Genomic DNA, 461,373 nt, shown 5'->3' with positions numbered 1-461,373 from the left:
ACCAACGATAAGAATGAAGATATTGTGAACGGACAGGCGGTTCATCAGCGCGAGTTCGGCATCGATAAAGGCATTTTTATTTCCCCCGACAATTCGCAGATCGCTTTTTACCGCATGGATCAGACCATGGTTACTTCTTATCCGATCATCGACTGGAGCGTGACGCCCGCGGCGAATAAAAACATCAAATACCCAATGGCGGGAACGCCGAGTCATCATGTGACCTTAGGAATTTATGATATTAAAACCGACAAAAAAACATTTCTTAATATTGAAGGTGATCCGGAACAGTATCTAACGGCGGTCACCTGGAATCCCGATTCGCAGTCCGTTTTTGTGGGCGTCCTGAACCGCGACCAGAACGATCTGCATATGAATCAGTACAGTGCGGTCACCGGAAATTTGATGAAAACCGTTTTCGAGGAAAAATCCGCGGAATATGTGGAACCGCAAACACCTTTGAGTTTCTTCCCGAACTCCAGCACCGATTTTGTTTGGCAGAGCCAGAGAACGGGTTTCAATCATCTTTTCCATTATAATTTAGAAAAAGGTTTGGTGGCGCAGCTTACAAAAGGGAGCTGGTCCGTAACCGAACTGCTCGGCTTCAACGAGAAAAAGAAAGAGATTTATTTTGCTTCCACGCAGGAAACTCCGCTGGAAAGACATCTTTATAAAATAAACTGGAACACCTTCCAAACACAAAAATTAGACAGCGCGCCCGGAATGCATACGGGAATTTTGAGCAAGGACGGCAATCATCTCTACGATATTTACAGTAACTCAACCACGCCGCGTGTGGTTAATCTTATCAACACCAACACCGATAAATTCAAAAATATTCTTACCGCGGACGATCCTTTGAAAAAATACCAACGGCCCGAAATAAAAAATGTAACCTTAAAAGCGGAAGATGGAACGCCACTTTACGGTAAAATTATTTTGCCAACCGATTTCGATGCGAACAAAAAATATCCCGTTATCGTGTATCTGTACAACGGTCCGCATGCGCAATTGGTAACCAACGCATTTCCTGCTTCCGGGAACTTGTGGTACGAATTTATGGCGCAGAAAGGATATATTGTCTTCACGATGGATGGTCGCGGTTCCTCCAACCGTGGACTGAAATTTGAACAGGCGGTTTTCCGTCATTTAGGCGATGTAGAAATGCGGGATCAATTGAAAGGTGTGGAATATTTGAAATCTTTACCTTATGTGAACGCCGATAAACTGGGAATCCACGGCTGGAGTTTTGGCGGATTTATGACGACGAGCTTTATGCTGAAACATCCCGAAGTTTTTAAAGTCGGTGTGGCCGGCGGTCCGGTGATCGACTGGAAAATGTATGAAATCATGTATACCGAAAGATACATGGATTCTCCGCAAAACAACCCCGAAGGCTATAAACAGGCGAACCTTTTAGATAAAGTTCAAAATTTAAAAGGTCATTTGCTCATGATTCATGGTGCGCAGGATAATGTAGTGGTTTGGCAGCATTCCATTAAATTTTTAAAAGCTGCCGTGGATAATGGCGTTCAGATGGATTATTTTGTTTATCCGGGTCACGAACATAATGTTTTGGGGAAAGACCGAGTTCATTTGATGCAAAAAGTGACCGATTATTTTGATGAATATTTGAAGAAATAGGACATGAAAATTGAAGCCAACTCCCTTGAAGAATATTTAAATAACGTTCCGGAAGACCGGCAAACGGCATTCCGGACACTTTACCAAACCATTTCCAAAAATTTGCCGCAAGGATTTCAGGAAGGATTATCGTACGGCATGATTGGTTGGACCATTCCGCTGGAAACCTATCCCGCAGGTTACCACTGTACGCCCAACACGCCGTTGCCCTTTATTAATTTGGCTTCGCAGAAAAACTTCATTGCGCTTTACCATATGGGAATTTATGCGAATCCCGAATTACTGGACTGGTTCGTTACCGAATTTCCGAAATATTCTGCACGAAAATTAGATGTGGGCAAATCGTGTATACGATTCAAGAAAGTTGAAGATATTCCGTTTGATTTAATTGCGGAATTATGTCAGAAAATAACTCCACAAGATTGGATTGTTTTATATGAACGGGAATTTAAGAAGAAATAGTCAGCTGCTTTTTCTGAACTTTTAAAAGGTATATTTTTACTTTAATAAGCATAAACTTTTGGCGTGTCCAAAAAAAACTATTCCCGCAGCACTTTAATCCGCCCGTCATTCCAGATTCTGATAACGGAAGAACCCGAATATTCCGAAACTTTATCGTGATTTTCTTCCGCTACAAAATTCACGGAATCGATAATTTCCTGTGAGATATCAGAGAATTTCAGAGGTGATTTTGCGCCGCTAAAATTGGCGGATGTGGAAACCAAAGGTTTGTTCAGCTTCGTAATGATTTTTTTCAGGAAGAGATCATTCACGAGCCGAATGCCGATGCTGCCGTCTTCTGCAAGTATTTCCTTCGGCAAACCTTTCGGACTGTCATAAATTAAAGTCACAGGTTTTTCCGAAAGGTCCATAATTTCCCAGGCCATTTCTGGGACTTCTACCAAATCCTGCAAACGTTTCGCGGATTCGACCAAAATAATCATCGACTTGGTTTTCTCCCTTTTTTTAATATCGAAAATTTTGTTGATGGCTTCCGCATTTGTAGCGTCGCAGCCGATTCCCCAAATGGTGTCGGTTGGATAAAGAATAGTTCCGCCGGATTTTAAAGTGTCGATTAGTTGATCCATGAATGTTTTGATAAGTAACTAGATAGGTGCAAAAGTAATTAAAAATAGAATGGAATGCTGCGGTTTGTAGAAGGAACCGGCTTTTAGTCTGTTTTCAAAAAAAGTTAAATTAAGCGCGGGTCTTTCGTTTTGTCTAAAACCAATCGGTCTTTTTCTACCTAAAAGAAATAAACCCACGCCACTATCGACTGGCAACACAATAGTATAAAATTCACACCGAACTTTCTGCCGTCGTTCTTATCATTCATCAATGCTTTTAAATATTGATTACCATACCTTTGTCCTATCAAAATCTTAAAAATATGGAATTAGGAATAGGAATGTTTGGCGATTTAGCCTTCGATCAGACCACAGGAAAATATAAAGATGCGGGTGTAAAGATCCGCGAAATTGTGCAGCAGGTAAAACGGATGGATGAGGTTGGAATTGATGTTTTTGCCATGGGCGAGCATCACCGCGCCGATTATGCGGTTTCGTCCCCCGAAATGGTTTTGGCTGCGGCCGCCAGTATCACAAAAAACATTAAACTTGCGAGTGGCGTTACGGTTTTAAGCTCTTCGGAACCCGTGAAAGTGTATGAAGATTTTGCCACTTTAGATTTGATTTCCAACGGCAGAGCTGAGATCTTCGTAGGTCGCGGCAGTTTCATTGAATCTTTTCCGCTGTACGGCTATTCACTCGAAAATTACGAGCAGCTGTTCGACGAAAAGTTAGAACTTTTGCTCAAAATAAATGCTGAAGAAAACGTTTCGTGGACGGGCAAACTTCGAGCACCCATGAAAAACCAAACCGTTTACCCCAGAGCTACAAACGACGGCAAACTTCCGATCTGGAGAGCTGTGGGCGGTACGCCGCAGTCTGTATTAAGTGCAGCCAAACTGGGAATGCCTTTGGTTGTGGCCATTATTGGCGGTATGCCGATTCAGTTTAAAAGTCTCATCGATTTTTACAAGCAGGAATACTTGGCAGCAGGCCACAACGAATCTGAAATGCAGATCGCCATTCATTCCCACACTTTTGTGAGCGAGGATCAGAAGGTGATCGACGGCTATTTTCACAATTATAAAGCTCAGATGGACCGGATTGGCGCGTCCCGAGGTTGGTCGCCGTACACCAAAATGCAGTACGACGGCGGAAGAGCGAAAGACGGCGCTTTGTTTGTGGGAAATACGACTGAAGTTGCAAATAAAATCGCTTACATGAAAGAAATTTTCGGCATCACGCGATTTATCGGACATATGGATGTTGGCGCACCGGAAAATGACATTATGATGAAATCCATCGAATTGTTTGGCGAAAAAGTAGCACCCAGCGTTAGATAACTGGTATTCCATCGGAAGATTTTTCGGTGGAATTTTTTTATTTAAATATCAATTTCCTACTTTTACCAACTATGCACGAAAAAGCTCAAGATCTTTTGCACGGCAAACGTCTGGATACCATTTTGGAAGAACTGGTCGACTATTACGACGGGTTTGAAAAACTGGGCGAACAGATCAACATTAAATGTTTTACGGATAATCCGAGCATAAAATCTTCTCTGAAATTTTTGCGGAAAACCGAGTGGGCAAGAGCGAAAGTTGAAAGTCTGTACCTCTACGTTTTGCGCCAGAAAAAGAAGCAGTAAAGATCACAAGAATAGTTCTTCAAAAATGGTTAACCTTCAATTAAATTAATCCGGAAACTCGCCGGAGACGTAAAACCACCGCTCATTCAGTTCTTGAAACACAGAAATCTCATGATGAATTTCTGATTTTCCTTTCTCATCTTTATAATACGCTTTAAATTCCACCTGATCTGGCGTGGGTTTTCGCACAATCTCGAGTTTTGTCCACTCATTAATTTCGCCCCATTCCTGTAGGTCTTTTTTCCGGTGAAATTTTCGTTTCGAGGGTAATGTCGTTTCCATCAGGTATTCGCTATTCGGATAGGCAAAGGCCGAAAATCTGGACCGCATTAATGTTTCGGCGGTTTCCGCGTGTTTTTCACCTTGATGATAAGGTTGGCAACATTCGTTATAGAGTTTTCCGGAGCAGCAGGGGCAATATGGTTTCGATTCGTTTTCCATCAAAATCAGGCGTGTTCCGGGTTCGTCCATTCGTAAAAATTAACGCTGTCGTACAGTTCAAAACCACACTTTGGGTAGAGTTGGTTTCCTATTTCGTTATTTTTTCCGGTTTCCAACAGCATTCCGCAAGCCGAAGTTTCGCGGCACAGATTTTTTGCTTCTTCAATCAACAGCTTCGAGAAACCTTTGCCCCGAAAATTTTCATTTACGTACAAATCATTCAGCAGCCAATACTTTTGCATTCTTGTGGAAGAAAACAAGGGATAAAGCTGAACAAATCCGGCTATTTTTCCGTCGGACTCAGCGATATAAATTTCGGAATCTTTATTTACCATTCTATCTTTCAGAAAAATTTCAGCGCTTTTTACATCACTTTTTTTGTGATAAAAAATCCTGTATTCATCAAACAGAACGGATAATTCTGCGCAATCTTCGATAATTGCTTTTCTTGTGTTCTGCATTTTTAAAAATTTATTAGATAGTGTTCCCTGATGATATTTAAATGATGAATATTGTGACCGATAATAAGTTTGCCCAGAGTTTCCACCGAAATTTCGTTGCCGTTCGCCACTCCTTTTCGGGTAAGACCTGACGCTTTTAAATTCCCGAAAAATAGAATATTAGAGTTTCGCAAATGATCGAATTCATCCACCAGATTTTTCAGGGGAACATTTTCTAAATGATACTCCTGCGCGTACAATTCTTCGTTCCAGCCTGCGAGTTCGGTATGGTCATTCCGTGAAAAGCGTAAGGCGCGGTAAACGAAAATCCGCTCCGCATCGATGAGGTGTTGCAGCAAAAACTTTAAAGACCATTTTCCTTCGGCGTACGCGAAGTTGGACTGCTCTTCCGAAAGTTTTTCGTAGATCTCTAAGGTCTGCGCGCCGGAATTTTTCAGTTCAGACTGCCAGTTTTCGCCCGGAATTAGATCGAGATAGCGTTGAATGTATTTTTGAAATTCGGTCATATTCAAAATTATAAAAAACCTTCAAGCTTTTCTAAGTTTGAAGGTTTATTTTTCAAGTAATTTTTTGTTTAACCGAAAGCTCTTTCCAGATCTGCCAGTAAATCTTCTTCGTCTTCAATGCCGACGCTCAGGCGAACGAGATCGTCTGTAATCCCCAGTTCTGCACGTTTTTCTGCCGGGATGGAAGCGTGCGTCATTAGCGCCGGGTGATTTGCCAAAGATTCCACACCGCCCAGGGATTCGGCCAGAGTGAACACTTTTACCTTTTCTAAAAACTTAACAGAATCTTCTTTCTTGCCGGATTTAAAGGTGAAAGAAACCATGCCGCCAAAATCTTTCATTTGTTTTTTTGCCAGATCATGCTGTGGATGAGATTTTAAGCCCGGATAAAAAACTTTTTCCACGGCCGGATGATTTTCCAGATATTCGGCGACTGCCAGTCCGTTTTCCGAATGTCGCTGAACCCTTAAAGCCAAGGTTTTAATTCCTCTTAAAACAAGATAGGAATCGTGTGGTCCTAAAATTCCACCGCTCGCAAATTGAATAAAATGGAGTTTCTCTCCGAGTTCTGCCGTTTTTGCAACCAATGCTCCGGCAATTACATCCGAATGTCCGCCCAAATATTTTGTGGCAGAATGCATTACGATGTCGGCGCCCAAATCTAAAGGCAACTGCAGATAAGGCGTGGCAAAAGTATTGTCTACGGCGACCAAAATATCTTTGCCTTTCACTAGGTCGGTTACCGCTTTAATATCCACAAGTTTCATTAAGGGATTCGTCGGTGTTTCCAACCAGATGAGTTTTGTTCTGTCGGTGATGGAATCCGCCACTTTCGAAACGTCTTCAAAACTCACGAAGGTAAATTTCAACTGGTACTTTTCAAAAAGTTTCGTAAACATTCGATAGCTCCCGCCATACAAATCATCCACGGAAATTACCTCATCGCCCGGATTCAACAATTTTAAAACACAGTCGATGGCTGCCAGTCCCGACCCAAAAGCCAAACCTCTGGCGCCGTTTTCGATGGAGGCCAAACTGTCTTCCAAAGCCTGTCTTGTGGGATTTGCGGCGCGGGAATATTCGTAACCGGAGTGGATTCCGGGCGATTTCTGCGCAAAAGTGGAGGTTAAAAATACGGGAACATTTACCGATCCTGTGGCTGATTCGTGGTGCTGACCACCGTGTATAACTTTGGTATTGAAGTTCATTTCTCTTAAAATTTTAAGTTCATTAATAAGGACAAAGATACGAAGCTAATTCTAACTAAGGATTCTACGGTGCTTTGTGAAGGCGTTTTTCGCAGCTAATTTTTGCAAAATTCGCGCATTTTGCAAACTTTAAAGCTTTTTTTACTTGGTCGCGATGAAGAAAACATTGTATTTATGCACCTAATTTAAATAAGTATTATGAAAAAAGGAATTATTCTTTTGGCGCTGTTTACCGCCGCAAGTCAGGGTCTTTCTGCCCAGCTCATTAAAGCTCCAAACCAAGGAGAAAATGTAAATTTCTTAACACCTGTTGCCCCGTCTAACGCGGCATTTTTTCTAAAGGCACCTACTACTTTGTGGCAGGACAATGCCGTTGAAAGTTGGTACAATGCTACCGCTACGGAATTCACGTTGACGACACCGGCTCAGGTTGCAGGCCTTGCCAAAATTGTAAATGCCGGCAACGCATTCGTCGGCAAAACAGTAACCTTCGGCAATGATATGGATTTCGGTGCGCATCTGTGGATGCCGATCGGAAAAGGCTATCAGTTTCCCTTCTCCGGAATTATTAAAGGCAACAACAAAAAAATCCTGAATATCCAGATCAACCTTCCTTCGGGAGATTTTGTCGGCTTTGTCGGACAAATGTTTAATGGTAAAATCGATAATCTTACGGCCGAAAATGTTACTGTTTCCGGACACGACACGGTTGGAAGTATTGTCGGGAATTTATCTACGAACAGTACAATGGATAACTGCCACGCGAAAAATGTAGATATTTCCGGAACCGATTTTAATATTGGTGGTTTAGTGGGCGGAATTTTATCCAATTCCAGCATCAGCAATTCTTCTGCGGAAGGCGATGTGAGCGGCGTAAACCAAGTTGGTGGTATAGTTGGGACCGTTTGGGACAAAACTTCCATTTCAAAAACCTATGCTAAAGGAACCGTTTCCGGCCAGTATATTGTAGGTGGTTTTGCCGGATACAGCACAATGGCATTTGGACCGAACAGAAATAACGAAATTTCAGATTCTTATACGCGCTCCAATGTTTATGCTTCTTCCGAAAGAGTAGGAGGATTTTATGGCGGACCGGAAAGTAATGCCGTTACAACCAATGTTTATTCCACAGGTACCGTAAATAATGTGAGCGCGAGCGGCGGTTTCGCAGGATTTGTTGCGAATATGAGCGCGTCTAATATCTATTACGACTTCACGAATGCACCCATCGATCCCATCGGTCTTTTTTTGGCAGCACCTGCAACGTATGATATAAAGGCCTGGACTTCCACTCAAATGCAGAGTCAAACACTTGCGGACGGCTTGAACGCCGGAAGATCAACTGCTGTTTGGTATTTTGATGCTTCGAAAAATGACGGTTATCCAACACTGGATTTTGAACAGCTTTTGGCAACTTCGGATAATGCAGTTCGTTCCGACATCAAGGTTTATCCAACGGTAGTTACCGATTTTATTACGATCAATTCCAAAGAAAGAAATCTGACGTATAAAGTCGTAGATTTTTCCGGCCGTTTAATTAAATCAGGAAGTGTGAGCACTGATAAAGTTAATCTTTCGCAGCTTGGAAAAGGAAATTACATGCTTCTCCTTCAAAATGGAGGGAAGATGAGCAGTTTTAAATTCATTAAAAAATAAACAAAACGCTTTCCAATAACAAATGCCGTTTCAGCACTGAAACGGCATTTATTTTATTTTAATATTTATTTCGAATTACATTTTTATTGCAGATCGCGTGGCAAATTCTTCTGCCATTTCTTCAATCCAGGCTGCAACGTCTTCTTCGCCCGTAGCTCTTTGGTACGTATTTCCCAAGGATACAAGGATCTGATGAATAAACATTTTCATTTGATCGACCGGCATTTCCTTCGTCCAGAGATCGATGCGTAGTGCCTCCATTTTTTTATCGTCCCACACGGAAATCATCGTCGCTTTGGTTTCTTCCTTTTCGATGCCGCCATCCTGCGCATTCCACAGCATTCTTTCGGGCACGTGATTTTCGTCTAATTCGATATCTATCGTGATCTGAGTCTTTTTCATATTTTTAAATTCTGTTAAAGCGTTTTTAAATGCTCTTAGTTTTTTGGTTTATAATTGCTTTGATTAAAGATTTCCTGTGCATTTATCTTCAGAAAATCGGTTAATTTTGTGTCGGGTTTTTCCTGAAAGAACTTTTTGCAGATTTGCCAGCCGATAAAAATTCCGACTTGCGGCGAAGATTCGTTGTCGATTTCCGTATAAAATTTCGAAAAAGGTCCGGGTTTGATGAATCGTTCCTGCAGCTGAATGTCGTCACTGAAAACCAGATTGTTTTCTACAAAGAAGTTCCAGATGTTCACTTCGTTTTCCTTTGCCCATTCGTACTGTTTTTGGGAATAATTCATTTTTAAATAATCCGGAAAGTCCGGAAGAAAAGCATCCTGCAGCGTCGATATTTTTCCATTATAAATGAGCTCATCGATAAATTTCTGATGATCCATGTCGGGCTCTACAAAATTTTCTGCCAACACCTCCGAAACTTTCGGTACAATATTTTGCGGGTTCATCGAAACCTGAAAATACTGCTCCAAACCTTTGTAATTCGGATTGTTTTCACCCATGAAACCTGTAATATCAATAAAAATCATATTTTGCTGCGGATGATAAAAGATGGGATCCATCACGCCCTGCAAAGCGGACGAATAGAGAAAAACCTTCGGCTCTTTGAAGTTGGGGAAATAATATTTAACGTGCGAAAACAGATCCGTCAGATCCGCGTTCAGTTTCGGAATATCAATTTTAGCAACGGCATCTTTGTAGATTTTTGCTTCCTCCGCATCGGCGCGGCGCAACGCATAATCTTCATCGGAAACCGTGCCCTGAAACCACGGATATTTTGCTTTAAAACTTTCTAAAGACGTATTATTTGCATAAAACTCTTTCGAAATATCGATGGCTTCCACTTTCTGCGCGGGTTTTGTAATCTCCACTTTCCAGTGGTCTTCTGTCTTTTTGTTACAGGAAACAGCGGCCCAAAGGAAAACGCCGGAAAAGAATACATATCTAAAAAACTTCATTATTTTTACATCAGAATTAAGAAACGCAAAAATAAGGAAAATTTAGGGATTCACTTCCGTCTGAAATTAATCCTTTTCATCATTAATTAGAAACATGCAGACAGAAAAAATAACAGAAAAAATCGTTTCCTGGCTGAAAGATTATGCGCTGAAAGCGAACGTAAAGGGATATGTGATTGGTGTTTCCGGCGGCGTAGATTCGGCCGTAGTTTCCACACTTTGCGCTATGACGGGTTTAAAAGTTTTGATGATTGAAATGCCCATCCGTCAAAAAGAAGCAGAAGTCAGCCGCGCCTGGGAACACATGAATCAACTGAAGGAACGTTTCGAAAATGTAGAGGCGATTTCGGTCAATTTAACGCCGGCTTTCGAAGAACTCTACAAAACTTTCAATGTGAACGACACGGAGTTTCCCGCAGAGAAACTCGCTTTTGCGAACACAAGATCACGTTTGCGCATGCTGACTTTATATTATTACGGCCAGATCAACGGCCTTTTGGTTTGCGGAACCGGAAATAAAGTTGAAGATTTTGGCGTTGGTTTTTACACCAAATATGGCGATGGCGGCGTTGATGTTTCCCCTATTGCAGACCTTTACAAAACGGAAGTTTACGCCCTGGCCAAATCTTTGGATTTGGTGGAATCTATTCAAAATGCCATTCCAACAGATGGTTTGTGGGATGTGGACCGCACCGATGAACAACAGATTGGCGCGACGTATCCGGAACTGGAGAAAATTCAGAAAGAATGGGGAACGAAGACCGAAGCAGATTATTCGGGTCGGGATTTGGAGGTTTTTAAAATTTTCAGCCGCATGAATAAAGCGGCGCAGCATAAAATTCAACCCATTCCGGTGTGCGATATTCCGGAAGAGTGGCGATAGAATAGGTGTTGTGCCGAGCAAAACTTCTCGATACGCTTCGCTACTCGAAGTAACGGTGAAATTCGATTAAGAAAAAAGTCGTCAGGTCGAGTGAAATCATTGGAAGCGCAGCGGAAAATGATTTTGTATCGAGACAGTTTTATGAAGCTTCTCGATACGCTCCGCTACTCGAAGTGACGGTGAAATTCGATTAAGAGAACAATCGTTAGGTCGAGTGAAATCATCCGAAGCGAAGCGGAGAATGATTTTGTATCGAGACCTTTTTATGAAGGCTTCTCGATACGCTTCGCCACCCGAAGTGACGGTGAAGATTGAATTAGAAAAAACAATCGTCAGGTCGAGTGAAATCATTCGAAGCGAAGCGAAGAATGCTTTTGTATCGAGACCGTTTTATGAAGCTTCTCGATACGCTTCGCTACTCGAAGTGACGGTGAAGGTTAATTTAGAAAAAACAGTCGTCAGGTCGAGTGAAATCTTTCGAAGCGAAGCGAAGAATGCTTTTGTATCGAGACCTTTTATGGAGCTTCTCGATACGCTTCGCTACTCGAAGTGACGGTGGAGAAAGATAAAATGAATAAACGGGTATAAAATTTTAATTAAAAATAAATGAACAGAGCGAATATCAAACTTGTCCTCTTTTTTATCATTGGCCTGCTTCTGGCGTTTCTGGTCATGTACTTTTTTAGCAATTATAACATTGAAAAGAAAAATCCCAATGCCTCCAACTTGGAAATCACGTCGAAAAGTGATACCCAAAACCTCAGCGAAATAAAAGAAGCTGATCTTTCGAATAACCCCGCAAATATAGATGAACTCACTGCAGAAAGTAAAGTTATTGAGTTCGTGAAGAGCAATCACCGACTCCCAGATTGTTACATTACGAAATCCGAAGCGCGAAAAAGCGGCTGGATCGCTTCCAAAGGAAATCTCTGTGATGTCTTACCCGGCAAAGCCATCGGCGGCGATCAATTCAGCAACCGCGAAAAACACCTGCCAAACAACAGCCAATATTATGAAGCGGACGTAAACTACAATTGCGGCAACCGCAATGCCGACCGCATTGTCTACACCAAAAACGGCGACGTATATTTAACGAAAAATCATTACCGGTCTTTCGAGAAACAATAAAAAAGACCAAGTAAAAAGTTCCAATAAATTCATCAATCAACACACAATTCTTACCAATAAAATGAAAACCATTTATATCGACTTTACAGACCTCGGAGATTACGACGATTTCTATGCACAGCTCAAAGAAAAATTGACGCTGCCCGAATTTTTCGGCGATAATCTGGATGCGCTTTACGACGCCATCACCGGAGTTCTGGAGCTTCCGCTGCATATTGAATTTGTGAATATGAGCGTGGAACAGCTCGAAACATTCGAAGATTTACTCGTGATGCTGGAAGATGCCGACGAAGAAATCGAAGACTTTACTTTTTCCTATTTTCTCGTGCAGTATGGCGACGAAGAGTAAGGCCGACTTATTTTTGTAAATCGTGCTGGATAAAACTTAAACTTTTAAATAAAAAAACCACCGAATCCGGTGGTCTTCTTTGATAGGAAGAAAAAATGAAAAATTTATTTTAAAGCGGCGAGCAAATCCACGCCGTTTACGGTGGCCCAGTTTCCAGGTGTTAAGGCTACTTTCTTCACAGCGGCGTCGCTGGTAAAGGTTTTACCACCGTTTGGTGCATATGCGTACCCCCAGATATTAAGGTTGTCGGAATTCACGTGATTAACGGGAGAAACCACCACTTTTCCTTTGTTAACCTGCTCGGTCTCCGTAGCCGCATCCTGAATTAAAACCGCGAAAGCTTCTTTGCCATCCGTGTTTTTATAGCCATCGATATAAACATTAGAAAAAATTCCGGAACCATGTTTTTTGAACTGGATTGCAGAAATTTCAATGGAGCCTGCAGTTTCCGGCTTTGTTCCGGCCGCGCGAATCAGTGTTACACCATTCACTTTGGGTGCCGTATTATCAGCGTTTCCGGAGGATTCGATCTCCATTCCAAAATTTCCGACGGCGGTTTGGTAAGCAAACCAATTGCTGTTATTTTGTCCGCTCCAGGAATCCTGCCAATCGAAAGCATCGTCGTAATTGCCGTAAGAAACCAGATTTTTGCCGCTTACGGTGCCGCCGAAAAATTCGTAGCCATCGTCGGTTCCCTTATAAGAAACGAGATTTTCCAAAACGGTACCGGCGCCTACAGCATAAAACGTCATGGAATTGGTTTCGGAAGTTCCGTCGCCAATTTTTTTACCACCGTATTCCACGCGGACAAACTGCAGACTTCCAGAGTTGTCATTGGGATTGTCGCCGCCGTAATACACGTTGTTACCATCTTCTGAAAGGGCTTTGGAGGCGCCGTTGATGGCTTTTATAGGAGCATTTCCATACAAAGTAACGCCGCCCCAGTCGCCGGGTTTTTTATTGTCTGAAGTGAAAACGACGGGTTCCGAGGCTGTTCCTGCCGCCATTATTTTTCCGCCCTGCAAAACAACCAAACTGCTTCCAACCGAAGTTTTCGCCGTGAAAGTGGCGCCGGCTTCGATGGTTAAAGTAATTCCCTCCGGAACTTTCACGATTCCTTCCAGGGAATAATTTCCTTTTTTTACTAAAGTGTTCTTGCTTAAAGTTCCCGTCAGCGTTCCTGTTCCGTCGAGAACCGCGCCTGTAGTTTCGCCGCCTGTGGAGCCGCCGCCGTTCATATCGGCGTCTTCTCTTATTTCTACAGTGCAGGAGGTTACCGAAAGTATTACTGCTAAAGAAAGCAATGATAAAATGTTCTTTTTCATGTTATTTTTTTATTTTTTTTGATTTATTTTTTTAAAATGTATAGCCCGCGGTGAAGGTAACCGATGTACCGCGTTGGTAATCCGTGTGAATATTGGTCCGTACGTCCAAAGGAATATAGCCGTCGTCGCCCTGCTCCAGCTTATAAGCGCTGTTTAAAATGTTTAGTATTCCCATTTTTAAATTCCAGTTTTTCGTAAGCTGCGCATTATACACCAAATCGAGTTGATGAAAAGGTCTTTCGTAGATATGATCCAGCCCGGACGTTCCCACGGTGTAGATTTTCGAGCCCGAAACGTTGTAGATTAATGAGGCGGTTTGGGGCAGATTTTGGCCATTTCGGAATTCGTATTTTAAATCCGCATTCATGGTCCACGGTGCCGCACCCTGAAGTTTTCTGTCCTTCAGTTCACCCGAAAAGTTGAGCGGTTTTTCCTGCTCCAGTTCTTCGGCGCTTCTGTCAACTTTCGAATACATAAAGGTAGCGTTGGCGCCGAGACTGAACTGATTTAAAGATTCCGAAATTCTGGACAGATCCACGATTCCTTCTAATTCGGCGCCGCCGAGAACGGCACTTTTCGCATTGAAAAAGGTAATCGCCACCCCATTTGAATTTCCGGAAGCGGTGTAACTTCTTTCTATCGCGTTGTCGATTTTTTTGGCAAAAAGATTTAGCGCAAACAATTCTTTATTCGTAGGAAAAAATTCATACTTGAAGTCGAGATTGTAATTTTCGCTGTTTTTGAGATCTTTGTTTCCCAGAATATTTTCGTTATCGGGATTGATGTACGTAATCGGCATGTACTCGATAAGAATAGGTCTCGTAATGGTTTTACTCGCGGCAAAGCGAATGTTGGATTTATCGTTCAGCACTTTTTTAACTGAAAATGAAGGCAAAATGAAATACTGGTTTCGAGTGAGACTGTTAAATTCCCTGTCGCTCTGCTCTTTATATCTCGTGATGTTCATGTTGTTCTCTACGCGGCCGCCAATAAGGAAGTCCCAGGTATCGTCCGGTTTGAAGTTGAGGTTCAAATAACCTGCATTTACGAATTGATATAAATTCGAGCGGTAGACATTTTCGTTGGTTTCTTCCTTAAAATGGAAAGCACCGTTCATAATGTAGTTGTCATACGTTTCCTGCGGATGATCAATATCCACCGTCACCGTCCTTAAGTCAACATTATCAATGCTCGACGCAATAAAACGGTAGGAATTGCTGCGGTGATCTGCAAAACCGTTGTAACCCAGCGCAACTTGCCACGGATAGGTTTGGCGGTTTCCTTTTTCCCCCAAAAAAACCGAATATTCTGCGAGGCCCGAAAAGTAGTCGTTGCCGTCAACATCAAGATACTGGCGGATCAGGTTGTTTCCGCCGAACGTCATTTCAACTTCGTTTGGATTGCCGGTCAGGTAGCCTTCAGAAATTTTACGGTCGGGCTGCTGAAAATTATTTTTCACCCAACTTCCACCGACCTTAAAGAGGTGGCGGTCTCCAATTTTTTGGCTCGCCCAAAGCTGAACATCCAAAAATCTGGAAAGGTCCATCTGGTCCACGCGAAAAAAGCGTTTCCCCGCGTCCTGTTCTTTTTGGTCTTTATAGCCCACAAAATCTGATATAGAATTCGTAGCGTTTTGCAAATAAATAGCGTTCAATCCGACGTTGAGGTCTTTGTTTTTGTAAGCAAGGCCCAGCATCGCCGAAGATTCCAGTTCGTACAGATACTGCTTTCGGTGCAGGTCGTTGTTCATTTTTCCTACCGTTTGCAAAGAGATGAACTGGTTTTTATTGCCGCTGGTCGTTTCGTATTTGCTTTCCTGATTCAAAGAAAAAAGCAAACCTAAATTCCATGTTTCGCCGACTTTTAATTTTTGCGCCGTCGTGAAGCCGATATGAGTGTCGGGCAAAGCTTTGATGTTGTCCACATTCCAGCCGTCTTTAAAGGAATTTACAGACTGCGCAGGCGTAAAATTGTAGTTGGTAGGCACAAAATCTTTTACTTCATCCGGAAGTTGGCGGTCTCTGGAGTTTAGCCCCGCATAACCTTTCATTGTGTACGCGTTGGGATTAACTTTGAAATTTTTGAAGGTCGATTGTGTATTATATCCAAACCCAAATTCAACCTTAGAAAAAGCACGGTCAATCGTCAGGGTTTCAATATCGAACGTGGCGCCCGCAAAATCCGCGTAAAGATTGGTGTTAAAGGTTTTATAGATATTCAGTTTTCCTACCACGTCGGTTGGGAATTGTTTTAAAGCAATAATTTTCTGAAACGGATTGTTGGAGGGCGAACCCAAACCATTAATCAATAAAGTATTGTAGCGCTCTTCCAGACCCCGAACAAACAGACCGCGGCCTTCCACGGTGGTGATGCCAGTAATTTTCAGAAGTCCCTGTTCCACATTGGAAATTCCTTTTCTCGCAATTTCTTCCGCCCCGATCGCCTGTTTCTGAATGATCGCCTTTTTTTGATCGAGCAAAATAGCGGTTTCGGATTTTTTGTTTCCAACCCCGCGGATAATGACGCCCTCGATATTTTTTTCCTTCTGCACCGTATCTCTTTCCACCACCTGTCCGTATAAGGCACCTGAGGCGACTAGGAAAAATGCGGCAATACTCAGTTTTCTGATTTTCATTTCTTCTTTTATTAGTTTCTATTTCAATGCAAAGGAAGAAATTGCGCTGCAGTTCGGTGTTGCCTCAGTTTTAACTTTGTTTTAAGATATTCTGAACAGAATACCGCCGGTGTTAATTAATTATTAACATTTTAGTTGCCTGAATTTGCAATGTTAAATTTGATTAATTTTGAGAGGTAAAAACTTAAAATGAAACAGAAAAAAATTCTTTTAATTGATGATGAGCAAGATATTTTGGAAATCCTTTCCTATAATTTGGAGAAAGAAGGTTACGAAGTTTCTACCGCTGCCAATGGAACGGAAGGCATAGAAAAGGCAAAGGAAATTATTCCAGACTTAATTCTGTTAGATGTGATGATGCCCGAAAAAGATGGCATAGAAACGTGTCAGGATTTGCGCAAGATTAAAGAACTACAAAAAACCCTCATCGTTTTTCTCTCCGCACGCAGCGAAGAATTTTCCCAACTCGCGGGTTTTCAGGCAGGCGCAAACGATTATATCGTGAAAATCATCAAACCGAAAGTCCTGACCTCGAAAGTAAATGCACTTTTGCAGCTGACTTCCCAGATCTCGGATTCCACAAAAAACATCGAAATCGGCGATCTCATCATTGATAAAGACAATTTTCGCGTTTCCAAAGCCGGACAGCTTTTTATGTTGCCGAAAAAAGAATTTGATCTGCTTTATCTGCTAGCTTCGAACACCGATAAAGTTTTCAAACGCGACGAAATTCTGGAAAAAGTCTGGGGAAACGAAGTTATCGTGGGCGAAAGAACGATTGATGTCCACATCCGACGACTGCGCGAAAAACTGGGCATCAACACCATTCAAACCTTAAAAGGAATCGGTTACAAATTAGTTGTGTAAATTTGTTTCATGCGGATTCACAAACTTACTTTGCTCGCTTCTGTTTTTCTTACCATCGCCATGTCCTTCGTAGCGTTGGTTTTCGATTATACGAAAGACAGGCTCGTTCACGACCAAAGTACGTTTTATCTCACTTTTATCTGGTGCGTGGTAATTATTTTCGGCATCAATTATGTGATCCTGGACTATCTTTTTAATTTTTACGGCAAAAAACAGATTCAGAGGATTTCTACGATCTTACCTGAAGAATTCGCGACGGAAGATCATAACGATCTGAATTTTAAAGAACTTGGAGAAAGGTTCACGGAATTCAGTCAGAAAAACGCCACCGAACTCGACACGATGAAGGAGATGGAAAAGTATCGGAAAGAGTACATCGGCAATGTTTCGCATGAACTGAAAACGCCGCTTTTTTCCATTCAAGGTTATGTGGAAACCCTGATTGACGGCGGCGTGGAGAACCTCGCCATCCGCGATAAATATCTGGAAAGAATCGACAAATCGGTCGAACGCCTGCTCACCATCGTGAAAGATCTGGACATGATTAATCAGTACGAATCCGGTGAAATTATCTTAAATGTAACGACATTCGATATCAATCTGCTCATCCGCGAAATCATCGATCTGCTCGATTTGGAGGCGCAAAGAAAAGATTCAAAAATACAGCTGGAAACTTCCGCCACGCAGATCCTTGTGAATGCCGACAAACACAAAATTTCTCAGGTTTTAATCAATTTAATTTCGAACGCAATTCATTATGCGAACCGCGATAAAGCGCAGATTATCATCAAAACAAATATTTTGCGCAACAAAGTTCTGGTAGAAGTCCAAGACAACGGAATGGGCATTAAACCCGAAAATCTGCCGCGGATTTTCGAACGCTTTTACCGCGTAGAAAGCAGCCGAAACCGCAAAGACGGCGGCTCCGGTCTCGGCCTCGCCATTGTGAAGCATATTTTGGAGGCACACGGCGAGAATATTTCCGTTCAAAGCGTTTATCTGGAAGGTACACAGTTCAGTTTTCTGCTCGAAAAAAGCATTTAGAAAGCGGCAAAATGTAAGCAAAACTTTTTGAAAAAAAAGGGTTTAAATTTTTTTTTGCCAAAATTCAATTGTTCTATATTTGTAACTGAAAGTAATCTTAAAAAAAGTAACCCCCTAAATTTTAAAGGAAAAAAATGATTTATAAGATCCGTGTAATTTTAGACACCAAAGATGATATTTTTAGAGATATCGAGATCAAAGAAAAACAAAATCTTTGGAATCTGCACTTGGGAATCAAAAGTGCATTCAGTCTTATGGGCGATGATTTGTCGATCTTCAATATTTTAGATAAAGATGGCGTAATCTTAAAATCGGTTCCGTTGGAAGACATGAGCGACGATGGCGACGGGGAAATTATGAGCGATATTTATCTTAGCGAAGCCTTCGAAAACGTGGGCGATAAAATACATTTTCAGTATGGTTTTATGGATTTGTGGGAGTTTTTCTGCGAATTGATAGAAGAACATGATGAAAAACCCGCAGTTAATTATCCGATTACCGTGTTCCGCTTCGGAAATATGCCCCTGAAAGCGCCGAGTAAAACTGCGAAGAAAAACGGTAAAAGTGCTGTAATTCCTTTGCTGGATGATTTTGGCAGTTTTGAAGACGAATTCAACTCTACAAGTTTTGCCGACGAAGACGACGACAATTTCGATGAGGAGGATGAAGACGACTTCGAAGATGATTTCGATGACGATACTACCGACGATATTTAAAAAATACAGCCTCTGATTTCAGAGGTTTTTTTCTGCTTAAAACCGGTGCGCAAAAGATCCGTGATTTCTGATTTACATTTAAATATAATACATTTGTCAGAAATCATCAAGAATGAAAAAACTCCTTCTTTTAGCCATTATTGGTTTGGGAATTCTTTCCTGTACCACCCAAAAATCCTCAAAAATGACCGATTCGCCCCAAGAGTGGAAACACAACACCAATATTTACGAAGTTAACGTAAGACAATATACAAAAGAAGGAACGTTCCGCGCCTTCGAAAAAGAAATGCCGCGTCTGAAAGAAATGGGCGTGAAAACGTTGTGGTTCATGCCCGTCACGCCTATCTCTCAAAAAGTGAAAAAGGGAAGCATGGGAAGCCAGTATGCCGCGCACGATTACGTTTCCATCAATCCCGAATTTGGAACGATGGACGATTTTAAACACATGGTGGATGAAGCGCACAAAATGGGCTTTAAAGTAATTATCGACTGGGTGGCAAATCACACCGGTTGGGATCACGTCTGGACGGTTTCTCATCCCGATTACTACCTCCACGATGAGGACGGCAAGTTCCACATCGCGTCTGGAATGGATGATATTATAGAACTCGACTATAAAAATCCGGCAATGAGAACAGCCATGATCGAGGCGATGAAATTTTGGGTCCGCGAAACCAATATCGACGGTTTCCGCTGCGATCTGGCAAGTTGGGTAGAAGTGGATTTCTGGGAACAGGCACGACCGGAAGTTGAAAAAATTAAACCCCTGTTTTTTATTGGCGAGTTTGATGAACTCGATAATCCGGAGTATGGAAAAGTTTTCGACGCGAGTTATTCCTGGACGTGGATGCACAAAACGGAAGATTACTACAAGAAAGACCTGCCGCTGTCGGATTTGAAAGATCTGCTGATGAAATATTCCGCCCTTGGCGAAAATTCCATGCGCGCCTGGTTTACGACGAATCACGATGAAAATACGTGGAACGGCACTGAATATGAAAAATATGGCGTCGTTGCGAAACCTTTAGCTGTCTTTTCCGCGACGTGGAACGGCATCCCGCTTCTATATTCCGGACAGGAACTGCCGAACATGAAACGTTTGGAATTCTTCGAAAAAGATGTTATAAATTGGAATGGAAACAATAAGATGGCGCCGTTCTACAAAACATTGCTTAATTTAAAATCTTCCAACTCCGCGTTACGCGGCGGCGATACGAACGTTACGACCTATCTTTTAAGAACTTCCGCAGACGATAGAATTTTAGCTTACGTCCGTAAAAATGGAAAAGATGAGGTTCTGGTGGTTTTGAATATGTCCAAAGATCCCGTTAATTTTACGCTTAATGATGAGAATGTTTCCGGCTCTTTCAAAAATGTATTCGATCAGACTAAACGGGACTTTTCCGGCGATAAAAGTTTTGAAATGAAAGTCGGCGATTACGCTGTTTTTGAGAAATAAGAACTTAACCCTTTCAGCCTTCAAAAGGCTGAAAGGGTTCTGCGAGACCAGTTAAAGCTAACAAAATGCAGATTGAAAAAATAGAATTTGGCAGATTTTATCATATTTTCAACAAGGGAAATAATAGTGAAGATATTTTCTTTGAAGAGGAAAATTATCGGTATTTCTTAAAACTTCTTGCAAAATATATTCTGCCGGTTTCGGAAATTTACTGTTATTGTTTACTGCGAAATCGATTTCATCTCGTAGTCAGAATTAAAGAAAAAGAGGATTTGGTATATGCCGATTTTACGTATTCGACAGTCGATAAACCGAAAGATTTTGATGCTTCCAGACAGTTTTCGCATTTTTTTAATGCCTACACTTTAGCAATTAATAAGCGGTACAGGCGATCCGGAAGTTTGCTGGAGAAACCTTTTGAAAGAAAACTTATTCTGGACGATAATCAGTTGAAGCAAACTATTTTGCATATTCATCATATTCCGCTAATAAATGAAATTGTCGAAAATACAGAAGACTATAAGTGGAGTTCTTATCGAACGATCCTTTCCAATACTCCTACCAAAATTCAGCGACGTAAAGTACTTGAATACTTTGATGGGAAAGAAAATTTTATTTTCTGTCATCAAAATTCTTAAAATTAAACAACCCTTTCAGCCTTCTGAAGGCTGAAAGGGTTCTCCCAAACAAAATGAACAAATCTCAACTCATCACCATCATTCAAAACAAATTAGCCGAAAAAATTGATAATTTGGAACGCCTGATTTCGGAAACGCGCGCTTCCAACAACGAAACAAAAAGTTCGATGGGCGACAAGTACGAAACCACGCGCGAAATGGTGCAGCAGGAAATCAACAACCTCCAGATTCAGCTCAACGAAAACATAAAAGCCAGAACTTCGTTGCAGTTTATTAACACCAACCTTCACCAAAAAGTTGGATTGGGAAGTTTGGTCGAAACGGAGAAAGGTTTCTTTTTTATCGCTGTTTCTTTGGGTGAGGTTACTTTGGATGAAAAGAAAATCTTCGTGATTTCTATGGAAAGTCCTTTAGGAAAAGTATTGTCCGGAAAAAAGAAGGGCGCAGAAATTTTCCTGAACAATTCCAGACAAACGATTCAGGAGGTGTGGTAAAAATCTCTATTTTTGCAAATTATTAAATGATTTTTTAAATTGCTCACCACTTATTATTTATTTCAAAAATGCAAAATTACCTCGATCTTCTTCAACATATATTGGATAACGGAACCGATAAAACCGACCGCACCGGCACCGGCACGCGCAGCGTTTTCGGGCATCAGCTGCGGTACAATCTGTCGGCAGGTTTTCCTCTCGTGACGACAAAAAAGGTACATTTAAAATCCATTATTTATGAATTGCTGTGGTTTTTAAAAGGCGACACCAATATTAAATACCTGAACGACAACGGCGTTTCTATTTGGAACGAATGGGCCGACGAAAATGGTGATCTTGGTCCCGTTTACGGCGCGCAGTGGAGAAGCTGGGAGGGTGCGAACGGAAAAATAATCGATCAAATTACAGATGTTATCGATCAGATCAAGAAAAACCCGGACTCGCGAAGACTCATTGTTTCTGCCTGGAATGCCGCAGAAATCCCGAATATGGCTCTAGCACCGTGTCATGCGCTTTTTCAGTTTTATGTAGTCGACGGCAAATTGTCGCTGCAACTGTATCAAAGAAGTGCCGATGTTTTTCTCGGCGTTCCCTTTAATATTGCGAGTTATGCCTTGCTTTTAATGATGGTGGCGCAGGTTTGCGACTTAGAAGTGGGCGATTATGTGCATACTTTCGGCGATGTTCATATTTATAACAATCATTTCGATCAGGTTCATAAACAATTGGGAAGAACGCCGAAAGCTTTACCCACCATGAAACTCAATCCTGCTATTAAAGATATTTTCGATTTTGATTTTGAGGATTTTACGTTGGAAAATTACAATCCGGAGCCTGGAATAAAAGCGCCGGTCGCGATTTGAAACAGAATACCGAGGTGAGGCAGTGATGCTTCACTTTTTTTGTAACTTTTCCTCAAATTAACCTACCAATCGATCAATGAAATCCTTAAAAATAAACATCGACGATAACGCAGATCTTGGCAAATTGGCAGAACTTTTAATTCAGATTAAAGGCATTAAATCCGTGGAGATCATCGATGAAGCCAATCAGGAAAGCGATCTTAAAAAAGCCGTGACGAAAAGCAAAGAGCAACTGAAAAGCGGCGATTACGAATCTTTTGTCAACGATCTTTTCGAAACTTTCGTCAATAAGAAATCTTAAAAATAAATATCCATACCTAAAAATCTCTTCTTTTAAGCATGAAAAAAATAATTCTCTCTCTCGGTTTGCTCGGAATTTTATTTTCCGGAAATGTTTTTGCCCAAACCGAAACCTCCGGCCGCACCGAAGTTTACCGAGCTTCGCACACGAAAATGACGGAACTGAAACACACCAAACTGAAAGTCAATTTCGATTACCAAAAAGAACAGATGGGCGGCGAAGAATGGCTCACGGCCTCGCCGTACTTTTACCCCACGGATTCTTTGGTTTTGAATGCGAAATCGATGTTAATTCATGAAGTCGCGCTGGATAAAAATGGCAGCAAAAGTCCTTTAAAATATGAATATAAGGATGATATGCTCAAAATAAATCTCGATAAAACCTACAACAGAAATCAGGATTATACGGTTTACATTAAATATACGGCGCGTCCGAACGAGGTGACGCAAAAAGGCAGTGCCGCAATTTCCGATGCAAAAGGTCTTTATTTCATCAACGCGCAGGGCACGGACAAAGATAAACCTACGCAGATCTGGACCCAAGGCGAAACAGAATCGAGTTCTGCCTGGTTTCCCACCATCGACAAAACCAACCAAAAAACGACGGAAGAAATTTACATGACCGTTCCGGATAAGTACGTGACTTTATCCAACGGAATAATGAAATCCTCTACAAAAGAAGCGAATGGTTTGCGCACCGATCATTGGGTGATGGACAAAAAACACTCGCCCTATCTATTTTTCATGGGCGTGGGCGATTACGCGGTGGTGAAAGATAAATGGCGCAACATCGACGTCGATTATTATGTGGAAAAAGAGTACGAACCGTACGCAAAACAGATCTTCGGCAACACGCCGGAAATGATCGAATTCTTTTCCAAAAGATTGAATTATGATTATCCGTGGTCCAAATACGCCCAAATTACGGGTAGAGATTATGTTTCCGGCGCGATGGAAAACACCACGGCGACGCTGCATCAGGAATCTGCACAACAAAAACCCGGCGATCTTATCGACGAAAATAAGTGGGAAGAGACCATCGCGCACGAGTTGTTTCACCACTGGTTTGGTGATCTCGTCACTGCAGAAAGTTGGAGCAATCTGACGGTTAATGAATCTTTTGCCAATTATTCTCAGTACTTATGGAATGAGCATAAATACGGAAAAGACCTTGCCGATTACGGGTTGATGAAAGAAAGTAAAGGTTATATGTTGGATCCGTCCAACATTTCAAAAGATCTGGTCCGTTTCAATTACCACTCGCGCGAAGATATGTTCGATGGTGTTTCTTATAATAAAGGCGGCGCAATTCTTCATATGTTGAGGAATTATTTAGGCGACGATGCGTTTTTCGCCGGCCTTAATTATTATTTGAAAACTAACGAATACGGCAGCGCCGAAGCGCATCAACTCCGGCTTTCTCTGGAAAAAGTTTCGGGGAAGGATCTCAACTGGTTCTTCAGCCAATGGTATTTCGACAGCGGTCACCCGAAAATTTCTTACACAACGACGTTCGAGCCTGTTAAAAAGGAGATCACGGTTTCGGTGGCACAAACTCAAATTGGAAAAAATTTCGAGTTTCCTTTAGCGATCGATGTTTTCGAAAACGGAAAACCTTCCCGCAAAAATGTTTGGGTAAGCGCGAAAGAGAAAAACGATTTCACATTCTCCGTGGGTAAAAATCCGGAACTGGTCAACATCAACGCAGATGGAGTTTTGCTTGCCGAATTTACCGATACGAAAACGCCGGAACAGTATTTCGTTCAATATTCTGGGTCCAAAGATTTTTTAGGCCGATATAATGCCGTAGAAAATGCGGCGGAGAACGCAGCTAAAAATCCTGCAGCTTTAAAAACTTTGGCCGCAGCGTTAAAAGATTCAAATTTCAGAATCCGCATGAAAGCTTTGAATGGATTGGATTTATCTAAAGCAGATCAGTCAAAGGCCGCTCTTTCCGAAGTTGAAAAAATGGCCTCCGGCGATCCGAAAACTTTGGTTCAGGGCGCGGCGATTGCGGCCTTAGGAAAAACAAAAGACAAAAAATATCTGCAGCTTTTCGAAAAAGGAATGAATGCTCTTTCCAACTCCGTGAAGGCCAATTCCCTTTCTGCAATTGCGGCGATCGATCCCGCGCGCGTCGCGGCTTTAGCTGATAAAATTGATTTGGAAGGTGCCAGCGACGATGTAATTGCCGAATTGATGCCGACGATCATTAAAAACAAAATCGAAAAGCAAATGCCCGCAATTGCGTCCACGGCGGCATTTTACCCGTTCATCAAATTTCAGAAACCTGAACTGGGAGCCGTTGCCGAAGAAGGTTACAACTGGATCATGAGTTCTGATAATTTGAAATCCACGGAAAATGTAACGAAAGTTTTAACGCAGGTGAAAGGCCAGATTGGTCAAAATCCGCAGGCTAAAATGATGATCGTGCAAATCCTGAAAGATGGCCTCGCAAAAAAGATGCTTGTTTTAAAAGCTAATCCTTCGAGTCCGACCATCAATCAGCAAATCGATCTGATCAACAAAACCATTGAAGCGTATAAATAAACGTTAAAAATAATTGATACTAAAAGGACTTCCATTTTCGGAAGTCCTTTTTTATTGAGATCAAGGCGCGAATTCATGTGGCGTCTCAAATTTAGCCCCAGAAATTTTCGTCACCAACATGGCCGCGACGGTATCACCCGTGGCGTTTAGAACAGTGGCTAAAGGATCGACCAAGGTTCCTAAAATCATCACCGCCGGAATCGCTTCCACGGGCAACTGATATACAGAGATCATCAGCATTTCGCCGATATAGCCGCCATTTGGGATTCCACCTGCAACGATACTCACAAAAATTGTGATTCCTAAGGCCAAAACGAGATTCATCGGATCGAAAAAATCTTCGCCAATTATTAAAAAGGCGACGTAAATTTTAATGATGGACGACATCGAGGAACCGTTTTTATGCAGCGTGCTGCCAATGGGTATTACAATATTTGCAATGGAACTTGGAATTCCGATTTTTGCTGCGGCCTGCAAATTAGCCGGCATCGTCGCGAAGCTGCTGCATGTAGAAATCGCCGTTAAAGTTGGATAAATATTGGCAGTCCAGAACTGTTGAACGCCGCTTTTCCCTTTCGCCAAAAAAGCGTACAGCGAAAAGAAAAGGAGGAAATAAACGACTCCGGAAACATAATATAATCCAAGTGGTTTGGCGTAGAATCCGAAAAGCTGCGGCCCAATCGTCGCGACCTGATACGCGAAATAGGCGCCCAAACCAATCGGCGCACCTTTCATTACAAGAAGTAAGAGTTCTTTCATCACTTCGTAACCCGAAGCCAAAAAAAGGTGGAAAGTTTTTCCTGCCTCACCGCTTTTCCGAACAGCTGCGCCGGTTAAAAAAGCAAAAATGAGTAACGCAAGCATGTTCTTCCGCGAAAAAAGATCGGTGAATTCCCCGACCGTGAAAAAGTTGACGATGCGGTTTCCCCACGTTTCATCGCCCGAAGTTTCAATGACTTCTTTCGAAGTCGACGGCAAAGCTTCCGTCGGAAAAAAGTAAACAACGGCGACGGTGAAAAGAGCCGCAACAATGATAAAAAAAGAAAGGTAATGATCATCGAGAAAATGATCTTTCCAAATTTTCCACCTTGTTCTACACTCGCGATGGAATTTGCCACCGCAAAATAAATGAGCGGAACTACGCTGACGAAAAGTAAATTAAGAAAAATATCACCGAGCGGTTTCAGGTAAATCACAGCGTCCGGAACAAAAATTCCTATTAAACTTCCGATGGTGATGCCGCCCAGAAGCAAAATAATGGCGGAATAATTTTTCAGAATGGTTTTCATCAATAAATATTTCCTCAAAGATATACGGAATTTTTAAAAATAATTGAGAGAATTGCGGCAGTTTACACCGTCCAGGAATTATTGGCGACGGCGACCAGATAATAAAGACCATTATATTCCTCGAAAACGAAAATCAAAGAATTCCAGTCCATGCCGCTGTAAATTTCGGTCCCGGGAATATAATTTTCGGTGACTTCTGCATCAGGATAAATTTTTTGAATGTTGTTCAGCGTGTTTCCTTTTCCTTTAAACTGATTGAAGGAGAATTCAGCTGCAGTAAAATCCCGTTTGAAAAGCCATTCCCGGAAATAATTTTTGATGGGCAAGACGAGCGGATCGCCCGAGCCGTCTTTTTGGCCCCACGTAAACTGCGTGTTTTTTTCCAGGTGAAGGTTGAATTCTTCGCGCGTAAAATGTTTGTCTTTTTGAGGGTTCAGATGGGCATACATCGAAAAATTGACGCCCTTCTCCGGATGAATGTAAGTGGCAAATTCTTTGTAATTTTTATCTTTTAAAACATCCAGAATTTCATTATTTAAATTTCTGAACTTTTGGCTTTGGCTTTCGATCCGCACCGTATCTAAAACAATATTTGCAGAATCGATGCTGTTTTTACTGGAGTCCAACACCAGAGACTGCTGTTCAGTATTTTCTTTTTTACAGCAGATTAAACACAACATGGTTAAAACAAGGATTGATTTTCTCATTTCGACTGGAATGCAAAAATCGTGTCAATTATAATTTAAAACCCTTCAAATATCTTAGTACAGCGGCTGGATTAAACAGGCCTTTTTAATATTTAACAAAACTTTAAAACAGTTTCCTCTTAGGTTTTGGTAAATTTGAATAAATCATTTTTTATATGGCTTATATCGATTATTATAAAATTTTGGGAATTGATAAGAAATCAAGTGCCGATCAAATAAAAAAAGCGTATCGCAAACTCGCCCGCAAATATCATCCAGACGTTAATCCCGGCGATAAACAGGCCGAGAAAAAATTCAAAGAAATTAATGAGGCCAATGAAGTTTTGAGTCATCCTCAAAATCGGGAGAAGTACGACAAATATGGCGAAAACTGGAAGCATGGCGAAGAATACGAGAGGGCGCAACAGCAGCAACGCCAGTACCAAAGTCAGCAAGGTGGAAGCTACAGCGATTTCGGCGGTGCAGATTTTGGCGAAGGCGCGGATTTTTCCGATTTTTTCCAAAGCATGTTTGGCGGCGGCGGCGGTTTCGGCCAAAGTTCCAGGGGCAGCGCTTCCGGGAAATTTAAGGGTCAGGATGTTTCCGCGGAACTGAACCTGCATTTGAGAGATGCCGCAAAAACCCATCAACAAACTTTTGATATCAACGGTAAAAAGGTACGGATTACAATTCCGGCGGGCGTTGCCGACGGACAAAAAATTAAACTGAAAGGACATGGCAATCCCGGTGCTAATGGTGGACCGAACGGCGATCTTTTCATCACTTTTAATATTAAAGATGATGCTCATTTTAAAAGAAGCGGCGACGATCTTACGTCGGACGTGGAAATCGATTTTTATACGGCAATTTTAGGCGGCGAAGTTCCCATTAAAACGTTGGACGGAAGTGTAAATTTAAAGGTAAAGCCGGAAACCGCGAACGGCACCAAAGTCCGCCTGAAAGGAAAAGGTTTCCCCGTTTACAAAAAAGAAGGCGAATTTGGCGATCTGTTTGTGACTTATAAAATTAAAATCCCGACCAATTTAACGGCGAAAGAAAAAGAACTGTTTCAACAATTAAAAGATTTAAGACGATGAGTGAAAGAATATCCCGCGAAGAACTTGTGAAAATTTACGATATAGAAATCACTTTTTTCGATTCTCTGGAAGAATCGGGATTGCTGAAAACGGAGAAAATCGATGAGGTGAAATATCTGCTCTACGACGAGCTGCCGGCTTTCGAACGGTTCGCAAACTGGCATTACGATTTAGAGGTTAATTTACCCGGCATGGAAATTATTCATGATCTTTTGGAAAAAATGGAGGTTCTGCGTGAAGAAAACCGAAAACTGTCGCGGTTTGCGGCGCTCGGCGGAAATCTTTAACCGGCCTTTCGGCGCGATCCGTAGATCTTTTTTGAAGCAAAAGCAACGACTGAACTGATCCTTTTCTACAAGCGCTTTCAAAGAAATACAAGATTATCTTTGCTAAAAAGGCGCCGATCTTCAATAATTTTTAGTTCAGGATCACTAGCAAAGTAATTTTTTAGACCAAATTTTCGATAGATTAAAATTCATTTCAACATTGAGATGAATTTTTTTTATAAAAAATCCGTTCGCTGGAAAAAATATTCTAAATGGCTAAAACGTAATGATATTGGGCGGTAGAGACGGTTTTTGATATTTTTTAAACTTTTAACGAATAAAAAAGTTTGAACTATTTTATAAAAATCTACTACTTTGTATTGCATAATACTAAATAAATTATATATCTTTGTATTGTAAGATTTAGGAAGGAATGATTTCAATGCCATTTTAGAAATACTAGTCTTCTAAAATTGCTCAGAAAAATTCGAAATTAATCTTCAAAACAATTAACTAATTAATAACCTCATAAAAATGAACACAGAAAACACCAAAGCGCAAATGCGAAAAGGCATTCTGGAATTCTGTATTTTGAGTTTAATTGAGCAGAGAGAAATGTATGTTTCGGATCTGATTGACGAACTGAAAAAAGGAAAACTGGATGTGGTGGAAGGAACACTTTATCCGCTCCTCACCAGACTGAAAAATGGCGAATTCCTTTCTTACCGTTGGGAAGAATCCACGGGCGGACCGCCGCGAAAATATTACCAGATCACCGAAAAAGGCAAGTTGTTTCTCGCCGAACTTCGCACCACCTGGAACGAGCTTACCGATTCGGTCAACCAAATAACTAAAAACATTAACCCTTCGAACGCGCCCGAAAGCACGTTTCAACCAAATCCTTAATACCATGAACAAGACACTCTCAATAGGACTCGCCGGTTTCTCATTCACCATTGAGGAGCACGCATATATAAAACTCAGCGATTATCTTGCGGCACTGCGCAGCTCTTTGGATGCCAATGAGGCCGACGAAGTAATGCACGATATCGAAATCCGAATGGTGGAAATCTTTAAAGATTCTTTAGGAAAACGGGAAGTCATCAACGACATTGATGTGGAAAGAGTTATTTCTCAGATAGGACGGCCCGAACAGATCGAGGAACAGGAAGAAGCTTATTTTTCCGAAAAAACCACCAAAAAAGACCAACGCAGTTCCGCGAACTATAACGGCACCAAACAGCTTTTCCGCGATCCGGAAAAACAGAAGATCGCCGGAGTTTGCGCAGGTTTAGCGCATTATGTAGGAATGGACATCAGTGCCATGCGCGCCATTTGGTTAGGCATCGCGATTTTAGGCATATTTACTGCCGCGATTTCTACAACACTAATCGTATTGATTTACATTATTCTTTGGGCGGTTTTGCCCCAGGCAGAAACAGCTACGGACTTTTTGAAAATGAAAGGGAAACCCATGAATTTCGATAACCTGAAAAACGAATCCAATAAACTGGTTCAGTTCGCAAACGAATCTACACAAAGAGTCGGCGAAATCTACACCGAAAACAAACCTTACATCAACACTGCCGGCAGCGGACTTTGGAATGTCATCAAATATCTGATTGGTGGAATTTTTGCCCTGATGGCAGTAGGCAGCATCATCGGCGTGTTTGTGCTCTTTGGAATGTTTGGGATCGACTCCAATTTTCCCGGCGCGAACGAAATGAAATTTTATTTTGATGACGATGGATTATACAACGTTTTATCGGCCCTCATCATTATCGGATCGTTAATTCCGGCCATCCTTTTCACTTTGTTAAGCATCAAAATTTTCTCCCCGAAAACCAAACTTAGAAATATTGGGTGGGTGATCGGTGCTTTATTTGTTACACTGATGGCGCTTGGGGCATATTTTGGGGTACGCATGGCAGGAAAAGAAGCCTTTCTGAAAGGTGATAAAGAAGATACGCAAAATGTGGACATCAACACAACTTCCGACAGTCTGTACGTCGATATGAAACAGGTGGTTATTCCGCAAAATTTCACGGCTTATGACGACGATGTTTTTTCCGATAAGAAAATGGTTTACGAAGAAGATTATCCGTCTGTAGACGTAACCAGAAAATCCGACATTACCACGCCTTATTTAATCATTAAAAAAGAAGGAAAAGGATATAATATTCCCGTTCAGCTGGAAGTTCCGGTAGAAATTCAGGGAAATAGAATCCTGCTTCCAAATTTTATGAAGTATCCATACGAGCAGCGATTCCGGGATTACCGCGTGAATTATGAACTGGTAGTGCCGCAAAAAACCCAGATTTTTAAAGTTAGAGATAACGTTCTGCATTTGGAAGGCGATCTGAACGGCGACGGAAACAGCGATAATGACGACGATGACAGCGACCGCGTGAGCATGAACTTTGGGAAAAACTCCATTGTGGCGACTTCCGGAAATAAAGATTCCATGATCGTTAACGGTAAAAAGGTTTCCAAAGAAGTGGGCCAAAGAATGGTCGATTCCATGGATGTTGATTTTAAAGATCTGAAAGACGTGAACATCTCCATTAAAAACGGTAAAAAGGAAATTTCCATCAAAACCAACTAAATGAGAGTGGACGAGCAAAAGATCAGTAACTCCACACAACGTTTCGCTCTTTCGGGAGCGGCTTGGAGCGAGGATCTTTTCGCTTGTTCCCTAAAGATGAAATTTTAAAGAAAATTTAACAGTCAAATTGCGTTCTACTTAAAAAAATAGGTTAATTTCGTACTGTTAAAATGAAAAGTCCTCCACTTTAACAATTAAAACATAAAATCATGGTACAGTTCGTATTCGAAATCGCAATGAAAATCATGGATTTCATCAGCAGCCTAATTTAGACAGAATAATTTCAATATATTTGTAAAAGTATAACCGATTTTTTGGTTATACTTTTTTATTTGAAGCACCCACGAACCTTCCTTATTCCCCAAAATATTTAATATGAAAAAATTCTTCGGAAAATTAATTTTAAAACTGATCGGTTGGAAAATCATTTTGGAAGGCGACGTCGATAATCTCGACCGCTGTATTCTCGTTGTCGCACCACACACCGCCAATGAGGAATATCTTTTGGGAAATCTCGCTTACTGGGCACTGGACAAACCTTTGAAAGTGATCATCAAAGATGAACATACAAGAGCCTGGTACGGCTTTGTTGTAAAGGCACTGGGCGGAATCGGCATCGACCGTTCCAAGAAAAATGACCTCGTGAAATTTGTGGTTGATGAATTTAAGAAAGACAGTTTCAGTTTAGTCATCACGCCCGAAGGCACTAGAAGCCGCGTGCCGAAATGGCGAAAAGGCTTTTACCACATGGCTTTGGCGGCGAAAGTTCCGATTGTCGTGGCCGCCGGAGACTTTAAAAAGAAAGAGATTCATCTTGCGTATAAAATTTCGGTGGAAGATTTGGAAACGCGCACCTACGAGGATATTATGGCGGAAATGGAGGAGTATTACAAAAAAATAACACCGAAATATCCCGAAAAATGGAATCCAAAAATATATTAAATCCCAACCAATAATGGAAAGCAGAGAAGAGATTTTAGACCGATTAAACTCCTGGGGTGGCGAAACGCTGGGCAAAACTTTAGATATTATTTTTACCGATGTTACCGACGAGTCGTTGACGGCAACCATGCCCGTAACGCCGAAAGTTCATCAACCTTACGGGATTTTGCACGGCGGCGCCAGCTGCGTTTTGGCCGAAACCCTGGGCTCCAGCCTGTCGGTTTTGCACGTCGATCTACAGAAATTTGCGCCCGTGGGTACCAACATCAATTCGAATCATCTGCGAAGCAAAAAAAGCGGTATCGTTACCGGAACCGCAAAATTTATCAGAAAAGGCAGAACCATGCACGTTTCGGAGATTGAGATTCGCGACGAAAAAGGCGAACTCATTAATCATACGACGATGACGAACAATATTATCCCGCGCTGATTTAAATTTATTCAAAACTTTTTTTGAATTTTAAAAATTGAAGAATGCTCTATTTCCGGTTTCCTTTTTCCGATCAGATCTGTACGACAACAGAAAATTCCGCCGAAATTCCGGTTTCGTTTGTTACTTTCGACCAGTCGGAAAACCTTGATTTTTCGGGAAAAATCGTCAGTATTTCGAAAGAAAAATTTTTAGCTTCAGAAATTTCTACCCTTGGTCTTTCAACAGAAGTGCTCGAATTTAAAGAGGAAAATCAAGTCGAATATGAACAGAAATTAAAAAATGTCATCGGTTTTATCAAAGAAAACGACCTTTCGAAACTCGTCATTTCGCGCCGAAAATTGGTGAAGTATGAGGATTCTTCCATTAATTTATCTCAAACTTTTCTCAATCTTTGTGAGGCCTATCCAAATGCTTTTGTGTATTTCTTTCTGAAAAAGGGGCAATGTTGGCTCGGTGCTTTTTCTGAAGTTTTAGGAAAATTCAATAAAAAAAATTCGCAGTTCGAAACCATGAGCCTGGCCGGAACGTTACCGGTAGCAGAAGTCTGGACCGACAAAGAGATCGACGAGCAAAAACCTGTAACCGGCTATATTGAGAATATTTTAAAAAATTATTCCGACAGCATTGAAAAGTCCCAAACCTGCGATCATTTTTCCGGAAACATTAAACATTTAAGAACCGATTTCAAAGCAAAGATCCAAGCAGAAGAGGTGGAAAAGATTATTGCGGACCTTCATCCGACGCCCGCTGTGTGTGGTATTCCGAAAGATTTTTGCCGGGATGCAATCGAGAAGTTTGAAATTCATCCGAGAAATTTATACGCAGGATATATTCGTGTGGAAACAGACGATTACATTCAGTATTTCGTGAATCTGCGTTGCGCTGAATTTTTTGGGAATGCAGCTTTAATTTATGTGGGTGGCGGAATTACGGCCGAAAGTTCGCCCCAAAAAGAATGGCAGGAAACCGAACTGAAAGCCGATGCTGTCTTAAAAAACATCGCCTTCTCAAAATAAATTTTAAACTTTTTCTGCGCCGTTGAATTTCAGTTGAAAACTAAACGAAAATTAGGTGATTTAGGGGTCATTTAATGCGCAAAACCCATTAAGAAACTTACAAGCATAATCCCCAATACGATCACGGAAACGATGACGTAGGTGTAATCTTTTTCTTTCAGGTACCCGACAAGGGCGAAGAGAAGTCGTACAAGCGGCGTCAGGATCAGCAGTAAAATTCCGAGCTGAATGATGGCCATACCTTCAAACTTAAGCAAAGAAGTCCAGAAAGACTGCCAGATCGTACCTTCCGGAATTTCGAGGGCCGCGTAATCTTTCGGCATTTCGAAACCTTCCAAAAAGAGTTTAACAAATCCAACAAAAGACGTAATCACCGACAAAATAACGCCTAACCGAAGGAGATTTCCGACGGAACGGTTGAGATCCAAATCTGTAAAATGTCTTTTCATTACTTAAAATTTTGTTGAATTCCGTTGTACATCATGTAGATCGACAAAATAGAAACCACCACGGCAAAAACCACTTTGAGTTTTTTGGTCTTCGAAACCATCAATGTTTTCGACCCGATAAAACTGCCCAAAACCACCCCAATTAAAACGGGTGCAACGATGACGGGAATAATCTCGCCGCGCTGAAAATAGATAAGCGAACTCGCCACGGCCGTAACGCCGATCATAAAATTACTCGTCGTCGTGGAAACTTTAAAAGGAAGTTTCATCAAATTATCCATGGCCAAAACTTTCAAAGCGCCGGATCCAATGCCAAGAAGCCCAGACATAATGCCCGCAAACGCCATCATAAAAAATCCCGAAACAGTGTTGCGTGCAGAGTAGGCCTTCATCACGCCTTTATCCGGAAAAGTCCCGAAAAGCTGCAGACGGTGTTCCAAAGTTCCTTCAATCAGCGGTTCCTGATGGTCCGGCTTTTTTCGCAGATTTAAAATAACGGTAAGGATTAAGATGCTCGCGAAGATAATTCCAATAGTGTTCGGATTGAGAAGGCCGGAAATTAAAGCGCCCACGATTGCGCCGGTAGTGGTTGCGATTTCCAGAAACATTCCGATGCGGACGTTCGTAAATCCCTCCTTCACAAAGGCCGCTGCCGACCCCGACGATGTGCCGATAACCGAAATGAGTGAGGCGCCGATCGCATAATGCATCGGTACACCGAAACCTAAAGTTAATAAGGGAATGATAACTACACCGCCGCCAAGTCCCGTTAAAGATCCTAACAATCCCGCAGACACGGCGCCAAAGAACAGAATTAATATTTCCGACATGTCACAAATTTAAGAATTTTTCGGCAGGTGAAGAAACGATAAGGACTTAAAAAAAGACGGTTTTAAAACGAATTGCGCACGGTAAATATTTTTTAAAAACGTATTTTTGTTTTTTAAAGAAATGAAATTATACTACGTTGTTCTCGGCGCCACGCCGAAAGGCAGAAATACGGAGCAGCACGATGTTTTCTTCGGCATCGCGGAGTCGCTGAAGGAACTTGTTCCCGATATGAAGCGCTTTTGGCCGGAAGCGAAAGGTAAAATCCATATCGACTGTTATCAGGAAGTGCGGTTTGTGGATGGTTTTGAAATCAGAATCGTAGAAAAATCGCCGGAAATTTCAGACAATCACCTTTTCTTTATCAATTTGGGCGGCTATGAAGCGGGCAGATTTGAGGAACTTCATCAACAGTATTTAATGGTCGATCAATCGATGTCTAAAATCATCAAACGCGTAAAAAAAACCGAATTTTACAAGACAAAGGGTTTTCCCGAGGCAGTAAGCCACATCGACGATAAATACGCGGTCGACATTGATGATATTTTTAAAGTAGATGACATTCTACCCTTAGAAATGAAGGAAAAATTTTCCCTCGTTCTCGAAAAAACAGATGTTGAAAATCAGGAAAATTTTACGCACATCGGATATTTAAAAATCAGTAAATTAAAATAAAATATGAAAATTGGAATTTTAGGCGGCGGACAACTTGGCAGAATGTTAATTCAGGATGCCTTAAATTATGATGACGAATTTTACATCCTCGATCCTAACGCAGACTGTTCCTGCGCCAATATTTCTTTTTTCACGCAGGGAAACTTCAACGATAAACAAACCGTAATCGATTTTGGTAAAGACAAAGACGTCGTATCCATCGAGATTGAGCACGTGAATGTTGAAGGTCTGGAAGCGCTGGAAAAGCAGGGCGTAAAAGTAATTCCGACTTCAAATATCATTAAAATTATTCAGCAGAAAATTTTGCAGAAACAGTTTTACGAAGAACACCAAATCCCCAGTCCGCCTTTCCAGATCATTCTTTCCAAAGAAGAGGAAATTATAATGGATTTTCCGTTCGTTCAGAAATTGAATACCGGCGGTTACGACGGAAAAGGCGTTCAGATTATTCGCGATGAAAACGATTTTAATAATTTGTGGGACGAGCCTTCCGTTCTCGAAAATTTAGTGGACATCGACAAAGAACTTTCTCTGATTATTGCGAAAAACGAAAGCGGCGAGATCAAAAGTTTTCCCGTCACCGAAATGGTTGCAGATCCGAAATTAAATCTTCTCGACTTTAATATTTGTCCGGCTCAGATTTCGAAAGAAGTTCAAATTCAAATCGATGCGATTGCGGAAAAATTTATGAATGCTGCCAATTCCGAAGGTTTGTTTGCCATCGAACTTTTTTTAGATAAAGACGGAAAAGTTTGGGTGAACGAAACGGCGCCGCGACTGCACAATTCCGGACATCAGTCGCAGGAAGGTAATGTCAATTCTCAATTCGAGCAGTTTTACCGGGTGTTGAAAAATTTACCTTTGGCCAATACCGAAAGTTGTGGTTTTTCCGGCATGTTGAATCTGGTGGGCGAAGAAAATTTTAGTGGAAAAGTAAAATACGAAGGTTTAACCGACGTTCTTCAATTATCCAATACCTACGTTCATTTGTACGGCAAAACTCAGACAAAACCCGGCCGAAAAATGGGTCACATTAATGTGGTGGCCAATTCCCGCGAGGATCTTTTAGAGCAATTAATTAGCATTAAATCATTAGTGAAAGTGGTCGCAGCTCCATGAGAAAGATTTATTTCCTAATTTTCATGTCGTTTTCTATTTTTCTTTGCGCGCAGGAAGAGGATTCAGCTGCCTTAATTTCTGAAGTTAAAATTGATGCGTACAAGAAACCCACTTCCTATATAAGTTCTACGAAATCCGCATCTGTAATTTCTCCGAATCTTTTAAAATTGAATACGGCGGAACGGTTGCTCGAATCCATTAATCAAATTGCGGGAAGCCGAATGGAAGAGCGTTCCCCGGGAAGTTACCGCATCGCGGTGCGCGGAAGTTCGTTGCGGTCGCCTTTCGGTGTGCGAAATGTTAAGGTTTATCTGGACGATTTTATTTTGTCCGATGCTTCCGGAAATACGTATTTCAACGTAATTTCCCCGGAACTCATCAACCGCATTGAGATTTATAAAGGCCCGGAAAGTGGCGATTTTGGCGCAGTTACGGGCGGAACGCTGCTTTTAAAAACACGAAACTCCGAAAATTTATCTGCCCACATTGCGGTCGGAAGTTATGGCACGTTCAACCAAAGTGTAGATTTTTCGAGGCAGTTCGGTAAACATTTTTTTCAGCTTTTCCAGAATTACTATCAAACCGATTCTTACCGCGACCAGTCGGCGGTACAACGTAAAGAAATTTTTCTGAAAGATGAATTTCACTACGCGAAAAGTGCGTCTTTAAAGGCGATGATTTTGCTTGCGGATTTAGCCTACGAAACGCCGGGCGGCCTGACTTTGGAGCAAATGCAGGCAGACCGGAAACAGGGGCGTCCCGCGACAAAAACACTTCCCGGCGCCGTTGAACAGTCCGCCGGAATCCGCAATAAAATGATTTTGGCCGGCTTGTCTCACGATCTTAAAATTACGAAGCATTTTTCTCATTTTCTTTTGGTTCAGGGGTCGTATGTTGATTTCGAAAATCCATTTATCACGAATTTTGAAAATCGTTTTGAAAATAATTATGCGCTGAGAACGCATCTCAACTACCAGCAAACCTGGAATAATTTTGATGCCGAATGGCGCGCCGGTTTTGAAGGCGGGACAAATGATATTTCAATCAGGAATTTCGATAACAATAAAGGAATTCAAGGCGATCCGCAGAATTTTGATCACCTTAAAAACAATTCCGGCTTTTTCTTTTTGTCTCAAAAATTGAACTGGCAGGAAAAACTGTTCAGCGATATTTCCGTCAGCTTAAATTCCAATTCCTACCAGTGGGAAAACCTTTTTCCGGTCAGCCAAAGTGGAAATGTGAGGTTTAAAGATCAATTCCTCCCGAATTTTGGCCTGACGTATTTGATTGCAAAAGATTTTTCAGTTCGCGGGAAAATAGGCAAAGGAAATTCCGCACCCACGAATGAAGAAATCCGTTCGTCGACGCAGCAATTTAATGTGAATTTGGTCCCAGAGTACGGCTGGAACAAGGAGATCGGCCTCAGAAAACAGTTTGGCAGCGCCGTTTTTGCGGAAGCGACTTATTTCGATTTTCGGTTGAAAGATGCCATCGTGAGGCGGCAAAACGAGAGCGGCGCGGAATTTTTTGTCAATCAGGGAAGTACTGTGCAAAAGGGTTTGGAGGTTCTTTTGGAATCGAAATTCTTCGTGGTAAATACGGCTTTTTTCAACGGGTTTAAAGCCAGATTTTCCGGCAGTTTTTATCGGTTTAAATTCGAGGATTATCGCCAGGATGAAAATGATTTTTCGGGCAATGACCTAACGGGCGTGCCGGCGACCACTTTGAACAGCTTAGTGAATTTTGTTTTCTTTAAAAATTTATCGGTAGATTATTCCCACTTTTATACATCGAAAATGCCTTTAAATGACAGCAACTCTGTTTGGTCTGACTCGAGTTTGATTGGAAGTCTTCAGCTTCGGTATCCGGTTTTTGTTGAAAAAACTAAATTGTATTTGCAGTTTCAAATTCAGAATCTGTACAACAGCGAGTATGTTTTGGGCTACGACATAAATGCTTTTGGGAACCGGTTTTATAATCCGGCGGCTAAACGGAACTTTCACTTTGGATTAAGAGCCGAGTTTTAGTTTTTAACCACAAAAGTGACAAAGTTTCTTGACTCATTAGTCACATGAGCTTTTGCGATTCTTTTGTGGTTAAAAGTGCACAAAGTTTGCAGAAACAATTTCCGAAGGAAATCTTAATTCCCTTCATTCCTTCATCCACCTTAATGGTTAATATAACCACAAAGTCACAAAAGGTTTCTTGACACATTAGTCACATGAGCTTTTACGATTCTTTAGGAGTTACAGTGCACAAAGTTTGCAGTAAAAAATTTCCGAAGGAAATCTTAATTCCTTTTCCTTCAACAACCTTATGGTTAATTCAATAAAATTTCAAAATGGTTTCTAAGTATCTGCACTGACGATGTTCCTCACAATGATTTCCGCATGAATTCTGGAGTTTTCGATGAACCAAAGATGCGTGTCTTTCCCCCCGCAAACAACGCCTGCCAAATACAGATTGGGAACGTTGGTCTCCATAGTTTCGGGATCGTAAAAAGGATTTAAACATTCGCCCTGCAGATCGATTCCAATCTTCGTCAGAAAAGCGAAATCGGGCAGATAACCCGTCATCGCCAGAACAAAATCGTTTTCTATTTCCTGTGTATTACCGTTTTCATCTTTAAAAATAACCGAATTTTCGGTAATTTCCACCAGTTCAGAATTGAAATGTGCGTTGATGCTTCCTTCCAAAATCCGGTTTTCGATGTCGGGTTTTACCCAATATTTTACGCTTTTTGAGATTTCGCCGTGACGGATGATCATGGTGACGTCGGCGCCTTTTCGGTAAGTTTCCAGCGCTGCATCAACGGCAGAATTGCTGGAGCCGACCACGACGATTTTCTGTTTTGCGTATGGATAAGGTTCTGTATAATAATGTTTTACTTTTGACAGCTGCTCGCCCGGAATATTCATCATGTTCGGGATGTCGTAAAATCCCGTCGCGATTATTACGTTTTTTGCAGCGTACGCAGACTTTGAGGTTTGCACGTGGAAAACACCATTGGTTTTGGTGACGTTCAAAACCGTTTCGTACAGATTGATGTTCAGGTTTTTTTGGCGTGTGATGCCCTGATAATATTCCAGCGCTTCCTGCCGGCCGGGTTTGGGCGCCGTGGAGATGAAAGGAATTTCGGCAATTTCGAGTTTCTCTGCTGTGGAAAAAAACCGCATGTACAAAGGATAATTGTAGAGGGAATTGACAATGGTTCCTTTTTCTATGATCAAATAAGTGAGGTTGTGTTTTTCGGCTTCGAGGGCACAGTTTAAACCGATGGGTCCGGCACCGATGATGAGAATGTCTAAAATTTCCATTGGGCAAAGTTACGATGTAAAACGGAATTGGCAGAAATGAAAATAAGAACTGCAAAAGTTTTTTTTTGTGAAATATTTTAATAAGAGCTGAAACTGTGGAATAAAAACCTCGTTGCGCCCCAGCTTGAACGGAGTTCTTTTTCTTGCGTCGGCAATGCGCGGGCAGAAAAAAACGGGAGTGGAAGCTGGATGAAGGCGCCCAAAAACATTTAAACCTTGGTGAAACTAACTGTCGAAGTACCGCGAATTTTTTTTCTTTGGAATTCCAGCAAACAATTTGTCCCTATATTTGCGCCTCCCTGCGACGTGTCGATTTGACTGAAATGGCCTGTTTGCACCCAAATAATATTCATTAAAAAACGCCAAATGCCGCTCGAAATAGAAAGAAAATTTTTAGTCCACCAATCCAAATGGCAGCAAGTGCCGAAGCCGGCCGGCGAACTTTTCCGACAGGGATATTTGCTGACCGATCCCACTAAAACCATTCGCGTGCGGCAAACACCGGAGAAAGGATTTTTAACCATCAAAGGAATTTCGGTTGGTGCGGCGAGGAAAGAATTTGAATATGAGATCCCTTTCGCGGAAGCCAAAGAACTTTTGGATGACTTTTCGGTGGCTGAACTTTCAAAGATTCGCTATACCATTTTGTTGGAAGGCAAAGTGTGGGAAATCGATTCGTTTTTAGGGCAGAACGAAGGCCTGATTATCGCGGAAATTGAACTGGAAAGCGAAGACGAAACCGTAGTACTTCCGGACTGGATCGCCCGTGAGGTGACAGGTGAAGAGCGCTACTATAATTCAAACTTGACGATGCAACCTTTTAAAACCTGGAAATCCTAAATTCCACATCTCAATTTCTTCCAGAACAAAGCCGTACTTTTGCACGCATCATGAACGAAGAACAAATCATTATCGTGGGCGCCGGTCCGGCCGGATTAATGGCGGCGCAAATTTTAGCCGAAAGAGGTTTTAAAGTTCATGTTTATGAGCAAAATAAAGCCGCCGCACGAAAGTTTCTGGTCGCCGGGAATGGCGGATTCAATCTCACGCACAGCGAGGAACCGGAAGCTTTTTTAGAAAAATATGAGTCTGCGGAGATCCAAAAGATGGTGCGCGAATTCGATAATGAAAGAGTCGTCCAGTGGCTGGGTGATTTAGGGATTTCGACGTACGTTGGGAGTTCGGGTAAAATTTTCCCGACAAAAAATTTCAAACCGATTCAGGTGCTGAAAGCCTGGTTAGATCGGCTGGAACAACTTGGAGTCGCCGTTCATTATGAAAACACGTTTGTCGGTTTTGACGCATCCTTCGTTTATTTTAAAAAATCCGAAGAAAAAATTGGTGTTCCGTATTCAAAATTAATTTTGGCCATGGGTGGCGGTTCCTGGCAGAAAACCGGTTCCGACGCAAAATGGGTAGAAACTTTGACTGCAAAAGGCATTGATATTACGCCGCTGCAATCTGCCAATTCCGGGTACAACACGGCTTCAAATCTACACCAGTTACAGGGTCAGTATTTGAAGAATATTCGGGTTTCTTTTGGAAATCACCATAAAGTTGGGGAGATTGTTTTTACGAAATATGGCATTGAAGGCAGCCCGATTTATTACTTAAACCGTTTTACGCGCAAACATGATTTTCCGCTGAGGCTTCATCTTGATCTTAAACCTAATCTCTCGGAAAGCGAGATTTTATCAGCCTTGCAGGGTCCGGAAAAAATAAGTTCAACTTTAAAGAGGAAACTGAAACTCTCCACAACGGCGCTTCATCTTTTGAAAACGTTGGATAAAGAAACGTACACCGACATAAATATTTTGTCGAAACTGATTAAAAAGTTTCCGGTTGAAATTTTAAGTTTTAGACCAATCGACGAAGTTATTTCGACGGCGGGCGGCGTTTCATTTTCGGAACTTACGTCGAACCTGGAACTGATGAAGTTTCCGAATGTTTATTGTGCCGGCGAAATGATGGACTGGGAAGCACCAACGGGCGGTTATTTGTTGCAGGCGTGTTTCAGTACGGGGTTTTGGGTGGGGAATTCGATATTAAAGTAGGTTTTTAGGTACCCGCAGATTTTGCGGATTGCCGCGGATTTTTTTGTAATGTGATGTTGGATCTGGAAACGCCGAACCGTTGTTTATAAATGCGAGCAAGTAAAATCGGACGTTTCACAAAGATCTGCGTCATCTGCCTCTGCGAGCGCAACCATTTTCTTCCAGACTTTAAATGATATTGCTCCCGCCCAAATTAAAGATTTCGCAGATTTAAAAATGTTTCAACGGCTGTTTCCAAATTTCTTAACTTTAAACCTTCAAAAAAAACCTTAAACTTACAAATCAATGGTCGGAATTATCATGGGCAGTCAAAGCGATCTGACAATAATGGAACAGGCAGCGGATTTTCTGAAATCACTCGAAATTCCTTACGAACTGACAGTAGTTTCCGCGCACCGCACGCCGGAACGCATGTTCGAATACGCGAAATCTGCAAAAGACCGCGGTTTAAAAGTGATCATCGCCGGCGCCGGCGGCGCCGCACATCTGCCGGGAATGGTCGCAAGCTGTACCACTCTGCCTGTGATTGGCGTACCGATATTATCTTCCAATTCCATCGACGGATGGGATTCGGTGCTTTCAATTTTGCAGATGCCGTCCGGAATTCCGGTTGCTACCGTAGCTTTGAATGGTGCGACGAACGCCGGGATTTTGGCCGCCAAAATTTTGGGAACTTCAGATGAAAGTATTTCTAAAAAATTGGATATTTATCAAAATTCTTTAAAAGATAAAGTGTTGGGAACCGTGAAAGACATTGAGAAAAAGCATCCGAACCAATTCGATTCGTAGAGATAGACGGAAACATTGTTTTAATTTTTCCTTAGTTTCTTAATGGTTAATTTTTAACCAATAAATCGTCATATTAGTTTTTAGAATACGGTTGCGGCAAAAAAAGTGCACATCAGTTTTTTGCATAGAAATTTGAACTTCTTAATTTTTCTTAATTCCTTAATGTTTTATTTTTACGATGAAAAAAATGGTTGTAAATGCCACAGATCAAATTAGTTTTTAGAATATGGTTGCGGCGGAAATGTGCACGGCAGTTGTATGCATAGAAATCTCGACCCCTTAATTTTTCTTAATTTCTTAATAGTTAATTTTTAACCAATAAAATCGTTTGCTAAACGCATAGGTCAAATCAGTTTTTAGAATATGGTTGATGAAGATTAGGGCACAGTTATTTGCAAAAATGGCAATTACCTGAATTCTTAATGGTTTTTGAGCAACTGTTTCCGCGTTGCCCCTTCTCCGTAAACTTTGAATATTCACAGGGCGCAATCAAGAAAAAGGTTTTTCGCATACCAGAATAATTCAATCATAAAAAATAAAAAGACTTCGTAATGAAGCCCTTTTAGTCAATTAATTAATTCATAAAATTGGAGGATATTTTTACAAAATATTTACCTGCTGCATGCACCACTTCATTTTTTCGTACGTTCGTTTGATGTCGTGATCCAAACCGATGGACATGCGGATTAAGCCCGGCGAAAGACCCATTTCTTTTTGCTCTTCTTCCGGAATTTCCGAAGAAGTAGAACTTCCGGACGCGGAAAATAACGTTTTATAAAAGCCCAGACTCACCGCAAGATAACCGAGATTTTCCCGCTGCATTAATTCCATCAACTCGTTGGCTTTTTCCACCGTTTTCACGTCCAGCGTCATCAACCCGCCAAAACCGTATTCAACATTCATCATGCTTTTAAAAAGATTGTGCTGTTTATGACTTTTTAGTCCCGGATATTTCACGATCAAGCCATCTTCCTCAAATTTCTCCGCCAAATACTGCGCATTTTCGCTGTGTTTTTTTATTCGGATGTGAAGCGTTCTTAAATTTTTCAAAATGCTTGCCGCCCGGAAACTGTCTAAAGTCGGACCCAGCAGCATACACGCACCTGAATTCACATCTTTCAGGTCGTTAATAAATTCCGACGACGCACAAACAACACCCGCCACGGCATCGCTGCTGCCATTGATGAATTTCGTTAAACTGTGGATCGTAATATCGGTGCCCAAAGTTTGGGGCGAAACGGAAAGCGGAGAAAAAGTATTGTCGACGATCAGTTTAATATTGTGTTTTTTCGCCAGTTTCGCGAGTTCCCGCAGATCGGCAATTTCCAAAAGAGGATTGCTCACGGTTTCGCAAAAGAGGACTTTTGTTTGCTCCGTGAGGGCGTTTTCCACACTGTTCAGATCCGTAATATCCACGAAGGAAGTTTTAATTTGAAATCCGGGCAGAAAATTTTTCATAAAGGCGTACGTCCCTCCGTAAATGGTTCGGCTGGAAATAAGATGATCGCCACTTTTGCACAGTTGAAGCAGCGCAGAAGTGATGGCTCCCATTCCCGACGCGGTAACGTTGGCGCTTTCTGTGCCTTCCATTTGCGCCAAAGCTTCGCCCAGATAAAGATTACTCGGCGAGGAATGCCGCGAGTACAAGTAACAGCCCTCCGTATTTCCTTCGAACGTGTCGAACATCGTTTTCGCCGAGAGAAAAGTGTAGGTGGAACTGTCGGAAATGGAAGGATTTACTCCGCCAAACTCCCCGAAATACTGCAGATCCTGAATATTATTGGCCGCATCAAATTTTTCCATAGTTTTTTTTGTTTTGATAAATGAACTGATTTCCAGATTAAAAAACAACGGATGTCGAAAAATTTAGAAATAAAATTTATAAAGGTGGATAACTTTGGATTTTAAATTTATATTTGAGGAATAATACCGGTTTCATCCGAAAATATTTCATTCATGATCGACGAGAAAGACAAAAAATTATTGATTTTACTGCAGACCGATGCGAAGAAAACCACGAAACAGCTGGCGCAGGAATTAAATTTGTCCGTCACCGCCGTTTTTGAGCGCATTAAAAAACTGGAGAAGCAACAGGTCATTCAAAAATATGTGGCGTTGCTAAACCACGAAAAAATTCAGAAAAATTTTATCGTTTTATGTCACGTAAAACTCGCGCGGCACCGCAAAGAATACATTTCTCAGTTTGAAAACGAGATCACGCAGTTTTCCGAAGTTTTAGAATGCTTCCACGTATCCGGCGATTACGATTATATTTTGAAAATCTGCGTGCGCGATATTCAGGAATACCGCGAATTTATGGTAAGCAAACTCACGAATCTGCAACATATTGGCAGTACGCAAAGTTCCTTTATGATCAAGGAAGTGAAAAACTCCACGGTGATCGAACCTTAGAAGAAGCAGCTTTATTTTTGAGGAATTGCAGATTTTTTCGAACTTTTCCTGCCTTTCAGTTTTGAGGTCTGAAAAAGCCAGTGGTAAGCCGCACCAAATTCGCCTTTCCAGTAATTTTCATTGTGCTTTCCGTAAGCATCAATTTTGACGAACGTGTTTTTCCCGCGCAAACCTTTCTTCTGTAAATTGTTTTTCACTCTTTCAATTTCATTCACGATGGTTTTGCTTTCGCCGGATCCGGCCACAAGATAAATTCTTGTGTGGGATAAATCTGCCGCAGAAGTAGCGATGTAATCATTGAATTGTTTATCGACGATCCAGTACGCGGGACTGAACGAACCGATCTTCGAAAAAGTCTGGCTGTACTTAACGCCGCCGTAACTGGAAATCAAAGCGCCCAAAGAGCTTCCCATCAAAGCATTGAACTTTTTCCCGGCTTTTGTGCGGTAATGCGCGTCGACAAAAGGTTTCAGGGTTTCCGCTACAAACTGCATGTACAGATCGCCTTCGCCGCCGCCATATTTTTCATTGTTCCATGGCGTATATTCATCAATCCGGTCGTCGCCACCGTTGTCGATGCCAATAACGATTGTGCCGTGATCACCTTCCGAAAAAAGTCTGTTCAGCATTTCATCCACCTGCCATTCGCCCGAAAAAGACGTGGCTTCATCGAATAAGTTTTGTCCGTCTTGCATGTAAATCACAGGATATTTTTTTGTGCTTTTTTCGTAATCAGGTGGCAAATAGATCCATATTTTCCGCGTTTTGTTCAGTTGCGGAATAGGAAATGACTCGCTCAAAACATGAACATTCGGCGCTGCGGTACTTTGCTTTTTTGCAGTTTGCTCTTCCCAGGACTGAATGGTTAGGTTTAAGGTTTGCGGACTGCCCCTGAAAGTTGCGGTGCGGTTCGGCAGCGAACTTCCCGCCGCATTTCCTTCTGCCGTATTCCAGCTTCCGCGCGTAAATTTATATTCCAAAACGCCGCCCGTTTCGGGAACCGTAAAAATATAATTGCCGGATCCGTCATTCTTCATTGGCGTAGCAGACGGATTCCAGTTGTTGAAGTTTCCCGCCACGTAAATCGTTGGATTGGGTGGCGTGTCGGCGGGGAGCGATGTGATTTTCAGCGTAATCTGGGCACTAATCTGCACAGAAATCATCAACACGAAAAGAAAAAGCTTTTTCATCTTCAGAATTTTATGGGCGCTTTTGTCCATGAAACGTACCCGCAAATAAATACTTTCACGGTAATTTCCGTCGCAATGTAAAATTTAGAACTTCCTGAAATTATTTTTTTTGAAAAAATTCCATGAGATCCATGTAATTTTTCTGGTTCACGCCGTGACCACTCATGTATTCGCGGAAACTGAAAAAATAGCTCAGATCATACAAAAGTTCCGCTCCTTTACGCGCCCATTCCAGCGGAATCACCGCATCGTCGGTACCGTGCGAAATAAAGAAACGCAAACGTTCCAGCTTTTTTTTGTCGTGTACAATATCGTCCAGCAACTTTTCTTCCGCATAACAGCTCAGGCAGGCCACTTTCGAAAAGAGGTCGGGGTGGTGCAGGGCCAGGGAGTACGCCAGAATTCCGCCCTGAGAAAATCCCGCCAAATGGGTTTCATTTTCTGTTAAACCGTAATGGTTGGAGATTTTCAGAATGTTTTCCAAAATCATTTCCACCGACTTTTTCGCTTGCGGCACGTCCACGCGGTTTTCCACATTCATCAGATCGATGTCGTACCAGGAATAGCCTTCGTAGGCGCTGTTCAGCGGCGCACGAAAACTCACGATAAGCCAGTCTGCCGGCAACGTCGGCGCAAAGCTGAAAAGATCCTGTTCATTGCTTCCGTACCCGTGCAGTAATATGAGGAGCGGGGTAGAAGGTGTAATATTTTGAGGCTCGCGAACGAGGTATTTTAAATCCATTGCACAAAGATATTCTATTTTTTTAGGAGCACCAAAGGGCGTTTCTTCTCCGAAATATGTCCGGCTGTCCCCACTCGCTTCCCGGCAAGCCGGGAGAGCTCAGACAAATGCTCCCATCCGGGCTAGAATCACAGGAAGTTTTTTGCCCGAAAGATTTGGGCGAATCTTCAATTTCAAATTAAGAACAAAAATAAACGACGGGATTCTTCCTTCGTCAGAATGACAGTGGCGAAAAAATTAATATGTTAAATAGTCGGCTTCGGAAACGCAGGCGTCAAGAAAAATTATTCTTCAGCCGTTAAAAAATTTCCATGTCCGAAGCGCGCACTAATTTAACTACTCATGAAACTCTTTCCGGCCGCGCAAGTTCTGAAATTTTAGGCTGAGGAATAATTTTTTAGCCGAAGCTTCCAGCCCTTGAACTTTTGGTTCTTTTGTTTTAAGACAAAAGAACAGGAAGAAAGTTTTACTTCCGATAGATTTTTTTTTGCCAGAATGACAGTGGCAAAAAAATTAATATGGTTAAATAATCGGCTTCGAAAGGGCAGGCGTAAAGAAAAATTATTCTTCAGCCGTTAAAAAATTTCCGTATCCGAAGCGCGCATTACTTTAAATACTCATGAAATACTTTCCGGCCGCGCAAGTTTGGAAATTTTAGGTTGACGGATAATTTTTTAGCCGAAACATCCAGCCTTGAACTTTTGGTTCTTTTGTTTTAAGATAAAAGAACAGGAACAAAATTATACTTCTGGTAGATTCTTCCTTCGTCGGAATGACAGTGGCGAAAAAAAATTAATATGGATAACTAATCGGCTTCGGAAGCGCAGTCGTTAAAAAAAATTATTCTTCAACCGTTAAAAAATTTCCATGTCCGAAGCTCGCACTAATTCAGATACTCGTGAAATCCTTTCCGGCCGCGAAAGTTTGGAAATTTTAGGTTGAAGAATAATTTTTTAGCCGAAGCTTCCAGGCCTTGAACTTTTGGTTCTTTTGTTTCAAGACAAAAGAACAGGAAGAAAATGTATTATTACCGAGATTCTTCCTTCGTCAGAATGACAGTGGCGAAAAAAAATTAATATAGATAACTAATCGGCTTTGGAAGCGCAGGCGAAGCTTCCAGCCTTGAATTTTTCATTCTTTTGTTTCAAGACCAAAGAACAGGAAAAAAAATTTACTTCTGATAGATTCTTTTTTCATCAGTAAGACACGCTCTCATTAAAAAAACTTTTAAAAAAAAACCGGGCGTTAACTCGGTTTCTATTTTAATGTTCTCTCCTCACCACCGGAATGGGATTCAGTTTGATGAGCTTCATTTTATCCAGCAAAATCATAATGTAATACGTTACATCGATCTCGTGCCATCTTACGCCGCCGAAATTCGCTCTGCCACCATGTTTGTGGTGATTGTTGTGATAACCTTCGCCCATCATCAACCAGTCGAACCGGAAAAGATTTTTAGAAGTATCGGAAACTTTAAAGTTGGTGTAGCCATAAATATGCGCAAACCAGTTGATAATAACGCCGTGAATTGGCGCCATCATGTAAGCAACCGGCAATAAAAGCCATTGCCACCAGGCCGTCGCGAAAAAGTAGAAGAACGCCGTGTATGCAATAGCCCAACCCAAGCGCGATCCCCAGGAACTCGCGAACTTGTCGAAACCTGCCCACTGCGGAACGTTTTTCGTAAACTTCTCTTCGATAATTGCTTTCTGACTGTTAATATCTGCATAGATTCTTTTCGTGCGCCACATCATCGAGAACAAATTGTCGTCGTATTTCGGCGAATGCGGATCCTTTTCAGTATCTGCAAAAGCATGGTGCATTCTGTGCATTACGCCGTAACCGTAGGCGGAAAGATAGTTGGACCCTTGTGTTACCCAGGTTAAAACGAAACAAAGCTTTTCCCCGAATTTCGACATTTTAAAGGATTGATGCGCCGCGTACCGGTGCAAAAAGAAAGTCTGAAAAAACAGTCCCGAATACCACAGGACGATGATGAAAATGATAATTGTCATTAATATAATAATTTAAGGTAAAGATATGGCTAATACGCTTTTAAAACCAGCCTTTGTGAAAATTTAACGCTGTTTTACATATTAAAAAATACGCAGAAAACGCTTTTTGAGTTTTAAAAATGTAAGGTTAAACCGCTTTGATGATGAAATAATTTTTCTTGCCTTTCTGTACGAGTAAAAATTTTCCGTCGATGAGGTCTTTTTCTGCCACTTCGTAAGTTTCGCTTATTTTTTCTTTGTTCATGGAAATTGCGTTGCTCGAAAGTTCCCTTTTCGCTTCACCTTTCGATTTCAGGAAACCCGATTTCTCCGAGATCAGCTCGATAATATTGCCTTCCAGCACATCCTCTTTGGCAATTTCTTTTTGAGGTACGCCTTCGAAAACTTCCAAAAATGTGGCTTCATCCAGATTCACCAGATCTTCCGCCGTCGACCTTCCGAACAAAATTTCTGAGGCCTTCACGGCTTTTTCATATTCCTCGCGGCTGTGCACCCAAATCGTCACTTCTTCCGCCAGTTTTTTCTGCAACTTTCTTTCGTGTGGCGCGGTTTGGTGGTCTTCAATTAAATTTTCAATTTCTTCTTTGCTTAAAAAAGTATAGAACTTAATGAAACGTTCCGCATCAGCATCCGTGGAGTTTACCCAAAATTGGTAAAATTTATACGGAGAAGTTCGTTTCGCATCGAGCCAGTAATTTTCACCCGCTTCCGATTTTCCAAATTTCGACCCGTCGGCTTTCGTAATTAAGGGAACGGTTAGAGCAAACGCTTCGCCCTGAACTTTCCGGCGGATCAATTCCGTGCCCGTGGTGATGTTTCCCCACTGATCGGAACCGCCCATTTGAAGTTTTACGTTTTTCGCTTTGTACAAATGCAGAAAATCGTACCCCTGCAGCAGTTGGTAAGAAAATTCCGTAAAACTCATTCCTTCCGCGCCGCCTTCGCCGGTGATTCTTTTCTTCACCGATTCTTTCGCCATCATGTAATTCACGGTGATGTTTTTCCCGATTTCCCGAATAAATTCAAGAAAGGAAAAATCCTTCATCCAGTCGTAATTGTTCACGAGTTCGGCGCTGTTGGCTTCTGACCCGTCGAATTTCAAAAATTGGGAAAGTTGACCTTTTAAACAGGAAACATAATGGTTCAGCGTTTCTTCATCCAAAGCATTGCGCTCGCTGGATTTTCCCGAAGGATCGCCAATCATTCCTGTGGCGCCACCCACCAAAGCGATTGGTTTATGGCCATGTTGCTGAAAATGCGCCAGTATTTTGATCTGAATTAAGCTCCCGATGTGCAGCGAATCGGCCGTAGGATCGAAGCCGATGTACGCCGTGGTGATTTCTTTATTCAGTTGTTCTTCCGTTCCCGGCATCATGTCGGCAAACAGGCCGCGCCATTTCAGTTCTTCAATAAAAGCGTTCATTTTCTTAAAAATTTGGAATGGCAAAGATAAGATTTTTGAAGGGATGATATATTGTAGAAGGCGAGAAGTTTTTCCGGTTTTGTGGCCAAAACTATAGACGATTTTTAAATGTCTGATCTTATTTTTAAAGTGGATCACCATCACAGCTTTGCAAGAGAATATAAAATAGACCTTAGAATCATTTAAAAACCTTGTTTTTCACTAATAAGTGAAACGCCTTTGTTTACCTTAACTCAAAGTTTTATCTCAAGCTTTGTTTCGCCTGGCGTTTATTTAAGTTAAAGGGAAATTTATTGATCTTTTCATTTTATCAATAAAACGAGACCTCATGTGTTTTTAATTTAATATAAAAATAACCTCGCAGTCTTCAAAAAAAATAGCTCGCAAAAAGATTTCTTTATAAAATCTTAACTTTACATTCATCAATAACTTAAATTAAATTTCAATAAAATTTTTGATTTCAAGTAATTGAATTAAAAACGATAAAATCTTTTGCCTTATGATAAAAAAAGACGCCATCATCATCGGTTCGGGTCAGGCCGCAAAACCACTTTCTCAAAAATTATCCAAAGCCGGCTGGAAAACACTTATGATTGAAAAATCTGAGGCCGATCTCGGCGGTGTCTGCTTAAATGTGGGCTGCACGCCGACGAAAACTTTAATAGCCTCCGCCAAAACCATGCAGGCGGTAAAAACTGCAGAAAAGCACGGCATCAAAGTTTCCGGCCTTGCCCTGGATTTTAGTATTGCACAAAAAAGAAAAGACCAAATTGTCGCAGACTCCAAAACCGGTCTCATCGAAAGAACGGAAAAAGCGGAAAACCTCGAATTAATTTATGGAACAGCTTCTTTCAGCGGGGAAAAATCTGTGCTCATCAAAAAGCAGAATGGTGAAGAGGAGGAATATACGGCGCCATATATTTTTATTAATGCAGGATCGCGCCCCGCCGTCCCAAAAATTAAAGGTCTGGAAAACGTCAAATGGTACGATTCCACGGGAATTTTGGGTCTGGAGGAAGTTCCCGAAAAACTCATTATCGTGGGTGCAGGTTATATCGGTTTGGAGCTGGGACAAATGTACCAACGGTTCGGCAGCCAGGTTACGCTCATCGAAACATCCGGCCAGATCATGTCGCGGGAAGACGCGGATATCGCCGAATCGCTGCAGCAACTTCTCGAAGACGAGGGTCTTCAGTTTCATCTCAATTCTTCCGTGGAAAAAGTGGAAGGCGCGGAAAAAGAAATCAAAGTAACGGTGGAAAAAGACGGTCAGAAGGAAACGTTGACGGGTACGCATCTGCTTTTGGTCACGGGCCGCGAGTCCAACGCCGACGGTTTGAACACCGAAAAAGCCGGAATTAAACTGGATAAGAAAGGATATATCGAAGTCAATGATCATCTTGAGACCAATATCAAAGGCGTTTTTGCGCTGGGCGATATCAACGGCGGTCCGCAGTTTACCCATATCGCTTACAACGATTTTGTTACGCTTTATAAAAATATCATCGAGAAAAAAGACATTTCCACAAAAGACCGAATGATTCCCTACACCATGTTTACGGATCCGCAATTGGGCCGCATCGGTTTAACTGAAAAGGAAGCGCGGGAAAAAGGATTGAATGTTTCCATCCTCACCATTCCGGGAAAACGCATTACGCGCGGCCTCGAAACCGGCAGCCCACAGGGATTATGGAAAGCCGTCGTGGAAAAAGAAACGGGCAAAATTCTCGGTGCTGCAATCGTGTGTACAGAAGGTGGTGAAATAGCGACCGTCGTTCAGATGGCGATGGAAGGCGGCATTCCCGCGCAACATTTGGCACAGGCCATATTTTCGCACCCCACGTATTCGGAATCGCTGAACACTTTGTTTTCGGAATTCGAAGAGTAAAACGTTTGAGCAGATGAGTACTTTTGAAAGCGCCGTTTGCAATGTGAACGGCTACGGAATTATTAATAAAAATTTTGTTTTAAAAAATCATCCGCTTTCATTTTGAGGCGGATTTTTTTTGTTTTTTTTGAATTATTTCTATAAAATTTGAATCATTTATATTCCTGCATTAATTTTATTTTGATTCCTGCACGAACCTGGTCAAGATTTAAAACTCTGACAAGGTTTTTTTAAGAGCGCTAAGTTTTTACATAAAAATTGAGATCGATCGCTTTTTAACGACTTCGTGATAGCTAAAACTACGTCTTTATTAACTTTCTGAAAATCATCAAATTGTTGCGTTGCGGTTAAAATTTAAATCCCTAATTTTGCACCCCGAAAAAGAGATACAGATTATGAAAAGAATTGGCGAACACAGAAAACTTCTGGGTGTAGATAAAACCGCGACTTTAAAAGACCTCAAAACAATTTACCGGAATACGATGAAAGATGCACATCCGGATAAATTCGTGGACGACGAAGCCGGAAAACTCGAGGCGGAGGAGAAAAGCAAATCCGTCATCGAAGCCTACCACTTTCTGGTGAGCATCAATCCCGAAACGCAGGAAAAATACAAAGAAGAATACACCGAAACCATTTCCAACTCGATTATTCAGGATTTTTATCTGGAGAAATCGATCTTAAAAGTGCAGCATTTCAACGGCAAAATGTTCGAATACATCGGTGTTCCCAGAAATATTTATCTTAAAATGGTGAACTCCGATTCGCCCAGCCGTTTTGCAAGACGACACATCTACGGCAAGTTTATTTACCGTAAGAATGGAGAAGTGATGGCGGAATAATATCGAAATTATTAAAATTGAAAGCACAATTTTCGCGTGAAAATTGTGCTTTTTTTGGCTCGCGTTAAACTTTTCTGCGTGCTCAAAATTGGATGAGGTAAAGCTCTACGGTAACGCTAATTTTAACAAGATCGCATCGAAAAAAATCACTGGCTAGTCAACAGAGAATAATTTTTTGACTTTAGGCGTAAGCTTTACACGCTTCCTCGCATTTTCTGCAGGCTTCCGCGCATTGTTTGCAGTGTTCGTGCTCGTGTTTCGCGCATTCTTCCGCGCATTCTCTGCAAACTTTTTCGCAAAGCGCAACCATTTCGGCGGCAGATGAAACGTCCATGGCGACGAGTTTCACGGTGGTGGCACACACTTCGGCACACACAATATCAGTGCGGATGCAGTCGGCCATCATTTTTACGTTTTCTTCGCCCAAACAGGCATTGGCGCAGTAATTACACGCCGCAATGCAACTGTTTAAAGCATCAATTAAATTTTGATTTTTCATAAGAATATTTTTTGATGTACGTTTAAATATACAAAAAAATATTTTTTCACGCTGATTATGCGGAATGTTTTAACGCAGGCCCATCTTTAAAACCATCGGAATTTGCTTTTTGTCTTTGATCTCAAATTCTTTAATGTACTCCTCGGTCGCAAAACTGTGAGTGAGGCGAAAAAGTGGCACTAAAAATAATTGGTGTGGCGCCCCCGGCTCACCGCCAATGCCTATCGAGACGTAAACCTTTTCATTTTTCGTTTTTTGATAGGCCTTATAATTTCTGATCTGATAGTCTTTGGCCCACGTGATCTTGCCCGCATTAAAAGAATTGCGCCACTTACATTCCACGGCAAAAGCCGTATTGTGAAATTTGAATTTTAAATCCGGTTCGAAATTCTCTAAAGCAGACACGCCGTCTTTATGATAATCGGAAACTTTGCCAACGAATTTGATGTCGTCCTGTTTGCCCAAAAGCTGAATGATATAATCCTCGAAATCATCGCCTTTCTGTTTGATGATTTCATTGGTGGTGAGGTGTGGTGTTTCTTTTTTCGTATAAAAATAAACGGAAAGCCCGAGACAGACGATCCCAAGAAGTAAAAACAATATTGCCATTTTTTTCATTTAAAATGTTTAATGGTGATGTTTCAACCTTGTCAAAGTTCCAAACCTTCTCAAGGTTAAGCGAAGTTTCGATTAAAATTTAATTCAAGCCAAAAAAATATCTACAGATCTCCGCGTTTCAAAACCCGCCCGCGCGGTTCGTCGCCTTCAAACAGCGCAATGTCGGAATGCAAAAACTGCGCGGCAGCCGCCGAATCGCGGACTTTCGTCGCGCTGCGCGCCAACATTTCGGTTTCGTAAGCGGTTAAAACTGTATTGCGCAAACCATTTTCCCGCCAGGACGCAAAAGATTTTGCCCCTTTAGTAATTTCTCGCGCCAAGGACAGCGCATCCAAAAGCGCCTGATTGGCGCCCTGACCTTTGAAGGGACTCATCGGGTGCGCCGCGTCGCCGAGCAATGTTGCCGCGCCGGCGTTCTCCAAAAAGTGGGCGGTGAGCAAAGCGCGGTCGTACACGGGATAGCCGGAAATCTGGGCTTCCTGTGTGGCGGCGAGGATTTGCGGAATCGGTTCATGCCACGGTGTTCTTCGAAGCGCTTCCGCTTTCAGCGCGGCTGCGCCTTTCAAACTCAGATCTTTGGCGTCGTCTTCAAACATCGGAAAACTCAGCTGCCACATCACCGAGTCTGCGTCGAAAGGCATTACATAAATTCGTTCGTTGCCATTCGCCGTTTGGAAAACGGTGGCAGAATCGAGCAAAGAATGGTCGGAATTAAGAAGCGCGCTCAACGGGCAAATTCCCAGAATCACGATGCAGTCGAGATAGCGCAAAGGTGAAATTTCTTCGCCGATCAAAAAGTTTCGCACAGCGCTCCGAATGCCGTCCGCGCCCACAACAAGATCGGCTTTTGCACTTCTTACTTTTCCTCCAACCTGAAAGGCGAGATCGATTTTTCCGTCGGTATTTTCTTTAAAATCAAGGAGTTGATGTCCCCATTGCACCGCATTATTTCCGCCGAGCTGATCGAGCAGTGCCAGACGCAATTCCTGCCGCGCGATGTGGATGTTGGTGCGTTTGCGGTTGCCTTTCGGTTCATTTTCCGATTCGAGCCATTTTCGCATGCCCCATTCGCCGACGATTTTTCCCTCGGGCGTATGGACGAGATGCCGCGTGGAAATGACACCTTTTTCCAAATTAAAAATGCCGAAGCCTTCGATGGCTTTGCTCGCCTGTTGCAGCGTGAGGCCGTAGCCCTGGGAACGTTCGTTGAAGCCCGCATCCCTCTCGTACAGCGTAAACGGAATTCCGCGGTGCAGACACGCCACGGCAAGCGCGACACCGCCAATGCCGCCACCGATGATGGCAACGTGCGGATATTTTTCGGTATCGGGAGGCGGAAAGTTTTCGGCAGGAACAATGCCGGCGCCGGAACACGTGGGACAAATGTACAGTTGTGCCAACGGCGGAGCGGGCGCAGGTCCCAGACGGCCGGTTTTTTCGAAGGCCGCGAGATCATTTTGATAGCGCAGGCGCAGACTTTTCCGGATGCGACGCTTTTTTTTGCCGAGTCCCTGGCAGTCGGCGCAAACACTCCAGCAAGGTTGATCGTTCTCCGTCATTTTTATTTCTGCTTGATCCGTGATTTTTTTTGGTTTTTCTTTTTGAAGTGATTTCATGGCGATAATTTAAATCAAAACTCGCTGAAATACCGTGCTGTCTAAGCCTCGCCGTGAAGATTTCAAATATACAGAAAACGGTTTATTTTGAAAGAAATCAGTGTACGAAGAACGGGAAAATTCAAACGAACAAAAGAAAAGGGAATTGCAAGGACTTGAACTTAAAAAATCAGCGTGCAAAAATCCGCAACAAAATTTCGGGAAACATCGCGGACTGCATTTTTTTTCTTATCTTTTTTGAACTTTAAAACCCGCACTTAAAGTACGTGCTTCGTTAATTTGAATTTTATGGAAAAGCAGCATAACAAAAAATGGATTATTATCTACGCTTCGGTCGCCGTGGTGCTTGTGGCTGTTTATTATTTAATTCAGTTGCCTCTTTTTAAGACCTGGGCGGAATATGTGCCGTTTATCCGGAAACTGTGTTTGAGTTTATTTTTGATCTCCGTCATCTTTCTGCTCAGTAAAGTCGTCGAAAGGCTGGTGAACAGCCAGAATCATCTGGAAGGCGACCGGTACAATCTGCTGCGCATCGTGCGGTTTTTGGCTATCGTTTTCAGCCTGATCGTGGCAGCGTCGTTTTTATTTCAAAATCTCTATGCCGCGGCTGTGAGTTTTGGTTTGATCTCTCTGGTGTTAGGTTTTGCGCTGCAGGCGCCTATCGCGTCTTTTATCGCGTGGATTTATCTGGTTTTCCGGCGATCCTATTTGGTGGGCGACCGGATTCAGATCAAAGGATTTCGTGGCGATGTGGTGGAAATCAATTATCTGGACACGTCTATTCTGGAATGCAGCGGCGATTATTTGGGCAATGACCGACGCAGCGGGCGTACCGTTCGTTTTCCGAACAGTTTGATTTTGCGCGAAGAGATCATTAATTATTCGGGACCGCAGATTCCGTTTATCTGGAATGAAATTCCCATTCAGATCGCTTTTTCGAGCGACCTTCAGTTCGTGGAGGATTGTCTGTTGGAGGCGGCCAGACAGGATTTTAAAACAAGATATCCGTCCGTTGATATGCGAAAACATTTGCAGTGGGAGCCGGCCGTTTATTTCCGCAATAATGTGTACGCCTGGATGGAAGCCGTCATCAGTTATCCCGTGGAACCTACGGATACGACGGAACGCCGGAACCGGATTTTAAAAATAGCGTTGCCGCTACTGAATGCAGCGCAGGAGAAAGTGAAATTTCCGGAAGGTGCGGTTCGGTAAAGTTTTCCGGCGCTGGATTTCAAAAGAAATGTATTTCAATTTCAATAAAAAAAGGCGCTCAATCTGAACGCCTTTTTCTGTAAAAGTTTATATTTTTTTAATGATTTCGCAAACGGCCCATCACTGTATCGAGCGCGGTTTTCAGTTTGTCTGAGGCTTCTTTCACGGCTTTTTCCACGGTTGGGGCGTAGGCTGTAACGACAGTGGGCTGCATGCCTTTAATGCGGCCTTCGAAGACGCATCTTTTATCGTTGCCTGTGCTTTTATCGCCATTTTCGTCGCTGATTTTTACTTCGATGCGCGTTAAATGCTCGCTGAATCTGTCGAAATCTTCTGCAATAGAAGTTTTAAAGTAAGCAATCATTTCTGCGGTTCCGGTGATGTTATTATCCGTGTTGATTAAGATTTCCATATTTATTTTACATTTAATTTTGTGGAATGTTCCCTGATGGATAAAGATAATTATTCTTTCGCAAGTTCCTCAGAGAATCGCTGTATTTAAGACCAGTTTAACATATTTTTCATTTTTTTCTGAGTTTGCATTACCGCATTTCGTGTTCAATTTTGATTTGATATTTCTCCAGCAGACCGGAAACTCCGGCTGCAGAAAACCGGGCGCCTTTTAGACGGTTGTTTTCCGGATCGATGACGTAATAAAACGCCGTGCGAAAATCGGCTTTCTCCAGATTGGTATTTTGAAAAATGGCCTGAGATAAATCGCACTCCGCGAAGACCGCGCTGGTCAGATTGCTTTCGGAAAAATCGCTTTCGCGTAACTGGCAGTCTTTGAACAAGGTTTTGCGAAGATTCAGCTGAAAAAAAGAGGAGAGATTTAGCTGGCAGTTTTGGAAAGAAAATGCGAGACCAAAATCATTGCAGCGCTCGAACTGGAGGCCGAGCATTTTACAGTCTTTGAATTTGATGTCGCGCAGCGCCGTGCCGTTCAGCGGTGCCAAACTTAAGTTGCAGTCTGTAAATTCGCAGGTTGTAAATTTAAAGCCAGAAAGGTTGTGGTTCTCAAAATTGCAGTTTCGGAAAGTGCAGTCTTCATACTCTCCTTTCGCTAAAGGTTTTTGCGTAAAATCTAATTTTTCGAAGGTCTGATCGCGGACATAGGTTTCGGTCATTTTTAAATTTAATTTGGGGCTGCAATTTAAAATGTAGGCTTTTTAAATGCAAGCTTTAAGGGTTTGCGTTGAAGAAGATTGAAAGATGATTTCTTTTTATTCAGGTCAGCTTATGTTGTTGTTTAAGAGCTGGCGTGTTTTTTCATCGTCAGAACCGCCGTAATATTTTTTTAAAATTTTTGAAAATACATTTTCGTCGGATTCCTCCAGCAGAGAAAATAACGTCATCGAAGATTTTAGTTTGAGGTCATCCGGACTGCCGAAAACGGAAGTGGCGTTGTTTTCTTTCAAAGTGAGGAGAACTGCCGAGATTTCACGCAGCCGTTTTCCGAGGACGGAATGATTCAGGAAAAGTTCAGCTTCCGCGCGGTTATGAATTGCATAATATTTTGCCGTTTCGCTGAGACCCAAACCGCGAATCTGCGGAAAAATATACCACATCCAATGGCTCCGCTTTTTACCGGATTTTATTTCGGCCAGCGCCGTGTCGTATGTATTTTCCTGGGCTTCCAGAAATCGGTGTAATTCGTCTTTCATCACGTTTGTATTTCCTTCAAATTTAAAAATTTAAAATTTTTCGTTGAATTTTTAAAGCCTCAAATTTATCTGCTGCTTGTATTGGAGGTTCCGCAAAACAAGTAGAATTTGGGAACCGCAGTGTCACTTTGCAAGGCGCCCAAACCTTCAAAACAATGTTCATCGCCAAGTTCTTTAGGTTTAATCTGTTTATCTAATTTGTACATTAATTCGGAGGCCGGGAAATTTTCTCCGTTATCGGCAAACAAACGAGCCTGAATGTCGGCTTGAAATAAGCCGAATTCGCTCTTGCTTTCATCATCAAAAAAATCTTCCTCCTCCAGAAGGGTTTCGTTGTCTGCCAAAGCATTTTTTTCGATCCAGGCCATAAATACAATGTCGACCGCTTCATTTTCAATTACGATCTCATCCGGATTCCAGGACGATGCTTCTTTTCCGGTTTTAATTTGGTATTTTAAAAAATTCGCGTTAAAATCTTTTGCAGACTCATATTCTGTATCTATAAAGTTCCACGAAACGGTATTGAATAAGTCCATTTTTTTTCTTTTTTTAGAAATGTTTGAGCGTTTTGGCCATGTTTTTCTTCTGGGCAAAACAGGAAGAAGAAGGAATCTAAAAAACCTCTCCTAAATTAAATCAAGAGAGGTGAATTTAAATGTACTTTCAATTTTTAATTGCTGTAATATTTTCCAATGCCCGCAGAATCAAACGTATATGCGTCCTCGTTCTCCGATTTGTCCAATTTCTTATTAATAGTTAAAGCCCACAAAACTAGCTCTTTGCAGAAGTTTTGATCCTCTTCGCTGAAGCGTTCGGCGTATTCTTCAACAACCGCCGCAAGCGGCGTGATGCTGTTGAGTTTTTTCTTAAAATCTTTGTCGGTATCGTTGTAATTGAGTTCGATGGAGTTTTTGTTGAACCACTTGATCACATCGGTATAAGGCGTTTTGATGCCTTCTTTTTCCAGTTTCGGAATTCGTGGGAAGATCATTTCAAACTGTGTTTGAACTGCCTGATCGATAAGGAGTTTTGCAACGTGATCTGCACCTTCCTGTTCGCCCTCGTAAACGAGTTCTATTTTGCCCGTAATAGACGGTATAATGGACATGAAATCGACCAGTCTAATCGTGGTTTTATCTGCATCAGATTCAATTAAACGCAGTTTTGCGGCCGCCATTAAGTTTTCCATGGCACTGATGGTCAGTCGTGCACTCACGCCACTTTTAGCATCTACATATTCGCTGTCGCGCGCAGCAAAAGCCACTTCTTCCAGAAGATCTTTGGCAAGATCCGGAACAGTGATCTGGGATTTATCTTCCGTAGAAACTCTCGCTTCCTGCTCCGTGATCTGTTTCGCCAGGGAAATGGTTTTCGGATAATGGGTAAAGATTTGGGAACCGATGCGGTCTTTCAACGGTGTTACAATACTTCCGCGGTTCGTGTAATCTTCCGGATTTGCGGTAAAGACAAATTGAATATCCAACGGCATGCGCAACTGAAAACCACGGATTTGAATATCGCCTTCCTGCAAAATATTGAACAAGGAAACCTGAATCCGCGCCTGCAGATCGGGAAGTTCATTCAGCACAAAAATGGAACGGTTAGCGCGCGGAATCATGCCGTAGTGCAAAACGCGTTCATCTGAATAAGGAAGTTTTAAAGTCGCTGCTTTAATCGGATCGATGTCGCCAATTAAATCGGCCACGTTAACGTCTGGAGTCGCGAGTTTTTCGAAAAAACGGTCGGAGCGGTGCACCCAGGAAATCATGGTTTCGTCGCCCTGCTCTTCAATCATATCCCGTGCAAACTTCGAGATGGGGTGGAAGGGACTGTCGTTAATTTCAGAACCTTTCACAATGGGCATATATTCGTCCAGAAGATTTACCATGCTTCGCGCGATTTTGGTTTTTGCCTGGCCTCGTAATCCCAAAAGGTTGATGTGATGTCCGGCTAGAATTGCCTTTTTCAATTGCGGAACTACCGTGTCTTCGTAGCCCCAAAGTCCTTCGAAAACGGGTTCTTTAGCTTTGATCCGGGCAATTAAGTTTTCCTGAATTTCCTGACTGATGGTCTTATGCTGGAAACCGGAATCTTTTAGTTCTTTAAATGTAATATCGTTTTTCATGTATTTTTTGATGAGATTTATTTCTAAATTTATTTTAACTCGCTATTCTGATAAGGCTAATATCTAAGCGTCTGTGATTTTCAAGTCGCCAGCTTCCTAAATTCTTTTGATTCGATTTTTTTCATAATCTTCAAAAATCATTTGTCCGAGGCCGGAGAGTCCTGTTAAAAAGGCTTTTCCCTGATTTTGGGCGGTGAAAACCTCCACAAACTTCCGCAGATAAGGATCCTGCGCGATCATGAAGGTGGTAATGGGAATTTTAAGCTTTCTTGCCTGCGCTGCTTTCGTAAGACATTGAGATACAATTCTTTCGTCCAGGCCGTTGCTGTTCATATAAAATTCGCCCGTCGGCAGCTGAATGCAGCTCGGTTTTCCGTCGGTGATCATAAATATTTGCTTGTTCGTATTTCTTTTACGGCGCAAAATATCCATGGCGAGTTCGAGACCTGCCACGGTATTTGTGTGATACGGACCTACCTGTAAATAGGGCAAATCCTTAATTTTGATGGGCCAGGCTTCATTCCCGAAAACAATAATATCGATGGAATCTTTCGGGTATTTTCTTTTGATGAGTTCCACCAAAGCCATAGCGACTTTCTTGGCGGGTGTAATCCGGTCTTCACCGTACAGGATCATAGAGTGGCTGATGTCGATCATCAAAACCGTACTCATTTGGGCTTTGTGTTTGGTTTCCTCTACGATGAGGTCGTCTTCTGTTAAGCGCAGATCAGAGATCCCGTTGTTGATCTGCGCATTTTTCAAGCTTTCGGTCATGTTCACCAAAGAAAGATCGTCGCCGTACTGGAAGGTGCGGTTTTCGCCGTCGCGTTCATCCCCGACACCCACTTTTTTCGTAGTGTGGTTTCCGATGCCGCTCTTTTTGAGTTTCCCAAAGATCTGGTCCAAAGCAAATTCGCGCAAAGCGGCTTCCAGTTTAGCCGTTAAAATATTTTTACCTTTTCCTGTACCGGTATTTCCGTCTTTCGGATCTTTTTCTTCCTTAATGTAGCCGCGTTTTTTCAGATCTTCTTCAAAATCCGCGAGGCTGTACTCATCGGTAAAAATATCGTATTCCTTATCCAGCATATCCAGCCATTCGAAGGCTTCTTCAATATCGCCGGAAGTATGCGTGAGCAAGTCTTTGAAGACATCAAACACGCGATCGAAATGTGATATTTCTTCGGGCGTATGTTTGGTGAAGATAAAGCCTTTTCCAAAATTTAATTCTTTATTCGTCATTTTCGTTCTTGCATTTATTGCACGCAAGGTATAGAAATATCATTCCAATTGGCTTGGCTGAAAATAGAAAAAAGTGATGATGATTATTTGAATCAAAAAATGGGAGAAAACGCTTAATAATGAGCCAAATCCACAATTTTTCCTTTTTCTGAACTTTGCAGTGAAGCTTCTATAATCTGCATATTTTTAATAATCTCTTCACCGGGCGAAGGTAAGGCAGCGCCGAAAACGATATGGTCGTAAATGTTCTGGTAATAATCCATGTAATTGCCGGGTTCGCTTAACGTGAGAATCCGTTCTGAGTCTGAATTTTTACTTACATAATTTAGAATTCCATCTTTCTCTTCCAAAGGTTTCGTCCAGTTCTCATTGAAGGTCGGGATCGCGCCGCCTACTAGTTCTTCCTCCTGACGATCCGATCTTTCCTGCAGAAAACTGCCTTTTTCGCCCTGCAAAATATAGGCATAATGGGCTTCTTTGGTAAAAACGGACGATTTTAACCGCAGGCGCATTTCGTTCCTGTAAAATAATAGAATTTCAAAATAATCGTTCGCGAATTCCGGACCTTTCATGGAAAAAATATCGGCGAACAATCTGTCGGGAAAACCAAAAAGTTGCGTGGCCTGATCGATAAGATGAGCGCCCAAATCGTGCAGCGCACCCGAGCCATGCAGGTTTGGATTTTCTTTATGGTCTTTTGTGCTCGGTTCCGTGCGGTATCGGTCGAAGCGGATCTCCACTTCTTTGATGGTTCCCAATTTCCCTTCCGACAAGATTTTTTCAACCTGCAGATAATCGCGGTCGAAGCGGCGGTTTTGATAAACGCTGAGGAAAAGGTTTTTTTTCTGTGCTAATGATACCAGATCTTGGGCTTCCTGAACATTTATGGTAAAAGGCTTTTCGACGATGACGTTTTTGCCGGCTTCCAAAGCTATTTTAGCATACTCAAAATGAGTTTGAACGGGCGTGTTCACGACAACGACTTCAATATCAGCCTGCTGAAGCATTTCTTCAACAGATCGATAAATTCGGCTTTCGGGATAATCTGAGTGGGATTCGTTCTTGGATCTTTCTACGACTGCTGTCATGAAAAATCCTGGATGCTCTTTTAAAAAAGGCGCATGAAAAACTTTTCCGCTCATTCCAAAAGCACAAAGACCGACTTTTACAAGTTGCATAGGTTTATTTTTAAACAAATATATTTATAATAATGTGATCTGTGAACTTTTATTCAGCACGGACTTTTAACGCGACTGCCACAATTGCTGAGCGCGAACTCTATATCGAAGAACAAAATTTAGTTGCTTCAAAATAAAATCAGGTAAAAAAAGTGTACAAAAAAACTACCCTTCAAAAATTGAAAAGTAGTGGTGTGTTTTTGTTTGATTTAAATTTTCTCGGGGATCATTTCTTCCGCCTCAGCTTCGTATAAATAGCGTTCTTTTGTGTCGTTCATTTCGTCCATCCAATCGGTGTGATGTTGCGCGGCCATGGTTCCGGTAACTACACTTTGGTAAGTTTTGTCGCGGTAGGTGAGGATGTTTTCTTCTTTGTCCTGAAGCCATTCCTTCAGCATCTGTGCCACTTTATCCACACTAAAATGCGGGTAGTCGGAGAGTGCGACCAGATCTTTAATATAATCGGACTGGAAATCCACGTTGTCGATACTCGTTTCGAGCGCATCGTTTTTCTTCAGCCATTTGTCCATATCCACACTTCTTTCTGCTTCTGTGGGAAGTTTTAAACGGTCCATCATAAAATCACGTGCCACCCAGGCCTGCGCATCGAACATATTGAATGTGTAATACTGATCCTGCATTCCCAGATAAATAAGTTGGGGCAACTGATTGAAAAAGATGCCTTTATACAACTGATTGGGATAAAGGTTGTTTTTTGTTTTTAAGCGTAGCTCGTCGGGTAAAAACGGAAATTTGTGTTGATAGCCCGTACACATAATTACGGCCTCGTATTTTTGAGTGGTGCCGTCTTTAAAGAAGGCCGTGTCGCCGTCGAAATGGGTGACCAAAGGAAGTTCTTTAATTCCGTCAGGCCAGTCGATGCCGATGGGATTGCTTCGGTAACTCAGCGTTACAGATTCTGCGCCGTGCTTGTAACACTGAACGCCGATGTCTTCCGCAGAATAGCTGCTGCCGATCAGCAATATATTTCGGTCTTTAAACTGGTCGGCGCCGCGGAAATCGTGCGCGTGCATCACCGTCCCGGGGAAATTTTCGATGCCTTTGAAATAAGGCATATTGGGTGTGGAAAAATGTCCCGAAGCGACCACCAAATAATCGAGTTCTTCGGAGTAGGTTTTATCAATTTTAAGATCGTCGAGAATAATGTTGAATTTTTTCGTGTCTTCATCATAACTCACCCATCTTACGGTCGTATCGAAGCGGATGTAATCCCGCGCGTTGCTTTTTTTGATGCGTCCCTGAATATAATCGAACAACACCGGGCGTGGCGGATAAGACGAAATAGGTTTCTTGAAATGCTCGTCAAAAGAATAATCGGAAAACTCCAGACATTCTTTCGGACCGTTAGACCAAAGGTACTTGTACATGCTGCCGTGTAGCGGTTCGCCGTATTTTCCGACGCCTGTTCGCCAGGAATAGTTCCACATTCCGCCCCAGTTTTCCTGCTTCTCGAAACAGATGATTTCGGGCATGGCGTAACCTTGATCTTTGAGGGCTTCAAACGCACGGATTTGTGCCAAACCGCTGGGTCCCGCACCAATAATACCGATTCGTTTGTTTTTCATCACATTTTTGTTGATCATAAATAAAATATTTTAAGAAGAAGATCTGCCTTGTTAAAAGCACACCTTCTGGGTTAATAATAGCTTGTAAAAAGTTTCTGCGGAATGCAGAAGAAAGAGGGTTAATCTCTTTAGTTGAAATTGTAACGGACTAGCGCGAAAGATTTCTCGCCACAACAATTTCAGGAATTAAGCAATAGTGCCAAAATACGGATTTTTTTGTGGAATTCCTAATTTAGAAGTGTACAAAATCCATAGCACTGAAATTTTGAATTTAAAAATTTCAGAAAAGGAGTGAAAAAAGTATTGAATCAACGAGCGATGGAAGGTTTTACTTCTAAGATATTAAACAGTCTTTCTGGATTATTTAGGCGGCAGTGTTATGCGGGTTTAAGGAATGGGAGTTTTCGGAACACGAAGCTATCAGCCACAAAAGTTGCTGTAAAAACGGTTTCGTTGTTTTCCGTTTACTGCTTTAACGAAATTTTATTTTATTGTATTTCCGCTGTTAAAAAGTTCCTGAAGCTCTTCTGTCAGTTGTTTGCGTAGTTCTGGTCTTCCATCAAAAGTGGCAGGTGTGTTTTGATAAAGCGCAATGCAATATTCCTCTAATTCCTTAGTGACAATTAATGTTTGAATGGCATTTCTTTCGGGAATAATCTCCTTTTTGCCAGGAGGAACCATTCCTGCAACCGCCCGCAGAATAAAAATATTGGGAGCAAGAGACCGGATTTCTCTTATAATACCAACATACGAAGCGACTTTATGATTAGCGAAAATTTGATTAAGCGCATTATTAATTTGTTGCCTGCCCATCATCTGGCTGCCGTCAAATCCAACTGCATTTCCATCCTCTAAAAAAAGGTTAGCAAAATCACTTGAAAGATTATTATTCCAACTCTCTAATAATTTTTTATAGAGAGAACGAATGTTTTTTTCGTCGTTTTAGTTTTCCTGTAGTTCCCATTGGTATAACTTTTATTTAGTAATTTCCAAATTCACTATCATACTTGCGTTTTTAAAGGGGTCATTTCGCAATTACCGCTAAGGGCTAGGTATTTCCGCAGGCGGGGATTATTATAACTGATCTTGATAAATATCACAAAATGAACAATTAGCAAAAATCTTTATGATGTAAACTTCAACCCCCGCGAATAGAAATACCTCGTTATGCGTAGTGTTTTTATTCATCACTTGTTTGATTATACTTATCTCCGTATTGTCTAAATTCAGAAATTGCAAAGTCACCAAATTCGCAACATTTTTCTAAAAACTCATTATACCAGTTTCTTCTAAAATTTCAATTGGAATTCTCTCTATCACTTCTTTGTTTTCCTTAACTCTGTCAAGAAGAGGAAGTGGTGGAATTGTGTCTTTAGTCAACATTCGTGCGTATGGTGTAAAACTCATAACTATCCAACCGAACAAATCGTATTTATCCTTTAAATTAAAATATGCATCCTTGTCAACTTCATTCATTTTATCAAACCATTTTGGCAAAATTGGCTCGCTGTAAGTAAGAATTGGGTCAAGTCGTTTGGCAATTTGTGGTGAAAAATATGATTCGTACCAACTCTCAAAAAAAAGTGCTTGAAAATTCTCCCACGTCAGGAGTTCGACATTTGTATTTTCGGTAGCAGTAACTGAGCCAGATTGAAAATCACTGGTAGTAATAACATAACCTACATTGCATCCCAAATCATTAACAACTGTCCTAAAACCGTGAATTACGGTTTGTGGAATATTTGATTTCCAGTACTTGCATTCACAGACAATAGAATATTTTCTTCCTTTAATATTTTCTTCTGCGTAAACATCTAATTCGACTTTGCCTCTAACTGTCTCAGTTGTCAACTCTTTTTCTACTTTGAAACCACACTGTTGCAAAATCTCTGATACCTTTTTCTGTAAATCTTTCCAGTCTTGTGGTTGTTTAGTCGTTAGTATCATTCGTGTTTTCTGTCGGTTTAACATTACGCATAACGGTTGGGTATTGGCGAAGGTTCGGTTAAAAATACCGACTTTTTCCTATTATAACTACATTTCGGAATATCTAGAATGGTTAAACTTGCGAAATTCCCGCACTATTGCCAAAACCTGTTATCTGCTGTATTTCTTCTTATTATATTTGGGTTACAATAGGAAATTTAAAACTTGATTTAATATTTTTTCCATCTTTTTGTGCCGGAATCCAATTTCCTTCAGTTTTATAAAGTGCGATTTTGCATAATGTGTTGAAAGCATCATTTTCACCAACTGCTTCGACATTTTTGATTTTACCGTTTTCGTCAATAACAAATTTAAGTTCAGATTTTAATGTCATTCCAACTAAATTTGGAAGAAAAGGATGCTCAAATAAGTCGATGTTATTAGACATGTCGTTTCTAAATCTGCCAATTCCTCCATTTTTATACTCAATTATTTTATCTTCTTCTTGTGATTTAAATTCAGGAAATTCTTTTGAATCATTTTCATAAGCATCTTTCAATATTTTATCATACTCTGAAATTCTTTGCGTATTAATTTCCGTCGCAACTTTCCAATATTTTTGTGAAGTTTTATTTTTTACAGGAATTTGTGCAGTTTTTACGTCGTAAACACTATCAATTTTTTTGATTTCTTCAATTTGCGAAAAGCAAAATGAAAACGATAAAATTAGAGTTACTAATATGATTTTTTTTATTGTCAGAGTCTTTCCTTTCATTTTTAGGCGTGATTTTTTAATATTCTGACTAACGTTAAATTTCATCATTGATAATCAAATAGTTATATGTTTTCATTTTTTGACTATTTGATTATCCAAAATAGTAAAAATTCCTCGTTAGCGGCTAAAAACAACTTCGTTTTCGAGTAGGGGAATAGCAGATAACGGTTGGGTATTTCTGCAGGCGGGCTAAAAATACGAAATCTTTCTACTTGCTAAAAACTTAATTAATCGCTAAAATCTTCGATGAAAACTTCATACCCGCTTGTAGAAATACCGTGTTGAACTAAACCTCCGGTAGCTTTTCCTGAGGCTGTTTTATTAACTTTGTTTTTATTCAACCAAAAATAAAATCTCTAAAATGGCTACAAAAAAAAATCTCCGGAGGATTTAAGAACGAACAAAATTTTGAATCGTGCTTCAAGCGAAGTTAATGGTTTTTCGGAACTGATACAACGTTTTGAAAGAAATATTTCAATCCAGGGAAAAAGTCCCAGAACCTTTGATAATTACTCCAGGCATGTTGCCGCCGTAGCGCTTTACTTCGGTAAAATCCCTACCGAATTGGATCCGGAAGACATCAAAGATTATCTCTTCGAACTTCAACAACGCAGCAAAACACCTTCCCAAACTTACTTTAAACACACGGTTTATGGACTGCGGTTTCTTCTGAAAGCCGAAGGTTTACCCTATAGTTTTCTACACCTTCCCGCCATTCCAAAAGTCAAAAAACTGCCCACTATTTTAAGCCGTCAGGAAGTTTGGCGGATGCTTCAAACGGCGCAATTGCTGAAACACAAACTGCTCATCGGTTTGATTTACGGGTGCGGACTTCGATGTATGGAAGTAAGAAATATTGAACTTCATCACCTTGATTTTGACCGCCAAATGCTGCATGTTGTTCAGGGTAAAGGTCAAAAAGACCGTTATGTTCCATTATCCGAGCATTTAATTCGGGGACTGAAAATCTTTATTTCAGTGGAAAATCCGACTCAATATTTATTCAATGGAAATCAAAATAGAAATATTGAAGAGATTGATACTTCCACAACGCACACCAAAGATTTTGATTCCAGATACAGTCAAAGAGGCGTTCAATGGGTCATCAAAACGGTGAGTAAAAAAGCCGGAATCACCAAAGTTGTTCATACGCACACTTTGCGACACAGCTTTGCCACGCATCTGTTGGAAGATGGAGTTTCGATCATTATGGTTCAGAAACTTCTGGGACATGAAAGAATTGAATCGACCATGGAATATCTTCATGTCTGTCAGTTATCGGATCAAAAACCGCACAGCCCTTTGGATACCGTTTTCGCTTTATGCAGTAAAAATGGAAACCCGAAGTAAAGGCGGAAGTGTAGCTGATGTTCTTCGCAAAATCAATTTGTCGGCGCAAAACTTTACGGTTCATCAAGAAAAAACACTTCGCGCTTTGTCGTATTGCCGGACTGCTGCTTTGGGTGGGCATATCGATGCGTGTGATGGTTGTGGAAATCTTTCGATTAGTTACAACTCGTGTCGTAATCGGCATTGTCCGCAATGTCAAGGTCATAAAAGAGAAGAATGGATCCAGAAACGCGAGCAGGAATTATTGCCGTGCAGTTATTATCACTTGGTTTTTACTTTGCCCGAAGAACTCAATGGTTTGGCGATCTCTCAACCGGCATTGTTGTATAAAACCTTATTTGAAGCAGCGTGGGCAACATTAAATCAGTTTGGTAAAACAGAACAGATCCAGTTGGGAATGATTGCGATTTTGCATACTTGGGGACAGAATTTAAGTCTTCATCCGCATTTGCACTGCATTGTTCCGGGTGGTGGAATTGACCACAATGGCAAATGGAAAAAGAAAGTAAGAACCGATAAATATCTCTTCTGTGTAAAAGCGATGAGCAAAGTTTTTCGGGCAAAGTTCGTGGCTTTATTAAGAGCTTCCGGAATTAAAGACCAGGATTTAATGGACAAACTCTTCACCAAAAACTGGGTGGTTTATGCGAAAAGACCTTTTGGTGGTCCGAAACAAGTGATCGAATATTTAGGAAGATATACTCACAAAGTTGCCATCAGCAATCACCGCATCAAAGAAGTTACGGATAAAGAAGTTCGTTTTGGGTACAAAGATTATCGCAAAGAAGGTCAGAAAAAGGAAATGACTTTATCGAATACTGAATTTGTGCGCAGATTTAGTCTTCATATTTTGCCTCGAAGGTTTGTGAGAATACGGCATTACGGGATTTTAAGCAGCTCCTGGAAACGTGGAAAACTTCAGGATTTACAATCAGATTTAAAAATCCAAATTACAGAAGTAAAACCGAAAACTTTGCTTAAAAAATGTCGGTGTTGCAAGGAAGGAAACTTAATAACCATAGCGCTTTTCGGACAGCGTGGCCCACCTCAGGATTTTCTTGCCGTTTTTAATGCCTCGTCTGCAAAATAAATTTTGTGGGTAAGGGATTTTGTATCTTAAAAGTAAAAAAAAGCCGGTGAGTGCTTCGAAAAACGTCACCTCAGTTCCACAAAAAAGCAGTCCTTCTAAAAAACTGCTTTACTATCCTAAATTCTAAAAATGATAACTCCATAAGGTTGCCAACTGGGGAGGAAAAGCCACCGGAGATTCCGTTCAACAGGCTTTCATTTCTTGTCTTGCAGACAAAACGAAAGCTTAGTTATTAGCCGACGTTTTTATTATACATTTTCTTTAATCTTAAAAGTCTAAAATATTTATACCACAATACAATCATTAAAACAATGATCGATAAACTAAACAAATATTCAAGTGTAGAAAATATAATTGCAAAATAATCTATTTCTTTTAATTTAATTTCGGAATTAGTTTTACGTTCCGGAGTTTTTATGGTTGTATCAGTATATTTTACATTTATTGAATCATTTATTTTGTATTTTATATTATATTTAACTTTATTATCACTAATTAATTCTAATAATTTCTTCTCTGATAACTGTTTAATTTCTTCGTAAGGACTTACAATATTTGAAAATGATACACTAAAATTATCAATAAACTTTCTAAGCATGACAATTTCATTTTTATCAGTGCGGTTTTTCTTAAATTTCTCTTTTAAACTATCAAGTTGTTTTTGATTTGTTTTCTCTACCAAATTTTTTTTATTATCCCACTTTTTTTTATACTGCTTTGATAAAGTATCAATATTTATTTTATTGTTATCTAAGTAGAAATCAGTTTTAAAATCGAAACTTCGAAATAGTATTGAATCCTTTTCTGTAATTTTTTTTTCAGATTTAGCAACATATTGTAAAGTTGTATTTGCAATTTTTTCCTTATCAGATTTATAATTAGAATACAATGTAAATGAAAAAAGAAAAATTATTAAAAAAGTCAAAAAACTTGCACCAATTCTATATAGACTTAAGTCATTTTCTTTAAAGTTAATACTGCTTGGAATAATATTATATATTCTATGTCCAACGGTTAATTTATTGTTTTTTGAATCTAATAACCCAGCGAAAGAAACAAAATCATTCGATTTTAATAAACTTTTTTCAATTAATACTTTATTTCCTACAATATTAAATTTAGGTGTAAAATCGGTGCTTGTTTTTGTAATTTCAAAATGTTTCCAAATTGCATTGGTGTCTTTAGAGAATATTGTTAATTCTTTGTCAATTTCATCTGCTTTAATATCATTATGACTCTTAAAGATTATTGTTCCATTGAATAAAATTAGATTTTCATTAATGTCTGTTTCTTTATATTTGATGGAAATTCCTTGAATTTTTTTATCACATCATCATAAAGCTTAATATTACTTCTTTCTATGTAATAAAAGGAAGATCGACGAATGTAAAAAACAGCCCAAATTGTTAAGATTACTGGAATAATAAATTGAAAAAATTCAATTAGTGCACTAAAAGTTAATTTATTAAAATACTTTAAAATTAATTCAATCATGTGTTTTTTTAATGTTGGCTAACTCTCAAATATACGCAACTCAATCATTCCCTGCACTTCTTTTTTATCACTCCTTCTCGAAATTTAATGTTTTGATTTTCAATGATATATTCGATACAAACGAATACAAACGAAAATAAACACTTCTGTACCGACTAATTTTGGATCGCCGATGAACCTTTGTCCCAGAGATTCGAGGAAAATCAGTGAGACTCGTTTCTAATGTTTAACTATAAAATTTAAAGTCATGTCACTTAGAAACAAAGTTACCCTTATCGGTAGAACAGGAAAAGAGGTCGAAATCGTGAAATTCGACAACGGAAAATTAGCCAAAGTAAGCTTGGCAACCACCGATCATTACACCAATGCACTCGGCGAAAAAGTGGAGGAAACGCAATGGCACAACCTGGTAGTGAACGGAAAACTGGCCGACATTATGGAGAAATATGTCGAAAAAGGCAAAGAGATTGCCGTGGAAGGCAAAATTGTATACCGCAATTACGAAGATAAGGAAGGCGTGAAGCGCTTTACCACCGATATTCGGGTAGATCAGCTCGTGCTTTTGAGCGGGAAATAAAAGAGAAGGGAAGCCGGATTTCCGTTGATTTTCGGCTTCCTTCTTTTAAAATTAATGATAAAACATCAAATCATGAAAACACAAATATTTAAAATACGCCTTGCGGAGGAATTTATCCACGCGGATCAAAAGCTGCTCGACCGGTTTTTGCAGGAAAATAACATCCTGAAATACGAAACTGCTTTCGTAAAAGACGAAGAAAATTACTGGTCCGTCATCCTTTATTACGAGGAATTAAAAGTGCAGGTCAACGAAGCAAAACCTGAAAAATACAGCGCCGAACAGGAGCAGTTGAACCCTGATGAAATAAAAATTCTAGATTGTCTGAAATTGTGGCGCACGGAAAAAGCCAAAGAAAAAAGCCTGCCCGTTTATTTGATCGCGACGAATAAAGAATTGCTCTCCATTGCGAAATACAAACCGATTAAGAAAGAAGAGCTGCTGGACATCAAAGGTTTCGGCAAATATAAAATCGAAAACTACGGCGAGGAGATTATTGAAATCTTGGAAATGGCGTAGCTGCAACCTTTTATATCTGAAAACCGGAGAAACCTTCGGTTTTTTTCAGGAACCGCGGCGATCTTCAGATTGCTGTTGAGGTAAAAGGTCCGGAGATTTTTTTCTACATTTATAAAATGGAAATCATCATTAGAAAAATAAAAAAGTCTGATAACCCAACTTTAGCACGCATTATTCGCAGTTGCTTTCATGATTTTGAGGTTCCCACGGCCGGAACGGTTTACGAAGATCCTACAACAGATATGCTGTTCGAATTATTTAACACCGATAAAGCGGCGCTTTTCGTCGCGGAAGCGAACGGCAGTTTATGCGGCTGCTGTGGCATTTTTCCCACGGAAGGCTTGCCCGAGGAGTGCGCAGAACTCGTGAAGTTTTATATTCATAAAGATTTTCGTGAACAAGGTTTGGGCAAAAAACTCATGGAAGCCAGTATTGATTTTGCAAAAAGTGCCGGCTACAAATCCATTTATATCGAAAGTCTGCCCGAATTTTCTACGGCCGTTTCCATTTATGAAAGGCAGGGTTTCCGGTATCTAAAAAAAGCCCTCGGCAATTCGGGGCACAGTGGCTGCAACCTGTGGATGATCAAGCATCTTTAGGGATTTCGATGAATAATTTTGTATTTTTGCGCACCGCCGTAAGTTTATTGCCGGCGATTACCCATTACTTATTATTCATTATCCCAATTTATGAAGCCCAGTTTAGCCAAAGGAACGCGAGATTTTTCCGCGGAAGAAGTTTACCGCAGAAAGTTTATCACGAATATTTTACAGCAGAATTTTGAACTTTTTGGTTTCCAGCCTTTGGAAACGCCGAGTTTCGAAAATCTTTCAACATTAACGGGAAAGTACGGCGAAGAAGGCGATCGCTTGATATTTAAAATTCTAAATTCGGGGGATTACGCTGCCAAAACAAAAGACGATGACTGGACCGCTAAAAATTCGCAGAAACTCATCTCGCAGATTTCTGAAAAAGCCCTTCGTTACGATTTAACCGTGCCTTTCGCAAGATATGTTGCAATGAATCACGGACAAATGACTTTCCCTTTCAAACGCTATCAGATTCAGCCCGTTTGGCGCGCCGACCGCCCACAGAAAGGGCGTTTCCGCGAGTTCTACCAATGCGACGCCGATGTGGTGGGCAGCGAAAGTTTGTGGCAGGAAGTAGAGTTGGTGCAGTTGTATTTAAAATCTTTTTCAGAATTAAAAATTCCCGTCACGATTCATTTGAACAACCGAAAAATTCTTTCCGGCCTGGCAGAATTAGCGGGGATTTCAGACCAACTGATCGATTTTACGGTTGCGCTGGACAAGCTCGACAAAATTGGAAAAGAAGGCGTAGTAAAAGAATTATTGGAAAAAAATATTTCCCAAGCTTCGATTGATCAGTTGGATTTCCTTTTCTCTCAAAGCGACGACGCTCTCGAAAACGTATTGCAGCTGAAAGAAAAATTCAAAGGAAACGAAGTCGGAACGAGCGGCGTAGAAGAGCTGGAGTTTGTTTTAACCAATAGTCTGGAACTCGGAATTCCGCCGGAAAATTTAAAATTCAATATTACTTTAGCCCGCGGTTTAGATTATTATACGGGCGCTATTTTCGAAGTCAAAGCCAACAACGTTGCCATGGGTTCCATCGGTGGTGGCGGACGTTACGACAATTTAACCGAAGTTTTCGGCGTGAAAAACATTCCTGGAATAGGCATTTCTTTCGGTTTGGACCGGATTTATCTCGTCATGGAAGAGCTCGGTTTGTTTCCGGAAGATTCCGTAAAAACTGTGCACTATCTTTTCGCGAATTACGGCGAAACCGAATCTCTCGCCGCTATGAAAGTCATTGCTCAGCTGCGGGCAAAAGGAATTTCGGCAGAACTGTATCCCGAATCAGCAAAATTGAAAAAGCAGTTTACGTACGCTGAAAAGAAAGGAATTCCGAACTTAGTTTTCTATGGTGAACAGGAAATTTCCGAGGGAAAAATTACGGTTAAAGATTTGAAAACGGGTGAACAGATTATTCAGACAACTGAAGAGTTTCTTGGCTAATCAGGAATTAACCGTGTCAAGGTTCTAAACCTTGACACGGTTGAGATAAAAAGGATTTCCTTTTAAACTTTACTAATTGAAATCGAAGATTCCACGAAGTCAACCGCCTTTGCGTGCTAAAAAGCGAGAAAACGGGTTGTTGGGAATTAAATCTTTGTCTCGCCGGTTATAATATATTTCGGATTATATATAAGTAAGAGTCGCATTGTAACATAATTAACAACTCAAAAAATGTGGTGGATTTACGCTTTGCTTTCAGCTTTCTTTGCCGCGCTAACCGCGATTTTTGCAAAAGTTGGCGTGGAGAATGTCAACTCGAATTTAGCTACGGCTATTCGGACGGTGGTTGTTTTAATCATGATTTGGATGATTGTTTTCTTCCGAAATGAATACAAAGCGATCGGCGAATTGTCCCAAAAAAACTGGATTTTCCTCACCATCTCTGGATTTGCAACCGGACTTTCCTGGATCTTTTATTTTAAAGCTTTGCAAATGGGCGAAGTTTCCAAAGTCGCTGGCGTCGATAAACTCAGTCTGGCTTTAACCATCATTTTTGCGGTCGTATTTCTGGGTGAAAGTTTAAGTTGGAAAAGCGCGGTGGGTGCCACTTTAATCATCGCGGGAACCTTATTTTTAATCGGGAAATAAAGGAAAACTAATCTTCCCAGCCGCAAAGTTCTTTTCCTGAAGTCTTTGCTTTTTGAATGCTTACCTTGATGATGTCGGCTTTGCAATTAGACAGTCCCCGACAGGTTTTTGAATAATGGTACTTTTTGCCGCCGGTGCTGTTGCAAAGATACACATCGGTTTTTGTGACAACAGTTCCCTGCCAATTTAAAATAACGATTAAAAAGAGCAGTAAAGGTTTTTTCATTGACAGCGAATTAAATTTCGAGGGTTTATTAAATTGTTACTCTTCTAAATTACTGGTGCAAATATAGATAATACGTTGGAAACGTTTTTACCCAGATAGTTACTTCCAAATTTGTTTTTATATTTCTAATTTTACAGAAAAATCTGCCATGGAAAATTATCTCGACATCAACCGGAAACTGTGGAATGCAAAAGTAGATTCCCACCTGAAATCTGATTTTTACTTCGTCGACGAATTTCTAAAAGGCAGAACTTCCCTAAATTCAATTGAACTCGCACTCTTAGGCGACATCAAAGACAAAAAAATACTGCATTTGCAATGTCATTTCGGGCAGGATTCTATTTCGCTGTCGCGTTTGGGTGCCAAAATTACGGGCGTCGATCTTTCCGACAAAGCCCTCGAAGCCGCGCAGGATTTAGCCGAAAAATGTGGAACCGATACCCAATTTGTTCTCTCCGATATTTATGATCTGCCCAATGTTCTCCACGAAAAATTCGATATCGTATATACTTCTTACGGCGTTATCGGTTGGCTACCGGATCTGGAAAAGTGGGGTCGCGTCATCGCGCATTTCCTGAATCCCGGCGGAAAACTCATTCTCGTGGAATTTCATCCCGTGGTCTGGATGTACGACGACGATTTTACTTTTGTTAAATACAGCTATTTTAACGACGAAATAATCTCCCAAACCAGCGACGGAACTTACGCCGACCGCACCGCCGAGATAGCCGAGGAAGAAATTAGCTGGAATCACCCCACCGCCGATGTTTTAACGGGCGTACTCCAGGCAAACCTCGAAATCAGGTTCTTTCAGGAATACAACTGGTCGCCGTATCCCTGCTTTCGCCACACCGAAGAATTCGAAAAAGGCAAATACCGCCTCGCGCCTTTCGGAAATAAAGTTCCGCTCGTATTTTCGCTCGTCGCACAAAAAAAATAAAAACCAGCGAAATTTGCTTTTAAATCACAAAAATTTGTATCATTGCAAATCGAAAATTCAGCGGTCAAAACCCAGGATTTCGAGAAACGGGGGATTAGCTCATCTGGCTAGAGCGTTAGACTGGCAGTCTAAAGGTGGTCGGTTCGATCCCGATATCCTCCACAACCACTTATTTTCGGATAGGTGGTTTTTTTTGGGCGCACATTTCCGGCTTTCCACTCCAATTCCTCGCGCCCCAGCTTTGCCCTCGCGTGCTGCGGGATTTCCGTTGCAATCCGGGGCGCAGGCAGTTATCATTCAAAAAGAAGTTCTTCAATCCAGTGTATTTACGTTCTTTTTGTTAAAAAAATTAACGGTGGATGTACGCATTAAAGTTACAGGCTCAATTTATTATCCTATAAAAATTCCGTATTTTTGCCAATCCCGGAAATTCAGATTCGGAGCATAAAAATGAAAGATTCCAAAGAATATATCGAAGTTTACGGCGCCCGTGAACACAATTTAAAAAATATTGACGTTAAAATCCCCCGCAACGAACTTGTTGTGATTACGGGACTTTCCGGCAGCGGCAAATCTTCCCTGGCTTTTGATACCATTTTTGCAGAAGGCCAAAGAAGATACATCGAAACCTTTTCTGCCTACGCGAGACAGTTTTTGGGCGGGCTGGAGCGTCCGGATGTCGACAAGATCGACGGACTTTCTCCCGTTATCGCCATCGAGCAGAAGACCACGAACAAAAATCCACGTTCCACCGTAGGAACCGTAACCGAACTTTACGATTATCTGCGTTTGCTTTTCGCCAGAGTTTCAGATGCGTATTCCTTAAACTCGGGAAAAAAACTCGTGAGTTATACCGAAGATCAAATCCTCGACGCCATCACCAAAAATTATAAAGGCGAAAAAGTAATGCTTTTGGCGCCCGTTGTTCGGTCCCGAAAAGGACATTACCACGAACTTTTTATCCAGATGTCCAAAAAAGGCTACGGCCAGGCCCGAATTGATGGCGAACTGCTGGATATTGAGTACGACTTAAAACTCGACCGGTACAAAACCCACGATATCGATATCGTGATCGACCGCTGGATCATTGGCGAAAGCGCCTCCGAAAAACGCATGGAGCAGTCGCTGAAAACCGCGCTGCACATGGGCGAAGGCGTGATCGGAATTCAAAAATTGGGCAGTACGGAGATCGATTATTTTTCCAAAAATTTAATGGATGCCGAAAGTGGCCAGTCCCTCGCCTTGCCGGAGCCGAATACATTTTCTTTCAATTCCCCGAAAGGCAGCTGTCCGTACTGCAAAGGATTAGGCACCGTAAAAAAGGTAAACACCGATTACTTTGTCGAAAATCCAAAACTGTCCATCAACCAAAGCGGTTTGCTGCCTTTGGAAGACATGAAATCCAACAAGTGGGTTTTGGGTCAGATCAAAAATATTCTGGAGATTTTCGGCCTGAGTTTGGGGACACCTTTCAAAGATATCCCCGAAGAAGCACTGGAATACATGTATCACGGCTGTCACAAAGAATTCAATAAAGATCTGAAGTACGCCGGCATATCGAAAAAAATAAAAGTCAATTTCGACGGTCTGGTACCGATTATCAACGAGATGATCGAAGATAAAGAGAGCTACGATGCGATTTTGCTCGAGCGGCATTTCACTACGGAAGAAACCTGTCCCGAATGTAAAGGAACAAGGCTTCAGCCTTCAAGTTTAAGTTTTAAGATCGATGGGCGCAATATTGCGGAAATCAACGCACTTTCCCTGTCGGATCTGAAAATCTGGCTGAATGAGGTTGAAGAAACCTTCAGCGATAAAAATAAAATTATCGCCCACGAAATTCTAAAGGAAATTAAAACACGCCTGCAGTTTCTGCTCGATGTTGGTTTGGAATATTTAAGCTTAAGCCGAAGTTCGCGAACGCTTTCGGGCGGCGAATCCCAACGGATCCGGTTGGCAACACAGATCGGTTCTCAGTTGGTAAACGTACTGTATATTTTAGATGAACCTTCCATAGGTTTGCACCAAAGAGATAATGAAAGGCTCATCGCGTCGCTGAAAAATTTACGCGACATCGGAAATTCGGTGATCGTGGTCGAACACGACAAAGACATGATTATGGAAGCGGATGAGGTTCTGGATATCGGGCCACGCGCCGGAAAATTTGGTGGCGAGATCTTGTGGCAGGGAAAACCGGAAGATCTGCTCAAAGCCGATACAATTACCGCAGATTATATCACAGGAAAACGCAAAATCGAAATCCCCGAAACCCGAAGAGAAGGCAACGGCAAATCCATCGTCTTGAAAGGCGCCACCGGAAACAACCTGAAAAACGTCAATCTCGAAATTCCCCTGGGAAAACTCGTCGTCGTTACGGGTATTTCCGGCAGCGGAAAATCTTCGTTGATCAACGGAACTTTATATCCGATTCTGAACCGTCACTTCTACCGCAGCGTTCAGGAACCTTTGCCTTATAAAAAAATCGAAGGCATCGACAATATCGACAAAATTGTGGATGTCGATCAAACGCCCATCGGCCGAACGCCGCGTTCCAATCCCGCAACTTATACGGGAATGTTTACGGATATCAGAAATCTTTTTGCAGAGTTGCCCGAATCCAAGATCCGTGGTTACAAAGCCGGCCGGTTTTCTTTCAATGTGAAAGGTGGCCGGTGCGAAACCTGTCAGGGCGGCGGCTTGAAGGTCATCGAAATGAATTTCCTGCCCGATGTTTACGTACACTGCGAAACGTGTAACGGAAAACGCTTTAACCGCGAAACTTTGGAAGTCCGCTACAAAGGAAAATCGATTTCCGATGTTCTGGAAATGACAATTGACGAGGCGACCGAATTTTTCCAGCCAATTCCAAAAATTTACGCCCGCGTGAAAACCATGCAGGATGTCGGTCTCGGATATATCACAATGGGGCAGCAATCTACAACTTTGAGTGGGGGCGAAGCGCAGCGCATTAAACTCGCCACCGAATTATCGAAAAGACAAACCGGAAATACGCTGTATATTTTAGATGAGCCGACTACCGGTCTCCACTTCGAGGACGTGAAAATTTTGATGGAAGCCATTAATAAACTCGTCGATTTGGGAAATTCCTTTATCATCATAGAACACAATCTCGATGTCATCAAGCTGGCAGATTACATCATCGATGTGGGTCCGGAAGGCGGCAAACACGGTGGTGAAATCATCGCGAAAGGAACGCCGGAAGAACTGATAAAATCGAGAAAAAGTTTAACAGCAAAATATTTGAAAAAGGAACTTCAACAGGATATTTGATCTCCTTACTTAAAGGAAAAAGTTTCCCAGATTTAAAAAACCGAATCCTTTTCGGTTTTTTTATTTACTTTTACGTTCATATTAAAATGCATGAATCCCTTTGTTGATGTTGCTTTGCGAAGTCTTGCCTTGTACCTTTTTATGTTTGCGGCCATTCGGATTTTTGGAAAAAATCAATTATCGCAACTCAACGCGGGAGATATTGTTTTGCTGCTTTTGATTTCCAATGCGGTACAAAATGCCATGGTGGGATCAAACATCAGTCTGGAAGGAGGACTGGTGGCGGCGTCAGTTCTTTTCGTGGCCAATTTTGCTTTAAAAAAGGTTATTTTTAAAAATCCTAAGATCAAAAGCTTTTTGGAATCTGATCTCATTATTTTAATCAAAGACGGCGTGGTTGATAATGTGAAGATGAACCACGAAGAGATCAGTTTTGACGAGTTGGAGGAAACGGTTCGCGAACATGGCGTTGAAAAAATCCAAGATGTTAAACTCGCCGTTCTCGAAGTTGATGGCAACATTAGTGTGGTCTCCTTTGAGCCGGGAACGAATAAAACAAATTTTACGCGCCACAAAAGAAAATTTCCGCGGAAAAGCCACCGCATTTAAATTAATTACAAAACCAATGAATTACGAAATTCGCGAAATGCAAGCAACAGACGGCGATCAGGTGATCGCTATTTTTGAGGAAGGAATTGCGGGCGGAAATGCCACCTTCGATCCCACCGCACCGAATTGGGAAGGTTGGGACCAAAAATATTTTAATATCTGCCGTTTTGTTTTGGAAAACGAAAGCGGTGACATCGTTGGTTGGGCAGCGTTGCAACCCGTCAGCACCCGTGACTGCTTCAAAGGTGTCGCTGAAGTGAGTATTTATCTGGCAAATTCGGTTCAGGGAAAAGGCCTGGGTTCGATGTTGCTGAAAAAATTAATTCTCGACAGCGAGGAGCACGATTTCTGGACGCTGCAGGCCGGGATTTTCCCCGAAAATGAAGCCAGCATTTACGTTCACAAAAAATATGGGTTTAGGGAAGTGGGTTATCGCGAAAAAATCGGGGAGATGAATGGCGTGTGGCGCGACATTATTTTTCTGGAAAGGCGAAGCAAAATTGTGGGCGTTTAAAGATATTTCACGTCAATTCATATTTTTAAATGGCAAAAGAAGGAAAGCTCATTATAAAATAATTTGAAGCCGACCGTTTACTTTTAAACCTTTTTGCCCTAATTTTGCGCTATGCCAAAAGAATTTCAATTTCAAGCCTCGCCGGAAGCGGCTTCCTCGGACGAATTATTAGCCAAACAGGTTGCGAAATTCTGCAAAATAAATCCGGCCGAAATTCAGAAGGTGGTCGTCTTAAAACGGTCGGTCGACGCACGGCAAAAATCCATCAAAGTTAATCTGAAAGGAATTGCCTATTTAAGGGGCGAAAATTATACTCTTGATAAAATCGAATTGCCCGATTATCCCAATGTTGAGAACAAGCAGGAAGTCATTGTCGTGGGCGCGGGTCCGGCTGGTTTATTTGCGGCGTTGCAACTGATCGAATTGGGCTTAAAACCTATAATTATTGAGCGTGGTAAGGACGTCCGCGGTCGACGCCGCGATTTGAAAGCCATTAATGTTGATGGCATCGTTAACCAAGATTCCAATTACTGCTTTGGCGAAGGCGGCGCTGGAACTTATTCCGACGGAAAACTTTACACCCGTTCCAAAAAGCGCGGCGATATCGATCGTATTTTGGAACTTTTTGTGGCTTTTGGCGCCACGCCGGACATTATGGTTGAAGCGCATCCGCATATCGGCACGAACAAATTGCCTCAAATTATTCAGGATATTCGGGAAAAAATCATCGAATGCGGCGGCAAAGTTTTATTTGAATCGCGCGTCATCGATTTCGCTATTAAAAATAATCAAATTGAAGGCGTTCTGCTTCAAAACGGAACTGCGGTTGCTGCGCAGAAAGTGATATTAGCTACGGGCCATTCCGCGCGCGATATTTTCGAACTTCTGCACCAAAAGAATATTTTTATCGAGGCGAAAGCTTTCGCATTAGGCGTTCGGGCAGAACATCCGCAAACTTTGATCGATAAAATTCAGTATTCCTGCGATTATCGCGGCGATTTTTTGCCGCCGGCACCTTATGCGGTGGTCAAACAGATTAAGGGTCGCGGAATGTATTCCTTTTGTATGTGCCCCGGCGGCGTTATTGCGCCGTGTGCAACCAGTCCCGGCGAAGTGGTAACGAATGGCTGGTCGCCCTCCAAAAGAGATCAGCCCACGGCGAATTCCGGAATTGTGGTTGAACTGAAGCTGGAAGATTTCAAAGCTTATCAAAAATTTGGACCCTTGGCCGGCATGGAATTTCAGAAAGCCATCGAGCAGAAGGCCTGGCATCTCGCCGGCGAAACTCAGAAAGCTCCGGCGCAGCGGATGGTGGATTTCACCCAGCGCAAACTTTCTCAGCATATCCCTAAAACCTCGTACGTTCCCGGAACGACTTCCGTAGAAATGGGCCAGGTTTTGCCGGGCTTTCTTACGCAGATTATGCGCGAAGGTTTTCTGGAATTCGAAAAATCGATGAAAGGTTATCTAACCAACGACGCCATTTTACACGCTCCAGAATCCCGAACTTCTTCACCAGTTCGTATTCCGCGGGATGATTTTTCTTTGGAACATCTTCAGATTAAAGGATTGTATCCGTGTGGTGAAGGAGCCGGTTATGCGGGAGGAATTATTTCTGCGGCCATTGACGGGGAGAAATGTGCTTTGAAAGTGGCGGAGAGTTTGAAAACTTTTAGTTGATAGTTGTCGGTTTATGGTTGATTGTTGATTGTTGATTGTGGATTGTTCTAATTTCAATAAATAATAGATTAGATGAAAATTACTTTTTTTTGTTTCAAATTTTATTATTAAATTTAATAATTCCAGAAAACAAATGAATGAAAACTATTCTTAACATATTTTTACTCAACGGATTTTTATTGCTACTTAACTCCTGCGTTCCTATACAAGAGTTGGATGAAAGTTATAATCAAATGGAACAAACTTATGTTACCAACACCAATAACGTTAATCCCATTGGAATTCATTATCCATTGGAAACAAGAAATCCTTTTTATTACAAAACCACTGATGGTGGCTCTTATTTACAAGATGAATATTACCGCGATCGTGAAGGAAAAATTTACTTTAATGGCCATGTTATAGGTCAAGACAATGTTTTTGATCAACCCGCCGTTATCGGAAAGTCACAGCCAAGATTTCTTCCAAATCCTATGGGATTTTTACCACCCGTAGATTTTGATGATCCTTTGCAAACTAACATGAGTAGAGAGGGAAATTCAACTCCAACAAAACGAAGCGGTTCGAATTCAAATACTTATCCCGGATCTTTTAATCAATCAACTAGAAAATAAATCATTTTTAAGATGTTAAAAAAATGGTAAAAACTTTTTAATAAAATTTTTTGGCATCAAAATGGAAATGTTGCTTGTAACCTTAAATAGTTTACAATGAAAAATTTACTTAAAATAGCAGCACTTTCCTCATTCGCATTTTTTATGGCTTCTTGTGGATCTGCAAATGATGTTTACGGAAACAGCAATTCAAACAACGGAGTGTATCGAAGTTCAGACGGTACGGTTTACAGACAAGGCGAAATTTACCGCGACAGAAACGGAAACATTTACCAGAACGGCCGTGTTATCGGAACAGATGGTTCATACGGCAGACCAGGTGTTATTGTGAGGAATGGTGGTACAAACAATGTCTACTATCCGAAGAACAGACAAAGAAAACTTCCACCGGGGCAGGCGAAAAAAATATACGGTGGCAATGCGAGAGATTACGCGCCAGGACAGGTTAAAAAACGATCAAATGCAAATGGGAATACATATAATGGTGGTTTTAAGAATAAGGCCAAGCGCAACGAAGATCAAAAAATTTTTAAAAAGAATGAGATTCGCAAATCCGAAAATAAACGTGGCGAAGAGAAAAAGGAAGGTTTCAGAAAATGAAACAGTCTGGAACAATAAAAGAAAGCGGGAAAAATTTTCCCGCTTTTTTTTAATTGTAATGATATCGTTATCGGTCGATAGAACCTAAAACCTTCTGTGCAAAATTATTCAATGCATCTCTTTCTGCCATTCCGTTGGCTACATTAGCGTGAACTTCCAAAGCGCCACAAATGTTCGTAATTAACTCGCCGGCCACGTTTAGATCCTCTTCCGTTATTCCGCGAAACTCCGAGAAGGCTTCTAAAACCTCTAAAGTTTTTTCTAAAGTTTCAACGGTTTGAGTTTGATAAAACTGTCTTATAATTGGTAGTTTCATTAGTTCAGTTCATTAAAGAGATTGATAAGACTTTCGGCCTGGTTGGATTGTACCTGATTCACCAGTTCGCCATTTTGAAAGATCGCAAACGTAGGTAAATTATCTACATTTGCCAACTTTCGGCTTTCCGGTAATTTTTCGGCATCAACATACAGAAAAGGAATTGCATCGTTTTCCGCCGCCAGTTTCTTAAATTTTGGCTTCATGATGCGGCAGTTGCCACACCAGGTTGCACCGTATTGTACCACTACTTTTTCATTGTCTGCAACAATCTGTTGCAAGGTGTCTTCTGCTAATTCTGTGTACATAATTCTTAGTTTTGAGCGGCTAAATATTCTGCGGTGGATTTTCTGTTGGCCTGCATGGCTTCTTTACCTTCTTCCCAGTTTGCGGGACAAACTTCACCATGTTTTTGTACGTGTGTATACGCATCGATTAAGCGCAAATATTCTTTTACGTTTCTTCCTAAAGGCATATCGTTTACGGATTCGTGGAAGATTTTTCCGGTTTCATCAATCAGGTAAGTCGCTCTGTACGTAACGTTGGATCCGGTGAAAGATTCGTTTCCTTCTTCGTCATAATCAAAATCCTGATCTACAATTCCTAAAAGGTTTGCCAGCTGTCTGTGCGTATCTGCAAGAATCGGATACGTAACACCTTCGATGCCGCCATTATCTTTTGCCGTATTTAACCACGCAAAATGGACTTCGTTGGTGTCGCAAGAAGCTCCAATTACTTTTGTATTTCTTTTTTCGAATTCTCCTAAAGCCTCCTGAAAGGCGTGTAACTCCGTCGGACAAACAAAAGTAAAATCTTTTGGATACCAAAATAAAACAACTTTTTGCTCGTTTTGGGTTGTTTGTTCGAAAATGTTGATTTTTAAATCATCACCCATTTCACTCATGGCGTCGATTGCGATATTCGGGAATTTCTTTCCTACTAATGACATAATAATATGGTTTTAAAATTTGATAGTGCAAAAGTACAATGTTTTTATCAATTAAAAAACAGTTTTCGATTTATAAAATCTATAACAGTAAAATTTTGATTGAATCCTTTGTAACTCCCGTAAATTTACCAAAACTAGCCGTGAAATGCCAGTTTATTGATAAATGTCATATCGTTGAGACGCGTTCATCATATTCAGGCTTTCTCAGAAATTATAAGTAAATTCACGTTCTTAAACTTTTTCTTATGAAAAAAATTCTAGTGATCTTATTGGTCGCCTTCATCATCATTCAGTTTTTTCCAATTGATAAGAACAATCCGGCACCGACACCGCAAATGGATTTTCTAACCATCAAAAAAACGCCGGAAGCAACTTCGCGTTTAATCCGGAATGGCTGCTACGATTGCCACAGCAATGAAACTAAATATGTATGGTACTCGAATATTCAGCCCATCGCCTGGTTTTTGCAGAATCATATCGAGGAAGGCAGAAAACATCTTAACTTCTCAACTTTTGCCACCTACGAACCAAAACGTCAGGCACACAAGATGGAAGAAGCGCGCGAAATGATCGAAAAGGATGAAATGCCTTTAGATTCGTATGTTTTGGGGCATCCCGAAGCAAAATTTACGGAAGCGGAAAAGCAGGAACTGATTCGGTATTTTAAACTCGCAGAAAGCAATATCCGTTTGGAACACAATCTTCCGGCAGGAGAAAAAAATAAAGTTTATTTTAAATATGATGATTGACCACACAAAATATTACGTGTTTTATGACGGCGACTGCGGTTTCTGTAATTTTTGGGTGCAGTGGATTTTAACCAATGACTCTAAAGACCAGTTTCTTTTTTCTGCGTTGCAGTCAGAATTTGCACAACAGTTTTTAAAGGAACGAAACCTGGAAACCCACCAGCTCAGTACGCTTTATCTTTGGAAACCGAAATCTTTTTATCTGAAAAAATCGCAGGCAGCCCTGGCCATCGTCCGCATTTTAGGCGGAAAATACGCAGTCGCGGGTCATTTAAATTTTCTGCCAAATTTTATTTCGGACTTTGTGTACGATCAGATCGCGAAAAACAGAATGAAACTCGCCGCACAAAAATGCTTTGTACCTAATGCGGAGGAAAAGAAGAAATTTATTCTGTGATGAATTTTTTACATTCAGGAGGTTAAATAAGTGTTTAACAGAAACTTACCCTTATTATTAATTTTATTCTTCCATACGCAGCGCAATCCCGCGTGAGGGCGCAGGCGGAACTCCTTTTTTTTGCCAAATCTGCTTTGAACCGTAATCTTCCGAAAAAAAAGAGTGGGAGCCGAAGACCGGCCCGTGCACAGGGAATGCTGTGGCGAGGGACGCGCCCAAAAAATTAGAAAAATCCGGAACTTTAAACCTGAAACAAATTCATATATTTGCAATTATGGAATACAATACCAATAGAACACACTTACATATGCCGGAATACGGCAGAATTATACAGCAGCTGGTCGAACGCTGCAAAGAACTGGCTACAAAGGAGAAACGAAATGAAATGGCTGTCGCTATCGTCGATTTTATGGGGCAAAGAAATCCGCAGCTGCGTGATGAAGAGAATTATAAACATAAACTTTGGGACCATCTTTATATTTTAGCGAGCCACGATTTAGACGTGGATTCGCCATATCCATTTCCGACGGAAGAAGAATTGCAGGAAAAGCCCCGAAAAATGGATTATCCGAAACTGCAGGGCGATTTTAAATTTTACGGAAAAAGTATTTTACAGCTCATCGATAAAGCCATCGAACTGGAAGCAGGCGACGAAAAAGACGCCTTGATCCAGGTGATTGCGAACAACATGAAAAAATCTTATAACGTTTATAACAAGGAGCATGTGCAGGATGAGGTGATTTTCCGTCATTTGAAAGATCTCTCCGGAAACCGTTTGGATCTTACCGTTTTGGATTCGCTGGAAAAGAGTAAAATCTACTACGCCACCAACCGCAACAGCAACGGCAATAATAAGAACAACGGCCGGGGCAACCAAAACCAAAACAACAACCAGAATAAGCGCCGGAATTATCAAAATAATAAAAATCGAAACTAAGAATGAGCGGATCTTTTCAAATTAAAGGCGGCAAAAAGCTGCACGGAGAAATTACGCCGCAAGGTGCGAAAAATGAAGCCCTCCAAATCCTATGTGCGGTTTTATTAACCGATGAAGCCGTTCGCGTTAAAAATATTCCGGACATTCATGATGTCAACAGACTCATTGAAATTTTAGGTGATTTTGGCGTGAAAGTTACCAAAAACGGACACGGAGATTTCACCTTTCAGGCAGATGCCATCAATTTCGATTACATAAAATCCGCCGATTTTAAGAAAGACGGCGCCAAACTTAGAGGCTCTGTGATGCTTTTGGGGCCTATGTTAGCGAGGTTCGGCGAGGCGTATATGCCCACGCCGGGCGGTGATAAAATTGGAAGACGGCGTTTGGATACGCACTTTCAGGGATTGGTTGAACTGGGCGCAGATTTTCAGTACGACGAAAAAGAATTCTTTTATACGCTGAAGGCGAAGGAACTTCGCGGCAAATTTATTTTACTCGAAGAAGCTTCCGTTACGGGGACTGCAAACATCGTAATGGCCGCGGTTTTAGCCAAAGGAACGACAAGTATTTACAACGCTGCTTGCGAACCCTATCTGCAGCAGTTGTGCAAAATGCTGAACAGAATGGGTGCCAACATTTCCGGCATCGGTTCCAATCTGCTCACCATCGAAGGAGTTTCGCACCTTGGCGGTACAGACCATACCATGCTTCCGGATATGGTAGAGATCGGCTCCTGGATTGGCCTTGCCGCCATGACGAAATCTGAGATCACCATCAAAAATGTAAACTGGAACGAACTGGGTGTAATTCCCAATACGTTTCGCAAACTCGGCATCCACCTGGAGCGTCGCGGCGACGATATTTACATTCCCGCGCAGGAAAATTATAAAATTCAAAAGTTTATCGACGGTTCCATTTTAACGGTTTCGGATGCGCCCTGGCCAGGATTCACGCCGGATTTGCTCTCCATTATTCTGGTGGTGGCAACACAGGCCAAGGGAACGGTTTTGGTTCATCAGAAAATGTTCGAATCGCGGTTGTTCTTCGTCGATAAACTCATCGATATGGGTGCGCAGATTATTTTGTGCGATCCGCACAGAGCCACCATCGTAGGGCTGAATCACGAATATCCGTTGCGCGGAACAACCATGATTTCCCCCGACATCCGCGCCGGAAATGCCATGCTCATCGCCGCACTTTCAGCGGAAGGAACCTCCACCATTCACAATATCGAGCAGATCGACCGCGGTTATGAAAACATCGACGGACGCTTAAAAGCCATCGGCGCCGATATTGAGAGGATTTAAAGCCAAAATTTACGCATAAAAAAAGCCATTTCACTTGTTGAAAGGGCTTTTTTTAGGAGCGCGAAGTCCGGTCTTCTTCCCGAAACCGTACCCGCTTTCCACTTTATCTTTTTATTTTTTGGCAAAAATAAAAAGGATGCCGTTGCAATCGGGGCTACAAGAAAGGACTTTTTTATATTTTAAAATTATTATAAAAGGGCTCTTTCTCGTCTTTTGATAAAGCTTTCAAAATTTACTGTCGTTAAAAAGACAATCCTTTATTAAGTCGCTTAAAAAATGCTTTCTGAATGTCAGCTAACTCTTTAAATATTTTCTAAACACTTGTATTTTACCAGCCGCCACCACCGCCGCCGCCGCCGCCACCGCCGGAAAAGCCACCACCACCGGATCCGCTGCCGGAACTCGAAGGTTGTGTGGAAGAACTAGCGATCGATTGCGAAAGCGACGAATTGAGCGAACTTGCAAAATTCATATTCATCAGCGATGCGCCGACAAACCAGTTCGATTGGTAGTGATCATTTGCGCCAAGAGCGGATCTTTTTAACATGCTTTGGAATTTTTCTCCCCAAATTTTATCCACGCCCAAAACCATGGCATAGGGCAGCATTTTTTCAAAAACCGCCGGCGTCATCTCAGGCGGATTATGAAACTGCAGCGTTTTTTCTTCCGCCGTTCCCAAATACATTTTAAATCCTTCAATAAGCGATTGTGTTTCCTGTTTTTCCGGCGAAGGCTGTTTGATGAGGTATTGAAAAATCACCATTGCGATAAATCCGAAAATCAAAAAGCCGTACGACGCGTAGAATCCCACGTTTTCGTTTCGTTCCGCATCGGCTGAAAAAGACACGATCGAAAGGAAAATAAGACCCACCGAGACCAGACCGAAGCTCCACTTTATGAGTCGGTACCGCTCAAATAAGAAGGAAAAAAGCACGGCGAGCACCAAAGTGAAAACGCCTAAAAAAATTCCTATTCCTAAATAGGAGTCGTTGTAACTGAGGCGAAAACTAAAAAAGAGTCCCGCGGCATACAAAATCAAAATCGATAATGCGGGGAAAACCAATTTGCCGGTATTATTGCCTTTTTTTAAAAAAGCGTCATGTTGAAATTGCAGACTTGCCTTAAAATCGTTAACGGCATTTTCGATTTTTGAGCTGTATTTTCCAGTGAAAGAAACGGTTTTCGCTTCCCCCGGAAAAAACGTGTTCATCAGGTTGATTTCCTCTTTGGGTAAAGTTTGGTCGGGTTCCTTCGTTTTTTCCAGCGTGTATTCCTTTCCGCCAAAAATTCCTAAAATCCTTTGGTCGTCTTCGATAATTTTAACGAAACCTTTAACGCCCAGACTTACAATGGCCGCAGAAATCATGTGATTGGAGTAATATTCGTTATCCAGATAACCCAACGAAGCGGGAGAAAGATTTTGTGGTGCGTTGAACTGCGGGTAAACCACCGGTTTCACAGGATCGATGCCATATTTTTGCCAACTAGTATAAAAATAGGCAGAAAGTCCTAAAGCGGCCAGAAGCAGAACAGCCAAAACGCCGTATTTCTCCAGTAATCCCGGTGGTGGCGGTGGCGCAAATATTCCTTTGTTGAAACCGACTGCAATCGTTAAACCTTCATTCTTCTGCAGATTTGTGGCAGCAAACTGAATAGCGGTTTCGGAAATTTTTTCGCTGGTGCAATTAGAAGAAGTGGAGCCGTATTGTCCCGTGTAGCAGGAATTTTGAACAATTTTCGCACCTTCGGGTAAATTTACGGTAGCCGAAACTTCGTCGACTTCATAATCCCACAAAGCGCCGTTAACATTCCAGTAAAATTCATCGTAATTTTGGAAAAAGCCAATTTGGTTCGTCGTCGTGTAAGTAAGATCGTAGTCGTAAACGCCGGGCGTTAAAATGTGGTCTTTCTGTCCAAAATAAATGGCGTAATCGGCGCCGGAACTTTCGGTGTGATAAGTTTCTTTCTCACCATCTCTTTTAACTGAAACAATATCGTACTTGATGCGTGTTTTCTTGCCGTTGATCTCTCGCCACAAAGGCAGTGTGCGAAAAATTCCGCGGCGAATGTTTATGCCGGCAGCGTACACTTTTATCTTTTCGTGCACCGTTACAATAGCCTCCTTCGAGATATCGATATCGGAATGAAAGGAGAGGATGTGTTCGTAATTATTCTGCGCGGTGGCGTCGAACGACACGTCCTGTGCAGATCCGAAACCGAAAGTCAGCAGGAGAAAAAGAAAAATAAAACGTTTCATTTTGTTAGAATTTTACAGTCGGCACGGCTCTTTCTGCAACATTATCCAATTCAAAGAAAGTCGATTTTGTAAACTTGTACATGTTCGCAATAATATTGCTCGGGAAGGTTTCTACCAGAATATTATTTTCCCGCACCGTTCCGTTATAATATCTTCTGGATTTTTCGATGTCGCCCTCCAAAGCTGAAAGTTCGGCCTGAAGTTGAAGAAAATTGGCGTTCGCTTTCAGATCGGGATACTGCTCGGCCACTGCATTTAAATTCATCATCGCCTGGTTCAGGTTTTTTTCTGCAGCTTCTTTCTCCTGTATGGAATTGGCGGACATGGCTGCGGCTCTTGCTCTGGTTACGCTGTCGAAGGTTTCCCGTTCGTGCGTGGCATACCCTTTCACGGTTTCGATAAGGTTCGGAATAAGATCGTGGCGTTTTTTCAGCATCACGTCAATACTGCTCCAGGCTTCCTGAACCATTGTTCTCAGCTTCACCAAACGGTTGTAGATGGAAATTCCATACATGAAAAACACCACAAGCAGTGCGATAATTATTAAAAAAGCAATCATAATTATTAATTTTTTGTTTAGATTTTTAACGATTTCAAAACCTACCGATAAGTAAGGAATTGAGGCGAGAAGTTACAAAATATCCAGGCAAAAAATTCTACAACAAAAAAAACTATCTTTGCAAAAATTTTTGGGCTCGAAAAGTTCGAGTAACCCATTAATAATGTCATTATTAAACAAAATTTTATGTCGAATATCGTCGCCATAGTAGGACGTCCCAATGTTGGGAAATCCACCCTTTTTAACCGGTTTCTCGAAAGACGCGAAGCAATTGTAGATTCCACGTCCGGCGTCACCAGAGACCGCCACTACGGAAAATCCGACTGGAATGGGGTTGAATTCACCGTGATCGACACGGGAGGTTATGAAGTAAATTCCGAAGACGTTTTTCAGGGAGAAATCACCAAACAGGTCGAGTTGGCGGTTGATGAAGCTACCTCAATTATCTTTATGCTGAATGTTGAAGAGGGCTTAACAGATACTGATCTGGAGATTCACGAAATGTTGAGACGCTCCAATAAACCAGTGTACATCGTCGTTAACAAAGCCGATTCTGCGAAAGAAGAACTGGCTGCCACCGAATTTTATCAGCTGGGAATTTCAAAATATTACACCATGTCTTCTGCCACTGGTTCCGGAACCGGCGAATTGTTGGACGATATTGTAAACGATTTCCCCACAACCGATTATAAAGACCCTTTCGAAGGTTTACCGAAAATCACCATCGCAGGTCGTCCGAACGTAGGAAAATCCACTTTAACCAACGCTTTGCTGGACAAAGAACAGAATATTGTAACCGATGTTGCCGGTACAACACGTGATTCAATTCAAACTTTATACAACAAGTTCGGACACGAATTTGTTTTGGTGGATACCGCCGGAATGCGCCGAAAAGCCAAAGTAAAAGAGGATCTGGAGTTTTATTCGGTAATGCGGTCTGTTCGGTCCATTGAATATTCTGATGTGGTAATTATCATGGTGGATGCCACTTTAGGGTGGGAATCTCAGGATATGAATATTTTCGGATTGGCTCAAAAAAACAGAAAAGGAATTGTAATCGTTGTAAATAAATGGGATTTGGTAGAAAAAGAGACCAATACGACGCGGGATTTCGAAGCACAGATTAAAGATAAAATTGGTCAGTTTACCGATATTCCCGTCCTTTTCATCTCCGCTTTAACGAAACAGCGAATTCTGAAATCTGTGGAAGTTGCCATGGAAGTTTACGAAAACAGAGCGAAAAAAATTAAAACTTCCAAACTGAATGAAGTGATGCTTCCCGTTTTCGAAGCTACGCCACCGCCGGCCTTGAAAGGAAAATATGTGAAAATTAAATATTGTGTGCAGTTGCCGACGCCAAGCCCGCAGTTTGTGTTTTTCTGTAATCTGCCACAATATGTGAAAGAAGCATACAAAAGATTTACTGAGAACCAACTTCGAAAACATTTCGGTTTCACCGGAGTGCCGATCGAGGTTTACTTCCGACAAAAATAAATTAAAAAGCCTTTTAGAATTTTTCTAAGAGGCTTTTTAGTACTTAAATTTTTCCCGACCTTTGCGACCAAATAAACATCTATGGTAACCATCTTATCAGATCAATTTTCGCTTGTCAATACGTGGATTAACGAACTTCGAAATGTAGAAATTCAGACCGACCGTCTAAAATTCCGTCGGAATATGGAAAGAATTGGCGAGATCGCCGCTTTCGAGATCAGCAAAGGTTTAGATCAAAAAGAAATTGAAATTACCACGCCTTTAGATAAAATAAAAGCCAGAGAAGTTGCCGTACAACCGGTCATTACAACGATTTTAAGAGCCGGAGTTCCTCTGTTTCAGGGGATTCTCAATTATCTCGACAAGGCAGATTGTGGCTTTGTAGCCGCCTACAGAAAGCACGATGCCAACGATTATTTCTCCATAAAACAGGATTATTTAACCTGTCCCAGCATCGACGGCAGACCTTTAATCGTTGCAGATCCGATGCTGGCCACCGGCGCCAGCCTGATTGAAGCCATTAAAGATCTGTTAAATCACGGCAAACCTACGCAACTTCATATCGTCGCCGCCATCGCTTCAAGACAGGGCGTCGAAACCATTCAAAAAGCCTATCCCGACGCAAAAATCTGGGTTGGTGTCATCGATGAAAATCTAACTTCCAAAGGTTACATTACGCCGGGCTTGGGCGACGCTGGCGATCTTTCTTATGGCGAAAAATTACAGCGATAAAAATTCTCTGCGCTAAAAGAATACGCTTTGATAAAAATAAACGCGCTCAAGTCCCTCTCCCTTGGAGAGGGATTTAGGGTGAGGACTTCAGCAGAAACGGGTTACTCTAAAAAAGCTTACGAGTTCCTCTCCATCGAGAAGGATTTAGCGTGAAGACTAATCCATCGCCATCACCAACACCGAAACCCTGTTCTCCGGATTTTTCAAAATTTCCCAAACCACATCGCTCATTGTCTTTCCCGTCGTGAAAACATCATCGATAACGAGGATATGTTTGCCCCTGATTTCTTTCGTGATGCTGAATGGATTTTTGCTTTTATCGCGCTGCGCCTTATTCTTTTTCGCCTGCGCTTTTTTGTAGAAATTTCTTTTGATTAAAGAATGATCGCACGGAATCCCTAGATCTTCAGATAAAGTATCGGCAAACAAATGAAGCTGATTGTAGCCTCTTTCTCTCAGTTTCCGGCGGTGAAGTGGCACCGTTACGAGGAGATCGGGTTGCAACTCTTTCAAATTTGTTTTCTCCAAAACCCATTGCGCCAAGGTTTTTCCAACTTTTGGGCGGCCGCCATATTTTAACTGGTGAATTATTTTTCGGCTCAGACTTTCATCTTCAAACTGCATCAGCGCCACGGCGCTTTCTACAGGAAAAAGAAGCTGGCAGCGTTCCTTCAGCAAATTAGTCTGATCAAAATGATGATGCGTAAAATAAATCTGGTCAAAACACGCTGCGCAAACCACTTCATTTTGATGAATGATACGGTTGCAGTCCAGACAGCGGTTCGGAAAAAGGAGATCTAGGAAAAACATACTCTGTTTGTTTACTGAAAGTTACGTTTTTCCCTCTTATTAAATTATTCTTTAAATTTTCGGACTGTACTTTTTTATGTTGGTAGCACCAGGTTCACAGCGAATGTTTCGATATCATTAAAAAAGATTAAACTTTCTTTATCTTTGCAGCATGATACGCATCACCAAGATTTTCACTTTCGAAACCGCCCACGTTCTTTACAATTACGACGGCAAATGCAAAAATATGCACGGACATTCCTATAAACTGTTTGTTACCGTAAAAGGAAATCCCGTCAACGATCTGGACCATCCCAAAAACGGAATGGTCGTCGATTTTGGCGACATCAAAAAAATTGTTAAGTCAGAGATCATCGATGTTTGGGATCATGCCGTGATGCTTAACGGAATTTCGCCACACAAAAAATTGGGCGAAGATTTAGAAGAAAAAGGGCATAAAGTAATTTACTGCACTTATCAGCCGACGTGCGAAAATATGCTTTACGATATCGCCGCAAAAATAAAAAACCTGCTGCCGGAAAGCGTTACTTTAGCTTATCTCAAACTTCACGAAACCGAAAACTCGTACGGAGAATGGTTTGCAGAAGACCAAAATTAATTTGAGAATTATAAAATTTGAAAATGTGTTAATTCGCGTAATTCGAAAAATTCATGTAATTCTTAAAAAAAATGAAGATCACTTTAGAACCCAATAAAAAAATCTATTTCGCGTCCGACCAACATTTTGGTGCGCCCACGCCGAAAGAAAGCAAGATCCGTGAGGAAAAGTTTATTCGCTGGCTGGAGGAAATAAAAGCTGATGCGCAGGTTTTGTTTCTCATGGGCGATCTCTTCGATTTTTGGCATGAATGGAACCACGTCGTTCCGAAAGGTTACGTTCGTGTTCTAGGAAAATTAGCCGAATTAAAAGATTCGGGAATTGACCTTTACATGTTTGTTGGCAACCACGATTTGTGGATGAAAAATTATTTCGAAGAAGAGATTGGGTGCAAAGTTTTCTTTAACAAGCAGTATTTCGAAATCAACGGTAAAAATTTCCTTTTGGCGCACGGCGATGGATTAGGTCCGGGCGATAAAGGCTATAAAAGAATGAAGAAACTTTTCACAAATCCTCTTGCGCAGTGGGCTTTCAAATGGCTTCATCCCGATATCGCCATGAAAATGGCCATCTATTTTTCCACGAAAAACAAGATGATTTCCGGCGAAGAAGACAAAGCTTTTTTGGGCGAAGACAAAGAGTTTCTGATTATTTATTCCAAAGAAAAACTCAAGACCGAAAAGATCGATTATTTTATTTACGGTCATCGGCATTTGCCCATGGTTCTCGAGCTGGAAAACGGCAAAGCGAAGTACATCAACCTGGGCGACTGGATTACGTATTTTACGTATGGTGAATTTCAAACTGAATTTCAGCTGAAATCTTTTAAACACGGCGTCTCAGAGGTTTTCACGGAGCACACAGATTTATCATAATGCTGCACGAAAATGAAATATCGCAAATCGTGTTTGATTCAGGACTTAAGATTCATCGAAATTTAGGACCTGGACTTCTTGAAAGTGCCTATGAAGAATGTCTTTTTTACGAGTTATCAAAAACAGGTTTGTTAATAGAAAAGCAAAAAGCAATGCCTTTGGTCTACGAAAATGTAAGATTAGATATCGGTTATAGATTAGATCTGATGGTCGAACGAAAGGTGATTATCGATGTAAAATCTTGTGAATCTTTAAATGATGTCCATCTTGCACAGGTTTTAACTTATTTAAAATTAAGCGGCTGTAGACTGGGTTTGCTTATCAATTTCAATACAAAATTATTTAAAAACGGTTACAAAAGAATTCTCAATGGCGATGTTGCTCTTTAGATCTCTGTAAACTCCGTGCAAAAACTCCGTATCTCCGTGGTTAAAAACATTTTCAACATACAAACCGAAGCCGGTTTCCAGCAAAAATGCCTGGAAACTTTCCGCTATCAATATCAAAATATACAAGTTTACCGCAAATTTGTAGACTATTTAAACATCGATCCCAAGAACATTCACGAAGTTGAACAAATCCCTTTTCTGCCCATCGAAATGTTTAAAAATCACACGATTTTAGATGAAACAAAATCCACGGACCTTTTTTTTCAAAGTTCCGGCACCACGCAGATGAATCTTTCCAAACACTGGATCGCCGACGAAAATTTATATCGCGAAAGTATTGCGAAAAGTTTCGGACAGTTCATCGGTCCGCCCGAAGATTATATTTTCCTCGGTTTGCTGCCGAGTTATCTGGAAAAGCAGAATTCTTCTTTAATTTACATGGTCGATTTCCTGATGAAGAAATCCGGGAAACCCGAAAACGGCTATTTTCTTTACAATCACGCCGAACTTTTGGCCCTTCTGCAAAAACTCTCCGCCGAAAATAAAAAGGTAATTTTATTTGGAGTTTCTTTCGCGCTGCTGGATTTTCTCGATTTCGTCGAAGCAAATCGGCACATCATCTCCTCTTCACAACAACTTACAATCATCGAAACGGGCGGAATGAAAGGCCGGAAAGAAGAAATGACGAAAGACGAACTCTTAAAAATTTTTCACAAAGGTTTCGGTACCGATAAAATCTACTCCGAATATTCCATGACCGAATTGCTCTCCCAAGCCTATTCCTTAGGTCAAAATATTTACGAAAGTCCAAACTGGATGCGCATTCTCATCAGAAATACGGAAGATCCTTTTTCTTATGTTGAAGCCGGCAGAAATGGCGCCATCAACATCATCGATCTGGCAAACCGGCATTCCTGCAGTTTTATTGCGACGCAGGATTTGGGCAAAGTCCTTGCAGATTTTGAGATTCCTCACTTCGTTCGGAATGATAAAGGAGTTTTGTCGAATCCATTTCAGGTTTTGGGAAGGATCGATCATTCTGATATTCGCGGGTGCAGCCTGCTCGTCTCTTAATATTTAAATTTCATGCTAAAAGTAGAAGAACTTACCTATAATTATATCTCCAAATTTTGCGATTTCGAGAAGGATCTTGTTTTAACAAATCATTTCCACTCCGATTGGGAAGCTGATATTTTAATAATTAATGAAAAAGGTTTCAGCCACGAAATAGAAATTAAATTTTCGAAAGCTGACTTCAAAAATGATTTCAAAAAAAAATATCAGAATCAGCAAACGAAGGAAAAATTTTTAAAACACGACAAAATTTCCTGCGGCGATTATCCCTGCAACGAATTCAGCTTTCTGCTGCCGCAGGGAATGATCGAGGCGGCGACAATCCCCGAAAACTGCGGAATTATCGAGTTCGATCACAATCCGGATTCCTGGGAAACGGCTTTTTACGTTGTTCGTAAACCCAGGCGCGTTCACGACGATCCTTTCTGGAAATTCTTCGATAAAGATCTGATGCTCAAAATAATGGCGCGAAATCTATATTTTAAAAAATTGGAAGTGAAGGGAAAGTTCGAGGAACTGATTTTGCCGCCCACCTTTCTGGCAAAGAAATAAAGCCGAGGCGATTTTTCAAAATTCCTATCTTTACATAAATTAAAGCAGATGAAATTCAATAAAATAAAAACAGCGTTGTGGTCGGTCGGAATTTTAATGGTTATTTTCCTCGTTTTTTTTCTCTATCAAATGACGCAAAGCGAATCCATTAATTCTATGATGACGATTTTGATGTTGCTTTTAGGTTTGATTTTGGGTGGCGTGATCGCTTTTTTAGCTTCGAAGAAAATGACTGCGCAACCGGCAATGATCACAGAAAGTTCGCACACCATTGCGGAAAGCATGCGAAAAGTGTTTAAAGTTGTGGCGGCAGAAGGCCATTTCAACGAAATCTATAATTACGAGGAAACCACCAAACTTCTCAATTTTATTCCGTCCAAGAAGAAAGCTTTGGTCATTATTCAGGCAAAAGTTTTAATTGGGTACGATTTTGAAAAATTCCAGTGGGAAGTTGATGAGCAGAACCGAAAAGTAAAGCTGCTGAATTTTCCGGCGCCCGAAATTCTCTCCACGGAAACCGATTACAAGTATTACAACATCGAAGAGCAGTTTTTCAATCTATTCAGCAAAGATGATCTTGCCAGAATTCAGCAGAACGGCAAAAGGCAGGTGATCGAAGCGGCGAAAAAATCGCATTTGCCCGAAGTTGCCGCCGAACAGATGCGCACGTTGCTGACGGAACTTCTGGAAGGCAAAAATTTCCTTCTCGAAAATTCCGCTAAAATTTCGGAGAGCAAAAATCAGATCGATTACAGCGGGATGAATAAATCGCACGAAAGTACTTCCATCTGATGCTTTTAATGTCTCATAATGATTGATTATGAATAGGTTATAAATCAAAAATAAATACAGGCTTTTGAGTTTTATACAGGAACTTTATTTATTTTTACATCCTAAACTGATCAAAATGAAATATTTTTACTCGCTAATTTTAGCTGTGCTGTTACCTTTCGCGGCCTTTGCACAGCAGCAGATTACCTATTCTGTAAATCCGCCCACGTTTAATGAGACCGAAGCCCTTACCATTACTTTTACGGTAAATGAAACCGCTTTTGGCGTGGCCACCTCGCATTCGCTTTATCTTTGGGCCTGGTCTGTGGACACCAGTAATTCGCAGGCTGATTGTCCGACCAACGGCTCCTGGACCGCTTCGGATCCTGTAAATAAACTGACTTACGTTTCGAGTTCGGGCGCAACCGGTACTTACACTTATACAATGAATACCGTAAAATCTTTTTACGGGAACCGCCCAAATCCACTCGCAAAAATTGGCTTTCTCGTTAAAACCGTTAACGGAAGCGCTCAGTCTCAGGATATTTTGGTGAATGTCGGTCGATTTCAGTTTAATTTAACAAATCCGGTTCCGGGAAGCACGAATATCGTCAATGCGGGAACCGTGATCAATATTACCGGAACATCGTCACTACCCGCCAACTATGTGGTTAAAGCCAATGGAACGCCGGTGTACACAAGTTCTTCGGCGTCCACAACTTTAAATTTTCCTTACACGGTAACGCAGGATGCTACCATCGATGTGGTGGCAACGAGCGCGGCAGACGGCAGCGAAGTTGTAAAATCTTTCAGCGTTTCGCTTGCAATTCCTGTGGAAAGCGCGCCGGTTCCCGCCTATATGAGACAGGGAATTAATTATGATCCTGCAGATCCGACGAAAGTAGGGTTGGCTTTGTATGCGCCCGGAAAAGCGTACGTCCACGTCATCGGAAGCTTTAACAACTGGACGGTCAGCGGCACCTACCTCATGAAAAAGGACACTGCCAATCCTAATTTATACTGGACGGAAATCACGGGTTTAACGCCGCAACAGATTTACACATTCCAGTACAGGACTGCGGACGGAATTAAGGTCGCGGATCCTTATTCGCCATTGGTTCTTTCCCCGTACGACGATCAGTACATCAATCAGGATGCAATGGTTTATCCGGATCTTCCGGTTTATCCTGCCGGTCAGGATTTCGAAGTTTCCGTTATCCAAACGGCAAAATCTGCCTACAACTGGACAGTTACGAACTTTGCCAAACCTGCGAAAGAAAATTTAATTGTTTATGAATTATTGGTAAGAGATTTCACGACCCAAAAAACTTGGCAGTCCCTGATTGATAAGATTAATTATTTAAAATCTTTAAAAATTAACGCAGTTGAACTAATGCCTGTTATGGAATTTGACGGCAATAGTTCCTGGGGTTACAACACGGCCTTCCATTATGCCCTCGATAAAGCCTACGGAACACCGGAAAAATTTAAAGAATTTATCGATCTGTGTCACCAAAACGGTATCGCCGTCATTTTAGATGTTGCTTTAAATCACGCTACGGGCAGAAGTCCCATCGAAAGAATGTGGATGATCGATCCGGATGGAGATGGTTTCGGCGATCCGGCGCCAGATAATCCTTACTTCAATCAGGTTGCGAAACATTCTTACAGCGTGTTTAATGATTTCAACCATTCCAAACCCGAAACCAAATATTACGTGAACCGCGTTTTGGAACAGTGGATCAAAGAATATAAAGTAGACGGTTTTCGGTGGGATCTCACCAAAGGTTTCACCCAAAACTGTACCGCCGGCGACGATGCCTGCACGAACGCATATCAGCAGGACCGCGTGAATATTTTGAAAGGTTATGCCGATAATCAGTGGAGTTACGACCCAACGTCCTATATCATTTTTGAGCATTTAGGAACAGATTCCGAAGAAGCACAGTGGGGCAATTACAAAGTAAACGAAGGAAAAGGCGTGATGATGTGGGATAAAGAAACAACGCAGTACAACCAAAACACAATGGGATTCTCCGCGAACAGCAGTTTTAACCGCGTTAATTACAGCGCGCACGGTTTTTCCGACAGACGCGCGATCAGTTATGGCGAAAGTCATGATGAAGAAAGAATCATGTACAAAAACATTACGTTTGGCGCGGAAGGCGCGGGCTACAGCACAAGAGATCTTGCGACTGCGCTGCAGCGACAAAAAGCTTATGCGGCAGTTTTCCTGACGGTTCCCGGACCGAAAATGATCTGGCAGTTTGCAGAGTTGGGCTTCGATAAAAGTATTTATACGTGCGAAAACGGTACGGTGAATACGGAAGATGATGCCACGCCGGGCGACTGCAAACTTAGTCCGAAACCGTCGGCGTTTGGTTTGGCATACGATGTGGATGCCGCGCGGAAATCGGTCTACGATACCTGGGCAAAAATCCTCGAACTGCGTCTGGCTAATGACGTTTTCAACACGAAAACATTCACCGTAGAATCCGGAAATTTAATGCCGAGAATTTATATTAATAACGCCGCCGCTGCAAATGCTTTAAAAAATGTAGTGATTCTGGCGAACTTTACGTTAACGTCTCAAAATATTGTTCCGAACTTTCCCTACACGGGGAATTGGGTAAATTTAATGGATAACTCCGGATTTTCTGTTTCGAGCACAACTACGCCGATTACCATCGAACCGGGCGGGTTTAGGATTTTTGGAAATGCGTCGGCTTTAGGTACCGACGAAATCGGTCAAAATAAAAACGCCGTTTCCTTAGTGCTTACGCAAAATCCGGTTATGAACGGAACCGCCAATATTCGCTACACGAACGCGAAAAACGGTTGGGTAAACATTTATGATCTCGCCGGAAAATTGATCAGGACTACAAAAGTTTCGAAAGATAATGGCGACGAAGCGATCCCGCTTAAGGGTTTAAAAACCGGAATGTATCTTCTTCAGCTGAAATCGGAGAAAGGAGTTGCGGTGACGAAAATGATCGTGAAATAAATTTTAGCAATTATTATGCATACAGCGCTTCACAAATTTTTGTGAAGCGCTTTTTTTAATAATGAAAATCTTTGGGCGTGTGCTGAATGTAATCTGCCAAAACCTTGCGCTGCTGCCCGTCTCCCATTTCGACGAGTTTTTGATATTGCGCCGGATTCCGAAGATAAATTTTTTGGAAGACCAAGTTTCCTTTCACAATGATTTTCGGAAATAAAGAAAAAACGGCCGCAGGTTTCGGGATTTGAAGACGTTCGATAATGTCTTTATCGAGCAAAAACCAGTTCATGCTTCGATGCAGATTGAGCAGCATTTTCCGCTGAAACGGATGTTTGTAAATGGTGTTTTCTAAATTTTCCTGAAGCAGTGCTTTCGCCAGTTCCGCAGAGCCTTCGTCGCCCTCAACCTGAACTTTCGTCCACCAGTAAAACTGTTCTACAGCTTCCGGACGGTTATCCGGTAAAAATTCCGCCGGAATGCCGAGCAGATAACCAACATATTTCCAGAGGTGCAACACGCCCTTTTCCTCTTCGGCGGAAATTTTTATTCCTAATTTCATCAAACCCTGCATAAACACGAGAGAAAATCCTGTATAAGTAGCGATCATATCCCAATGATTGATGGGTTCGCCCCATTTCTCGTAGTCCCAATCCGGTGTTTTTTCTTTAATTTTTAAGCGCGCATAAGAATGCATCAAACGCGTACGAACGATGAGTTGATAGGCTTCGGAATTCGGTTTCAAAGCATTTTCCCGCGTCACGTGAACCCAAAATTCCAAAGTATCTTTAAGCCTTTTTACGGGGCTTTTCTTTAACAGTCCTGTTAAAACCAAAGGTTTGCTAATGTAGGCGAAATCATAACCACCCATCAAACTAAAATCGCGCAGCGTAATTAAACCGTTCGCGCCGGTCCGCATACAAAATCTGGCGCCTTTATTGGCCAAATCTTCGTCGAACCACGCCGGGATTTCCTGCATCTGAAGAAACATCTTTTGCACATGTTCCGGCGCGGCATCTCTTTCGGAGATTGGATTTTGTGAGTATTTTTCGATGAGCGCACCGGCGTCTTTGTAAGGCAGTTTCCGGTAAGTTTCTTTAACAACCGCATCGCCAAGATCGTCGATCTGGTGATAAAGGGGCGCAAATTTTTGAAAGATCTGCGGATTGGGTTTTATCTGTGCCCAGTCCAGCAGTTCTTTTCCGTTTCCGCGTGTCCAGTAATTGTTGAATTCGTTATTGTTTGGAAGTTTTGCTTCTATCTTCATTATGCCTTTTGTTAAAATCAATTCTGCGCAAAAAATGCAAAAACTGAACTGCAATCTTTAAGCCATTGGAGGTTCTCCTTAGAAAAGCAAACGGTGCAATTCTGAATAGATTATCTTTGCGGAAACAATATCGAAATTATGTCTTTTGAATCTCTTGGCTTATCACACAACATTATCAAATCCGTTCGGAAACTGGGTTTTCTAAAACCTTTTCTTATTCAGGAGCAAACCATTCCGGTCATTTTATCCGGCAAAGATCTCATAGGAATTGCGCAGACGGGCTCCGGAAAAACCGCGTGTTTTGTGATGCCGATTCTGGAAAAAATTCAAAACGAAGATGTGAAAAAGGACCGTAATATCCAGGTTTTGGTGTTGGCGCCCACGCGGGAACTCGTGATTCAGATCGACGAGGTTTTTCGGGCGTTTACGGAAAATTTAAAAAGAGAAATCCGAACGATGGCGGTTTATGGTGGCGTTTCTATTAATCCCCAAATGAAAGGCCTGTTTGGCGTCGAAATTTTGGTTGCAACACCCGGAAGATTGCTGGATCTGATCGAGCATAAAGCTTTGAGCATTTCGCAGATCCGCTATTTGGTTATTGATGAAGCCGACAAAATGTTTCAGTTAGGTTTTGAAGAAGAGATGAACAAACTTTTCGCCATGATGCCTGCGATGAAACAAACGACCATGTTTTCCGCGACGTTGAACGAAAAAGTGGAGGAGATTAAAAAACGTTTGACGATTGAGCCGGTTTTGGTGGAAATTAAGCAGCAAGAAATCAATATCGATCAAATTGAACAGATCGCCTATCACGTTACGGACGAAACCAAAGGGCCTTTCCTGCGTTTTTTGATTAAAGAACAAAACATTAAGCAGGCTTTAATTTTTACGTCTTCCACAAGAATTGCAGATCATTTGGTTGAAAAACTGAAGAAAAATAAAATTCCAGCCACGGCGATTCACGGCCAGAAATCACAAGGTGCGCGAAGCACGAATCTGAAAAACTTCAAAGAGGGAGAAACTCAGATTCTGGTCGCCACCGATCTTATCGGACGCGGAATTCATATCGAATCTCTAAACTTCGTGATCAACTACGAATTGCCTCGGTCGCCGTTAGATTATGTTCACCGAATTGGCAGAACGGGCCGCGCGAACGAATCCGGAACCGCAATTACGTTGGTGACGGACGGTGAACTGCAGCACTTTCGGACCATTCAAAAAAAGATGGGCAAAAAAGTGGACCTGATTTATACCGACAACGTGGATCTGCACGGTTACTAAAATTCAAACATAAAAAAAACCTCCCGAAATTCGAGAGGTTATTTTTTTAGTAAAATTCTGCTTACAAAGAAGCTGAATGTACCAATAAATCAGCTAATTTATTAGAATATCCCATTTCGTTATCGTACCATGATACGATTTTTACGAAGTTTGGCGACAACATGATCCCCGCATCTTTATCGAAAACAGAAGTTCTTTTTTCGCCCACGAAATCCTGAGAAACTACGGCATCTTCGGTGTAACCTAAAATTCCTTTCAATTCTCCTTCGGAGGCTTTTTTCATTGCGGCGCAGATTTCTTCGTAAGAAGTTGCTTTTTCGAGTCTTACCGTTAAATCAACTACAGAAACGTCTGCGGTTGGAACTCTGAAGGACATTCCGGTTAATTTTCCGTTCAGGGAAGGAATTACTTTTCCTACAGCTTTTGCCGCACCAGTGGAAGAAGGAATGATGTTGTTCAAAGCAGAACGTCCACCTCTCCAGTCTTTCATTGAAGGCCCGTCGACTGTTTTTTGTGTCGCAGTGGTTGCGTGAACGGTGGTCATTAAACCTTCCACGATTCCAAAATTATCATGCATTACTTTTGCAATCGGTGCCAAACAGTTTGTTGTACATGACGCATTGGAGAAAATCTGAATATCGTCGGTCAGTTCTTTATGGTTCACACCCATCACGAACATTGGCGTATCGTCTTTAGACGGCGCGGAAAGAATTACTTTTTTTGCACCGGCTGTAATATGAGCCTGCGCTGCTTCTTTCGTAAGAAATAGACCCGTAGATTCTACAATGTATTCTGCACCTACTTCATTCCATTTCAGGTTAGCAGGATCTCTTTCAGCGGTTACCCGGATTTTTTTTCCGTTTACAATAAGGTCATTTCCTTCGACGGAAACATCTCCGTTGAACTGGCCGTGTACCGAATCATATTTTAGCATATAGGCCATATATTCGGCGTTGATGAGGTCGTTAATTCCGACAACTTCGATGTTTTCTCTTTCGGCCATTGCTCGGAAAACAAGACGACCAATTCTACCGAATCCGTTAATTCCTACTTTGATTGTTGACATAAAATTTATTTTACTTATTATTTATTATTTTACTTTTTAAATCGCTAATATTTCTGAGATCTTCAGTAAATCCTGATCCATCTCGTTATGTTTTTTGATGGCTTCCTCAATAGGTGTGAAAGTGAGCTTATTCGACTGCATTCCGGCCATTACGTTGGTTCGGCCGTCCATTAAGCCAATTACGGCGCCATAGCCTAAGCGGCTTGCCAAAACGCGGTCTGCACAGCTGGGTGAACCACCTCTTTGGATGTGTCCTAAAACCGCAACGCGAATATCATAATCCGGAAAACCTGCCTGTGTTGCCTTTGCGATGTCGTAAATCGTTCCGAGTTTTTCGCCTTCTGCTACAACAACGATGCTGGAAGCTTTGCCGGCTTTTTCTGCTCTTTCAAATCTCATAAAAAGATCTTCGATGCTGTCTTTTTTTTCCGGAATCAAAATACCGATGGCTCCGGTGGCCAAACCACTGTTGAGCGCGATAAATCCTGCATCCCGACCCATTACTTCCACAAAGAAAATTCTGTTGTGCGACGTTGCCGTGTCCCGAATTTTGTCGATGGCTTCCATGGCGGTATTCAGTGCCGTGTCGTAACCAATTGTATTGTCGGTACCAAAAATATCGTTGTCGATGGTTCCGGGTACGCCAATTACCTGAATTCCATATTCCTCATTAAAAACTTTTGCACCGCGGAAGGTTCCGTCGCCGCCAATGCAAACAAGACCATCTACGCCGTGTTTCACGCAGTTATCGTAGGCTTTTTGGCGGCCTGCTTTATTTTTGAATTCCACCGATCTCGCGGATTTCAGAATGGTGCCGCCTTCTGTGATGATGTTCTTCACAGAGCGTGGTCCCATGCGCGTAAAATCGTTGTTAATTAAACCGTTGTAACCTTCGCGAACGCCGTAACATTCTATATTATAGTAATTTGCAGTTCTAACTACGGCTCTCAGAGCTGCGTTCATCCCGGGAGCATCCCCGCCCGATGTAAAAACTGCAATTTTTTTTACAGCGCTTTCTTTCATACATTAAAATTTCAGCACAAATTTACGAAAACAAGTTTAAAGATTAAAGCTTTGTAGGGTAACATTTGGCAAAAAAGACTTAGTTTTGTAAAATGTTATTAGGAAAAAAAATCAGAAAGATTCTTGCCGCATTTTTTGCCGGTGTTTATCTTTTCGTGGCTTTATTTTCTCAGAATTTCCACGATCACGGAAGCGGGGAGGTTTTCAAGGATTTTCATTTTAAAAAATCCGAAAAAACCTATTCCACCAATCACAGTGCAGAAAATTATTCCGACTGTCTTTCGTGTCATATTCTGCATGCCGGCAGCTCGCTGGTGCCGCAGGATTTTCAATTCTCTTTCGTTGCAATTGACGATTTTCAAAAACAGGTTTTTGCTTACGAGCAAAGATTTGCAACCTGTGAGCAACTCTTTACACAACTCCGGGGTCCGCCAGTTAATTTCATTTAAAAGCATTTTTTCTTCTTAAAGAAACCAACAAAGAGTTCATTTAATTCTTTGTGTTTCTGTATCGCTATTTAAACGAAATTAAATTTACAATGAAATTTATCTTAAATGTCGTGTTTTTCCTTCTGGGAATTACATTCATCAATGCACAAAATACCTACAAAATTACGGGCAAGATCCTCGATAATCACGATCATACGCCACTGCAAAACGCTACAATAACCGTCGGAAATTCGATGGCACACTCCAATGAAAACGGTGTTTTTTATCTTAGTAAGGTTCCAAAGGGAATATATACCGTGCAGGTTTCCCATACCGACTGCAGTCCGGTAACCAAAAAATTGGTCGTCGATAAGGATTTAGAGTTGACTTTTCAATTGGAGCATCATGTTCAGGATATTGAAACCATCACCCTTCATGGAAATCATAAAAATTCGGGCTCCATGGTGGTGAAAACCTTAGACCAAACGGAGATCGACCGAAATTCCACCGAAAATCTCGGCAATCTTCTATCTAAAATTTCCGGAGTTTCCACCTTAAAAACGGGGAATAACATCTCCAAACCCATCATTCATGGTTTATATGGGAGTCGCATCGCAATTATTAACAACGGGGTGAAGTTGGCGGAGCAGGAATGGGGTGTAGAACACGCGCCGAATGTGGATGTTAATAATTTTTCCCACATTGATGTCATCAAAGGAGCATCCGCGCTGAAATACGGAAGTGACGCCGTAGGTGGCGTAGTGGTTCTGGAACCCGAGATTTTTCGTGCAAAAGACACTCTGCGAGGTTCGGTAAATCTCTCCGGAATTTCCAATGGCAAAGGTTTAGGCGTTGACGTGGCTCTCACGAAAACGTGGAAAAGTGGATGGGCCTTAAAATCCGGCGGAAGTGTGAAAAAACTGGGCGATCAAAAAACGCCCGACTACAATCTGGAAAACACCGGAATGGACTTTTCCTCCTTTAATTTTACGGTTCAGAACAACACGTTTGAAAAAGGCCTTTCTTTCGATTACTATCTGACGAATCAAAATATCGGGATCTTCCGGGGATCTCATGTGGGCAATTCCTCGGATTTTTATAACGCGATTAATTCGCAAGTTCCGGCTTATTTAGGCGCGTTTTCGTACGACGTCGATAATCCGAAGCAGGTTATCGAACACCAAATCGCAAAACTTTCGGCTTTTAAAAGGTTTGAAAACTTTGGGAAAGTTTCCGCAACGTACAGCTTTCAGTACAATCACCGCCAGGAATACGACGTGAGAAGGGGAGATTTAAAGCAAATTCCGTCTTTAGACCTGGCGTTGATGACGCATCAACTTAACATCAGTAATTTGTTGGAACGCGAAAAATTCAGTCTGGAGACCGGGATTGACGCTTCTTTTCAGAACAACTATTCCGATCCGGCCACGAAAGCGCGCCGTTTGATCCCGAATTATGATCAGTATTCTGCCGGGATTTTTTCTGTTTTTAAATATAAACTGTTACCAAAACTTAATGCAGAAGCCGGAGCAAGATTCGATTATCGCTTTTATGATGTAACAAAATGGTATGATAAAAACGATTGGGAAAAAACCTACGCTGACCTATATCCGCAGTTTTATGTACGGACGAACGCGAACCGAATTTTAACCCGCCCGAAACTCGATTACCAAAATCTTTCTCTGAACGCGGGATTGGAATATCATCCTTCGGGAAATTTTAATTTGAAGTTTAATTATGCAAAAGCATCGCGAACGCCAAATATCGCGGAACTTTTTTCAGACGGGTTGCACCATTCTGCTGCCGTAATCGAAATTGGTGATTTAAATTTGCTAAACGAGACAAGTCACCAGTTTAATCTGATTGCCGAGGCGAAAGCAAATGTTTTGAAGGGATTGCAGATTTCCTTAAACCCGTATTATTCCCTTAACAGAAATTTCATCAATGAAATTCCAACGGGCGTACAGAACACAATTCGCGGCGTTTTTCCGGTTTGGACTTACCAACAAATCGACGCAACTTTGTTTGGAGCTGATCTGGACATCGATTTTAAATTAACCGATCGGTTTTCCTACAAAGGTCGCGGAAGTTATGTATACGGACAGGACAAAACGAACGACGAACCGCTAATTCTGATGATGCCGCCGAATTTTTCGAATGCCTTACAATTTAATTCAAAATGGAAGAATTTTTACCTGACGGCAGAAAACCAGACTTTTTTGAAACAAAACCGTTTCCCCGTCCACAACAGTGAAGTTACTTTTTTTGAAAACGGCGAAGAAGTTGTAAAAACCGTGGATTTCAGCACGCCGCCAAAAGGATATTCGCTCTGGAATCTGCAGGCCGGGATCGATGTAGCTAAGAATTTTTCGGCGGGACTCGTTATCAACAATGCCTTCGATGTTACGTACCGCGATTATTTGAACAGAATGCGGTATTTCGCCGCAGAAACCGGGCGTAATTTCATTTTAAATTTCAGATACCGTTTTTAGTTCGAATCTTTCAACACTATTTTATCAAAACAAATTTCAACAATTTTTAATTCAAACAACATGAAAAATATATTCAAAACCAACCGAATTTTTACTTTAATCGCTTTATTTATTTTATCATTCACCGTGTTTTCCTGCCAAAGGGACGACGCGGCAGAAGATGATATTCCGCAGGAAGAACTCACCAATATCGTCTTAAACGTGAAAAACCTCAGCACGCAGGAAACTATCTCTTATAACTATAGCATCGGTGCGGGAAGTCTGCCTAACATTCAGCTGACAGATGGGGTTTCCTACGAAGTGAGAACCGTATTTTTAAATGGATCCGAAGAGGTAACGCAGGAAATCAAAGATGCAAAAGACGAGCATTTCCTGATTTTTGATTTCCCCAGATCGGAAATTACCTTAACAAGATTAGACACGAGCGAATCTACGGGAGTTAACGGAAAAGTAGGATTAATCACACAATGGGACGTGGTGAAAGCTGCAAGTACACCTTCGCCTTTATTGCAGTTAACCCTGATTCATGAACCGGCAAGTGCCAGCGAAAGTCAAAACGGAACTGTGTGGGGTAGTGTAACGGGTGGCGAAACCGATGCAGAAGCAACTTTCAGTCTCTCCAATTAATAATTTTAACTGTTAAATAATGCCTGCTTTCACAAGAAGCAGGTTTTTTATGATTTTTTGTGATTTATTTAATTTTTTAAATCCGACGAAAATCCCTATTTTTGCAACCTAAATTTCAATTAATAATAATGAACGTTACCGCTACAAATCATGACGACGTAAGTGCATTGCTTACCGTTACATTAGATAAATCAGATTACAAAGAAAAAGTTGAAAAACAGTTGATCAACTACGCGAAAAATGCGCAGGTTCCCGGATTCAGAAAAGGGAAAGTGCCCTTGAGCATGGTGAGAAAACAGTACGAAGCAGGAATTGCTTTCGAAGAAATCAACAAACAGGTTTCTGAAGCGTTGAACAATTATGTTAACGACAACAAATTAAGATTGGTGGGGCAGCCCGTTCCGCAACCTGTGGAAGAATTAAACCACAATGCAGAGCAGCTTTCTGTCGCTTTCGAAGTAGGTTACGAACCAGATTTCAAAATAGATCTTTCTAAATATGAAGCGCCCCACTATAAAGTGGAAGCTTCAGAAAAAGAAATCGGGCAGTCGATCGAAAATATGCAGAAACGTTTCGCCGAGCAGGTTCCACAGGATGAAATTGTAGACGATTCAAACATCGCTTTGGAGATCAGCCAGGTTGTTGAAGAAGGCGCAGAAGGAGAGCATCAGCATCCGCCAAAAAACATCACGATTGATGCGACCAAAAAAGAAGCTTTTAACCTGGTTAAAGCTTTGAAAATGGACGAATCGGTTAAAGTTTCAAAAGCAGATTTAGAAGCGAACGAAGAATTGGCGAAAGAATTAAGTTTCAACAAAGAGGAATTAGCGCACCTGCACCACGATCAGATCGAAGTGAAAGTGAAAGATTTTTTTGGTCTAAACTTAGCGGAACTGAATCAGGAATTATTCGATAAAGTTTATGGTGAAGGAAATATAAAATCTGAAGACGAACTGAAAGAAAAGGTGAAAACGGAACTGGATGAGTATTTTCAGCAGAACGCCGATGTTCACTTCGTGAATAAAGTTTTGGAGCAGGTTAATGAAAAAGAGGAGGTAAAACTTCCGGAAACCTTCCTCGTAAAATGGTTAATGCACAGCAACGAAAACATCAACGACGAAAATCAGGCTAAAGAAATCTTAGAAGCCGAAAAAAATCAGTTGAAATACCAGATTTTAGAAGGTAAACTGATGAACGACAACGACATCAAACTGGAATATACCGACGTTCTTGCGCAGGCAGAACAACTGGTGAGAAATCAGTTGGCGATGTACGGAATTCATCATTTGGCCGACGAAGAAATTCAGAAATACGCCGTGGAAATGTTGAAAGATCAGGAGCAGGTTCGTCAGATCTCCGCTGAAGTAGGAATGGCAAAACTGAAAGACGTTATCTTGGAAAAAGCTTCTAAAAAAGAAACCAAAATCTCTCACGATGAATTTTTGGAAGAAATGAAAAAGTAATTTTCTTTACATATCGAAAATCCGACTCAGCAATGGGTCGGATTTTTTTATGTTTAAAAGTTTATTTTAATAACTGAAAGATTCAACTTCCTGATGGTTGATAAGATAGTTTTCTAATTTTTCCATTTCTTTCGTACTGATATGAATATCTAAACTTACCACGAAATAATTGCCAATCTTCTCTAACGAAACTTCTGTAACATCTTTCGAGAACTCTTTAAGATCTTCGATAATGAGTTTCTTCTTAAAAAAATCCTCCTTCGACAGGTTGAATTTCAGAAGCTTATTATGAAACTGAGGTAAAAAATATTTCGTTAAATATCTTGCGGAATAAATAATAATCAGGGCAGAAGCCAGAAAAGTAAATGCGATGTAAATTTCTCCAAACCCGATCGACATTCCGATCGCCGCTGCAATCCAAATAATTCCCGCCGTAGTGAGTCCGTGAACATTAAAACCGACTTTAAAAATAACGCCGGCGCCTAAAAAACCGATGCCACTTACAATGTACGACGCAATTCTGGTAGGATCGCCGGTCCCCGCCAGTTTATAAGACAGAATTGAAAATAAAGTGGAACCCAAAGTGATGACGGTAATGGTTTTTAAGCCCGCCGATTTATCTTTCATTTCTCTTTCAAACCCAAGTATTAAGCCGGCGAGTAAGGAAACGAAGGCTTTGTAAACATCCAGAAGTTCAAAGTGTTCCGACATTTTTTATTAAAGATAGAAAATTTTTAAGAACCGTATTCAATTTTCCATTCATCGGCGGCATCGCACAGCGTTTGGTAAAATTCTTCGCCGTATTTACGGATCAAAGGCGTTTTCAGAAATTTGTAAACCGGTACTTTCAGTTCTTTTCCCAAAGCGCAGGCGGGCTGGCAAATTTCCCACTCATGATAATTGAGAGCGATAAAAGAGGAGTATTCGTTCACCCGAATCGGATAAAGATGGCAGGAGATGGGTTTTTGCCAATCTACAGCGCCGTCTTCATATGCTTTTTCGATGCCGCATTTGGTGATTCCTTTCGCATCAAAAATAACGTACGCACATTCTTCGCCGTTTACCATCGGTGTTACGTAATCGCCGTCGTGCGGATCGATGGTCCACGTTCCCTGTTCTTCCAGCGCTTTTACGCCTTCAGGACGCAGATAAGGTTTTACCTGATCGAAAATGCGGTCCAGAATCACCGTTTCCGCTTTGTCTAAAGGCGCGCCCACATCGCCTGCCACGCAGCAGGCACCTTTGCATTTGCTGAGGTTACACACGAAGTCTTCAGAAAAAAGATCTTCAGAAATTAATTTATCTTCAATTTGGATCATGATCGTTCTTAAATATTAAATTTAAAATAGTTGGCCAGTTTAAAAAGGAGGAGCGAAAAGATAATAAGCCACAGCCCAATTTCCTTCATCCAGTATTTCGGCAGAAATCTCAGCATTCTGCTTAAGATGATAGACGCCGGAAGCGCAAGCAAAAGTAAGTATTCATAATGATTTCCCATGTATAGAACAATGGTAATTAACTGCGCCAAAGAAAAAATGAGCGTGAAGGTGTACTTAAACTTACTCGTCGGGCTTTTTTTATTAAAATTTTTGAAATGATCCATCAAGGCGTGAACCAGCATGAGCGCCACGGGCAGAAGCCACACCAAATTCAGCAGGTCCTTGGAAGGTTTGAGAGGAGTGAAGGGAAAATAGGCCGGATTCCAGCTATTCATTCCTAAAAAGTACGCGATGCCAAAGTAGGAGAGTGCTACCAGCAGAATTCCATAAAATAAACGGAAAATATGCAGCGCAACCTTATCTGAAGTTCCGATAATGTGCAGAATCACAAACAGCGACATGGGCCAGGTAGTGGGTAAAAAGATAAAGTTTAAGGCCAAAATTGCACCCACCAGAATATAGGAATTCTTCCGCACCACCATATCAATATTGCTTAGAAGCAACAAAATAATTGAATTCGTAAAAATAGACACGGCGATGCCGATATCAAGATCGCCCAGATAAAGGGAGAAAATAATTACGGTATATAAAAATAGCGGCAGATGCGTTTGGTAATTTAAGGCAATGGCATTAAAGCAGAAGTAACCCAGCGCAATCCCGGCAAATGTAAAAATCGCCGAAACCACATCTAAAGTATTGAAATCGAGGAAGTTGAATCCGATCACAATTAAAAGAAGAATACCAATGTAAACCGGTATCGAAAATATATTGCTTTCTTTAGAAAGTAATCGAAACATTTTTTATAAATTTGTGCAAAGTTAATTTAAAAAAGGAAAATAATGACGTCTATATTTCTATTAATAAGCAGGTTCTTCAAATGGTCTTTTGGCTTTTTTGACTTCGCGGCAAATTTCGTAAACTGGATTTTATTCCTGGTTGCCACCGTCTTGTTTTGCTATTGGTGTTACGTTTTAATTGCAACTTTAGGCGGCGACAAAGACAAAGAATATTATTCGCCAACCGAAGGACACCACCCCTATTACGACCCGAAAATTTACAATAAAGAGACTAAATAATTGATACGTATTTAATTATAGAAATCCCGAAATTATTACAATTTCGGGATTTCCTTTTTTTAAGTTTCTTAAGGGATTAATGCACCGGAATTACCAGCACAGGAATCGGAGACCTCCGCGTCAATTCTTTTGTTAAACTGCCCACGAAAACATCGTAAATTCCGCTTCTGCCGTGAGATCCCATTACGATGTAGCCCGCGTTCTGTTCTTTCGCGTAATCCAAAATGATATCTCCCGCGATGCCCTGTTTTAAAAGATGTTCGCAATCAATGCCTTCTGCCAAAATACGCTGTTCGATGCTGTTAAGACGGAGCAGTTCTTCTTTAATCTCATTTTGTTCCACTTCCGGGAAATACTGAAATCCCATATCGCCAATCGCAAAACCAATATCTGCCGGCGCCACGTGGATGAGGCAAAGTTTCCCTTTGGTTTCGTTCGCAAATTTTATAGCCCCTTTTATAAGTTGATCTGTAGAATCCCCGAAATCTACAGGTAAAATAATGTTGATCATGATTGTTATTTTTGTTGCTTAAAGTTACAAATTATTTCCGGTTATAAAAAGACGCAGCGCAGTGTGCAACCTGATTTTTGTTGATAAGGCTTTACTGAATTCTTAAACTGAAGACTTTTTTATCCTCCAGAAAAGCTTCCAGAATGTCGTTTTCCGCAACTTTCCCCACGCCTTTTGGTGTGCCCGTAAAAATAAGGTCGCCAACGCGCAGCGTGAAATATTGCGACACAAATTCGATCATTTTATCCGGCGAAAATATCATCATCGACGTGTTGCCGTCCTGAACTTTTTCGCTATTCTTTAAAAGGGAAAAATTGAGATTTTTCAGGTCGAAATCTTCTTTTTTGTAGAAGTCGGAGACCACCGCGCTGCCGTCGAAACCTTTCGCAAGTTCCCACGGAAGGCCTTTTTCCTTTAATTTGCTTTGAAGGTCGCGCGCCGTGAAATCGATTCCCAAACCAATTTCATCGTAATGGTTCGCCGCATTTTCGGGTTGAATGTATTTTCCGCCTTTGGATATTTTCAAAACCACTTCCAGTTCGTAATGGATATCGTTTGAGAATTCCGGAATATAAAAATCGCTGCCTTTTTTTAAAATCGCCGTATCGGGTTTCATAAAAATGACCGGACTTTCCGGGATTTCGTTGCCGAGTTCTTTCGCGTGTTCTGCGTAATTTCGGCCAATGCAAATTATTTTCATACGCTCTTAAACTTTTAATATTTTATTTTATTTTGAATTTATTTTTGATGATCACGCGCGAAATTTATTACCGCAATAATAACAGTGGTAAAGATGGCTTTTTGCTTTAATCGGAAATCCCAGAAAGAGAAGAGAAATTCCAAACAAGCCGCCCGGATTTTCGTCGCGGTAGAGGTGGTTCGACCCGCATTTCGGACAAGTAAAATCGTAATCCGGGTCTGCAATGGTGTGGTCAACTTCCAGCGAAGTGTGTTCGTTATCCAAAAAGTTTTTCAAAATTTCCTGCGCTTTCTCCACTTCATCCTCAAAAACCTGAAGCTGAATGCCGCCCAAAGCCTGGGACAGCAACCAGTCGGATTGAATGGTCTGTTCGTTCGCAATAAAACTTTTCAAACCATTATTCGCAAGAATCTGCTTGTCGCGGTTGGCTTCCAAACTGTTTGCGTAATATTTAAATTGAACCAGTGATGCCATGATAACTTTTTACCGAAAGCTACGATTTTTTAGAATTTACTCCGCAACTGAATTCCCGTTAAAACTTTCTTCGTGTACAACGGGAAATCGGCGTTCTGAATCCAGCCGTAATACCCCAAATCTTTCTGGAAAACGTCTTTCACACGCTGGCCTTTGTACTTTCCGAAACTGAAAATTTCTTTTTCGTCTTCATCAAAAGCGATAAATCCGGCGAGATCTGCAAATTTATGATGGAAGGAAATTTCACTTAAACCCGCTATATCATTCGGAAGTTCCGGATAATGGCCAACCTGCGCATCTAAAACTTCAAACGTCGCCAAAACATCGGCTTCGGCAGAATGCGCGTTTTCTAACGTTTTTCTGCAGTAAAACTGATAAGCGGCCGTTAAATTACGCGGTTCCATTTTGTGAAAAATAGTTTGCGCATCCACGAGTTTAAATTTGTTCAGATCGAAATCGATTCCTGCACGCAAAAGTTCTTCGGCCAAAAGCGGCACATCAAAACGGTTGGAATTAAATCCGCCCAAATCGCAACCCGAGATCATTTCCAAAATCTTCGCGGCAATTTCTTTGAATTTCGGTACATCTTTCACTTTTTCGTCTGTAATTCCGTGAACGGCTGTCGATTCTTTCGGAATGTACATTTCGGGATTTACCAGCCAGGTTCGCGTTTCGCGCGACGCGTCCGGATTTACTTTTAAAATAGAAATTTCAACGATGCGGTCTTTGGCAACATTGGTTCCCGTGGTTTCCAAATCGAAAACGCAAAGCGGTTTATGGAGAATTAAGTTCATTTATTTTAAATTGTTTGTAGGGACAAATCGCGACCTGTCCAATTTTATTTCAGATTAAAAGTTATTTCAGTTGCTTCTGGAAAATAAGCGAAATCGCCATATAATAAAGAATGACCAGTGGAATCCCAACCATTCCGAAAATGATCAAAATCAAAATGGCACCAATTAACAAAGCCAGTTTCGGATAATTATCTGCGAGTTTCATCGATTTAAATTTCATCGCAATCATTTTGATGGGCGAAACCAGAAGCCAGGACGAAAGCACGATGGAAAGTATCATTAACAAAGGATTTTCAAACAGAAACTGAAAACTTCCCTTTTCTAAAAAAGCATAGTACAAACCGAAGATCAAAATGGTGTTCGAAGGCGTATTTAAACCTTTAAAATAATAAGTTTGTTCCTCATCCAAATTAAAAATCGCCAGCCTTAAGCAGGAGAAAAGCGCAATGAAAAGGCCGAAATATTTAAGATCGAAAGGCAAATCCATTCCGAAAATCTCTGGACCGAACGGTTCCAGCGCTTTGTACATCACAATTCCGGGCAGCAGACCAAAACTCACCATATCGGCAAGCGAATCGAGTTGTGCACCTAAGTTTGAATTTGATTTTAAGGCCCTCGCGATAAATCCATCGAAAAAATCGAGGATCAGAGAAACGATGATACAAAGAGCCGTGATGTGGTAATTCTCCGTGATCATACTGATAACCCCAATACTGCCGGAAAATAAATTGGCCAACGTGAAGGCGTTTGCCAGATTGTTTTTAATGAAATTCATAATTCCACAAAAGTAAGAATACATTTTTATATGCGGATTGTTTATATTTGTCGCATGAAAGATTTGACGCTACTGGAAAAAATTATTGCCGCTTTTCTACTGTTAACGGTAATTTACGGACTTTATATTTACGCAACCGATGCGGCGAAATTCGATTTTTTGGTGGAGGAAGACAGCTTTTACGAAAATCTGACGTCCATCTTTTTATTTTTTGCGTCGTTCACTTTGCTTTATAAATTTTTTACGTACCAAAAGTTCTACGGACTTTGGTGGAAAGTGGGGATTCTGCTTATGGCTGTCGCCTTATTTTTTGGCGGTGGCGAAGAGATTTCCTGGGGGCAGCGTATTTTCCACATCCAGTCGTCCGAATTTTTCAAAGAAAATAACGCACAGGCCGAAACAAATCTGCACAATATGGTGGTAGACGGCGTAAAACTGAATAAAATTATCTTTTCAAATCTGATGTCGATTTGTTTCGGAATTTATTTTCTCATCGTACCGATTCTTTGGAAAAAATCGCCAAAAATGAACGCTTTGATCGATCGTTTTGGGATTTCCGTGCCGCGACCGATTCACGTTATCGGTTTCATTATCATCACTTTATTAATTCTCGTGCCCATTCACCACGGCAGAAAGTGGGAAATGTGGGAATATGCTTTTGCGCTTGTGATGTTCCTCATTGTTTTCAATCCGTGGAATTCAAAAGAAATTTTTGCTAAATCAACCGCCCAAAAAGATCTCTGATCCTTTTTATTTCTCGACTTTGTAAACGTAATGAATTTTTCGCCCCGCATTATTTTTTGAGGGTGGCGCTTCTTCGTTGTCGTCAAATTTCGAAATGAAGGTTAATTTCCAGCCCAGCGTTTCTAAATTTTTGAGGTTTCCGGCGCTGTTATCGTTCGTCGCGACGTAAAATACATTTTCGTCTGGAAAAGTTTTCGGCTCATCAATCTTAATCTCCGGCAAAACAGCCTGATAGCGGAACCAAACTTCCGGCGAGTAGGCGGAGAAAATGTACATTGTTCGATGCTCTTTTTCTACCTGATTTCTGAACGAACGCAAACTGTGGAAATCTTTATTGTTCTGAAGCGTTCTGTCCAGAACCGGAATTCCAAACAAGCCCGTAGAAACCATTAACGCAATTACTGCATAAAAAGCGTATTCAAAATTCAGTTTTCTGTAGATAAAATAAAAGAGAAAACCTGCACACGCGAAAGCCGCGAGGGAAAATAAAACGGTGTAAAAGCTGAGGCTGGCGGGCAGAAAATAAACGCCGATGGCAATAACCAAACTGACGACGCCTAGAATGGTAAAAATGGTTTTGTTCATGTTTTTCTCCCATTTTTTAAGAGAAATCGCTTTAAATATAAAGTAGAGATAATACGCCGAAGTCGCTGCCAGCGGAACCATCATCGGGAAAAGATAGCGTTCCTTTTTCGACGGAATCAAAGAGAGCAGCAGCAGCGCAAAAACCGTCCAGTAGAAAAAGAGCATATAGATTTTTGGCGCCGAGGTTCTTTTTTTAACCAAAGGAAAAATTAAGCCCAACACGCTGAAAAATACCCAAACTCCGGTTTGTACGGGAAAACTCAGATATCTTGTAAAGGGTTTTACATCTCTGTTTTCGCGCGCTAGAGCTTCTTTCTGCATAATGCCCAAAAAGGTTTGGGGATCGGCCGCGTAAATGTAAATATACCAGGAACCGCCGATCAACAAAGTAAGGACGCCGCACACCGCAATTCCGGGGATATCTTTCTTTTTCGGAAAGCCAAAAGTGAGTACATATGCTGCAAAAAATGGAATCAGAAAAACGTAAGGTCCGGTCGGACCTTTGCTTAATAGCGACAAGCCAAAAAGAAGACCGGCTGCCACATAATTTTTCATCCAGTGGATGCGTCGCAGTGCCAGCATAAAATAATAAATCCCGATCACCATAAAACTATAGCTGTAAATATCCCAGTTGCCGCGCCGTCCCACGTAAATAACAATAAAATTCGTGATTAAAACCAAAGAAGAGATGAGAGCGAGTTTTTTATTTTCGGAGAGAAATTCTACAATTTTATAAAAATAAACGACCAAAAAGAAGCAGGAAAGTGCCGCGGGAAAACGCAGTGCTCCAATATTTTGAAAGGTAAATAATTCGCCCATCCAGGCCGTAAACCACGTGGGAAGTGGCGGTTTTTCGTATCGGGTTTGGTTATTTAATGTCGTAAAAATCCAGTGTCCTTCTTCGGCCATTTCGCGCGCAGAGACAAAATTCCGCGCTTCCATGATATCGACGTAGAGTTTCCCAAGATGTGCAAATAAAAGAACGGCACAAACTGCTAGGAGAATATAAAATGGATCGGTCTTTTTCATAGCGAAGAGTTTGTGCAAATATAAAGGCAACAATTGAAATGCAGAGAAGGCGAGCAACATAAATTCAATTATATTTGCAGAACAATTTTCTTAAACTATGGATGCAAGCCAATTTTACTCTGTCGTCGTTCCTTTATATAATGAAGCTGAGAATGCGCCGCTGCTCATTCAGGCCGTCCATGATGCGTTGAAAAATTACCCTTACGAACTTATTCTTATTGATGATTTCTCCACGGATGAAACCGTGAAAGTGGTGAAAGATCTGGCTGCACCGAATGTTGTCCTCATCGAGCTGAAAAAAAATTACGGACAAAGTTCCGCGCTCATGGCGGGAATCGATTATGCCTCCGGCGACTATATCATCACGATGGATGGCGATATGCAGAACGATCCGTCGGATATCCCGATGATGATTGAAAAACTGAACTCGGGCAGTTATGATCTGGTGGTCGGCCAACGGCAAAAAAGGCAGGACAATCTCTTACGCACATTTCCGTCGAAAGTGGCGAATTTCATCATCAGAACAACAACGAAGCTTAATGTGAAAGACCACGGTTGCGCGCTGAAAGTCTTCACGAAAGATACAGCGAAAGAACTCGATCTTTATGGCGAAAGTCACCGTTTTATTACGCTGCATGCGCACATGAACGGAGCACGAATTGCCGAGGTACCTGTAAAGCATCATTCGCGGAAATTTGGCGTATCAAAATATGGCATCGGGCGCACGACGAAAGTCATCAACGATCTTCTACTTCTGTTGTTTAACCAAAAATATCTGCAAAAACCTATTTATCTCTTTGGCAACATCGGAATTCTTATTTTCGGTTTGGGAATGCTTATTAATTTCTACCTTTTAATTCTTAAAATTCTGGGCAATTCCATTGGTGGACGACCGCTTTTGATTTTAGGAATTTTATTGGTATTTGTGGGAATTCAGTTTTTTACCACGGGAATCATTATCGATCTCCTAATGAAAACCTACTACGAGTCCCAGAAAAAGAGACCTTTCAACATTCGCAAAATCTCTTCTTTTTGAAAAAGACAAATAAAATAATCTTCACGGTTTTTAAAGTGGGCCTCAGTATTTTGTTGCTCTATTTTGTTTTTAAAAAAATTCCTTTTGCCGAAGTCTGGGGGATTTTGGAAACGGGTAACATCGCTTTTTTAGCTTTGGCACTGATTTTATTCGCGCTTTCGCAGTTTTTTTCCGCGGAAAGATTAGGGCAGTATTTTGGCGCGCTTCAGTTTAACCTTCAAAAAAACGAGAACCGGAAACTTTATCTGATCGGAATGTTCTATAATTTTTTTATTCCCGGCGGTATTGGCGGCGATGCGTATAAAGTGTATGTGCTTCACAAAAAATATGATTGGGGCGTCAAGAAATTGTCGGCGGCGGTTTTGGCGGACCGGCTTTCAGGTTTGCTCGCTATTTTGGTCTTGATTCAGCTTTTGGGAATCTCCTTTCTTCCCGCGAATTATAAATTTTTAATTATTGTTTCTGTTGCGTTGACCCTTTTTCTGGCAAAATTGGCTTTTACTGCTTTTTTTCCGTCTTTTAAAATTATTTTTTTCCGTACGCTGCTTTTTTCTTTTCTGATTCAGGGACTGCAGTTGGCTTCGATTTTCTGCATCGTGAGTTCATTTGCCGCTGTAGAAAATATCTGGACGTATTTTCTCGTCTTTCTTATCAGTACGGTTTTAAGTGTGCTTTCCTTTTCCGGTATCGGTATTCGAGAGTGGGTTTTTATGAAAGCGGGGTATTATTTACATTACGATGTGCGAATTTCGGTGGCAACTGCCATGATATTTACTTTGATGACGGCTTTTGTTTCGCTCTTCGGGATTTATTTTCAATTAAGAAATTCGGATCTTCTGAAAAGAAATTTGGAGGCAAGGAAGTAAAGTTAAATCTCCTGTTTTATTTTTGAATTATGTGTTATACCTTATGGAAAGTATGGTACTAATAATTAAAGATTTGGTGTTTAACTTTTTTTAGTTACATTTATCCAACCAAAAATTAAAACAATTTTAAAATGAAAAAAATAATTTTCTCTTTTGTTGCGCTTATGTTTGCAACGCTTTCCTACGCTCAGATTGAAGGAAAATGGAAAACCATCGATGATGAAACCGGGCAGGCAAAATCTATCGTAGAAATTACGAAAAAATCCGACGGTAAATATTACGGTAAAGTGGTTCAGCTTTTAATTAAACCGGAACATGCCACCTGCATCGATTGCAAGGACGACCGCAAGAACAAGCCAATTCTCGGCATGGAGGTGATTAGAGGAATGAAAAAAGAAGGTGGCGAATTTACAGGTGGAACCATTACCGATCCGAAAACGGGTAAAACTTACAAGTGTAATATTACGAGAGAGGGAGATAAACTGGATGTAAGAGGTTATATTGGATTCTCTTTTGTGGGAAGAAGCCAAACCTGGTATCAGGTAAAATAATTTCCAAATATATTATAACAAGAGCAATTCGAAAGAGTTGCTCTTTTTTGTGGGCGAACCATTAGCGGTTTGCGAAAAAATCTTTACTTTTGTACTTTAATTTTTCAAACGATTATGAAAGAATATACTTTTAGAGAAGTAATTGCACAGGCAATGAGCGAGGAGATGCGCAAAGACGAATCCATTTATCTGATGGGTGAGGAGGTTGCCGAATATAATGGTGCTTACAAAGCTTCTAAAGGAATGTTGGATGAATTTGGTGCAAAACGAATTATCGATACGCCCATTGCAGAACTCGGTTTTACGGGGATTGCAATTGGTTCGGCCATGAACGGAAACCGCCCAATTGTTGAATATATGACCTTCAATTTTTGTTTGGTAGGGATTGATCAAATTATCAATAATGCCGCGAAGATTCGTCAAATGACCGGCGGCCAGTGGAATTGTCCGATCGTTTTCCGCGGCCCGACCGCTTCGGCAGGACAATTAGGGGCGACGCATTCTCAAGCTTTGGAAAGTTGGTTTGCCAATATTCCCGGTTTAAAAGTGATTGTTCCATCTAATCCATACGATGCGAAAGGTTTATTGAAAAGCGCCATTCAGGACAATGATCCCGTAATTTTTATGGAATCGGAACAGATGTACGGTGATAAAATGGAAATTCCGGAAGAAGAATATTACCTTCCGATCGGAAAAGCCGACATCAAGCGCGAAGGAACCGACGTAACTTTAGTCTCGTTCGGAAAAATAATGAAATTAGCCATGCAGGCAGCAGAAGATATGGAGAAGGAAGGGATTTCGGTAGAAGTGATCGATCTTCGTACTGTGCGCCCTTTGGATTTCGATACTGTAATTAATTCTGTGAAAAAAACCAACCGCCTGGTTATTCTGGAAGAAGCCTGGCCGTTTGGTTCGGTTTCCTCAGAGATTACATATATGGTTCAGCAACTGGCGTTTGACTATCTCGACGCGCCGATTAAAAGAATTACAACACCGGATGCTCCGGCCCCTTACTCGGCACCTCTTTTCGCAGAATGGTTCCCGAAGCTGGAAAAAGTGAAAGAAGAAATTAAAAAAGCCATGTACGTTAAAGCATAAACACAAACTCTCGAAAGAGAGTTTCTTTTTTTGCGTTAATTTTCAAAAAAAAACCTTTTCGGGATTGCTTTTTAATCTAAATTTACACCCTAAAATTTATTGAATGTCAGATACAATCGAAGGCGGTCAGCATTTTGATACGAAAAAGCTTACCGCAGTTGGCGTACTTGTTTCCCTCGGAATTGTTTTTGGAGATATTGGAACTTCGCCGCTGTATGTAATGAAAGCGATTGTAAATGCAAGACGCGACGGGGGTAATATGCCCTTCGACGAATATATTGAAGGTGCTCTTTCCTGTATCATTTGGACTTTGACGCTTCAGACAACCCTCAAATACGTTATTATCGCCTTAAGAGCCGATAACAAAGGCGAAGGGGGAATTCTTTCTTTGTATTCCCTTGTAAAAAGACTCAAGAAAAAGTGGCTGTATGTTGTCGCTATCATTGGCGCGTCGACGCTTGTGGCCGACAGTATCATCACGCCTTCACTTACCGTAATGTCTGCAGTAGAAGGTCTTAAGATTTTTTCTCCAAGTACGCCTGTGGTTGCGATTACGTTGGTTATTTTGGCTGTCGTGTTCATGGTTCAGCAGTTCGGAACTTCCTCCATCGGAAAGCTTTTTGGACCCGTTATGGTTTTATGGTTTCTGGTTTTAGGAGGCTTTGGTTCGGTACATATTTTAGAGAATTTCGAGATTTTAAAGGCTTTTAATCCTTTTTATGCGTATCAACTTATCACGCATTCCCCGAGTGCAATCGTCATTATGGGTGCTGTTTTCCTTTGTACCACTGGTGCCGAGGCTTTGTATTCGGATCTAGGACACTGTGGAAAGAAGAATATCCGCGTGAGCTGGGCTTTTGTAAAAACAATGCTCATTCTAAATTACTTAGGTCAGGGCGCCTGGCTGCTGGATAATCCAACCAGCGTTTCAGAAGGCGTGAATCCAATCTTTGGAATTATGCCAGAATGGGCAATTTTGCCCGGCGTAATTCTTGCGACTTTTGCGGCAATCATCGCAAGTCAATCAGTCATTACGGGTTCCTTCACCATGTTTTCGGAAGCAATGTCGGTTACTTTTTGGCCGAATCAGCAGATCGATTATCCTTCCGGGGTGAAAGGTCAAATGTATATTCCCCGAATTAACTGGGGTTTGATGCTTTTGTGTTTTATCGTCGTTATTTACTTTCAAAAATCCGAAGCCATGGAGGCCGCTTACGGCTTAACCATTACCATCACGATGTTAATGACGACAATTCTTCTGTTTTTCTGGCTCAGCCGAACCAAAACAATGAAGGTGTTTGCCATTGGTTTTATTGTCGTTTACCTTTTTATCGAACTCGGATTCTTTTACGCCAATGTTATTAAATTTTTCGATGGCGGCTGGTTAACAATGGTCTTAGGCGGATTTATCGCGGTATGTATGTATGCCTGGTATAACGGCAGATTGATAAAAGCCAAATTTATCAAATTTGTGAAATTGGATAAATACATTTCGATCATCAAAGATTTAAAATTAGACGAAACAATTCCGAAATATGCGACCAATCTTGCCTTTTTAAGTCGTGCGAAAAGGGAAAATGAGATCGAAGCAAAAATCATTTACTCCATTTTGCGGAAGCAACCGAAAAGAGCGGATCATTATTTTATCTTAAATATTGTCAATCAGGAAGATCCTTTTACTTTTAAATATACTGTAGACGAAATTATGCCCGGAACAATTTATAAAATCAGTTTCATGCTGGGGTTTAAGATCGACCGTAGAATTAATGATTACTTCGACCAGGTTTTAGCCGATATGATGGAGGAAGGTACAATTCCGACGAGGAGCAGCCATCCGTCGCTGCGTGCGCACAACATTCCGCCGGATTTAAAATATGTCATTATCGACAATACGTATATCAATGATACCTTATTAACGATAAAAGAGAAAATGACCTTAAATATTTACAATTTTGTAAAATATATCGGCAGCGATGACTTCAAAGCCTGGGGTATTTCTTCCCATAATGTTGTGGTGGAGTCCGCACCAATACTGGATCAAAAGGTAATTACCAAAAAAATACAACAGGTTAATTTCCGGCATTGCAAATAAATTTTTTCACAATTTCGGTGCGGCATTCATTAATAATAAATTCGATAAATTTGCACTTAAATATTTTTGATGGACGCTAAACATAAGGAACTTAATATCACTACAATAAAGGACGTTTTAAGACAATACCTTCAGCAGAAGGGTTTTAGAAACACGCCCGAACGCTATACGATCTTAGAGGAAATTTATATGATGGAACATCACTTTAATGTTGATGATCTCTATCTTTTGATGATGCAGAAGAAATACCACGTTTCCAAAGCCACTATTTACAACACCATCGAAATCTTTCTCGATGCCGGGCTTATCCGAAAACATCAGTTTGGAGAAAAAACCCTCACGTCTTCCTCGTATGAAAAATCTTATTTCGATAAGCAGCACGACCATTTGGTTGTCTATAAAACGGGTTCTGATAAAGAGATCGCAGAAATCATTGAGTTTTGCGACCCGCGAATCCAGGGCATCAAAGAATCCATTGAAAGTACTTTTGGGGTGAATATCGATTCGCATTCTCTTTATTTTTACGGTACCAAAAAGGAGTAATGAAAGGTTTTTTCGTTGTTTTTCTTTTCTGGAGTATTACTATTTTTGCGCAGATTCCTACGCAGCCGAAAGATCCTGCTGTTAAAGACCCTTTCTTTAATCAGACGGCGGCCAATGCGCAGGGTGAAAAAGTGCAGCTTATACACTCCGATACTTTTGGGATTGTTAAAGGAAAATATGACGATAACCCGTTCTTTTCCGGCAATGTTCAGTTTTTTCATCAAGGCTCCACGCTGACTGCGGATGAGGTGATCTTTTATCGCGAACAGAATTTCGTGAGAGCGATCGGAAATGTGAAACTTCAAAATGCGGATGGCTCTGTAATTACTTCGGGAGAAATGGAGTATGATGGTAACACTCAGAAAGGAATTGCGAAAAAAAATGTAGTTCTAACCGATCCCGGACAAACCATTAAAACCGAAACACTGTACTACAACCGGCTCTCCAACAACGCTTATTTCAACACGGGCGGTACCATTTCGAAAGATGGAAACATCATGTATACAAAATCTGCGAACTACGATCTCAACAGCCGAATTATCGATTTTACCGGCAGCGTGAAGATTGATAATCCCGAATATACGGTAGAAGGAGTAAATATCATCCAGAATCAAAATACAAATACGGCCACTTTCAACGGTGCGACCACCATCACCAACAAAAAAAATCCCTCCAACCTAATCTACACGGAAAAAGGAACTTATAACATGAATTCCAAAGAAGTGTATTTAAAGAAAAACTCGCGCATTAATTATAATGGAAAAATTCTTACGGGCGACGATATGTACTTTAATCAGATCACCGGATTCGGAACGGCGAAAGGTAATGTAACGCTGCGCGATCCGCAGGAACAGCGTTATATGAAAGGCGGTTACGGCGAAATATTCGAGAAAAAAGATTCCGCGATGATGACCGACCGTCCCTATGCCGTAAAGATTCTCGAAAAAGATTCCATGTATTTTTCCGCTGAAAGAATTTTAGCTTATCAAAAGCCCGATGCGGAAAATCCTGTGAAGAAGAAAAGTTTTCTGCGCGCTTACAAAAAATCGCGCATGTTTAAAACCAATATTCAGGTCCGTGCAGATTCGCTCAGTTTTAACGAAACCGACGGAATTATGCATCTCGATGGCAATCCTATTGCCTGGAGTGGCGAAAAGCAGGTTACCGGAGATAAAATAGAAGCATATTTTGATACAGAAAATGAATTCATCGATTCGCTGCGCGTTATCGAAAATGCTTTTGCCATCAGCAAAGCCGATTCGCTGAATATGAAAGACGAATTTAATCAAATCAAAGGAAAACTTATGATTGTTTATTACAATCAAAACCAGGTCAATCTTGCGAAAGTTATCGGCAATGCGCAGGCGATCACTTACGCAGACGATCAGAACGAAAAAACAAAAGAAGTGGAGAGAATAGGTGTCTCTTTGTCCACGTGCGGAACGATTGAAGCCGAATTTGAAGATAAAAAAGTACAAATTATTTCCTGTAACATTGGTGCGAATACCGACATTTATCCCATGAGTTTAATTTCGCGGGAGAAGCGGTTTTTCCCCGATTTCAACTGGAATACGAAAGACCGCCTGCGGAAATGGGAAGATATCTTCCTTGATTCGCCCGCTTATGAAGAAGTTAAGTACGAGTCCGACGACGCCTTATACAACGCTGCACAAAAAAGCATCGATGATGCCAAAGCGAAAGATGAAGCCCGGAAACCGAAGCGCGTCCGCAAATAATTCGACATTGGAAGCACTTTAATCGAGCTTAGTCATCATTCAAAAGTCGAAGACTGTCTTTTTATAGTTGTTTTATCTCTTAAAAAAGAACGCCAAGTTAGGTATTGGCTTAACACAATGAAAATTAGGCTTTAAAGCTTTTAGACTATTTTCGTGCAATTTTAGTAGGATTGATTTTCAAATTTGTGCTGGAGCGATCTATCAACAAAATGATAAAAAAGTATGCAGTATGCAGCTCTGGAGGAGCGACCACTTAATATAAATTATTCACCAAAAAAAGGAGCTCCGGAGGAGCGACCCCTTGGTAGAAATTTATACGCTAAAATAGTGAGAAGCTCCGGAGGAGCGACCTATTGGTAGAAATTAATAATGCAAACAGACGCTTAGCTCCGTAGGAGCGGCCCATTGGTAGAAATTTATACGCTAAAATAATAAGGAGCTCCGGAGGAGCGGCCCCTTGGTAGAATAATTAAAGCGGTTGCAGTATGCAGCTCCGGAGGAGCGACCTGTTATTAGAATGTAAAGCCAAAAAATGGAACCTAGCTTCGGCGCCCAATCGGTAGAAATTAATTCACCAAAAAATAAGGAGCTCCGGAGGAGCGACCAATCGGTAGAATTATTTAAGCGTTTGCAATATGCAGCTCCGGAGGAGCGACCTATTGGTAGAAATTAATAATAGAAACAAACGCTTAGCTCCGGAGGAGCGACCTATCAATAGAAATTAATAATGCGAACAAACGTTTAGCTCCGTAGGAGCGACCCATTGGTAGAATAATAAATTCGCATGAAGAACGAAACTCCGGGCCACCGGTCCATTGGTTAACCAAAACGCGATAAAAAATCGTAGAATTCATTTGTAAAATCTGAACCACGCAATAATGCAAAAAGACTTTTTTAAATACCAGGCCCAAACCACGCAATTCGCCGCCGGTTTCGAGGTCGAAAAAGCTGCCGGGAGCTACATCTACGGCAAAGACGGCAAAAAATATCTCGATTTTGTCGCCGGCGTTTCAGCAAACACTCTAGGCCATTCGCATCCGAAAATTGTCGAAGCCATTAAGACTCAGGCAGAAAAATATCTGCATGTGATGGTTTATGGGGAATATGCTCAGGAGATGCCGGTGAAATTATGCCAACTTCTCGCCGAAGCCACGCCGGAACCTTTGGAGGTGACATATCTCGTTAATTCCGGCGCAGAAGCTATTGACGGTAGCTTAAAACTTGCAAAACGCTATACCGGTAGAGAAGAAATTATTTCTTTCCACAATTCTTACCACGGAAACACGCACGGGGCGCTGTCGGTTTCGGGTAACGAATATCATAAGCGGGAATTTCGTCCTCTTTTGCCGATGGTGAATTTTATTCACTTTAATAAGGAGAAAGATTTAGCAAAAATTACCGACAAAACAGCCTGTGTTCTTTTGGAAACCATTCAGGGCGCGGCAGGATTTCTGGTTCCGGATAAAGATTACTTAAAAAAGCTGAAATCACGCTGCGAAGAAGTGGGTGCACTCTTAATTTTAGATGAAATTCAACCCGGTTTTGGCAGGACAGGAAAACTTTTTGCCTTCGAACATTTCGGCATTGTGCCGGATATTCTGGTGATGGGGAAAGGCATGGGCGGTGGCGTTCCCGTGGGTGCTTTTATGAGTTCGCACCAAATAATGGAAGCTTTATCGCATTCGCCGAAACTTGGTCATATAACAACTTTTGGAGGCAATCCTTTAATCGCCGCGGCAAGTTATGCGACGCTGAAAGAAGTTTTGAACAGCGGCTTGATGGATGAAGTTGCGGAAAAAGAAAAATTATTTCGTGACCTTTTGTTTCATCCGAAAATTAAAAATATCAATGGTAAAGGTTTAATGCTGGCTGTAAATCTGGGGTCGCCCGAATACACGTTAGATGTCGCGAAGCGTTGTATGGAGAAGGGTTTGGTGGTTTTCTGGCAGCTCTACCGAAACGAATATATGCGCATCTCCCCACCGCTGACTTTATCGCTGGACGAAATCCGCGAGGGGTGCGAGATTATCCTCAGCGTTTTAAACGAGGCCTAAAAATAGTCGAAAAACGCACTTTCTTTTCTTTTGGCCCCGATGGCAGCGGCATCCCCCGATGATAAATGTCATATAACACAAATCCCCTCTTCGAAAGCGGGGATATAGCGTACAGCGGGTAGGATATTGGCAGAAAAAACATCGTTTCGGGCTTCTGATTTTCACGATGCATTTCGAGGAATATATTGTGGATTTTAGAAATTAATTTATATATTGCGACACATTAAAAATAGGGGCGAAATGGCGAAAACTAAAGTGCAATATGAATTTCCAATGCACTGTCAGTCGGAGATTTTATACGAATATATGGCAAGTGCAGAAGGACTTTCTGAATGGTTTGCAGACGACGTGCTGGAAAAAGGCGACGATTTTTTCTTCAGCTGGAACAGTGGTCCGGGAGAGCAGGCGACGCTTATTCGTTATAAGCCGGAAAGTTTTGTGCGTTTTCGCTGGGAAGAAGATGAAGGAACGAAAAACTATTTCGAAATGACCATCGTTATTGATGATATTACAGATGATCTTGCTCTGATTGTAACCGATTTTTGCGAGCCGGGCGACGAAGAAGAGAACCGTCTTTACTGGGAGAATTTAATAGAAAACCTAAGATTGAAATTAGGCGCAACCTAATTCTTTATTAACGCAAATAACATGATGAACGATTTTTTTTCGTTCATTATTTTTTTAATCTAAATCCTAATTTATTTTGGACGCTTTAATTTATACCTCCGAAAATTTTCAAAGCCGAAACCGCGCTTTTCTTTGGGGCGATGCTGTTCGGGTATCTTTTTTTGTCCGCGCTTCGCGAGTGATTATGGCAGAGGAATGTTACTTTTTCCTTATGGCTTCCATGCGAAAAATGCGCATGAACATCCCGCTTTCCTACACGCTGGAATTTTTTATGAATCTTTTTGAGGAGAAGGTTATACAGCACGGCGTTTCCGATGGAATCATCCATTTTTTGGTGTATCGCGATGCTGTAAAGGACAGCAGTGCCAAGTCCGACGTTTCCTTTTATTTCGAGGTTAAGCTGCTGAATGACGTGCTGGCAATTCAGGGAAACAACGAAATGGATCTCCTCAAGGAAATCAGCGTGGGCGCTAACTTTCTAAATACCATTCGCACGCACTCTCCCGAAAATATCTACGCCGAAATCTACGCCACAGAAAATGATCTGGATGATGTGATCCTGCTGAATCCGAATAAAAAAATTGCAAGGAGTATTTTCGGCAATCTTCTTTTTTTGGAAGGAAACACCATTAAGATCATTAAAACTACGGAAGGAGCCTATATTTCGCCTCTGATGGAAAACTTCGTAACCTTTGTGCACAAAAGTAATCTGGCCGAAATACAGGAGGTTGAAATGATCGCCTTTGAATCTCAAAAAGCAGAAGAAATTTTGATGATCTCCGACGAGAAAGGGATTTTTTCGGTGACCAAAATTAGAAATAAAACTTTCGAAACAACGAGATTTACCGGGATCGTGGAGGAGTGGAAGATCGCTTTCGGCTAAAATTGGCAAACCCGGGAAACAACCTTTGCAAGTCCTTTACCGGGTTTTTAGAGAATAATCTCTTAGAATTATTTTTAATAAAAAACAGAGGTAAAAAGATTTTTTAATCCCATGTTTTCACCTTTCAAAAATAACGAAAGTAATCGTATAAAATTTGATAACGAAAACTTAAATAGTGCTAAACTTTTGTTAAAGTGAATTTGGAGGGTGAGCGAGCGAAGCGAGCGCGCTAAAAGTCAAAGTTGAAACTGCACAAAATGGCGACAGGAAATTTAATTCATCGAAATGTTATCGGGTGCATTGGCCCAAAGCAAAAATTCGCCGCCCAGATTCTGCATAATATTTTTCCAGAGCGTTTGATCATTCGGTAAAGTATAATCCAAATTATACACATCCACTACCGTCCACATTTTTCGGCGCACTTCGTCCTCCAGCTGCTGGCTTCCCCATCCCGAATAGCCGGAAAAAACTTTAATCTCATCAACGCTGATCTGCTCGTCAATAATTCCGGAGATCACATTTTCAATGTCTTCGGTGAGATAAAATTCATTATTGATTTCCGAAAAATGCTCCGTTACTTTTTGTCCTTTGTTGATGAAGAATATCTTTTCATTTTCTACCGGACCACCCTCATAAACGTCGACAGTAAAGCCAAAAATATGCAGCAAACGGCCGCTCATCTTTTTGTTCTTTTTATTCAGGATGAGTCCGAAAGCACCTTCCTCATTATGATCGACAATCAAGACTACAGAGCGCGAAAATATATCCCCGGAGATATCCGGCGTGGAAATTAAAATTTTACCTTTGTACGAATAATTCATCTGAAAGTAGAGGTTCAATAGAAAAACCTGTTTCAAATGTAATAAAAATAAATATGGAAAACCTGCACGATAAAAGAAAAGTTTACGAGAAATCTCAACTTCTTGAAAATCAAATAAAAGAAAATCCTGTAGAACAGTTCCGTAATTGGTTTCTGGAAGCAGAGGAAAATCCTGCGATTTCGGAGGCGAATGCAATGGCGGTTTCCACTGTGGAAGAAGATGGTTGTCCGCGAACACGCATGGTCCTCTTAAAGTCATACACGTGGGAAGGTTTTATTTTTTATACGAATTATGAGAGTAGAAAAGGCCACGCAATAGAAAATACTCACAAAGCCTGTCTCCACTTTTTTTGGCCGAATATGGAACGGCAGATTATTATTAAAGCCAATTTGGAAAGGATTCCCGATAATCTGAGCGATGGCTATTTTCATTCGCGCCCTAAAGGCAGTCAGTTAGGCGCCGTGGTTTCGCCACAAAGTAAAGTAATTCCCGATCGTCAATTTCTGGAAGAAAAATTAAAGACGCTCCAAACTGAGTATCAAGATAAAGAAGTTCCACGTCCCGAAAACTGGGGTGGTTATATTGCCAAACCCTACGAGATCGAATTTTGGCAAGGGCGCCCAAACCGTTTGCACGATCGTATTCTCTACGAGTTGCAGGAGGATCTGGACTGGAAAATTAGTAGGCTTGCACCGTAAAGCGAAGAGTTGATTTGAGGTATACTAAAAAATCCCGCACCGGCGGGATCTAATTTTTTCAATATAATCAAAAGATTATTTTTTCTTTTTCGTATTCATGCTTTCCATTACTGCTCCTGAAAGATCAGCACCAGCTTTGAATTTAGCGACTTTTTTCGCTGCAATTTGAATTGGTTTTTTAGTTGCAGGATTAATACCTTGTCTTGCGGCTCTATCTGCTACAGAAAAAGTACCGAATCCAACTAAAGAAACTTTACCATCCTTTTCTTTCAATGTAGCAGTTACGTTAGAAATAAAAGATTCTAAAGCAGCTTTTGCGGCAACTTTAGTAATGTTCGCGTCCTTAGCGATAGCGTCGATTAGTTCAGACTTGTTCATAATTATAAATTGTTAGGGTTAGTTTTATGTTAAAGCAAATATAAAACATTTTTCATATTGTGCAAATTTTTTGGAAATATTACCGGAAAAATGTATTAAAAACTTGAAATTAACGAAAAGTTATAAATCCGAACTTGCACCAAGAATCGATGTTGCAGGTTGCTAAAATCATGCCAAAAGCAGTGGCAGCGTTGTTTTGAAGAAATGTACCTTCTGTCTTTCCGAATTATGAATTACCTAATATTACCGTATCTGTTAAATTATAATGAATTTATTTCCTCTTTTTTATTTAAAACCTCCAAAATATAAAGCAACAATCTGTCTGTGAAGGAATTGCACTATAAAAATATTTATTGCTGCTTCTTTATATTAAAATATTTAAATTTGCGCCATGCTAGTTGAAGTTTTTAAATCCAAAATTCACAGAGTTCGGGTCACAGAATCTGATCTTAATTATATCGGCAGTATTACCATCGACGAGGAGCTTCTGGAAGCATCCGGAATCATCGTTGGCGAACGCGTATATATCGTTAATGTTAACAATGGCGAACGTTTCGATACCTATGCCATCAAAGGAAAAAGAAAGTCCGGGGAAATTTGTCTGAACGGTCCCGCTGCGCGGCGCGTTCAGAAGAACGATATCATCATCATCATGTCTTACGCGCAAATGACGCCGGAGGAGGCAAAAACGTTTCAGCCCAAAATTATTTTCCCGGACGAACAGACGAATTTGCTTACTTAATTTTCGGAAAAATTTGCCGTTTTGGAAGAAACCACAAAATCAAATACTTTAAAAACCTTTCTCACCATTGCAGTTTCCTTTGCAATAGCAGCGCTCTTCATGTGGTTTGCCCTGAAAGGAATGGAATTTGAGAAAATTGCCGGCTATTTCGAAAAAGCCAATTATTTCTGGGTTTTTGCGGCCGCAGTTTTTGGAGTTTTAGCCTATTGGTTTCGCGCCATCCGCTGGAATTTATTATTGGAGCCAATGGGGTATCAAATCTCCAATTCCAATGCTTTCTGGACGATCTCGTTTGGATATTTAATGAATCTCACGATTCCCAGAAGCGGCGAACTTGCGAGATCCACCGCGCTTTTTGGTGTAGAAAAAGTTCCCGTGGAGAAATCCTTCGGCACCATTATTCTCGAAAGGGTAGTGGATTTAATTTGCATGCTGGGATTTTTGGGTCTGACCTTAATTTTCAAATATAAAGCCATCGTTTCTTTTTATCAATACGTCACCGACGAAAAGAGCAAAACCGCCGAACCTGCTTCCAATTCAAAATGGTTCGTTATTTTAGGCGTTATTGCCCTTTTATCGATCCTCTTTTTTGTGCTGCGGAAGAAATTGGAAAAGTTTGCTATCTATCAGAAAGCGCTCAATTTCGGAAAAGGAATTTTCCACGGTTTGACTTCCATCTTTAAACTGAAGCAAAAAGGAAAGTTCATACTGCTCTCGCTTGCGATCTGGATTTCCTACTATTTAGCGGCTTATCTCGTGTGTTTTGCCCTGCCCGAAACTTCTAATTTCAGTTTTTCGGATGGGTTTTTCATCATCGTCGTTGGAACATTAGGAATGATGGTTCCGGCTTCAGGCGGAATAGGTGCTTTTCATCTGGCGCTGAAATTCGGAATTATGGCCCTCTTTCTTTCCATGGGTAAAAATCCCGAAGAAGGCGGCGAAGTCGGTCTTTCCTACGCTTTTATTTCGCATACAATGCAACTCGTTATTATGATTGTTTTGGGATTTATTTCGATTCCGATGCTGGCAAAGGCAAGAAATGCAGCCTCCAAAAATCTTAAAAAATAGAAGCGCTCCTATCCGAAGCGCTTGCAATTTGTTTTCAAAAAAAATTACTCAAAAGATCTGCTTTCTCGGCAAAATCTTTAGGAGCATATTAAATTTCTTATCCAAAAGCTCTTTTCAGCAAACTCTCCACTTTCGGTTCGCTGCCTCTAAAATTTTTATAGAGTTCCATCGGATCTTTTGTTCCGCCGGAAGAAAGTAAGACTTTATATTTTGCCGCGATTTCCGGATTGAAAATTCCGTTTTCCTTGAAGTACTGAAAAGCATCCGCATCCAAAACTTCCGCCCATTTGTAAGAATAATATCCCGCCGAATATCCACCCTGGAAAATGTGGGAAAAACTCGTACTCATAATGGTTTCCGGATTGCTCGGATATAAATTCGTGGCTTTTGTTTCTTCCACCTCAAACGTTTTTACGTCGCCGACTTTGTCCGCATCGGTGTGGTAAGCGATATCTAAAAGGCCAAAACCGACTTGCCGCATGGTTTGATAACCTTCCATAAAATTTTTGGAATCCGAAATTTTCTGAATTTTGTCATCAGGCAAGATTTCTCCCGTTTCATAATGTTTTGCGAAGTTTTTTAGAAATTCAGGTTCGTAACAGTAATTTTCTAAAAATTGCGACGGCAGTTCCACAAAATCCCATTTCACGGAAGTTCCGGAAAGATTCGGATAAGTTGTATCTGCCATAACGCCGTGCAAAGCGTGCCCAAACTCATGAAAAAGGGTTGTTACCTCCTGAAATGTGAGTAGACTTGGTGCATCGGTCGTTGGTTTGGAGAAATTGCACACCACCGAAATATGCGGCCGGTGATTTTCCCCATTTTTCTTAAACTGATTTTTAAAACTCGTCATCCAGGCGCCGGCGCGCTTTCCTTTTCGTGGAAAATAATCCGCGTATAAAAGGGCTTTAAACTCACCGTTCTCGAAAATTTCGTAGGTCTTAACTTCGTCGTTGTATTTTTGAATTTCGTCGGTTTCCACAAAATTTAATCCGAAAAGCGTCGACGCCAAACCGAAAACCGCTTCCTGAACTTTCCCCAGGGGGAAATAAGGTTTCAGTTCTTCATCATCAATATCGAATTTTTGCTTCCGCAGTTTTTCTGCGTAGTAAGCATGATCGTAAGATTCCATTTCATCGATGCCGTCGGCTTTTGCCAGCTTTTTCAATTCCTCTATTTCTTTTTCGGCGTAGGGTTTTGCTTTTTCCAGAAGTTCATTTAAAAATACTTTTACTTTCTTCGGCTCTTTTGCCATACGCTCTTCCAAAACATAATCAGAGTAAGTTTTAAATCCGAGAAGATAGGCTTTTTCCTGTTTCAGTTTGATGATTTCCTTGATCAGATTTTGGTTGTCGAACTCATTGTTATTGAAGGATTTTTTGCCGTTTGCCAAAGCCAGTTCTTTCCGCAGTTCCCGATTCTCGGCGTACGTCATGAAAGGCAGAAAACTTGGATACTGCAACGTCACCACAAAACCTTCCGAATCTCGCTCTTTCGCTTCTTTGCGGTACTGCTGAAGAATCGCGTCCGGAATTCCGGCCAGATCCTTTTCCTCCGTGATATGTTTAAAATAGTTATTCGTTTCCGCCAAAACATTCTGCCCAAACTGCAGCGATTTTTTGGAAAGTTCGATGCTGATGTTTTTGAATTTCTCTTTTTCGGCGTCATTCAGCAGCGCGCCGCTTCGTACAAAACCTTTGTATGTTTCGGTCAAAAGCATTTCCTGCTCTTCATTCAGCCTGTATTTTTCTTTCTCTTCGAAGACTTTTTTAATCTTTTCAAAAAGCTTTTCGTTTTGGGAAATCTTCGCGGAATATTCCGTTAACAGCGGAGAAACTTCCTGCGCTATTTTTTGAATCTCGTCATTGGTTTCGGCAGAATTTAAATTGAAAAAAATGCTGGAAACAGTCTCCAACTGTTCGCCTGAAAAAGCCAGCGCTTCGATCACATTTTCAAAATTTGCTTCCTCGGAATTGTTCACGATTTTGCCGATTTCTTTTTCTGAAACCTCGATGAGTTCTTTAAAAGCGGGAAGAAAATGTTCTTCTTTAATTTCGTTGAAAGGTGCGGATTGATATTTGGTAGAGAAGGGTTTTGTCAGAATATTTGTCATATTATAAGGAATATTTGAAAGCCAAAAATACTAATATTCTTTCTGATAACCTATTCCGCGGACAAGCAGTAGAGCCGAAAAGATTTTCAGAAGCCATTGCTGCAAGTAAGTTAAACCAATTGACAGCAGCCAAAGGTTTGCCGACCGCGATTTTTTTCGAATGTACGAAAGACTGTTAAAATAATTATAATGTTTGAAACCATCAGAAATAATTACCTTAAATTTGTCGTTCGTTCCTGAAAAAACGCATGTTTTTAGGATTAAATGTCAGAAAAGAAAATTATTTAATGAAAAAATTCACAGCCGTTGCGCTCCTTTCCATAACCTTAATTTCTTGTAAAAAAGAAACAAAAACCGTTAGCAAAATAGACCCGGCCACCGGAAAAACCATCACCGTAGAAGTTCCCGTTACCGACTCCACAAAAACCGCAGAAGAAGTCGCAGCTGTTGCCTCGCCCGCCATCAAAGATTCTTTGGGCGTTTATACGCAGTCTTTTAAACTTGAAAAAGGAAAAACCTATCCTTTAACAACCTATCAAAAAGATGTTCAAACGATGACGGCCCCGGATGGAAAAACGCAAAGCGGAACCAGCGAAACAACCGATGAAATGACGTTTACCGTTAATAATTTCGAGAATGGAATTTATGATGTTTCGGTAAATTTATTAGGAAAAAGAAATTCCCAGAACGCGAACGGAAAAGCAATTTCAATAGATACAAAGCTGGCTGAACCGAAAGATGATCAGTTAAAAATGATGTGGAAGGTGAATAAAGCTTTGGTCGGAAATCAGTTAAATTTGAAAATGGACCAGACCGGCAAAGTACTCTCGATTACGGGTTTTGAGCCAATTTACAAGAAGGTTTCCAATTCCGTTTCCAGTGTTATTAAAGATGCCAAACAGAAAGCAGCTTTTGAGAAAAGTTTTAAACAAAGTTTTAACGAGAAAGTTTTGAAAGACCAGTTTACAAAAAATTTGGTTTTGATTCCCGCGAAAGGCGTAAAAATAGGAGATAAATGGACGCAAACTGAAAGCGCCACGCCCGACGGAAAGGTAAAACTCTCCACCAATTACACTTTAAAAAGTGTTGGAAATGGCGTCGCGGTCATTGGCGTTGCCGGCGGAATTCCAGCGAAAACCGACAAAAAAACCTCGGAAGGCATTACAAGATCTATGAGTTCGGAACTTTCGCAAAACGGAACCATCACGCTGGACCAAAATACAGGCTGGATCAAGAACCAAAATATTGCGGTGAAAACCACCCAATCCGAGACTTTATCCGACGGCAAGCAAAAACAAACGATGAAAAGCGTTTCTAATTCGTCCGTCATTGTTAATCCAAATAAGTAAGTTGCCGCTAATTTTTCATTATTAGTACCTATTAAAAATGAAGTTTATTTTTGAATTAATTTTCGTCGTTGTTGTTATATTTTTTCTTTGGAATATTCTGAAGCGCATGTTTTTTACGGCTTTTTACAAATTTCCAAAACCGGGTAACGATCCGAAAAGCACTGCCGAACGATCGAAGAAAAATCTGGACTCGAGAATAAATTGGGATGCGGAAACAGTGGATTACGAAGAAGTGAAGGAAAACAGAGAAACAAATCAATAACCAAAACCTTTCGGATTTTAAATATTCGAAAGGTTTTTTATGGAATATCATTCAGCATGTTAAAAAACAAAAAATTAATTTTCATCATTGGAAGCCTCGTGGCTTTTATGGTTTTGGCCTTGCTTTATGCAAATCCGGTTTTGACGGGCAAACAGCTTTTTCAGCACGATATCGTGCAGTACAAAGGCGGCGCAAAGGAACTCCTGGATTATCGCGCGCAGAATGGCGAAGAAACCTACTGGAGTGACTCCATGTTCGGCGGGATGCCTACATACCAAATGGGTGCACAGTTTCGCGGCGACATTATCAAAACGTTCGACGATATTTTAAACTTTTTACCCAAGCCTGCAAACTATATCTTTCTGTTGTTCTCCGGCTTTTTTCTGCTCGGAATGGTGGCGGTCCGAAACTGGAAATATGCGTTTTTAGGCGCCACTTTTTTTGGCTTGTCAACGTATTTCTACATTGCTTTAGCCGCCGGACATAACGGAAAAATTCATACGGTCGCCTATTTCGCGCCACTTTTAGCGGGAATACTTTTGGTCTACCTCCGCAAAAAATATATCATTGGCTTTATTGTCACGGCGCTTTTTATGGGACTTCAGATCGCGGCGAATCACCCGCAGATGACGTATTATCTCTTCATTGCGCTCGGTTTCTTATTTCTTTCAGAACTATTCCGTGCATTTCAGGGCAAAACAGCTTGGAAGCATTTTGGAATTTCCACGGGAATTTTAGCTTTGGCATTTGTCCTCGGCGTAGGTATGAATTCCCAGCGGATTATGGCGAACTCCGAATACGTGAAGGAAACCGTTCGTGGCAAGCAAATACTGGATAACGACACGCATTCCTCCGAAAAATCGGGCATGGATAATGAAAGGATTTTAATGTGGAGTTACGGCAAGCTCGAAACTTTAAACCTGTTTATTCCGCGCCTGATGGGCGGTTCCAGCAACGAAGAAGGTTCAGAACCGATGATGAGCCAGGTTCAGGAAATGGTGCAAAGCAACGTCACTTCCCAGGAAGAGATGGATCAGATTTCCAAAGGTTTCGGCTCACTAACCTATTGGGGCGAACAACCTGGAACTTCCGGACCTGCTTATCAGGGCGCAATCGTGTGCTTTCTGGCAATTCTGGGGTTTTTCTTTGCCTGGAAAAAATACCGATACTGGATTTTAAGCGCTTCAATTCTCACCATATTTCTCGCGTGGGGAAGCAATTTCATGGCGCTCTCCGATTTTTTTATTGATTTTGTACCTTTCTATAATAAATTTCGCGCACCGAGTTCTATTTTGGTCGTTGTCGAACTGTTGTTTCCTTTGATCGCAATTGTTGGCCTGTACCGCTTTCTTAACTCCAATGAAACGACCGAAACTTCTCCGGAAAATATTCTGACGGAGGAATACAAAAAGAAGATTCTGATTTACGTAAGTGCTGGCGTTCTCGGAATTACCTTTTTATTATTGTTTTTCGGAAAATCGCTTTTAGGTTTTTACACGCCGACGGAAAAAACATATCTGCCGCCCTATCTTCTGGATTTTTTGGTAGACGAGCGCTTTAAAATGTTCCGAATTGACGCCATTAAAGCGATTATTTACGTAGGAATTGCTGCTGCAGTTTTATTTTTGAGTTTAAAGAAGAAGGTCAGTCAGAATGTGGTGATCGTGATCCTTGGTTTGGTAAGTTTATTCGATTTGTGGAGCGTGAATAAAAGATATTTGAACAACGATAATTTCATCGATAAAACCTTCACCGAAAATCCTTTCCAAACAGAAAATTCCGACCTGCTTATGCAGAAAGTAGGTGAGAACCAAAACCTGCAGTCGCTGCTCGCCAATTCGACGGTGAATAAAACTTTGGAAACCATAGCCGAAAAAGATAAAACGCATTACCGGATTTACAATCAGGTGTTGGGAACATTCAGCGAGACGAATACGTCTTACTTTAAATCTTCGGTCGGTGGTTATCATGCCGTAAAACTCCGCCGCTACGATGATCTGATTAACGAATATTTTGGCAGTATTGATTCTGTAAAAGTTCCGCGAATCCTGAATATGCTGAACGCAAAGTATATGATTTTTGGCGAGGCCCAAAAGCCTGACGCCGTCATCAATCCGCAGGCCAACGGAAATGCCTGGTTTGTATCCGACGTTCAGTTTGTAAATTCTCCGAACGAAGAAATCAAACGAATCGGCGAAGTTGATACGAAAAGAATCGCAATCGTTTCAAAGGACGATCAAAAATATTTTGAGGGAAAAGCCATGCAGGCCGATTCTACAGCTTTTTTAAATTTAACAAAATATCAACCGAACGAACTGGAATTTAAGACCCAGTCGAAAACGCCGCAGTTGGCAGTTTTCTCCGAAATCTATTATCCGAAAGGTTGGAAGATGTTTGTGGATGAAAAAGAAGTCCCTTACATCAAAGCCGATTATTTATTGCGCGCAGTGCACGTTCCGGCGGGAAATCACACGGTAAAAATGATCTTTACGCCGGAGGTTATCGCAAAGGGGAAATTAATTTCGATGATTGCGTTTGGAATCTTCCTGCTTTTAAGTTTGGGCGGAATTTATTGGGTTTACCGCAAATCCGTGGGGAGCAATCGGGAGCAGATTGAAAATTAAAAAATTCGCTTTTATTAACACGAATTTTAAGGATTAAACGAGTCAATTTAAAACCCTCGATTTTTGGACAAGTCTCGACTTGTCACTACGTTCACGAAATGATCGACAACAAAAAAATACTAATCATCACGTATTACTGGCCGCCGGCAGGCGGGCCCGGTGTGCAGCGGTGGTTAAAATTTGTAAAATATCTGCCCGAATTCGGCTGGAAACCCACGGTTTTTATTCCAGAAAATCCGAGCTATCCAATTATTGATAAGACCTTGGCGAAAGAGGTTTCGACAGATGTAGAAATCATTAAAACCAAAATTTGGGAACCCTATCAAATCGCAGAGTTTTTCGGGAAAGACAATAAAAAATTTAAAGCCGGCCAGTTCGATGTAGGCGAAAACCAGTCCTGGAAATCTAAACTGTCGATTTGGGTGCGCGGAAACTTTTTTATTCCGGATGCCCGCGTTTTTTGGGTAAAACCTTCCGTAAAATTTCTGAAAAAATATTTAGCAGAAAATCATTTTGATGCGTTTGTGACGACAGGTCCGCCACATTCGATGCATTTGATCGGTCTGAACCTGAAAAAGGAATTTCCGAACCTTAAATGGGTGGCCGATTTTCGGGATCCCTGGACGGAAATTTCGTACTATAAACATTTGAAACTCACCAAATCCGCAGACGAAAAACATAGAAACCTGGAAAGGGAGGTTTTCAAAACCGCTGATATCACATTAGCTACAAGTTATTCCGATGCCGAAAATTTTCGTAAAAAAGGCGCACACGCTTTTTGTATAACCAATGGTTTTGATGAAGTGAAACAAATGTTTCAGGCACAGCAAAAATCTAAGGATTCAAAATTCACTTTAAGTTATATTGGTGTTTTGGAGCAGCTTCGAAATCCGGAAATTTTGTGGAAGGTTTTGGCTGAATTGATGCGCGAAGATGAAAATTTCAAAAACAAGTTTGAATTGAAATTTGTGGGACGGATTGATGGGAGAATCCTCGAAAAAATAGAGCGGTCCGCGCTGAAAGATGCAGTTAAAAATTTAGGGTATCTGTCGCATTCGAAGGCCAATAAAGAAATGCAGCAGTCGGATCTGCTTTTGATAACGAACTTTCCGGATGCAGGTTCCAAAGGGATTATCCCGGGAAAGATATTCGAATATTTGGCGACCGGCAAGCAGATTATTTCGTTTGGTCCGCCGGAAAGTGACGTGAAGAAAATTCTGGACGAGACCGCCGCCGGAAAGCACTTTATTTATGATGGTTTTGCCGAAGTGAAAGAGTTTATTTTGGCGCAGTTTGAGCAATGGCAGCAAGGAAATATTTTAACGAAGCCGCAAAATATCGAACAGTTTTCGCGACGAAACCTGACGAAAAAACTGAGTGAAATTTTATAACGGACCTGCGTGAGGGAGGAGGCGGAAATCCTTTTTTTTTGGGGGGGAAGCGGCGGCGAAGCCGCCGCTTCCCCCTAAAAAAAAGATTGGGAGCCGGATACCGACCTAAAAGCAGAAGCAGCGCAAATTGAAAATTTGCGCTGCTTCTGCTTTTAGGTCACGCCCAAAAAAATTTAAAGCCAGCCCTGTTCCTTCATCCAATCGTCATTGTAAACCTTCCCTACATACCGCGAGCCGTGATCATGCAAAAGCACCACGATAACATCGTCTTTCGTAAACTGATCTTTCATCTGAATGAGCGATGCAATGGCACTTCCCGCAGAATACCCGCAGAAAATTCCTTCTTCTTTTGCCAGTTTGCGCGCGTAGATGGCGCCGTCTTTGTCCGTCACTTTTTCGAAATGATCGATGATCGACATGTCGAAATTTTCGGGAATAATATCTTCGCCAATACCTTCCGTAATGTACGTGTAAGCGTGATCATAATGGAGTTCGCCGGTCTCGTGGTATTCTTTCAAAATGGACCCGTAAGTATCCACCCCGATTACTTTTATGTCTGAATTTCTTTCCTTGAAAAACTGCGCGCAACCCGTAACAGTACCGCCGGTTCCGGCGCCGGCAACGAAATGTGTTAGTTTTCCCTCCGTTTGCGCCCAGATTTCTGGCGCGGTAGATTCGTAATGGGCGAGTCTGTTCGATAAATTATCGTACTGATTTACATACCAACCGTTTTCGGTTTCTGCCGCCAAACGTTTGGAAACGGAATAATAGGAGCGCGGATCGGTGGGTTTTACGTCGGTGGGACAAACGATAACTTCTGCACCCACTGCACGTAAAATATCACATTTCTCTTTGGACTGTTTGGAGTTGGTTACAAAAATACATTTATAACCTTTAACGATTGCGGCCAAAGCCAAACCCATTCCCGTATTTCCGGAAGTGCCTTCGATAATGGTGCCGCCGGGTTTTAAGCGCCCGTCTTTTTCCGCATCTTCAACCATTTTTACGGCCATCCGGTCTTTTACTGAATTTCCGGGATTAAAGGTTTCTATTTTTGCTAAAACCAAAGCCGGAAAATCGTCGCCCAAAACTTTGTTGAGTTTTACAAGGGGCGTATTTCCGATGGTTTCGAGGATATTTTGTGCGTATTTCATATCTTGGTTTAAGGGACTTTTTGTTCTTGAAAATTTTAGTGATTTCGTAAAAATAAATCAATTTATTACGAATGCGCAAAGATACAAATTTTAAAAATTAATTGTATTGAATGGCTTTGACCGGAGAAATTTTACTAATCAGATAACTTGGTAAAATTAAAGAAAGTGCCGAAACTAAAAGGATTCCGAGGGAGATGGCGAGGATATAGAAAATATTAAGATCCACAGGCACAACACTGAGATAATAATTTTCGGGATTCAGTTTAATAATTCCAAAATATTTCTGCAGCAATAAAAAGCCAAGTCCAACTAGATTTCCGATTATTAAGCCGGGCACCATAATCATCAAGGTGTAATTAATAAATATGGCGCGGATTTGTCCGTTACTTGCGCCTAAAGTTTTCAGCATTCCAATCGAATTCGTACGTTCGATAATTAAGATGAGCAAAACCATTACAATGTTGATGATAACAACCACAAGCATTATGATGATGATTAAAGCAATGTTGGTATCAAAAATAGCGATGAAATCCATGATCTGCGGATATTCGTCGGTTGCTTTAACGGTATAGTTTTTATAGCCCGCCAGTTTATCGATTTTGGGCGCATCTTCGTCAATATCATTAATGTTGTTCAGAAAAACGTCGACGCCGCCAACTTCGCTGTTTTTCATGCCCTGGATTTTCCGCGCATGGTTAATTCCGCCCAGTATAAAAAGATCATCGATCATTTTAATGTCGGTCTTATAAATCCCGACAACCTTGAATTTTCGGTAAAGTGGGCTTTGATTTTCTTTCGAAAAGATGGCCACAATGCTATCTTTTACGTTAAGATGCAGGTCCGTTGCGATCTTTTGAGAAATGCAGACGTCATAATTATAAGCAACTTCGGTAATCGCCGGCGTGGTTCCTGCAACTAAAAACTTTTTAAATCTTGCAGCATCGAAATCTTTACCAATTCCTTTAAAAATGATCCCTGCAAAATTATGCTCGTTGCGTAAAATTCCACTTACCGATACATATTTCTGCGTGGATGCAACGTCGGGCAGGGCTTTTATTTTATCGAGTTGAAAACCCTCGGTGGTCAGAATGGAAGAATTGTAAGAATTATTAGACTGCTTGGACTTGATGGAAATGTGTCCGGAAAAATCGGCCATTCTTTCCTTGATGGCTTTTTTGGAACCCAAGCCGGTCGAAACGGTGATGAGGGAAACGATGACACCCAGAGCGACGGAAAGCCGGCCGATGAAGACGATAATCCGTGAGAGATTATTTTTATTATCTTTGGAAAAAGCAATTTTTTTGGAAAAATATAACGGAAAGTTCAAGCGGATGGGTTTAAAGATCAAAATTAAAGATTTACTTCTAGTTGTGCTAATTTATTTTGGCTTTTGCCAAATGGGTTTCGCGCAGAACATTGGAAAAAACTGTTTCAAAACGGGTGCCGACCGCCCGGAATTGTACCTGCCGCTGCTCCAGAACAAAACGGTTGCCGTCGTCACCAATCAAACAGGTCTGCTCAGCGATAAATCTTTTCTTGTTGATTTTCTTGTTAAAAAAAACATCAAAATAAAAACCATTTTCGCACCCGAACATGGCTTTCGCGGCGATGCGGATGCTGGCGAACATGTGAAAAACGGCGTCGACCGCAAAACCGGAATCCCGGTTATTTCACTTTATGGCGACAATAAAAAGCCGCGCCCCGAGCAGTTGAAAGGAATCGATATCGTGGTTTTCGATATTCAGGATGTTGGCGTGCGCTTTTACACGTATATTTCGACGCTGACGTACGTGATGGAAGCCGGCGCCGAAAATAATGTGGAAATTATGGTTTTGGATCGGCCCAATCCGCACGACGGCTATATCGACGGTCCCGTTTTAAAAGATCAATGGAAAAGTTTCATCGGAATGCATTCGGTTCCCGTGGTTTACGGCCTAACGATCGGCGAATACGGCAAAATGGTGAATGGCGAACAATGGCTGAAGAAAGGAATTCAGGCAAAATATACGTTGATTCCCATGCAGAACTACCACAAAAAACAGCGCTACGGCGTGTCCGATAAACCTTCGCCTAATCTGCCAAATGATGTGGCCATCAATCTTTATCCAAGTCTGTGTTTTTTTGAAGGAACGCAGGTTTCTGTCGGTCGCGGAACCGGTTTGCCCTTTCAGATCTACGGCAGTCCCTGGACGAAAAATCTGCCCTACGAATTTACTCCAAAACCTTCTGCCGGCGCGAAAGATCCTTTTCTAAACGGTAAACTGTGTTTTGGTGAAAATCTTTCCAATAAAAATTTAGATCTGCGCGAACTCGACATCGATTGGTTATTAAAGGCCTACAAAAATTACAAAAATCCGTCGCAGGATTTCTTTCTAAAAAATCTTTTCTTCGATAAACTGGCCGGAACCGATGAGTTTAGAAAACAAATTGTCGCGGGCAAAAGTGCGGATGAAATTAAAAGTTCCTGGAAAAAAGGACTGCAAGATTTTCAGAAAATCCGGGCGAAATATGTGGTTTATCCGGATTAATAAAAACGTAGGGACAAGTCGCGACTTGTCCAATTCATAGTCGCGACTTGTCCATTCACAGTGCGACTTGCCCCATTCCGTAAAAATTTAAAAATTAAAAACTTGCCTTCACCTGCATCGATCCGATATGAATTGTTCTGTCGCCCGAGTTTCTGCCTTCATAATTGAGATTCAGCTGAATAAAAGAATTTACCGCCTGCTGCAAAAACACTGACCAAACCTGATTTTTGCCCGGCTTTAAACCATCAAGCATTTGATTTCCCACAATCGAAAAGTTATTTCCCGTGAAGTCGTTATTGATGAAGGAGAAATTTCCGCGCACGGAAGTTTTCTTCCAGTCCCACTGTAAACTGCCCGTCAGATCGATGGTTTTTAAAAATTCTTCGCCGTCTTTCCGCGCTTTTTGGCGCAGCGCAGAAGAAAGTTCAGCCTGCAAAGTTTCGGTAAATTTGTACGTCGCTTTCGGTTTGGTTTCGAAATTATTCAAAATATAATCCCTCGTGCTGAAGAGTTGCGACGCATTTTCGATGTGATGAACGGAGTTTTCCCAGTCCACGCGGAAATCTTTGCTAAACCAATAGCCAACATTTAGAAAATTCGAAGTTTGGGAACGTTCTTCGTTGCTGAAATTGGCGTTGATGAGATTGTCATTCGCGATGAAACGGTAGTTTCCGTTCCACCCGGACTTGTCGGTCGGGTTGAACTGCGCAGAAGCCAGAAGATTTTGATTTTTCAAAATTTGGTCTTCATTTTTCTCGAACGGATTCAGCACCAACACGCGGTCTCTTTTGTAAAATGAGTTTTGCGAATTCAGGGAAACATTAAAATTCCAGCGTTTCAGAAATTCATTTTGCGAGTTGAAAATGACCGAAGGATTTACAAATAAAGCGAGCTGAACTTTATTTTTGTTGGACGGAATGTAGTTCACCGTATTCGTGTAAACCCTTATATACTGGGCCAAATCTACATATTCGGCAATTTCAAACTCATCGGTCTGCTGAATGCCGTCGCCATTGTAATCGGTCCATTTGTAGACGCCCTGCCCATCTGTAACTTTAATATACTGAAACTCGCGCTGCGCTTCCTGGCCGTTTCCAAGTTCATAAAAAGCCTGCAAACGCATGCCGTTTCGAAAGAGCTGCTGGTTGTATAAAATATTTCCGACCACAAAATCCTGGTTGAAATTGGTGGCGAGATCCTGATTTTGATAATAAAATTTGCGGTAATGAATTAAAGCATTCAGCGTGGTTTTTTCCGTTTTGATGATTTGGCTTTCCGCCATGATGCCCAAAATATGGTTCATGTTTTCCAGAGAATTGTTCCGCACCGAATCGTTGTCGCGAAAATAAACGCGGGTCAGTAATTTTGTACGCGCAGAATCGCCGATTTTTTTCTGAACGAAAACTTCTTTCCAACTGAAACTGGTCACATCCAGCTCCTGCGTTTCGTTGAAAGTTTTCACATTGTGTTCCATATTTCCACCGACGGCCCAGCTTCCGTTTGCCGTGGTGTACTCGGAGATCACGCCGCCGCGTACAAATTTCGTGTTTTGGAAAGTGGCTTTCGTATCTAGGTAAGAGAAATTTCCTTTTGTGTTGAATTTTCCTTTGATCCAGCCGAAATCGAGATCGTTTTTAACGCCGCGGTAGGTGTCTTTTTCATCCAGATAATTGAGTTTATAATTCAGAAACGAGCGGTTGTTCCATTGATTTAAAAAGTTAAAAATGAAGCGGTTTTGCGTAATCTGATTGAATTCCTGCGCCAGATTAAAATCGCGGGAAAATTCAACATCATTAATCCGGTCCAGAATATGAAACTGCGAATTGATATGTTGATATTCAAAACTCGGCGTTCCTTTCCAGGAGTTCCTTGTAAATGTTTTATAGCCGAAAATTCGCGCGGCATAACCTGTATTTTGATTCGCATCTTTGGAGGAAAAGAGGTTGACATCATAATTGCTGAGGGAGGCGTCGGCTCCGATTTTTCCCTCTTTCAACAAAAATTCAGCGTTACCCGAAAAAACCTGGGTTTTTTGAGGCGCAGGAAGTTTTCGTACGGCTTTGTAATCGCCCATGTTCATTCCTACATATTCAAATACACGTCCATTGTTTGTGGTCTGTGTCACCCGGTAATCGCCGAGATTCTGACCAAAAAAAGTGAAGGCCACCTGATATAAAGTTAGAGACTGGTCCGTGGAGAATTCGTAATAACTGCCGTTTGGAGTGGCGACCAGTTGATACAGAATCTTGTTGACATCGTACTCTGCAACCGTTCCGGAAGGCGCAAACATTAAATTTTGGTCATTTCCTGCATTTGCCAAAATCTGTTCGTCTTCTTTGCTTAAATTTAAAGAAAGCGGCGCATTTTTATTGTCGTTCTCCAGAAACCAGTTAAAGCCGAATTTTACTTTTTCCCTTTCTTGCTGCACATTTCCGGTGACGAGAAATCTGGAGTAGTTCCGGTTCGCGTAATTGTAAGAGATGGTGATGAAGTTCTGTTTGAAGATGGGTCGAAAACTTGTAAACGTAATTTCGCCCGTGTTGTAGTTGATAACGTAATCTTGGTTTTCGCCCCTTTTCATCAAAATTCCGTCGATAAAAACCTGTTCGGAGCCGGAAATAATGGTGATGAACTGTTCGCCATTTTTTCCCGTTAAACGGTACGGCCCCTGATTGCCTTCGACGCCCTGAAAACGAATTCGGTAGAATTCGCTTCGCGCCACCCCGGCGGAAACATCCACAAAAGTTTTGTTTTCCGTGCCGAAATTGGTCTGAAACTGCAAACCCATGCTTCGGCGCTGGTACCTGCCAAAATAGGTTTTTTCGTCGAGCAGATCCAGATGTCCGGCGCGCAATATTGAGCGGTCTTTGATGTTGAGCTGCATGTAAATCTTATCGAACTCTTCTAAGGTTTGGGTGTAACCATCGGCCTGAATGGGCAGATTATGATCGGAAATCGAGGCCAGCACGGAAACATCTTTCGAAAGTTTTCCGGAGATCTGCAGGTCCATAGAGCTTTGCACGCTTTGTCCCTGATTGTTTCCGAATGTAATTCCACGGATGATGGAACCTTTCGAATTGAGATCGCCCAAAATCTGGGAGCGTGGATTTTTAACCAAAATACCCTCGTCGACGATTATTTTATTCTGCATTCTGATGAAATCCAGCGTGTCTTTTGAGAAGACATCTTTATCGATTTTGGACGCGAGAATGGAGTCTCTTTTTGAGGAATCACTGGGGATATTGGGGTTTTTCCATGTGAAGATTTGGGCATCCAATAAATGTAATGCTGAAATCATCAGGAATAAAAAAAATATTTTTCTCGCCAAAGTAACTTGTAAATCGTGTGTAAAAGTAACGAAAAAGTACTTTCAAAATTGTTACTGCAGAGTTAACCATTATTTAATGTTATCAATATGATCTTTATAAAAAAGACCGTATTTTTGCGCCTCAATTTATTAACAATTAAATTTTCGATTATGAAAAAACTTTATTCTTTAATCGCGGTAGCGATGTTTTCTGTTGCAGCAATTGCACAAACCACTGTTTTATCTGACGACTTTGCTTCGGCAAGCGCGGGAGACAATACCTCCACCAACAATAACAGCATGGCGTGGCCGGGTGATGCGAACTTTCCGGACGGAGGTCTTGTAAAAGCTTTCCAGGCTGGCGGTGCCGTGAAATTAGGAACAGGATCTTTAGTAGGCTCCATTACTTCAAAAGCTTTAGACTTTTCTGCAGATGGTGGCCTTTTTAAGGTTTCTTTCGATGTTAAAGGCTGGTCTGTTGTAGAAGGAGATATTACCGTAACCGTAAGTGGTTTGGCTCCTCAAACTGTTACTTACACGGCGACAAGAACTGATGCCTTTCAAACTAAAACAGTTTCGTTTACCGGTGGTACTGCAGGTTCTACTGTAACTATTGCAACAACTGCAAAAAGAGCTTTTATTGATAACGTAAAAGTTATTACAGACCCTGTTGTTTTGGCAGTTGGTGATGTAAACGCGACAAAAGCGAATCTTGTGAAAAATACGGTAGTTGCGAACAACATTATTTTTGCCGCAAAAGCAAAGGTACAGGTAATCAATGCAAACGGGCAGGTCGTAAAAACTGCCTCTGTTGACGAAAATACTTCCTTAGAAGTTTCCGGACTTCCAAAAGGAATGTACCTCGTTACAGGAAATATAAACGGTCAACCGGTTTCTCAAAAAATCATCAAAAAGTAAATTTAACAAATTGTTAAATTTGAAATACTTCTCAGCTTGAGAAGTATTTTTTTTGTAATTTTACCTCTAAATAAAAATTTATTATTATGAAAAAAATCTTTACAATTTTAGGATTAACCGCAATCGCTACGATGAGCAACGCGCAGATCGTAATCAGCGAGGTTTATGGCGGCGGCGGCGGCGCTACTGCAACTTTCGCAACAGATTATGTAGAACTTGTAAATCTGGGATCCTCCTCAGCTACGTTAAGTGGTGCTACGTTGCAGTATGCGTCGGCAAGCGGTAGTTTTAATTCTTATGCTGTTTTACCGAATATTACTTTAAACGCAGGTCAAAAATATTTGATCGAAATGGCACCGTCTAGTGCGCCAACTGCCGGCGCGGCTCTACCAACACCGGATTATATTATAGCAAACAATACCTCTTTCAGCAATGGCAATACCTACACTGGTGGGTTTAATATGTCCGCTTCCAACGGAAAGATTGTATTGGCCAATGCAGTAGTACAGATTACGGCTCCAACAGATGCCGCAGTTGTTGATTTTGTGGGATACGGTACTGCAAACATTTATGAAGGCGCAGGAGCAGCACCGGCTTTAGATGCTACAAGTTCTGCGACCAGAAATGCAGGAGATACCAATAATAATGCTGCAGATTTTGTGAAAGCAGCACCAACACCTCAAAATACCGCCAGTTTAGCAGTATCTGATGTGAACGGAATTAAAATTAACCTGGTTAAAAATTCGAATGTGAATAACACCATCGTTTTCGGTGCCAAAGCTAACGTTCAAATCATCAGTGCAAACGGACAGGTTGTAAAAACCGCTACTGTTTCCGAAAACACAAACTTAGATGTTTCTTCTTTGCCAAAAGGAATGTACCTCATTTCTGCGGAAGTAAACGGACAAAAAGTTTCTCAGAAAATTATGAAGAACTAATAGTTATCAATAAAAACTAAGAGCCGCCTTGTTCACCAACAAGGCGGCTTTTTTACGCGCTGGTTCCAGATTTATGAAGGAGCGAACACCATCGAAGTGAGATATGCCTGTGAACAAAGTTCGGCGGAATTCTTTAAAACCAACCTCGTCGGAAATAGCTCGTGATCGCGGAAAAATTAAGCGACAAGGTAAAACGGATTCTTTTGCCGTAATCCTTAAAAGAAGGCTCAAAACCGAGTGAACTCTGGATGGGAAAGTAAACCTCCAGGAAATCAGGAATCACCTTTAATTTCACGCCCGAATCCCAGATAAACAGCGGATCGTGCAATTTGTTTTTGTAAACGCCCGCATCTGCGTATACGTTGAACCAACGCCAGACATGAGAATCCACGTTAACGGAAGTAATCCATTGGTTGGCCGTTGTGCCCAGATAAGATTTGAAACCGCCTTCCGCCAGAATATACTGTTGCGAAAGCAAGCCCGTAGTGGCGCTTTGCCCCAACAGTCCATAAGAAAAGGAGTAGTTGGAAAGCCGCGAAATTCCGTAATCGAACAAATTGTTTTTAGTTTTATTCGTAGCGAAATAACCGCCGAAAAAACGGAAACTTACCTTTTTATCCTGCGCAAATTCCCAGCGGTAAAAAGCTTCGCCCGAAATTTTCTGAAAATCTTCCATAAACTGCAGGTTTGCACTTACATATTTTTCATGAATCATCTGGCGGTCCGAATAGCCGTAACCCACAGTCCAGAGATTGTATTTTTGGTAATCGTTTGCCGTCAGGCGGTTCGGATCTAAATCCTTATCAAAAAAATTATAAGAAAAACCTAAACTTCTGCCAATATCGCTTCTTGGATTTTTATTAAAGCTAAAATCTGCAAAAACCGACAGTTTCCGGTATTTTAAGTCATAATCATAATGAAAATAAGAACCCGAAACACCCACGTTTAAGCGCCGGTAAAAACTTTCTGCCGGCTGAAAAGAGTAAGAAACCGTGCCCGAACCCGTGGCTTTTCCCGTGCCCGAACTGAAATAAGGCGTTAAAGAATAATTGAACTTACGATCGAAAAAGGACGAATTTTTAAAGTTTAACCCCACCAAAACACGGTCGTACGCATTAAAATTAACGCGCGGATTCAGGTAAACTTCGTTAAATTCCGGATTGGGAATATCGCGAAGAAGTTTTAACTTAATTTTTTTCGTGTTAGAGAAAATACCTTTTGTGTACAGATAATTGTCGCGAAAATTAGCCTCCGGGAAAATGTAGTCATCGTTAATCACAATTTTATCCGCGTTCGACTGCGGAATAGTATAAACCGTGGTTTTTTTTGATTCGTTCGTATCAAACCAAAATTCTTTTTTTTCGCCGGCTTTTGTTTCGGTCTCTATCTTAAAGGGAATTTGTTCCGACGTGTTTTTTGAAATTTTAACCTGAAAGGCTTCCTCTGATTTTGAGTAACGTTTCAATTTAAAATTCACGCGGTTTTTATGGTCGATAAATTCCTCCAGAAAATCTGCAGAATATCCGGAAGTCAAGGTAAGTTCATCCAAAAAGGCTTTTTTGTCGATATGTTTGTTCTGATTCTGTTCTAAAAAACGCCGCACAAAATCATCGAATTTTTCGGCGCCCATCTTTGCAGCGACAAAAGAAAACAAACTTCCGGTCTCGAAATAACTGATGGCATTGGCGTTGTAGTTACTCAAATTAATAAAGGATTCGCCAATTTTCTGATCCAGATTCTGCGTCATGATGTACTGATAAGCCAAACCATACCGCGCGGAAAGTTTTAAATCGGAAGCGTGAAAAAACTTCAAGGGTTTAAAACCGAAAATATTCAGATTCTCCGGCAAATCTCCCAAAAGCTTTTCGTCTTTATAATAGCGTTCGATGTATTGAATTTCGAGGTAAGTTTTCAACCCGTTCAAGAGCCAGTGATCTTGATTTTTCTCGAAAACCGTCGCCTGTTCCACAATGTTTTTGGAAATAATGCTCAAATAATTCAGGTCATTTCTTTCCGCTTCGGAAAAAAGTTCATACCGAAATTTCCAGAATTTAATGTCGTCCAGCCCCGTAAAATTTTCGGCTTTTTTAAATTTTTCGCTGATGAAGATTTTTTCGGGCAGAAAACCGATTTTATTTTTGATGAAGTTTAACTGCAGAGGCAGATAAAATTCCAGATTTTGGCGCTCATCTTCCGTCAAAATATAACCAAAATTAACGTCTGTCTTTTTACCCGCAACAACGGTCGAAATGGTGCTGAAATTATTTTCGGAAATAACAAACTCCGGATCGGTATTGAGCTTTCCCTCGAAATAATTGGGTTGAACTTCGGGCAGATTACTTTGCGAAAAATAGTTCACCGGAACATTGAGATTAACTTTCCAGTAATTGCCGGGACTTTGATTTTCTTCAATATCGCTGAAATGTTTTGGCGAGGGATCTTCTTCCTCAAAACTATCGGGAACGAGAAAGAAATATTTCAGGGCTATTTTTCTACCGTCGCTGCCGTAACCCGTAAATTTTTTGGCAGGAAGATCAACCACATAATCCAAAAAAAGCCTCACCTTGTCGCCGGGTTCCAACTTTTTCGGCAGCAGAACATAGATATTCTCTACGGAAGCATCGACGCCTGAAATCATCTGTTCCCCAACTTTAATCTGTAAGTGCTGTAATCTCCCCAGTTCTTCTGGTTTGGCAAAATACAGATCATTTTTGCGGTCCTGTAATTTTCGGTTGACGAGGGAAGTATTTCGGGTTTGATACGCGGCGACCCAGTTCAGTAATTTAATCTGGTCGAGCGGGGCAGAAGTGGTATTAAAATAAGTAATTTCCTGACTTACAGAAAGCTGGCGGTGGTCTGCAGAAATTTTACCGGCTACATAGATGGTATCTTGCTGTGCAGAAACCACAACAAAATTCGTAAACAACATAAATCCCCAAAAAATTCTTTTCATTTTCTAATTGGCTTCAAATATAATGATGTTTTTCCTAAACTCTTATTAATTTAATTTATTTCGAAATTATCGGTACTTTTACGCAATAATCAATGTTGAGGTCTATTTTTCATATCGTTTTTCTTCTCTTGCTGCTTGGCTTTGAAACTGTTTTTTCGCAGGTTACAGAAACAACGGTGCCGTTAATTATCGACAGAACCCGATCTACAATCCGCACGCGGTTTACGCCACCACAAGGTTATTTTTGGGTGAACGAAATGCCGGGAAGTTTTGGTGAATATCTTCTTAATTTTCCGCTGCATCCGCCAAATTTTCCCGTCCGCGACTACAATGCCGTACCCATCAAAAAACAATACAATCACATCGCCATCCTGCGGATCGACGTGGGCGACAAAGATCTCCAACAATGCGCTGATGCGTGGATGCGGCTGTATGCAGAATATCTGTGGTCGCAGAAAAGATTTGAAGAGATTGGTTTCGAATTTACAAGCGGCCAGTATTTTTCGTGGAGTGATTATAAAAAAGGAATCCGCACGAAAGAAGTAAAAACGCGTGTCAGCTTTTTCAACACCGGAAAAAGCGATGATTCTTATGAACGTTTCCGGGAATATCTGAATGTTATTTTTCGGTACGCAGGAACGATTTCTTTGGATCATGAATCGGTTCCTGTTCTGAGGAATTCCCAAATTCAAACCGGAGACTTTCTCATCAAACCCGGAAGTCCGGGGCATTCGGTTATTGTTGTGGGTGTTGCGCGCAACAAGTTGGGGAAACGGCTTTATCTATTGGCGGAAAGTTTTATGCCGGCGCAGGACATTCATATCTTAAGAAATCCCGTTAACAGTAAGCTTTCGCCGTGGTATGAGCTTGATGTAAATTCACCGAAAACCGTTACGGCAAAATATATTTTTGAACCCACGTCGGTAAAGAGATTTCACAGTCTTGCAGAAAAAGAAAAGGAGCGCCCTTAATAGAAACGCTCCGTTTAGTTTAAAAAAATGATCATTTATTTTTCAGTAAGCTCAAAATCGCCTTTAATTTTTACCTGATCGCTCACCATTGCATCGGGAAATTTGGTACCAATTTCGAAATCGGATCTTTTTAGAGTTCCCATCACCTGATAAGAGTACGTTTGTTTTTTGTTCATTTGGTTTAAAGTAGAACCTCTGTAAATAAGGTCTAATACAACAGGTTTTGTAACGCCGTGCATGGTAAGGTTACCCGTCATGGTATATTCGTTTTTGTTTTTGCCTTTTACGATAGAGGTTGAGGCAAATTCCATCTTTGGATAGGCAGCAGCATCAAAAAATTCGGCGCTTTTAAGGTGCGTATCGCGTGCTTCGATATTCGTGTTGATGGAGTTGATATCCGTGCTAAAAGTGATTTTTGAATTCACAAAATTTTTCTCATCAGCATTAATGGTTAAAGCAGTCGTATTGAAATTCCCCGTGATATCGTTGATTCCGAGGTGCACTACGGTGAACTGAATTCTGGAATGGGCCGGATCGTTCACCAAAACTTTTTGAGCGAAGGCAGAAACTGTCAACATCAGAACTGCGAGCAGAGCGGTCATTTTCTTTAACATAGCATTTTATTTTATGGGATTATTTTAATGAGATAAAGATACCAATATATTAAGAAATTCGCTTCATCTGCAAGACATTCAATAAAAGCAATTTTTCTGCAGAAAGTAAATTTAATATTCAATCTTTAAAATTTCGAAAACGTTTTTGGTTTCTCCTAAATTTAAAATGGCTTCGTCGCCAACTTTTTTATTCATTAAAGCTTTGGCAATCGGCGTGATGAAAGATATTTTACCTTTGGAAATATTGGCTTCGTCCACGCCAACCAGCTGAAAAGTCTGCTGCATTTTATTGGCAACATTTCTAAAAGTCACCTTTGCACCGAAATGCACTTCGTCCTGCGGCAGTTTCGAACTGTCGATGATCTTTGCTGTGGCAATGCGCTCGTTCAGCAACTGAAGTTTTGCATTCGAATGATTGAAGGAAATCCGGTATTCCTTTTCCTGAGAAGAATCTAAATTTTCCTGTTCGCGCAAAAGGATCTCGCGCTCAGCGAGTAAGGCATCGATGCCATTCTGCGTCACGAAATTGTCGGTTCCCGCGGGCAAATCCGCTCTTGGTGCTACCATCGGAACTTCTTCCTGATCATCTTCTTTTACAAATCCTCGGCTCATGGTTCAATATTTTAAGCCAGAACACTGCAACTTTCAGTCCGAAACCGGCTTTCATTTAAAACCAAAAACTTCTGAATAATTTCAGAAGTTTCGGTCGAACTTTTTTCTTAAATGATTTCGAAATGCGCTCTCTTAATCGCAGTTTCCCTCCACATCACAACTTTCGCCGCTGTGAATTATTTTAAGTCCACGATCGCCACCCGAAAACTCTTCCCAGGATTTTTCCAGAACCTCGGAAAATACCGGCGAGGGCTGCGCACCCGAAACGCCGTATTTATCGTTGATGACAAAAAATGGCACCGCATTAATGCCCATTTGCCGCGCCAACATGACGTCCTGCGAAACCGCGTGCTTAAATTCATCGGCATTTAAAGCATTTTTAATTTCTTCTTCTTCCAAAGAAACCGATTGACCGATCTCGACTAAAGTAGCTTCATCATCGATGTTTTTTCCGTCGATGAGTTGTGCTTTAAACAAAGCTTCTTCCGTTTCGTTCGCCAGGTTTTTGGTGGCTGCGAGTTGGAGCAAAAGATGCGCTCTGTAGGAGTTTGCAACTTTCTGGTGGTCGAAATTAAATTCAATCCCGGCGTCTTTCCCGGCTTTGTAAACGTGGGAGTACATTTCTTTCGCCTGCGCCACTGGAACACCTTTTATTTCGGAGAAATATTCCAGAGAATTTTTTTCGGGCTGCGTTTTCATGTCCGGATCGAGCTGAAAACTGTGCCACGTCACTTCAATTTCATCTTTGTTCGGAAACTGGTCCAAAGCTTTTTCGAAATTCTTTTTACCAACATAACAAAACGGGCAACGGATGTCGCTCCAAATATCTACTTTCATATTTTTTTATTTAATACTTTCAAAGATACCGTTCTAAAAACCCAATACGATTGATTTAGGATAAGAAGAAGCTATTGGCGACTTCGATAAATCAGATAACGCATGTCGTCGCACGCTCGAAAATTTTATAATCTTTATAAGAATTTTTTCTGTCGGAAACATTTAAAAATTTAAACAACTAAAACTAAAATCTGTAAATTCTACCGCCGATCTTTATAGAAAACTCCCGCAACCTGCATCAATATTTTGCACTTTACGGGCGTTGATTTTTATAAACTTGCTTCGTAAGCGTTCCAGCCGGTAATTTTATAGCTCAGGGCCGCTTTTTCCGCGTCGATTGCTTTATAAATTCCTCGGCCGACGATGATGAAGTCTGTTTCCAGCTGCGTGAAGGCGTGTTCCGGCGTGTTGTACTGCTGGCCTTTTCCGTCGCCGGAAGTTGACTGGTTAATTCCGGGTGTAAACAAAAGCAATTCGTTCGGAATTTTATTCTGAGCCACGCCACCAAAAACGTTCGGGTGAGATTGCGCGATTTTCGTGGCCTCTTCGCGATAAGATGCATCTGTTAAGGTTCCTTTCGAGGACATCTCTAAAATAGCGACAACGCCGACGTTTCGGAAGCAGTCCAGAGAATCGTATCCCGCGATCACCTGCGCGGTGACGAGATCTGCCCACTGCGAAATTTTGTAGGTTCCGTAAGAAAACTGCAGTTCCTGCGTGTTGCCAATATCCGCGAATTTGCGGTCTTCCATCAAAAGGAAATTGTATTTCGTGGCAAGATCTTTTAAAGGTAAAATGGTTTCGTCCAGATCAAAATCCAACAGAATATCGATGTGCGTTTTCAACGCAACGATGTGCGGGCCAACTTTTTCCGCCAAGTCCAAAAGTTCCTTTGTAGACGTTACATCCGCGGAGACAATAAGATTCGATTTTTTTTCAATCGCGATCTTAAGCATTTTCTGCGCCACCGAATGATCGCAGATATTTAATTTTTCTTCGTATGAAATTCGTTTTTCCTCTTCAAATTTTACCACATTTCCGGCAAGAAAATCGTTAATTCTGCCCACTTCCTCCAAAGAAAGGTGGCCTTCTTCCCGCAGCATTTTGCACACTTCGGAAATCGTAAAAAGGGTATGTACGCGGAAACCTTTATTTTCCAGAATTTCTTTGCCACCCTGTTGACGGTCCAAAACCACCACAATATCGGAAACCGTGATTCCTTCCTTTTCGATTTCGGGAATGGTTTCGAGCAAAGACGCGCCGGACGTGATCACATCTTCCACCAAAAGGCAGTTTTGACCTTTCGTGTAAATGCCTTCGAGCATTTTTTTCGTGCCGTACTGTTTGGCTTCTTTTCGTTTGATGATGAGCGGAAGATAACTTTCCAAAGACATTGCCGTAGCCATCGGCAGTGCGGCATAAGGAACGCCGCAAATGAGATCGAAATTATCCAGCGGAAGCATTTCGAGGAGGTAATTTGCGAGCAGTTTCAGGATTTTCGGATCTGATGCCAATGGACGTAAATCCACATAAAAAGGGCTTTCGATACCTGATTTCAGCGTAAATTTTCCAAATTTAATGATGCCGAGTTTATAACACTCCAAAAAAAATTCTTTCTTAGTTTCCATTTACTTTTTACTTTAAAACAAAGTTAGGATTTTCGCTTAAATTTCGCCTACAGAACAACGGTTAAAAAATGTAAAAAGCCGCGAATGCGGTATTTCGACCACTTTTTTTCTCCGGTGAATTTAATTCAATACCGCCAATTGAGAAATTCAAAAAAAATTAATTTCCGACATATTTTTGTACCATCTCTTCGAATACATCAATATCGAAAGGTTTTGCGATAAAATCGTCGGCGCCGGCCTCGTCGGCCAACTGACTGATATTGCTGTTGGCAGAAAAATAGACGACGGGAATATGTTTTAAGTCGGCGTTTGCTTTTATCAGGCGAGTGGCTTCAATGCCACTGATATCCGGCAACCAGTTATCCATAAAAATTAGATCGGGTAGAAATTCCGTAACCTGCAATTCAGTGCCTGTGGTGGTGGGCGAGGTTTTTACTTCGCAGCCAAGATCCTCCAGGATTTCCGTGCACAGTTGCAAAATTTCAAGGTTATCGTCGAAGATGAGTATTTTTTTTCTCGGTTTTGAAGTGATATTGTTAGTGGTCATGATGATAATTTGTTTATGTAATTTGCCATTGCCTCAGGATCCAGGACTTCGTCAATTTCTGCATTGTCCAGAGCATGTTTCGGCATAAAAGGGACGACCGCTGAAAGAGGATCCTGAACGAGGGTAAGACCTCCCTTTTTGTGTACTTTCTGCAGACCCAAAGTTCCGTCGCTATTGGCCCCGGATAAAAGCAGACAAACAAGGGTTGTGGTATAAATTTCGGCAGCACTTTCGAAAGTGACATCAATGGAAGGTCGGGAAAAATTGACTTTCTCGGAGGCATCCAAAGAAAAACTTTTGTTTTTCTCGAGGAGCAGATGATAGTCCGGTGGCGCAATATAAATTACAGAGGGTTCCAGTTTCAGTTTTTCTTCGATCTCTTTTACCTTTAATTTGGTACGTGCTCGGAAAAGGTCGGTTAAAAGATTTTCGTTCCCGGCTTTTCGGTGCATCACCACAATAACCGGAAAATTTAAATCCACCTTAAGATCGGGCAGCACTTTCAAGAGTACTTCCAGACTTCCAGCTGATCCGCCGATAATTAATGCTTTGCAATCTTTCATTTAATCGTTTTTTCGCCAGATTTTACCTTTGGGCTGTCTTTCAAATTTTTTGGAAACGGGGGAGAAGTCCAGGGTTTCTTTCGTGCCTAAAGCCAAATATCCGAAATTTTCTAAACTGCTGTGAAAGAGTTCGAACACTTTTGCCTGCAAAGGCCGGTCGAAATAAATAAGAACATTTCGGCAAAGGATGAGCTGAAATTCATTAAAAGAATGATCGGACACCAGATTGTGCGTTGAAAAAATGATGTTTTTTTTCAATTCGTCTTTCAGTTTTCCGAGGGAATAATTGGCAGAATAATAATCTGAAAACTGTTCGGTACCGCCCGCCGCCATGTAATTTTCCGTATAAAGTTGTATTTTGCTCATAGGAATCATGCCCTGCGCTGCAGTTTCCAAAACCGCCGCATTAATGTCGGTTGCATAAATGATGGATTTGTGCAGCAAATTGAGCTCTTTCAGAAATATAGCGACAGAATAAGCCTCTTCGCCCGTGCTGCAGCCGGCAATCCAAATTCTGATGAAGGGATAAGTTCCGAGCCGGGGAAGTATTTCTTCCCGAAGTACTTTATAAAACTCCGGATCGCGGAACATTTCGGTCACATTAATGGTAACCTGCTCCATAAAGCGTTTGAAATAACCCGACTCGGTTCTGATTTTGTACCGGAACTCTGCAAAACTTACGAAACCATCCAACTCGTAAAGCCGAATAATTCTGCGTTTCAGGGAAGCGCGGGAATATCCCGTAAAATCGTACCCGTAAATTTCGAGTACGTCTGCAAGTACGGTTTCAACGTATTGATCGCTGTTTTCGGTGGAATTCAAGGTTAGTCTATTAATTGATTAAGCAGTTTCATCAGTTCGTCCACATTTACCGGTTTCGAAATATAGCCGTCTGCACCTGCGGCAAGGCATTTTTCGCGGTCGCCTGCCATGGCTTGCGCGGTAATGGCGATGATGGGAATGTTTTTGAGGGCATCGGTACTTTTAATTTTTGCCATGGCTTCGTAACCATCCATTTCAGGCATCATCATATCCATCAACACGACGCCGATATTTTTGTTGCTGGAGAGTAACTTTAGGCCTTCGCTGGCGTTCAGCGCAGAAATACACTGGTATTTTTTGGCTTTCAAAACAGCACTTAAGGCAAATATATTCCGACTGTCATCGTCGATGATGAGGAGCTCTTTTTGATTTTTCATAAACACAACATTTATATTTTGTCGTACAACCAGACTCGTAATAAGGAGACCATTTGATCAATATCCACGGGTTTCGAGATATAATCGGAGGCGCCTACGGCAATACATTTTTCGCGGTCGCCCATCATGGCTTTAGAGGTAACGGCCAACACCGGAATATTTTTAAAGCGCTGCGACGTTCTAATCTCGCGGATGGTTTCGTAGCCGTCCATTTCGGGCATCATCATATCCATCAAAACAATATCAATGGTGGGATCGTCATTCAATATTTTTAAAGCTTCCTTTCCATCCATGGCCGGAATAACTTTCATGCCCTGGATTTCCAAAGCTTTGGTTAAAGAGAAAATGTTCCGAACATCATCATCTGCGATGAGCACGGTTTTATCTTTTAAAATGTTCCGTAACTCGCCTAAATGCTGAAAGCCGCCGGGATTTTCCAGTTTTTTCTTATTTTTTTCTTCCACCAGATGCAGGAACAGGCCGGCCTCATCTAAAATGCGTTGGTAAGAAAAAGCAGTTTTCACTACGATGGAGTCGGCATATTTCTTAATGCGGTTTTCTTCGCCCTGCGAAAGGCTTTTACCCGTAAAAACAATAATGGGCAAATGCTCCAGTCCTTTTTTCTGTTTGATGGTTTCTAAGGTTTCATACGCATTTTTGCCGGGCATTCCCATGTCGAGAATTACGCAGTCGATCTCGTTCTTCTGCAGTGCGTCGATGCTTTCGGCCACATTATTTACGATGTCGGTGTTAATGTTATTGGCGCCTAAAAAATATCCCAACGCTTTCGCGTGCTGCTCGTTTTCCTCAACAATCAAAACTTTTTTCGGCGAGCGGTCCAGGGCTCTTTCCAGTTTTTTAAAAACTTCCTGCATCTGCTCGAGCGCAAAGGGTTTATTGATGAAATCTACGGCGCCGCGTAATAAACTTTCCTGTTTAAATTTCATGGAGGACATGATGTGAACCGGGATTGGTTTAGTTTCAGGATTGGATTTCAAAGCCTCCATTACCTGCCAACCGTCCATAATTGGCAGCTGAATATCCAGTAGAATTGCGACGGGTTTATAAAGTTGAGCCATTTCGATTCCCGCATCGCCACGCACCGCAACAATGACTTTGTAATTTTTGGTTCGGGCATAATTGAGAAGAATCTTTGCGAAAGGCGTATCGTCTTCAATAATGAGTATGATCTTGTCGCCTTCAAGAATATTATCACGGTCGTCTTCCACAGCCTGCGGAATGTGATCTGAGATGAATCTCACGGGCGTGTTTTCTTCTTCTTGATGATAAACCGGTTTATCTTCCGCTTTTGATACAGACTGCTCTTCGGCAGGTTTTGTATACGTAACCGGAATGGTAAGTGTAAATTCACTTCCAACTCCCTCGGTACTTTCCAAACCGATGTGACCACCGAGCAATCGTGTGAGCTCACGACTGATCGAAAGACCAAGACCGGTACCGCCGTACTTTCGCTGCGTGGAACCATCTGCTTGCTGGAAGGCTTCAAAAACCATCTGCAGTTTTTCTTTTGCAATGCCGATTCCGGTGTCGGATACTTTAAAAATTACATTTGCTTTATCCTCATCGTTCGAAACGTTGAGCGTTATGCTGCCCTGTGAGGTAAATTTGATGGCGTTGGACAGAAGATTTTTCAAAACCTGCTCCAGACGAAGTTTATCCGTATTTAAAATCGTGGTCGTTTCGGGTTCAATTTCAATATTTAAATTGAGATTTTTATCTTTTGCCATTGGGTTAAACATCATTCTCATATCGGAGGTAATGTTTTCTAAAGGCACTTCCTCGATTTCGAGGGTCATTTTCCCCGATTCAATTTTCGACAGATCCAAAATTTCATCGATGAGTGTGAGTAAGCCCTGACCGGAACTTTGCATCACTTCGCCATATTCAACATACTGTTCGTCCAGATCTTCGCTTTCCGTCATTAATTTGGAAAGCAGTAAAATCGAATTCAGCGGCGTGCGCAACTCGTGCGACATGTTGGCGAGAAATTCAGATTTATATTTGGTGCTTTGCTCCAGCTCCATTGATTTTTGTTGAATGCTGATGTTGCGTTCCTCAATAAGTAGATTTTTTTCTTCCAGTAAGCCGGTTCGTTCCTCCAATTCCTGATTGCTTTGAAGCAGTTCTTCCTGCTGAACGCGCAGTTCTTCTTCGGATGCGAGTAATTTCTGGGATTGCGCCTCCAGTTCAGCATTGATGTTTTCTAATTCTGAATGTTGAGTTTGTAATTCCTCAGATTGCGATTGGGTTTCTTCCAGAAGTTCCTGCAGTTTCAGACGATTTTGAACTGAAAAGAAAGCCAAGCCGATATTGCCAGCGACCGCGCGGAGAAATTTAAATTGCCGTTCCGAGAAATCCTGAGTGGAGCCCAATTCGATAACACCCATTGCAGAGCCATTTCTGGTAATGGGAAGGGCTAAAATATTTTTTGGTTTTGTTTTTCCTGTCGCGTACGTGATCGTAGACTCACTGCCGCCGATCTCTTTAACGAGGATTTCTTTGCCCAATTTAAATGATTCGCCGGTTATTCCTTCGCCAATTTTGAGGATTTTCGGTACGTCTCTTTCTGCGGCGTAAGTTCCCTGCAGATGGAGCTGATTATCTTCGCCCTGCAGATAAACTGCAGCAATACGGCTTCCGGTGATGGAGGTAAGAATTTCCAAAAGATCTGTGGCTAAAGCTTCCATTGTTTTTTCGCCCAACGTCTGATCATTAAGCTCTGCGATAGAGGAACTTAGCCATTCTTTTTCTTCGAGTAAATTAAAGGAATTTTGAAGCGATTCGGCCATAAGATTAAGTGGCTCGGCAACGCTGCCCAGACTTTCTTTCGCATTTTGATCGAGCAGAATATTGTAATCGCCTGCCGATATTTGTTTTGCCACTTTTTCTATCGCCACGAGGCGGTTTTCAGTTTCAGCATTTTTCTGTTCAAGTTCTTCGGTAAGAACATTTTTTTCGTCAAAATCCTGTGACACCTTCCGGAAAAAAACAAGCGTGATCCCAATGGCAAGCAGGGCAGATAAAATAATAAGAAAGGGGGTGAAAGCCGCGAACTTATCCATTCTTTCGGTCCGGGAGAGGAGAATTGTTTCTTCTTCGTTCTCCATCTTGGCCACCGTTACCCGAATCTGGTCCATGTACTTTTTTCCTTTCAGCAACTGTTCGGCAGATACAACATTATTTCTTTTTTTATAGTTGAGATTTTCGTCCAGGATATGCAAACGCGCTTTAATGTTGAAAGTAAGTTTTTCGAAATTGTCATTTTGGACGTTCGTTGCGGTAATCGCAGGCTGTAAAGCCGCGATGCTGTGCGAAATATTTTCTTTCGCTTTGATGTAGGGCGCCAAAAACGCCTGATTCCCGGTCAACAGATAACCTCTTTGGCCTGTTTCCGCATCTTTTACGAGGGATAAAAGGTTATCTAGATCCTTAATGATTTTATTACTGTTTCGCACCATCTGCGAATTGTTGATCAGATTGTTGATACTTATATACGATGCCAAAGAACTTATGAATAACAGGAGGAGCGACAAGCCCAGTCCGAAAAGAAGATTTTTTTTAAAACTCATGATATTAGTTTGCTACCTTTTCAGGCTGTAATGGTATTTGAAAATAAAACTCAGATCCTTTGCCAGGAATACTGTGAGTGCCTATTTTCCCTTGGTGCCGATCGATAATTTCCTGGCAAATGTAGAGGCCAATGCCCAGACCCTGAAAACGCTCTGACGTTTCTTCGATACGGTAAAATTTTTCAAAAATCTTTTCTTGATGTTCCCGTGACATTCCAATTCCAAAATCCCGAACCGAAAAATAAAGTTCGTCCCCTTTTACTTCCGACGAGATGTGAATTTCTTTGCCGTTAGGCGCATACTTCAGGGCATTGGTGATGAAGTTGATGATCACCTGCTCGATGCGCATTTCGTCGCCAAAAATTTTCACGTCGGCATAGTCTTTCTTTAAAATTTTCACGTCGGGATTCGACTGCTGCATCACTTCAATAATATGATCTACAAGATCGTCAAAAGAAAACTCCTGCCTGTTCAGCTTCATTTTTCCACTTTCAATCTTCGAAATGTCCAGCAGATCCGCGATCAATACGTTCAGTTTTTCCACCTGATCCTGTACTTTGTGCAGGCGTGTTCGAACGGTTTCAATATCGTTTTTGTTCAAACTTCTCTCCAGCAACTGAATGTATCCTTTAATGCTCGTCATGGGTGTTTTAAGTTCATGGCTGGCGATGCTGATGAATTCGTCTTTTTTGCACTCTGCCTCTTTCCGGAATTCGATTTCCTTCCGCAATTTTGTCTGCATCTCGTTTAAGGCGCGGCTTTGTTCGTAAATTCGGTAAAACGTTTTTACTTTCAAGAGCAGAATATTCATATCCACGGGCTTGCTGATATAGTCCAAACCGCCGGAAGAATAGCCGCGTGTAATCAAATTAACGTTGGCGCTGGCAGCGGATAAAAATATGATGGCCGTTTCTTTTGCTTTGCTGTAACCGGAAATCGCTTCGGCGACTTCGAAGCCGTCCATTTCAGGCATCTGTACATCTAGAATGATGAGAACGTAAGATTTTTTCAGTATTTTTTTTAAAGCTTCTTCCCCGGAAGATGCCGTATCGACCTCAAAATCATTTTTCTCCAGGACTTTTTTCAGAGAGATAATATTTTCCGGCGAATCGTCGACTATTAAGATCATTTGTAGAAACTCGTGTTATGTTAAACAGCAAAAGATCTCAAAGATAATACTTTTCAGCTTTTTAACAAAAGCAAACTAGTGCTCGCGGCATATAAAAGCACATTTAACAGGGCTTTTTATAAATAGACATGAATTATCCAAAAAAAACCAATCGTTTATGAAGATTTTCACTTTTCAGAAAGCCTGCCCGAAGGTGATCAAATTATGGTCAGGATCCAGCAGCGCAAATTCTTTCTGTCCCCAGGGTTTTGTTTCTAAGGGTGCGTTCGGATGAATTTCTACATTTCGCTCCAATAAATTCCTGTACAGCTGCTCAATATCGTTGGTGCGGACATAAATCTGTCCATAATTTTTGTTTGGATTGAGATTTTCAAAAAGAAAAAAGTGAATTTCAATTTCATCTTTTTCCAAGATTAAATAGTCGCCGTAATCCCTGCGGAGGTTGAATTGTAAGCGGTCTACATAATACTGAAGCGTCCGATCTTTCTTTCGCATGGGTAATTTCGGCACAATGGAGGTAAGCATGTTTTGGGGTTTTAAGGTGGATGCAAACTGAATATACTCTTTTTCCTCTTTCTAATGGTAGCGCGGTTTCTTTTCATAAAAAGCCTTCAATCTTTTCTTCTAAAAATTTCTACCTTTGAAAAAACAGTTTTTACAATGAAAATAAAGATCTCTTTTCTCTTTTTGTTTCTTTCCTTTACGCAGATTTTTGCGCAGGTTGAAGAAGCTAAACTCGATGAACTCATCCAAAAAACATTAAAAACTTTCGATGTTGCCGGCATCTCGGTCGGCGTTGTAAAGGACGGGAAACTCGTTTACGCAAAAGGCTTCGGCGTAAGTTCGCTTACCACGAAGCAGAAAATGGACGAAAGTACCTTAGTCGGAATCGCCTCCAATTCGAAAGGCTTTACCGCAACTTCCTTAGCGATGTTAGCAGACGAAGGAAAATTAAATCTCGACGACAAAGTTTCCAAATACATTCCGGAATTTCAAATGTATGATCCCTATGTTTCGCAGGAAATTACCATCAAAGATTTGCTCACACACCGCGCCGGACTTGGCTTAGGACAGGGCGATCTCATGTTTTTCCCGGAAGGCGGCCCGCTTACGGTTAACGACATCATTCACAACGTACGATTTTTAAAGCCGGAAAATCCCTTCCGTACCACTTTAGACTATAATAATATCATGTTCATCGTCGCGGGCGAAATTGTTCACCGGGTGTCCGGTTTGCAGTGGGCGGATTTCGTGGAGCAGCGCATTTTAAAACCCGTAGGCATGACCGCGAGTTTTGGAAGTTATAAGCATGCAAAAGCGGCGAATGTTTCGAACATCATCGATGCGCACGCGCCCGTGGACGGCAAAGCAGTTACGGTGCCGCACGACTGGAATGAAACGGCGAACGCTGCGGGCGGAATTATCAGCAACATTAAAGATATGACGACGTGGGCAGAATTTCTGATGAACGGTTTCACGACCAAAGACGGAAAAAAATTAGTTTCAGATAAGCAGGTCCAGCAGTTATGGAATTTACAGATTTCAACGCCGGTCGCTTTGAAAAATCCTTACGATTCCAATTTCGGCGGTTATGGTCTCGGTTGGTTTCTAACGGATGTGAAAGGCCATAAACAGGTGTATCACACGGGTGGTTTAATCGGGACCGTGACGCAGTTTACGTTGATTCCGGATATGAAATTAGGCATCGTGGTTTTAACCAATCAGCAGAGTGGGGCGGCTTTCAGTGCCATCACTAATACCGTTAAAGATTCTTATCTGGGAATGCCGCAGAAAGACTGGCTGAAAACCTATGGCGACCGAATGGCGAAAGTTAATGCCGATTACGAAAAAGATAAGAAAGAAATTTTTGCAAAATCCGATGCGTTTAAAAAGGATAAAAAAGCGCAAATTAAAGCAGAACAAATCGTAGGAACGTACACAGATCCGTGGTTTGGCGAGGTAAATATTTCTTCAGACGGAAAATCTTTCCGGATTTTCTGTAAAAATTCGCCGCGTTTAAGTGGAGAACTTTTGCCGTACACGCCCAATGTTATGGTTGCGAAATGGACAGACAGAAGTTACGACGCCGATGTTTTCGTGAATTTTAATATGGATGAAAACGGCAAAGCGCAGTCCATGAAAATGAAACCGATCTCCGACATTACCGATTTCAGTTTCGATTTTGAAGATCTGGATCTGCAGCGAAAGAATTAAGGCAATTCCAAATAAAAGTAAAAACCTCACCAAATTGATTTTGATGAGGTTTTTTTTTGTTTAAATTTTAATCTTTTTCGGTTCGTGAAAGAAAAGCAGCTTCTTATCCGCGTTTTCAAAGTCCGACCAGGAATCGCAGTCAATTGCGTAGCCGGCGACCCCACAGGTGGGAAACATCATGAGATCTTCTGTCATGGAATTGGCGAAATTCGAAATGCCGTTGTTATGGGAAAAAAATGCAACAGAATCGAAATTATCCTGCAAGCCAAAAGTAACCAACTCAAAGTTACTTTCCGAGGCATTGTATAACTTTCGGTCCGTCTCGATTCCAATATGGTAAACTTCGTCGAAGATTTCGCAAGTAGAAAGCGCCCGAAGCGCGGGACTGGATACAAACTTGTCGATCTGAATGTTGTTTTCCTTTAAAAACTGCGACATTTTCACGGCATCCTGAACGCCTTTTTCGGCAAGAGGTCTGTCGAAATCCTCGGTGTCTTCCGGCCAGTCGCTTTTAGCGTGGCGAACAAGAATCAGTGTTTTCATTCGTTGAATTTTTTAAGCTAATAAAATTATAAATAATTTTCAAAAGAATGATAAAAAAAGTGCACGTCGCGTAAAAATGAGTTAACTAATTTTTATTAAATTTGCAGACTATGGGACAAATCCTTGCCGTGGATTACGGAAAAGCACGTTGCGGCATTGCAGCAACCGATGATTTCCAGATTATTGCGTCGGGTTTACCCACGGTGGAAACCAAAAATATATTTAATTTCTTCCGGAAATATCTCAGCGAAAATACCGTTGAAGCTCTCGTGGTAGGACTTCCAACGGATTTGAAAGGGAATTTGAATGATGTTGAAGCTGATATTTTAAAGTTCCTCGAAAAATTTAAAACAGAATTTCCCGCTGTTAAAATTCATCGGTTTGATGAACGGTTTACGTCGAAAATGGCGTCGTTTTTTATTTCCCAAAGCGGAAAAAGCAAGAAAAAACGCGAAGAAAAGGGATTAATAGATAAAGTAAGTGCAACAATCATATTGCAGAATTTTTTAGAACAGAAATAGAAATGATATTACCAATACGTGCATTTGGCGATGCGGTTTTACGAAAACACGGTCAGGAGATAGATAAAGATTACCCAGGATTGCAGGACCTCGTAAACAATATGTTTGAAACTATGGAATCCGCCAATGGCATTGGTTTGGCCGCACCCCAAATTGGGCTGGATATCCGCCTTTTTGTCGTCGATCTTTCGCCGCTGGCGGAAGATGAAGATTACGCAGATATCGCCGAGGAGCTGAAAGGTTTCCGAAAGGTTTTAATTAACGCCAAAATTTTAGATGAGTCCGGCGAAGAGTGGAAATTCAACGAAGGCTGCCTTTCAATTCCAGATGTTCGCGAAGATGTAAAACGCAAGGAAACCATCGTGATCGAATATTACGACGAAAATTTCGTTAAACATACCGAGACTTTTTCCGACATGCGTGCGAGGGTCATTCAGCACGAATACGATCATATTGAAGGAATTCTTTTTACGGATCATTTAAGTTCCCTCAAGAAAAAATTAGTCAAAGGAAAACTCGCAAAAATCTCGCAGGGCGAAGTTTCCGTCAATTACAAAATGAGATTTCCGAAATAGGAAATTGCAGTGATACAGAATAAATATTAAACAAAAAAATTAAATAGATGCAGTTAGAAAAAATAATTTCGATCTCCGGAAAGCCGGGTCTTTTCAAATTAATTTCTCAGTTGAAGAACGGTTTCATCATCGAAGATGTTTTAACGAAAAAGAAAGTGAGCATCGGCAATACTTCGCAGGTAAGTTTGCTCGATAATATCGCGATGTTTACATTCGACCAGGAAGTTCCGTTGTTTGATGTTTTCGAAAACGTGGCAAAAAACACGGATTACAAAGAAACCATTTCTCATAAATCGTCGGATGAAGACCTGCGGGAATTTATGAAAGCATCTTTGCCGGATTACGACAATGAAAGAGTATACGTGTCCGACATTAAAAAATTGGCGCAGTGGTACAACATTCTTCACAAAGCGGGATACATTACGCCGGACAGCTTCGTGAAATCTGAAGAAACCCCACAGGAAGAACCTGCGATCGCCGATAAAAAAGACGTAAAAAAAGCTGCACCAAAAGCAGATAAAGCTGCTGCACCGAAAGCGAAAGTTTCTACTTCCTCCGCAAAATCTGCACCCAAAAGTACGCACAGAAAAATGGGATAAATTATTAAATCTTTCGGGATTTGATTATTTGCCTTAAAACTTTAATTATAACCTTGTCGAAGTTTTAACTTTGATGAGGTTTTTTGTGTCATCGCCAGCTTGGCAAGACTATCATTTCACAAAATTTTCCAAAAATGAACTCCAGAAAAGACCAGCTCGAAGCATTCGACCGCTTACTCGATATTATGAATGATCTGCGGGAAAAATGCCCGTGGGATCAAAAACAGACTCTGCAGACGCTGCGGCATTTAACGTTGGAGGAAGTCTATGAACTTTCTGATGCTCTGCTGGAAGAAGATCTGCCCGAGATTAAAAAAGAACTCGGCGACGTGCTTTTGCATTTGGTTTTTTATGCGAAAATCGGGTCGGAGAAAGGCAGTTTCGATATCGCTGACGTCATTAATTCGCTGAACGAAAAGCTTATTTTTCGGCATCCGCATATTTATGGCGAAGTTCAAGTGAAAGATGAAGAAGAAGTGAAGCAGAACTGGGAAAAACTAAAACTGAAGGAAGGCAACAAATCCGTTCTGTCGGGCGTCACGAAAGGGACACCAAGTTTAATCAAAGCCTACCGGATTCAGGATAAAGTAAAAGGAATCGGCTTTGAATTTGCCAACGCGGAAGATGCCTGGAAAAAAGTGGACGAAGAACTGGCCGAATTTCATGCGGAAACCGATCCGGAGAAGAAAGAGCAGGAATTGGGCGACGTCTTTTTTTCGCTCATCAATTATGCACGGATTTCCGGCATTAATCCGGATTCTGCTTTGGAAAGAACGAACAATAAATTCATCACGCGGTTCCAAAAAATGGAAAATCTTGCGCGCGAAAAAAGTGTAAACCTCGCCGATTTAAGTTTAGACCAGATGGATGAACTTTGGGAGGAAGCCAAGAAAAGCGAATAGCGTATAATTTTAATGTTGCATTTTTCGGCCTTGGAAAATTAAGTTTGTCCAAATGCTGCCGCTTTCCTGTTCCGCGCTGTGTCACCGAAAAAACTTCGCTCCGGTTGAGGTGCAAAGTTCCGTTTTGGCTAACTGTCTGTCTTTAATTAAAATACGCGTGGTATTTTTCCATCGATTCTTTTAACTCGTCTACCGATTTATTGGCCTCCTGCCGATTCTGTGCTTTTTTGAGTCTCTCAATTTCTTTCATGTGCGGCGCCAGCCAGGCATGCAGATGGTCATGCGGAACGCCGGTCATAGTGCAGCTTTTTACCAAATTATCGGTAGAAGTACTTAGGTTTGAAGCCAGCATTTTATAATCGCCGTTTTTGGGTTCGTAAGCATTCAGTTGGGTTTCTGTTTCCGCGACAAATGGTTTCATTTCATCGTTCACTGCCCATTTTTTGCCGTTATTCAGGTCAAGTTTGGTATGTGCCTCGTGCTCGTCGGATTTTGCTTCTTGCACGAAATCTTTTGTTTCAGTTTGTTCCGTTTTCAGATGTTCTGCATGATCCGCCTGTTTTTTGTCGCACGACGTTGCCATTGTGATGCCTATCAATGCTGATAATAATACTTTTTTCATTTTTGATTTATTTTTTTTGTTATTAATAAAAATACTGCGGTCACGCCGAGCCGGAAAGCCAGTGCGCCGGGGGTTTTTGTTTCGTACAAACCGCCACCAGTGAGGTGGATAAAGAGTCCAAAGAAGGCAAGAATTAAAATAACGACAGCACTGAAAAGTGGGATTTTTCTCCAGGTTTTATTTTTCCAAACGCCGTACGCAGCTGTTATATAAAGAAATCCACACAGCCAGTTTGCCCAAACGATAAACGGAACGTAATGGCCTTCTTTCGCGCGAATCCCGAACCAGTCGAAAAGCACGGAACTGCTCATAAAAAGCGTGAGCAAACCAAAAATTGCAAGAGCGAAAAGTAGAAGATTCTTTTTCATAAGAAGGTACTTAAAGGTAAGACTTTCAAACCATACGCCGGGCTTTCTGCGGTTTTTCTGCAATGATTAAAGTCAGGTCTTCAGGTCTTGAAGGTGTTTCCTAATTGGTTTTTCGGTAACGCAAAACTGCCCACGTAATCGCGACACTTCCCAAACCTATCAGAAATGAAAAATGGGGCAGAAGATCCCGCACGCCGCTGTTTTTCAACATAATTAAGCGGATACCATCCACGCCATACGTTACGGGATTGGCGTAAGCGATATATTTTGCCCACTCCGTCATGCTTTCGGTTGGTGTAAAAAGTCCGCTCATCAAAATGAAAATCATCATAAAAAAGAAAACGATAAACATTGCCTGCTGCTGCGTTTCGCTGTAAACCGAAGCCAAAAGTCCCAAACCCAAAACCGTCACCAGATAGACGGCAATAAACCCGTAGAGCAACAAAAAGCTTCCCTGCATCTGAATATTATAAACGAAAATGGTGACGAAAAGTCCGATGGTGAACGCAACCATCGCCAGAATCCAGAACGGGATAAGTTTGCCTAAAATGAAATCTCTTTTCTTAATGGGCGATACGTTAATCTGCTCAATCGTGCCTGTTTCCTTTTCCTGCACAATATTTAGAGCTGCCAAATATCCGCTGATCAATGTGACTAAAAAAGCCAGAATTCCCGGAACTAAGGAAAGCCGATAATTGTAATTTTCATTAAACCAAAATGTGGGAAGGATTTCCAAACCTGAAGTTTCGGCGGAACTTTCGGCGCCAGGATCAATTTCTACCTGAATCTGTCGGTTATAATGCTGTAAAATCTGTGCGAGATAACTGGCGGAAAGTCCGGCTTTTGTTCCGTTGATGGCGTTTATGGCGAGCAAGATTTTCCCACTGTTTTCACGAACCAGATCTTTCTCGAAATTGTTTGGGACTTCGAGGATGAGATCGGCTTTATCTTTTTCGATTTCCTCATAGGCTTTTTCATAATTTTCGCCGTAGTGCGTCATTTTAAAATAGCCGGAAGCCGTTATTTTTCGGATCAATTCCCGCGACTGCGTCGATTTATCGTGATCCACGACGGCGATTTTGATGTTCTTGATCTCGTAGTTGGCAGCCAGCGGAAGAATAACCAACTGAATGACCGGCATGACGAAAATAATGGCCAGGATCGATCTGTTCCGGAATATTTGGAGAAATTCTTTTTTAATTAAGATGGATAAGGTTCTGAACATTTTGATTTTTTAACTGTGTTTTTAAAACCAAGGTGTTTTTTTAACGCAAAGTCTTCTGATGATAATTTTCTTTACTTGATAGTTTTGAGGTCGCAGAGGCGTTTCGCTTAGCATTGCGTTTTTGTTTTTTCATTCCAAACGTATTTTGAATTTTTTTACGGCGATAACGAACAAAATAATCATCATTCCAAAAAGAACGAGCACGTGTTTCCAGAGCACTTCAAGACCGGTTCCTTTGATCATGATGTTTTTTACGATCTCGTAATACCATTTTGCGGGAATTATATTTCCCACCACTTGAAGCGGCACCGGCATGTTTTCCACGGGAAACATAAAGCCGCTCAACATCAGCGTTGGAAGCATGGTGCCGACAAGCGAAATGAGCATAGCCGTTTGTTGTGTATTCGTGAGAATGGAAATAACGATGCCAATAAGAAGATTCGTGATGATGAAAATAATGCTGATGCCAAACAGTAATAACAGGTTTCCTCGAATGGGTAAATCGAGAACGGTGACGCTTAGTATAAGGATGGAAATAAGAATCAGCACCGATAAGATAAAGTACGGAATGGCTTTCGCGAGGATAATGATGTAAGGTTTCATGGGCGAAACGAGCAGAACTTCCATCGTGCCGCTTTCTTTTTCGCGAACGATGGCGATGGCCGTCATCAGAACGCAGATAATTAAAAGGATAAAAGCCATAACACCGGGAACAAAATTTGGCGCGCCTTTTAACTGCGGATTATAAAGCATGCGGATTTCGGGTTGAACGCCGGAACGCTGATTAAAATTCTGCTCTCCGTAAAAATCCAGAATAATATTCGACATGAAACTATAGATCTGATTGGCGAGATTAAGGTCGGCGCCATCCGTGATGAGTTGAATTTTGGCTTTGCAATCGCTGTTTAAATTTTGGGCAAACTGCGCCGGAATGACCACAATCATTTTTATTTTTCCGCTTTTGAAGGCATCTTCCGCCTCGCTGACCGAAGCCAAATTTTCGTAGATATCGAAATATTGATTGGCGCCAATTTTCGATATCAGTTCCATCGAATTCTGGGATTTGTCCTGATCGAGAACGCCGATTCTTGTGTCTTTCACTTCCGTGCTCAGAGCAAAACCAAAAAGCAGAATCTGCACCACGGGCATTCCGAAAAGGATCAGCAAGATTCTTCTGTCACGCAAAACGTGCCAAAATTCTTTTTTGACGAAAGTCAGAAGTTGCTTCATTCCTTTATTGATCCTTTTTCTTACTCAATTACTCAATTACTCATCCACTCAATCACCCAATCACTCAATCACCCAATCACCCAATGATCACTCCGCCCGTTTCGCACCCCGCGCCAACTCGTAAAAAACCTCGTCCATATTTTGCGCATCGAACTGCTTTTTTAAATTCGCCGGCGTATCCAAAGCCGCGATTTTTCCGTCGACCATAATCGAAACGCGGTCGCAATATTCGGCCTCATCCATGTAATGCGTCGTGACGAAAATGGTAATTCCACGATCCGACGCGTCGTAAATCATGTTCCAAAACTGTCGTCGCGTCACGGGATCGACGCCGCCCGTGGGTTCATCCAAAAAGACAATTTGTGGGTCGTGAAAAATGGCGACGGAAAAAGCGAGTTTCTGTTTCCAACCCAGCGGAAGTTCGGAAACCAGTTTATTCTTTTCTTTTTCAAGACCCAGTTTTTGGAGAAGCTGGTCGCGTTTAATTTTTAATTCTTTTCGCGGGATGCCATAAATTCCACCAAAAAAATCGAGATTTTCGCTGACGGTCAAATTGCCGTACAAAGAAAATTTCTGGCTCATATAACCGATATTTTTTTTGATTTTTTCGGTTTCTGTATAAACATCAAAACCTGCAACCGTCGCCTGTCCGGAACTAGGAACAGAAAGTCCGCTGAACATTCGCATCGCCGTGGTTTTTCCGGCACCGTTGGCGCCGAGGAAACCAAAGATTTCGCCTTTTTTTACCTCAAAACTAATATGATCGACCGCGGTGAAACTGCCAAAAACTTTGGTGATGTTTTCTGCTTTAATGGCGATATCCTGTGTTTCAACATTCATTTTTTAAACTGATAATAAGCGGATGAAACTGTCTTCAATACTGGCTTGTACGCGATTTATTTCAATATTTTCAAAACCTTCCTTTTCCAAATATTCAATAACTTTTGATGCTGAAAAAATTTCATTTTTATCGAGGATCAAATGCACAAATTCGCCGTACGCATATACATTTTTCTTCTGCGGAAAATTTTCCAGGGCTTTTAAAACCGCTGAAGTTCTGCCGGCTTTTACTTCAAAAAGCAAATCAGGAAAGGAGTTGCTGATGTTTTCGGGCGTTTCGATGGAGAGAATTTTTCCATGGCTTATTAAGGCGATTCGGTCGCACAGCGCGGCTTCGTCCATGTAAGGTGTGGCAACAAGCATCGTGATTCCCTCTTTTTTAAGACGCTTTAGCATTTCCCAGAATTCTTTTCGCGAAACAGGATCCACACCGGTGGTGGGTTCGTCCAGAAATAAAACTTTCGGCTTATGAATTAAGGCGCAGCACAGCGCGAGTTTCTGTTTCATTCCACCGGAAAGATCGCCGGCTTTTCTATTTTTGAAAGGTTCGATCTGCATGTAAATATCTTTGATGAGGTCGTAATTTTCTTTAATAGTCGTGTTGAAAACGCTCGCGAAAAATTGCAGGTTTTCTTCAATACTTAAATCCTGATAGAGCGAAAAACGCCCGGGCATATAGCCGACAATTTTTCGGATTTCTTTATAATCTTTCACCACATCCCAATTTTGGACCGATGCAGAACCGGAATCGGGCAGAAGTACGGTGGTCAACATTCGGAAAATGGAGGTTTTTCCGGCGCCGTCGGGACCAATTAAGCCGAAAATTTCGCCGGCCTTTACATCAAAACTCACGTAATCAACCGCAAGAACTCTATTGTTTTTCTTGCCGTAGGTTTTGGTGAGATTTCGAACGGTGATTGAATTCATTTTTTATTTTACCATCGAGAATTAACAGTTTAAAGTTGATTGGCGAAGATTGGTGACGATAAAAGCTCTTCTTTTTTAAAGTTGAATTTTAATAATTTTTAAAGGTCAAAAAATAGAACGTTATCTTTTTTTGTGGACTTTAAGGAGTTGCTGTTAAATCTTTTAAAGCAATTATCATTTGTGACTTTTGTGGTCAAAAATTAAAATTTCACATCTGCATACATTCCGATTTTAAGGAAACCGTCGTTTTTTACATGAATCTTCACGGCATACACCAAGTTGGCGCGCTCATTTTTGGTTTGAATGGTTTTCGGGGTAAACTCCGCTTTGGAGCTGATCCAGTAAACGGTTCCCGGAACCTCTTTCGTTTTTTCCGCACCGCTGTCGATGAGTATCTTTACGTTCTGACCAATTTTCACCTGCGACAATTGATCGCCTGTGATGAAAGTTTTTAGCGTCATCAGATCCAGATTCGCCATCTTGAAAATCGGTTTTCCAACGGCTGCGAATTCGCCTTCATTCAGATATTTGGTTAAGACCATGCCGGAAATGGGACTTTCAATCGTGTTGTTTTTCAACTGCTCGTCGATCTGCGCCACCTTTTTTTCGGTCGGTTTTTTTTCACTTAAAACTGCGCGGTTTTGGAGCGCTGTATTTTCTTTCGTGGTGGAAATCTGTTGGCGTAAAACGCGCAACTGGCTTTGTGCCGCGGAAATCTGCTTCTGAAGAACCTGGATTTGTCCGTTCGCGTCGTCGAGTTGTTTTTGGGTGGCGGCATCTTTTGCGACCAAATTCGCGGTTCTATTTCTTTCGCGAAGTGCATTTTGAAGTTGCTCCTGCAAAATGCCGACATTGGCTTTTTGTCCCGAAATCTGCGCGTCCAAAACCTGAATTTGAGGAAGGGCAGAATTTGTTTTTTGATCGAGCGCATCGATGCTCGCCAAAATCTGTTCCTTTTGAAGTTCCACGTTCTTCGAGTCAATTTCGCCCAACTTTTCATGGGCAGAAAGTTCTTCTCCTTCTTCCACGTTTAACTTTAAAACCGTTCCGCTTGCTTTTGCAGTAACCAAAATTTCGTCGGCTTCAAAAGTGCCGGAAGCGTCGTAGTCCGCACCCGCGTCGCTACAGGAACAGAGTGAAATTATCGCTGCAAGTAGAATATATTTTTTCATCTGCGTACGTGTTATTTAAACTATAATCCATCAACCATCAACCATCAATTATTGATTAAGCTGCGCTTTCAGATTGTATTGCGTTAAAAGATATTGTATTTCATGCGTTATTTTCTGATTTTTCGCGCGGTCGAGTTCGTTGACTTCGCGCAGGTAATCGTTTGTCGTAATTACGCCGTTTTCGAGTTGGGCGAGGGCGGCGGTTTTGATGCTTTCGCGCAGACTGATCAGTTCGTCGTCTTTATTGATGAGTTGCTGGATTTTATCAAGGTCATTGTTGTTCTGAATCGTTTCAAACTGCTGATTGAAAAGGAAGTTCTCTCTTTGAATCTCGATTTCCTCCTGTTGAATTCCGACCAAAGCCAGATCATTTCTTTTCGTGTAGTATCCCGAGATTGGAATATTCAAGCGTACACCGCCGATGTAGAAAAGATTGAATTCATTTTTCAACATATTAAAGCCGGGTTTTCCGTAGCCACCCTGAAAAAATGCGCCCACTCTGGGCAGATTTCTGGAGTTGATGTTTGATTTCTGCTGGTCTAATGCGAGTTTTTGTAAAGCGAAAAGCTTGAGTTCGGCACGATTGTTCTCGGCCTGAATTAAAATTTTCGCGGGTTTTTCAAGCGTGGTATTTTCGTCTAAATTTTTCTGAATGAAAAGAGAAAGCATCTGTAAGAAATTTTTCTTCGTCGATTTAAGTTCCAAATCTTTTTGGTCCAGATTTACCAGTTGTGCTTTTAAAACATCGACGTTACTTCTGTAGATAACGCCGTTCTCCAGTTGTACTTCCGCTCTTTTCAGGCCGTTTTTGAGATCAGCTTTCGTCAAATCGGTTTGTTCAATCTGTGCATCGGTTTGTAGAATTCCAAAAAATATTTGGTTGATGCGCATTTCGAGTTGATCGGTTTCGACTTCCGTTTTTTGCCGTTCCATTTCAGAAGTAATGGTTGCGGCTTTTTTTTGGTTAGCGGTCATTCCGCCATCATAAATATTCTGCTGAACATCCACATAAATTTTATACTGGTCTTTGCTGACGGGATCAATCGTCATATTCGGAAGCTGCACCGGCAGTTGTGTAACGTCGTTCTGATACGTTGCCTGTCCCGCAATCTGTATCTGCGGAAGCCAGCCTTTTGCGGCATTCTGAAGACTGTATTCTTTAGTTTTGGCGATTAAATCGTGTCTTTTGATAAGCGGATAATTTTGTTTGGCCAAATCGTAGCATTCTTCTAAGGTCAATGTTTGGGCATTTGCAGAGAAGCAGAGGAGCAGAAAAAAATATTTTAAAATTTTCATCTTAGGATTTTTATCATTTTAAATGAGTTGAGACGCGCTGAAGAACTTTATTTTCGCCAATGCTTTTATTTCATCTGGTTTCAATCAGCAAAAGTCTTTTTATTTAATTATTTAAAATCAGTTTAATCCAGACCGGGACTAAGATTTTCCTTTCTTCCACAAATTCCAGGAATTCTTCTTCATCCATCAAATCGAAGGTTCTCAAAATAGGTTTTCCCAGAAACGGAAAAACCGTCATGCTTACAAAATTCAACAGAAAATGGAAAGGATTAAGATCCGGTTTTCGTTCCTGAATCTGTTTCATGATAAAGGAATTCCGCAAGACGCGCTCAAAAGGAATAATAGATTTGATGTCGGAGGTTTTCTTTTGAATTTCACTAAGAACAAAGAGAGGAAGGTTAGGATTTTTGATTAAAATGTCGAAATATTTCGCGGCTGCGAGATCTATTTTTTCGTCGAGGGAGGTTTTTTCGTCGGACAAAATGGGAATGATCTGTCCGAAAAGCAAAACCATTTTAACCTTCATCACCTGCTCAAAGAGTTTTTCTTTGGTGCGAAAATAGTAATTCAGCAGGGCTAAATTAATTCCGGCTTCTTCGGCGATGTCGCGCGTTCGCGTGCCGGAATACCCTTTTTCTGTAAAAACTTTCGAAGCTGCTAAAAGTATTTTGTCTTCGGTAGAAAGTTCTGCTTCAGTCATCTTCGTAAATTTATTTAACAAAGATAAAACTATTATTCTGATTTAAACAAATGGTTTAATCAAATGATTAATGTTTAACATAAAAAAAACGCAGCTCCGAAGAACTGCGTTTAAAAATATTTAAAAGTGGAGTTTTATAAACCAAACTGTTTCGCAAATAAATCCGGGAAAACCCCTAAAGCCACCAAGGCAAAAATCAAAAATACGGCGATAATGTTGTAGGTCACCGACACTTTCTCGGAAGTTTTGAAACTGCTTTCCTTTGGGAAAAACATGACCATAATCAACCGTAAATAGTAAGCGATGGAAATTGCAGAGCCTAGAACAGCGACCAGTACGAGGAAAGGCGTTGTTTTTATCGCTTGCGCAAAAATGCCAAATTTCCCCATGAAACCTGCGGTTAAGGGAATCCCGGCCATCGAAAGCATAGACAAAGCCGCAACCACCGCCAAAATCGGTTCGGAATGCGCCAATCCACGAAAAGCATCGTAAGAAGTTTCGCGCTTCAGTTTTTCAACCCAGATCAGGCACATCATTACACCAAGTGTGGCAAGGGAATAAGCAAATAAATAGAAGGCTAAATTATAAGCAGACAAGTTATTCAAACCAAAGAAAATCAAACCTAAATATCCAACGTGGGAGACGGAAGAGTAAGCCAACATTCTTTTTGCATTGCTTTGTGCCAGACCCATCACATTCGCCAGGAAAAGTGTGATGATGATGAGGACGCCCACGATGTTGATCCATTCGCCCGTGATTCCGAGAAATCCGATCGTCATCATTTTGAAGAACGCGAAGAAAGCTGCAATTTTAACAACCGACATCATGAAAGTGGTGATCAGCGAGGGTGAACCCTGATAAACATCCGGACTCCACATATGGAAGGGCGCCATGGAAACTTTAAAAGCCAACGCGACCAGCATTAAAACCGCACCCATCGAAAACATCAGGTTTTTGGGGTTCGATAACGAAAAGTCGTGAATCTTATAAAGATCAAAAGTACTTGCGCTGCCGTAAATCAGGGCAATTCCGAATAAAAGGAAACCCGTCGCAAACGCACCCATCAGAAAGTATTTGATGGAAGCTTCGTTGGAGCGCAGATCGGTTTTGTTGCTTCCCGCCAAAACGTACAGTGGAATCGACAAAATTTCGATGCCTAAAAATAAAGTTACTAAGTTTTGAAAGCCAAAAAGAACAATACCGCCACACAGGGAAAACAGCATCAAAGCGTATAGTTCGGACTGGTGGCTGCGGTGGTTGCTGAAAGCGAAACCGCCTAAAAAGAAGATCAATAAGGTTACTACCAACGAAATTTTTGTGAAAAGGGCGGCATTTGCGCCATATTCGAACATGCTTCTGTATTGGTTAAAGAAAGCCAGCTCTGGCAGGAAACTTACATAAAATGCAATGATGAGTCCCAAAATACCGATATATCTTGAATATTTTCCTTTTTCAAAAACACCTGCAAATAATGCGGCTACTGCGGTAAGGAATACGATGATTAAAACGCCCATTTAGTTTAGATTTGAGATTTATAGATTCGAGAGTTTAGATTTTCATCTGCCGTCTTCATCTCTTAATTTCTTTTAATTATTAATTATACTTATTTCATCATCGACATGAAGATAAATTTCAGCGAACTGTCGACCATATCCAGAATCGGTTGCGGAAAAATTCCCAGCAGGATTACAAAAACAGCCAAACTGGCCAAAACCGAAAATTCTACGGGAGATAAATCGCTGGAGGCCGCTAAAATTCTTTCGTCGCCGTTTCCGAACATGGCTTTACCATAAAATCTGAAAAGATAAACCGACGAAAAGATCATGGTTGTGCCGGCGATAACTGCACCGAAAACACTGTAGTCAAAGATGGCTTTGATGAGGATAAATTCGCCCACAAAACCGTTGGTTAAAGGAAGCGCAATAGATCCCAATAAAATTACCATAAACAGAACCGCGAATTTCGGCGCCACTTTGGCGAGGCCGCCCATTTTTCGGATATCCCGGGTTTTGAAACGTTTGTATAAAATATCGGCACAATAAAAAAGTCCTACGACGTTGATGCCGTGTGCAAAGGTCTGCACCAATGCGCCCTGACCGCCTTCGATCATTAAAGTTCCTTTCGTCGTTAGAATGGCGGAGGCCATAATTCCGGCCGTCATCAATCCTACGTGCGATAAAGATGAATAGGCAATCAATCTTTTTGAATCATTTTGTATGATCGCTATTAAGGCACCGTGAACGATTCCAATAATTGCGAGAACTAAAACTATTTTTCCCGAAACTCCCAAAACCGGTTCCGGTGTAATTGGTAGTAAATAACGCAACAAGCCGTAGATCGCCATTTTCAGCATAATTCCGGAGAGTAGCATCGATCCCTGCGTTGGCGAATACGTGTACGTATCCGGCTGCCAGGAATGGAACGGGAAGATCGGCAACTTCACGGCAAACGCAAAGAAGATAAACCAGAAAACCACCGTCTGCTGCGAGGTACTTAAATCTGCGTTATACAAATCGGTTAAGGCAAATGAAGCGGAGTTTGTATAAACGTAGATCAAGCCGATCAACATAAACAAAGAGCCGACGAACGTATACACAAAGAATTTTGTAGTAAACTGAATTTTCTTGTTTTCCTGTCCCCAAATTCCGGCGATGAGCCAGATCGGGATTAAAGTAACTTCCCAGAAGATGTAAAATAACAAGCCGTCCAACGAGGTGAAAACGCCGAGCAAACCAAACTGCATCAACAAGATTAAACCGTAGAAAGTATTTCTGTACCCGGGCTTTTCATTAAACGAAGAAAGAATAATGAGCGGCGTTAAAATGTTGGTTAACAACAGCATCAACATGCTCATTCCATCGACGCCAAAATGCAGATTGCTTTTGATGAAATTGGACCAGGGATAATTGATCTCGTACTGCAAAACTCCGTCGACGGTAGGTTTGAAATTGAAATCAGACAGCATATAAAACGTGAGAAACATTTGTGCAAATGCAATTCCCAGGGCTAAATATTTACTTGCGGGATTTTTCCACGCGAACACCAATGCAGAACCTACGAGAGGTAATAGTAGTAATGTTAATAATAGATACGACATTTACTATTGTAATATAAAGTTAACAATTAAAATAATTCCGATGGCCAGAGACATGATGAGAACATAATTCTCTACATTTCCGTTTTGAAGGCGTTTTGCCGCTCTCCCCGAATCTTCGGCACCAGTCCCGATAAAATCGACAAACCGACCGAGAACGCCTTTGTCGAACATATTGCCGCCGATCCCGAGACCTTCAGCAAATCGCACAAAAGTTGCGCTGTAGAGTTCGTCTAAAAACAATTTTTTGTTTGAAAGCCGTTCCCAACCGCCATATTTTTCGTCTGGCAGAGCCATTTTTTTCTTGTTGACGTAGATGTTTTTCACCACAAACCAAACCACGAAGAACATCAAAACCGTTAATCCCAAAAGAATCATTTCGGTTCCGAAAGCAACTTCCGGCAGTTCTACATCATAAACGTAGATGGATTGCAGCCAGTGGGCCAAAGTGGAATAATCTCCGTGCGAGATAAAATGTGGAAGATTAATAAAACCGCCGAGAATGGACAGGATTGCCAGAACGATCAACGGAATCGTCATTGTTTTCGGGCTTTCGTGAACATGTTTTTCCTGCTCCGGCGTACCGCGAAATTCTCCGTGGAACGTTAAATAATAGGCCCGGAACATATAAATCGCCGTCATCGCGGCGATGATAAACAAGATCACCCAAATAATGGGATTTTTTCCGTAAACATTGGTCAAAATTTCATCTTTGGAAATCATGCCCGAAAGGAAAGGAAAACCGGAGATCGCTAAAGTTCCGATAAGGAAAGTGATATGCGTAACCGGAATTTTTTTCTTTAAACCGCCCATCATTCTCATATCCTGTTCGTCGCTCATCGCGTGAATAACGGAACCGGAGCCGAGGAATAACAATGCTTTGAAAAAGGCGTGCGTCATTAAGTGAAACATCGCTGTCGTGTAAGCGCCAACTCCGATGGCGACAAACATAAAGCCCAGCTGCGAAACCGTGGAGTAGGCTAAAACTTTTTTAATATCATTTTGTCGGAGGCCGATAAATGCGGCTACCAAAGCAGTTAACAGACCGATGAAAAGAATGCCTTCCAAAGTTGTTGGTGCTAAAGAGAAAAGGAAATTGGACCGTACGACCAAATAAATCCCCGCCGTTACCATGGTGGCGGCGTGGATTAAAGCAGAAACCGGCGTTGGGCCTGCCATGGCATCCGGAAGCCACGTAAATAAAGGAATCTGTGCAGATTTTCCGACAGCGCCAATAAATAAACTGGAGGTGATGAAAATAATAATGGTCGAATCGAGTTCGAATTTACCGGAGTTTTGCGCCACCGAAAGAAAATCAACCGCGTTGGTTTGATAGGCGATCATCAAAATACCGATGATCATTCCCAAATCCCCAATCCGGTTCATGATGAAAGCTTTCCGCGCCGCAGCGCCATATTCTTCGTTCGTGTACCAAAAGCCAATCAAGAGGTAAGAGCAAAGTCCAACACCTTCCCAACCGATAAAAAGAATTAAATAATTGCTTCCCATGACCAAAAGTAACATGGAGAAGATAAATAAATTCAAATAAGTAAAGAATTTGTAAAACCCTTTGTCATGGCTCATATAACCGATGGAATAAAGGTGAATTAAAGATCCAATCCCAGTGATGATCATAATCATCATCAAAGACAGCTGATCGATCTGAAAGCCAAAATTAACCTGTATTCCGCTGATCCGAAACCATTCAAACGCCCGCACGATTACGGGTGGCGATGCCGCATCGAACTTTAAAAATAAACTGACAGCGATGCAGAAAGATGCAAAAACAACAAGCGTTGCAAGCGTTCCGACCACCATTTTCGGCAAACTTTTGCCGAAAAGTCCGTTAATTAAAAATCCGAGTAAGGGTAAAAGTATAATTGCGTAAACTAAATTTTCCATCCTCTATTTATCCTCTTAATTTATTAAAAATACTAATGTCCACCGACTTCGTGTTCCGGTACATCATGGCAATAATCGCTAAACCGACGGCAACTTCTGCGGCGGCAACCACCATAATGAAGAAGACCAGAATCTGTCCGTTTCCGTCGCCTTTGTAACTCGAAAACGCAGCTAACAGAAGGTTAACCGAGTTCAGCATCAATTCGACACAACCCAAAATAATGATCGCGTTTTTTCGCACCAAAACGCCCATTACGCCCAGGCAAAACATCACCGAGCAGAGAATAATAAAATATTCCAGCGGTACGTGTTGTATAAATGAATTTCCTCCCATAATTCTATAAATCTTTTTTACCAATTAATACTGCGCCCACAATTCCTGCAAAAATAAGCAGCGAGGCCAACTCAAAAGGCAAAACATATTCGTTAAACAATAATCTTCCAAGATTTTTCGTCAATCCCACACCGGAATCCACATTGCTCGCCGCTGCCTCAACTTTGAAACCGCGAAAAGCACCCAAGATTGCGATCAACAGTAAGCCCGCAGAAAAAACGCCCACAAACTTCATAAGGTTTTGTTTTTTACTTTCGTCGGCTTTATTCAGATTCAACATCATCAAAATGTAAAGAAACAACACCATAATGGCGCCTGCATAAACAATAATCTGCACAATGCCCAGAAACTGCGCGTTTAATAAAATATATAAACCGGCAATAGAAAACATCGTCACGATAAGCGAAAGAATAGAGTAGAGCGGATTTCGCGCAAACACAAAATAAACGGCGCTTGCCACTGCGATAAACGCAACAAAGAAAAATAAGATCTGTTCCATTTATTTCATCATTTTTTTCTGCAACTCGCTTTGTCTCGCCGAAACGTCCACTCTTGCATTAATTTTTTCAACCAGTTTATCTTTACCGTAAATAAAGCTGCCGCGGTTTTCTTCCACATTCACCAACTTATCCGTCAGGTAAATGGCAGATTTCGGGCAGGCTTCCTCGCACATTCCACAAAAAATACAGCGCAACATATTAATTTCATATACTTTCGCGTATTTTTCTTCGCGGTAAAGATCTTTTTCTTCTTTTGTGCGTTCCGCCGACGTCATGGTGATTGCTTCCGCCGGACAGGCTACAGCACAAAGTCCGCACGCGGTACAGCGTTCCCGCCCTTCGTTATCGAGTTTCAGCACGTGCTCGCCGCGCCAAATCTGTACTCGTGGTCGTTGTTCTTCCGGATATTGCACCGTGGCGACTCCATTACCAAAAACCGAATTCGCGGCATGACGCAGCGTAATTCCCATACCCTTCAGCACGGCAGGAAGATAAATGCTCTCGCCGAAGGTCATTTTTTTGTCGGAGACCACTTTGGATCTATTTGTTAATTTCATTTTCAGAAATATATTTTTAATTATTATTTTCAGAAGCGCCACGTTGGGAGCTTCTTTTCAATATGGTACCCGCTTTCCGCTCTATCTTTTGCTCGTCCTTCGTCCTCGCAAAAGGATGCCGCTGCAATCGGGGCTAAAATTCAGTTTCGTCTCTTTTTCGCAGGTCTTCGGCTTATTTTGTAAAATAATCGAAGGCCAAAATTATTGCACCGGTCGCCATCAAATTAAAAAGCGCCAGCGGGATCAGTTTTTTCCAGCCCAAATGCATCAACTGGTCGTATCTGAATCTTGGTAAAGTCCAGCGGATCCACATAAATACAAAGATTCCGAAGAACGTTTTTGTTAAAAAGGACACGATGGAGAGAATTCCCGCAGCGTTTTCGCCCCAGTTATTCGTCACCCAGTCTATTCCCGGATAGTTATAACCACCGAAGAATAAAACCACGATCAAGGCATTCGATATAAACATATTCACATATTCGCCGAACATGTATAAACCTAACTTCATGGAAGAATATTCCGTGTGGTAACCGTTGACCAATTCGTTTTCACATTCCGGCAAATCGAACGGCGCGCGGTTCGTTTCGGCTAAAGCTGCAATAAAAAAGATAATAAAAGCAACGGGCTGATAAAAGAAATTCCAATTCATCCCCGAAACTTCCGGGATAATTCCCCAGATTTTACCGTGGGTTTGCTGTTCTACAATCACTTTCAGATCTAAAGATCCTGCCATCATAATAATCGCAATAATCGTAAGACCCATGGCAAGTTCATAAGAAATCATCTGCGAACTCGCACGGATGGCACCGATTAAGGAGAATTTATTGTTAGATGCCCAACCACCGATCATAATTCCGTAGACGCCAATGGAAACCATTCCTACCAAATAAAGAACGCCGATATCGATGTTCGCTACCTGCAGATCAAAAGAATTTCCACCAATGTTCAGGGTTTTTCCCCACGGGATGACGGCTCCGGTTATCAGCGAGATAAACATCACCAAAGACGGCCCGATGATGAACAGAAATTTTTCAGCGCCGGCGGGTGTGAAATCTTCCTTAAAGAAAAATTTACCGCCATCAGCCAATGGCTGCAAAAGGCCGAAAGGTCCGGAACGGTTAGGCCCGATTCTGTCCTGCATAATGGCTGCCACTTTTCGTTCTGCCCACGTGGAGTAGGCGGCAACGGTAAGCGCCAATAAAAAGAGGGACAGCACGAGTATGATTTTGAAAGTTAATAACTCCATTTTTTCGTATAATTTGATTCTTCAGTTGACTGAAGATTTACATTAATTTAAAATTATCGTCGGATTTGGCGGCAGATTCTGCTTCGTCTTCGGCACTCAGCTCCTTCGCTTCGCCCCTGTTCAGAAGGCTGACCATATTTTTCGGTTTCTCGTAATGATTCAGAGAGATCACAGAATGACGGTCAATATGTCTTGGCCCTTCGATATTCCAGAATTTCACTTCCTTTCTTTCGAAACGGCATTCGTCACAAATCCAGTCGATGATCTCATCGTACTGATCTTTTCTCGCTGTTACCCGAATAATTTCGTCGCCTTTCATCCAAAGAACTGCTTTTCCGGAACATTTTTCACATTTGCACGTTGCATTTACCGGTTTGGTAAACCAAACTCTGCTCGCAAAACGCGAAGTTCTGTCGGTTAGGGCGCCTACCGGACAAACATCGATCACATTTCCAATGAAATCGTTATCCAACGCTTTATTTAAATAGGTAGAGATTTCTGCGTGTTCGCCACGGAATAAGATTCCGTGCTCTCTTGTTTCTGTTAACTGGTTGGCGGCCAAAACACATCTCGCACACAAAATACATCGGTTCATGTGGAGTTTAATGTTCGGTCCAATATCTTCAGGTTCGAAAGTTCTTCTTTCAAATTCTGTTCTTGTTCCTTCCACACCATGCTCGTAACCGAGATCCTGCAAATGACATTCGCCAGCCTGATCGCAAATAGGGCAATCTAAAGGGTGGTTAATCAGCAAAAACTCAGTCACCGCTTTTCGCGCTTCCTGGGTTTTTTCGGAGGTTAAATTTTTCACTTCCATGCCGTCCATGACGCCGGTTCTGCAACTGGCGACCAATTTCGGCATCGGCCGCGTATCTGCATCCGACCCTTTTGAAACTTCTACCAAACACGTTCTGCATCGTCCGCCACTGGTTTCCAGTGGTTTGTAGTAGCACATTGCGGGCGGCACAGATTTTCCACCGATTTGTCGCGCGGCTTCCAAAATGGAGGTGCCGGGCAAAACTTCGGTGGTTTGTCCGTCGATGGTTATCTTAAATTTTTTTATTTCTTCGCTCATTATAGATGAATTCAAAAATGAATTAATTATTTTTCTTTGTATTAAACGTGTACCCAACCCCGAAATTAACCTGGTAGAATACAAAATCCTGACTGGCTTTATCAGGGTGATTATTCAGCGTCGTTTTAATATCGGGCAAATTGATGTACCCGAATTTTCCTTCAACTCTCGCCATGAGGTGCTTCCAGAAGACAAAATTAATGTTCGTCCGTGCATCCAAACCAAATCCTGCGACATGATAGCGATCGCTGCGTTCATTTCCAAATAATTTCACATTACTTTTCGGAAATAAAACTCCCGCGCCGCCGCCGTAAGACCAAACAACATCAAAATTCCTTTTTGCGAAAAGGTTTTGATATTTTTCTATTCCGGCGTTCACATAATTCAGTCCGTCCGTATGCTCAAAGGTAAGAAATTGCTTATCAGACAAATTTACTTCACCATTCCGGACCATCGCTGCATACACCGGATCTGCAATATTTCCTTTGAAATGGACAGTCTGTTCCTGATCCATCACATATTTCATATGATCTGTGCCCACTACGAGCGCTAAATTGTCTTTAAAAAAATATCCAACCCGAAAATTAAACTGTGGAATGGACATTTTTCCCGGATCCAAATACCTTAAACTTAAAGCGGAAGGCCTGTCATGCGCTACCACATTTTCCAGGGTAAAATTGTAGTCTGCTCCTTTAAACCGGATATCGGAATTGCTGAAACCTGCTCTGTTGTACCCCCAAAATATAAACATCTGTCCTTTTTTTGTTAAAGGAGAAACCGTTTGTACGTCACCGGAAATTTCTTTATCCTTATTGATGGGCGAATCGGTTTTCTGTGCGAACGCAAAATTCAGTCCTGTAACAAGGAATATACTAATCTTAAAAATCTTCTTCATTCTATTCTGCAACCGCTGGTGCAGGTATCGGGTCCGCGTAGTTCGCCAATCCGTAATTTTTTGTTAATGCTTCAGGATTATCGACGTGCCATTCGAACTCGTCGCGGAAATGACGGATGGCAGCGGCAACTGGCCAGGCAGCTGCATCTCCCAAAGGACAAATCGTGTTTCCTTCAATTTTTCTTTGAACGTCCCAAAGCAGATCGATATCGGCAAAAGTTCCTGTTCCGTTTTCCAGTTTGGATAAAATTCGCCACATCCATCCCGTTCCTTCCCGGCACGGCGTACATTGTCCGCAGCTTTCGTGCATATAAAAATGGGCTAAGGTCAAGGTATGTTTTACAACGCACTGGTCTTCATCCAAAACAATAAATCCGCCGGATCCCATCATTGTTCCTGTAGCAAAACCGCCGTCGGCAAGAGATTCATAATTCATCAATCGCGGTTCGCCGTTGATTGTTTTCAGTAATAAGTTTGCGGGAACAATCGGTACAGAACTTCCGCCTGGGATGCAGGCCTTCAGCCTTTTACCGTTGGGGATTCCGCCGCAATATTCATCGGAATAAATAAATTCTTCTACGGAGATCGTCATGTCGATCTCATAAACGCCGGGTTTGTTGATGTTTCCGCAGGCCGAAATCAATTTTGTTCCTGTGGATTTTCCAACCCCAATTTTAGCATATTCAGCACCGGTTATGTTGATGATGGGAACAACCGCTGCGATGGTTTCTACATTATTTACTACTGTTGGAGATTCCCAAAGTCCTTTTACGGCGGGAAATGGCGGTTTCAAACGTGGATTTCCTCTTTTACCTTCCAAAGATTCGAGAAGGGCAGTTTCTTCGCCACAAATATATGCTCCTGCGCCGCGGTGCACGTAGATTTCCAAATCGTAACCGGCCCCTAAAATATTTTTTCCTAAAAATCCGGCTGCTTTTGCTTCATCAATAGCTTCTTCCAAAATATCTACAATCCAGGCATATTCGCCGCGAATATAGATATAGGCGGTATTTGCGCCCAGGGCAAAGGAGGAAATGATCATTCCTTCGATCAACAGATGCGGAAGAAATTCCATTAAATACCGATCTTTAAAAGTTCCGGGCTCCGATTCGTCGGCATTTACGACCAGATATCGTGGTACGCCTTCGGGTTTTGCGAGGAAGCTCCACTTTAATCCAGTAGGGAAACCCGCGCCGCCACGACCGCGCAGACCCGAAGTTTTCACTTCTTCCACAATGGCTTCGGGCGTCATTTTCAGGGCTGTTTCTACGGCATCGTAACCGCCTTGTTTGCGGTAAGTATCATAGAATCTGATTCCTTCTATATGTGCGTCTTTAAGTAAAAGTTTTTTACTCATTGTTATTAATAAAAATTAGTCTAAAGCAAACTTACCTTCTCTGCAAAGCTGGAGAATTTCGTTTACTTTTTCTTTTGTTAAATGTTCGTGATAAAATTTACCCATCTGCATCATTGGTGCGTAACCGCATGCGCCTAGACATTCCGCTGTTTTCAGCGTGAAAAGTCCGTCGGCCGTGGTTTCTCCGTTTTTGATGTTTAAGGTTTCTTTTATGTTTTTGATGATCTCATCGCTGCCGTTCAGCATACAGGGCCCGGTTTGGCAAACTTCCAAAACATATTTTCCCACGGGTTTCATGTTGAACATGGTGTAAAAGGTAGCGACTTCGTATACTTCAATGGGTTGAATGCTAAGAATTTCCGCTACATAATCCATCACCGGAACTGCCAGCCAGCCTCCAAATTCCTTTTGTGCCAGGTGCAGCAACGGAATTAAGGCAGATTTTTTTCTTTCTTCGGGATACCTTGCGATAATTTTATGAACCTGCTGCATTGTTTCAGGTCTGAAAGCTATTGTTTCGCTCACTTTTCTAATTTTAAATTTTAAATTTTAGATTTTTAAATTAAAAACTAAAATTGCTGTCATTTTCTATATTGTATTTCAGACCAGTTTTATAATTTGTAATCTGAAATTTATAATTTAATTACGCATCTAACTCGCCTGCAATTACATTTAAACTGCTTAAAGTAACCACCGCATCCGAAATTACAGAGCCTATAATCATTTCCGGATACGCTTGATAATAGATAAAACATGGTCGTCTAAAGTGTAAGCGATAAGGGGTTCTTCCGCCATCGCTTACCAGATAAAATCCTAATTCGCCGTTCCCGCCTTCTACTGCGTGGTAAACTTCGCCTTTCGGTACTTCAGTTTCACCCATCACGATTTTGAAGTGGTAGATCAAAGCTTCCATTTTGGTATAAACATCGGCTTTTTCTGGCAGGTAAAAGTCCGGAACATCAGCGTGGAAAGGACCATCAGGAAGATTGTCGAGTGCCTGCTGAATTATTTTTAAACTTTCCCAAATTTCCCCCTGTCTAACCATGAAACGATCGTAAGTATCGCCTGCGGTTCCTACGGGAATATCGAAATCGAAATCTTCATACGAAGAGTAGGGGGTGGCGACACGAACATCGTAATCCACTCCTGTTGCGCGTAAGTTTGGACCTGTAAATCCGTAGCTTAAAGCGCGTTCCGCGGAAATTGCGCCGGCACCAATGGTACGGTCCATAAAAATTCTGTTTCGCTCCAGTAAATTGGAAAAATCTTTAAAAACGACAGGAAAAGTTTTCAGAAAATCGCGTAAGAGATCGAAAAATTTCGGTGTGAAATCTCTTTCGAAACCACCGATCCGTCCCATATTTGTGGTTAATCTTCCGCCACAAACCTGTTCGTACATATCGTAAATCTTTTCGCGCTCTGGGAACATATACGTAAAACCGGTTAAAGCGCCGGTATCAACGCCCGTTACCGCATTACAGATTAAGTGATCACCAATTCTTGCCAATTCCATCATAATAACCCGCATGTAATCAACCCTCTTGGGAACGACCACTCCCAAAAGTTTTTCAACGGTCATGTGCCAACCTAAGTTGTTGATGGGCGCCGAACAGTAATTCATTCGGTCCGTTAAAGTCGTTATCTGGGTGAAATTTCTTCTTTCTGAAATTTTTTCGAAAGCCCGGTGAATGTAACCTACCGTTTGCTCTGAATGCAGAATTTTTTCTCCGTCCATCGTCAGGATATTCTGAAAAATACCATGGGTGGCGGGGTGCGTTGGTCCTAAATTGAGGGTATATAACTGCCCGTCAATCTGTTCCTGAGCGTCGTACTGCGTTAATATATTGGATAACTGATTGTCTTTCATAATGTGTACTTAGTCATCAAGAAATGAAAAGTGATCAAGGATCAATAATCATTCGTCTTTAAAAAATTTATCTTCCGAACATGGCATCATCTTTATCGAGTCTGGTACCGTCTTCCAAAGGATACTGCTTCAGCATGGGATGATAGCCGATATCCGGTTCGTTTAAAATAACCCTTAAATCCGGGTGTCCTTTAAATTTAACGCCATAAAACTCAAAAGTTTCGCGCTCCATCCAGTTAGCACCGGCAAATAAATCGGTTACACTGTCGATCTCGGCATTTTCCAGGGGCATAAAGGCTTTCAAGCGGATCCGAAGATTGTCGACAAAGTTGTGCAGATGATAAACGACGCCCAATTCTTTTTCAGGTATTTCCGGATGATGAATTCCACAGATATCCGTTAAAAAAGTAAATCCTAAAGTACTGTCTTTCATGTGATGAACTACTTTTTTAAGATCTGCCTTTTTAATTTCTAAAGTAAGCATTCCATATGGTTCTGTACTTTCGATAATGGAGCCGGGAAATTCTCGGGAAATTGCTTCTAAAACAAAATTATTGGTAAATTCCATAAATTAGTTAATGTTATAAGATTCCAATAATTCTTTATACTGCGGAAGATCGCGTCGTCGTAAACTTTCACTTTGTGCTAAAGCCTGCACCTGCATAAATCCTTCCAGGATCTGCTCTGGTCGTGGAGGGCAACCGGGAACGTAAACATCTACCGGAATTACTTTGTCGATCCCCTGCAGAACAGAGTAAGAATCGAAAATTCCACCGCTACACGCACAAGCACCCACGGCGATAACCCACTTTGGTTCGGCCATCTGGGTGTAAACTTCTTTTAGGATCGGTCCTAATTTTTTTGCAATTGTTCCACAAACCATTAAAACATCGGCCTGGCGAGGGGAGAAACTCATTCTTTCGCCACCGAAACGGGCGAGATCATAATTTGGGGCCATAGTCGCCATAAATTCGATTCCACAACATGAGGTTGCGAACGGAAGTGGCCATAAGGAGTAAGAACGCGCCATTCCAATAAGGCTGCTTAGATTGGTGGCGAAGAAACCCTCACCCTCTAAACCTGCCGGAGCTGGAGCATTAGTATTTATTTTTGGTGTAATTTCTGACATTTTGATTAATTTTTTAAATAAATTATTAAATCAATTTCCGGTCCTAAAGATCGGATTTTATTTGTCCCAATCTAAGGCGCCGCGTTTTAAAACGTACAAAAAGCCTAAAAAGAAAATGGAGACAAAAGTGGTTACCGCAAGAAATCCTTCCAGACCAAACTCGCGGAAATTAACGGCATAAGGATAGAAAAATACGATTTCGATATCGAAAAGAACAAAGAGAATGGCGGTTAAGAAATATCTGATGGAGAACGGCGTTCTCGCGTCGCCTTCACTTTCAATTCCACACTCAAAAGACTTGTTTTTATTAACCGTACTGTCTTGCTGTCTCGGTCCCAAAAAGTGGGCGCCCAACAAAGAAATTCCTACAAAACCGATAGCCACCACAGCCTGAATGATAATCGGTATATAATTTTCTGGTAAATTCATCAATACATTATTTTCTCAATCTGCAAATTTAATGAATAAAGATTTAAGGCAGAAATATAAGCTTTGAAAATATGATGGAAATAGAACTTTTATCTAATTTAGAATGTTTAAAAATAATTATTTTTTTCCCGTATCCTTCAGGCGTTTCAGCACCAAATAAGCCATATAACCAATGTATAAAAAAAGAAAACTGGCAAACAAAATATTAATCACACTGTTCAGTTTTTCGTCCTGAACCTGAAAAAACTGATTATAAACCAGAAACGCCAAAATCATTGCGATATAGATATAAAGTTGCTTTTTCATTCTTTTAAAATTTTCGTGAATTGTATTTTTTTCCTAGCAAATTTCCATGGAGTATGTTCTCCTGCGTTTGTGATTGGTTGGGTTATAATCCTGCCAAAGTGCCTGGACACCTTTGTTTTCTTCGAGTTCCGGATTGGTTTCCGCAAATTTAATTCCCATCCTGTTAAAACGCACAAAGATTTCTTTAAAGATGATCGCCGTCACGCCTCGCCGTTGATATTCGGGATGAATTCCGATCAGATAAAAGTTTGCGCGGTCATTTTTCTTCCCGGCCTGCAAAAAATGCCACCAGCCGAACGGAAATAATTTTCCTTTCGATTTTTGCAAAGCGCGTGAATAGGAAGGCATTGTTACGGCAAACGCGATAAGCTGATGGTTTTCATCTTCCACACAAATCACGTAATTTTTGTCGATGAAAGGGAAATATTTTTCTTTGTATGTTTTTATCTGATCATCGGTGATCGGCGTATAGGTTGATAGTGTATTGTACGTTTGATCGAGTAGTTTGAACATGGGTTCGACCAGTGGAAGAATCTCTTTTTTATTTTTAAAGTTGATGACATTTAATTTGTATTTTTCGGCAATTAAACTGCTGAATTTCTTTAGTTTTTCCGATAAAACACTGGGGAAATCCATTTCATATTCCACCCATTCCTTTTCTTTCACCAATCCTAACCGCTCCAGATGTTCCGGGTAATACGGAAAATTATAAAGCCCAATCATTGTCGCCAGTTTATCGAAACCTTTAATCAGCATACCGGCTTTATCAAGGTTGGTAAACCCCATAGGACCTTCAATTTTTTTGCTCTTTTTCTCGCGGGCTAAATCAATTGCCTTATTAATCAGTGCCGTCGAAACTTCGAAGTCATCAATAAAATCCAGCCAGCCGAACCGCACTTTATTTATACCGAGTTCCTCTTCTTCGCGCGGATTCCAGATCACGGCAATTCTGCCCACTATTTTATGGTCTTTGTACGCGAGAAACTGCTTTGCCGTACAGTACTGTAAAGCCGGATTTTCCTTTACGTCCCAAATGTTTTTCTCGTCATTTATTAAGGGAGGCACATAATTGTTGTTATTTTTGTACAAATCCATCGGGAAACTGATGAATTTTTTTAAATCGTTTTCGTTATTGACTTCAATTATAGAAAGTTGGGACATCGCTCTGTATTTGGGAAAACAAATATAAATGAATAATACAAATATAAAAACTTTGGCACGTTTTTTACACTTAGTGTTCAATTTCAAAATTTAAAAATAAATAGAAAAAATGACAGGATATTATGTAATTATTGGGATTTCAATGCTCGTAAGCTGGTTGGTTTCCTCGCGGCTGAAATCTAAATTTGCGCACTATTCTCAGGTTCACCTCCGAAACGGGATGTCGGGTAAAGAAGTTGCAGAAAAAATGCTGCGGGATAACGGCATTAATGATGTGCAGGTTATTTCTGTGCCGGGTCAATTAACGGATCACTATAATCCGGCGGATAAAACTGTCAATTTGTCCGAAGGCGTATATATGCAGAGAAATGCAGCGGCAGCGGCAGTTGCGGCACATGAATGTGGCCACGCTGTACAGCACGCCGTAGGATATTCAATGTTGCAATTGCGATCGAAACTGGTACCGATGGTGAATATCAGTTCACGACTCATGCAGTTTGTTTTAATGGCCGGGATTTTCCTTATGTTTTCCACCCGAACCATCGAAAATCCAAACGGAAATACGACCGTCTTAGCCATCGGTGTAGCACTTTTTGCCTTTACCACCCTTTTCGCTTTCGTCACCCTCCCTGTAGAATACGATGCGAGCAACAGAGCAATGAAATGGCTGAAAGATACAGGAACAGTAACTGCAGAAGAATATGTGGGCGTGAAAGATTCTTTAACCTGGGCGGCAAGAACTTACGTTGTTGCAGCATTAGGTTCTTTAGCACAGCTTCTTTACTGGGGTTCGATGCTGATGGGAAGACGGGACTAAGAAAGAGCTAAAATTTCTTCAGCTTAAAATTTAAAGAAATTTAAAAGAGATATTTTGCATCTCGGACAATTGTTCCGAGATGTTTTCTTTTTGGGAGGTGTTGATTTTCGCGGTGATTTTGCACTTATCTTCGGAGAAAAAGTCTATAATTTTTCCGTCGGATTTATTGAGCAGCGTAAAAATCTGATTTTGTTTTTGAAAGTCGAATGATATTTCAATGGTACTTTCTAAATTTTTGGTGATGATTTCGGCTTCTTCCAAAGTGAGTTTTGCCGCATCTTTATACGCTTTAACGAGGCCGGAAACCCCTAATTTGGTGCCGCCATAATACCGGACAACAATTACTAAAATATTGGTTATATGGTTAGCCAATAACTGATTGTATATGGGAAGGCCGGCGCTGCCGTTCGGTTCTCCATCGTCGTTGGCGCGGTAGTTTTCACCACCAATTCCGAGACGGAACGCATAGCAATGATGTGTTGCCTTCGGATGTTCGCTTCGCACCTTTTCTAAACATTCTTTCAATTCGGCGTCGTCATTTACCGGAAAAGCAAAACCTATAAATTTGCTGCCTTTTTCCTTGAGCAGCATATTTTCTATGGGTTTTTTAAGGGTTTTATAACTGTAGTTTTCCAAAGTAAAATAGGCGTTAAAGTTCTGGATTCTGCGTGTAAAACGCTACTTCGTTATCGCGAAAATTCTGAACCGAATTTGGTTTAAAATTAAATGCCGGCGCTTTTGTACCCTTGTTTAAAACAAGATTTTTATTCGTAATAATTACCGCTTCATCCCACAGATCGGCCGCGATGAACTGCGACAAGGTATAACTTCCGCCTTCCACAATGACTGACTGAATTTGTTCTTCATACAATTTAACCATTAAATCTTCCAAAAAATTATCTTTCCCGATTCTAATGAATTTAATATTTTCTTCGGTTGAATTTTTTTCGCCGTTGAAAACCAAGGTCGCAGCTTCATTATTATAAATTTTGAAATCGCGTGGAACTTTTAGGTTAAAGTCGATTAAAATTCTGACCGGGTTTTTACCCGAAATTTCGCGCGTCGTTAAACTCGCATTGTCTACCAGGGCCGTGTTGCTTCCAACCAAAATGGCGTGTTCCTCACTCCGCATCGTGTGTACAAACTGCTTCACCAGAGCATTGCTGATCGCCGTCGTTTGGAACTGTTTATCCAGAAATCCGTCCGTCGACTGTGCCCATTTTAAAATGATAAACGGCCTCTTCTTTTCGTGAAATGTAAAAAACCTTTTATTTAATTCCTGACAGGACTTTTCCAAAATTCCGGAAACCACTTCGATGCCCGCGTCTTCCAGGATTTTCTTTCCTTTTCCGTTCACTTTTTCGTGGGAATCCAATGTACCGATTACCACTTTTTTAAAGCCCATTTCTACAATTTTATTTGCACAGGGCGGGGTTTTACCAAAGTGCGAGCAGGGTTCCAGCGACACATAGATCGTGGATTCTTTTAGGAGCTCTTTATTTTGGACGGAATTGATCGCGTTGATCTCCGCATGATTTTCTCCCGCTTTATGATGATAACCTTCACCAATAATTTTACCGCTGTGTACAATCACGCTCCCAACCAACGGGTTTGGATAGGTTTTTCCCAAAGCTTTTTGGGCCAGCTCGATGCAGCGTTTCATGTAGATCTCGTCGGTCATTTAATAAATCATTTTTAAAATTTTTAACAGAAAGAAAAAACACCCAACAGTTGCCGGGTGTTATTATGGGGTCGTTTTAATTATTTTCCGGCGGAAACCGCAACGACTTTAATTTCGGGGATTTTATATTCGATCATGGTTGCCAGCGCATGATCCCGTTCTTTCGCGAGCGATTTTGCCGCAGATTTCAGATCGCCGTAAACCCTTTTCGCATAGGAAATGATAAGGAAGCTTTTTTGCGTTCCATTATCGTAAGGTTTAAAACGATAAATATCATATTCGATGTAGGGCTCGCCTTTTTCCGGATTTTCCGAGATAAAATAATCGATAACATATTCTTTACCATCCGGACTTTCGGCTACGTTCACTTTAGCAAACTTGTCATTCTTCTCCCTGTTTTGGATGGATTCAACCTTCTGGCGGACGGCTAATTCCATTTCAATTTCCTTCGTGAAATAGGAGAAATCTAAAATTTGCGTAAAATCTTCAATCCGCTCATCCCGCAACATATATTGTTGGCGAAAGAGGGTTTTCGAGGGCTGCTTGCTCCAGCTCAATAAAAATTCAGTGCCATCATAATCAATCGGTCCGGGGATCGACAATAGATCAACCGCATTTTCCTGGGCTTTTAAACATCCCAGAGAAGCCAGCATCAGCAGAAAAAAGATTTTTTTAAACATGAACTCTATTGATTTTCGCCGGATAAAATGCCGTGAAGGCTTTGTTTCATACTTTCGAGCTGCGATTTTTTATCGTCAATTTTTTCGTAAGTCTCTTTCAGCAAAGGATTTTCACGCGACGAGTTGCTGAAGAATCCTAAGTTGTTCTCCATTTTCACAATCTCCGCTTCCAGATCGCCGATTTGGTTTTTAATTTTTCGCGCTTTGTCGGTTACTTGGTTTTCGGAGAGACCTTCTTCTTTCAGGCTGTATTCACTGATTTTATTCAGCTTCAGTTTCTCTCTCAGGGTTTTATTGAACTCCGTATTAATGTTGATTTTTTCGCGTGGAACCTTGCCGATATTATTCCAGCTCGTTTTAATCTGCTCAATTTTTTCCACACTTCCATCTTCGGCCGTAATTTCTTTCAATTCGTCGAGAAGCTGTTTTTTATGCTTGAAATTTTCTTTCCAGTTATCGTTTACGGCGTCGTTCTTTTCTCTGTAATTATTGAAGAAGGTATTGCAGGCTTCGCGGAAATCATCCCAAACTTTGTTCGTCATGGTTCGCGGGACGTGACCGATTTTTTTCCAGTCTTCCTGCAGTTTTTTAAAAAGCGGCACCACCGTTTCCCAATCTTCGGAGAGCATGTTGTCTTTTGCCGTGGCGATCAGTTTTAGTTTTTCGTCTAAATTGGCCTGTTGCGAATTTTTCAGACCTTTATAAAATTGATTTTTCGACGTGTTGAAATTTCGTAAATGCTGTTTGAAATCGTTCCAGTTTTGGTTCGAAACTTTGCGCGGAACGCTGCCCAGCTTCAAGAATTCACTCCGCAGATCTTCGATTTTTTTGATGGAGTTTTGCCAGTAATTGTGGTTGGGCTCCTTTTCGGGAGATGTGATTTTTTTTATCTCCTCGATAATTTTATTTTTCTTCGCGAGATTTTCGGTTTGCTCTTCGTCAATCTGCGCGGAAAGTTCCGATTTTCGGTCGTGAATTTTATTTGAGATTTCTTTAAATTCATCCCAGGTTTTTTCGCGGAATTCTTCGGCAACAGGTTCCGCTTCTTCCTTCCACAATTTGTGCAGATACTGCAATTCGTTTAGTGCTTTCTGCACGGCGGGCTCGGTTTGAAGTTCTTTTGCGCGTTCGATGATGTGCTGTCTTTTTTCCAGATTATGGGCATATTCCTGCTCCATATATTCCTTGTTCATGTCCAGCATTTGATAGAACTGATTCAAATGATGAAAATAATTGTTATTCAGAATTTTGAATTCTGATTTCGCAACCTGCCCGGCATTTTTCCACTCCTCTTTAATAACGCGGATGGCTTTAAAAAGATTGGTTCCGGCCTCCGTATTTGTATAAAGATTTTTCAGATTTTCAATAATTCCCTGACGTTCTTCCAGATTTTTGGAATGATTTTCTTCCTGCTTTTTCGTGTATTCATCGTTCTTTTCGCGGAAAACATGAATGAGACCTGAAAGTTTGGCTTGCATCGGATGGTGGAAACTAAAAGTCTCTTCCGAATTTCCGGCGGCGACGAATTCGCTTTTCTGATCTTCCGTTTCGTCGCTGATCAAATGATTGGCGCGCTCTTTCAATTGGTTGAAAGTGCGGAAATGGGAGCCGGCGTTCTCCTGGTTGATGAGTTTTTCCATTTCGTTTAAAACTTCCGGCAAAGATAAGTTGGAGGACTCGTCCATTTCGGAATCTTCAGTTTGCGCTGCTTCAGGTTCGCCGTGGTCTGCCTTTTCGGGATCTATTTCAGAGAGCACCTTTTCTTCGGGTGGTATTCCAACGGATTTCTGCGTATCGACGTCTACCTGATGCTCCGGTTTTTCCTGCAAAACCTCCGCCTGATCATCCTCAGAAGGAATTTCAGGTTCAGACGAATTTTCTTCCGGAGCTGATGTTGTGTTTTCAGAAGTTTTGTTTTCTGCAGTTAGTTCATCAGAATTTTCGTCCGCAACTTTCGCCGGAGCAGGATCTGAAGGGAACACGTCCGTCGAATGTTCCGTACTGGTTTGTGTGGATTCGTCGGAATTATTTTCAGGGGAAACCTCTTCAGTACGGGGTTTCTTTTCAGGCTGGTCAGAGATTGAATCTTCTGTAATCATAGCAAACGTTTTATTAGAATTAGAAGGCGCGAATTGAGTTCTGCGTTTTTAGCGGCAAACAGAGCACTAAATTAACTTTTTTTTATTTAAAATTCCAAATTTCCCAATTTTTTTCTGCCTGCTGCTCAAGCATATAGAAACCGTTCACCGTTTTGGCATCCTTCGCTGCGGCTTTTTTAATAAATTCGGTATAGGTTGGGTTGTAAATAAGATCGATAACAAGATGCTTTTCCGTTATTCCCTCAAAAGGAAAATCCAGACAATCCTGCACATTAGGAAATGTTCCCACGGGCGTACACTGAATGATAAGCGGGTTTTCGGACACTAATTTCGGGGTGATATTTTCAAAATTCAAATCGGAATTTCGTGAGACCGTTTTGTACGGAATGTTGTTTTTTGCTAAAACATATTGTACTGCTTTTGCCGCGCCGCCATTTCCTAAGATCAAAGCAGAATCATGACCTTCTTTGCGGTGAATAAGCAGTGTTTTTTCAAAACCAAAAACGTCTGTATTAAAACCTTTTTTGAGGTTGTCTTTGATCAGGATACAATTCACGGCGCCAATTTTTTCGGCTTCGTCGCTTAACTCATCTAAATAGGGAAGAATTTTTTCTTTGTAGGGAATGGTTACATTCAAACCAATCAGATCCGGATCTTCGAAAACACGCACAACCTCAGATATTTCCGCCAAATCGTACAGATCGTAAGAATGATTTCGCAGCATTAAGCGCTGAAATTTATCCTCGAAATATTTTTTAGAAAAAGAGTAAGAGATGTTTTTGCCTATGAGTCCGAGTTTTCGTGCGTCTTCCATTTTTCAAAAATAAAAAAAGACCAGTAGATAACTGGTCTTTTAAGATATTTATTTATCATTTAAATTTAATCAACAATAAATTTAGCGGTACTGGACCCTGCTTTCAAAATATAGATTCCTTTCGGTAAGTTTTTTAAAACAATTTGAGTGGAATTTTTAAAAGGCTGAGCAACCGTTTGAACCAATTTTCCGGTGAAATCGAAGATCTGTGCCATGGCAACTTCTGAGAGGTTTGTACCTTTCACATTCAACTGTCCGTTTTTCACAGGGTTTGGATAAATGGTTAAGGCGTTTTTGGTGATACCGCTTTCATTAACAGCAGCCAAGGCATAACACGTCCATTTCATGTCGTCGATGATTACTCTGTTTGTCGTGCTGCTGTTCACCAAACTGATCTCTACGACTCCTTCTGTATTAAGACCGGTAACTGTAGTCGTGGTCGCTGTGCTGCTGTACGGAACCGTTTTTCCTGTATCGGTACCGTTGATGAATATTTTCAAGGTGCCCGCAGTGCCATTGAATATGAGTTTTGTTGTTACGGTTAGATCACCAATTCCGTTCGGAACCGATAAGGCGGTAAGGAAGCCGTTTCTTATCGTGATGGCTTTACCATTCAAAGTCTGGTCCGTACGGGAATCTTCAGAAGTCCAGGAAATTCCGTTGCTTGTCCAGTTATAAGTCGAATATATCGACGCACTTGCCGGGATAGAGTCGAAATTTTCGTCGCCACAGTTTACGCCGATTGCCAGTGTTGTTGCCGTTACGGAATTACTTTGAGGCGAAACATTTCCGGCCGCATCTTTCGCAACAATATAAATAGTGTAAGACGTACTCGGATCGAGATTCGCAATATTGGTTGTGGTATCATTGGTAGATCCCAGCAAAGCACCATTCACATAAATGTCGTAAGAAGCAACCCCAACATTGTCTGTCGCGGCAGTCCATTGAACGGCAATATTATTGGTCCCAACCGAAAGTACCGCCAAATTGGTGGGAGCACCAGGGTTTTCGTTATCCGTTAAAGTTGTGCCGCTTGCTGTGTTACTTTGAGGTGACATGTTTCCGGCTGCATCAACTGCGATGACGTAGAAATTAAAAGTTGTCCCCTGCGCCAATCCTGACACCGTTGCGGTAGTGGTAGGCGAATTGCTGTGGAAGGTTCCGTTTACATAAATTTTGTAGTAAGAAACACCGATATTGTCGGTAGACGCGGTCCAGCTTAAATTGGCCGAAGCCGTAGAAGTGGAAAGAACTGCTAAATTTGTTGGCGTTGAAGGTGCCTGATTATCAACAACCTGCGTTCCCCAAACCTGCTGTACCCATTCCGGGTGATCGATGAAAGGGTTTCTGTTCCCCTGGAAAACATAAGATGCATTATTTCTTTCAATTTCTGTCGGTGACACCGGATCCTGCGTAGCCCAGGCCATCAAAACATCGCGTTCCCACGTCTGTAAACCCGGATATTTAGAGCCTCCCAACATATTTCCGGTAGAAAATGTGGAAAGTAGCGGTTCATACCGCGTTACAAAATAGAAAATCATTCGGGCGATGTCGCCTTTAAATTCATCGATGGGCTCGCAAACTGTTCCGCCGTAACCTGCTGAAGAACTGGGTCCTACTTTGGTACCGTTTTTCGACGTAAATGACGGACTCGCAACTGCACCAAAGGGATAATTGCTTCGCATTCCATTCACCTTTCCGTCGGTCGGACGAATGAAATTAATATCCGAAACCATAGGCGCCTTAGAGTTAAAAAGACTCTGTGGAACCACGTGTTCCCTGTTGTAACAGTCGCCCTCATTGCTGTAATTTCCGCATTTTTTAATGCCGTGTTGATAGTTGTAGGGATCTGTTCCGGTAGGATTTTCGGAATAAATATCTAATATCGAGCCGTCATTTTCGTAAAAATGATCCCGGTCCGTGGTCGGGTAGCCATCATAAAGGCCGCCGTAGCCGTGATCCTGAGCACCAGCGGTAATAATTTGGCCCAGCTTAGTTTTTAAAGCAGCACCTGTTAGTCCATCGGTTCCGTTGTAGTAATTGGCCGGCGCCTGTGCAAGTCCGAAGGAAAACACAAAAGCCAGTAAAAGAGTAGTGATTTTTTTCATTTCGATCTAAAAATATTATTGGAGGGCAAAGGTAAAATAAAAATTTAGGGCAATGGTCAAATTCAGATTATTTTAATGTTAAATCTGATTTTTCGCAAAAGGAGCCCGCATTTTATTATTGATTTGACAGTTTAGTAATCTTCAAAAAGAAAAATTTAAAGAAATATTATTTGCTATAAGAAGCCGCTGCGAGCCCCCTGGGAAATGGGAACGCATCTTTTTAGGGAAGTAAGAAGAAAACAAGCGTATTAATGAACCTTAAAAAATGATTTATTGATTTTGGAGAAAAACCAGGAAACCGCGAAGCCGAAAATTCCGGATGTCGCCGCCACAATTAAATAGTTCATAAGCCGAATGCGTACCGGAAAGGGAAGATCGGTATTTTCGCCTGCCTTGAAAAATCCCGTAACCATTTGAATATAGCTTACCACGCTGCCCAGCACCAGCCCGCTCACCAAACCAAAGACCACGATTAAAATTCCCGTGTAGAAATAAATGTTGCGCAGGGATTTTAAATTCATCCCCAGGGAAATCAAAGATTTTGCCTGCTCTTTTTTGTCGAGCTGCAGAATAATAATAGCGCCGGCCAGATTAAACGTCGTAATAAAAATTACGAGACCGAAAATAAGATAAATAAAAAGCTTCTCGGTATTAATCATTTTCCAGAAAGCTGCATTTTCCTCTGATTTTGTTTTGATGTCGTATTTGCTGCCCATTTTTTTTGAAGATCAGCTTTCACAAGATCGGTTTTATTCGCATCCTTCAATTTAATCACCACTTGATAGGCGGAGCCTTTGGGCAGATCCAGCAATTCGCGCGTAAGTTCAATGGGTGAAATAATGGTATTGTCGAGTTGATCGTTGCCCGGAAAAACGCCCGACACAAAAATCTCGCGTTTATTGAAAATATCAGCTTCTTTACTGATCATTCCGGTGCCCGGCTTCGGCATCATGAGTTCCGCAAAATCCGAAGATTCACCCACGGGAATGGCCAAACGGTTATCCAGTTTGTTTTCAATCAACACCTCGTTGGAGAATTTAAAACTCGGATAGGTGCCGTAAAAAATATTTTTATTGATGGGATTTACAAAGATGTAGGCGGAATCTACGCCCCGGAGGTTCGCAATATCGCCGTTGTCCCGAAAATTAATGTACACTTTCTCCTGAATCACTTTCGAAAAATGCTCAATGTCGGTATTGGATTGTAAAATTTTCGTGGCTTTATCGATGCTGGGAAGTGTTTTTCCTTGTCTGCTTTCAATCGTAAGATCGGCATGAAGATTCGCGATTAAATCTTGGTTCAGATCTTCCAGACCGGAAAAAACGGAGATAATAATGAACATCGCCGTCACCGCGACCATCATCGCCAGTGCCGCGAGCCACGTAATAAAAGTGACCGCCGTGCTGCCTTTTTTGGCGAGCAGATAGCGCGTTGCAATGTAAAATGCCGTGTTTTTCAAAGAAAATAAACTATTAAAACAGATTATAGAACAGGATTTTCGCCTTCGCCTTTCAGCTCCTTTTCAATTTTTTCAACGTCGTCCAAAGTCGTATCCATATAAAAATTAAGTTCCGGAATAATCCGCACCTGTTTGCCCATCTTCTGGCCCATAAAATTTCGGTACTGCGCTTTGTTCACCAGGATTTCCTTCATGATTTCTTTGCGGAATTCCGGAGGGAAAATGCTCAGATAAATTTTGGCGATGCTCAGATCCGGCGTTACTTTCACATCCGAAACCGAGACCAAAAAAGTCTGTTTACTTTCCGCGGCCTGTTTGCGGAAGAGTTCTGCGAAATCCTCCTGTATAATCTGGGCGACTTTTTTCTGTCTGTTGCTTTCGTTCATGGCGCAAATTTACTATTTTTGTTTGAATATTTGGGCGTGCCCTTTTTTTTCCGACGCCAAAGTCCGGGCGAAAAAAGGTCGGTCTGCGTGCAGTCGCTTTTTTGGGGCGGCGGCTCCGCCGCCCCAAAAAGAGCTCCAACAATGCACTTCGCCCTCACGCAGTTCCCGCCAAAAGCAAAATCCTGTCCAAAAAACCACTGCAATAACAGGCATAAACATAACTGCGCAGTAATAATTAAACATCATCCATTCCACATCCATGAAAATCGAACACCTCGGCATCGCCGTTAAATCCTTACAAAGCTCCGACGAACTTTTTGCCCGTCTTCTCGGCAAAGAAAACTACAAACACGAAGCCGTCGAACGGGAAGGCGTCACCACGTCGTTTTATGAACTCGGCGCATCCAAGATCGAGCTCCTCGAAGCCACCACTTCCGAAAGTCCCATCGCCAAGTTTCTAGACAAGCGCGGCGAAGGAATCCATCACATCGCGTTCGGCGTGGAAAACATTTACACCGAGATTGAGCGTTTAAAAAAAGCCGGTTTCATTTTCATTTCCGAAGAACCCAAAGACGGCGCCGACAACAAGCTCGTTGTGTTCCTTCATCCCAAATCCACCAACGGCATTTTGGTCGAGCTTTGCCAGGAAAAACCTGTGGTGTAAATAGCAGGAAAAAGTAAAAAGAGTCAGGAAAATGTAAAAAGAGCCATGTGAGGTAAGCAAGCAGAATTAAATCGTGAATTTTTCCCGGAATTTTGCAAAAAACACCGCGTGTACGTAGGGACAAGTCGGGACTTGTCCACTTCAACGCACAGGACGAAACATCAATCACTGTAAATAAAATAAACATTCGACGATGTCCAAGGCGCGCTGGCTTACCCGCCGCCGGCAGCCTTGCATCTTAAATACAGCGCTTCCATCCGCGGCAATAAAAAAATCGTAGCGTCTTTGCGTTCAAAAAAATGCGCATATAATCCACCACATCTTCTACCTTCGTAAACCCAGCACGCCATATCAAATGCGACTTCCGCCAACTTTCGCCGTAAAAACCCCAAATAAGTTTTGATTTTTTCAAAAAAAGGTTATTTTTGCAAACCCAATTGAGACTTCTATTTCTCCGGAAATAAAGTTAGGCCCTATAACTCAGCTGGTTAGAGTAGCTGACTCATAATCAGCAAGTCCTTGGTTCGAGCCCAAGTGGGGCCACAAGATTGGAATTGAAGCATTTACGGAGACGTAGGTGCTTTTTTTAAATTCCACTTTCTCCTGACAATAAAATTTCACCCTCAAAGATCTTTCGGGAATTCCTTTGCCAAGCTTTCAGAGATTGTCCGGTTTAGAATTCAAAACTATTTTAATATTTGGTTTTCTGCAGAGTAGAAATTGTTCCCGATAAGATCCTAACAGCAAAATCCATTTTTAATTGGTCTTTAAATTGTACTTCGGGAAGACATTAACCCCAAAAATATTTTGACATGGAAAACAATAAAACAGTCGACGTTTTAAATAATCTCCTCCAGATCACCAACGACCGATTAGAAGGATTTAAAAATGTGGATGCCAAAATGATCTCCTCTTATCCAAAACTTCGGCAGGAATATGACCACGCTGTCATTCAGTCCAACAGATTCCGGACAGAACTTTCTTCGCTTATTCAGGAAAAGGGTGGTGATCCCGATGATAACGCCACGGTTGCAGGCGGATTGCACAGAACCTGGATCGATGTAAAAAACGCACTATCTTTTAACAAAGGCGAAGCGACGCTGGAGAATGTTCTTTTCGGCGAGAAAGCCGCGATTAAAGCTTTTGAAAACGCAGTGGACAGTGGCGATCTTTGTCCGGAAAGCACTGAAGTTGTTCAAAATCAACTTAATGAACTAAAAGACTCCTATCGAAAATTCGAAAGTTTAGAAGAAAATAAAGATTAAAAATCCGTGCGTAAACGACTGTAGGCCTCGCCCTAAAAATTCAAAGTAAAATCCGACGCTTGAGGTTTTTGGTACAAAATTATTTATCGAATTGTTGCAAAGTAGAAATTTGGCTCTTTGATCCTTCTTGAGTAAGTTCGTAATTATTTTGAATTCGGTTTTGCGCGCAAATTAAATGATTTAAAAGAAATAATCACTACCGAACACCGCCGAAATAGTTTTTAATTAAAAGGATTTATCCTAATTTTACAGGCTTATATTTAAATAAAAGCTAATTTTAAATGATCTCCAAACCGTTCTACCTCGAAAACCTCTCCGCCTTTGACATCCTTATTGAAGACGACCGCGAAAAAGCGCAGGAAGTTATTTTCCGCATCTACTGCATTTTGCAGCGCGATAAGATTTGGCTTTCCGAAGTAGCGACGCCCGAAGAAATTACCGAAGAGGATACCGAACTTTTAGCCGACGTCGAAGCGGAACTTCTGCACCTCGACGCCGAATACGACTTCCGTTTCACCGATTTCTATCAGCGTGTGCAGCAGGAAATCAATAAAAATAAATTAGGCTCCACCAATTCCGCCGCGGAAGCCGATCTGGAGTTTACGGCAGAGGTAGCCCGGGACGACGAGTTTTTCCGTGACGATGATCTTTTTGCGGAGGACCATTTCGATTTCGGTGACGAAGATGATTTCGGTGACGGCGAAGAAAATGCTTTAAGCCACCTTTCCGCGGAAGAATTGGATTTGGTTACGGATTTTATTCTCAACAGCGCCAAAACACGTTTTAATTTCCCGGAATTTGTGCAAACTTTTCCGCAGGCGGACGACTTTCTCGTGGAAGAAGAATTTATTCTGCCGCTCCTCGCGGGCAAAGCTTACGGCGAAGACGATATGGAAATCGCCGAAAAAATACATTCCGCTTTTACGACGCAGTGTTTTTCAATAAAATTCACTGATCTTCTCCCTCTGATCGAACAAAAAAGCCGCGAACTGGGTCGTGAAATTCTGGCCTTTCAGGTCGCCGTCGATTCTTTACAGCAGGGCGTTCATCCCACTGCGGTCGTTTCTCAGATCGCGCCGCTGCTTGAGTCTTAACGCATAAAATTCATTCTGATTTTTCATTATAGAGAATTTTAATTTAAAAAATAAACGTTCATTCTTTTTTCCCTATCTTTGCGGAGTGAAAAGCGACTACTTCCTTTGGAAGAACATAAAATATTCTTCGCCTTTCACTTAAATTTTACGCAATGCTTAAAAAAGAAAAAATTACTGATAAGAAGGGTGCGCTCCTCGATGCAACACTCACACTGGTGAATAACCACGGTTTTCACAACACGCCTATGTCGAAGATCGCGAACCTTGCGGGCGTTAGTCCGGCCACGATTTATCTTTATTTCGACCACAAGCAGGATCTCATCAACAGCCTGTATTTAAAGGTTAAGGAATCGTTCAGCGAAAGCGCCTTCGACGGTTACAGCTCGGAAATGTCGGTAAAGAAAGGCTTTGAGATCATCTGGTTCAATATCGCCACCTATAAATTAAACGAAGTCAGCAAAGCCACTTTTCTCTCTCAGTGCGACAACAGTCCCATGATCGATGAGCATATCCGCATTGAGGGTTTAAAACATCTGCAGCCCTTGCTCGATTTGTGGGAGCGCGGAAAAACCGAAGGCATCATTAAGCCGCTGTCCGATTATATTTTGTACGCGCATACCATTTATCCCCTGTCTTTCTTACTCGAAATGCAGGAGCGCGACGTTTTTACCGTAAATGATAAAATAAAAGCGGAAATGTTTCAGGTGGCCTGGGACGCAATTAAAATGTAATTTTTTTCTTTTTTAAAGAATGAACGTTCAGTTATTTCCCGGAAAAGTCGACGCTCTGAGTTTTGATGTCGGCGGAACAAGATCGTCAGACTGACGATCGCGGTTGAAAGTCGGAAGTTGGCTGGCCAAGGTTGAGAATGGTGAAGTAAAATTTAAAAATGGAAATTTAAAGTGTAATAATTAATTAAAATCAAAAATATGAACAATACAATCACCCTAAACAGTCGTCCCGTGGGAAAACCCCAGCTTTCGGATTTTAAATTTGTAGAAGAAGAAATGCCTCTTCTAAAAGACGGCGAAATTCTCCTGAAAACAAAATTCGTTTCCGTTGATCCGTACTTGCGAGGCAGAATGAGCGACGCGAAATCCTATGTGCCGCCGTTTGAACTTCAAAAAGCCATGAACTCCGGCGTAGTTGCGGAAGTGGTGGAATCGCAGAACGATCAGTACAAAGTTGGCGATTTTGTAACGGGCTCCCTGGACTGGAAAGAATTTCAAACGTCTTCCGGGAAAAATCTTCTGAAAGTAGATAACAGCGCAGCACCGCTTTCCAATTATTTGGGTGTTTTGGGAATGACGGGCTTAACGGCTTATTTCGGCCTCACAGAAATCGGTAAACCTCAAAAAGGCGAAACCATCGTGGTTTCCGGCGCGGCGGGCGCTGTGGGAAGCGTCGTAGGACAAATCGCTAAAATATTCGGTTGTCGCGTGGTTGGAATTGCCGGAAGTAAGGAAAAAGTGGAAATGCTGAAAACCAAATTTGGTTTTGATGCGGCAATCAATTACAACACCACCGAAAATATGACGAAGGCAATCTCAGAAGCTTGTCCGGACGGTGTGGATATTTATTTTGATAATGTAGGAGGCACAATTTCCGACAGCGTGCATGCGAATATCAACCGATTGGGCAGGATTGTTGTCTGCGGCGCGATTTCCGCGTACAACGACACCTCGATTCCGCAAGGTCCGCGCGTGGAACATTTCCTTATTCGGAAAAGCGCCTTGATGCAGGGCTTCATCGTCGGCAATTACGCGGAGCAATTTCCGGACGGTATGAAGCAGTTGTCGCAATGGCTTTCCGAGGGAAAACTGATTTCTACAGAAACAATTGTTGAAGGTTTTAAAAATATTCCGCAGGCTTTTCTGGATCTTTTTGAGGGAAAGAATAAAGGCAAAATGATCGTAAAAATATAAACAGATAAACAAAAGATATGAACAATTTTAAATACAGAAATCCAACAAAAATATTGTTTGGTAAAGGCGAGATCGAAAATTTAAGCACAGAAATTCCGGCAGATTCAAAAATACTCATGCTTTACGGGGGCGGAAGTATTATGAAAAACGGCATTTACGAAAAGGTGAAAAAAGCACTTTCCAATTATGAAGTCTTGGAATTTGGCGGCATTCCCGCAAACCCGGAATACAGCATCTTGCTGGACGCGCTGACAATCATTAAAGAAGAAAGCATTACCTATCTTTTGGCGGTGGGCGGCGGTTCGGTGATCGACGGAACCAAGTTTTTATCCGCTGCAGCTTTATACGAAGGCGAAACACCGTGGGATTTATTAACGAACAAAAAGCCCGTGACGAAAGGTTTGCCTTTTGGAACAGTGCTAACGCTGCCCGCAACAGGTTCTGAAATGAATTCCGGCTCCGTTATTACGCGCGCGGAAACGAAAGAAAAACTGGCTTTCGGCGGACCCGGAATGTTTCCGCAGTTTTCGGTCCTCGATCCCGAAGTCATCAAATCGATTCCTCCGCGTCAGCTCGCGAACGGCGTTGCAGATGCTTTCACCCACGTGATGGAGCAATACATGACGTATCCGATTGGTGCAAAACTGCAGGACCGTTTTGCGGAAAGCATTATGCAGACTTTGGTTGAAGTTGCGCCCGTGATTATGAAAGATCCGTCCGATTATGAAGCAGCTTCTAATTTTATGTGGAGTTGTACAATGGCGCTGAATGGCTTAATTCAGCAGGGCGTCCCCGGCGACTGGGCCGTTCACTCCATGGGACACGAACTTACGGCGATGTACGGCATCGATCATGCCAGAACTTTGGCCATTTTGGCCGGAAATCATTACCGCTACAATTTCGACGCGAAGAAAGAAAAGCTGGCGCAATATGCCGAGCGCGTCTGGAACGTGACGGAAGGAACTTTGGAAGAAAAAGCCCACGCCGGAATTGAAAAAACCGACGGATTCTTCAAATCTTTAGGAATCGATATTAAATTATCCGACTACACCAAAGATTACCAGGAAACTGGAAGCATCGTTGCAAAACGTTTTACCGAAAGAGAATGGATGGGACTTGGCGAACACAAATCCTTAACACCAACGGATGTGCAAAAAATTATAGAAATGAGTTACTAAAAGTAGATATCAACAAAATTAATATTGCTAAATTCATTGCGAACATTGCTGAGTGAAATCGAAGATTCAACGAAGTCAAACGCCTTTGCGAACTTAGAGAACCGCCTAAAACAGCATTTTTTTAAATAAATTTTTGCGGTGCTTTGCGTTAAAATGTATTGTTCAATATGAATTTTCAAAATATTATTAAAAATTTAAACACTTAAAAAAATAGATATGAAAATATTATTTGTCTTAACCTCCCACGATCAGTTGGGAAACACCGGGGAGAAAACCGGTTTCTGGATCGAAGAATTTGCAAGTCCATATTATTATTTAGTTGATAAAGGAGTTGAGGTGACTTTAGCGTCGCCAAAAGGCGGGCAGCCACCCATCGATCCCACAAGTGATAAACCGGAAAATCAAACCGAATCCACAAAAAGATTTAAAGCAGATGCCGAACTTCAGGAAAAATTAAGCAAAACGCACAAGCTTGCCAACGTTTCTTCTGAGGATTTCGATGCCGTATTTTACCCCGGCGGTCACGGACCACTCTGGGATCTGGCCGAAAGTAAAGAATCTGCAAAACTCATCGAAAATTTTTATAATTCCGATAAACCGGTCTCTTTTGTTTGTCACGCACCCGCAGCGTTGAAACATGTAAAAAATGCGCAGGGTGAACCTTTGGTAAAAGGCAAAGAAGTCACCGGATTTACGAACACGGAAGAAGCTTTGGTGCAACTTACCGACGTCGTGCCCTTTTTGGTGGAAGATATGTTGAAAGAAAATGGCGGAATCTACAGTAAAAAAGGAGATTTCGAAGAATATGCGATAGAAGATGGTTTATTGATCACGGGACAAAATCCGGCTTCTTCTGAAAAAGTAGCTGAAATGTTATTGAACAAACTTCAGAAATAGAAACGGGTTAGTTTTCTTAATACTAAAAAGTTCCAAAGCGGTATTCTGCTCTGGAACTTTTTTTGAATTTTTTAAAATTTTCCGAAAGGTTAATTATTTTTAAACCACCAATCATCCATCATCCATCATCACCAATCATTCATCCATCATTCCTCCAGATATTCCGTAATTTTCTCTTTCGGAATGAGATCCAGGATATCGCGCACGTCGATAATGCGATGTTTTTCCAGAATGCTTTTCACGGCGGTTGCGGCGTCGGGATAATTCACCAGCCGTTCTAAAAGCCCGTAAACATTCACCATTTTTTTGTGCGTGTTCTCCGAATCGCCACCAAACCAGGAACCGTTGAAGTGATGGCTCACGTAATTTTTGGGGAGATCCTGCGAGAAGTAAACTGACGGATAAAGCGTAACGTTATGTTTTAAATGTTGAACGGTATCGCTGTTGCGGTCGGCGCCGTATTTTTTTTCGAGCATTTCGGAAAAAATATCCGTGTTAATGCGTTCTACAAAACCTTCCTGCTCATTGTAATATTCCATAAAATCTTTGGCGAGCTGATGTCTCGGTTCCGCCATCCAAAAAGCGGAGTAGGGAACGCCTTTTACTTCAAACCCGCAGACCGCCGTTTCCTGCAGAAATTCATCCAGCGGAAGTTTGAGTTCCATATCGGTGTCCATATAAATTCCGCCGTGCTCGTACATCACTTTCGACCGCACATAATCCGACACGAACGCCCATTTTCCCTGTGCGAAGGCTTCTTTCACGTAATTATTATCTTCGAGGGGCGAATTGCTTTCGTTCCATTCCACAAATTCAAAATCGGGATGAACTTTTTTCCAGGAGGCGATGCAGTGTTGGGCGAGGTCGTGTTTTTCCTGGCCGCCAAACCAACAGTAATGTATTTTTTTCGGAATCATAAAATATCTTTTTAGATAAAGTTTATTATTTTGAATGTCTTTAATTATTCATCTTTTGAATTGCGTCATTCACCTTGCTAAGTGAAAAGGCTTTGCGAACTTATAAAAAGAGCGAAAACAGCGAAAGAAGAAAAATCGTTGTGGACTTTGCGTTAAATATTTTTCTGTATGATTAAAGCCGTCTTTTCCAACACAATCAAATTCAAACCTCAATTTATAAAATTTTCTTTCATCAACCTTAACAAAATAAATTCTTCTTGAATTTAATAGTAATTTTATCCGCTCAAGCAAATTTTAATCATCCATCACTCATGAATCAACGCTACCAACCTCAAAAATACGTTCAAATAAAAAATCCGGACTGGGTGAAAAACGCTACGCTTTACGAACTCAATATCCGTCAGTTTTCTGAGGACGGAAGTTTTAAAGCAGTTGAGAAAGAACTTCCGCGCCTTAAAAAGTTGGGCATCAATATTATTTGGCTTATGCCGGTGCAGCCCATCGGCGTTAAAAACCGGAAAGGAACGCTGGGCAGTTATTACTCGGTGAAAGACTATTTAGGCATCAATCCGGAATTTGGGACGGAAGAGGATTTTCGACAGCTCGTCGAAGCGATCCACGTACACGGAATGCATGTTATCCTCGACTGGGTAGCGAATCACAGCAGTTGGGATAACAATCTCGTCGAAGATCATCCGGATTGGTATATGAAGTCGCGCGACGGCAAATTTCAGTCCACGCCGTGGCGCGATTACGATGATATTATCGATTTTGATTACCGCCAACCCGAAATGCGTAAATACATGACCGACGCGCTGAAGTTTTGGGTAAAAGAATTTGATATCGACGGTTACCGCTGTGATGTGGCGAGTTTTGTACCAATCGATTTTTGGGAAAATGCGCGCACCGAACTCGAAGAAATTAAACCTGTTTTCATGCTCGCCGAAGCGGAGGATAAGGAACTCCACCGAAACGCTTTCGACGCCACCTACAACTGGACTTTGTGGAATATGCTGCATCAAGTCGCAGCCGGCAAGAAAAGTGCAAAAAATCTGGCCGAAGAATATATTGCGGAACACGTTTCTATCTTTCCGAAGGAAGGGATTCGACTTAACTTCATCGATAACCATGACAAAAATTCCTGGGAAGGCGATCAGTTCACCAATTTTGGCGATGCGCTGAAAGCGGCAATTGCTTTCAGTGTTTTGATGGACGGCATGCCACTCCTTTACAGCGGTCAGGAAGCCGGACTCGAGCGGTCTCTGGCTTTTTTTGAAAAGGATCCGATTGTCTGGAAACACCACGAAATCGGCGCGCTATATGCTGTTTTGTTTGAATTAAAGCACCAAAATCAGGCATTGTGGAACGGCAAATTCGGCGGGGAAATTATCCGCCTGATGAACGACCGCCTGGATGAGGTTCTTTCTTTTTCACGCGAAAAAAATGGCAACAAAGTTTTAGGCGTGATCAATTTCAGCGGCGCAACCGTCAGTGTAAATGTAGACACTTCCATCGATGCCGGCATTTATCAAAATCTTTTCACGGGAGAAGATGATACGATTTCCGAAAAATTGGCTTTAGAACTGGTGCCGTGGGAATATCTGGTGCTCTCTCATTTGAAATAAAGGGTGGCAACTTACAACGGATATTTAAATAGGTCTGTTTTAAAACTTTCCTTTTTATGAAAGTTGCACTTTCCATTTTCTCCAACTGCCGTTTTTTACAGGCAACAAGATGATATTTTGCAGGATTTTTAAAATTCTGAAAAAGTGTTGACCGGTGTTGCACACTTTAACTGTACTTTCGCAGAAGATTAAATAAGATGTTTTTGTCCTATTTAAAATTTTACATTTAAAAATATTCTCCTATGAAAAAGCAGCTGATCACTTTTTTGGGCCTCCTCTTTTTTTCGGTTTCCGCACACGCGCAAATCGACAGTTTGAAAGTCAATCTGGATTTCCGAACGCGCGCTGAACTGGATAACGGCTACAAAACTTTAATTCCGGAAAATAAAAAACCCGAAACGAACGTCTCTTCCAGGGCGCGACTGGGTATAGACTATTATTGGCAGAATCTGGAACTTTTTATGTCGCTGCAGGATGCTAGAGTTTGGGGCGAAGTTTCCTCAACCAATCAGCGCAGCGGAAGTTTGAATGTAAATGAAGCCTGGGCAAAATATGATTTTACAGAAAAAACCGCTGTAAAAATTGGGCGACAAATTCTTTCTTACGACGACGAAAGACTGCTTGGCGCGCTGGATTGGCAAATGCAGGGCCGGAGTTTCGACGGAGCGAAGGCAATTTTCCGCTTCAGTCCGCAATCGAAACTCGAAACGGTGGTAACTTATAATAATGATGATATAGAGGCGAATGATTTTCCAGACCAGGAATTTTACAGCGTGGTCGATTCGGGGGAGCGAACGAAATCCATGCAGATCCTTCATTATCAATATCGGTGGCCGAAAGCAGGTCTTTCTTTCATTGGTTTAAATAATGTGGTTCAGAATTTAAACGGTACGCATTACGATATGCTGACGGTGGGCTTTAACGGAAAACAATATTACGGAAACATCGGTTTCTTTGGTTCCGCTTACTGGCAGACGGGTAAAAACACTTTGGCACAAAGCAAAAACGCCTATCAATTTTCCGCAAACGTTGATTTTATTCTGAATCAAAGTGTCAATTTTGTTGCGGGGACTGAGTGGCTTTCGGGTACAGATGCCCACGAGGATGTTTCTCAAAATAATTCTTTCAGTCCATTGTACGGAACCAATCATAAATTTAATGGTTTCATGGACTATTTTTTTGTTGGCAATCATTTCAACAGCGTGGGTTTGAAAGATTTTTACGTGAAATCCAATTTCAGGTTCAATCCAAAAGCTTCGCTCACCTTAAATCTTCATGCTTTTGCCAGCAATGCGAACTCGGGGTATGATGTGGCAAACAATAAAAAATACGCCCGCTATTTAGGCACAGAGGGTGACGTCGTTTTTACATACAAAGTTGCAAATGTGTTCAATATGCAATTGGGGCACTCTCAAATGTTTGCCGCGGAGGGAATGAAACAGCTCAAAAATGTTCCCGATCCTTCTTCCATTCAAAGCTGGACCTGGCTTGGTCTAAACTTTATGGCGCGGTTTAAAGTGAAATAGCATCTTTTGGCTCTCGCATCTTTTGGGAATGGCGCATATTTAAGTTCCTGGGTGGAAATATTTCCGGCATTTTTCTTAAAAAATTACAATATCATGCTCAGCTGAATCCTCTTCCGTGCTTCATCAATTTCTACCACTTTTACCTGAACGTGTTGATGCAGTTTCACGACTTCATTAACATCGGAAACAAAACCTTCTTTCAGCTGCGAAATATGCACCAATCCGCTTTCTTTAATGCCGACATCCACGAAACACCCGAAAGCCGTGATGTTGTTTACGATTCCGGGCAGGATCATGCCGGGTTTTAAATTTTTAATGCTTTTCACCGTCGGATCGAATTCAAAAACTTTTGCAGATTTCCGCGGATCCAGACCGGGTTTTTCCAGCTCTTTTAAAATGTCTTTGATTCCTAAAATCCCGATGGTTTCGGTGACGTATTTCTCCGGATTTATAGTCTGAATTTTTTCTTTGTTTGCGATGAGGTCGGTGGTTTTTAAACCCAGGTCTTTGGCCATTTTTTCCACAATCGGATACGCTTCCGGATGAACCGCGGAATTATCCAAAGGATTTTTTCCGTTCGCAATCCGGATAAAAGCTGCGGCCTGCTGATATGCCTTTTCGCCTAAACGCGGAACTTTTTTCAAGTGTTTCCGGTCTTCGAATGCGCCATTTTCTGCACGGTAATTTACAATGTTTTCGGCCATCTTTTGGCCGATACCGGAAACATAACTTAACAAAGATTTGCTCGCGGTGTTTAAATTGATGCCGACCGAATTCACACATTTCATAACGGTAGAATCGAGTTCGTTTTTCAGTTGCGTTTGATCCACATCGTGTTGGTACTGACCCACGCCAATGGATTTTGCATCGATTTTAACGAGTTCCGCCAAAGGATCCGACAATCTACGTCCAATCGAAACGGCGCCACGCACGGTTACATCAAAAGTCGGGAATTCGTCCCGCGCAATTTTACTCGCGGAATACACCGATGCACCGGCTTCTGATACCACAAAAACCTGGGGCGGATTTTCAAAACTGATTTTTTTAATGAAAAATTCGGTTTCACGACTTGCCGTTCCGTTTCCAATTGAGATCGCTTCGATATTAAACGAATTAACCAAGGACCGAATCTTTTTCATCGCCATGCCCGTATCATTTTGCGGTGCATGCGGATAAATGGTTTCGTTGTGGAGCAGATCGCCTTTTTCGTCCAGGCAAACGATTTTACAGCCGCTTTTAAAACCGGGGTCAATCGCCAGAATGCGCTTTTCGCCCAGCGGTGGGGCGAGAAGCAACTGCTTTAGATTTTCGGAAAATATTTCGATGGCTTTGTGATCGGCTTTTTCTTTGGCTTCCTGCAGGGTTTCGTTGGAAATTGCAGGTTCGAGCAGCCTTTTATACGAGTCTTTAATGGATAAAGCGATCTGGTCTGCGCACGCATTATTGGATTTGATGAGGGCTTTTTCCATCATTTCCAGGGCTTCTTCTTTGTCGATTTCAATTTTGGTTTTTACGAAGCCTTCCGTTTCGGCACGCAGCATGGCCAATAAGCGGTGCGATGGAATTCGGTTTAAACTTTCTTCCCAATCGAAATACTGTTTGAATTTTTGCGCGGCTTCGTCTTCACTTTTAGCTTTAACAATTTTTGACGTGATTACAGCTTTTCGCTGAAAAAGTCGGCGCAGATTTTTGCGGATAAAGCCGTTTTCGTTGATCCATTCTGCCATGATATCGCGCGCGCCCTGCAATGCTTCTTCTTCGGACGGAACCTGATCATTCAGATATCTTGTTGCTACGCTGTCGGGATTGTTGCAATTCTGGCTCATGATGACTTTCGCCAAAGGTTCCAGGCCTTTTTCTTTCGCGGCGTCGGCTTTTGTTTTGCGCTTCTTTTTAAATGGTAAATAAAGATCTTCCAGCTCCTGAAGATCGAAAGACTCCTCAATTCTCTGCTTTAAATCTGGACTTAAGGCGTCCTGTTCTTCGATGGATTTTAAAATAGTTTCTTTCCGTTTCGAAATTTCCCCGAAAGTTTTTTGAAGTTTGTAAATGGCTTCGATCTGAACTTCATCCAGATTTCCCGTGGCATCTTTCCGGTAGCGCGAAATGAACGGTAATGTACAGTCTTCTGCCAACAGTTTTAAAGTGGCATTGATATTTTGGGCGGAAACAGGCAGGGATTTTTGAATAAAATCGGTGGACGTCATAAGGCTTTTTTAGAAGTGCTAAAATAAGAACTTTAAGACGAAAGATTACTTCAAAACCCTCAAAATACGCGGATCATTCCCAGAATTTCAGATTGACCGTGAACCTGAAAAAAACCGCCGAAACCATCAAAGCAAATAAAATAAAGACTCGGAAAGAACTCAACTTATATTATGTCCCGCCGCTTTTGAACTTTCAGCGTCCAGGTCTCAAAAATATTTTGATATAAGTTGCGATGGTCCTGAACTTTAATCTGCTCCAGCATCTGCAAAAAGGTGATCTGAATAAAATCATCGTCTTTGCCATAATTCCAGATGGGGGTTCCATGCATTTCTCAAACATTTCCGGAAAGCGCGAGGAAGGCAGTTCTATCTTCGCCACGCCGTCGGAATTGGAAATAAGGGGCGGCAACTGATGGTACATTTTAAAATCGAAAAGCGCAAACAGCGCGTGCAGCGCCAAAACTGCCGTTCCCGGATCGTTGATGCCCGGGCTTAGGGCTTTCACAGCGATCTCAGACAGTTGGCGAAAACCATAATCTGCGTTTTTATCGATGGGTTGACCGGTATAAAAGTCCGCGCAGTCGGCGATCTGTTTTGTTATATCGGCGTCGATCTTTTCTTTTCCGTACACTTTAATGCAAGGCGTGCCCTTTAAAATAAAATGCCCCTGCGGAAATAGAAAACTGATTTTAATGTCGTATTTGTTTGTCAGCTCCAACAAGCGGCTTTGATTGATGCCCTGAAAATAGTCCGAATTTTGCGCCGTAATAATTGTGGAAGGAAAGTTCAGCCAATACGGTTCCGTCTCATTCACTTCTCTGTAACGAGCCTTCATGGTGCGGAAAGTTTGCTTACGAACGCGGTCGATCACCGTTTCATATTTTACGGTTTGCGTAACGTAATCCAGGAAATAAATGAAAAGGAAAATATCGATCACCGTTAATAAAATCAGCAGATAAATACTCAACGCCGGTACGTAAATGCCGCTGGAAATATCGCGAATCGTGCTCAGTAAAAAGAGTGCATAAACGATAGTTCCGATATAAATGCCCAGAATAACCTGCTGGAAGCGGTTTTCGATCATGCTGTTCAGCACGCGGTTGCTCATTTGCGAGGCGGCCTGATTCAACACGATCATCACCATTGAGAAACTGAAAACCGTTAGCGAAATAATTGCACCTGCAACGGTGGAAATAATCGTTCTGGCGGTGCTCGCATCTTTCAGACTGAGCCAGCTCAGACCGGATTTTATTTCCTTGCCGTACGTGGAAAAATCGAAGAGCAGCATGCCCCAGGACAAAAGCAAAAAGCCCACGGCGATTATGGCGGGATAGAAGGCGATGCTTTCGATGGTCTTGTTGTAATAAATACGGAAGGCTTTGCTGAGATTCATGGGCGGAATTTTATCTTAAATTGGGATAATCGTCTTTCGTGTTTAAAATATCGATGGGAAAGGGTTTGGTAGGATCGTACCATTTAATTTCCTGGATATCGGACGGTAAGGAGAAGCCTTTTTCAACCAAAACTTCCTTCACTTTCATAATCACTTCGCTCTTCATTTGGAGGACGCCTTTTTTGTAATCCATCGTATTTGCCCAAAAATAGGTGCGAAGATTCACGGTGCTCGTCGCCAGTTCTTCGACAACGGTAAAAGGTTTTTTCTCTAAAATTACCGTAGCAATGGGTTCGATGGTCCTACAGATTACAGAAATCGCTTCGGTAATATCGTCTTCATACGCAATTCCTACCACAAAATCCAGACGGATTTGGCCGTCCCGCGTAAAGTTGATGAGCGGTTCCTTCACCACGATGGAATTCGGCAGAAACACATCTTTTTCGTCAAAAGTCTTAATATGCGTGGTGCGGAAATTCAAGGCTTTTACATGCCCAGTAAATTCGCGGATCTGAATGGTATCATCTAAACTGAAAGGCCGGTTAAAGGCCAATATTAGGCCGCCCAAAAAATTCTCCGCAATATCTTTGAATGCGAAACCAAAAATAAAAGCAGAAAGTCCGGCGCCTGCCAGTAAACCCTGCGCGATGCCGCTTAAACCCATGGCCTGCATGGCCAGGATAATTCCGACAATAATGAGAACGCCTTTAGTCGTTTTACTTAAAAAGCGAACGAACAACGGATCATGATCGGCATTTACGAATCGTTTTCGGATGGTGGCCGAAATGTACGCGGCGATAAAATAGCTCGCGATTAAGATCGTCAGCGCAAAACCGATCCGCGGCAGCGACTGCACAAAAATATTCCAGTAGTTGATGAGCGCCTCGTGTACGCCGGTGACAAGACTTAAAGGGGTGTCGTCCATTTTTAAAGTTTAAGAGGGAGAGAGACAAATTTACTGCTTATTTTTCTTCATGAAATCGGTGATTTCTACAAAACGCTCGCTCCAGGGCCAAAAATACTGTAACACCATAGGAATATGACTTTTATTGATCATAACAGGCTGAACATCGGGCTGAAATTCGTGTAGTTTCGTGAGGAAATGTTCATTTGCTGTTTTGATGGAGGAATAAGTTTTCGTACCGACATAAATTAGAAACGGCGGCGAACTGCGGTCCAGAAAATAAATAGGAGAGGCCTCGCGCCATTTTTCAGGGTCGTTGCTCCACGTCGCAAGATAATCGTCTTCCGTCATGGGCGGATTTTTTTCCAGATAATCTTTCATATCAATTCCCGCGGCATCGTTAAGGATAATTCCGGAAACGGAATTTTCATCAATCCCGAATTTAGGATTTAAAACCGCGCTGGCAACCAATTGTCCGCCCGCGGAATGTCCCGTCACGAAAAGGTTTTTCGGGTCGCCGTGATATTTTTTGATATTTTTTTGAACCCACTTTACGGCGGTGGCGATCTCGTTTGTCATCTGCTCCACGTCGGATTCCGGACTTAAAGTATAGGAAGGAATTACGGTGACGACGTCTTTTTTCGCGAAATTACGCCCGATAAAACCATATGTATTTTTATTGCCCGAGTTCCAGTTTCCACCGTGAACGAATATCAAAACCGGAAGTTCTTTCTTTTCGGAATGGTTCGGAACAAAAATATTGAGTTTAAGATTGGTGTCGTCTGCAGATCTGCTATAAACCACATCTTTATGTTTAACTGACTGACAGTTCAGAAAAAATAAAAAGCCGAAGATGAGATAAATAATTTTGCGCATGCCTAAAAATACGCGATTTCAGCGAATAAAGTTTTACTCACTGCGGGTTTAGTTGCAATGCGCAATATTTCGTTCCAAATCTTTTCCTACTTTTGTCCTTCCCCCAAAAAATATTTCCTTTGATTCCCAAAATACTGATTATCGACGACGAACTCAAACTTTTGAAACTTCTCGGAATGATTATTTCCAATGAAGGCTACGAAGTTTTCCAGGCGTCCACCGCACGTTCCGGCATGAATATGTTGAGTACGCACAAAATCGATCTGGTTTTATGTGATGTTCGTTTACCGGATGCTTTCGGCGTCGATTTGGTGAAAGAAATTAAAACCAAATATCCGCATATCGAAATTATTTTGATGACGGCTTATGGAAATATTCCCGATGGCGTTCAAGCCATGCGAAACGGCGCTTATGATTATATTGTGAAGGGCGACGACAACGAGAAAATTATTCCGTTGGTTTCCAAAGCCTTAGAAAAGGTAAAGGATAATCTTAAAAATATTCAGCAGGAAAAATCTTCAAAAAAAAACGATTTCTCCACTATCATCGGAAAATCCCAAAGTTTTCTCTATTCCAAAATGCTTGCAGAAAAAGTTTCCAGGACCGAAACCGCCGTACTTTTAACCGGAGAAACTGGAACGGGAAAAGAAGTTTTTGCCAATGCAATCCATCAGGAAAGTTCCCGTAATAAAGGAAATTTCATGGCGATCAACTGTTCCGCTTTTGGAAAAGATGTCTTGGAAAGTGAATTGTTCGGCCATAAAAAAGGCGCATTTACGGGTGCGGTTTCCGATAAAAAAGGGTTGATCGAAGAAGCCCAAAATGGAACTTTATTTTTAGATGAGATTGGCGAAATGCCTTTGGAATTACAGTCGAAAATGTTGCGCGTTCTGGAAAGCGGAGAATTCATCAAAATGGGCGACACGAAAATTTCCCGTTCAAATTTCCGTTTGATCGCAGCGACGAATCGCGATTTAAAGGAAGAAAGCCGACTCGGAAATTTCCGGGAAGATCTTTATTTCCGTTTGAATGTTTTTGAAATTCATTTGCCGACTTTGCGCGAGCGAAAAGAAGATATTCGGGAACTGGCGAAATTTTACGTTGATCAGTTTTCGATTAAGATGAATCTAAAAAACGTTCTCATTAATGAAGATTTCTATAAAAAATTAGAAAATAATTCCTGGAAAGGAAATATTCGTGAACTTAAAAACACCCTAGAAAGATGTCTGATTTTAATGGAAAACAATGAACTTTCCGCCACAAATTTACCCGATTCTGAAAGTGGAAATTCGTTCGCCATGTCTTCCGTAGAAAAGGATCACATCCTGAAAGTTCTAAATTACACCAAAGGCAATAAGGCCGAAGCAGCACGACTGCTCGATATCGGTATTGCTACATTATACAGGAAACTGGAGGAATACCAAATGAAATAATCTTTTTTGTTTTTGTCATTCTGAACGAAACAAGGTGAAGTGAAGAATCTTTTTTTGAGATTCTTCGTTCCTCAGCATGACAAAATTTATATCAAATAGTAAATCAATTATTTAATTTTGTTTTTGTCATTCTGAACGAAACAAGGTGAAGTGAAGAATCTTCTTTTCATTTCGAGAGATGCTTCGTTCCTCAGCATGACAAGAATAGTTTATAATAGTACGAATCCAATCTAAAATTGAAAAATGATGAATCAAAAACATCTTTGTTTTTGCTAAGTGGAACGCCTTTGAGCCCTTAATTAAACGACGATGACTGCAGCATAAAAGAAAATCTTTGCGTTTTTGCGTTAAAAAACCCCACATACCAATCTTCTCAATTTGAGAATCAAGCCTATCATTTTGATAGGCTTTTTTAGTTTTAAAAAGTCCCGAAATATGTATAAAGATTTACTAATCAGTTACTTATATAATTGAGGAATTGTTTTTGGCATTAAGCAATCAAATCCTTAATAATTAAAACAATGTACAACTGGAGATTGAAATATTACAGAAGATTGAAATCCTGGCATTTACTCGCCGCCTTCTTCGGTCTTATATTTTTTATCGGCATCACTTACAGAATCTTTAATCCTTAAAAATATAAAACAATGTTAACCCTTATTTTACTCGCGCTCGGAATCGGAATTTTCTTCCTCCTTGCCAAATCCATTCACTTTTTTGATCAAATTTAAACCTATGTGGACCTTATTTATCCTTTCTCTCGCGGCATTTGGCTACATCTGCTACGTCTTAATTAAACCGGAAAAATTTTAAACTTTTAAAAATGAATATAGAATTACTGGGACTCGTCCTTATGTTCGTTGTCACGCTGCTTTTGGCAATTCCGCTCGGGAAATATATTGCGAAAGTGTACGGACACGAAAAAACTTTTTTGGATGTCATTTTTGATCCAATTGAAAAATTCTTCTTCCGAATTTCTGGCATCGATCCGTTGAAAGGCTGGAACTGGAAACAAAATATGATGGCTTTGGTGGCGATCAATTTCGTTTGGTTTTTACTCGGAATGTTTATTTTAATGAACCAGAATTGGTTGCCTTTGAATCCGGACAATAATCCTGGAATGAGCGCTGATCTGGCTTTTAATACGACCATTTCTTTCATCGTCAACTGTAATTTACAGCATTATTCCGGGGAAAGTGGTTTGAGTTATTTCGGACAATTGTATTTGATGTTTTTACAGTTCGTTTCCGCAGCAACAGGAATGGCTGCAGTGGCGCACGTTTTTGTGGCTTTCAAAGAAAAAACGACTGAAAATTTAGGAAACTTTTTCGTCTTCTTTATCAAATCGATCACAAGAATTTTAATTCCGATCTCTGTCATTGTAGGAACAATTTTACTTTTTAATGGAAGTCCAATGACTTTTAACGGAAAAGATGCGGTAACCAATTTAGAAGGGCAAAATATCGACGTTTCTACCGGTCCGGTTGCGGCTTTTGTGGCGATCAAACATTTGGGCACAAATGGTGGTGGATTTTTCGGAACCAATTCGGCGCATCCTTTTGAAAACCCGACTTATATCAGCAATTTCACCGAAATGGTCGCACAAATGTTGATTCCTTTCGCCTTGGTTTTCGCTTTTGGATATTTTATTAAAAGAAGAAAACTAAGTTGGACCATTTTTGCCGTCATGTCGATCGGGTTTTTATCCTTAATGGCGATGAATGTTGCTTTTGAAAACGCTGGAAATCCTGCGCTACAGGAAATGGGCGCCAATATTTCTCTCGGAAATATGGAAGGGAAAGAAATTCGTTTTGGTTCATCTGCTTCGGCGTATTGGAGCGTTGCGACGACCGTCATTTCGACAGGTTCTGTGAATTCCATGCACGACAGTTATATGCCGCTATCCGGAATGAACATGTTGCTCGCGATGATGATCAACTGTTTCTACGGTGGAGTCGGGGTCGGAATTTTAAATTACCTCGTCTTTATTATTCTGGCGGTATTCATTTCCGGTTTAATGGTGGGAAGAACGCCGGAATTTTTAGGCAAAAAGATTGAAGCCAAAGAAATGAAAATTGCCATGGTGATCGCGCTTTTGCATCCGCTTTTAATTTTGGCAGGAACGGCTTTAACGGCTTATCAACCACAATTTGGAACAGCAACTTTAAATAATCCTTCCTTTCACGGTTTTAGTGAAATGTTGTACGAATTTACTTCAGCCTCCGCGAATAACGGCTCCGGTTTCGAAGGTTTAGGCGACAACACACCGTGGTGGAATATCGCGACAGGAATCGCGTTGGCTCTGTCCAGATTTCTTCCCATCATTGGACCGGTTGCGATCACAGGATTGTTGGCTCAGAAAAAATACATCCCGGAAAGCGCAGGAACTTTAAAAACAGATACGCCGACTTTTGGTTTAATGACTCTGGGCGTCATCTTACTCATCGCAGCACTCGCTTTCTTCCCGGCTTTAACTTTAGGACCGATCGCAGAATATTTGACTTCGATCACCAAATAATTTTTGATAAATTTAAGATGAATACAAAAAATACACAAAGTCTTTTTCAAAGAGATTTAGTAAATGAAGCCCTGAAACAGGCTTTAATCAAACTGGATCCACGCGTGATGATCAAAAATCCGATCATGTTTTTAGTGGAAGTTGGAACGGTCGTGATGCTCGTAGTTTCCACCTGGACTTTAATGGGCGAAAAAAGTCAGGGAAGTTTTGGCTACAATTTCACCATATTTATTACGCTCTTCCTCACCGTTTTATTTGCGAATTTTGCTGAAGCCATCGCAGAAGCACGCGGAAAAGCACAAGCCGATACGTTAAGAAAAACCAGACAAGAAACGCCGGCAAAATTAATTCTGGAAAACAAACGCGGCTTCGAGGTGGAAACCGTTCAGAAAATGTCAGCGCAAATGCAGTTGGGAGATATTTTTCTTTGTGTTGCAGGCGATCAAATCCCGATGGATGGCGAAATTATCGAAGGTTTAGCGACGATTGATGAAAGCGCGATCACGGGTGAAAGTGCACCGGTTATTCGGGAAGCAGGTGGAGATAGATCCTCTGTGACCGGCGGAACAAAAGTTCTTTCCGACCGAATTAAAGTGAAAGTAAACACCAAACCCGGCGACAGTTTTCTTGATAAAATGATTGCTTTAGTAGAGGGAGCAAGCCGCCAAAAAACACCCAACGAAATTGCATTGACGATCTTATTGGCTGGATTTACTTTGGTTTTCATCATCGTAACCGTGACTTTAAAACCTTTCGCCGATTATTCTCAAACGCCAATTACGATCGCTGCTTTTATTTCCCTTTTCGTGTGTTTGATCCCAACCACAATTGGTGGATTACTTTCCGCCATCGGAATTGCAGGAATGGACCGAGCTTTGCGTGCAAACGTGATCACCAAATCCGGGAAAGCTGTGGAAACTGCGGGAGATATTGATGTTTTACTTTTAGATAAAACAGGAACAATTACCATCGGAAATAGAAAAGCCACCGAATTTTATCCGGCAACCGGAATTTCTATGGAAGAATTTATTAAATCTGCCGCGCTAAGTTCGATCGCGGATGAAACGCCGGAAGGAAAATCAATTCTGGAACTCGCCAATTTACCTGAAGAAAATCTAATTGTAGAAAATGCAACTTTTATTGAATTCACCGCGGAAACAAGAAGTTCCGGAGTCGATTTTAACGGAACGGAAATTCGAAAAGGCGCTTTTGATTCCATTAAACAAATGACCGAAAAAGCCGGAAATGTTTTTCCAAACGAAACGGAAGAATCGGTGAAAATGATCTCCAGTAATGGTGGAACTCCCTTGGTTGTATTGAAAAACGGATTGGTAATGGGCGTTATCGAACTTCAGGATATCATTAAAACCGGAATGAACGAACGCTTCCAAAGACTAAGAAAAATGGGTGTGAAAACGGTAATGGTGACCGGAGATAATCCTTTAACCGCCAAATTTATCGCTGAAAAAGCCGGAGTGGATGATTTCATCGCCGAAGCAAAACCGGAAGATAAAATGAATTACATCAAACGCGAACAGGAAAGCGGAAAACTCGTCGCGATGATGGGCGATGGAACGAACGACGCGCCGGCTTTGGCACAGGCAGATGTCGGTGTTGCGATGAACAGCGGAACTCAGGCTGCAAAAGAAGCCGGAAATATGGTCGATCTGGACAATGATCCGACCAAATTAATTGAGATCGTTGAGATCGGAAAACAACTTTTAATGACGCGCGGAACTTTAACCACATTCTCTATTGCCAATGACGTTGCGAAATATTTTGCCCTTATTCCGGCGCTGTTCATTACGTTTATTCCGGCGTTGCAGTTCTTAAATATCATGAATCTGCACAGTCCGCAAAGCGCGATTTTATCAGCCGTCATTTTCAACGCGGTCATCATTCCGTTTCTCATTCCGCTTGCTTTAAAAGGCGTTGAATACAAACCGATCGGTGCGAGTGCATTATTGCGCAGAAACCTTTTGATCTACGGACTGGGCGGAATTATCGTGCCATTTATCGGCATCAAACTGATCGATCTTTTGGTGACTTTATTTATGTAAAATTTTTTTGGGCAGCTTTTTCCGCCTTCCATTCCCGCTTTTTTGCTCCTCGTGCCTCGTCACAAAAAGAGCTCCATTCAAGTCGGGCTGCAACAATTGCTTCTTTCAAAACTTAGTTTTCAATAAAAAAATCAGTCAGTTAATCAACTTTTAATTTTTAAAAAAATGAAAAAATATATCAGACCAGCCATCGTCTTAACTTTTGGAATGGTCGCAGTCATCGGAGTTTTCACACTATTTGTTTTCGGGATCGCAAAAATAACGCCTGAAAGAGGTTTAGGCGAACAGATCACCATCAATGGAAAAAAACAATACGCCACTATCGGTCAGCAATTTACGCTTCCGCAATATTTTCACGGCAGACCTTCTGCGGTTGATTACAATGCTGCCGGAAGTGGCGGAAGCAATAAAGGACCGAACAATCCGGAATATTTAGCGGATGTTCAAAAAAGAATCGACACGCTTTTAATGCAAAATCCAACCATGACCGAAATGAAAATCCCGGTAGATCTCATTACCTCAAGTGGAAGTGGATTGGATCCGAATATTTCAGTTCCAGCCGCCGAGTTTCAAATCGACCGCGTTGCAAAAGCCAGAAATATTTCCAAAGAAAAAGTGAAAGAATTGATCGCGCAAAACGCTTCAGACGAGAATATCGTTTTCTTTGCGCCTCAAAAAGTAAATGTGTTGAAACTGAACGCAGCTTTAGAAAATCTTAAATAAATAAGGAGAGAAAAGAAAAAAGATAATAGACTTTCAATGAATTTGGTAATTCAGGGAATTATTTAATCAGAGATTTCAAAAATTGAATCTTATTTAAAAGTTCGCATTAAAATCTAATATCGCACATCTCACATCTCACATCTAAAAAAACAATGAAAAAATTAATTATATCAGCCTCTTTAATGGCTTTCGGAATTTTTAATGCGCAGGAAACACCAGAAACCGACGCGCCAAAAGTTTCTTTTTCCGCTTACGCCGAAATCTTTTATTCCTACGATTTCAACCAACCCGAGAATCACATTCGTCAACCGTTTTTATACACGTACAACCGTCATAATGAATTTAATTTGAATTTAGGATTGGTAAAAGCAAATTATTCAAGCGAAAATATACGTGCGAATCTGGCTTTAATGGCGGGAACTTACGCGCAGGATAATCTTTCCGCAGAACAGGATGCGCTAAAACTCATCAACGAAGCCAACATCGGTTTCAAAATTTCGAAAACTAAAAACATCTGGATCGATGCGGGAATTATGCCTTCGCACATCGGGTGGGAAAGTGCGATCGGAAAAGACAACATGACTTTGACCCGAAGTATCGCGGCAGAAAATTCGCCTTATTTTGAAACTGGTGCGAAGATTTCCTACACTTCAGATAACGGAAAATTATTTTTAAGCGGTTTGGTTTTAAACGGTTGGCAAAGAATTGCGCGTGTCGAAGGAAATCAAACTTTGGCTTTTGGACATCAGATCACCTACAAATTTTCCGACAATTTCAGTTTGAACAGCAGTTCTTTTATCGGAAACGATAAACCTACTGATGATAAAAAGATGCGTTATTTTCACGATTTATACGCTAACTTTAATCTCGGAGAAAAATGGTCCGCAATTGCCGGTTTCGACGCTGGAGCCGAACAAAACGCAAAAGGAAGTGAGAAATATAATTTGTGGTATTCTCCCAATTTATTGTTGAGCTATGCGGTTAATGCTCAAACAAAAATCGGGGGAAGAGTAGAGTACTACAATGATGAAAAAGGCGTGATCATCGGAACTTCAACACCAAATGGCTTTCAAACTTTTGGGTATTCTTTGAATGTGGATCATGAAATTCATAAAAATATTTTATGGCGAACCGAAGCGAGAGGATTTTCTTCAAAAGATGCGATCTTTATGAAAGATAATATGCCGGAAAGCACCAATTTCTTTATTACTACAAGTCTTTCTGCCTGGTTTTGAAATTTTAAACCACAAAGGCACAAAGATAAAATTGAATAAAAGTAAATCTGCATAAAATAGAACACAAAGTTTTAAATCTATAGATTTTCAGTTTTGTAAGCTTCGACTTCCAATTTCTAACAATCATCTTTTGTGAATTTGTGGTTAAAAAAAATCTTCAATTCTTAAAAAATTAATTTCAAAAAAAATGTCTTCAGCCGAACATTTCCTCGAACTCATTCAGAAATCCAAACGCGGAAAATTCAAGATTTACATTGGAATGAGCGCCGGTGTGGGAAAAACCTACCGAATGTTGCAGGAAGCGCATTCTTTGTTGAAACATGGAATTGATATTAAGATCGGCTACATCGAACCGCATCTTCGCGCAGAAACGATTGCGTTGGTAGAAGGTATTCCCGCGATTCCACGAAAATCGATTTTTTACAAAGGAAAATATTTAGAAGAAATGGATGTCCGAGCCATCATTAATGATCATCCGGAAATTGTGATCGTGGATGAATTAGCGCACACTAATGTAGAAGGAAGCGCGAACAAAAAAAGATGGCAGGATGTCCTGGAAATTCTCGAGGCCGGAATCAACGTCATTAGTGCCGTAAATATTCAGCACATTGAAAGTCTGAATGAAAGCGTTAAAAATATCATCGGAATTGAAGTCGCAGAAAGGGTTCCGGATAAAATTTTGGCGCTTGCCGATGAGGTGGTCAACATCGATCTAACGGCCGATGAACTCATTTCCCGTTTGAAGGAAGGCAAAATTTATCCTGCAGATAAAATTCAAAATTCCCTCAATAATTTTTTTAAGAGCGATCATATTCTTCAGTTGCGCGAACTGGCTTTAAAGGAAGTCGCAACCCATGTGGAGAAAAAAGTGGAAACCGAAGTCACGAAATCGGTGAATACGCGACCTGAAAAATTTCTCGCCTGCATCAGCAGCAACGAAAAAACCGCAAAAGCCGTGATTCGTAAAACCGCGCGTTTGGCGAGTTATTACAACAGCAGATGGACGGTTTTATATGTGCAAATTCCGAAAGAAAATCCGGATAAAATTGCGTTGGATAAACAGCGGTTCCTCATCAATAACCTGAATTTCGCGCAGGAAATGGGCGCTCAAGTGGTGAAAAAGAATGGAAATTCTATTTCCGAGGCGATTCTTGAATACGTTCAGGAAAACAAAATAACGACCGTTTGCATCGGGAAACCGCATCTTAATTTTTTTCAGCAGTTTTTCCGACTCAACTGGTTTCATAACTTTGTCAATGAGATGATGAACGAAAAGGTCGATATCATTATACTGTCTTAAATTTGCAGCTGAAATTTTTAAAAATGTATCAAAATTATTTTTCTGATTTAATTTCTTTTCCATGAAAATTAAAACCAAACTTACGCTCGGTGTCGGGCTTTTATTTCTGATGATCGTCCTGCTTTCCGTCGTAAGTGCCATCAATATTTACAAACAAAAATCAGATACCGAAAAAATTCTGATCGCCAATTATAATTCTTTGGAATATTCTAAAAATATGATGTTGTCTTTGGATAAAATTTCCGAGGACAGCACTCAAACTGAGATCTTTAAAAATAATTTGATTTTAGAAGGTAAAAATTTAACGGAAATAGGAGAAGAAGATGCCTATCAAAGTTTAAGAACGCATTTTCAAAATTTTGAGCAGACCCCGAATTCTGAAACGGAAAAACTCATCCGAAATGATCTTGTAGAATTGATGCGTTTGAACATGAGTGCGATCGTGCAAAAAAGTGATACCGCGATTGCGACCTCTCAATCTGCGACAACCTGGGTGATTTCTTTGGGAAGTGTTTGTTTTTTAATTGCGTTTACTTTGCTTTTTAATTTGCCTGGAAATATTGCACGTCCGATTCGCGAACTCACGGAAAGTATCAAACAGATCGCAAATAAAAATTACCATGAACGCATTCATTTTAAAGGAAGCGCAGAATTTGAAGATCTCGCAAATTCCTTCAATTCGATGGCGAAAAAACTCGAAGAATATCAAAACAGCAGTTTGTCCAAAAACCTGATGAATAAAAAGCGCGTAGAAATGCTCATCGCCAATATGCACGATCCGGTGATCGGTTTGGATGAAAATAATCACATCAACTTTATCAATGAAGAAGCCCTGAAAATATCGGGTTTGGTTCGCGAAGATCTGGCCGGGAAAACTGCCTCCGAAATCGCCGTAAATAATGACCTGTTGCGGGAATTACTGCGAAACGCCTCGTTGGAAGAAAAATCCGAAGCGCCGATGAAAATTTTTGCCGATCAGAAAGAAAGTTATTTTGAACCGGAAATCATTCCGATCAGCATTATTCCCACCGGAGAAACAATGAAAAAAGACGCCGGCAAAGTGATTTTACTCAGAAATATTACCGCTTACAAAGAACTCGACTTTGCGAAAACGAATTTCATCGCTACGGTCTCGCACGAATTGAAAACGCCGATTTCCTCCATGAAAATGGGAACGCAACTGCTCAAAAGTGAAAAGTTCGGCACGCTGAATGAACAGCAAAAAGAACTCTTAAAAAGCATCGACGAAGACGGCGACCGGTTACTGAACATCACGGGAGAATTGCTGAATTTATCGCAGGCAGAAAGCGGAAATATCCGCCTGAATATTCAGGATTGTAATGTTTCAGATTTGGTTAAAAAAGCGGTTTCTAATAATCAGATTGTTGCAGAAAATAAGGAAATTCAACTCGAAACAGAAATTAAAACAGAAGAAAATTCGATCGTCAAAGCTGATTTTGACAAAACGGTTTGGGTGCTCAATAATTTCCTAACCAACGCGATTAAACATTCCGAAGTTGGAAAAAAGATCATCATTAAAACTGAAAATGTTTCCGATAAAATTAAATTTTCCGTGCAGGATTTTGGAAAAGGTATCGATTCAAAATATCATTCCAAAGTTTTCGACCGATATTTTCAGGTTCCCGAAGATTTCCAGAATGGAACCGGTTTAGGCTTGGCCATCAGCAAAAATTTTATTGAAAAACAGGGCGGCGAAATTGGCGTTGACAGTTCGGTGAATGAAGGAAGCATTTTTTGGGTGATTTTGTAATTTAAGAACACAAATTAAAACCGCCTAAAAAAATAGATTGGAAAGATCAATTACGAAAAAAGCTGCAATAAACTGCAGCTTTTAATTCGTAAGAAAGAATGCTTAGTGTTCCTCGTTTCCATCAACACCATGGGCGTGACCGTGATCCAACTCTTCTTCAGTTGCAGGTCGGGTGGATTCTACTTCCAGGTCGAAATGCAAAGTTTTCCCCGCCATTGGATGATTCAAATCGGCCACAACGGCTTCCGGCGTAACTTCCAAAACAATCGCGTTTAAATGATTTCCTTCCGGGTCCTGCAACGGTAAAATGGCACCAACCGGCGGAATTCCGGATTCCTCGAACATTGCCAAAGGCAAATCTGTTTTGGCATTGTCGTCTTTGTCGCCATATCCTTCTTCCGGAACAATGGTAAACGATTTTTTATCGCCTGCAACCATTCCCTGAAGGTGTTCTTCAAATTTTGGCAACATCATTCCTACACCGTATAAAAAAGTGAAAGGATTTTCAGCATCTGTTTTTTCGATGAAGGTTTTTTCACCGTTTTCTTCAATGGCGTGCAGCGTGTACTGTAAAGCTACAACGTGATTTTTGTCTATTGTCATGAGATAAATGTTAGTAAGGATCTTTATCCTTTTATTAAAATGGTAGGATTTAACGGCTGACTTTTCGGTTAAACCTTGTCGGGTGCAAAGGTAAGAATTTAGATTTACAGTTCGTTTTTAAAGCATTAACGTCGCAAAATATTTTAGTTTTTCGAGGAAAATCAGCGGTTTAAGGACATTTAATTATTCTGTATTTTTAACTAAATGTGAACGTTGATTATCAGCCAAATTATGTGTTTTTTAAAAGGACAAAGGTTTAGTCTTTTTTCAATACAATCTTGGAATCTCCTGTCAAACGCAAAATGCCTTCTGATAAATTTTCGGGGTGATCTGAAAAACCTTTCAGTTTGGCAGACTTTCCTTTGATTACAAGATCCAAGATCTGTTTTTCTGTCAGTTTCTTTTCGAAGACCTGAAACGGCACTTTAAAACCACAACCTTTAAAATTCGTACAGCCAACGGCCGTTTTTCCTTTCATTAGTTTATTTTCCCTGCATTTCGGACATTGCGTTTCTTCCCAGATGATTGTCGTGATCTTCCGTGGTGTGGGCTCTTTTTTTCTTTCGTCTGAATTTCTTCCTCAAAAAAAATTGCTTTCGCTTTTTCGTTGATGACTTTCCGCGTTAAATCTGTTACCATCGTAATAAGTTCCTCTTTAAATTGCGCAGCATCGTATTCGCCACGCTCAATTTTTCGCAGTTTAAATTCCCATTCTCCCGTTAATTCGGGACTTTTCAACAACTCATCCTGAATGGTATCGATGAGCTGAACACCGGTGGAAGTTGCTAAAATATTTTTTTTCTTGCGCTCAATGTAATTTCTCTTAAAAAGTGTTTCGATAATATTGGCGCGGGTAGAGGGTCTTCCGATGCCGTTATTTTTCATCATTTCGCGCAGTTCTTCGTCATCAACCTGCTTACCTGCAGTTTCCATGGCGCGAAGCAAAGTTGCTTCTGTATACGCTTTGGGCGGACTTGTTTTCCCCTGATGAATAACGGGTTTATGCGGACCTTTTTCGCCAACTTTAAATTCTGGAATCGTCTGCTCGTCCTCCTTATGCTTTTTTTCGGGTTCTTCTTTATTGTCTTTTACATACACTTCGCGCCAGCCTAGTTCCAAAATCTGTCGGCCGGTTGTTTTAAACGGAATTGTGCCCACCTGACCTTCCACCAACGTATTTGAAATTTTACATTCGGGGTAAAAAACAGCAATAAAACGTTTCGCCACCAGATCGTAGATTAATTTTTCTTCGCGACTTAAACTTGCCGACGGCGCGATTTCTGTCGGAATGATGGCGTGGTGGTCGGTTACTTTGGCATCATCAAAAACCGTTTTGGATTTGGGAATGGTTTGAGCGAGAAGTGGCGTCGTTAAGTCGCTGTAAAAATTCATGCTTTGTAAAATTCCGGGGATTTTCGGATGGAGACTTTCCGACAGGTAAGTTGTATCAACTCTTGGATAAGTGGTATGTTTTTTCTCGTAGAGACTTTGAATATATTTTAAAGTATTTTCCGCGGAATAACCGAATTTCCTGTTGGCTTCAACCTGCAATGCCGTCAAATCGAACAATCTTGGGTTTTTCTCTTTTCCTTCTTTAATTTCAAAAGAGAGGATCTCGAAAATGTTTTGCTTTAAATAGTGCAGACCTTTCTCCGCTTTTTCTTTTGTTTTTAAACGGTCGATCGCGGCCGTGAAAAGAACGTCGCGGTATTTGGTTTTGAGCTCCCAATATTCTTCCGTGGAAAAAGCCTCGATTTCCTTTTGCCGCTGAACGATCATGGCTAAAGTCGGCGTTTGAACACGACCTATCGAAAGCACGGTTTTATTGCCGCCAAATTTTTTTGTAAAAAGCCGCGTCGCGTTGATGCCTAAAAGCCAGTCGCCGATGGCGCGCGCATTTCCCGCCAGATAAAGATTTTGATAATCTTCTGCAGGTTTTAAATTATTGAAACCTTCTTTGATGGCTTCCTCCGTCAGTGACGAGATCCACAGCCTCTTCACGGGTTTTTTGCATTTTGCTTTCTGCAAAACCCACCGTTGAATGAGTTCGCCTTCCTGGCCCGCATCACCACAATTGATCACTTCATTGCAATCTGTAACCAATTTCTCAATGGTTTTAAACTGTTTTTCAACACCCGCATTCGAAATCAGTTTAATGCCGAAAGGCTCTGGAATAATCGGCAGATTAAATAACGCCCAGGATTTTAAATGGGGTTCGTAATCATGCGGTTCTTTCAGGGTGCAGAAATGACCAAAAGTCCAGGTTACCCAATAACCATTGCCTTCAAAATATCCCTGTTTTGACATGTTTGCGCCCAAAACTTTGGCAATATCCCGCGCAACACTAGGTTTTTCTGCAATACATAATTTCATGGTTCAGCTTCATTTTTCGACGTGCTGCAAATTTGGGTAAATTTATCTAAACTGAACCTTTAAATGAGGGCAAAAATCTTTTGTTCTTATAAATCATCCTGGAAAATTTTAAGAATAGAACTTAACCGATTTCAATGCAGATGAACCGACGTTTCTCAAAAATTAAATCAAAATTCGGTGGTATCGATGAAATCTCATTTGTTCAAATGCGTGTTGAAGTGAACGTAATTTTAGTAATTCTCTTCTTCCAACAAAAAACGCTCCCGATAAACGGAAGCGTTTGTGTTTTTAGCCTTGATTTAGAGATTCAAAAACAATTTCGGATTCACCGGCGTATTGTTCTTGTGAACTTCATAGTGAAGATGAGGTCCGGTTGATCGCCCGGAATTTCCCGATTTCGCGAGCACCTGATTCACTTCAATGATTTGGTTGGTTTTCACCAATATTTCAGAAAGATGTCCGTAAAGTGTGGCCAAACCGTTGCCGTGCGAAACAATAACGCAGTTTCCGTAGCCGCCTTTCTGGCCGGCAAAAATCACTGTTCCTTTTGCCGCACATCGAACATCCGTGCCATAAGCAACGGCAATGTCTAATCCTTTATGAAACTGAATTTGATCGGGTTCCGCCGGCGTATTGTTTTTTTCTGCAGGTTTATCTGTGTCGGTCAGTAAAGTTCTTTTCACTACATTGCCCAAACTGTCTTTTTCCTCTGTGTATTTTGGTGCAGCTTTCACTTCAGTTTTCGGACTTCCTACCGACGCCAGCAAAACATTTCGAAATGGGATCGGATTTTTGCGTTTTCCAAAATTCGAAGAAATATAGCCATCCGTTGGAATACCGAGTGGAACCTGCTGAAGTTTATTTTGCAGATCCACCAAATACTGGCTGTAGCGGTTGCTTTGTTTCGCCAGGTAAACGGCGTTCGAAATACTGTCCTGCGCAAGCATCTCAATCTTGCCATCGGTTATATTTTTCGACGCGAGGAACGAGTTCAGTTCGCGCACGGTGTGATCCACCAAAGCCAGGTCGTTGCGCATCTCCAAATAATCAATGCTGTCTTTTTTGGTGTTAATCTGTACGAGATTCACCTCGTAATTCTTGTTTTCCTTCTCCGAGAAAAGCTTTCCTATAAACAGCGCCTGCCCGAAAATAACGGTCAGTAAAGCTCCCAGTATTATATTAATGTTTTTTTTATGGCTTAGAAGATTTTTCATTCCTAAATTTTGAGTTCAAGTGTTAAATTTTGAGTCTGCAAAAATAAATAAATTTTTCAAATGACAGCAAGATCATTACTTTACGAAAAATTAAACGGCATGTGGCTGTTAAAAATTATTTTTAAAGGTGTTAAGTTTTTCACAAAAATTTCGGGAAGTACATTTCGTCACCGGATTCACTTTTTAGACATGCCGACTTTTGTATCTTTGTCCTTCAAGTAAAAAACTATGGATAAAAAAGATCACACGCACCATCCTGTTGTTGGGGTGCTCGGAAGCGGAAGTTTTGCAACAGCCATCGTAAAGATGTTAACCGAAAACTGCAAAGTAGTTCACTGGTGCGTGCGCAATGAGTTTGTGAAGGGCGCCATCGAGCTTCGCCATCATAATCCCACTTATCTTACCGCCGTTCAGTTCGATATTAAAAAACTGAAAATGACCACCGACATTAACGAGTTTGTTTCGCAGTGTGATATTGTCGTTCTTGCCACGCCCTCCATTTATTTATCCGACAGTTTAGATAAAATGACGTGCGATTATGCGGGGAAACTTTTCGTCTCGGCCATCAAAGGAATTGTACCGAAAGTGAACGATGTGGTGGCCAATTATTTACATCACGAATTCCAGATTGAATTTAAAAATCAGGCTGTCATTGCCGGTCCGTGTCATGCCGAAGAGGTCGCAATGGAAAGACTTTCTTACCTTACCATTGCATCGGTAGCCGAAAATCAGAAAATTCTGCACGAGCTGTTTTCCTCCCATTTTATTAAAGTGAACTGCAGCCGCGATGTTATGGGCAACGAATACAGTGCGATCCTCAAAAACATTTACGCTATCGGCGCCGGAATCGCCAGCGGCTTGGGGTATGGCGATAACTTTACGGCGGTTTTTGTTACAAACGCCATCCGCGAAATGGAGGTATTTTTGGAAGCCATCCACGAAACACCGCGCGACGTGAACGAAAGCGCTTATCTCGGCGATTTGCTTGTAACGGCGTATTCCCTCTTTTCCCGAAACCGAAATCTGGGCAATTTAATCGGCAAAGGCTACACGGTGAAATCCGCCATTCAGTCGATGAATATGATTGCAGAAGGCTATTATGCCGCAGATTCCATTTATAAAACGTCCCAGGACAACAAAATGGACACGCCGATTATCGATGCCGTTTATCAGATTCTCTACGAAGAAAAAAACGCAGAAAAGGTCTTTCAGAAACTGACGACGGTTTTAAATTAATTTTTTGGGCGCATCCGGCACTTGGTCGCTCCGGGCAAAACCTCCTGCGTCGGTTTTGCCCGCCGCTCCCTCATGCCGGTCGGTCTGCGTGCAGTCGCTTTTTTGGGCGGCGGCTTCGCCGCCGCCCAAAAAGAGCTCCAACAATGCACTCCGCCCTTGCGCGAAAGTTTTTGCAACTAACAAAGAGCGGATTCTTTTTCAAAATTGCAAACTCTGAGTGCCCAAAACCGAAATTGGAAAAACCTTGTCAAGGTTTAGAACCTTGACAATATGCATTCTAAGCGCAATTTGTAAAAAGCTCCAACAACGCACTCCGCCCTTGCGCGAAAGTTTCCGCAACTAACAAAGAGCGGATTCTTTTTCAAAATTGCAAACTCTGAGTGCCCAAAACCGAAATTTGGAAAAACTTTGACAAGATTATATGCAAATTCTCCAAGCTCTCTTTATTTCGAAAATAATCAACATTTCATCAATTGCAGGAAATGTTTTCTTCCAATTAATTTCTAAAAACAAAACTTTTCCCGAAATTGGACCAACCAAATTATAGATGTATGCCCGAATCTCTTTCCAAAAGAACACCGAAACCAAAATACGATGTCGTTCTCATCGGCGGCGGAATAATGAGTGTTACCCTCGCCACGCTGCTGCACGAATTTGAACCTACGCTCAAGATCGCCATTTTCGAACGCCTCGGCAGATTTGCGCGCGAATCTTCTGCGGCCTGGAACAACGCCGGAACCGGACACTCCGCTTTCTGCGAACTTAATTACACGCCTGAAAAGGAAGATGGTACCATCGAAATCACGAAAGCCGAAGCGATCGCGGAGCAGTTCGAAATTTCGAAACAGTTTTGGTCTTTCTTAATTCAGAAAAAATATATCGATGATCCAAAAGATTTTATCAATTCCTGTCCGCACATGAGTTTGGTTTTTGGAGAAGACGACACGGAGTTTCTGCGCAAACGCCATGAAAAAATGATCCAGTCTAATCTTTTTAAGGGCATGGAATTTACCACGGATCATGATAAGCTACGGGAATGGATTCCCTTGATCATGAGCAAAAGAAAAGAAACCGAATTTCTTGCAGCCACAAAAATGGATTTGGGAACAGATGTGAATTTCGGTTCCTTAACCAGAAAACTGGGCCGGTTTTTAGCAGAAGACTCCGCCGTAGAAATTTTTCTTTATCACGAAGCCAAAGACCTGGATCTGGAAAAAGACGGATCCTGGAGCATTAAAGTGAAAGACCGCATTCATCATCACTCCCAGGAAGTGCGTGCAGACTTTGTATTTATTGGTGCCGGCGGTTACGCTTTGCCGCTGCTCGACAGTTCCGATATTCCGGAGAGTGCGGGTTACGGCGGTTTTCCTGTTTCCGGTGAATGGCTGGTTACGCACAATCCCGAACTCATCTCGCAACATCAGGCGAAAGTTTATACGCAGGCAAGCGTAGATGCCCCGCCGATGAGCGTTCCGCATCTTGACCTGCGGATTATCGATGGCAAAAAAGCACTGCTCTTCGGCCCTTTTGCAGGTTTCTCCACCAAATTTCTGAAGGAAGGAAGTTATCTGGATCTGCCCGAAAGCATTAATTTTAAAAATATTCGTTCTCTTTTTGGTGCCTGGTGGCATAATTTACCGCTAACCCAGTATTTGGTGCGGCAAGTCGCGATGACGAAGGCTCAGCGTATTCAGCATTTGCGCGAGTTTGTTAAAGATGCCAACGAAGAGGACTGGGAATTGAAAATTGCGGGTCAGCGTGTTCAGGTCATCAAAAAAGATGCGAAAATGGGCGGAAAATTAGAATTCGGAACTGAAGTAGTAGTAAACGCAAATGGAACGGTGGCCGCAATTTTAGGTGCTTCACCGGGCGCTTCTACAGCGGTTTATGCGATGATGCAGGTGATTGAAAAGTGTTTCCCGGAAAAATTGGAACATGAATGGCAAGAGAAACTTTTGGAAATGATTCCTTCTTACGGTCAGAAATTGGCTGATAATGCCGAACTCACGGAGAAAATGCGAGCTTACACGAAAGAGAAGCTGCAACTCCACTATTAATTGTTAAGATGTAGTGATGGGTGATCACCAATTTTTTTCAAATATCCATCACCATTTGCCCATTATTTATTCCGCTATAAAATGCCAACCATTACAAAACCCGAGATCGTACAGGAAGTTCTGCAGTCGCTCCAAACCAAAATTGAAGAGGAAAAGCAGGTGATCGTTCACTGTTGCTTTCCGGCGACCTTTTTTGAGGGAAGTTTAATCAGGATCTGGAATTCTACTTATTTGATCGATGATCGTTTAGCACATAGAAGTGCATTGATTCATCACGAAAACATCTCTGTTTTTCCCTACTGGACGGAAGTGCCGCCCTTCAGGGATTTTTGGTTTACATTGGTGTTCAGTGGATTGCCAAAGGAATGTACGACGTTTGATCTGCAGGAGATTATTCCTGAAGAAGGCGGTTTTCATGTGAAAAACATCAAACGCAACGGCAGCGATGTTTATCGTGTAAAATTGATTTAAAACTGTTTCTCTTTTTTAAAATATAATTGAAATTAATTCTACAAAATGAAATATTTTAGCCTTGTTTTATTAATGGTTTCCGTTTTTGGATTTTCGCAGAGCACGAAAAAACAGATCTCCGACATCAGAAAGTTTCAATCCGATCTCAATGCAGAATATCAAAATCCGAAAGAAACGCCGCTGCGCGGTGATAATTTTACGAATTTCGAAGATCATCCATTTTTTCCAATCGATTTAAAATATAGAATCAAGGCAAAATTTAAAAGAACCGAAAGTGCCGTTCCCTTCGATCTGCCAACTTCTTCCGGAAAAACCCAGCCTTACATGGAATACGGTAAAGCAACATTTCAACTTGATGGTAAAATATACACCTTATCCATCTATCAAAGTTTAAATCTGATTAAAAAGCCGGGTTTCGAAGATTATCTTTTTCTGCCTTTCCGCGATGAAACAAATGGCAAGGAGACTTATGGGGGCGGGAAATATATGGACTTAAGAATCCCGAAAACGGACGAAATTCTTCTCGATTTTAACCAAAGCTATCAACCTTTCTGTGCATATAACGCCTACGATTACAACTGCCCAATTGTGCCGGAAGAAAATTTTTTACCTCTGCGAATTGAAGCCGGCGTACAATACCACGATGTATATCACCACTAACAGACGTTTTGTGGCATAAAAATAGCTCAGTACCATTTAATAAAAAATTAAATCATGGAACCATCAAAAAAAAATAATCCTGGACCGCTTGTTATCGGCGCAATAGCCGTAATTGCTTTGTTAATTATCTTTTATTTTGTGCTTACGATGTTTTTCCCCGATTTATTTCAGAGCATGAGTGTAGGTGAAGCACAACCTGTAAAATAGAATCGCGCTGAACACAAGATTTTTGAGCAATTTTATTAAAAATATATATTAAAGCAAAACACCACTAAATTGTGGTGTTTTTGTTTTTGAATATTAAATTCTTGATCTTGAAAATCCTGACTATAACTGGATGGGAAGTATCATTAAACTTTTTCTAGAAAATGATCGAAGCTTACACCCACAGATACGGTACCGTCGTCCAGAATTTTCTGAAGTTGAATACTTTCGATCTTATTAACAGAGGCGATATCAAAAGGTTTTTGTACGCGCACATAATTTTCTGTAAAGCCAAACATTACGCCGTTTTTGTTTTCGTGTTCCCACAAAACAGGCAGCGTTTTACCCACCTGCGTTGCGTAAAAAGCCATTTTCTTTTTCTCCGAAAGTATTCTGAGCATTTTGTTTCGGCGCTTTCTCTCGGGGATTGGAATGACGCCGTCCATTTCCGCAGCTTCCGTATTTTCCCTTTCCGAATAGGTGAAAACGTGCAGATAGCTTAGGGGAAGTTCCGTTAAAAACCGGTAGGTTTGTAAAAATAGTTCTTCGGTCTCGCCGGGAAATCCTACAATAACATCAACGCCAATACAGGAATCCGGCATTACTTCGCGAATTTTCGCAATCCGGTTTTGGTATAAATTCGTCAGATAACGTCGTTTCATTTTTTTCAGCAGCTCGTCGCTTCCGCTTTGCAGTGGAATATGAAAATGCGAGACAAAACGTTTACTTTTTGCCACCAAATCGATGCTTTCATCTTTTAACAGATTTGGTTCGATGGAGGAAATTCGAATTCTTTCGATACCTTCAACCTGATCCAATTCGGAAATTAAGTCGAGAAAAGTGTGTTCGTGTTTTTTATTGCCGAACTCGCCTTTACCATAATCACCAATATTTACGCCAGTCAATACAATTTCTTTGATGCCTTTTGCCGCGATTTCAGCCGCGTTTTTTACCACATTTTCAATGGTATCCGACCTTGAAATTCCGCGCGCCAAGGGAATCGTGCAGTAAGTACATTTATAATCGCATCCGTCCTGCACCTTCAAAAAAGCCCGGGTTCGGTCGCCAATAGAGTAGCTTCCTATGAAAAAATCGGCTTCGTCGATCTCGCAGGAATGAATGATGCCATGGTCAGTCGTTTTTTGCAAATCTTCCAAATAGCTCAAAATGTTGAATTTTTCTTTTGCCCCCAAGACCAAATCCACGCCTGTGATTGCGGAAATTTCCTCCGGTTTCAACTGGGCATAACATCCTAAAATAACTACGAGTCCCTCAGGATTGGCTTTCATTGCACGTTTCACGTGAAGTTTACATTCGCGGTCGGCATTTTCGGTAACAGAACACGTGTTGATAACGTAAACGCTTGCCGGTTCGTCGAAACTTACTTTTTCGTAACCCGCATCCGTTAATTGGCGGGCAATAGTAGAAGTCTCTGCAAAATTTAATTTACAGCCCAGGGTATGATATGCGGCGGTTTTGGAGTAGCGTGCGTTCAATTCTTAATTTTGAGACTGCAAAGATAAGGAATTCAGAATTTTAAATCCAAGGAGCTAAATATCGGACTTACTCTAATTTGTAATCATCGCGAACGTCGTCGCTTTTGGCATAACAAACGGGTGAGGAGTTTTGTGGAATATCAGTCGAATTCAGCTTTGTCAGAAGTTCCGAATTATATTCTGCGGATTTATTTCGGGCGATAGAAAGGGTTTTCCACGCGTCGTTTTTTAACATTTTTGCAGCGTAAATAATTTGTCCAATGTGATAAGGATAATGTGCCAATTGCCGCAAAACCGCATCCAATAACGAATGTTTTTCACCGCGGATAAAAATTGGTGTGTTAATGTTTTCGTCCGTAATCAGGTTTATGGCTTCCAGTAAAACTTTCCAGCCGTTTTCCCAAACCGCGATCATTTCGGCTTTGGATTGTATGTCGTTTAAAAACTCTGCATCGCGATTGCGATATTCTTTTTCGCCGTCTTCCGTCAAAAAATTGGTCCAGCGCGAAACCATATTGCCGGCAATGTGTTGTACTATTGTTGCAATAGAATTGCTTTCGGCATTATATTGCCATAAAACCTCGTCATCACTTAATTGTTCGAAGGTTTTGTCTCCTAAATCTTTATAAAAAAGGAAGCGTTTAAGGAATAATTCTTTCATTTTCGGGAAAAATAAATCTAAAGTTACGCATTAAATCGTATATATGCGCATGGATTGTAAAGTAACTTCATTTATGCAGGATTTGAATTCCCTGAACGTCGAAAACCTGAAAAAATGGTTTAACGCAGAGAGTAAAATTTGGATTCCGCCGGCAAAAGAAATTCAGGGAGACAGCAGAATATTGGCGTTGTTTCGCGCCATTTTTAGAAAGTATGAGACCATAGAATGGAGAGAATCGGAGATTTTTAGCTTGGGGAAAGGTCGTTTCTTTTACGAAACTGTTTCGCTTGGGAACATGAAAGGAAAAGGTTTTTATACGAATAATATTTGTACCGTTATCGCTTTTACGGAATGTGGAAAGATAAAATTACTCTCAGATTATTTTAAAGATACTTCCTGTTTTTAAGCTTTTATAGTCGTTAAATTGCCGCAAAGATTTTCCAGGTGGTAAATTTTGTTAAATGGTGATTTAATTTTTTCTAAATTTTCTTTATTCTGAATGAAGGTATATCGTGAAGCTAACGAATTCATATCAGATACGATAACGAGCCAACATTCATCGACGGTTTGGTCATAATAAGGATGTTTTTCATTTTTCTTTTGAATGACCTCAATTATCTTTTCCGCAGAAAGTTCGTCGAACAAAGTCATGTCGTATTCGTACGTAATGAAAACGTTTCGGCGGTGTGGCGATTTCCGGATTTTCTTTACGTAGCCGAAGAATTTATTCTTTTTGATGCAGGTCGCAATGTTGTGAACAATTTCATCATTTTTATCAATGAGATCGGTTTTCGAAATGTTTCGAAGTTCCAAAAAATAAACGCCCCGAAATTGAACCGTATTTTCCTGTTCCAGTAAAATCTCGGCCTGCCGAAATATTTTATTGAGCTGGCTTTCTACTTTTTTAATCGCCAGATGGTTGATGACTTCCGTTAATTCGATGCCAATTTTCTTATCTTTTATGGTCGCAATAAAATCCGGACTTTCACAAGCAAGATTTTCGAATTCTAGGTCGGGAAAGTGATGCAGAAAAGCATTGAGAAGAAGGATTTCGCCTTTTTTCCGGTATTTCTCCCGGTCGTGAAGCTGCGACCCGTCGATTTCGCGGTGATAGCGCTCCATGGGCTTTTTAATCAAATGTCGGTTCAGGTAATAAAGCGAGAGATTTTTACCAAGATCTTCTTCGGAAAATACTTTTTTCATGCTTTAAAATTTGAAAATCAATATTTTACGATTTTAAAATTAAGAATTTTTTTCATACAAAATTGATTTTATTTCAAAATTAAAACAGAATTAATATCGAATTTTAATAAATTTGATAAAACGACTGCCATGCGAAATAATTCCGAATACTGCAAAAACTGCAAGCAGCATTTGCTTTTGCGTCAAAAATTTTGTCATTCCTGCGGGCAGAAAGCCGATACGCACCGTATTAATTTTCATTTTCTGATCCACGAAGTTCAACACGGGATTTTTCATGTAGACAACGGAATTCTGTTTACGATAAAAGAACTTTTTTCCCGCCCGGGCCACACTTTACGCGAGTATTTAGAAGGTAAAAGAAAGCCGCACTTTCCGCCGATGCTTTTTGTGATCATTTTAGGTTCGATTTGCGCACTGATACAATTTTCTTTGAATCACAAACCGGAAAAAACACAAGATCAACTCGTAGAAAGCAACCTGGCAAAGACAGAATATTCAAAATATATCGACTTTCGGGGGCTGATCGCATATTTTCGGCATATTTTCGAATGGCTGGGCAGCCATCTTGCCTTTACCATTTTATTAATGCTGCCCATTGCCGCGCTGGGTTTCTATTTAGGCTTCCGCAAATACAAATGCAATTATCCGGAATGGCTGGTCATCCTTCTCTATCTGGCGGGACAGTGCTTAACGGTTTATATTTTCTTTATTTTTCTCAACCATTTTGTGGGAGATTTTACCTTTCTTTTTTATATGATCTGCTGGGCGATGGTTACTATTTCTCTGGTCGAATTCTTTAACGAGCGTGGTAAATGGTACGTAACGCTGAGGACGTTTTGGTCTATTTTTCTTAGCTACTTTTTTTCCATGATTTACATCATTTTGGCGATTATTGTTATTACTGCAGTTGGAATTTTATTGTATGGATACGAAAGCATTATCCCGACGGTAATGCAAAAATTATAAGCCAAGCAGTCGTCGCAAAATAAACTTTAATAATTTCCTCCGGGAATTAAAATATTTATCTTTGCGCCTTACATTAAGTAACCTTACAATGGATTTTAAAAATTTTAAGGTGCCTTTCGGCATCAACCCCGAATACGATAAAAGAGTAGCTTATTTTTCCATGGAATTTGCCATTGATCAGGCCCTGAAAATTTATTCCGGGGGTCTGGGATTTCTTGCAGGTTCCCATATGAGAAGTGCGTTCAACCTGAAGCAGGACTTAATAGGCATCGGCATTCTTTGGAAATTCGGATATTATGATCAGGCCCGCAATCACGATCAAACATTACAGCCTACGTGGACGAAAAAGATGTACAGTTTTCTCGAAGATACCGGAATTAAATTTCAAATTGACATCCATTCCGCGCCGGTGTGGGTAAAAGTATATTATTTGGATCCCGATATTTTTCAGACTGCGCCTATGTTTTTTCTTTCCACAGACGTGCCCGAAAATGATCATATTTCAAAAACAATTTCCCACCGTCTTTACGACTCGAACGAATCGACGAAAATTGCGCAGTATATTTTGCTTGGAAAAGGTGGCGCAAAATTATTGGACGTGATGAATCTCGAAAGAGACGTTTATCATTTAAATGAAGCACACGGACTTCCCGCCGCATTTTATCTGCTGAATAAATTTGGGGGCGACCTCGAAAAAGTAAAGGAAAAATTGGTTTTCACCACGCACACCCCTGAAGAAGCCGGAAATGAAAAGCACGATATTGTGATGTGTCATGATATGTCATACTTTTCAGGTTTAACGATTGAAGAAGTAAAAACCATCGAAGGCGTAGAGGACGACCGCTTCAATCACTCGCTCTGCGCTTTACGAATGGCGAGAGTGGCAAACGGCGTTTCTCAACTTCATGGCGAAGTTTCGCGAAAAATGTGGAGCAAATATTCCAAAATCTGCGAAATAAAAGCCATCACCAACGCGCAGGAATTTAAATATTGGGCAGATAAACCTTTGTACGACGCGAAGGATGAAAACGATGCCACGCTTTTCGACTTCCGCAAGAAACACTTGAAACAGAAAATGTTCAAAATCGTGGCTGATCAGACCGGAAATTTATTCGATCCAAATGTGTTCACCATTGTTTGGGCGCGCAGATTTGCCGGCTACAAAAGGGCAGATTTGCTTCTTCACGATAAAGAAAGATTCGGAAAACTTTTAAATAATCCGAAATATCCCGTGCAGATAATTTGGGCTGGAAAACCTTATCCTATGGATTATTCGGCGATTTCAACCTTCAATACGTTGGTAGAAGAGAGCAAAAACTATAAAAATATGGCGGTGCTTACGGGTTATGAACTGGCATTAAGCAAAGCGATGAAGCAAGGTTCCGATCTTTGGTTAAACAACCCGAGAGTTCCGCGGGAAGCTTCGGGAACGTCGGGCATGACGGCTGCAATGTGCGGCTCCGTCAATCTTTCGACGGACGATGGCTGGATTCCGGAGTTCGCGAAAAACGGTATTAACGCATTTGTGACGCCACTCGCCGATTACGATAATAGCAGTGTGTACGACCAGGATAATTTTGATCTTGAAAATCTTTACAATGTCCTGGAAAATGAGATTCTTCCCACTTATTACGACAATCCCGACCAATGGCGAAAAATTCAGCAAACCGCGATGGATGATGTAAAAGTGAAATTCAACAGCGATCGAATGGCAGATGAATACTACAAGCAGATTTATCTGTAAATTCTTTTAATGAAAACATGAACACAATCCGGGAATGCAAATTCCTGGATTTTTATCTTCTGCGTCAACGTTCGGCAAAACTGTTCAGCGGCAGGTTGAAAAATATCGTTCGTTTATACCGGATCGATTTTTCGCGCCAAAACTTGGGAAATATTCGCAGATTTAGTTCAATAATGCTTCCATAAGCCCAATTTATTTGCTCGCGCTTTTGCTTCAGCTTTCCGAAACTGATGCACAAACTTGACGTTCGGCGGGAAAGTAGCGACGCTCGCATAGCCTTTTTTCACCAGATCGTTATTTACAAAAACGCCGTTTTCCAGATAGACGTAAGCCAGCGTTCTGCCATACCGATCGACCTTCTGAATATCGAACTCCAAACGCACTTTTTTGCGAGAAAGATATTTTTGTAAATGCGCTTTTGCTTCAATCCCAAAAATCTCAACCCGCTTCTTTTTACCGACATTTCGACTTTCGGGCGCATCGATCCCAATAAACCTGATCTTAAGTTTTGTATTGTTTTCTGCCAAAATTACAAAGGTATCGCCATCAACAACACGATAGACGGGATAGAACTTACCGCTAATCTGGGCTTTAAAATTTAAGAAAAAAAGAAAAAGAAAAAAGGAATAAAAGCGAATCTGCATGGGGCAAAAATACCTTAAATACGGCAATTTTCACTGCTTTATTCAACTTAAAAAATTCACTTGCCCTGCCTGAAATCGATTTTTGTTGAAGAAAAATTTCCGTATTTTTGCGAACGTATGATTAACAGCGACCAAATTAAAGAAGCACAGTCCCGAATTCAGGATTTATATAAGTTTTTGCAAATCGAGAAAAAGCAGATCGAAATCAGCAATGACGAAGAAAAAACGTTATCTCCGGAATTTTGGGACCATCCGAAGGAAGCCGAAATTTTCATGAAGCAATTGCGCTCCAAGAAAAAATGGGTGAATGATTATGAGGAGATTTTCACGCGGTTTGAAGATATTCAGGTGCTCCTTGATTTCGCGAAGGAAGATCCGGAGTCCGAAAAAGAACTCGAAACGTCATTTCCTCTTCTTCTGGAAAAAATGGATGATCTGGAGTTCAAAAATATGTTGTCGAATGAAGGCGATGAACTTTCTGCAGTTCTTCAAATTACTGCCGGCGCCGGCGGAACAGAATCCTGCGACTGGGCCGCGATGCTGATGAGAATGTACACCATGTGGGCAGAAAAGCAGGGCTACAAATTGCGCGAACTGAATTATCAGGAAGGCGAGGTTGCAGGTGTTAAGACGGTGACGTTAGAAATTGATGGTGAATTTGCCTTCGGATATTTACGTGGAGAAAATGGCGTGCACCGTTTGGTGAGAATTTCGCCTTTCGATTCGAACGCGAAACGCCATACGAGTTTTGTCTCGGTTTATGTATATCCTTTGGTTGATGATACTATCGAAATTAATATTAATCCCGCCGATATTTCTTTTGAAACCATGCGATCCAGCGGTGCAGGCGGACAAAATGTAAATAAGGTGGAAACGGCAGTTCGTCTTCGCCACGCGCCTTCGGGAATTATTATCGAGAATTCGGAATCGCGCTCGCAACTTCAAAATAAGGAGAAAGCCATGCAGTTGCTTAAATCCCGTTTGTATGAAATGGAACTGGCAGAACGCATGAAGGCCCGGAACGAAATTGAAGCCGGCAAGATGAAAATTGAGTGGGGCAGCCAAATCCGAAATTATGTGATGCATCCGTATAAACTCGTAAAAGATGTGCGGTCGGGGTACGAAACTTCAGATGTTGATGGCGTAATGAATGGTGATTTGACTCCTTTCCTGAAAGCCTTTCTAATGGGTGACGGCACCGCGGTTACAGATGATGACTTTGCGCTGTAAGTTTGGCAAACTTTAACAAATTAATAATCTTTACAAAACCGGGCTTTTATTATCTTTGCGAATATGGGACATTTTGAAAGTTGGAAGGATCTGTTGAATCCAGAATTTTATATACAGATGGGCGGTTTTTGGCTCATTTTGTTCATTATTTTTGCTGAAACCGGCTTATTCGTCGGTTTTTTTCTGCCGGGTGACAGCTTGCTGTTTGTCTCCGGGATTTATGCAGTAGAAATTATGAAAGAAACTTTCGGTTCCACGGGCAGCGATTTTTTAGATACCACCATTTTAGCAACTGCAGTTGCGCTTGCGGCCATTATTGGGAACGAGGTTGGGTATTGGTTTGGTTTAAAAGCGGGTCCGGCACTTTATAAAAGAGAAGATTCATTTTTCTTCAAAAAGAAATATTTATTTCAGGCGCACGATTTTTTCGAAGATCATGGGGCTTTGGCAGTAATTATGGCGCGTTTTTTACCCATCGTCAGAACATTTACGCCAATTGTCGCGGGTATTGTGAAAATGGATAAAAAAAGATTCTTCATCGATAATGTGATCGGGGCATTTTTATGGTCCTTCATCCTCATCTTTGCGGGCCATTATCTGGATAAACTTTTTATTGAGCAATTTGGCATCGATTTGAAAAAGCATTTAGAAATGATTATTCTCGTAATCGTTTTAATTACCACCTTGCCTTTGGTGCTGAAGTTTTTCTTCGGCAAAAAAAAGCCCGAAAGAACTAGTTAATATCCTTATGGATAAATGATAAAATATTAGGGAAAATAATTAAATCGCGTTTGCGTTTTACAAATCTCGGTACATGACCGGAATTCTTCATAAATACCAATTTATGAGGAATTTTTTTTGATGTAAGTACAGAATCCAGCGCCAAACCTTGGTTTTTATTGACAAGAAAATCCCGGTCACCCTGAAAAATAAGCGTCGGAATATTAGAAACGTGATTCAATGGACTTGCCGCTTTGAAAGCTTCTACATTATTTTCGTAGGTATCACCAACTACTTTCTGAAAAATACCTTTGGACCGCTTGTAATAGGAACTGCTTTGATATCTTTCCGAATAAAAATCGGTCGGTCCGCTCAGCGAGATAAGTTTCTTGATGGCCTGCGGGTTTTGATAGCCGTAAAGAAGTGCTAAATGTCCGCCGGCACTTTCGCCCAGCAAAACATAGTTATTAGGTTTTATTGCCCAACTCGCGGCCATTTCATTACTTTTTGCAACTGCTTTCGAAATGTCTTCCACCTGCTCGCGGTACAACACGTCTTTTTTAAGCAAGCGATAATCAATGTTGATGCTTGGAATATTATTTTTAAATAAAAAATTCTGAATCATTTTTAAATGTTCCTTGCGGCCGAACTTCCATCCGCCGCCATGCACAATCATTACAACAGGACTTTCTGCAGCGTACTGCGCCGGTAAAAAAACATCCATCCGCTGCTGTTGGTGGTCGCCGTACTTAACGTTATAAAGTTTTTTGGCGCCGTTTTCTTCGACGGCTTTATATTTTGTGGAACAGGAATTGACGATGAGTCCGAGAATGCTCACGGCCCAGAAATGGTAATTCAAAAGGAGTTTCTTCATAACTAAATAGATATTAAATCGATGCCAAAAGCGTATCAGCACTTAGGAGTTTGTGTGCTTTAAATAAAAAAGAGACTCCGAAAAGTCTCTTTTAATTTTTTAGTTGAACAGGTCCCGAACTTTATCGAAGAAGGTTTTTTCTTTTCCGGAAGGCTCGGCCAGCATTTCGCCGTTTTTTATTTGGTTTTCGAAAAACTCTTTTTGAGAAGGTGTAAGGTTTTGAGGCGTCCAAACATTAATGTGAACAAACATGTCACCTTTTCCATAATTATCGATGCTTGGCAAGCCTTTGCCCGAAAGACGGAGAATTTTGCCGGACTGCGTTCCCGCGTCCACTTTAATTTTCACTTTTCCACCCACGGTAGGAATTTCTTTTTGGTACCCAAAGCGGCTTCCGCAAAAGAGACATACAATTCCTGATGCAGGTTATCGCCTTCCCGTTTAATGGTTCCATCTACTTCCTCTTCAACTACCACGAGCAAATCTCCGGGAGTTCCGCCGAAAGGCGCATCATTTCCTTTCCCGCGAACGTTAAGCTGAATGCCCTCTCGTGCACCCGCCGGAATATTAATTGTTACTTCTTCATCCTCTTTAATTAAACCCTGCGCATTTGCGCCGGCCGGAATTTTATCGGCCACTTTACCGATTCCCTGACAGGTTGAACAGTGCGTCTGCGTCTGCATTTGCCCAAACATGGTATTCATTACTTTTACCTGAACACCGGTTCCGTTACAGGTAGAGCACGTTTTTGAAGTTGCGCCGGGCGCCAGTTTCATTTTTTTACTTTGATGGTTTTCTGCGTGCCATTAACCATATCATCAAGATTCAGTTTAATTCTAACCCGCAGATTGGTGCCGCGCATCTGCTGTCTTTGAGCACCGCCGCCGCCACCAAAATGACCGCCGAAAATATCTCCGAACTGGCTGAAAATATCATCCATATTCATTCCGCCACCGAATCCACCACCGCCAAAGCCGCCACCGGCACCGCTCATTCCGGCATGTCCATACTGGTCGTACCGGGCTTTTTTATTATCGTCGCTCAGGACTTCGTAAGCTTCGGCTGCCTCCTTAAATTTCTCCTCCGCCACACTGTCTCCCGGATTTTTATCGGGGTGAAACTTAATGGCCATTTTTCGGTATGCTTTCTTTATTTCCTCGGGCGAGGCAGATTTAGAGATCTCTAAAACTTCGTAATAATCTTTTTTTGACATTTTCCTTTTATGATTGATAAATGATAAAAGATAATTAATGCATCATCAATTATCTTTTATTATTAAAATTTTAGTTTCCGGTAACCACTTTTGCGAAACGAATCACTTTGTCCTGTAACAAATATCCACTTTCGATAACATCTACAATTTTACCTTTCAACTCCGGTGAAGGCGAGGGAATCTGCGTAATGGCTTCGTGAAAATCTACATTGAAATCGTCGCCGGCATTTACTTCCATTGCTTTCAGTCCTTTTTCGATAAGTTTATTTTTAAATTTTTGATAAATCAGTTCTACTCCCTGCAAGTCGGCTTCGTTGCCGTTTTTGGCGATCTCTTTTAAAGCTCTTTCGAAATCATCCAAAACACCCAGCATCGAGATCATCATATCCTGATTGGCGTACTGGAAAAACTCCATTTTTTCTTTGGACGTTCTTTTTTTATAGTTTTCAAATTCGGCAAAGAGACGCATATAACGGTCTTTTTCGTCTGCCAAAAGTTCTTCCGGCGTAGGTCCCGCTGTCATAGTTTCTTCACTTTCATTGCCAAGGTTTTCGGTGAATTCTTCCTGCGAATTCAGCTTGTCATCCTGTATATCCTGATTTTCTGACATAATATTTTATTTTAATATTCATCAGTTGGCAAAGATTTTGCCAAAGAAAATTTTAGGACAATTCGGCAGAGAAACGTTTATTTTAAAGGAAAACGGTAAGAGATTCCGGCGGAAATAAAATATTCGGGAGATATTTTGGAAAGACCCATACCTGCAGAAAGATCGGCCTGCAAATCTTTAGTCATTAAATAGGTTAAACCGCCGTCAAAGCGGTGATCGGCTTTTTCATACTTATTGATAAAACCGTAAACCTCTGCAAAGCTCCCAAGCTTTTCTGTGAGTGCGTAAGCGAGTGAAAGAGTGTAAATTCCGTCGGCGTCGGGAGTTTCACCATTCCATTCTGCACCTAAATTATAGCCAAGTTGTAGTCTGTCGGATACTGTCTTCTGGAATAAGAAGCGGAAACTGGGAGCTAAATGAGGGGTCTGAAAGTTTTTTGAACCCCATTTGCTTGTCTGCAAGTTCGCGAGAAAGGATATCTTGGGAAGCACTTTTGTTTCCTCTGTAAGTTTAACTTTCAGCCCGAAAGTAAGGGGCGAAAGACCTGATGATTTTTCTGTGGGAAAGTGTTCAGTTACGAATTCTGTAACCAAATGAACTTCAAAAAAATCGTTCACGCCATACCGCCAATTGATGGTTGGATGGGAGAAATTCTCACCACCGTTTTCTTTTTCATAGAGAAATCCACTTTCTATTTGAAGATAGTTTTTCGGAACAAGCGCAGCCGATTCTGTTTGATCCGGGCGGTCCGTTTCTATATTTTCCTGCGCTGAAAATAGACCGTAAGAAGCGAGAAGCAGGATTGCTATGATTTTTTTCATGAAGGGAAAAATGTTTCAACAAGAAGGTACAAATTTAAAATTAGGATGATGCCGGCAATAATCCATACCATAATTTTTAGCCACAGTTTATTTACAAATTCGCCCATTTTCAGTTTAGATCCCGTAAACATGACGAGTGGAATTACAGCAAAACTTAACTGCATGGAAAGAATAACCTGACTTAAAACGAGCAAATCTGTAGTGCCTTTTTCCCCATAAATTATAGTTACAATCAATGCCGGGATTACGGCGATAAGTCTTGTTATAAGCCTTCTCAACCAAGGTTTTAAACGGATATTCAGAAAACCTTCCATTACAATTTGTCCCGCCAAAGTTCCGGTTAGGGTAGAGTTTTGTCCGGAAGCCAGTAAGGCTACTGCGAAGAATATGCTGGCGAAGGTTGTTCCCAGAATAGGAGCCAGCATTTTATGCGCATCGTGAATGTCGGCGACATCTTGGTTTCCCGTGGTGTGAAAAGTGGCTGCTGCAACAATTAGTATGGCCGCGTTGATAAAAAAGGCCAGAAACAGGGAAACGGTGCTGTCTATCGTAGCAAATTTAATGGCTTCTTTTTTACCTTCGGTTGTGCGGTCGTAATTTCTTGTTTGCACGATGCTGCTGTGCAGGTACAAATTGTGCGGCATCACTGTGGCGCCAAGGATACCGATCCCAATGTAAAGCATGGCCGGATTAGTAACGACTTCTTTTTGCGGAACCAGCCCTGCAAGAATCGGGAATACATCTGGTTTGCTTAAAATAATTTCGTAGGCAAAACACCCGAAAATCACAATAATGAGACCGGCGACGATACTTTCGATGACGCGGAAGCCTTTTGCCTGAAGAAATAGAATGATAAAAACATCGACAATAGTGATGACCACTCCCCACGTTAAAGGAATGCCAAAAAGCAGATTTAATGCAATGGCGGAACCGATAACTTCGGCGAGATCGCAGGCTGCAATGGCGATTTCACAGAAAATCCATAGAATGAAATTTGTGGTTGGATTAAAATGATCCCGGCAGGCTTGCGCCAGATCCCGTTCCGCAACGATTCCCAATTTAAGAGAAAGATGCTGAAGTACGATGGCAAAAAGATTTGAAATTAAAATAACAGAGAGGAGCGTATAGCCGAAACGTGCACCACCCGCAATGTCGGTCGCCCAGTTGCCGGGATCCATATAGCCCACGGCCACCATTAATCCCGGACCTGCGAAAGCCATTAATTTTCGCCAGAAGCCGGCGTCTTTTGGGATGTTAATACTGGAAAAAACTTCGGGCAGCGAATTGGAAGATCGTTCCTTTCTCCAACCTTTTGAAAGGAATTTTGAAGTCATAATTGTTGAATGTTAGATTACTCTAACAAATGTAGATAAATTAATCTAATGCGCAAATTTTTCTAAAAAAAATCCCGACGTCAGTCGGGATTTGGTATAATGTTTAAAAGATTATTTAGCAAATCTTACAGCCATCTTTCTATCAATCGCTCTTTCAGCATCGGAAGCTGAAGCATCAACGGTAGCGAATTTGCTTCCGTACCCTTCAGCACCTAAAACCTGTGCGCCAACACCTTTGTCTGATAACCATTTTTTGATGTACTCCGCTCTTTCGCCGGATAACTTCACATTCGCAGCCTCGTCGCCAACTTTATCGGTATATCCTCCGATTTTGATCTTCGCTTCTGGATAGGCTTTTAAAATCGCCAATAAATTATCCAACTGACCTTGGGAAGCTGCTTCCAAATCCGTAGAAGAACCCATTTTGAAATTAACTTTATCGAATGTGTACCAATTATCTTTCAAGGCAGCATCGTCTGCGGCATTGGCGTAGGCTCCGGATTTCAGAAAAGAAATCATGGAATCTTCCATTCCACCTTTATAACCTTTAATTGCAGTACCATTCAAATCGATATCTTCGTCTGTTTTAGTCGTATTCATCATCGCTGAATCTACGGGAGCTGTTACTGCTGCGGAATCGGTCATCATTGCCGTAGAATCAGTCATTGTAGTTGTGGTGTCCGCGGGTTTGTTACATTGTTTCCAAAGAAACCAAGCTGCCAACGCGAGTAAAAGAAGTGGTAACAACCATTTCCAAATGGAACCGGCGCCGTCGGCATCATCAACTTTATCGACATTTACATGGGTATTGCCGCCTCTGTTCACTTCAATTTTAGGCTCGTCGTAAGATGTTACTTTTACATTTTCCGTCGGAACATCCATGCTTGTGCTTCCCATGCTTCCTAAACCTAAGGAGGCCAAGGATAACCCTGCGGGCATTAAGGTGGAAACAATTCCTTTCTGATCTTCTAAAAGATTTTTCACGCCATCATTACCCAACTTGTTGTCGGCAGCATATTTTCCGATCGATCCTAAAGCTGCACCAGCAACCATGTTCAACAATGAATTGGATGATGAATTACTCACGCCCGCAAAACTTGAGACCGAATTAACTAATCCTCCAATCTTGTCGCCAAAAATGGAAGCTAGAACAGTTGAAATCATGGGATTGTTAGAGGCATCCCCTAATAAATTTCCAAGTATCCCACCGGAGGTAGCGCCTGTAATGGAATCTAAAACTCCTGGTTTATCTGCGTTGTTCGCTAATCCGCCTACTACGGCAGGAAGTAATCCACTGATTGCTTTTGAAATCGCAGATTCGCTTTCGCCTAACTGCGATGCAGCCTGGGATACGAGAGCAGGACCCAACTGTCCTTTGATAAGGTCGATGATGTTTAGTGACATAATAGTTTATTTAAAAGTTTAACTTAATAATAAATGTATACAAATATTTGTCCACAAATAAAGATATAACCTTATTTATATTTAAATTAACGTTTTTAATGCAACGGAAACCTTGTAATTTTATTAATATGCCTTCGCGAAAATGACGCGCTGTTTTGAAGTTTTACCGGAGATTAGAGAAATACCTTCTTCCTGTATATTATCTAACGGAATACAGCGGATGGTTGCTTTTGTTTCATTCTTGATCTTTTCCTCTTCTTCCGCAGTTCCGTCCCAGTGGGCAGAAATAAAGCCGCCTTTTTCTTCCAGAACTTTTTTAAATTCTTCGTACGAATCTACTTCGGTAATGTGTTGATCACGATAATCAAGCGCTTTCTGGTAAATATCTTTTTGTATCGTCTGAAGAAGATTTTCAATATAAACCTCAATATTTTCCAAAGGCTGAGTTTCCTTCGTGAGATTATCACGTCTGGCAATTTCGACCGTGCCATTTTCCAAATCTCTCGCGCCAATGGCGACACGGATTGGTACGCCTTTTAATTCATACTCCGCAAACTTCCAACCGGGCTTATTTTCGGTTTTGTTGTCGTACTTTACTGAAATTCCTTTAGCTTTTAATTTAGTTTGAAGGTCGACTGCGACTTTACTCACCTGTTCAAATTGCTCGTCGCCTTTAAAAATGGGGACAATTACCACCTGAATTGGTGCTAAACTTGGCGGCAAAACGAGACCCAGATCGTCAGAATGCGTCATAATTAAGCCACCGATCAAACGGGTGGAAGTTCCCCAGGAGGTTCCCCAGGCGTGCTCTATTTTACCTTCTTTATTCGTGAATTTAACATCGAAAGCTTTACCAAAATTTTGCCCTAAAAAGTGAGATGTTCCCGCCTGAAGGGCTTTCCCATCCTGCATGAGTGCTTCAATACAGTACGTTTCGTCGGCTCCGGCAAATCTTTCTGATTCGGTTTTGGTTCCCCGAATCACTGGAATTGCCATAAAATTTTCGGCAAATTCTGCATAAACGTTAATCATTTTTTCGGTTTCCTCTACGGCCTCCGCTTTCGTTGCATGAGCGGTGTGGCCTTCCTGCCAAAGAAATTCTGCCGTTCGCAGAAATAAGCGCGTTCTCATTTCCCACCTAACTACATTTGCCCACTGGTTGATTAAGATTGGCAAATCACGGTAAGACTGCACCCAGTTTTTGTAGGTGTTCCATATAATAGCTTCCGACGTTGGACGAACAATTAGCTCTTCTTCCAGTTTCGCATCGGGATCAACGATTAGTTTCCCCGGGTTATCCGGATCGGATTTTAAACGGTAATGGGTTACAACAGCACATTCTTTTGCAAAACCTTCGGCATTTTTTTCTTCGGCTTCAAACAGACTTTTTGGGATAAAGATTGGGAAGTAAGCATTTTCGTGACCGGTTTCTTTAAATTTTCTATCCATTTCATCGCGCATTTTTTCCCAGATGGCATATCCGTATGGCTTGATTACCATGCAGCCCCGCACCCCGGAATTTTCTGCCAGATCCGCTTTTACTACCAGTTCATTATACCATTTGCTATAATCTTCAGCTCTTGAGGTCAATTTTGCCATGCTATTTTTTATTTTTTTTCGTATTGATTTAACTTATACCTGCGCTTTGAATCTAATCTAAAATGCTTAATTTTACTCAAAATTTATACAATGTTAATGGTATAATTTTGGTAACAATTGCAAATATAAATCAATTTAAACTTTTCACCTATCATGGAAAAAATTACTTATAAAAATTTACTTAATTCGCTTACATCTACCAAGGTTTTAGCAATCGCAGGCGGTTTACTGCTAATGTCCTGCGGCGCTCAAATGGGAGGTTACAGCGAGACAGACGGAGTTTATTATGATCCGAACACTGATACTTTACCGGAAGGCGTTGCCATGAACAGCGGAAACCGAGTAGGGGATTATTATGATTATCAGGCGACAGACAGTGATAACAAATATCTAAACTCTAACAACAGGAATCAGAACTGGAATGACAATCAAAATTCTGACTGGGGAAATTACACTGGCACCGATACGTATTACAATGATTTCTGGGGATATCCTTATGGATTTTACTCCGGCTTTGGTTTCGGGATGACTTTTGGATGGGGATCTCCTTTTGGGTACGGACTTTATGATCCTTGGGGTTACAATTCATGGTACGGATATTACAGCCCTTATGGATATTATAGCCCTTATTACAGCTACAATCCTTATTATGGTTATAATCCTTATTACGGATATAATCCTTACTATGGAAGCTACAACGGAAATGGTTACAACACGTATAACGGAGGTTTCAATTATAAAAGAAGCGGCAGTGATGGGGCGTTTAGAAATTCATCAAAAAGTTCAAGTGTGAGAAATTCGAATACCACAAACTCGGGCTTTAGAAGTGATAATCCACGAATGAACAGTCAGTCCAACCCACGCTATAATACGCCGCAAAGAAGTACAGAGCCTCGTTTTAGAACTGATTCTCAACCCAGACAAACAAGTCCGAGACAAATGACCCCACGTTACGAGCAACCAAGAACCCGAAGCTATGATAATGGTGGCTTTAGATCCGGTGGTTCTGGTGGCGGCTTTAACAGCGGGGGATCAACAAACTCAGGTTCAACCAGATCTTCAGGCGGCGGCGGGTTTAGAAGATAATATTAAAACTTTATACAATTATAGAAAATGATCAAAAATTCTTTAACGGTTTTAAGCTTATCTGTTGCTTATTTTGCGAATGCACAAGACGTTTCAACCATTAAAAACACAACGGAGGTTTATTCAAATTCATCAATAAACGGTTCTTCCAAATTCAATGCGATGGCTGGTTCCATTGGTGCGCTAGGAGGGGACGCGTCGGTCTTAAACTCGAATCCGGCGGGAATCGGAGTTAGTATTGCAAGTGAGGTTTCGGGTACATTATTTATCGAAAGCAACAAAAATACGACCTCTTACGCGGGTAAAACGCTTGATTATAAAATAAATAATACCGATTTGGGAAACACGGGCGGAATCGCTGCCTTCCAAATGAATCCGTCGTCAGCCTGGAAATTTGTCAATGTAGCCGTTAATTATTCTAATAAATCGTTGGATGATTATTCGGAAACTCCAGGTAATAATATTATTTATGAAATTAACGATGCGGATGGTGTTCTTTTGGATGAACTTTCCTTTGCAGGACACGCCTACAATCGTTTCGGTAATCTATCTAAAACCCAAATCGGTGTAGGTGGAAATTACGATAACAGAATTTATGTAGGGGCAGGTTTAAACTTTCACAATGCAGTTTTAGACCAGTATGATACCGCGGCGTTTACGGATAATTCCAATAATACAGATACTTACAACAAGCAGTATACACCGTTCTCCGAATCTTCCAGTGGATTTTCTGCGTCGGTTGGGATTATCGGAAAAATTAGTCCTGAATTCAGGTTAGGCGCATCCCTTGAAACACCTACCTGGTGGAATATTTCCCGCATTTACAGCGAATACGAAAATCCTGTGGATGGCACTTATACTGAAGACCGCAGACTTTCTTCACCGATGAAAGCTACTGTGAGTGCTGCATATGTTGCCAGTAAAAATTTTGCGATCAACGTTGATTATACGTTAGGAATTACGAAATCCAAATACAAAGTATACGGCCCTGCCGAAACTGAATTGAATAACTTTTTCTCTGACAGTTCAAAAAATATTTCAGAGGTTAAAGTCGGCGCAGAATACAGATTCAGCGATTTTCGTTTGAGAGGTGGTTACGGCTTCTCTTCAAATCCGTTTGATGCCGCCGGTATTAATTCCGTTTCAGACAGTGGTGCTTCGTCAAACAGCACATACGACAATCTATATGCCGGCAAAAGTAATACTATTGGTGCCGGGATTGGATATGATTTTAAATCATTTTATATTGATGCCGCGTACCAAAACGTAAGTTCAGAATATAAGAGCCCATTTTTACAAGGTTCATCCGATGCAAATACAGGGTATTTTTCGAATCAGTATATCGTCAATTCAGATGCAGCCATCGTATCGAATGTTAAAAACAAGAAAGATAATTTCTTTATCACTTTAGGCTGGAAATTTTAATTTTCAAAAGCATCAAAAAAAGCTCCGAAGAAATTCGGAGTTTTTTTATGCGATGTTTTTTAATGCTGATGAAAGAGATGGCTTGTCATGGCCAGCAAAACGCCCAACGTAACCAAACCCATTTTTTTCCAGTCTACATTGTGATTTTTATTGCTTTCGAAGATGATTACGGAAGAGATGTGAAGAAAAATTCCTCCTACTAAAGCCAGAAAATAAACTTCCAGATTAGGATTAAAATATTTACCCAGCACCAATCCAAAGGGCGATGCTAAGGCGAAAATTGCGATAATTAAAACAGAAGACGCGGAAAATTTGTTATTTTTCACCAAAAACGCACCCAGGATAAAGGAAATTGGAATATTGTGTACAAGAATTCCCGTGAGATAAGGCGTTAAAATTTCCTCTTCGTTGGCAAGAGGAATTCCCTCCAGAAATGCATGGATGAAAAGTCCCACCATTAAAGCCAGCGGAAGGATATTTTTCCCTTCCGTATGATGATGAAAGTGGCCGTGTTCAAAACCTTTCGTTAAATTTTCGAGCAACATTTGCAGCAAAACACCGCCAATAACCCACAGCCCAATATTATGATTTTCTCCCGAATACACTTCTGGAAAAACCTCATTTAAACAGATGGTGATAAGAAATCCGGCACTAACGATCAAGAGGTTTTTTGCGAATTTCTCGCGCCCACCCAAATATTTCCCGAGGGAAACGCCGATCAAAACGCTCAAAATCAATAAGGTAATAATCATAATCCTTCTTTTTTATACTGAATGTTTTTTTCGGAAAACGGTGATGCAGCGCGGCGAATTTTCCAGGTCGAAGGCTTCCAGTTGATAATTGCCAAAAACCTGAATGCTCTCGAAACCAAATTCATCGCCATAAGCAGCAATTTCTTCTAAAGTGTGGAGTTTAACTTTCTCAAAAAAATGATATTTCCTGCCCCGATCCGCAAAGTTAATATCCTTGATGATGTTTTGGTCTTCAATTCGTTTTTTAATGTGAAAATCTATGTCACTTTTCGTCGTGGTATATTCCGGAACTAGGGTGTTCTCCACTTTTTTAGCATTTAGAAAATCCAAAACAAAATAACCTTCCTCTTTTACTACATTTGAAATGGATTGAAAAACCTTTCGGTCGTCATTTTCATCATCAAAATAGCCAAAACTTGTAAAGAGATTGAAAACACCTTCCACTTTTTCTGCCGAGATTTGTGGAAAAATCTCCTGTCGCATATCGTGAACTTTAAATTTCAGCGTCGAATTTTCCAACGGTTTGTTGTGCAAAATACTTTCTTTGGATAAATCCAGTCCCAAAACATCATAGCCCATTTCATTCAGATAAACGGAATGCCGTCCTTTTCCGCAGGCGAGGTCGATTATTTTTGAATCTTTCGGAATGTTTAAATGATTGATTAATAAGGTGATAAATTTTTCTGCTTCTGCAAAATCTCTGTCTTTATAGAGAATGTGATAATAAGGAGTATCAAACCAAGTTTCGAACCATGCCATTGTGCAAAAATAACTAAATTTGCGGAAATAACTGAACAACTTACAAACAGCTTTTTTGCACCACAAATGCAGAAAACCAATACCAGACTATGGATACAGACAACTTAAAAATACAGATCAAGACATTTTTCGGCCTCGAGGAAATTTTAGCAGAGGAAATTCGGAAACTTGGCGGCGCCAACGTCGAAGTGAAAAACCGCGCCGTTAACTGTGAAGGCGATCTGGGTTTTCTTTATAAAATAAATTATTCTGCCCGTACTGCGCTGAAAATTCTTGTGCCGCTGCTCACCTTTAAAGCCTGGGATGAGAATCGTTTTTACGATAAACTTTTTGCTTTTCCGTGGGATGAATACATGACGGTGAACCAGACTTTCGCCATTGATACGACGATTTATTCCGAAAGATTTAACCATTCGCAATTTATTTCTTTGAAAATGAAAGACGCGATTGCGGATTATTTCAATTTCAAATTTAGAAAAAGACCCAGCGTCGATACGCAGAACCCCGACGTTAAATTTCATCTTCATATTGACCGCGAACTTGTTACCATTTCCCTCGATTCTTCCGGCGATCCTTTATTTAAAAGAGGGTACAGAAAAGAGCAGGGCGAAGCGCCAATCAACGAAGTTCTTGCGTCCGGAATGCTCCAGCTTGCAGGTTGGGACGGAAAAGGGAATTTCCTCGATCCCATGTGCGGATCTGGCACATTGCTGATTGAAGCCGCCATGATTGCCATGGATTTGCCCGCCCAAACCTTCCGCCGGAATTTTGGCTTCCAAAACTGGCTGAATTACGATGCAGAACTATTCAACACCATCAAGGAAGTGCGGTTGAACCGCGTTCGCGAATTCACCGGAAAAATTGTGGGTTACGACATCGATTCCGACATGCTTCACGCCTCGCGAATCAATATTGAAGCCGCAGATATGGCAGATGTTATCGAAGTGAAAACGCAGGATTTTTTCGACTCTAAAAAAGAATTGTTTCCGCTGCTCATGGTTTTCAATCCGCCTTACGACGAAAGAATTGAAATTAATGACGACGAATTCTACAAAAAGATAGGCGACACCTTCAAGAAAAATTATCCCAACACTTTAGCCTGGCTTATTTCTTCCGACCTGGATTCTATGAAAAAGATCGGTTTGCGGCCGTCGCGAAAAATAAAACTCTACAACGGAAAATTGGAATGCCGTTTTATGCAGTATGAAATGTATGAAGGCACGAAGAAAATTCATAAACTTGAAAATAAATAATTTGCTAATATGTTGATGTGCTAATTTCAAAATTCAGGCAAATCATCACATCTTCAAATCAACATATCATCGAATTGAGTACCATCTCCGTCATCATCGCCATTTACAACCGGAAAGAAGAACTTTTCGAATTGCTTAATTCCTTATCGCGACAAACCGATAAAGATTTCGAGGTGATTATTGTCGACGATGGTTCCATAATCAACTTAAGGCCGACCGCGGACCTGTTTCAGCAAAGTCTAAACATCGAATTTTTCCGGAAAGATAATTCCGGTCCCGGCTTATCCCGAAACTATGGTGCCCGCAGAGCAAAAAACGACTGGCTTGTTTTCGTCGATTCCGATGTGATCGTAGAAAGCGATTATATTCAAAACATCAGAAAAAACCTTGCGGCAATTCCCTGCGACGCTTTTGGTGGCGCCGACAAAGCGCACAAAGGTTTCAACCTCATGCAGAAAGCCATATCCTATTCCATGACCTCCGTTTTTACCACGGGCGGCATCCGCGGTAGCAAAAAAGCCGTAACCAAATTTCAGCCGCGCAGTTTCAACATGGGCGTGCGGAGAGCCGCCTTCGAGAAAGTGGGCGGCTTCTCCGAAATGCGCATTGGCGAAGATCCCGATCTTTCCATGAAACTTTGGGAGAACGGCTTCACGACGGCATTTTTCGATGATATTGGGGTCTTTCATAAGCGGCGCGTAGATTTTGGTAAGTTTTCCAGACAGGTCTATCAGTTCGGGTGCGCGCGACCCATTTTAAACCAGCGCCATCCAAAATACGTTAAGATTTCATTCGCCTTTCCCTCTCTTTTTTTACTCGGCTACGTCCTGGGATTTTTAGAATATTTTCTCTACCAAAAGGGCCTCATTTTAGGATTTTACGGCCTTTATACCTTCAGTGTTTTTTTCCACGCGCTGGCGCAAACCAGGAACATCAGCATCGCTGCGATGGCCATTATTTCCACCTATATACAGATGTTTTCCTACGGATACGGCTTCCTGAAATCCTGGATTTTACTCAATATTTTCCGGCAAAAACCCGAAGACGCCTTTCCGTCGCATTTTTCATAAACCCTGATTTTTTTTTGGGCGCACATTTCCGCCCTTCGTTCCCGCTTTTTTGCCTGCGCTGCGCTTCGGCAAAAGAGCTCCACTCAGGTCGGGGCGCAGTTCGTTTTAAAAAGCAACGCCCGCTAAAACCACAACCATCCGGGAAAATCTTTGGAATCCGCGGGCGAAAACCCACCAAATGAAATTTTAAGTCAAAAAGAAAGAAATCATATATCAGTAGAAACTGAAGCAGTGGGTAAAACAACTTTTAAAATCCTATTTTTGCACAAAAGACAAGCATGAACAAATACCTCGAATTTAATTTTAAAATAGAGCCTCTTCAACCCTGGAACGAAATTTTGATGGCAGAACTCATCGAAATCGGTTTCGACAGTTTTACGGAGGAACACGACGGGATTTTAGCCTACATTCAGAAAGATTTATTCAAAGAAGAAGATCTTAAAGCACTGCATCTTCTCCAAAATCCCGACATTAAGATTTCCTATTCTTTTCAGGAAATGCCCAACATCAACTGGAATGAAGAGTGGGAAAAAAACTTTTCGCCCATCAACATTGAAGGCAAAGTTTCCATCCGCGCCGAATTCCACGAAAATCAAAATCTGCCGCACGAAATAATTATTCAGCCGAAAATGTCTTTCGGAACCGGCCACCACGCCACAACTTATCTCATGATCCAGCAAATGCTCGATCTGGATTTTCAAAATAAATCCGTTCTCGACATGGGTTGCGGAACTTCCGTTCTGGCCATTTTTGCGAAACAACAGGGCGCGGGAAAAACCGTCGCCATCGATATTGACGAATGGTCTGTAGAAAATTCAATCGAAAACGCCGCGCGAAATAACGTAAAACTTGAAATTTCACAAGGCACGGCCGAGAATTTAGGCTCAGAGAATTTCGATATTATTTTAGCCAACATCAACCGCAATATTTTGATTTCCGACATTCCAACTTACGTTTCGGTGCTGAATGAGGGTGGAAAACTTCTTCTTTCCGGCTTGTGCTTTTTCGATGTCGACGATATTCTGGAGGTCTGCACGGCGCAAAAATTAACGTTAAAGAAGAAACTGCAACGTGAGGAATGGGTTTCGCTGCTTTTGGAGAAATAAAAAAAAATCTTGCGAAACGCAAGATTTTTGTGACCTCGACTGGATTCAAACCAGTAACCTCTTGAGCCGTAATCAAGTGCGCTATTCAGTTGCGCCACGAGGCCTTTTTTTTAGGTCTGCAAATATAACACTTTTTTATTCCCTTCAAAAATGAAACTTACTTTTTTTACTTTTTTATCGTTTTTTATTCTTTTTTCCTGCAAAAAGGAAAATCATCCGGTCCAGACAAACTGGGAAAAAATTTCTCAAAATGTTCAGTACAAAAGCGAGGGCAACCTTCTGCAACTTAAATCCGGGAAATTTACGAACGACATTCCGACTTCAAAATTGCCTTATAAAAAAGTCATTCTTCTCAACGCGAGTTTGGTCGGTTATTTTACGGAATTGGGTTTGGAAAGTACCATCATCGGAATATCGAGTCCCGAATACGTTTTCTCTAATAAAATTCATCAGTTAATCGATGATGAAAAAATTCAAAATGTCGGCAACGAGCAGAAATATGATCTGGAAAAAATCCTTGCTTTACAACCCGATGTTATTTTTACGAATTACATCGCCAGCTTCGACAATACGTATGATCTGATCCGAAAAAACGGCATCGAAATTATTTTCCTGGACGAATACCTGGAGCAGGATCCGCTGGAAAAATCAAAATACCTACTGGTGTTCGGCAAACTCTTTAACGCAAAAGAAAGGGCAGAAGAAAGCTTCACTACAATTCAAAATAGTTACGATTCCTTAAAAAATTTGGCTTCAAAATCCAAATCTAAACCCGTTGTCTTAGCCAATGAAATGTACGGCAACCAATGGTTTCTGCCGGGCGGAAAAACAAATCTTGCCCAATTCATCGCTGATGCCAACGGAAAATATATCAATTCAGAAAATCCCGAGTCTAAAGCTGTTCCTATGAGTTTCGAAGAAGTGTATGCCAAAGCTCAACATGCGGAATACTGGATTAACGTGGGAAACCATCAGGCCAAAAAAGAACTTCTTCAAATTAATCCCAATTATACCAAAATGAACATCTTCAACAAAGGCAAATTGTACACGGTGACGGGAAAAGAAAGGGCAAAATCCAATGATTATTTTGAAAGCGGCGTCGTGCGTGCTGATCTTGTGCTGAAAGATTATATCAAAATTTTTCATTCCGAACTTCTGCCCAATTATAATTTAACATATCTGAAGGAACTGAAGTAAAATATATTTCTATTTTTGCACCTCAAAATCAACCTTGCTCCAATTATGTGGAAGAAAATTAAAAAGCTTATTTATATTGTTATTCTGGCCAATATTCTTTTTATTGTGTGGGGGAAATTTTTTAATCCGCCCGTTACACTTACGCAGATTGGCGGTTTAATGGAATACGGAAAGCTGAAAAGAGATTATATTTCTTACGACGAAATGGGAACCAACGTGAAAAAAGCCGTCATCGCCGCCGAAGATCAAAGCTTTTACAACCACAACGGTTTCGATTATAAAGCCATCCAAAAAGCCATGAAAAGCAACGAGAAAGGCAAAAAACTGCGCGGCGGCAGTACGATTTCTCAGCAAACGGCCAAAAATATTTTTCTATGGCAGGGCAGAAGTTACCTCCGTAAAGGTTTGGAAGCTTTTTATACGTTTATTATCGAGTTGGTTTGGGGTAAAGATGTTATTTTAGAACGCTATTTAAATTCCATCGAAATGGGTCGCGGCGTTTTCGGCGTAGAAGCGGCCTCAGAATATTATTTCAACAAAAGTTCCAAAAACCTGACGAAAAGCGAGGCGGCGTGGATTGCGACCATCTTGCCAAATCCCCAAAAATACGACCCCAAAAATCCCACGCCTTACCTGAATAAAAAGCACAACTGGATTTTGCGCCAAATGAACAATGTGACAATGAAATAAATTATCTTTGTCGCAATTATGGCATTCAGCACCCGAAAAAAGGCAGGTTTTACCGCAGTACTTTCCCAGTATTTCAGTTTCCGAAACGAGACGAAATCGCTGGAGCCCCTTTCTGAACTGATCCGGAATCTGCACGAAAGTGACTTTGGAAATATTCTTCGCTTTTTGCGGGAAAACGAATCCCTCACGCAGAATTTCGGCTACTACATTAAAAATATTTTTGGCGGAAAACCTTTCAATTTATCCCTTACCGAAGCCAATATTTTATCGGAGAATGCTTTCTTTGCCGAATTTAAAAAACGGCTTCTCAACAAAATTTTGCCTGCCGTCGAAAACGAAAACACGATCTGGTTTTTGGTAGATACAGCCTCCGTACGGCCCGTGAGAGATCTCAATTATTTTAAAAACATTCCTGACGAAGAGCTGACGGAGTTTTTCCAATTGCTCGGCATCGATGATTTCATCATGAATCCGGAAGTGAAGTTAGAACTTCTTTTTTCAATGAATATCTTGGCGTGGCGCATTATCGGAAATGCTATGGATGTGGAAGTGGTGAACATGGCGCCGGAATACCGCAATTTTGACAATCCGTTTTTAGCGCTTCAAAACGAACTCGACATCCTGAACGAAAATTACAAAACCAATCCGGACTTCACGCTCACGTCCAAAGATGTGCATTATAAACAGATCAAAGTTTATCTGCAGCAAGGTTTGGATTTCGTGAATTTAGCCTTTAAAAATTCCGCGAAATACGGCATTTCGGGTAAGATTAATCAATCGTTAATTAAGATACGGCAGCAGCTGGACCGTATGAACAAGATTTTGGCGGTGATGGTAATTGATGCGGAAGAAGATGTGGTTGTGAAATGCAAGCAGCTCTTCTTCGATATTTTGGAATATAAATCACACAAAACAAATATCCGGGATCTCGTTTTAGACAGCACCACATTAATGTCGCACCTTATTACAAACCACACGGCGGAAACCGGCACGCATTACATCACTTCTACACGCAGAGATTATCTGAAAATGTTTTTGAAAGCGAGTGGTGGCGGGATAATCGTGGGATGTTTGGTCGTCCTGAAACTGTTTTTCGGCTCTTTGGAAGGCAGCGACTTTTCTCATGCAATTTTGTATTCTTTCAATTACGCGATGGGCTTCATCATGATTTATCTGATGAATTTTACGCTGGCAACGAAACAGCCGGCGATGACTGCCGCCACGATGGCGAAAGTGCTTTCGGAGGGCGAGAACACGCAGAAAAATTATGTCGATTTTGCGCATTTGGTTTCCAAGCTATTCCGGACACAATTTATTGCGTTCATGGGAAATGTGGCCCTGGCTTTCCCGGTGGCTTTAGCGTTGATTTATGGTCTGGATGTTTTGTTTCAGCAGAATTTTGCCGCCGAAAGATCAACAAAACTTCTAATGGATCATAATCCCTTTCAGTCGAAAGCCATTCTGCACGCCTGTATCGCGGGATTTTTTCTTTTTATTTCCGGTATTATCTCCGGAAATGTTGCGAACAGTTCTGTCTTTTACCACATTCCGAAAAGAATTGCGAAAAACCCTTTTCTGAATTATTTTTTAGGCAAACAGACTGCGAAAAGGATTTCCGGGTATTACGCGCGAAACTGGCCTGGGATTATGTCGAATTTATGGTTTGGGGTTTTCCTGGGCGTCACTGGTCCGATTGGGTTGTTTTTGGGCCTCGATCTCGATATTCGCCACATTACTTTTGCGGCAGGAAATATCGCGTTAGGTTTTTACGGAAAAGGTTTTGAGGTCGATCCGTACACGGTTTGGATTTCGGTTACGACGGTTTTTATCATCGGATTTTTTAATTTCGCCGTCAGTTTTGGTTTGTCGATGATCCTCGCTTTCCGCTCGCGGAAGGTGAACTTTGGGGAAGTGCAAGAAATTTACAAAGAAATTTTCCGGTATTTCCTGAAGAATCCGTTCCGCTTTTTTCTGCCTATTCGGTCCCAAACTTTAGATATCAGCACGAAGGAAATGGTGGACAATACGGTAATTACAAAATCTGAAGATCGCTAAAATCCGCGTCCGGGAATTGTTCTTTAAATTTATTAAGAAAAAAAGTCTTCCGCATTCGGAAGTCGTTCTTCAGCAACGGCGATTTTATTTTTATTTCTAAAACTTTTCTGTTGAGATTTACCGATTCGATTTCGTTGAAAAGTGCATCGTTCAGATAATCGTGCAAAAAATCCTTCACTTCGAAAGCCAGTAATTTATCTTCGAAACCATAAAGGTGCGCGAAAGATTTCACGAGTTCGGAAGATTGAAATTCCCTTTTTTTTTCATCACAATTCAAATATCTTACTTTCTTCATTAATTCTTTTCACCACATTTTCCGTGCGTTCTTTACTCGTATCCGTGATAAATATTTGTCCGAAATGTTCCTGATTCACCAGTTCGATGAGTTGCGAAACTCTGGAATCGTCTAATTTATCGAAAATATCATCGAGCAAAAGAATGGGCGTTTTTCCCGTCAGTTCTTTAATTCTGTTCATTTGCGAAAGCTTCAACGCGATTAAAAAAGATTTTTGCTGTCCCTGACTGCCTATTTTTTTAAGGGAATTTCCGTTCATCTCAAATAGAAGATCGTCTTTGTGAACGCCTTTCGAAGTGTAAGTAAGCATGCGGTCTCTATCCAGATTTTGGTTGAGAAGATTCCTGAATTTTTGATCGGGCTGATTTTCATCAAATTCTTCCTGCAGATCCGACTGATAATTGACTGTTACTTTTTCGTTGCCTTTCGAGATGATTTCGTAATAACTTTGAATTAAAGGCAAAATAGAATTCGTAAATTTCTGTCGTTTCAGAAAAATTTTGGTGCCGAATTTAATTAGAGGTTCGTTGTAAATTTCCAGATTATCGCCGTCGAAATAGCGGTTTTTTGCGAAACTTTTCAACAGCGCATTCCGCTGCTGCACTGTTTTTTGGTACTGAATTAAATTAAAAAGATAATCGGAATCGGTTTGGGAAATCATCGAATCCAGAAATTTCCGCCGGCTTTCCCCGGAGTCCGAAATTAAATTGGAATCGTAGGGCGAAATAATCACGCTGGGCAAAAAGCCGATGTGATCCGCAATTCGATCGTACGATTTATCGTTTTTCTTGAGGATTTTCTTCGTGTCTTTCGGTTGCTGAACTTTAATAATATCCACTTTTTCCCCGTTGAAAATATGGCCTTCAACCGTGAAAAAATCTTCGTTCTCTTTGATGTTATTTAAATCGGTATTTCCGAGAAAGCTTTTCGCCACCGATAAATAGTGCAGCGCATCTAAAATATTGGTTTTTCCCACGCCATTATTCCCCACGAAACAATTGATCTGCGGAGAAAAATCGAAATTTCTTTCATCGTGGTTTTTAAAATTGAGGAGCGAGAGCTTTCGGATAATCATTCGTCAAAAATACTTCATTAAAATGATAATTAAAAACGGCAGACCCGAACAACCTTCGACCCAAAAAGAAAAATAAGAATCTTTGTTGGAATTGTCGGAGAAATAAATAAGGAAGAACGTAAAAATTGAGGTGATGAAAAAGGCAGTTGAAAAAGGCGTTTTTAAATAAAGGACGGAAAGCATTAAACTGATAAAAACCAGCAGATAAGCGAAGTATTTCGTGTTCTGAACGCCAATTAACCGCGGAAAAGTTACCACGGTATCGGATTCCATGTCGCGAATATCGAAGGGTAAAACCAGCGCCGTGATAAAAAGCCAACTGATCCAAAAGATTTCCGAATTAAATTCCGGTAAGATCAGCCACGAATTAATTAAAGCCCAGGTCAATCCGACGTAAAATATTTTAAAGAGCGGAATTTTACGCACAAAAAATTTCAGAAAAGAACTGTCGTATAAAAGCCCCAGAACCACGATGATGAACCACTTTAACAGCCGGTATTCATTATGATTATTAATGATCAACAAAACAGAAATAATTCCCGAAACCGTATTAAAAATTAGAATTTTATAAAAGAGTTTCCCCGTATTTTGATATTTCGTGTAGAGGTAACCGCTAAAATACGTTATAAAAATCAGGGCGATGGTCGGAGTTTTGATGGTGTCCTGCTCAAACATAAAAAAGACAGCAAAAAAAGTTCCCATCACGGAAACGAAAATCTGGCTGTCGATGATGTATTTTTTTAGTAAATTTAAGCTGTTCATAACAACAAACCTCAGTGGCTGTCAAAACCTCCGAGGTTTTTAACGAGAAAACAAATCTATGAAAAATAAAATTTTTGCCATCCTCTTTTTGTTCTTTGCCTGTACCACCATTTTCGCGCAAAAATATTACGACGAGCAGTGGAAGAAAGTCGCCGAAAACTATAAAACCGGAAAATTCAAATCCAATCTCCCTTTAATTTTAGAAATCCAAAACCACGCTATGAAAGAAGACAACGCGGTTCAGCTCATTCGATCCCTCAAGGCGGAATTCAGTATTGTAAACCGAACACAGGACGACACGAAAAATGATGCTGGGAGCAAGTTTTTCAAGAAGTTAAGCGGTGTGGAATCTCAATTGAAAGGCGACGATAAGTTGCTGTATGAGGTTTTGTTGGGCGAATTTTTCAACGACTATTACAGTCAAAATCACTGGCGGATTAATCAGCGCATAAATATCCGCACTCAAACGCTCTCTAACGGAGAAGACTTCACGGAAATCGAAACGTGGTCGAAACTGGATTTTAAAAACTACTTAACAAAACATTTTTTCGATTTAGATTTAAAAGCGGCAGCGTTGCAAAAAATTCAAATGTCGAAATACATAGCAATTTTCGACCGAACAGAAGATTTGGAGTATTTCCCCACCTTATTCGACTGGGATGCGATGAAGGAAATCAATTTCCTAAGTAATATTCAGCTTTTCACGCCGAATGAATTAAAAGTTAATCAGCTCAAGATTTCGATGTTGTACAACAAAATCATTTCAAAAAACAGCGGAAACGCAAAACTTTATTTTCAGCATCAAAAACTCAATGATGAATGTGCGTTTATCAACTGCAAAAACCGCCTGGAACAACTGCAAAAACTCGTAGAAGATCAAAGTAACGATGGTGATTATAAAGTGAAGATCATCGAAGACATCATCGCTATTTATACTGAAAAAGAAGACTTTAAAACTGCTTTGATGTGGGCGTACCGCGCAAAGAAGGAATTTCCGAAATCTAAATTTCTGAACAATATTACCAATCAGGAAAACTCAATTACGAACCCAAATCTGACGATTCATTACGAAACGCACACGCAGTCGAATCTTCCCATTCATGTCGTTGCAGATGCAAAAAATGTGTCGAAATTTTCCCTGAATATTTACGAAGTGAAAGGCGAGGAGCAGAATTTCCTGAAATACGTGGCGAACCCGTACGAGAAAACACTTTTTTCCGCCGTGAAAAAATCGCTGGTTCGGAAAGAGACTTTCGATCTTCAGGATTTAAAGGATTATAAAACGCACAAAACTTCTTTGGAGATAAAACCACTTCCATCGGGGATTTATCTCGTGGAATATATCGTAGAAAATGCGATTCAGGAGAATTTTTATTTTATCGCCACGAATTCACGAATTATCTTCAATAAAAAGGACGACCGGCAGCCGATTGAGAACCAGTTGCATTTGGTGAATCGGGAAAACGGCAAATCAGTCTCAAGTGAAAATTTAAAAATATTTGAACTGGCAGATCGAAAAACAGCGAAAACATATACCGCTAAAACCGATCAATCTGCACTTTTTAAATTTCCGGTTTCCAAAAACGCCGGATATTACCGTACTTATCTCGTGCAGCAGCCCGCAACAAATGACTATAATTTGATGCAGGTTTATGGCAACAGCAATTATTCCGAACCCTTAAAAAGTCTGGAGTCGAACCGTGCGCAAATCTTTATCGATCGCGGTATTTACCGTCCCGGGCAAATAGTTTATTTTAAAGTCATCAATACAAAAATGATGATGGATAAAGAATCGGTGGCCGCCGGCATTTCGCAAACCATTACTTTAAATGATGCAAATGGCGAAGAAATTTTGTCCCAAAAATTCACGACGAATGAATTTGGCTCTTACAACGGAAGTTTCACTTTGCCTAATGGAAAACTTAACGGCGAATTTTCTTTGGAAGTGGATTCCGATGGTTTAGACGACGATGCGACGAAATATTTTCACGTTGAAGAATACAAACGACCAAAATTTGAGGTGACTTTTGAAGCCATTAAATCGGAATACAAGTACGGCGAAACCATTGAAATGAAAGGAAAAGCCATGATGTTTTCCGGCGTGGCTTTGAGTAATGCAACCGTGAATTATGAAATTAAAAAACAGAATATTCGGTGGAGATATTTTTGGTGGTATCCACGCGGAAATGACAACGAAAACTCTATTTTAGGAGAAGTGAAAACCAATGAAAAAGGCGAATTTACCATTAAAATTGATTTGAAAAAAGATGAAACTTTAGAAGGAATTCAGATCGATAATTATCAGATCAATGCTTCGGTAACGGACATTAATGGCGAAACACAAACTGCAACGGAAAATGTGAAAGTCGCTTCCGTTTCGCATTACATTAAAACCGATGACATCAAAGATACTTTTACTGATGAACCCATTAAATTTAAAGTCGAAACCAAAAATTACAGCGACCAGAATCTAAAGAAATCTTATCAGGTCACACTTTCGAAACTTCAGCCAAAAGAAAGAATTTTCCGTACGAATTTTGAAAATCAGATTCAGGATCTGCCGAAGTTTTCAAAAGCCGAATTCGTGCAAAAGTTTCCGCATGATTATTTTTCAAAAGAGGAAAAAGATTTAAAAGTTCAATCTGTCATTTTGAACGGAGTGCAAAAAAATGAAGAATCTCTCAATCTTGGAAAACTCGCTGCCGGAAATTACAAACTCGAACTCTTTAACATCGAAGGAAAAGACACCATTAAAACCGAAAAAACTTTCGCCGTTTATGATAAAAGATTCCTGACCGATTCTCAAAAACCTTTCCTGAAAGTCCTCAGTTCAAAAACTGAATATACGCGAAATGAAAAAGCGGAAATTTACGTGTATTCCGCAATTCCGGAGGCTTTGGTGAAAATTTATGTTCAAACCGGAAATGGCGAAACCAAAACGGAAGAGAAAAAGCTGAAGAACGGCGTTTTAGAGTACGAAATTGCATTTCCGAAAGATGAACGCATTGATCAGATTAATCTGCAGTTTCAAATCGTCGCATTTAATGACGTACAGACCGAAAACATCAATTTAAATATTGCTTCCGACAAAAAACCTTTACGCATAGAAACCGTGACTTTCCGGGATAAACTTGAACCGGGGAAAAAAGAAAAGTGGACGGTTAAAGTTTTAGGCGAAGATAAAGAAAAGATCAACGCGGAAGTTTTAGCGAACATGTATGATAAATCTTTGGATCAGTTTGCCGGTAATTCTTATTCTTTTCAAAAAATCTATCAAATATATTTCATTATGAATTATTATGGAATTAATGAAGGTTTGTCGCAGGAAAATTACAGCAAAAGAGTTCAATATTTAAGACAGAAAAATGTTAACATTCCAGAATTCAGTTGGTTTGATGGTGGAATTTATGGAAATCAGATGATGATTCGAGGATACGCTTCAGCAAAACGGGAAGTAATGGCTGATGCTGTAATGGCAGAAAGTGCACCACCGCCAGTTTCAAAACAACTTGAAACTATAAGCGGCGTGGTTAATTCACCGAAAAAATCAGAACAGGATTTAGACAAGATCCCGGTTCGTCAAAATCTTAACGAAACTGCATTTTTCTATCCAAATTTAATGACTGACAAAGACGGCAATGTTTCTTTTGAATTTACGTCTCCGGAAGCTTTAACGCAATGGAAACTCATGTTTTTGGCACATACGAAAGATGCGCGTGCTGCAACTTTAGAAAAATCCGTGATTACCCAAAAAGAATTTTCAGTGACGCCTAATTATCCGAGGTTTTTGCGGGAAGGTGATGAACTGAATTTGCAATCAAAACTTTCGAGTTTGGTCGATAAAAAAATAAGCGGAACTGCGCAACTGCAGATTTTAGATGCGTTTACAAACGAAGATATTTCCAGCAAATTCAATTTAAATGAAACTCAAAAATCTTTCGAATTAAAAGAAAATGGAAATTCTGTGATTACGTGGAAAGTGAAAGTTCCAAATGATGTTTCTTCCATTATTATTAAGGTTGTGGCAAAGTCCTCACCCCTAAATCCCCTCTCCCGGGGAGAGGGGACTTCCAGCGAAGTTTCTTCTTTTTCGGATGGTGAACAAAGAGCAATCGCGGTTTTACCGAACCGAATGTTGGTGACAGACGCCGTTCCGATCTTTGTGAAAGAGGGTCAAACCAAAACTTTTACGTTAGAAAATTTAGCAAAAAATATATCGACAACCGCGACCAACTTTTCCAATACTTTGGAATTGACGACGAATCCGATCTGGGAAATTATGTTCGCTTTGCCAAGTTTAAAAAATGACACGAACAATTCTGCGGATGTGGTTTTCAATAAATGGTTTGCTGATGTTTTGGCATCTGAAATTTTTAAAGCCAACCCGAAATTGAAAACCGTTTTTGAAGAATATCAATCGAAAGGTTTGTTAAAATCTAATCTGGAGAAAAATCAGGAACTGAAACAATTGCTTTTGGAAGAAACGCCTTGGGTTTTGGAAAGTAAGAATGAAACCGAACAAATGGAAAAACTCGCCAGATTGTTTGATGCGAATACGATGCGAAATTCCATTAATGAAGATTGGAGCGTATTACAGAAACTGCAAAATCCGGATGGCGGATTTTCTTGGTATCAAGGTTATCCGAGTTCTTACTACAACTCGCTGTACATATTGAAATCATTAGGAAAGATCAATGAATGGCTGAAAGGAGATGTGGCAGATTATCAGTCTTCGGAACAGAAAGAAATGGTTTCAAAACTGATTAATTATGTGGATTCAGAAGTTCATAAATATTGGGATGTGAAGAAGGAATATGTTTGGAATAATTATGTTCTCGACTATCTCGACACTCGTCATTATTGGGAAAAAGACTTTTCTTTAAAAGGAAAAGGAGCTCAGCTGAAAACATTGGTCATTAAAAAAGCGCCAACCGCGAAAATCACCGATTTTACCTTTTTCGGTTTGCATCGTGCTGCGTTGCTTTTCGATGATTATAAACTTCCTGCCGTTTCTAAAAAGCTAATGACTTATTTAAAAGAAACTTCTATTGAATCCGAAACTCAGGGTATTTACTGGAAACAAAACCTGAACGATTGGGGTTGGTACAATTCCAAAACCGTGAATCATGCCGGAGCTTTGGAAGCCTTCAACAAATTAACGCCAAAAGATGAAAAAATGATCGAGGAAATGAAGATCTGGCTCATCACGCAGAAAGAAGTTAATTCCTGGGGAAGTTCGCGCGGAACGGCGGAAGTGATTTTTACGATTTTAAATTCCGGGAAATCCTGGACTTCCAATGAATCGGATCAGGCCACGATTATTTGGGGATCTTCACCCCAGCCCTCTCCAAAGGAGAGGGAGCAGAAGGCGACCGGCTACATTAAACAAACTATAAAATCCGACAAAATCGATAAAAACCTCGGTACTGTTACCGTCACAAAACCCGGTCCCGGCATTATCCAGGGCGGATTATTCTGGCAGTATTACGAAGATCTGGACAAAATAAAATCTTCCGAATCGTATATTTCGATTACGAAAGAACTTTACCGGAAAGTAAAAACCGTCAATGGTGAGGAACTCCAAAAAATTACCGCCGCAATGCCGCTCAAAGTCGGCGATAAAGTGACCGTGAGAATGATTCTGAACACGGACAGAAACATGGAGTTCATTCATCTGAAAGACATGCGCGCCGCGGGATTTGAGCCTCTAAACGTCATTTCCGGGTACGAATGGAAAAGTGGCTTAGGGTATTATCAATCCACCAAAGATGCCTCCACCAACTTCTACATCGAAAATATGCCGAAAGGAAAATACGTTTTCGAGTACGATTATATTTGCAACGCTTCGGGAACCTTCAGCAACGGAATTACGACGCTGCAAAATTATTACGCACCGCAAATGAACGCGCATACAAAAGGCACGACGGTGACGATAACAGAATAACTCTTGCAAATATTTCTACAAAATCCGTTTCATTTGTTTGAAGCGGATTTTTTTGGGGCCATCTCGTCCGAAATTCTCCTGTGCTTTCCCCGGGCGCATTTCGGACGAGACCGCGCTTTCCGTTGCAATCTTTTTTATTTCCCGGCGCTTTGCCCTTTCAAAAATAAAAAAGGATTTCCACTGCAATCGCTTGTCCGGGATACGCCAAGAATTGAAATATGGTAAAATACCGCAAAAAGTAAACATATTAGTATTCAAAAATGGAAACTTACGGCTAAAAGATCACTACATCCAGAAACTTTTACCATGGTAATCCGCCCTAATCTATCGAAAAACACGGTCTGACCTCTTGCGGTACCCGACAAATTTCCTTAGATTTGTTATAAATCAAAATATTTCATCTATGAAAAAATTATTACTTCTTTCAGCTTTCGCTGCCACGTTTTCTGCAGCTTCTGCCCAAACGACCCTGTTTCAGGATAACTTCGAAAGCTATGACGACTTTATTATTTCCAATATTGGGCAGTACAAATTGTTTGATAACGACGGTTCTGCCACTTATATTGGCGGTCTAACAGCCACGCCGGGAGTTCTGCCTTGGCCAAATGCCTACGCACCAATGGTTGGCCAAATTTTCAACCCACTCGTTGCCGGCGTACAAAATGGGCACGACGGTGAAAGCTCCAACTTCGATCCACATGGCGGCGAGAAGTATTTTGCCTTTTGGTCTGCTACCACGCCGCCGAACAACGATTGGCTCGTACTTCCAAAAATAAATTTAGCCACCGGAAACAAATTCAGTTTCTGGGTAAAATCCCTTGCCGATGATTATGGCCTCGAAAAATACACGGTTGCTATTTACGACGGAACAGCCGGCGCACCTGCAAACTCCACAGGCTTTCAGCTTATTGGCGGCACAAGAACCGCTCCGTTGGCATGGACCGAGGTAACCGTAGATATTCCTGCTTCCTACAATGGAAAAGCAGTGTATTTGGCACTTCATTATGTATCGTCCGACGTTTATATGATGATGGTAGATGATATTAAAGTAACCGCAACGACGCTTGGTGTGAACGACGCTGCTGCAAAAAATAAGACGGCGGTATTCCCGAATCCGTCCACAGGAGTGTTCAATCTGAAATCCAGCAAAAAAGTAAGTTCTGTTGACGTTTATGCTGTTGACGGTAAAAAAATTGTGCAGGAAAAAGCCGTACAGGCAGTTGACTTAACCAAACAACCAAAAGGTGTTTATATTTTAAAAGTCAATTATGAAGATGGTTCTACAGATAGCCAGCAGGTGATCAAAAAGTAACTCTTTATCATTTCTAAATGACAACCGGCCTTTCAGGCCGGTTTTTTTGCATTTAAAAAGTCTGTAGTTTCCTAGAAGATGCTCGTTTTTTCCCAAGAACCTTTCATTTTACAAAGAAATAATGATCGACACTTTTAAAAAGTCTCGGAATTTATAATTTATTTGACAAATGTCAAAGGAATTGATTCCCACTATGCGCACCTTTGTACCCACAAACAAACAGACGCCGAAAATGACAACTTTTACAAATAATCTGGGCAAATTGCTGCTCTTTCTTCCGCTCGTTTTTTCTGCCCAACAAGCGCCGACTTTACAAGAATTAATAAATGCCGCATTAATCAACGACGGAACATTAACCCAACAAACCCTCGAAAATAAATATACCCAACTCGATGATCAAAAACTGAAAGATGTTTTTCTTCCGAAAGTTGAAGTGACAGGAAAAGCCGGTTATCTCTATACTTCTGCGCGCCTTAATTCACTGGAAATTAATCTTCCCGCACTTCCACCCATTTTTCCGGGCGCTGTAATTCCGGAAGGTCAACTTTCAAATAATCTTAATATTTCCGGGATTTCAACCATGGCAAAAGCCGAAGCAAGTGTTTTGCTCTATTCTGGTGGAAAAGTAAAATATCTAAAAGAAGCCAACAGAGAAAAAAATATTTCTGAAAATTTATTAATGCAGAAAAGCCGGGATGAAATCATTACCGAAATTTCAAAAGCGTATGATCAAATGGCTTTGGTTCAGGAATCAAAGAAAGTTTTGGATGAAGCAAAAAAACGTTTGGACATCAATAAAAAAACGGGTGATAAAGCATTAGGTTACGGATTAATTACGCCTTACGATCACAAAAAAATAGAATTGGCGCAAGCAACTTTGGATTCGAAAATAGTAGAATACGAAGGAAAAAAAGAATTGCTGATTACCCAGATCGAGATATTAACCGGAATTGAAAGAGACCGAATTGCTTTAATTCAGCCACAATTGCAAACTATTTCTTATGAAGTTCTCGATCAGAATATTGAGAATAGAGTAGAGATTCAAGCCTTGGATCACGGCATCAAAGCCACCGATTACAAAATTAAAGCCGAGGAAAGATGGTGGGTTCCGAAAGTTCAGGCGCAAACTTCCGTAAGTTATATTGGATTGTTTAATGGGAATATTTCAACGTCAAAAGAATTGTTGCCAAATTCCGGAAAGAAACTGGATTTTAATCCCTCAAATTTAAATGTTTTGCCTTTGGTTCAGGCCGGAGTTGGTTTTAAATGGGATGTTTTTGATGGTAATGAAGGAAAGCATCTGGTTGAAAAAGCCAAAATTGAAAAGGAAATTTTAGAAAATAAAAAACGTGATGCTTCTAAAAAACTGAATCTGAATTTAGCCAACAATCAAACCAACTACACGATAGCAAACGCGCAAATTAAATTGAAAGAAAAATCTCGTGAAATTGCAAAACAAGGTTTAGAACAGGTAGAAAAAGAATTCCGATATGGAACCAAAACTTCTGCTGCTTTAATTGAGGCGGAAAATGATTTACAAAATGCAGAACTGGAATATCAGAATGCGATTTTTAATCAAAGAAGAAGCGCTGTCGAACTGATGAAATCGACGCAGAATTTACAGATTGAAAAACTGTAATAAAATAGGTTTCCTAAAACACAAATCTTTAGTATTTAACCGCAAAAGAGACAAAAGACAAATGATGAAATAAAGATTTTCAAAAGCCTGCAAAAAGTAAAACATTAACAATATTCAACTTTTGCAAACTATTGATTTACTTCTATTAAAACATAACTTTTGCCTCTTTTGCGGTAGAAATAAATTTAGTAAGTTTTTCTAAATCCATCATAACAAACAAACAAACAAACAAACAAACAAACATTCAAAATGAAAAATACTGTATTAACTTCTTTGGCTTTCGCAAGTGTTCTCGCACTTTCGGGCTGTAAAGAATCAAAACCTGAAAGAGAAATTGTGGGCAAAACAAAAAAGGAAATTGTTTCCTTCGCGCCAAAATTAACCGGAAGAATTCTCACCATTAAAGTCGAAGAAGGACAAACTGTGAAAGTTGGCGATACGCTTGCGATTTTAGATGTTCCGGAAGTTTCTGCGAAAATTGCGCAGGCAAAAGGTGCAACTTCTGCAGCCAGAGCACAAGTTCAAATGGCGAAAAATGGCGCAACCAACGATCAACTTCGTCAGTTAAAAGCAAAACAAAAAGGTTTACAAGAGCAGTTTCAATATGCTCAAAAATCTTTTAACAGAGCAAAAAACATGTATCATGACAGTTTGCTTTCGCCCCAAAATTACGATGAGTATTTTGCAAAATATCAAGGTGCAAAAGCGCAGTTAGATGCGGTGAATGCTGAACTTCATGATCTACAATCAGGAACGCGATACGAAAAAATTGAAATGGCGCAAGGACAAGCAAATCAAGCAGCCGGCGCTTTACAGGAAGCAAATATTGCCAATTCTGAAAAATATATCATCGCTACCAATGACATGGAAATTGAAACCATCGCGTTGAACAAAGGAGAATTGGCGACGGCTGGTTATCCACTTTTCACCGGTTATATTCCGGAAACTTCTTATTTCCGATTTACGATTCCCGAAAGTAAAATTTCGAAATATCAAAAAGGTATGACCGTGAAAATGTTGGTGAACTACAACAAAAAAGAATTTACCGGAAAAATTGTCGCCATCAAACAATTGGCCAAATATGCAGATATAACGACCGCTTTCCCTGATTACGAACCGGAAGAAGCGATTTACGAAATCAAAGTAGTGCCGGAAAATCAGAAGGCAGCTAAAGATATTTTGGTGAATTCTAATGTGACTTTAAAGTAATTGTCTAACTAAAAGTCCCAAAATGAAACAAATTAGATATTTATTAAAAAGGGAATTCCGCCTGTTCTTAACGAACAAAACTTTGATCTCGGTTTTCTTTTTAGCGCCGGTTTTCTATGCGTTATTGATCGGATTTACCTATCAATCCGGGAAAGTGGAAAACATTCCCGTGATCGTGGTGAATCACGACAACACGCCTTTATCCGACCAAATTTTGGAAATGTTGCAGGACAGCAAAGCCTTGAAAATATTAAGTTACATCAACGAACCGGCAAACCTGAAAGATGAAACTATCAAAACGGAAGCAGCCGCTGTGATCATCATTCCGGAACGATTCGAAGCCATGATGCTGCAGAAAAAATATCCGGAAGTGAATGTTTATGTGAACACTTCAAACGTCTTAACCGCGAATTTCGCAACGAAAGCCATTCAGCAAACTCTGGGAACTTTTTCGGCCGGTGCAGAAATAAAAGCCTTGCAAAAAAAGGAATGAATGCCGATTTGGCGAAAACCCAGTTCGAACCTTTGAAAGCGAATTATATTACACTCTTCAACACGACCAGCAATTACCTGATTTTTATGTGGCCTGCAATGATGGCGGTGGTGTTACAACAGGTGATTTTATTGGCGATGGCTGTTTCATTTTCCGAGGAATTTAAAAGAGAATCCTTCATCAAAGATTTTGCAGGTAAGGAAAAATATGCAGTAGCCGTGATGGCGATAAAATGTCTGCCAATCTGGGTTTTTGCGAATTTCAATATTCTTTTCTTCTATCTGTGCAGTCTCTATTTCAAAATTCCCGTCCCGGATAACGTCTGGAATTTCTTTCTAATCACGGCAGTTTTTGTCGTCGCAGCAACGAATCTGGGCGTTTTGGTAAGTATCGTAATTCCGGATGCATTGAAAGCAACTCAGTACTTAATGGTCATCGCGTCACCTGCGTTTATCATCAGTGGATTTACGTGGCCGACTTACGCCATGCCGGAATTTATCAAAAATTTTACGGCAATTATTCCTTTAACGCCGTATTTAGAAGCGCTGAAAATTATGGTTGTTCAAAACGGATCTGCAATTCTGACGAAAAAATATTTGGTTCACTTGCTGTTTTTGGGTTGGGTTTATTTCATTATCGGCTGGATCGCTTTGAAAATTAAAATCCATTTTCTATTCAAAAAATATAAAATCGCACAAAATATTGAAAAAGAAGTGTTAGCAGAATTGATTTCTTCCGAGGAATAATTTCGGACTAATGTCATAACAGTTTTCATACTGTTTGTTTGTTGAGAACGTCTGGACTTCGGTTCGGACGTTTTTTTTGTTTTTAATTTTGTGCAGAAATTTGGCAAAGCCGAATCTTTTTTATTTTTATATTGTTTTTTATGGCAGACATTTCCGCCTTCCGTTCCCGCTTTTTTGTTCCACTTCGTTCCACAAAAAGAACTCCACTCAAGTCGGGCTGCAGATTTCGCTTCTTTCAAGATTATTTACTATTTGAGATTCTTCAACTCAGTTCCAGTTCTAGCCTTCGCTGAGTGTAACGCCTTGGGTCTGCAATTTTTGTGCGTAAAGAAAAATTAACTTTGCGCACTTTGCGTTTAAATGTATTTTGTTCTGGAACCAATTGTCTAAACATCATCAATTCCATATTCTTTTCTTTATTTTTGTAAAAACTCCATAACGTGAAACTTCTTGACCAAATTTCAAAATATATAAAAGTAGATGCGGTTACGGAAGAATTTTTCCATACCGAAACGCAGTCCAAAACCTTCGCAAAAGGCGAATTATTAAGCCATCAAAATACCTATAACCGAAATGTTTATTACATGGAATACGGTTTAGCACGGACTTATTATTTCGAAAAAGGAAAAGACATTACCACCAATTTTTATTCGGAAGGAAAATCATTTGGCAGCATCGACACTATCTTTGCGAATGTTCCTTCCATTTATAATATTGAAACTTTAGAGGAAAGCACCATCACTTTTTGTGATTATAAAAAACTCGAAGAATTGTGTTCCGTTTCCCTGACCTCCGCAAATTTCAGTCGGTTCCTTTTGGGGAATTTAATGACGCAAATGTCCAAGCGGGTCAACTCTCTGCAACACATGACCGCGAAAGAAATATACGCCCAACTTTTAGAAGAAAATCCAAATATTATTCTGCGTGCTCCTCTTGGAATGATCGCATCTTATTTGGGTATTTCTCAGGAGACCCTGAGCCGGATTAGAAGTGATATCTAATGTAAAAATTCCTTAAAAAAAACTATTTTTGTGGTTAAAAATTAAAACTATGGAAGACGTTTTTAATGCCCGCGAAGCACAGAATTATATCGACAGAATAAACCGGTTGACTCCCGAAACATCCGGTAAGTGGGGTAAAATGAGTGTAGGCCAAATGCTGGCACACTGCAACGTTACCTACGAAATGGTTTACGAACCGCAAAAACACAAAGCGCCCGGCGCCATTGCAAAATTCATTTTAAAAGCTTTTGTCAAGTCCAAAGTTGTGGGCGAAAAATCCTATCCCAAAAATTCCCCCACGGCACCGCAATTTATCATCCATGACTCCAAAGATTTCGAGAGCGAAAAAAATCGCTTAATTGGTTTCATTCAAAAAACGCAGCAGTTGGGTCGCGAAGCTTTTGAGGGAAAGGAATCTTTCTCTTTCAGAAAGCTCAAAGCGCAGGAGTGGAATAATATGTTTGCGAAGCATTTAAATCATCATTTGGAACAATTTGGTGTTTAAACCTACTGAAATTTTAGACCAGAAACATCGCAATCGTGAATGGGGAAAGTAAAAAAAAGCAATCTATAAAAACAATACAATGGCAACAGTTAACGTGTATTTAACTTTCGACGGAACCTGCGAAGCAGCTTTCAATTTTTACAAATCGGTTTTCGGCGGCGAGTTTCCCATGGTTGGAAGGTTCGGCGATATGCCACCGCAAGAAGGGATGCCCCCTCTAACGGAAGAGGCGAAAGATCGAATTATGCACATCACGCTCCCGATTTCCGCGGAAACAGTTCTAATGGGAAGCGACACGATGTCGGGAACACAAAACCACATGGCAGGCAACAATTTTTCGCTCTCCGTTAACACCGATTCCAGAGAAGAGGCAGAACGTATTTTCACCGGACTTTCGGCAGACGGACAAATAACAATGCCGCTCAGCGACACTTTTTGGGGTGCATATTTCGGAATGTTGACCGATAAATTTGGCATTAAGTGGATGGTGAATTATGATGATCCCGCAAAAGTTCAGGCGCACTAAGTTTTTTTTAATCATAAGAATCTTGCCTTTTTGGAAATCGCCGGTTTGCAGTTATCGGACGGTCGGTGGACGGATCTTTTTTGTCGTTCCACGTCAGGAATTATGTCGCGTCCGGCGAGGCAGGAATTAAAAATTATACCCAATGAAATATACTTTGGAACAAATTCGTCATGCTGAAAAAAAGAGCGGAAATGAATTTGTGGTGTTAATTCAATATTTAAAATTACTGGGAGTGGCGCGTTTCATTACGTATGTTACAGACGGTCACACCGATTATTTTGATGATGAAAACGAAAGTGTTTCCAGTGCGGCGACAAATAATCTCCTTCTTTCGGATAACACCCATGCAGAAAGTTTTATTCAACGTTTAAAGTTGCATCAAAACGGGGAAACCGATTTTCCCACCTTTCGGGAAGACTGCGCGAAAAATGGAATCGACCGCTGGACGGTCGATGTAACCAAAATGACCTGCACTTACTTGGATCAGAAAGGAAATAAAATTCTGGTGGAAGAAATTCCCGATATTTCTCTTTGAAAGTTATAAAAAACCCTTTCAGCCTTTAAAAGGCTGAAAGGGTTCCTTTCTATACCTCCGTGCGGTCATCGCCGCCGAATTCAAAATGCTGCATTCTCCAAAATAACCGCATAACCTTGTCCCACGCCGATGCACATCGTCGCCAACGCGTATCTCTTTCCGGTTTTCTGTAGTTCCAGTGCCGCAGAGTACGTAATTCGGGTGCCACTCATTCCAAGCGGATGACCCAGCGCGATGGCGCCGCCATTCACATTCACCCGTGGATCGTCGTTCGCGATGCCGAGTTCCTTTAAAACGGCAATGCTTTGTGCCGCAAAAGCTTCGTTCAGTTCAATAATATCGATATCATCCAATGTTATTCCGGCTCTCTTCAAAGCCAATTTGGTTGCATCAACGGGACCGATTCCCATAATTCTGGGTTCCACGCCTACTACCGCGGAGCAGACGATCTTTGCCAAAGGTTTCAGGTTGTAATTTTTCACCGCGTCGTCCGAAGCGATAATCACTGCCGCCGCGCCGTCATTCAATCCGGATGAGTTTCCGGCCGTTACCGAACCGTTTTCTTTTACAAAAGCCGGCCGTAATTTGCCCAAAACTTCTATTGTTGAATTCGGTTTGATGAATTCATCTTTATTAATCACGATTGGTTCTCCTTTTCTTTGCGGAATAACCACATCGGAGATTTCTTCTGCCAGACGTCCGGATTGCTGCGCTTTTTTCGCCTTCATCTGAGAATTTAAAGCAAACTCATCCTGCTCTTCGCGCGAGATATTGTATTTCTCCGCGAGATTTTCTGCGGTTTTCCCCATCGCATCAATGCCGTATAATTTTTCCATAACCGGATTTACAAACCGCCAGCCGAAACTGGAGTCGAACATTTTCGAATCGGTTCCGAAAGCAGAATCGGATTTTGAAAGCACATAGGGCGCCCTCGACATTCCTTCCACGCCGCCGGCTATAAAAAGATCGCCTTCGTCGGATTTAATGGCTCGCATCGCCTGGACGATGGAACTCATTCCCGAGGCGCACAGCCGGTTCACGGTTTCGCCCGGCACATTCACGGGAATTCCGGCCAGCAGCAATGCCATTCTCGCGACATTTCTGTTATCCTCGCCCGCCTGATTCGCGCAGCCGATAATTACATCGTCGATTTTATCTAAAGGCAAATTTGGATTTTTTTCTAGCAAACTTTTCAGTACGGAAGCCATTAAGTCATCGGGTCTAACGGGAGCCAGGCTTCCTTTAAAATTTCCGATGGCAGAACGCGTTCCGTCGATAATATAAGCGTTTTTCATTCTTTATTTTTAGTAAGCGTAAATTTAGGAAAATAAAAAAAGACTTCCGTGCGGGGAAATCTTAGGTTGATTAATTTTTCACAAATTCCAGCAGAGGCCTGATGAAGCGCTCAAAAACTTCGATGTGTGGCAAATGTCCCACGTTTTCCAGCTCAACCAGCTTCGAGTTCTTAATTTTTTTCTGCGTTGCTTTCCCTAAATTTTCATACAGTCCCATCAACGGCTGCAGGTCTTTCGGCGCGTTGGCTTTTCCTATCGCCGTTCGGTCGCGCGTTCCGATGATCAAAAGGGTAGGAACTGTTATTTTTTCGAAATCATCCACAACCGGCTGCGTGTAAATCATATCTGAAGTCAGGGCTGCATCCCACGCCGTGATCGGGAAATCGTTAGAGATCGTCCAGCCCGCCACGAGGTTAAGCCATTTTTCATATTCGGGTTTCCATTTTCCGTCGTAATAAAATTTAAGTTGATAATCTTTATAGGATTGATAGGTGTTTTTAAGTTCTGCCGCATATTGTTTATCGATGTTTTGATAGGGTGACAAGTCGCGGTAATCTTCCAGTCCAATCGGATTTTCAAGAATTAATTTGTCAATACTTTCCGGATACATCACTGCCATTTTCGTCGCCAGCATTCCACCCATCGAATGGCCAAGAAGAATAAATTTTTCAATTTTTAAATCATCCAGAATCGATTTTGTGTTCTCCGCCAGTTGCTGGAAACTGAACTGATATTGTTTTGGTTTGGAAGATTTCCCAAAACCGATCTGATCCGGCATGATGACGCGAAACCCTTCTTTCAGCAACGCTTTCGCGGTTTCCTCAAAATAATAACCGTTAAAGTTTTTGCCGTGCAGCAGAACGACCGTTTTTCCATTGGGCTTTTCCGGTTGGTCATCCATGTAAACCATTTTCAGTTCCTGACCTTGATTTTTTAGCATTTTCACCGTCACGGGAAAAGGATACGTAACGGTGGTAAGTTCTGCATCTAAGGGTTTTAATTTCGAGAGATCCTGTGCATTCAGCGAAACCGAAAGCAAAAGGATAAACAGATATTTGATGTTTTTGAGTTTCATTTTGGATAATTTAAAATTTAAAATCAAATTTTATCAACGGAGAAAAGAATGTTTAAATAAGCGTTCTTCTTTTGTTAAGATGAACGCAGCTGCTTAGAAAAAGAAGTACCGCGGACAAAAGTGCCACGGTATAAATTTCGTCACTTCCGCTTTTGTTGGCAACTGCAATTGCAATCAAAGCCCAAACGGCTGCGAAGGCAAAAACGGGCGCATCCTTCTTCCACGTCATATACAAATTGATCAGGACAGCAATGAAGATCATAATGATCGTCCAGCTGATTTCCGAAATTCCCCAGGCGCTCCACTCAATTTTGGTGAGCCATGCCGCGGCTGCCGCGATGAGCGCGACACTTACCCAACCGGCATAAATTTGAAAGGGTATATTGATCAACCATTTTTGCGCAGCTCCGGACTTGTATTTCAAAGCTTCCACCAAAATTTTCAGCAAGGCTACCAGAAATACGGTCATGATAAGCACGGAAAAGCCCGTGTAACCGTAAAGCCACGTGACGATCCACGCGCAGTTGGCGACGCAGGTCAGAACAAACCACCAACCGATCTTTTCGACAAATCCATCAGCTTCGGTGCTTCTAGGTTGAAATAAACTGCGACCGGAGTAAATAACAAAGCCCAGTAGAAGCAAATATATAAGGCCCCAAATTGAAAAGGCGTAACCCGCAGGCGTAAACAAATTTTCGATCTCCTTTGAGACATCACCAATAGTTTTCCCCGCAAAAATGCCCGTGTTGCTTAAGTAATTGAATATAATGGTGAAAACCGCAGCGATTCCGTTGGCGATTTGACAGGTCTTTTTCATACTAAAAGTTTTCACGGATTTGCCCCGCTCATTTGACCGAAGTTAGGAAATTTTCGCCGAAAATCTTCAAGCCGAAAAAGAAACTGGATCTTTCAACCCTATCAATTTTACCTCATTCGTAATTTTGCCACCATTTTTCGTAGGTTTTTGCATCATCTTCCCACATTACTTTTTGGCCCGGCTTAGGGGTAATCAGCCGTAAATTTTCTTTTTCGTTTAAGAGTGAAATTTTTTCCAAAGTTTCTTTCCAGCCGTGCAGCGCGAGGGCAAATTTGGAATTGTGCACGGGAATGATGCGTTTGGCGCTGAGGTTTTTTACAGCCACGAAAAATTCTTCCGGCATCATGTGAATGTACCGCCAATCCTTGTTGTACTGCCCATTTTCCAGAATAGCCAAATCGAAGCCGCCATGTTTTTTACCGATTTTTTCAAAATGATCATCAAAACCGGAATCGCCGCCGATGTAAATTTTGCGTTGAGGTGTTTCGAAAACAAAACTTGCCCAGATGGCCTGGTTACGTGTAAAACTTCGGCCCGAAAAATGGCGGGCGGTTTCTGCATAAACTTTGAAACCATTTTCTAAATCAAAATTTTCGCCCCAGTCGAGTTCGATGATTTTCTTTGGATCGTAGTTCCAGGATTCCAGATGTTCGCCGGTTCCCAGACCAGTGATGACAGTTTTAACTTTATAATCGAGCTTTTTAACCGTTTCAAAATCCAGGTGATCCCAATGATCATGCGTGATGATGAGGTAATCGAGCTCTGGAATATCGTCGGCTGTATACAGATCGGTGCCGGCGAAAGCTTTTGTTGTGAAAGAAAGCGGCGAGGCGTTCCCGTTAAAAACAGGATCGACCAGAATTTTTTTACCATCAATTTGAATGAAGTAAGAGGAATGACCCATCCAAACGTAGATGTTTTCCGTGGGATCTAAATCTTTCAGATCGGTTTTGACGAAGTTGAAAGCCTGTTTCGGTGTTAAGTTTTTGCTTTTCTCGAAAAGAAAGCGAAAAATAACGCCTGGCGTAGAAGCGTTTTCCGCGAGTTGCGGCGTGAAACTGAGATTATCGAATTTGTTTTTATGATAGTGCGGCGATTTCTTAATGCGCTCCAATCGTTGTCCGCTGGGTGCTTTCCCAAATTGCGGCTGTTGGAGAAAGAGGAAAACTGCCGCTGCAAGCAGGCCGAGCAAAAGCAAAAATACAATCATAATTTTTAGGGGTAGTTTCAAAATTGGTGGTTATTAAAGGTGATCTTAAAAGGAAGACGATTAAAGGAGCATTTTACTTTTAACATTTCCAAATGTAGTTTAAAAGGCTTAAAGTAAATATTAAACGCTCTATTTTCTTGCATAGTGAAAAATTGGTAACTTTATTTAAACCAAAAAACATAAAATCATGCATGAAAACGTAACTGTTACAAAACGAATTAATGCGCCCGTGGAAAAGGTTTGGAAAGCCTTAACGGACAAAGCGCAGATGAAGGAATGGTATTTCGATATTTCGGATTTTGACCTGGGCGTCCATCGGGAATTTAATTTTTATGAACCCGGAACGGAGAAAAAATACCACCATCACGGTGAAATTTTAGAAATTGTGCCGAATGAAAAGTTGAAACATACCTGGACTTATCCGGAATTTACGAAAGAGAAATCAATTGTTAAATGGGAACTGGAAAAAGACGGTGAGGGAGCGATGGTGACGTTAACGCACAAAGGTTTGGAAAATTTCAACCATTTAGGACCTGATTTCCAAAAGGAAAGTTTCGAAAATGGCTGGAATGATATTTTAGGAAGAAGCCTAAAAGACTATATGGAAAAGTAAAGTTTTGTCCATTTACATTACCTGGAATATTGCTTAGAATGAATTTATACTAAAAGGTATTTGAACTTTCGGAGAAGATCTAAACCAGGTTTTAGCCCCGATCGAACGGCCTGTTTGAGCTCTCCCGGGACAAAAAAAATATTTTTTTGTCTCGGGAAGCGAGTAGTGAGAGCGGGACGGAATTTGGAAAGACAATCCCCTTTTGCTGCTTCTAAAAATTAGAATTTTTCCGCTGGCATTTCTGCTCGTTTCTGAACTTTTTTGAAGGTATACGCACTCATCAAAATACTGAATTCATAAAGCAAAAGCAACGGCAGCGCAGCCATAATCATGCTCAATACGTCGGCAGGCGTAATAATCGCGGCGACAATCATAATTAAAACAATGGCGTGACGACGGTACTTGCGCATAAACAACGGCGTTAAAATTCCGATGGATGTAAGGAAATAAACGATAACCGGAAAAAGAAAAACGATGCCCATCCCCAAAACCACCTGCAAAAATAATGTCGTGTAGTCGCTGAGATCAAAGAGCTGCGTAATAGAATCGGATATTTTGAAAAGTAAGCCAAAGTTGATGGCGAAGGGTAAAATTAGAAAGTAACCGCATAAGATTCCGCACATGAAAAGAATCCAGACAAAATTGATGAGAAAGACGGAATTTTTTCTTTCTTTAGGATGGAGCGCGGGCGAAATAAAACGCCATAATTCCCAAATGATGTAGGGAAAGGCAAGCACCATTCCGCCAAAAACGGAAACGGCCATCATGACGTTGAACTGCTGAAAGAGTTTTTTCTGCTGCACGGCAAAATGCCCGGGCAGTGTGATGCTGTCGTGACCGATTAGTTCGCGGGAATAATGATTAACAACGCGAAAGGTAAAAAAATCGTTGCGTGTAGGACCGAAAAATATGTTGTCCATGATCCAGTTTACATTAAAGCCGACAATAATTCCGCCCACAATAATCGCTATCACTGCGCGGATTAAGTGACCTCTCAACTCGCCAATGTGTCCCCAAATAGACATTTCTTCTTTCTCGCCCACGAAATTTTTGTTTAAAGTTTATGTTTTAACACCTTGCCAGAAAGGTTTTAAAGTTGCGAAATTACTGAATATTATGAAATAACGGTGGAAACCGCGCGACAATATTTTTCGTACGGCTTCAGCTGGAAATGATGTTTTTTAGATTATTCCCTCGTCCAGCAGGCGGTGAATATCGATAATGCCAAAATATTTTCCCTCTTCCGTAACGATGAGCTGGCCGATATTTTTATCTTTTAAGATCGCCATAGCTTCTTTGGCCAAAGCCAACTTGTCGATGCTTTTTGGGTTTTTGCTCATAATGTCCTTTGCCGTCACTTTAGAGACGTCCTGATCGCTCATCAACATTCGGCGCAGATCGCCATCGGTAATTACGCCGATAATCTGTTCTTTTTCTGTAACCACCGTAATTCCGTGGGAGGAGGCGCTGATGGAAATGATGATATCGCGGATTCCGGCTGTTTCGGTAACCTGAGGTTTTTGGGAAGAGAGAAACTGTTCCACTTTTGCTGTAAGGTTTTTTCCTAAACTTCCGCCCGGATGAAATTTTGCAAAATCTTTTTCTTTGAAACCGTTCATTTCCATGAGGCAAATGGCCAACGCATCGCCCAGCGCCATCTGAACGGTGGTCGAACTTGTCGGCGCTAATTTGATGGGGCAGGCTTCGATTTCGACGGAAGAATCTAAAACTACGGTAGAAAATTCTGCCAGTTTTGAATTTAAATTTCCCGTCATTCCAATGAGTGCGGAAGAATAATCCTTGAGGAAAGGCAGGAGATTCACGATTTCCGGAGAATTGCCGGAATTTGAAATGCATAAAACGACATCTGTTTTTTGAATAACGCCGAGATCGCCATGAAGCGCTTCTGACGCGTGAAGAAACTGAGACGGTGTTCCCGTGGAGTTGAGCGTTGCCACAATTTTGTTGCCAACGTGCGCAGATTTCCCGATGCCGACGACGATCAATTTTCCCTTTGCAGACTGAATGATTTCCAAAGATTTTAAAAAGTTTTCGTTGAGGCGGTCCTTTAATTTTTCAAGTTCGGAAATTTCGATGGAAATGGCGTTTTTTGCTAAATGCAAGATTTCAGACTGATTCATGGAGAGGGTTTAGAAAAAAATTAGATGATCCTGTTTCTTTAGATACCGGAAATTTAAAGGCCAAGATTGGTTTTTTCGATTATTATTCTTTAACTTTGGATAGTATGCAAATTTAATAAACAATTTTAGATGAAATGCTAAAGAATAAATTTTGTACACGAAATGGATGGTAAGGGTAGCTTAAGAGGCTATAAAATTGAAAATTACAGATGAAAACAAAAAGTGCCGATCTCTCAAAAGAACTCAAAAAATATTTCGGCTTTTCAAAGTTTAAAGGTCAGCAGGAAGATATAATCAAAAATTTATTAGAAGGTAGAGACATTTTTGTTTTAATGCCAACAGGTGGTGGGAAATCCTTGTGTTATCAGCTTCCCGCTTTAATGTGTGAAGGAACAGCTATTGTGGTGTCTCCTTTAATTGCACTGATGAAAAATCAGGTGGATGCCGTGAACGGACTTTCTTCCAACGAAGGTGTAGCACATGTACTGAACTCTTCCTTAAATAAAACGCAAACCAAGCAGGTCTTCGACGATATACGCGCCGGTAAAACAAAATTGTTATACGTGGCACCCGAATCTTTAATTAAAGAAGAATACATGGAATTTCTACGCGACGTCGAAATTTCTTTTGTTGCGATCGACGAAGCACACTGTATTTCAGAGTGGGGGCATGATTTCCGCCCCGAGTACCGCAATCTTAAAACCATTATCGACAAAATCGCCGATGTTCCTGTTATTGCTTTAACTGCCACGGCGACGCCGAAAGTGCAGGATGATATTCAGAAAACGCTGGGAATGTCGCAGGCCCTGGTTTTTAAAGAAAGTTTTAACCGGCCCAATCTTTTTTACGAAGTTCGCCCCAAGGTTAATATCGACCGCGAGATCGTTAAATTTGTGAACCAATATAAAGGAAGATCCGGAATTGTTTATTGTTTGAGTCGCCGAAAGGTAGAAGAATTTGCGCAGCTTTTGCAGGTCAACGGCATCAACGCACTTCCGTACCATGCGGGTTTAGACCAAAAAACAAGGGTGATGAATCAGGATAAATTTCTCATGGAGGAAGCAGATATTATCGTGGCAACCATCGCTTTTGGGATGGGCATCGATAAACCCGATGTGCGCTTCGTTATTCATTACGATATTCCAAAGTCTCTGGAGAGTTATTATCAGGAAACGGGGAGAGCCGGCAGAGATGGCGGCGAAGGTTACTGTTTGGCCTTTTATGATCCAAAAGATATTGAAAAATTAGAAAAATTTTTGGCCCAAAAACCGGTTTCCGAACGGGAGATTGGCTTGCAACTCTTGAATGAAGTCGTGGGTTACGCCGAAACCTCGATGAGCCGCCGTCAGTATATTTTGTGCTATTTTGGGGAAGCTTTCGATCCTGTTAATGGTGATGGTGCACAAATGTGTGACAATTCCGTTAATCCTCCGCAGCTTAAAGATGCCACGAAAGAATTAAAACTGGTGCTAAGTCTGGTGAAGGATCTGGAGGAAAAGTTCAGGACCAAAGATTTAATTTCCGTATTGGTGGGAAAGGAAAATCCGGTAACCAAATCCTACAAACTCGAAACGACGAAACATTTTGCCATTGGAAAAAAAGAAGACGAAAATTTTTGGAAATCTGTGATCCGACAGGCGACCGTACAGAATTTTTTGCAGAAAGATATCGAAACTTACGGCGTTCTGAAAGTCACTGAAAAAGGACAGAACGTGATCAACGGGAAAGATAAAAACGCGTTTTGCATCGCTGAAGACCGCGAATATAATTTGGCCCAGACAAAAGCCGATTCCGATCAGGTTCAGGTAAAGCAAAGTGGCGGGCTGGATGAAAACTTATTCAGCCAGTTAAAAGAACTGCGAAAAAATGTGGCAAAAAAGCAGGGCATTCCACCCTACACGGTTTTTATGGATCCCAGTTTGGAAGATATGACCGTGCAATATCCAGTCAGCATTGAGGAAATGGGTAAAATTTATGGCGTGGGCGAAGGAAAAGCCAAAAAATTCGGTAAGGAATTCGCCGATTTCATCAAAAAATATGTAGACGAAAATGCCATTGAACGCACACAGGATATGGTACTGAAACAGGTGGCGAATAAATCTTCGCACAAAGTTTTTATTATTCAAAGTACCGACAAGAAGATTGATCTGGAAGATATTGCAAAAGCAAAAAATCTTTCTATGGACGATCTGCTGAAAGAAATGGAACGCATCGTTTACCAGGGGACCAAATTAAATATCGACTATTACATTGATGAAAATTTCGATGAAGACGTTGTGGAAGAATTTATGGATTTTATGAAAAGCAGCGAAAGCGACAGCATGAAAGTTCTTTTGGCGGAATTTGGCGACGATTTAAGCGATGAAGAAGTACGGATGCTGAGAATTAAATTTATTTCAGACGTTGCAAATTAAAAGGTGAATCATGGAAAATTCAATCATCGATATCAAAAATGAACTAATTGAGTGGATCGAAAATACGTACGATTTGGAGATCCTCCGAAAAATTGTCAATTTAAAGGAGGAACTGGAATCCAATTCCCTTATTGCAGATATTAATTCTGAGAGCGCCATTGAAAATAATTTCGATCAACAGTTTGCTGCAGGAATGAATTCCGACGAGCTGATGGAAAATATCGCATCGCATATTGAATCTATCGGTTCAACAGAAACTTCTTCCGTAGTTTCGGATACGAAATCAGAATACATTTCAACGGGTGATGATGATGAAAGAGTTGCGAATGGAGTTCCGCATCATGAAAATAACGATGCTAAAACAAATTGATAGTTTAGCTGAGAAAAGTAATTACACAATTTTATGTATGTTTCTTTGACCAAAAGATAACAGGTTTTTATTAATCATATCGTAACCAATCAATCACATGACTTTCCGGAATTAGTGTAAATTCACCTTAACCTTGTCAAAGTTTCAAACCTTAACAAGGTTTTTTATAAACTCATGAAAAAAATTTCCATACTTTTTATTCTTCCGGATCTCGAAACCGGCGGCGCCGAAAGAATTGTCACCACAATTGCAAATCATTTGCCCCGATCCAAGTTTCAGCCCGCAATTCTCCTACTGCGCAAAGAAGGCGGTTTTTTAGATATTTTGAAAGAAGATGTAGAAATCATCGACATAAAAACTCCCCGAATTAGGCATTCCTTACTTCCAATTTTAAAGCAGATCCGCAAAAGAAAACCCGATGTTGTTTTCTGTGGTTTTGGCGAAGTCAACGCGTATTTGGCTTTATTTATCAGGTTTTTTCCGAAAATAAAATTTATCGCCAGAGAAACCAATGTTGTTTCGAAACACGTTACCAGAAAAGAAATCCGGTTTTTTTATAAGTTTTACAATAATTTTGACAGAATCATTTGCCAGAGCGACGATATGCAAAATGATCTCGTCGAAAATTTTAACGTTAAAAAAGAGAAAGTAGTTAAGATCAACAATCCGGTCGATTTTGACTTTATTAAAGGAAAACTCGCGATTTCAGAAAAGCCCAAATTTTTTAAAGGTGATTTTAACAATGTGGTTGCCATCGGAAACCTCTCTAGCAGAAAGGGTTTTGATAATTTGTTGAAAGTTTTCAGTCACTTAAAAAATGATACAATTCTGCTTCATATTTTAGGCGAGGGCCATGACAAAAAATTGCTTCACCAAATGAAAAATGATCTCGGTTTAGAAAATGTCAGTTTTCACGGACAACAAAAAAATCCGTATGAATTTTTAAAGTTTGCAGATTTGTTTATTCTCTCCTCCCGGTACGAAGGTTTTCCGAACGTTTTACTGGAAGCAGGAGCTTGCGGTACGTATTCTTTAGCCAACAATTGTCCGGGCGGAATTACCGAAATTATTCAGCCCAACATTAATGGTGAAAGTTCCAATATTGAAAACCACCACGAGTTCTCAAATAAAATCAGGCGTATTCTTAATGAAAAGCATGATTCTGACGCAATTAAAAATTCAATCTCATCCCGATTTTCAAAAAATTTTATTTTAGAAAAATACGAGAAGCTTTTTGAGGATATAGTTAGTTAAAATTAACACTAAAGTAATGGAAAATATATAATCCAGAGCGAATGAAAATTTGCTTTTACTTTGGGAAAATGCAGTTTCCTTCTTCTTTCTGTTCCAATGCTTTCTGATTTTATCGTACTAAACTCCCTCTAAAGTGATCGGAAGGATTAATCTGGAAAAATTCTGTGTCTCTTTTTTTTGAAATTTCTGAGTAAGCGCTTCCTCAATTACTGTATCTTTTCCAAATTTCCGAAATTTCCGGCCCGACAAAAATGTAATCACTTCAAAAAAGCATTAATAACAGGGTTTGCGAAAGTTTCAACGATTAATTTACTTATTTTTGACCCATGATTCTCAACCAACTTTTCACCAACCAACGGACCGGTCAAAACGCGCCAACGGCAGCTTCACGAACAGATTTCCAGCGGGATTTCGATCGCATTATCTTTTCCGCAGCCTTTCGGCGTTTGCAGAATAAGACGCAGGTTTTTCCGCTGCCGGGAAGTGTTTTTGTGCACAACCGCTTAACGCACTCGCTAGAAGTTTCTTCTGTTGGCCGCAGTTTGGGAAGTGTGATCGGCGAATTTATTTTTAAAAACTACGAATCGGAACTCGATGAAAATTCGAAAACTTTCTATCAGCACAATCTGAACAATGTCATCGCCGCGGCGTGTTTGTGTCATGATGTGGGAAATCCCGCTTTTGGGCATTCCGGCGAAGACGCCATCGCGAGTTATTTTGAGAAAAATGAAAAAGATCTGAAACATAAATTCTCCGAAAAAGAATGGGCAGATCTCGTAAATTTTGAAGGAAATGCTAATGCAATTCGTGTTTTAACGCACCAGCAAAACGGCAAAGATGAAGGCGGAACGCAGTTAACATACACAACTTTGGCGAGCATCGCGAAATATCCGTGTGAAGCAGTGGCCAAAAAGAAAGGCATCATTCACCGCAAAAAATTCGGTTTCTTTCAAAATGAAAAAGACACATTTCTCGACATTGCAAAATCGGTGAATTTAAAACAGGAAAACGATGAACCTACGATTTTCAAAAGACATCCGTTTGTTTGGCTCGTAGAAGCCGCCGACGATATTTGCTACAACATTATCGATATGGAAGACGCGCACCGCTTGGGAATTGTTTCGACGTCGGATTGCGAAAATCTTTTTTTTGAACTCATTAAATCCGAAAATCCCAACACGAAAAGGGTAGAAGAAAAACTCGTCAATCTTACCAATGCGAACGAACGTATTTCTTATTTGCGAGCAAAGGTTATCAACGCTTTAATCAATAAATCGATTGAAATTTATCAGACTAATTTTGCCAAAATTTTAGAGGGAAATTTAGATCAGGCTATGCTTGATATTTACAAGTCTGAAAACAAATCTTTACAGGAGATCGAAAGTTTCTCCATCGAAAAAATTTATGGACACAAAGCCGTTATTGAGATCGAAAATGCCGGCTATAATGTAATGAACGAATTGCTGGATCATTTTATTCCGCCCATTTTAAAGGAAAAATCCACGCGGAAATCCTACGATAAAATGGCCTTGAAATTATTGCCGCAGCAATTTGTGTACGAAGAGGGCAGCGATTACCAAAAGGTTTTAGGCGTTATCGATTTTGTGTCGGGAATGACGGATAATTTTGCGACCGATCTTTACCGAAAAATCAAAGGCATCGATATCGGCATGACGATGTAATTACAGCGCGAAATTCTTCAGCCATCTTTCAATAAAATTTTTGCCGTTCTCGAACATAATCGCCCGCACAACTTTTTTTAAGTCCGGCGTCGATTTTTTACTTAAAATTTCGGTGCCGCCATTTTCGTTGATGTACGCCATCTCCGCCACGGGCAGCCATTTGATCATATTGGCTTCGAGTTCTTCGAGAGAAGCAATGTCCGGCGAAACTTTTAAAGGTTCTATCAAACCGTCAAAATCACTTCCCAGGCAGATCTGATTCCACGGTTCATCGATGTCTGTCTTGAGCAGGCCAACCTGAATAATGTGGATAATATTAAAGCAGAAAGACAGCGGATGGCGGTCTTCTTTCGTAGGAATAAGCCAGCTTTCCTGTTCAGAAATCATAGATTCCATTGTATTAATGGGCAGATTTTTTACGGCGATCTGGGGAAAATGCGTATGAAAATCCGCCGTACTTAAAAATTCGTTTTCGCTGCTTAAACTGATGCCGTACTCAGACTGAAATCCTAAAATCCGTACGTCGAGGCTCATCCCGATGATTCCGTTGCTGTTTAAAATTTCCGTAATGTCTTCATCCATCAGGTTGATGGACCACGGATTGTAAGTAAAATCGTTATTCACGAAAGAGCCCCATTTGCCGCAGTTTTTTTTGTTCATTTCCAGCGAGACTGCTCGCGCACCTTCATAATTGTACACCGTGCACGTATCGCGCTTCAGGGCATTTTTCCATTCGTTAACCGTATATCCGGTAACGCCGATATGCGAAGCGATGATGGGAATCTGCGCGTATTTTTTTTCTTTTTGAATTAAAGATTTCCGGAAGGCATAATAATCCTGCCGAGATTTTAAGCCCAAATGTTTCATATCCACAAGGATTGGGCGGTACTCGTTTTTTTCGTTCGTCATGGAGTAGCATTTTTCGATGACTTCGAAGCCTAAGGTTGTAATTCCATTTCCGAAGGGATAAAACGACGGATGTTTAAGCATTTTCATGCCGAAAGCATGCGTCGCCAAGAACTGTTCGTTGATGTGCGTGAGATGCGTGAGCGTTAGGTAAAGAAGGTCCATTTTTTCCTGAGACAAACTTCTGTAAAACTTCTCCAGATTAACCGCCGGACTTTGGCTGTAATTGTCCGCGGGACTTCCGCCGTTTTCGGTATCGACGATCATTTCCCGCCAAAGATGATCTGCGACCTGCGAAAGTTTAATGGTTTTTTTCAAATCCACAAACCGGTCTTCCACATAGTCGATCTTTAAAGGATTTCCCACCATCAGTTTGCTGAAATTATGAGAACCTTCTAAACTGAAAATTATATTCAAGGGTTTCTGCGCGGAATTTTTCGGCGCGTTTCGGGATAAGATGCTAATTGGGCTGTCTTTGTAGTCGCGCAGCTGTTTGTAAAGACTCAACTCCATCAGCATTAAACGATAGTAGGAAACTTCGCCATTGCGGACTTTATCGAAATAGGTTTTGTCGAGTGGATTGGAAAACTTGCTTTTCAAAACATTTCCAAAAAAACCGCGGCTGTCGGCAAAACCGTGCTCCAGATTCACAATTGCGGCGACCGCATAATTCACGTTGCCTTTTAAACATTGCTGAATGCTGCTCTGACCTTTCAGAATATGGATGAAAAGTTCGTCCATTACACTCGTTAAAGCGTTAGACATTCGGATGGGTTTCGTCAGTTCCTCCATTTTTTTATTCGGTGGCGGAACCAAAACATCGTAATGACTGAGGAAATTTTTGAAAAGCGGATGCAGATGAAGGTCGAAATATTTTTTTTCCATGATTAGTCTTTTTGGTAGCTGTCGAAATACATTTTGAGGATTTTTTCCGTATCGGTGAGGGCCGTGATGCTGTCGCTTTCAAAAACAGTCGAAACAGGATTTCCCGTCATGGCGGCAATGGCAATTCGCGATCGTTCCGTGAGTTGCATCTCCTGCGATGATTCCTGCGCGGAAATTGTTTTTCGCAACAACGTGTTCCAGAGAAAATGCACCGCCTCGCGAACACCCAAATCCCATTCCTGGCGCGTATCGTTGGCATAGGCGTAATCTTTTTTCTCAATATCGGGCAATTCGCATTTCAGCAGATCGTAAATATTCAAAATGCCGGCGCCGTAATTTTCGGTGTCCCAAACAGCAGGTTTTGTCGCGGAAGATTTTACGCATTTTCGAAAGGCTTCCACAATCTGCCACGGAAATTTATACTTTTCGAAAATTTCTTCGCGTCTCGTCGCTTTCCAAAGCGCAGCAGCAGCGGCAACGTGTGGTGTTGCGTAACTTGTTCCGCTGCCGTAGACCATGATTTCGTTAAATTTTTCGTCCATAGAAGGAACATAAACATCTTCACCCGGCGCAGAAATATCGACTTCGCGGCCATAACTGCTACCGCGCCAGGGTTTCTGATTTGGATTGATGGCAGAAACAGCGATCGTTCCCGGACACAAGGCCGGCGCCACCACCATTTCGACTTCATTTCCGGCGGCGCAAACCCAGATCACGCCATTATCGTACGCTACTTTTGCAGCTTCGGCGATCATCGGCCGCGGATAACTTCCCATGCACATAAACATGACGTCTGCATTTGTATGAACTGCCTGATTAACGGCATCAACAACGTTTTTTCCGCGGTTGATCAAAACCACGGATTCGGAGATGCGGTACGGAATAATATTCACGAGGGAATTTTTGTCTTCGTCGCACAAAATGCCGTAGTTGCCGTCGTTTTTAAAAACAGAACTCATGTCACCGCCCGTGATAATGCTTGCGGTGCGCGTTCCGTGTCCCGGATGGCGCAGCAAACCTGTTCTCATATCATCGCGCGCATCGGAACCATCAATGAAATCCTCGTCGCAGTCGAAATTGAAACGGCCCTTAACCTTCGCATGATCGGTGTAACCTGTATCGAGTTGAACCAAATTTATTTTTTTGAGGTTCTCAATAATGGCATTTTCGTCTGGATTTTCATCCTGTTCAGCATCGCCTGCTGCTGATTTTTTTGCTTTAAAAAGTTCATCTAACAAAGAAGTTACATTTGTTCCTTTTTTATTTTTCAGGTTTAAACCCACGGCGGTTCGGTTCCAAAGTCTTTGATTAACAACGTCGGAATCGTCGAGTGTAAAAAAGGGCGAAGCGCTCCATTTGGTTTTAAAGTCATCTTCTCGGCCCGCGGCATTGCTGGTTTTCATACTTTCCAGCATGTCGGATTCTGTGAGTTGATTGTTGTTCCTTGTTTTCTTTTGAAGGTCGGTTTCCATTTCCAGATCGGGCGTCGCGGTTTTTATCTGCGGCAGCGCTTCCAGTTTTGCTGCGATCTCCCAGGGATTTTCATTCGACGAAAGGGTTACATATTGAATAATTTTTTGCGAAGGTATTGTCGATAAAGGAAACAGCGGTTCGGAAGTGACAATTTCGGGAACCAGTTTCTTGTAATTTTCCTTCCAGTCGTCCTGCATGAGACTGATATTGGAGAGTTCAATCTCAAAATACTGAAGCGAAAGATTATCCCGCGAGGGCGCGTTCTGAATCATATTAACGGCCTGGTTCAGAACAGATTCGTTGGAATTTTTCATATCGTCTTGGGGCTTTTCTTTCCGGGGTTTCGTGGTTTTAGGTTCGTTTTTGATTTCTGTGTGCTTTCCGAGAATGGTATTTCGGAGAAGACTCATTTCCGGCGGTAAAGTCATATTTCGTATACACCGAATAAGCGAACTCACCCTGATCCCTTCGTTCCCCAGCCAATCGATGGTTTCATCGGCATCTCCGTCTTTGTAAACGCCGCCGTCTTTCCGAAGCCACTGTCCCTGCGGATTTTTGTTCGGGATACTGCTGTGATGCAACGCGACGACTTCGCCTGTTCCCAGACCAATTACCACCGCACCGGAGGAGCCCGGAAGCGTATCGGATTCATAGATTAAAAAGTCATCTTTCAGCGTGAGCATCCGGATGTCTTTCATGACGGTTTTTTTATAATCGCCTTTCGGATGCTGAATGATGACGCAGTTTTCACCTTCGATGATCTTGCCGAAAGTTTCATCCAAAACCGTATGCGGAATGTCGCCAATGTATTTTCCCTCTTTGGATTTCTCTGTAATGGCTACGATCGTAAAATCGAGGCCGCTGTTCGGGTTGTCCTTTTGCGCTTCGTAGGTGGACGTCAGAAAGAGCTTTTCCGGTGCGAAACCGTAAGTTTGAATTTTATTGGCTTCGTTATTTTCGTCCAGTTCATAATAGAACTGAACCATGGAGTTTTTAGCCGTTTCGGCATCAGGGAAAACGTGGTTATTAGTTATCAGAATGCCGGGCGCGACCAAAAATCCTGTGCCGTAGCCGGAGTTTCCATACCGTGTTTTAATGGTGATGCGGGCAACAGATTCGGAGATCTTTAAAATCTTATAGAGGATATTGATATCCTGAAAATTAGGTACGCCGTTAATCCTTTCCAAGGCGGCCGAAATAGGCATATTTTCGCGCGCGATCCTTTTGGAAAGCTTGTCGCTGTCGGTTTGAATATCGGTAAGGCTGGCTTCGCCCATTCGGGTTTCCTGGATGCCTTTTTTAACGTGCTCGATTTTGGAAGTTGCCTCCTGAAAACGTTCGTACGCAAGATCGTTGATAATTTTTGTGGAAGACATAATCGATTGGTTTACAGTGATAAAATGAATTAGTCGAAAATGTGAGGGTAAGTATTCTGAAAGAATTTTCTTTGAAGTTGATAAAATATTGTTCTGTGAATGCTGGTCTATCAAATTTACAATAAAATTAGAATTTCATCCCTAACTCCTTTAAAAACAGTGATGTCGCTGCACAAATAAGGTGTTTTAACCTTTTATAATTGTGTGTCTCCTTTTTTTATTTATCTTTATAACAAATCAGATCAAAAAGACTGATTAAATTATTAACCATTTTAAATTTAAATCATGGCATTTTTAGGAATTATAGTCTTTTTTGGACTTATTGTTTTATTCGCCTCCTTTTTTACAGTGAAGCAGGCAACCGCCGCTATTGTTGAGCGTTTGGGGAAATTTCACATCGTGCGCCAGTCGGGCCTGCACCTTAAGATCCCGTTTATCGATCAGGTTGCAAAACGGATGAACCTCCGGATTCAGCAGTTGGATGTGATTATCGATACGAAGACATTGGATAATGTTTTTGTTCGAATGAAAGTCTCCGTGCAGTATCAGGTGATATTTTCGCAGGTTGCAGACGCGTTTTACCGCTTGGAAAATCCGGAAAACCAGATCACTTCATACGTTTTCGATGTAGTGCGCGCAGAAGTTCCAAAGTTGAAACTGGATGACGTTTTCGTTCGAAAAGACGACGTTGCCATCGCAGTGAAAAGTGAGCTTCAGGAAGCGATGCAGAGTTACGGATACGACATCATTAAAGCATTGGTAACGGATATCGATCCGGACGAGCAGGTGAAACATGCGATGAACCGAATTAACGCGGCAGAGCGGGAGAAAACGGCAGCGGAATACGAATCTGAAGCGCAGAAAATCCGGATTGTGGCCGTAGCGAAAGCGGAAGCGGAATCTAAAAAATTGCAGGGTCAGGGTATTGCCGATCAGCGTCGGGAAATCGCCGCAGGTTTGGTAGAATCTGTAAAAATGTTAAACGAAGCCAATATTAACGCACAGGAAGCTTCGGCGTTGATCGTTGTCACGCAGCATTATGATACGCTTCAGGCAATCGGATCCAGCAATAAGAGCAGTTTGGTTCTCTTGCCAAATTCGCCAAATGCAGCCAACTCTATGTTAAACGATCTGATGGTTTCGATGGCCGCCACACAAAAAATGGACGATGTAAAATAAGTTATCTTTATGCAAATAAAGCAAAACCAACTTTCCGGAGTTGGTTTTTTTTATTGCGGGAGCGACGTATTTGGGGATTTAATTTTCATTTAAATTTTTATCTTTTTATTCTTTAAATTTAATTTAGAATCGATTATGTTTTATAAAAACTATTCCTTTTTAAGCGGCGTTTCGACTACCATTTCTGTAATGCCCCTATTGTTTTTTCTTGGTCCGGATTCTATTTTTGTTATCCTACAGTTTTCTACAACTAAAGAATATTGGAAATCTTCCACTAAAGCGCTTGTGCTAAAATCGCAACCAATATTAACAAAATATCCTGGTAAAGCATTTTTTAAATCATTAAAATCATCTCCTTTCTTGAATTTACTTATTTGTCTCTTTAAGTATTTGTTCTTTCGATTGTTTAGGAACTATCTTAAAAGCAAATGATGGAAATAATTTTGGCAAAATTAAAATGTAAAAAAAAAAAGCAATTATCGGTAGAGAAAAAAGAAGAGCAAAATCTTTCAATTTTAACTTTTTATTTTGATTTTCAAGTTGGTGAAAAACAGTTCCAAATGTCAATCCATAAAAAAAAGCATCCAGAAAAACCCCTTGAAAATTTGAATTTAGAAAAATCCAACCGATCATTAAAATATATGCTAGAAGAGCGTAAAATGCAAACCCTAAAGAAAAAATATAGATATTCGTTTTTCTAGCAATGTTTTCGAGTAACTTTTTTGGAATTATAACAAAAACTAAATAAAATAAAATTAAAAATATTGCAGCCCAGAAAATTATTATTCCCGTGTCTCCACTTGAGGCATTTCCATAGGCACTTAATGACCATAATAGATGCGTCAGGATAAGCGCAAGAAATCCAAATAAATGAGCAATGAATGTTTTATAAATATAATTTTTCACGGTTTTAAGGAATACTTGTAAATGTATGAATTTTTATAATTTTAATTAAGAGCTGCTTTTTAGATAAATCTTGAATTTATTAAAAGCACAGTTTTTAGTTTTATATATGTCGTCACTTCAAAATCCCAATCTCATAGCCCTGATTGCAGCGACATCCTTTTTCGCAGCGCAGCGGAAAAAAAGATACAGCGGAAAGCAGGTTCCCGGCTCCTAAGAAATATTAGCTTTTTATTCAACAGATTGCCTCGTCATTCGTTCCTCATTCCTCGGAATAAGATCGAGGAAAATCTATATTTCCACAACACAGAACGGGAAAATATTTTGTAAATTTGCCCTACTTTTAATTCAATCATAAAAAGATCAATATGAGTCAATTCGATGTTACCGTAATCGGTTCCGGTCCCGGAGGTTATGTTGCCGCAATTCGTTGCGCACAACTGGGTTTCAAAACAGCAATTATCGAGAAATATTCCGTTTTGGGTGGCACTTGCCTGAACGTAGGATGCATTCCGAGTAAAGCACTGTTGGATTCTTCGGAGCATTTTTATAACGCCAAACACGATTTCGCCAATCACGGAATTATCATTAATGATCCGGTGGCAGATTTGTCCCGCATGATCGCTCGTAAAAGAGAAGTGGTAGATCAAACCACGAAAGGTATTCAGTTTTTGATGGATAAAAACAAGATCACCGTTTTTGAAGGCGTGGGAAGTTTTGAATCTGCAACTCAAATAAAAGTGACAAAAAACGATGGTTCTGCAGAAACCATCGATTCTAAATATACGATTATCGCAACGGGTTCTAAACCGAGCAATTTGCCTTTTATTACTTTAGATAAGGAAAGAATCATCACTTCTACAGAAGCTTTGGAACTGAAAGAAATTCCGAAACACTTGATCGTCATCGGCGGCGGCGTTATCGGTCTCGAATTGGGTTCGGTGTATAAAAGATTGGGTTCTGAAGTAACGGTGGTAGAATTTATGGATAAAATTATCCCAACCATGGATGCTTCTTTGTCTAAAGAATTAAATAAAGTTCTGAGAAAACAAGGTATGAAATTTAACCTTTCTACGGGCGTTCAGTCGGTGGAAAGAAACGGCGATACGGTAAAAGTAACGGCAAAAGATAAAAAAGGGGAGGAAGTCGTTTTCGAAGGCGATTACGTGCTGGTTTCGGTGGGTAGAAAAGCTTATACTGAAGGACTTGGCTTAGACAAAGCTCGCGTCGATCTGACGGAAAGAGGAATGGTGAAAACGAACGAACATTTACAAACCAATGTTCCGAATATTTACGCCATCGGAGATGTGGTGGCCGGTGCCATGCTCGCGCACAAAGCTTCTGAAGAAGGAACCTTGGTGGCTGAACTTATTGCCGGACAAAAACCTCACATCAATTATAATTTAATTCCGGGCGTTGTTTACACGTGGCCGGAAGTTGCGGCCGTCGGAAAAACGGAAGAGCAGTTAAAAGCAGAAGGTGTTGCCATTAAAATTGGTAATTTCCCCATGCGAGCTTTAGGAAGAAGCCGTGCTTCGGGTGATGTTGATGGTTTCATCAAAATTATAGCCGACGAAAAAACCGACGAAATTCTGGGCGTTCACATGATTGGCGCGAGAGCGGCAGACTTAATTGCGGAAGCGGTTGTAGCTATGGAATACCGCGCAAGTGCAGAAGATATTTCGAGAATGTCTCACGCGCACCCCACGTATGCAGAAGCCATGAAAGAAGCGGCTCTAGATGCGACGGGGAAAAGGGCGTTACATTTCTAGTAGGGACAAGTCGGGACTTGTCCAATAACCAGTAGGGACAAGTCGGGACTTGTCCAATAATCAGTAGGGACAAGTCGAAACTTGTCCAATTGCCAGGTAAAAAGTTAAAGAACCAAGAAAAATTTCGCGTAGCAACAGATCGAAACTTGTTCGTTTACGTTGAAAATTTTAATTGTTTTAATCATATTAAAAGAGAAGTTTCAGCTTCTCTTTTTTTATTGAATTAAAAGCACGAATGCATAAAATTTTAAAGATATAAAAGAAGAAAAACTTTTCGAACGTAATTCGTGCATCCGTGGGAAAAAGAAATTAAAAGAGAGGTTTCGTTTTCCTTTTTTCCGCGAAAAAGTTTCCATCCAAACCCTATTTCGCCGGACAAAAGCTGTAAAAATTTTCTTTTGGAATTTGACTTATTTGTAACTTCGTTAGAAATAACACAACGATGAAAAATTTTTATGTACTCCTTTTCTCTGCCTGGGGCGCGACCGCTTTTTCGCAGACCACGCTTACCAAAGCGAACAACGATTATTTGGTAGGAAACACCATCAGCAGTAAAAATCTGATTGGCGTACCCGACAATTCTGCAACGGGAATGAATGTCACCTTCGATAACAGCGCGCTTACCGATGGGGCGCTCATCACAGCACAGGTTTCGGCACCTTCTCCCGGCGAACTTACGGCCTTTTCCGGGACCACCGTAAAATTTGAGGACGGAAACGGAAACGACGTCTTTTATAAATCGACGGCTACACAATTGGAAATTACAGGAGCAGACGTAGGTGGTGCGGTTTTAAATTTTAGTGCAGACAATGCTGTATTTTTAACATTCCCCACGGCTTTCGGAGATACATCTACCGACACCGCGAGAGGAAGTTTCAGCACCGGAACCGTTTCTGGTCTTTTCAAAGGGAATATTACGACGACGGCCGACGCGAGCGGTACGCTTTTACTTGGTTTGCAGACCTTTGGAAATATTTTACGTGTAAAAACGGTTCAAAACTATAACCTTTACCAAAGTACGGATACCAATTATCTTTTGCGGTCGGAACCTTAGTAAGCACTTTTTACACCTATTATAACAATACGAACAGATATCCCATCTTTACGTCCACAACTGCAACGATCTCTGTACCGCTTCTTGGCATCAACCAAACTACCAGCGTTGCCGTCGCGCAAAATATTACAACACTTGGTACGAATCAAAATGCGGCGAAAAAAAGCATTCGCGTTTATCCAAATCCGGTGTCTGAAAATCTATTTTTCACCGGCGATCTTACGGGATACGAATTCGTGAAAGTTTATACGCTGGATGGCAAATTGGTCTGTTCAACGCTGCTCGATTCTGGAAAGGTAAATATGAACCATCTTCCCGCGGGAAATTATATTTTAAATCTCTCGGGCACGCAGCAGCAAGCGCAGAACATTCCGTTCATCAAAAAATAAGGTTATAGGGTGATTACAAATTTAAAGAGAAGTTTCGGCTTCTCTTTTTTTAATTTTAAATTCCATTCAGCTTATTTCGAGTCGAAATGGAGGCTTCATAAATCTTCTTCCTGGTTTGCTGAATCTTCCCAACAGGCTGCAAAGTTTGCGCATTCTCAAAAGGATTAAAATTTAAATTTTCAACATCGGGACTGGAAGAGTTTAGTGCGGAATTTTTTGGAATTGTAATTTTTCCTAAGGTATATTCCGGCGCATTTTTCCACATTTTCATTAAATTATTTACGGGTTGATCTTTCTGATTTTCGCACATTTTGACCGTTAACATAAACTCGGAATCGTGAAGCGAAATAAAATCCGGGACCGATTTTTTCTGCGGTTCATCCTTACCTGTTTTCCCTAAATTGCGAACGGGTTGCAATCCGATTTTCATCACGTAATTTCCCAGACGATAGCAGCCAATTCCCCCGTAAGGGAAGGAGAAGAAGAAGTGATTACGTCTGCGGATCAGTTTTATTATTTCTTTAATAAGATCCCCTGATAACAGCGAGGCAAACAACGGCAATCCATTTTTTAGTAAAGAAGGCAAATCCAAAGCGGAAACTAAAAAATTATCCTGCTTCGTAACCAAAAAAGTGTTGACCGACGTGAAAAACCTTAGAAAAGTCGAGGGAGAGTTGGTTGGAAATAACGGGAAATTGACCAATGGAAAGTTAGCATCCCTGCCGTTAATATCTTTAATTTTCAGGGAAAAACCGTAGGCTGGAACGTCCCTTCCTTTTTTGTTGATGACGAGATTCGCGTTGGAGAATCTTGCGATAAGATCATATTCCTTCTCCTTAAAAATTTCTTGTATAAATTCGGGTAAATCTTCGGAAACTCTTAAAACTCCGTTCGCCGTTGCATACGTTTTTGAGTGTGCATCGCGTGTGGCGTAATTAACGTCGCTTATTTTTGAGGAACTTTTGATGAATTTTTCAACCGATGTTATGGCTTTTGCTAAATCGTTCTTTTCTGCAGAGGAAAGTTCGTCGAGGTCGGGGGTATAAGTAAGAAGCGTTTTCATTATATTTTTCTTTTCAGCAAGCAACAACCATTCCCGAAAGTTCCTCAGAAAATACCTTATCTTTGTGCCCTTACAACTATTCACTTTTCAGGAACTTTTTATTATGAACATCGGGCTGACACAAACTTTAAAAATCGCAGAAAAAAATTATTCCGGCTTATTTCTGGAAGACGAAAATGGAAACAGAGCCTTTTTACCCAAAATTTTCGCCTCTGAAGATGCCGAAATTGGGTCTGAAATGGAGGTTTTCGTTTATCAGGACGACGATAAATTAAAAGCCACAACGGAAAAGCCGAACGCCGAAGTAGGCGAGTTTGCGATGATGACGTGCGTACAAAGTCTGCCCACCGGCGCCTTTATGGACTGGGGAATCATCAAAGATCTTTTTGTTCCGTACAAACAGCAGAAAGCCAAAATCATTGAAGGTAAAAAATATGTGGTTTATGTTTATGTAGATGAAATTTTAGGCTTAATTACGGGAACAACAAGATTCAAAAGAAATCCGCATTACGAGAATCTTCCTCTGCAAAAAGGAGAAAAAGTCCATTTAATCGTGATGGGTGAAAGCGAATTGGGTTGGAATGTCATCGTGAACAAACAATACATTGGCCTGATCTACACCTCGGATGTTTATAAAAAACTCTTTCCTTTGAGTGAAGAAATCGGTTTCATCAAAGCCATCCGCGAAGACGGTAAAATTGATGTTTCGCTACAGCCGGAAGGGTACGAAAATATCGACGAATTTCAGAAAATCATTTTAGACAAACTCGAAATGAATTACGGTTTGCTGTATCTTTCCGACAAATCCACGCCGGAAGAGATTAAAGATGAACTTCAAATGAGTAAGAAAAACTTTAAAAAAGCGATCGGCGGTTTGTACCGCGATAAAAAAATTGATATCCTGGAGGATAAGATCCAACTTCTGGAGGGAGAAAAATAATTTCGTTAAAAGCAACAAATGAAAAAGAGCAGAAAATAAATCTGCTCTTTTTTTTAGTCGGGATGACTGGATTCGAACCAGCGACCCCTTGCACCCCATGCAAGTACGCTACCAGGCTGCGCTACATCCCGCACGCAGGCGCAAAAGTAAGAATCCTTTCTTAAATTTCAAAATCGATTCCGAAGGATTTACTATTTTGTTGGCTGGAGAAAGATTCAAAATTTCAATTTCTGTTTTTAAGGAGGAGCCAGCCGTTCAGAATTCTACCGTCGGATACTTTGATGACGTACCAGTAATTTCCGGTGGGTAGGGTGCGCGATTCAAATTTTCCGTCCCACTCGAAAGCGCCGTTTGTGATTTTCGATAAAACGTTTTTTCCGTGTCGGTCATAAATTAAAACTTCTGAATTGGTATAATTTTCGAGACCGTTGATTTTCCAGGTATCATTGATGCCGTCGGCGTTTGGTGTAAAACTGTTGTTGACATTAAATAGGGTAAAATCGATCTGGCCGATGATGCAGCCGCCTGCAGTTTTTACTGAAACCGTATGATTGCCATTTTTGAGGCCGCTGAAAATATTTGAAGTCTGCGAACTTTGATGATCCAAAGTATAAATAAAATTGCCAGTATCAGAAAGAATCACTGTAGCCGTGTTGTTTACAATATCCACGCGCAGAATGGTTGCGAGCACAGAATTTGAGACGGCAACGGTGGCAGTGTTTTCGCACTGGGAAGTGTTTCGGACTTTCACCGTGTAATTTCCGGCTTCGGTTACTTCTATAATTTGTTGGTCAGAAAAGGGAACTGCGGAACCTTCTTTGGTCCATTCATAAAATGAAAAACCTGCACCGGCATTGAGCGTCAGGCTTTGTCCGTCGCAAAATTCTTCTCGGTCACGCAAATTGAGTAGCGGTTTTGAATTTAGTGTTAAAGTCAACTGAACTTCTACAAAACAGCCTAATGAATTTGTGACTTTTATGTGGAAGATATTTTCGCCAATATTTAAAGTCGTGCTTGCAGGATTCGGAACCGTCTGATTAAATTCATCGAAAAACTCAAAAGTATAAACCGATGAATTGGCCACCATATTGTCTTTGTAATTGTTAAGGTTTTCCTGCTTCGTGTTGGCAGTGGTATCGTTACAAAATGCGGTTGCATAATCATTTGCCGGAATGCCGCCATTAGACACAGAAACCGTCACAGGAATTCTCTGCAGACTTTCGCAGCCATTCACCGTCTGCGTTCCGTAATAGGTTTGGCCTCCGATAAGTGGAGCAGCAGGCGCAACAACCTGCCCCGACGCATTGTACCAAATAACGTTCTGGCCGGAAACAACGATGTCGGCAACGGTAGGGTTTTGTGCCGAACAGAAATCCTGGTTTAGGTTACCGGTTGGCGGAAAAGGATCATTAACATTAACCAAAATTTCCAGTTTTGCACTTTCGCAACCGTTGAGTGTTTGCGTGGCGTAATATTTTGAACTGCCCGCGATTAGCAGGTTCGGATCTAAAGGGTCGCCAACCAGATCATACCATTTTATGGCAGTACCTGTGATTTGAATGTCAGAAAGCCTGGGTGAGTCGATAAGGCAAAAGTTTTGTGGCGAATTTGCGGTGGGCAGCGGACTTCCCTGCACTTTGACGGTCTGATTTTGTGAAAGCTGATGACCGTTTCCGTCGTCATAGTTCCAGTGAATCACGTAGGTTCCAGGAGAATTGTAGACAAGCGGATCGGTTGTGGTAGCACTGATCTGTGTTCCGCAACCCGTAGTGGCTGTTGGGATCACCGTCACGGTTACGCTGCAGAAACCTGTGAGAACGGGCAAATTGGGAATATCTAATACGGGCAAAGTCGGACTGCCAATATTGATGTTTAAAGTAAAGATTCCGCCGCAGGATTGTCCTCCCGTTATTCTGACAAAATATTCGCCGGAGTCGGTTGACTGCGCATTATTGATGACAGGATTTTGAAGGAAGGAATGAAAACCATTTGGGCCAAACCATTCGTAGCTTGTTCCGCCCGACGCATTTAACTGAAGGTTTTGATTGATGCAAGTTGGAACAAAAGAAATTGTAACATTTGATGCACAATCTGCAAATTTGGCGATGTACATATCATTATTATTCGTGTGTGTAGTTTGCTGAAAAGTTCCGGGCGTTGCAATACCCGTGTAATTTTTTGATGACATTCCCCATAAATAAAGGTAATTGTCATAATCTTTGGTGATCATTCCAAGTTGTGTTCCACCATTCCCCTGATAAAAGGTGGACCAAATTTTTTGAAAATTCGAATCGTATTTGGTGTAATACGTCGAAGTATATTTTCCAATCTGTGGTAAATATGCCCCAGTTGTAGTTTGTTGATTGACCCAAGGATCATTTGGACTTGCGCGACCTGATGCAAAAATATTTTTATCCTTGTCAATATAAATATCTCCATCGCTGTTATAAATACTTACTTCCTTATAATCTTTGACAGTATTGATAGCGGTATCTACAAGAAAATAGCACAGTTTATTTTGAGAATACATTTTTCCGGCAAACATCACTTCATTACCAAAACGACGTGTAGAAAGGAAAAAATAACTTTCTGCATTGCCAAAATAACTGGATTTCAATAAATTTCCGGCTTCTGAAAATTTTACATAAAGACCATTATTCCCAAGATTTCCACCGTTATTTGTTTGCTGAAAAGCATCAATCATCGGAAAATTAGTGCTTCGTGAAACTCCCGATAATTCTATACCTGAAGCATCCGCATTAAAAATGCTATACATCGCACTTGGTCCATTACCTCCGATATAGGTGAAGAAATCGTTAGCTCCCGTAATCGCGTCGAATTTTGTTAAAAATCCAGTTTCGCCCACTCCAATGTTTTCTTGAAATGCACCTGCTGTTCCAAAAACATTTAATCTTGTTTTTCCAGTGATATAAAATTTATTATTATGCAGTTTTACATCGTTTATTTCTGTTTCGTCACTATAGCCAGAATAGGCAGGATTTCCTATTTCTCTTCCTATTTCATTTTCAAGAAGTAAAGTACCATTTGGATTTAGCTTTAGAAAAACGACTTTTTGATAAAAGTAATAGCGATTTCCGGGATAAAGTGGATTTGGTTTTTCAACGACGATTGCAGCATAAACATTAAAAGTTGCGTCAAAGTCTACAGATCCTGTAACATCAAAATACTGCTTTCCATAATAAGTTCCCCAAAATCTCTGACCATCTTTGCTTATTTTAGAAATAAAAGCATCTCCACCTCCAGCTAAATTTGTTTGATAACTCCCTGCTGTGGCAACATTATTGGTACTTGTTGAATATCCAAATAAATATATATTATTATTTTTATCAGGTTTAATCCACGCATATTCTTCCCCATTTCCGCCAAAATAACTTCCCCAAATTCTTGTCGGAACAGGATCGATCACAATAGTCTTATCTGAAATATCTTTTGTAGATGCAAAGCCAAATGTTTGATTTCCTAAATCTTTAAACTGAACATCGATCGAATTTTTTGCAGTTCCGATTTCTTCCCAGGAATGTGGGATATTTTCCTGCATTTCGCCAAAACGAAGGTTCATCGAAAGTTTTCCGTCTTGTAGTCTGGTCGCTGCACCGGTAAATTTTAATTGAATATCTGAAATTTTTCCGCCGGGATTGATGACGAAATTGTACTCAATGGGTTTCAGCGTATCATTTGGCTTAAAAAATACCAGATCAATATTTGGGTAGAGATTTTTGTAGGTAACTTTTTCGAAGCGGTGAACATTTTCGACTCCTTTTGGATTATTGGGTAGATTGTAGTAATTGTCGTAATCTTCTGATTGGCCTTCGGCAATAATTTGGGCGTTTTTATTAGCGCCAACAAATTCAATATCTACACGGTGATATTCATTTTTCAGAGCATATTCCGGACGTTTTTTACCTTCGGTTGGAAGATTCTTTTCTGTTCGTTCCGGCTTCTTTTTAATAGTTTTCCTGGTTTCATAAACGTCGTAGGAAAAACCGGAGTTTTTAAGCTGAACATTTAAGCCGGTGGAATGAAACAGATATTTAACGGCAGAATTTTCTTTACCAGCCTGATCGACCAATTGACCTTTGTTTTCGTAAAAAAATGCGCTGGAATTTGAAATTAATTTTTGAGCGAAGACGAGCGTTACGAAACCACAAAAAAACAAAAGAAGTAGAATTTTTTTCATCAATTAAAATATGTGTAAATATAATTATTCCTTACGCACGAGCAAAATCCAGTCTTCTTCCAGCAGTTTGTAGCCCATGTCGTACACAAAGCGGTATTCCGCGCCGTTTTTATAGATTTTTAAACTCGTGAAATAATCAAAATCGAAGCCGCCGGAAGTAAGCTTGTTCCGCGTAGTTTTTGCTTTTCCGTCGATGAATTTCTGTTCCGAAAGAATGCGGTGATTTTTACGCAGTTTATTGTTGATGTTGCGCATCAGGTTCGACGAATCCTTGTTGTGTTTGTTGTTGTAGGCATTTCTGCAGCCGTCGTTGCAGAATTTTTTATCGGTTCTGCCGATGATTTTTTCGCCACATTCCAAACAATTTTCCATATCAAACATTTGATACTCAAATATATAAAAATATCCGTTTGTAAACGGATATTTTTTTTCGGCGTCGGTTTTTCATTTGCTTTCCAGTAATAATTTCCATTAATCAGATTTCTATTCTGGCGTCTGGGCTTTTTCGTAGATCAGTCCTTCGCTTTTCAGCTCTTTCCAAAAATCAACCGGAATGTTTTTCTGCAAAGAATCAACGTTGCTTTTCACCTGTTCCGGCCGGCTTGATCCCGGAATAATAGCCGCAAATTCATCGGCTGCGAGAACAAAATGCAGCGCGGCGTCTAAAATTGTAAGGTCGTATTTTTTCGCGATAGTGCTGATGCGGTCGCGTTTTTTGTGCATGCCTTTTGGGATAACATCTTTATAGTTGAAGCGTTCGCGTCCCGCAATAAACCCGGAATTGTATCCCGCGCCCGAAACCAGTTTCACCCCCGCTTTTTTCACTGCCGGCAACAGTCGGTCCACGGCATCTTCGTGATCGAGAATGGAGTATTGCGTGGCGGACAAACAGATGTTGGGATCTGCAACGTCAATACAGTCTAAAATAGGTTCGATTTTATTTACGCCCATTCCCCAGGCTTTGATGACGCCTTCGTCGCGCAATTGTGAGAGCGCTTTGAAAGCACCTTTCGTTGCCTGTTCCAAAAAATAGGGATACCGGTCGCCCACCTGATCTTCAGAAAGATCGTGAACGTAAACAATGTCAATGTAATCCAGACCGCTGCGTTGGAGGCTTTCCTCAATGGATTTTTTAACAGCGTCGGCTGTATAAAGGTGTTTGAAATCGTAATTCAAAGGTGCTTTCCACATCGTAGGCGGAACTTCAGATTCTGGAACTTCTGTGAATAACCGTCCAACTTTTGTGGAAAAAATAAAATCTTCGCGCGTCTGGTTTTGGAGGAACGCTCCGAATCGTCTTTCACTTTTGGTGAGGCCGTACCACGGCGAGGTGTCATAATAGCGGATACCAGATCCCAGGCGCTTTTCAAAACTGCTTCGGCCTGTTCGTCCGACAAATTTTCGAAGGCAGTTCCAATGGCCACGCCGCCGAGTCCTAATTGATGTTTGTCTGTTAATATTTCGCTGTTCATATCTTGTTTTTTAGAGCGTGTAACGTACAAACATCGTGCAGAAAAAATTTAGAACGAAAGCATTGGACCTGCATTTTCCGACGAAGTGTTGGCAAACCTTTCGAAATGTACCCTCCGTATTCACGATCCCAAAAAAAGCACCGTTTTTGGACGGTGCTTCTAATTCATCAAAAAATTTAATCCTGATGGCCGTACATTTTATTATACAGTTTAATATATCGCTCTTTTACGGCTTTTCGTTTAAGTTTGAGCGTTGGCGTCAACAAACCTAGCTCAATGGACCAAACTTCCGGCGTGAGTTCAAAGCGTTTGATCTGTTCCCAATGCCCGAGTTTAGTATTGAGATAATCGATTTCTTTGCCGATGCGTTCTTTCAGTTCCGGGCTTTTCGCCATTTCTTCCGGCGTTTCGCCGAGATTCAGGTTTTTGCGCTGCGCCCAGGATTTTGCAAAATTAAAATCGGGCTGTACAAAAGCACACGGCATTTTTTCGCCATCGCCCACAACCATTACCTGCTCTATAAATTTGGACCCTTTCGCCTGGTTTTCGATGACCTGCGGCGCAATATATTTTCCGCCCGAAGTCTTGAACATTTCTTTTTTACGGTCCGTGATGTGTAGATAACCTTCCTCGTCGATGTGGCCGATGTCGCCGGTTTTGAAAAAGCCGTCCTGCGTGAAAGCTTCGTTCATCATCTCCTCGTTCTTGAAATAACCTTTAAAAACAGAAGGTCCTTTTACCGTAATCTCGCCGTCTTCCTGAATTTTAACTTCCAGATTTTCCAACACATGACCCACGGTTCCGACCTTAATTTTTCCGAAACTGTTCACCGAAATCACGGGCGAAGTCTCCGTTAAGCCATAGCCTTCCAGAATAGGAATTCCGGCATTTTGAAACATTTTATTCAGGCGTGGCGCCAATGCGGCCGATCCGGAAACCAGCGTGATGATATTGCCGCCCAAACCTTCGCGCCATTTTTTAAAGACGAGTTTATCGGCGATAATTTCTTTCAGTCCGGAAGGTTTCCCTATTTTCTCTTTGGCTTTGTTAACGCCCAGGGCCCACAAAAATATTTTCGATTTTAAACCGCCCGCGCTTGTTCCCTTGTCATAGATTTTATCGTAAACTTTCTCGATGAGGCGCGGCACGACCGACATAATGTGCGGCTGAACTTCTTTAATGTTGTCGCCCATCTTTTCGATGCTTTCGGCAAAATAAATAGAGTAGCCGTTGTACTGGTAAAGGTAGAAGAGCATGCGCTCGAAAATATGGCAGATCGGCAGAAAACTTAAAATTTTAATGTCTTTATAGTCCATGCCTTTCACGCGCGGAATTCGTGTATTGGACGCCAAAACGTTCGATACGATATTTTGATGGGTGAGCATGACGCCTTTTGGGCGGCCCGTTGTTCCCGACGTATAAATAATCGTCGCCAGATCTTCGGAATTAATGCTTTTCGACAGATCTTCCACTTCGTTTTGCGTGGCTTCATCTTTTCCCAAATCCAAAACTTCTTTCCAGCTTGCGGTACCTTCAATTTCATTAAAACTGAAAACGCCTTCCAGCGTCGGAACCTTGTCTTTAATTTTCTTTACTTTTTCGAGCAGATCGCGGTCGGACAGAAAACAAAATTTAACTTCGGCATTATTAAAGATATAATCGAAATCGTCTGAGGAAATACTCGGATAAACGGGTACAGAAACGGCGCCGATCTGCGAGATTCCCAAATCCATCACTGCCCATTCCGTGCGGCTTGCCGTGGTAATGAGCGCAATTTTATCGCCGGGTTTTATGCCAAGTTTTAAGAGGCCGCGGGAAATCTGGTTGCCCAGATAGCAAAATTCTTTCGTCGATGTACTTTCCCATTTCCCTTCATATTTCGTGACGAACATCTCATCCTGCGGATATTTTTCTAATGCTTCGTGAGCAAAATCGAAAATTCTTTTAATAGCCATAGCTTTGTTTTTCTTATTGGTGCGTATTTTACGTTAATTTAATTGCACTTTTGTAAAAATATCATTTTTTATTTAAACAGCAAAAAGTATTTCTACGTCACGATTTCCGCCAAAATTGGATGATTTTACCAACGAAAGTTTAAAGAATTTTCCTTTTTAGAGAATATTCAAAGGCTTGCATAATTAAATTTTTTAATTTTTAGAAATAATGTAAATTGCAGACAATCTTATATACTATTTTATGAACTTTAATTTATCCGAAGAACAGTTGATGATTCAGCAGGCTGCAAGAGATTTTGCGCAGGCCGAACTTTTACCGGGCGTCATTGAAAGAGACAACCAGCAGAAATTTCCACACGAACAGGTTAAGAAAATGGGGGAACTTGGTTTTCTCGGTATGATGGTAGATCCGAAATACGGCGGCGCCGGCATGGACAGCGTTTCCTACGTTTTGGCGATTGAAGAAATTGCGAAGGTTGATGCTTCTGCGGCCGTGGTGATGTCTGTAAACAACTCTTTGGTATGTGCCGGATTGGAAAAATTCTGTAACGAAGACCAAAAAATGAAATATCTGAGACCGCTCGCCAGTGGCGAAGTGATTGGTGCTTTTGCTTTGTCTGAGCCGGAAGCCGGTTCCGATGCAACATCGCAGCAAACAACAGCGGTGGATAACGGCGATCATTATATTTTGAACGGCACGAAAAACTGGATCACAAACGGTGGCAACGCAACGTACTACATCGTGATCGCGCAAACCGATCCGGAAAAGAAACATAAAGGAATCAACGCATTCATCGTCGAGAAAGGCTGGAAGGGTTTTGAGATCGGTCCCAAAGAAGACAAACTCGGAATCCGCGGCAGCGATACGCACTCCTTATTATTTACCGATGTGGTGGTGCCGAAAGAAAACAGAATCGGCGAAGACGGTTTCGGTTTCAATTTTGCCATGGCGGTTTTAAACGGTGGCCGAATCGGTATCGCTTCCCAGGCTTTAGGAATCGCCTCCGGCGCATACGAACTGGCGTTGAAATATGCCAAAACACGTAAAGCCTTCAAAACGGAGATCATCAATCATCAGGCAATTGCTTTCAAATTAGCAGACATGGCGACCTCGATTATGGCGGCCAGAATGTTATGCTACAAAGCAGCTACAGAAAAAGATGAAGGAAAAGATATTTCCGAGATTGGTGCAATGGCGAAACTTTATTCCTCGCAAGTTGCCATGGACACGTCGATTGAAGCCGTACAAATTCACGGTGGTTATGGTTATGTGAAAGAATATCACGTGGAAAGAATGATGCGCGATGCAAAAATCACGCAAATCTACGAGGGAACTTCCGAAATTCAGAAAATCGTTATTTCCCGCAGTATTTCGAAAAAATAATTTTTAAAACGAAGAGCGATGAGAAACAAATATGTTTGGATGACGGTGCTTGCCGTCGCCGTTTTGCTGGGAGGATTTTTGTGGTATAAATACTACTTCGTCTTCGGTGAAGGCGTAAAATCCGGCGTCCTGAATTACGCAGTGAAAAAAGGAAACGTCTTTAAAACGTATGAGGGAAAGCTCATTCAGCAGGGTTTCGGAGCCAACTCCAAAACCGGCAGTTTAACGAGTTACGAATTCGAGTTTTCTATTGAGGATGAAGCCGTTTTTAAGGAACTCCAAGTGAATAACGGTAAAACCTTCGATCTTCACTACAAAGAATACCACGGCGTTCTTCCCTGGCGCGGAAACACGACGTACGTCGTCGATCGCGTTGTGAACATGAAATAAAAAGAGAATCCTTTCAGCCACATGAAAGGATTTCTTATTTTTAAGCCTTGAATTTGCGCTGATTTTCCACGAAACCCTTATAAATTCAGTGAGAACAAAATAAAAAACGATAAGCAGTTACCTATGAAAGATTTGATATTAAAAAGAGAGCGCATTTTTCATTTCCTGTCTTTAGGACTCATCGCCGTATCGCTGTTCCTGAAAGATCCCTTTCAAAAAATGAGCCTATTGGTCGTCGGAATTCTGGGCCTGCTTTTTTTATCGGTTTTAAAAAAGCAAAAGATGCTGATTATCATTTATGCCGTTCTGCTCCTCGCCGCGGCCGCTTTTTTCTATTATTTAACGGGCGGAAACATTCAGATGCCTGAAAGTTTTAATTAAATTTATACGGAATTATTTCTTTGGCAAATATTTGGAATAATCGGTAGGATGGGTTTTTTCTGTCGCTGGCTCGTCGACGATTTCCGCATCCGTAATTTCATTTTCCGTAATTTTTTCAGCAGAAACAGGTTCCTGATTTTCACGTTTAAACTTTTCCTTATTGCGTTTGTTTTTCCGCACGAAATACCAGATGAACGCCGCAATCAAAAGGACGGGCCAAAAGGGTAGAACGGCAAGCATGATGCTTTCCAGAACTTTAAAACCCGACATAAAAGCATTGGAGGATTTCGACCCGAAAGAATCCGCATTTTTGTCGGAATCGTTCTGTGCTAAAGGATTTGAGGCGAGATCTTCGTTTTGCACAAGCGTAACTTCAACATCGCACATTTGTCCCGAAATATAATCGATGCCTTCCGATTCGGTGCTTTTCATTTTTAAATTTCCCAACTCCGTAGAAAGATTGCGCACCAATCCGTCGAAATTCTGGAGCGGAACTTTCACGGTAACGTACTCGCGGTGGACACCTTCCGTCTGGCTGTAACTTTCCCTTACCAAATCTGCATTATTTTCACGGATTTTCTGCTTTAAAAGTGCTTTCGCCGCGGTGAGATCTTCCACTTTGATTTCCATTTTCGCCGTTTTTACCACCGGATATTTCTCCCTGAGTGGCGGAACAATAACCGTATTATTTTGGTTCGGCGTTGGCGAAGCGGAATGATCCGGCGAAGACCTTCCCGGTAAGGTTTGCCGCTTTGTTTGATTTAAAATTTTATCCGCCGTCCTCGTTAAAACTTTAAAAGCACTTTCACCCTTATTCAAAGCATCGTTCGCGGAATCCAGTGTTTTCACGACTTCTGTGCCCACGACCACATGCTTCGTAATTTTCTCGATCTCCTTGTTGATGGAATCGATGCGGAAACCGCCACTTTTTATGGTGCTGTCGATGGCTTTTTTTTGTTTTTGAATTTCGGGCAGGATCACTTTTTTCGCAATGCCATCCGAATCGTTAATTGTTTTCGAAAGCGAATCCAGAGTTTTTAAACCTTCGTCAGCTCTTGTAAAAAGGCTGTCAGCATGTTTTATGGAATCTGTGGTTTGCTGAAATGTGTTTTTATCGCAGGAAATTAATGCGAGTGAAAGAAAAAGGCCGGTTATAATTTTTTTCATTGTTGTTTTAAAAGGGTACCATCACGTAGAATCAAATAGCATTCCTTTAAAAACGAAAAAGGACACTTAAATTAATTAAGTGTCTCTAAATGTGTGTTTTGCAAATCAGTTTACAACGACTTTACAATATTATTACTGATTCGACTTTCATCATCTTGAAACCATTAAGCCTGACGAAGGAATTAAAGCCGTTAAAACCAGCGAAATCAATTTCACGACCTTCTCGAAGTATAATTTAGAAACTAATCCTTCTTAAATTCACTGATGAAATGCAGTTTCACATTCGGAAATTTTTCCTGTGTCATGTGAATGGTAAAGGACGAGTCCGCGAGAAACACGGGTTGACCATATTTGTCTTTTGCCATAAAACGCTGTTTTAATCGGGCAAATTCTTTAAATTCTTCCGATTTTTCATCGGCTTCAATCCAGCACGCTTTATGAATGGAAAGCGGTTCATACGTACATTTTGCGCCGTACTCGTGCTCCAAACGGTACTGAATAACTTCATACTGCAGCGCACCAACCGTTCCAATAATTTTACGGTTGTTCATATCGAGCGTAAACAATTGCGCCACGCCTTCGTCCATAAGCTGGTCGATGCCTTTTGCGAGCTGTTTTGCTTTCAGCGGATCTTCGTTATTAATATAGCGGAAATGCTCCGGAGAAAAACTTGGTACCCCTTTGAAGGAAATTTTTTCGCCGCCCGTCAACGTATCGCCAATTCGGAAGTTTCCCGTGTCGTGAAGTCCCACAATGTCGCCGGGAAAACTTTCGTCCACAACTTCTTTTTTGTCTGCAAAGAAAGCATTTGGCGAAGAAAATTTCATTTTTTTATTTTCTCTTACCAACAGGTAATTTTCGTTTCTTTTAAATGTTCCGGACACGATCTTCACGAAAGCCAGGCGGTCGCGGTGTTTCGGATCCATATTGGCGTGAATTTTAAAAATAAATCCGGTGAAATCTTTTTCTTCGGGCTTTACAACCCGGGTTTCGCTTTCTTTTGGTTGCGGTTTTGGCGCGATCTCGATAAACGCATCCAGCAATTCGCGAACACCGAAATTATTTAAGGCCGAACCGAAGAAAACCGGCTGCAGATCGCCATTCAGATAATCTTCGCGGCTGAAAGGCGGATAAACCGACTGCACCAGTTCGAGCTCTTCACGCAAATTAGCGGCGGCTTTCGCGCCGATGATCTCATCGATTTTCGGATCGTTGATGTCATCAAATTTAATGGCTTCGCCAACCCTTTGTTTTTTCTCTTCCAAAAAGAGCTGAATATTATTTTCCCAGATGTTATAAATTCCCTGAAAATCCGCGCCCATACCAATTGGCAACGACAGAGGCACGACGGTTAAACCTAATTTCTGTTCCACTTCATCCAGCAGATCAAAAGCATCTTTTCCTTCGCGGTCTAATTTATTGATGAAAACCAGCATCGGAATATTACGCATCCGGCAGACTTTCACGAGTTTTTCCGTTTGTTCCTCCACGCCTTTTGCAACGTCGATAACCACGATCACAGAATCAACGGCGGTTAAAGTTCGGTACGTATCTTCCGCAAAATCTTTGTGTCCCGGCGTATCGAGGATGTTGATTTTGTGATTTTTATATTCGAAAGCCAACACCGATGTCGCCACAGAAATCCCTCTCTGCCGTTCGATTTCCATGAAATCGGACGTAGCACCTTTCTTAATTTTGTTCGATTTTACCGCTCCGGCTTCCTGAATGGCGCCACCAAAAAGAAGCAGCTTTTCCGTAAGCGTGGTTTTTCCGGCATCGGGGTGAGAGATAATTCCGAAGGTTTTTCGTCTTTCTATTTCTTTGAGGAGTTCTGACATAATAAATTTTGAGACTGCAAAAATCGTGTTTTTTTATGAGACATGAAAATGCGGAGCGCAACCGATTGTCTTTGCATTTTAATTTATCTTTGCGGAAACTAAATTTGAATGGACGGAAAATCGCTCAACAAAAATTATATTTTCAACTGGAAAGGCGCGCTCGCTTTAGTGGGTGGAATGCTCGTCGGGAGTTCGATTGTCGCCATGATTAACGTTTTTTCCATGTTCGTTTTGAAGGAAAATCTTCAGTACAAAGATTTTTATCTGCTCATCGCGAACGCCGCCGGATTTTTGGGAGCGATCTTCGCTTTCGATTATTTTATCGTGCGGCCACAAACGGGCAGAAAACTCAATTTCAATTTTTCGCCAACCAATTTCGCAACCTATCTTTTAATCTTTCCAATGATGCTCGGAATGATGTTTGTCGCGGACTTCATCACGGCACAAATTCCCATCAAAGGGCCGTTTTTCGGGAGGTTTTACGACTATTTTTCGCGGCTTATGGAGCAGATGACGAATGACAAAGGCACATTGATTCTGCTTGCCGTCGTTATGGCACCCATTTTTGAAGAAATAGTTTTCCGGGGAATTATTCAGAAAGGTTTGATCAACAAAGGCACAAAACCCTGGAAAGCCATCGCAATTTCGGCGCTTGTTTTTGGACTGGTTCACGGAAATCCGTGGCAGTTTGTAGGCGCAGTTTTGCTGGGCGGCGTTTTGGGCCTGGTTTACTACAAAACCAAATCTTTGCTTTTATCGATATTGCTGCACGCTTTCAATAATTTAGTTTCCTCGATTCTTATTTTTTACGGACATACCGAAAGTTTTTCAGAATCATTTAAGGTCTCGGAATGGCTTATTCTGGGCGTTGGAATCGTTCTTCTAAGCGTGTTCTATTACCTGTTTATGAAAAAATACCGCGTTCATTACTCAGACCATCTATAATTATTCATCAACCAACAATTACCAGCTCTTAACCATCAATTATGAAAAAGGAAATCCTCATTGCCACGCACAATCAGCATAAAAAAGAAGAAATTCAGCAAATTCTTGGTGACCGTTTTAAAGTCACTTCATTAACAGATTACGATCTGCACGAAGAAATTGTGGAAGACGGGTCGACGTTTCATGAAAATGCTTTGATCAAAGCCAAATACTGTTTTGAGAAAACCGGAAAACCAAGTCTGGGCGACGATTCCGGCCTGGTGGTCGATGCTTTGGACGGAAGACCCGGAATTTATTCTGCACGGTATGCCGGCAACCACGACTTTGCGAAAAATATGGCGAAGGTTTTGGAGGAATTAGAAGGTGAAGAAAACCGGAAAGCCTACTTCGTGACCGTGATGTGTTTGGTCGACGACTCTGGCGTGAACTACTTTGAAGGCAGAGTTTACGGAAATTTAACGCGGGAAATTCTCGGGGAAAAAGGATTTGGTTACGACCCTGTTTTCATTCCGAATGATCACGATATTACGTTCGCGGAAATGGCGGCAGAAGAAAAAAACAAGATCAGCCACCGAAAACAGGCCATTGAAAAGTTTCTGGAATTCATGGAAAAGTAAGTCTGGGAATTAAACCTCAAAGCCACAAATATTTTGCATTTTACTGTTTAACCCTCGGCGATTTTACCGTTAAGTTCTATTTTAGGATTTTAGAATACCAAATTTTACCGCGGAAAATTGTCCTGCATTAACTGATGTTTTCTTTTCAAAAAAAAGAAAAATTATGTAACTCAAGTTCTGAAAGAATACAAGAAAGCTTTGTCACTTTTTTGGGTTAACAGAAATACTTCTTCTGCCGTAAAATTTTTTAGAGGAAAAACCGTATTTTTGCACCCTATTACAATTTAAAGATGTTAGAAAAGATAGAGGAATTATTGATTGAAGTTGGAAATTTCAGTACTACGAATAAAGATGAAATTGAACAGTTCCGCATTAAATTCAGTGGTAAAAAAGGTTTGATTAATGATATTCTGGCGCAGTTCAAAGAAGTTCCGAATGAGCAGAAAAAAGAATTCGGTCAGAAAATAAATTCATTGAAACAGGCTGTCGAAACAAAGCTGGAAGATCTAAAAGGCGCCACAACTTCAAAAATCATTCTGGAAAAAGAAGATTTAACGCGCCCTGGATTTCCTTCTGAACTGGGCACGCGTCATCCGATTAATCTTGTCCGAAATAAGATTACGGAAATCTTCAAATCCATCGGTTTTGCCGTAGCAGACGGACCCGAAATTGAAGACGACTGGCATAATTTCACCGCTTTAAACTTACCGGAATATCATCCGGCGCGGGATATGCAGGATACTTTTTTTCTGGAAACCGATCCTGATATTTTACTCCGAACCCATACGTCCTCAGTTCAAATCCGTTACATGGAAGAAAATGAACCGCCGATTAGGATTTTATCGCCCGGCCGCGTTTTCCGAAACGAAGCCATTTCTTCGCGCTCGCACTGTATTTTTCATCAGATCGAAGGTTTGTACATCGACGAGAACGTTAGCTTTGCAGATTTAAAACAGACCATACAGTTTTTCACAACCGAACTTTTTGGGAAATCAAAAATCAGGTTGCGACCTTCTTACTTTCCTTTCACCGAACCGTCTGCGGAAGTCGATGTTTACTGGGGTTTAAACTCGGAAACCGATTACCGGATTACAAAAGGAACCGGCTGGCTGGAGATCATGGGTTGCGGAATGGTGGATCCCGCCGTTTTAAAAAATGTAAACATTGATCCCGATAAATACTCCGGTTACGCCTTTGGAATGGGCATCGAAAGAATTGTAATGTTGCTTTATCAGATGAGCGACATTAGAATGTTTTTCGAAAACGATAAAAGGATGTTGGAGCAGTTTAAAACGCTTTAAAATTTAAATAAAATAAAAAGACCGTTTCAAAATAAATTGAAACGGTCTTTTTTTTTAACCTAACCTTTTTTTCTGAACCATGATTTCGCCTCGTTATAATCGATGTAATACGTCAGTTTTAAAGAGATATTATTTACCATCGGTTCTTTAAACAGCTGGCTGAAATTGTCTTTTAAATTCATACGCGAAATGCCAAGATAATCCTGCACAGCGTTGCGATAGAGGATTGTAAGTTGGCTTCCGGGCGCAAACCACCAAGAATAGCGCAGATCGACGTTCCAGGAATTATAACTTCCGTTCAGGTTTTCACTAAATTTTGACGTGTCGTTTAAGCTTCCATCCTGATTTAAGGTGTAAAAACCTTTATAAGTCACATCCGAAAAATAATGACGGAAGGCGAGCGAGAAAGCCATTTTGGAGTTGAAAGTATATTGCGACGTGATGCTGTTTTCGTACGTATTTCGCTGTCTCCGGCCGATAAAAATATCTTCGGCATCTTTTCCGGCGTAGCCCGTTTCGTTGTTGCTGAAGGTAGAATTGAATTTCCAGATGGCTTTAAATTTATCGGAAAAACGGTATCTTAAGTAAAATGACGGGACGACGAGGTTTCTGCCTTTCTCATTATAGGCGTAATAATCGATGCTCAAATTATACTGAAACTTTTTTCGGCTGTCGCTTTCCGTCCAGAGCCAGCTGTCGAAATAGCCCGGAATTTTCAAATAGCGCCCGTCTACACGCGGTTCGTAAATGTCATTTTCTCCAATGGGCGTAAATTCAATACCGCCACCATAATTGCGGAAATTTCTCGTCGTGAACTGGTTATTATGATTGAAAACCAGTTTGCTGTACAAATAGGACTGGAGCCTTTGCACATAATCGACGTTAAAATTTAAATAAATATTGTTGAATTTTTTCGTGGGTTCTAAAGTCCGGTATCCATAATAAGCGTGATAATTCCCGTAGTTGGTGCTTGTGGAAAAGCCGAGATCGTTGATGTCCCAGTTTCTGGTGGCAATAACACCGTTTACATCGAACTGATTTTTCCCAGAATTTTTTGCAAAACCTACCTGCGCCTTCGTGCCGAATTTGGTTCCGTTGTCCATCACCCAACTTCCTTTCGCGCTTCCGTAATAATTGAAAATATTTTTTTTATCGTTGATGTCCCACAACAAAGCGGTAGAATTCGCGTCGCGAAAATTACCTGCGCGCACCACATTCGTATTCACGAAGGAAACAGAAGAGTTTTTATGAAACCTCTGGTCCAAAACCAAAACATTATAGTTCGCCCAGGGTTCTACCACTTCCGTTCTTACTTCACCCGTATTCTCATTCAGAATCCGGGCGTCCATTTTTTCTGTAATTCCGTTGAAAAAACCGATGCCGAGACCTTTGTTCGTTCTGCCGGAGATTTTGAAAGCATTGAATAATTTCACTTTGTCCGGATATTCGGTAACGGTTTCGTCGGGCGAAGTTTCAGGATATCTCGACGGGCTGCCGCCGATCCTGCGCGAATAAAAAAGATTTCCTTTATTGAAAAGTTCGGTTCCTTCCGTAAAAAAGGAACGCTGTTCGTCAAACTGCTGCTCGAAAGGCGATAAATTCAGCACCGATTCATCAAAGGAAGTCTGTCCGAAATCCGGGATTAACGTCAAATCCAAGGTAAACGCGTCGTTGATGCCGTATTTTAAATCCATTCCGCCGTTGAAACTTGCAGTTGTTTTGCCGTCGTAATTGTTCAAATAAGTTGAGATATACGGTAGAAAAGATAATCTCGTGGGCGGATTGATGTTTTCAATTCCATTTAAAACCCCATCGTAAAGCATGTAGGAATTTTTCTTATTGTCCACAAAATTCCAGTCGTACATTGTGTTTGTTCGCTTCACGAGACGCAGAAAATTGATGCCCCATTCCTGAACATTTTTTTTGGAAAGCGCAGTTCCGAGTACGGAATTTTCATTTCGACCACCCAACCCATATCCGTTATTTTCGTCGCCGAATACCACACGGCATTCCAGGAGTCATCTTCATTTTCCGTGATTTTTGCATCGACCTGAACTCCGGTTGGGAGAACGAGAAACTCTAGACTTTGTTGGTGATCATTGTAGCCATTTATTGTTACCCCGAATATATCATCGTTATCAATGTTGTCTCTTTCGGTAAGTTCGTGCGCGATTTTTTCCGGGTGAAGATCATAAAGCATCGCCCCAAAATAAACGCCCGTATCGTCATACAAAACCTTTACTTCCGAACGTAAGGAATCCGGCGAGGGTGCGCCGTTGTTGGGTCTTCTCTCGATAAAATTTGTCGCGATAGGTGCACTTTGCCAAACATCTTCATCTAAAATCCCGTCGATTTTTGGGGGGTTAGTTATTTTCGTCGCAACAATTTTTTTCCGGATAATCGGATCCACTTCGGTTTTCTGAGCGGGAAAGATCTGGCTCACAGCAATGAGCAAAAGGCCTAAAAGAGGAGATTTCATGGGGTTTTTGTTTTCTTCCTAATAAGACAACGCTCCTGCATATTTTGTTACATTCAACCAAAAAAAAACCGGCTGAAGCCGGTTTGATATTTAAATTTTACTTGATGTTTAAGGGATATTTAACATTTTTGTAGGAGTCCAGACTCGCTTTTAAGGAACCGACCGCAAGTTCCGCTTTAATGGAGACGGGAACGAAATTCCGGTCGTTGCTTACATAAAGCGTAACACCTTCTTTGTCTTTGAAAACGCGTCCGCTGATGACCTGGGGAATAATCTTCAAACAGTTAATGGTGCCAAACTTGGTTTTAACGTCTTCGGTTCCTGCGACTTTCAGCTGGAAGGGGAAAAGTTCGTCATCGATCCAGACGTTCAGTTTTTTTACGGTCCCCACTTTCAGTTCGCCGGGATCCAAACTTCTGAGATAATAAAAAGCAGAAAGCATGTCCTGAACGCCTTTCACGGATTTTAAGACTTCTGACGTGCCCTTTTTTTTATTCGTTAAAATTAAGGTTTGATTGGTGTGGTTAAAAACGGTTTGCAAATGCTGCGTGTAACCGCCTTCCTGCACATTTCTGACATAATAACTCGGTAAGCCGGTCTTGTAATTGATAAAACTTTCGTAATTGTCTTCAACTTTAAAAAAGGCACGAACCGCGCCCGTTGTCCGACCATAGCCTTTAACATAGAAATGGGGTTGCCCCATATAGTTGGTTTTTAGCGTGGTTAGTGTGGCGGTACCGGCATTTAGAATTCCGTAATGAATTCGGTAGTTTAAAACTTCGCCGGACTGTATGTTATCGAGCTTTTGAGCCTGGCCCAAAGTAAAAAATAAAATTATAAACAGGCTGAATATCTTTTTCATGGCTTTGCTTTTGCAAAAAATTTGCCACAAAGATAATACAATGGTTTTGCAGGGTTTTTAAATGATATTTGTCACTCTTATGCAATCCGCCGTTCTTTTATTTTTCTTAAATTTGTGCAACTAATTTTATAAAAAATCATTAATGATTACTACCGATATATTGATCATAGGAGCGGGACCAACTGGCCTTTTTGCCGTTTTCGAAGCAGGTTTACTGAAGATGAAATGCCATTTAATCGATGCGCTCCCACAGCAGGGCGGTCAGCTCACCGAACTTTACCCAAAGAAACCTATTTTCGATATTCCGGGATTTCCCGCCATCAACGCGGGCGAACTGGTTAGTAATCTAATGGATCAGATCAAGCAGTTTCAGCCCGGTTTTACGTTAGGCGAAACGGCGAAGACCTTAACCAAGCTCGACGATGGCACGTTCGAAGTTATTACGAACAAAGGAACTGTTCATCGCGCAAAAGCCGTAGCCATTGCAGGTGGATTGGGAACTTTCGAGCCGCGCAAACCTACGATAGAAAACATCGCCGATTACGAAGAAAAAGGTGTTGAATATTTCATTAAAGAACCCGAACATTTTAGAAACAAAAAAGTGGTGATCGCGGGCGGTGGCGACTCTGCTTTGGACTGGAGTATTTTCCTGTCCGACATCGCAAGCGAAGTCACTTTAATTCACCGCCGAAACGAATTCCGCGGCGCCCTGGATTCTGTGGACAAAGTGCAGGAATTAAAAGATCTCGGAAAAATAACCATGATGACACCGGCAGAAGTTACCGGATTGAAAGGCGAGGGCAAACTGTCTGCGATCACCGTAGAAAAAGAAGGCCAAACCTTCGATCTGGAAACCGATTATTTTATTCCGCTGTTTGGTTTAACGCCAAAATTAGGCGATCTTGGCAACTGGGGCCTCGAAATCGAAAAAAATGCCATCGTTGTGAACAATGCCTTGGATTACCAAACGAATATTCCCGGCGTCTATGCCATTGGTGACATCAATACATATCCGGGGAAACTGAAATTGATTTTATGTGGTTTCCACGAAGCAACTTTAATGTGCCAAAGCGTGTATAACATGCTGAATCCCGGCAAAAAGTATGTCTTGAAATACACGACCGTAAGTGGAATTGACGGTTTCGACGGGACGCGAAAAGAGGCCGAGAAAGCCGTAGTCAAAAAAATCGATTAGGGATAACGAAAAGCGAGCAATGCAGGATATTAATTTAAAAATAACGGACCGAAACGGCGATACGCACGAGGTGGTTGCGCCAACCGATATGTCGATGAATTTAATGGAAGTCATTCGTTCCTACGAACTGGCAGACGAAGGAACAATCGGCGTTTGCGGTGGTATGGCGATGTGCGCGTCCTGTCAAGTTTACGTAGTTGACGGGGCCGAAAAGTTGCAGGAAATGGGCGATGAGGAAGAGGCTATGCTTTCCGAAGCTTTTTATGTGCAGGATGATTCGCGTTTAGGTTGTCAAATTCACATTACGCCGGAAATCGATGGTTTGGAAGTAGCAATCGCGCCGTATCCATAAAATCCACGCTCAGATAAAATTCGAAAAAACCGAGTAAGAAGCTCAAATTCAATCATAATAAAATTCTGAAATTTTTCAGGATTTTTTTTTGCCGGAATAAAATTAAACCCGTAAGACGCCCCGAAATCCTCGAGAGGCATAATAAGATTCGGCGCCATTGTGATAGATAAAAACCGTATCATACCGAAAATCGCCAAAAATAGAACCGCCAAGTTTCCGAATGTTTTCCGGCGTTTTTAGCCAGCTCGAAGTTTTAATATCAAAATTTCCCACCGTTTGCAAAAAACGATATTCTTCTTCATTCAGGATTTCTATTCCCATCGTTTTCGCAGCCTCCTCCGCACTATTTTTAGGTTTGTTTTCTTTTCGTTTATCCAAGGCAGCTTTGTCGTAACAAAAGCTGCGACGCCCTTTCGGACTTTCGACGGAACAATCATAAAAAAAATTCGCCTGAGGCTTTTGTAAAAGCAACCACATCCGGTTCGCCACCGCTCTCTTCCATTTGAAGCAGCGATTCGAGTTTTGCAGGATTTTTCTCTAATTTACTTTGAATTTCTGACCACTGTAAACCTTTGTGCCGTTTCATGTTGGCCTCGAATCTGGTCTGAAGAAGCGACAGAAGGTCATCGTAATTATTTTTTGCACCCATTTTACAACTTATTAATTATTAAAATTACCACATTTTCTTCGAATCTATCGAAAAAGTGATCGTCGATCCATGAAAGATTGGTAAAGAGATATAATTAAAAGTGAATTGCATAATAATTGCTAGCCTTTAAAACGAACCAAATAAAAAGATATGAAAACCAGTAATAAACAGGAAGAAAATTATAGAACCCTTGCCGGAAAAACAGTCGTTATCACCGGCGGAACAAGTGGAGTAGGCCGCGCTGCGGCGGAAGCTTTTGCTTTGGAAGGCTGCAATGTCGTGGTTGCCGCCCGCGGACAAAAAGGTCTGGACGAAACCGTCGCACTTTGTCACGATTTGGGAGTGGTTTCGTTAGGCGTACCAACCGACGTTTCCGTCGCGGAAGAAGTTGAAAATCTTGCACAGAAAGCTTTGCAGTTCAACGGAAGAATTGATTTCTGGGTGAATAATGCGGGCGTTATGGCAAGCGGAAAATTCGAAGAAATTCCGCTGGAAAGTATCGATCAGGTCGTAAAAACAAACCTTCTGGGCTACATACACGGCGCTTATGCTGCAATTCCCATTTTTAAACGTCAGAAAGAAGGCGTTTTAATTAACAACGTTTCCATTGGTGGCTGGATGCCAGCGCCCTATTCAACGGCGTATTCCAGTACAAAATTCGGTATCAGGGGAATGGTGGAAGGCCTGCAGGGCGAACTTTCCGATGAGCCAAATATTCATGTCGTGGGACTTTATCCCGGAATTCAGCGCTCCACCGGTAACATGCATTCTGCGAAATATTCCGGCCTCGATTTTAAAATTCCACCTTTTTCCACAGATCCGCGCAAGCTGGCTGCCCAAATGGTTGAAGCGGCAAAAAATCCGAAAAAGAGCATTATTACCGATGGTTATGCCGCCGTTATGAAAGTTTTGTATGGTCTGTTTCCAAGAGCCATTATCAACACCGCGTCCGCTGCAATGAGACTCACCATGAAACCAGATGCAGAAACAAACACCGACGGAAACGTAAGATATCCTTCGGAAAGTCCCATGCGAATTTATGGCGAAATGGCCCTTCCCGTGCCCTCCAAAAAAACGCAAACTGTTTTGATGATGGGATTGGGTTTGGGACTGGGATTTTTACTCACGGCTTCAAAAAAGAAAGGTAAAAAATCAAAGAAAAAATTAAATATAAAATAAAAAGTTATACTGCAATTAAGGAAGTTGCCCTGTATTTTTAAAATGTTGGATTATTTTTTGAGAAATTAATTTTCCAACATTTTCCTTTTGATAGAAGTCGTGATCTTCCTCTGCAAATATTTCTCTTTCTAAATTGAGCGTTAAAAACCAGCGGTCCGTCGGTCGATAGCTATCGTTTTCTGCGTAATAAAGTTGAATAAATCCACGGGGTTTTTGAATTTCCTGTCTAAGCCTTGTCGAAGAAACCGCAAACAAATTCTCTGCCGGAAAACCTTCTACCATGGCTTTCCATGCAATAAATCCGCCCATACTAAAGGCTAAAACAGAATTTTTTTCATCCTCTTTTATTTTTAAATTTTTAACCGCCTTGTCGATCCCGCCATTGATAAATTGTTGGTGTAATGACTCCTTATGATAATGTAAAATGTCAATTTCTGCCAGCTCGCAGGAGTCATAATATTGAATTTCGAAATAATTTTCTAAGTGTTTGGTGTAATATTTTACCCAACCTGATCTTTCTTTTCCCCAGAGATCAGAGAGGATAATTAATCGTGGCCGAAATTTCCCGGTAGTCATTTTTTATAATTTAAAAGAATAAAAAAAGCAAAATACAGATTTGCATTTTGCTTTAATAAAGGTTTGAATTGCTTTTATTTTGCCGGAATATCCGCTAAAATCTCTTTCAAAAATCCCCAGAATTTTTTCACCGAAGTAATATTGGCTTTTTCGTCGGGCGAATGTGCGCCGCGAATCGTGGGACCGAAGCTCACCATTTCCATTTCCGGGTAATTGGCGCCGATGATGCCACATTCCAAACCTGCATGACAGGCAACGACCAGAGGTTTTTCGCCGAAGTCTTTTTCGTAAATTTTCTCCATGAGTTTCACGATCTCCGAGCCGGGTTTTGGCTTCCAGCCGGGATAAGATCCGCCGAATTCCACTTTCATGCCCGCGAGGGCGAAAACAGATTTTAACTGGTCCGCCACCGCATGTTTGGAGGACTCTACGGAAGAACGCGACAGGTTTAAAATCCTTAACGCGCCGTCTTTCAGTTCCACCCGTGCAATATTGTTCGACGTTTCTACGAGATCTGCAACATCGGGCGACATTCTGTAAACGCCGTTATGCGCACCTTTTAAAGCCAAAATGATCTTTTTTGAATCCTCTTCGGAAACGGCTTTTTCTTCTGTAGAATAATTTTCAATGTTAATCTGCAAATCTTTTTCGATTGCTGCAAATTCTTCCAGGATAGAGGCTTTTAATTCTTCTGCATTTTCGATGAATTCAGTCGCATTTCGAACGGAAAACACCGCGTTTCCTTCGCGCGGAATCGCATTGCGCAAACTGCCGCTGTCGATAGAAATTAACTGAATATTTTCTTTTTCGAGGCCGCTGTATAAAAATCTGCCCAGAATGACGTTTGAATTCCCGAAACCTTTATGAATATCCATGCCCGAATGTCCGCCCTGCAAACCTTTAACGGTAATTTTTACAATCTGGCCAGTGGATTTTGCAACGGGATAAGTTTGGGACGCCGTTACGTCGACGCCGCCTGCGCAACCGATATCGATTTCGTCATCTTCTTCTGTATCTAAATTCAATAAAATTTTTCCCTTTAATTGTCCGGGTTTCAGGCCAATTGCACCCGTCATGCCGGTTTCTTCATCGATGGTGAAAAGGGCTTCCAGATCCGGATGTGCAAGGTCGGTGCTTTCCAAAACACTCATAATCGCCGCAACACCCAGGCCGTTGTCTGCTCCTAAAGTTGTTCCTTTTGCTTTTACCCAGTCGCCGTCGACTTCCATCTGAATTCCCTGCGTTTCGAAATCGAAATTAACATCATTATTTTTTTGGCAAACCATATCGAGGTGGGATTGCAGCACGATGGCTTTTCGGTCTTCCATTCCTTTTGTTGCAGGCTTTTTGATGATTACGTTTCCAACTTCATCAACCGTTGTCGGCAATCCCAGATTTTCGCCAAAACTTTTGATGAAGGCAATTACCTTTTCTTCTTTTTTTGAAGGTCTTGGTACCGAATTCAGTGCGGCGAAATTTTTCCAGATTACTTGAGGTTCTAATTGAGATAATTCCATTATTTTGATTTATTGATCTCAAATTTACAAATAAAAAAACGCTCCCGAAAAGTTCGAAAGCGCAAATCCTTAATTTTAATAGTATTTAACAGCCGCACTCGCCATAAATTGGAGTCGTTATTTTTTCGCCAGTTTTATATGTAACCGTCATATTTCCTTCAAACATCATCACTTCTTCCATGTCTTTTATTTTTATTCCGTCGATCTCTACAGAAATTTCTTTATTTTGAATTTTTCTTGTGAATTTGTCGCCCTCGAAATCTTCTTTTTTTAACGGAATTTTGATTATTTTTCCCTCGGATTTTAGAAAAGCATTTTTGCCGAATTCATCCACATAAACATATCTTTCCTGCTCAAAATCCTGTCTGTCTTTTGCGAAATAACAGGAGCAACCTTCAACTTCAGCGGGAAAAGCAAAGGTTTCCAGCTTCGCATTGTTCGGAAGCACTTTTTCTTTAGCGTCAAAAACAGCGGCTTTTTCGACAGTTCGCGATTCATTTACTCCTGCTTTTTGATCTGGAGTACAGGAGAAATTCGTCATAAAAACGACCAGCGAAACTAAATTTTTCATGAAATATTTTATTTTTTATCCTCGAGATCTTTCCAAAAGTACCATCATCAGAAAACTTAAAACAACCAAAGATTCGTCTTCATCAGCAATGTCGATCAAGCGGTCGAGTTGGAATCGCCGCCCAATTAAAGACGGCATTTTCTTGAGTCGGAAATATTCCTTGCCGGCATTATCTTTCACCGTATAAGACGGGTTGAGGAAATATCCCGTGAACATCCCCACGATTGGAATTTCACCTACGAAACCGTCCAGAACTTTTACCCAGCCGTTATCTTCGTTAATCTGGTATTTTGACCCGTCGTTTTCATCGAAAATATCATATTGGGATTTCCAGAGGGATTGCATGCCGCGTCTTGCGAGACGTCCGAATTTTTTACCACTCGCGACTTCCGTCATCGAATAAGAGGCGTTAAAATCAATCCATTGGTTGGCTTTAATCTGAAAGAGTTCCTGAGATTTGCTTTCGTCACTGAAAACAATGACATCTTCTTTCAGTTTGAACATTTTCTGGCGCACGTACGCGACGTAATTGCCATCCCGGTCTGTTATATTGAAATCGCTGGAAAGCGTTGTAATTTTAAATTTAAAATCCAGAGGATAATTGAGGTTTTTCAGCACCATTTTTTACTTTTTCCAAAGATATTATTTTTTAGGTCAATTGCCGCGGCAATCACGTCGATTGAATTTTTTCTTTATAAATTTTATCTAAAACTTTCTTATCCATCATCCATCGTCCCTCATTCACCTTAACTCAATCTCAACCTATTTAATTTTGAATATTACGGCTCGAATTCTATCTTTGCTCAATGGATTATCCGAGTAGAGTTTTAGCAAAAGCGGTAGAGGAAATTTCGGGACTTCCGGGCATCGGACGGAAATCGGCCTTGCGGCTTGCGCTGCATTTGTTGAAACAGCCCGAAAGTCAGGCGCTGGCTTTGGGCGAATCTTTAAAAAAACTTGTTACCGACATCAAATACTGTAAAGATTGCCATAATTTCTCCGATTCGGAGATTTGCGAAATCTGTGCGAATCCGAAGCGCAATGAAGAGATTTTGTGTGTTGTAGAAGATGTTCGCGATGTGATGGCCATTGAAAATACGGGGAAATTCCGTGGAAAATATCTCGTTTTAGGCGGAAAAATTTCTCCTATGGAAGGTATCGGTCCAAATCAGCTCAATATTTCATCCATCGAGCGAAAACTCGAAAACAAGGAGATCAAAGAACTTATTTTTGCACTCAGCGCAACGATGGAAGGCGATACAACGTCTTACTACATCTACCGAAAATTCAAAAATTTCGACGTTAATTTTTCTACGATTGCGCGCGGCATTTCGGTGGGTGACGAACTGGAATATGCGGATGAGATTTCTCTCGGACGTTCCATTCAGAAACGATTGCCTTACAACGAAAAGGATTAGTCTTTAAAGATATTTTCTTATTTTAGCCTTAAATTATTTAAAGATTAAAACGCGTGATCTCTGTAATTATCCCAGTTTACAATGCCGAAAAGAGCATCGAAAAATCTTTAAAATCCATTAAAAATCAAACCTGGAAAGGTGGATTTGAAATCATCATCATCAACGACGGTTCCACAGATGGAAGCAAAAGCATCATCGAAAATTATCACCTGCAGAATCCGCATCAGAATATTGTTCTTATCAATCAGGAAAATGGCGGCGTCTCGAACGCACGGAATGCCGGCCTAAAGCGTGCAAAAGGAGAGTTTATCGCTTTGCTGGATTCGGATGACGAATGGTTGCCGGAAAAAACAGCGCGGCAAATGCATATTTTGGAAAATGCAGATTTTAACGTTAATTTTCTCGCCACCAAGCGGGTAGGACAGCAACTTCTTTATCCTTATAGGGTTAACGCTGAAAATTTAGCGGAGATAACCTTTAGAAAGTTAATGTTCCGCAATGAAGCACAACCCTCAACCGTTATATTCAGGAGAGAAATCCTGGAGAACACTGGTCTGTTCGACAGCGCACAAAAATATGGTGAGGACCTAAATTACTGGTTACGGATATCCTTTAGAAATTCGATGTACATTTTGAATGAAGAACTGCTTCTGGCAGATTCGGGGAAAAGGTCTTTCGGCGTCTCGGGCTTATCGGCCAATTTAAAAGAGATGGAAAAGGGTTTCCAGAAAAATCTCAGAGAAATGTACGGCCTCAAAAAAATTGGTCTTTCGGAATATATTCTTTATTTTGTTTTTTATAAATTAAAATATGCCGTAAGAAGGGGGCGCAACACATATTTAAAATCGCAGGGGAAATGAAGCTGTCCATTATTATTGTCAATTATAACGTTACCGATCTCTTAAGAAACTGCCTTGCATCCATTCAAAAATTTGTACAGAATGTGGCTTATGAAGTAGTTGTGATCGACAATAACTCGCCGGATTCTTCCTGGAAAAGATTAAAAACCGAATTCCCGGAATTTAAATTTATCGGTGCGACCAAAAACGAAGGTTTCGCCGTGGCGAACAATAAAGCCGTTCGGGAAGCACGCGGAGAATACATTCTTCTTTTAAATCCGGATACGGAACTGGAAGATTCGGAAATGTTTAAAATCATTGGTTTTGCAGACCGCCAACCGAACTTCGGATGTTTGGGAGTGCGTATGCATGACGCGGAGGGTCATTTTTTGCCCGAAAGTAAACGCTCCGTGCCGGATATGTTTAATTCTTTTGAAAAACTCTTCACCAACATTCGGAAAAACACATCGAAATCCTATTACCGCAATGATATCGAAGAGGACGCCATCGCGGAAGTCGACGTTATTACGGGCGCCTTTCTCCTTATGAAAAAAGACCTTTACCTAAAGATCGGCGGTTTAGACGAGAAATATTTCATGTACGGCGAAGACATTGATCTCTGCTTTACGCTTTTGCAAAAAAATTATAAGAACTGGTATTACGGTAAGTCTTCAATCCTGCATCACAAAGGCGAAAGCACGGTGAAGGATTTAAAATATCTTAATCGTTTTTACGGCGCTATGCAGATCTTTGTGGATAAATATTATAAAACGCAGAAGCCGCTTCAACACCTATTTCTTTCTGCCGGTTTAAAATTGCGACACGCCATCGAGCAAAACAAAATAAAAAGACATTCAAATTAATGAATGTCTTTTTTCTTTTTATGATGAGTAAATTTTTGCTTCTTAATTTCCTGCAGGTGTCTGTACGGGAAGTGTAGCGGGATTGTTCGTACCCGGAGCAGTCTGCGGTGCCGGAGCTTCTGTTCGTGCAGGTGCCTTTTGCATACTTACGGACGGTTTTGCCGTTAAAATTACACTTAGTAAAATAAGTACTACAATAATTGCTCCCAGACCCCAGGTTGCTTTTTCCATAAAATCATTGGTTCGCTGTACACCAAACTGCGCCGCCGATGTTCCGCCGAAAGTTCCGGAAAGACCGCCACCTTTCGGATTTTGCGCCATAACGATGATGATCAGTAAGATGCTTGCAATCATGATAAGGATCATGAAGAGTGTAAATATTGTAGTCATTTTTATTGATGAGTTTTCGAAGTGCAAATATAACCATTAATTTTAAATATTGACAAGAAAAGTAGGACTCATCATATAAAAATCATATCATCTTACCATACTATTAAGCATCATGCATGCACAATTCCAAACCTAAGACCTATTTTAAAACTTCAAAAAGACAGATTATTAATTAACATTATTTAATTAAATTCGCTTATGGAAAAATTTCTGAATAATCCCATCGCCGTGGAGTCTTTAACCTCACTTTTCAGTCAGGCACCGGTGGGTCTAGCGATTTTGATGGGCAAAGATCTGGTGATTGAAAATGCCAATAAGCAGGTCCTGAATTTTTGGCAGCGCGGACCCGAAATCATTGGACTTCCTATTCTGGAAGCGCTTCCAGAGATTGCCACTCAAGGTTTTCCGGCCATTTTAAACGGAGTTTTAGAAACGGGAATTATTTACAAGGGATCGAAAGTAAAGGCTTTATTGGAGCAGGACGGAAAGTTGGAAGCCCATTATTTCGATTTTATATATGCGCCGGTTTATAAGTTGAATCAAATTATTGGTGTTTCCATTGTTGCCACGGAAGTTACAGATCAGGTACTGAACGAAAAAAAGCTACGGGACAGCGAACTTCGTTTTAAGGAGTTGATGGAAATCTCAGATTATTCTACCGCCATTTACAAAGGCGAAGATTTGACCATTGAGTTTGCAAATGACCAAATGCTTAAATCCTGGGGAAAGTCTAAAGAAGTAATCGGTTTAACGCTCGAAAAAGCGCTGCCGGAGCTGAAAGGTCAACCTTTTATTCAAATCCTTAAAAATATTTACAAAACCGGCAGTCCCTACCTGGCAAAAGAAGATAAAGTTAATTTGATTGTCGACGGCAAACTTCAGACTTACTATTTTAATTTTTCTTACAGGCCGATCCGCGACGCAAACGGTGATATTTACGCCATCTTAAATGTGGCTGTAAATGTTACAGAATTGGTTATGGAACGGTTGAAAGAGGAGAAAAGTGTAAAAAAATACCGGGATCTTGCCGAGGCGATGCCCCAGATTGTTTGGACCACCGATGCTGAGGGGCACCTTATTTATTACAATGAAAACATGTTGAAATTCCTCAACATTCCCATGGAGGAGATGGCAACATTCGACTTTTCGAAGATCGTATATCCCGAAGATCTGCGGCATCTGCAAAAAATGTGGATTACCGCGGGTGAGGAAAAAAAGGTTTTTGAGTTAGAATGCAGATATCAGGACCAACAAACCAAGCAATATGTTTGGTTTTTAAACCGCGCAACTCCCGTGCTGGATGAGGATGGGGAACTTAACCACTGGATTGGGACCAGTACAAATATCAACGAATTCAAAATTTTGGCCGCACAAAAAGATACTTTTCTCGGAATTGCCAGCCATGAACTGAAAACGCCGCTAACTTCCCTCAAATTGTACGCCCAGGTTTTGGAACGGATGCTGCGGAAAACCGGTGACGAAAAAAATGCAGATTTTGCAAAAAAGATGGACATCCAGATTGTTAAACTCACCTCGCTGATTGGAGATCTTCTAGATGTTACCAAAATTAATTCGGGAAAAATTTATTTGAATGAAGAGCCTTTTGACTTTGAGAAATTGGTTTTGGAAACCGTGGAGGAGCAACAAATGTCCACCACTTTTGAAATCGAGCTTACCACCTCTCCGGTCGGTATGGTTTTTGCAGACAGGGATCGTGTTAGCCAGGTAATTACGAATTTCATTTCCAATGCTTTAAAGTATTCTCCCAACACCCAAAAAATCGTCGTTCGCTGTGAAAGCGTTTCAGAAGATATTCATTTTTCGGTACAGGATTTCGGAATCGGCTTGCCTGAAGACAAAAAAGATAAGGTATTTGAACAGTATTACCGCGTGAGTGGTGATGAACAGACAACTTTTCCGGGACTAGGCTTAGGTCTTTTTATTTCCGCGCAGATTATTGAGCGGTCAAAAGGCCAAATATGGGTTCACAGTACGTTCGGAAAAGGTTCAACTTTCTGTTTTTCTTTACCGAAATTTATACTGTAAAATAAAAAAATGATTTCCAAAAAAATAGCGATAATCGATGACGATGTTGCAATTCTTGATTCCCTGAGCACACTGCTCGATTTTGAAGGATTTGAGGTCAACACCTTCGAACGTGGCTCCGAGATCTTCAGCTACGTACAAAAATCAGACAAGCCTTGCCTCATTCTTTTAGATATGTGGCTTTCCGGCGAAGATGGAAGAGACATTTGCCGAAAATTAAAAACGCAAGATAGTACCAAGAATATTCCGGTTATTATGATGTCTGCTAGCCGCGGATTAGAGCATACCGCAATTCAGTCGGGTGCAGACGCCTTTATAGCAAAGCCTTTTGAAATCGACGAAGTGGTGCAAAAACTTAATCATCTTACCGCATAAATTATAACAAAATCCAAAATTTATTTTGTCTTTTATTGTTTAAAGACGATCTACCTTACAGTTAAACTGGTTCGAAAAATTCAGTTGAAAATTAGAATCCAGTCTGAATTTTAATTTTTTTGTAATTTCTGTGAGGTAACATAAACGGTCGAACGACTCGTTTTCGATCGCCTTTGAGATTTTCGAATCTTCATTAATTCTAATTCCACTTTCATCACATCGTAAAAAAGTCAGACCAAATTTGGAATGGAGATTTTCCAGAAATTTAAGATCTTCCAGCGAGAGTATATTTTCCGACATTGGTTATTGTTTTTTTTAATTATAAATGTCACATTTACAAAAATGATGCCTTATTCTTTCCATAAGTCAAAGTTTTCCAAATGATTTCCTTTTTTTTCGCAAGCACTCTTCTGAGGGAAAAATCCCTAAAAATTTCCGTAAATTTACCACTCAATTTTTTGCACTTATGGATTACTTGAAAGGATTAAATGAAGCCCAATACGAAGCGGTAACCTCACTGGAAGGACCATTAATGGTTCTTGCCGGCGCCGGTTCCGGCAAAACGCGCGTTCTCACCATGCGGATTGCCCACTTGATTACCAATCTTGTGGATCCGTTTAATATTTTGGCGCTCACCTTTACGAACAAGGCCGCTAAGGAAATGAAATTGCGTATCGCCAAAGTGGTGGGCGACAGTGAAGCCAGAAGTCTGTGGATGGGAACTTTTCACTCCGTTTTTGCGCGCATTTTAAGAAGTGAGGCGCACTATTTGGGATACTTCCGTCCAACTTTACGATTTATGATTCGCAGGATTCTTTAAACGTGATCAGAAAAGTTTTAAAGGAGCTCAATATCGATGCAGATCTTTATAAACCAAAAAAAGTTCAGGCGCGGATTTCAAATTATAAAAACAATCTTATCACCGTAAAAGCATATTTCAACAATCCCGAATTGATGGAAGCCGACGAAAAGGCGAACATGAAACACATCGGACTGATTTACCAGAAATATGTGGATGTCTGTTATCGAAATGGCTCTATGGATTTTGATGATTTGTTGTTAAAAACCAACGAACTTCTCACGCGGTTTCCGGAAGTGTTGGCCAAATATCAGGACCGTTTTCGCTATATTTTGGTGGATGAGTACCAGGATACGAATCACTCGCAGTATTTAATCGTGAAAGCACTGGCTTCCAAATTTGAAAATATTTGTGTGGTGGGCGACGATGCCCAATCCATTTACTCCTTCCGTGGTGCAAATATTTTGAATATTTTAAATTTTAAAAAAGATTATCCCGACGCGCAAACGGTGTCGCTGGAACAGAATTACCGTTCCACCCAAAATATCGTTAATGCAGCAAACGTGGTGATTTCCAAAAACCTGCAGCAATTCAAAAAAAATGTTTTCAGCGATAACGAGGAGGGCGAAAAAATAAAAGTGTACCGCTCACTTTCCGACGCCGATGAAGCGAGTTTCGTAGCGTCCAATATCTGGGAACTTCACAATTCTGCACAGAGAAAATTTACAGATTTTGCCATTTTATACCGAACCAACTCTCAAACCCGAGCGTTCGAGGATGCGCTGCGCCGAAAAAATATTCCCTACCGCGTTTTTGGCGGACTTTCTTTCTATCAAAGAAAAGAAGTGAAAGATCTCGTAGCTTATTTGCGTTTATTGGTGAATGAGAATGACAGCGAGGCTTTAATGAGAGTCATCAATTATCCCGCCCGCGGCATCGGCGAAACAACGCAGAACAAACTGATTGTTTTTGCGGATTCCCAAAACATTTCCGTTACGGAAGTCTTGGGAAATCTGGGGTTTTACGCACCGCGACTTAATCTCAACAATGGAATTTTAACAAAGCTCTCGGATTTTTGGTCTATGATCAAAGCCTTTCAGGTACTTTTGAAGGAAGAAAATGCCTACAATCTTACGATGGAAGTGGCAAAAAGAAGCGGACTTATTAAGTTTTTTAAAGACGATCAGACGCCGGAAGGAATTTCCCGCGTGGAAAATGTGCAGGAACTTATGAACTCCATGCAGGGTTTTATAGAAGAACAGCAGCAAATTGAAGATGGTGATCCGTCGCTTTCTAATTTCCTCGAAAATATTGCACTTTCTGCGGATATCCAAACTGATAAAAATGACGATACAGACAAGGTTTCTTTGATGACGATTCACCTGTCCAAAGGTTTGGAGTTTCCCATCGTGCATTTGGTTGGTCTGGAAGAAAATCTTTTTCCAAGTTTTATGAGTTCCTCCACGCGCGAAGAAGTGGAAGAGGAACGCCGTTTGTTTTATGTGGCATTGACGCGGGCCGAAAAACAGGCCTTTTTCTCGTACGCCATTTCGCGTTTTCAGTGGGGAAAAATTACGGATGCGGAGCCGTCGCGCTTTTTAAGCGAAGTCGATTCTCAGTATTTGGAATTCATCAATCCGGCGCTCGAAAGTCGGTTTGTCAATCATAGCGGAATCACGTCGAATATTTTTGATGATTTGCCGAGCGAGCCTCGCTTTTACAAAAAGAAAGACGAAAAGAAATCGCTGCAGCGAAATGAACCACTTCCGATTCCGCAAAATCTAAAACCTGTAGCCACGGCAAAGATCATCAATCCAAGCGGAAATTCTTCGCAGGATATCGAAGTAGGCGATAAGGTTCGTCACGACCGTTTTGGCGTAGGGGAAGTTATTTTTCTGGATGGAACCGATGCGCAGAACATCAAAGCAAAAGTAAAATTTCAGCACGAAGGCGAAAAGAATTTGATTTTAAAGTTTGCGAAACTGACGAAAATTTAATTGTTAGTACTATAATCGGTTTTAAAATTGAAAAAACTTTAAAGCATCTCGCAAATTTTTAACGCGAAGTCCGCTAAGATTTATTGCGAAATAGTCTGCTTTTGACTGTTTTGTAGAGTTCGCAAAGGCATTTCATTTAGCAAAGGTCAGAGCAATATTAGTAACAATACGAAAGACACAGGAACATCGTAAAAGCAGTGTTCCTTTTTTATTTCACCAACTCTTCAAACAACCTTTCAAAAGTGGCATCCAGATCTTTTGTTTTTCCGGGATGAGGCCGTGAGGTTTGCACCACCGAACTCCGCACCGCCGTCAGCCAGCGGAATCTTTCTGGAATTTCGAGGTGTGCGATTTCGCCGCCGTCTTTCGCGCCGTTCGCTACTTTTTCGAAACTTTCGAGGTTTTGCTGCAAAGCTTCAAAATCTACTTTACAGTTCATCAACTCAAATTTCTTTGGACAAATGCTAAAAGCGATGCGGATGTATTTGTGCTTTTTCGAAAACATCACCAAACCGATATTGAAGAACTCTTCGCGCTCCACCTTTGGTACAAAGCGGATCACGGCGTATTCGTATAATTTATCCTCTTGCATTTTGGGCTTCGTTTAAAAAGATTTCGGAATTAGCTAATCTTGTTTTCAGGAATTGAAAATAGATTTCTCTTATTTCTGCGGGCGATTCTTCCGCATCATTCCACTGCAGCCAGTCTTCGGGGATGAGGTTGACGAGACTGCGGAAAAATTTGTCGTCCAGTTTTTCTTTCGCAAATTCATCGGCTTCCGCGAGTTTTGTAGCTTGCGGCAGCAGCACGTGATCTTTCACATATTTAAACGGAGTTTTCGCTGCGGCCTCAAAATTTTGCCAGGAATGATGAAAATAAAAGGAAGCGCCGTTATCGATCACCCACAGTTCTTTGTGCCACATTAACAGATTTGTATTCTTGAAAGTGCGGTCGATATTCGTAATAAAAGCATCCAACCAAACAATTTTCGACGCAAGCAGGTCATCAACTTTAACGGAGGAATCATAAGCTATTGCGCCGGAAAGAAAATGCAGGCCCAAGTTAAGACCTTCCGAAAATTTAAGCAGATCCTGAATTTCCTCATCAGCTTCCATTCTGCCGAAATCGACATCCAGATTCGCGAAAACCAGTTCCGGCACGGGAAGACCCAATTTTTGTGCGATGATTCCGCCCAACAGTTCGGAAATCAACATTTTCACGCCATGTCCGGCGCCACGAAATTTCAAAACATATTTAAAATCATCGTCGGCTTCAGCCAAAGCCGGAAGCGAACCGCCTTCGCGCAGAGGCAAAATATAGCGCATCACCGTAACCGTGCGCAAACATAGATCGTTCATAGGTCGCAAAAATACGAAAAAATTGATGTGATAATTTGTTGATTTGAAAATGTGGTGATTTGCGGATTTTTTTGCTTAAAACTGAATTCTTCAAAGAACTCAAGACGGAAACTCATTAAAAATTAATCGTTGTGATACGGTTTTCCCTGCAAAATCTGATCGGCGCGGTAAATTTGTTCGACAAAAAAAAGGCGGATCATCTGATGCGTGAACGTCATTTTTGAAAGTGCCATCTTTTCGTTTGCACGTTCGTAAATTTCCTCGGAAAAGCCATAAGCGCCCCCAATAAAAAATGAAACCTTTTTTACAGAAGTGTTCATCCATTGGTCGATTTTGGTGGAAAATTCGCGGCTTGTAAACTGCCTGCCTTTTTCGTCGAGAAGAACAACGTAATCTGAATTATCGGTTAGGCTCAGAAACAATTTACCTTCCTCTTTTTTTAAAAGTTCCGGCGAAAGATTTTTCGCGTTTTTCACATCCGGAATTTCGGTGATCTCGAAATTCCAGTGTTTGGGCAAACGGGTTTGGTAATATTTGATGAGAGTCAAAATTTCCTTATCATCGGTTTTTCCAATGCATATCAGATTAATTCGCATTTGTTATCTTTGTGCTGCAAATATAGATTAATGGGCCTAAAGACACCTAAATTCCTCCTCAAAATCCATGAATTTCTAAATGATCTTCACATTCCTGTTTTAGGAATTTCTCTTTGGGAGATGTTTGAAGTTTACGGCAAAGGCGTATTTAAAATGCAGATCGGCCGTATTGCCGCGAGTATTTCCTGGAGTTTCTTTCTGAGCCTTTTTCCGTTTATTCTCTTTTTTCTGTCGCTTTTACCGTATTTGCCACACTACGACAAACTTCAGTTCTATATTTTTGAGGTGTTGATGCATAATATCTTTCCCTCACACATCCAGCGGGATGTTTCGGGTTATATTAAGGAATTCATCATTCCCAACATGAAGAATATCAGCAATCTGACCATTATTTTTGCGATGGTTTTTGCGGTAAACGGCACGCATTCCCTCATCAACGGCTTTAATTTAAATACCAATTTGCAGCGCGGCGCCGTGAAGGAATATTTGGTCGCGTTTGTTATTACCATTGCTTTTATTTTACTCGTTGTCGCATCTTTACTGGGCGTTTATTACAGTGAAGTGGTGTTGAAACTCTTTACACCGCAAATAAATATTTCCTGGTTCGTGGATAATCTGTCGAAAATTATTGGATTTATCTCTTTTCCGATCTTCTATTTTATATTGCTGGCGCTTTTCTATTGGGTGGGATGTCTTAAAATCACAACATTCAAGCAGGCAATGCCCGGCGCGGTGCTGACCACCGTTTTATTTATGCTGCTCACTTATCTGTTTGCGATTTACGTTAAAGATTTCGCGCGGTACAATGTGCTTTACGGCTCCATTGGTTCGATTATTCTGGTGATGGTTTGGGTGAATATCAATATCATTCTCATCCTCTTAGGAAATGAGTTGAATATTGCGATCAAAAAAGTTCGCGTAGAGAAAATGATTGCGGACGAAATGAAATCGAATGCGTCCAATTATGGTTCCGAAATACTGCCGGATTTTAACCCAAGAGAAGATTCCCACACATTTACGGTGAAGGACTGATTACAAGTGACTGATTAAACGTTTTTTTATGCGTCAAAGGTTGAATTTCGCGCACCGTTCTGTTTGCGTTTACCCACAACTTTCAGCAGGGAATATCCTGCAATCCCGGAAATAATCGAGGCGATAAGAATGGCAAACTTGGCTTCATCCTGAATTTCCGGATGGTTTTTGAAGGACAGCAGGGCGATAAAAATCGACATCGTAAAGCCTATTCCTGCCAACATACCGGCGCCCAACATCTGACTCCACGAACTGTTATCCGGCAGGCTGCTGATTTTTAATTTAATAAAAAGCCAGGAGAAAAGATTAATTCCGACGACTTTACCCAAAAATAAGCCCAGAATAATACCGTAGCCAAAATTGCTGAAAAGATGATCGACCATTCCTTCTTTAAATTTAATGTTGGTATTGGCCAGGGCAAAAAGTGGCATTATTAGGAAGTTTACGGGAAGATGAAGTTTCTGCTCCAATTTTTCGAGGGGCGAAATTTCGGTGACCGAAGAATTTGTGGGAATTGTAAAGGCCAGCAACACTCCCGCAATTGTGGCGTGAATGCCCGAATGATGCATAAAATACCACAGAAAAATCCCTGGAATAATGTAAAAAATATGCTTTTTAAAATTTAAAAAATTCAAAACAACTAAAAGAGCTACCATCAGCGCACTTAGGCCTAAAAAATTCCAACTGATCTGATCCGTATAAAAAACGGCAATTACAAGAATAGCACCCAGATCGTCCACAATTGCCAGTGCGGCCAGAAATATTTTAAGCGACAACGGAACTTTGCGGCCCAGCATTGAAATGATCGCCAAAGAAAAGGCAATATCGGTCGCCATCGGGATGGCCCAACCTTTCGCATAATCGGTTCCCTGGTTAAAAGCGTAGTAAATTAAACCCGGAACAACCATCCCGCCAACCGCAGCAAAAATGGGTAATGAGGCACTTTTAAAGGTGGAAAGTTCGCCTTCTACAATTTCACGTTTAATCTCCAGACCAACGAGCAAGAAGAAAACAGCCATTAAACCGTCGTTAATCCAAACGCTTAACGAATAATTGAGATGAAAGATTTCGGTGCCGATTTTTTGGTCCAATATCTCCTGAAATGCCGCGCCCAAAGAGGAGTTTGCAACCATCAGGGAGACGCCAACGCAGAGAATGAGCAGAATCCCGGAGGATTTCGAACTGTGGAGAAATTTTCTGAAATAATCGGTGATGAGCATGAATTTTTTTACGGATTAAAGACGTTTAACGCGCGAAACGCCATTGATGTTTTTGAGCTGTTTGAACGTTTCTTCCAGCTGACTTTTATTTTTTACTTCGAGCGTAATGGTTCCCAGGAAAATGCCGTTGTTAGATTCAATCGACATGCTTTTCATATCCATAATCATCGAATTACTAATGACTGCCGTAATATCGTTGATCATGCCCATGCGGTCCAAACCTTCGATCTCGAATTTAATACGGTTTTTAAAGCTTTCTTCGTTCACCCATTTCGCCGGCAGAACACGGTAATCGTACTGTGCACGCAGATTAATGGCGTTGGGACAGCTGTCGTGATGAACTTTGATGCCATCGGAAATGGTGATGAAGCCGAAAATCTTATCCCCTGGAATCACCGTGCAGCATTTCGCGAAGGAGTAATTCATTTTTTCTTCGTCTTTTCCGAAAACGATCATATCGAGATTTGTCTCCGGTGTCTCGACGAAAATTTCATTTTTGTTTGGAGATTTACGGAAACGGTTCAAAATATTTCCAAAAATACCTTTTCCTTCCGTATAGCGTTTAATGTCGCCCGTGTCGAGATTGCCGTTTTGAAAACTTAAAAATAATTCCTGCGAAGTTTTCAGATTGAAAAACTTCTGCATCTTATTAATTTCCTCATCATTAAAATTAAGTTTCGCATGGCGAATTTTGCGCTGTAAAATTTCTTTGCCTTCCTCGACCAGATGATTGTTTTCGGAATTGAGAATGGCTTTAATTTTTGATTTCGCTTTCGAAGTGACTACAAAATCCAGCCAGTCTGCTTTTGGCTTTTGGTTTTGCGAAGATAAAATGTCGATCTGATCGCCATTTTGCAAAATGTAGGAAATCGGGACAAGTTTGCCGTTCACTTTAGCGCCAAGACATTTTGTTCCTAAATCGGAATGTACGGAAAAGGCAAAATCCAGGGCGGTGGAACCGATGGGTAATATTTTAATTTCACCTTTGGGCGTAAAAACAAAAACTTCTTTGGAGTAAAGATTAAGTTTAATGTTGTCTAAAAGCTCGGTAGTGGTAAGTGACTGTTGATTTTCCAAAACCTCCCGGATTTCTGTTACCCAGGTTTCGAAGTTTTTCTCATCAGAACTCTGTCGAAATCCTTCTTTGTATTTGTAATGCGCTGCAACGCCTTTTTCAGCGATATCATCCATCCTTTCGGAACGGATTTGTACTTCAATCCATTTTTTGTCCGGCCCCAGAACCGTGAGATGCAGACTCTCGTATCCGGTAGACCGCGGTTGCGAAATCCAGTCGCGCATTCTTTGCGGATTGCTGTGATAAAGATCGGTAACAATGGAATAAATTTTCCAGGCCAAAAATTTTTCGTTTTTTGCATCCGATTTATAAATGATCCGAATGGCATAATTGTCGAAAACCTCATCGAAAGTAACACCTTGTTTCAGCATTTTCCGAAAGATCGACGATATGGCCTTTGCCCTTCCTTTGATGGTGAAATTAAGACCTTCTTCGTCCAACTGTTCGGAAACCTCTTTTTTAAATTCTTCAACGTATTTTTCCCTGCTTTCTTTAGCGAGTTCCAATCTTTCAGAAATGTCAATATAAACTTCCGGATTGTTAAATTTTAAGGAGAGATCTTCCAGCTCCGATTTAATATTATAAAGACCAAGGCGGTGCGCTAATGGTGCGTAAATGTAAACCGTTTCGGAGGCAATTTTTTTCTGTTTATCGGGTGTCATGCTTTCCAGCGTACGCATGTTGTGAAGCCGGTCTGCAATTTTAATTAAAATAACGCGGAAATCCTCAGAAAGTGTAAGCAGGAGTTTTCGATAGTTTTCGGACTGAATAGAAATGTTTTGATGGTTCATCACCGAAATTTTGGTGAGTCCATTTACGATGTCGGCAATGGTTTTACCGAACATCTTTTTGAGATCTTCGTACGTATAATCCGAATCCTCAATCACATCGTGCAGTAGTGCACAGGCGATGGAAGTGGCACCTAAGCCAACTTCATTGGCAACGATTTTTGCAACCTCAATAGGGTGGTAAATGTAAGGTTCGCCGGTTTTTCTGCGTTGATCTTTATGAGCGTCCAAAGCAATATCAAACGCTTTCCGAATGACCTTGTTCTGGTCCTCATCCAAAGTCCGGTACGTATTCGAAATTAAATCCTTGTACCGCGCGAGAATTTCTTTGTTTTCCTGTTCTAAATCGTAAACCATTAAAAATGCCAATTAAGACACGAAAATAAGAAAAAAATGCGAGTTTATTGGCTTTTCAGGCGATTATTTTTCAATGAAATAGGAGCTAAAGTTGGCTTTTTCTGGTGCAACTTTCTTTTCTAAAATTTTATAAATAAAAATTTAACAATGATTTTAAGTCATTTTTTATCAATCAGTTATGAGCAAAAATTCATTTTAGCGAATGACTTTCGAAAAATAACGATAAATATTAAGGAATTCGATAAGATTGGAATAGTTTATTATTATTTTAAATATTAGACCGCGTTTATTTTATGATCATTGTGTGTAATGATAATGATCTTTAAAATTTTGATAATTTATTTTGGTAAGTTCATCAGAAAGTTTGTAATTTTATTTTCATAAATCCCAAAACACATTTTACATTATGAAAAAACTTTACTCCGGATTAGGAATTATTTCGATGATTCTCTTCTCCAATTCTGCTTTCTCTCAAAAGAGAATCAGCACCGATCAAATGAAGCCTGTCTTCGACAAGTTAGACCAGTTGGGCAAGCAAAATCCTGCGGGTGTTTATCCGCTTGATAAATTGACGAAAGAAGAATTTTCGCTGTACAAAGCTTACGAACTTCAGCAGCAAAGCGACAAAAGTACGGTGAAAACCTATCCTTACGGAATTACTGAAGTCGATTTACAGACAAAAATTTTGCAAAGTCAGGTACAGCCAATCTTGAATAAGATTAAGGATTTGGGTGATTCGCCGCTAGCTTTTCCGGAACATCTTTTTACCCCGCAGGAATTGAAAATTTTGCGAATCTACGAACTGCAGCATCTGAAAACTCCGAAAAAAGGCGCGGCGTCGACCTCCAAACTTTTGGATAAAGCGTACACCTTAAATTCCAGAAACGCGGCCAAGCCCTTTGGTACCATGCCTTTGGTACCACCGCATACCGTAACGGTAACCGGAAACATTACGAACGTAATTTACGCAGATGATGTGGCGGGTGATGGTAAACTTTACGGTTTAGATAATACGGGCAGATCTTTGGTTCGGGTAAAAAATAATGGAGCCGTGGAAATTGTTGGTGGTCTGGTGAACATTCCTGTTGCCTCTACATTGAGTGGTCTCTCCTGGAACAGTACGACCGGTAAAATGTATGCAATAGCAGGAGTCGAACTCTATACGGTAGATTTGGCGACCGGTGTTGCCACCCTCGTTGCACCCATTACAGGAATGACCACCCCAATATGGATAGAAATTGATAATGCCGGGAATGCTTTTTCGGCTGACATTACTACCGATAAATTATATTCGGTTAATTTAAGCACCGCAGCAGCTACTGAAATTGGAAACCTGGGCGTTAATCTCCAGTTCGCGCAGGAGGCAGATTTTAACAAAGAAACCAACCAACTTTATATGGCTTCTTACACCGGCGGTGGCGTTGGGGGAATCTACACCATCAACACGTCCACGGGTGCGGCTACGTTGGTAGGAGACACTACAGTCGACAATGCAGAATATACCATGTTTAGTATTGCAAACACTGTGGAACCGGTTCTTAATAAGGCATTCGTTAAAAATTCTTACTCCGTTAATCCTGTGGATTTTGGTACAATTCCTTTAACGCCGCCTCATACTTTCACGTCGATCAGTCCACTTGCGTTGACTATTTATGCAGACGATCTGGCCGGGGACGGAAATCTTTATGCCCTGAACGCCGGAAATAATAATTTAGTAAAAGTGTACAATAATGGAAGCGTTGTAAATGTAGGACCACTTACAAATTTGCTTAGTGGTGATACCGCTACAGGACTTTCCTGGAACAGAGCAGACGGTAAAATGTATGCAGCTTCTGCCAATTCCGCGGGAACTGTAGGAACACTGTATACCGTTAATTTATCTACGGGCGCACTTACCGTGGTTGGAACAATGAGTGGAATGACGCTGCCGATTTGGCTTGAAATTGATAATTCCGGAAATGCCTTTGCAGCGGATATCACCACCGATAAATTATATTCCATTAATCTGGCAACCGCAGCAGCAACAGAAGTGGGTAATTTGGGTGTTAACATTGCGTTTGCACAGGAGGCAGATTTTAATACATCCAATAACGTCCTTTATATGGCCGGTTATATTGGTGGTGGAGTTAGTAATATTTATACGGTGGATACCACAACTGGTTTGGCAACGGTGGTTGGGCCAACTACCGGAAACGAGTTTACGATGTTCACCATCGCAGATACGCTGCCGGATGCGCCGATTATTCCACCGTTAACCTGTGGAGATACTTTCTTAGATTCCGGCGGTGCTGCAGGTGATTATTCCAATAGTGAAGATATTATTTATCATTTTGCACCAACAACTCCGGGAGATGGCGTGAAAATTACATTTACGCAGGTAGAAATCGAGACTTCAACTACCACAGGAAGCGCTGGCGGATGTTGGGATTATTTATCTTTCTATAATGGTCCAAGCATCACTTCTCCCGTTCTAGCTGCTGTAAAATGTGGAGAAACCGGTAAATCGCCGTCAGTGGCCACAAGTTTACTGTCTGTTGGCGATTCGTTTACTTCCACAGATCCTTCCGGCGAATTAACGGTAAGATTCCGTTCCGATTCCAGCGTACCAAAAGCAGGTTGGTCTGCCACAGTAAGTTGTGCGGTTTTGGCTGTAGATAATGTAAATGCAAGTAAATTCAGCTATTATCCAAACCCGACCACGGGCATATTAAATATCAGTGCGTCCGGAAAAATTGATAATGTTGATGTTTACAATGTGGTCGGACAAAAAGTTTTGAGTTTTGCGCCAAATGCCGACCGCTCAGAAATTAATATGTCTGCCTTGCCGAAAGGCCTTTATTTCGTGAAAGCACTTGTTAACGGACAAGTCATTACCAATAAAGTGATTAAAAAATAAGAGCAGTCCTTATCGGTGTATTGTAAAATTTACATCAAAAATAAACCCTTCAGTACTTGAAGGGTTTATTATTTTGTAGCATTCCGTATTTTCAATTCAAAAATTACATCAAGGAAAAAAAATCGTTGGGTTCTGCGTGGCAAATAGAAACTTCAATTGCCGTTGTTTTTTCCAAAGAAAACCTCGGCGTTCATTCCCCGGGTTTGCCCGCGATGTCTAATTTCAGGGGACGAATAAATTTCCGATTTTGCGCGGAGCGAAACAATTCTTTTGAGATAGCGAAGGGAGTGCGCATCTTTAAATTTGATGTTTTCAATAAGGTTTTGGTGGATCGCCTCGTTGTCGGAAAAAACTTTTTTAACCTTTTCTCTGCATTCCGCATCGTTTACTTTTACGCTTACCACAAAACTGTCGTCGTCGAGTTTTGTGTTGTCTTTAAAAAATGATTGCCATATGGAAGTTTTAATTTCCTTTGAAATATGATCGTCGTGCAGATACATAATAAATTCGTCATCACGGAAACCTGCATTCTCTAAGTCTTCAGAAATTTTCCTGGACTGTCGTTGGCTTCGGAACAAGCCTGTGATTATTGCTGCCATAATTTCGTATGTTTAAATATTCCTTACAAATTTTACGAAAAAAATATGAATTAGGCAAGTTTTAAGCCGTCGAATTTCCGTGTCAAAACGCTTTAATCGTCTTTCTTACATGGTTTCGTAATTTCCTAAAAAGATTATTTCGTTATATTTGAAAATAAAAAAGCACATGAACAAACTGCTTCCGTTTCTCCTTCTGATTTCTCAGGTTTTTTCCGCCCAAAATATTGCTCAAAAACTGGATGCAGCGACGAAAAGTCTTCTAGGCAGTTCGGCGGCATATTCCGCCAACTTATCTTTTTATGTGGCAGATGAAGCAGGAAACTTTATCTACGAATATCAGGGAAACACAGGTCTTTCAACCGCTTCAACACAGAAGATTTTTATGGCGGCTGCGGCGCTGGAAACTTTAGGAAAAAATTACCAATATACCACCACCGCTTCCTTTTCCGGAGAAGTTTCGAGCGGAAACCTCTCCGGCAATCTTTTCATCAAGTCGAATGGTGATCCCACTTTAGGAAGTTGGCGGTACGAAAACTACAAACCTGAAGATTTTAAAGCAAAATTAGTTCAGGCCTTGAAAGCGAAAAACATTACTAAAATTTCGGGAGATTTAATTATTGATGATTCTTTCTTTGATTTCCAGACGACGCCCGGAGGTTGGCCCTGGAATGATATGGGAAACTATTATGGCGCCGGTGTTTGGGGCGTCAACTGGCGGGAAAACCAGTTCGATCTTCACATGAACGGTAAAGAAATGAAAGGCACAAATGTCGATTTACCAAACGTAAAATGGGTGAATAAAGTGAAAACAGCCGGCAGTTCCGACCAAAGTTTGGTTTTTACGGCACCCTATTCCGACGTCGCCTACATCAGTGGAACGCTTCCTGCAAAATCCCTTACCGTGTCGGGAGCCACGCCTAATCCGCCTTTGACTTTCGGAAGCGAAATAAAAAGCTGGCTGAAAGAGGCGGGTATTCAATTTAACGGAAACGTAACGTCTACTTCGATGCAGGAAATTCGCGGCGAAAAATTAACGTACGCGCCGGAAAAAAACAGTATTTTGGAGTATAAATCTCCGACTTTGGATAAAATTATTTATTGGTTTATGCGTAAAAGTGTCAATTTTTACGGCGAAACTTTAATTAAAACTTTAGGAAAAGAAAAGAAAAACGAAGGCAGTTTTGAGGCCGGAGTTGCGTATTTGAAAGAATTTTGGAAAGGCAGAGGTATTAATCCGGCAATGATCAATTTCGCTGACGGCAGCGGATTGTCTCCGCAAAATTACGTGTCGGCAAGAGCTGAAGTTCAGTCGCTGCTGTGGAGTAGGAAGCAGCCCTGGTTTAACGATTTTTTTGAAGGTTTTCCCACGCAGGGAAATGGTATGACAATGAAGAGCGGTACCATGAAGGATACCAAATCTTTTGCGGGATATCACACTTCAACGCAGGGTAAAAAATATGTTTTTGCCATCATCATAAATAACTATCAAAGTTCCAACAGCAGCGACGCGCTGTATAAAGTGCTGAATGTTTTAAAATAACTGCCCGAAAAATATTTTATGAAACGCAGAAGTTTTCTTTCGAAAATAAACAATTGGGTCATCTACATTTTGCTCACGTTGGCGGTAACGGGCGTTGTGGTCGCATCTGTCGTACTTATTGATTATCTTCGAAAAGAGGAAATTAAAAGGATCGAGCTTTTTGCCACCGCGTTAAAATATCAGCAGGAAGAGATCATTCAGGATCCCATCACTTTTGATCTGCTTTTACAAATAAGCAAGACCAACAACACAATTCCCGTAATTGTAACCGATAAATACAAAAAACCACTGGGTCCAGACCTGCAGAAAAATATTCCCGAAGAGGTTCAGCAAGATCCAAAACGGATCGCGGCCTTGCTGCGTAAGATGGAAAGTTCCTATAAACCTATTGAACTGCAGATGCCCGATGGAAACAACCAGTACGTCTTCTATACGAACTCCAACTTATTGAATAATCTGCGCTATTCACCTTACATTTTGGGGTCACTTATTTTATCTTATATTTTCTTTTCCTTTTGGTTTTTGCGGACCATCAAGAAAACCGATGAAGGGTATGTTTGGGCAGGTTTGGCAAAGGAAACTGCGCATCAAATAGGCACGCCGCTATCCTCGATGATCGGCTGGATTACCATTCTGCGCATGGAAAACGAAAACAGCGAAGGCGTAAAGGAAATAGAAAACGACATTAACCGCCTGAGAACGATCTCGGAACGTTTCTCGAAAATTGGCTCCGTGCCCGAACTTAACGACCTGAATATTAACGAAACTTTGCAGCAAAATTATGATTATTTAAAATCGCGCATTTCGAAGAAAGTTTTGTTCCGTCTTATTCTTCCCAATATGGAAATTTTGGTTCCACATAACCGGATCCTCGTTAGCTGGGTTATGGAAAATATTGTGAAAAACGCCGTAGATTCCATGAAGGGCGAGGGACGATTGGAAATTGAACTGTACGAAAAAAACAGATACACCATTATCGATTTTAAAGATACAGGCGCCGGCATGACGAGTTATCAGGCACGAAACGCTTTTAAACCGGGTTACTCTACCAAAAAACGCGGTTGGGGGCTGGGCTTATCGTTGGCAAAAAGAGTCATTAAAGAATACCACAATGGCGATATTAAGATCGCCCAAACGGAGGTGGGAAAAGGCAGTACTTTTAGGATCATGATTAAAAATTCCTAGATTTATTTTCCGGCGTTTGTATCTGAGAAGGATGAATACTAAATAGGAATTTTTGCAAAAAGAAGCTTCGGCGCCGCAGGCGCCGAAGCTTCTAATTATTGCGAAACGTAATTCACGTAATAATTTTCATCAAAAACAACCGGATCACCAGATTTCAACTTTACGGTTTGCCATTGCGTTGTCGGATTAATGTGATCCTTATTCTTTAAAATCAAAGGCAATTTAAAATTCTCAACCACATTGCTGTACCGAAATTTCAGCGAATTGCCCGCCTGTTGAAATTCTAAAACCGGAATTTTTGTGGTCCTTAAATATTGGTTGAAAACCGAAGAAAAATCGATTCCGGATTTTTGGGAGATATAGTCTTCCACTTGTTTCGTCGTGACCGTTTGATGGTAAAAATCTTTATTTAAACCCCGAAGGATCTGGCGGAATTTTTCATCGTCGTTTATAACCTGGCGAATGGTATGAAGCATATTTCCACCTTTATTGTACATATCGCCGCTGCCTTCGTTTCGCACGCCATATTTTCCAATCACGGGTTCATCATTCTGCACTGTTTTCCGCGTTCCGATCACATATTTTTCCGCGGAGGCTTTGTCCATATACTTTTCCGTGAAAAGCGTTTCCGAGTAATTCGTAAAACTTTCGTGAATCCACATATCCGCCTGATCTTTCGCGGTGATGTTATTGGCAAACCATTCGTGGCCGCTTTCGTGAATAATGATGAAATCCCAGTTTAAACCCACGCCTGTTCGCGACAGATCGCGCCCTAAATAGCCGTTTTCGAACTTATTTCCGTAGGCTACGGAACTTTGATGTTCCATGCCGAGATAAGGACTTTCGACGATTTTATAAGAATCTTCGTAAAAAGGATACGGTCCGAACCAATATTCGAAAGCTTTCATCATCGGTTTTACCTGCTGAAACTGCTTTTTTGCTTTTTCCAGATTATAATCCAGAACCCAATAATCCAGATCGAGCTGACCTTTTTCACCTGCATAAGTTTCCTTAAAATTAACGTATTTCCCCACGTTTGGCACAATAGAGTAGGCGTTGATAGGATTTTTTACCTCCCACGTGTAAACGTTTTTATCTTTCCCGGAGGTTTGAGAAATGAGTCTTCCGTTTCCTACGCCCACCAGATCTTTCGGCGTAATAATTTTCATCACCATACCATCATCGGGTTCATCGCTCCAGATATCTTTGATCGGAAGCCAAACCGACGCACCAATGCCTTCTTGCGCGACAGACATCCAAGGGTGTCCGTTGTCATCATTTTTAAAAACCCAGCCGCCGTCCCAAGGTGCATTTTTCGCGATCGTGGGATTTCCGAAAAACTGAATGGTGAAGTAGTGCGTTTCACCTTTCTTATAATTTTTGTTTGTTTCAATAAATATAAAATCGCCGTCGCGCTTTGAAGAACACAGCTTCTCCGCAGAATCGATGATTTTGTAATTCATGGGTTGCTGAAGATCGATCTGAAAAACGGGATTTACCACGTCTTTTATAATTTCAAATGTTATTTTATTCGTCCCGGAAACCGAACGTTTCGCGAAATCAGGCTCTACGGAAATCTCATATTTTTTAACATCCCAAAAATTTCGAAACTGCGTATCAGAACCCTTTAAAGAATCCTGTCTGGTGAAATTTTGCGCCGATGCGACTCCGGAAATTAAAATGAGGTACAGAAAAGGTTTTTTCATAGTAATTAAGATATCAAACAAAGATAATTATAATTTGCTTTAAAATTTTTACGCCATAAACTTTGAAGATCGGTCTCGTTAAAAATCAGTATTTTTGAAAAAAATTTTTTAAATGAAAATCAGAACACTTATAGCACTTCTTGCCTTCACTCTATTAGTTTCCTGTAACAAAGACAAGGAGATTTTGAATACGCTGAACAACTACAACCTTTCTATGGAAGCCACAGGTTACCATTTTGGCGACAAGTTGGATTTGCCAAAAGAAGTCACCGATAATGCCGAAAGTATTTCGATCAGTTTCGGGGATAAAGAAACTTCAAAATTAATCGTTGATCCGAAATTTTTCACTTTGGGCGATAATGCAGTCACTTTTGTCATCAGGAAAAAGGGCGGCGAAACTCTTAATCAGGATGCCACCATCAATGTTTTTGCGAAGAATCCGGAGGCGGTTTTAAATTACGAGATCATCAAAGAATATCCGCACGATCCGAAAAACTTTGTTCAGGGTTTTCAAATCGAGGGCAATACAATTTACGAATCCGATGGGCAATTAGGAGAGTCCAGAATTTTAAAATATACCTTAGGAAGTACAACACCGCTGGCGGAAACTCGGCAGCCGGAGAATGTTTTTTCAGAAGGTTGTACAATAATTGGGGACAAAATTTATCAGTTAACCTGGCAGAACAAAAAAGGTTTTGTGTATGATAAAAATTCGTTGAAGTTACTTAGCGAATTTCCTTATCCGAATGTAATGGGCGAAGGTTGGGGCTTAACGTATGACGGCAAAGATCTCGTCGCTTCGGACGGAACGAAAAACCTTTATTTTTTAGATGCTGCTGATCCTTCGAAAATGAAGCGCTATATTTCTGTAGCCGGAAGTTCTGAAGTTTATGACTCGATTAACGAGCTGGAATATCATAACAGTTTTATTTATGCCAACGTCTGGCAAAAACCTATCATCTTAAAAATTGATCCCGCTACAGGTGAGGTTGTCGGAAAATTTGATTTTAGTGCCATTGCGAAAGAAAATACAAAAGATGAGACGAACGACGTGTTAAATGGAATTGCATTTAAAGGCGATAACATGCTTGTTACCGGGAAATTGTGGTCCAAAATTTACGAAGTGGCGATTAAATAAGTTTTTTATGCAAGAAGCTGCTTAGATTTGAAATAGTTTGATAGTTTCTGAATGTTTTCTGACGCTCTCTCTTAAAACAGAACCGATTCAAAAATAAATGTTGATGAAATTGTTCAAATATCTCTTTCTGTTTCTCTTCTTTACCTGTTCACTTTCTGCGCAGAAAAATATGGCGTTCGATTCTTTGCAACTGCGGGAAGTTCAGGATCTGTTTGCGGATGATTACGGAAATATTTACCTCTACAAAAACAAGGATTTCAGTTTTACGAAGTACGATTCTCTTGGAAACCAGAAAGGCAAGTTGATGTTGACGCTGCCTTTTAAAATACAATCGGTGCAAAATCCGCTGAACATTCCGTCTTTTTCCGAAAATGCGCAGGAACTGAAGTTTTTCGACCAAAATTTAAATGAGATTCAAAAAGTGAATTTCCGGCAGAAATTTGGGTTTATAAAGATGGTTTACGCGGAAGATCTTCAACAGCTATGGCTGCTGGATGAAAGTACAAAACGTCTTATTCAGTATAATTTTCGCGAAGACCGCGTAATTAATTCTTATCCTTTTGATATTGATTTTGAAAAAATCGTCGATTTTTTAGTATTTGAAAGTAAAGTTTATGTTTTAAGTAAAAGTAATTTTACGATTTATAATTTTTCCGCGGAAAAAATTCTCGAAATTCCAGGTGCCGATGGAAGAAAGATCCGGCGGGAAAATCAGAATATTTTAATTGTTGGACGAAACAAAATTGAGAAATTGGATGATCTCACTTTCAAAACCGTTTTCTCTGCGGAAATGGCGACAATTGTGGATAAAAACTCCGCAGCATATTTTGTTATCCAAGCCAACAAACTTTATCTTTACCGACCCTAATCGGAAAAGCAGAAAGCTTAAACTTTCACTTATTATCGGCGGTTTTGGGACTGCTTTCAAATTAATTAATCATCAATTACAAAAAGGAAAATGCACATTGCAATCACAGGAAATATTGGCGCCGGAAAAACAACTTTAACCACCATGTTAGCAAAACATTACGGTTGGGACGCACAATTTGAGGACGTAGATCATAATCCATATCTGGAAGATTTTTACGCCGATATGAGCAAATGGAGTTTTGCCCTGCAGATTTATTTTTTGGGAAGCCGTTTTCAACAGGTGAAAGAAATTCGCGACAGCGGAAAAAATATTATTCAGGATCGAACTATTTATGAAGATGCGCATATTTTCGCGGAAAATCTGAACGATATGAATCTCCTGACGGATCGCGATTTCAATAATTATTCCTCAGTTTTCAATTTGATGAAGAGTTTTGTTTCGGCACCGGATTTGCTCATCTACCTGAAATCTGACGTTCCCAATTTGGTGAAGAAAATTTACAAACGCGGACGCGAGTATGAGGCCACAATCAGCATCGAATACTTATCTAAACTCAACCAAAAATACGAGAAATGGATTTCTGGATATCAGGAAGGAAAACTCCTCATCATCGAAGTTGACGATTTAGATTTCGTAGAAAGACCACAAGATTTCGGTTTAATATTAGAGAGAATCGAAACCCAGTTACACGGATTGTTTTAAGTTATTTCACCTTCAAAAATCATTCAGTCATGATTAAAGTTCTGCACAATAATGTCTGCTCAAAATCCAGGTCGATTTTGGAGCATCTGGACGAAAATAATGTCGCTTTTGAAATAATAGATTTCGTGGAAAATCCTTTAACTGCAATGGAATTGAAGACCGTTTTAAAGAAGCTTCATATGCCTGCAAGTGAGGTGGTAAGGAAAAACGAACCGCTTTATAAAGAAAAATTCGCCAGTCAGGAGCTTTCAGAAGACGAATGGATTGCGGTTTTATTGGAAAATCCTTCCCTAATTCAACGTCCTATTCTTATTAAAGGTGAAATTGCCATGATCGGCAGACCCATTGAAAATGTGAAATTCTTTATTGATAATTAATTTGTCGTACACTTTATACGATATTATCAAACGCTTCTTGAAGTTCACCAAATCTAAAATCAAATCCCTGCGATTTGATTTTTTGGTTGGAAGCGCGTGTGCCTTCTAAAATAACAGAACTCATTTCGCCAAAAGCGGTTTTTAATACAAAGGTTGGGACATTGACTGGAAGGAAAAATTTATGGGCGGTTTTCGCTAATTTTTTCATGAAGATTTCATTCGTCGGCAGATCATCCGCCACGGCGTTATAATTTCCTTTGATCTCAGGGTTTTCCACGGCTTCTACATACATATCGACCAAATCATCCAAATGAATCCAGTTCATCCATTGTTTTCCCGAACCTACGGCGGAACCGATATTCAGATCAACAGTTTTTTTCAGAAGCGGAAGAGCGCCGCCGTCTTTCGCTAAAACAACCGCCGTCCGCAGACAAACTATTCTTTCGGCAATATCGGCAAACCGGTCCGCAGCTGTTTCCCAGTCTTTGCAAAGGTCAGCGAGAAAATCGTGATGAACGATGCCGTCATTTTCTGTTAAAATTCGGTCGGACGTGAAAGTGCCGTAATAATTAATTCCGGAAGCTGAAATAAAAGATTTTAAATGAACGTTGGTTTTTTGGCAATATTCTTTAAGAAGATTCGCGGAGTCGATGCGGCTCGAGAAAAGTTCCTTTTTATAGCGGTCGGTCCATCTTTCGCTGATATTGGCGCCGGCAAGGTGGATGATGCCGTTTAAGTTTTCAAACGCTTTCTTGTCGATGGTTTTATTTTCTAAATCCCAATGATATTCCAGTGGCTTTCCGGATGTTTTCCGCGTAAGAATTCGCACCTCATGGCCGTTTTGCCGAAGCTTTTCTACTAAAGGTTTCCCGATGAGACCCTTTCCGCCGCTAATTAAAATATTCATTTAGATTTTTGCTAAAGCATGATGACGCCGGGAATTTTCCCCACTTCTTTGTAAATTTTGATAACCTGATCGGCATCTAAAACAAAGGCGTTGATACTGATGGACGTATACTTTCCGTTTTTGCTGTCACGCGTTTGTAACGTGAATTTTATATCGTCGAAAACCCGAAAAATTTCGGTGTGTTTTGATTCATCATTTGTAATAATAAATTTGTACAGATAGTCTTCGGGAAAATTATGAGTGGCTTCTAATTTCTCTTTCAAAGAAGCATAAAATTCTTCAGGGTTTTTTTCACCCTCTTCACCTATAATATTAAGCATGTTTTAATGATTTTATATGAAAAGAATTCCGAGTAGACCGGAATTCAAATATAGTTAAAAATTTTTTTTATTGATTTATTCCGCGCAGCGAATTCATGATAGCACTGGAGTTTTGCTGCTCGTGATTTTGAATGATGTTGAACAATCCGTTTACCATTTGTTCCGAAGCAAACCTGCTGATTCCACCCGTTACAGAACTGGTCGAGTTTTGACCACCCAGTAATCCTCCCAATAGGTTCGACCCCGCCAACGCGTTGTTTAAGGTTTTTACGATACCAAATTCATTCAGCTTTGCATCAACTTTAGGAGCGATGGCTGCCATAAGTTGCTGAGATGTTTTTTCTTTTAAAATCTGCGTAGCGACACCCGTGCCGCCCTGCGCAATCCTCGCGGCGTCCTGCGCCGTTAAACTGTTAACTGCATTAATTAAAATGGGCCGGGAAGTCTCAACGGTAAATTGTGCGGCCTGAGCGATATATTCTTTTTCTTTTTGAACCAAATTGTTCAACCCCAACTTTTGCAAAGTGTTGTTAACATCCCGTAACTGTTGTGGCATTGCCGCATCGATGAGCTGATTGGATAAAAAACTGTCTTTATTGCTGAAAATATTAAGTCCTTTTGTAATTCCACCTAATAAAATTTGTTTCAAAACAGCCAATCCAACGCTGGAGGTAGCAAGGGCGACGCAGGATTGCGTGGTAGTTCCCAGTGTTACCACGGCCATGGTGGCCACTAGTATCGTATTTCGTTTCATGATTGAGATTTTGTAATTGTATAAGGCGAACATTCTCAAATATCAAGCCAATTGCTACAAACCTGTTTTAACAGAAATTTTAAAAAAATTGTGTTATTCTTAACATTGTTTTGAAATTAATATATAACTTTGAATAGGTTAGGCTGTACCAACCTGCTCCTCAGGAATATAAAATAATAAAACGATCATATGAAACACATTAGTTTAAAAGTTCCCTGTCTGGTTGCGGCAATGTACTTTGGTATGAATGTCAGCGCACAGGAAACTCCTAGAGACACCCTCAAGGAGCAGAAAATTGAAGAAGTGGTGATGATTGGTTATGGTAGCCAAAGGAAAGAAAATATTACGGGAAGTATTGGCCTGATCAGCGCGAAAGATCTTGCGGATAAACCGAATGCGAATCCTATAAGTTCCATTCAGGGTAAAGTGTCCGGTGTGCAGATTGTGACATCCGGAGCGCCGGGCGGATCGCCCCGAATTGATATTAGGGGAATCGGGTCTCTCACAGGCAAAACTGTTTTTATTGTCGATGGAATGATTACCGATGATATTTCTTTTTTGAATCCGCAGGATGTGGAATCGATGAGTATTTTAAAAGATCCCTCCAGTTTGGCCATCTACGGTGCAAGAGCCGCGAACGGTGCGGTCATCATCAAAACAAAAACAGGTAAAGGTAAAAAAGTTGCCTTTTCATTTAATTCTTACTTAGGAATTAAAACGGTAACCAACGTTCCAAAAATGGTCAACGCCGATCAGTATATCGAACTTTATAATGAGAAATTAGTGAATGACACGGGTTCGAGTACCGGCTCCATAAGCAGGGCTAATTTCCCGGCGGATACCGACTGGTTTAAGGAAATTCTTCGAACCAGCATGATTAATTCGAATGATTTTTCCGCCTCCGGAAAAGTGGGTAATTTAGGTTATTATGGAAGCATTGGATATTTGCAGGATGAAGGAAATCTCGCAGCGGGCCGCGGAATTAATTCCGGCAGTGGCTTTAACCGTTTAAACACGAAACTGAACCTCAGTTATAAGATCACCGACAATATTACGATTGGCGATAATTTCACGTTTGCGAAATCAAGAACAGACGTTTCACAAAATCCCTTATTGAATGCGTATAATGCGCCGCCGGTGTTTTATCCAATCGATCCTGCAACGGGAAATTATCAGTATTTTACGTTGGTAACTGTGGCAAACCCACGGGCACAATTGGATCTGTACCGGTCTCAGATCCGAGAAGAAAGATTGTTGAACAATGTTTGGGGCGAATACAACTTTTTGAAAGATTTTACTTTGAGAATCAGTTATACTACAGACAATATTAATTCTGGTCAGTTCGAATATACGCCTGTCTCCACCTATGTTCCTTCTCCCGGTCTTTCATCCCTCATTACCCGGAATTCGAAAACACGAAATTACGTTTGGGATAATACCCTGGGTTGGAAAAGAAGTTTTGGCAACCACAATATTGAGCTGCTTGCCGGTTTCTCCAGGACGAGAAATAGTTACACTCCAAGTTATTCCGAAGCTAAGAATGTAAACTATAATGGCGACAATTCTTCATTAGACATTGGCTCCGGCACCGATATCCTCTCAACAACTTACGATAAAGTTCGCGGTGTGATTCCTTACCAGTATAGAATTGAATCCCTTTTTGGAAGGTTGAATTATGATTATCAGGGTAAATACTTACTTAACGCGTCCCTTCGTCGGGATGGAAGTTCGCGCTATCCTTCCGATAACCGAAACCGCACCTTTCCGGCTGTGAGTGCTGGGTGGGTAGTTTCCAAAGAAGGTTTTATGGACAACCAGGATATCTTTAATCTGCTGAAATTCAGAGGAAGCTGGGGTAAGTTGGGTAATCCCGATGTTGCGCTGGCTTATAACTTAAATGTTACAACAATCAATTCCGGAGCATACTTCGGAAATAACGGATATCCTGCACAAACAATTGATCAGATCGTTGATCCCAATATCGACTGGGAAACCACTACCGGAAAAGATTTCGGGGTAGAAATGGCTTTTCTGAACAATAATTTAAAAGTAGAGGCAACCTATTTTGACAAAGACAGCAAGGATGTCGTATATGGTATTTTTCAGGGTACCGTCTCCGGTGCATCCAATTACAGAAACTATCAGACCAACGCATATTCCTTTAATAATCAGGGTTTTGAAACTGCCATAAGTTATGATTACAAAATTAATCAGGATATAAAATTAGGTTTGTATGGTAACCTAACCACTTTGAAAAATAAAATTACTTCGGTTTATGGTGGATCCTATCTGGAAACTGGAGCTTCATTATTTGGAAATTCCATAATCAGACTGCAGCAGGGCCAATCAGTTGGCGCTTATTACGGCTACCAGGTTGCAGGAATCTTTCAGGACGCGGCTGAAGTTACGTCTTCACCTACGCAGAACGGCGCCACAGTGGGCGGTTTTAAATTTTCCGACATCGATAATAACGGTCTAATCGATGCGAGAGACAAAACATTTTTAGGAAGTCCAATTCCAAAAGGAACCTATGGTTTCGGCGCGACTTTAAATGTGAAAAATATTGATTTTGCCATCGATTTTCAGGGCGTTTTCGGCAATGAAATTTATAACTACAACCGCGAACAGCGTTTTGGAAATGAGAGCTGGGATTTAGATATTTACAACAACCGCTGGACGGGACCGGGAAGTTCAAATTCCTACGCTTTAATAACTAACAATCAAGCCATCATTTTACCCAACAGTTTTTACGTTGAGGACGGAAGTTACATTAGAATCCGAAATATACAGGTAGGCTATACTTTGCCAAAAGGATTCTCGGAATCTCCGAAAATAAATAATGTAAGAATTTATCTCAGCGCGCAAAACCCGTGGACCAGTTTTAAATATCACGGTTTTTCTCCTGAAATTTTAAACACAGATCGCGTGCAGTTAGGAGTTGATAACAATATTTATCCAATTTCGGCCATTTATTCAATGGGTTTAAATCTCACTTTTTAATAATAATATCATGAAAAAAATAGTTCTAGCAGTTGCTTTATTTTCACTTGCAGTAAGTTGCAAAGATGATTTTTTAGATATCAAAGAGGAGGGCGTTACCGCTTCCACGGCTTTCTTTCAAACCCAGGAAGATGCCATTAAAGCGACCAGCGCCATTTATAGTTTTTTACGTTCCTGGGAAAATTCAGCTTTCCCTTACCAATTTGTTTTTGGAGTTCCCGCAGATGATGTAGAAAAAGGGTCGAATCCCGGTGATGCTTCATTTATCAATGTTTACAACGATTTCACCTATACACAAAGCGATTCCGGTATCGAAGGATATTGGATCGGGCAGTGGCAGGCGGTTAACAGAGCCAATCAGGTGATTACGAATGTACCCGCCATCGAAATGGATGCTACTTTAAAAAACCGGCTCATTGCTGAAGCAAAGATGTTAAGAGCTTATTTCTATTTTAATTTGGTGCGGATTTATGGTGGTGTTCCTATTTTTGATGGATTGCAGCAAAACTATAATATTCCGCGAAACTCTACAGACGAAGTTTATAATTTTATTATCGCCGATTTAACCGCTGCAGCAGAAGTTTTACCTACAAGTTATCCTGCGAGCGATTTGGGCAGGGTTACGAAGGGCGCTGCTTTAGGTTTGCTCTCCAAAGTTTACCTCTACAAAAAAGATTGGCAAAAAGCCTATGATGCTTCCAGCCAGGTTATGGGATTAGGTTATGCTTTAGATCCGGATTTTAATCATTTATTTAGACCAGACGGTGAGTTTGGCTCCGAATCTGTTTTTGAAGTAAACTGCCAATGTACCTCCGAATACGGCGGAAGCCAATATGCTGAGGTGCAGGGCGTCCGAAACCAGTTCGGATGGGGATTTTTTACGCCGACCGCCGCCTTGGAAAATGCGTTTGAGCCGGGTGATATTAGAAAAGAGCTTACCATTTTAAGAGAAGGGGAAACAACCCCCGAAGGCGATTTAATTCACAAAGGAGATCCGCAGGCCGGCAATGTATGGAACCAAAAAGTGTATGTACCTGTGGCATTAAACAACAGCGCCTGTGGCTCCGGCTCTGTTCAAAACATTCGGATTTTAAGATTTGCTGAGGTTTTACTGATCAACGCGGAAGCCGCAAACGAATTAGGAAATACCGCAGCAGCAGTTACGAATCTGAATAAGGTGCGCAACAGAGCAGCTTTACCGAATACTGCTGCAGCTTCACAGGCAGATCTACGAACCGCGATCTGGCACGAAAGAAGAGTTGAACTCGCCCTGGAAGGAGATCGGTTTGTGGATTTAGTAAGAACTGGTCAGGCCGCCAGCGTGCTAGCGCCTTATGGATTTACTGCAGGAAAAAATGAAGTTTTCCCTATTCCACTAAACTCCATCGTAAGCAGTCAAAACGTTTTAACCCAGAATCCAAATTACTAATCGTGCACAATGATTATAAATAGCTGAAGAATAACTGTCACAGATCTTTTTGTGACAGTTATCTTATACCGTCGAACCTCAAATTTTTCAAATGTTTAAGATCGTACCGCTTTCAGTAACCGTTCTCTCGCTTTTGCTCTCCTGCAAAAGTCAACAACTCCCAACTTCTGTAACAGAGACAAGTCAGACACAGAATCTTACCGATGACCAGTTGATGGACAAGGTTCAGCAGGAAACTTTAAAATATTTTTGGGATTTTGCAGAACCCAGTTCCATGATGGGGCGCGAGCGGTATCACGAAGACAATATCTATCCCGATAACGACAAGAATGTTGTTACCACCGGGGGGTCCGGCTTTGGCCTGATGACGATTTTAGTGGGTGTGGACCGGAATTTTATTCCGCGGAAAGAAGCAGTTGAAAGATTGGCGACCATTGCCGATTTTTTGTCCGAAGCAGATCGCCATCATGGCGCCTGGTCGCACTGGATCGACGGCGAGACCGGCGAAACGGTTCCTTTTGGAAAAAAAGATAACGGCGGCGATCTCGTCGAAACAGCTTTTCTTGTGCAGGGAATCATTGCCGTGCGCGAATATTTTAAAAATGGTAATGCCGAAGAAAAACTGCTTGCCCAAAAAATGGACGCGCTCTGGAAAGGAGTAGAGTGGAATTGGTACACCAAAGGCGGCGAAAAAGTTTTGTACTGGCACTGGTCGCCAACGTATGGCTGGGAAATGAATTTTCCGCTCGAGGGTTATAACGAATGTTTGGTCACGTACATTTTAGCCGCATCTTCGCCCACGCATCCCATCGATGCCGAAACCTTTTACAAAGGCTGGACGAGAAACGGAACTTACACGACTGATCGCTCGAAATACGACCTACCGCTTTACGTGAAACACAACGGCTCCGAAGAATATGGCGGACCGCTGTTCTGGGCGCAGTATTCCTATCTAGGACTGGATCCCACGGGTTTGTCCGATAGAAATGTTCCGAATTATTTCGATCTGAATAAAAATCAGGTTTTAATCGACTATAAATATTGTCTAGAAAATCCGAAAAAATTTGCAGGATACGGCCCGAATTACTGGGGACTTTCCGCCGGATATACCAGAAATAAAGATGGTTCCACGGGTTACACCGCCCAATCGCCCACAAATGATCGCGGTGTCATTAATCCGACTGCGGCTCTGAGCAGTTTTCCGTACACGCCGAAAGAATCGATGGCATTTTTACGTTTTTTATACATGGAAAAACCACAGTTTATCGGTTCCGCCGGGCCCTATGATGCGACTTCGGTTAATTTTGACGATTGGTTTACGCCACGATATTTGGCCATCGATCAGGGACCCATTTCTCCCATGATCGAAAATCACCGCACCGGTTTACTCTGGAAACTTTTTATGAACGCTCCCGAAATAAAAGAAGGTTTGAAAAAACTCGGTTTTAAATCGACGAAGTATCCGGATTAATTTTTTTAGGAGCTTTTTCCCGCTCTCCGCACTCGCTTTTTCGGGTTGCGGCGGCTTCGCCGCCGCAACCCGAAAAGAGCTCAAACAATGCTTCGATCGGGGCTAGGGATTTGTAATTAATAATAAAAAGATGAAACTCAAATTAAAATACCTAAGCTTTTTCTTCCTCACACTTTCCCTGAGCTTCAAGGCGCAGGAAATAAAAGCGGAATTCAAAAAAGACATTAAAAAAACGCAGCAGATTTCTTACGTTTTAGATTATCCGCAGAACACAAAGAGTGCGGTTCCGCTGCTCGTTTTTCTGCATGGCTCCGGCGAACGCGGCACCGATTTAGAAATGGTGAAGGCTCACAGTCCTTTCACTTACAAAAATCTGATCAAAGAACCCGTGGCCATTTTGGCGCCCCAATGTCCGGAAAACGTCTGGTGGGATACCGAAGCGGTTTACTATTTAATCAAAGAAATTCAGGATAAATACAACATCGATGATTCCCGCATAATGCTTACCGGATTATCCATGGGCGGTTGGGGAACATTAAAACTGGCCATGGAACATCCCGAACTTTTTTCGGCAGTCGTGGCCGTCTGTGCGCCTGTGGATCGCCTTATGAAAGTGCGCGCAGTGCAGTACAAAAATCTACCTACGAAACTTTTTCATGGCGGTAACGACGATGTAGTCTCACCCATGAATTCGATCGAAATTTATCAGGAAATCAAAAAAGTCAATAAGAATATTGAGCTAACCATTTTCCCCGACGATAACCACAACTCCTGGGATTCCACCTATTCCAACCCGAAATTGTATGACTGGATGCTTGCCCAGCGAAAAAATGTTCCTAAAAAATAAAAAGATATACTATGAAGAAATTAATAATCATTGCCGCGGTGGCGCTTTCACCCGTCATCTTTGCACAGGAAATTGTAACGAAACCGGTTCAGTCTTTTCAGACCGAAGCGTACAAAGCCAGAAAAAAAGTTTTCGTCGATGCACTTTTAGCGAAAATGACGTTAGACGAAAAAATAGGTCAGCTGAATTTACCCAGCGCCGGAGATTTTACGACGGGGCAGGCTCAAAACTCCGACATCGGTAAAAAAGTGGAAGAGGGTCTGGTTGGTGGACTGTTCAACATTAAAGGTGCTGAAAAGATTCTTGCCGTTCAGAAGGTAGCCGTCGAAAAGAGCCGCTTAAAAATCCCCTTGATTTTCGGAATGGATGTAATCCACGGCTACGAAACCACTTTTCCGATTCCGCTTGGTTTGGCTGCGTCCTGGGATATGAATTTAATTCAGCAGTCCGCGCGCGTTGCCGCCAGCGAAGCCGCTTCCGACGGAATTTCCTGGACTTTTTCCCCGATGACCGATATTTCCCGCGAACCGCGTTGGGGCCGTATTTCCGAAGGATCCGGCGAAGATCCTTACCTTGGCAGCGAAGTGGCAAAAGCCATGGTTTTTGGGTATCAGGGAAAAGACCTTTCCCTCAAAAATACCATCATGGCGTGCGTGAAACATTTCGCTCTTTATGGCGCGGGTGAAGCGGGCCGCGATTACAATACGGTGGATATGAGCCATCTGCGGATGTTCAACGAATATTTTCCACCTTACAAAGCTGCGGTCGACGCCGGAGTGGGTTCCGTGATGGCATCGTTTAACGAAGTCGACGGCATCCCGGCAACGGGAAACAAATGGCTCCAGACCGATGTTCTTCGGAAAATGTGGGGATTCCAGGGATTTGTGGTGACCGATTACACCGGAATCAACGAAATGATTGAGCACGGAATGGGCGATTTGCAGGCATCTTCCGCTTTGGCTTTACGCGCGGGCGTCGACATGGATATGGTGGGTGAAGGTTTTTTGAAAACTTTAAAAAAGTCATTAGAGGAGGGAAAAGTTACGCAGGCAGAAATCGACCTCGCTGCGAAACGCATTCTCGAAGCGAAATTTGATCTGGGCCTTTTTGAGAATCCCTACAAATACGGCGACGTAAAATGGGCTGCAAAAGAAGTCGGCAGCGACGAAAATAAAAGTATCGCCCGCAATACCGCGGCTCAGTCCATGGTGTTGATGAAAAATGACAACAGTGTTTTGCCTTTAAAAAAGTCCGGAACTGTGGCTGTTATCGGCCCCTTGGTTGCAAATTCATTGAATATGGCCGGGACCTGGAGTGTCGGCGCCGAGCACAGTACGGCGGTATCTTTGATGAAAGGACTTCAGGATAATTTTGGCAAAGACGTAAAATTTATTTCCGCCAAAGGTGCCAACATTGATTATTCCGAAAAACTCGAAAATATTTATGCAGCCCACGGCAAACTTACGGACCGCGACAACCGCTCCAAAGAAGTATTGTTAAAAGAGGCGGTCGACGTTGCCAACAAAGCGGATGTAATCATCCTCGCCATCGGCGAATCGGCCGAAATGAGCGGCGAATCTTCTTCGCGAACGCACATCGATATTCCGCAGTCTCAGGTTGATCTGCTGAACGAACTGAAAAAAACAGGAAAACCCATCGCAATGGTTCTTTTCACCGGACGACCTTTAGCTTTAACGAATGTGAAAGACGTTCCGGATGCCATTCTAAATGTCTGGTTCTCCGGAACAGAGGCGGGAAATGCCATTTCCGACGTTCTTTTCGGGAAAATAAACCCCTCCGGAAAACTGCCGGTTACATTTCCGCGAAGTTTAGGTCAGATTCCGCTTTACTATAATCATAAAAATACAGGAAGACCTTTGGGCGCAGAACAAACCGATAAATGTGAATATGAAAGATTTCGCTCTAATTTTATGGACGAATGCAACACGCCCCTGTATCCTTTTGGTTTTGGCTTGAGCTATACGAAGTTTGATTATTCCAAAATGAATCTGTCAAGTACTAATTTAAAAGGCAATCAAATACTTCAGGCTTCCGTTACGCTGAAAAATTCGGGGAAATATGACGGCGCCGAAATCGTTCAGCTTTACATCCGCGATTTGGTAGGAAGCATTACGCGCCCAGTTAAAGAACTGAAAGGTTTCCAAAAAATCTTCCTTAAAAAAGGCGAAAACAAAAAAGTAACTTTTACTATAACGCCGGAAGATTTAAAATTTTATAACAGCAATTTGAAGTTCGATTGGGAATCCGGGGATTTCGAAATCATGATTGGTACGAATTCTGAAGATGTTCAGCGCGAAAAAATCACGTGGAACAAGTAACGTCATTGACTTAGATAAAGCCGCTTTCAATTTCTGATAGCGGTTTTTTTTGTCCATATATTATTCATAAATTTGAGGTCATTCTTTAAAGATTTTATAATGAGAGATAAATTCATCCGGTGGGGTATTGCTATTGTTCTTATAATATGGGCCATCTCACTGCTTCTTAAAACCTATTACTGGATTCCAATTTTATTGACGGCAATCTATGCTTTAGGAATTTACAATGTTACACAATCCAAACATGCAATCCTGCGGAATTTCCCTGTTATAGGATATTTCCGCTATTTTTTCGAAAGTATTTCGCCCGAAATGCAGCAGTATTTTATTGAAAGAGAAACGGATGGTAAACCTTTTCCGCGAAACCAACGTTCCGCTGTTTACCGGCGTGCTAAAAATATAAGCGACACCGTTCCTTTTGGAACTCAACTTGAGGTAAATCAACGGAAATACGAAGGCATTAAGCACTCCATTTACGCACATTCTCCGTCGGAAGATCTTCCCCGCGTTTGGGTAGGTGGAGATCAGTGTACGCAGAAATACCACGCCTCCTTATTCAATATTTCCGCAATGAGTTTCGGATCTTTAAGTGACCGCGCGCAAATGTCTCTGAATAAAGGCGCGAAAAAAGGGAATTTTTATCATAACACCGGCGAGGGTGGAATTTCACCCTATCATTTGGAAGGTGGAGATCTCTGTTGGCAGATTGGGACAGGCTATTTCGGATGTAGAGATGATCACGGTAAATTTTCTCCGGAGATCTTCAAGAAAAACGTATCGATTCCAAGCGTTAAAATGATCGAAATCAAACTGTCTCAAGGTGCAAAACCTGGGCATGGTGGTGTTTTACCCGGTGCAAAAAATACGGTGGAAATCGCAGCGATCCGTCACGTTCAGCCCGGCGTAACCATCATCTCGCCGCCGTCGCATTCCGCTTTTTCCGATGCTGCAGGGCTATTGTTTTTCGTACAGCAGTTACGGGAATTATCAGATGGAAAACCGGTTGGCTTCAAATTATGTATCGGCGATACAAGGGAGTTTGAAGATATTTGCGTACAAATGAATGTTTTGAAAATCTATCCGGATTTTATTACTATTGACGGCGCGGAAGGAGGAACAGGAGCAGCACCTCCGGAATTTTCCGATGGCGTTGGAATGCCTTTGGAGCCGGCTTTGATTTTTGTGAACAGAACCTTAAATATCTTCAATGTCCGCGATAAAGTAAAAATAATTGCGAGCGGCAAAGTTTTAACAGCTTTGGATATTTTACGCGCTGTAGCAATGGGCGCTGATATGTGCAACAACGCGCGCGGATTTATGTTTGCATTGGGCTGTATTCAGGCTTTAAGGTGTAACACCAATAATTGTCCAACGGGTGTTGCCACGCAGGACAAAATGCTTATTAAAGGTTTGGATGTAACCGATAAGAGCGAACGCGTTTACCATTTCCATAAAAATACGTTGCATACCTGCAACGAACTGATTGGTGCAGCAGGCCGGAAATCCTACGAAGAAGTAGATGCAAGCATGTTTATGAGAGGTGACGAATTTGAGCATCTGGCTGACGTTTACTTCCCTGATATTTTAGGAAACGTGAAAGAAAACCATAGCAGCAGATATTAATTTTTGCTCATTTAAAAAAGACCCCTGAAAATTCTGTTCTCAGGGGTCTTTTTTGTTTTATTAATAATTTTCCTCCCGCGCTTGCCGGTCTTTTTCTTTCGCGTTCTCCCGCAGGTTTTCTTCATCAGTACGTAATTCTTCCAGATACGACATTTTCAGCGTGTCATAAAGCGATCTTTTGCTTACCATGAGGGAAATAAGCGAAGATACCATTCCGGCCAACATCAGATGAAAGATAAGTGAGTGCCTGTCGGTCATTTCCAGAACAATAATTGCGGAGGTAAACGGCGCCCGGGTTACTCCCGTTAAAAAGGCAACCATTCCTCCTAAAATTACAACATTGGTCTCGTTCGGTGATAAATGAATCCAGCCCGAAATTACGGATCCAATGCTGGCACCCGCAGAGAGTGCCGGCGCAAAAATTCCACCTGCTCCGCCGGACGTGAAGGACAAAGCCGGCCCGATCATTCTGAAGATCGGCATGTACCAGTCTTCGTGCTTGTCTTTTGTAAAAAGCGTTCGCTCCATGATCTCCTTTCCGGAGCCAAGGATTTCTCTGTTCACGAAAAAAGCCAGCGACGCAATAATCAAGGCACAAACAATAAGAAAAGCCACTTTTTCGGTGTCTTTTGTTAAAGTTTTATTCCAGGCGTTAATTCGCAGCATAATGACGGAAAGCTGACTCGCAAAAACGCCCGCAATCCCCGAAACCAAAATAACCGGAAACATAATACCCAAACCGACATCTGCTGTTTTTGGATATCCCAGATAGAGATAAGAGCCGGCCAGCGTTTGCGAAGTTAATCCCGCAATGATGACGGCGGTGAAGAGCGCAGTTTTAAAGTAATTAATATGCGTTTTTGAAAGTTCTTCCACCGCAAAAACGATTCCGCCGAGCGGCGTATTAAAGGCGGCGGAAAGTCCCGCTGCGGCACCCGTCATAATCATATTTTTCTTGGAGATCTTCGGCCACCATTCGGGGAGGTATTCGTTTACTTTTCGAAAAACAGACCCGGCAATCTGAATCGTCGGACCTTCTCGTCCAACGGCGCCCCCGCCAATAATCAAAGCCAAACTCGATAAAACTTTAAAAACAATGATTTTTAAACTTAAAAGATGCCTGATTTTAGAATGTTCTTTCGGATTAGCCAGTTCTACAGCAGCCATCACCTGCGGAATTCCGCTTCCTTTTGCGTAAGGTGCAAAGCTTTTGACAAGCCACCAGGAAAGCACAAATGCAGCGGGTGTGATGATGAAAATCATCCACGCATGCCAGTCGAATATGAAGTTCATCAGCGCTTCGCCCCACGTGAAAGCTTTTGCGTACAAAACGGCGAAAACCCCCGTAATTAAAGATCCGATCCAAAACGGAACCGCCTGTAAAAGATTGTTTTTTAGTTTCTCGTTGTGCAGGTTATCGAAAGATCTTTTGATACTTTGTCGCAAGTAGGCGAAGATTTCTAGCATAGATCAAAATTATTACTTTAATGTTACAAAAAAAATTATTGGTACGGGATTTTTAAGCCAAAAAAATCCGATAAAATTAATTACCGGATTTTGATGTATTTTCAAAACGCTTATGCTTCTTCAGCTGGAGTTTCTTCTACTTTTTTCGGAGCTGGAGTTGCTTTTGGAGCAGCAGCTACGGGTGGAGCATCAGAAACAATATCGAATTCGAAGTTGTGTTCTACATTTCTGTGAAGTCTGATGATCGCAGTAACTTTACCGGTTCTTTTGATCGTATTCCCAGGAATTTTGATGTATTTTTTATCAACCTGAACACCTACTTTAGACAATTCGTCGGAAAGATTGGCGTTGTTGATGGATCCGAACAGTTTGTCACCGGAACCTACTTTTGTAGCGATGGTAATGTTCGTTTTCTTCAACTGATCTACAATTGCGTTAGCAGCTGCAACCAATTTCGCTTCTTCTTCTTTACGGGATTCTAAAGTTGCTTCTAAAGCTGCTTTATTTTTTGGAGTCGCCAAAAGTCCTAAACCTTTTGGTAAAAGGTAATTTCTTGCGTATCCGTTTTTTACATTTACCGTATCGAACTCAAGTCCTAAGTTTTCTACGTCTGTTTTTAATATGATTTCCATTGTTGTTGTCCGTTTTTGTTTTAGATTTCAGTGTAAACTGTTTTCTAAAAATCGTTAGAATTAAATTTATTCAGCAACTTTTACGGCATTATGCACAGGCATAAAGCAGATTGCCTAGAGCATTTTTATTTTAAAAGATCTGCAATATAAGGCATCATCGACAAGTGTCTTGCTCTTTTAATTGCTGCAGAAACTTTTCTTTGGTATTTCAAAGACGTTCCGGTGTATCTTCTTGGTAAAATTTTACCTTGTTCGTTCACGAACTGAAGAAGGAAATTTGGATCTTTATAATCAACATGTTTGATTCCGTATTTTTTGAATCTACAGTATTTTTTATCAGATTTTGTATTGATATCAAGTGGAGTTAAAAATCTTACTTCAGATTCTCCTCCAGCTGAGGCTTGTTTTGCCATATCATCTATTGCCATAACTTTTCTTTTTTTTAGGGGTTGAAATTAAACTTTCGCAGTTTTTACTTTCGTTCTTCTTGTTACTGCATACTCGATCGCATGTTTGTCCAGTTTTGTAGTAAGGTAACGGATTACTCTTTCGTCACGTTTGTACGCAGTTTCCAGATCTGCCACTACAGTACCTTCACCTTTAAATTCGATCAAAGTGTAGAATCCATTCTTTTTTAATTGAATAGGATACGCCAGTTTTTTAAGTCCCCAATTTTCTTTGGCAACGATTTCGCAATTGTTTGCTTTCAGCAAATCTTCAAACTTTTTTACTGCTTCCTCCACCTGAGCGTCAGATAGAACGGGAGTTAAAATGAAAACAGTTTCGTAATTGTTCATAATGTTAATTAATTTGTTAATTATTTCAAGGTGCAAAAATATAAATTTTTTCCCGAAGGCGCAACCTCTCAAGCGATTAAATTAAAAAACCTTTATAATACGGATCAATTTAGAAAATAAAATCCTTCATTCTCGAAAAAGCCAGGTTTTCTTCATTCATCCACTGCAGGAAGGTTTCCAGTTTATCGTCCATTTTTCTGCCGGAATTGAATTTCCGGTAGAACGGAATTTTAAACTGATATTTGGAGAAATCCGTGAACTGCCACGTATTAAGATAAACAACGACAAAATCATCGTTTTTAATCGTTTCCAAAACCATACTTTTATAATACGGTAGCGGAACGGCTTGAAAAACAAAATCGTTATAAGGAATTTGCGAGTAAGGCGAAATGCTTTCCGGAATAATACTCAGCCCGTGTTTCTGCAGAATCTGCGTGCTGCGTTCCAGCCTTTTCAACGAAAAAAGAATATTTGCATTTTCGATATTTGAAATATACGTGAACTCCAGATTTTTAAGGTCTTCAATCGAAACCGAAACCTCTTTCTGGCGAATGCCGCGGACTATTTTACCCGTTACTTCTTCAATATTCTGTTTCGCCTCTTCAATTGCCTGCAGGTCTGAATTTTTATTATAAAGGGCGATTTCATGACCTTTTCCAATTATTTTTTTTACCAAAAGATTCAGCTTCTCCACAAGAGAAATTTCGATAAAAAAAGTCGCGAGAATATTATTATTTTCCAGCGTCCGCAGGATTGAGAGCGTGTTTTGTTCCGTGATGTTCAGAATTTCCGCCTCGCTAAGGAAGTAATTCTTCTCAAAATCACTTTTTTCTTAATAATGTTGAAACTTAAGAGGATCATTTAGTTGCGCCCAATTTCACGCGAAGGTTCTTCAGCATGTCTTTCGTCATTGCAGAAATATCGTAGTCGTAACTCAAATTCCAGTCTTTTTTCGCGATGGAATCATCAATAGAAGCGGGCCACGAATCTGCGATAGCCTGTCGGAAATCGGTTTTATAATCAATCTGGAAATTTGGAATTTCCTTTCGGATCTCATCCGCCAACTGCTTGGGCGTGAAAGACAGTCCACCTAAATTATAGGACGTATGTACGGTTAAATTCTCTTTCGGCGCTTCCATTAATTTCAAAGTTGCATTAATGGCATCATCCATATACAACATCGGCATCGCAGTATCTTCCGAAATAAAACTCGTGTATTTTTCTTCTTCAATAGCTTCGTAAAAAATCTCCACAGCGTAATCGGTTGTTCCGCCTCCTGCCGGCGTTTTCCAGGAAATTAAACCAGGATACCGAATGCTACGAACATCCACTCCATACTTATCAAAATAATACTCGCACCATTTTTCTCCTGCCATCTTCGAGATTCCATACACCGTGGTTGGGTTTAAAACTACGTCCTGGCCCACATTTTCCTTCGGAATACCTTTCCCGAACACCGCGATGGAGCTGGGCCAGAAGATTTTCTTCAGCAAACCTTCCTTCGCCAGTTCACAAAAATGCAGCAGCGGTTCCAGATTCAGCTTCCAGGCGAAAAGCGGTTGTTTTTCCGAGGTTCCCGACAGCAGCGACGCGAGATGATACACCGTTGTAATTTCGTAATCTTTAATAACCTGTCTTACCAGCTGCGTATTCGTTACATCCATTCTCTCGTAAAATCCTGCAGAAGTCAGATTTTTATCCCATCGGTCCAAACCTGAGGCCACCACATTTTCTGCGCCGTGAATTTCGACCAGTCTGTTCGTAAGTTCCGTACCGATTTGTCCGAGTGCGCCGGTGATAAGTATTTTTTCCGTGTAGGATTCCATATTGAAAATTTTGATGTGCACAAATTTAAAAAAATAGCGTCTTAAAAGAAATTTTTAGGCACAATAAATTTTTGGGCGACAAATTCCGCCTTCCGCTCCCGCTTTTTTCCTCCTCGTTCCTCGTCAGAAAAAGAGCTCCACTCAAGTCGGGTCGCAACTCTGGCACCCAATTAAAAGCGTAATTTATAAATCAATTTTTCCTATTTTTGATAAAATTTGTTTCTATGAAGAGATTGTTCCTGTCGTTCGTTCTGGCTTCCCAGTTCGTGTTTGCGCAATTCACCGACATCAATATTGTAAAAGAAATTCGCACCAAAGACAAAGGTTTGGTCGTTTCTGCACATCCCCTGGCCAGTGAAGCGGGCGCGAAAATTATGAGGATGGGCGGGAACGCGTTTGATGCCGTAATCGCGACGCAATATGCGCTGGCCGTGGTCTATCCGCAAGCCGGAAATATAGGTGGCGGCGGCTTTCTCGTCGGCGTGCAAAGTAATGGCGACAAATTCACCTTAGATTACCGCGAAACCGCTCCCGAAAAATCGTCCAAAGATATGTATCTCGACAAAAAAGGAAATGCAAACACCGATCTTTCCCAAAACGGCAGACTGGCGGTGGGCGTCCCGGGATCTGTTGCAGGATTTTTCGCCACTTTAAAACACGCGAAACTTCCCATGGAAAAACTTATTCAACCCGCCATCGATTTGGCCGAACAGGGATTTTCGCTCACGCAGAAAGAAGCAGGTCTGCTCAACAGCGAACTCGACGCCTTCAACCAACATAACAGAAGCAAGACGGTTTTTCAAAAATCGAGTACCTGGAAACAAGGCGATATCCTGGTGCAGAAAGAACTTGCCGAAACCTTAAAACTCATTCAAAAATACGGGGCGAAAGGTTTTTACGAGGGAAAAACCGCTGATCTCATCCAGCAGGAAATGAAGCGCGGAAACGGCATCATCACTTTAAATGATCTTAAAAACTACCAGGTTGTCGAAAGAAAACCCATTTCTTTTATGTACAAAGGCAACGAAATCGTCTCCATGCCTTTGCCCTCAAGCGGCGGGATTCTTCTGGCTCAGATGTTGAAAATGAGCGGTTTCGAAAATGTAGAAAAATACGCGCAAAATTCCACACAAGCCGTTCAGATTATGGTCGAGGCCGAACGCCGGGCTTTTGCAGACCGCGCCGAATACATGGGCGATCCCGCTTATATTAAAGATCAAACCGCGATGCTGATTTCTGATGAATATTTAAAAAACCGCTGGAAAAGTTTCGACAAAAATACTGCAACACCTAGTTTCGCGGTCGGAAAAATTGTGGCGCAGCCAAAAGAATCTACCGAAACCACCCATATTTCCATTATCGATAAGGAGGGAAATGCAGTGGCCGTAACCACAACTTTGAACGGTTTGTACGGAAGTAAAGTTGTGGTTTCCGGGGCAGGGTTTTTCCTGAATAACGAAATGGACGATTTCTCCGTAAAGCCCGGAGTTCCGAATATGTTCGGTGCGGTGGGCGGCGAGGCAAATTCTATTAAACCCGGAAAAAGAATGTTGAGTTCGATGACGCCGACCATCGTTCTACAAAAGGGAAAACCTTACATTATTGTCGGAACGCCCGGTGGAACTACCATTCCGACGTCCGTTTACCAATCTATTGTTAATGTGGTCGATTTTGGTTTAAATCCAAATTTGGCCGTGAATACGCCGAAATTCCATCATCAGTGGTTGCCGGAAAGTGTGATGGTGGAAAAAAACTTTCCGGAAGCCACGGTTTCTGATCTGGAGAAAATGAATTATAAAATAGAAAGAGTTTCGCAAATTGGCCGCACGGAAATGATTGTTATCGACGGGAACGGTAACGCAGTTGCAGTGGCAGACGGACGCGGTGATGATTCGGTAGCAGTAGAATAATTTGAAAATGGTAGAAAATAACAGTCACAAAAATTTTATACGGGAAAAAGTTTTGTCTTACAAACCGGATTTTGATCTGGAGATCTTAGAAGCAGGACTGGCTGAATTTAATGTTTCACACTGCGTGGGCGGAGATCTTATTTTGAAAGCAGGGGAAATCTGCAAAAGTATTTTTATGGTTGAAAATTCCATCACCCGATGCTATTTTACGGATCGTGAGGGTGATGAAAAAACCATCTGGCTGGAGCCGGAAAAAATGGTGATTACCGATTACGAAAGTTTTCGAACGCAGACCGCCAGCCGCTGCGATATTTATTGTTATGAAGATTCTGCCGTTTATTCCATTGAAAAACAAAATTTGGTGAAGCTTTATGCGAAATATCACGATTGGGCAATATTTGGACTCCTCGTAATGGAAGAACATTACTGCAATCTCCTGGCACTGCGAAATACGCTTAGTTTCAACAGTGCGAATGAAAATTATGATCTTATAAAAAGCTACTCATCGCGATATTTAGATGTAGTTCCGCTGAAACACCTCGCTTCGTGGCTCAATATTTCTGCGGTTCATTTATCAAGAATTCGTAAAGAAAAGGCGAAATTTATTGAGAATTAACATAGGTTAATCCGATTCTCGAGAACCACTCTTATATTTGCGCTGATTCTAGACCACACGATGAAAACTCGGGATTAATCTCGTTAGCTTGACTTTGCTGTATGGGTGACTTTAATGGACAAAATTTTAACCGCAAAATTCAAAAAAAGCAGAAAGTGCAGCAAAGAGCCAAGTGAAATGTTTACGATTATTTTCCAACGAGTTTTTTCAACATTCCGTTAAAAATTAAACCGTGGAAGGGCAAGACTGAATACCAGTAAAGTCTTCCCGAAATGCCCAGCGGCCGGAAAGTGGCTTCCTGACGTAGAACTCCGTTTTTAACTTTAAATTCCAACCAGGCTTCACCCGGAAGTTTCATCTCTGCAAAAAGTAAAAGACGCCCTTTTTCCTTATCGGCATACAGGACGCGCCAAAAATCCACAGAATCGCCTGCGTCGAGATCCGTCATATTTCTACGGCCTCGCCTTAAACCAACGCCGCCGAAAAGTTTGTCTAGAAAGCCGCGAATCCGCCATAAAAAATCTGCATAATACCATCCTGTTTTTCCGCCAATACTGAAAATTCGGTCTAAAGTTGCTTTTTCGTCCTCAATTTTTAGTTCGCGGATATCTTTATAACACCCTTCGTCGGGAACCTCCAAATACTGCCAAACCTGACGCGTATGAAAATTATTCGAAAAGGAATCGTACCAGCTCGATAGAACATCATTCTGTTTAATTTTATCGAAAGCCAGCGTAATGGCTTCTTTGTAGGAAAAAAGCTGAATGCCCAATCTTTCTGCAAGGTCGTTTTTCGAGGCCACAACGTCGATTTTCATACTGTCCACAAGATTTTTTGCGAGAAAATAACTCGTTGATGTAACGAAATAAAGCCAGTACGACGAAAATTTAGGCGTCATTAACGGAACGATATAAATGGACCGCTTCAGACCCCTGATTTTGGCGTAGGTTAAAAGCATTTCTTTGTACGTTAAAACATCTGTTCCGGCAATATCATAATGTTGTTTGTACGTAAATTCTTTTCCTAAAACCCCAACCAAAAACTGCATCACGTTTCGGATGGCAATGGGCTGACATTTCGTATTCACCCATTTCGGCGCAACCATCAGCGGTAATTTTTCCGCAAGATCCCGTATGATTTCAAATGAAGCACTGCCGGATCCTACAATAATTCCCGCGCGCAAACTCGTTAAAGCGTAAACGGAACTTTCTAAGGCTTCTTCTACATTTTTCCGCGATTCGAGATGCTTTGAAAGCTTTTTTTCGTTGATGATACCTGTTAAAAAAACCACCTGTTTGGCCTGAGTTTTTTCTAAAGCTTTTTTAAAATTTTCTGCAGAAAGTTTCTCCTTTTCTTTAAAATCTCCGTCGCTGCTAGACATCGAATGGATGAGATAGTAAGCGGCTTCAATATCTTTCGGAATCGTATCTAAAGTCTTATCGTCCAGAAAATCATTTTCAATAACTTCAATCTGCTCAATTTTCTCCTTAAAAAGTTTCAAGCCAAACCGATTCTTGTCGCGCACCGAACAGACGACGTGATGGCCTTCCTCTAAAAGCTGAATGAGGAGGCGTTTGCCAATATATCCGGTGACGCCGGTGAGAAGTATTTTCATGGTTTAAAGGTTTTTTCTAAAATGGTATGGCGGCTTTCAAAAATAAATTTCACTTTGTTTTTTACGAAATATCCGGCCAGCAGATCGCCTAAAATTCCGAATGGCATCTTGAAGTTGACGATATCTTTCATCTTTGTTTCGGTTTCTGAAATTTTTTCGAAATGATGTTCGTGATGCCACATTGCGTATGGTCCAAAGCGTTGTTCGTCTACAAAAAACTGATGGTCTTCCAAATGCGTAATTTCGGTAATCCAGTTTGATTTGATGAGGGGTAAAACGCCAATTTTATAAGTAATGATTTGTCCTTTGTAAGTTTTTGGCGGCGGATTATTTGTTATTTTAAAATCCATTTCCTTCGGCGTAATTTTATCCAGATTCATAGGAACCGTAAAAAACTCCCAGGCTTTTTCCAAAGAAATCGGTAAAATCTGTTCCGAAGTCAGCGTATATATTCCAGATTGCTTGGTTAAATTAATTTTCATGGCGGGATTTAAAATATTTTTTGGTTTTCAAAAATTCGAAGAGCAAGGTACTCGAATAGAGGAGAGCGAAGCAATAGAAAGCATCTTCCACAGGAATTGTTCCTAAGCGCAGTCCAAGATTTTCCGCATTGTCATAATACACGATGGGGTTTTCTGTATAACTTCCCGTTAAAGCCGAGTTCACGAAGAAAAAAGGAATGAAAATAAGAATGAAACTCAAATAAAACCGCCGCGCGTAAGACCATTCAAAAATAATTTGAAGCAGCATTAAAATGGTAAATAGTCCGATGCAAACAAAGGTATACAGCTTCTCGTAATTAAATATGGCGAGGGCAAGGCCCGCGATAAATAAAACATAAGTGATGAATCTTGTTACCTTTTTTGAAAGGATAACCTGCGGAAAAAAATACTTTAGGGAATAATGGATGAAAACACTCGCATATGGAATCAGCAGAAAAAACAACCATTCCTCGATTGGCAGTTTCAAAATTCTGAAACCAATTAAATACTCATCATTAAAACCCCAAACCTCTTCGTAGGCGAAATAACTGTCCCACAAAATAAAGAAAATCCCCACCACAATAATCGACGTGAAATAAGCCTTCCAGTGTTGGATGAAATGCATTCTCTTTTTTTCGAAACTGAAAAGAAAAGGAATTAAAAAACTGAAAACATCTAAAAGTAAGTAATAATAGCTCTGCAAAATTTATTTTTTTGAGATTGACGTTCGCGCTTCCCGGAAGTATTTCAGCGGAACGTAAAGCATTCCAAAACATTCGCCATCTTCCTTGCCCAAATGTTTATGATGCATTTTGTGTGCTTTTCGCAGGCCGCGTAAATACCAGTTATTCGTTTTGTCAAACCATTTAAATCTGCGGTGGATTAAGACATCGTGAACCGTAAAGTAAGCGATGCCGTAAAACAAAATTCCTAAACCGACAAAAAACATCCAGTTGATGCCGCCTACCGTTCCAAAATAAAAAAGCAGAATACTTGGGATGGCAAAAACGACAAAAAAAGCATCGTTCTTTTCGAAAACGTGCGGATAGCCGGGCTGATGATGATCTTCATGGAAATACCAGCCCATGCCATGCATTACAAACCGGTGTGTAAGCCAGGTAACGCCTTCCATCGCAACGAAAATGCCAATCGTGATTAAAATATATCCTAAAATTTCCATTTTATAATTTTAAATAATTCTTAATATACAATTTTAAATTTCCGTCACTCGAATTTTTATATGCAGCTGTTAAAAATTTGCGGTCCTCGGAAATGTTCTGATCATATCCTAAAAATCGGGGCGATTTTTCCTGCGCGATCAAACGCATTAATCTAATTTCTATATTGCCGGGGTCCAGTTTTACTGCATTATCTAACATTATTTTGCCTTCATTAAAATAAGACATTTTTTTCAGCGGATTAAAAACATGTTTCGCCATAAAAAACTGACCAACGGCCAAAAATCCCGCATAAAGGGGTTCATTGGTTTGATTGTAAGCTCCTGCAGATTTTTCGATAAGTATTTTTGCAGACCTTTCAGAACTTTCGCCCGATTGAAGCAAGGCTCTGTATTCCTCTAAATTTTGAGATAACATCATGTTCGATACTATTAGAAATAGGAAGAGAATTAGTCGGTTCATTAAAGCAAATTCAGATTTTTGTTGACGATCATTTCGCCAAAAAGATACATTTTACGCGCATTCGAGACGCTTATTCGTTTTGTGAGCAGCAGTTCCGGTTTGGTATTTTTTATTTTCTTTAAAAGATTAAAATAATATTTGTACGCCATAAAAACCGCTAATTTACTCGATATCGGCAACATTTTTATACCAATTTTGGCGTGTTCGAAATCTTTTGCAATATCATTTTCTATGGTAATTTTATCCTGTTTTGAAAAATTCGTAAAATCGACATTGGGAAAATAAGTTCTGTTCAGGTCGATAAAATCGGCGTTAATGTCGCGCAGGAAATTAATTTTCTGGAACGCCGCACCCAAACTTTGAGCGTAAGGTTTCAGTCGCTCATATTCTTCATCGTTGCCGTTAACAAAGACTTTCAGACACATCAACCCCACAACTTCTGCAGACCCGTAAATATATTCCTTGTACTTTTCGTCGTTCAGATCTTTAATTTCGCCCAAATCCATTTTCATGGAATGTAAAAATGCCTCCACCAAATGCTGCGGAATGTTCTTTTCACGCTGTGTTCGGCAAAAAGAATGCAAAATTGGATTTAAGGAAATGCCGTTGGCTTTTGCAGAATGATAACTGTTTTCGAAATCGGCCATCAAGGCTATTTTGTCGTAATCGTGAAACGTATCAACAATCTCATCTGCCAAACGAACAAAACCGTAAATATTATAAATATGCTGACGAATCTCCGCATGAAAAAGCGAAGACGCTTTGTAAAAGGAAGTGCTGTACTTTTCCGTGACCATCTTCGAGGAAAGTCCGCAAAAAGAGTTGAAAATTTCTAAATTATTCATGAGCGGAGAATATTTTATTTTGATGTTGAAGAATGTAGTCTGTTACAACTTTTCCGGATATTAAAGCGGGCGGAACTCCGGGTCCCGGAACAGTTAACTGACCGGTGTAGAAAAGGTTCTTAATTTTTTTATTACTGATGCTGGGTCTTAAAATGGAGGTTTGTAACAAAGTGTTGGCCAAACCGTACGCATTACCGCGGCAAGAGTTGTACCGCTCTTTAAAATCCTGTACCCCAAAACTCTTTTTAAACAGCACAGAATCCCTTAAATCCACCCCAATGTTTTGTTGGATGCGGTTCATTATCAATTCAAAATATTCATCATGAATCTCCTGGCTGTCTTCTAAATCCACCGCGACCGGGATTAAGAAAAAACCCGTTTCCTTACCTTCGGGACAGAGATCAGGGTCGGTCTTCGAGGAAAAATTTGCGTAAAACAAAGGCTTTGTCGGCAGTTGCGGCTCATCATAAATCTCCACGGCGTGCTGCCCAAAATCTGTATCGAAAAATAAATTATGATGCTGCAGTTCCGGAACTTTCTTATCAAAAGCCACATAATACAGAAAGGATGAGGGTGCAAATACTTTCTTTTGCCAATAGGTTTCGCTGTAATTTTTTTCGTCTTTTAGCAGCAATTTTTCCGTGTGCGCATAATCTGCACCGGAAATTACAAGGTCGGCCGAGAAAGTGTCTGTCGTTGTTACCACCGATTTGGCAACGTTATTTTCCGTTTGAATTTCCGTTACTTCCTGATTCACATAAAATTGAACACCCAATTCTTTTGCCAATTTTACAATTCCAAGTGCCACCGCGTTGAAACCGCCTTTCGGATACCACGTTCCCAACCCAAAATCTGCATGATTCATGAAATTATAAAAAGCCGGCGTATTTTGGGGTTTTGCGCCGAGAAAAAGAACGGGAAATTCCAAAATGCTTTGCAGTTTCGGATTTTTGATGTTCCGGCGAACCGTTTGCGAAATATTTTGAAGAAAAAGGGGAAGTCGAACCGCGGTTTCCAAATTCACGAGTTCCAGCAGAGATTTCCCCGGATTGTAAACGAGATCTTTCATGGCAATTTCGTAATTCTTACGCGCATCTTTCATAAATTTCCGAAGATGAATTCCGCTGCCTGGCTCCACTTCTTCAAATTTTTCAATGATTTTTTCCGGTTCATCAGAAATGTCGATGTAATCGTCTTCACCAAAAATCACGCGGTACGCGGGAGATAATTTTTCAAGTTCGTAATAATCTGAAACTTTCCGGTCGAAATCACCAAAAAAACGTTCGAAAATATCCGGCATCCAGTACCAGCTTGGTCCCATATCGAATTTAAATCCGTCGATTTCTAGCAGAGAGGCGCGACCACCAAGCTGTTCGTTTTTTTCCAAAACCTTCACCGCGAAACCTGCTTTCGCCATATAACAGGCGGAAGCTATTGCAGAAAAACCGGATCCAATAATAACTACCTTCTTCATAAGTTCAATAATAGAACAAAAATATACTTTTATTTCTGAATTAGAAAATATTTTTACTAAATTTGTAAATGATTAAATTACAAGATATGAATAATATAGATTTAGATCAACAAAAAATTTTAGACCTCTATTCCAATTATGTACTCCGCAATAATAAGAAACCTTTGAATGTTTACAGTTTCTGCGAAGATCATGGCTTCTCGGAAAATGATTTTTATTTCTACTACGCCAACTTTGAGCAGTTAGAAGCGGATTACCTGCGCTTTTTTATGGACCGCTCAATCCAGCTGATAAAAGAAGAAGAAACCTACGAAGTTGAGCATCCGAAACACAAGTTGCTTTCTTTTTATTATACTTTTTTTGAACAGTTAACCATGAACAGAAGTTTAATTATCTATTTGGTGGGCTCCGAAAAGAACAATCTTCAGAATTTAAAGAAGCTTTGGTCTCTAAAAAGAGAATTTCAACTCTTCATCAGAAGTTTGGGCATTTCCGAACCTTTATTGACAAACACAACGGAAAGCAGTGCGAAGATCGAAAAGCTCCGCCACAAAGGGATTGAAGAACTCTATTGGGGACACTTTGTTGCCACGCTTAAATTTTGGATGGACGACCGAAGTTCCAACTTCGAAAAAACGGATATTTTTATTGAGAAATCGGTGGATACCAGTTTCGAGTTTCTGGATGTAAAACCTTTGAAGAAATTAGTAGATCTCGGCAAATTTCTATTCAATGAAAAAGTAAAGAATCCTTCATGAAAACATTAGATAAAATTCCGACAGGCAAAATAGAACGCGCCACAAAACTCATATCAACCGGAGCAAAAGTGGGCGTGAACTACCTAAAATACTATGGCGAAAAAATAACAAAAACCGAAGAGGAAGCCAAAACCAATCTCAACAACAGCAATGCCTCCGATATTTATGATGGACTGAAAGAACTAAAAGGAAGTGCCTTGAAAGTCGCGCAAATGCTGAGTATGGAGAAAAATATTCTGCCAGCGGCATATGTAGAAAAGTTTTCTTTGTCTCAGTTTCAGGTTCCACCGCTTTCCGCGCCTTTGGTGACCAAAATCTTTAAAAATTATTTCGGGAAAAAACCGTCCGAATTGTTTGATCGGTTTACCGCAGAATCCACCAACGCCGCGAGCATCGGGCAGGTTCATAAAGCCTGGAAAGACGGAAAAGAACTAGCCGTAAAAATTCAGTATCCCGGCGTTTCCGACAGTATTTCTTCGGATCTGGCCATGGTAAAACCCATCGCCATGAAAATGTTCAATATTAAAGGAGAAAATTCCGATCAGTATTTTAAGGAGGTGGAAGACAAACTTTTGGAAGAAACCGATTACGATTTGGAACTGATGCAGAGCTTGGAAATAAGAAAAGACTGCGAAAATCTGCCTGATCTAAAATTCCCGAACTATTACCCCGAATGGTCCAACAACCGAATTATCACAATGGATTGGATGCACGGGAAACATTTATCCACGTTCTGCACGGAAAATAAAGATGCGGAAAAGGCGCAGAAAGTAGGGCAGGCGCTGTGGGATTTTTACATGTTCCAGATCCATCACTTGCGAAAAGTGCATGCCGATCCGCATCCGGGGAATTTTCTGGTGGATGGGGAAGCAACTTTAATCGCTATCGATTTTGGCTGTATGAAAAGCATTCCCGACGATTTTTATCGTCCTTATTTTGAATTAGCAAATCGCGAAAATTTAGAAAATAAGATTTTTTTCGATCGCAAACTCGTTGAACTCGAAATTATCCGAAGCGACGATTCGGCGGAAGACAAAGCTTTTTTCACACAGATTTTTCATGAGCTGCTTTACTTGTTTACGACGCCTTTTCAGGAAGAAATCTTCGATTTTTCGGACGGTAAATTCTTCGCCGCGATCGCAGATTTGGGACAGAAATATGCCAAGAATACGCAGATGAAAGGCAGAAATGTGAACCGCGGGTCGCGCCATTTTATTTACATGAACCGTACGTTTTTCGGTCTGTATAACCTGATGCACGACATTAAAGCTAAAAATATCCGGATCAACAATTACAAAAATTTTGAAAAGAATTTCCGATAATGTTTGAAAAGACGAACTGCATAACTGAAATAACCTAACATTGAGACGGGTTAAAAAGCAGGATTTGCCCCAGAAAATCTGCATCAATTGCCACAAACCCTTTTCCTGGCGAAAAAAATGGGAACGCGATTGGGAAGAGGTGAAATACTGCAGCGAAAGTTGCAGGAAAAATACGAAATTGTAAAGTTTTAAATGATGAAAAATATAGTAATTGTCGGCGCCGGAAAAGGGATTGGTCTTAGATCTGCGCAACTTTTGAAGAACGAAAATCTTTTTACCATCTCCCGAAATCTGACTCCCGAACTGGAAATTCTGGATACGCAGTTTTTTCAGCTGGATGTTATAAAAGATGATTTAAGTGAAGTATCTTTACCCGAAGAAATTCACGGCGTTGTTTTTTGCCCGGGCTCCATCAATTTAAAGCCTTTTCACAGGCTTTCCGAAGAAGATTTTTTGGCAGACTTTCATCAAAACTTTTTGGGTGCAGTAAAGATTATTCAAAAATGTCTGCCCGCGCTAAAGAAGTCGGGTTCTGCAAGTATCGTTTTGTTTTCCACGGTAGCGGCGAAGGTCGGCATGCCTTTTCACACGTCGATTGCGGCGAGCAAGGGTGCGATCGAAAGTTTTGCCAGAAGTTTGGCTGCAGAACTGGCGTCCGCAAAAATTCGCGTCAATGTAATCGCACCTTCGCTTTCAGATACCGGTTTGGCGGCACAACTGCTTTCCACCGACGAAAAAAGACTGGCTTCTGCAAAACGGCATCCGCTGCAGAGAATTGGATCCGCCGACGACAGCGCGCGGGTTGTAGAATTTTTAATATCGGACAAAAGTTCCTGGATCACCGCGCAGGTAATTGGCGTTGATGGCGGTTTGGGTACAATAAAATTATAATCTTATGGAATTAAATTTAATTATTGATATTTTATCCGAACTGGATTCTCTTCAGAAAAAGCAGCCCGGCAATCAGATTACGATGGAAGATTTTCGCCTATATCTGAACGAAAAGGCCTACGAACAGGAAAATCCCCGAAATCTCACGGAAAAATATGATCTGGAGGTTTTCGATCTGGAAAATGAGATCGCAAAACAGGTGATTATGTTGGGAAGATATTCCAAACATTTGATTAAAAAGTCCTTGGAAAAACATCCGGATTTGGTGAATGAAGATTTTACCTATCTTTTTAGACTGATGGATTATCCCTCGTTGACCAAAATGCAGCTCATCGAAAAGAACGCTCACGAAAAGCAAACCGGCATCGAGATCATTAAACGGTTGGTGAGAAACGGCTTGCTCTCCGAAAGTCCGGATAAAGAGGATAAACGAAGCACCCGAATTTCTGTTACCGATAAGGGTAGGAAAGTGTTTGACGAATCAATGAAAGACATTACCGTGGTTTCGAAAATCATGTGTGGTCAACTGGATAAGGCAGAGAAAGAGGGTCTACTGGAATCACTGAAGAAACTCAATACCTTTCATCACACCGTTTACACCAATTTGCGAAATGAAGAGCCGAAAAAAATCCTGAAAATGGTCGAAAATGGCAGATAAAATTACTGTTTTCTGGTTTCGGCGGGACTTGCGTTTAACCGACAACCACGGACTTTTCAAGGCGCTGGAAACTTCGAAGCGTGTTTTACCCGTATTTATTTTTGATACCGAAATTCTTTCAAAATTAGAAAATAAAGAAGACAAACGGGTTGATTTTATTTTTCAGGCTCTGGAAAAACTGAATGAATTTTTACGAAAAACTGAAAAGTCCATTAAAATCCTGCACGGCAAACCTTTGGATATTTTTAAAGAACTTTCGGCAAATGAAGAGGTTGAAAGTGTTTTCTGCAACGAGGATTACGAACCTTCGGCGATTAAAAGAGATGAAGAAATCCGGGTTTTCTTGGAAAAGAAGAATATTCAGTTCCTAACTTTTAAAGATCAGGTTCATTTTCATAAGGATGATATTTTAAAAGCAGACGGTAAACCGTACACCATTTACACGCCTTATTCCAAACAGTGGCTGATCAAATTTAACGAAGGAAAAAATGAGGCTTATTCCAGTGAAAAACTTCTTTCTCACTTCGTCGATGTCGATGAACAGACAATTACTTTAAAGGATATTGGTTTTAAAAAAACGGCTTATGAATTTAAAATTCCAAAGATCAATCCAGAGTTTTTAAAAACCTATCACGAAACACGGAACTTTCCTACCACCAAAACTTCTGAAATGAGCGTTCATTTGCGTTTTGGGACCATCAGCGCTAGAAAATTAGCGGCAGAAGCAAAAAAACTTAATCAAACCTATTTGAAAGAACTCATCTGGCGGGAATTTTTTATGCAGATTCTTTACCATTTTCCAAAGGTCGTGCACGAATCTTTTAAACGCAAATACGACAATATCGCCTGGCTTTACGACGATGATAATTTAAAGAAATGGCGGGAGGGAAAAACCGGTTACCCGATTGTGGATGCGGGAATGCGCGAACTGAACGAAACCGGTTTCATGCATAACCGCGTCCGCATGGTTTGCGCCAGTTTTTTCACCAAACATCTTTTGATGGACTGGCGCATCGGCGAAGCATATTTTGCAGAAAAATTACTCGATTATGATCTTTCTGCCAATAACGGAAACTGGCAGTGGAGCGCGGGAAGCGGCTGCGATTCTGCGCCTTATTTCAGGATATTCAATCCCGCCGAACAGCAGAAAAAGTTTGATCCCGACTTTAAATACATCAAAAAATGGGTTCCGGAATTCGGAACAAAATCGTACCCTGAGCCGATGGTTGAACATAAATTTGCACGCGCCAGAGCTTTGGAAACTTATAAAAAAGGTTTGCAGGAGCCGTAATTTTTATGGTGAAAAATTTAATAATTAAGGCGTTGAGAATTCATACCGAGATTTTCTGCAGCGTCGCCAACTTTTAGCATTCCTTAAACATCTGACTTCAAGGTTTATCAGATAAGAATTTTTAAACTTTTTGGTAAAACTTTTACGTGGACGGGCGACGCGATTTCGTGGTATTCGCCGTCTAAATGCCAGTTTCGCGTGTTCACACTAAATTCAATTTCAGGTACCGAAAGGTAGGTGACATACTGGTTTTCCTTTAAGTTTTTCGAAAAGAGCCGAAACGCGAAAACGCCACCATACATCAGCGGAAATTTTTTAACCAAAACAAGATCGACCAATCCGTCGATCGTGCTCGCATGCGGCGCAATGTACGCGTTATTGCCGAACTGGCGTGTGTTGGCAATATTCAGCATTAAATATTTTCCGTCGTATTTCTTAAATGCTTCTGATTTAAATTTTACTTCAATGGGTTTGTAATGAAAGAAAGTCCGGAGGGAAACTTTAATATAATTGGCGAAACCCCGGCTCGTTTTTTCAAATTCTTTCACCACTTTTCCGTCAAAACCCGTCCCCGAAACATTGATGGAGAGTTTTTCATTAACTTTAAAAGTGTCGATTTCGCGGAATTTTCCGTCCTTAATTTTGGCTAAAAGTTCTTCCAGATTTTTACTGAAATGATTTTCGTTGGAGAAACCGTTCCCCGAACCCGCGGGAAATATGGCTAAGATTTTTCCCGTGTTAATGAGGCTTTTTGCAACCGAGGAAATGGTACCATCGCCCCCGACGGCGACAAAAATATCGGTCTTTTCAAAATTTTGTTTGATGAAATCGGCCGTACCTTCCAAGGATTCTGAAATATAGAAATTGGGAGCGCTGAGCGCTTTTTTCAGAGCGTCCAAAAAAGGCCGGTAATTTTTTTTCGCAGAAAAAGGGTTGATAATGAAGGCGACATTGTGCATGGGTGCAAAAATAGAAAAAGCAGGTGATAAAACCTGCTTTCCTTCCTATTATAATCCGATTCGCGTCTTAAACTCGCTCGTTAGGAGCGGTTTGATGGCCGTAAACGGAATTCGGATGAGAACGGGTCCGGCTGCATACGCTGTAATTTCGTACTGATTGTAGAGAAAATATAAGTTTTCGTTGTCGAAATAAAAGTTGTTATTCAAAGGGATTTCCTTTACCAAAAGCATTTCTGCCTGACCTTTTTCCAGATCATTTTTCAGGAAATTGTCGATTAAAATTCTGCTCCATATTTTATGATCTCTTTCGGCCACGACATCAGAAAGTTGCAGCGTCTTTTTATTCAGAAGATCGAACACTTTGTAAAATTCGTAGTAATATCCGTGAGCGCCGCCCGTAAATCCATCTCCGAAATACTGAATGGTCATCAATTCGTTGTCATTTGAAAAAACTTTCATTCTCGAATTGTTCGTCCACGTCTGTTTAAAGTCGGGCTTAAAATCCGACAGATTCTTTTTGTTTTCTTCGTAATACTTTGCTTTTTTAGCCTGTAATTCTTTCAGAAGATCTGCTTTGGAATAATTCGCGAGATTGATCTGTTCGCGGGCGTAAATCGAATCTAAAAGCACAGAATCTTTCACCTGTGGAAACACCAAAAGTTGGGATTTGAAAGCAAGTGTTAAGTTCTTATCAATCACCAATGAATCATCAACTTTTACGGAATCTACCGTGAATTTCTGCGCCACTTTTACCGTGTCAACTTCCACAGGTGCGTCCGTTTCGACGGTCGTTTTTTGTTTGTTACAACTCGATAAAATCAGGGAAAATGCAAGGGCAAGCGGAAAGAATTTTTTCATTTTTAAATTTAATAAAAATATTTTGGAAAAAAAAGTGTTCTTAAAATGTTTTTTTAAACTTTAAAACTTCAGTTTTTAAGAAATATCGTTAAAAAAAAACTGCTCAAATGAATGAGCAGTTTTATGAAATATTAAGCGACTAACCTAAACATCAATTTTTGCGTAGATGGCATTTTTCTCGATAAACTCCCGTCTTGGCGGTACTTCATCACCCATCAACATGGAGAAAACGTTATCTGCTTCGGCAAGACTTTCGATATTCACCTGTTTCAGCATTCGGTTTTCCGGATTCAAAGTGGTTTCCCAAAGCTGCTCGGGATTCATTTCTCCCAGACCTTTGTACCGCTGAACTTCAACGCCTTTTCCGTCTGGTGCCATTTCCAGCGTAATTTCCTCCCGTTCTTTTTCGTTATAGGCGTACAGTTTTTTGTTTCCTTTTTTCAGCAGATAAAGTGGCGGCTGCGCGATATAAATGTAACCGTTTTCAATAAGTTCCTTCATGTATCTGAAGAAAAAAGTAAGGATCAGCGTAGAAATGTGTGCACCGTCAATATCGGCATCACACATGATTACTACTTTGTGGTAGCGCAACTTCGCAATGTTCAAAGCTTTGCTGTCTTCTTCGGTGCCTACAGAAACGCCAAGTGCCGTATAAATATTTTTAATCTCTTCGTTGTCGTACACTTTATGAACCATAGATTTTTCCACGTTCAGAATTTTACCTCTTAAAGGCAAAATCGCCTGGAAATGACGGTCCCGGCCTTGCTTTGCCGTACCACCTGCCGAATCTCCCTCTACCAGGAATAATTCGGAAATTTCCGGGTCCTTGGAAGAACAGTCGGATAATTTTCCGGGTAATCCACTGCCACCCATCGGTGATTTGCGCTGAACAAGTTCTCTGGCTTTTTTCGCCGCCTGTCTTGCTTTTGCCGCTAAAACCACTTTCTGAACGATGAGTTTTGCTTCGTTTGGATTTTCCTCTAAAAAGTTGGAAAGCATTTCGCCCACAATTTTATCTACGGCGCCGGAAACTTCGGAGTTTCCTAATTTGGTTTTGGTTTGGCCTTCAAACTGAGGTTCCATCACCTTTACAGAAATAACGGCAGTTAAACCCTCGCGGAAATCGTCTCCCGTTACTTCTACTTTTTCTTTCGCGGGAAGCCCTAATTCATCTGCAAACTTCTTCAGCGTTCTTGTCAAAGCTCTTCTAAAACCGGCGAGGTGCGTTCCACCTTCATGTGTATTGATGTTATTGACGTAAGAATGCAGATTTTCGGTGTAAGAAGTGTTGTATCGCATGGCAACTTCTACAGGAATATTATCTTTTTCCCCTTCCATGAAAATAACGCTGTTCATGATGCTCTCGCGGTTACCGTCGATATATTCTACAAATTCTTTCAACCCGCCTTCAGAAAAGAAAATATCGTGCTTCGCAGTGCCGTCTTCCTCCCGTACTCTTTCGTCTGTTAAAGTTATTTTAATGCCTTTGTTCAGATAAGAAAGTTCGCGCATTCTGCTCGCCAACGTGTCATAATTAAAAATCAGTTCCTGAAAAATCGTATCATCTGCCTGAAAGAAAACCTCGGTTCCACGTTCGGTGGTTTTGCCAATTTCCTCAACATCTGCTAAAGCTTTTCCTTTGGAGTATTTTTGCTGATAAGTTTTGCCGTCTCTGTTAACGGTTGCAATTAAGGAATTGGACAATGCGTTTACAACGGAAACCCCAACACCGTGAAGTCCCCCGGAAACTTTATAAGAATCTTTATCGAATTTTCCGCCGGCTCCAATTTTGGTCATTACAACCTCCAAAGCAGATTTCTGTTCTTTCTCGTGCATATCCACAGGAATCCCGCGGCCATTGTCTTTTACGGTAATGCTTTCGCCCTCGTGAATAACAACGGAAATAGTGTCGCAATGTCCTGCCAAAGCTTCATCAATGGAGTTATCCACAACCTCATAAACCAAGTGATGCAAACCTCTTAAACCCACGTCGCCAATGTACATGGACGGTCTCATTCTTACGTGTTCCATTCCTTCGAGGGCCTGGATGCTACTTGCTGTATATTCTTTTTGACTCATAATATTGTTGTTTGTTGAAGTTATTTAACGTCAACATATTCAATGAAATTTAAATTAAAATGAAACTGAAATTCTGTCTTTTTGATTATCTCAAAAGGCTCACAAATATACTGAATTTCGACGTAATATCAAAGTTAAGAACTTCATAAAATTGAGCCTTTCCCTAAAAAATGAAATCCCCAAATAACTGAGGATTTCATTTTTTAAAAGCACTTTTTTTTGGCTTAATTTAAAGTTGCTTCCACCCTTATTTCCGTATTTAATAATTTAGAAATGGGACAGTTTTTTTCCGCGTCTGCGACGAGTTCGTCAAATTTTTCGTTCGATAATCCCGGCACTGTGGCGTTCAAAGTTAACACCGATTCGGTGATTTTCCCTTCTTTTGGATCTAAATTGATCACGCATTTCGTCTCGAGGTTTTCAGCCTTAAAGCCTGCTTTGTCAATATTGAAGGACAAAGCCATGGTGAAACAGCCTGCATGTGCCGCTGCAATTAGTTCTTCTGGGTTGGTGCCTACGCCTTCTTCAAAACGCGAATTATAGGAATACTGCGTCTGATTTAAAGTGGTGCTCTGAGTGGTTAGATTTCCTTTCCCGTCCTTGCCGGATCCTTGCCAAATGGCGGTTGCATTTCTTTTCATATTATTTTTATTGATGATTTATACCGTTTTCATCAACACAATATCGTCAATTTTTTCCACTTTAACCAAATGATACTTGGTTAAATTTTTTGTGGCTTTGTCCCATTTCTTTCCGGAAAGCTGGCTTTTTGCTTTTACCAGACCCAAAGTCATCGGTTCTTCCGACGAATTTAAAATTTCTAAAACCAGTTTTTCATCTTCATCCAGTTCGAAAGCCGGCGCGGTTTTTTCGGGCTTCATTTGCGGGAAGAATAAAACTTCCTGAATCGAGGGATTGTTCGTCATAAACATGATCAAACGATCCATGCCAATTCCCATTCCGGAGGTTGGCGGCATGCCGTATTCCAAGGCTCTCAAAAAGTCTTCATCAATAAATTGTCCGGCTTCGTCGTCGCCTTTTTCGGCTAATTTTAATTGGTCTTCAAACCGTTCTCTTTGATCGAGCGGATCATTTAACTCCGAATAAGCATTTGCAATTTCTTTTCCGCAAACCATGAGTTCAAACCGTTCGGTTAAACCTTCCTGGGTTCTGTGTTTTTTTGTTAAAGGCGACATTTCGATGGGGTAGTCCGTGATAAAAGTCGGCTGAATGAAGTTTCCTTCACATTTTTCGCCGAAAATTTCGTCGATCAGTTTGCCTTTACCCATTGTTTCGTTCACGTCAATTCCAATCGATCTCGCGAAATCAAAAAGCTCGTGTTCCGATTTTCCGGTGATATCAAAACCGGTGTATTTGATGATCGCATCCGTCATCGAAATTCGCGCGTACGGTGCCTTAAAACTAATTTCGTGATCTCCAAACTTGGCGTCGGTGGTTCCATTAACGGCAATCGCGCAATGTTCGATCATTTTTTCCGTAAAATCCATCATCCAATAGTAGTCTTTGTAGGCAACGTAGATTTCCATCACGGTAAATTCCGGGTTATGCGTTCGGTCCATCCCTTCATTTCTGAAGTTTTTGGAAAACTCGTAAACGCCATCAAAACCACCAACGATCAATCTTTTCAAATATAATTCGTTAGCAATTCTCATATATAACGGAACATCCAAAGCATTGTGATGCGTCATAAACGGTCTTGCAGCAGCGCCGCCTGCAATCGCCTGTAAAACAGGGGTTTCTACTTCAATATAGCCTGCATCATTAAAAAACTGACGCATGGCATTGTACAGTTTCGTTCTTTTTAAAAATGTTTCTTTTACGTGCGGATTTACGATCAAATCTACATACCGTTGTCGGTAGCGAAGTTCCGGATCATTGAAGGCATCGTACGTTACTCCGTTTTCATCGGTTCGGGGTTGCGGCAGTGGTCTTAAAGATTTTGTTAAAATTTTAAAATGCTCAACCTTCACCGTCATTTCGCCCACCTGAGTCGTGAAAAGTTCGCCCTCAATCCCGATAATGTCTCCAATGTCGAGAAGATGCTTATAAACGTCGTTATAGAGAGATTTGTCTTCGCCTTTGCAAATCTCGTCGCGGTTAAAATAAACTTGGATTTTCCCCTCAGCATCCTGCAGTTCGGCAAAGCTGGCTTTCCCCTGTATCCTTCGGCTCATTAAACGACCTGCAATTGTTACTTTTTTACCCTCAACAAAATTCTGCTTGATCGTTTTGGTCGTTTCTGTAATTTTATATTCTTCTGCCGGAAAAGCGTTGATACCCATTTTTTCGAGGGTTTGAAGCTTTTCTCTGCGGATTATTTCCTGTTCTGATAACTGCATTTTTCTTGCTTTTTAAGTCTGCAAATTTAGCGATTTTTTCTACAATTATCTGGTGTTGAGGCAACAAAAAAAGCAGCCGGAAAAACCGACTGCTTATAAAATAAATACTGCGACCTATTTCGCCATTGTAGAATCTGCTGCAGGGGCAACTACGGCCGTGGAGTCTACCATACCGCCGGTAGCGCTGGTGTCCATCATTACAGTGGTGTCTGGTTCTGCAAGCATGGTGTTGCTTTCTGCTGCTGTTTCGGTTTTTTTACAGCTTGATAAAGCTAATGCGCCCATAAAGGCAATTGCTAATACTTTTTTCATAATGAAGTTATTTTGGACAAAAATATACATTTTCTCTTAAATCATTATAATTTATCAAAATTATTCAGCTAAAAATGTTGCTTCGTTCTAGTCCGTAAAAAAGCGAAAAATAATGTTTCTCTTTCCAAAAACATTTCTATATTTGCTCCTATGAAAATGAACAGCAACAAAAATTGGTGGTGGTCTCAAAACTCGCAAGGTCTTGAGCGCTATTCTTTTGTTTAAAAATATTAAAACGAAAATTTTAGAAAGACTTTGACGGACTGCGTTAAAGTCTTTTTTTTATTTAAAATCCAAAAAACATCTCTCCAAAGCATGAATTTCTCCGAAATAATTCAAATAAAAACCACCGTAAAATCGACTTTAAGCGATTTGTTTACTCCCGTCGGGATTTACCTGCGTTTACGCGATCAGTTCCGCGATACCATTCTCCTCGAAAGTGCCGGAAACCAGAACACCGAAAATAACTTTTCTTTCATCGCTGTAAACGCGATTGCCGGCATCGAAATTAAAAACTACGCGGAAGCCGAAATTAAATTTCCTTTAGAAAGTCCCCAAAAGATCAATATTGAAAAGGAAAAACTGACAGATCTTCTTCAAAATTTTTCTGCAACTTTCCAGTGCGAAGAACCTAATTTAGAAATTGGCAAAACCGCGCAGGGATTTTTCGGATACACGTCTTTTGATGCCATCCCTTTTTTCGAAAATATTAAATTCAAGGAGCTTTCTCCGGAAAATAAAATTCCGCTCCTGCGCTACCGGCTTTATCAATATGTCATCGCCATCAACCACCACAACGACGAAATGTTCCTCATCGAAAATAAGATCAAAGGTTTAAAATCGGAGATGATCACCTTAGAAAATATCATTCAGCAAAAAAATGCGCCTGTTTTTCCTTTCGAAAAAGTGGCGGAGGAACGCTCCAATTTAACCGACGCGGAATACAGAAATCTCGTCGATGTCGCGAAGAAACACTGTTTCCGCGGCGATGTTTTCCAGCTAGTTTTAAGCCGACGTTTTGAGCAGAAATTTAAAGGCGACGAATTCAATGTTTACCGCGCTTTACGAAACATTAATCCTTCACCCTATCTCTTTTATTTCGATTACGGAGATTATAAATTAATGGGTTCCAGCCCCGAAAGTCAGCTTATTATTAAAGACGGAAAAGCCATTATTCATCCCATCGCCGGAACTTTTAAACGCACCGGAAACCTCGAAGAAGATTTAAAATCTGCGGAGGAACTGAAAGCTGATGCGAAGGAAAATGCCGAACATACAATGCTGGTCGATTTAGCGCGCAACGATTTAAGTATTTGCGGACAAAAAACAACGGTTTCGAAATTGAAGGAAATTCAGTTCTTTTCGCACGTCATTCACATGGTTTCGGAGGTAACGGCCGATGTTTCGACCGATCAAAATCCTTACGAAATGATTGCGACCACCTTTCCGCAGGGCACTTTAAGCGGCGCTCCCAAGTACAAAGCGCTGGAACTGATCGATGCTTACGAAAAAACTTCGCGCGGTTATTACGGCGGCTGCATCGGTTTTGTGGGTTTCGACGGATCCTGCAATCTGGCCATCATGATCCGCACTTTCCTATCGAAAAATAATACGCTCTATTCTCAGGCCGGCGCCGGAATTGTGGCAAAATCGTCCGTCGAAAACGAACTGCAGGAAGTCAATCACAAACTTGGCGCCCTGAAAAAAGCAATTTTAAAAGCGGAAAAAATCAGTTAGTATTTTTTGGGCGACAAATTTCCGTCTTCCGCTCCCAATCTTTTACATTTTTGGCAAAATGTAAAAGGATTTCCGCTCAAGCCGGGTCGCGGATTCGTCGTAATAAGTGAGGGAAGTTAAAAAAAATGCGATTCAATGACGCTTAAAAGAAAAGGATAAAATCCATCAGGTAAAAAATAGAAAAATGAAAATATTGGTATTCGATAATTACGACAGTTTCACCTACAATCTCGTGCAGATGATTGAGAAAATTGTCGGCAAAAAAGTCACGGTGGTCCGTAACGATCAAATCAGTTTAGAAGAGGTTGGCAATTACGACAAGATCATTCTCTCGCCCGGTCCCGGCATCCCTGTTGAAGCCGGAATTTTGCTGGATTTGATTACAACGTATGGTCCGACAAAATCGATATTCGGCGTGTGTTTGGGCCAACAGGCCATTGCAGAAGCTTTTGGCGGCAGTTTAATCAATCTTTCGGAGATTTTTCACGGCGTTGCCACCGATGTGGCAATCATTAAAGACGATACAAAAATTTTTAAAGGTTTCGGAAAAAATATGGAAGCAGGCCGATACCATTCCTGGGCCGTCGATCCGGAAAATTTCCCTGCAGACCTGGAAATTACGGCCGTCGATAAAGACGGAATGATTATGGCGTTGCAGCACAAAAATTACGATGTTCATGCCGTGCAGTTTCATCCGGAAAGCATTTTAACGCCGCAGGGCTACGAGATTTTAGAAAATTTTTTAAGACCATAAAACACTTTATGAAAGAGATATTACAATATTTGTTCAACCATAATACGCTGTCGAAAGCCGAAGCCAAAGCCATTCTGATCGAAATTGCGCAAAATAAATTCAACGAAAACGAAGTCACTTCTTTCGTTACCGTTTTTCTCATGCGAACAATCACGTTAGAGGAACTCGAAGGTTTTAGAAATGCCCTTTTGCATCTTGCCACTCCCATCAACTTAGGCACTGCTTTGGTCGATATCGTCGGAACGGGCGGCGACGGTAAAAATACGTTCAACATTTCCACTCTGGCGAGTTTTATCGTGGCTGGAACCGGGCAAAAAGTAGCCAAACACGGTAATTACGGTGTCACAGCCATTTCTGGCTCCTCCAATGTTTTGGAGGAATTGGGATATAAATTCAAAGATAATGAAGCTGAACTTCTGGGCGATTTAGATAAAGCGAACATCTGCTTTCTGCACGCACCGCTGTTTCATCCGGCTTTAAAAACCGTTGCGCCGCTCCGCAAAGGTCTGGGACTGAGCACTTTTTTCAATGTTCTAGGGCCGCTCGTGAACCCTGCGCGGCCGGAGTTTTCAATAATCGGCGTTTATGATCTTGAAATTGCGCGGTTATATCAATATCTTCTTCAGAAACAAAATACGAATTTTATGTTGGTTCACGGTTTGGATGGTTATGACGAAATTTCCCTAACCGCCGACACGAAAATTTTTGATAAAAACGGCGAAAGTATTTATTCCGCGGAAGAACTTGGTTTTAAAAATATCGAGCCGGAAAGTATTTCCGGCGGAAAAACCAAAGTAGAAAGCGCTGAAATTTTTCTTCGAATTTTAAAAGGCGAAGGAACGTACGAACAAAATGCTGTCGTTCTGGCGAATGCGGCAAAAGCCCTTCAGAATACAGAGAAATACGGAACTTACGAGAATTGTCTGAACCTGGCGAAAGACAGTTTGAACAGTGGAAAAGCCTTGAATTGTCTAAAAGTTTTAACGAAATAGCATGAATATTTTAGAGCAGATTATCGCGCGCAAGAAAGAAGAAATTCAAACTTCGAAATCGAAGATTGCCTTGGCGGACTTAAAGGATTCAGAGTTTTTTCGTAGAGAAACAGTATCATTAAAAGATTCGCTAAAAAATAAGTCCGGAATTATCGCCGAATTTAAACGGAAATCGCCCTCCAAGGGAATCATTAACGATCGGTCTGAGGTTTTGGAAGTCGCGAAATCTTACGATTCATTCGGCGCCAGCGGAATTTCAATTTTAACGGACCAGGATTTTTTCGGCGGAAGTTTTCAGGATATTTTAAAAGTTAGAAATGAAATTAAAATTCCCCTTTTGCGAAAAGATTTTATGATCGACGAATACCAGTTTTACGAAGCGAAATCGATGGGTGCCGATGTTATTTTGCTCATCGCTGCGTGTCTTTCGCGCTCTCAGGTGGAAGAGTTTGCGCACTTATCGCAGGAATTGGGCTTAGAGGTTTTGCTGGAAATTCATGCGGAAGACGAATTACAACATTATAATAAATATGTCGATCTGGTCGGCATCAACAACCGCAATTTAAAGGATTTTAAAGTCGATCTGCAGCATTCCGTGAAATTGAAAAACCATTTGCCAAATGAGGTTTTAACGGTTGCCGAAAGTGGAATTTATTCTGTAGAAGATTTTAAATTTCTAAGAGAACAAGGTTTCGACGGATTTTTAATGGGCGAATACTTTATGAAAGCGGAAAATCCCGGAAAAGCCTTTGAAAATTTCGTTAAAGCAATTAGAACCTAAAGATCACGAGTGTACTGAATAAGGTGCGATAAAAAATAATCTCGACGGGAACGGGCTTAGCGCGTTTAGAAAGTTTAAAAATTAAAGGCTTTAGCCAAAACCTATTATGAAATTAAAAGTTTGCGGTCTTACAAATCTCCCTCAAATTCAGGAACTAGCTTCTTCGAAGGTGCATTTCCTGGGCTTTATATTTTATGAAAAATCTCCGCGGTATGTTTTAAATTCTTTGAATTTGGAGGAAATTAGAGCCATTCAGCACGAGGGAAAAGTCGGTGTTTTTGTGAATGAATCTTTGGAAAATATTATCCATATTTCAGAAAAAGCAAACTTAGATTTTATTCAGCTTCACGGCGACGAAGACGAAAATTTTATATCAGCCTTACGGAAAAAACTGGTGCCACAGGTTCAGATCATCAAAGTCATAAGAATTGGTCAGCCATCGGCCGATGAACTGCAAAAAATCATCGATAATCAGCCTTCAGCCGTGAATTATCTCCTGTTCGATACCGATTCGAAATCCTTCGGCGGCACCGGAAATTCTTTTGAGTGGAACATTTTAAATGAATTAAAAATCGAAAAACCTTTTTTTCTAAGCGGCGGAATTTCTCTGGAAAACATTCATCAATTATCAAAAATAAACACGCAACCGTTTGCGCTCGACATCAATTCAAAATTTGAAACCGAACCCGGCACCAAAGACCTTTTAAAAATAAAGAAATTTAAATCGCTTCTCCTAAAAGAAGATTGAAACAACAGACAATGAAAACATATAAAAACCCCGATGAAAACGGATATTACGGTGAATTCGGCGGCGCATTTGTGCCGGAAATGCTCTATCCGAACGTCGAAGAATTACGGAAGCAATATTTAGACATCATCAATTCCGCGGAGTTCGAAAACGAATTTCGCGACCTTCTAAAAAACTACGTTGGACGGGCCACACCGCTTTATTTTGCTAAAAATTTAAGTAAAAAATACGGCTCGCAGATCTATTTGAAGCGCGAAGATCTCAACCATACGGGCGCGCACAAGATCAACAACGCTTTGGGCCAGGTTTTGCTCGCGAAAAAATTAGGAAAAAAACGCATCATTGCCGAAACCGGCGCCGGCCAGCACGGCGTAGCCACTGCAACCGCCTGCGCATTGATGAATCTGGAGTGCATTGTTTACATGGGCGAAGTCGACATCGCGCGACAGGCACCAAATGTGGGCCGCATGAAGATGCTAGGCGCCACCGTAATTCCCGCCACTTCAGGATCAAAAACTTTGAAAGATGCCGTCAACGAAGCACTTCGCGACTGGATCAACAACGCGACGACCACGCATTATATCATCGGAAGCGTTGTCGGGCCGCATCCCTTTCCGGATTTGGTGGCGCGCTTTCAAAGCGTTATTTCGGAAGAGATTAAGTGGCAGCTGCAAGAAAAAATCGGCCGCGAAAATCCGGATTATGTCATCGCCTGTGTAGGCGGCGGAAGCAATGCGGCAGGCACCTTCTACCATTTTGTCGACGAGGAAAACGTAAAATTAATCGCCGCGGAAGCCGGAGGTTTCGGACTCGATTCCGGGAAGTCGGCGGCAACCACTTTCCTCGGAACGCTGGGCGTGTTGCACGGCAGCAAAAGCATCGTAATGCAGACCGAAGACGGTCAGGTAATCGAGCCGCATTCCATTTCTGCGGGCCTGGACTATCCAGGAATCGGACCCTTTCACGCGAATCTATTCACCCAAAAACGCACCGAATTTTATAGCATTACCGATGAAGAAGCGCTGAAATCCGCCTTCGAACTCACGAAAATTGAAGGCATTATTCCAGCGCTCGAAAGCGCACACGCCCTGGCGGTTTTGGAAAAGAAAAACTTCGCGAAAGACGAGGTCGTCGTGATCTGTTTAAGCGGACGCGGCGATAAAGACATGGAAACCTACCTCAAAAATCTTTAGAATAATTTGGTGGCAACTTCAGCGTTGAGTTTACACTCAGCCTGCCGAAGTGTTCCCGCTTTTTTAATCCGCTGCGTGGCGAAAATAGAACTCCATTCCAGCCGCTCCCAAAGCCCGCTTCTTCGAAAATTACGTCAAAAATATAGGGAATTTATCCAATTCTGCTCTCAATAAAAACGAAAGAAAATATGATTAATAATAACACCCAACATGCGGCATCCAACGTTCAGCCTCAGAAGAAACTTAATATTTATTTTACCGCCGGTGTTCCCAAATTGGAAGACACGACGGAAATTATGAAGGTCATCCAAAACTCCGGCGCCGATTTTATGGAAATCGGAATGCCATACTCGGATCCGGTTGCGGACGGCGATGTTATCCAAAAAGCCCACGAAAAGGCTTTGAAGAACGGTATGACCATGACGCATCTTTTTGCGCAGCTGAAATCCTTGAAAGATGAAATAAAAATTCCTGTGATTTTAATGGGCTACATTAATCCGGTCTTAAGTTTTAGTTTCGAAAATTTCTGCCGCGAATGTGCAGCATCTGGAGTTTCGGGCCTGATAATTCCGGACTTGCCGCCGATTGAATTCGAGAAAAATTACAGCGCACTTCTGAAGAAATACAATTTGAATTTCACCTTTTTGGTGACGCCCGAAACTTCCGATGAGCGTATAAAATATTTAGATTCTCTAAGCTCAGGATTTTTATATGCGGTTTCGAGTTCCTCGACTACCGGAAACGAAAATAAGGAAGTGAAGAACGAAGAATACCTCGATAATCTGGCGCAACTCGATTTGAAAAACCCCGTATTCATTGGTTTTGGAATTAAAAATAAAGCCGATTTTAATAGCGTTACAGAAAAGGCGGCGGGCGGAATTATCGGAACGGCCTTCGTGAAAATTCTTATGGAAAACGAGAACTGGCAAGAGAAAGCAGGTGATTTTATTCGCAGCATAAAGAATTAATTTTTGTAAATTTGACCTTCTTTTTCGCAGACCACCCGCCGCAATAGGGATCGACGTGGAAATCCCGGAGTGGAGGCGCGAGCGAAGCGAGCGCCGAAATGAGGAATTGTAACAGAGAGCCCGACCCGAGCGTGGCGCCGGATGTAGGCAGAGGAAAGCGAGGGGATTGCCCAAAATATTCGAATTAAATGACGGACACACAGAACAGAACTTTGCACTTTCAGGAATTGGGTTTGATGGATTATCTTCCGGCCTTCGATTATCAGGAAAAACTGATGAAGGAAATCATCGATTTGAAACTGAAAAACCGCGACCGCACAGACGGAGTTAAAGAAGAAACGCCCAATTATCTGCTTTTCGTGGAACATCCGCACGTTTATACTTTAGGAAAATCGGGTCATGAGGAAAATATGCTGGCGAATTCTAAACGTCTGGAAGAGATTAACGCAACTTTTGTAAAGACGAACCGCGGGGGCGATATTACGTATCACGGTTTTGGACAGTTGGTGGGTTATCCGATTTTGGATCTGGACAATTTTAAATCCGATATTTTTCTCTACATGCGGAATCTGGAGGAAGTGATCATCCGCGTCATTGCCGATTATGGCCTGATTGGTGAACGCAGCGAAGGCGAAACGGGCGTTTGGCTCGATGTAGGCAAACCTTATGCGCGGAAGATCTGCGCAATGGGCGTGAAAACGTCGAAATGGGTGACGATGCATGGTTTCGCTTTGAATGTAAACACGGATTTGCGCTATTTCGAATACATTATTCCGTGCGGAATCAAAGATAAAACCGTCACTTCTTTAAAACGCGAGTTGGAGCGCGAGTTTTCCACCGACGAAATCGAGGCCTTAAAAGAAAAGATCAAAACACACTTTTGTGCGGTTTTCGAAGCTACCTTAAAATAAATTTAAAAAATCTTCGCGCCTTTATAAACCTGAACTGCTTCTGCAAAAAGCGGCGCCGCCTGCTGTCGGAAATTCATCAAATGCTCTGTCACGCTGTGTTGATGATGATGCTCGCGCGTCTCCCAAAGTTCCAGAATATAGAAAACTCCCTGATGCTCGTTATCTTCAACCAAATCGTACTGCAGACATCCTTCTTCCTTTCTTGTTTCAATTACGAGTCTTTTCAGGATTTCGAGAGCATCTATGACCATATTTTCTTTAAAACGAAAGAGCGCCACAATATATAAATTGTTCATTTTCTTATAAATTTAAAAGCAAATTTAGCGATTGAATTTGGGTTTCGCCACGCTTATTTTAGGCCTGATTAAAAATTACAAAAAAATCAAAAATAATCCTGAAAAATTTCGATTTCGTTAATCACTAAAAATTTTTATCTTTGTAAGAATCAATAAAGTAAAAATGGCAGAATATAAATTAATTCTTCCGTCCATGGGAGAAGGCGTAATGGAAGCAACAATCATCAGTTGGTTGTGTAATGAAGGAGATATGGTAAAGGAAGACGATTCCGTAGTCGAAATCGCGACCGACAAAGTAGATTCTGATGTGCCGACGCCGGTTGCGGGGAAAATCATCAAAATCCTAAAACAAAAAGATGAAATCGCGAAAATTGGCGAAGTCATTGCCATTTTGGAAGTCGATGGTGGAGCAGAAGCGGTAAGCGAGCAAACGCAAAGCCCCAAATCTGCAGACGAAGTTCAAAATCAAATTCCAAATGTAGATCCGGAAGTCGTTCAAGGTTTGGAAGAAGCCATGGAAAGCGCCAAATCTTCAACTGGATTTGAAGGTTCCGATCTCTATTTATCGCCACTCGTAAAATCCATCGCGCAGCAGGAAAATATTTCCGAAAGCGAGTTACAGTCCATCAAAGGAAGTGGTTTGGAAGGCAGAATTACAAAAGAAAATATTTTAGCGTTTCTTTCCACAAGAGGAACTCAGCCAGCGCCACAAAAAGCGGAAGCAACACCAGAGCCCGTTGCTACTGCGCCAAAAGCTGCGGCTCCGTCTACGCCAATGGCCGTGGGACAGGGCGACGAGATCATCCAAATGGACCGCGTGCGAAAAATCATCGCCGATGCCATGGTGAAAAGCAAACATACCGCACCACACGTGACTTCTTTCATTGAAACCGACGTTACCAACGTCGTAAAATGGCGTACAAAACACAAGGATCTTTTTGAGAAACGCGAAGGTGAAAAACTTACCTACATGCCGATTTTCGTGAAAGCGATTGTGAAAGCCATTCAGGATTTCCCGATGATCAATGTGTCCGTAGATGGCGACAAAATCATTAAAAAGAAAAACATCAATATCGGAATGGCCACGGCGCTTCCGGACGGAAACTTAATCGTGCCGGTTATCAAAAATGCCGATCAGCTCTCGCTTTCCGGACTCACAAAGGCGATTAATGATCTGGCGTACCGCGCGAGAAACAAAAAATTAAAGCCAGAAGATACGCAGGGCGCAACCTACACGATTTCCAACGTCGGCGGCTTTGGCAATCTGATGGGGACGCCTATTATTCCGCAGCCTCAGGTAGCGATTTTGGCGGTCGGTGCCATTGTGAAAAAGCCCGCAGTTCTGGAGACGAAAGATGGCGACGTGATTGCGATCCGCAATCTAATGTTTATGTCGCATTCTTACGATCACCGCGTCGTAGACGGCTCTTTGGGCGGAATGTTCCTGAAACATGTTCACGATTATCTTCAGAATTGGGATATGAATACCGAAATATAAATTTAAAAAAAAACGCTATAAAATTAAGCCTTTGAGAATTTCTCAGAGGTTTTTTTTAGGAGCTTAATCCCGCTTTCCGCTCTATCTTTTTCTCGTCGTGCCTCCTCAAAAAAGGATGCCGCTGCAATCGGGGCTAGGAAATGGCGGAATCTTTACCAAGAAATACTCTCAAAAATTGGTAACTTTGTCCTTCAAAAATTTAAAAAAATGTTCCAGATCCGAAAAGCCACCGCGGCAGATTCGCAACTTATTTTCGATTTAATAACCAAACTCGCCGTCTTCGAAAAAATGGAGAAGGAGGTCGTAACAAGCGTGGAAGAACTTCGCCAGAATATTTTCGTAAACAACTACGCAGAAGTCATCATCGCAGAAGAAGAGGACAAACCCGTCGGATTTGCCCTCTATTTTTATAATTTTTCCACCTTTGTGGGGAAACCGGGTTTATACCTGGAAGATCTTTTCGTAGAGCCGGATTGCCGTGGTAAAGGATATGGCAAAAAATTGCTCGTCGAACTTTCAAAAATTGCAAAATCCAAAAACTGCGGCAGAATGGAGTGGTCCGTACTCAACTGGAATACACCAGCCATCGACTTCTACAAATCCCTTGGCGCAAAACCGATGCACGAGTGGAGCGTCTTTCGCCTGGATGAAGCGGCAATTTCTACTTTAGCCAAGTAAATTTTCGCTTTAATAAATTTTCGCAATTTCGTCGCAGAGCCATTCGAGCATTTCGCGGTCATCCGCGGTGAAAGGATCCAACTGATGCGAATCGATATCGATCTGGCCGATATTTTCGCCATTCTTAATAATCGGAACTACAATTTCGGCTTTTGTATCGATCGAACAGCTTAGGTAATTGTCCTGCGCGTGAACATCGGGTACCACAAAAGTCTCACTGGAAACGGCAACCTGACCGCAGATACCTTTACCAAAAGGAATAACGGTGTGATCGGTCTCTGCGCCAACGTAAGGCCCGAGAAGGAGCTCTTCTTTATCACCATTTTTAAAATAAAATCCTGTCCAGTTAAAATACGGGATTTCCTGATCCAGAAGGTGACATACCTTTTGAAGTTTAACTTCAATATTATGGTTTGGGCTTTCTAAAATTGAAGAAAGACGCTTTTTAATTTCAGACATTTTATTGTAATTTTTTTTAAGAGAACTCTTTTAGTTTTAACGCTTCTTTGTAGCCAAACATGCCGCGTTCTTTAATCATAGCAGCAACATCTTCGGGCACCTGGTTTTCCCAGCCCGCTTCATGATTAGCGATTTTGCTTAAGATCTCCCGCGAATAAATTTCGGAAAAATTTGGATTGTAATCCTGAATATCCACGATCCTTTGATTGAGTTTGAAGTATTTGTACAGTTCCTTAAGACTGTCATTCACCTTAAGATTGTTAGAAGTTAGTAATTCGTGGGTTTCAGGATCTTTGTACGGATAAAGGTAAACTTTCATGTCTTTTCTGAAGAATTTTCCGAAAGCCTCCAAAATTCCGCCCGAAAGATTTTTGTAATAGTTTTCGTCAAACACATCCAAAAGATTGTTCACCCCCATCGCCACGCCGATGTGGCCGCCTGTGTAATGTGCGAAATAATCGATGAGTCGGTAATATTCGGAGAAATTTGATATAATCACGGTATAGCCCAATCTTGCTAAAACATCCACTCTGTCGAGAAAATCGCGCTCATCAATATCCCCCGCAGCCCGTAAATTGGATATTGTGATTTCAAAAAGAACCTCTTTTTCTTCGAAACTGCATGCAGAATCTTTCATAAACATTTCCAGACCCCTTTCGAACATGTCGATATTCACGAGGGTAACAGGGCGAAAACTGCCCCGCACAGCGAAAATATTCTTTTTGTAAAGAATATCAGCGGGCAACATATTATTTCCCTGCGGATTAAAAATCACCGCGTCGGTCATCCCGTTTTTCACCAACTGAAGGCTCATTAAGCGGTTATCTACATAGGTAAACGCGGGGCCGCTAAAATCGATCATATCGATTTCAACATTATCGGTGGAAATATCGTCGTACAAAGATTCAATTAATCTGCGTGGATTATCCGCATAATTAAAGGCGCCGTAAATTAAATTCACCCCCAATCCGCCCAAAGTTTCCTGCTGGAGCGTGGTGTCGTTTTCGTTAAATTTTACATGAAAAACGATCTCGTTATAATCTTCTTTTTCATCCAGTTGAAAGCGTAAACCCACCCAGCCGTGGCCTCTCATGGTTTTATCGAAGTTGATGGTGGTAACGGTATTGGCGTACGAAAAGAAATTTCTTCCGGGGGCATTTTCGCGGGACAGCCGTTCCTCGATCAACGAAACTTCATAACGAAGCATTTTGCGTAAACGGTTTTGGGTAACGTATCTGTTTCGAACCTCTTTACCGTAAATGGCATCGCTAAAGTCTTTGTCGTAGGCAGACATAGCTTTCGCGATGGTTTGTGAGGCCCCGCCCGCTCTGAAAAAATGACGTACGGTCTCCTGTCCGGCGCCAATTTCAGCAAAAGTTCCGTAAATATTCGGATCCAAATTAATGGCCAGAGCCTTCTGTTTGGGTGTTAATTTTTGATTAATCACAGACAATTCTTATTTTTTGTAAATTTACCAATAATATTCCTACCTCAAAAGAAATGAAGTTGAAATTTTTAGGTACAGGCACCTCACAGGGCGTTCCTGTGATTGGTTGCCACTGCGACGTTTGCACCTCTACAGATCCAAAAGACAATCGGTTTCGATCGTCGGCTTTACTCCGCACAGATAGTCACAAAAAGCTTCTTATTGACTGTGGTCCCGATTTTCGCATACAGATGCTGAACAACAAAGAAGAACACGTAGATGCCGTACTTTTAACACATGAACATAACGATCATGTGATCGGTTTGGATGATCTGCGTCCCCTCATTTTTCGCAGCAAGCAGGATATGCCTTTATACTGTAACGAAAGAGTAGGAGCGGAGGTGAAGGAGCGCTTTTCTTATGCCTTTGCCGACGTGAAATATCCGGGAGCACCTTCGTTTGAACTGCACCATATCGCAGGAAGTTTCGATCTGTTTGATGCGGAAATAATTCCGGTCGAAGTGATGCATAATAAGATTCCGATTTTAGGATATAAGGTGAAGAATCTCGCTTATATTACGGATGCGAGTTACATCCCGGTGACGGAAAAGGAAAAACTCCGGAATTTGGACTATCTTATTTTAAACTGCATCCGAAAAGAAGTTCTTCATCCGGCGCATTTTATTTTACCGCAGGTTCTGGAGCTTTTCGAGGAACTTCAACCTAAAAAAATGTACCTGACCCATATTTCTCATCATTTGGGAACCCATACGGAAACGGAAGGTGAACTGCCGCCAAATGTTCATCTTGCCTACGATGGCTTGGAAGTGTATTTTTAGTTGCTTTTTCTCTTTAAAAAAAGGTACATACTCGCCTTTAAAAGATTTTGGAAAAAGTTTGAAAAACATTTTTTCGGAAATAAAATTAATTCTATATTTGCACACCAATTTAAAGAGCCCGGTTGGCGGAATTGGTAGACGCGCTAGACTCAAACTCTAGTATCGCAAGATGTGCCGGTTCGATTCCGGCACCGGGTACCAAAAGAAAAGAAAGATACACAGCAGCTATACTGATAGTTTGAAGTGTGTCTTTTTTTTTGTGGATAATCCCAATGAAATAGGCCGTTTGCGCGGTGTGAATCAATTAAAAATATTTTTAGATGGTCACAACTATTTCGACGCCCAGATCAATTTTTGACACAAGATTCGACACAAAAAGAATTTTTGTGACAACACGCAACCGTTTCAGCCTGCGCGGCTATGTTGATAAATCCGGAGATTCATTAATCTACCTGGATGTTTCCGATGTAAAAGACCGAATTCGCCTGAATACCGAGATTTACATTCCCCGTAAATGTTGGGATCAGAAAAAGCAACGCATAAAAAATCATCAAAATTTTGAAGCTCTTAATTTGGTGCTCGAAAATATTGAGGCAAGAATTACGACCATCAAAACTTCGTACATGCTTCAAGAAAGATTTTTGGATGCCAAAACCCTAATTCAGGAATTTCACAGCGCAACGCCGGACTTTGATTTTATAGCATTTTTCCGCCATCACCTGGGCCTGCAGGACTTCAAAAAGCAAACACTGAAAAACCAAAACACTGTTTTAAATAAGCTGGAAAAGTTTTCAAAAGAGATCCCGTTTCATAAACTGACAATGGAATTTTTGCAGAAATACCGAAAATTTTATAAAGAAAATAAGGAAATCACCTTTAACAGCGATCTGAAATGCATTAAAAAATATTTAACGATCGCTCAAAAAAAGGAATCAAACTGAATATCGACCTGGACGAGATAAAAGTTAATGTAACGTCAAACAAAACCATTTATCTGGAACCTGCAGAAATGCAGCGAATGATCAAATATTACTATAACGAATTTATTAATCCATCGCACGTTTTGCCGCTCGGCTATTTTTTATTCAGCTGCTATACGGGACTGCGAATCTCCGACATCCAATCGAGAACGCGTGCAGAAATTTTAAAAGAAAAATTCCAGTTTTCATCAATGAAAACCGATAATTTTCAATACATGCGCCTGAATGATGATGCCCGGAAAATGGTGGAGTTTTGCCCAAATCTTTTTGACGAAAAGCTGGTGGAACAAAAAATAAATTTTCATTTAAAAGCCATCGCGAAAATTTGTAAAATCAAGAAAAATATTTCGATGCACGTAGGACGGCATACCTTTGCAACAACATTTATCCGAAACAAGGGCGATATTTACCGCCTGCAAAAACTTCTTGGGCATGCCAACATCCGGCATACCGTGAAGTACGTTCATATCGTCAGCGAGGAGTTTCTGGACGATATCGATCTCATAAGCTATTGAATTGTTTCTGTAACGATATCGACTTCGTAGGTATTTTCTACCAGATCTTTCGTCCAGGACTTAATATTGTGAATATTTTTATAACAAAAGATCTGATCGGTAATTAAAAAATCAAATTCATCGGCAGGGCATGAAAATTTCCACTGAAATTCTTTTCCGATGATCCTCTGGCGCAACCACTTTTCCCAATGCGTATAAAACAGCTCCGGATATTCGGCACCAGCCGGATTTTTCGCATTGTTTTGGACGCCCGTCAACCCGTCATAATAAACCAATTGTAATGCATCGTCAGTGTCTTTTTTAATGATAGCGGTGTTTTGCCCCTGCGGCAAAGCAACACCGGTCTGCACAATGACCACGTTGCTCTCGATTATAATTGTCTCTTCCTTCTCTGCTTTATTTAGAGTTGGGCCTTCCTTATCATAATACATTGAAGGCTGCGGACCGTCGTCGAGATCTGTGGAGCGTAAAACAAAGGAGCGTTTTTGCAGCAGCTTTTTATTTCGGTTAGCTGGCGAGACTTCAAACCGCGTAAAATCTTTCACATTTTCCGGATCTTTCCCGATTCTGTACATTAAAACGGTGTTATCCACGATTTCAATTCCATAATTAAAGCGGTTTCTAAAAATGTTAATGAGATCACCGAAGGTGATATTCGGTACGGCCTTGGTTAAATCGATCTCGTTTAAATTGGTAATCACGCCATTGTCCTCACCTTCGTAATCTCCCGGATCTGCCAAGTCTTTGTTGATTAGTTCGGCATGAATAACGTTATTTGAGACGCCCATGACGCTTCCACGTAGCAAATAGAATTCAACTAAAATATTATCTTGGGTTGTGGTGATTTCAATATTAAAAAACCGTTTCTCCAGGTCAAAATTCGTCTTGTTATATACCCAAACGCGCGAGCTGTTGACGGATATCCAACCGACCTCGCCTTTCCAGTCTTTTGATTCCATAAATCCCACCAGATTGTATTTTCCGGCTTTGGCGACGGTCATCGACTTTAAATATTGGGTCATTCCCGGACCGCTATAATAATAATCCTGCGGAGAAACATCGAGAACCGTCCGAAGCTGCGTAAGCCGCGAAAAATATTCGGTACCACTAAAAATCCAGCGCTGTGCGAAAATAGGATCATCCAATATCTCACCCTGTAAAGTGAGTCCCGCATCTAAAAACCCCGTTTTCAAAACATAGAGTACATGCGGCGCGGGATGAATAATATTGGCATTAAAAATATTCCCTTCCAGATCGATCGAATTTCGGTTCATTTCGGAGCCGTCGGGCGTAAGATCATTATAATAACCATTGAACGCGCTCCACAACTCATCATCGGGCGAGTATTTGGACGTAAACATGCGCGGGAAATTAAAGTTCGTCTCCGGATATTTTTTCGCACAGATGTTTTTCGCAAAAACGTAAATATCAGCAACGTCAAATTTTTCCAACGGAAGCTCAGAAAGTTTTTTATCAAAATTCGGAAGATCTTCGAAACCAAAATCAATTTGTCCGGTAATCAATTTCCCTTCGGTATCCGACAAAACTAATTTAGCCTTGTGAACTTTGTTTTCAAACAAAAGAATTCCCTCGAAAGTATCTTCCAGATCGGACGAGTCGTCACTTTCATAATCGCCGAAAGAATTGATAAATTCTTCGTCCATATAGATTTCGAACGGAAAGAAGTATTTTGAAAACATCTTATCGTTCATGCGTGAATTGCTGTCCTGCACCGTAATTTTCTGCCCGGTGAGATCCAGAACCTTTTCGTCGCTATAAAATTTTATTTCCATCTATTCAACAATTAAAAATTCTAAATCCCGGGCTACAAGTTCTTCCGTGGAATCCACTTCTACATTCTTTTTTGTAACATTAAAAGCCCGGTAAATTGTTCCTTCGATCATTAAGAAGGAAATTTTGCTTTTGATGATTTCCGACATCATTTCGCGTTCTTTTGCGAGAAACATGCCTGTATTTATCGTTAAGGTCTTAACCGCGGAAACATCATACTTTTCATTTTGTGCGTTGAAAATATTTCGGGCATAAATGTGATCAAACTCCGGTGTTATTTTATATTCACCTGTTAAAGTGAACCAATCCGGACAAAGGTTTTGATTTTCCCACTGGAGGTGTACCGGCTCGTACGTTTTCGGGAAATCGTAAAAAGCCACGCCGGCCGGTAAGGTATTTTCGTCGGTTTTGTGTAGATCAACAAATTCACCAGAAACCGTTGACGAGAAAATAACTGCATTTCCGTTTTTTTTGCGAAAAACCGCGGAAGAAAGTAAAGGAAACGCAGCTGGTTTTTTACCGGGAAATAATCTAATACCGTTTGCGGATCCGCTAAATAAAACCTCCAATGCGGAATTTAATTCTTCAACTTGAATCGAAGCAACGATATTTTTCAGAAAAACGACGGCATTCTGATCAAAAAAATGCCGTTTTGCGCGCGGGAAATGCCGGTGAAGTTTTTCTCCCAAGGCAAACTTTGCCACACCTTTAAAATAAGGCGACTGATATGTTTTTTCGAAAATATATTCGATACCAAGAACCACATAAACTGCGCTCAGAGTAATTCTGACGAATTTGGCATCGTCCATCTTGCGATTGACCAGAACTTCGGGAAGATCTAAGCAAAAATCCTTTGTTTCGTCAATAACGATAAAGCTTTTCAAATCTAAATTCACGGGAACATCCAGCAAATCATTATTGTAAGCAAAAGTGATCGTTCCAGCGTAGGTGCCAACCGCCAGAGCGGAAGTTTCTGTTGTGACGGTGATATTCAGATCCGTATTACCGCTTTCTGCTGATAATGTGATCCAGGAGGGGAAAGCCGTTACTTCAAAGTCAATACCGAGCGGATTCGTTACCGTAAGCACGGCAGATTTTTCGCTTCCGGGCGCTTTAAATACTTCAAAAGCCAAACTTTCAGGCTGTACAGTAATTCCACCATCAACCACGACCAAATTAATATTGAATCCGAACAAAAATTCGCCCGTCTGCTTCAATATTTTGGCGCCGATGGTGGTTTGTCCGGTTGCCGGAACATCAGGGTTAGTCGCCAACGGAATTGCTGGGTTGTCCACCAAGGTAAACGCGTTGGTAAAGTTTTCTGCAGGAGCAAATAGGTCTTTATTTTGCCAGAATTTCAACAGCAGCGCGCCGCCGTTATTTAGGATGTTTACTGTGGTGTCGCCATGCAGGGAGTTGTCCGCACGATTATAAACAACCTCGTAAGTTGTCTGGTCGGTTTGTATTGCAGTGGAAGCAGCTCCCGACACGAGTAATGTAACAGTAGCACTTTTTATCAGTTGAAATTCGACGGCTTTTGTTAAGATAAATGAAATAGTCGCTTTGTAAGTTCCCGGCAGCAGGTCGGCCGTATCTCTAAAATCCAAGGGTAAAATTTCCTCTCCTGAAAACGTAGATAAATATCCGGTTGGACCATCGTAACCCTGCAACCCTAACCAGATTGTTTCTGTATTTTCAAAAAAAATGTCGAACTCAACAAAATCTGCATTTGAAATTAGAAGAATGTCTGTAAGAGCCGGCAGGGGGTTCGGCCTTGCCCACGTTACAGTCTGTTTTGTTGGGGACACCCGTACGGTTATAGTTCCATCTGTTGGCATAGCTTAATGTTTATTTTTATTTCTGAGATCAATATATTCCTGGCGCATATCTTCAACTTCTTTTCCGTTTTGCGCATTTTTCTTGATGATGGCGATGGGCGGCGTATCGCGCAGATATTCTAACAGCTCGATGTTTTTTCCGAGCAAACTCATTACGCTGATCATCATATCGTCATTTCCGGAGGACTTGGCAGTGGTTTCCGATTTGGTATTAAAGCCGCCTTCGTAGCCGTTTGCTCGCGCGTTCGCGGCATAAATGGCGTTCTTTAACTGTGGTGGATAACTGGTCCAAGTTGGGTTGTCGATCACCATTTCAACCTTTTGATTTTCGCCGGCGATGAAGTGCGTAGGGCGATCGACCAAACCGGATCTTAAGCGGGATTTTCGAACGTTGAAGCGTTTGCCGTCCTGTGCGCGCGTCATTGGGTATTCCATGCCGAAACCTTCTTCATAACCTTCGGCCGTTGGTAAGGGCTGCGACATGATTGTTGCAAGCTGTACAGCGCCTAAGGCACCCACGACTCCTGACATTATTGCGGCAGTTGCTCCAAAATCGAATTTCGGAAACTGCGCCCAAATTCCCATGATGGACATTGCCGTATTGGAAATGGTTTGAGCAATCGCCATTTGCCGTTCCCGTTTAGCCTGTTTTAAAGCGATTTCCGCTTTTTTCTTTTCGAGATCCTGATCTGCTTTTATGGTCAGCTTTTTATATGTCTCCTGGTTGATGTAACCATCAAGAAGCTGTTTTTTGAGCGTATTTTTTTTGCGCAAAGTATTTGCTTCAATCTGACGCAATTGTCTCTTCTCATTAGCTTCGACGAACTGATAATAGGCTCCAAATGCATTTTGCAAGGCAGATACCGCCGCCATTACAGTACCCAACTTATCCGCGCCCGTTTGGAGATTATCAAACATTTGCGTCCAGTCATCCATCGTCAGACCAAGTACATCGGAAGGCGCTTTTCTTCCTAAAGTTGGTTTTTTATCGTTCTTGTCGTCTTGATTAACGCCGGCGGCCTTCGCTTTGAATTCTGCGATTTTATTCCCGGCTTCATCAATGAACTTCATTACCTCCTGCCGTTGCTCCGGCGTAAGAATACCGAGATCCAACCCTTCATACAGTTTGACCATCGCCTCCAAATGCGTCACCTGAAGTTCCAGTTCCCGTTTTTGGTAGACTTTATTTAGTGCTTCCTTACCTTGCGCCCAGGTTGTAATTCGTTTAAGTTCCTTATCGTCAATCCGCCCTTTTAATCCGGCTTTTAAATCGGCTAATGTGGTGTAGCTGGCCATTTCTTCATTGGCTTCTCTCTGAAGGTGCTCGAGTGCTGTTTTATGAAGGTCGTCCTGATCTGCCAGAAATTCTTTTTCAGATTTGTACTGAAGCGTTTTTCTTTTGTTTTCAAATACCTGCTGTTCGCTTAATTTCAATTCTTCCAATGAAGCATTATTGGCCAGCCAGCTGTTTTTAAGTGCCTGAAAGAGAAGTTTGTCATCACCTTTTGCCTTTGCAATTTTTCTGTTTATAATTTCAAATTCGTTGCCGGTGATTTTCTTTTTGTCGATTTCCTCCATTTTTCGCATTTCCTGAAGGTTCAGCGTGTCAATCTGCTTATCATACCCCTCATTCATGGCATCAATCCGCGCGTCTTCGATATCCAGCTGAATTTGGCGGGCGAGCGCAGCAGCTTCATCGCCTTTTCGGCGCATATCATCCATTTCTTTTTCATGGCGACGGTCAGCAGCTTCGGTGGATCTTGGTTTTTTTTCTTTTTTATCTGTTGTAAAATCGGTGTTGAAATTTGATTTCGGATCGGTCCCTAATACTGAACCCGGATCACTCGCTATCAATCTTTTTTGCTCCTCATTCATGATATTAAATTGACGGGTGTTTTCGATCAGCTCCTCGCGTCTTTTGCGATACGCTTCGCGAACCAAAGGAATATATTTCGCCAGGGCTTGTTCGATATCGGCGCTCTTTCGCATCGCATCGATCTGCTTCGCTTCCTTAGCCGACATTTCTGTTTGCAGATTACCGCGGTTTAGTTTTTGCTCCAGCCAGCCGCCAACACCGCCCAGATTGCCCCAACCTTTCTCAATGTCTTTTCCTTGAATATCGACTTGGTTTCGTAAAAGCTCTTTTTTCTTTTCGTTCACCACTTCGGCATAAGCCTGCCTGTTTAATGCATCAATATACTTGTTGATGATCGCGACACCTTCAGCTGTCTTTATATTTTGCGCCGTAAGCAGTCCAATGTGATCCGGAATAATATCATTCAGTCTCTTTAAAGCTAAAGCTCTCTGGTCGTTGGTGGCCGATTCGCTTTTGGCAACCGCTACTAATTTTTCAATTTCATTTTTCTCGTCGATCGTTTTGCTGATTGACGTGGTTTTCACATCATTTAAAATCTTCTGTTTATCGATCAGTTGTTCTGTCTCGCGAGCGAAAGCGATATATGCCCCTATCAATAAAGTAACGAGGGCTAAAATTGCCCCAAAAGGATTGGCGGCCATAGCGAGGTTCAACCTTTGTTGAGCCGCTGTTTGTAAAGCCGTAAACCCTGTGAGTCTGCCAATCGCTACGCCACCTAAACCAACGGCAAGATTCCACGCTGTTTGAAAAACTATTCCTACTTGATTTAAGGCTGTATTAAGTTTTTGAACGACAGTGTAACTAAGCAGCTGTGCCCTGGCTCCCGTGAGCGTTACAGTGCTTAAGGCAATTGCTGCGTTATATGAAAGAGTTGAAACAGCGGCAATGGTGATTACTTTTAGCATTAATACCAGGGTTACCCGGAAATTGGTAACAGTGCCTTCCGAGTCTTCAATAGCGCCGATAAATTTCCCAAACGTGCTAATTAGGTAGTTCAAGGTATTTGCCACAGCTTCACTCGTGAACATGCCTAAAAACTTCTTTTGAACCTTATCAAATATTGCTGAAGTATTATTATTTACTTTGTTAAATTCATCAGTCAGCGATGTTGCTTTCGTTAAGGACTGATTAGAAAGCTCGATCGATCTGCGGAACCGATCTGTATTCTCCGACGCTGCACCCATGGTAGCGATAACATACTGATCATTCATCTTAAGATACTCCATTGTTTTTGCCAACTCGGTGGTATCCATCCCTTTCATTCCCTCAGAAAACTTAAGAAAGAATTCCAAAGGATCCGTGTTCATTAAGTCCTCAACTTCTTTTTTCGAAATCCCCATTACTTTGGCAAACTTCTCGGAGTTAGTTGCGGCATTTCTTACAAAGGTAGAGTAGGCAGTACCGGCACGCTCTGCATTGATTCCAGACTCTTCGAAAGCTGCACCTAATGCCAATGACTCTGCAATAGTAGGTTTCAACTTAGCAGGTAAGGAACCTAACCGCAATGCGAACTCCCCAATATTCTGCTCAGTTGCGGCACCATTGGCACCGAGCTCATTCATTGCCGATCCTATTTGATTGATGGCAGTAGCCATATCAAGGTCCTTTGTTTCACCATAAAGGTTTTTCAATTTTCCCAGCGTATCGGTAACCGCTTCTACACCTCCAGCAAAGCCATCACCTAAGGCAACGTTTGCTTTATCAACCTCGCGCACAAATTCCCGAATCTGTTCTTTCCCTATACCCAACCGTCCGCCTGTCTCGGCGATCTTTAACAGATCGATGCGGGAGGTGCGGGTATCAAAAGTTGAGAATGATTTGGTTAGTTCGTCGACTTCCTGTTTGGTCATGTTGACGGTCTTGGCTACGGCCGTCTGCGCATCAACTAACTTATTGTTACGATCAATTACCTGTTGAACTGATAAAGCAAATCCTGCGAAGACAGCCAACCCCGCAACGATGATACCCTGATAATGATTAAAAGTATCAGCAAGACCACGGAATGATGACCGGGTTTGATTGGCACCCGTTCTTACTTCTGCCATTCTAGAGTTTACCCTCTCTAACTGCGCCTGCATTTCTATTGAAGCCTGCGAACCAGGAACCATGTTATTAAGGTTAGTTCGCAATAGAGCAGCCTCCTTGCGAAGTTGCGCCATGGTCATTTGCGTAATATCCATTTCACCACGCAACCGCTCCATTTCCTTCTCGTTGGTAGTTAAGGCTTGCTTATTCTGATTTAATTCAGCAGTAAGTTTCTTATACTCATCAGAGTTTTTCCCCAGGGTTGATGCAGTTTGCTTTAAACTTTCGCGCACGGCTTCATTCCTATCTTTTAATTCTACATTCTTTTGAGATAGGTCATAGATTGCTTTCTGAGCAGGATCAGAGTTAACAACTATTGTCATCTTCATTATCTCGTCGCGAATCTGTCTGGAGCTTGCCATTGTCGTATTAGTTTCGGCAAAGATGTTAAAGCCATTCCGTTTCCCTTGTGACGCAAAAACAAATACAATACGCCTTAACCCATCCTCCAAACTTTGCCAACGCATAGTCCCTCGCTAACCTCCAAGTTTCGCCATCACTACAAATGCAATACGCCTTAGCTTATCCTCCAAACTTTGCCAACGCCAAGTCCCACGCTAACCTCCAAGTTTCGCCATCACTACAAATGCGATACGCCTTAACTTATCCTCCAAACTTTGCCAACGCCAAGTCCCACGCTAACCTCCAAGTTTTTCCATCACCACAAATGCAATACGCATTAGCTTATCCTCCAAACTTTGCCAACGCCAAGTCCCACGCTAACCTCCAAGTTTCGCCATCACTACAGGTGCAATTCGCCTTAGCTTATCCTCCAAACTTTGCCAACGCCAAGTCCCACGCTAACCTCCAAGTTTCGCCATCACCACAAATGCAATACGCCTTAGCTTATCCTCCAAAATTTGCCAACGCTAAATCCCACGCTAACCTCCAAGTTTCGCCCCTGCTGTGATCTCAAACTCCCTATCGGTGGTGGCCAAGACGCATTGGTTCTAAAAAAAGGAATGTTTTTGCGATTTTCATATTATCGCAATAACGAAAACCCCGCTAACGCCCTATTGGTGGATGTTTTGCCATATATCCCTTTTTTTTGATTTTTTGCGACCGCCAACACGGCTTTTGAGCGGGTCGGACTCGAACGAGGTTAATACTTTTTTCAAAAAGTATTCAAAAGGTTTAACGGCTGCAAATCAATTTATTAGATAAGATGGAAAATAAAAAACAAGGAAGTTTTAATCTATCGCATTGATAAACTCGGGATGTTTAGAAAGGTTCTAAATTACTGTTAATCAGCAAAATAGCGCATTATTAAGTAGGTTTTTTCCTACTTTTTCCGTAAATTTAAGTAAGTAAATACTTAATAATGAATGATTTAACAGCAAAGGCGAACGGAGCGAAGACAGTACCTCCCGCCACAGACGCAAAAGCGAACGCCAAGGATGCAAACGCAAAAAATGAATTGAAAATACCCAAACTTGAAACAACCGCAGAAAAGCGCATCAAGAACCTTGAAAATTTTCAGGCTTTGTGCCACAAATTTAATTTTTTGAAGAAAAAAAGCGATGATTTAAACTCCTATTTAGTAGGAAGAGACGGATTAAAAGAGACTTTAATCATTGAAAACACAGACGGCAAAACGTTTGAAATTTCAAACTCACGGATTATTGAAAAAATTCTATTAATCAGCCAGGATGAACTTTTCAGTTTATTGGAGGGAACCGAAACCGAAGTACTAAAATTTCAAATTTAAACACAAAAAAACGGGGGAAAATTGCCCTTTCCTCCGTTCTTTAAAAATTTTCGACCTATGACAACCGAAAGCACAAAAATACAAAAATTATCCGATAAAGTTTATCAGATTTTAAGCGAAAGAGGATTTTCAAAACTCTTTAACTGGGAAGATTTCCGATTTTTTAAAAAAGAAAGTAAGAACCACCCACACCCAGAAGAATACATCGCGCAGGCGTTTATCTCTTGGAACACTCACGAACTTTCAGATTTTGCAGATTACACCTTTTAAAATACACCTATGACAACCTATTTACAAGAAATAAAACTGACTTTGAGTAAAACCGAAGAACACCCCGTAAAATATGAAACAATTTCGGGATCTCGTGAAGCTGCAGAAATTTTTAGAACGTTGTTTGCTGACGAAATTGGAATCTTCGAATCCGTTTTTGTTATTTATCTCAATCAAAAAAATGTTCCAATAGGATGGCGCAAAATTTCACAAGGCGGAATCTCTTCCTCAATTGTGGATGTTCGTTTGGTATTGGTTCCGGCGCTCAATTGTTTAGCGAGTGGTTTTATTATTTGCCACAATCATCCGAGCGGAAACCTAAGACCGAGCGAGGAAGACCGCAAAATTACCAAGCAATTACAGGAAGTCGGGCAGATTATGAGCGTTAAATTGCTTGATCATCTAATTTTAACAGAAACCAATTTTTTTAGTTTTGCAGACGAAGGATTAATTTAAAAAAACCGCCAAGAAAGGCGGTTTTTGTCGTTTGTATCCGTTTACAAACGGCTATAGGTTTAAAAAATTTTCGGCTTCGCCGCTTTGCGTCTCGCCGGTCGATTTTAGAGTTTAGTTCTCCATTGATATTTCTCAATCATATTTTTTGCAAGCTCATCTTTAAAGTAAGTACAAGTCTTATTACCTAAAATATTATTTGCATCAATACGGCAAGTAATTCGATTATCAACCACGTCTAAGACGGTATAAACTTTCTGGTTATAAGCATTCCATCTAGAATCTATTTCTATTTCATCACCGACCTTGATCACCAAACTTTCTTTGATTTTTTTTTCAGTCATCTTCGTTTTTTAATATTTCAAATTCCTCTCTTCCACAATTTCCATTAAGGCAGCGGCGAAAACAATTTTCTTTTCTTCTGCTTGGGCGAGATCAGTTTGTTCATTGATTCGCTTCATGGCTTCAAAATGATTTTCATTATTGGCTTCGGCCACTTTTAAAATGATCGATTTAAAAGGTTCTACCGTTTCAAAATATTGACCTTTCAGCAAATCTCTGGCGGCACTTCTGCCATGTTCCAGGATCTGCAGGTTTCGGAAAGTGTTTTTGGTTTCTGCCATGGTATCAGACGTTTATTTTATCTACTAAAAATTGTTTTAATTCACTGTTAATAACCTTTCCTTTTAAAACCGTTGTGAAATTTTCAAATTGTGATTCCCGTGTTTGCTGTATTGACGTGGAATTTCCAAAATCAAAAAACATTTTTATTTTATTAATGTCGAGCACATAATTGTCGGGAATTAATAATTCCACATATACAAAATCCATCGAACTTTTGTATTCAATTTTTTGAATACATTGTTCTAAAAATAGTAAATCTTGCTTTGCTATTACATTCATAATTCAAATTTACAAAAAAAATCAATGCGTCAACGGCGCTGAATTGTTTGTTGAGTACTTTATAAACGAAATTCTTTGTAAAATTTTTTTGAGTAGAAGTGCTTAATAGAAGGGAGTCTGTGCAATTGTTGATAACTTTTTTACGTGAACACTTGTAAGATGTGTCTTTATACTTTCTTTTAAAAAAGCATTGTTCTATTTTTACAACATACAATTAGAGGAAACTTACGAAATTTTGCGACCGTAAAACGAAGTAATAAATTCTAAATGTGGGTGTTATAAAAAAAAGACCTCAAAATTCGAAGTTGCAATTCGAAATAGAGATCTTTAATTGTTTAATCTTTAAAAAAAGCAGAACATGCAAATTTTAAAAAAGAAAAAACGTACAGTTTTTTCAAGGAAGGATTTCCTTTTTTTAGTGAGTCAATTATCGCCTATTGTGAGAGACGTGATAATAATTCTCAAACTATTTTATTAACTTTTAAAATTACTCCTGATATTATTCAGGAGTTTTTCTTTGAGCAAATATATATCTTATTCGATATAACTGGAAATTATTTCCACTTTTTTTATTAAAATTAACTAAAAAGAAGGTTTTAATTTTTCTTGCCAAATATTTTTTCTAATGTGTCAACGGCGCATAACTTCTTTCACTCACATATTTCGATTTCATGATGTTCATGTATTTTGGGCGGCACATGTAGAATTTCAGGGCATCGCTCATGTTAGTAGACCACATCGGGCGGCGCTGCATCGGGATATTTTCCGAGGATTTATCTTTGTGAATTCTGCGCACGCCGGTTCTGCGGTCGGGCTTGATGATCTGTTTGGCAACTCCCATTGAGGAAATTAATTCTTTGCACTGCAAACGGTCCATCAGGAGTTTTGGAAGTTTCGAATTATTCTCACTCAAAACCATCATCATTAGATTGAATTCTTCTTCCTGCAGAATGTTTCCCTGACCTACGCTCATTAAATTGACCTTCCAACCGGTCGTCTTGTCGTTTTTTCCTTTTTCAATATAGTTTTTAATGGCGCTTGCACGGTCGTTTCCTGTTTTGTGATTCTGATTTCCGGAACGGTCATAGTAGAGATCGAGGACTTTCATTTTGTGATTTCCGAAAAAATCAACATACATGGCCGCCAATTCGGATTCATTCTGTTCCAGGGTAAACATATTTTTCAGGATTCGTTGGATCCAACCTTGCTCTTGTCCGAGAACGAGGGAGTTCATATCACCGAAATCCATTCCGCCTTCTATTTTCTGGCGATTGTTGATGTATTTCAAACCATCTGATGTAATTGCTTTCACGGTTCCGCCAAAGCCGTAATCGTCATAGAATGATTCCAAAATCCCGCCATCGTAGAAATTCTTTTCTGATAAATACGGATAGAATTTTTCGCCTTGTTTTACTTCATGCTTCATGGAGAGAATTGCAGGACGAAATCCTTCTGGTCCCAAACCTTCCAACTGCTTTTTGAAATAATCCAATCGCAGAATGTCGGCATTGGCAAATGTGGAAACCATGAGAAAGAGAGTAGAGTTCACCCGCACTTTTGCCAGGCGTTGATTCCAGCGCGCAAAGAGTTTTTTTTGACGGTCAAATTCAAACTGATCTTTCTTCACGTAAGCCTTCATCATTTTCTCCTTGATCTCATTCACCACCACAGAAGCCTGCAAAACCATTTTCAACTGTTCCGGATCCATATTTTTTTCCTGGTCCAGAATCCAGTCGAATTCATTCGCATTTAGGATATTCGGCATATCCGTTGTAAAGGTTTTCCCGAGGTAATAATGCGAATGCCCGAAACGCATTCCTTCCCCGCGCATGGCAGGGAAAAATTTATCGATCTTTTCTTTTACGAAATATTTTACTTCGTCGCCAAATCCATGCTGGTACGAATCCCCGGCAGCGGAGGAAACCACGTCCATGGAAACGAGCTTGAAAAAACAGCCGTTATAAAAACTGATGGTATGTTTATAAGAAAGCGGCTTTTTATACGGTTTCGCGAAACTGGCGGGTGGCCTGTCATTGGTCACATAATGCACGCCTTCTTTGAGACCGATATCGTTCCATCCTTTGATCATGGACGGAACTGTATTCGAAAGCAGATTCGAATAATAATCCCCGATGAAAGCGAAATAACCGCCGGGCATTGATTTGGAAACTTTAATGGAACGGCGTGCCTGAATGCTTGTCGTTTTTCCCATCGCACGACCGGCCAACAGATAAAGATTGGTAGGATCGTAAACTTCAACAGCCATCCCGACGGGATTTACATAATGGTATTCGGCCTGACCTTTAAAGGTGCCGTTGGGTTTTTCAAAAACTCTGTTGGATGCCATTATTTACGTGGATTTTCTTCAAAATTGAGAAAACGGAAAGGAAGTCCATCAACTTCAGCTTTGGCGGCTTCTTTTATTTTCTCCGGAACATCCGGCAGATCATCGATAAACTGAGCGATGGCGCGACGGTCTTCCGGCTCTTCGCCAAACATTTTGATGTCTGTGGTTAGAACCTGGATCTGCTTCATCAGATCCTCTTCCATTTCGAGGATATCGTCTTTGTCGAGTTGCAGTACCACCGCCATTTCTTTCAGGATCTTCACCGAATCCAGAAAGTCGCGGGAATTTTTGGCGAGACGAATGGAAGCCGTAAACGCTTTCAGCATTTTATCGGCGATGAGATTCTTCCAGGTTGTTTTGGGTAAATGATTTTCGGCGGAAAAATAGTTGAGTGCATCATTGATAAGTTTCACGGCTTGATACCGCTGTAACTGATCGACGATAACCAAATGTTTGACGATAGATTCTTTGTTGGGAAATTCGAACATACGGCAATACATGCCCCAAATTTTCTCCAGCATTTGCATGTAGGCGAATAATTTTGGCGGTACGTTTTTCGGATTTCCAGTTTCCAGAAATTCCAGAAGATCTTCCAGTTCTATTTCGTCGAAATTCATTACCAAAATTTATCTTTATTAGAAATAAAAAGCATAATGAGTGGAGCAAACAATAATAAAGTCAATCCAATTGCTATAAAAACTTCTGTAGTGTTCATTATTCAGTATTAAAAATTTCGTTTTTTATATTTTCTATTCTTTGCTCTTCCCACTTTTTTTCCATCTGTTGTTTGGCGGTCAGGTTTCCTTTTTTGGCGTTTTCCAAAGTGACTTTGTCGGTATCGGATTGCGCGAGAAATAAGCCCCGTTTATACGCATCTGATACTGGTGTGCCATCTGTGCGGAAATCCCGCAAAAACAAACGTTTCTGGCGTTCCAAAACCGCTGCAATCTTATCCGCAGAAAATCCCACGGCTGCCAGTTCGGAAACCATGGCCAATTCCGCTTCGTTCAGTGGGCACCAAATGGTAATTGCTTCGGTCTTTAAAGGTGGAAGGCTCATTTTAATTTATTCTATGCACGACTTTGCAGTCGTAAAAAAGTCTTTTTCTTAATTCCATCACATCGGCATCGTTGGTAAAAATGTACTGTTCGTACTGTGCGTTTTTACTCCAGTTCCCGGAACCTTCAATACAGAAATCTCCGTTTTCGGTTTTAGCCAAAGTGATCTTGCTGTGATTCCAGGTATAAATGATGGTCACATTGCCGTCGGTTTCTGCCCAGGCATTCAGGGCGTCGCAAATCCGGGGATTTCGTTGGCGCATAGAATCTGAGATCAATAATTTAATCCGTCCGATTCTGCCGGTGTTCTGCATTTCCTGCAAGGCTTCCAATACGGAAAGCGAAACGGAATAGGTTGTAGCGTACAATTCTTCAATGAACTGCAATCTGGAAATGAGTTCTACAAAAGTGAAAGCGTTGAAGCTCGACATCGTTTGCAGAAAATATATTTCACCAGGTTCGGGCAATCGCGTTAACTCTTCCGGAAGATTGTTCACCATGTGCGTTTGAACGTTCAGGAATTTAGAGGTAAAGGCGGAAGAAGAATCCTCCGCCTTATTTTGGCTATTAGTAATTACCCCGATATCCTGTTTTTCGAACAGCATCTTCTATTTTTTATCAAATTCCATTTTGAAATCTTTCTGCAATCTGCCAGTTACCAGATCCAGTTTCTTGGAATGAAGGTCATACAAATGCTCTTTGCCTTCGGCATCTTTGTATTTGTTCACTGACTTCAAGCCGTTATTTCGGGCTTTCACCAAATCGGCTTCGGTCATTTCGTTTACGTCCTGATTCAGTTTCAGATCGGCTAAAAGTGGATGTTTTCCTAAGATTTTACCGTTCGTATCGCGGAAGAAATCCAATTCTTCTTTCGCTTCCTGGTTCATTTCGTAATTGCCCAAAGTTTCTTTGGCGAGTTCGAAGAGTTTATCCTCTGCTTCGCCGGCGTCGGCCGCTTCTAAAGTTTCGGCATGTTTGGCCGCGTAGTTTTTATAAGCCGAGATTTTGTCCGCCACCAGTATTTTAAACTCATTCGGACAGTTCGGATCGTTCAAAAACGGATATTCGTCGCGCAGCTTTAAACCTTCCTGCGCATCCGGGTTGTTATACAGGTCTGCGAGAACCGGATTCTGTTCTGCCAACTGTTTCGCAATATCGTCCGCCGTTCTGCCGCCCACGTTTTCAATGGTTTTGGAACCGCCGTTAATCTGCAGTACAGGTTCGTGGCTTTGAGGATCTTCATCCTCACCCGGAACGTAAAGCGCAACTTCCTTATCGGAAATATCGAAGACTTTTTTAATCTCGTACTTCAGGTTTTCCAGTTTCGCCGGCGAGTAGCCGAGTTGGTAATGGTAAACCTGACGAACTGTGGCCACTTTGGAATAAGCTTCCAGCAATTGATTGTAGAGCTTTTTCGCTTTCAGATTGGCTTCATCTGCCAATATTTTTAAAAAATCATTTTTCATATCGGTTTTTTTAGGGTTTTACAGCTCATAGGAGTAGTTTTTTAAAATGTATAATTTCCGCACGGCGATGTAGAGGAAAAGCGCATAATATAAATCGAAATAAATGCGCTGCCCTGTGGCCGCTAAATAAATGTGAGTAGAGAAGATTACTAAAAAGGCCAGCACCGACGTTAGATCCAGCAGGGCGAAAAAACAACCCTTACGGTAGCGCACGGCGTTTGGGTTTTCTTTTCTCTGTGCCTCCAATGTGCCGAATTCCAAAAAGAAAAACAGGATCATTCCGGGCAGGAGAATCTGGGAAACGCCGAAAACCGCAGCAACAGTACAAACGAGCAAAGCGAGGATCTGAGCAATCAGGAATCTTTTGTTCCAAATATTCATATCTCTGTCAATTAGATTACGAAGATGCAACAGTGCGTTCGCAATAGTTGTGACGCAAAAAATTGATGTTCCCGACATCAATGTCGGAGACAAAAAAAACCGCCCAATTTCTTGAACGGTTTCGGGCATTGCGATCTTTCGGGGTTGCCTCAGGTTTGAGCTGAGACTACAAACAACACCAACAAATTTTACTTTATCAAATTTTCATCCTTTGTCTTATTGATTTTTTTGAATTTGTACGTAACGCCGACACTTAAATGCGGGTAACCTGCCAGCTGCTCAAAGAGCACTTCGCCCATGATCCTATCGTCAAAAGTCTGGATTCCGACGCCGTAACTCAAATTGGTTTTGAATTCGCCGTTGTAGGGCCGCATAATATCATTTTCGAAATTATTGATGTAGCCGCCGTAAAACACGACGTTCCAATACTCCAAAACCTGTTTTGCCATCTGTACTTTTAAGTTATAAAAACTGTAGGAGCCGGGAATTTTGGACAGTGGACTGTAGTAATAATTGCCGCTCAGTTCTACGGTTTTTACAAAAGATTTTTTATTTTTTGGCGTGTAGAGCATTCCCACTTTTCCGGAGAAGAGTTCCTGGTCCATTTTGTAGGTAAAACCGCCCGTATAATTAATGCCCAAAACGGGCTGAAAGCTTTGGGAAAATCCCACGATGGAGAGCGCTAATAAAATTAGCATGTATATTTTTTTCATGATGAATGTAAAAAGGAGTTAATTAATTGTTGCGCTGCTGCAACATTTTTATAGTTCTACCTGATAAAACTTCGATTCCGAAAACGGAAACGTCACATACTGGTCGTCGTCGATCAGTACCATTAATTCGCCTTTGCGAACCCAAAGGCTTTCGACTTCCACTTCAATTCCTTCGTAGGAAATGATGTTTATTTTGTTTCTATAGTGTACCATTGTTTAGAGTTTAAACGGTTTGGTACTTTGTTCTGTAATTGCGCAGCGCGTTGATCTGCGCCAGGTTTTTGGTTTCGCCGTAAGCGAATGTTTCTCGTCCTTTTAAGTTGGAAATTTTGGCGAGGAATACGCCATTGAAATCTTGAAAAGCAATGGTGAGTTTGCTTTTTTGTGCTGTGGCTGGTTTAGCAGTGATGGTTTTGTTTCGCATTTTATATTTATTTAAAATTAGTTTTCAAATAAACCCACAAAAATAGCCTTGGTTTTCGTGGGTGTCGCGAAACAAAACCATCCAAAGGAAAGTTAACCACTAATAGCCAAAGCCGTATCTTAAAGTAAAAAAATTTGAAGGGGATCCCTTAGATAATTTTGTTTCGCATTGCAAAGTAGCGTAATACTTTTTATATGTGCAAGAAAAAATTAAATTATTTTACTTCTTCCGAACGCAAACTTTTTAACTCCCAATTATTTTGATCAACTTCAAGCCCGCCTTTGTAGTATAATTCAAGTTTATAAATATATTCGGTCTCCATTCCAAACGCATTTTTTGCGCTTATTTTACGCAATACTGTATAATTTCCACCGCCATTATCAGTGATGTTACAATCAAGCATAGGAAAACTAGCCTCTTTTGGAAAATTTAATTCCTGTTTAATAAAACTTTCAGACATTACGCAAGGATTCGGTTTATCGCTGCAAGAAAACAACATTGCAAATCCTGCAATTAATAATAATTTTTTCATAATGTTTTTAATTTCCTCAAATATAGAAAATTAGCGTAATAGATTAAAAATAAAAACCTTCCGGTTAAGAAGGTTTTAAAGCTGTTTGAAAATTTCCTGCTGCATATGGTGATAATGGACGACATGCGCGGTGATGCTTTTGGCAAATTTTTCCGTCAGCGGTCTTTTGCCCTGCAACACCTGCCGCGTAAATTCGTAATTCAGGCCGTAGTTGATGCAGAAGGCTTTTAAGTTGATGTATTTAAAGTAATTATTGAGCGTTTCCATAACTCAAAGATAGGTAAAAAGTTTGTTTTAACCTACTTTTTTAAATATTGGTATTGTCGATTTTCGACCGCAGATCTGCTTCAACTTCAGCAGCTGCGCCGTAGATCAGGTCTTTCATAATTCCGTTGTAATGCCCCATAATAATGCGGTTGTGAAAATCGTAAACTTTCTTTCTTTTGTACTGCGTTTGCGTTCCGGGATACCGAAGTTTTTTCATATCCACAAAACGATAGAGTGCAGATTGCGTGTAAGTCAGGGAATCTCCATCGGTAGAATAACTGCGGCCACTGAAAGAGGGATCTTTAAAAACAGAATAACCCGCAGATTGTTTTTCATCCATTTTGCGGGCGTGCTCTTTCAGCGTGCGTTCCATGTGTGCGCGGAAGATCGGGGAGTCATCGGCTTTTCTATCGGCTAAGAGATCCATCTTTTAAAATTTATCAAAATTATTTTTAAAATAATTCCGGATTTCGTCGCTATTCTTCTTGTGATCGAGGTAAAGCCACCCGACAATTCCGAAGATAACCAACAATCCTGTGAAAATAATAACGATCAGTGCAAACATATTTTTAAGTTTTAATAGTTATCGATAAAGGCTTTGGAATCTATTTGAATTTCATAGCCGTTGCATTGGGCTTTGCGGGAAACTGGACGAATCTGGTAATCGTACTGCAAAATTTCATCGGTACAATTACGTCCCGTAGCCGTGAACATTTGTACCAAAAAATCAACTGCAGCCGCGAGGGTTCTTTCGAATACGTTTAAATATTCGTCCCGATTTTTAAAGGATTTATAATCTACTTTTTCCAGAAGAAAAAACTGCATGTAAGAAATGATACTCGCTTCATCTTCCTGTCCGCCACCGCCGTAAGTGGGCAGCACGGCTACCAAAAGAATATTGTCGCCGGCTTTGTGATCTCCGAGTAATTCGACGAGCTCATCATCGGTTACTAAAACTTCTCGTTTTTTAATGGACGGAATTGAAGCCGTTGCTTCCATCATCAATTCTTTTAAAATAACTGGATTAATCATGAGATTGGTTTTTAGATTTTTCTTCCAGGGCTTTTTGTTCGGCCTCTTCCTTTCGGTTCCGGAGGACGAGATCATACATTCTGATCAAAACCATCATCGCATCAGATTCTCTGAGCTCTGACAACGTTCCGAAAACGCCGCTTTCTGCCAATTGGAAAGAAGTGGCGCGCATTCCCAAACTTTCGGGTTCGTCGGAGGTTTCCGTTGTTTGCGTATTTTCAGAAGCATTGAACAGGATTCGCAAATCCAGTTCTTTTCCATCCAGAACGATGATGCATTCTTTGGTGAGATAATTGAAAAAGGAAATGAAAAGAAGATAAAATCCGTACACGTACCGGATATCGAGCTGACTGAAGAAAGTGATTCGCTTCTCGATATTGACTTTCGAATATTTTTCGGTTTTCTTCAGGTAAAAAATAGCAAACAGTTTTACCAGGCTTTCGAATTCGCCGTACTTCATAAAATTATTCATTTCGCCCACGCCGTCTTCCAATTGTCCATAGGTGATATTCTGAAAACTGTCTTTCGGTCCATGGAAGGAATGCAGTTTATAATGAACCACCTTTACAGGATTGTGGATGTAATCCTGAATTAAATGCATCACGCCATCATCATCAATTCTAAAAAAGGAATTCAGCAGCTCGGAACACAGATAAATATTTTCCCACTTTTCTTCCTGGATGTGTTCGAAAGAACTTTCTTCAAATTCCATATTGAGCAAAGAGTAGAGCAGCAGGACGCGGAATTGCTCCAAAGTCACATCGCCCATTTGATACATGAGGACGAGTTTGGCAGCATCAAGATATTGGCGTTTGTCGCATTCCCCGAGATTTTCGGGAAGCCAAAGGCGTTTTTCTATTTCGGGGAGTTCTAGGGAGTGCATATTATTGGTAGATGTGTCCGATTACTTCGATGATCTCTAAATCATGTCCATTTAAATAATTATCCACGATTGGATAAGTTGGAAATCCTTCACTATTTACAAATGCAAATGAGGGAATGTCCACGGTAAAACCAATCTTAGTTTCTCTGCGATGAATGTCATAAACAACTGTGAATACTTCGGTTCGTCCCGCACTTGTTTTTATTTGCAGTTTATCACCTTCATAAATTTCTGTTCCGTTTTTATCCTTTAATCCAATGAATTGCATTGGTTCAATGTTTTCAGGATATTTTGTATTAATCACAGATGCAGTATCTTTTGGATCAATAGAAGCATAAAAAACACCGAGTTTTCCTGCTAATACATGGTAGTTCATTTGAGATCCATCCCAAATTCTAAATTTTATTTCTCTAGCCATAGGTTAAATTTTAATTCAAATTTAAACCAATTAATTGAAAGTTAAACCATTTGATTTAAGAAGTCGTGACAAAGCCGTCATCTTTTCCGAAATTGATTTGCGGTTTTGAAGTGTAAACAGGTTCCAGTTTTTTCATTTCGATCTCCAGCATTTTGAGCAGACTGGCTAATTCTGACCGATAAAATAAAGTGATACTTTCTTTATCGTAACCCGAGGCAGACCGTTTATTGGCTTGACTTTCTTTTCCTGCTTTCATTAAACCTTCGGGGAACAACTGAACAGAAAATTTCTGAATACCATCTGCCATTGCGAAATACACGCAGATATTTTGAACTAAACCGTGAATGTAGCTGTCGCGCATAGCATCAGCTTTATATTCCTGAAATTTAGCGCCCATTCTGTTGATGATCTCGCGCTGCTCACACAGCCGGAGCGACGGCGCCAATTTAAAATAGAGCAGATGCGAATCGTTAATATTCACATATTTCTGAAAGGATTTCAAATTCGGCACGTAAAGCCCTGAAAATTGCATCATGTAATCCGAGGGCTCCAGATGCTCGGAATCCATGATGAAGTTGATGATTTCGTCCACAGACTCGTAATATCTGCGTTCCATGGCATCATTTGAATTATCAATCTGCCATTGAAAGGCAGCGACCTGATGTTCATCACGACGGAACAACCTGCCTTCGTTGGTAAATGCCAGGTCATTGAGTGGCGCATATTTTCGGAAAGCATCCAGAGCAATTGCATAGCGAACGAGATCGTAGAGTTCTGCGTTTTCATCTTCCGCGGCATCGATATCATCGCCAACCGTTTCACAGATCGTGTAATTATCTTCACCAATGATCGTTTGAATTTCGCGGGAAGCGGAACGCAGATACGGCCAAACTTTCGCCAAGTTAATATCTGCATCCGTAAAGCCGAGAACGTCGAGTATTTCGCCTGATTCGGCATTGTCTTTATTGAATAGAATTTTCATAAGTCTTTATTTTTTGGTCTGTCCTTACTCGATTGATCTTCCTGGCGCTGCGCTTCTTCATGGTAAAAGCCCAATTTCAAATTCTTTTCGGGGAAGTTTATTTTAATGGCATTGTTCACCATTTCCATGACGATCATTTCGGGAATCCGCACGCCGGTTAATTTGTACATCAAATAGGCGTACAGCTGCTCGGATCCGGAATCTGCTTTTCCTTCGCCTGAAATTCCCGCTAAAGATTTATGAATCCCAACAGCTGATGAAACCGCGGAATCTGATTTATTGGCAATAGAAATTTGCGTTTCTACAAATTCTTTAATATTCTGGTCAATGGCTTTGATGGTCCAACCCAACGTGGTTAAGTTGGTTCCATCGGGTGCGTAAATATCTTTTGTGTGCCAAATCTTTCCGGCATTTCCTTCGCCTGATAAAGTCTGGATAATGCTTCGGAACAATAATCTTTCGTAATCATCGAGCATTGATTCCTCGTACGGAACATTTCGAGCGCCACAATCCGCCTGCATTTCTTCCCGCTTTTTGTCCCAAAAGGCAGCCGGAGAAGTCACATGATATTTGGCGTTCATGGAGAATTTCGACAACGCTTTTAAAATCAATGGAATTGCAGTCGAACGGCGGATCCATTCCAACGCACCGTAGATGGTCGGAATAGAGTAGAAGTCGGTGGCAAAAGTATATTGTCGGCCGTAATGAACAGACCGCCCACTTTTGAACGGATCTTTTTTGTCGAACAGTGGATATAATTTATACCCTTCCGGCGTAAACGCCATGAAAGAATCGGAGACAAAACAATGGGTTGGCTTCCCTGATTTATTTTCCCTGCCGAGACGCGTCCACATCGGGTTTAGATGTTCCAGGCTATGGATTCTGTTTTTACCGAGCCTTCCCGATTTGGCGTTTACCATTTCGTGAAAACCGCCCTGCATGAAAGAATGATCAACAATGATTTTATGTAAATACTCTTTGTAATCAAATGATTCCAGCCAGTTCTGAATGTCGGAGTCATACGCCCACTCGCGCCCCGGCTTTCCATCAATTAATTGATCCGCGTACAACATGGGACCCTGACCCCAAAGAAGCTGCTGCTTCTTTTCCATAATGCCCGGAATGTTGGGATTGTTGTAAACCGTTTCGCGCAACAGTTGCGGAATATCGTTTCTGGTACCGTACGGAATCAGTTCAATTCCTTCAATCACCTGCATGCCCATGCCCCAACCGAAATGCTCCACGGGACCATCTTCCCGAGGATTAAAGCCGGGATCTTCTACCGAAAAAGTAAAACACGTGGACGGCGTAGAAACGATCGCCCCTTTTGCGCTTTTTTCAACGGTCAGTTCTTCCGTTGCTGATGTATTGAATCCTATATTCATGGTTTTATTTTTCTACCGTTGAGTTCGCAGAGCAGTGGCCAATAGAACTGGCGGTTTTCCCCGGTGTCCAATCTCTGGAAACTGGCGAGGATGTCTGCTTTTTTACTTTGATTACGGCGATAACCCTGCATGAGAATAATGTTCTTTTCTTCCACGATTCCCTTAGAAGTCTTTTCGGTCGCATTCAGCGAAAAGAATTTAATGGTGAAAGGAATATTTTGTCGGGAGAGTTCCCGCATGATTTCCATGGCTTTGAGTGGCGTAACCGTATTTTCCATAGGGCGAAAATAGAAAGCGCCACAGCGTAAAGTTGTGACGCAAAAAACGACTTTTTATAAGCAAAAAAATCCCGCTACAAAATGCAACGGGAAAATATTTTTTTTAAATAGAATTTAATCTTTCAGTGAAATGTTTTCTAATGCTTTTGCGATAGTTAAATCTGCCATATTATCTGTAAATCCTAAAGCAATACTTATAGCTTCAAGGCCACTCGGATATTTATCATTTTTACTTACAACAAATCCATTCTCCAAAATTTGGTTTCTTTGAGTTTGTACGCCTAATGACAAAGCCTCAAACATTGTCAGTTCTGGGTATTTGCTTCGAAATTCATCTGCGACATCTTCTATTAGGTCAATTTTTGTCATTATAATTTATGTGTTTAATTTCCATCAAAGATAAAAAAATCCCGCTACAAAACGCAGCGGGATTTCCAATAAAAATAAAACTATGAAAAAATTAAACTAGGTTCTCCAACGTTCGATTAAGACCGTTACGCTTCCAGTTTCGAAAACTTCAAACGTAATGGTTGAGTTTTGCACGGCTTTCCATTGTAATCCGCCTTTCAGCAAAATCATTACCGGTCCGGTGGTATCATCGGAAATGGTGCCGGCAATTGCGGGATTAGCTTCCTGCCCGATGAAAGTCACCTGCTTTTCGGTAATCCCATCTAAAGAAGTAATCGACAAAGGTTGCGCTGCAACAGTGGTCGCTACTTTCTGAACCGCCGTAAGGGCTGTTAAAGGATCGGTAAAATCTACCGTTCCGTAAACAGTTTCCTGAAGCACCAAAGGTCCGTCGTACAACATGTAGGTGTTTTTTCCGCCTACTTCCTGCTCAAAAGTGAATTCGAATTTACTGCCGTCTTTTCCGCCTTTGTGACTTGCTTTGAAAACCAAAGGTTCACAAGGACGTCCCAAAACTTTCACCTGATCTGTCGACTGACATCCCGGAATGAAAATAATAAATTCTTCATCCATCATGTTTCGTGCAAACTCCAAAGCCTCGCGTTCGGTTCCCGGGTGCGTACCCATAAACTTGACTTTGAAACTGCGCGCATCCTGGTCTCCCTGAACTTCAAAGGAATATTCTCTGGAAGAGGAAGTGATGTACACGGGAATCAACCCTTTGCCTTCTTTGAAAACGGGTTGGCCTGTTAACATGACGTTGCTGTCGTCGGTATCCGGAAAGGAAACCAAATCTTTTATCCAAGCCAGGTAAGCGAATCTGCTTCCTGTATTTGGAGCGCCTGAACCAGCGGCAGGCTTATCTACTTTTTTTAAAGTGTAACCACTCATAATTTTGTATGTTTTTAAAAATTAAAAAAAAGGGACTTCAGGAAAAAACGAAGCCCCGATATTTCTACCCTCTTGCGATGTCGTACCAAACGCCACCGAAGTTTTTCAAGGTTACATATTTGTCGTCTGTATTGAGTACCGCGCTGGAAGACATTACAACTTTTCCGGTAATTGAAGCAACTGTTAAAGCGGTTTCAGAACCTTTGATGGTAATTTCAGAACCTTCGTTTCCGTTTAGGATATCGGTTAACGTTCCTTCAGCACCTTCGTATTTCTGAACTGCACCGTCGTTGTAGTCGATAACCAATTCATCGAAAGTTGCCACTGCAGGAATTCCAGTCGGGAAGTCTGCAACGCGCGCCAATTCTTTGTACGTTCCGTCTGCCTTTACGGCTAAGATCAGCTTGTACATTGTTTTCGGATTAAAGTCCACAGTCAGATCAAGATTTCCGGCGTTTGGCGTCGTCTTTTTCAGGATCTTACTGGTTGTGACCAACTGCTCGTTTCCGATGATCTCCACGATCGTGCCTGCAGGTAAACCTGTAAGAACGGTAACATCTGAAACCAATTCAGGATGTACATACAACCTGTTGTAATTGATTTCGACCGGTGCGCTCATTGGCTTACCAAATAATGGCACAGCCGTAGTTGCAGGGAAAATCGGTTCATCATTCACCCAGATGTACTGAGCAATACCGCGGAAAGAAGAGTTTGCAGGAAGATTGAAGCCGGAGAATACGAAAGCAACACCGAAACGGTAATCTGCATGCACGTACGTATTTCTCTTCAACTCTTCGATTCTGTATTTCTCTTTTTCAGCCGGTAGATATTCTAAAACTTCGATGTTGTTTTCATCGGTGATGAATATCAGGTTAGAACCTTCCAATTGCTTCAAGCCCACAAACTTGATATTTGGATAACCGTCGATGTACTCGATTTTATTCGTCGTGTAATCGTTGTGCAATGCGTTCTGCGTTTTATAGTTATCCTGAATCTTGATGATATTGGTCGGGGATAAATACATGCACATACCGGCTTTGTTACGGATGGCTAAAGGCATTGATTCGATCATTCCTTTTGCGTAATCGTACGCATTGGCAGAAGAGAATTTACCCACTTTTGAAACGGTTGGTGCAATTCTTTTGAAGACATCGCGGAACATATACAACTGGTGACGAAGACCAGACTGAGCGTTCAAATAATGCCCTTTGGTTTTGATACCATGGATATTTGGTGCGTAGATTCCGTTGATTCCACCTTCTGCATCTTCACGTCTGGCATTGGCAGAAACTCTGATTAAGAGCTGAGCAATGAAAGAATGCTTGTACGGAGAAGACCCATCGAAATTCCAGATAGAATTTAACCAGGAGGTTTCCATTTCCTGCAGTTGATAGCCATCAAATTCCAGATCGATCTGAATCCGATAGATTCTTCTTTTCTCGGCTTCGATGAACATTTCCAAACCTGGAGTCCAATCCGGTTTTCTTGCCTGAGTTACGGAACCCAATTCGAAAACAGCATCGGAGATCTGATCTAAAACCCCAAATCTTTTTGGCCAGAAAGACGGATAACCGTAATCCTCCATATAAAGATCACGCAAGAAGGTCGGGTTTTGCACCTGGAATTCGCGTAAGTCTTCATTTAATCTGGTGATGGTAGAAACATCGGTAAAGTCTGTTTTTGCAGTTGATTTACCGGCAGCCTTGGCGTTCCAGTTTCTTCCCTCGAAAGCGAAGATCTTGTTTGCCGCTTGTGGATTGGTTCCAAACAAATGCGTTGGCGTTGAGATGGAGGCCAATAAGGCAGTTCCAAATAAAACCGCTTTTCCAGCACTTACTGTTCTGGGTGCGCTTTCTGGCTCTGCACTTAATTTAGCAATCGTAGCCGCTTGATTTTCTACAACCTTAACCACTTGCTGTGCAACTGCTGTTGGCGTTGCTGGAGTGCCGGGCTCGTCGCCTTCACCGCCTGCGTTGCCTTTCAATACAGAAGCAAGAAGCGCATTAGCACTGTCTTTTTCTGCCTGTTCTGCAGCGGTAATTCCTTGCTCTTCTGCAAGAACTTCATTTGCAACTTTTACAAATGCTTCATAGTTTTTTCCGGTGAAGGTTGCTTTCAGATCATCTGTCTGTTTCGCATCCAACGCCAACTTCCCGTCGTCTCCTTTCGGGAGCTCTTTCAATCCCAGCGCGAGAAGTGCCACTGCGATCACTGCTTGAAATTTTTCTTTCAACATGATACTAAGAATTTATGGTTATTAATTTTCGTTGAGTTCTGCGAGTGCCTGAGCGAGTGCAAAGGCTTTTTTTTCTGAACCGATGGAATCGATGACACCATATTTCAGGGCGTCTTTTGCATTGTAAACCGAACCGGTAAAAATGCCGTCGGCTTTCTGATCGATATTCGGTCTGTATTTTTTCATGTCATTAATGAAAGCGGCCGCCATTGGTTCCATTTCATCTTCATACGCTTTAATGAAAGCTTCGTCGTTTTTGGCGTAGTAATCTACCATCGCCTGACCTTTGGTTGTGGATTGCGGAGCACGGATCATCATGACTTTGTAGCCGTCTTTTTCCATGGCTTCCCTGTCGTCGATTACCATCGACATGACGCCGACCGATCCAATGCTCGGGCTGATATCACCATAGGACATATGATGATCGCAAAGCATGGATAAACTCCATAAGTGACCGGAACAGCAGAGATTTGATAAACCGACAAACGGTTTCTTTTTTTCGTCGACAAATTCTTTCATGAGGTTGATGGCATCCACGGAGGATCCGGGGCCATTGCAATCTAAGACCACAGCGGAAATAGAATCGTTATTGTTGACTAAGCGAAAAAATTCGAGATAATCGTCGGCGCCGACATTGTACCAATTACCGTAGGCAGGAAGAAGTCCGCGCATCGGGACTTTAATAATCCGGCGTTCCTGTTTCGGTTGACCCGGAGAAGCACTTGTATTTTTTGCAGCTGCGAAAAATTCTTTACGATCGATCACGTTTCCGGTTGCGCCATTCTTATGACTGTTCGCCAGCATTTCGAGTTCTGGTGCGTACGCAGGATTCAGTAGCCAAGCACCGCGGAAAATATTGGAAGCCGTATTTATTTTCATATCTAAAAATCTTGCTGCAAAGATGTTTTAGAGTGAATTATAAAGTTGTGACGCAAAAAAATACGTGTTTACCGCATGGTTCTTTTCTGTCCCCATCCAGGTTTTTCCTCTTCGGGTTTGCTTTCCTGTCTTTTGGTCGGGCTTATAATAAACGTTAGCCAGCAGCGGGCTAATTTCTCTTCGCCCACTTCCACAGATTGAAGTTTAATTTCAAACTTCACCATTTCATACTTTATCAGCGCTTTTACGTCTTCTGCATTAGTGGCCGTATAGTATACATCGATCTCCTGCTTCTTTTCGTAGGTACTGATGCGAATTAACCGAGAGGTAATTTCTAAGATGATGCCTGCAATTTCCATAACGCAAAAGTGATACATTCCGGAACGAAATATATCACTTGATTTGATCTAAATTGTAGCAAATTTAAAAACGGACGCCTCTTTCTTTTGTGAGGTACTCAATTTTCTCCCGGACCATTTCTGTGGAAAGTTCTTCGTTGAATAACGTACTATAAACGTGGTGAAGAAAACCAAAAATTTCTTCGTCTACAGCCGCAGACAGGAAAACGTACAATTGTATTTTATCCGGATCGTCGAAATAATCTTCATCAAAATTAATAATGGTATCGGCTGACTCGCGCCAGCGTTGCTCATAATACCCATCGAATTCAATATTTTTTTCCACTGCACAGTGACGGATTAGATCGAAGGATTCGTAAACCAAATCCTCTCCTTCCGGATTTTCCAAAAGGTTAGTAAACGACGTCATAAAAAGTTCGCAGTTGGTGTAATAATAAATATACTGCGGATTGTTATTTATAAATTCTTTTATGAAAGTATTGAAAATGGATTTCAACTGCGTTATGTTGCCTTTGGCCGCAACCGCTGCGTCATATTGTTTTTCGTCCCGAAACGTGCTTTTGAGTTGCATGCCATCTTTTAAAATTATATCCAGACTAAAACCACCCATTGAAGATGTATTAACCCGGATTTCGGCTACCTCAAAGGGAATTTTTTGCATTAGAATAGAGTTTGTTGAATTATCCAAATATAAATAAAAAAAACCGCTCATTTCTGAACGGTTCCTGCTTCATAAAAAAATAAAAAATTTTGATATGAGGGCATGTGTAGAGATATCAAATTTATAAAAAAAAATGGTAACGACATCATTGTCGCTACCATCGATAAAAACATCTCATTTTCGCTAATTAAACAACTGCTCAGGACACTTTTATTTTGACCTTATAAACATAACTTATAAGTGAATTGGCTTATTTTTTCCGCCGGAAAATGCGGACTGAAAGAAGCATTTGTAAAAGAATTATTAAAATGTTCATTTCCGTGAAAATTTAAGGTAGGCGGCGGCCATTTTTTTGTCGTATTGGTTTTTCGCATAACCCGGACCGTTGTACCCTCGTGCAAATCCCGCCCAATCTTTGCGCTTTAATTCATCAGCCAAGCCGTTTACTTTCACAAACTTCACGAAGGCCATTAAATGTTCGGTCTCGTTGGCATACATGGCATTGATGAATTCCTGGAGAGAAGAATATCCAAGTGACTTCCAGTTTTCGCCCATGATCTGGAATTTCCCCCAGGAAGCGGACTGTAGTGCGGCTTCACGGTTCAACGTAATAGCTTTTGCCAATCGCAAGTGTTGGTTTTCATTGTAATATTTCGAGATCCAACTCGGATAAGAAACATTGGAAACGCCAAATTTTCCTTTTGTGAGGCGGTAAAAAACGTGACCTTCAAAAAGAATTCTGGGTTCGCCCGTGGAAAGGAAGCCGCTGCCGGAAGATTCTACTTCTTCCACGGCTTTGATCGCCGCAACTTCGCAGTTGAGCAAGTTCGCCGCCGTTACGTAATCGCATTCTTGTAATGTTTTCATTTTACTGTATTTTTCCGTTTTTAAACCGATCGATGATTCCGGGGCCGTAGTTTTTCCAAAGAATTTTCCACGCGAGTTGCAGCAGGATCATCAGCATCATGCCCGCGCCTATCCAGTAGTAAATTGGCGTGCCGGTGCGCGTTTTTTCTTTCTGTAAATTCTCGTAGAGATCGACCGTGGTTTTTTTTAAATTTTTATTTTCAGATTCTTTGTCCTTTATTTCGGCGTTTTTTTGTTTGATGACGTTATCCTTTTGGAAGATAGACTGCACAAGGAACTGTACGCGCTGCGACTTTTCCTGAACCGTTTCTTTCAGTTGTTTTATAGTAGTGGAAAGGGTGGATTCCGAACTGTTATTTATTTCGGTTCCCGCGCCGCCTTCAAATTCATATTGATTGCCTTTGGTGTCGGTGATCTTTATTGGCCCGGTCGGGTTTTTCACGCTGAAATCGGTGCGGTCTTTTTTCTCCAGACTTTCCTGCAGTTCAGATTTTTCTTTTTTGAGTTCCGAAATTTCCGTGGTTTTTTGATGTAGTTCGGTTTTAGTTTCGGTTTCGAGTTTTTCAACTTCCGAAATTTTGGCGGTGAGTTCGGAGATGCGTTTTTCCGACTGCTCGGTTTTGGTCTTGTTTTCCTCGGTAAGCCGGGAAATTTCCTTTTTCATGCCGCCGCAGTTCACTAAGAATAAAAGTGCGCCCAGCATGATGATGATTTTGTTTTTCTTCATAAGTTCGATAATACCTTTCAGGTGGGTGATTTCTTTGTCCTGCGCCTGCAAGCGGTCGTATTTGTGCGCCAACCTTTTCGCTTCCGCGGCAACGGCATAACCTATGGCCATCATTCCGAGAAATATAAAAACCATAATCCAGGCGGTGGAATCTGAAACTTCAAAGAAATAGTACGTTACGAGAAGCCGGAAAAGCGAGAGCGACAAAACGAGACTTCCCCACATCATGGTTGGGTAGATGTGTTTGTTCCAACGCAGATAACCGCGCATTTGCCTTATGTTGATGGCGAGTGCCAAATAAGAGGTGGCAGTAATCACGTTCAGCGCGAGTACAGTGCCTTCGAGTAGGGTAAGATCATAAAGTGTCATTTTCTTCGTCTTTAATGTTAGTATTATTTCCTTCTAACTTCCGCGCCATGCCAGAGAAGAAAGCGCGCAGAAGGTTGAACGCACCTTTCTTCAGTTCTTCCGGAGCTTCGGGCAAAACCTTCCGGGCAAATTGCGGCGAGAGTGCGGCGGTAAAACCGACCAAAAGGTAAAACCAGAATTTGGCAAAATTGAATTCCAAATAAGCGGTAATAACGAGCAGGGAAAAGAACACCGAGGAAAAGACGGAAAAAAAAATAAGCGAGGGTGATCTTCCGCTTTACGTCGGGGCGGTTATTATCGAGGGTTAAGGCCATGCCAACACCTGTTATCATTATTAAAATAAAAATGACATCCCGAAAGATCGGCTCCACGGTGGTGGTGTCTATCGCCCCAGCGGCAGATACAGAAATAATGTACAGGAGTGTCATTGTTTTTTCCATTTTATAATTCGTTAAAATGCCCCGGATCTATGCGGTTGATGATGTTGTACAGCTTCTGTCCTTTTTTCGTTAAGGTTCCCAGTTCCCAGTTTCTTTGTAGTGCTTCCGAAATTGTTTCACCCTCTTTGCCGAACTCATAACCCGCTTCTGTGCGGAGTTCCTTGTTCCATGTTGCCCTGAACTCGCGATTTGCCCAGATGTCGATGTTCTTGGCGGTATCGCGGAAGTAGCCGTACGTATCACCGTACTCTTCGCGCACGTTGTTTCTGTTGATGAGCGTGAGCGGAATGATTAATCCGGTAGCGAGGGTGAGCAGGGCAAAGCCTTTTATTTTTTTCATTTTAATCCACATCTATTTCCCATTCATCAGCCATCAGCCCAAAGCTGCTGCCATTTTCCATCTGCCATTTCAGGAAGGTGAACTGCACGGCTCTTTCGTCTATCACATCAAAGATGTTGTTACTTGTTAATGGCGGCAACTGCGCTTCTATCTGTGCTGCCTGCTCACGCGTGAATGAAGTGTTTTTTATCGGTGCCACGGTAATACATTCATCTACATCATTGATGTAGTAGTAGAACCCATACGGTGTAATCAGGTCGTTTTCCCGATTGATGCCGTTGATAATCATGCGCATGGTGAACATCCCCAGTGAGCGGTTATACTCATCGTAGCGTTCTACTTTTCTTTTTGATTTAAATTTTATCATTGCATTTTTTTTAAACTGTTAAGCCCCCATCTGTTATATTCCAGCCATCTGCAACTAGCGCATCCCGATAGGATTTACCTGCTGATGTGTATCTGATTGTTCCCATGTTAATATTTTTATTAGTATTAGTTCTACCTGTACCAATGAAAGCAGATGCCCATTTTTGTAAAAGATTATTGTAGAAAAGTTTATTATAATTATTAAATGTTTTACCACTCATAATATTGGTAGTATCTGTATTTATATTAAAGTTTAATGCTGAAATATCCTGATTAAAGTTTGTAGCATTAAAAAATAAACCGTTAACTGATAAAGCATTGGAAATATCTAAAGTAGATACATCTTGATTATATGCAGATGCACCATAAAACACTAAAGCAAGACTATTTACATTTGAGGTATCCCAGTGCGCCACTGTTTGATTAAATGCTTTAGCATCCCTGAAAAATCCAACGATAGAATACATTACATAACTACTAAAGGTTATGCTGTTATTAAATACCGTCGCTCCTCTTAGAAAATCAGTATGATTTACTACTTTATCAGTATTTAAAGTAATTGAACTATTAAATGATGAACAATTAAAAAGGAAACTAGCTAAAGATGTTGCGTTTAAAGTATTAAGATTTATCGGTTGATTAAATTTAGAACATCCACTAAAAAACCCTATGGGTGATGTTAAAACTGAAAAATCCCACTCATTTAATTTATTAATCGTTGTTATACTTGAACACCTAGTAAAAACTCCTGAAGATGTCGTATCCATTTTAGGGACATCGATAACGTTGCTTAGAATTAAATTTGAACAGTCCGTAAAACAACTTCCATATAAATACAAACCTCCCCATGTTTTAATCTCTAAAAGTTTCAGCTTGTCAGAATTATTCCCAAACGATAATCTAAATTGATTAGAAATAATTTTAATATTATAAACACCACTTACTGTATATATATGAGTCACATTGGGAATATTAGTTGTATAAACTTCAACTATTCCATCTCCCCAATCAATTGTTTTTATATCAAAAGAAGTTCCTGCAAACAAAAGTTTAATTTGATTGCTAGATGAACTTCCTGCACTTGTTTTTGTTGTATCAAAAATAGCTTCGAAAATCTTTTTCCTTGCTCTTCCTGATTCGTAAAATTGAATTGGGTTAAACATTATCTATTAGATATTTGAAGATAAAAAGTATTTCCATATCTTGTTAAACACGCTGTACTGCCTACTGCACCACTTAAAATGGATACACCATCTACCTGCACTAATGTTGCTCCTGCTCCTGCTACAAAAGTTATTGCAGCACTGCCCAATTTCGTATAGCTCGCAATAAAACCCGGAATAGTGGTATTGCAAGTGATACTAATAGCATTAACACCATTATCTATCACTACATTTCTGCCATGTTGTGATTTATCTGCAACACTACTCAAAGGTGCATTTCCAAGTGTATCCGTAGTAATTGAAGTAGTTGTAGTAATTGAAATCTGATGGATTCCTAAATTGGTAATTTTGCCATTTAAAACAAAATCCTCCAAAGCACGGTTGTATTCTTCCGCAGAAATATCGTTTTCCGCGTCCGTCAGCCGCCCGCTCCAAACTTCTTCGCCGCCTTCAAAAGAAAGCACGTCGCCTTCGTTTGCGCCAGAGGGGAAAGACGCGCCGCCCGAGCTAGTAGTCACTACCAATTTTCCGGCTTTAATCTGCACGCGCGTATAAGTGCCGGCTTTTGCCAAATAAGAGGTTGCCGCCGCAAAGGGCAGAACCGTAGCGCCAAAAGCTTCCGGCGCCTCCAGCATGGTATCTTTTTCGGTATAAACCGTAAATGCTTTCCCGGGCCAGGCAAAGACCTTTGCGCCAACTTCCAGCCCCAATATCTTCGGCGTAGTGATCTCCTCGCCAAAGGAAATATGAAAGGAACTCGGGCGCGTGGTCGCCGGCAAATAAAGTCCATCATTGCTGATGATGTTTACATTTCTCCAGTTATCGTCGGCTTGCTGTTTGTACTGCGATCCCGTAGGCTCGCCAATCACCACGCCGCTCGGCGAGATGGTAATGGTGGTCACCATGAGCGCACCTTCGGGGATTTCCTCGCCGTTGCGCGCTAAATAGAAAATCTGCGGATCTGGCAAAGCGTAAATATCAAATACTTCTTCACCCGTCACAGTCGGAAACGTCCAGGCATCGGGCGTGTTTTTTGAATACACTGTGTTGTTTATTCGCACACTGTTGAAGCCCCCGGAATAAAGCGCGATGTTGATCGAGGAAGTTGTAGCGGTTACGGCGCCGATGGTGAGGACGGCATCGGGGAGAGGGGTTTCATTTATCCCTAATTTTTCCCGCCATGCTGCCACGTGTTCATCAATATTCGAGGCATCAATGCGTGCCCATTTCGTGGGATCAAAACCGCCACTTGGCGGATGAACACCGTCGCCACTGGACGGAACTTCTACACCGCCGTAGGAAAAATAAATATATTCGGAACCGATGCGCTGCTCAAAGTTAAATGTGAAGCGGGAACTGTCTTTGGTCGCTTTGTGGCTGGAAGTAAATATTAACGGATTCGTTATTTCGCCCAGCAGCTTCCAGGGATCCGCAGGGATACAGGCAGGAATCAAAACCAAGAAGGGCTGCTCGATCATGTTTTTCGCAAATTCCAATGCTTCCAGTTCGGTCCCAGGGTGATTGCCGGAAAATTTAACTTTGTACGATTTCTCGTCGTCGTCTCCCAAAGTATCGTAAGAAAATTCCTGAGACGAGCTCGTTAAATAAAGCGGCATCATGGTGCAGTTTTCCTTCAGCAGAATATCGCCTTCCATCCGCACTCCTTTATCATTCGTGGGAGGCAGATACGCGATATCGTCTAAGTAGATCAAAAACGCATATCTGCTTTTGATCGCCGGACCGCCGGAACCTTTCTTTTTATCGAGTTTTAAAAACTTCATTTTTCAGGAAAATCTTTAGTGCAAAAATCAATGGTTTGTCCGGTTGGTGTTGTGACGCAAAAAAAGCCGCCCGGAATTTCCCGCACGGCCCACAAACACAAAAAGATAAAATTATTATTGCCGGCGTAATTTATTCTGCAGCGAAAAGCATAAACCCTCTTCCTTCATCCGATAGTAGAGCTGCCGAAGCTGGATCTGCGTTACGTTGGCTTCGAAGAGATCATATTTGTCAATGAAGGAAAGAATGGCCTGCGTAACGGGCGCGTTGTTTTCAACACGGGCATCTACAAAGTTGAAAAACGAATTCCGAAACTGCTGCTCGAAAATATTATTAATAGTCTCCACAAATTCTTCTGGCAGATAAACGAAGGATTTTCCCAAGGATTCTATTTTATAAAAATTTCCTTTCGATACGTAGCGCTTCCTGGAGGTGGCGGCGACATCTAAAAAAATATTGAACGTCTCAATATTTTTTACAGGATAATCGATCTTTTCCAGATGCTCCAGGAGGAAAGACCCGATAAAAGAGTAGGCGGGAACATTCAGCACCTTGCACTTGTAACCGGCGAAGGATTTCCCTACGCCTTTCATTTCCTTCATTAAAAATGAAACCAGGTGCGGCCGTAACCGAAGCGGAACAATGTTACTGCTCATCAATCTTTAGCGGAAATATCTGTGATACCTGTGCTGAGAATCCAACGGTTTTTAAGTTGCTTGTGAATTCCGCGTTAATGGGCGTATTCAAGGCAATATCATTCTTATTAATTCGTATCACGGCTCCGGTGTTGAGCGTGAGCCTGATTTCTGCGAGTTTGGAGAAAGCAACCTGGAACGAATCTGCACCAGGAAAATTCGGGAAATTAAATTCCAGCAGAACCGTGTACGCGGTTCCGGCGGTAGTGGACTTGCTTTTCTGCGAGAGCTCTACGGTACTGATGGTGAAATAAACGCCGTTGTATTCGACGCGAACCATGTCGTCCGTAAATCCATCCGGCGGCGATATTAAAAATGAAGAATCATCGAGCGCGGAAACCAGCTCGATGCTCACAATATATCGATTGCGATAATTTCTTAAATAGTTCATTTACACAAATATAACAATAAAATTGATATTTGGTTTAAATTTAAACTAAATAGTTTAAAACTATAAAAGGTTGGTATTTTTTTGTAAGGTTGTAAGGATAGGGTTAAGCGATTGATTTTCTGAAAATTGATGCTCAGAAAATTTTGTAAGACCTGGGTTTTGAGTTTGTAAGGAATTTGTAAGGTTGTATTTCCTTACATTTTTTTTGTAAGAATCAGTCAATCCTTACAAAATAAAAATAGATCTGTAAGTCCTTACAAATCGGGAAAAAAGATAATTCCTTACAATCTTACAAATTTTTTACAATTTATTGGGGTGGAAGGGGGAAACCGAAAAACGGCCCGGCACGGTTGCCTGCGGATCCGGTTTGAAATTGTGGAAAATATAGGGATAATTCCTAATGGCTGAGAATGCGATAAACATAACAATGCAAAAAGGGTATGTGGATTTTGTATATTTGTTCAATTAGTAAAATTAAAATAAGAAGAATATGAACAATCTCAATGTTTTCGTAAGCTCAACATGTTTCGATTTATCGCAGATCAGATCAAATCTAAAAGATTTTATTGAGCAATTTGGTCATAATCCAGTTCTTTCAGAAACCAATAACTTTCCAGTAGAACCTAATTTAGACGCTGTAGAAAACTGTATAAAAAATGTGCATGAGTTTGCCGATATATTTGTTTTAATAATTGGTAATCGATACGGAAGTATTATAGAAACAGGAAAGTCAATAACCAACACTGAGTACCTAACCGCACAACAAAAAGGTATTCCTATTTTTTGTTTTATTGATAAAAAGATTTTAAACGCACTAAGTTTTTACCGCGATAATAAAGACGGAAATTATACCAAAATTGTGGATAATGTGCAGATTTTTGATTTCGTTGACGATATTAGATCTAAAGCGAATAGGTGGGTTTTCGATTTTGATGACTCAAAAGAGATTATATCAACATTGAAAATTCAGCTTTCATATTTGTTCAAAGACAGTTTGAAAGTAAAAAAGATTTTTGACACAGATATAGATGATTTTTTCAAAGAACATTTAAGCATAAAATGTTTAAAAATTTTAGTTGAAAAAAAATCACATTTTGAAATTGATTTCTTAGCACAAACATTTATTGACGAAATTGAGAAAAAAGAGTTTTTAAAAAATGATATTGAATACTCGATTCTAACTGAACCAAAACATTATATTTCAGACAATAGTGAATTAACTCGATGGGCGTCAAATAGACTAAAAGCTGTTGGGCAAATTACAAGCAACTTATCGTCTTTGTTTCCTGTAGTTCATAAATTTATCGGGGAATTAGGTCAACCATCAGACATTAAAGGCCTTTATTATGTTTCCTTAAAGTATGCGCAGATTTTTGAACAATTATTAAATTGGATGATTGACGTTAAAAGTACTTCAGTTAAGGAAAATCAAATAAATATTAAAATATATTTAGCGGATATGGCTTTCGACGTTTTAAAAACGTTGTGGGATTTTCCATTTGGCATTAAAAGACAACTTGAGAATATTAAGAAAGAAGAATTATTAGGTAATACAATTACAACCATTGATCTTAATATGAAATTGCAACTAAATGAAGCAGCATTAAATAAATTTAATGCTGCTATACTAGAACTTAGCACTCAAATAAATAACGAAATAAATTAATTTTCTTTATCCAATTCTTAAGTCCACACTTCCGCAATCCGGACATATAAATTTCAGTTCGATGCGAACGTCGAAATGATTTCCGCAGCTGTTGCAGGTTCGCCACACTTCGTGGTTGCTGCCTAAACCTAAACTTTTTGCCACAGACAAGACCGTTTTCGGTTCCTCTTTCGGTTTCGGTTTAAGTTTGAGCCAGGAACTGATGAAGTTCCTGCGCTCCGTAAGTGTTAGTTTCATGATCAATACATTTTATCGTCAGAAGATTCTGTTTTTTCCGGTTCAGCTGCTTTTAAAACCTCCAGACGGAAAGCGTCGAGATTACTGGCCGCATCTCTTCCGGAACCGTCTTTTTTTATCGTACCACCGGCCGTTCGGAAAAAATGAAATTTTAACTATGCTGCCGATCGTTATTTTTTCGAGGTCCGTAATCCGGGAATTGCTCGCCTGAAATTTCAAAATATTTTCTTTCCACTCCTGCATTTGGTTGGTGGTACCGCAATCCGCAATAAATTCCTGCACGCTGAAGCTGTCGGTAATTTTTCTGACTTCGTTTTTCTGTAAAATTTTTCCTGTGATTTCCATTTGTTTTGGGTTTTAGTATTATAAATTAATTGTCATTTGTTTTCTTCGTTGCGAAGAATCAGCAGTTCTTGCTGTATTTTAATTTCCATTTTTATCCGGAAAGTAATGGTGATGTCTTCCTGCTCCTGAAGGTCCCTAAAGAGCCTTCCCAGATCGCAGAGATCCTGTATGTCTTTTGTGTCCCGGATCAGGCGTATAAGCAGCGATTGGGAGTAGCGAGGTTGGTTTGGTGTTTCCATGATCTTATTTTTTTAAAGCATAGAAGGCTTCTAAAAACATCCTTTCATCAGTTTCAAAATCAACCATTTCATGGAATAATTTCTCCAAAGTCATGAGTTCCTCCCATTCTGCTTCCAACTGTACTTCATCTGCATCCTTTACGATTTGAGGAAGAGGCCACTGAAAACCAAATTTGTCCGCAATCACTTGCATTAAACCGTTTTCTATTTTTTTGTATTCCGGCAAATGCTGTTTAATTGGTGACGGAATATCAATTAAGTAGGCTTCGCTGGCATCATGTAATAGAGCACAAAGTCTTAATTCATTCGTCTGCATCATATTATGCACGGCAACGGAATGTCTTGCTACTGAAAAGAACTCGTTGGTATGTCCGCCAAATCTTGGCATTCTCGCTAAGGCAAATGCGATATCACGAATGTCAATAGTTGCGGGGTCTGGTTTAAATACGTTGACGAAATATCCGTTTCTCGTTTTAATGCAATCTGCATATTTGTTTTTAGTGTCTGAAATTGTCATAGGTTTACATTTTTAAGATTATTGTATTCGGATCCCGTAATTTCCACACAGTCTGTTGGTAAAGAATGATTCCAATCGCTACCGAATGCAATTCCAAAATAATCGACACCGTTTAATTCAATACCTGGTGTTTTAAGGAAGTCGTCAAAACCAATTGTTTCACCAATTTCAGTCCTACAAACCTTATCGAATGAGTTTAATTTTTCTTGTAGTTGTTTTCCTTCTTTTGAAGACATTCGTGGCGAATAATAGAATGGAAATCCGTGAAACTTTTTCCAAACTTTCATGTCTGGCTCAATTTCAAACTTTAAACCCACAATGCCGGTACCCAAAATGTAGCGATCACTGGTTAAATATTTCCGATCTGACTTTAATTCGTCAACGAATTTATTGATCTCTTCTTCTGCATTCTTAGCACGGTCTACCAATGCTTGAATTTTTTTTCCTGTCTCGGAATCTTTTTTTGTTTTAAAATAAATTGTCATAGATTAAATTTTTAAATTATTTTTTAGGTTGTATTTCGCGCACTTCGCGGTCACTCACGAAAACATAGTTTCGTTTTGGCGGTACTAAGACTTCTACCTTTCCCGCCATATTTTCTTCGTATTCTTCCAAAAAATTCCGGTCTGCAGGAACATCCTGGAATACTTTGAAAACCTGCTCCGGCGTTAAGTTGCCGCCTTCGTAGATGAACCCGGTCTTGGTCGCTTTTGAAAAGGTGATAACCACCACTTCAAAAGATTTCCGGATCCTGATGCCAATGACGTCCACATTAGCTAAAGCCAACTGAAAACTGATATACCCGAAGTCTTTCATCAGCTGATCTTTTAAGAGTGGGAATTCTGTTTTAGTAGACATCGTTATCATCGGTTTTTTGGGTTAAATTTTCGTCGTCAGTCGACAGTTCCGTTTGTCTCAGGTAAACCATTTCAGTCGAGGCGTTATTGTGCCAATCCATGATTCGTCCGTCTTTACCCTGGAATTCTTTTGGATTGAATTCGTAACCGGTCAACTCGCAATACTGTTTGATCCTCGTTTTGAAAAGCGATATCGAAAGTCCGCCCAAATGTTTCTGGCTATATGCTTTCATATTTTCGAACGCTTCTTTTTTTGGTACGTTTTCGTTTAATCTTTCGCGGAAGTAATCTTCTGCCCAATCTTTGAAAACCGTTCCCATTTCCGCAATGAGGTTTCGTTTTTTGATCTCGCCGGCCGGCGCGCCGATCTTTTCTTTTGAACCAAGATAAAACTGAAGGCACTGCACCGCGAAGTTTATAAAGAGGTTCCACTGGTTATCGTCCCACTCGGTAAAGAAGCGATGTCCGAAATCGTCTTTCGGTTCGCGCTTCGGGTATTCCTCGCTTTCACCATGGTACCAGTCTGCAAACGCCGAAAACAGTATCCGCTCGCTCGTAGAAGTGTCCAGGCCATAAGGCGCGTAATTGGTGGTGATACAGAATTTCGGCGACTGATGAAACGGAATCAGGTATGCGTTCTGGTTTTTCGGGTTCACGTTCAGATCTCCCGTAATATCAGTGAACAATTGTTGGAAAGGGAAACGCTTATCTGCATCATCAAATAGGACGTAATCCGTCTGTTCGGTAACGCCGTCGTAAAGGAAGTCGCTTTCTAAAAGTCCTTTTTTACGGGCGCCGAGATATTTGGAATTCATAAAAAGACGCATCGCGTTATTCGAAAACAAAGATTTTCCCGTACGGCCATGCGACTCGCTGTCTTCCACCACTTCGTTATCCATAATGTACAGCGCCCAGGCTTTCGACGGATCTTTGTACCGGTGCAGCATGTAACCGAAACTGTACACTTTGTTAATAAAATGGAGTTCCTGTTCGTACACCTGATCGTCATTCAGGCCCGTGTTGCTGCCTTCCTTTTTGTAATTGTCGATGATGAATTTGTTTTCCTGCAGATAATCTTCGCGCAGCGCTTTGCCCAGTTCCTTCACTTCGTCCTTCCAGAAAACTCGCGAGGCATTGATGAAATAGTTCATAAAATCGCAGTCTTTCCGATGAACCGTTAAATCGAAATTGTTATTCGAATCTTTTGTGATGGTAAAAAACGGTTCACCCGGATCTACCTTTCCGTTCACGTCCTGATTGGCCAGTATTTTTATTTTAGAGGAATCCAGTTCGTGGCGGGTTTGTTTTTTGATGATGTTGTTCAGGATGTCATTTTCCATCACATAGCGGGAATATCCTTTGTTGATTTCGGTAACGCGGTCTTTGGTGACTTCCCAAATAAATTTGTCGAAAAAGAAATATTGCGACTTGGAAGTGTAATCCGTAAAATCAAATTCTTTCGTTGGCAAATTCACCAACTTTTTATCCGAGACAGCTTCAGAACCGATCAACATATTCAAAAGGTCATCGGGGAAAAACCGCAACCCTTTGTCCTGTTGTTTTTCATCTAAAAACTGATTGAAGAAATCTTTAATTTCCTGCGGAGAAACTTCGCGCAATATGTGTTTATCCTGTTTGATGAAGTAATAGCCGTCTTTTCGATTTTCATCTTTGATGCGGGAAAACCCGTTGAGTTTTAGAAAGTTGAAAGCATTTTTGTAATTGACAGTGTACGTCGGTTCACCGATAATGCGTCCATCTTTATTGACTTTCTTTTTTCCACCCAAAACCTTCCGGGACGCGAGAGTTCCAAAAACCGTTTTACTTTTGTTTTTAATTCGGTTTGCGCATGATCATCAAACTTGGCGCTGACCTTCATGAAGTCCGTGAAGTCTTTCATTGGGCTGCCGCGAAAATCTTTTTTTTGCCGAGACTTTCGGGAAGCCAAGCCGTTTTTACGTCCAGATGTTCGAGTGCTAATCTTTTGCCGGCATCGAAACCGGTTGGATCCAAATCCGGAACGTTAATCACTTCTTTGGAATATTTAAACAACATCCCAATTTGGCTTTCGGTAATATCCGCGGTTTCCGAATTAAACCAGACTACGACCTCGCCGGTTGAAGCCATATTTAAAGAATCACGGTCGCCGGAGCAAATAACCACGCGCTCAATTTTATTAAAATGAATGGGGATATTATCGTCATCTAAATTTTCCTCGGCCACAACCTGTAGTTGATTGTAGGTATTTTTTAAATTTTGAAGGCCGAAAATATGCTGCTTCGGTTTTTTGCCCAGATAAGAAAACCGGTACTTTTTGTCGGAAGATTTGGGCTGATAAATTTTTAGCCACGTTTTCGGAGGTTTCGCCTCTTCAACCTTTACGGTTTTTTCTTTGCCTTCCAAGCTGAGTTTTGGTTTGCCGCTACCGTCGGTAACAATAAAGGCGAAGATCGGGTATGTGTCGCTGGAAGTTACGGTAAAGACATCGCAAAACTCTTTTTGCTGGAGCTCTTCCGATTTTAACCAGGAATAAGATTGCAGGGAATAAAGTCCATACTTCTGGCAGACTTCCTGCGTTACGAGCGGACCTAAAACCTCCAGTTCATATTCGGTGAAGTCTTTCGTTTCATAGGTGAAATTATCATCATTCAGCTCGCCTTGAAACTGATGATATTTTACTTTGGTAATGTTTTTTACTGCGGTCTTTTGCGCGTCGATCAAGCCCAATTCTTTGCCAAGTTCCAACAAAGCTTCGAAATAGGTTCGCCCGGTATGATGCGCGTAAATATGGATGGCGTGGACGGAATCTTTGTAGAAGCCGGTGGTTTCGCCCCAATCCCGGACAAAATAAACGCCGTCCTTTCTGGAAATGTTTGCACTTTCGGTGCCTTCTTTCCGGATCTTAAAATGCTTGTTCACATCTTTGAAATCCAAGAACCGCTGAATAATATCGAGGCCACCGTTGGTTGCTTGAAAAATTTGATTTTGATCTATGGGGAAGTTGGGCATTATTGCGCGGTTTTTATAATTATTTTTTCTTGGTGAATGATTTTCGTTACTTCTGAAATCGGGTCTTTATCAAAATCAACGACGTGGAAACGTCGATTAAATGATGGCGTTTTTTCAGGAAGATCAATTATCTCGCTATCAAGTAAGAAAATGAAACGAGGTGTTTTTACAGCTATCCGTTCCCTGTTTTTTCTATCTATGATCAAGTTATCGGAAAAAATCAAAGTGTAAAACTCTTCAAGATTAAAGTCTTTTCCTGGGTCATCGATTACAATATTTTTATATTCCCACTTTTCGTTATAAGTAACATCGAATGGAAATGACTCTTTTCGAAAAGTTCGACCGTCAATCCAACACGTTTTTTCATTATTAAAAATAATTCTGGAAAAAAGTGATTTGCCCGTTAAGGGTTTGCCTTTAAAAATTAGATGTTTCATGCTACCTTTCTAAGGTTAAATAATTTCATTGCAGTTTTTTCACACATCGCGCTTTTTGTTTTTATGGTTATTCGGTTAATCGTTTAAAATTTTCAACGGCTACGCAGGCGCTGCACAGATCCGGTTCTACCCAGTAACAGGGCTCGCCGGTTTTTTCTATACATTGCGCGCAGTCGCAATCTGTACAGCCGCAAACGCGGCAAATCTGAACCTGTTCGGATCTTCTTTTGAGTTCCGAATCCAGAACAAGGCTTAGTTCCTGAAGTTCTACCGTACTGCAGTTTTCTACAAACTGCTCGGGCGTGATAGTGAGGGTGTATATTTTATTTAAAGTGGGCATGACGTTATTTTTATGCTGCTAATCTGATTTCAAATAGTTTATTTGCTGTGGCTTCGCATATCTTTCGCGCCATTGTAACTTCAACCGCGTTTCCAATAAACTTCTTCTGGTCCGCCTGGGTTCCGATCAAAACATAATCTATTGGGAATCCCATGATCTGTTTTAATTCTGGAATTTTCAGCATGCGCATTTTAATGTCCACCAATCCGTAATGCGCCATGAACTCCTTAATTTTTTTCAGCATCGGCGAATCATCTTCGTAAATCTCATAGATGATTACATTTCCGTCTATTTTAATGAAAGAAGGTAAATTTCCGTCTTGGGTGATTTCCACGAGATATGGCGGGGTTTTGTCCATTCTGGCAATCAACGTAAAGCAAGGCTGATCGAGGCTGTTTCCAACACGACTGTATTGCGCGTCCATCAGGTAATGCCATATGCGGTTTGCTGTAATCGTAGGCGCCGGTTCGTCAATGCTGTTTCCAACATTATTGAAGTTGGTATTCATTACCCAGTTTTCGCACGTGATCAGATTCTGTTTTGGAGTGCCCAAAATAGTTGGAGCCGGCCCGTTTACATCGGATGTCTGACCACCTCCTGAATACTGGTTCATGATGAAGGTTTGAACTTTCGCGTATTTTGGATTGGTTGTGACGGCTCCTAACGGAGTATCAACTGACGCTGGTTTACTTCTGCCAAACTGCTGATCAATGAAAGTGGAACTAATCAGCGAAAACCGATCTTTAGTTAGAATAGTTGGACACGGCTGATTTAAGTTTTTCGGTTCATCTCTGTAGTTGTAGGAAGCTAAGAACTTCGTATGAATTAAGGAAAATCTATCACCTGTAGTTACAGTTGGTGAAGGATCCTCCACAGATGAAGTGAAGCCATTCCCATAATAAGCGGATAAGAATTTTGGCTGTATGAGCGCATGAGAGTCTTTGGTCTTTACAGTTCCGCATGGCCCGTCTACAGTAATATTTTTATGTTCAGGTCTGCCAGAAAAGTATTTCGAAAGAAAATTACATTCTACTTTGGCAAACCTGTTATTAGTCGTGATTGCATTGCAAGTTTCATCTACGCTTTTAACCCGGTGCTCTGGACTTCCGGAATTATATTGAGTAAGAAACTTCGCACTAATAATACCTAAACGACCCTGACAAGAAACAGTTGGACAGGGATCATCTACTCCTGGAGGAATGTGTACTCCCGACTGTGACTTGCTGTTATACTTTAAGAGCCATTTTTCAACCCCATTTGTTATGCGGCCAAGTGACGCTTCACTTAGATCAGTATAAAAGCTTTGATCCTGTTCGTATTTTATTTTACCGCCTGCTACAAACTTCACAAGCCCGTGCCAAATGCGATCGAGTGAAGCCTCAACCAAAGGTTTTTTTCTTCCGAAAATAGAATTGCCTTCATCCTCAAAATCCAAGACCTCTTTAACAGGTCTCCATTTTTCAAGACTTTCAAACAATCCAGATACAGGATTTTTCGTGTGGGTTGGCTCTGGCCAAACGATCGGGAATTCAGATTTATTAAATTGAGCAAAGAATCTTTTTCTTGAGGTAAGCGCACCAAAATCAGCTGAGTTCAAAATTCTGTAATCGTAATTGTAACCAAAAGTTTTTATATGATCAACCCACCTAACGTACGACCGCCCTTTGTCGCGACTTACTGGTTTTCCCTTTTCGCATAAATCACCCCAGCTCATAAACTCTTCAACATTCTCGATTTGAACTGAGTCCGGATTGATGGCAATAATATAGCGGTCTAAATGTTCAGCGAGCGTTCTGGAATCACCGTCCCGCGCCAAACCTCCTTTTGCTTTTGAAAAGTTGGTACATTCCAAAGAAGCCCAAAGAACCAATTTCGCGAATGGATATTGTTTTCGCATTTTCTTTACGTAAGTAAACAGTTCTGTAAGATCTAGCGTGCGGATGTCTTCAGTGAAGTGTAATGATTCCGGATGGTTTTCGGCGTGCGATGCAATTGCATTTGCATCGTGATTTACACAGGCAATCACTTTTGCGCATTTTTCCCCGTGGATTTTCGCGGTTTCGACACCAGTAGATGTACCGCCCGCGCCGCAAAACAGATCAACATAAAGTAGGGAAATTGCAAGTGCAGATATTTTTATAAATGTTCGGTTCATTCTTAAAAAGCTTTTTTAATTTTTTTTGGTTCGAACCCCGCCGGCGAAAACCGGTCGGGGACTTCTATATATAGAATTTGTGTTCAGTAAAAGGGCGCGCCGTCTCAAACTCGACGCGCCGGGTTAAAAAGAAAGATCACAGCAGGCCCTCAAACAATAGTGTGAGTACGGCGTGTTGTTTTGTATTAAATCCCAACCTGTCGTAGAGATTCGATTTTTTTACATTGAAGGTTCCCTGTGCATACCCCAATTTCTTTGCAATATTGGTGTTGGTGTCATCGCCGCAGACTTCTTTTAAAATGGTAATTTCTTCCAGCGTTACGGTTTCCCCGTTAATTTGCACAGGTTTACAGATAATATTTTCGCCGCTGCATTTGCCGCGAAAAGGGCAGGTTAAATGATCCGGCGTGACTTCGTCCTCATTGATGTCCGCAAAGAAGTTTAAGGCACCGAAGCGGCATTTTGCCAGGGTCTTTTGTTTCATAAATTCATTGTCACCGAACCACTGCTGCATAATTTCGTTGAGATCATTTTCTTCGGCGATAATTTTCGCGAGTTCCGGATGGTTCGGCACGTCATTAAAATTTTTTACGGTGCCATTTTGGATCATCATTACTTCGTGGCCGCTGTTAAAATACTCGATGGAGCTGTCGAGCATTCCGGGATAAATTCTTGTCATAGGTTTATTTTTAAAGGTTTGATTGCATTTTATTCCATTGCGCAACTCGGTAGAGGGCATTCATAATGAGCGCGTTTTTTATTCTGTCTTTTTTTACGGTGCGGATGTAAGCGAGATCAACCTTCGCACTGTCAGGCAGAAGATTCCATACTTGCCGCGAGTATTTTTCGGGCAAATGTTCGTCGATAAAATCAAATGTTTTATGAATATTCAAATGAATATTCTCAGGAACTTTAATCTTTTGTAATTTTGTCATCGTAATACATCTATTGCGTAATACAAAAGTAAACCAAATAGTTTAAATTTAAATCAATTGGTTTAAAAATTATTCACAAAAAAACGTAACTCAATGACTACCAATGAGAAAATTTCGCAATTTCTAACCGAAAAGGGTATCAGTTATACTGATATCGCGAAAGAACGAGGAACGACACCACAATCGATTTCTCAATTGCTGAAGAAAAAGAAGGCCGCATTGGACTTTGTTTTGTGGCTGGCCGAAAGAAACCCGGAGATTGATCTTAATTTACTCCTAAAGCCCGGACGAGTAAGCAGTATTATTGCAGAACCGGCTGTAAAATATGGGCAATCTGGTAACGTTAAACAGGAAATTTTAAAAGAAGTGGAAGCGGTTTTGGATAAATATTTTTGAATCCAGACACAACTATGACACAATGAAATGCTAACTTATTAATAATCAGTCAATATTTTGTTTAAAAATACTTCGGCACCGGGTACAAAACCTCTGTTTAACGACAGAGGTTTTTTTGTGCGATCTTCTGCTGAAACGTAAATCATAATTACCTCGATTTGCTGCCAATGCAGACGCTGGGATGATATTCATTAAAAAGAAAATGTCCATTTTTTGGCGAGCCAATCAAAAAAAATTGGGATATATTTATTTATTTTTCAGAATCGAAAACAGAAGTTTTTACTGCGTTAGTATCACTTAATTTTCTTTGCCCAAATAGCGCTCCATAATCTCGGCGGTTTCTCCCTCTTCGGCAAGTTCCAGCAATTTGCGGTTAACATCATACGTTAAAGTGCTTTCTTTCGGAAAAACAAATCCGTAACCCTGTTTGTAATAT

The 461,373-nt window shown here is 41.1% G+C and carries 443 protein-coding genes, 5 tRNA genes and 6 pseudogenes (2 of these 454 running past the window's edge); 208 read left to right on the top strand and 246 right to left on the bottom strand.

Annotated elements, in window-relative coordinates:
- Together L0B70_RS02525 and L0B70_RS02520 are read left to right on the top strand one after the other, a co-directional pair.
- On the top strand, positions 1 to 1,644 hold the 3' portion of the coding sequence (locus tag L0B70_RS02525; protein ID WP_235142753.1) for a DPP IV N-terminal domain-containing protein. It extends 498 nt beyond the left edge of the window; only the last 1,644 of its 2,142 coding nucleotides appear in the window; its start codon lies beyond the left edge, outside the window; its stop codon occupies positions 1,642 to 1,644.
- A 3-nt stretch (positions 1,645 to 1,647) separates the two neighbouring features.
- Complete coding sequence (locus L0B70_RS02520) at positions 1,648 to 2,106, top strand: DUF1801 domain-containing protein (protein ID WP_235142752.1); 459 nt, start codon at positions 1,648 to 1,650, stop codon at positions 2,104 to 2,106.
- Positions 2,107 to 2,183: 77 nt separating this feature from the next.
- Here the strand turns inward: L0B70_RS02520 and L0B70_RS02515 are convergent, their stop codons facing one another.
- Positions 2,184 to 2,732: an L-threonylcarbamoyladenylate synthase gene (locus L0B70_RS02515; RefSeq protein ID WP_235142751.1), complete on the bottom strand. Its 549-nt coding sequence runs from the start codon at positions 2,730 to 2,732 to the stop codon at positions 2,184 to 2,186.
- Between the two features lie 302 nt (positions 2,733 to 3,034).
- Between L0B70_RS02515 and L0B70_RS02510 the strand changes: the two genes are divergently transcribed.
- Positions 3,035 to 4,054 (top strand): LLM class flavin-dependent oxidoreductase, encoded by a 1,020-nt coding sequence (locus L0B70_RS02510; RefSeq protein WP_235142750.1) that lies wholly within the window; start codon positions 3,035 to 3,037, stop codon positions 4,052 to 4,054.
- Positions 4,055 to 4,125: 71 nt separating this feature from the next.
- Positions 4,126 to 4,359, top strand: coding sequence for a VF530 family DNA-binding protein (locus L0B70_RS02505; RefSeq protein WP_235142749.1), 234 nt, complete (start codon positions 4,126 to 4,128; stop codon positions 4,357 to 4,359).
- Between the two features lie 45 nt (positions 4,360 to 4,404).
- Here the strand turns inward: L0B70_RS02505 and L0B70_RS02500 are convergent, their stop codons facing one another.
- The 4 genes from L0B70_RS02500 to L0B70_RS02485 all read right to left on the bottom strand — a co-directional run bounded on the left by L0B70_RS02500 (position 4,405) and on the right by L0B70_RS02485 (position 6,975).
- On the bottom strand, positions 4,405 to 4,830 hold the full coding sequence (locus L0B70_RS02500) for a YchJ family protein (RefSeq protein WP_235142748.1): 426 nt from the start codon (positions 4,828 to 4,830) through the stop codon (positions 4,405 to 4,407).
- Positions 4,806 to 5,261, bottom strand: coding sequence for a GNAT family N-acetyltransferase (locus L0B70_RS02495; protein WP_235142747.1), 456 nt, complete (start codon positions 5,259 to 5,261; stop codon positions 4,806 to 4,808). The genes L0B70_RS02500 and L0B70_RS02495 overlap by 25 nt, the downstream gene beginning before the upstream one ends.
- 2 nt (positions 5,262 to 5,263) lie before the next feature.
- Positions 5,264 to 5,767, bottom strand: coding sequence for a DinB family protein (locus tag L0B70_RS02490; protein WP_235142746.1), 504 nt, complete (start codon positions 5,765 to 5,767; stop codon positions 5,264 to 5,266).
- A gap of 68 nt (positions 5,768 to 5,835) precedes the next feature.
- Entirely contained in the window at positions 5,836 to 6,975 is a 1,140-nt protein-coding gene (locus L0B70_RS02485) for a cystathionine gamma-synthase (protein ID WP_235142745.1), read from the bottom strand.
- A gap of 198 nt (positions 6,976 to 7,173) precedes the next feature.
- Between L0B70_RS02485 and L0B70_RS02480 the strand changes: the two genes are divergently transcribed.
- Positions 7,174 to 8,631 carry a T9SS type A sorting domain-containing protein gene (locus tag L0B70_RS02480; RefSeq protein ID WP_235142744.1) on the top strand — a complete coding sequence of 486 codons (1,458 nt, stop codon included), beginning with the start codon at positions 7,174 to 7,176 and terminating at the stop codon, positions 8,629 to 8,631.
- 75 nt (positions 8,632 to 8,706) lie between these two features.
- Here the strand turns inward: L0B70_RS02480 and gldC are convergent, their stop codons facing one another.
- Both gldC and L0B70_RS02470 read right to left on the bottom strand, forming a co-directional pair.
- Positions 8,707 to 9,033, bottom strand: a complete 327-nt coding sequence (gldC, locus tag L0B70_RS02475; protein WP_235142743.1) for a gliding motility protein GldC — start codon at positions 9,031 to 9,033, stop codon at positions 8,707 to 8,709.
- 35 nt (positions 9,034 to 9,068) lie between these two features.
- Positions 9,069 to 10,049 (bottom strand): gliding motility protein GldB, encoded by a 981-nt coding sequence (locus L0B70_RS02470; RefSeq protein WP_235142742.1) that lies wholly within the window; start codon positions 10,047 to 10,049, stop codon positions 9,069 to 9,071.
- A 94-nt stretch (positions 10,050 to 10,143) separates the two neighbouring features.
- Here L0B70_RS02470 and nadE point away from each other — a divergent pair, with 94 nt between their 5' ends.
- The 3 genes from nadE (at position 10,144) to L0B70_RS02455 (ending at position 12,409) form a co-directional block, all read left to right on the top strand.
- Positions 10,144 to 10,932, top strand: coding sequence for an NAD(+) synthase (gene nadE, locus L0B70_RS02465; RefSeq protein WP_235142741.1), 789 nt, complete (start codon positions 10,144 to 10,146; stop codon positions 10,930 to 10,932).
- Between the two features lie 606 nt (positions 10,933 to 11,538).
- Positions 11,539 to 12,060 carry a ribonuclease domain-containing protein gene (locus L0B70_RS02460; RefSeq protein ID WP_235142740.1) on the top strand — a complete coding sequence of 174 codons (522 nt, stop codon included), beginning with the start codon at positions 11,539 to 11,541 and terminating at the stop codon, positions 12,058 to 12,060.
- A gap of 61 nt (positions 12,061 to 12,121) precedes the next feature.
- Complete coding sequence (locus tag L0B70_RS02455; RefSeq protein WP_235142739.1) at positions 12,122 to 12,409, top strand: barstar family protein; 288 nt, start codon at positions 12,122 to 12,124, stop codon at positions 12,407 to 12,409.
- A gap of 104 nt (positions 12,410 to 12,513) precedes the next feature.
- On the opposite strand, the gene L0B70_RS02450 is transcribed toward L0B70_RS02455, so the two are convergent.
- Entirely contained in the window at positions 12,514 to 13,734 is a 1,221-nt protein-coding gene (locus L0B70_RS02450; RefSeq protein ID WP_235142738.1) for a hypothetical protein, read from the bottom strand.
- Between the two features lie 31 nt (positions 13,735 to 13,765).
- The gene (locus tag L0B70_RS02445) at positions 13,766 to 16,369 is read right to left on the bottom strand and encodes a TonB-dependent receptor plug domain-containing protein (protein WP_235142737.1); all 2,604 of its coding nucleotides are present in this window, start codon (positions 16,367 to 16,369) and stop codon (positions 13,766 to 13,768) included.
- 189 nt (positions 16,370 to 16,558) lie between these two features.
- Here L0B70_RS02445 and L0B70_RS02440 point away from each other — a divergent pair, with 189 nt between their 5' ends.
- The 9 genes from L0B70_RS02440 to L0B70_RS02400 all read left to right on the top strand — a co-directional run bounded on the left by L0B70_RS02440 (position 16,559) and on the right by L0B70_RS02400 (position 25,300).
- Positions 16,559 to 17,236 carry a response regulator transcription factor gene (locus L0B70_RS02440; protein WP_235142736.1) on the top strand — a complete coding sequence of 226 codons (678 nt, stop codon included), beginning with the start codon at positions 16,559 to 16,561 and terminating at the stop codon, positions 17,234 to 17,236.
- 9 nt (positions 17,237 to 17,245) lie between these two features.
- On the top strand, positions 17,246 to 18,280 hold the full coding sequence (locus L0B70_RS02435; RefSeq protein ID WP_235142735.1) for a cell wall metabolism sensor histidine kinase WalK: 1,035 nt from the start codon (positions 17,246 to 17,248) through the stop codon (positions 18,278 to 18,280).
- Positions 18,281 to 18,414: 134 nt separating this feature from the next.
- A complete protein-coding gene (locus L0B70_RS02430; RefSeq protein WP_235142734.1) occupies positions 18,415 to 18,996 on the top strand; it encodes a plasmid pRiA4b ORF-3 family protein in 582 nt (193 codons plus the stop codon).
- Positions 18,997 to 19,108: 112 nt separating this feature from the next.
- Entirely contained in the window at positions 19,109 to 20,455 is a 1,347-nt protein-coding gene (locus L0B70_RS02425) for an alpha-amylase family glycosyl hydrolase (protein ID WP_235142733.1), read from the top strand.
- A gap of 65 nt (positions 20,456 to 20,520) precedes the next feature.
- Positions 20,521 to 21,093, top strand: coding sequence for a hypothetical protein (locus L0B70_RS02420; protein ID WP_235142732.1), 573 nt, complete (start codon positions 20,521 to 20,523; stop codon positions 21,091 to 21,093).
- A gap of 53 nt (positions 21,094 to 21,146) precedes the next feature.
- Positions 21,147 to 21,587 (top strand): hypothetical protein, encoded by a 441-nt coding sequence (locus tag L0B70_RS02415; RefSeq protein ID WP_235142731.1) that lies wholly within the window; start codon positions 21,147 to 21,149, stop codon positions 21,585 to 21,587.
- Between the two features lie 68 nt (positions 21,588 to 21,655).
- On the top strand, positions 21,656 to 22,450 hold the full coding sequence (locus L0B70_RS02410) for a thymidylate synthase (protein ID WP_235142730.1): 795 nt from the start codon (positions 21,656 to 21,658) through the stop codon (positions 22,448 to 22,450).
- A 76-nt stretch (positions 22,451 to 22,526) separates the two neighbouring features.
- The gene (locus L0B70_RS02405) at positions 22,527 to 22,751 is read left to right on the top strand and encodes a hypothetical protein (RefSeq protein WP_235142729.1); all 225 of its coding nucleotides are present in this window, start codon (positions 22,527 to 22,529) and stop codon (positions 22,749 to 22,751) included.
- A 38-nt stretch (positions 22,752 to 22,789) separates the two neighbouring features.
- A complete protein-coding gene (locus L0B70_RS02400; protein ID WP_235142728.1) occupies positions 22,790 to 25,300 on the top strand; it encodes a M1 family metallopeptidase in 2,511 nt (836 codons plus the stop codon).
- Between the two features lie 60 nt (positions 25,301 to 25,360).
- On the opposite strand, the pseudogene L0B70_RS02395 reads toward L0B70_RS02400, so the two are convergent.
- Together L0B70_RS02395 and L0B70_RS02390 are read right to left on the bottom strand one after the other, a co-directional pair.
- Positions 25,361 to 26,589, bottom strand: a pseudogene (locus L0B70_RS02395) (dicarboxylate/amino acid:cation symporter).
- A gap of 62 nt (positions 26,590 to 26,651) precedes the next feature.
- On the bottom strand, positions 26,652 to 27,296 hold the full coding sequence (locus L0B70_RS02390) for a hypothetical protein (RefSeq protein WP_235142727.1): 645 nt from the start codon (positions 27,294 to 27,296) through the stop codon (positions 26,652 to 26,654).
- Between the two features lie 155 nt (positions 27,297 to 27,451).
- On the opposite strand from L0B70_RS02390, the gene L0B70_RS02385 reads away from it, so the two are divergent.
- The 7 genes from L0B70_RS02385 (at position 27,452) to L0B70_RS02355 (ending at position 33,634) form a co-directional block, all read left to right on the top strand.
- The gene (locus tag L0B70_RS02385) at positions 27,452 to 28,372 is read left to right on the top strand and encodes a DnaJ C-terminal domain-containing protein (protein WP_235142726.1); all 921 of its coding nucleotides are present in this window, start codon (positions 27,452 to 27,454) and stop codon (positions 28,370 to 28,372) included.
- Entirely contained in the window at positions 28,369 to 28,659 is a 291-nt protein-coding gene (locus tag L0B70_RS02380) for a chaperone modulator CbpM (protein WP_235142725.1), read from the top strand. The genes L0B70_RS02385 and L0B70_RS02380 overlap by 4 nt, the downstream gene beginning before the upstream one ends.
- 513 nt (positions 28,660 to 29,172) lie before the next feature.
- Positions 29,173 to 29,544: a PadR family transcriptional regulator gene (locus L0B70_RS02375; protein ID WP_235142724.1), complete on the top strand. Its 372-nt coding sequence runs from the start codon at positions 29,173 to 29,175 to the stop codon at positions 29,542 to 29,544.
- 4 nt (positions 29,545 to 29,548) lie between these two features.
- The gene (locus L0B70_RS02370) at positions 29,549 to 31,243 is read left to right on the top strand and encodes a PspC domain-containing protein (RefSeq protein ID WP_235142723.1); all 1,695 of its coding nucleotides are present in this window, start codon (positions 29,549 to 29,551) and stop codon (positions 31,241 to 31,243) included.
- 375 nt (positions 31,244 to 31,618) lie between these two features.
- Positions 31,619 to 32,185, top strand: a complete 567-nt coding sequence (locus tag L0B70_RS02365; protein ID WP_235142722.1) for a 1-acyl-sn-glycerol-3-phosphate acyltransferase — start codon at positions 31,619 to 31,621, stop codon at positions 32,183 to 32,185.
- Positions 32,186 to 32,198: 13 nt separating this feature from the next.
- The gene (locus L0B70_RS02360; RefSeq protein ID WP_235142721.1) at positions 32,199 to 32,615 is read left to right on the top strand and encodes a PaaI family thioesterase; all 417 of its coding nucleotides are present in this window, start codon (positions 32,199 to 32,201) and stop codon (positions 32,613 to 32,615) included.
- A gap of 44 nt (positions 32,616 to 32,659) precedes the next feature.
- Positions 32,660 to 33,634, top strand: coding sequence for a chorismate-binding protein (locus tag L0B70_RS02355; protein ID WP_235142720.1), 975 nt, complete (start codon positions 32,660 to 32,662; stop codon positions 33,632 to 33,634).
- A 71-nt stretch (positions 33,635 to 33,705) separates the two neighbouring features.
- On the opposite strand, the gene L0B70_RS02350 is transcribed toward L0B70_RS02355, so the two are convergent.
- Both L0B70_RS02350 and L0B70_RS02345 read right to left on the bottom strand, forming a co-directional pair.
- Positions 33,706 to 34,083 carry a DUF1634 domain-containing protein gene (locus L0B70_RS02350; RefSeq protein ID WP_235142719.1) on the bottom strand — a complete coding sequence of 126 codons (378 nt, stop codon included), beginning with the start codon at positions 34,081 to 34,083 and terminating at the stop codon, positions 33,706 to 33,708.
- On the bottom strand, positions 34,083 to 34,913 hold the full coding sequence (locus L0B70_RS02345; RefSeq protein ID WP_235142718.1) for a sulfite exporter TauE/SafE family protein: 831 nt from the start codon (positions 34,911 to 34,913) through the stop codon (positions 34,083 to 34,085). The genes L0B70_RS02350 and L0B70_RS02345 overlap by 1 nt, the downstream gene beginning before the upstream one ends.
- A gap of 121 nt (positions 34,914 to 35,034) precedes the next feature.
- Between L0B70_RS02345 and L0B70_RS02340 the strand changes: the two genes are divergently transcribed.
- The 3 genes from L0B70_RS02340 to L0B70_RS02330 are packed head-to-tail and all read left to right on the top strand — an operon-like array spanning position 35,035 to position 38,732.
- Positions 35,035 to 35,586 (top strand): DUF1543 domain-containing protein, encoded by a 552-nt coding sequence (locus L0B70_RS02340; RefSeq protein ID WP_235142717.1) that lies wholly within the window; start codon positions 35,035 to 35,037, stop codon positions 35,584 to 35,586.
- Between the two features lie 3 nt (positions 35,587 to 35,589).
- On the top strand, positions 35,590 to 36,705 hold the full coding sequence (locus L0B70_RS02335) for a 5-(carboxyamino)imidazole ribonucleotide synthase (RefSeq protein WP_235142716.1): 1,116 nt from the start codon (positions 35,590 to 35,592) through the stop codon (positions 36,703 to 36,705).
- A gap of 23 nt (positions 36,706 to 36,728) precedes the next feature.
- On the top strand, positions 36,729 to 38,732 hold the full coding sequence (locus L0B70_RS02330; RefSeq protein ID WP_235142715.1) for a TonB-dependent receptor: 2,004 nt from the start codon (positions 36,729 to 36,731) through the stop codon (positions 38,730 to 38,732).
- Between the two features lie 321 nt (positions 38,733 to 39,053).
- On the opposite strand, the gene L0B70_RS02325 is transcribed toward L0B70_RS02330, so the two are convergent.
- Entirely contained in the window at positions 39,054 to 40,022 is a 969-nt protein-coding gene (locus tag L0B70_RS02325; protein WP_235142714.1) for a YpdA family putative bacillithiol disulfide reductase, read from the bottom strand.
- 366 nt (positions 40,023 to 40,388) lie between these two features.
- Between L0B70_RS02325 and L0B70_RS02320 the strand changes: the two genes are divergently transcribed.
- From L0B70_RS02320 to purE, 3 genes are all read left to right on the top strand, one after another.
- Positions 40,389 to 40,862, top strand: a complete 474-nt coding sequence (locus L0B70_RS02320; RefSeq protein WP_235142713.1) for a CYTH domain-containing protein — start codon at positions 40,389 to 40,391, stop codon at positions 40,860 to 40,862.
- A gap of 50 nt (positions 40,863 to 40,912) precedes the next feature.
- A complete protein-coding gene (locus tag L0B70_RS02315; protein WP_235142712.1) occupies positions 40,913 to 42,076 on the top strand; it encodes a TIGR03862 family flavoprotein in 1,164 nt (387 codons plus the stop codon).
- Positions 42,077 to 42,361: 285 nt separating this feature from the next.
- Positions 42,362 to 42,865, top strand: coding sequence for a 5-(carboxyamino)imidazole ribonucleotide mutase (gene purE, locus L0B70_RS02310; protein ID WP_235142711.1), 504 nt, complete (start codon positions 42,362 to 42,364; stop codon positions 42,863 to 42,865).
- 600 nt (positions 42,866 to 43,465) lie between these two features.
- On the opposite strand, the gene L0B70_RS02305 is transcribed toward purE, so the two are convergent.
- Positions 43,466 to 44,668, bottom strand: coding sequence for an aminotransferase class I/II-fold pyridoxal phosphate-dependent enzyme (locus tag L0B70_RS02305; protein ID WP_235142710.1), 1,203 nt, complete (start codon positions 44,666 to 44,668; stop codon positions 43,466 to 43,468).
- Positions 44,669 to 44,821: 153 nt separating this feature from the next.
- Here L0B70_RS02305 and L0B70_RS02300 point away from each other — a divergent pair, with 153 nt between their 5' ends.
- The gene (locus tag L0B70_RS02300) at positions 44,822 to 45,277 is read left to right on the top strand and encodes an Lrp/AsnC family transcriptional regulator (RefSeq protein ID WP_235142709.1); all 456 of its coding nucleotides are present in this window, start codon (positions 44,822 to 44,824) and stop codon (positions 45,275 to 45,277) included.
- A gap of 11 nt (positions 45,278 to 45,288) precedes the next feature.
- On the opposite strand, the gene L0B70_RS02295 is transcribed toward L0B70_RS02300, so the two are convergent.
- The 4 genes from L0B70_RS02295 to tyrS form a co-directional block, all read right to left on the bottom strand.
- Positions 45,289 to 46,467 (bottom strand): alpha/beta hydrolase-fold protein, encoded by a 1,179-nt coding sequence (locus L0B70_RS02295; protein WP_235142708.1) that lies wholly within the window; start codon positions 46,465 to 46,467, stop codon positions 45,289 to 45,291.
- Positions 46,468 to 46,567: 100 nt separating this feature from the next.
- Positions 46,568 to 47,209: an alpha/beta hydrolase gene (locus L0B70_RS02290; RefSeq protein WP_235142707.1), complete on the bottom strand. Its 642-nt coding sequence runs from the start codon at positions 47,207 to 47,209 to the stop codon at positions 46,568 to 46,570.
- A 1,262-nt stretch (positions 47,210 to 48,471) separates the two neighbouring features.
- Positions 48,472 to 49,224, bottom strand: coding sequence for an acyl-CoA desaturase (locus L0B70_RS02285; RefSeq protein WP_235142706.1), 753 nt, complete (start codon positions 49,222 to 49,224; stop codon positions 48,472 to 48,474).
- Positions 49,225 to 49,351: 127 nt separating this feature from the next.
- On the bottom strand, positions 49,352 to 50,647 hold the full coding sequence (gene tyrS / locus L0B70_RS02280) for a tyrosine--tRNA ligase (protein ID WP_235142705.1): 1,296 nt from the start codon (positions 50,645 to 50,647) through the stop codon (positions 49,352 to 49,354).
- Positions 50,648 to 51,146: 499 nt separating this feature from the next.
- Between tyrS and L0B70_RS02275 the strand changes: the two genes are divergently transcribed.
- Together L0B70_RS02275 and L0B70_RS02270 are read left to right on the top strand one after the other, a co-directional pair.
- Positions 51,147 to 52,535 carry a mercuric reductase gene (locus L0B70_RS02275; RefSeq protein ID WP_235142704.1) on the top strand — a complete coding sequence of 463 codons (1,389 nt, stop codon included), beginning with the start codon at positions 51,147 to 51,149 and terminating at the stop codon, positions 52,533 to 52,535.
- Positions 52,536 to 52,930: 395 nt separating this feature from the next.
- On the top strand, positions 52,931 to 53,377 hold the full coding sequence (locus L0B70_RS02270; RefSeq protein WP_235142703.1) for a KTSC domain-containing protein: 447 nt from the start codon (positions 52,931 to 52,933) through the stop codon (positions 53,375 to 53,377).
- A gap of 181 nt (positions 53,378 to 53,558) precedes the next feature.
- Here the strand turns inward: L0B70_RS02270 and L0B70_RS02265 are convergent, their stop codons facing one another.
- The 3 genes from L0B70_RS02265 to L0B70_RS02255 all read right to left on the bottom strand — a co-directional run bounded on the left by L0B70_RS02265 (position 53,559) and on the right by L0B70_RS02255 (position 56,110).
- Positions 53,559 to 53,876 carry a four-helix bundle copper-binding protein gene (locus L0B70_RS02265; RefSeq protein WP_235142702.1) on the bottom strand — a complete coding sequence of 106 codons (318 nt, stop codon included), beginning with the start codon at positions 53,874 to 53,876 and terminating at the stop codon, positions 53,559 to 53,561.
- 69 nt (positions 53,877 to 53,945) lie between these two features.
- The gene (locus tag L0B70_RS02260) at positions 53,946 to 54,485 is read right to left on the bottom strand and encodes a hypothetical protein (protein ID WP_235142701.1); all 540 of its coding nucleotides are present in this window, start codon (positions 54,483 to 54,485) and stop codon (positions 53,946 to 53,948) included.
- Between the two features lie 110 nt (positions 54,486 to 54,595).
- Positions 54,596 to 56,110, bottom strand: a complete 1,515-nt coding sequence (locus L0B70_RS02255) for an FAD-dependent oxidoreductase (protein WP_407929693.1) — start codon at positions 56,108 to 56,110, stop codon at positions 54,596 to 54,598.
- 288 nt (positions 56,111 to 56,398) lie between these two features.
- On the opposite strand from L0B70_RS02255, the gene L0B70_RS02250 reads away from it, so the two are divergent.
- The gene (locus L0B70_RS02250; RefSeq protein ID WP_235142700.1) at positions 56,399 to 57,322 is read left to right on the top strand and encodes a mechanosensitive ion channel family protein; all 924 of its coding nucleotides are present in this window, start codon (positions 56,399 to 56,401) and stop codon (positions 57,320 to 57,322) included.
- A gap of 97 nt (positions 57,323 to 57,419) precedes the next feature.
- Here the strand turns inward: L0B70_RS02250 and L0B70_RS02245 are convergent, their stop codons facing one another.
- The 11 genes from L0B70_RS02245 to L0B70_RS02195 all read right to left on the bottom strand — a co-directional run bounded on the left by L0B70_RS02245 (position 57,420) and on the right by L0B70_RS02195 (position 67,815).
- Positions 57,420 to 57,734, bottom strand: coding sequence for an HPF/RaiA family ribosome-associated protein (locus L0B70_RS02245; protein ID WP_235142699.1), 315 nt, complete (start codon positions 57,732 to 57,734; stop codon positions 57,420 to 57,422).
- Positions 57,735 to 57,864: 130 nt separating this feature from the next.
- Positions 57,865 to 58,449, bottom strand: coding sequence for a pentapeptide repeat-containing protein (locus tag L0B70_RS02240; protein ID WP_235142698.1), 585 nt, complete (start codon positions 58,447 to 58,449; stop codon positions 57,865 to 57,867).
- Positions 58,450 to 58,554: 105 nt separating this feature from the next.
- On the bottom strand, positions 58,555 to 58,986 hold the full coding sequence (locus L0B70_RS02235; protein ID WP_235142697.1) for a DUF1810 domain-containing protein: 432 nt from the start codon (positions 58,984 to 58,986) through the stop codon (positions 58,555 to 58,557).
- A gap of 65 nt (positions 58,987 to 59,051) precedes the next feature.
- Complete coding sequence (locus tag L0B70_RS02230) at positions 59,052 to 59,522, bottom strand: hypothetical protein (RefSeq protein ID WP_235142696.1); 471 nt, start codon at positions 59,520 to 59,522, stop codon at positions 59,052 to 59,054.
- 134 nt (positions 59,523 to 59,656) lie between these two features.
- A complete protein-coding gene (locus tag L0B70_RS02225; RefSeq protein ID WP_235142695.1) occupies positions 59,657 to 61,111 on the bottom strand; it encodes a sigma 54-interacting transcriptional regulator in 1,455 nt (484 codons plus the stop codon).
- Between the two features lie 96 nt (positions 61,112 to 61,207).
- The gene (locus L0B70_RS02220) at positions 61,208 to 62,350 is read right to left on the bottom strand and encodes a VWA domain-containing protein (protein WP_235142694.1); all 1,143 of its coding nucleotides are present in this window, start codon (positions 62,348 to 62,350) and stop codon (positions 61,208 to 61,210) included.
- A gap of 113 nt (positions 62,351 to 62,463) precedes the next feature.
- The gene (locus L0B70_RS02215; protein WP_235142693.1) at positions 62,464 to 63,528 is read right to left on the bottom strand and encodes a Gfo/Idh/MocA family oxidoreductase; all 1,065 of its coding nucleotides are present in this window, start codon (positions 63,526 to 63,528) and stop codon (positions 62,464 to 62,466) included.
- A gap of 209 nt (positions 63,529 to 63,737) precedes the next feature.
- On the bottom strand, positions 63,738 to 65,114 hold the full coding sequence (locus L0B70_RS02210) for an NAD(P)/FAD-dependent oxidoreductase (RefSeq protein ID WP_311195398.1): 1,377 nt from the start codon (positions 65,112 to 65,114) through the stop codon (positions 63,738 to 63,740).
- A gap of 483 nt (positions 65,115 to 65,597) precedes the next feature.
- Entirely contained in the window at positions 65,598 to 66,041 is a 444-nt protein-coding gene (locus L0B70_RS02205; protein WP_235143545.1) for an SgcJ/EcaC family oxidoreductase, read from the bottom strand.
- Between the two features lie 336 nt (positions 66,042 to 66,377).
- A complete protein-coding gene (locus L0B70_RS02200) occupies positions 66,378 to 67,061 on the bottom strand; it encodes a restriction endonuclease (protein ID WP_235142691.1) in 684 nt (227 codons plus the stop codon).
- A 172-nt stretch (positions 67,062 to 67,233) separates the two neighbouring features.
- Positions 67,234 to 67,815, bottom strand: coding sequence for an energy transducer TonB (locus tag L0B70_RS02195; protein ID WP_235142690.1), 582 nt, complete (start codon positions 67,813 to 67,815; stop codon positions 67,234 to 67,236).
- A gap of 408 nt (positions 67,816 to 68,223) precedes the next feature.
- Here L0B70_RS02195 and L0B70_RS02190 point away from each other — a divergent pair, with 408 nt between their 5' ends.
- Together L0B70_RS02190 and L0B70_RS02185 are read left to right on the top strand one after the other, a co-directional pair.
- Positions 68,224 to 69,165, top strand: coding sequence for a tyrosine-type recombinase/integrase (locus L0B70_RS02190; RefSeq protein ID WP_235141810.1), 942 nt, complete (start codon positions 68,224 to 68,226; stop codon positions 69,163 to 69,165).
- Positions 69,149 to 70,255, top strand: a complete 1,107-nt coding sequence (locus tag L0B70_RS02185) for an IS91 family transposase (protein WP_235141811.1) — start codon at positions 69,149 to 69,151, stop codon at positions 70,253 to 70,255. Before L0B70_RS02190 ends, L0B70_RS02185 begins: the two co-directional genes overlap by 17 nt.
- A gap of 232 nt (positions 70,256 to 70,487) precedes the next feature.
- Here L0B70_RS02185 and L0B70_RS02180 read toward each other — a convergent pair whose 3' ends face one another.
- Positions 70,488 to 71,180, bottom strand: coding sequence for a hypothetical protein (locus L0B70_RS02180; protein ID WP_235142689.1), 693 nt, complete (start codon positions 71,178 to 71,180; stop codon positions 70,488 to 70,490).
- Between the two features lie 816 nt (positions 71,181 to 71,996).
- Between L0B70_RS02180 and L0B70_RS02175 the strand changes: the two genes are divergently transcribed.
- From L0B70_RS02175 to L0B70_RS02155, 5 genes are all read left to right on the top strand, one after another.
- On the top strand, positions 71,997 to 72,326 hold the full coding sequence (locus L0B70_RS02175; protein ID WP_235142688.1) for a single-stranded DNA-binding protein: 330 nt from the start codon (positions 71,997 to 71,999) through the stop codon (positions 72,324 to 72,326).
- Between the two features lie 72 nt (positions 72,327 to 72,398).
- Positions 72,399 to 72,845: an HRDC domain-containing protein gene (locus tag L0B70_RS02170; RefSeq protein ID WP_235142687.1), complete on the top strand. Its 447-nt coding sequence runs from the start codon at positions 72,399 to 72,401 to the stop codon at positions 72,843 to 72,845.
- A 116-nt stretch (positions 72,846 to 72,961) separates the two neighbouring features.
- The gene (locus L0B70_RS02165; protein ID WP_235142686.1) at positions 72,962 to 73,444 is read left to right on the top strand and encodes a GNAT family N-acetyltransferase; all 483 of its coding nucleotides are present in this window, start codon (positions 72,962 to 72,964) and stop codon (positions 73,442 to 73,444) included.
- Positions 73,445 to 73,534: 90 nt separating this feature from the next.
- Positions 73,535 to 74,884, top strand: coding sequence for a histidine--tRNA ligase (gene hisS, locus L0B70_RS02160; protein WP_235142685.1), 1,350 nt, complete (start codon positions 73,535 to 73,537; stop codon positions 74,882 to 74,884).
- A 231-nt stretch (positions 74,885 to 75,115) separates the two neighbouring features.
- The gene (locus tag L0B70_RS02155) at positions 75,116 to 75,532 is read left to right on the top strand and encodes an EamA family transporter (RefSeq protein WP_235142684.1); all 417 of its coding nucleotides are present in this window, start codon (positions 75,116 to 75,118) and stop codon (positions 75,530 to 75,532) included.
- Positions 75,533 to 75,539: 7 nt separating this feature from the next.
- Here the strand turns inward: L0B70_RS02155 and L0B70_RS02150 are convergent, their stop codons facing one another.
- A complete protein-coding gene (locus L0B70_RS02150; RefSeq protein WP_235142683.1) occupies positions 75,540 to 75,758 on the bottom strand; it encodes a hypothetical protein in 219 nt (72 codons plus the stop codon).
- A 148-nt stretch (positions 75,759 to 75,906) separates the two neighbouring features.
- Between L0B70_RS02150 and L0B70_RS02145 the strand changes: the two genes are divergently transcribed.
- The 8 genes and pseudogenes from L0B70_RS02145 to L0B70_RS13505 all read left to right on the top strand — a co-directional run.
- Positions 75,907 to 76,698: a bifunctional 2-polyprenyl-6-hydroxyphenol methylase/3-demethylubiquinol 3-O-methyltransferase UbiG gene (locus L0B70_RS02145; RefSeq protein ID WP_235142682.1), complete on the top strand. Its 792-nt coding sequence runs from the start codon at positions 75,907 to 75,909 to the stop codon at positions 76,696 to 76,698.
- 88 nt (positions 76,699 to 76,786) lie between these two features.
- Positions 76,787 to 76,860: transfer RNA gene (locus L0B70_RS02140), tRNA-Ala, on the top strand.
- A 288-nt stretch (positions 76,861 to 77,148) separates the two neighbouring features.
- Positions 77,149 to 79,989 carry an excinuclease ABC subunit UvrA gene (gene uvrA / locus L0B70_RS02135; RefSeq protein WP_235142681.1) on the top strand — a complete coding sequence of 947 codons (2,841 nt, stop codon included), beginning with the start codon at positions 77,149 to 77,151 and terminating at the stop codon, positions 79,987 to 79,989.
- 90 nt (positions 79,990 to 80,079) lie between these two features.
- The gene (locus L0B70_RS02130; protein WP_235142680.1) at positions 80,080 to 80,598 is read left to right on the top strand and encodes a DUF421 domain-containing protein; all 519 of its coding nucleotides are present in this window, start codon (positions 80,080 to 80,082) and stop codon (positions 80,596 to 80,598) included.
- A 16-nt stretch (positions 80,599 to 80,614) separates the two neighbouring features.
- Entirely contained in the window at positions 80,615 to 81,112 is a 498-nt protein-coding gene (locus L0B70_RS02125) for a GNAT family N-acetyltransferase (protein WP_235142679.1), read from the top strand.
- A gap of 111 nt (positions 81,113 to 81,223) precedes the next feature.
- Complete coding sequence (locus L0B70_RS02120; protein WP_235142678.1) at positions 81,224 to 82,792, top strand: NAD(P)/FAD-dependent oxidoreductase; 1,569 nt, start codon at positions 81,224 to 81,226, stop codon at positions 82,790 to 82,792.
- A gap of 137 nt (positions 82,793 to 82,929) precedes the next feature.
- Entirely contained in the window at positions 82,930 to 83,406 is a 477-nt protein-coding gene (locus L0B70_RS02115) for a hypothetical protein (protein ID WP_235142677.1), read from the top strand.
- A gap of 375 nt (positions 83,407 to 83,781) precedes the next feature.
- Positions 83,782 to 83,862, top strand: a pseudogene (locus L0B70_RS13505) (quinol oxidase subunit 4); the annotation flags it as partial.
- A gap of 211 nt (positions 83,863 to 84,073) precedes the next feature.
- Here the strand turns inward: L0B70_RS13505 and L0B70_RS02105 are convergent.
- Genes L0B70_RS02105 through L0B70_RS02095 form a run of 3 tightly spaced genes read right to left on the bottom strand, consistent with a single transcriptional unit; the run spans position 84,074 to position 85,271 of the window.
- On the bottom strand, positions 84,074 to 84,322 hold the full coding sequence (locus L0B70_RS02105) for a DUF6952 family protein (protein WP_235142675.1): 249 nt from the start codon (positions 84,320 to 84,322) through the stop codon (positions 84,074 to 84,076).
- On the bottom strand, positions 84,322 to 84,630 hold the full coding sequence (locus tag L0B70_RS02100; protein ID WP_235142674.1) for a thioredoxin family protein: 309 nt from the start codon (positions 84,628 to 84,630) through the stop codon (positions 84,322 to 84,324). The genes L0B70_RS02105 and L0B70_RS02100 overlap by 1 nt, the downstream gene beginning before the upstream one ends.
- 5 nt (positions 84,631 to 84,635) lie before the next feature.
- Positions 84,636 to 85,271: a peroxiredoxin gene (locus tag L0B70_RS02095; protein ID WP_235142673.1), complete on the bottom strand. Its 636-nt coding sequence runs from the start codon at positions 85,269 to 85,271 to the stop codon at positions 84,636 to 84,638.
- A gap of 245 nt (positions 85,272 to 85,516) precedes the next feature.
- On the opposite strand from L0B70_RS02095, the gene L0B70_RS02090 reads away from it, so the two are divergent.
- From L0B70_RS02090 to murA, 4 genes are all read left to right on the top strand, one after another.
- Complete coding sequence (locus L0B70_RS02090) at positions 85,517 to 86,020, top strand: heme-binding domain-containing protein (RefSeq protein WP_235142672.1); 504 nt, start codon at positions 85,517 to 85,519, stop codon at positions 86,018 to 86,020.
- Complete coding sequence (locus L0B70_RS02085; protein WP_235142671.1) at positions 86,010 to 86,417, top strand: thiol-disulfide oxidoreductase DCC family protein; 408 nt, start codon at positions 86,010 to 86,012, stop codon at positions 86,415 to 86,417. Before L0B70_RS02090 ends, L0B70_RS02085 begins: the two co-directional genes overlap by 11 nt.
- Positions 86,418 to 86,691: 274 nt before the next feature.
- On the top strand, positions 86,692 to 87,354 hold the full coding sequence (locus L0B70_RS02080) for a DUF4290 domain-containing protein (RefSeq protein WP_235142670.1): 663 nt from the start codon (positions 86,692 to 86,694) through the stop codon (positions 87,352 to 87,354).
- Positions 87,355 to 87,356: 2 nt separating this feature from the next.
- A complete protein-coding gene (gene murA / locus L0B70_RS02075) occupies positions 87,357 to 88,664 on the top strand; it encodes a UDP-N-acetylglucosamine 1-carboxyvinyltransferase (RefSeq protein WP_235142669.1) in 1,308 nt (435 codons plus the stop codon).
- 328 nt (positions 88,665 to 88,992) lie between these two features.
- Here murA and L0B70_RS02070 read toward each other — a convergent pair whose 3' ends face one another.
- Together L0B70_RS02070 and L0B70_RS02065 are read right to left on the bottom strand one after the other, a co-directional pair.
- The gene (locus L0B70_RS02070) at positions 88,993 to 90,921 is read right to left on the bottom strand and encodes a DUF2207 domain-containing protein (RefSeq protein WP_235142668.1); all 1,929 of its coding nucleotides are present in this window, start codon (positions 90,919 to 90,921) and stop codon (positions 88,993 to 88,995) included.
- Positions 90,922 to 90,925: 4 nt separating this feature from the next.
- A complete protein-coding gene (locus L0B70_RS02065) occupies positions 90,926 to 91,480 on the bottom strand; it encodes a LemA family protein (protein WP_235142667.1) in 555 nt (184 codons plus the stop codon).
- A gap of 186 nt (positions 91,481 to 91,666) precedes the next feature.
- Here L0B70_RS02065 and der point away from each other — a divergent pair, with 186 nt between their 5' ends.
- Together der and upp are read left to right on the top strand one after the other, a co-directional pair.
- Positions 91,667 to 92,974, top strand: coding sequence for a ribosome biogenesis GTPase Der (gene der / locus L0B70_RS02060; RefSeq protein WP_235142666.1), 1,308 nt, complete (start codon positions 91,667 to 91,669; stop codon positions 92,972 to 92,974).
- 81 nt (positions 92,975 to 93,055) lie between these two features.
- Positions 93,056 to 93,706 (top strand): uracil phosphoribosyltransferase, encoded by a 651-nt coding sequence (gene upp, locus L0B70_RS02055; RefSeq protein ID WP_235142665.1) that lies wholly within the window; start codon positions 93,056 to 93,058, stop codon positions 93,704 to 93,706.
- Positions 93,707 to 93,862: 156 nt separating this feature from the next.
- Here the strand turns inward: upp and L0B70_RS02050 are convergent, their stop codons facing one another.
- Entirely contained in the window at positions 93,863 to 94,516 is a 654-nt protein-coding gene (locus L0B70_RS02050) for a ComF family protein (RefSeq protein WP_235142664.1), read from the bottom strand.
- Between the two features lie 151 nt (positions 94,517 to 94,667).
- Between L0B70_RS02050 and L0B70_RS02045 the strand changes: the two genes are divergently transcribed.
- The 7 genes from L0B70_RS02045 (at position 94,668) to L0B70_RS02015 (ending at position 101,779) form a co-directional block, all read left to right on the top strand.
- On the top strand, positions 94,668 to 95,114 hold the full coding sequence (locus L0B70_RS02045; protein ID WP_235142663.1) for a 6-carboxytetrahydropterin synthase: 447 nt from the start codon (positions 94,668 to 94,670) through the stop codon (positions 95,112 to 95,114).
- 71 nt (positions 95,115 to 95,185) lie between these two features.
- Positions 95,186 to 95,989, top strand: a complete 804-nt coding sequence (locus L0B70_RS02040) for a UDP-2,3-diacylglucosamine diphosphatase (protein WP_235142662.1) — start codon at positions 95,186 to 95,188, stop codon at positions 95,987 to 95,989.
- 2 nt (positions 95,990 to 95,991) lie between these two features.
- A complete protein-coding gene (locus L0B70_RS02035) occupies positions 95,992 to 96,378 on the top strand; it encodes a GxxExxY protein (RefSeq protein WP_235143544.1) in 387 nt (128 codons plus the stop codon).
- A gap of 36 nt (positions 96,379 to 96,414) precedes the next feature.
- Complete coding sequence (locus L0B70_RS02030; protein WP_235143543.1) at positions 96,415 to 97,452, top strand: acyl transferase; 1,038 nt, start codon at positions 96,415 to 96,417, stop codon at positions 97,450 to 97,452.
- A gap of 12 nt (positions 97,453 to 97,464) precedes the next feature.
- Positions 97,465 to 98,004: a hypothetical protein gene (locus tag L0B70_RS02025; RefSeq protein ID WP_235142661.1), complete on the top strand. Its 540-nt coding sequence runs from the start codon at positions 97,465 to 97,467 to the stop codon at positions 98,002 to 98,004.
- A 48-nt stretch (positions 98,005 to 98,052) separates the two neighbouring features.
- On the top strand, positions 98,053 to 98,796 hold the full coding sequence (locus L0B70_RS02020) for a DUF4230 domain-containing protein (protein ID WP_235142660.1): 744 nt from the start codon (positions 98,053 to 98,055) through the stop codon (positions 98,794 to 98,796).
- A 115-nt stretch (positions 98,797 to 98,911) separates the two neighbouring features.
- Entirely contained in the window at positions 98,912 to 101,779 is a 2,868-nt protein-coding gene (locus L0B70_RS02015; protein WP_235142659.1) for an alpha-amylase family glycosyl hydrolase, read from the top strand.
- Between the two features lie 55 nt (positions 101,780 to 101,834).
- Here the strand turns inward: L0B70_RS02015 and L0B70_RS02010 are convergent, their stop codons facing one another.
- On the bottom strand, positions 101,835 to 102,644 hold the full coding sequence (locus L0B70_RS02010) for an oxygenase MpaB family protein (protein WP_407929701.1): 810 nt from the start codon (positions 102,642 to 102,644) through the stop codon (positions 101,835 to 101,837).
- Between the two features lie 534 nt (positions 102,645 to 103,178).
- On the opposite strand from L0B70_RS02010, the gene L0B70_RS02005 reads away from it, so the two are divergent.
- Entirely contained in the window at positions 103,179 to 104,321 is a 1,143-nt protein-coding gene (locus tag L0B70_RS02005; RefSeq protein WP_235142657.1) for a DEAD/DEAH box helicase, read from the top strand.
- A gap of 61 nt (positions 104,322 to 104,382) precedes the next feature.
- Here the strand turns inward: L0B70_RS02005 and gap are convergent, their stop codons facing one another.
- Together gap and pfkA are read right to left on the bottom strand one after the other, a co-directional pair.
- The gene (gene gap, locus L0B70_RS02000) at positions 104,383 to 105,387 is read right to left on the bottom strand and encodes a type I glyceraldehyde-3-phosphate dehydrogenase (RefSeq protein WP_235142656.1); all 1,005 of its coding nucleotides are present in this window, start codon (positions 105,385 to 105,387) and stop codon (positions 104,383 to 104,385) included.
- Positions 105,388 to 105,423: 36 nt separating this feature from the next.
- Positions 105,424 to 106,410: a 6-phosphofructokinase gene (gene pfkA / locus L0B70_RS01995; RefSeq protein ID WP_235142655.1), complete on the bottom strand. Its 987-nt coding sequence runs from the start codon at positions 106,408 to 106,410 to the stop codon at positions 105,424 to 105,426.
- A 92-nt stretch (positions 106,411 to 106,502) separates the two neighbouring features.
- On the opposite strand from pfkA, the gene L0B70_RS01990 reads away from it, so the two are divergent.
- The 4 genes from L0B70_RS01990 (at position 106,503) to L0B70_RS01975 (ending at position 111,420) form a co-directional block, all read left to right on the top strand.
- Positions 106,503 to 106,859, top strand: coding sequence for a hypothetical protein (locus tag L0B70_RS01990; RefSeq protein WP_235142654.1), 357 nt, complete (start codon positions 106,503 to 106,505; stop codon positions 106,857 to 106,859).
- Positions 106,860 to 106,948: 89 nt separating this feature from the next.
- Positions 106,949 to 109,330, top strand: a complete 2,382-nt coding sequence (locus L0B70_RS01985; protein WP_235142653.1) for a TonB-dependent receptor domain-containing protein — start codon at positions 106,949 to 106,951, stop codon at positions 109,328 to 109,330.
- 60 nt (positions 109,331 to 109,390) lie between these two features.
- Positions 109,391 to 109,957 carry a hypothetical protein gene (locus L0B70_RS01980; protein WP_235142652.1) on the top strand — a complete coding sequence of 189 codons (567 nt, stop codon included), beginning with the start codon at positions 109,391 to 109,393 and terminating at the stop codon, positions 109,955 to 109,957.
- Positions 109,958 to 110,085: 128 nt separating this feature from the next.
- Positions 110,086 to 111,420 (top strand): trigger factor, encoded by a 1,335-nt coding sequence (locus tag L0B70_RS01975; RefSeq protein ID WP_235142651.1) that lies wholly within the window; start codon positions 110,086 to 110,088, stop codon positions 111,418 to 111,420.
- 66 nt (positions 111,421 to 111,486) lie between these two features.
- Here the strand turns inward: L0B70_RS01975 and L0B70_RS01970 are convergent, their stop codons facing one another.
- The 3 genes from L0B70_RS01970 to L0B70_RS01960 are packed head-to-tail and all read right to left on the bottom strand — an operon-like array spanning position 111,487 to position 113,656.
- Positions 111,487 to 112,131, bottom strand: a complete 645-nt coding sequence (locus tag L0B70_RS01970; RefSeq protein ID WP_235142650.1) for an MgtC/SapB family protein — start codon at positions 112,129 to 112,131, stop codon at positions 111,487 to 111,489.
- A 23-nt stretch (positions 112,132 to 112,154) separates the two neighbouring features.
- A complete protein-coding gene (locus L0B70_RS01965; protein WP_235142649.1) occupies positions 112,155 to 112,739 on the bottom strand; it encodes a DUF3109 family protein in 585 nt (194 codons plus the stop codon).
- 8 nt (positions 112,740 to 112,747) lie between these two features.
- On the bottom strand, positions 112,748 to 113,656 hold the full coding sequence (locus tag L0B70_RS01960; protein WP_235142648.1) for a DUF6427 family protein: 909 nt from the start codon (positions 113,654 to 113,656) through the stop codon (positions 112,748 to 112,750).
- Positions 113,657 to 113,698: 42 nt separating this feature from the next.
- Here L0B70_RS01960 and L0B70_RS01955 point away from each other — a divergent pair, with 42 nt between their 5' ends.
- Complete coding sequence (locus L0B70_RS01955) at positions 113,699 to 113,935, top strand: DUF6341 family protein (RefSeq protein ID WP_235142647.1); 237 nt, start codon at positions 113,699 to 113,701, stop codon at positions 113,933 to 113,935.
- 76 nt (positions 113,936 to 114,011) lie between these two features.
- Here L0B70_RS01955 and L0B70_RS01950 read toward each other — a convergent pair whose 3' ends face one another.
- The 5 genes from L0B70_RS01950 to L0B70_RS01930 form a co-directional block, all read right to left on the bottom strand.
- Positions 114,012 to 114,446: a universal stress protein gene (locus tag L0B70_RS01950; RefSeq protein WP_235142646.1), complete on the bottom strand. Its 435-nt coding sequence runs from the start codon at positions 114,444 to 114,446 to the stop codon at positions 114,012 to 114,014.
- A gap of 91 nt (positions 114,447 to 114,537) precedes the next feature.
- Positions 114,538 to 115,146 (bottom strand): fumarylacetoacetate hydrolase family protein, encoded by a 609-nt coding sequence (locus L0B70_RS01945; RefSeq protein WP_235142645.1) that lies wholly within the window; start codon positions 115,144 to 115,146, stop codon positions 114,538 to 114,540.
- A 51-nt stretch (positions 115,147 to 115,197) separates the two neighbouring features.
- Entirely contained in the window at positions 115,198 to 115,620 is a 423-nt protein-coding gene (locus L0B70_RS01940; protein WP_235142644.1) for a DUF2007 domain-containing protein, read from the bottom strand.
- A gap of 29 nt (positions 115,621 to 115,649) precedes the next feature.
- Positions 115,650 to 116,414: a 3'-5' exonuclease gene (locus L0B70_RS01935; RefSeq protein ID WP_235142643.1), complete on the bottom strand. Its 765-nt coding sequence runs from the start codon at positions 116,412 to 116,414 to the stop codon at positions 115,650 to 115,652.
- A 61-nt stretch (positions 116,415 to 116,475) separates the two neighbouring features.
- Positions 116,476 to 117,189, bottom strand: coding sequence for a phosphatidylcholine/phosphatidylserine synthase (locus L0B70_RS01930; RefSeq protein ID WP_235142642.1), 714 nt, complete (start codon positions 117,187 to 117,189; stop codon positions 116,476 to 116,478).
- A gap of 54 nt (positions 117,190 to 117,243) precedes the next feature.
- Here L0B70_RS01930 and L0B70_RS01925 point away from each other — a divergent pair, with 54 nt between their 5' ends.
- Complete coding sequence (locus L0B70_RS01925; RefSeq protein WP_235142641.1) at positions 117,244 to 117,933, top strand: hypothetical protein; 690 nt, start codon at positions 117,244 to 117,246, stop codon at positions 117,931 to 117,933.
- Positions 117,934 to 117,939: 6 nt separating this feature from the next.
- On the opposite strand, the gene L0B70_RS01920 is transcribed toward L0B70_RS01925, so the two are convergent.
- Positions 117,940 to 119,547: a glycosyltransferase family 39 protein gene (locus L0B70_RS01920; RefSeq protein WP_235142640.1), complete on the bottom strand. Its 1,608-nt coding sequence runs from the start codon at positions 119,545 to 119,547 to the stop codon at positions 117,940 to 117,942.
- Between the two features lie 97 nt (positions 119,548 to 119,644).
- On the opposite strand from L0B70_RS01920, the gene L0B70_RS01915 reads away from it, so the two are divergent.
- The 10 genes from L0B70_RS01915 to L0B70_RS01870 all read left to right on the top strand — a co-directional run bounded on the left by L0B70_RS01915 (position 119,645) and on the right by L0B70_RS01870 (position 131,033).
- On the top strand, positions 119,645 to 120,583 hold the full coding sequence (locus L0B70_RS01915; protein ID WP_235142639.1) for a glycosyltransferase family 2 protein: 939 nt from the start codon (positions 119,645 to 119,647) through the stop codon (positions 120,581 to 120,583).
- Positions 120,580 to 121,449, top strand: a complete 870-nt coding sequence (locus L0B70_RS01910; protein ID WP_235142638.1) for a lysylphosphatidylglycerol synthase transmembrane domain-containing protein — start codon at positions 120,580 to 120,582, stop codon at positions 121,447 to 121,449. Before L0B70_RS01915 ends, L0B70_RS01910 begins: the two co-directional genes overlap by 4 nt.
- 131 nt (positions 121,450 to 121,580) lie before the next feature.
- A complete protein-coding gene (locus L0B70_RS01905) occupies positions 121,581 to 122,000 on the top strand; it encodes a DUF2147 domain-containing protein (protein WP_235142637.1) in 420 nt (139 codons plus the stop codon).
- Between the two features lie 114 nt (positions 122,001 to 122,114).
- On the top strand, positions 122,115 to 123,098 hold the full coding sequence (locus L0B70_RS01900; RefSeq protein WP_235142636.1) for a pyruvate dehydrogenase complex E1 component subunit beta: 984 nt from the start codon (positions 122,115 to 122,117) through the stop codon (positions 123,096 to 123,098).
- A gap of 103 nt (positions 123,099 to 123,201) precedes the next feature.
- Positions 123,202 to 125,190, top strand: a complete 1,989-nt coding sequence (locus L0B70_RS01895) for a KUP/HAK/KT family potassium transporter (protein ID WP_235142635.1) — start codon at positions 123,202 to 123,204, stop codon at positions 125,188 to 125,190.
- 69 nt (positions 125,191 to 125,259) lie between these two features.
- Complete coding sequence (locus L0B70_RS01890) at positions 125,260 to 125,733, top strand: Fur family transcriptional regulator (RefSeq protein ID WP_235142634.1); 474 nt, start codon at positions 125,260 to 125,262, stop codon at positions 125,731 to 125,733.
- On the top strand, positions 125,733 to 127,469 hold the full coding sequence (locus tag L0B70_RS01885) for an OstA-like protein (RefSeq protein ID WP_235142633.1): 1,737 nt from the start codon (positions 125,733 to 125,735) through the stop codon (positions 127,467 to 127,469). The genes L0B70_RS01890 and L0B70_RS01885 overlap by 1 nt, the downstream gene beginning before the upstream one ends.
- An 878-nt stretch (positions 127,470 to 128,347) precedes the next feature.
- Positions 128,348 to 129,523: an aspartate aminotransferase family protein gene (locus L0B70_RS01880; protein WP_235142632.1), complete on the top strand. Its 1,176-nt coding sequence runs from the start codon at positions 128,348 to 128,350 to the stop codon at positions 129,521 to 129,523.
- A 240-nt stretch (positions 129,524 to 129,763) separates the two neighbouring features.
- Positions 129,764 to 130,150, top strand: coding sequence for an START-like domain-containing protein (locus L0B70_RS01875; RefSeq protein WP_235142631.1), 387 nt, complete (start codon positions 129,764 to 129,766; stop codon positions 130,148 to 130,150).
- A 76-nt stretch (positions 130,151 to 130,226) separates the two neighbouring features.
- Positions 130,227 to 131,033 carry an aminotransferase class IV gene (locus L0B70_RS01870; RefSeq protein ID WP_235142630.1) on the top strand — a complete coding sequence of 269 codons (807 nt, stop codon included), beginning with the start codon at positions 130,227 to 130,229 and terminating at the stop codon, positions 131,031 to 131,033.
- Between the two features lie 272 nt (positions 131,034 to 131,305).
- Here the strand turns inward: L0B70_RS01870 and L0B70_RS01865 are convergent, their stop codons facing one another.
- On the bottom strand, positions 131,306 to 131,854 hold the full coding sequence (locus tag L0B70_RS01865; protein ID WP_235143542.1) for a YqgE/AlgH family protein: 549 nt from the start codon (positions 131,852 to 131,854) through the stop codon (positions 131,306 to 131,308).
- Positions 131,855 to 131,907: 53 nt separating this feature from the next.
- On the opposite strand from L0B70_RS01865, the gene pdxH reads away from it, so the two are divergent.
- Complete coding sequence (gene pdxH, locus L0B70_RS01860) at positions 131,908 to 132,552, top strand: pyridoxamine 5'-phosphate oxidase (RefSeq protein WP_235142629.1); 645 nt, start codon at positions 131,908 to 131,910, stop codon at positions 132,550 to 132,552.
- A gap of 75 nt (positions 132,553 to 132,627) precedes the next feature.
- Here the strand turns inward: pdxH and L0B70_RS01855 are convergent, their stop codons facing one another.
- On the bottom strand, positions 132,628 to 132,930 hold the full coding sequence (locus L0B70_RS01855) for an HU family DNA-binding protein (protein WP_235142628.1): 303 nt from the start codon (positions 132,928 to 132,930) through the stop codon (positions 132,628 to 132,630).
- A gap of 391 nt (positions 132,931 to 133,321) precedes the next feature.
- Here L0B70_RS01855 and panD point away from each other — a divergent pair, with 391 nt between their 5' ends.
- Both panD and L0B70_RS01845 read left to right on the top strand, forming a co-directional pair.
- Positions 133,322 to 133,672, top strand: coding sequence for an aspartate 1-decarboxylase (panD, locus tag L0B70_RS01850; RefSeq protein WP_235142627.1), 351 nt, complete (start codon positions 133,322 to 133,324; stop codon positions 133,670 to 133,672).
- 21 nt (positions 133,673 to 133,693) lie between these two features.
- Complete coding sequence (locus L0B70_RS01845; protein ID WP_235142626.1) at positions 133,694 to 134,740, top strand: lysylphosphatidylglycerol synthase transmembrane domain-containing protein; 1,047 nt, start codon at positions 133,694 to 133,696, stop codon at positions 134,738 to 134,740.
- 97 nt (positions 134,741 to 134,837) lie between these two features.
- On the opposite strand, the gene L0B70_RS01840 is transcribed toward L0B70_RS01845, so the two are convergent.
- A complete protein-coding gene (locus L0B70_RS01840) occupies positions 134,838 to 136,853 on the bottom strand; it encodes a M3 family metallopeptidase (RefSeq protein ID WP_235142625.1) in 2,016 nt (671 codons plus the stop codon).
- A 287-nt stretch (positions 136,854 to 137,140) separates the two neighbouring features.
- On the opposite strand from L0B70_RS01840, the gene L0B70_RS01835 reads away from it, so the two are divergent.
- From L0B70_RS01835 to L0B70_RS01820, 4 genes are all read left to right on the top strand, one after another.
- Entirely contained in the window at positions 137,141 to 138,202 is a 1,062-nt protein-coding gene (locus tag L0B70_RS01835) for a DUF6263 family protein (protein ID WP_235142624.1), read from the top strand.
- 37 nt (positions 138,203 to 138,239) lie between these two features.
- Positions 138,240 to 138,464: a hypothetical protein gene (locus L0B70_RS01830; protein ID WP_235142623.1), complete on the top strand. Its 225-nt coding sequence runs from the start codon at positions 138,240 to 138,242 to the stop codon at positions 138,462 to 138,464.
- Between the two features lie 56 nt (positions 138,465 to 138,520).
- On the top strand, positions 138,521 to 141,088 hold the full coding sequence (locus L0B70_RS01825) for a YfhO family protein (protein ID WP_235142622.1): 2,568 nt from the start codon (positions 138,521 to 138,523) through the stop codon (positions 141,086 to 141,088).
- 98 nt (positions 141,089 to 141,186) lie between these two features.
- A complete protein-coding gene (locus tag L0B70_RS01820) occupies positions 141,187 to 142,479 on the top strand; it encodes a glycosyl transferase family 1 (RefSeq protein ID WP_235142621.1) in 1,293 nt (430 codons plus the stop codon).
- 173 nt (positions 142,480 to 142,652) lie between these two features.
- Here L0B70_RS01820 and L0B70_RS01815 read toward each other — a convergent pair whose 3' ends face one another.
- Entirely contained in the window at positions 142,653 to 143,633 is a 981-nt protein-coding gene (locus L0B70_RS01815; RefSeq protein ID WP_235142620.1) for a PLP-dependent cysteine synthase family protein, read from the bottom strand.
- Positions 143,634 to 143,730: 97 nt separating this feature from the next.
- Positions 143,731 to 144,960 (bottom strand): ABC transporter permease, encoded by a 1,230-nt coding sequence (locus L0B70_RS01810; RefSeq protein ID WP_235142619.1) that lies wholly within the window; start codon positions 144,958 to 144,960, stop codon positions 143,731 to 143,733.
- Between the two features lie 4 nt (positions 144,961 to 144,964).
- Between L0B70_RS01810 and L0B70_RS01805 the strand changes: the two genes are divergently transcribed.
- The gene (locus tag L0B70_RS01805; RefSeq protein ID WP_235143541.1) at positions 144,965 to 146,161 is read left to right on the top strand and encodes an exo-beta-N-acetylmuramidase NamZ domain-containing protein; all 1,197 of its coding nucleotides are present in this window, start codon (positions 144,965 to 144,967) and stop codon (positions 146,159 to 146,161) included.
- Between the two features lie 94 nt (positions 146,162 to 146,255).
- On the opposite strand, the gene L0B70_RS01800 is transcribed toward L0B70_RS01805, so the two are convergent.
- Positions 146,256 to 149,459 (bottom strand): hypothetical protein, encoded by a 3,204-nt coding sequence (locus L0B70_RS01800; RefSeq protein ID WP_235142618.1) that lies wholly within the window; start codon positions 149,457 to 149,459, stop codon positions 146,256 to 146,258.
- A 180-nt stretch (positions 149,460 to 149,639) separates the two neighbouring features.
- Between L0B70_RS01800 and L0B70_RS01795 the strand changes: the two genes are divergently transcribed.
- Both L0B70_RS01795 and L0B70_RS01790 read left to right on the top strand, forming a co-directional pair.
- On the top strand, positions 149,640 to 150,386 hold the full coding sequence (locus L0B70_RS01795; protein WP_235142617.1) for a T9SS type A sorting domain-containing protein: 747 nt from the start codon (positions 149,640 to 149,642) through the stop codon (positions 150,384 to 150,386).
- An 86-nt stretch (positions 150,387 to 150,472) separates the two neighbouring features.
- Entirely contained in the window at positions 150,473 to 151,324 is an 852-nt protein-coding gene (locus L0B70_RS01790) for a lamin tail domain-containing protein (protein WP_235142616.1), read from the top strand.
- A 133-nt stretch (positions 151,325 to 151,457) separates the two neighbouring features.
- Here L0B70_RS01790 and L0B70_RS01785 read toward each other — a convergent pair whose 3' ends face one another.
- Positions 151,458 to 154,277 carry an aminopeptidase gene (locus tag L0B70_RS01785; protein WP_235142615.1) on the bottom strand — a complete coding sequence of 940 codons (2,820 nt, stop codon included), beginning with the start codon at positions 154,275 to 154,277 and terminating at the stop codon, positions 151,458 to 151,460.
- A 92-nt stretch (positions 154,278 to 154,369) separates the two neighbouring features.
- On the opposite strand from L0B70_RS01785, the gene L0B70_RS01780 reads away from it, so the two are divergent.
- The gene (locus tag L0B70_RS01780) at positions 154,370 to 155,248 is read left to right on the top strand and encodes a DUF4846 domain-containing protein (protein WP_235142614.1); all 879 of its coding nucleotides are present in this window, start codon (positions 154,370 to 154,372) and stop codon (positions 155,246 to 155,248) included.
- A gap of 35 nt (positions 155,249 to 155,283) precedes the next feature.
- Here L0B70_RS01780 and L0B70_RS01775 read toward each other — a convergent pair whose 3' ends face one another.
- The 11 genes from L0B70_RS01775 to L0B70_RS01725 form a co-directional block, all read right to left on the bottom strand.
- The gene (locus L0B70_RS01775; protein ID WP_235142613.1) at positions 155,284 to 155,862 is read right to left on the bottom strand and encodes a YceI family protein; all 579 of its coding nucleotides are present in this window, start codon (positions 155,860 to 155,862) and stop codon (positions 155,284 to 155,286) included.
- A 111-nt stretch (positions 155,863 to 155,973) separates the two neighbouring features.
- Positions 155,974 to 156,474: a GreA/GreB family elongation factor gene (locus L0B70_RS01770; RefSeq protein ID WP_235142612.1), complete on the bottom strand. Its 501-nt coding sequence runs from the start codon at positions 156,472 to 156,474 to the stop codon at positions 155,974 to 155,976.
- A 132-nt stretch (positions 156,475 to 156,606) separates the two neighbouring features.
- Positions 156,607 to 157,311 carry a DsbA family protein gene (locus tag L0B70_RS01765; protein WP_235142611.1) on the bottom strand — a complete coding sequence of 235 codons (705 nt, stop codon included), beginning with the start codon at positions 157,309 to 157,311 and terminating at the stop codon, positions 156,607 to 156,609.
- Positions 157,312 to 157,580: 269 nt separating this feature from the next.
- Entirely contained in the window at positions 157,581 to 158,939 is a 1,359-nt protein-coding gene (gene pyrF, locus L0B70_RS01760; protein WP_235142610.1) for an orotidine-5'-phosphate decarboxylase, read from the bottom strand.
- Between the two features lie 157 nt (positions 158,940 to 159,096).
- Complete coding sequence (locus L0B70_RS01755; protein WP_235142609.1) at positions 159,097 to 159,486, bottom strand: response regulator; 390 nt, start codon at positions 159,484 to 159,486, stop codon at positions 159,097 to 159,099.
- Positions 159,483 to 160,049, bottom strand: a complete 567-nt coding sequence (locus L0B70_RS01750) for a chemotaxis protein CheB (protein ID WP_235142608.1) — start codon at positions 160,047 to 160,049, stop codon at positions 159,483 to 159,485. The genes L0B70_RS01755 and L0B70_RS01750 overlap by 4 nt, the downstream gene beginning before the upstream one ends.
- A complete protein-coding gene (locus L0B70_RS01745) occupies positions 160,050 to 160,871 on the bottom strand; it encodes a protein-glutamate O-methyltransferase CheR (RefSeq protein ID WP_235142607.1) in 822 nt (273 codons plus the stop codon).
- 2 nt (positions 160,872 to 160,873) lie between these two features.
- Positions 160,874 to 161,248 carry a response regulator gene (locus L0B70_RS01740; RefSeq protein WP_235142606.1) on the bottom strand — a complete coding sequence of 125 codons (375 nt, stop codon included), beginning with the start codon at positions 161,246 to 161,248 and terminating at the stop codon, positions 160,874 to 160,876.
- Between the two features lie 11 nt (positions 161,249 to 161,259).
- Complete coding sequence (locus L0B70_RS01735; protein WP_235142605.1) at positions 161,260 to 164,838, bottom strand: response regulator; 3,579 nt, start codon at positions 164,836 to 164,838, stop codon at positions 161,260 to 161,262.
- A 4-nt stretch (positions 164,839 to 164,842) separates the two neighbouring features.
- Positions 164,843 to 165,967 carry a hybrid sensor histidine kinase/response regulator gene (locus tag L0B70_RS01730; protein ID WP_235142604.1) on the bottom strand — a complete coding sequence of 375 codons (1,125 nt, stop codon included), beginning with the start codon at positions 165,965 to 165,967 and terminating at the stop codon, positions 164,843 to 164,845.
- A 174-nt stretch (positions 165,968 to 166,141) separates the two neighbouring features.
- Positions 166,142 to 166,492, bottom strand: a complete 351-nt coding sequence (locus L0B70_RS01725; RefSeq protein WP_235142603.1) for a VOC family protein — start codon at positions 166,490 to 166,492, stop codon at positions 166,142 to 166,144.
- A gap of 135 nt (positions 166,493 to 166,627) precedes the next feature.
- On the opposite strand from L0B70_RS01725, the gene L0B70_RS01720 reads away from it, so the two are divergent.
- Positions 166,628 to 168,181 carry a serine hydrolase gene (locus L0B70_RS01720; protein WP_235142602.1) on the top strand — a complete coding sequence of 518 codons (1,554 nt, stop codon included), beginning with the start codon at positions 166,628 to 166,630 and terminating at the stop codon, positions 168,179 to 168,181.
- 60 nt (positions 168,182 to 168,241) lie between these two features.
- Here L0B70_RS01720 and L0B70_RS01715 read toward each other — a convergent pair whose 3' ends face one another.
- Positions 168,242 to 168,724, bottom strand: coding sequence for a histidine phosphatase family protein (locus tag L0B70_RS01715; RefSeq protein WP_235142601.1), 483 nt, complete (start codon positions 168,722 to 168,724; stop codon positions 168,242 to 168,244).
- 110 nt (positions 168,725 to 168,834) lie between these two features.
- Here L0B70_RS01715 and ruvX point away from each other — a divergent pair, with 110 nt between their 5' ends.
- From ruvX to mazG, 4 genes are all read left to right on the top strand, one after another.
- Positions 168,835 to 169,245 (top strand): Holliday junction resolvase RuvX, encoded by a 411-nt coding sequence (gene ruvX / locus L0B70_RS01710; protein ID WP_235142600.1) that lies wholly within the window; start codon positions 168,835 to 168,837, stop codon positions 169,243 to 169,245.
- Between the two features lie 2 nt (positions 169,246 to 169,247).
- Positions 169,248 to 169,820, top strand: a complete 573-nt coding sequence (gene def, locus L0B70_RS01705) for a peptide deformylase (RefSeq protein ID WP_235142599.1) — start codon at positions 169,248 to 169,250, stop codon at positions 169,818 to 169,820.
- A 47-nt stretch (positions 169,821 to 169,867) separates the two neighbouring features.
- Complete coding sequence (locus tag L0B70_RS01700) at positions 169,868 to 170,419, top strand: DUF5606 domain-containing protein (RefSeq protein ID WP_235142598.1); 552 nt, start codon at positions 169,868 to 169,870, stop codon at positions 170,417 to 170,419.
- A gap of 134 nt (positions 170,420 to 170,553) precedes the next feature.
- Complete coding sequence (mazG, locus tag L0B70_RS01695) at positions 170,554 to 171,321, top strand: nucleoside triphosphate pyrophosphohydrolase (protein ID WP_235142597.1); 768 nt, start codon at positions 170,554 to 170,556, stop codon at positions 171,319 to 171,321.
- 142 nt (positions 171,322 to 171,463) lie between these two features.
- Here mazG and L0B70_RS01690 read toward each other — a convergent pair whose 3' ends face one another.
- The 26 genes from L0B70_RS01690 to L0B70_RS01565 form a co-directional block, all read right to left on the bottom strand.
- Positions 171,464 to 171,943: a hypothetical protein gene (locus L0B70_RS01690; RefSeq protein ID WP_235142596.1), complete on the bottom strand. Its 480-nt coding sequence runs from the start codon at positions 171,941 to 171,943 to the stop codon at positions 171,464 to 171,466.
- The gene (locus L0B70_RS01685) at positions 171,940 to 172,311 is read right to left on the bottom strand and encodes a hypothetical protein (protein ID WP_235142595.1); all 372 of its coding nucleotides are present in this window, start codon (positions 172,309 to 172,311) and stop codon (positions 171,940 to 171,942) included. Before L0B70_RS01685 ends, L0B70_RS01690 begins: the two co-directional genes overlap by 4 nt.
- A 100-nt stretch (positions 172,312 to 172,411) precedes the next feature.
- A complete protein-coding gene (locus L0B70_RS01680) occupies positions 172,412 to 173,536 on the bottom strand; it encodes an ABC transporter permease (protein WP_235142594.1) in 1,125 nt (374 codons plus the stop codon).
- Between the two features lie 129 nt (positions 173,537 to 173,665).
- On the bottom strand, positions 173,666 to 174,766 hold the full coding sequence (locus L0B70_RS01675; protein WP_235142593.1) for an ABC transporter permease: 1,101 nt from the start codon (positions 174,764 to 174,766) through the stop codon (positions 173,666 to 173,668).
- Positions 174,767 to 174,853: 87 nt separating this feature from the next.
- Positions 174,854 to 175,606, bottom strand: a complete 753-nt coding sequence (locus tag L0B70_RS01670; protein WP_235142592.1) for an ABC transporter ATP-binding protein — start codon at positions 175,604 to 175,606, stop codon at positions 174,854 to 174,856.
- Between the two features lie 3 nt (positions 175,607 to 175,609).
- Complete coding sequence (locus L0B70_RS01665; protein WP_235142591.1) at positions 175,610 to 176,533, bottom strand: ABC transporter ATP-binding protein; 924 nt, start codon at positions 176,531 to 176,533, stop codon at positions 175,610 to 175,612.
- A 200-nt stretch (positions 176,534 to 176,733) separates the two neighbouring features.
- The gene (locus L0B70_RS01660) at positions 176,734 to 177,705 is read right to left on the bottom strand and encodes an HlyD family secretion protein (protein WP_235142590.1); all 972 of its coding nucleotides are present in this window, start codon (positions 177,703 to 177,705) and stop codon (positions 176,734 to 176,736) included.
- 48 nt (positions 177,706 to 177,753) lie between these two features.
- Positions 177,754 to 179,001: a TolC family protein gene (locus L0B70_RS01655; protein WP_235142589.1), complete on the bottom strand. Its 1,248-nt coding sequence runs from the start codon at positions 178,999 to 179,001 to the stop codon at positions 177,754 to 177,756.
- Between the two features lie 103 nt (positions 179,002 to 179,104).
- A complete protein-coding gene (locus L0B70_RS01650) occupies positions 179,105 to 179,701 on the bottom strand; it encodes a TetR/AcrR family transcriptional regulator (RefSeq protein ID WP_235142588.1) in 597 nt (198 codons plus the stop codon).
- A 134-nt stretch (positions 179,702 to 179,835) separates the two neighbouring features.
- Positions 179,836 to 181,215 (bottom strand): NADH-quinone oxidoreductase subunit N, encoded by a 1,380-nt coding sequence (locus L0B70_RS01645; protein ID WP_235142587.1) that lies wholly within the window; start codon positions 181,213 to 181,215, stop codon positions 179,836 to 179,838.
- A gap of 89 nt (positions 181,216 to 181,304) precedes the next feature.
- Positions 181,305 to 182,798 carry a NuoM family protein gene (locus L0B70_RS01640; protein ID WP_235142586.1) on the bottom strand — a complete coding sequence of 498 codons (1,494 nt, stop codon included), beginning with the start codon at positions 182,796 to 182,798 and terminating at the stop codon, positions 181,305 to 181,307.
- Positions 182,799 to 182,801: 3 nt separating this feature from the next.
- Complete coding sequence (gene nuoL, locus L0B70_RS01635) at positions 182,802 to 184,697, bottom strand: NADH-quinone oxidoreductase subunit L (protein ID WP_235142585.1); 1,896 nt, start codon at positions 184,695 to 184,697, stop codon at positions 182,802 to 182,804.
- Between the two features lie 7 nt (positions 184,698 to 184,704).
- On the bottom strand, positions 184,705 to 185,031 hold the full coding sequence (gene nuoK / locus L0B70_RS01630) for an NADH-quinone oxidoreductase subunit NuoK (protein ID WP_235142584.1): 327 nt from the start codon (positions 185,029 to 185,031) through the stop codon (positions 184,705 to 184,707).
- 4 nt (positions 185,032 to 185,035) lie between these two features.
- The gene (locus L0B70_RS01625; RefSeq protein WP_235142583.1) at positions 185,036 to 185,530 is read right to left on the bottom strand and encodes an NADH-quinone oxidoreductase subunit J; all 495 of its coding nucleotides are present in this window, start codon (positions 185,528 to 185,530) and stop codon (positions 185,036 to 185,038) included.
- Entirely contained in the window at positions 185,531 to 186,088 is a 558-nt protein-coding gene (locus tag L0B70_RS01620; RefSeq protein ID WP_235142582.1) for an NADH-quinone oxidoreductase subunit I, read from the bottom strand. It lies immediately after the preceding gene.
- A gap of 172 nt (positions 186,089 to 186,260) precedes the next feature.
- Positions 186,261 to 187,334 (bottom strand): NADH-quinone oxidoreductase subunit NuoH, encoded by a 1,074-nt coding sequence (gene nuoH, locus L0B70_RS01615; RefSeq protein ID WP_235142581.1) that lies wholly within the window; start codon positions 187,332 to 187,334, stop codon positions 186,261 to 186,263.
- 37 nt (positions 187,335 to 187,371) lie between these two features.
- Positions 187,372 to 188,409: a 2Fe-2S iron-sulfur cluster-binding protein gene (locus tag L0B70_RS01610; protein ID WP_235142580.1), complete on the bottom strand. Its 1,038-nt coding sequence runs from the start codon at positions 188,407 to 188,409 to the stop codon at positions 187,372 to 187,374.
- 22 nt (positions 188,410 to 188,431) lie between these two features.
- Positions 188,432 to 189,304: a hypothetical protein gene (locus L0B70_RS01605; RefSeq protein WP_235142579.1), complete on the bottom strand. Its 873-nt coding sequence runs from the start codon at positions 189,302 to 189,304 to the stop codon at positions 188,432 to 188,434.
- A gap of 1 nt (position 189,305) precedes the next feature.
- Positions 189,306 to 190,661, bottom strand: a complete 1,356-nt coding sequence (gene nuoF / locus L0B70_RS01600) for an NADH-quinone oxidoreductase subunit NuoF (RefSeq protein WP_235142578.1) — start codon at positions 190,659 to 190,661, stop codon at positions 189,306 to 189,308.
- Between the two features lie 15 nt (positions 190,662 to 190,676).
- A complete protein-coding gene (locus L0B70_RS01595; protein ID WP_235142577.1) occupies positions 190,677 to 191,186 on the bottom strand; it encodes an NAD(P)H-dependent oxidoreductase subunit E in 510 nt (169 codons plus the stop codon).
- Positions 191,187 to 191,304: 118 nt separating this feature from the next.
- Positions 191,305 to 192,528 carry an NADH-quinone oxidoreductase subunit D gene (locus tag L0B70_RS01590; protein ID WP_235142576.1) on the bottom strand — a complete coding sequence of 408 codons (1,224 nt, stop codon included), beginning with the start codon at positions 192,526 to 192,528 and terminating at the stop codon, positions 191,305 to 191,307.
- A 67-nt stretch (positions 192,529 to 192,595) separates the two neighbouring features.
- A complete protein-coding gene (locus tag L0B70_RS01585; protein WP_235142575.1) occupies positions 192,596 to 193,096 on the bottom strand; it encodes an NADH-quinone oxidoreductase subunit C in 501 nt (166 codons plus the stop codon).
- 3 nt (positions 193,097 to 193,099) lie between these two features.
- Positions 193,100 to 193,657 (bottom strand): NADH-quinone oxidoreductase subunit B, encoded by a 558-nt coding sequence (locus tag L0B70_RS01580; protein WP_235142574.1) that lies wholly within the window; start codon positions 193,655 to 193,657, stop codon positions 193,100 to 193,102.
- A 57-nt stretch (positions 193,658 to 193,714) separates the two neighbouring features.
- Complete coding sequence (locus L0B70_RS01575) at positions 193,715 to 194,086, bottom strand: NADH-quinone oxidoreductase subunit A (RefSeq protein WP_235142573.1); 372 nt, start codon at positions 194,084 to 194,086, stop codon at positions 193,715 to 193,717.
- Between the two features lie 117 nt (positions 194,087 to 194,203).
- Positions 194,204 to 194,392 (bottom strand): hypothetical protein, encoded by a 189-nt coding sequence (locus L0B70_RS01570; RefSeq protein WP_235142572.1) that lies wholly within the window; start codon positions 194,390 to 194,392, stop codon positions 194,204 to 194,206.
- Between the two features lie 33 nt (positions 194,393 to 194,425).
- Positions 194,426 to 195,553, bottom strand: coding sequence for a GNAT family N-acetyltransferase (locus L0B70_RS01565; RefSeq protein WP_235142571.1), 1,128 nt, complete (start codon positions 195,551 to 195,553; stop codon positions 194,426 to 194,428).
- A gap of 109 nt (positions 195,554 to 195,662) precedes the next feature.
- Here L0B70_RS01565 and L0B70_RS01560 point away from each other — a divergent pair, with 109 nt between their 5' ends.
- Positions 195,663 to 196,370 (top strand): zinc metallopeptidase, encoded by a 708-nt coding sequence (locus tag L0B70_RS01560; protein WP_235142570.1) that lies wholly within the window; start codon positions 195,663 to 195,665, stop codon positions 196,368 to 196,370.
- 30 nt (positions 196,371 to 196,400) lie between these two features.
- On the opposite strand, the gene L0B70_RS01555 is transcribed toward L0B70_RS01560, so the two are convergent.
- The 8 genes and pseudogenes from L0B70_RS01555 to rbfA form a co-directional block, all read right to left on the bottom strand.
- Complete coding sequence (locus tag L0B70_RS01555; RefSeq protein ID WP_235142569.1) at positions 196,401 to 196,961, bottom strand: YigZ family protein; 561 nt, start codon at positions 196,959 to 196,961, stop codon at positions 196,401 to 196,403.
- A 58-nt stretch (positions 196,962 to 197,019) separates the two neighbouring features.
- Positions 197,020 to 198,051 carry a bifunctional diaminohydroxyphosphoribosylaminopyrimidine deaminase/5-amino-6-(5-phosphoribosylamino)uracil reductase RibD gene (gene ribD / locus L0B70_RS01550; RefSeq protein ID WP_235142568.1) on the bottom strand — a complete coding sequence of 344 codons (1,032 nt, stop codon included), beginning with the start codon at positions 198,049 to 198,051 and terminating at the stop codon, positions 197,020 to 197,022.
- A gap of 80 nt (positions 198,052 to 198,131) precedes the next feature.
- Positions 198,132 to 198,731, bottom strand: coding sequence for a hypothetical protein (locus tag L0B70_RS01545; RefSeq protein WP_235142567.1), 600 nt, complete (start codon positions 198,729 to 198,731; stop codon positions 198,132 to 198,134).
- Between the two features lie 5 nt (positions 198,732 to 198,736).
- The gene (locus tag L0B70_RS01540; protein ID WP_235142566.1) at positions 198,737 to 200,830 is read right to left on the bottom strand and encodes a DUF349 domain-containing protein; all 2,094 of its coding nucleotides are present in this window, start codon (positions 200,828 to 200,830) and stop codon (positions 198,737 to 198,739) included.
- Between the two features lie 82 nt (positions 200,831 to 200,912).
- Positions 200,913 to 201,644 carry a shikimate dehydrogenase gene (locus tag L0B70_RS01535; protein ID WP_235142565.1) on the bottom strand — a complete coding sequence of 244 codons (732 nt, stop codon included), beginning with the start codon at positions 201,642 to 201,644 and terminating at the stop codon, positions 200,913 to 200,915.
- A 65-nt stretch (positions 201,645 to 201,709) separates the two neighbouring features.
- Positions 201,710 to 203,752, bottom strand: coding sequence for an endonuclease (locus tag L0B70_RS01530; RefSeq protein ID WP_235142564.1), 2,043 nt, complete (start codon positions 203,750 to 203,752; stop codon positions 201,710 to 201,712).
- Between the two features lie 248 nt (positions 203,753 to 204,000).
- Positions 204,001 to 205,211: pseudogene (locus L0B70_RS01525) on the bottom strand (ABC transporter permease).
- Between the two features lie 23 nt (positions 205,212 to 205,234).
- A complete protein-coding gene (gene rbfA, locus L0B70_RS01520; protein WP_235142563.1) occupies positions 205,235 to 205,597 on the bottom strand; it encodes a 30S ribosome-binding factor RbfA in 363 nt (120 codons plus the stop codon).
- Between the two features lie 259 nt (positions 205,598 to 205,856).
- Between rbfA and mce the strand changes: the two genes are divergently transcribed.
- From mce to L0B70_RS01480, 8 genes are all read left to right on the top strand, one after another.
- Entirely contained in the window at positions 205,857 to 206,261 is a 405-nt protein-coding gene (gene mce / locus L0B70_RS01515) for a methylmalonyl-CoA epimerase (protein WP_235142562.1), read from the top strand.
- Between the two features lie 469 nt (positions 206,262 to 206,730).
- Positions 206,731 to 206,804 (top strand) — tRNA-Ile (locus L0B70_RS01510).
- A 269-nt stretch (positions 206,805 to 207,073) separates the two neighbouring features.
- Positions 207,074 to 207,526 carry a PA2169 family four-helix-bundle protein gene (locus L0B70_RS01505; protein ID WP_235142561.1) on the top strand — a complete coding sequence of 151 codons (453 nt, stop codon included), beginning with the start codon at positions 207,074 to 207,076 and terminating at the stop codon, positions 207,524 to 207,526.
- A 281-nt stretch (positions 207,527 to 207,807) separates the two neighbouring features.
- Positions 207,808 to 208,620, top strand: a complete 813-nt coding sequence (locus L0B70_RS01500; protein WP_235142560.1) for a hypothetical protein — start codon at positions 207,808 to 207,810, stop codon at positions 208,618 to 208,620.
- Between the two features lie 152 nt (positions 208,621 to 208,772).
- Positions 208,773 to 209,351, top strand: coding sequence for a TetR/AcrR family transcriptional regulator (locus L0B70_RS01495; protein WP_235142559.1), 579 nt, complete (start codon positions 208,773 to 208,775; stop codon positions 209,349 to 209,351).
- A gap of 198 nt (positions 209,352 to 209,549) precedes the next feature.
- Positions 209,550 to 210,545, top strand: a complete 996-nt coding sequence (locus L0B70_RS01490) for an NADP-dependent oxidoreductase (protein WP_235142558.1) — start codon at positions 209,550 to 209,552, stop codon at positions 210,543 to 210,545.
- 17 nt (positions 210,546 to 210,562) lie between these two features.
- On the top strand, positions 210,563 to 211,723 hold the full coding sequence (locus L0B70_RS01485; RefSeq protein ID WP_235142557.1) for an iron-containing alcohol dehydrogenase: 1,161 nt from the start codon (positions 210,563 to 210,565) through the stop codon (positions 211,721 to 211,723).
- Positions 211,724 to 211,939: 216 nt separating this feature from the next.
- Complete coding sequence (locus L0B70_RS01480) at positions 211,940 to 212,620, top strand: type 1 glutamine amidotransferase domain-containing protein (RefSeq protein WP_235142556.1); 681 nt, start codon at positions 211,940 to 211,942, stop codon at positions 212,618 to 212,620.
- Positions 212,621 to 212,766: 146 nt separating this feature from the next.
- Here the strand turns inward: L0B70_RS01480 and L0B70_RS01475 are convergent, their stop codons facing one another.
- On the bottom strand, positions 212,767 to 213,537 hold the full coding sequence (locus L0B70_RS01475) for a glycosyltransferase family 32 protein (RefSeq protein ID WP_235142555.1): 771 nt from the start codon (positions 213,535 to 213,537) through the stop codon (positions 212,767 to 212,769).
- Positions 213,538 to 213,848: 311 nt separating this feature from the next.
- Between L0B70_RS01475 and L0B70_RS01470 the strand changes: the two genes are divergently transcribed.
- Complete coding sequence (locus tag L0B70_RS01470; RefSeq protein ID WP_235142554.1) at positions 213,849 to 215,162, top strand: alpha-amylase family glycosyl hydrolase; 1,314 nt, start codon at positions 213,849 to 213,851, stop codon at positions 215,160 to 215,162.
- 242 nt (positions 215,163 to 215,404) lie between these two features.
- Positions 215,405 to 216,688: an alginate export family protein gene (locus L0B70_RS01465; RefSeq protein WP_235142553.1), complete on the top strand. Its 1,284-nt coding sequence runs from the start codon at positions 215,405 to 215,407 to the stop codon at positions 216,686 to 216,688.
- Positions 216,689 to 216,771: 83 nt separating this feature from the next.
- On the opposite strand, the gene L0B70_RS01460 is transcribed toward L0B70_RS01465, so the two are convergent.
- The 4 genes from L0B70_RS01460 to L0B70_RS01445 form a co-directional block, all read right to left on the bottom strand.
- Entirely contained in the window at positions 216,772 to 218,895 is a 2,124-nt protein-coding gene (locus tag L0B70_RS01460) for a Tex family protein (RefSeq protein WP_235142552.1), read from the bottom strand.
- Between the two features lie 193 nt (positions 218,896 to 219,088).
- Positions 219,089 to 220,288: a DUF2254 domain-containing protein gene (locus tag L0B70_RS01455; protein ID WP_235142551.1), complete on the bottom strand. Its 1,200-nt coding sequence runs from the start codon at positions 220,286 to 220,288 to the stop codon at positions 219,089 to 219,091.
- A 10-nt stretch (positions 220,289 to 220,298) separates the two neighbouring features.
- On the bottom strand, positions 220,299 to 221,213 hold the full coding sequence (locus L0B70_RS01450; protein ID WP_235142550.1) for a mechanosensitive ion channel family protein: 915 nt from the start codon (positions 221,211 to 221,213) through the stop codon (positions 220,299 to 220,301).
- A 30-nt stretch (positions 221,214 to 221,243) separates the two neighbouring features.
- Positions 221,244 to 222,068 carry an alpha/beta hydrolase gene (locus L0B70_RS01445; protein WP_235142549.1) on the bottom strand — a complete coding sequence of 275 codons (825 nt, stop codon included), beginning with the start codon at positions 222,066 to 222,068 and terminating at the stop codon, positions 221,244 to 221,246.
- A gap of 119 nt (positions 222,069 to 222,187) precedes the next feature.
- Here L0B70_RS01445 and L0B70_RS01440 point away from each other — a divergent pair, with 119 nt between their 5' ends.
- From L0B70_RS01440 to L0B70_RS01410, 8 genes are all read left to right on the top strand, one after another.
- Positions 222,188 to 223,501, top strand: coding sequence for a sigma-54 dependent transcriptional regulator (locus L0B70_RS01440; protein WP_235142548.1), 1,314 nt, complete (start codon positions 222,188 to 222,190; stop codon positions 223,499 to 223,501).
- Positions 223,502 to 224,236: 735 nt separating this feature from the next.
- The gene (locus L0B70_RS13500) at positions 224,237 to 224,314 is read left to right on the top strand and encodes a potassium-transporting ATPase subunit F (protein WP_126340520.1); all 78 of its coding nucleotides are present in this window, start codon (positions 224,237 to 224,239) and stop codon (positions 224,312 to 224,314) included.
- 10 nt (positions 224,315 to 224,324) lie between these two features.
- Positions 224,325 to 226,019 (top strand): potassium-transporting ATPase subunit KdpA, encoded by a 1,695-nt coding sequence (kdpA, locus tag L0B70_RS01435; RefSeq protein ID WP_235142547.1) that lies wholly within the window; start codon positions 224,325 to 224,327, stop codon positions 226,017 to 226,019.
- A 17-nt stretch (positions 226,020 to 226,036) separates the two neighbouring features.
- Positions 226,037 to 228,079 (top strand): potassium-transporting ATPase subunit KdpB, encoded by a 2,043-nt coding sequence (gene kdpB, locus L0B70_RS01430; protein ID WP_235142546.1) that lies wholly within the window; start codon positions 226,037 to 226,039, stop codon positions 228,077 to 228,079.
- Between the two features lie 165 nt (positions 228,080 to 228,244).
- Positions 228,245 to 228,802: a potassium-transporting ATPase subunit C gene (locus tag L0B70_RS01425; RefSeq protein ID WP_235142545.1), complete on the top strand. Its 558-nt coding sequence runs from the start codon at positions 228,245 to 228,247 to the stop codon at positions 228,800 to 228,802.
- A 152-nt stretch (positions 228,803 to 228,954) separates the two neighbouring features.
- Positions 228,955 to 230,037: a porin gene (locus tag L0B70_RS01420; protein WP_235142544.1), complete on the top strand. Its 1,083-nt coding sequence runs from the start codon at positions 228,955 to 228,957 to the stop codon at positions 230,035 to 230,037.
- 187 nt (positions 230,038 to 230,224) lie between these two features.
- Positions 230,225 to 231,337 (top strand): sensor protein KdpD, encoded by a 1,113-nt coding sequence (locus tag L0B70_RS01415; RefSeq protein WP_235142543.1) that lies wholly within the window; start codon positions 230,225 to 230,227, stop codon positions 231,335 to 231,337.
- 61 nt (positions 231,338 to 231,398) lie between these two features.
- Positions 231,399 to 233,108, top strand: coding sequence for an ATP-binding protein (locus L0B70_RS01410; protein ID WP_235142542.1), 1,710 nt, complete (start codon positions 231,399 to 231,401; stop codon positions 233,106 to 233,108).
- A gap of 102 nt (positions 233,109 to 233,210) precedes the next feature.
- Here L0B70_RS01410 and L0B70_RS01405 read toward each other — a convergent pair whose 3' ends face one another.
- From L0B70_RS01405 to L0B70_RS01390, 4 genes are all read right to left on the bottom strand, one after another.
- On the bottom strand, positions 233,211 to 233,711 hold the full coding sequence (locus tag L0B70_RS01405; protein ID WP_235142541.1) for a peptidylprolyl isomerase: 501 nt from the start codon (positions 233,709 to 233,711) through the stop codon (positions 233,211 to 233,213).
- A 256-nt stretch (positions 233,712 to 233,967) separates the two neighbouring features.
- On the bottom strand, positions 233,968 to 234,189 hold the full coding sequence (locus L0B70_RS01400; RefSeq protein ID WP_235142540.1) for a hypothetical protein: 222 nt from the start codon (positions 234,187 to 234,189) through the stop codon (positions 233,968 to 233,970).
- Positions 234,189 to 236,084, bottom strand: a complete 1,896-nt coding sequence (locus L0B70_RS01395; protein ID WP_235142539.1) for a DNA topoisomerase 3 — start codon at positions 236,082 to 236,084, stop codon at positions 234,189 to 234,191. The genes L0B70_RS01400 and L0B70_RS01395 overlap by 1 nt, the downstream gene beginning before the upstream one ends.
- A gap of 299 nt (positions 236,085 to 236,383) precedes the next feature.
- A complete protein-coding gene (locus tag L0B70_RS01390) occupies positions 236,384 to 237,298 on the bottom strand; it encodes a M23 family metallopeptidase (RefSeq protein WP_235142538.1) in 915 nt (304 codons plus the stop codon).
- A 228-nt stretch (positions 237,299 to 237,526) separates the two neighbouring features.
- On the opposite strand from L0B70_RS01390, the gene L0B70_RS01385 reads away from it, so the two are divergent.
- Positions 237,527 to 238,534, top strand: coding sequence for an NAD(P)H-dependent glycerol-3-phosphate dehydrogenase (locus L0B70_RS01385; protein ID WP_235142537.1), 1,008 nt, complete (start codon positions 237,527 to 237,529; stop codon positions 238,532 to 238,534).
- Here the strand turns inward: L0B70_RS01385 and L0B70_RS01380 are convergent.
- Positions 238,526 to 238,717 (bottom strand): hypothetical protein, encoded by a 192-nt coding sequence (locus L0B70_RS01380; protein ID WP_235142536.1) that lies wholly within the window; start codon positions 238,715 to 238,717, stop codon positions 238,526 to 238,528. The two genes, L0B70_RS01385 and L0B70_RS01380, sit on opposite strands and share 9 nt — an antisense overlap.
- Before the next feature lie 368 nt (positions 238,718 to 239,085).
- Here L0B70_RS01380 and mqo point away from each other — a divergent pair, with 368 nt between their 5' ends.
- From mqo to L0B70_RS01360, 4 genes are all read left to right on the top strand, one after another.
- Entirely contained in the window at positions 239,086 to 240,591 is a 1,506-nt protein-coding gene (gene mqo, locus L0B70_RS01375; RefSeq protein WP_235142535.1) for a malate dehydrogenase (quinone), read from the top strand.
- Positions 240,592 to 240,672: 81 nt separating this feature from the next.
- Positions 240,673 to 241,062, top strand: a complete 390-nt coding sequence (locus L0B70_RS01370; RefSeq protein WP_235142534.1) for a hypothetical protein — start codon at positions 240,673 to 240,675, stop codon at positions 241,060 to 241,062.
- A gap of 45 nt (positions 241,063 to 241,107) precedes the next feature.
- Positions 241,108 to 241,722 carry a DUF1684 domain-containing protein gene (locus L0B70_RS01365; RefSeq protein ID WP_235142533.1) on the top strand — a complete coding sequence of 205 codons (615 nt, stop codon included), beginning with the start codon at positions 241,108 to 241,110 and terminating at the stop codon, positions 241,720 to 241,722.
- Between the two features lie 54 nt (positions 241,723 to 241,776).
- Positions 241,777 to 241,929 (top strand): hypothetical protein, encoded by a 153-nt coding sequence (locus tag L0B70_RS01360; RefSeq protein WP_235142532.1) that lies wholly within the window; start codon positions 241,777 to 241,779, stop codon positions 241,927 to 241,929.
- Positions 241,930 to 242,072: 143 nt separating this feature from the next.
- Here the strand turns inward: L0B70_RS01360 and mtaB are convergent, their stop codons facing one another.
- Both mtaB and L0B70_RS01350 read right to left on the bottom strand, forming a co-directional pair.
- Positions 242,073 to 243,422, bottom strand: a complete 1,350-nt coding sequence (gene mtaB, locus L0B70_RS01355; RefSeq protein ID WP_235142531.1) for a tRNA (N(6)-L-threonylcarbamoyladenosine(37)-C(2))-methylthiotransferase MtaB — start codon at positions 243,420 to 243,422, stop codon at positions 242,073 to 242,075.
- Between the two features lie 67 nt (positions 243,423 to 243,489).
- Positions 243,490 to 244,083 carry a DUF1572 family protein gene (locus L0B70_RS01350; protein ID WP_235142530.1) on the bottom strand — a complete coding sequence of 198 codons (594 nt, stop codon included), beginning with the start codon at positions 244,081 to 244,083 and terminating at the stop codon, positions 243,490 to 243,492.
- Between the two features lie 43 nt (positions 244,084 to 244,126).
- Between L0B70_RS01350 and L0B70_RS01345 the strand changes: the two genes are divergently transcribed.
- Positions 244,127 to 244,489: a hypothetical protein gene (locus L0B70_RS01345; RefSeq protein ID WP_235142529.1), complete on the top strand. Its 363-nt coding sequence runs from the start codon at positions 244,127 to 244,129 to the stop codon at positions 244,487 to 244,489.
- Here L0B70_RS01345 and L0B70_RS01340 read toward each other — a convergent pair.
- Positions 244,486 to 245,286 (bottom strand): hypothetical protein, encoded by an 801-nt coding sequence (locus L0B70_RS01340; RefSeq protein WP_235142528.1) that lies wholly within the window; start codon positions 245,284 to 245,286, stop codon positions 244,486 to 244,488. The two genes, L0B70_RS01345 and L0B70_RS01340, sit on opposite strands and share 4 nt — an antisense overlap.
- Positions 245,287 to 245,415: 129 nt before the next feature.
- On the opposite strand from L0B70_RS01340, the gene L0B70_RS01335 reads away from it, so the two are divergent.
- Together L0B70_RS01335 and glgP are read left to right on the top strand one after the other, a co-directional pair.
- Positions 245,416 to 246,252 carry a DUF3667 domain-containing protein gene (locus L0B70_RS01335; RefSeq protein WP_235142527.1) on the top strand — a complete coding sequence of 279 codons (837 nt, stop codon included), beginning with the start codon at positions 245,416 to 245,418 and terminating at the stop codon, positions 246,250 to 246,252.
- A gap of 88 nt (positions 246,253 to 246,340) precedes the next feature.
- On the top strand, positions 246,341 to 247,996 hold the full coding sequence (gene glgP / locus L0B70_RS01330; protein WP_235142526.1) for an alpha-glucan family phosphorylase: 1,656 nt from the start codon (positions 246,341 to 246,343) through the stop codon (positions 247,994 to 247,996).
- Positions 247,997 to 248,163: 167 nt separating this feature from the next.
- Here glgP and L0B70_RS01325 read toward each other — a convergent pair whose 3' ends face one another.
- Positions 248,164 to 248,640, bottom strand: coding sequence for a thermonuclease family protein (locus L0B70_RS01325; protein WP_235142525.1), 477 nt, complete (start codon positions 248,638 to 248,640; stop codon positions 248,164 to 248,166).
- 117 nt (positions 248,641 to 248,757) lie between these two features.
- On the opposite strand from L0B70_RS01325, the gene prfB reads away from it, so the two are divergent.
- On the top strand, positions 248,758 to 249,870 hold the full coding sequence (gene prfB, locus L0B70_RS01320) for a peptide chain release factor 2 (RefSeq protein WP_235142524.1): 1,113 nt from the start codon (positions 248,758 to 248,760) through the stop codon (positions 249,868 to 249,870).
- Positions 249,871 to 249,933: 63 nt separating this feature from the next.
- Positions 249,934 to 250,611: a DedA family protein gene (locus tag L0B70_RS01315; protein WP_235142523.1), complete on the top strand. Its 678-nt coding sequence runs from the start codon at positions 249,934 to 249,936 to the stop codon at positions 250,609 to 250,611.
- On the opposite strand, the gene L0B70_RS01310 is transcribed toward L0B70_RS01315, so the two are convergent.
- The 7 genes and pseudogenes from L0B70_RS01310 to proS form a co-directional block, all read right to left on the bottom strand.
- Positions 250,604 to 251,464: an alpha/beta hydrolase gene (locus L0B70_RS01310; protein ID WP_235142522.1), complete on the bottom strand. Its 861-nt coding sequence runs from the start codon at positions 251,462 to 251,464 to the stop codon at positions 250,604 to 250,606. The genes L0B70_RS01315 and L0B70_RS01310 overlap by 8 nt on opposite strands.
- Positions 251,465 to 251,563: 99 nt before the next feature.
- Positions 251,564 to 252,677 (bottom strand): annotated as a pseudogene (dnaJ, locus tag L0B70_RS01305) (molecular chaperone DnaJ).
- 70 nt (positions 252,678 to 252,747) lie between these two features.
- Positions 252,748 to 253,287 carry a nucleotide exchange factor GrpE gene (locus L0B70_RS01300; protein ID WP_235142521.1) on the bottom strand — a complete coding sequence of 180 codons (540 nt, stop codon included), beginning with the start codon at positions 253,285 to 253,287 and terminating at the stop codon, positions 252,748 to 252,750.
- A gap of 77 nt (positions 253,288 to 253,364) precedes the next feature.
- Positions 253,365 to 254,108: a transporter gene (locus L0B70_RS01295; protein WP_235142520.1), complete on the bottom strand. Its 744-nt coding sequence runs from the start codon at positions 254,106 to 254,108 to the stop codon at positions 253,365 to 253,367.
- Entirely contained in the window at positions 254,105 to 255,442 is a 1,338-nt protein-coding gene (locus L0B70_RS01290) for an Nramp family divalent metal transporter (protein WP_235142519.1), read from the bottom strand. The genes L0B70_RS01295 and L0B70_RS01290 overlap by 4 nt, the downstream gene beginning before the upstream one ends.
- Before the next feature lie 111 nt (positions 255,443 to 255,553).
- Positions 255,554 to 256,846: an OmpA family protein gene (locus L0B70_RS01285; protein WP_235142518.1), complete on the bottom strand. Its 1,293-nt coding sequence runs from the start codon at positions 256,844 to 256,846 to the stop codon at positions 255,554 to 255,556.
- A gap of 123 nt (positions 256,847 to 256,969) precedes the next feature.
- On the bottom strand, positions 256,970 to 258,445 hold the full coding sequence (proS, locus tag L0B70_RS01280; RefSeq protein WP_235142517.1) for a proline--tRNA ligase: 1,476 nt from the start codon (positions 258,443 to 258,445) through the stop codon (positions 256,970 to 256,972).
- A gap of 153 nt (positions 258,446 to 258,598) precedes the next feature.
- Here proS and L0B70_RS01275 point away from each other — a divergent pair, with 153 nt between their 5' ends.
- Together L0B70_RS01275 and L0B70_RS01270 are read left to right on the top strand one after the other, a co-directional pair.
- The gene (locus L0B70_RS01275) at positions 258,599 to 259,531 is read left to right on the top strand and encodes a prolyl-tRNA synthetase (protein ID WP_235142516.1); all 933 of its coding nucleotides are present in this window, start codon (positions 258,599 to 258,601) and stop codon (positions 259,529 to 259,531) included.
- A 27-nt stretch (positions 259,532 to 259,558) separates the two neighbouring features.
- Positions 259,559 to 260,956: an OmpP1/FadL family transporter gene (locus L0B70_RS01270; RefSeq protein WP_235142515.1), complete on the top strand. Its 1,398-nt coding sequence runs from the start codon at positions 259,559 to 259,561 to the stop codon at positions 260,954 to 260,956.
- A 59-nt stretch (positions 260,957 to 261,015) separates the two neighbouring features.
- On the opposite strand, the gene L0B70_RS01265 is transcribed toward L0B70_RS01270, so the two are convergent.
- Both L0B70_RS01265 and L0B70_RS01260 read right to left on the bottom strand, forming a co-directional pair.
- Positions 261,016 to 261,708: a ZIP family metal transporter gene (locus L0B70_RS01265; RefSeq protein ID WP_235142514.1), complete on the bottom strand. Its 693-nt coding sequence runs from the start codon at positions 261,706 to 261,708 to the stop codon at positions 261,016 to 261,018.
- A 12-nt stretch (positions 261,709 to 261,720) separates the two neighbouring features.
- On the bottom strand, positions 261,721 to 262,467 hold the full coding sequence (locus L0B70_RS01260) for a class I SAM-dependent methyltransferase (RefSeq protein ID WP_235142513.1): 747 nt from the start codon (positions 262,465 to 262,467) through the stop codon (positions 261,721 to 261,723).
- An 89-nt stretch (positions 262,468 to 262,556) separates the two neighbouring features.
- On the opposite strand from L0B70_RS01260, the gene L0B70_RS01255 reads away from it, so the two are divergent.
- From L0B70_RS01255 to prmA, 3 genes are all read left to right on the top strand, one after another.
- Entirely contained in the window at positions 262,557 to 263,720 is a 1,164-nt protein-coding gene (locus L0B70_RS01255; RefSeq protein ID WP_235142512.1) for a class I SAM-dependent RNA methyltransferase, read from the top strand.
- Between the two features lie 74 nt (positions 263,721 to 263,794).
- Positions 263,795 to 264,790, top strand: a complete 996-nt coding sequence (locus L0B70_RS01250) for a glycosyltransferase family 2 protein (RefSeq protein WP_235143540.1) — start codon at positions 263,795 to 263,797, stop codon at positions 264,788 to 264,790.
- Between the two features lie 278 nt (positions 264,791 to 265,068).
- Positions 265,069 to 265,896 carry a 50S ribosomal protein L11 methyltransferase gene (prmA, locus tag L0B70_RS01245; RefSeq protein ID WP_235142511.1) on the top strand — a complete coding sequence of 276 codons (828 nt, stop codon included), beginning with the start codon at positions 265,069 to 265,071 and terminating at the stop codon, positions 265,894 to 265,896.
- Positions 265,897 to 265,926: 30 nt separating this feature from the next.
- On the opposite strand, the gene L0B70_RS01240 is transcribed toward prmA, so the two are convergent.
- Positions 265,927 to 266,000 (bottom strand) — tRNA-Arg (locus L0B70_RS01240).
- 46 nt (positions 266,001 to 266,046) lie between these two features.
- Here L0B70_RS01240 and L0B70_RS01235 point away from each other — a divergent pair.
- The 3 genes from L0B70_RS01235 to L0B70_RS01225 are packed head-to-tail and all read left to right on the top strand — an operon-like array spanning position 266,047 to position 269,838.
- Positions 266,047 to 267,093 (top strand): ABC transporter substrate-binding protein, encoded by a 1,047-nt coding sequence (locus L0B70_RS01235; RefSeq protein ID WP_235142510.1) that lies wholly within the window; start codon positions 266,047 to 266,049, stop codon positions 267,091 to 267,093.
- A 45-nt stretch (positions 267,094 to 267,138) separates the two neighbouring features.
- Positions 267,139 to 267,783, top strand: a complete 645-nt coding sequence (mtgA, locus tag L0B70_RS01230) for a monofunctional biosynthetic peptidoglycan transglycosylase (RefSeq protein ID WP_235142509.1) — start codon at positions 267,139 to 267,141, stop codon at positions 267,781 to 267,783.
- An 18-nt stretch (positions 267,784 to 267,801) separates the two neighbouring features.
- On the top strand, positions 267,802 to 269,838 hold the full coding sequence (locus L0B70_RS01225) for a site-specific recombinase (protein WP_235142508.1): 2,037 nt from the start codon (positions 267,802 to 267,804) through the stop codon (positions 269,836 to 269,838).
- On the opposite strand, the gene L0B70_RS01220 is transcribed toward L0B70_RS01225, so the two are convergent.
- The 3 genes from L0B70_RS01220 to L0B70_RS01210 are packed head-to-tail and all read right to left on the bottom strand — an operon-like array spanning position 269,816 to position 271,970.
- Positions 269,816 to 270,133, bottom strand: coding sequence for a hypothetical protein (locus L0B70_RS01220; protein ID WP_235142507.1), 318 nt, complete (start codon positions 270,131 to 270,133; stop codon positions 269,816 to 269,818). The genes L0B70_RS01225 and L0B70_RS01220 overlap by 23 nt on opposite strands.
- Entirely contained in the window at positions 270,105 to 271,208 is a 1,104-nt protein-coding gene (gene recF, locus L0B70_RS01215; protein WP_235142506.1) for a DNA replication/repair protein RecF, read from the bottom strand. The genes L0B70_RS01220 and recF overlap by 29 nt, the downstream gene beginning before the upstream one ends.
- A gap of 3 nt (positions 271,209 to 271,211) precedes the next feature.
- Positions 271,212 to 271,970 carry a hypothetical protein gene (locus tag L0B70_RS01210; protein ID WP_235142505.1) on the bottom strand — a complete coding sequence of 253 codons (759 nt, stop codon included), beginning with the start codon at positions 271,968 to 271,970 and terminating at the stop codon, positions 271,212 to 271,214.
- A 58-nt stretch (positions 271,971 to 272,028) separates the two neighbouring features.
- Here L0B70_RS01210 and L0B70_RS01205 point away from each other — a divergent pair, with 58 nt between their 5' ends.
- From L0B70_RS01205 to L0B70_RS01165, 10 genes are all read left to right on the top strand, one after another.
- Positions 272,029 to 277,914, top strand: a complete 5,886-nt coding sequence (locus L0B70_RS01205; RefSeq protein WP_235142504.1) for an alpha-2-macroglobulin — start codon at positions 272,029 to 272,031, stop codon at positions 277,912 to 277,914.
- Between the two features lie 403 nt (positions 277,915 to 278,317).
- A complete protein-coding gene (locus L0B70_RS01200; RefSeq protein WP_235142503.1) occupies positions 278,318 to 279,226 on the top strand; it encodes a T9SS-dependent choice-of-anchor J family protein in 909 nt (302 codons plus the stop codon).
- A 169-nt stretch (positions 279,227 to 279,395) separates the two neighbouring features.
- Positions 279,396 to 280,865: a TolC family protein gene (locus tag L0B70_RS01195; RefSeq protein WP_235142502.1), complete on the top strand. Its 1,470-nt coding sequence runs from the start codon at positions 279,396 to 279,398 to the stop codon at positions 280,863 to 280,865.
- Positions 280,866 to 281,114: 249 nt separating this feature from the next.
- A complete protein-coding gene (locus tag L0B70_RS01190) occupies positions 281,115 to 282,074 on the top strand; it encodes an HlyD family secretion protein (RefSeq protein WP_235142501.1) in 960 nt (319 codons plus the stop codon).
- A gap of 22 nt (positions 282,075 to 282,096) precedes the next feature.
- Complete coding sequence (locus L0B70_RS13390; protein WP_260089233.1) at positions 282,097 to 282,567, top strand: ABC transporter permease; 471 nt, start codon at positions 282,097 to 282,099, stop codon at positions 282,565 to 282,567.
- Entirely contained in the window at positions 282,564 to 283,313 is a 750-nt protein-coding gene (locus L0B70_RS13385) for an ABC transporter permease (RefSeq protein ID WP_260089232.1), read from the top strand. The genes L0B70_RS13390 and L0B70_RS13385 overlap by 4 nt, the downstream gene beginning before the upstream one ends.
- 440 nt (positions 283,314 to 283,753) lie before the next feature.
- Positions 283,754 to 284,314: a Crp/Fnr family transcriptional regulator gene (locus tag L0B70_RS01180; protein WP_235142500.1), complete on the top strand. Its 561-nt coding sequence runs from the start codon at positions 283,754 to 283,756 to the stop codon at positions 284,312 to 284,314.
- A gap of 49 nt (positions 284,315 to 284,363) precedes the next feature.
- Positions 284,364 to 284,819, top strand: a complete 456-nt coding sequence (locus tag L0B70_RS01175; protein WP_235142499.1) for a DUF1569 domain-containing protein — start codon at positions 284,364 to 284,366, stop codon at positions 284,817 to 284,819.
- Positions 284,820 to 284,898: 79 nt separating this feature from the next.
- Complete coding sequence (locus tag L0B70_RS01170) at positions 284,899 to 285,345, top strand: VOC family protein (RefSeq protein ID WP_235142498.1); 447 nt, start codon at positions 284,899 to 284,901, stop codon at positions 285,343 to 285,345.
- Between the two features lie 142 nt (positions 285,346 to 285,487).
- Complete coding sequence (locus L0B70_RS01165) at positions 285,488 to 285,880, top strand: DUF1398 domain-containing protein (protein ID WP_235142497.1); 393 nt, start codon at positions 285,488 to 285,490, stop codon at positions 285,878 to 285,880.
- Between the two features lie 80 nt (positions 285,881 to 285,960).
- Here L0B70_RS01165 and pcaF read toward each other — a convergent pair whose 3' ends face one another.
- The 4 genes from pcaF to L0B70_RS01145 form a co-directional block, all read right to left on the bottom strand.
- Positions 285,961 to 287,175 carry a 3-oxoadipyl-CoA thiolase gene (pcaF, locus tag L0B70_RS01160; protein ID WP_235142496.1) on the bottom strand — a complete coding sequence of 405 codons (1,215 nt, stop codon included), beginning with the start codon at positions 287,173 to 287,175 and terminating at the stop codon, positions 285,961 to 285,963.
- A gap of 70 nt (positions 287,176 to 287,245) precedes the next feature.
- Positions 287,246 to 288,250: an alpha/beta fold hydrolase gene (locus L0B70_RS01155; RefSeq protein WP_235142495.1), complete on the bottom strand. Its 1,005-nt coding sequence runs from the start codon at positions 288,248 to 288,250 to the stop codon at positions 287,246 to 287,248.
- A gap of 52 nt (positions 288,251 to 288,302) precedes the next feature.
- Positions 288,303 to 289,067: a tryptophan-rich sensory protein gene (locus L0B70_RS01150; RefSeq protein WP_235142494.1), complete on the bottom strand. Its 765-nt coding sequence runs from the start codon at positions 289,065 to 289,067 to the stop codon at positions 288,303 to 288,305.
- A gap of 112 nt (positions 289,068 to 289,179) precedes the next feature.
- On the bottom strand, positions 289,180 to 290,277 hold the full coding sequence (locus tag L0B70_RS01145) for an MBL fold metallo-hydrolase (protein WP_235142493.1): 1,098 nt from the start codon (positions 290,275 to 290,277) through the stop codon (positions 289,180 to 289,182).
- Between the two features lie 187 nt (positions 290,278 to 290,464).
- Between L0B70_RS01145 and L0B70_RS01140 the strand changes: the two genes are divergently transcribed.
- Positions 290,465 to 290,890: an SRPBCC domain-containing protein gene (locus L0B70_RS01140; RefSeq protein WP_235142492.1), complete on the top strand. Its 426-nt coding sequence runs from the start codon at positions 290,465 to 290,467 to the stop codon at positions 290,888 to 290,890.
- A gap of 218 nt (positions 290,891 to 291,108) precedes the next feature.
- Here L0B70_RS01140 and tatC read toward each other — a convergent pair whose 3' ends face one another.
- Positions 291,109 to 291,933: a twin-arginine translocase subunit TatC gene (gene tatC / locus L0B70_RS01135; RefSeq protein WP_235142491.1), complete on the bottom strand. Its 825-nt coding sequence runs from the start codon at positions 291,931 to 291,933 to the stop codon at positions 291,109 to 291,111.
- 138 nt (positions 291,934 to 292,071) lie between these two features.
- A complete protein-coding gene (locus L0B70_RS01130; RefSeq protein ID WP_235142490.1) occupies positions 292,072 to 293,031 on the bottom strand; it encodes an SIS domain-containing protein in 960 nt (319 codons plus the stop codon).
- Between the two features lie 209 nt (positions 293,032 to 293,240).
- On the opposite strand from L0B70_RS01130, the gene recQ reads away from it, so the two are divergent.
- The 4 genes from recQ to L0B70_RS01110 all read left to right on the top strand — a co-directional run bounded on the left by recQ (position 293,241) and on the right by L0B70_RS01110 (position 298,751).
- Positions 293,241 to 295,445, top strand: a complete 2,205-nt coding sequence (recQ, locus tag L0B70_RS01125) for a DNA helicase RecQ (RefSeq protein ID WP_235142489.1) — start codon at positions 293,241 to 293,243, stop codon at positions 295,443 to 295,445.
- A gap of 10 nt (positions 295,446 to 295,455) precedes the next feature.
- Entirely contained in the window at positions 295,456 to 295,815 is a 360-nt protein-coding gene (locus L0B70_RS01120; protein ID WP_235142488.1) for a hypothetical protein, read from the top strand.
- Between the two features lie 174 nt (positions 295,816 to 295,989).
- Positions 295,990 to 297,069 (top strand): glycosyltransferase, encoded by a 1,080-nt coding sequence (locus L0B70_RS01115; RefSeq protein WP_235142487.1) that lies wholly within the window; start codon positions 295,990 to 295,992, stop codon positions 297,067 to 297,069.
- 326 nt (positions 297,070 to 297,395) lie between these two features.
- On the top strand, positions 297,396 to 298,751 hold the full coding sequence (locus tag L0B70_RS01110) for a deoxyguanosinetriphosphate triphosphohydrolase (RefSeq protein WP_235142486.1): 1,356 nt from the start codon (positions 297,396 to 297,398) through the stop codon (positions 298,749 to 298,751).
- On the opposite strand, the gene L0B70_RS01105 is transcribed toward L0B70_RS01110, so the two are convergent.
- On the bottom strand, positions 298,752 to 300,542 hold the full coding sequence (locus L0B70_RS01105; protein ID WP_235142485.1) for a hypothetical protein: 1,791 nt from the start codon (positions 300,540 to 300,542) through the stop codon (positions 298,752 to 298,754).
- 2 nt (positions 300,543 to 300,544) lie between these two features.
- A complete protein-coding gene (locus L0B70_RS01100; protein WP_235142484.1) occupies positions 300,545 to 303,391 on the bottom strand; it encodes a S8 family serine peptidase in 2,847 nt (948 codons plus the stop codon).
- Between the two features lie 285 nt (positions 303,392 to 303,676).
- Here L0B70_RS01100 and L0B70_RS01095 point away from each other — a divergent pair, with 285 nt between their 5' ends.
- The gene (locus L0B70_RS01095; protein WP_235142483.1) at positions 303,677 to 304,570 is read left to right on the top strand and encodes an SPFH domain-containing protein; all 894 of its coding nucleotides are present in this window, start codon (positions 303,677 to 303,679) and stop codon (positions 304,568 to 304,570) included.
- A gap of 366 nt (positions 304,571 to 304,936) precedes the next feature.
- Here L0B70_RS01095 and L0B70_RS01090 read toward each other — a convergent pair whose 3' ends face one another.
- Positions 304,937 to 305,476: a hypothetical protein gene (locus tag L0B70_RS01090; protein WP_235142482.1), complete on the bottom strand. Its 540-nt coding sequence runs from the start codon at positions 305,474 to 305,476 to the stop codon at positions 304,937 to 304,939.
- Positions 305,477 to 305,841: 365 nt separating this feature from the next.
- Here L0B70_RS01090 and lpdA point away from each other — a divergent pair, with 365 nt between their 5' ends.
- The 3 genes from lpdA to L0B70_RS01075 all read left to right on the top strand — a co-directional run bounded on the left by lpdA (position 305,842) and on the right by L0B70_RS01075 (position 308,688).
- A complete protein-coding gene (gene lpdA / locus L0B70_RS01085) occupies positions 305,842 to 307,245 on the top strand; it encodes a dihydrolipoyl dehydrogenase (RefSeq protein ID WP_235142481.1) in 1,404 nt (467 codons plus the stop codon).
- A 442-nt stretch (positions 307,246 to 307,687) separates the two neighbouring features.
- Entirely contained in the window at positions 307,688 to 308,299 is a 612-nt protein-coding gene (locus tag L0B70_RS01080) for a hypothetical protein (protein ID WP_235142480.1), read from the top strand.
- A gap of 188 nt (positions 308,300 to 308,487) precedes the next feature.
- On the top strand, positions 308,488 to 308,688 hold the full coding sequence (locus L0B70_RS01075; RefSeq protein ID WP_235142479.1) for a T9SS type A sorting domain-containing protein: 201 nt from the start codon (positions 308,488 to 308,490) through the stop codon (positions 308,686 to 308,688).
- Positions 308,689 to 308,743: 55 nt separating this feature from the next.
- Here the strand turns inward: L0B70_RS01075 and L0B70_RS01070 are convergent, their stop codons facing one another.
- Positions 308,744 to 309,751 carry a catalase gene (locus L0B70_RS01070; RefSeq protein ID WP_235142478.1) on the bottom strand — a complete coding sequence of 336 codons (1,008 nt, stop codon included), beginning with the start codon at positions 309,749 to 309,751 and terminating at the stop codon, positions 308,744 to 308,746.
- Positions 309,752 to 309,854: 103 nt separating this feature from the next.
- Here L0B70_RS01070 and L0B70_RS01065 point away from each other — a divergent pair, with 103 nt between their 5' ends.
- Positions 309,855 to 310,691 carry a S1 RNA-binding domain-containing protein gene (locus L0B70_RS01065; protein WP_235143539.1) on the top strand — a complete coding sequence of 279 codons (837 nt, stop codon included), beginning with the start codon at positions 309,855 to 309,857 and terminating at the stop codon, positions 310,689 to 310,691.
- A 57-nt stretch (positions 310,692 to 310,748) separates the two neighbouring features.
- Here L0B70_RS01065 and L0B70_RS01060 read toward each other — a convergent pair.
- The 5 genes from L0B70_RS01060 to L0B70_RS01040 form a co-directional block, all read right to left on the bottom strand.
- Positions 310,749 to 310,822, bottom strand: a tRNA-Pro gene (locus L0B70_RS01060).
- 92 nt (positions 310,823 to 310,914) lie between these two features.
- Positions 310,915 to 314,889: a T9SS type B sorting domain-containing protein gene (locus tag L0B70_RS01055; RefSeq protein ID WP_235142477.1), complete on the bottom strand. Its 3,975-nt coding sequence runs from the start codon at positions 314,887 to 314,889 to the stop codon at positions 310,915 to 310,917.
- Between the two features lie 24 nt (positions 314,890 to 314,913).
- Positions 314,914 to 315,261, bottom strand: coding sequence for a hypothetical protein (locus L0B70_RS01050; protein WP_235142476.1), 348 nt, complete (start codon positions 315,259 to 315,261; stop codon positions 314,914 to 314,916).
- A gap of 111 nt (positions 315,262 to 315,372) precedes the next feature.
- Positions 315,373 to 316,236 carry an aldo/keto reductase gene (locus L0B70_RS01045; RefSeq protein WP_235143538.1) on the bottom strand — a complete coding sequence of 288 codons (864 nt, stop codon included), beginning with the start codon at positions 316,234 to 316,236 and terminating at the stop codon, positions 315,373 to 315,375.
- Between the two features lie 301 nt (positions 316,237 to 316,537).
- On the bottom strand, positions 316,538 to 318,316 hold the full coding sequence (locus L0B70_RS01040) for a long-chain fatty acid--CoA ligase (protein ID WP_235142475.1): 1,779 nt from the start codon (positions 318,314 to 318,316) through the stop codon (positions 316,538 to 316,540).
- Positions 318,317 to 318,557: 241 nt separating this feature from the next.
- On the opposite strand from L0B70_RS01040, the gene L0B70_RS01035 reads away from it, so the two are divergent.
- The 3 genes from L0B70_RS01035 to L0B70_RS01025 all read left to right on the top strand — a co-directional run bounded on the left by L0B70_RS01035 (position 318,558) and on the right by L0B70_RS01025 (position 320,471).
- Positions 318,558 to 319,700: an acyl-CoA dehydrogenase gene (locus tag L0B70_RS01035; protein ID WP_235142474.1), complete on the top strand. Its 1,143-nt coding sequence runs from the start codon at positions 318,558 to 318,560 to the stop codon at positions 319,698 to 319,700.
- A gap of 18 nt (positions 319,701 to 319,718) precedes the next feature.
- Positions 319,719 to 320,090 (top strand): hypothetical protein, encoded by a 372-nt coding sequence (locus tag L0B70_RS01030; protein WP_235142473.1) that lies wholly within the window; start codon positions 319,719 to 319,721, stop codon positions 320,088 to 320,090.
- A gap of 123 nt (positions 320,091 to 320,213) precedes the next feature.
- Positions 320,214 to 320,471: a hypothetical protein gene (locus L0B70_RS01025; RefSeq protein ID WP_235142472.1), complete on the top strand. Its 258-nt coding sequence runs from the start codon at positions 320,214 to 320,216 to the stop codon at positions 320,469 to 320,471.
- 12 nt (positions 320,472 to 320,483) lie between these two features.
- Here the strand turns inward: L0B70_RS01025 and L0B70_RS01020 are convergent, their stop codons facing one another.
- Together L0B70_RS01020 and L0B70_RS01015 are read right to left on the bottom strand one after the other, a co-directional pair.
- Positions 320,484 to 321,638: a DUF4349 domain-containing protein gene (locus L0B70_RS01020; protein WP_235142471.1), complete on the bottom strand. Its 1,155-nt coding sequence runs from the start codon at positions 321,636 to 321,638 to the stop codon at positions 320,484 to 320,486.
- A 242-nt stretch (positions 321,639 to 321,880) separates the two neighbouring features.
- Positions 321,881 to 323,476: a peptide chain release factor 3 gene (locus L0B70_RS01015; protein WP_235142470.1), complete on the bottom strand. Its 1,596-nt coding sequence runs from the start codon at positions 323,474 to 323,476 to the stop codon at positions 321,881 to 321,883.
- Positions 323,477 to 323,584: 108 nt separating this feature from the next.
- Between L0B70_RS01015 and L0B70_RS01010 the strand changes: the two genes are divergently transcribed.
- The 3 genes from L0B70_RS01010 to pheS all read left to right on the top strand — a co-directional run bounded on the left by L0B70_RS01010 (position 323,585) and on the right by pheS (position 326,339).
- The gene (locus L0B70_RS01010; RefSeq protein ID WP_235142469.1) at positions 323,585 to 324,421 is read left to right on the top strand and encodes a CPBP family intramembrane glutamic endopeptidase; all 837 of its coding nucleotides are present in this window, start codon (positions 323,585 to 323,587) and stop codon (positions 324,419 to 324,421) included.
- Positions 324,422 to 324,462: 41 nt separating this feature from the next.
- Entirely contained in the window at positions 324,463 to 325,038 is a 576-nt protein-coding gene (gene rdgB / locus L0B70_RS01005) for an RdgB/HAM1 family non-canonical purine NTP pyrophosphatase (protein ID WP_235142468.1), read from the top strand.
- Between the two features lie 290 nt (positions 325,039 to 325,328).
- Positions 325,329 to 326,339: a phenylalanine--tRNA ligase subunit alpha gene (pheS, locus tag L0B70_RS01000; RefSeq protein WP_235142467.1), complete on the top strand. Its 1,011-nt coding sequence runs from the start codon at positions 325,329 to 325,331 to the stop codon at positions 326,337 to 326,339.
- A 59-nt stretch (positions 326,340 to 326,398) separates the two neighbouring features.
- On the opposite strand, the gene L0B70_RS00995 is transcribed toward pheS, so the two are convergent.
- From L0B70_RS00995 to L0B70_RS00985, 3 genes are all read right to left on the bottom strand, one after another.
- Complete coding sequence (locus L0B70_RS00995) at positions 326,399 to 328,309, bottom strand: DUF5916 domain-containing protein (protein ID WP_235142466.1); 1,911 nt, start codon at positions 328,307 to 328,309, stop codon at positions 326,399 to 326,401.
- Positions 328,219 to 328,818 (bottom strand): carbohydrate binding family 9 domain-containing protein, encoded by a 600-nt coding sequence (locus L0B70_RS00990; protein ID WP_235142465.1) that lies wholly within the window; start codon positions 328,816 to 328,818, stop codon positions 328,219 to 328,221. Before L0B70_RS00990 ends, L0B70_RS00995 begins: the two co-directional genes overlap by 91 nt.
- Before the next feature lie 97 nt (positions 328,819 to 328,915).
- Positions 328,916 to 329,680, bottom strand: a complete 765-nt coding sequence (locus L0B70_RS00985) for a DUF3108 domain-containing protein (RefSeq protein ID WP_235142464.1) — start codon at positions 329,678 to 329,680, stop codon at positions 328,916 to 328,918.
- A 142-nt stretch (positions 329,681 to 329,822) separates the two neighbouring features.
- Here L0B70_RS00985 and L0B70_RS00980 point away from each other — a divergent pair, with 142 nt between their 5' ends.
- Both L0B70_RS00980 and L0B70_RS00975 read left to right on the top strand, forming a co-directional pair.
- Positions 329,823 to 330,875, top strand: a complete 1,053-nt coding sequence (locus L0B70_RS00980) for an NAD(P)/FAD-dependent oxidoreductase (protein ID WP_235142463.1) — start codon at positions 329,823 to 329,825, stop codon at positions 330,873 to 330,875.
- A gap of 19 nt (positions 330,876 to 330,894) precedes the next feature.
- The gene (locus L0B70_RS00975; RefSeq protein ID WP_235142462.1) at positions 330,895 to 331,227 is read left to right on the top strand and encodes a 2Fe-2S iron-sulfur cluster-binding protein; all 333 of its coding nucleotides are present in this window, start codon (positions 330,895 to 330,897) and stop codon (positions 331,225 to 331,227) included.
- A 102-nt stretch (positions 331,228 to 331,329) separates the two neighbouring features.
- Here the strand turns inward: L0B70_RS00975 and L0B70_RS00970 are convergent.
- Positions 331,330 to 331,876: pseudogene (locus tag L0B70_RS00970) on the bottom strand (DUF4256 domain-containing protein).
- A gap of 150 nt (positions 331,877 to 332,026) precedes the next feature.
- Here L0B70_RS00970 and L0B70_RS00965 point away from each other — a divergent pair.
- Positions 332,027 to 333,055, top strand: coding sequence for an SDR family NAD(P)-dependent oxidoreductase (locus L0B70_RS00965; protein WP_235142461.1), 1,029 nt, complete (start codon positions 332,027 to 332,029; stop codon positions 333,053 to 333,055).
- 15 nt (positions 333,056 to 333,070) lie between these two features.
- Here L0B70_RS00965 and L0B70_RS00960 read toward each other — a convergent pair whose 3' ends face one another.
- From L0B70_RS00960 to L0B70_RS00945, 4 genes are all read right to left on the bottom strand, one after another.
- The gene (locus L0B70_RS00960) at positions 333,071 to 333,631 is read right to left on the bottom strand and encodes an alpha/beta hydrolase (protein ID WP_235142460.1); all 561 of its coding nucleotides are present in this window, start codon (positions 333,629 to 333,631) and stop codon (positions 333,071 to 333,073) included.
- A 74-nt stretch (positions 333,632 to 333,705) separates the two neighbouring features.
- Positions 333,706 to 335,148 carry an aminoacyl-histidine dipeptidase gene (locus L0B70_RS00955; protein WP_235142459.1) on the bottom strand — a complete coding sequence of 481 codons (1,443 nt, stop codon included), beginning with the start codon at positions 335,146 to 335,148 and terminating at the stop codon, positions 333,706 to 333,708.
- An 85-nt stretch (positions 335,149 to 335,233) separates the two neighbouring features.
- Positions 335,234 to 335,719, bottom strand: a complete 486-nt coding sequence (locus tag L0B70_RS00950) for a hypothetical protein (RefSeq protein ID WP_235142458.1) — start codon at positions 335,717 to 335,719, stop codon at positions 335,234 to 335,236.
- A gap of 15 nt (positions 335,720 to 335,734) precedes the next feature.
- A complete protein-coding gene (locus tag L0B70_RS00945) occupies positions 335,735 to 336,340 on the bottom strand; it encodes a hypothetical protein (protein ID WP_235142457.1) in 606 nt (201 codons plus the stop codon).
- Between the two features lie 185 nt (positions 336,341 to 336,525).
- On the opposite strand from L0B70_RS00945, the gene recR reads away from it, so the two are divergent.
- Genes recR through L0B70_RS00930 form a run of 3 tightly spaced genes read left to right on the top strand, consistent with a single transcriptional unit; the run spans position 336,526 to position 338,839 of the window.
- Entirely contained in the window at positions 336,526 to 337,137 is a 612-nt protein-coding gene (gene recR, locus L0B70_RS00940) for a recombination mediator RecR (protein WP_235142456.1), read from the top strand.
- A gap of 53 nt (positions 337,138 to 337,190) precedes the next feature.
- Positions 337,191 to 337,997 (top strand): glycosyltransferase family A protein, encoded by an 807-nt coding sequence (locus L0B70_RS00935; RefSeq protein ID WP_235142455.1) that lies wholly within the window; start codon positions 337,191 to 337,193, stop codon positions 337,995 to 337,997.
- Positions 337,994 to 338,839: a glycosyltransferase family 2 protein gene (locus L0B70_RS00930; protein ID WP_235142454.1), complete on the top strand. Its 846-nt coding sequence runs from the start codon at positions 337,994 to 337,996 to the stop codon at positions 338,837 to 338,839. The genes L0B70_RS00935 and L0B70_RS00930 overlap by 4 nt, the downstream gene beginning before the upstream one ends.
- A gap of 42 nt (positions 338,840 to 338,881) precedes the next feature.
- Here L0B70_RS00930 and secG read toward each other — a convergent pair whose 3' ends face one another.
- Positions 338,882 to 339,229 carry a preprotein translocase subunit SecG gene (secG, locus tag L0B70_RS00925; RefSeq protein WP_235142453.1) on the bottom strand — a complete coding sequence of 116 codons (348 nt, stop codon included), beginning with the start codon at positions 339,227 to 339,229 and terminating at the stop codon, positions 338,882 to 338,884.
- Positions 339,230 to 339,427: 198 nt separating this feature from the next.
- Here secG and L0B70_RS00920 point away from each other — a divergent pair, with 198 nt between their 5' ends.
- Positions 339,428 to 341,275: an ATP-binding protein gene (locus tag L0B70_RS00920; protein ID WP_235142452.1), complete on the top strand. Its 1,848-nt coding sequence runs from the start codon at positions 339,428 to 339,430 to the stop codon at positions 341,273 to 341,275.
- 9 nt (positions 341,276 to 341,284) lie between these two features.
- Positions 341,285 to 341,650 (top strand): PleD family two-component system response regulator, encoded by a 366-nt coding sequence (locus L0B70_RS00915; RefSeq protein WP_235142451.1) that lies wholly within the window; start codon positions 341,285 to 341,287, stop codon positions 341,648 to 341,650.
- A gap of 39 nt (positions 341,651 to 341,689) precedes the next feature.
- Here L0B70_RS00915 and L0B70_RS00910 read toward each other — a convergent pair whose 3' ends face one another.
- A complete protein-coding gene (locus tag L0B70_RS00910) occupies positions 341,690 to 341,950 on the bottom strand; it encodes a hypothetical protein (RefSeq protein ID WP_235142450.1) in 261 nt (86 codons plus the stop codon).
- 166 nt (positions 341,951 to 342,116) lie between these two features.
- On the opposite strand from L0B70_RS00910, the pseudogene L0B70_RS00905 reads away from it, so the two are divergent.
- Positions 342,117 to 344,446: pseudogene (locus L0B70_RS00905) on the top strand (ATP-dependent helicase).
- A 208-nt stretch (positions 344,447 to 344,654) separates the two neighbouring features.
- Here the strand turns inward: L0B70_RS00905 and L0B70_RS00900 are convergent.
- The 3 genes from L0B70_RS00900 to rlmH all read right to left on the bottom strand — a co-directional run bounded on the left by L0B70_RS00900 (position 344,655) and on the right by rlmH (position 346,400).
- Positions 344,655 to 345,038 (bottom strand): DUF3037 domain-containing protein, encoded by a 384-nt coding sequence (locus L0B70_RS00900; RefSeq protein ID WP_235142449.1) that lies wholly within the window; start codon positions 345,036 to 345,038, stop codon positions 344,655 to 344,657.
- A complete protein-coding gene (locus tag L0B70_RS00895; RefSeq protein WP_235142448.1) occupies positions 345,025 to 345,804 on the bottom strand; it encodes a HipA family kinase in 780 nt (259 codons plus the stop codon). Before L0B70_RS00895 ends, L0B70_RS00900 begins: the two co-directional genes overlap by 14 nt.
- Positions 345,805 to 345,926: 122 nt before the next feature.
- Entirely contained in the window at positions 345,927 to 346,400 is a 474-nt protein-coding gene (gene rlmH / locus L0B70_RS00890) for a 23S rRNA (pseudouridine(1915)-N(3))-methyltransferase RlmH (protein ID WP_235142447.1), read from the bottom strand.
- Between the two features lie 30 nt (positions 346,401 to 346,430).
- Between rlmH and L0B70_RS00885 the strand changes: the two genes are divergently transcribed.
- The gene (locus L0B70_RS00885) at positions 346,431 to 347,432 is read left to right on the top strand and encodes a YihY/virulence factor BrkB family protein (protein ID WP_235142446.1); all 1,002 of its coding nucleotides are present in this window, start codon (positions 346,431 to 346,433) and stop codon (positions 347,430 to 347,432) included.
- Positions 347,433 to 347,458: 26 nt separating this feature from the next.
- On the opposite strand, the gene nhaA is transcribed toward L0B70_RS00885, so the two are convergent.
- On the bottom strand, positions 347,459 to 348,652 hold the full coding sequence (nhaA, locus tag L0B70_RS00880; protein ID WP_235142445.1) for a Na+/H+ antiporter NhaA: 1,194 nt from the start codon (positions 348,650 to 348,652) through the stop codon (positions 347,459 to 347,461).
- A 15-nt stretch (positions 348,653 to 348,667) separates the two neighbouring features.
- The gene (locus L0B70_RS00875; protein ID WP_235142444.1) at positions 348,668 to 350,872 is read right to left on the bottom strand and encodes a bifunctional (p)ppGpp synthetase/guanosine-3',5'-bis(diphosphate) 3'-pyrophosphohydrolase; all 2,205 of its coding nucleotides are present in this window, start codon (positions 350,870 to 350,872) and stop codon (positions 348,668 to 348,670) included.
- Positions 350,873 to 351,278: 406 nt separating this feature from the next.
- Here L0B70_RS00875 and L0B70_RS00870 point away from each other — a divergent pair, with 406 nt between their 5' ends.
- Complete coding sequence (locus tag L0B70_RS00870; RefSeq protein WP_235142443.1) at positions 351,279 to 353,768, top strand: T9SS type A sorting domain-containing protein; 2,490 nt, start codon at positions 351,279 to 351,281, stop codon at positions 353,766 to 353,768.
- A gap of 152 nt (positions 353,769 to 353,920) precedes the next feature.
- Here L0B70_RS00870 and L0B70_RS00865 read toward each other — a convergent pair whose 3' ends face one another.
- Positions 353,921 to 354,367, bottom strand: coding sequence for a hypothetical protein (locus tag L0B70_RS00865; RefSeq protein WP_235142442.1), 447 nt, complete (start codon positions 354,365 to 354,367; stop codon positions 353,921 to 353,923).
- Positions 354,368 to 354,533: 166 nt separating this feature from the next.
- On the opposite strand from L0B70_RS00865, the gene dacB reads away from it, so the two are divergent.
- Positions 354,534 to 355,907, top strand: a complete 1,374-nt coding sequence (gene dacB, locus L0B70_RS00860) for a D-alanyl-D-alanine carboxypeptidase/D-alanyl-D-alanine-endopeptidase (protein ID WP_235142441.1) — start codon at positions 354,534 to 354,536, stop codon at positions 355,905 to 355,907.
- A gap of 18 nt (positions 355,908 to 355,925) precedes the next feature.
- Positions 355,926 to 357,092: a HAMP domain-containing sensor histidine kinase gene (locus L0B70_RS00855; RefSeq protein ID WP_235142440.1), complete on the top strand. Its 1,167-nt coding sequence runs from the start codon at positions 355,926 to 355,928 to the stop codon at positions 357,090 to 357,092.
- 95 nt (positions 357,093 to 357,187) lie between these two features.
- On the opposite strand, the gene L0B70_RS00850 is transcribed toward L0B70_RS00855, so the two are convergent.
- The gene (locus L0B70_RS00850) at positions 357,188 to 358,798 is read right to left on the bottom strand and encodes a M1 family metallopeptidase (protein ID WP_235142439.1); all 1,611 of its coding nucleotides are present in this window, start codon (positions 358,796 to 358,798) and stop codon (positions 357,188 to 357,190) included.
- Between the two features lie 112 nt (positions 358,799 to 358,910).
- On the opposite strand from L0B70_RS00850, the gene L0B70_RS00845 reads away from it, so the two are divergent.
- From L0B70_RS00845 to L0B70_RS00830, 4 genes are all read left to right on the top strand, one after another.
- Positions 358,911 to 359,936, top strand: a complete 1,026-nt coding sequence (locus tag L0B70_RS00845) for a glutaminyl-peptide cyclotransferase (RefSeq protein WP_235142438.1) — start codon at positions 358,911 to 358,913, stop codon at positions 359,934 to 359,936.
- A 103-nt stretch (positions 359,937 to 360,039) separates the two neighbouring features.
- Positions 360,040 to 360,804: a hypothetical protein gene (locus L0B70_RS00840; RefSeq protein ID WP_235142437.1), complete on the top strand. Its 765-nt coding sequence runs from the start codon at positions 360,040 to 360,042 to the stop codon at positions 360,802 to 360,804.
- Positions 360,805 to 360,894: 90 nt separating this feature from the next.
- A complete protein-coding gene (locus tag L0B70_RS00835; protein WP_235142436.1) occupies positions 360,895 to 361,509 on the top strand; it encodes a deoxynucleoside kinase in 615 nt (204 codons plus the stop codon).
- 29 nt (positions 361,510 to 361,538) lie between these two features.
- On the top strand, positions 361,539 to 361,886 hold the full coding sequence (locus tag L0B70_RS00830) for an ArsC/Spx/MgsR family protein (protein WP_235142435.1): 348 nt from the start codon (positions 361,539 to 361,541) through the stop codon (positions 361,884 to 361,886).
- A 13-nt stretch (positions 361,887 to 361,899) separates the two neighbouring features.
- Here the strand turns inward: L0B70_RS00830 and L0B70_RS00825 are convergent, their stop codons facing one another.
- The 3 genes from L0B70_RS00825 to L0B70_RS00815 form a co-directional block, all read right to left on the bottom strand.
- A complete protein-coding gene (locus tag L0B70_RS00825) occupies positions 361,900 to 362,793 on the bottom strand; it encodes a TIGR01777 family oxidoreductase (RefSeq protein WP_235142434.1) in 894 nt (297 codons plus the stop codon).
- Positions 362,794 to 362,804: 11 nt separating this feature from the next.
- On the bottom strand, positions 362,805 to 363,113 hold the full coding sequence (locus tag L0B70_RS00820) for a DUF493 domain-containing protein (protein WP_235142433.1): 309 nt from the start codon (positions 363,111 to 363,113) through the stop codon (positions 362,805 to 362,807).
- Positions 363,114 to 363,180: 67 nt separating this feature from the next.
- Positions 363,181 to 363,867 (bottom strand): DUF4197 family protein, encoded by a 687-nt coding sequence (locus tag L0B70_RS00815; RefSeq protein ID WP_235142432.1) that lies wholly within the window; start codon positions 363,865 to 363,867, stop codon positions 363,181 to 363,183.
- 189 nt (positions 363,868 to 364,056) lie between these two features.
- Here L0B70_RS00815 and L0B70_RS00810 point away from each other — a divergent pair, with 189 nt between their 5' ends.
- From L0B70_RS00810 to L0B70_RS00785, 6 genes are all read left to right on the top strand, one after another.
- Positions 364,057 to 366,867: a SusC/RagA family TonB-linked outer membrane protein gene (locus L0B70_RS00810; protein ID WP_235142431.1), complete on the top strand. Its 2,811-nt coding sequence runs from the start codon at positions 364,057 to 364,059 to the stop codon at positions 366,865 to 366,867.
- Between the two features lie 10 nt (positions 366,868 to 366,877).
- Entirely contained in the window at positions 366,878 to 368,296 is a 1,419-nt protein-coding gene (locus L0B70_RS00805; protein ID WP_235142430.1) for a RagB/SusD family nutrient uptake outer membrane protein, read from the top strand.
- A 91-nt stretch (positions 368,297 to 368,387) separates the two neighbouring features.
- On the top strand, positions 368,388 to 369,767 hold the full coding sequence (locus tag L0B70_RS00800) for a glucoamylase family protein (protein WP_235142429.1): 1,380 nt from the start codon (positions 368,388 to 368,390) through the stop codon (positions 369,765 to 369,767).
- 130 nt (positions 369,768 to 369,897) lie between these two features.
- Complete coding sequence (locus L0B70_RS00795; protein WP_235142428.1) at positions 369,898 to 370,614, top strand: prolyl oligopeptidase family serine peptidase; 717 nt, start codon at positions 369,898 to 369,900, stop codon at positions 370,612 to 370,614.
- A gap of 11 nt (positions 370,615 to 370,625) precedes the next feature.
- Positions 370,626 to 372,953, top strand: coding sequence for a beta-glucosidase BglX (bglX, locus tag L0B70_RS00790; protein WP_235142427.1), 2,328 nt, complete (start codon positions 370,626 to 370,628; stop codon positions 372,951 to 372,953).
- A 99-nt stretch (positions 372,954 to 373,052) separates the two neighbouring features.
- Entirely contained in the window at positions 373,053 to 374,576 is a 1,524-nt protein-coding gene (locus L0B70_RS00785) for an FMN-binding glutamate synthase family protein (protein WP_235142426.1), read from the top strand.
- 60 nt (positions 374,577 to 374,636) lie between these two features.
- Here the strand turns inward: L0B70_RS00785 and L0B70_RS00780 are convergent, their stop codons facing one another.
- From L0B70_RS00780 to L0B70_RS00755, 6 genes are all read right to left on the bottom strand, one after another.
- Positions 374,637 to 376,043 carry a chloride channel protein gene (locus tag L0B70_RS00780; protein WP_235142425.1) on the bottom strand — a complete coding sequence of 469 codons (1,407 nt, stop codon included), beginning with the start codon at positions 376,041 to 376,043 and terminating at the stop codon, positions 374,637 to 374,639.
- Positions 376,044 to 376,153: 110 nt separating this feature from the next.
- On the bottom strand, positions 376,154 to 376,675 hold the full coding sequence (rplI, locus tag L0B70_RS00775) for a 50S ribosomal protein L9 (protein ID WP_235142424.1): 522 nt from the start codon (positions 376,673 to 376,675) through the stop codon (positions 376,154 to 376,156).
- A gap of 125 nt (positions 376,676 to 376,800) precedes the next feature.
- Positions 376,801 to 377,103: a 30S ribosomal protein S18 gene (gene rpsR, locus L0B70_RS00770; protein ID WP_235142423.1), complete on the bottom strand. Its 303-nt coding sequence runs from the start codon at positions 377,101 to 377,103 to the stop codon at positions 376,801 to 376,803.
- A 27-nt stretch (positions 377,104 to 377,130) separates the two neighbouring features.
- Complete coding sequence (rpsF, locus tag L0B70_RS00765) at positions 377,131 to 377,472, bottom strand: 30S ribosomal protein S6 (RefSeq protein ID WP_039352511.1); 342 nt, start codon at positions 377,470 to 377,472, stop codon at positions 377,131 to 377,133.
- Between the two features lie 109 nt (positions 377,473 to 377,581).
- A complete protein-coding gene (locus tag L0B70_RS00760; protein ID WP_235142422.1) occupies positions 377,582 to 378,166 on the bottom strand; it encodes a polysaccharide deacetylase in 585 nt (194 codons plus the stop codon).
- Between the two features lie 163 nt (positions 378,167 to 378,329).
- Positions 378,330 to 379,298: an NAD-dependent epimerase/dehydratase family protein gene (locus L0B70_RS00755; RefSeq protein ID WP_235142421.1), complete on the bottom strand. Its 969-nt coding sequence runs from the start codon at positions 379,296 to 379,298 to the stop codon at positions 378,330 to 378,332.
- A 224-nt stretch (positions 379,299 to 379,522) separates the two neighbouring features.
- On the opposite strand from L0B70_RS00755, the gene ggt reads away from it, so the two are divergent.
- Together ggt and L0B70_RS00745 are read left to right on the top strand one after the other, a co-directional pair.
- Positions 379,523 to 381,208, top strand: coding sequence for a gamma-glutamyltransferase (ggt, locus tag L0B70_RS00750; RefSeq protein ID WP_235142420.1), 1,686 nt, complete (start codon positions 379,523 to 379,525; stop codon positions 381,206 to 381,208).
- Between the two features lie 7 nt (positions 381,209 to 381,215).
- Positions 381,216 to 381,824 (top strand): Crp/Fnr family transcriptional regulator, encoded by a 609-nt coding sequence (locus tag L0B70_RS00745; RefSeq protein WP_235142419.1) that lies wholly within the window; start codon positions 381,216 to 381,218, stop codon positions 381,822 to 381,824.
- Positions 381,825 to 382,011: 187 nt separating this feature from the next.
- Here the strand turns inward: L0B70_RS00745 and L0B70_RS00740 are convergent, their stop codons facing one another.
- From L0B70_RS00740 to L0B70_RS00710, 7 genes are read right to left on the bottom strand one after another with little or no spacing between them, the layout of a single operon-like run.
- Positions 382,012 to 383,439, bottom strand: coding sequence for an SDR family oxidoreductase (locus tag L0B70_RS00740; RefSeq protein ID WP_235142418.1), 1,428 nt, complete (start codon positions 383,437 to 383,439; stop codon positions 382,012 to 382,014).
- Positions 383,436 to 383,921, bottom strand: coding sequence for an SRPBCC family protein (locus L0B70_RS00735; RefSeq protein ID WP_235142417.1), 486 nt, complete (start codon positions 383,919 to 383,921; stop codon positions 383,436 to 383,438). The genes L0B70_RS00740 and L0B70_RS00735 overlap by 4 nt, the downstream gene beginning before the upstream one ends.
- Positions 383,911 to 384,624 carry a lycopene cyclase domain-containing protein gene (locus L0B70_RS00730; RefSeq protein ID WP_235142416.1) on the bottom strand — a complete coding sequence of 238 codons (714 nt, stop codon included), beginning with the start codon at positions 384,622 to 384,624 and terminating at the stop codon, positions 383,911 to 383,913. The genes L0B70_RS00735 and L0B70_RS00730 overlap by 11 nt, the downstream gene beginning before the upstream one ends.
- 3 nt (positions 384,625 to 384,627) lie before the next feature.
- Positions 384,628 to 385,101, bottom strand: a complete 474-nt coding sequence (locus L0B70_RS00725; RefSeq protein ID WP_235142415.1) for a sterol desaturase family protein — start codon at positions 385,099 to 385,101, stop codon at positions 384,628 to 384,630.
- A 1-nt stretch (position 385,102) separates the two neighbouring features.
- The gene (locus tag L0B70_RS00720) at positions 385,103 to 385,519 is read right to left on the bottom strand and encodes a hypothetical protein (protein WP_235142414.1); all 417 of its coding nucleotides are present in this window, start codon (positions 385,517 to 385,519) and stop codon (positions 385,103 to 385,105) included.
- Between the two features lie 41 nt (positions 385,520 to 385,560).
- A complete protein-coding gene (locus L0B70_RS00715) occupies positions 385,561 to 386,406 on the bottom strand; it encodes a phytoene/squalene synthase family protein (protein ID WP_235142413.1) in 846 nt (281 codons plus the stop codon).
- Positions 386,399 to 387,880 carry an NAD(P)/FAD-dependent oxidoreductase gene (locus L0B70_RS00710; protein WP_235142412.1) on the bottom strand — a complete coding sequence of 494 codons (1,482 nt, stop codon included), beginning with the start codon at positions 387,878 to 387,880 and terminating at the stop codon, positions 386,399 to 386,401. Before L0B70_RS00710 ends, L0B70_RS00715 begins: the two co-directional genes overlap by 8 nt.
- An 86-nt stretch (positions 387,881 to 387,966) precedes the next feature.
- Between L0B70_RS00710 and L0B70_RS00705 the strand changes: the two genes are divergently transcribed.
- The 6 genes from L0B70_RS00705 to L0B70_RS00680 are packed head-to-tail and all read left to right on the top strand — an operon-like array spanning position 387,967 to position 392,800.
- Positions 387,967 to 388,638, top strand: coding sequence for a TetR family transcriptional regulator C-terminal domain-containing protein (locus tag L0B70_RS00705; protein WP_235142411.1), 672 nt, complete (start codon positions 387,967 to 387,969; stop codon positions 388,636 to 388,638).
- Positions 388,635 to 389,960, top strand: coding sequence for an AarF/ABC1/UbiB kinase family protein (locus L0B70_RS00700; RefSeq protein WP_235142410.1), 1,326 nt, complete (start codon positions 388,635 to 388,637; stop codon positions 389,958 to 389,960). Before L0B70_RS00705 ends, L0B70_RS00700 begins: the two co-directional genes overlap by 4 nt.
- 40 nt (positions 389,961 to 390,000) lie before the next feature.
- Positions 390,001 to 390,144 (top strand): DUF2256 domain-containing protein, encoded by a 144-nt coding sequence (locus L0B70_RS00695; RefSeq protein WP_235142409.1) that lies wholly within the window; start codon positions 390,001 to 390,003, stop codon positions 390,142 to 390,144.
- Positions 390,145 to 390,152: 8 nt separating this feature from the next.
- Positions 390,153 to 390,851 (top strand): SDR family NAD(P)-dependent oxidoreductase, encoded by a 699-nt coding sequence (locus L0B70_RS00690; RefSeq protein ID WP_235142408.1) that lies wholly within the window; start codon positions 390,153 to 390,155, stop codon positions 390,849 to 390,851.
- Positions 390,852 to 390,855: 4 nt separating this feature from the next.
- Positions 390,856 to 391,509 carry a MarR family winged helix-turn-helix transcriptional regulator gene (locus tag L0B70_RS00685; protein WP_235142407.1) on the top strand — a complete coding sequence of 218 codons (654 nt, stop codon included), beginning with the start codon at positions 390,856 to 390,858 and terminating at the stop codon, positions 391,507 to 391,509.
- Positions 391,499 to 392,800, top strand: coding sequence for a deoxyribodipyrimidine photo-lyase (locus tag L0B70_RS00680; protein ID WP_235142406.1), 1,302 nt, complete (start codon positions 391,499 to 391,501; stop codon positions 392,798 to 392,800). Before L0B70_RS00685 ends, L0B70_RS00680 begins: the two co-directional genes overlap by 11 nt.
- 107 nt (positions 392,801 to 392,907) lie before the next feature.
- Here the strand turns inward: L0B70_RS00680 and L0B70_RS00675 are convergent, their stop codons facing one another.
- The 6 genes from L0B70_RS00675 to L0B70_RS00650 all read right to left on the bottom strand — a co-directional run bounded on the left by L0B70_RS00675 (position 392,908) and on the right by L0B70_RS00650 (position 399,368).
- The gene (locus L0B70_RS00675) at positions 392,908 to 393,759 is read right to left on the bottom strand and encodes a diacylglycerol kinase family protein (RefSeq protein WP_235142405.1); all 852 of its coding nucleotides are present in this window, start codon (positions 393,757 to 393,759) and stop codon (positions 392,908 to 392,910) included.
- 48 nt (positions 393,760 to 393,807) lie between these two features.
- Positions 393,808 to 394,617, bottom strand: coding sequence for an RsiV family protein (locus L0B70_RS00670; protein WP_235142404.1), 810 nt, complete (start codon positions 394,615 to 394,617; stop codon positions 393,808 to 393,810).
- A gap of 144 nt (positions 394,618 to 394,761) precedes the next feature.
- Positions 394,762 to 396,696 carry a DNA topoisomerase (ATP-hydrolyzing) subunit B gene (gyrB, locus tag L0B70_RS00665; RefSeq protein WP_235142403.1) on the bottom strand — a complete coding sequence of 645 codons (1,935 nt, stop codon included), beginning with the start codon at positions 396,694 to 396,696 and terminating at the stop codon, positions 394,762 to 394,764.
- A 224-nt stretch (positions 396,697 to 396,920) separates the two neighbouring features.
- Positions 396,921 to 397,337 carry an OsmC family protein gene (locus L0B70_RS00660; RefSeq protein WP_235142402.1) on the bottom strand — a complete coding sequence of 139 codons (417 nt, stop codon included), beginning with the start codon at positions 397,335 to 397,337 and terminating at the stop codon, positions 396,921 to 396,923.
- A gap of 18 nt (positions 397,338 to 397,355) precedes the next feature.
- Positions 397,356 to 399,056: a lysine--tRNA ligase gene (gene lysS, locus L0B70_RS00655; protein ID WP_235142401.1), complete on the bottom strand. Its 1,701-nt coding sequence runs from the start codon at positions 399,054 to 399,056 to the stop codon at positions 397,356 to 397,358.
- Between the two features lie 114 nt (positions 399,057 to 399,170).
- The gene (locus tag L0B70_RS00650; RefSeq protein ID WP_235142400.1) at positions 399,171 to 399,368 is read right to left on the bottom strand and encodes a hypothetical protein; all 198 of its coding nucleotides are present in this window, start codon (positions 399,366 to 399,368) and stop codon (positions 399,171 to 399,173) included.
- Between the two features lie 315 nt (positions 399,369 to 399,683).
- Between L0B70_RS00650 and L0B70_RS00645 the strand changes: the two genes are divergently transcribed.
- The 8 genes from L0B70_RS00645 (at position 399,684) to lipB (ending at position 407,452) form a co-directional block, all read left to right on the top strand.
- Positions 399,684 to 401,105, top strand: a complete 1,422-nt coding sequence (locus L0B70_RS00645) for an anthranilate synthase component I family protein (protein WP_235142399.1) — start codon at positions 399,684 to 399,686, stop codon at positions 401,103 to 401,105.
- Between the two features lie 184 nt (positions 401,106 to 401,289).
- Positions 401,290 to 401,859 (top strand): aminodeoxychorismate/anthranilate synthase component II, encoded by a 570-nt coding sequence (locus tag L0B70_RS00640; RefSeq protein ID WP_235142398.1) that lies wholly within the window; start codon positions 401,290 to 401,292, stop codon positions 401,857 to 401,859.
- An 8-nt stretch (positions 401,860 to 401,867) separates the two neighbouring features.
- On the top strand, positions 401,868 to 402,851 hold the full coding sequence (trpD, locus tag L0B70_RS00635; RefSeq protein WP_235142397.1) for an anthranilate phosphoribosyltransferase: 984 nt from the start codon (positions 401,868 to 401,870) through the stop codon (positions 402,849 to 402,851).
- 1 nt (position 402,852) lies between these two features.
- Positions 402,853 to 403,632, top strand: a complete 780-nt coding sequence (trpC, locus tag L0B70_RS00630; RefSeq protein ID WP_235142396.1) for an indole-3-glycerol phosphate synthase TrpC — start codon at positions 402,853 to 402,855, stop codon at positions 403,630 to 403,632.
- A gap of 106 nt (positions 403,633 to 403,738) precedes the next feature.
- Positions 403,739 to 404,380 carry a phosphoribosylanthranilate isomerase gene (locus L0B70_RS00625; RefSeq protein WP_235142395.1) on the top strand — a complete coding sequence of 214 codons (642 nt, stop codon included), beginning with the start codon at positions 403,739 to 403,741 and terminating at the stop codon, positions 404,378 to 404,380.
- An 11-nt stretch (positions 404,381 to 404,391) separates the two neighbouring features.
- Positions 404,392 to 405,573, top strand: coding sequence for a tryptophan synthase subunit beta (gene trpB / locus L0B70_RS00620; protein ID WP_235142394.1), 1,182 nt, complete (start codon positions 404,392 to 404,394; stop codon positions 405,571 to 405,573).
- A 188-nt stretch (positions 405,574 to 405,761) separates the two neighbouring features.
- Positions 405,762 to 406,541: a tryptophan synthase subunit alpha gene (trpA, locus tag L0B70_RS00615; protein WP_235142393.1), complete on the top strand. Its 780-nt coding sequence runs from the start codon at positions 405,762 to 405,764 to the stop codon at positions 406,539 to 406,541.
- Between the two features lie 188 nt (positions 406,542 to 406,729).
- Entirely contained in the window at positions 406,730 to 407,452 is a 723-nt protein-coding gene (lipB, locus tag L0B70_RS00610; protein WP_235142392.1) for a lipoyl(octanoyl) transferase LipB, read from the top strand.
- A gap of 2 nt (positions 407,453 to 407,454) precedes the next feature.
- Here lipB and L0B70_RS00605 read toward each other — a convergent pair whose 3' ends face one another.
- Positions 407,455 to 407,748 carry a putative quinol monooxygenase gene (locus L0B70_RS00605; RefSeq protein WP_235142391.1) on the bottom strand — a complete coding sequence of 98 codons (294 nt, stop codon included), beginning with the start codon at positions 407,746 to 407,748 and terminating at the stop codon, positions 407,455 to 407,457.
- A gap of 163 nt (positions 407,749 to 407,911) precedes the next feature.
- On the opposite strand from L0B70_RS00605, the gene L0B70_RS00600 reads away from it, so the two are divergent.
- Complete coding sequence (locus tag L0B70_RS00600) at positions 407,912 to 409,246, top strand: dihydrolipoamide acetyltransferase family protein (protein WP_235142390.1); 1,335 nt, start codon at positions 407,912 to 407,914, stop codon at positions 409,244 to 409,246.
- A 207-nt stretch (positions 409,247 to 409,453) separates the two neighbouring features.
- Positions 409,454 to 409,924 (top strand): GNAT family N-acetyltransferase, encoded by a 471-nt coding sequence (locus L0B70_RS00595; protein ID WP_235142389.1) that lies wholly within the window; start codon positions 409,454 to 409,456, stop codon positions 409,922 to 409,924.
- Between the two features lie 9 nt (positions 409,925 to 409,933).
- Here the strand turns inward: L0B70_RS00595 and L0B70_RS00590 are convergent, their stop codons facing one another.
- Both L0B70_RS00590 and L0B70_RS00585 read right to left on the bottom strand, forming a co-directional pair.
- Positions 409,934 to 410,383 (bottom strand): GAF domain-containing protein, encoded by a 450-nt coding sequence (locus L0B70_RS00590; protein WP_235142388.1) that lies wholly within the window; start codon positions 410,381 to 410,383, stop codon positions 409,934 to 409,936.
- Between the two features lie 16 nt (positions 410,384 to 410,399).
- On the bottom strand, positions 410,400 to 411,836 hold the full coding sequence (locus tag L0B70_RS00585; protein WP_235142387.1) for a TonB-dependent receptor: 1,437 nt from the start codon (positions 411,834 to 411,836) through the stop codon (positions 410,400 to 410,402).
- 47 nt (positions 411,837 to 411,883) lie between these two features.
- Between L0B70_RS00585 and L0B70_RS00580 the strand changes: the two genes are divergently transcribed.
- From L0B70_RS00580 to L0B70_RS00565, 4 genes are all read left to right on the top strand, one after another.
- Positions 411,884 to 412,648 carry an MBL fold metallo-hydrolase gene (locus tag L0B70_RS00580; protein ID WP_235142386.1) on the top strand — a complete coding sequence of 255 codons (765 nt, stop codon included), beginning with the start codon at positions 411,884 to 411,886 and terminating at the stop codon, positions 412,646 to 412,648.
- Positions 412,649 to 412,764: 116 nt separating this feature from the next.
- Positions 412,765 to 412,849, top strand: a tRNA-Leu gene (locus L0B70_RS00575).
- Between the two features lie 185 nt (positions 412,850 to 413,034).
- Complete coding sequence (locus L0B70_RS00570; protein WP_235142385.1) at positions 413,035 to 413,589, top strand: phage integrase SAM-like domain-containing protein; 555 nt, start codon at positions 413,035 to 413,037, stop codon at positions 413,587 to 413,589.
- Positions 413,590 to 413,666: 77 nt separating this feature from the next.
- On the top strand, positions 413,667 to 414,143 hold the full coding sequence (locus L0B70_RS00565; protein WP_235142384.1) for a site-specific integrase: 477 nt from the start codon (positions 413,667 to 413,669) through the stop codon (positions 414,141 to 414,143).
- Here L0B70_RS00565 and L0B70_RS00560 read toward each other — a convergent pair.
- From L0B70_RS00560 to L0B70_RS00550, 3 genes are read right to left on the bottom strand one after another with little or no spacing between them, the layout of a single operon-like run.
- Positions 414,137 to 415,936, bottom strand: coding sequence for a hypothetical protein (locus L0B70_RS00560; RefSeq protein WP_235142383.1), 1,800 nt, complete (start codon positions 415,934 to 415,936; stop codon positions 414,137 to 414,139). The two genes, L0B70_RS00565 and L0B70_RS00560, sit on opposite strands and share 7 nt — an antisense overlap.
- On the bottom strand, positions 415,937 to 417,772 hold the full coding sequence (locus L0B70_RS00555; protein ID WP_235142382.1) for a hypothetical protein: 1,836 nt from the start codon (positions 417,770 to 417,772) through the stop codon (positions 415,937 to 415,939).
- 3 nt (positions 417,773 to 417,775) lie between these two features.
- Positions 417,776 to 422,095 carry a phage tail tape measure protein gene (locus L0B70_RS00550; protein ID WP_235142381.1) on the bottom strand — a complete coding sequence of 1,440 codons (4,320 nt, stop codon included), beginning with the start codon at positions 422,093 to 422,095 and terminating at the stop codon, positions 417,776 to 417,778.
- A gap of 959 nt (positions 422,096 to 423,054) precedes the next feature.
- Here L0B70_RS00550 and L0B70_RS00545 point away from each other — a divergent pair.
- The 3 genes from L0B70_RS00545 to L0B70_RS00535 are packed head-to-tail and all read left to right on the top strand — an operon-like array spanning position 423,055 to position 424,167.
- On the top strand, positions 423,055 to 423,441 hold the full coding sequence (locus L0B70_RS00545) for a hypothetical protein (protein ID WP_235142380.1): 387 nt from the start codon (positions 423,055 to 423,057) through the stop codon (positions 423,439 to 423,441).
- Positions 423,442 to 423,498: 57 nt separating this feature from the next.
- On the top strand, positions 423,499 to 423,711 hold the full coding sequence (locus L0B70_RS00540; protein ID WP_235142379.1) for a hypothetical protein: 213 nt from the start codon (positions 423,499 to 423,501) through the stop codon (positions 423,709 to 423,711).
- A gap of 9 nt (positions 423,712 to 423,720) precedes the next feature.
- Positions 423,721 to 424,167: a RadC family protein gene (locus tag L0B70_RS00535; protein WP_235142378.1), complete on the top strand. Its 447-nt coding sequence runs from the start codon at positions 423,721 to 423,723 to the stop codon at positions 424,165 to 424,167.
- A gap of 104 nt (positions 424,168 to 424,271) precedes the next feature.
- Here the strand turns inward: L0B70_RS00535 and L0B70_RS00530 are convergent, their stop codons facing one another.
- The 37 genes from L0B70_RS00530 to L0B70_RS00355 all read right to left on the bottom strand — a co-directional run bounded on the left by L0B70_RS00530 (position 424,272) and on the right by L0B70_RS00355 (position 449,804).
- Entirely contained in the window at positions 424,272 to 424,508 is a 237-nt protein-coding gene (locus tag L0B70_RS00530; RefSeq protein WP_235142377.1) for a hypothetical protein, read from the bottom strand.
- 9 nt (positions 424,509 to 424,517) lie between these two features.
- On the bottom strand, positions 424,518 to 424,787 hold the full coding sequence (locus L0B70_RS00525) for a hypothetical protein (protein ID WP_235142376.1): 270 nt from the start codon (positions 424,785 to 424,787) through the stop codon (positions 424,518 to 424,520).
- Positions 424,788 to 424,791: 4 nt separating this feature from the next.
- Entirely contained in the window at positions 424,792 to 425,067 is a 276-nt protein-coding gene (locus L0B70_RS00520) for a hypothetical protein (RefSeq protein WP_235142375.1), read from the bottom strand.
- Between the two features lie 622 nt (positions 425,068 to 425,689).
- Positions 425,690 to 427,414, bottom strand: coding sequence for a hypothetical protein (locus tag L0B70_RS00515; RefSeq protein ID WP_235142374.1), 1,725 nt, complete (start codon positions 427,412 to 427,414; stop codon positions 425,690 to 425,692).
- Entirely contained in the window at positions 427,414 to 428,031 is a 618-nt protein-coding gene (locus tag L0B70_RS00510) for a hypothetical protein (RefSeq protein ID WP_235142373.1), read from the bottom strand. Before L0B70_RS00510 ends, L0B70_RS00515 begins: the two co-directional genes overlap by 1 nt.
- Before the next feature lie 97 nt (positions 428,032 to 428,128).
- The gene (locus L0B70_RS00505; protein ID WP_235142372.1) at positions 428,129 to 428,473 is read right to left on the bottom strand and encodes a hypothetical protein; all 345 of its coding nucleotides are present in this window, start codon (positions 428,471 to 428,473) and stop codon (positions 428,129 to 428,131) included.
- Between the two features lies 1 nt (position 428,474).
- Positions 428,475 to 429,077 carry a hypothetical protein gene (locus L0B70_RS00500; RefSeq protein WP_235142371.1) on the bottom strand — a complete coding sequence of 201 codons (603 nt, stop codon included), beginning with the start codon at positions 429,075 to 429,077 and terminating at the stop codon, positions 428,475 to 428,477.
- A 3-nt stretch (positions 429,078 to 429,080) separates the two neighbouring features.
- Entirely contained in the window at positions 429,081 to 429,938 is an 858-nt protein-coding gene (locus L0B70_RS00495; RefSeq protein WP_235142370.1) for a hypothetical protein, read from the bottom strand.
- Positions 429,939 to 429,956: 18 nt separating this feature from the next.
- On the bottom strand, positions 429,957 to 430,319 hold the full coding sequence (locus L0B70_RS00490) for a hypothetical protein (RefSeq protein WP_235142369.1): 363 nt from the start codon (positions 430,317 to 430,319) through the stop codon (positions 429,957 to 429,959).
- 188 nt (positions 430,320 to 430,507) lie between these two features.
- Entirely contained in the window at positions 430,508 to 431,017 is a 510-nt protein-coding gene (locus L0B70_RS00485) for a hypothetical protein (RefSeq protein ID WP_235142368.1), read from the bottom strand.
- A 63-nt stretch (positions 431,018 to 431,080) separates the two neighbouring features.
- Complete coding sequence (locus L0B70_RS00480) at positions 431,081 to 431,245, bottom strand: hypothetical protein (RefSeq protein WP_235142367.1); 165 nt, start codon at positions 431,243 to 431,245, stop codon at positions 431,081 to 431,083.
- A gap of 10 nt (positions 431,246 to 431,255) precedes the next feature.
- A complete protein-coding gene (locus tag L0B70_RS00475; RefSeq protein ID WP_235142366.1) occupies positions 431,256 to 431,456 on the bottom strand; it encodes a hypothetical protein in 201 nt (66 codons plus the stop codon).
- A 214-nt stretch (positions 431,457 to 431,670) separates the two neighbouring features.
- Complete coding sequence (locus L0B70_RS00470) at positions 431,671 to 431,988, bottom strand: hypothetical protein (protein WP_235142365.1); 318 nt, start codon at positions 431,986 to 431,988, stop codon at positions 431,671 to 431,673.
- 75 nt (positions 431,989 to 432,063) lie between these two features.
- Positions 432,064 to 432,255: a hypothetical protein gene (locus tag L0B70_RS00465; RefSeq protein WP_235142364.1), complete on the bottom strand. Its 192-nt coding sequence runs from the start codon at positions 432,253 to 432,255 to the stop codon at positions 432,064 to 432,066.
- 40 nt (positions 432,256 to 432,295) lie between these two features.
- A complete protein-coding gene (locus L0B70_RS00460; protein ID WP_235142363.1) occupies positions 432,296 to 432,682 on the bottom strand; it encodes a hypothetical protein in 387 nt (128 codons plus the stop codon).
- Positions 432,683 to 432,685: 3 nt separating this feature from the next.
- Entirely contained in the window at positions 432,686 to 432,820 is a 135-nt protein-coding gene (locus L0B70_RS13380) for a hypothetical protein (protein WP_260089231.1), read from the bottom strand.
- Between the two features lie 11 nt (positions 432,821 to 432,831).
- Positions 432,832 to 433,287 (bottom strand): hypothetical protein, encoded by a 456-nt coding sequence (locus tag L0B70_RS00455; protein ID WP_235142362.1) that lies wholly within the window; start codon positions 433,285 to 433,287, stop codon positions 432,832 to 432,834.
- Positions 433,280 to 434,170 carry a hypothetical protein gene (locus L0B70_RS00450; protein ID WP_235142361.1) on the bottom strand — a complete coding sequence of 297 codons (891 nt, stop codon included), beginning with the start codon at positions 434,168 to 434,170 and terminating at the stop codon, positions 433,280 to 433,282. Before L0B70_RS00450 ends, L0B70_RS00455 begins: the two co-directional genes overlap by 8 nt.
- Before the next feature lies 1 nt (position 434,171).
- The gene (locus tag L0B70_RS00445) at positions 434,172 to 434,588 is read right to left on the bottom strand and encodes a YopX family protein (RefSeq protein WP_235142360.1); all 417 of its coding nucleotides are present in this window, start codon (positions 434,586 to 434,588) and stop codon (positions 434,172 to 434,174) included.
- A 55-nt stretch (positions 434,589 to 434,643) separates the two neighbouring features.
- On the bottom strand, positions 434,644 to 435,570 hold the full coding sequence (locus tag L0B70_RS00440; protein ID WP_235142359.1) for a DUF6712 family protein: 927 nt from the start codon (positions 435,568 to 435,570) through the stop codon (positions 434,644 to 434,646).
- On the bottom strand, positions 435,567 to 436,955 hold the full coding sequence (locus tag L0B70_RS00435) for a hypothetical protein (RefSeq protein ID WP_235142358.1): 1,389 nt from the start codon (positions 436,953 to 436,955) through the stop codon (positions 435,567 to 435,569). The genes L0B70_RS00440 and L0B70_RS00435 overlap by 4 nt, the downstream gene beginning before the upstream one ends.
- Complete coding sequence (locus L0B70_RS00430; RefSeq protein ID WP_235142357.1) at positions 436,952 to 437,233, bottom strand: hypothetical protein; 282 nt, start codon at positions 437,231 to 437,233, stop codon at positions 436,952 to 436,954. Before L0B70_RS00430 ends, L0B70_RS00435 begins: the two co-directional genes overlap by 4 nt.
- A 114-nt stretch (positions 437,234 to 437,347) precedes the next feature.
- Positions 437,348 to 437,602, bottom strand: a complete 255-nt coding sequence (locus tag L0B70_RS00425; protein WP_235142356.1) for a histidine kinase — start codon at positions 437,600 to 437,602, stop codon at positions 437,348 to 437,350.
- Between the two features lie 96 nt (positions 437,603 to 437,698).
- On the bottom strand, positions 437,699 to 438,532 hold the full coding sequence (locus tag L0B70_RS00420; protein WP_235142355.1) for a hypothetical protein: 834 nt from the start codon (positions 438,530 to 438,532) through the stop codon (positions 437,699 to 437,701).
- 64 nt (positions 438,533 to 438,596) lie between these two features.
- The gene (locus tag L0B70_RS00415; protein WP_235142354.1) at positions 438,597 to 440,768 is read right to left on the bottom strand and encodes a hypothetical protein; all 2,172 of its coding nucleotides are present in this window, start codon (positions 440,766 to 440,768) and stop codon (positions 438,597 to 438,599) included.
- 21 nt (positions 440,769 to 440,789) lie between these two features.
- The gene (locus L0B70_RS00410; protein ID WP_235142353.1) at positions 440,790 to 441,647 is read right to left on the bottom strand and encodes a S49 family peptidase; all 858 of its coding nucleotides are present in this window, start codon (positions 441,645 to 441,647) and stop codon (positions 440,790 to 440,792) included.
- 68 nt (positions 441,648 to 441,715) lie between these two features.
- Entirely contained in the window at positions 441,716 to 442,006 is a 291-nt protein-coding gene (locus L0B70_RS00405) for a hypothetical protein (RefSeq protein WP_235142352.1), read from the bottom strand.
- 64 nt (positions 442,007 to 442,070) lie between these two features.
- Positions 442,071 to 442,667 (bottom strand): hypothetical protein, encoded by a 597-nt coding sequence (locus L0B70_RS00400; protein WP_235142351.1) that lies wholly within the window; start codon positions 442,665 to 442,667, stop codon positions 442,071 to 442,073.
- A gap of 312 nt (positions 442,668 to 442,979) precedes the next feature.
- Positions 442,980 to 443,534 carry an N-acetylmuramidase family protein gene (locus L0B70_RS00395; RefSeq protein WP_235142350.1) on the bottom strand — a complete coding sequence of 185 codons (555 nt, stop codon included), beginning with the start codon at positions 443,532 to 443,534 and terminating at the stop codon, positions 442,980 to 442,982.
- Between the two features lies 1 nt (position 443,535).
- On the bottom strand, positions 443,536 to 444,630 hold the full coding sequence (locus L0B70_RS00390; RefSeq protein WP_235142349.1) for a hypothetical protein: 1,095 nt from the start codon (positions 444,628 to 444,630) through the stop codon (positions 443,536 to 443,538).
- 23 nt (positions 444,631 to 444,653) lie between these two features.
- Entirely contained in the window at positions 444,654 to 445,070 is a 417-nt protein-coding gene (locus L0B70_RS00385) for a hypothetical protein (RefSeq protein ID WP_235142348.1), read from the bottom strand.
- A gap of 1 nt (position 445,071) precedes the next feature.
- Positions 445,072 to 445,410, bottom strand: a complete 339-nt coding sequence (locus tag L0B70_RS00380) for a hypothetical protein (RefSeq protein ID WP_235142347.1) — start codon at positions 445,408 to 445,410, stop codon at positions 445,072 to 445,074.
- 1 nt (position 445,411) lies between these two features.
- Positions 445,412 to 445,777: a hypothetical protein gene (locus L0B70_RS00375; protein ID WP_235142346.1), complete on the bottom strand. Its 366-nt coding sequence runs from the start codon at positions 445,775 to 445,777 to the stop codon at positions 445,412 to 445,414.
- Positions 445,778 to 445,787: 10 nt separating this feature from the next.
- The gene (locus L0B70_RS00370; protein ID WP_235142345.1) at positions 445,788 to 446,939 is read right to left on the bottom strand and encodes a DUF285 domain-containing protein; all 1,152 of its coding nucleotides are present in this window, start codon (positions 446,937 to 446,939) and stop codon (positions 445,788 to 445,790) included.
- Positions 446,939 to 448,720: a hypothetical protein gene (locus L0B70_RS00365; protein WP_235142344.1), complete on the bottom strand. Its 1,782-nt coding sequence runs from the start codon at positions 448,718 to 448,720 to the stop codon at positions 446,939 to 446,941. The genes L0B70_RS00370 and L0B70_RS00365 overlap by 1 nt, the downstream gene beginning before the upstream one ends.
- A gap of 114 nt (positions 448,721 to 448,834) precedes the next feature.
- Entirely contained in the window at positions 448,835 to 449,374 is a 540-nt protein-coding gene (locus L0B70_RS00360; protein ID WP_235142343.1) for a hypothetical protein, read from the bottom strand.
- On the bottom strand, positions 449,364 to 449,804 hold the full coding sequence (locus tag L0B70_RS00355) for a hypothetical protein (protein WP_235142342.1): 441 nt from the start codon (positions 449,802 to 449,804) through the stop codon (positions 449,364 to 449,366). Before L0B70_RS00355 ends, L0B70_RS00360 begins: the two co-directional genes overlap by 11 nt.
- A gap of 490 nt (positions 449,805 to 450,294) precedes the next feature.
- On the opposite strand from L0B70_RS00355, the gene L0B70_RS00350 reads away from it, so the two are divergent.
- On the top strand, positions 450,295 to 451,470 hold the full coding sequence (locus L0B70_RS00350; protein ID WP_235142341.1) for a DUF4062 domain-containing protein: 1,176 nt from the start codon (positions 450,295 to 450,297) through the stop codon (positions 451,468 to 451,470).
- A gap of 6 nt (positions 451,471 to 451,476) precedes the next feature.
- On the opposite strand, the gene L0B70_RS00345 is transcribed toward L0B70_RS00350, so the two are convergent.
- From L0B70_RS00345 to L0B70_RS00285, 13 genes are all read right to left on the bottom strand, one after another.
- Complete coding sequence (locus L0B70_RS00345) at positions 451,477 to 451,707, bottom strand: hydrogenase maturation nickel metallochaperone HypA (protein ID WP_235142340.1); 231 nt, start codon at positions 451,705 to 451,707, stop codon at positions 451,477 to 451,479.
- Positions 451,708 to 451,788: 81 nt separating this feature from the next.
- Positions 451,789 to 452,052 (bottom strand): DUF3127 domain-containing protein, encoded by a 264-nt coding sequence (locus tag L0B70_RS00340; protein ID WP_235142339.1) that lies wholly within the window; start codon positions 452,050 to 452,052, stop codon positions 451,789 to 451,791.
- Positions 452,053 to 452,084: 32 nt separating this feature from the next.
- Complete coding sequence (locus tag L0B70_RS00335) at positions 452,085 to 452,291, bottom strand: hypothetical protein (protein WP_235142338.1); 207 nt, start codon at positions 452,289 to 452,291, stop codon at positions 452,085 to 452,087.
- A gap of 4 nt (positions 452,292 to 452,295) precedes the next feature.
- Entirely contained in the window at positions 452,296 to 452,808 is a 513-nt protein-coding gene (locus L0B70_RS00330) for a hypothetical protein (protein WP_235142337.1), read from the bottom strand.
- Entirely contained in the window at positions 452,805 to 453,293 is a 489-nt protein-coding gene (locus tag L0B70_RS00325; protein ID WP_235142336.1) for a hypothetical protein, read from the bottom strand. Before L0B70_RS00325 ends, L0B70_RS00330 begins: the two co-directional genes overlap by 4 nt.
- 16 nt (positions 453,294 to 453,309) lie before the next feature.
- On the bottom strand, positions 453,310 to 453,666 hold the full coding sequence (locus tag L0B70_RS00320) for a hypothetical protein (RefSeq protein WP_235142335.1): 357 nt from the start codon (positions 453,664 to 453,666) through the stop codon (positions 453,310 to 453,312).
- The gene (locus L0B70_RS00315) at positions 453,656 to 455,452 is read right to left on the bottom strand and encodes a primase-helicase family protein (RefSeq protein WP_235142334.1); all 1,797 of its coding nucleotides are present in this window, start codon (positions 455,450 to 455,452) and stop codon (positions 453,656 to 453,658) included. The genes L0B70_RS00320 and L0B70_RS00315 overlap by 11 nt, the downstream gene beginning before the upstream one ends.
- A gap of 109 nt (positions 455,453 to 455,561) precedes the next feature.
- Positions 455,562 to 456,674 (bottom strand): hypothetical protein, encoded by a 1,113-nt coding sequence (locus L0B70_RS00310; RefSeq protein WP_235142333.1) that lies wholly within the window; start codon positions 456,672 to 456,674, stop codon positions 455,562 to 455,564.
- A complete protein-coding gene (locus tag L0B70_RS00305) occupies positions 456,674 to 457,111 on the bottom strand; it encodes a hypothetical protein (protein WP_235142332.1) in 438 nt (145 codons plus the stop codon). Before L0B70_RS00305 ends, L0B70_RS00310 begins: the two co-directional genes overlap by 1 nt.
- Positions 457,112 to 457,178: 67 nt before the next feature.
- The gene (locus tag L0B70_RS00300; RefSeq protein WP_235142331.1) at positions 457,179 to 457,451 is read right to left on the bottom strand and encodes a hypothetical protein; all 273 of its coding nucleotides are present in this window, start codon (positions 457,449 to 457,451) and stop codon (positions 457,179 to 457,181) included.
- Between the two features lie 10 nt (positions 457,452 to 457,461).
- A complete protein-coding gene (locus L0B70_RS00295; protein WP_235142330.1) occupies positions 457,462 to 459,606 on the bottom strand; it encodes a DNA cytosine methyltransferase in 2,145 nt (714 codons plus the stop codon).
- A gap of 136 nt (positions 459,607 to 459,742) precedes the next feature.
- Positions 459,743 to 460,285: a LuxR C-terminal-related transcriptional regulator gene (locus tag L0B70_RS00290; protein WP_235142329.1), complete on the bottom strand. Its 543-nt coding sequence runs from the start codon at positions 460,283 to 460,285 to the stop codon at positions 459,743 to 459,745.
- A 10-nt stretch (positions 460,286 to 460,295) separates the two neighbouring features.
- Positions 460,296 to 460,541 (bottom strand): hypothetical protein, encoded by a 246-nt coding sequence (locus L0B70_RS00285; RefSeq protein WP_235142328.1) that lies wholly within the window; start codon positions 460,539 to 460,541, stop codon positions 460,296 to 460,298.
- Between the two features lie 93 nt (positions 460,542 to 460,634).
- Between L0B70_RS00285 and L0B70_RS00280 the strand changes: the two genes are divergently transcribed.
- On the top strand, positions 460,635 to 460,937 hold the full coding sequence (locus L0B70_RS00280; protein WP_235142327.1) for a hypothetical protein: 303 nt from the start codon (positions 460,635 to 460,637) through the stop codon (positions 460,935 to 460,937).
- A gap of 297 nt (positions 460,938 to 461,234) precedes the next feature.
- Here L0B70_RS00280 and L0B70_RS00275 read toward each other — a convergent pair whose 3' ends face one another.
- A protein-coding gene (locus tag L0B70_RS00275) for a transporter substrate-binding domain-containing protein (protein ID WP_235142326.1) crosses the window boundary here: on the bottom strand, positions 461,235 to 461,373 show its 3' end. It continues 950 nt past the right edge of the window; 139 of the gene's 1,089 nt are visible here — the last part of the coding sequence; its start codon lies off the right edge, out of view; the stop codon is at positions 461,235 to 461,237.

Origin of the sequence: Kaistella sp. 97-N-M2 (assembly GCF_021513235.1) — a bacterium.
Classification (GTDB): Bacteria; Bacteroidota; Bacteroidia; order Flavobacteriales; family Weeksellaceae; genus Kaistella.
The sequence above is the reverse complement of the archived record's forward strand: the minus strand, read 5'-3'. Positions and strand labels throughout refer to the sequence as shown.

Bases quoted from the DNA above. Each gene is read 5' to 3' on its own strand.
- L0B70_RS00910 (WP_235142450.1), bottom strand. From the start codon at position 341,950: ATGTCGGAAAATATACTCTCGCTGGAAGATCTTAAATTTCTGGAAAAT.
- L0B70_RS00820 (WP_235142433.1), bottom strand. From the start codon at position 363,113: ATGCTTAATATTATAGGTGAAGAGGGTGAAAAAAACCCTGAAGAATTT.
- L0B70_RS02025 (WP_235142661.1), top strand. From the start codon at position 97,465: ATGCTAAAAGTAGAAGAACTTACCTATAATTATATCTCCAAATTTTGC.
- L0B70_RS01685 (WP_235142595.1), bottom strand. From the start codon at position 172,311: ATGAAAAAGAATCTTCTACTTTTCGCTCTTGCAATTTTTGGTTTGCTC.
- nuoL (WP_235142585.1), bottom strand. From the start codon at position 184,697: ATGGAAAATTTAGTTTACGCAATTATACTTTTACCCTTACTCGGATTT.
- L0B70_RS00410 (WP_235142353.1), bottom strand. From the start codon at position 441,647: ATGAAAATAAATACGGCTTCCAATATTTTCCGCGGTGCTTGGCTACTG.
- L0B70_RS02435 (WP_235142735.1), top strand. From the start codon at position 17,246: ATGCGGATTCACAAACTTACTTTGCTCGCTTCTGTTTTTCTTACCATC.
- L0B70_RS00560 (WP_235142383.1), bottom strand. From the start codon at position 415,936: ATGGAAATAAAATTTTATAGCGACGAAAAGGTTCTGGATCTCACCGGG.
- L0B70_RS00720 (WP_235142414.1), bottom strand. From the start codon at position 385,519: ATGATGTTATCTCAAAATTTAGAGGAATACAGAGCCTTGCTTCAATCG.
- L0B70_RS02095 (WP_235142673.1), bottom strand. From the start codon at position 85,271: ATGTCATTAGTAGGAAAGAAATTCCCGAATATCGCAATCGACGCCATG.
- L0B70_RS01360 (WP_235142532.1), top strand. From the start codon at position 241,777: ATGGAACCATCAAAAAAAAATAATCCTGGACCGCTTGTTATCGGCGCA.
- L0B70_RS01080 (WP_235142480.1), top strand. From the start codon at position 307,688: ATGAAAAATTTTTATGTACTCCTTTTCTCTGCCTGGGGCGCGACCGCT.
- L0B70_RS01220 (WP_235142507.1), bottom strand. From the start codon at position 270,133: ATGAAGAAAGTAAGATATTTGAATTGTGATGAAAAAAAAAGGGAATTT.
- L0B70_RS01885 (WP_235142633.1), top strand. From the start codon at position 125,733: ATGAAAGGTTTTTTCGTTGTTTTTCTTTTCTGGAGTATTACTATTTTT.
- kdpA (WP_235142547.1), top strand. From the start codon at position 224,325: ATGAATATAGAATTACTGGGACTCGTCCTTATGTTCGTTGTCACGCTG.
- L0B70_RS00430 (WP_235142357.1), bottom strand. From the start codon at position 437,233: ATGGAAAATACGGTTACGCCACTCAAAGCCATGGAAATCATGCGGGAA.
- L0B70_RS00810 (WP_235142431.1), top strand. From the start codon at position 364,057: ATGAAACACATTAGTTTAAAAGTTCCCTGTCTGGTTGCGGCAATGTAC.
- L0B70_RS01935 (WP_235142643.1), bottom strand. From the start codon at position 116,414: ATGAACTTAATTCTCCATAAACCGCTTTGCGTTTTCGATTTGGAAACC.
- L0B70_RS00400 (WP_235142351.1), bottom strand. From the start codon at position 442,667: ATGCAAAAAATTCCCTTTGAGGTAGCCGAAATCCGGGTTAATACATCT.
- L0B70_RS00945 (WP_235142457.1), bottom strand. From the start codon at position 336,340: ATGGTGCTGAAAAACCTCAATTATCCTCTGGATTTTAAATTTAAAATT.
- L0B70_RS01445 (WP_235142549.1), bottom strand. From the start codon at position 222,068: ATGCGCAAAATTATTTATCTCATCTTCGGCTTTTTATTTTTTCTGAAC.
- L0B70_RS00675 (WP_235142405.1), bottom strand. From the start codon at position 393,759: ATGCACAATGTCGCCTTCATTATCAACCCTTTTTCTGCGAAAAAAAAT.
- L0B70_RS01500 (WP_235142560.1), top strand. From the start codon at position 207,808: ATGATCTCCAAACCGTTCTACCTCGAAAACCTCTCCGCCTTTGACATC.
- L0B70_RS01115 (WP_235142487.1), top strand. From the start codon at position 295,990: ATGAAAAAAATTTCCATACTTTTTATTCTTCCGGATCTCGAAACCGGC.
- L0B70_RS01585 (WP_235142575.1), bottom strand. From the start codon at position 193,096: ATGGAATTTACCAATAATTTTGTTTTAGAAGCAATTTCCCGAGAATTT.
- L0B70_RS00800 (WP_235142429.1), top strand. From the start codon at position 368,388: ATGTTTAAGATCGTACCGCTTTCAGTAACCGTTCTCTCGCTTTTGCTC.
- L0B70_RS02170 (WP_235142687.1), top strand. From the start codon at position 72,399: ATGAAAACACAAATATTTAAAATACGCCTTGCGGAGGAATTTATCCAC.
- L0B70_RS01655 (WP_235142589.1), bottom strand. From the start codon at position 179,001: ATGAAAATTTTAAAATATTTTTTTCTGCTCCTCTGCTTCTCTGCAAAT.
- L0B70_RS01255 (WP_235142512.1), top strand. From the start codon at position 262,557: ATGGATACAGACAACTTAAAAATACAGATCAAGACATTTTTCGGCCTC.
- L0B70_RS00895 (WP_235142448.1), bottom strand. From the start codon at position 345,804: ATGAACGATCTATGTTTGCGCACGGTTACGGTGATGCGCTATATTTTG.
- L0B70_RS02490 (WP_235142746.1), bottom strand. From the start codon at position 5,767: ATGACCGAATTTCAAAAATACATTCAACGCTATCTCGATCTAATTCCG.
- L0B70_RS02100 (WP_235142674.1), bottom strand. From the start codon at position 84,630: ATGTACACAGAATTAGCAGAAGACACCTTGCAACAGATTGTTGCAGAC.
- L0B70_RS01820 (WP_235142621.1), top strand. From the start codon at position 141,187: ATGATCGACAACAAAAAAATACTAATCATCACGTATTACTGGCCGCCG.
- L0B70_RS00385 (WP_235142348.1), bottom strand. From the start codon at position 445,070: ATGGAAAAAACAATGACACTCCTGTACATTATTTCTGTATCTGCCGCT.
- L0B70_RS02365 (WP_235142722.1), top strand. From the start codon at position 31,619: ATGAAAAAATTCTTCGGAAAATTAATTTTAAAACTGATCGGTTGGAAA.
- L0B70_RS01875 (WP_235142631.1), top strand. From the start codon at position 129,764: ATGGCGAAAACTAAAGTGCAATATGAATTTCCAATGCACTGTCAGTCG.
- L0B70_RS02175 (WP_235142688.1), top strand. From the start codon at position 71,997: ATGTCACTTAGAAACAAAGTTACCCTTATCGGTAGAACAGGAAAAGAG.
- L0B70_RS01035 (WP_235142474.1), top strand. From the start codon at position 318,558: ATGAACTTTAATTTATCCGAAGAACAGTTGATGATTCAGCAGGCTGCA.
- nuoF (WP_235142578.1), bottom strand. From the start codon at position 190,661: ATGAGTAAAAAACTTTTACTTAAAGACGCACATATAGAAGGAATCAGA.
- trpD (WP_235142397.1), top strand. From the start codon at position 401,868: ATGAAAGAGATATTACAATATTTGTTCAACCATAATACGCTGTCGAAA.
- lysS (WP_235142401.1), bottom strand. From the start codon at position 399,056: ATGCAGTTATCAGAACAGGAAATAATCCGCAGAGAAAAGCTTCAAACC.
- L0B70_RS01450 (WP_235142550.1), bottom strand. From the start codon at position 221,213: ATGGACGACACCCCTTTAAGTCTTGTCACCGGCGTACACGAGGCGCTC.
- L0B70_RS01835 (WP_235142624.1), top strand. From the start codon at position 137,141: ATGAAAAAATTCACAGCCGTTGCGCTCCTTTCCATAACCTTAATTTCT.
- L0B70_RS01825 (WP_235142622.1), top strand. From the start codon at position 138,521: ATGTTAAAAAACAAAAAATTAATTTTCATCATTGGAAGCCTCGTGGCT.
- L0B70_RS00465 (WP_235142364.1), bottom strand. From the start codon at position 432,255: ATGGAAACGCTCAATAATTACTTTAAATACATCAACTTAAAAGCCTTC.
- L0B70_RS01295 (WP_235142520.1), bottom strand. From the start codon at position 254,108: ATGAAAAAAATCATAGCAATCCTGCTTCTCGCTTCTTACGGTCTATTT.
- L0B70_RS01155 (WP_235142495.1), bottom strand. From the start codon at position 288,250: ATGAAACTCAAAAACATCAAATATCTGTTTATCCTTTTGCTTTCGGTT.
- L0B70_RS01800 (WP_235142618.1), bottom strand. From the start codon at position 149,459: ATGATTTCAGCATTACATTTATTGGATGCCCAAATCTTCACATGGAAA.
- L0B70_RS01605 (WP_235142579.1), bottom strand. From the start codon at position 189,304: ATGAAGAAGATTTTTAAGATTAGTATATTCCTTGTTACAGGACTGAAT.
- L0B70_RS00745 (WP_235142419.1), top strand. From the start codon at position 381,216: ATGGTAGAAAATAACAGTCACAAAAATTTTATACGGGAAAAAGTTTTG.
- L0B70_RS02045 (WP_235142663.1), top strand. From the start codon at position 94,668: ATGATACGCATCACCAAGATTTTCACTTTCGAAACCGCCCACGTTCTT.
- L0B70_RS02255 (WP_407929693.1), bottom strand. From the start codon at position 56,110: ATGAAATCACTTCAAAAAGAAAAACCAAAAAAAATCACGGATCAAGCA.
- L0B70_RS01625 (WP_235142583.1), bottom strand. From the start codon at position 185,530: ATGGAACAGATCTTATTTTTCTTTGTTGCGTTTATCGCAGTGGCAAGC.
- L0B70_RS01425 (WP_235142545.1), top strand. From the start codon at position 228,245: ATGAAAAAATATATCAGACCAGCCATCGTCTTAACTTTTGGAATGGTC.
- gyrB (WP_235142403.1), bottom strand. From the start codon at position 396,696: ATGAGTCAAAAAGAATATACAGCAAGTAGCATCCAGGCCCTCGAAGGA.
- L0B70_RS02065 (WP_235142667.1), bottom strand. From the start codon at position 91,480: ATGATTGCTTTTTTAATAATTATCGCACTGCTTGTGGTGTTTTTCATG.
- L0B70_RS01100 (WP_235142484.1), bottom strand. From the start codon at position 303,391: ATGTCTTCCACAAAAATTATCAACGATCTTGCGTACGAACGTTTTCAG.
- L0B70_RS00855 (WP_235142440.1), top strand. From the start codon at position 355,926: ATGAAACGCAGAAGTTTTCTTTCGAAAATAAACAATTGGGTCATCTAC.
- mazG (WP_235142597.1), top strand. From the start codon at position 170,554: ATGAACTCCAGAAAAGACCAGCTCGAAGCATTCGACCGCTTACTCGAT.
- L0B70_RS01785 (WP_235142615.1), bottom strand. From the start codon at position 154,277: ATGAAAAGAATTTTTTGGGGATTTATGTTGTTTACGAATTTTGTTGTG.
- L0B70_RS02420 (WP_235142732.1), top strand. From the start codon at position 20,521: ATGCAGATTGAAAAAATAGAATTTGGCAGATTTTATCATATTTTCAAC.
- prfB (WP_235142524.1), top strand. From the start codon at position 248,758: ATGATTAACAGCGACCAAATTAAAGAAGCACAGTCCCGAATTCAGGAT.
- L0B70_RS02210 (WP_311195398.1), bottom strand. From the start codon at position 65,114: ATGAAAAACAAACGAATCGGTATTATTGGTGCGGGACCCAGCGGTTTG.
- L0B70_RS01460 (WP_235142552.1), bottom strand. From the start codon at position 218,895: ATGACGTCCACCGATTTTATTCAAAAATCCCTGCCTGTTTCCGCCCAA.
- L0B70_RS01930 (WP_235142642.1), bottom strand. From the start codon at position 117,189: ATGAATTTCATTAAAAACAATCTGGCAAACGCCTTCACGTTGGCCAAT.
- L0B70_RS01725 (WP_235142603.1), bottom strand. From the start codon at position 166,492: ATGCTTACCTCCATTGTGCCGAAATTACCCATGCGAAAGAAAGATCGG.
- L0B70_RS02260 (WP_235142701.1), bottom strand. From the start codon at position 54,485: ATGGCAATATTGTTTTTACTTCTTGGGATCGTCTGTCTCGGGCTTTCC.
- L0B70_RS01265 (WP_235142514.1), bottom strand. From the start codon at position 261,708: ATGATTATTACCTTATTGATTTTGAGCGTTTTGATCGGCGTTTCCCTC.
- L0B70_RS02250 (WP_235142700.1), top strand. From the start codon at position 56,399: ATGGAAAAGCAGCATAACAAAAAATGGATTATTATCTACGCTTCGGTC.
- L0B70_RS01730 (WP_235142604.1), bottom strand. From the start codon at position 165,967: ATGATCTTAATAGTCGACGATTCGCCGGAAAATATTATCTCTCTGAAA.
- L0B70_RS01395 (WP_235142539.1), bottom strand. From the start codon at position 236,084: ATGAAATTATGTATTGCAGAAAAACCTAGTGTTGCGCGGGATATTGCC.
- L0B70_RS01405 (WP_235142541.1), bottom strand. From the start codon at position 233,711: ATGACAATAGACAAAAATCACGTTGTAGCTTTACAGTACACGCTGCAC.
- L0B70_RS02485 (WP_235142745.1), bottom strand. From the start codon at position 6,975: ATGAACTTCAATACCAAAGTTATACACGGTGGTCAGCACCACGAATCA.
- L0B70_RS00950 (WP_235142458.1), bottom strand. From the start codon at position 335,719: ATGAAAAATTTAGTTTCGCTGGTCGTTTTTATGACGAATTTCTCCTGT.
- L0B70_RS02295 (WP_235142708.1), bottom strand. From the start codon at position 46,467: ATGAAAAAGCTTTTTCTTTTCGTGTTGATGATTTCTGTGCAGATTAGT.
- L0B70_RS00625 (WP_235142395.1), top strand. From the start codon at position 403,739: ATGAAATTAAAAGTTTGCGGTCTTACAAATCTCCCTCAAATTCAGGAA.
- L0B70_RS01715 (WP_235142601.1), bottom strand. From the start codon at position 168,724: ATGAAAACACTGATTCTTGTTCGCCACGCTAAAAGCGACTGGCCGGAA.
- L0B70_RS01070 (WP_235142478.1), bottom strand. From the start codon at position 309,751: ATGAAAACGCTTCTTACTTATACCCCCGACCTCGACGAACTTTCCTCT.
- L0B70_RS01570 (WP_235142572.1), bottom strand. From the start codon at position 194,392: ATGAAAAAGCAACTTTATATCTATATCGCAATGATTTTGGCGTTTCTG.
- L0B70_RS02320 (WP_235142713.1), top strand. From the start codon at position 40,389: ATGCCGCTCGAAATAGAAAGAAAATTTTTAGTCCACCAATCCAAATGG.
- L0B70_RS01680 (WP_235142594.1), bottom strand. From the start codon at position 173,536: ATGTTCAGAACCTTATCCATCTTAATTAAAAAAGAATTTCTCCAAATA.
- L0B70_RS00600 (WP_235142390.1), top strand. From the start codon at position 407,912: ATGGCAGAATATAAATTAATTCTTCCGTCCATGGGAGAAGGCGTAATG.
- L0B70_RS00605 (WP_235142391.1), bottom strand. From the start codon at position 407,748: ATGAACAATTTATATATTGTGGCGCTCTTTCGTTTTAAAGAAAATATG.
- L0B70_RS01105 (WP_235142485.1), bottom strand. From the start codon at position 300,542: ATGGAAAAAAAATATTTCGACCTTCATCTGCATCCGCTTTTCAAAAAT.
- L0B70_RS01165 (WP_235142497.1), top strand. From the start codon at position 285,488: ATGAAATATACTTTGGAACAAATTCGTCATGCTGAAAAAAAGAGCGGA.
- L0B70_RS01700 (WP_235142598.1), top strand. From the start codon at position 169,868: ATGCAGTTAGAAAAAATAATTTCGATCTCCGGAAAGCCGGGTCTTTTC.
- L0B70_RS02430 (WP_235142734.1), top strand. From the start codon at position 18,415: ATGATTTATAAGATCCGTGTAATTTTAGACACCAAAGATGATATTTTT.
- L0B70_RS01620 (WP_235142582.1), bottom strand. From the start codon at position 186,088: ATGAAATTAACAAATAGATCCAAAGTGGTCTCCGACAAAAAAATGACC.
- secG (WP_235142453.1), bottom strand. From the start codon at position 339,229: ATGACTACAATATTTACACTCTTCATGATCCTTATCATGATTGCAAGC.
- L0B70_RS01285 (WP_235142518.1), bottom strand. From the start codon at position 256,846: ATGTCACTAAACATCATCGACCTTATCAAAGGACAGTTGGGTCCTGCT.
- L0B70_RS00440 (WP_235142359.1), bottom strand. From the start codon at position 435,570: ATGAAAATTCTATTCAATAAAGACAATGCCGAATCAGGCGAAATACTC.
- L0B70_RS01385 (WP_235142537.1), top strand. From the start codon at position 237,527: ATGGATAAAAAAGATCACACGCACCATCCTGTTGTTGGGGTGCTCGGA.
- L0B70_RS00960 (WP_235142460.1), bottom strand. From the start codon at position 333,631: ATGACTACCGGGAAATTTCGGCCACGATTAATTATCCTCTCTGATCTC.
- L0B70_RS00325 (WP_235142336.1), bottom strand. From the start codon at position 453,293: ATGACAATTTATTTTAAAACAAAAAAAGATTCCGAGACAGGAAAAAAA.
- L0B70_RS01735 (WP_235142605.1), bottom strand. From the start codon at position 164,838: ATGAGTTTTAAAAAAAATCTTCTTTTCGGACTGGGCTTGTCGCTCCTC.
- L0B70_RS00535 (WP_235142378.1), top strand. From the start codon at position 423,721: ATGACAACCTATTTACAAGAAATAAAACTGACTTTGAGTAAAACCGAA.
- L0B70_RS02245 (WP_235142699.1), bottom strand. From the start codon at position 57,734: ATGGAAATCTTAATCAACACGGATAATAACATCACCGGAACCGCAGAA.
- L0B70_RS02275 (WP_235142704.1), top strand. From the start codon at position 51,147: ATGATAAAAAAAGACGCCATCATCATCGGTTCGGGTCAGGCCGCAAAA.
- L0B70_RS02340 (WP_235142717.1), top strand. From the start codon at position 35,035: ATGAAATTATACTACGTTGTTCTCGGCGCCACGCCGAAAGGCAGAAAT.
- L0B70_RS01195 (WP_235142502.1), top strand. From the start codon at position 279,396: ATGTCAAAGGAATTGATTCCCACTATGCGCACCTTTGTACCCACAAAC.
- L0B70_RS01840 (WP_235142625.1), bottom strand. From the start codon at position 136,853: ATGACAAATATTCTGACAAAACCCTTCTCTACCAAATATCAATCCGCA.
- L0B70_RS02115 (WP_235142677.1), top strand. From the start codon at position 82,930: ATGAAAACTATTCTTAACATATTTTTACTCAACGGATTTTTATTGCTA.
- L0B70_RS00455 (WP_235142362.1), bottom strand. From the start codon at position 433,287: ATGATTAATCCAGTTATTTTAAAAGAATTGATGATGGAAGCAACGGCT.
- L0B70_RS00470 (WP_235142365.1), bottom strand. From the start codon at position 431,988: ATGAAAAAATTATTATTAATTGCAGGATTTGCAATGTTGTTTTCTTGC.
- L0B70_RS00805 (WP_235142430.1), top strand. From the start codon at position 366,878: ATGAAAAAAATAGTTCTAGCAGTTGCTTTATTTTCACTTGCAGTAAGT.
- L0B70_RS01040 (WP_235142475.1), bottom strand. From the start codon at position 318,316: ATGGCTATTAAAAGAATTTTCGATTTTGCTCACGAAGCATTAGAAAAA.
- L0B70_RS00520 (WP_235142375.1), bottom strand. From the start codon at position 425,067: ATGAATGTAATAGCAAAGCAAGATTTACTATTTTTAGAACAATGTATT.
- L0B70_RS01795 (WP_235142617.1), top strand. From the start codon at position 149,640: ATGAAAAAACTTTATTCTTTAATCGCGGTAGCGATGTTTTCTGTTGCA.
- L0B70_RS02460 (WP_235142740.1), top strand. From the start codon at position 11,539: ATGAACAGAGCGAATATCAAACTTGTCCTCTTTTTTATCATTGGCCTG.
- L0B70_RS02505 (WP_235142749.1), top strand. From the start codon at position 4,126: ATGCACGAAAAAGCTCAAGATCTTTTGCACGGCAAACGTCTGGATACC.
- pfkA (WP_235142655.1), bottom strand. From the start codon at position 106,410: ATGAAAGAAAGCGCTGTAAAAAAAATTGCAGTTTTTACATCGGGCGGG.
- L0B70_RS01670 (WP_235142592.1), bottom strand. From the start codon at position 175,606: ATGAATGTTGAAACACAGGATATCGCCATTAAAGCAGAAAACATCACC.
- L0B70_RS02225 (WP_235142695.1), bottom strand. From the start codon at position 61,111: ATGAAAAACGATATTACATTTAAAGAACTAAAAGATTCCGGTTTCCAG.
- L0B70_RS01200 (WP_235142503.1), top strand. From the start codon at position 278,318: ATGAAAAAATTATTACTTCTTTCAGCTTTCGCTGCCACGTTTTCTGCA.
- L0B70_RS02425 (WP_235142733.1), top strand. From the start codon at position 19,109: ATGAAAAAACTCCTTCTTTTAGCCATTATTGGTTTGGGAATTCTTTCC.
- L0B70_RS13385 (WP_260089232.1), top strand. From the start codon at position 282,564: ATGAATGCCGATTTGGCGAAAACCCAGTTCGAACCTTTGAAAGCGAAT.
- L0B70_RS01530 (WP_235142564.1), bottom strand. From the start codon at position 203,752: ATGAAAAAAATCACTACTCTTTTACTGGCTTTTGTGTTTTCCTTCGGA.
- mtgA (WP_235142509.1), top strand. From the start codon at position 267,139: ATGTGGAAGAAAATTAAAAAGCTTATTTATATTGTTATTCTGGCCAAT.
- L0B70_RS01410 (WP_235142542.1), top strand. From the start codon at position 231,399: ATGAAAATTAAAACCAAACTTACGCTCGGTGTCGGGCTTTTATTTCTG.
- L0B70_RS01980 (WP_235142652.1), top strand. From the start codon at position 109,391: ATGAAAAATATATTCAAAACCAACCGAATTTTTACTTTAATCGCTTTA.
- L0B70_RS01535 (WP_235142565.1), bottom strand. From the start codon at position 201,644: ATGGAAGACGCACGAAAACTCGGACTCATAGGCAAAAACATCTCTTAC.
- L0B70_RS02305 (WP_235142710.1), bottom strand. From the start codon at position 44,668: ATGGAAAAATTTGATGCGGCCAATAATATTCAGGATCTGCAGTATTTC.
- L0B70_RS00290 (WP_235142329.1), bottom strand. From the start codon at position 460,285: ATGACAAGAATTTATCCCGGAATGCTCGACAGCTCCATCGAGTATTTT.
- L0B70_RS00330 (WP_235142337.1), bottom strand. From the start codon at position 452,808: ATGACAATTTCAGACACTAAAAACAAATATGCAGATTGCATTAAAACG.
- L0B70_RS01830 (WP_235142623.1), top strand. From the start codon at position 138,240: ATGAAGTTTATTTTTGAATTAATTTTCGTCGTTGTTGTTATATTTTTT.
- L0B70_RS02495 (WP_235142747.1), bottom strand. From the start codon at position 5,261: ATGCAGAACACAAGAAAAGCAATTATCGAAGATTGCGCAGAATTATCC.
- L0B70_RS02360 (WP_235142721.1), top strand. From the start codon at position 32,199: ATGGAAAGCAGAGAAGAGATTTTAGACCGATTAAACTCCTGGGGTGGC.
- L0B70_RS00490 (WP_235142369.1), bottom strand. From the start codon at position 430,319: ATGAATATTTGGAACAAAAGATTCCTGATTGCTCAGATCCTCGCTTTG.
- L0B70_RS00540 (WP_235142379.1), top strand. From the start codon at position 423,499: ATGACAACCGAAAGCACAAAAATACAAAAATTATCCGATAAAGTTTAT.
- L0B70_RS01560 (WP_235142570.1), top strand. From the start codon at position 195,663: ATGACAGGATATTATGTAATTATTGGGATTTCAATGCTCGTAAGCTGG.
- L0B70_RS00460 (WP_235142363.1), bottom strand. From the start codon at position 432,682: ATGGATCTCTTAGCCGATAGAAAAGCCGATGACTCCCCGATCTTCCGC.
- L0B70_RS00975 (WP_235142462.1), top strand. From the start codon at position 330,895: ATGCAGGATATTAATTTAAAAATAACGGACCGAAACGGCGATACGCAC.
- trpC (WP_235142396.1), top strand. From the start codon at position 402,853: ATGAATATTTTAGAGCAGATTATCGCGCGCAAGAAAGAAGAAATTCAA.
- L0B70_RS02480 (WP_235142744.1), top strand. From the start codon at position 7,174: ATGAAAAAAGGAATTATTCTTTTGGCGCTGTTTACCGCCGCAAGTCAG.
- L0B70_RS00705 (WP_235142411.1), top strand. From the start codon at position 387,967: ATGAATAATATAGATTTAGATCAACAAAAAATTTTAGACCTCTATTCC.
- L0B70_RS00380 (WP_235142347.1), bottom strand. From the start codon at position 445,410: ATGAAAAAAATAAAAGGCTTTGCCCTGCTCACCCTCGCTACCGGATTA.
- L0B70_RS00340 (WP_235142339.1), bottom strand. From the start codon at position 452,052: ATGGAAATCACAGGAAAAATTTTACAGAAAAACGAAGTCAGAAAAATT.
- L0B70_RS01065 (WP_235143539.1), top strand. From the start codon at position 309,855: ATGAACATCGGGCTGACACAAACTTTAAAAATCGCAGAAAAAAATTAT.
- L0B70_RS02015 (WP_235142659.1), top strand. From the start codon at position 98,912: ATGAAATATTTTTACTCGCTAATTTTAGCTGTGCTGTTACCTTTCGCG.
- L0B70_RS01540 (WP_235142566.1), bottom strand. From the start codon at position 200,830: ATGATTACAGAAGATTCAATCTCTGACCAGCCTGAAAAGAAACCCCGT.
- L0B70_RS02120 (WP_235142678.1), top strand. From the start codon at position 81,224: ATGCCAAAAGAATTTCAATTTCAAGCCTCGCCGGAAGCGGCTTCCTCG.
- L0B70_RS02145 (WP_235142682.1), top strand. From the start codon at position 75,907: ATGGAAAATTATCTCGACATCAACCGGAAACTGTGGAATGCAAAAGTA.
- L0B70_RS02165 (WP_235142686.1), top strand. From the start codon at position 72,962: ATGGAAATCATCATTAGAAAAATAAAAAAGTCTGATAACCCAACTTTA.
- L0B70_RS00515 (WP_235142374.1), bottom strand. From the start codon at position 427,414: ATGGCATCCAACAGAGTTTTTGAAAAACCCAACGGCACCTTTAAAGGT.
- L0B70_RS01455 (WP_235142551.1), bottom strand. From the start codon at position 220,288: ATGAATCTCAGCAAAGCCTTCCGTATTTATTACAACAAGACCATCGAA.
- L0B70_RS02385 (WP_235142726.1), top strand. From the start codon at position 27,452: ATGGCTTATATCGATTATTATAAAATTTTGGGAATTGATAAGAAATCA.
- L0B70_RS00780 (WP_235142425.1), bottom strand. From the start codon at position 376,043: ATGCTAGAAATCTTCGCCTACTTGCGACAAAGTATCAAAAGATCTTTC.
- L0B70_RS00870 (WP_235142443.1), top strand. From the start codon at position 351,279: ATGAAAAAACTTTACTCCGGATTAGGAATTATTTCGATGATTCTCTTC.
- L0B70_RS00795 (WP_235142428.1), top strand. From the start codon at position 369,898: ATGAAACTCAAATTAAAATACCTAAGCTTTTTCTTCCTCACACTTTCC.
- L0B70_RS00305 (WP_235142332.1), bottom strand. From the start codon at position 457,111: ATGAAACATCTAATTTTTAAAGGCAAACCCTTAACGGGCAAATCACTT.
- L0B70_RS00735 (WP_235142417.1), bottom strand. From the start codon at position 383,921: ATGAAAATTAATTTAACCAAGCAATCTGGAATATATACGCTGACTTCG.
- L0B70_RS01660 (WP_235142590.1), bottom strand. From the start codon at position 177,705: ATGAAAAAATATATTCTACTTGCAGCGATAATTTCACTCTGTTCCTGT.
- L0B70_RS00930 (WP_235142454.1), top strand. From the start codon at position 337,994: ATGAAGCTGTCCATTATTATTGTCAATTATAACGTTACCGATCTCTTA.
- L0B70_RS01190 (WP_235142501.1), top strand. From the start codon at position 281,115: ATGAAAAATACTGTATTAACTTCTTTGGCTTTCGCAAGTGTTCTCGCA.
- L0B70_RS02220 (WP_235142694.1), bottom strand. From the start codon at position 62,350: ATGACGAATAAAGAATTAAATTTTGGAAAAGGCTTTATCTTCACCAAA.
- L0B70_RS00475 (WP_235142366.1), bottom strand. From the start codon at position 431,456: ATGCGAAACAAAACCATCACTGCTAAACCAGCCACAGCACAAAAAAGC.
- L0B70_RS01815 (WP_235142620.1), bottom strand. From the start codon at position 143,633: ATGAAATACGCACAAAATATCCTCGAAACCATCGGAAATACGCCCCTT.
- L0B70_RS02235 (WP_235142697.1), bottom strand. From the start codon at position 58,986: ATGAAAGACGAATTACACCGATTTCTGGAAGCCCAGGAAAATACATAC.
- L0B70_RS01015 (WP_235142470.1), bottom strand. From the start codon at position 323,476: ATGTCAGAACTCCTCAAAGAAATAGAAAGACGAAAAACCTTCGGAATT.
- L0B70_RS02375 (WP_235142724.1), top strand. From the start codon at position 29,173: ATGAACACAGAAAACACCAAAGCGCAAATGCGAAAAGGCATTCTGGAA.
- mqo (WP_235142535.1), top strand. From the start codon at position 239,086: ATGCCCGAATCTCTTTCCAAAAGAACACCGAAACCAAAATACGATGTC.
- L0B70_RS01495 (WP_235142559.1), top strand. From the start codon at position 208,773: ATGCTTAAAAAAGAAAAAATTACTGATAAGAAGGGTGCGCTCCTCGAT.
- L0B70_RS00405 (WP_235142352.1), bottom strand. From the start codon at position 442,006: ATGGAAATTGCAGGCATCATCTTAGAAATTACCTCTCGGTTAATTCGC.
- L0B70_RS01920 (WP_235142640.1), bottom strand. From the start codon at position 119,547: ATGAAAAAGACCGATCCATTTTATATTCTCCTAGCAGTTTGTGCCGTT.
- L0B70_RS00845 (WP_235142438.1), top strand. From the start codon at position 358,911: ATGAAAATCAGAACACTTATAGCACTTCTTGCCTTCACTCTATTAGTT.
- L0B70_RS02515 (WP_235142751.1), bottom strand. From the start codon at position 2,732: ATGGATCAACTAATCGACACTTTAAAATCCGGCGGAACTATTCTTTAT.
- L0B70_RS00990 (WP_235142465.1), bottom strand. From the start codon at position 328,818: ATGAAATCTCCTCTTTTAGGCCTTTTGCTCATTGCTGTGAGCCAGATC.
- upp (WP_235142665.1), top strand. From the start codon at position 93,056: ATGGTAACCATCTTATCAGATCAATTTTCGCTTGTCAATACGTGGATT.
- L0B70_RS01465 (WP_235142553.1), top strand. From the start codon at position 215,405: ATGAAAAAGCAGCTGATCACTTTTTTGGGCCTCCTCTTTTTTTCGGTT.
- L0B70_RS02510 (WP_235142750.1), top strand. From the start codon at position 3,035: ATGGAATTAGGAATAGGAATGTTTGGCGATTTAGCCTTCGATCAGACC.
- trpA (WP_235142393.1), top strand. From the start codon at position 405,762: ATGATTAATAATAACACCCAACATGCGGCATCCAACGTTCAGCCTCAG.
- L0B70_RS02150 (WP_235142683.1), bottom strand. From the start codon at position 75,758: ATGAAAAAACCTTTACTGCTCTTTTTAATCGTTATTTTAAATTGGCAG.
- L0B70_RS01025 (WP_235142472.1), top strand. From the start codon at position 320,214: ATGAAAGATTTGATATTAAAAAGAGAGCGCATTTTTCATTTCCTGTCT.
- L0B70_RS00985 (WP_235142464.1), bottom strand. From the start codon at position 329,680: ATGAAAAAGATATTCAGCCTGTTTATAATTTTATTTTTTACTTTGGGC.
- L0B70_RS01110 (WP_235142486.1), top strand. From the start codon at position 297,396: ATGATTCTCAACCAACTTTTCACCAACCAACGGACCGGTCAAAACGCG.
- L0B70_RS00500 (WP_235142371.1), bottom strand. From the start codon at position 429,077: ATGCTGTTCGAAAAACAGGATATCGGGGTAATTACTAATAGCCAAAAT.
- L0B70_RS01505 (WP_235142561.1), top strand. From the start codon at position 207,074: ATGGAAAACAATAAAACAGTCGACGTTTTAAATAATCTCCTCCAGATC.
- L0B70_RS02300 (WP_235142709.1), top strand. From the start codon at position 44,822: ATGATCGACGAGAAAGACAAAAAATTATTGATTTTACTGCAGACCGAT.
- L0B70_RS02415 (WP_235142731.1), top strand. From the start codon at position 21,147: ATGAACAAATCTCAACTCATCACCATCATTCAAAACAAATTAGCCGAA.
- L0B70_RS01475 (WP_235142555.1), bottom strand. From the start codon at position 213,537: ATGATTCCGAAAAAAATACATTACTGTTGGTTTGGCGGCCAGGAAAAA.
- L0B70_RS00335 (WP_235142338.1), bottom strand. From the start codon at position 452,291: ATGGAAACACCAAACCAACCTCGCTACTCCCAATCGCTGCTTATACGC.
- L0B70_RS02355 (WP_235142720.1), top strand. From the start codon at position 32,660: ATGCTCTATTTCCGGTTTCCTTTTTCCGATCAGATCTGTACGACAACA.
- L0B70_RS01030 (WP_235142473.1), top strand. From the start codon at position 319,719: ATGAGAAACAAATATGTTTGGATGACGGTGCTTGCCGTCGCCGTTTTG.
- L0B70_RS01740 (WP_235142606.1), bottom strand. From the start codon at position 161,248: ATGAAAAATCAAAAAGAGCTCCTCATCATCGACGATGACAGTCGGAAT.
- L0B70_RS00365 (WP_235142344.1), bottom strand. From the start codon at position 448,720: ATGAAGTTTTTAAAACTCGATAAAAAGAAAGGTTCCGGCGGTCCGGCG.
- L0B70_RS01750 (WP_235142608.1), bottom strand. From the start codon at position 160,049: ATGAAAGATTGCAAAGCATTAATTATCGGCGGATCAGCTGGAAGTCTG.
- L0B70_RS02130 (WP_235142680.1), top strand. From the start codon at position 80,080: ATGAATCCCTTTGTTGATGTTGCTTTGCGAAGTCTTGCCTTGTACCTT.
- L0B70_RS01480 (WP_235142556.1), top strand. From the start codon at position 211,940: ATGAAAATATTATTTGTCTTAACCTCCCACGATCAGTTGGGAAACACC.
- L0B70_RS00485 (WP_235142368.1), bottom strand. From the start codon at position 431,017: ATGCTAATTTTATTAGCGCTCTCCATCGTGGGATTTTCCCAAAGCTTT.
- L0B70_RS13500 (WP_126340520.1), top strand. From the start codon at position 224,237: ATGTGGACCTTATTTATCCTTTCTCTCGCGGCATTTGGCTACATCTGC.
- L0B70_RS01555 (WP_235142569.1), bottom strand. From the start codon at position 196,961: ATGCTGCTCAAGGAAAAAGGCAGCAAATTTATAGGTTTTGCTTTTCCG.
- L0B70_RS01145 (WP_235142493.1), bottom strand. From the start codon at position 290,277: ATGATTGTATTTTTGCTTTTGCTCGGCCTGCTTGCAGCGGCAGTTTTC.
- L0B70_RS02005 (WP_235142657.1), top strand. From the start codon at position 103,179: ATGTCTTTTGAATCTCTTGGCTTATCACACAACATTATCAAATCCGTT.
- L0B70_RS01915 (WP_235142639.1), top strand. From the start codon at position 119,645: ATGGATGCAAGCCAATTTTACTCTGTCGTCGTTCCTTTATATAATGAA.
- L0B70_RS00865 (WP_235142442.1), bottom strand. From the start codon at position 354,367: ATGGCAGCAATAATCACAGGCTTGTTCCGAAGCCAACGACAGTCCAGG.
- purE (WP_235142711.1), top strand. From the start codon at position 42,362: ATGGTCGGAATTATCATGGGCAGTCAAAGCGATCTGACAATAATGGAA.
- L0B70_RS01400 (WP_235142540.1), bottom strand. From the start codon at position 234,189: ATGAAAGGAAAAACGGCCGTTGGCTGTACGAATTTTAAAGGTTGTGGT.
- lpdA (WP_235142481.1), top strand. From the start codon at position 305,842: ATGAGTCAATTCGATGTTACCGTAATCGGTTCCGGTCCCGGAGGTTAT.
- L0B70_RS02290 (WP_235142707.1), bottom strand. From the start codon at position 47,209: ATGGATTTAAAATACCTCGTTCGCGAGCCTCAAAATATTACACCTTCT.
- L0B70_RS01290 (WP_235142519.1), bottom strand. From the start codon at position 255,442: ATGACTTCAAAATTCCTTTCAAAAGGTTGGAGAAAGGAACGATCTTCC.
- ribD (WP_235142568.1), bottom strand. From the start codon at position 198,051: ATGACCGACGAGATCTACATGAAACGCTGCATCGAGCTGGCCCAAAAA.
- pheS (WP_235142467.1), top strand. From the start codon at position 325,329: ATGTTAGAAAAGATAGAGGAATTATTGATTGAAGTTGGAAATTTCAGT.
- dacB (WP_235142441.1), top strand. From the start codon at position 354,534: ATGAACAAACTGCTTCCGTTTCTCCTTCTGATTTCTCAGGTTTTTTCC.
- L0B70_RS00345 (WP_235142340.1), bottom strand. From the start codon at position 451,707: ATGAAACTAACACTTACGGAGCGCAGGAACTTCATCAGTTCCTGGCTC.
- L0B70_RS01010 (WP_235142469.1), top strand. From the start codon at position 323,585: ATGGACGGAAAATCGCTCAACAAAAATTATATTTTCAACTGGAAAGGC.
- kdpB (WP_235142546.1), top strand. From the start codon at position 226,037: ATGAATACAAAAAATACACAAAGTCTTTTTCAAAGAGATTTAGTAAAT.
- L0B70_RS01055 (WP_235142477.1), bottom strand. From the start codon at position 314,889: ATGAAAAAAATTCTACTTCTTTTGTTTTTTTGTGGTTTCGTAACGCTC.
- L0B70_RS00650 (WP_235142400.1), bottom strand. From the start codon at position 399,368: ATGAAAAAAGTATTAGCAATTGCCTTTATGGGCGCATTAGCTTTATCA.
- L0B70_RS01925 (WP_235142641.1), top strand. From the start codon at position 117,244: ATGAAAGATTTGACGCTACTGGAAAAAATTATTGCCGCTTTTCTACTG.
- L0B70_RS00310 (WP_235142333.1), bottom strand. From the start codon at position 456,674: ATGCCCAACTTCCCCATAGATCAAAATCAAATTTTTCAAGCAACCAAC.
- def (WP_235142599.1), top strand. From the start codon at position 169,248: ATGATATTACCAATACGTGCATTTGGCGATGCGGTTTTACGAAAACAC.
- L0B70_RS02200 (WP_235142691.1), bottom strand. From the start codon at position 67,061: ATGATACTAACGACTAAACAACCACAAGACTGGAAAGATTTACAGAAA.
- L0B70_RS00450 (WP_235142361.1), bottom strand. From the start codon at position 434,170: ATGCACTCCCTAGAACTCCCCGAAATAGAAAAACGCCTTTGGCTTCCC.
- L0B70_RS00350 (WP_235142341.1), top strand. From the start codon at position 450,295: ATGAACAATCTCAATGTTTTCGTAAGCTCAACATGTTTCGATTTATCG.
- L0B70_RS01235 (WP_235142510.1), top strand. From the start codon at position 266,047: ATGAAACTTACTTTTTTTACTTTTTTATCGTTTTTTATTCTTTTTTCC.
- L0B70_RS00495 (WP_235142370.1), bottom strand. From the start codon at position 429,938: ATGAAAAATGATTTTTTAAAAATATTGGCAGATGAAGCCAATCTGAAA.
- L0B70_RS02265 (WP_235142702.1), bottom strand. From the start codon at position 53,876: ATGAAAAATCAAAATTTAATTGATGCTTTAAACAGTTGCATTGCGGCG.
- L0B70_RS02105 (WP_235142675.1), bottom strand. From the start codon at position 84,322: ATGAAACTACCAATTATAAGACAGTTTTATCAAACTCAAACCGTTGAA.
- recQ (WP_235142489.1), top strand. From the start codon at position 293,241: ATGAAAACAAAAAGTGCCGATCTCTCAAAAGAACTCAAAAAATATTTC.
- L0B70_RS01960 (WP_235142648.1), bottom strand. From the start codon at position 113,656: ATGTTTCGATTACTTTCTAAAGAAAGCAATATATTTTCGATACCGGTT.
- L0B70_RS00295 (WP_235142330.1), bottom strand. From the start codon at position 459,606: ATGAACCGAACATTTATAAAAATATCTGCACTTGCAATTTCCCTACTT.
- L0B70_RS00830 (WP_235142435.1), top strand. From the start codon at position 361,539: ATGATTAAAGTTCTGCACAATAATGTCTGCTCAAAATCCAGGTCGATT.
- L0B70_RS02050 (WP_235142664.1), bottom strand. From the start codon at position 94,516: ATGTTTTTCCTAGATCTCCTTTTTCCGAACCGCTGTCTGGACTGCAAC.
- L0B70_RS00480 (WP_235142367.1), bottom strand. From the start codon at position 431,245: ATGGTACACTATAGAAACAAAATAAACATCATTTCCTACGAAGGAATT.
- lipB (WP_235142392.1), top strand. From the start codon at position 406,730: ATGACGGACACACAGAACAGAACTTTGCACTTTCAGGAATTGGGTTTG.
- rdgB (WP_235142468.1), top strand. From the start codon at position 324,463: ATGAAAAAGGAAATCCTCATTGCCACGCACAATCAGCATAAAAAAGAA.
- L0B70_RS02400 (WP_235142728.1), top strand. From the start codon at position 22,790: ATGAAAAAAATAATTCTCTCTCTCGGTTTGCTCGGAATTTTATTTTCC.
- L0B70_RS01260 (WP_235142513.1), bottom strand. From the start codon at position 262,467: ATGGCATGGTTCGAAACTTGGTTTGATACTCCTTATTATCACATTCTC.
- nuoK (WP_235142584.1), bottom strand. From the start codon at position 185,031: ATGGGAGGAAATTCATTTATACAACACGTACCGCTGGAATATTTTATT.
- L0B70_RS01390 (WP_235142538.1), bottom strand. From the start codon at position 237,298: ATGAAAAATCTTCTAAGCCATAAAAAAAACATTAATATAATACTGGGA.
- L0B70_RS01975 (WP_235142651.1), top strand. From the start codon at position 110,086: ATGAACGTTACCGCTACAAATCATGACGACGTAAGTGCATTGCTTACC.
- ruvX (WP_235142600.1), top strand. From the start codon at position 168,835: ATGGGACAAATCCTTGCCGTGGATTACGGAAAAGCACGTTGCGGCATT.
- L0B70_RS01895 (WP_235142635.1), top strand. From the start codon at position 123,202: ATGTCAGATACAATCGAAGGCGGTCAGCATTTTGATACGAAAAAGCTT.
- L0B70_RS02390 (WP_235142727.1), bottom strand. From the start codon at position 27,296: ATGAGAAAATCAATCCTTGTTTTAACCATGTTGTGTTTAATCTGCTGT.
- L0B70_RS01325 (WP_235142525.1), bottom strand. From the start codon at position 248,640: ATGCAGATTCGCTTTTATTCCTTTTTTCTTTTTCTTTTTTTCTTAAAT.
- L0B70_RS01315 (WP_235142523.1), top strand. From the start codon at position 249,934: ATGGGACATTTTGAAAGTTGGAAGGATCTGTTGAATCCAGAATTTTAT.
- gap (WP_235142656.1), bottom strand. From the start codon at position 105,387: ATGTCAACAATCAAAGTAGGAATTAACGGATTCGGTAGAATTGGTCGT.
- L0B70_RS01755 (WP_235142609.1), bottom strand. From the start codon at position 159,486: ATGACCACTAACAATATCACTTCAAAACCGAGAAAAAAAATACTCATC.
- L0B70_RS01645 (WP_235142587.1), bottom strand. From the start codon at position 181,215: ATGGGCGTTTTAATCATCGTATTCCTTACCGCAGTAGCCGCATTATTT.
- L0B70_RS01270 (WP_235142515.1), top strand. From the start codon at position 259,559: ATGATCAAAAATTCTTTAACGGTTTTAAGCTTATCTGTTGCTTATTTT.
- der (WP_235142666.1), top strand. From the start codon at position 91,667: ATGTCGAATATCGTCGCCATAGTAGGACGTCCCAATGTTGGGAAATCC.
- L0B70_RS00710 (WP_235142412.1), bottom strand. From the start codon at position 387,880: ATGAAGAAGGTAGTTATTATTGGATCCGGTTTTTCTGCAATAGCTTCC.
- L0B70_RS00375 (WP_235142346.1), bottom strand. From the start codon at position 445,777: ATGATAAAATTTAAATCAAAAAGAAAAGTAGAACGCTACGATGAGTAT.
- L0B70_RS00685 (WP_235142407.1), top strand. From the start codon at position 390,856: ATGGAATTAAATTTAATTATTGATATTTTATCCGAACTGGATTCTCTT.
- L0B70_RS01880 (WP_235142632.1), top strand. From the start codon at position 128,348: ATGCAAAAAGACTTTTTTAAATACCAGGCCCAAACCACGCAATTCGCC.
- L0B70_RS00565 (WP_235142384.1), top strand. From the start codon at position 413,667: ATGATCAAATATTACTATAACGAATTTATTAATCCATCGCACGTTTTG.
- L0B70_RS01855 (WP_235142628.1), bottom strand. From the start codon at position 132,930: ATGAACAAGTCTGAACTAATCGACGCTATCGCTAAGGACGCGAACATT.
- ggt (WP_235142420.1), top strand. From the start codon at position 379,523: ATGAAGAGATTGTTCCTGTCGTTCGTTCTGGCTTCCCAGTTCGTGTTT.
- L0B70_RS02010 (WP_407929701.1), bottom strand. From the start codon at position 102,644: ATGGGTGGTTATGATTTCGCCTACATTAGCAAACCTTTGGTTTTAACA.
- L0B70_RS00555 (WP_235142382.1), bottom strand. From the start codon at position 417,772: ATGCCAACAGATGGAACTATAACCGTACGGGTGTCCCCAACAAAACAG.
- L0B70_RS00755 (WP_235142421.1), bottom strand. From the start codon at position 379,298: ATGGAATCCTACACGGAAAAAATACTTATCACCGGCGCACTCGGACAA.
- nhaA (WP_235142445.1), bottom strand. From the start codon at position 348,652: ATGCTCATCACCGATTATTTCAGAAAATTTCTCCACAGTTCGAAATCC.
- L0B70_RS01470 (WP_235142554.1), top strand. From the start codon at position 213,849: ATGAATCAACGCTACCAACCTCAAAAATACGTTCAAATAAAAAATCCG.
- L0B70_RS01225 (WP_235142508.1), top strand. From the start codon at position 267,802: ATGGCATTCAGCACCCGAAAAAAGGCAGGTTTTACCGCAGTACTTTCC.
- L0B70_RS01350 (WP_235142530.1), bottom strand. From the start codon at position 244,083: ATGAAAGAATTATTCCTTAAACGCTTCCTTTTTTATAAAGATTTAGGA.
- L0B70_RS13380 (WP_260089231.1), bottom strand. From the start codon at position 432,820: ATGTTTGCACTGATCGTTATTATTTTCACAGGATTGTTGGTTATCTTC.
- L0B70_RS00580 (WP_235142386.1), top strand. From the start codon at position 411,884: ATGAAGTTGAAATTTTTAGGTACAGGCACCTCACAGGGCGTTCCTGTG.
- L0B70_RS01205 (WP_235142504.1), top strand. From the start codon at position 272,029: ATGAAAAATAAAATTTTTGCCATCCTCTTTTTGTTCTTTGCCTGTACC.
- L0B70_RS01775 (WP_235142613.1), bottom strand. From the start codon at position 155,862: ATGTTAAAGAAAATGACCGCTCTGCTCGCAGTTCTGATGTTGACAGTT.
- murA (WP_235142669.1), top strand. From the start codon at position 87,357: ATGAGCGGATCTTTTCAAATTAAAGGCGGCAAAAAGCTGCACGGAGAA.
- L0B70_RS01765 (WP_235142611.1), bottom strand. From the start codon at position 157,311: ATGAAAGTAGATATTTGGAGCGACATCCGTTGCCCGTTTTGTTATGTT.
- L0B70_RS01675 (WP_235142593.1), bottom strand. From the start codon at position 174,766: ATGAAGCAACTTCTGACTTTCGTCAAAAAAGAATTTTGGCACGTTTTG.
- mce (WP_235142562.1), top strand. From the start codon at position 205,857: ATGAAAATCGAACACCTCGGCATCGCCGTTAAATCCTTACAAAGCTCC.
- panD (WP_235142627.1), top strand. From the start codon at position 133,322: ATGCTAGTTGAAGTTTTTAAATCCAAAATTCACAGAGTTCGGGTCACA.
- recF (WP_235142506.1), bottom strand. From the start codon at position 271,208: ATGATTATCCGAAAGCTCTCGCTCCTCAATTTTAAAAACCACGATGAA.
- L0B70_RS01415 (WP_235142543.1), top strand. From the start codon at position 230,225: ATGTCTTCAGCCGAACATTTCCTCGAACTCATTCAGAAATCCAAACGC.
- L0B70_RS00525 (WP_235142376.1), bottom strand. From the start codon at position 424,787: ATGGCAGAAACCAAAAACACTTTCCGAAACCTGCAGATCCTGGAACAT.
- L0B70_RS02405 (WP_235142729.1), top strand. From the start codon at position 22,527: ATGAAATCCTTAAAAATAAACATCGACGATAACGCAGATCTTGGCAAA.
- L0B70_RS00825 (WP_235142434.1), bottom strand. From the start codon at position 362,793: ATGAATATTTTAATTAGCGGCGGAAAGGGTCTCATCGGGAAACCTTTA.
- rpsF (WP_039352511.1), bottom strand. From the start codon at position 377,472: ATGAACAATTACGAAACTGTTTTCATTTTAACTCCCGTTCTATCTGAC.
- L0B70_RS02270 (WP_235142703.1), top strand. From the start codon at position 52,931: ATGAAAAGAATTGGCGAACACAGAAAACTTCTGGGTGTAGATAAAACC.
- pyrF (WP_235142610.1), bottom strand. From the start codon at position 158,939: ATGGAAACTAAGAAAGAATTTTTTTTGGAGTGTTATAAACTCGGCATC.
- proS (WP_235142517.1), bottom strand. From the start codon at position 258,445: ATGGCAAAATTGACCTCAAGAGCTGAAGATTATAGCAAATGGTATAAT.
- L0B70_RS00320 (WP_235142335.1), bottom strand. From the start codon at position 453,666: ATGTCTACTAAAACAGAATTCCCACTCTTAAAAGATCAGCTGATGAAA.
- L0B70_RS01990 (WP_235142654.1), top strand. From the start codon at position 106,503: ATGTTATTAGGAAAAAAAATCAGAAAGATTCTTGCCGCATTTTTTGCC.
- L0B70_RS00280 (WP_235142327.1), top strand. From the start codon at position 460,635: ATGACTACCAATGAGAAAATTTCGCAATTTCTAACCGAAAAGGGTATC.
- L0B70_RS02330 (WP_235142715.1), top strand. From the start codon at position 36,729: ATGTCGTTTTCTATTTTTCTTTGCGCGCAGGAAGAGGATTCAGCTGCC.
- L0B70_RS01640 (WP_235142586.1), bottom strand. From the start codon at position 182,798: ATGTCGTATCTATTATTAACATTACTACTATTACCTCTCGTAGGTTCT.
- L0B70_RS00415 (WP_235142354.1), bottom strand. From the start codon at position 440,768: ATGTTGAAAGAAAAATTTCAAGCAGTGATCGCAGTGGCACTTCTCGCG.
- L0B70_RS02325 (WP_235142714.1), bottom strand. From the start codon at position 40,022: ATGGAAATTTTAGACATTCTCATCATCGGTGCCGGACCCATCGGTTTA.
- L0B70_RS01965 (WP_235142649.1), bottom strand. From the start codon at position 112,739: ATGATCCAAATTGAAGATAAATTAATTTCTGAAGATCTTTTTTCTGAA.
- L0B70_RS00900 (WP_235142449.1), bottom strand. From the start codon at position 345,038: ATGCAAGAGGATAAATTATACGAATACGCCGTGATCCGCTTTGTACCA.
- nuoH (WP_235142581.1), bottom strand. From the start codon at position 187,334: ATGGAGTTATTAACTTTCAAAATCATACTCGTGCTGTCCCTCTTTTTA.
- L0B70_RS00590 (WP_235142388.1), bottom strand. From the start codon at position 410,383: ATGTCTGAAATTAAAAAGCGTCTTTCTTCAATTTTAGAAAGCCCAAAC.
- L0B70_RS02500 (WP_235142748.1), bottom strand. From the start codon at position 4,830: ATGGACGAACCCGGAACACGCCTGATTTTGATGGAAAACGAATCGAAA.
- L0B70_RS02125 (WP_235142679.1), top strand. From the start codon at position 80,615: ATGAATTACGAAATTCGCGAAATGCAAGCAACAGACGGCGATCAGGTG.
- L0B70_RS00360 (WP_235142343.1), bottom strand. From the start codon at position 449,374: ATGAGCAGTAACATTGTTCCGCTTCGGTTACGGCCGCACCTGGTTTCA.
- L0B70_RS00840 (WP_235142437.1), top strand. From the start codon at position 360,040: ATGAAATTGTTCAAATATCTCTTTCTGTTTCTCTTCTTTACCTGTTCA.
- L0B70_RS01665 (WP_235142591.1), bottom strand. From the start codon at position 176,533: ATGAATTCAATCACCGTTCGAAATCTCACCAAAACCTACGGCAAGAAA.
- L0B70_RS01370 (WP_235142534.1), top strand. From the start codon at position 240,673: ATGCCAACCATTACAAAACCCGAGATCGTACAGGAAGTTCTGCAGTCG.
- L0B70_RS01210 (WP_235142505.1), bottom strand. From the start codon at position 271,970: ATGAACAGCTTAAATTTACTAAAAAAATACATCATCGACAGCCAGATT.
- hisS (WP_235142685.1), top strand. From the start codon at position 73,535: ATGAAGCCCAGTTTAGCCAAAGGAACGCGAGATTTTTCCGCGGAAGAA.
- L0B70_RS01340 (WP_235142528.1), bottom strand. From the start codon at position 245,286: ATGAAAAAAGTATTTTCCGAAGAAGATCTTGGTAAAAATCTCTCGCTT.
- L0B70_RS00725 (WP_235142415.1), bottom strand. From the start codon at position 385,101: ATGGAAATTTTAGGATATATTTTAATCACGATTGGCATTTTCGTTGCG.
- gldC (WP_235142743.1), bottom strand. From the start codon at position 9,033: ATGAAAAAGACTCAGATCACGATAGATATCGAATTAGACGAAAATCAC.
- L0B70_RS00740 (WP_235142418.1), bottom strand. From the start codon at position 383,439: ATGAAAATACTTCTCACCGGCGTCACCGGATATATTGGCAAACGCCTC.
- L0B70_RS01690 (WP_235142596.1), bottom strand. From the start codon at position 171,943: ATGAAAAAAGTATTATTATCAGCATTGATAGGCATCACAATGGCAACG.
- L0B70_RS02350 (WP_235142719.1), bottom strand. From the start codon at position 34,083: ATGAAAAGACATTTTACAGATTTGGATCTCAACCGTTCCGTCGGAAAT.
- L0B70_RS01970 (WP_235142650.1), bottom strand. From the start codon at position 112,131: ATGTCGGAACACTTTGAACTTCTGGATGTTTACAAAGCCTTCGTTTCC.
- L0B70_RS01175 (WP_235142499.1), top strand. From the start codon at position 284,364: ATGGAAGACGTTTTTAATGCCCGCGAAGCACAGAATTATATCGACAGA.
- L0B70_RS01565 (WP_235142571.1), bottom strand. From the start codon at position 195,553: ATGTCCCAACTTTCTATAATTGAAGTCAATAACGAAAACGATTTAAAA.
- L0B70_RS01420 (WP_235142544.1), top strand. From the start codon at position 228,955: ATGAAAAAATTAATTATATCAGCCTCTTTAATGGCTTTCGGAATTTTT.
- L0B70_RS01490 (WP_235142558.1), top strand. From the start codon at position 209,550: ATGAACAATACAATCACCCTAAACAGTCGTCCCGTGGGAAAACCCCAG.
- L0B70_RS01020 (WP_235142471.1), bottom strand. From the start codon at position 321,638: ATGAAAAAAATTATAACCGGCCTTTTTCTTTCACTCGCATTAATTTCC.
- L0B70_RS00420 (WP_235142355.1), bottom strand. From the start codon at position 438,532: ATGAGTGGTTACACTTTAAAAAAAGTAGATAAGCCTGCCGCTGGTTCA.
- L0B70_RS02040 (WP_235142662.1), top strand. From the start codon at position 95,186: ATGAAGATCACTTTAGAACCCAATAAAAAAATCTATTTCGCGTCCGAC.
- bglX (WP_235142427.1), top strand. From the start codon at position 370,626: ATGAAGAAATTAATAATCATTGCCGCGGTGGCGCTTTCACCCGTCATC.
- L0B70_RS00530 (WP_235142377.1), bottom strand. From the start codon at position 424,508: ATGACTGAAAAAAAAATCAAAGAAAGTTTGGTGATCAAGGTCGGTGAT.
- L0B70_RS00875 (WP_235142444.1), bottom strand. From the start codon at position 350,872: ATGGTTTACGATTTAGAACAGGAAAACAAAGAAATTCTCGCGCGGTAC.
- L0B70_RS01365 (WP_235142533.1), top strand. From the start codon at position 241,108: ATGAAATATTTTAGCCTTGTTTTATTAATGGTTTCCGTTTTTGGATTT.
- L0B70_RS01955 (WP_235142647.1), top strand. From the start codon at position 113,699: ATGACGTCTATATTTCTATTAATAAGCAGGTTCTTCAAATGGTCTTTT.
- L0B70_RS02335 (WP_235142716.1), top strand. From the start codon at position 35,590: ATGAAAATTGGAATTTTAGGCGGCGGACAACTTGGCAGAATGTTAATT.
- L0B70_RS01050 (WP_235142476.1), bottom strand. From the start codon at position 315,261: ATGGAAAATTGTTTGGAATGTGGCGAAAAAATCATCGGCAGAACCGAT.
- pcaF (WP_235142496.1), bottom strand. From the start codon at position 287,175: ATGAAAAACGCTTATATTATCGACGGAACGCGTTCTGCCATCGGAAAT.
- L0B70_RS00645 (WP_235142399.1), top strand. From the start codon at position 399,684: ATGAATTTCTCCGAAATAATTCAAATAAAAACCACCGTAAAATCGACT.
- L0B70_RS01130 (WP_235142490.1), bottom strand. From the start codon at position 293,031: ATGAATCAGTCTGAAATCTTGCATTTAGCAAAAAACGCCATTTCCATC.
- L0B70_RS02410 (WP_235142730.1), top strand. From the start codon at position 21,656: ATGCAAAATTACCTCGATCTTCTTCAACATATATTGGATAACGGAACC.
- L0B70_RS02215 (WP_235142693.1), bottom strand. From the start codon at position 63,528: ATGCAACTTGTAAAAGTCGGTCTTTGTGCTTTTGGAATGAGCGGAAAA.
- L0B70_RS00715 (WP_235142413.1), bottom strand. From the start codon at position 386,406: ATGAATAATTTAGAAATTTTCAACTCTTTTTGCGGACTTTCCTCGAAG.
- L0B70_RS01900 (WP_235142636.1), top strand. From the start codon at position 122,115: ATGAAAGAATATACTTTTAGAGAAGTAATTGCACAGGCAATGAGCGAG.
- L0B70_RS01300 (WP_235142521.1), bottom strand. From the start codon at position 253,287: ATGTCAGAAAATCAGGATATACAGGATGACAAGCTGAATTCGCAGGAA.
- L0B70_RS01805 (WP_235143541.1), top strand. From the start codon at position 144,965: ATGGGTTTAAAGATCAAAATTAAAGATTTACTTCTAGTTGTGCTAATT.
- L0B70_RS00885 (WP_235142446.1), top strand. From the start codon at position 346,431: ATGGGCCTAAAGACACCTAAATTCCTCCTCAAAATCCATGAATTTCTA.
- L0B70_RS01770 (WP_235142612.1), bottom strand. From the start codon at position 156,474: ATGAGCCGAGGATTTGTAAAAGAAGATGATCAGGAAGAAGTTCCGATG.
- rlmH (WP_235142447.1), bottom strand. From the start codon at position 346,400: ATGCGAATTAATCTGATATGCATTGGAAAAACCGATGATAAGGAAATT.
- L0B70_RS01275 (WP_235142516.1), top strand. From the start codon at position 258,599: ATGGAAAAAATTACTTATAAAAATTTACTTAATTCGCTTACATCTACC.
- rplI (WP_235142424.1), bottom strand. From the start codon at position 376,675: ATGGAAATCATATTAAAAACAGACGTAGAAAACTTAGGACTTGAGTTC.
- L0B70_RS00285 (WP_235142328.1), bottom strand. From the start codon at position 460,541: ATGACAAAATTACAAAAGATTAAAGTTCCTGAGAATATTCATTTGAAT.
- L0B70_RS00835 (WP_235142436.1), top strand. From the start codon at position 360,895: ATGCACATTGCAATCACAGGAAATATTGGCGCCGGAAAAACAACTTTA.
- L0B70_RS00640 (WP_235142398.1), top strand. From the start codon at position 401,290: ATGAAAATATTGGTATTCGATAATTACGACAGTTTCACCTACAATCTC.
- L0B70_RS01945 (WP_235142645.1), bottom strand. From the start codon at position 115,146: ATGAAAATAATTTGCATTGGCCGAAATTACGCAGAACACGCGAAAGAA.
- L0B70_RS02450 (WP_235142738.1), bottom strand. From the start codon at position 13,734: ATGAAAAAGAACATTTTATCATTGCTTTCTTTAGCAGTAATACTTTCG.
- L0B70_RS01790 (WP_235142616.1), top strand. From the start codon at position 150,473: ATGAAAAAAATCTTTACAATTTTAGGATTAACCGCAATCGCTACGATG.
- L0B70_RS02155 (WP_235142684.1), top strand. From the start codon at position 75,116: ATGTGGTGGATTTACGCTTTGCTTTCAGCTTTCTTTGCCGCGCTAACC.
- L0B70_RS01095 (WP_235142483.1), top strand. From the start codon at position 303,677: ATGGCATTTTTAGGAATTATAGTCTTTTTTGGACTTATTGTTTTATTC.
- uvrA (WP_235142681.1), top strand. From the start codon at position 77,149: ATGAAAGATTCCAAAGAATATATCGAAGTTTACGGCGCCCGTGAACAC.
- L0B70_RS00510 (WP_235142373.1), bottom strand. From the start codon at position 428,031: ATGAATTTCGACGAAATAGAACTGGAAGATCTTCTGGAATTTCTGGAA.
- L0B70_RS00435 (WP_235142358.1), bottom strand. From the start codon at position 436,955: ATGAATATAGGATTCAATACATCAGCAACGGAAGAACTGACCGTTGAA.
- L0B70_RS01780 (WP_235142614.1), top strand. From the start codon at position 154,370: ATGTTGAGGTCTATTTTTCATATCGTTTTTCTTCTCTTGCTGCTTGGC.
- L0B70_RS00550 (WP_235142381.1), bottom strand. From the start codon at position 422,095: ATGGCAAGCTCCAGACAGATTCGCGACGAGATAATGAAGATGACAATA.
- L0B70_RS00505 (WP_235142372.1), bottom strand. From the start codon at position 428,473: ATGAGCCTTCCACCTTTAAAGACCGAAGCAATTACCATTTGGTGCCCA.
- glgP (WP_235142526.1), top strand. From the start codon at position 246,341: ATGGATTTTAAAAATTTTAAGGTGCCTTTCGGCATCAACCCCGAATAC.
- L0B70_RS02185 (WP_235141811.1), top strand. From the start codon at position 69,149: ATGGAAACCCGAAGTAAAGGCGGAAGTGTAGCTGATGTTCTTCGCAAA.
- L0B70_RS01890 (WP_235142634.1), top strand. From the start codon at position 125,260: ATGGACGCTAAACATAAGGAACTTAATATCACTACAATAAAGGACGTT.
- L0B70_RS13390 (WP_260089233.1), top strand. From the start codon at position 282,097: ATGAAACAAATTAGATATTTATTAAAAAGGGAATTCCGCCTGTTCTTA.
- L0B70_RS02455 (WP_235142739.1), top strand. From the start codon at position 12,122: ATGAAAACCATTTATATCGACTTTACAGACCTCGGAGATTACGACGAT.
- L0B70_RS02470 (WP_235142742.1), bottom strand. From the start codon at position 10,049: ATGAAGTTTTTTAGATATGTATTCTTTTCCGGCGTTTTCCTTTGGGCC.
- L0B70_RS02195 (WP_235142690.1), bottom strand. From the start codon at position 67,815: ATGAAAGGAAAGACTCTGACAATAAAAAAAATCATATTAGTAACTCTA.
- L0B70_RS00370 (WP_235142345.1), bottom strand. From the start codon at position 446,939: ATGTTTAACCCAATTCAATTTTACGAATCAGGAAGAGCAAGGAAAAAG.
- L0B70_RS00425 (WP_235142356.1), bottom strand. From the start codon at position 437,602: ATGACAAAAATTGACCTAATAGAAGATGTCGCAGATGAATTTCGAAGC.
- L0B70_RS01120 (WP_235142488.1), top strand. From the start codon at position 295,456: ATGGAAAATTCAATCATCGATATCAAAAATGAACTAATTGAGTGGATC.
- L0B70_RS00545 (WP_235142380.1), top strand. From the start codon at position 423,055: ATGAATGATTTAACAGCAAAGGCGAACGGAGCGAAGACAGTACCTCCC.
- L0B70_RS00680 (WP_235142406.1), top strand. From the start codon at position 391,499: ATGGCAGATAAAATTACTGTTTTCTGGTTTCGGCGGGACTTGCGTTTA.
- L0B70_RS01720 (WP_235142602.1), top strand. From the start codon at position 166,628: ATGAAAATAAAGATCTCTTTTCTCTTTTTGTTTCTTTCCTTTACGCAG.
- L0B70_RS02230 (WP_235142696.1), bottom strand. From the start codon at position 59,522: ATGGACTTATTCAATACCGTTTCGTGGAACTTTATAGATACAGAATAT.
- L0B70_RS00595 (WP_235142389.1), top strand. From the start codon at position 409,454: ATGTTCCAGATCCGAAAAGCCACCGCGGCAGATTCGCAACTTATTTTC.
- L0B70_RS02090 (WP_235142672.1), top strand. From the start codon at position 85,517: ATGAAAAAAATTCTAGTGATCTTATTGGTCGCCTTCATCATCATTCAG.
- L0B70_RS00980 (WP_235142463.1), top strand. From the start codon at position 329,823: ATGATTACTACCGATATATTGATCATAGGAGCGGGACCAACTGGCCTT.
- L0B70_RS00690 (WP_235142408.1), top strand. From the start codon at position 390,153: ATGATGAAAAATATAGTAATTGTCGGCGCCGGAAAAGGGATTGGTCTT.
- L0B70_RS02380 (WP_235142725.1), top strand. From the start codon at position 28,369: ATGAGTGAAAGAATATCCCGCGAAGAACTTGTGAAAATTTACGATATA.
- L0B70_RS01865 (WP_235143542.1), bottom strand. From the start codon at position 131,854: ATGAATTATTCGTACAAAGGTAAAATTTTAATTTCCACGCCGGATATC.
- L0B70_RS01950 (WP_235142646.1), bottom strand. From the start codon at position 114,446: ATGATCAACATTATTTTACCTGTAGATTTCGGGGATTCTACAGATCAA.
- L0B70_RS02370 (WP_235142723.1), top strand. From the start codon at position 29,549: ATGAACAAGACACTCTCAATAGGACTCGCCGGTTTCTCATTCACCATT.
- L0B70_RS01170 (WP_235142498.1), top strand. From the start codon at position 284,899: ATGGCAACAGTTAACGTGTATTTAACTTTCGACGGAACCTGCGAAGCA.
- L0B70_RS00915 (WP_235142451.1), top strand. From the start codon at position 341,285: ATGATTTCCAAAAAAATAGCGATAATCGATGACGATGTTGCAATTCTT.
- L0B70_RS00660 (WP_235142402.1), bottom strand. From the start codon at position 397,337: ATGAAAAGAAATGCAACCGCCATTTGGCAAGGATCCGGCAAGGACGGG.
- pdxH (WP_235142629.1), top strand. From the start codon at position 131,908: ATGGAAAACCTGCACGATAAAAGAAAAGTTTACGAGAAATCTCAACTT.
- L0B70_RS02345 (WP_235142718.1), bottom strand. From the start codon at position 34,913: ATGTCGGAAATATTAATTCTGTTCTTTGGCGCCGTGTCTGCGGGATTG.
- L0B70_RS01590 (WP_235142576.1), bottom strand. From the start codon at position 192,528: ATGAAAGACAATCAGTTATCCAATATATTAACGCAGTACGACGCTCAG.
- L0B70_RS01580 (WP_235142574.1), bottom strand. From the start codon at position 193,657: ATGTCAGAAATTACACCAAAAATAAATACTAATGCTCCAGCTCCGGCA.
- L0B70_RS00920 (WP_235142452.1), top strand. From the start codon at position 339,428: ATGGAAAAATTTCTGAATAATCCCATCGCCGTGGAGTCTTTAACCTCA.
- L0B70_RS00395 (WP_235142350.1), bottom strand. From the start codon at position 443,534: ATGAAAACATTACAAGAATGCGATTACGTAACGGCGGCGAACTTGCTC.
- L0B70_RS02080 (WP_235142670.1), top strand. From the start codon at position 86,692: ATGGAATACAATACCAATAGAACACACTTACATATGCCGGAATACGGC.
- L0B70_RS02020 (WP_235142660.1), top strand. From the start codon at position 98,053: ATGAAATTCAATAAAATAAAAACAGCGTTGTGGTCGGTCGGAATTTTA.
- L0B70_RS02520 (WP_235142752.1), top strand. From the start codon at position 1,648: ATGAAAATTGAAGCCAACTCCCTTGAAGAATATTTAAATAACGTTCCG.
- L0B70_RS00700 (WP_235142410.1), top strand. From the start codon at position 388,635: ATGAAAACATTAGATAAAATTCCGACAGGCAAAATAGAACGCGCCACA.
- L0B70_RS02085 (WP_235142671.1), top strand. From the start codon at position 86,010: ATGATGATTGACCACACAAAATATTACGTGTTTTATGACGGCGACTGC.
- L0B70_RS02445 (WP_235142737.1), bottom strand. From the start codon at position 16,369: ATGAAAATCAGAAAACTGAGTATTGCCGCATTTTTCCTAGTCGCCTCA.
- L0B70_RS02315 (WP_235142712.1), top strand. From the start codon at position 40,913: ATGAACGAAGAACAAATCATTATCGTGGGCGCCGGTCCGGCCGGATTA.
- L0B70_RS01140 (WP_235142492.1), top strand. From the start codon at position 290,465: ATGCATGAAAACGTAACTGTTACAAAACGAATTAATGCGCCCGTGGAA.
- L0B70_RS01575 (WP_235142573.1), bottom strand. From the start codon at position 194,086: ATGAATTTACCAGAAAATTATATACCGATTATCATTCAGGCTGTGGTG.
- L0B70_RS01940 (WP_235142644.1), bottom strand. From the start codon at position 115,620: ATGGCATCACTGGTTCAATTTAAATATTACGCAAACAGTTTGGAAGCC.
- L0B70_RS01485 (WP_235142557.1), top strand. From the start codon at position 210,563: ATGAACAATTTTAAATACAGAAATCCAACAAAAATATTGTTTGGTAAA.
- L0B70_RS00390 (WP_235142349.1), bottom strand. From the start codon at position 444,630: ATGACACTTTATGATCTTACCCTACTCGAAGGCACTGTACTCGCGCTG.
- L0B70_RS00815 (WP_235142432.1), bottom strand. From the start codon at position 363,867: ATGAAACGAAATACGATACTAGTGGCCACCATGGCCGTGGTAACACTG.
- L0B70_RS01905 (WP_235142637.1), top strand. From the start codon at position 121,581: ATGAAAAAAATAATTTTCTCTTTTGTTGCGCTTATGTTTGCAACGCTT.
- L0B70_RS00300 (WP_235142331.1), bottom strand. From the start codon at position 457,451: ATGCCCACTTTAAATAAAATATACACCCTCACTATCACGCCCGAGCAG.
- tyrS (WP_235142705.1), bottom strand. From the start codon at position 50,647: ATGAACGCTTTTATTGAAGAACTGAAATGGCGCGGCCTGTTTGCCGAC.
- L0B70_RS02240 (WP_235142698.1), bottom strand. From the start codon at position 58,449: ATGACCGAAACCTATGTCCGCGATCAGACCTTCGAAAAATTAGATTTT.
- L0B70_RS01650 (WP_235142588.1), bottom strand. From the start codon at position 179,701: ATGACTGAAGCAGAACTTTCTACCGAAGACAAAATACTTTTAGCAGCT.
- L0B70_RS01150 (WP_235142494.1), bottom strand. From the start codon at position 289,067: ATGAAAAAGACCTGTCAAATCGCCAACGGAATCGCTGCGGTTTTCACC.
- L0B70_RS00355 (WP_235142342.1), bottom strand. From the start codon at position 449,804: ATGAACTATTTAAGAAATTATCGCAATCGATATATTGTGAGCATCGAG.
- L0B70_RS00965 (WP_235142461.1), top strand. From the start codon at position 332,027: ATGAAAACCAGTAATAAACAGGAAGAAAATTATAGAACCCTTGCCGGA.
- recR (WP_235142456.1), top strand. From the start codon at position 336,526: ATGGATTATCCGAGTAGAGTTTTAGCAAAAGCGGTAGAGGAAATTTCG.
- L0B70_RS00785 (WP_235142426.1), top strand. From the start codon at position 373,053: ATGAGAGATAAATTCATCCGGTGGGGTATTGCTATTGTTCTTATAATA.
- L0B70_RS01985 (WP_235142653.1), top strand. From the start codon at position 106,949: ATGAAATTTATCTTAAATGTCGTGTTTTTCCTTCTGGGAATTACATTC.
- L0B70_RS00850 (WP_235142439.1), bottom strand. From the start codon at position 358,798: ATGAAAAAACCTTTTCTGTACCTCATTTTAATTTCCGGAGTCGCATCG.
- L0B70_RS02285 (WP_235142706.1), bottom strand. From the start codon at position 49,224: ATGACAATTATCATTTTCATCATCGTCCTGTGGTATTCGGGACTGTTT.
- L0B70_RS02070 (WP_235142668.1), bottom strand. From the start codon at position 90,921: ATGAAACGTTTTATTTTTCTTTTTCTCCTGCTGACTTTCGGTTTCGGA.
- L0B70_RS01545 (WP_235142567.1), bottom strand. From the start codon at position 198,731: ATGTTTAAAAAAATCTTTTTTCTGCTGATGCTGGCTTCTCTGGGATGT.
- L0B70_RS01610 (WP_235142580.1), bottom strand. From the start codon at position 188,409: ATGAGCGAAGAAATAAAAAAATTTAAGATAACCATCGACGGACAAACC.
- prmA (WP_235142511.1), top strand. From the start codon at position 265,069: ATGAACAAATACCTCGAATTTAATTTTAAAATAGAGCCTCTTCAACCC.
- rpsR (WP_235142423.1), bottom strand. From the start codon at position 377,103: ATGGCAATAGATGATATGGCAAAACAAGCCTCAGCTGGAGGAGAATCT.
- rbfA (WP_235142563.1), bottom strand. From the start codon at position 205,597: ATGAACGAAAGCAACAGACAGAAAAAAGTCGCCCAGATTATACAGGAG.
- L0B70_RS02440 (WP_235142736.1), top strand. From the start codon at position 16,559: ATGAAACAGAAAAAAATTCTTTTAATTGATGATGAGCAAGATATTTTG.
- L0B70_RS00670 (WP_235142404.1), bottom strand. From the start codon at position 394,617: ATGAAAAAATTCTTTCCGCTTGCCCTTGCATTTTCCCTGATTTTATCG.
- L0B70_RS01310 (WP_235142522.1), bottom strand. From the start codon at position 251,464: ATGAAGAAACTCCTTTTGAATTACCATTTCTGGGCCGTGAGCATTCTC.
- L0B70_RS00955 (WP_235142459.1), bottom strand. From the start codon at position 335,148: ATGGAATTATCTCAATTAGAACCTCAAGTAATCTGGAAAAATTTCGCC.
- nadE (WP_235142741.1), top strand. From the start codon at position 10,144: ATGCAGACAGAAAAAATAACAGAAAAAATCGTTTCCTGGCTGAAAGAT.
- L0B70_RS01335 (WP_235142527.1), top strand. From the start codon at position 245,416: ATGCGAAATAATTCCGAATACTGCAAAAACTGCAAGCAGCATTTGCTT.
- L0B70_RS01345 (WP_235142529.1), top strand. From the start codon at position 244,127: ATGCGCATGGATTGTAAAGTAACTTCATTTATGCAGGATTTGAATTCC.
- trpB (WP_235142394.1), top strand. From the start codon at position 404,392: ATGAAAACATATAAAAACCCCGATGAAAACGGATATTACGGTGAATTC.
- L0B70_RS00445 (WP_235142360.1), bottom strand. From the start codon at position 434,588: ATGGCTAGAGAAATAAAATTTAGAATTTGGGATGGATCTCAAATGAAC.